Genomic DNA, 461,373 nt, shown 5'->3' with positions numbered 1-461,373 from the left:
GATAAACGCCTTCTTTAGCCAGAGTCATGCTGCCTGTCTGTACGATTGGTGTTACCGTACAGGTTGGACAGGCCGGTGTTGGCGGCGTTACCGGATAGCCCGGATCGCCAGGATTCAGCGGCGTTGGATCGTTCGAGGTAGTTGTTACATCGTTGTTGCGTGGATCCTTGCCTTTGGCCGTTGCTGTGTTGAACACCCCGCCGTTGTCGATATCGGCCTGAGTCAACACGTGGTAAGCCGTAAAGGTACTGTTATCGCTGGCTCCTACCGCTAACGAAACGATTGGGCCACCTGTTACCACGGCATTGTTATCGGTAACCGTAATGTTAGTCAGTGTTACGTTGCCGGTGTTGGTTACTACAAAAGTATAGTTGATGCGGTCGCCCACATTTACCTTGCCATCACCGTTGGTATCGTTGTACACACCATCTTTGGCCAGGGTCATGCTACCAGTCTGTACAATCGGAGTAACCGTACAGGTTGGACAAGCCGGAACTGGAGGCGTTACAGGATAGCCAGGATCGCCTGGATTCAGTGGCGTTGGGTCGTCTGAAGTGGTGGTGATGTCATTATTTTTTGGATCTTTTGCTTTAGCTGTTGCAATGTTAAACACGCCACCATTATCAAAATCGGCTTGGGTCAATACATGGTAAGCCGTGAAAGTGCTGTTATCGCTTGCGCCTACAGCCAACGAAGCAATCGGACCACCCACTACGGTTGCATTGGCATCGGTAAGGGTTACGTTGGTCAGCGTTACGTTGCCCGTATTGGTTACTTTAAAGGTATAGTTGATACGGTCGCCGATGTTTACTTTGCCATCGCCGTTGGTATCGTTGTATGCACCTTCTTTGGTCAAAGTCATGCTGCCTGTCTGTACGATTGGTGTTACCGTACAGGTTGGACAGGCCGGTGTTGGAGGCGTTACCGGATAGTTCGGATCGCCAGGGGCAACAGGCGTTGGATCGGTTGAAGTAACGGTTACATCGTTGTTGCGTGGATCCTTGCCTTTGGCCGTTGCCAGGTTGAACACACCGCCGTTGTCGATATCGGCCTGGGTCAACACGTGGTAAGCCGTGAAGGTGCTGTTATCGCTTGCGCCTACAGCCAAGGTCGCTATCGGGCCACCAGCTACGGTAGCATTGTTATCAGTTAAGGTAATGTTGGTCAAGGTTACGTTGCCGGTGTTGGTTACCACAAACGTGTAGTTGATTCGGTCGCCAACGCTTACCTTGCCATCGCTGTTGGCATCTTGATAAACGCCTTCTTTAGCCAGACTCATGCTACCAGTCTGTACGATTGGTGTTATGGTACAGGTTGGACAGGCCGGTGTTGGAGGTGTAATTGGCGTATTTGGATCGCCAGGTGCCAACGGTGTTGGATCGGTAGAAGTAACCGTTATATCGTTGTTACGCGGATCTTTGGCTTTGGCAGTAGCCAAGTTGTACACACCGCCGTTGTCTAAATCGGCTTGGGTTAATACATGGTAACCGGTAAATGTTGTATTGTCGATTGCACCTACAGCCAAAGTAGCTATCGGGCCACCGCTTACGGTTGCGTTAACATCGGTTACGGTTACGTTGGTCAAGGTTACGTTGCCGGTGTTGGTTACTACAAAAGTATAGTTGATGCGGTCGCCCACATTTACCTTGCCATCACCGTTGGTATCGTTGTATACCCCGTCCTTGGCCAGGGTCATGCTACCTGTCTGTACAATTGGCGTAACGGTACAGGTTGGACAGGCCGGCGTTGGAGGCGTTACCGGATAGTTAGGATCGCCTGGGGCCAACGGCGTTGGATCATTGGATGTTGTTGTTACATCGTTGTTGCGCGGGTCTTTACCTGTTGCGCTTGCCAGGTTGAATACACCGCCATTGTCTAAATCAGCTTGCGTCAATACATGGTAAGCAGTAAAGGTGCTGTTGTTGCTTGCGCCCGGTGCCAACGAGGCAATCGGACCGCCCACTACGGTTGCGTTGTTGTCGGTTACGGTTACGTTGGTCAGCGTTACGTTCCCGGTATTGGTTACCACAAAAGTATAGTTGATGCGGTCGCCAACATTCACTTTACCATCGCCATTAAAATCGAAGTAACTGCCTTCTTTAGCCAAAGTCATACTACCCGTTTGCGTAACTGGAGTTACGGTACAGGTTGGACAGGCCGGCGTTGGAGGCGTTACCGGATAGCCTGGATCACCAGGATTTAAAGGCGTAGGGTCGTTTGAAGTTCTGCTTACATCGTTGTTGCGTGGATCTTTACCAATAGCCGTTGCCAAGTTGAACACCCCGCCGTTGTCGATATCGGCCTGGGTCAATACATGGTAAGCGGTGAAAGTGCTGTTGTTGCTTGCGCCCGGTGCCAAAGAGGCAATCGGACCGCCAACTACGGTTGCGTTGTTATCGGTTACGGTTACGTTGGTCAAGGTTACGTTACCAGTATTAGTTACTAAGAAAGTATAGTTGATGCGGTCGCCCACATTAACCTTGCCGTCGGCATTGGTATCGTTGTAGGTACCCTCTTTGGCCAGGGTCATGCTGCCAATTTGTACAATCGGAGTTACCGTACAGGTTGGACAGGCCGGCGTTGGAGGCGTTACCGGATAGTTTGGACTAGCAGGTGCCAATGGCGTTGGATCGGTTGAGGTAACGGTTACGTTATTGTTTCTAGGATCCTTAGCCTCCGCAGTAGCTAGGTTAAACACCCCGCCGTTGTCGATATCGGCCTGGGTCAATACATGGTAAGCGGTGAAAGTGCTGTTGTTGCTTGCGCCCGGCGCCAAAGAGGCAATCGGACCGCCCGCTACGGTTGCGTTGTTGTCGGTTACGGTTACGTTGGTCAGCGTTACGTTGCCCGTGTTGGTTACCACGAAGGTATAGTTGATGCGGTCGCCCACATTTATTTTACCATCAGCATTGAAATCGTTGTATACCCCGTCTTTGGCCAGGGTCATGCTGCCTGTCTGTACGATTGGCGTAACGGTACAGGTTGGACAGGCCGGCGTTGGTGGCGTTACCGGATAGTTAGGATCGCCTGGCGCCAACGGCGTTGGATCATTGGATGTTGTTGTTACATCGTTGTTGCGCGGGTCCTTGCCTTTGGCCGTTGCCAGGTTGAACACCCCGCCGTTGTCTAAATCAGCTTGCGTCAATACATGGTAAGCGGTGAAGGTGCTGTTGTTGCTTGCGCCCGGTGCCAAAGAGGCAATCGGACCGCCCGCTACGGTTGCGTTGTTGTCGGTTACGGTTACGTTGGTCAGCGTTACGTTGCCCGTGTTGGTTACTACGAAGGTATAGTTGATGCGGTCGCCCACATTCACCTTGCCGTCGGCATTGGTATCGTTGTAGGTACCCTCTTTGGCCAGGGTCATGCTGCCTGTCTGTACGATCGGAGTTACCGTACAGGTTGGACAGGCCGGCGTTGGAGGCGTTACCGGATAGTTAGGATCGCCTGGCGCCAACGGCGTAGGGTCGTTCGAGGTAGTTATTACGTCGTTGTTGCGCGGATCCTTGCCTTTGGCCGTTGCCAGGTTGAACACCCCGCCGTTGTCGATATCGGCCTGGGTCAATACATGATAAGCGGTGAAGGTGCTGTTGTTGCTTGCGCCTGGCGCCAAAGAGGCAATCGGACCGCCCGCTACGGTTGCGTTGTTGTCGGTTACGGTTACGTTGGTCAGCGTTACGTTGCCCGTGTTGGTTACCACGAAGGTATAGTTGATGCGGTCGCCCACATTAACCTTGCCGTCGGCGTTGGTATCGTTGTAGGTACCCTCTTTGGCCAGGGTCATGCTGCCTGTCTGTACGATTGGAGTTACCGTACAGGTTGGACAGGCCGGCGTTGGTGGCGTTACCGGATAGCCAGGATCGCCAGGATTTAAAGGCGTAGGGTCGTTTGAAGTCGTGGTTACATCGTTATTGCGCGGGTCCTTGCCTTTGGCCGTTGCCAGGTTGAACACCCCGCCGTTGTCGATATCGGCCTGGGTCAACACGTGGTAAGCGGTAAAGGTGCTGTTGTTGCTTGCGCCCGGTGCCAACGAGGCAATCGGACCGCCAGCAACGGTTGCGTTGTTGTCGGTTACGGTTACGTTGGTCAGCGTTACGTTGCCCGTGTTGGTTACCACGAAGGTATAGTTGATGCGGTCGCCCACATTAACCTTGCCGTCGGCGTTGGTATCGCTGTAGGTACCTTCTTTGGCCAGGGTCATGCTGCCTGTCTGTACGATTGGTGTTACCGTACAGGTTGGACAGGCCGGCGTTGGAGGCGTTACCGGATAGTTAGGATCGCCTGGCGCTAACGGCGTAGGGTCGTTTGAAGTCGTGGTTACATCGTTGTTGCGCGGATCCTTGCCTTTGGCCGTTGCCAGGTTGAACACCCCGCCGTTGTCGATATCGGCCTGGGTCAATACGTGGTAAGCGGTGAAGGTGCTGTTGTTGCTTGCGCCCGGCGCCAAAGAGGCAATCGGACCGCCCGCTACGGTTGCGTTGTTGTCGGTTACGGTTACGTTGGTCAGCGTTACGTTGCCCGTATTGGTTACCACGAAGGTATAGTTGATGCGGTCGCCCACATTCACCTTGCCGTCGGCGTTGGTATCGTTGTAGGTACCCTCTTTGGCCAGGGTCATGCTGCCTGTCTGTACGATTGGTGTAATGGTACAGGTTGGACAGGCCGGCGTTGGAGGCGTTACCGGATAGTTAGGGTCGCCTGGCGCCAACGGCGTTGGATCTGTTGAAGTAGCACTTACGTCGTTGTTTTTAGGGTCTTTACCTACAGCCGTAGCTGAGTTGTAAACACCGCTATTATCCAAGTCTGCTTGGGTAAGCACATGATATCCGGTAAAAGTACTATTATTGCTCGCACCAGCAGCCAAAGTGGCAATTGGCCCGCCAGTTATCGTGGCATTTACATCGGTTAGTGTAATATTGGTTACCGGAACAGTACCCGTATTGGTTACCACGAAGGTATAGTTGATGCGGTCGCCTACATTTACCTTGCCGTCGGCATTGGTATCGTTGTATACCCCGTCTTTTGCAACAGTAATTTCTGCTTTGTAAACTGTGATGTTTACGGTAATTGGATCAGAATCTACGCCATCAGGTGTTCTTAAAATATAGGTGTAGCTATCTGGGCCAACATAATTATTTGATGGCGTATAAGTAATGGTACCATCAGGATTAACCGTAATGGTTCCATGGCTCGGGTCGGTGCCTTTCACCACAGTTGTTCCGATACCACTTGCGCCGTCGTTTGCTGTTACCGTAGTGGTTACGGCCGTATTGATAGGCGTGGTATCCGTATCTGTAGCCCCTACCGGCTTGATAATGATTTCGAAAGTCTGCGGTGCAGAAGTGTCAACACCTCCGTTTGCAGTTCCTCCGTTATCATGAATTTGAACAGTTACCGTTGTCTTGCCATATTTATTTGGTGCTGGCGTATAGGTTAAATTCCCTGCCGCATCAATGGCTGGCTGTGTAGTGAATAAAGCATTGTTATTGTTGCTTACGATAAAATTCAACGCTTGGCCACTTTCATCAGCTGGACCAGCATTTAATGCCGTTGCCCAACCGTTTACAGTTTTAACTACTGCTGTAGAACTTATGGTAATGGTTTGGTCGGCTCCTTTGGTAAATGAAGGTGCATCGTTAACAGGATCAACGGTTATGGTTAAGGTACTGGTAGAAGTTACCGTTCCATCGCTAACGGTATAAGTAATTACATCAACCGGGCCATTATAATTGGCCAAGGGTACAAAAGTATAACTGCCATCGGCATTAAGGGTAATTGTACCTTTTCCAGCAATAAGATGCGAAGTACCTGCGGTATAATCTATACCACCGATAGTATATTTGGTTACAGTTAAGGGATCGTTATCTGCATCAGTATCATTAGCCAGTACGCCATTAGCCGCACTTACCGTCAGTGTTGCGTCCTCATTGGTCGATTTGACATCTGGATTGGCAACTGGTGCAACATTGGTTGGAATTACATTTAAGGTCAAGGTACTGGTTGTTGTCGCCGTACCATCAGTTATCGTATAAGTAATTACATCAACCGCACCTGTAAAGTTGGTTACCGGTACAAAAGTATAGCTACCGTTGGCATTAAGGGTAATGGTTCCTTTTCCTGGGATGAGATGTGAAGTACCTGCGGTATAGTCGACACCACCAATGGTGTATTTGGTTACAGTCAAAGCATCTCCATCTACATCGCTGTCATTTGTCAACACACCACTGGCTGCCACTGTTAAGGTGGTGTTCATGTTGGTGCTGTTCACATCGATATTGGCCACAGGAGGCGAATTGGTAATGGTTACACCGGCAGCAGTTTTGATGTTATTACAACCTACTCCACTCGGATTACCATTACACTCGGTATCAACGTTGCCCGAGAAGGTTGGCGTACTTTCATCGGTAGCATCTGGATCGGCAATATCAGCTGGCCTTAAAATAGTTGCCCTTGGCGTAACTGTTGTATTTTTTAAAGCCTGTCCGATGGTACCTGTAATCACATACGTGGCTTGCGAGCCATTGGTCATGCTCAAAGTAGCCGTATATTTGGTCGCAGTTGTTACCGGCGAAGTTGCCACTACGGTACCTGTATTGGTTGTTAAATTAACCGAATTGATGGTAAAACCTGCCGGATATTCAAAGCCAAAGGTTGCTCCTGTTACGTCACTAACACTTTGTGCATTTTGTAAGTTTTTAATCACGATGGTATAGGTTACCGTATTGCCTACCTGTTGCGTAGTTACCGAAGGCGTGATACTGGTTACCTCTAAATCGGCCTGATAAATGGTGGCACTGATGGTTTGTGTTACCTCATTACCTTCCACGAAGGAATAGGTATCCAGCGCCCTGTTATTTCCCCAATCTGTATCTCCAGCCCCGCCATTATTACTGTTTTTACCAAATTTATGGCCATTAGTAGTACTTGAAACACCATTTACACCAAAAGTTGGTTTTGTTGGAGATGATGGCGTCGCACTGGCACTGTTACCTGTAGTATTGACATCGCTATCGTCCCAATAAACGACATCCTTACCAGGGACAACCGTATAGTTTCCATCAGTAGTTAATTGCTCGGTAATAATACCATTTGGATTGATTTCTACGTCGATGAAGGGAAAATGCACCTCTGCGCCAAATAGTTGTACCTTAATGGTATTTAAAACCGTTCCTGGTGGCGTGGCCAAACCAGCTGTAATAGGGTCGGCTACAGAAGCCCCCGCTTTTCCATCCCAATAAACCTGATTCGTTCCGGCAACACAGCTGCCAATCAGTACCCTGTCTATAAAATTGCCGTTACCCGGTATAGTTATTTTATATGAACCGGCCAAGTTAGACGTAAAATTGACATAGGCTCCTTTAGAACTCACATAAGTGGCCGATCCCTCTACCCCCAAAAAGGAGATATTAGATACAGTAGGAAACTGCGGACTTGCCGCCTTTACCCAGGTTGTTGCTCCTTGTGCCGTAGACGTTTCGGGCAACTCATTGGAAGGCTTTGCATAAAAGAGTTTATGGGTAATATTGAGTCCATCATCCGTTTCATTTGGGTTTTTTACATTTGGATTGGTGGAAGAGTTTAAACTTTTACGCGTTGAAGTACCTGTACCGTTTGCACCTGTAGTATACCCCCTATTATTCGCAAAAAAAGTAAAACCTACGCCTACTTGCCCATTGCCACTTACTTGGTAAGCAAATCCATCTTTGGTCAATACATAAAGCTTACCATAAAAACCGCCTGTTGCTGAGTTATAATCGTTAACAATATGTGCATTGAATACGTTAGTATAGGCTCTTCCCGATTTAAATGGATAGGTAACCAAATCTGTTTGCGCGGCTGCTGCCGATCGTACCGTTACATCCCAGGCCAAAATTAATGGCTGATTAGAAGGTTGCTCTGATGTATTGGTTGCTGTCCAACTGGCATTTGCACTTACCGTAGGTACACTTGGATTTCCACTGAAAGTAACATTTGGAGAAATGAAGTCTATTTCAAAAATACCGTCAGCTCCAGTTGTATTCTGTATTACAAAAGGGGTATAACCTCCTGATGCTGGTAATGCTCCGGCTAATTCTTGTGCTCTCGTACCAATACGGCCGGTAGATGTGCTATTGCCAGAACTACTATTATAGTTATCCCTGTTTGCATTAGGAACCGTACTAGGATTAAACACATTGATTGTTCCCCCACCTATACCTTGAGCACTCGAGCCCATATAGATATATTCGTTATTTTTCACGAATACTTTTATGGTGCCGCGACTTTGAAATGGCCAGCTACCTGTATTCGCCGAACCAGATGAACTTAAAAGCAAGGCCCTTCTGCCACTGGCACCACTTGGGTATAAATCTTTTGACCCATCTGCAAACACATTTGATGAACAGAATGTAGCTAAAAGGAAAATAAATGAATAGAGAATTCGTTTGTAAAGTTGTATCATATTCAAACAGCGTTTTATATCTATTATAAACTCGTCGCAAATATGTAGGCGCAAAGGCCTAAAAAACGAGTCATCCGTGCGGCGTGGACATCATGCCGCACGGATGATACATCGCAAATCAACATCGCTATAAGGGCTTAAAAAAGGCTCGAAGCTGAAATAAAGATACCTTGTCTGAAAATAGGCGAACCAACGAGCGGGCTTGGGCGCCACAAGGCAGAAAGAGTGGCATTATACCTCGCAAGCCAAGCAAACTGTTGCAAACAGCATAGCCAAACAGTCCAAAACAGCAAAGTGACTTACGGAGAACTTGCTGCACATCGATAGAGAAGAAGAATAGATTATACTGACTAGGACTTGATACGATCTCTGTACTCGGAAGGTGTACAGCCTTTGATTTGTTTGAACTGCCGGTTAAAAGAAACCTTTGCATTAAAGCCGCTTTTTTCGGCCAGCTCTTCCAAATTCATATCCAGCGTTTCGTTATCCAATAATTTGCAGGCATAATTTACCCTGCATCCATTGATAAACTGATAAAAAGTTTGCTTCAGTTGCATGTTAAACACTTGCGTAAGGTGGTGGTTCGGGATTTTCAGGTGGTTGGCAAGGCTGCTCAACGAGAGCGAGGTATCTAAAAAAAGTTTATCTTCTTCCACGGCGGCAACCAGCCTCTTTTGATAGGCCAGCAACTGTTCATGGTTAAGTGGAGAGCGTTCGTATTTTATGTTTTGGCGCCCTACTTCCCTACCGTAATCGCCAGGCATTGCCAACGCGCTTCTTTTCAACAGCTTATTTAATGTATAGTTAAAAACCGTGAGGATGAATATGAGCATACAGGTGTAAACAATGATCCGCAGCAAATAAACGGCATTCGGATTGTGAGTTACCTGCCCCGAAAACGATAGAATCATCATAATCGTAGCCAGGAAGAGCAAAAACACCCGGCCAAAAACAAACATCAGCAGCTTATCTCTAAACTGTCCGAATATTCTCCTGCTCGAAAATACCGAATACAGGGTATAGCCCAAAAAAGAAAGGGGGCCTATTCGATACAGCTGCTGATAAAAAGTTTGATGAACTTCTTCAGTGTTCTTGACCATTCCGAACATCAAGGCCAAAAACAAAAGACTAAAAGCGATAAAGGGTGCAGTATGTAACAGCACTTTCCAAGGCGGCAATAACCTATCGCGTAAGGCAACAATACCAAAGTACAAAATGGGGCCATACATAAGAATAAACGGTGCAATTTTGTTCTTCCATAGCTCCTCCGGATAAAAAACCTCCATACTAAAAGCATAAAAGCTGTTAACAAAAACATAAAAAATAGTCCACAGCAATATTTTATTGAACAGGTTTTTAACCAGCGACCGGTAAGCCAAATAAAAAGTAATGGCAGCCACCAGGCTCACACTAAACAAAATTAAAGGGATAAGAGGAGACTGCAATACCAGAGCCAAACGCATCAGCATAATCAAAAAAAGAAAATTCGACCAGGTAAGGCTAGGCGCTTTGCCGTTCCAACTGCAAAAGGTATTCTGAAGGCGTAAAGCCGGTACGCTCCTTAAAATACTTATTGAACGAAGTTTTTGAATTGAAACCGCAAGAATATGCCAAAGATTCTATTTTGAGCCTTCCCTGGTTGCCACTTAGCAATTCTATGGCATATAGAATTCTGTAATCGGCCACAAAATTATGGAAGCTGCGTTCTAAGTAAACATTGAACAGCTGCGAAAAGTAATGTTTGGGTATGCCCAATTCCTTCGCCAGAAAATCGAGCGACAAGCTCGGTTCCAGGTAAACACGGGTATCTTCAAAATAATTGACAATGCGTTCCTTGTATTCGTTGGCTTGCTCATCGGCCAAGGCAGAATTTTTATAGCTTTTAAACTGCAAGCTGTCTTCCAGTTCGAGAAGTTTTGCCTTGATGGCATTTTTATCGCCCACCACCCAATACCAGCCAATGGCGATATTGATAAAAACCAATAAGCCATAGGCAAAATAGCGATAGTCGAAGCCCATATCTATTTTGGCAATACCCCAACCAATAACCATGAGGCTAACCAAAATGGCAATCAGGATATACAAGGCTGCTATGGTAACCAACAAGATATCGGCATCGGGCTTGTTTATGGTGTTCGACTTCCAAATTTTGGCCAACACATGTACGCTATAAGGAATGAGCGACAGGATAATGATGCCATAGGAGTTTTGGTAAAACGTAAAAGCATAGCTTCCCCAAGGGTTGTTCATATCGGTAGTAAGCGCTACAACCAAATAAAACAAGCTAAACCCCATAAAAGGCACTAGGTGGAGGCTGTCTTTAAAGGTAATGCTTAGAGGCTTGTTAATAAGCGAGCGGTAGGCACAATACAACAAGGGGCCGAATAATAGCCAGCTCGGATTCCACATGTTAAACGCAGCCTTAATGCCTCCATCAACCCAATCAAACTTATAGACGATATTGAGGATACCTAATACAAAAATCAGGGTTGTGAGCAGACGAAAGTCGTTTCCCAGCCTATTTAGGCGGAGAACCCACTTAGGGTAATTTAGTTTGAGCATAATATATTAAGGATGTAAGACAAAAATACAATTTCTAATTAATTAAAAATTAATTTTTTCATCCAAAACACGCCCATTGGTTACAATCAGGTAAAAACACCTGATTAAAACAGCCTTTTTTATTATTAAACCTGTATTTTAACTTAATTGTTACGAAAAAAATCAAGTAACCATTTCATTCATAACCCTATGCCTCAGCCATGTTAAGCCCAAACAATAAGCCGGCTGGCTTGTTTTGATAGCAAAAGAGAACTTATGAGATCGATTTGGAAAGGCGCTATCGGCTTCGGCCTGGTTAATATTCCCGTTAAGCTTTATTCGGGCGTACAGAACAGCAACCTCGATTTGGATATGCTCGATGAACGCGACCATGCCAAAATCAGGTTCCAGCGTGTAAATGAAGATACTCACAAAGAAGTACCTTACGAAAAGATTGTACGCGGCTATTTTTTAAAAGACCGCTACATCATACTCGACGAACACGATTTTGAAGAAGCCGCTCCTGAAAAAAACAAAATAATCGAGCTCGAAAATTTTGTGGACATCCAAGAGATCAGTCCGGTTTATTACGAAACCTCTTATTACACCGAACCCGAAAAGCAAGGCGTTAAAGCCTATGCCCTGTTGCTCAAGGCCCTCGAAAAATCGAAAAAAGCCGGTATTGCCCGTTTCGTACTGCGCAATACCGAAAACCTGTGTGTTATCCACCCCTTGGATGGCGTTATCGTTGTAACCAAAATGAGGTTCCAGGAAGAAATAAGGGATACGAAAGACTTGAAAAAAGTTGACGACAGCAAGATTAGCAAGAAAGAAATGGATGTGGGCCTAGCCCTGATCAAACAATACAGTTCCAATTTCGACATCAGCGCTTTTAAAGACGAATACCGTGCAGAACTGCTTAAAATTATCAAGGCAAAAGCCAAAGGCAAACGCGTGGTAGTGAAGAAAATGAAGCCTCAAAAGGCCAGCAGCGATAACCTGTACGACCAATTAATGAAAAGTTTAGGTACTAAGCAACAGGCATAGCGCGATAATACTCCCTGCCTACGGCTCCTTAAGCGTTGGCGTTCAGTGCTTTCATAATTTTCTTCAGGTCAATACCCTTGCCTAAAACCGGCTTAAAAATATCGCCCATGGCTTCTACCCGCTCCACGGCATTAAAAATGGTAAAATCTTGCATCTTCAGTCCTTTTTTCACTTCGTCCCAATGCAAGGGCATAGATACCGTAGCGCCCGGCTTTGGCCTTACCGAATAAGGTGCCGCAATAGTAGCCTGGGCCCTGTTCTGTAAAAAATCGAGGTACATTTTCCCCTTTCTGTCGGCTACCGTACGTTCTAGACTAGTATAAGCAGGTAATTCGCGATGCACCAGGTTTACAATGATGCGCGCAAATTCTTTCGATTGCTCATAAGTATACTTTGCTCCAAGCGGAATGTAGATATGCAGCCCCGTAGAACCGCTCGTTTTGCAATAACTGGGTACACCCATGCCATCGAGCACTTGTTTGGTTACCTGCGCAGCCTCTATAACTTGGTCGAATGAATTTTTATCAGGATCCAAATCAATGATGCACCAGGTTGGATAATCCGGTTTTTTGATGGTGCTGTTCCACGGGTTCATTTCTATGCAGCCTAAACCGGCCATGTAAAGTAAGGTAGCCTCGTTGTTGCCGAGCAAAAAATGCTTGTCTTCGTCGCTGTCGCCACTATGATATAAATAGGTATCCATCCAATCGGGTACCTTGCCGGTAACGTCTTTTTGGTAAAAGCTATGGCCGGTTATGCCATTTGGAAAGCGGTTGAGCGATTGGGGCCTGTTTTTGAGGTAAGGCAAGAGGTAAGGGGCCACCTGGTAATAATAATTGATTAATTCGCGCTTGCTGATTTGCTCTATGGGCCAAAATAGCTTTTTCAGGTTGGTAAACTTCAGTTGGTGTGTGCCAATCTTCTTAACCTGGGTCTGTTCGTTTGGGTTGAGCAGCGTTTTGCGCCTGCTCCCTTTAATGGGCTTAGCCAGCTTATCGGCAATTTGCCCTTCAATCACTTCCTTAGTCTCTTTTTCCTTTTCCAAAGTTACCTCCTTCGCTTTTTTATCTTCTCGCATACCTTCAAACGAAGGGTGGCGCATAAGGCCATAGCTGGTCATTTCCGTGAAGCTCACTTCCCCTATCAGCTTAGGCTTGAGCCAGGTAGCTGTGGCATGGGGTGGATTTGGCCTAAAGCGGCTAGGCTTGTTTACATTGGGCTCGGTATCGAACGACGGTTGGTCTACCACCAATGGCTCAAAGAGCCGCATCATTTCCCGTTGTGTTTTGAGGTTAAATCCGGTTCCTATTTTGCCAGTATAAACAAATTTACCTTGCTCAAAAACGCCAACCAATAATGCGCTGAACGGCTTGCTGGTGCCCTCATTCCTGGTATAACCGCCAATAACCACCTCCTGCCTCTTATTGGCCTTTATTTTTAGCCATTTTGTTGTGCGATGGCCGGTTTCGTAAAGGCTATCTTTATGTTTAGCCATGATGCCTTCCAAGCCTATTTTTTTGGCGGCCTCCAAAAATTCGGTACCTGAAGTTTCGAATGCTTGGCTAAACCGGATCAGCTGATTTGAAGGCACCAGCTGTTGCAACAGCTTTCTGCGTTCGGTTAATGGCAGCTCTTTCAGGTCGTGGCCCTCATACCACAATATATCGAACACATAGTAGATCAATTCGCCGTCGGCTTCGCTGCGCCAGTTTTGCAAAGCGCCAAAATTAGCCATGCCTTTTTCGTTTACTACTACGATTTCGCCATCAATTATGGCATTGATGCCCCATTCTTTTAAGGCTTGGTAAACCGGATAGAACTTCTCGTTAAACGACTTGTCGTTCCTCGATTTCAGCTCCAATTTATTTTTGTTCATGAAGGCCAAAGCCCGATAGCCATCCCATTTTATTTCGTATAGCCAATTCTCATCGTCAACGGGCTTATTAACCAAGGTAGCCAACATAGGCTTAACCGAATCGTAAAAAGGCGCTTTACGCGCATTTTTAAATTGTATTTTTAAAGGTTTGGCTTGGCGGGGCTTGGCCTCGGCCTGTACTTTTTTGCCCACCGTTTTGATGGGGCCTTTGGTGGCTTTTTTTGTGGCTTGGCCATTAATGGTCGTGCTTGTTTTTTCTACCTGGGCTATTGTTTTTTTAGAAAGCACCGACTTGTTTTTTTTGAGGATATCGGCCGTACTTGCATACCGATCTTCGAGTTTCATCAGCAACCAGGCATTCTCTTCCTTTCCATGGGTCTTAACCAGGGCATATTCGCCTTTTAGTTTTTTGCCTTTTAGCCTGAATTTGATTTTGTGGGCATGGAGTTCGTGCAAAAGCTCTTTTTCCTGTTTTTTAACATCTTTTTCATGCAGGTCGACTGGTTCGTAGGTGCCTTCGTCCCAAACAATAACCGTACCCCCACCGTATTCGCCTTGAGGAATGATGCCTTCAAAACTGCGATAATCGTAGGGATGATCTTCTACCCTCATGGCCAATCGCTTTACTGTTGGATCGGTTGATGGGCCTTTAGGCACTGCCCAGCTCTTGAGCACACCGCCCATCTCTAGCCGAAAATCGTAGTGCAGGTGCGATGCCGCATGCTGCTGAACAACAAACCGCAGTGCTTTGCCATTGCTACGGCCACCCTGAGGTTCGGTGGTTTTGGCAAAAGAGCGTTTCTTTTTATATGCCGCTAAACTCATGATTGATAAGGGTTAGATCTCTTGTGTAACAATCTGTTTTTTAAAATGTTTAGCTAAAACGGTTGTTAAAATTATCCAAACATTTTTAAACCAGGCCTGTTTTTTTGAATGCACCATTACCCTATTGTTATGAAAAAGCAGGAACCACCCCAAAAGCCCGATACTCAATATGAAGTACCGCCTTTTCCTCAGCAAAAGCAGCGGCCACCAGGCAAGGAAAAGGCCATGCAGCCTCTGGCCGACCATGGAGAAGAAAGCTATAAAGGCTGTGGCAAATTAATGGGCAAAAAGGCCATCATCACTGGTGGCGATTCGGGAATTGGCAAAGCCATTGCCATTGCTTTTGCCCGCGAAGGCGCCGACGTGCTGATCAGCTACCTAAGCAGCGAGGAAACCCAAGACGCACAGGATTCGGCTAAATATGTAAAAGAAGCCGGCAGAAAAGCCATATTGGTAAAAGGCGACATCAGCAAAGAAAGCCATTGCCAAAAAATTGTAGCAAAAGCCGTCAAGGAATTCGGCCAGATTGATATTTTGGTAAACAATGCCGCTTTTCAGATGGCGAGGGAAAGTTTGGAAGCCATACCAACCGAAGAATGGGTCAAAACTTTCGAAACCAACATCCACTCCATGTTTTACCTGAGCAAAGCCGCCGAACTTTACATGAAAAAGGGTAGCTGTATCATCAACACCACTTCGGTCAATGCCTATAACCCTAGTCCTCTACTGCTACCCTACGCCGCTACCAAAGGCGCCATACAGAATTTCACGGCCAATTTGAGCCAAATTTTGCTCACTGCCGGCAAGGGCATCAGGGTAAACGCAGTTGCTCCAGGTCCCATTTGGACGCCATTGATTCCTTCTACCATGCCTGATCCCGAAAAATTTGGACAAGATACCCCCATGGGCAGACCTGGCCAACCCGTTGAAGTAGCACCTGCCTATGTATTTCTGGCCTCAGACGAAGCCAGCTATATTTCGGGCGCCACTATTCCGGTAACCGGAGGCAGGATCACCATTTAACCCTAAAATTTTAAAGCGATGAAAGACAAGCCAAAACCCAACCCTAAAAAACCGGTTCACGATGCCAAAGGCAAGGCCAGCTTTGACCAAAATGGGCAAGGTTCGGCGCCAAAATACGGGCAGGCCGGAGATACACCCAACGAATCGGGAAAAGGAATGGATCGGATGGCTAAAGGAAAAGCCAAGTCCTAGCCCAAAAGATACCCTATTTACGTTGGACTAAAGACTTATTAAGATGCCTTCAGCTGTGATCCGATATTTCAAATACGACGAGCAATCGCATACCCTCAAGATCACTTTTGTAACGGGCATGGAATACCATTACACAAACGTGCCCGAAAAGGTTTTTCAGCTATTGAAGGCCGCAGGTTCAAAAGGGCGTTATTTTAACCAGTACATCAAAGACAAGTTCAAGTTTAAAAAAATTAGCAATTAGCCAGCCATGCCAGAGGGACCATCTATTGTAATTTTAAGGGAATTGATAGAAGACCTGCACCTTAAAGGCAAGCCGGTACTCGAAGTGGGTGGCAATACAAGCTTAGACAAGAACCGGCTGATTGGTCAAAAAGTAACCGATTTTAAAAGCTGGGGCAAGCATTTTCTGATTTGTTTCCAGGAGCTTACGCTTCGGATCCATTTGATGCTTTTCGGCACTTACCGCATCAACGAAAGAAAGGAAAGCAAGCCAAGCATCAGCCTTGTATTTGCCCATAACGAACTCAATTTCTATACCTGTTCGCTGCAATTTATAGCAGGCGACCTCCATAAGGTTTACGATTGGAAAGCCGATGTAATGAGCGATGAATGGGATGCCAAAAACGCGCTCAAAAAGGCAAAAGAAAAGGGAGAAACCCTGGTTTGCGATCTTCTATTGGACCAGCATATTTTTGCAGGTGTTGGCAACATCATCAAAAACGAGGTGCTTTACCGCATCAAGGTGCATCCGCTAAGTACGGTAAGTGCATTGCCCCTGGCCAAACTCAAGCTACTGGTTAAGGAAGCACGCAATTACAGCTTCGATTTTTTGGCATGGAAAAAAGCGTTCGTACTTAAAAAGCATTGGCTGGTTTATAAGCAAAAAAAATGTCCAAAGGGGCATGCCCTATCTCAAGAGCAACATTTGGGAAAAACCAACAGGCGAAGCTTTTATTGTCCCCAATGCCAAAAAAAACACATTTAATCTTGCTTCATTAAAATTAACCAACATGATGACATCCCTTAAAAAATATTCATTTTGGTACAGAAACGGCCTTACCTTAGTGTTTATGACCTTATTTATCTTTGCCTTGGGCGCACAGGCATTGACAGGTTTCCACGTACACAACCAAGACCTGAAAGAGGCTGGCTATCCGGCCATAGCTTTGGGCACTTACCTGCGTTCGGGACATTTCCTATCCGCCACCTTCGAGAACTTTGAAAGCGAATTTTTGCAAATGGCGCTTTATGTGCTCCTCACCATTAAATTGAGGCAAGTGGGATCTGCCGAATCCAAATCCCTGTCGGAAAAAGAGGAAGTAGACCGCTTGCCCCAAAAAGGCAGGCATGTGCCTTGGCCGGTAAAAAAGGGTGGTTGGATTTTAAGACTTTATCAAAATTCGCTTTCCATTTGCTTTGTAGCATTGTTTTTGGCTTGCTGGTGCCTTCATGGCTACGGCAGCTGGCAGGAAAACAACATTGAACAGCAAATCAAAGGCCTGCCCAGACAATCGATACTCGATTACCTCTGCAACGCTCATTTCTGGTTCGAATCCTTTCAGAATTGGCAAAGCGAATTCCTATCGGTAGCCAGCATCGTTTTCTTCACCATTTACCTGCGCCAAAAGGGCTCGCCCGAATCGAAACCCGTAGATGCACCCCACTTCGAAACGGGCAAGTAAGCAGAAAACACAAACATTAAACCCCATAAGATTGTTATTATTCCTAACAACAACAAACCAGACTTGATCCAATTAACAGCTTGCCCCTCTTTCCGTTTGGCATGAAGGCCAGGAAGCTTTCGGCTTAGGCAAGCATAAAATGAAAAACGATGGGAAAAATCAAAAACCTTATTGCAGGCTTTACCGGAGCCATCGCCCTTTACATGTTGCACGAAGCAATCAGAAAACAGGGCGATAATGTGCCATACATTCACTTGCTGGGCGAAGATGCCCTAAATAAAGGCTTAATGGCCGTTGGCGAACCGATAATGAACGAAAACACGCTTTACGAGGCCACCTTGGCCACAGATGTGGTAAGCAACGCACTTTATTATAGCCTGATCGGCACAGGCAAGTCTAAATACATTTGGCCAAAAGCCCTAGGCCTGGGCCTGAGCGCAGGCATTGGCGCCATTAAACTGCCCGAAGCTACACGCGTGGACCATGCACCTGTGGCTCAAAATGCCCAGGTAAAGGCCTTAACAATTGGCTATTATGTTTTTGGCGCCCTGGTTACTGCCCTCACCTTAAAAATGCTAAAATAATGGCGAAAACAACGCATACAAATAGAATTTCCACCTGCAACTGACCTAACCCCAAAATCCCAAACGCATGATGAGACTTCCCATACAACGCAAACACATTAAAGTATATCCGGATCCGAAAAGGGTAATTGCGAGGTTCTTCTTTAACGGCGACGATCGCGGTCGCGATGTCATCAATAAAATCCTGACGCTGAGCAACGAGCAGGTATTCAACATTATCTCGCCCTTGCTACAGGAATATTCCAAAAGGCACCGTAACATTACCAAGCTGTTGCTCAGGCATTGCAAAAAGCTAAAGCCTTTGTTCGAAAAAATGGAAATAGACTACAAGGAACTCGAAGAACACAGGCGCCTGCTGATTGGTTCGTACTTCACCCACGAATATTCTATCGAATCGGCGGCCTTTTTCAATCCTTCAATCATCGAAGACCCAGACCAAAACGACCTCGAAGAAGGAGAAAAAAGGCTGATTATCAGTTTTAGGGCCGTGGGCGAAGGGCATATCTCCTCCATCGTTTTTAGGCGGGCCCTCATCGATCGGCATAACAACATTACGGTAATTCCGGTGGGCAACTATATCGACGAGGCCGAAATCATCAGAAATGCAACCTACAACAAAAAACTGTTTTTAGAAAAGGGCCTGATTTCTTTGATCAATAAAGATGTGCTGGAGGAACTGAATACCAAACTGGCCGATCAGTTTGATTACGCCACGCTTAAACAAGTGATTGCCGAAACGCAAGACAAGCAACCCGATCCGGCCAAGGACATTGAACTGGAAAAGGTGCTGTGGCTCTCCGATTCTTATTACGAAATCATCTTTTCGATGGATACCGATATTTCCGACCGTGTAATTTTCCCGATTTCAGAATTTGAGCGCAAGGGAATTGAAGATGCAAGGTTTACCAAATTCATCAGCGACGACGGTTCGATTACCTATTATGCCACTTATACGGCCTACGATGGGCACATCATCATCCCTAAACTATTAAAAACCAAGGATTTTTACGATTTCACCATTGGCCCATTGTTTGGTGCCGGTGCCCAAAACAAGAACCTGGCGCTTTTTCCACGCAAAATCAATGGCAAATACGCCATGCTGTCGCGCATTGATGGGGTGAACAACTATATCATGTACTCGAACAAAATCAATGTTTGGGAAAACCCCATCAAGTTGCAGGAGCCTCTATACAGTTGGGAATTTGTGCAGGTAGGCAATTGTGGCTCGCCCATTGAAACCGAAGAAGGCTGGCTGGTGATTACCCATGCCGTTGGTCCGATGCGCCGCTACTGCCTCAGCGCCAGTCTGCTCGATTTGGATGACCCAACCATAGAAATCGGGCGCTTGTCCGAACCTTTGCTCATCCCTAATCCCGACGAGCGCGAGGGCTATGTACCCAATGTGGTGTATTCTTGTGGCGGCATTATCAACAATGGCGAACTGATCATTCCTTACGGCTTATCCGATTACTCATCGTCTTTTGCTTCTGTAGACCTGAAAAGCCTGTTAGATCGGCTTAAGGCATCTCCAGCTATTTATTAATTTCAAGCCCATTGCCTGCAGCACAGCAATAAAAAAGCCATTGTTACTCATCAACAATGGCTTTGGCTTTTTACGGCCTGTTCACAACAATAGGGTTGATTGTTATTTTTACCTCAGCTGCAGCACTTCTTTCTTTTTGGCCAGGTTGAGGTCGTGATCAAATTTAAAGGCTTGCGAAACCACCAAATGCGACACCAGATAAGCCAGTGTGCTTTCTGCGCCCTGGTTCCGATTTACACCACCCGGATGCAAGCCATCGGCACAGCCCTTGGTTTCTGAATCGTAAAGTGGCATACGCAACGAATTTTCGCCCAAAAACCACAAGTAGCAAGAATACATTTTTTTGAGGTAGTCGTTGTCTTTGGTTACTGCATAAGCCTGACAGTACATCAATACCATGGCCATCAGCTCTATGGCCTGCTGGTCGTACAATGGCATGGTTTTCTGGTCTTTTGCATACCAGCCATCATTGCCAATCGGGTTAATTACGCTGAGGTTAAAAGTAAGTCGCTCCAGGTGCAGCAATGATTCCATCGCAATGGCTTTTGCTTCTTCGTTGCCTGTGATTTCGGTTACATGCAGCAATGCCAGTGGAAACAAGGCGTTGTCGTAAGTCATGTGGTCTTCAAACCAGTGCCAATCCTCGTCTTTGGTATTTTTATAGGCCTTAACGAGCTTTTCTGATAAGCTGTTCAGCTCCTGCATGATACGATCGTCGTAGGGATGGGCTTTCAAATAATAGCTCAGTCCGATAATGGAATTACAAATCCCGCGCAAATGCACCAGCTCTTTTACATGTGGCATGGCTTTAAAAAACAGCTCCTGACTAAATTCGACAAAAGAACGGTTAGGTACGGCGTGGATCAAATAGCCCAAAGCCCAAATGGTACGGCCGAAGGAATCGTCAGAGCCCTTTTCGTCAAGATACTGGCGACTAAAACTCATAAAATTTCTGAAATCGCCATTTTCCAACTGCATATCATGGATGTAGCTCAGGTAAACAGGCATAAGTTGCAAGGCTTCGGCGCTTCCGTTTTCCTGATAGGCCATTACCGCCATGAGCAGGGCCCGGGCGTTGTCGTCTAAACAATAGCCTTCCCTCCGGTTTGGAATGCCATATTTGGCGTGCTGAAAAATACCGGTATCGTCGGTAAGGCGCTTTACATACGCCAAGCTAAACTCAGGCATTAGCCCTGGATCGATAATCTGACGCAGGATTTTATCACTATAATCTGGGTGAATGATGGCTTTTTCGATCAATTGGATATAGGATTGACCGATTTTCGGCCAACGCAGCTGCAATCCGTACTGATAAGCCCTGTTCTTTAGGCTAAGTAGCTGCATAGGAAGCGCAAGCAATTCGTTAACCAATTGCGCCAAGCCTTCATGGTCTTTAAAATTAAAGAGCTTGCCGCGGCCATCGGCCAATAATTCCTGAGCGTGCCAATAAGGCGTTGAAACTACCGCAGCCCCGGCACCTACGGCATAGGAAAGGGTACCGCTGGTAATTTGAGCTTCGTTAAAATACGGGGTAATGTAAATATCGGCTGCCGAAAGGTAGTTGATCAGCTCTTCTTCCATAACAAAGCGGTTCAGGAAAATCAGGTGATCGGCAACGCCCAAATCTTCGGCCAATTTTTTCAAGTATTCGCGATATTCTTCACCAGAATGCTTCAGGATGCCCGGATGGGTATTGCCCAGCACCACATAAGCCACATCGGGATGTTGGGCTACAATTTGGGGCAAGGCCTTGACCACGGTTTCCAATCCTTTGCTCCTGCTGATGAGACCAAAGGTAAGCAACAGGCGTTTGTTTTTTAAAGCGGCCAGTTTCCGTACCGGATTAGGAATTGGCGCTTCCAAATCGGGTACGCCGTGCTCTATAAATTGGATTTTCTCTTTAGGTACCTGATAAATATTGATCAGGAAATTGATGGCTTTTCTGCTCATCACTACAATTTTGGTAGAGCGCTTTGCAATTTCCCTGATAATCGATTTCTGCAGAAAGGTAGGCGTATCAAGCACCGTATGCAGAATAGAAACCAGAGGCTTTTCGAGCTGGTTGATAAAAGGCAGCACATACAGGCCGCTTTCGCCTCCGTAAATGCCAAACTCGTGTTGCAAAATACAGGCGTCAGCATCGCTGGCATTGATAAAGCTGGCTGCCTCGGCATAATCGTTTTGCTGGTTTTGCCTGATTACAAATTTTACTTCTTTAGGGTAGCTGTATTCGTTGGTATCGTCTGAAGAATTAAGCGCTACAACCAAACTGGATTGCGAAAATGTCTGATGGCCCAAATTGGCATTAATGGCTTTGATGAGGTTTTGATTAAAGGTAGCCAGCCCGCATTCTCTTGGTGGATAGGTTGAAATGTATGCTATTTTCATATTCAGAATAAATAATTAGGGTTTAATGGACTTTTTTGGCCAAAAAATGATTGAGAAGCGCGTAGTTTTTGATGGAGCTACTAGAAGAACAAGCAACAGAAAGGCTTTGTTTGGCCATAACCGGCACAAAATGTCTCTTTTTTGGAGTAGAAAAACCACTGTATTCAAGCACGTTAGGCTTAAATTGAAAATAATGCTTGCAAATCAATATTACCCTTACTATATTTGCATCCCGCTAAACAGCAAATGCCCAGATGGCGGAATTGGTAGACGCGCTGGTCTCAAACACCTGTGGGAAACCGTGCCGGTTCGACTCCGGCTCTGGGTACAAAGAAAGCCTGATAAAGGCCTTATCCAGACTTTGAACCATCAAAGTCTGGATTTTTTGTTTTAAATCAATGTTTTTTTTGACACATTGCAGGTGTTCAAAGAACCCCGTTTAAGAATTTCGTAACAACGATGGGCGGAGCTGGAAGTTTTTAACCAGGGCTCAATAAGAGAATTATCTATTGGTTACGCGTACAAGGGAAATTTCAATGAAATATCTATCCGACAAATGGGGTGTTAGTACCTTAGCTAATGCTCTTTTAGTAACCTAAGAGTATCGCTTAATTTGCTTATCCTTTTCGTCCAGATCCGAACCAACATGCAAAGTGGAAATATCACACACACACACACCACTCCAAGCAACATAAGCTTGCCTTGGGTGATATTGACCGTGGATATGAAGAAGTAACCAACTCCGGTGATTAGCATTATTCTTAGCACTATACTTACTCTAGCAAAACGCCTAAGGGAGACAATTCGGTTTTTCAGCGATGAACTTATGTCTAGGCCTGCTATAAGTTCTTTCGACAGTTGATAGCCATAAATATTGCAAATCATTGGGAGAGTCACAGACACTAATAATATAACGTTGGCATGGATCGGTTTTTGGTCGACATCTAAGCCGCTAAAACAAATAATTAGAAACGCTGACCAGCCGAACAATTCTATGCTAAGTTGCTTCCTTAGGCCACTAAGCACGGGGTGGCTTTTCTCTAAGGTCATATCTTTAAGTCTATCAAGCGCTATATTTGGCGTTTCAATGCTTTGCCACTCCTTTCTTAATTCTTCGATTTCCATGGTTTACTTTATTAGTTTCTGCAGTCTTATTTTTATTCTGTTAAGTTTTACGCCAACATTATTTTCGCTGATGCCGAGTATTCCTGCAATTTCCTGATAACTTAATTCATCAAGATACAAGGCAATCAATGCCCGATCAGGTTCACTTAATTGCCTCATACTTTTAAGAAGTTTTTCCTGCCTTTCATTACCTTCATAATTATTGTCTTCGAATTGTACATCCGGAAGATATTCGGCTAGAGTAATATTTGGTTTATTTTTTCTGAATGATGCCATAGCTGTGTTCAGTGCAATGCGATAAAGCCATGTTGAACTTTTAGAACCGCGGAATGATGGATATGACCGCCAAAGCTGAAAAATAACCTCCTGAAAAAGATCTTCCTGGTCTTCAGGGCTATCGCGGTAAATCCGGCACACCTTATGGATAATGCACTGGTTATCCTGTATCATCCTTAGAAATTCCCTTTCGCTCATCCCTAATGTTTGATGTTCTCAATTTTTTCTCCTTTTACAGGAGAATAATCATCCATCACTTTGCCATTGACATAGATGCGCTCAAAGTAACACTTTATTCCAGTTGCTGTATCAAAGCCTGGTCTATCCTGAATATGGAAATGCAAATGCGGTTCAGATGAATTACCCGAGTTGCCACATCGCCCAAGCAATTGTCCCTGTTTTATCACATCGCCCTCTTTTACGTTTACGGTGTTTTGTTTGAAATGGGCAAAAAAGAGATATTCATTATTTGCTGTTTTCAACATAACCGAATTACCTGGTATGTACATGGCGTTTACCTTGCCGGGAATATTATCTGCGACACCATCGACTGCAAGCACCACGGTACCATCGGCTGGAGCCAATATCTTTTCGCCAAACGCGTAGTAGTCGCTATTTGTTCTTCCATCTGTTTTGTAAGAGCGGCCATTCACCCCGTTGATAACGATATCAAATGCGTACTGCTGAAATTTTATGCCATTGTGTAGGTTAAGCGCCTTGGTATCGCCACCCCAAAAGATACTCCACTCGCGACTAAAGGGCAGTGATAATTTGGTCGTATTGCGTTCAACTTTCAACGGAACAACAGTCTCATAGGGCCTAGCGAATAACCCATTGAGTGTGAAAAGACTATCAACGGCTATCCCTATCACAGCCTTCCCCTTATCAAGATCAGTAAGGTAGGTCGTAAATGTATTTTCTAAGGCTATAAATGTGGTGCTTTTTATATTACCATGCTTGCTATGCAGTTGCTGAAGGAAAACCATAGTCCGTTCGGTCGGGAATTTGGATTTTGCTTTTTCATTGAATAAACTGGAAATCTGGTTGTAATAACCTCCATTAAAGTATTCTGTAAACAACTTGATCATAGACTTGGCTTGTGGCGGTTCTTGCTGCGCAATCGCGCTGGTAGTAATCAATACCATTGTCATAAATGATAGCATCTTTTTCGTGAAATTCCTTGCCATAGCCATACTTATTTATGTTTGATGATGTCTATCTCTTTCTTCAGGATCAATATACTGTCACATAATATTTTTTGCTGTCTAAAAATCATTTCAACTTTTCGACTCAGTTCTTGATTTTTTATAGCGATTCGCTTCTCAGGAGAGGAATTGGGCCCGCAAGATGTGGCGCTTATTGAAACAGCCATCAAAAGTAGTAAAGTTCTCATATATGCTTTTTTCAACTATTAGTTGTTTGTTTTTTTTAAAACTTACACAATGAGCAGAATATTTTTTTTACGGTTAGTCGTAAAAGATAATCCCAGCTTGTATTTAGCTTTAGCCTATATTTTAAAAACCGTTTAACCTGAAGTGTCATTTTATAGATTAACAACAATAACTTTCTCAAAAAGAAATATTTACATTAAAAAATGTTCTATTTTTTCACATTTTAAATTTCAATTCAATAACTACATAAATTAGTTCAACTCATAACATTCAAGCCATGAAAATCAAGCACGCTCTATGTACATTTCTAACCATTGGTACCATCAGCCTCCTGTTACTATCCTGTACAAAAAATAACATCGGGGGCAGCATCGAAACCGTTTACAAACAGTTCAAAACCAGCCAAGCCGTTTTAACGGGCGCCGGTATTGATCAAATTTCCTACGCCATAGCCAACCCTTGTCAATTGATTGCAAAATATGATAATCCAAGTACGGGATTGACCAACCAAGTATCGCTGACCGAAGATACGCTACTGAGAACAAGCGAAATCAGAGGGACTGACGGAACTACCGATTTTACAATGAAAATCGACACCAGAAACAAAACATTTACCTTCAGGAGTTCAAAGGGCGATGATTATTCTTTTATTGCCAAAATCCCTAGCGACATTGAAAAATCCATTGCCCAGTTTTATGACACGAGAACGAAACAGTCGGTAAAAAAAGACTGGTTTCTTAGTATCAAGGCTGATTATAAAGCCGCATTATTAGCCCATACGCTGCTTGGCGAACTATACCATAAAAAACTATTCAAAAGCCAAATGGCTATTATCAATGAAAGAGATGCAGAATTAATGCTTAGAGAAAAGGTACTGGAATTTTCACAGTCCAAAACCAGCAAGGGCAAGCTCATGCTCGAAGCCCCTGGCGGGAAGTGCGAAATACAATGCAAAACAGATCTGTATTACAACTGGTGGTCTTCACAGGCCTGTAACGAAGCCTACAATGCCATAGCCTCGGCATGCAGCAATAGCCAATGCATTGGTGATTGTGGCGTAAGGTCTTGCGATTGCTTTGGCGTAGCTGGCGATTTCGCCGTGATATGCAGGGCTTTCTCAAAAGCATGCGGAGAAATGCCTTTGGCAGTCAATTAGTTATGTCAAAAAATGATTATTCAAATGACGCTTTCCAAATTATTTACTGTAATTTTATTCCCTATTGTTATTTCCTCGTGCAACTATAGCAGCCAAAAAACCGATGCACAGCCATTAAAGGCTGACATCAGCTTTCAAAGCAAGACTTTCGAATTTGGCACTGTATTGGAAGGGAAAATTGTAGAGGCACATTATATATTTACAAACAAGAGCAATGTGCCGCTAATTTTATACGATGTGAAGCCATCATGTGGGTGTACTATTATCAATTGGAACAGCAAGCCTATCAAACCCAATAAAAGCGACACGATAAAAGTAAGATTTGACAGTAGGCATAAGATCGGATTACAAAAGAAGTTTATATCCGTGTTTTCAAACACCAAAGAATATCTTACGTTGCTTAGCCTGGAAGGGAATGTAACGATAAACCACAAAACAATTTAGCTATGGGTTTAGAAGAAATATTTTTACTTGGAATTGCATTAGTGCTACCGGCTTTATCGCTGATTGATTTATCAAGGGATAAAGCCATGAAAAACCACCAAATCATTTGGACGCTCCTCATAGTTCTCCTGCCATTTTTTGGGCCTATTGCCTACCTCATCTACAGCAGGTACGTTTTTCTTTTCCGTACCAAAGCCCAATAGCAGCTTTTGCGGAGGTAAGCTGGATTAAACAAAAAGGGCGCTACCCAAAGCAACGCCCCTTATTGATTTTCTTTGATGAACTTCATTATTTGTTGGTGCAGAACTCGAGTCAGCAAACAAGAGGTATTCCCTACTTACTGCTTCACGATTTTGAATTCCGTCCTTCTGTTCAACTGGTGTTCTGCCTCCGTACATTTCACCCCTTTTTTACAGCCATTGAGCAATTGGCTTGCGCCATAACCCCGCGCAAAAATCCTGTTTGGAGAAATACCCCGATCAACAATATACCTCACCGCAGCATCCGCCCGTCGCTGCGACAGTGCCAAATTGTACTGGTCGTTGCCTCTACTGTCAGTATGACTACCCAGTTCGATCCAAATTGTAGGATTCTCTTTCATGATCTTTACCAGTTTGTCTAATTCTATGGAGGCTTCTGCCCGGATATTCGATTTGTCAAAATCGTAATAGATATTCTCGAGCTTAATAGCCTTATTAATTGTTACATGCACCAGCAATAGATCTTTTTTCACGGTAGACGCCACTAATCCATCTGTAGAGATCGAGGCATTATCGCCTATGTAGTCTGTTTTCTCGCCAGAAAGGCTGTAAGAATTGCCTTTTTGTAAATCAAATCCAAAATGGCCTGTACTATCCGTTTGCACTTTCACAGGCGAAGTTTTTGTGCCCGACAGGGTGACAATGGTATTGGCCAATGGCCAACCCGAAACCTTATCCAATGCCCTGCCCACCAGCCTTAGTCCAGAGGGCTGCTCTTGCTCGATGAAGCTATAGATATCGTCGCTACCTGCGCCACCTGGGCGGTTTGAGCTTAAATAACCTTGAAATTGGCTTGTTTTGACATAAGCAAAATCGTCTTGTGGCGAATTGAGTGGATAGCCCAAATTCTTCACTTCTACCGACTTCCCGTTAACCATCCGGGCCACAAATATGTCGAGCCCTCCCATTCCCACAAAGCCATCGCTACTGAAGTACAGATAACCTTGCTCATCGAAGAAAGGCGTACGCTCATTGCCCGCAGTATTGATCTCTTCCAGGTTAACTGGACTGCCCCAGTTGCCTGCTTCGTTTCTCCAGCATACATAAATATCGGTACCACCAAGCCCTCCGGGCCTGTCGGCAACAAAATACAGACGCTTGCCGTCGCGCGTAACAAAAGGATCGCCCATTGAGTAGGCATTGCTATCGTTGTATGGAAAAGCCTCGGGAGTCAACCATTTGCCATCGCTTCCTTTCCTGCTCGAGTATATTCCAATATTGGCCGTTGCAAGGCCACCTTTTTCGAAAACCGGTTTTGATGATATCCGCGTTAAAGTAAAGTACATTTCGTTGCCATCGTCGGTAAAAGTTGCAGGCCCTAAGTGATAATTGCTGGCTGTTGCTAATGGAAAAAGCGAAATACTGTCTTTGGTATTGCTTACATAAAGTCTTAAGTAGGCATTGCCGGTCCAGCCGTAAACTGCTCTATCAGGCAGTTCATAGCCATCAAACTTCAAAAATGGCCGTCCCTGAACAGCTTTTTTTTCTATCGCGCGACTTCTATCTGAAGCAAAAGTTATTGCTCCTTGATACAAGCCGACACCCCAATCTGATGTAGGGGAATTGAACTTATGCCTATTTTCGACATTGATTTTTTGGGGATTCGCCATCCAATGCATGGCCGAATCGCAACTCATCAACCATGTTTCCAGTTGGCCGACCTTTAGGCTTTTTTCCAAACCGGCGTATTTCCGGTAGGTTATCTTGGCCTCTGCATATTTAGCATTCTGTTGTAATGCCTTTGCATAGGCCAATACATTTGCTGGCTTGCTATCCGTTTTATTCGCTGCGATTGCGCACCAGCTTTCGGCCTGTGCAAAATTGCGCAAGCGCGTATAACAATCGGCCAAGCGCTCGGCCACCCCTATCGAGGGCTTTTTATGATAGGCCTGTTCGTAGAAGCCAATCGCTTTTTCGTAATTGAATAGTTTATACTGTTCGTCTGCTTCTTTCAGCACATATTGTGCTTGGCAAGTTGTGGTGGCCAGCAAAGCAACCGCCAGTACCAGTCGTATTTTGTTGTATTTCATGCTCATTGGATTAGTCAAGACACCACAGCCGGTTTAGAAATATCGCGGACTCAGCATCCTGATATGCTTTCTCTGAAAAAAATAGCCAATAGACAATTCGTGGGTGCCACCACTATAGCCTTGGAGTGGGCCAATCGAAAAATCGTAGGCATAGCCCAGTCTAAAACTTCTATTTGGAAAAAACTGAATAGCTCCTACGGCAGTATTGAGTTGCGAGAGATTCTTTGGCAGATAATTCTTGTTGTACAGTTTCACTCCTGTGCGATAGCTGCCTCCGATCCAGAATTTTTCTGAAATAATCAGGAAGGCATTAATGTCCAAACTTGTGGGACCACCTCTGTCATCCTTCAGCAGGAAAGAAGGCTTGAGTTGAAAGTCGTATGACAGGGGCACCAACATACCTGCCGTAAGATAGTAATGGGGCTTGGGCTTCGGGATAAAGGCATACCGGTTTACATCGATATACTGCGAAACGAGATTATCGGCACTAAAACCCGCATAAAACCTTTCATTGGCAAAGAAAACGCCTGCTCGCGCATCGGGAACTATGGTGGTTTGCATTCCTACAGGCTGGTCTATTTCCGGATTATTAGGTGTAAGTCGAGCACCATCAACACCAAGCTGCACTGCTCCAATTCCTATGCCCAAGGCCAGGCGAGAGGTGCCCTCCTCATTAAATTTGATGCGATAGGCATAATTGCCATAAATGGCATCGTTGCGTTGCGAACCCAAACGGTCGCTTGTTGCCTGCAAGGCAAGCCCAACGTTGCCATCATTCGCAATCGCATCAATAGCCATACACATGGTTCTTGGCGCACCGGTAATCCCCGTCCACTGCGTACGGTAAAACGCATGCAGGTTCAATTGTTCCCGGTACCCGGCATAAGCCGGATTGATGTAGATGCCATTGAACATATACTGGCTGAACTGTGCATCTTGTTGCCCATAGCATACTTGGCACAGGGTCTGTAACCATATGATCCATAAAAGTTTTTTCATTTTATTCTGTTCGTTTGCTGGTCTGTTATTTTTTAAAAGCCCTTACCATCATGACATCGCCTTTGAATATCTGCCAATCAGACGACTTGGTTTCTTTTACGCGGAGCAGGTAGTAATAAGTTCCTTCGTTAAGTCCTTCTCCACTCCAATTATTGCGGTAGTTCGAGGCGCGGTATACCTCGTTGCCCCACCTGTTTACAATTACAAGCTCATTCTCAGCAAAAAGCTCCAAACCTTTGATTTCGAATGTATCGTTGTTGCCATCGCCGTTAGGCGTAAAAACATTGGGGATGAAGAGATCTGAACCTGATACTGAAAGCTTGGTAAAATAACTTCCATTAGCTGTACCGTTAGCACTCGGAACGATACTGTTTCTGGCATGCACCCCGATCGATGGGCTTGTTCCTTTCAGGTAATCCCACCTATTAGCTCCAGCATACCTGGCTATGGCAGCATTGGCATCGAAGAACAGTTGGCCGTTGGTATTGGGATTATGTTGCAACGTCATATCGATGCCAGCTTGAGGCGCACCATAAACATGCCATATACGGTCCATGCCCAGTTGCGGTTTTGGCACCACAGGCCCTGCCGACCGGTAGTTCTGTACGCCTACATATAACCGTGCATCTGAAGAGCTTGCCAAGGTTGCCGGCGTGTAATCTCCTTCGGCAATACCCAAGGGAAAAACAAAGCTATTAGCACCCGAATAGTTCTTGATGATATGTCCCGCAACGTTATTGCCTGTTACTACCATTCGGTCTTTCGAATAGTTCATTATTTTTCCATCGGTACCGAATTCCAGGTTATGTCCATTGAGCAGGATATCGGCTCGATCTACCGAGAGATCCAAAATGTCGTTGGTACGAAGAGTTGCCGACAGCGCACCAACAGGATTGGCGGTACCAAAGCCCGGATCGGAAACATCATCAAGCACCATGTTTTCGGGATTTCGATGCTCCATCAACAAGGCGATAAAATTGCCATTATTACCGTCTATTACTGTTGCCTGAGCACCCGAACCATTGTAATACGGACTGCTCGCAGGGTTGTAAATTACAATCTTGCCCTTGCCACTGATATTGGCCGTAGGTGCTATCCAAATATAACGGCTCCAAATTTCCAAGGTACCGTCAATTGTCCAATTGCTGCCTGGGCCAAAGCAGGTAGTTTCGGCAAAACACTGCTTCACAGTTCCTGTGGCTACATTAACCGTACTGCGCTGTCCAGGAACTATCGCCCCTTCAACGCTCTTACTACCGGCACCTGTTTGGGCATTCGAAACGAAGCTGGCGACCAGCAATAAAATGGCAAAAAACGCCCTCAATAATGATTTTTTCATTCTTTTCATTGATTTAAGGGCCAAAACTTAAAGGTAAATAGTCTATGTTATTTGAAAAGTTCGTTTCATTAACAGCATGATCGACACTGAAATATATATCAACGGGATCGCCAAAGTTGCCCAGGTTCCAATTAATGTTCAGGCCTATTGTTGCCGAGCCGCCAACCGGAATTACCACACCTGGCTTTGAAGTGAAAACGAAGATCCCATGGATGATATCTGCAGTTATTGTCCAATTTGTGTTCTCGACTGCAAAATTAACCACGGGACCAGCAGCGGACTTAATATTAACTGATGTAGCATTGGGGTCGAAAGCCAGGTCTAGAAGCTGAGGGGGAGCAATTGCAAGATTAAAGCTTACCGTACCTGAGGTAGGCGCCTGCCCTATATTCCTAATCTTCACTCCCATGCCTGTAGGGCCATAGGGTGGAAAAGCGGATTTTCCAAAAATGAACTGGGGCGCTAAGTCGGGAGCCAAGGCTTTTCTCTTCCAAAAGAAAGGTGTACCTGGCACTTGCGCTTCAACGGCCATACTTGCCAATAACAGCAACACGATATATAATATATGTTTTCTAATGATTTCCATGGTTTGGCTAAAAAATATTTTTAGTAATTAATATCCTGCTATCCAGCTCATATATACATCGGTACCCATTACAATTAGGGTATAAACCGAATGTTTATTGGCAACCGAAGGGCCATGATCGGTTGGCAAATGGATCGTATAACCAGTGGCCGTAAAAGCAGCTGTACCGGCATCGTTTCCTTTTAAAGCCAGGGTATACGTACCACCGTCTTTTAAATTGGTTAAATCAAAAGTGTTTGCTCGGTTAGCGGTTGAATAAGCTAGGTTGCTTCTGGAAAAATCGATGGTGGTACTATTGGCCGCATCATAAGAGGATAGGTTGTTGGCCGAACCATTTACAGTTAATGCGGAGTTTGGCACTGCAGTTTGAATACCGGTATTACCATTTTTAAGCACAGTTAAAGCATTTGCAGGGTTGGCCGCATCAGCTCCGTTGCCAATTTGGAACAAGGCATCAGTAGCTACCCAATTATTGGCATCTCCGGTGGTAATGGCATTAAAACGGCCTAATACAAATTCTACATTTGAAGTAGCCTTAAGGTTAGTGCCCAAAGCAACCGATGTTTGGCCACTTGCCATATTACTGCCACCAATAGCCAAAGAAAGTGGTCCCGAAGCTACATTTGCTACACCCAAAGTTGCCGAGTATTGGCCACTCGAGGTGTTACTTTGTCCAATGCCAATGGCATATTGGCCACTTACGGTGTTGCCCTGCCCAATAGCCGCACTATAGGCCCCGGTGTTGGCAATATTATTCTCGCTGCCTATGCCTATGCTATAATTGGCATCTATCGTATTATTGTATCCGATGGCGGCCGCATCGCTTGTAATTTTGTTAAGATAACCTACGGCGATGCCAAAATTAGGACCTGCAACATCGTTCTCTCTACCCAAAGCTACATTACCTATGCCGGCCACCCTGTTGTTAATGCCCGCGGCAAAAGCGGCTTGACCAAGTACCCTGTTGCCTAAACCAAAAGCGGCAGAGTTTACTCCAACAGCCGAGGTTCCATCTATTTCTTGGGCATGGGGAGTACCTCCGCGTACAGCACCCCTCACATCTAACCTGGCAATGGGCTTGCTAGCCATAAAATCGCCTAGGCCTACATTGCCGTCTTGGTAAATGTTTTGGATGTTTGTAGTGGCAGGATTGGTAGTGTTTTCAATGCGCTAAGGCTCTGGTGCCAATACCGAAGCGTCTTTCCAAGAAAGCTGTGCTTCCGAGCCTGCGCCATCGGTGGTTAGCACCTGATTGGCCGTGCCATTGTCACGGGGGAATATGTAATTACCTTCTACTCCTCCAAAAGGCTTTTGATAGATAAAATTCACACCTTTAGCGCTGGCTACGTTCATTGTGGTGCTTTGCTGGTTAGTCAAGTTGATGGTATTGACCCCAAAACTTGCCGTTAGCGAAAGTGCGGCCGAGTTGTTCTGGTCGGTAGAGGTGGCCAGCAAACCAACATTGCCATTTTGTACAAGGGCCGAAGTTCCGTTTGGGGTTCTGGATAGTAGCGAATTTCCACCTGCACTAATTCCCAGTACACCAACTTCTGGGGCTGTTGCAAAATTGGGATCATTGGCCACAGAAATAAAATTTGCACCACCTCCAACCAGCGTGTTGTTGGTTTCCATGTTATAATAGTATCCATCTGCGGCTTGAACCGATGTCTTGAAATCGCCTTTTACCTCCAGTTTTTTGGCAGATGTAGTGTTGGTAAAATCACCTAGGGCCAGATTGCTGTTCAGGTAGGCGGGTACGTTGTTGGCTGTAGCCTTGTTAGTAGTACCTTGCACCTGTAAGGGTTCTGGTGCCAATGCCGAAGCATCTTTCCAGGAAAGTTGCGCTTCCGAGCCTGCGCCATCGGTGGTTAGCACCTGATTGGCCGTACCATTGTTGCGGGGAAAAACGTAATTGGCCTCTTGAGTGTTTGTGGTAACGTCTTTATACAAGAAGTTCAAACCATAAACAGCACCTAAGTTTAGTGATGCGCTCTTGGTTGCGCCTGCATTATTGAGGCTAATATCCTGCGAGAAAACAGTAAGGTTGGAGATATTAGGACCGTTGGTGCTATAGGTATTCAGTCCGGCGCCATCAAGCGTAAGCCTATTGGTATAAGTAGGTGTTTTTGCCGTTAAATTAACCTGTGTCTTGTCAATGTTCAACTCTCCTTTTACGGTTGCCTGTGTCGCATCGGCATTATCGCCTACAGAAAGCGTACTTACCAGGTTGCCGTTCATGCTTGCATTGGTTTCCAGCTTGTGGTAAGTTCCGTCAGTGGCCTGGGCAAGTGTCCTTAAATCACCTTTTACCTCCAGTTTTTTGGCAGATGTAGTGTTGGTAAAATCACCTAGGGCCAAATTGCTGTTCAGGTAGGCGGGCATGTTGTTGGCCGTGGCCTTGTTGGTCGTGCCCTGTACCTGCAAGGGCTCTATGGTCAATGCGGTTTGATCGAGTTGTCTTAACACGCCATTGGCGTCTGCCGTCACAATCTTATCCGTCGACGCTCCTGCTTGCAGGCCTGCCACAGCCAGTGTTTTGTTTGCGTCGGTAGTAATGGTAGTTGCCCCGGTTAAGGTTCCGCCCAACTGGATGTTGTTGGCGCTTTGGGTCAAACCGTTGTCGGCTGTTATCGTTGCGGGCGCAGCACCAATCATCAGTTGGCCATTGGCATCGGCTACAACTGGCCTATTGCCTGCAGTCACCGCAGCTCCAGTAGCCAAATCGGCAATCTTCAGAGTACTGTTAATTGTGAGTTTCCTGCCAGCAAAATCGCCATCAATGAGTGGATTGTTCGTATTGCTATTATCGATCATTAAACGGTTGTCGCCAGTTTGGTTATAACCGGCCTGATAGCCCAAAACCACATTGCCCGAACCTTGCAAATTACCACCTGCCTGACGGCCAATAGCGGTATTATTATTCCCATTAAGGTTGGTCGCCAGCGTTTGAGTGCCGACACCGACATTGTTATTGCCACCATTGAGTGTAACTAACGAGTTCCATCCAACTGCTGTATTATGCAAACCCGTTGTATTTAGCCCCAATGCATTGCGGCCTATACCAATATTATACTGACCAACGGTGTTGTCTCTCAAGGCATTCGAGCCAATGGCCACATTAAATGCACCAGATGTATTTTTGCTTATGGCATCCTTGCCGATGGCAACGATATCTGAACCCGACCCTACGCTTGTGCCATTCGAACCTACACCGGCATCTTGCGTCAGGTGATTGTTAACGTCTACCAAACGTAAATCTTGTACAAAATTGGAGGCTGCCATTGTCCTTAATTCACCCCCTGCCCCATTGGCCACCAAAATCTGGTCGGCCGTTGTTCCTGTTGCAGGCAAGCCCGTAATAGCCAGCGGGTTCGCGCCTAAAGCAATGGTGGTAGGCTTCAGCAAGGTGCCGCCCAACTGTACTTCACCCGTAGCCGCATCAACGCCCAATCCGTTTGAAGCCTTTGCCTTCAATGCTCCGATGTTTACCGTTTTGGTATTGCCACGTTCTAAAACCAGCGTTAATTCGCCGGTTACGTTATCAAAATTAAAACTGGAAATGGTTTGATTATCTGTATTAACAACAGTATTGTTTATAATATAGGGATCAGCAGCCGTACCGCTACCGTTGATGTTTATTCCTATACCTGCTTGGGTAATACCCCCTATACCTGGGGTACCTGGAGGGCCCGAGTTGCCATCCTCTCCTTTATCCCCTTTTGAACCTGCCGGACCTGTATCACCCTTATCGCCTTTAGGACCCTGTGCACCAGCCGGACCCGTCAAACCAATTGGACCTTGTGCGCCTGCAGCACCAGTCAAGCCTATCGGCCCTTGGGCACCAGTTAAGCCTGCATCACCCTTGTCGCCTTTAGGGCCCTGTGCACCAGCCGGACCCGTTAAACCAATTGGACCCTGTGCGCCTGTAGCACCAGTCAAGCCTATGGGTCCTTGGGCACCAGTTAAGCCTGCATCACCCTTGTCGCCTTTAGGGCCCTGTGCACCAGCCGGACCCGTTAAACCAATTGGACCCTGTGCGCCTGTAGCACCAGTCAAGCCTATGGGTCCTTGGGCACCAGTTAAGCCTGCATCACCCTTGTCGCCTTTAGGGCCCGGCGTGCCACTCATATTTGTCCATGTTTGAGTAGCAGGATTGTATATCCATGTACCACTATCGTTTATGACGATGTTAGTTCCAGCCCCTGGGCCACCAGGCTGTCCAGGAATTCCCGGCTGACCTGTTTTGCCAGGCTGGCTTTCGATCAATATGTTGCCGGCATCGCCTTTTAGGCCTTTGGCAGAAACCCATCTAAGCCCATCGTTATAATAGATGCCTGGAGTTACATCGCCGGCCGTGGCTATGTTGTACACCATCATACCGGCTACGTGAGCGGATAATGGACTGGCATCGGTTGTGGCTTTAAGCGATACCCGCGTGAACAGCAGGCCTTTGCTTATACTTTCAAGTTCGAGAATGGCATCCTTATTGGACAGGTTATTGCCCGCAACACTGCCGTCTTTTATCTTTTCCTGCGAGAACGCGATAAAAGACATCAACATCAAACCAACTGTGATTTGTAAAATTTTCCCCATAATATATATTTGTTTCTAAGTAAACTCTGATTTAAAACAGGGAAGTTTTCTGTACTTACACAAAACAAAATCCAAAAAAGCAAACAACTGGTAACCAAACAGATAACAAATAAAATTATTATAACAAGGGCATATCCCTCAACAGCCCGTGGTGCTTATTCCGCAAAAGCACTACACAAGACAGTTTCAAGACTAGGGTACTGTTAAGGGGTATTGGAGGGGAAAATTTGGCAAAATCTAAACATCACACAAAACAAAGCCCAAGAAACAACACATTAGCAATCAATGCATTGCAAAAAAAAGCTAAAATAATCAATGCTATCTTTCTACAAATCGGATAGCTAATTCTACAAAAGTACACGCCATGTAATTTCCCATATCATTAAGATATGCAACCTGGATCAAAAGAAGCTCAAGGCCATGAGTAACCTATTTTAGGTTTTTTGGAGGGATAAAGTGAGCGAGGCCAACGAGAAGATAAGTTGGAAGCGGTTAAACATAAAAAAGACAAGTTTTTGGAGGCCTTCCCCACTACATCATCATAACAAAATCATTGTTTTGGGAGAAATGGGCAATACGCAAGCCTTAATATACGGCCGTACCTGGGTGTGATGAAAGCAATGCCCCTTCTCAAAAAGGTGATAAAGCCGAGGCTCTATCACCTTCATATTGCATTTGCAGATGACAACCTATGGTTTTCGCAATATCTTGTCCATTTTCTTTCCTTTGGCCAGCTCGTCTATCAATTTGTCGAGGTAGCGAACCTGTTTGGTCAAGGGATTATCGATTTCTTCGATGCGATAGCCACAAATCATGCCGGTTATGAGGATTGCATTAGGATTTAAAGCCGCCTGTTCGAAGAAGGTCTCGAAGGTCACTTTTTCATCAATCAGCTCTTTTAGCCTGCTGTTGTTAAAACCGGTTAGCCAGGCAATAACTTCATGAAGCTCTTCTTTTGTCCGGCCTTTTGTTTCTACCTTCTTCACATACATCGGATAAACCGAAGCAAAAGTCATTTTTGCAATGCGCTCATTGTGCTTATCAGTGGTATTCATGTTCTTTTAGTTGTTAGTTAAGCCGTTATTTGGCCCTAATTTACCGATTTAACCAAAGCGGTAAAAATTTGTTCGGATATTCGTCTGCAATCCATGGCTCCTGCCTACAAATTTCAATAGCATTGACGAGCGCAGAAACACACTAGAAAAACACGGAACAGTTAGCTTCGGCATGCTAAATAGTTTAACGATGGTTTTGAAGGGGTATTGATTGTGCAGCCTTTACTATTTTAACCTTTGATGGGCAAGATATTTTATGCGTCGGATAGAAGGATATTCGTGGAAAAAATTACTTTTACAAACCTAACCAGGTCCACAAGAAGTTAACATGCCCAAATCATCCCGTATTGCCGTAGGTTTAAGGTCGCTCAAAAACAAAACGCTTTGGACCGACCTTATCGGCAGTCGCCAGATGTTTTCATTAGAGAGCCGTATTTTCCACTCTATTTGCGTAGCCTTGGTTCTTTTAGACCTATTTTACATTCCCTACAATTGGTATGCGGGTTTATATGTAGGCTCCTTCTCAGCGTTGGTATTCGGCATACTTTTCGTTTACCAGTATTATTTATCAAGATTTAAGGCCAAACGACATAACACCAGCATATTTGGGTTAGCCGGTCTTATCATCTTTAGCCTCAACTACTTTACCAACTCTGGCATCGACGGTTCAACCGATTTGATTTGGCCGGCCTATTTGTTGTTGGTACTGGCTATTTCGCCGTATAAACAGCATCTGCAATGGCTAATTACCTATGTAATCTGTTTCTTGATTATCCATTTCATCGAATTTCGATACCCAGACCTGATACATCATCCCATTACCCCTGGCAAAGGGCAGTTCATTGATCGGGTTACCGCCTTTCCGATACCTGTTTTCTTGGTTTATATCATCATCAGGTTCATCAGAAGAAGCTACGATAACGAAAGGCGGGTTGCCCTTGAAAAGACTTTGGCGGTAGAAATAAGCAAGGAACAGATTTTGGTCCAAAACGAACAGTTGGAAAAGAGCAACAGCGAAAAGGACAAGCTGATGTCTATCATTTCGCATGATTTGCGTTCGCCTTTGATCAATATCCAAAACTACCTGGAACTGCTCAACGAAAGCCAGGTGGACGATGTTAATCGTCCATTGCTCGAAAGGGCCCTGATCCAATCGACCAATGGTGCTGTACAAATGCTATCTAATTTCCTGCATTGGTCAAAATCGCAGATGGATGGCGTGAATGCCAATCTGGTTGCCATAAACCTGGGTGCAGCGCTGCAAGGAACTATCGAAATGGAAAGCGCAAATGCCGCTCAAAAAAACATTACGCTCCAGGTTAGCATCCCCGCTTCGCTCCTGGTTTTTGCTGATGCCGACATGTTGCAGCTGGTAGTGCGCAATTTGATCAGCAATGCCATAAAATTTACGCCAACCGGCGGAAAAATAGACATCAATGCCCAGCAGCTGGCCAACGAATGCCAAATTACCATCAGCGATAACGGAAAGGGCATTCCGGAAGAAAAGCAACCAAAAATATTCTCTATCAAGGCCCAATCAACCTATGGCACGAATAACGAAAAGGGCATTGGACTAGGTTTAATGCTTTGCAAGGAATTTATCGAACACCAAGGCGGCAGAATAGATTTTAAGAGCACCATGGACCAAGGCTCCAGCTTTTTTGTATTTGTGCAACTGGTTCGCCCATCTGAAACCGGCTCATAAATCATTTGCTTGTGGCCGTTTGCGGCTCCGTTTTTGGAAACGGGAGTTCCGGTTTATCCAAAGGCAACGCTACATAAAAAACAGTGCCTACCCCTACTTCGCTATCGAACCATATTTTGCCGTTATGTGCCTCGATAATTTGTCTGGAGATGGCTAAACCCAAACCAAAGGTCTGTTCGCCGGCTGTTCCAACCCTGGTGCTTTTGCTGTAGATATCAAATACGCTTTCTTTCAACTCGTCGGGAATACCAATACCATAGTCCTTCACCGAAATCAAGGCTTCCGAATCGGTATGGCTCAGGGTTATTTCGATAACAGTATGTTCATAGCTGAACTTAATAGCATTACCGATAAGGTTGCTGATTACCCGCCAAAGCTGTACCGCATTTACCGATACTACAAGAGGCTGGCCATGAAGCAGGAGTTGCTGGCTTTTGGTCTCGGCCTTTAATTTAAGTTGCGCAAGGCAGTAATTGAGCATGCCATAAAGATCTTCGGGCTCTTTTTTTAGTGCATTAACGGCTACTGCTGGCTGCAGCAACTGGGCAACGAGGTTCAAGCAATCTTCGGCCGATTGTTTCATCAAGTCGACCAGTTCTTTTTCTGTAGCATGAAGCGTATTTTTGGTCAACAGCATATCGGCGAGCATATCTATGGCTCCAATTGGGCTCCGCAGGTCGTGGGCCACCAGCTTCATAAGCTGTGCATTATCCAGCTGGCTCTGCTCTAATATAGAAAGCGTTCTTTGCAGCTGTTCGTTCTGCTCTATTACGCGTTTATTTAGCGAGGTCAAGTTGGCTACGTTTATTCTCGAGCGCTTTAAGCTTAGCCATACCATCAGCAGGATAACAATAACCATGACCGAGATAATGGCAGATGCCACCAGGTAAACTGTTTTTAAATGTTGGTCTCTTTTTACCAATGCCAGCAAATGTTGTTGCTCGGCCTGTTTGAAGACCACATCCAAATCGGCGCTTTTCAGTTCGCTGTTTACCGCCTGCAGCGAATCTTTAAGTGCATTGTACTTGAGCATTGAGCGATAGGCCATATTGGTATCGCCAACACTTTCGAAATAACGGCTTTTGAGTTGATAAAGCCAATTGCGCAGGTTCAGGTTGGCATCATTCTCTCCCTGCCTGGCCGCCAAATTGTTTTCGAGCTCGGCAATTGCATCTTTTGCCGCAACCACACGATTGGTACGCAGGTACAGATCGGCAAGTTTAGCCTTGGCCGTTTGTGCATCGCCTATGGCATAACCGGGCCTATCATTTATGGCGATACTCATGTTAAGGTATTTTTCGGCATTTGCATAATCTTTCATTCTGATATACAATCCGCCTAAGTTTCCATAAAAAACCCCTTTTGCCGTTTCAATATAGTCTTTTTTGGCTGGGTATCTCGGTTCCGTTCGCCTAATAAAAGCCAAGCCACGCAGGTAGTAACGCAAGGCGCTGTCGGGTTGGTTTGCACGTTCAAAGCACAAGGCAATGCTGTTGTAGGTTGATTGAGGCGTGATAAACTGGTTTTCGAAAGTAGAACGATCTGTACAACTCGCCATTTCTTTCAAGGTTTGCTTAAAATAAGGTACCGCTTTTAGGTAATGTTGCTGTACAAACCTAACCAAGCCCAGTTTAGCCGAAAAGCTAGCCACTTGACAACTGTCGAGATTTTCTTTGGCAAAAGAATGGCCCTGGTAATAGCTTTCAAAAGCCTTATCGTACCGGTGCTGTGCACGCAGCACATCCCCTTTGGCAAAAAGGGTTAAGGCATATTCGGTATGGTATTGTGTCCCTTTGCTTTTGAGCATGGCAAACATGCTGTCTACATATTTTTCTGCCTTGAAGGGCGCCTCATCATAATAAAGGTAAAAATTGCTCAGAAAACTATACTTTTTCCAAAGGTCTATGGGGCTGGGATTGGAGAAAGTGCCATAAACCGAATCGACATACAGAATGGAGCGGTTGATTTCGCCACTGTTGAGCAATCCGTTCACCACATCAAAAGCACTATCTACTTTTGCATCGTGGTTTTGGGCAGGTTCGACAGCTTTTCTGCAAGAAACAGCAAAAAAAAGACCTGCTAAAACGAGAGCCCACCAAAACTGCTTAAAGAATTTGAAGGATGAATAACAATACACGCTCAGGATGATTTTTTGCCCTTATAATCCAAGATAACTAAAATTGGACTAATAGACGAGCAACTCTTATTCTTTATCTATTCATTTCGTTCAAATTACATGGCTATTTGTGAATTCGACAAGAATATCCAAGCTTTCCAAAACAAAAAACCCTGCCGATAGGGCAAGGTCTTTAGGGTATTTTGGCAACAGCTACTGGTCAATTAGCTTTTGCCTTGCCAGCAACTGGCCGCACCAATAAGTGCCGCTTGTTCGTTCAGTTCAGAAATATAAATAGGCAACACAAAATCGTGTTTTTTAAACTGTTTGGCCAGGCCAGGCAAAAACTTGGCCGAGGCATTGGCTATATTGCCTCCGATAATCAGCGCTTCGGCATTTTCCTGTTGTTGAAAATCCATGATAAAATTGGCCAGGTTCACGGCAAACTCTTCAAATACCTCACGCACATTGGGAGAAGCTTCGTAAAACTTAGCCATTTCCTTGACATCGATTACGTTGATGCCGGTAAGTTCGTAATAATGCCTTAAAAACCAGCGGGTAGACAGGTGGTCTTCGGCATAGCTATCTAAAAATGGCGTACGCCAAAGGTCGGCATCGCTAACTTCGCCTTTTTCGTAAATGGCGGTACCCAAGCCTGTGCCCAAAGTAAGGCCAATTACCTTATCAAAGCCCTGCCCTGCACCGGCAAAGGTTTCGCCAGCCAGAAAGCAGGCAGCGTCATTTTGCATCAAGATGTCGCTTGCAGGCATTCCCAACTGCGCCGCCAGCATTTCCTTAACGTTCAGTCCGTAAAAAGACTCGTACTTGGTCGTATTCTTCATGTAGGAAATACCCTTTTCATAATCGAAGGGGCCCGGCATGGCAATCCCGATTTTGCAGCTCGACATGCCTGCCTGGGCAAGGGTTTCGCCAATTACGGTTTTCCAATCGCTCAGTATCTGTTCATGTCCGGCCCTCGAATTGATTTTTTTCCTTACATAGCTATCAGTCAAAATTGTTTTGTTTTCCATATCCAGCATAGCCGTAGTGATGTGGGAACCACCTATATCTATGCCCATTATATATTTATCCATTGGTAAGTAGATTGATTTTCATTTTTTATTCAAACTTACGCTTTTAGCGACAAACAATGCAGGCAGGAAAAACCGTTATAATAAATCATCCCTAATTGTTTTACAGCTCTCCCGCCGTACATTGTTATTTCTTATGCTTTGCCTGATTATTTAACCGGCAATTGTTGGTCCTTTACATTCCATCCGTAAACCCGTATGGCCAAAGGCAGTGTACCCTGGTCTGGAAATTCGATGGCTACCGTTTTCTTTTCGCCAGGCAAAATGCTTATATAATTGTCGGAAAAGAAAGTGGGCAAGATACGCATTCCTGTATTGGCATTTTCTAACGCAATGCGATTAAAAAATGCAATAGGCCCATTTGACGGATTTTCGAGCAGGAGGTTTAACTTGCCCTTTGCTACGGTTTCTACAGCCACCCTCAAATCGGCGGGTTTCATTTCCTGCAGCCCATGGTACACACCATCCTTTCCAGGTAGCCAATATAAGTTTTCGCTCAATAACTTTTGGTCGGCCGACAGCAACTTCAGTACGACAAAAGCGCCATCTTGATCATTTAATTTTTTAAGCGGCTCGTTAATTGGAAACATTTTTTTAACCATTGATGGCCCTACCTCTGCAAAAAGCTGGTTGCTAAACTGCAATTTGCCATTCGCGTCGTAAACATTGGCTTGCACCATCAGGTTGCGTTCTATTTTAAAACCGTTGTTGACCACCTGAATCATGCTGTCTAAGGGATTCATCATGATGTGCAGGGGTTCGCTGCCTTTCCTCAAGCCATATAAACAGGCATTGACGTCGAGGTAATAGTCGTACATTTGTCCACGCAACGCTGTCCACGGATTTTGTGTTTTCCAAATGATGCTGCCGGTGTACCACTCCCACATGTGGCTAGAAAAGCCTTCCATGAGTGCCCGGTACTGGTTATAGTTGACCAATTGGGCTTTCATGGCAAAGTCGGCCGCAGTTTTGGCTTTGCCGTAAGGATCAATGTACTGGTGATAAGGAATATATTTATGGTATTCCCATACCGAGTCTGCCTGTTCGCCGTTTTGCGGTGCGATGAGGTTTTTGGCTGGAATAAAACGTTGCAGGGAGGCGTAATCGCCTACACCAACCGAACCTACTTCAGAGTTATAAGGATAGGTTTTGTGGCCCCAAAAGGTGCGGATATCCTGAATGGAGTAAGGGCCATCGCCATTGCCCCCAATCGAATTGTACGACATGCTATCGGTGTTCGAAAAATCGAAGAAATAGCGCGTGCCATCTAGTTCGGGCAACAGTTTGTTTTTGAGCGGCCCCAAAATATCGTCGGGTGGCGTAATTTCGTTGCCACCGCACCAAAAAGCCAAGGAAGGATGGTTTCTGATGAGTTTGACCTGATCGGCAGCCGCTTCTAGTGCCAACTGGTGGTTATCGGGATATTGCCTGCGTGTCCACTGGTCTTCTTTTTTTAGCGGATCCATCCATTTGCCGTTGCAATCGCCACTGAACCAAAAATCCTGGAACACCAGCAAACCATATTTATCGCAGGCGTTATAAAATTCCGGTCGCTCGGTCAATGCACCGCCCCAAATACGGATAAGGTTTAAATTCATGTCGCGATGGAAACGGATTTCGGCATCGTAGCGTTCATCTGAGAAACGCAACATGGCATCAGAAATGATCCAGTTGCCGCCTTTGATAAATATTTTCTGTCCATTTACACGAGCTTCCATACTTTGCGTACGGTCGTTCCACACGTTGCTAATTTCGCGCACACCAAATTTAACTGCTTCTTGGTCTAACACTTTTCCGCTAACCGTAACAAACTGCATATTAATTTGGTAAAGGTTTTGATTACCATAGCCATTGGGCCACCAGAGTTTCGGATTGGCCAAGCTCAAATCGGGCAGTTTCACTTCTCTCTTTTCACCCGGCTTTAAAGTTACCGCAACGCGGATCAACTGGTTTGCCAAGCGGTATTGCAAAAAGCCATTAACCACTTTTGCAGTTGGGTTTACAATTTCTGACGAAGTGCGGATTACAGCTGGTTTTTGTGGCCCTTCTGCTTCGCGTTTGCCCGGAACCAACGTAACCACATGCACATTTTCTACGTTAACAGCCTTGGTTGTTTCGATGGTTACCTTATCCCAAATACCAGTATTACGGTCTCTAATAGGCTGGATCCAATCCCAGCCCGCCGTGTATTGGGTAGTAAGACCTTTGGCAATGGTGCCATCGCCTCCTTGGCCTCCATTTGGATTGCCAGGGAAATCGGGTGGATAAACCAAAACCGCCAAGCGATTGTTGCCGTTAGGTGCCAATAACTTGGTAATGTTGTATTGCTGGCGCAAATGCATGCCTTCGTGGGTTTTGGCATTTACTTTTTTGCCGTTCAAAAATATCTCGGCTTTGTAGTTAATCCCCCTAAACTGCAGCCACACCTGTTCATCGCCCTGGGCAACCTGTTTAAACGATTTGACAAACCAATAAGTATAATAGGCATTGCCGGCATGGTAAACGTCTTTGATCAGCTTGTTGTTCATGCCGTAAAATGGATCTGGCACTTTGTTATTGTGAAGCAAAGTGGTGAGTACCGTACCCGGCACGGTAGCCCGCATCCATGTATTAATCGGAAAATCGGCTTGCGACAGCTGTTCGCCGCTGGCTTTTACTTCGTTGATATTGATAGTATACCAATCTGAATTAAGCTCATAACGTTGCTGCGCAAAGACAGGCGAAGCCCATAACAAGCCTAAGAGCAAAACCAAAAATAGATAGCTGTGCTTCATAATCTAATGCGATAGGTTAGAGATTGGCCTGTCGGCTACGGCCACTCCAAAAGTTGGCGATGGCTTGGAGCCCATGTAGAACTGCAGATTACCTCCCGCCATAATGGTTTTGTGCAAAATATAGCTCTTGGTATAAGGCTTGCCGTTAAGCGTAATCTTTTGAATATACTTATTGACGGTGCTGTTGTTGGTTACCTTAATATTGAATTTTTTATTGCCCGGCAAAGCAATGCTGGCCTCGTTAAGCAAAGGCGAACCAAAAACATAGGCGCCGTTTGCGGGATTAACCGGGTAAAAACCCATAGCCGAGAAAACATACCAGGCCGACATCTGCCCCACATCTTCGTTGCCGCACAAACCATCGGGTTTATCGGTATAAAATTCGCGGTCTATTTGGCGTACCAAATCGGCGGTTTTCCAAGGCTGGCCTACATAGTTGTACAAATAAGGAATATGATGGCCCGGCTCGTTGCCTTGTGCATAATTGCCAATAAGGCCCGAAATATCGGGAGAACTTTCCTTGCTGAACTGAAACGGAACACTGAATAGTGAATCGAGTTTGGTGACGAATGATTTTTCGCTGCCAAAAAGCTTGACCAATCCTTCTACATCCTGTGGTACGAGCCAGATGTACTGCCAGGCGTTTCCTTCGGTATAATCGTCTTCGCGGTGCTTGGAGGCAAAGGGGCTAAAAGGTGTGCGCCAATTACCATCGGCCAGTTTGCCACGCATGAATTGGGTTTGCGGATCAAAATATTCCTGATAGAGATTGGCCCTTTTGCTAAAATAGGCATAGTCTTCTTTTTTGTTCAAAGCCAATGCCATTTGTGCAATGCAATAATCGTCTATGGCATATTCTAAGGCTTTGGCCACCGATTCGTTTACTTTGTCGGCTGGAATATATTTCAATTGCTGAATGTAGGCTATGCCTTCTGTTTTTTGCATGGCCGATTGCTTGATGGCCTCGTAAGCGAGGCTTACATCAAAGCCTCTATAGCCTTTCAGATAGGCATCTACAATAACCGGAACAGCATGGTAGCCGATCATGGTATTGGTTTCGCTGCCCATCAAATGCCAAACCGGCAATTTACCCTGCTGTTTGTAAATGGCCAGCATGGTATTGATCACGTCGGAAACCTTCTCTGGGTGCAGGATGGTAAACAAAGGCTGCGCGGCACGGTAAGTATCCCACAACGAAAAAGTGGTGAGGTTATTAAAATTAGCGTTTTTGTAAACTTTTTTATCGGTGCCCAGGTAATCCCTGTTCACATCGTTAAACAGCGAAGGTGCCACCATGGTATGGTAAAGGGCGGTATAAAAAACTCTTTTGGTTGCTGCATTGGCTTCTATTTTTACCTTTTGCAATTGTTTCTCCCATTTGGCATCGGCTTGTTTAACCGTAGCTTTAAAATCCCAGCCCGGCAGTTCGGTTTTAAGGTTAAGGATGGCATTGTCGGTACTAACCGGCGAAAGCGCTACTTTAACCTGAAGCACATGTTGTGGCAGGCGAGCCAAATCGATAATGGCCTTGAGTTCTTTGCCCTGCACATCGGTGTTCGGCTGCAACTGGTTGCCGCTATAAATCTTCAAGCTTTTAATGGGTTGCGATAGTTTGATGACAAAATATAGGCGCTGATCGGCCGACCAGCCTTTAGAATTTCTATAGCCCACCAAGGTATAGGCATCTAGCTGTTTGAGGCTTGAGGCAACCGGACTATCCCAGCCAATGCCTTCTATCAAATCGAGCATTAAATGCGGGTTTTCGCTTCCCGGCTTAAAGGTATACTGATGAAAACCTACGCGTTCGGTTGCCGTAAGCTCTGCCTTAATGTCGTAGCGATCAAGCCAAACACTGTAATAACCTGCCTTGGCCACTTCCTTAGCGTGCGAAAAAGTGGAGGCATAACCCAGCTCCAAATTGTCTTTTTTGCCTTTTTCCAGCAGCACTCTTCCGGTAGCGGGCATGATCGAAATATCGCCCAAATCGCCAATCCCGGTACCGCTTAAGTGGGTGTGTGCAAAACCGGTAATGTTATTGCTGCTGTAATTATAGCCGCTGCACCAGTCCCAACCTTCGAAGATGTTGTTGGGACCAAGCTGTACCGCACCGTATGGCACATTAGCACCTACAAAAACGTGGCCATGCTTGGCCGACCCGATGATGGGATCGATAAAGGAGGTCAATTTGGCAGCCATTTGCCGCTGTGCGTGGGCAATGGTTGGAAAAAGGATCAGCAATCCAACCTTCAAACATCGGTTAATCGTTTTAGTAACTGCTCCAAAGGAATTATCTAACATGTGTTTATTATTAAGGTGCATTCTTTCTTTTTGGCGTTCCAAACACCTAAAGGCATTATAAAGGTACAATCCTTGGGCCATATTTGAAAGGCAGGAGATGGCCCTGCCTTTCTTTGGGCGATTTATTTTTTAGGCACGTAAAAACGAAGCCCTATTTCGTAGGCGTTGCCTAATGATCCTCCATTAAAAGTACTGCTGCTTGAGGTATAAGAAGCCGAAACCTGCAAGGCATCCAAAGCTTTAAAACCTATGCCACCCGTAACGCTTTTATTGGTATGATACATGGCATACACGTTGAACTGGTTCTGCATAAAATCGGCATTGGCACCTAGGTCTACCACACTTTTTATGGCCTTAAAGCCCCTGAAGGCAACTTTGGGCTCTAGGTTAATTGAGCCTTTGTCGGTTCCGGTAAGGTTAAAGCGGTAAGAAGCGGCAGCGAACAAAGTCGATTGGCTAAGTGAACTTCGCTCCTGATTGCCAAAAGCCGACACCAAATTAGGCAGGGTTGCTTGTACGGTGAGGCGATCGCGGATGTAGGCTACACCGAAATCTGCCTCAAAATGCATTTTCCGATCGCTATAATTGTACAGTAGCTCATCAGCACCATCTCCTGTAACGTCAATGGTATTGAAACGCTCTACTATGCCTCCGGCCGCCAGGCCAAAATGAAGCTGTTGCTTATCGCCATCAAGCTGAAGCCGATAAGCATAACTGGCCATCATTCGGGTAGTGCTCAATGGTCCAATCTTGTCCGATAACACATTAACGCCAAGGCCCATGCCATTGTTAAAGGCATAATCGCCGGTAAAATAAAGGGTTTTCGGACCATTGTCTATACCCGTCGATTCCCGTTTGTAGGCGGCATTGATATTGAGCTGGTTATTGTTCAGCCCCAACATGGCTGGATTAAAGAGGTACTGATTTTGAAAATATCCTGTACCAAAATTGGCAGTCTGCGCTTTTGCAGCCAATAGGCCACAGCTCCAACAACAGGCCAATATTATAAAGATTTTTATTCTTCGTTTCATTGCTTGTTTGCTTTAACAATCATTAATACTCCTGTTTTAGGCTTGGCGCCATCGTTGGTCTCTACTACGTAGTAATAACCTCCCTGTGGCAATGCAGAACCATTATAGGTACCGTCCCAATCATTGTTGTAATTCTTGCGATCGAATACGGTCCGACCTTGGCGGTCCATCACTTTTACCGAGTTGTTCTGGTATTTATCGATGCCCCAAATTACCCAGGTATCGTTCTTGCCATCGGCATTCGGGGTAAGCACATTGGCAATTACCAGCGAATCTTGTGGAGAAACGGTAATGCTGGCTGTAGCTGTGCAACCCGCAGCAGATGTGGCCACAACGGTATAAGTTGTTTCCTTTGTGGGCCTAACCCGTAGCTTAATTCCGTTGGTGGCTCCTTCAATTCCTTCGGCTTTTTTCCACTCGTAGGTAGTACCTGCAGGGAAATCGGTATTTGCGGTTAGGTTAACCAAGGTATATCGAGGCACCTTGGTAATTGGCCTATCGGCGGTAACGTTCACTTTAAACGGCACGAAATAGATCTTCACCTTAAAAGTGGTACTATCAGAGCCAAAGTTTAAGGTGCCTCCATCGTCTTTTACGGTAATGGCTATAGTGGCCGAATCGCCTACTATTGCCTTGCCTGTAGTTTTGAAGCCATAATAGGCTACCCCATCTATTACATCGGGCTGGAAGGTAAGATTGCTAATCGTTGTATCGGCACTACTGATGTTGGTAACCTTTAATTTCTGGATGCCCTCTGCCCCTGGCCCCGATCTTAAACCATTAATACTAAACTTATAGGTACCAACGGCAGTACAGATTTTTCTGTAGATAAGCGGCCCTGATGACGGAGGCGTGTTTACGCCACCAGTAGTTAACGTTAAAGTATTTGAATAGGCCGAGTAAATCGCCTCTTTTTGCGCCCTTACACGATAATAAAACACTGTTGCAGGCCAAATAGTGGCATCGGTATAAGTTGTTGTATTGGCACCTAAGGTTTTCAGGACAGTAAAATTGGTATTGTCTCTCGATCTTTCTACAACATACCCCGTTTCATCGGTTGCGCGATCTGTCCAGGTTAAGGTGGCCGAAGTTTCGCCAGCAGATTTTAAGGTCAAATCTTTAGGGCTTAGTGGCCCTGTGCTTGTAAGCGTAGTTGCCTGTGCTACTTTAGACCAGCCTGAAACTGCTGTTGAAGAAGTACCTAAGGCATTAATACGGTAATAATAGGTAAAGCCATCGTACAGGTTTACATCGGTAAAAGTTGTAACGTTGCCTGCCAATGTATCAATAGATTTATAGTATAATCCATCTTCTGAGCGTTGTAGGATAAATTGGGCAGCTGGTTTGGTAGTGCTTTGTGCCCAAGTTAAATCTAACGAATTGATTTTAACGTTAGAGATGCTCAAGGCTGTAGGCACAGCTGGCGCTGCAGGGTCTATGCCCATGATCTGCCATTCTGAAACCTGAAAACGCACCCCATCTGTTGCACCATTGTTGGCCGTAAATACTATACGATAGAATTTAAAAGCAGTTGTACCAGGTATTGGAATATCGAAATTAAAAGTGGCATACCTATCGGCTGTCGCTCCCAATTGGTTGGTACGCGTATCTAAAATGGTCCAGGCCAATTTATCATTGGATCCTTCGAAACGCCAATTTTTTGGATCGCGCCCAGGTGCATCGCCTCCGGTCGTTAATTTGTAACCAGTAACTATATAAGCTCCCTTAGGCTCATAAATTGCCGATAGATCGCCATTGGCTTGACCCGTAAAAACCAACCATTTGGTGGCAATATTATTATCGATCAATTTTGAAGAACCTTCGCCCGCATTGGCCCCACCAGTGTTATCGGCACTCACCGTTAATTTGCCCCCATCATCGGTAATATCGGCAGGGGTTGAAGTAATGCTGTTGGTAGTGATGCTTACCACAGTTGAGTAAGGCGATTTTGAAACATAGTTATAGGCCCTTACCCTATACCAATACGTCGTATTTGGACTTAAAGATTCCTCGGTATAGGCCAAAACAGCTTTGTCAACCTTGCCCATCAGCGTAAAATTGGTCCCATCGGCCGATTTCTCGAGTTCGAAGCCCCCTGGCGTAGCAAAAGACAAGGCCCATGATAGGTTGGCCTGTGTACCCGTAGGCGATACCACTTTTAAAGTAGGGGCTGTAGTCAACATATCACTTTTGGTAGTCACTTTTACAATGGCCGAATAGGGAGAAGGCGCCACATAGTTAATGCCTCTTATCCGGTACCAATAGTCGGTTGCCTGTGTCAATGTAGAATCGGCAAAGGTACTCACCGATTTATCAACAGTTTTAACCAAGGTAAAATCAGTTCCATTGGTTGATCTTTCAATTTGAAATTGACCCGGCGTATAAATGGTTAAACCAGACCAAGAAAGATTGGCAATAGTACCTGTAGCTCCGGCAGCAACCGTAAGTACTGGTGCCGTTTTAAGTACATCGTTGCCCGACGTAACCGAAACCACAGCAGAGTATGGCGAAGTTGATTTATAATTAACGCCTTTTACCCTATACCAATAAGAAGTATTGCGTACTCCGGTAGTATCTGTATAGGCCAAAACAGCTTTGTCTACGGTTTTAAGTACTGTAAAATTAGCTCCGTCAGTAGATCTTTCTAACACATATTGGCCATCGCTATAAAAATTGAGAGCCGTCCAGCTTAAGGCAATTTCCTTACTCAAATTGCCTGGCACGGCAGTTAAAGTTGGGGTTCCTTCCAGCTTATCTGTAACTTTTACTACTGCCGAATATGGCTGATTAACTTGATTAATGATAGCCCTTACCCTATACCAATAATCTGTTTGAGGATCGCGTTGCGTATCGGCATAAGAAGTAGCCGATGCCGTATTTCCAGTATAGATTAAAGAAAAATCAGTACCATTGGTTGATCGCTCTAACTGATAGCTGCCTTGATTTCTGATCGCTTTGTCCCAAGACAGGTTGATTGTATTTACATTGGCACCTAACGTAGCTTTAAGCGTTGGCACTACCGGATCATTGTTATAGGCTTCAATTTCTCGAATATCTAAAGAGCTCCGGGCAATATTGGCAAATACAAACTTGTAGTATTTATAGCTTACCGTATTGGCAAATGTGGCACTAATGGTTGTAGCAGTGGCCGATACCGTCCTGGTGTCAATTTGGGTCCAAGTGCTATTGTTTTGAGAGCCAGACAAAGTAATTGTAGTTGCATTTTGACTCGTATAATAGTAATTGATAAAATACTCTGTTATTTTCTCTGCGTTGTTACAGGTAATGAGCAACTCAACGCTTTTTGATGCAGGGCTGCTGAATTCTACATCGGTACCCGTATTGCCATCGTTGATATCGGCAATAGAACCATATATTATCGGTGTGGAACCTGTAATCGTTACATTTCCTGCCCTAAAGATATTAACTTGTGCCATCGTGATTTTTGATGCCAACAAGAACAATAGCAATAGCGCTAACCTGATGAATTTTATATTCATTTTCAATGAGTTTAAACTTTGTTAATCCTTTTCTGAACGACCTATGGCTTATTGGTTACGTTCACATCATCACTCTCTGTTCTAATGGGGCAACCCGTAATTTCCTTTACATCCTGATTTTTTAAGCCTTTTACATATGGCCTTAACAAATCGACAGAATTAGCAGCGAAAGAATTGAAATCGAACAGCATTACCCCTCTGTAGCCTTGGGTCATCAAGTCTTTACAAGTGGCCTCGGCATTGCCAAATCCGCTATAGGAAGGCGAAAATGGCTTGGCACTGGCTATGAGTTTGCCCACCGGGAAACCTGCGCTCCCAGCAGAAGGTATTTGCGGGTAATATGCAGAAGAACCAGCATCGGCAATATCGCCCATCCGTTTGCCGTTGTAAATAGTAGAGCCTGCACCGCCATAAATGTAGCAGTGTACAAATTTATCGGGCAACAAGCGCTTCACTTCCGATACTACCATGGCAAAAGATTGGTTATTGGCCCATGATGGACTGTTAGAATATTCGTCATCAAAATCGATCGCATCCAAGCCTAGCCTACGCACCTCTATGGCTACATGTTGGGCAAAAGCAGTAGCTTCTTCCAAATTTCTGAAGTTCATAAATCCAGCATTATCATGATTGCCCAAAATGGTCATGCCCACTTTTACGCCCTTGCTTTGTACATATCTGGGCCAGCCGTTATCAATCAGGGCCTGAACCTGTCTGTTATAGGTAATTTTGGCTTTACCTGTAGCTGCATCGAGGTTAATGTTGGGTGCAAAAATCCAGGCCAAATCAATTACTGGCTTATTGTCTTCGCCCAAATAACAGGTTACATTTTTAAAGGCACGATTGTTTACTTCTACATAGGCAATGAGCAGATTCTTCTTGGTAAGCAACGAATTAGGATCTACCTGCCCGGTTATTTTAGAAAGCGAATCTACAATTCTGATCGAATCGGCCTTTTGCTTGGCAATCTGCTCAATTCTGGCAATAGTCCAGCCTTGCAGTTCAGTATCCTTATCATTTTTGATATCGGGATACTTTTGTTCTGTTTTTATTTTTTTACAGGCGCCTAATAAAAGTAGGCTACTGATCAATAAACAAGATATCTTTTTCATAACTATAGTTTTTTAGGTTAGCTTTATGGTTTATCCCACCAAACTCTTTTGGTAAGATCGAGATCGTTGCCCCCCAAACGTGCCACCGCTTCATTGTAGTTGCTGGCATTATAAGAGGCTTCCCTGTTGGGGTAATTTAAACGACGGGGCAATAGGCCATTGGTACGGTTGCCTGGATAATTAACCGGGGTTAGTACCGGATAACCGCTACGCCTATAATTGGCCCAAGTTTCAGGAAAATCGAACAGTGTGGCTACCCAATATTGCGAATTGATCATTTCTAACGATTTTTCCAGAGAAGTTTCACCTAAAGGATGGGCATCGGCAAAAGCCTGTACTTCGCCGCCCATGGTCAACATTCCATTCAATTGCTCTAACGACTTCATGGCAGCTATTACACCGTTTTTATAATGGTCTTTGGCCGATGTAGCACCTACATCCCAGCCTCTGGCCTTGGCTTCGGCCAATAACAATTCTGTTTCGGCATAAGTAAGGATAAATACAGGGAAAGTGGGTACGGCAAAAACAGAACTTACCGGCCTTGCATAATTGCCCAAAGGCGAGGCATTGCTGCCCTTTCCTGTTGGCCCTGGATAGTTAGGCGCCGTTTCGATGCTACGCACCCCGTTTACATCGTAACCATTAGGCATGCCCATGGGCACTTCGTAAATTTTACCACTCGGAGCTGGATTAATTTGGGTATAGCCAAAGGCTTTTTTGCTCAAGTCGTTATTGTTGATCAAACCCGTGTCTGCCTTTTCGGTCAGCACGTATAACCTTGGGTCGTTATTATTATTTAGGTAATCGATAAAGGTTTTAGACCACCTGATCTGTCCAAAAGTGGCGGCATCGCCAAACCAAGCGTTGGCCGATTTGTTTTTGCGTTCTTCGGCTGTGCCGTTAAACCTTAAGATGGCATTGTCTGCCAAATCGGCAAAGGTCTTGCCCTTGGTTTTCTCGGCATATAATCTGGCCGTAGCTTGGTCTATTTTGGTAAGGCGCATAGCTACACGCAACATGAGCGCATAAGTGAATTTTTGCCATTTGTCTATATCGCCATCGTAATAAAGATCGCCGGCAACTTTGGCCTTGCTCTTATCCAATTTTTGGCCCACATCATCAAGTGTAGCCAGCATATCCTTGTAAATCTCCTCCTGCCTATCGTATTTCGGATAGAGGGTTCCATTTTTCTGGAAATAAGGAATATCGCCGTATACATCGGTTACGCGTTGCAGGGCCATTACCCTCATTATTCTACAAATTTGGATCAGGTTGTGGTATTTTTCAGGATCCTTTTGTGTAGCAAGGGTAATGGCTTCGGCAAATAAACCTGCCTGCGTTTGTCCGTCGTTAAAGAAACGATCATTGTATGAAAATAATTGAGAACTGTATTTATCGCCAGCACTATAAGAGGTTTGGGTAATGGTTGATGCCAATACCTGTACCATTGGTGCCAGTTCGTACAGTTGATGTTCAGTTATATTTCCATAATTTAATTGCCCCGAAGTAAGTAAATAATTCGGGTCTGTATTGCTTTCATTGGCTTTTGTAGGGTCGCGGTTTAATTCTTCAAAATCTTTTGAACAGCCGAGCATAAAAAGGACGGCTGCAAGTATGAGGTAAAAAGTTAGCTTCTTCATGAGTATCTATTTTAACTTTTATCTTTTTAAACTATTTAAGCTTTACGTTTAAGCTTAGGCCATAATTACGCGTCTGTGGCAAACCTGCCCCTTCTAAGCCCGCGTTACCGGTAAGCGACGAAAACGTGTCCTCTGGATCGAAATTCTTGGTATGCTTCATCAACGTAAGGAGGTTACGAGCGGCAAAGCCTATGCTTACTGCACGGAAAGGGGTTTTGCCCAACAATTTCTCTGGCAAGCTGTAATTGAAGGTTACCTGTCGCAACTTGATAAAGCTGCCATCGTAAACAGTTACCGCCGGAATGTTCTTTACCAAACCTTGGTAATAATCTTGTGCACTTACCAAAGTCTGGTTGGGCTGGCCGTCTTCGGTAACGCCTTTGGCTATAATGCCTGTCTCCCTGCCTACCAAGGTCTTTTTGTTCAGTCCGTAGTAAACGCTCAAAAAGTCGGTGGCCGAAAGTACTTTATTGCCAAATCGGTAATCGACCAAGAAAGAAAGGTTAAAGTTTTTATAGGTAAAACTGTTGTTTAAGCCACCATAATATTTAGGTAGGCCGGATCCCATTGGGGTAAACGGACCTCTTACGGGGATTCCATCTATACCAATGATGATATTGCCATTGGCATCGTACTTGTAATCGTTGGCCATGATCTGGGCCAAAGGCAAGCCTACTATGCCATATATACCGGCACCGTTGGCATACGGGCCTACAGTTGGCCTGTACTGGCCTTCGCCAGAGTTTTGGATGCTGGTAGTAATGCCATCAATATTCAATAGCTTGTTGTTTACATTGGTAAAGTTGAAGGAAACATCCCAGCTAAACCCGCTGTTACGAACCGGTGTACCATTTAAAGTCAGCTCTAGCCCCCTATTTTGGGTAGAACCCAAGGGGATGTAAGTAGATTGATAGCCTCCAGAAGCAATACTGATCTGTTGTGATACCAGTTCGTTGGTGGTTTTGCGTGCGAAATACGAAAGCATTAAACCTAACCGGCCATCAAAACCTTTCAGTTCTAAACCTGTTTCGAACTCGCGCATCGAATAAGGGCTTAAATTTTCGGGCAAAATTTCTGAGGCCAGGTTGGCATAGGTTTTTCCACCAATATCACCAGCAGCTATGCTATAGTATTTGGCGTTTTTAAAAGGCTGTGCTTCGCCACTGGTTTTGGCATAGGCCAATCTGAATTTACCAAAGGTGAGCTTTGGTATTTCTACGAGATTAGAAAAAATGAAACTGGCACTTACCGATGGGGTAAATATGGCTTTGGTGGTGGTACTAAACTCATCGTATCTACCTGTTGTACTTAAGGTCAAGTAGTTTTTATAGTTAAAATCGAGCGTATAATAAGCCGAATTGGTTTGTAGCCTATTTGGCGATGGATAAATGGTATTCTGTATCGTTAAGTTAGATGGCGTATAAAAATATGGGATCTTCCATTGCGAGCCCGAAACGCCTACCTTTTCGAAATTAAACTTACGGATATTGCCCCCAATGGCCGCATCGAGAGTAAGGTCGGCAACTATCTTTTTCGAATAGCCAGCCAATACATCGATGTTCATCTCGGTGGTTTGCGCTTTAGAAAGCTCTTCTAACTGGCCATTCGGGTTGTAACCAATACCTGTTGGCTCTATGCGCAGGGCATTATCAACAATATGATCATAGCCCAAGCGGGTTTGCAGGTACAATTCCTTGGTAAAATCGTAGCGCAGTGAAGTTGATGAAATGAGACGTTGCCGTCTGCTATTGGTAATTACCTTATCCACTACAAACCATGGATTAGGGATATAGCCTCCGTTGCCCATGTGGTTCTCGTTGCCCGTAACCGGATCGTAAATCAACTTCAGGTAATCAGGGTTTACATTGGCTGGCAACAGCGACATGGTAAAATTCGGATTACGGCTCATATCGCCCAAGTTGGGCCTCAGTTTAACATCTTCATGGATGTAATTGATCATGGCCGTTAGTTTCAGCTTGCTGATGATCTCTTGATTGATATTCAAGTTGCCCGAATATCTTTTCAAGCCACTGTTCGGAATAACCGATTGGTTGTTGGTTTGCGAAAGTGACAACCTGAAATTACCTTTTTCGCCAGCACCCAAGAGCGCCAAGGTATTCGAAAATACAGGAGCATTTCTGTAAAACTTCTCCAACTGGTTATCTACAGGGGCATAAGGATGCATTAAGCCATCTTGACCAATGGTCATTTCGCCATCCATCCTTGCGCCCCAACTGTTCAAACTGGCCGTTACCAAATCTGCTCGAGTTGATGGACGGTTGCCGTTAAGCCCTTGCCCGTAAACTTTTTGGTAGTCGGTATTGTCTATAATGCTGTTGATGCTAAAATTGCCACTGTATTCTACGCCAAAGCCTTTTTGGCCCTTGCCACTTTTGGTGGTAATCTGAATAACCCCATTGGCTGCGCGCGTTCCATAAAGTGCCGATGCGGCAGAACCGTTCAATACCACTACATTTTCAATATCATCAGGGTTAATGCTCGAGATGCCATCGCCCAAATCCTGTCCGCCATACACGCCAGGCGATCCTTTTTGAGTATTGTCCATCGGTACCCCGTCGATGACGAACAAAGGACCTGTTGTAGCCGAAAAATTAGAAACACCACGGATGAGCAGACGCGCCGAAGAACCCGGACCGCTGCTTACGCCGCTTACATTCAGGCCCGCTACCCGGCCACTCAAGCTATTGGCAACATTGGGCTCCTTGGCCTCGTTTAAAAGGTTACCATTAACCGTCGACATCGAATAGCCAAGTTTGCGCTGGTCTTTGGAAATGCCAAGTGCAGTAACAACCACCTGCGCAAGGGTATTTTTTTCTTCGCGAAGTACGATATCCAGTTGGGTGGCCGTGCCTACTGTAATTTCTTGTTTTACATAGCCGATAAAAGAAAATACCAGCACATCGCCTGCATTGGCCTCGATGGCAAAAGCACCTTTGTCATCGGTACCTACCACTTTGCCCGTTGTTTTGTTCAAAATCGACACATTGGGCATGGCCACTCCGGCCGTGTCTTTTACCTTACCGCTTATTTTGATCAGCGATAAAGACTTGGGCATTTCTTGTGCTACTTTGGGTGTATTGGGCGGTGTAACAATGATCACCGTATTGTCTTGTATCTTATAAGAAAAAGGCTGATCGGCAAAACAAGTGTTCAATACTTCCTGCAAGGAAGCATTATTGCATCTAATGCTAACCGGTTTTGCATTTTTAAGGCTATATACATTGTACAGGAATTCTGTACCTGTTTGTTTCTTGATTTTGGCAAGTATAGAAATCAAAGGGGCTTTCTTTTCGTTCAACGATACCTGTGCGTGGGTCAAAGCACTTACCCTGAGTAAAAATAGGGTCAATATAATCGCAGTGAGTTTCATGATACGAACGATTTTTTTTGCAACGCCAATAGAGCCCCCGTTTCTGATGGGAGAAATTTTCATATATTTGGTCTTGGTTTGTTTAGTTGATTTATTTTGTCTCGCAACATTTTAAAAGACGGCACAACCGATGGCCAGGGGGAGGTCGAAGCACCTCTGGCTTTTTTGTGGACTATCTTTAAGGAGGTGTATAATTAATCCATAACGATAACCCTCCTTCCTTCTATTTTAAAGTGTACGGTATTGGTGGCTTCCATGGTGTTTAGCAGTTTCGAAATGTTATCGTAGCGAGAAACCGAACCTGCAAAAGCCTTTTCTTTCATATTGCCCTTGTAAACAATATCTACGTCGTACCAACGCGCCACTTTGCGCATAATGCTTTCGATAGGTTCGTCTACAAAGGTAAAACGCCCATTTTTCCAGGCCACTTCGGCCGCTACATCTTTTTCAACTACCGCAATCTCATTTGCCTCCAAAATGGCCTGCTGGCCTGGTTTTAATATTTCTTCGTTCGCATGTTGGCCTTTGGTCCGAATAGCCACGCGTACAGCACCTTCGAGCAATGTGGTTTTGATATTATCCTCATCTGCATAGGCATTGATGTTAAAATGCGTGCCCAATACCTGTACTTCCTGATTTTTGGAAATCACCTTGAAAGGATGCAACTTATCTTTGGCTACCTCAAAATAGGCTTCGCCAGTTAATTCTACCCTGCGCTCTTTGGCTCCTGTAAAACTCAATGGATATTTCAGGCTGGTAGCGGCGTTGAGCCATACTTTGGTGCCATCGGGCAGGTGGATCTGATATTGACCACCCTTAGGCGTTTCGATGGTGTTGTAAAGTGCAAAGCTTTGGGTTTGATGCTGGTCTTTTATTTCATAGCGCAACTGTCCATCGGCGGTTTTGGTAATCTCTATACCCGCTTCTTTGGCCAATGCTCCATTAACGGAGTGGGTCAGGTCAATTTTCGTACCATTGGCCAAGGTAAGCATGGCCTTCCTGCCGCCAGGTACAATGGGGTGAGCAGCTACCTTTTCCTGATCTTTTAACGATGAAGAATAAAAATTGTACCACAGTGCAACTGAAGCGCAGAGTACAATAACTGCTGCCGCTGCATAACGGTAAATCGCGAATTTAGGCCTTAATTTTACTGTGTCTTGGTTGCCGATTCTTTCCTTGATGTTTTCAAACACCTCTTCTACCAACATATCCAACTGGCTGTTCGATTGATAGGCCTGACCAAGCTGTTTCTTTATATTTCTTTTAAGCGCCGTTTCATCATTGCCATCAGCGAAATATTTCAACAGGTACTCCAATTCTTGGGCACTGCATTCGTTCTTTGCGAATTTGGCAAACAGCAGATCGATTTGATCCATAAATATATTTGGTTAATAACTACTAATACGTTTTAGTAAGCCTCAACAACTAGTCAAATCGACAGAAATTCTTAAAAAACACATAAGTCACTGATAATCAGGATAAAAAAAATTATTTCACCCGATCAAAAAGGGCAACTACGGCTAAGGCAACAGCCAGATCGCCGTGTTGGTACAAGAAATTTCTTACCGCCTTAGAAGATTTGACGATATGGTTATTAACGGTAGATACAGAAATCCCCAAACGCTCGCTGATTTCCTTATGGCTTAAACCCTCTATTTTAGACAATTGATATACCTGCCTGCTTTGTGGCGAAAGGGCTTCGATAGCCTGATTGAGACAGGCATTTTTTTCTTTAAAGCTCAGCAGCTCTTCTGTATGGCTATAACTCTCTATGGTATTGGCAATCAGCTCCCTAGTTAGCTTTTTATCAAGTGCTACCTTTCGCAGGTAATCGTATACCTTGTTTTTGGCTATGGTAAACAAAAAAGACTTGAATGATTTTTCTACATCAATACTTTCTCTTTTTTCCCAGACCTTCAAAAACAGGTCTTGAAGCAACTCCTTGGCCACCTCCTGGTCTTTCACCATGTGTATGATATTGCTGAGCAACATGCGGCTGTACAAATCGTAAAGCGAGCCAAAAGCGTTGCTATCCCCTTTCTTTAATTGCGAAAGAAGCAAAGAATGATCATCCCCTGTTTTTAGCGGTAAGCTCATAAACGAAACCGTTAAGCGACAATAAATATATAATTAATGGGATGATAAATTATAGGAACTAAAGTTATAAAAAATTAAGCAAGTATGAACTTCAAACCAACATTGCAAAACGGCTGGTTTGAAGGTTTGCGATATCCGTTCAACAAAAAAAGCCCCCTGCTTTACACAGAAGGCTTTTTAACCAAAGTTGTACCCTTAGGGCACCAACATTTTAAATAGCTTAATCAGGTAGCCTTTCTATAAAAGCAATCGAAATTCCGTTAAAACAATCGTCGGCACAATTGTTTTCTACATAGCCACAAGAAGAAATCATACCACTGTTTTTGGTTTCCAATGAAGTTTTCGCGTCTTTCCTTTTCAGGAGCCATACGGTTCTTGCCTTTTCGTATATCTGGTCTAAAGTTAGCGTTGCCGCGCCATTGGTGTGGGTATTCAGGCTGCTTTCCTCTTCGATCCATTGCTCCAGTATGGTAATTTGCGGCGTCGGACCGCCAATTACGTTCTTAGCCACATAGGCACGCTTGATCACTTTTCCATTTTTTACGGTAATGATGGTTTCTGTTGAATAACCCGTCCACGAGACGGTATTAACCTGATACCGATAAGAATTATTAGTCGAGGTTTTAAAGTTAGTGTAGATTTTATAGCTGCGGGCAAGATCGCTTTCAAACGCGACATCGCTTTTTTTGCACGAAGCAAATAGCCCGGCTATAAGCAATAAAATAAAAAAGTAAGGGTTTCTTTTCATAAAGCTTAGGTTTCGTTTAAGGTTGTTTTATTCCCATACGTAAAGCAACTCGCTTTCGCTACAATTTGTCTTCCCGGAATTAAAATTAACTTTGTGCATGCTTAAAAAAGGAGAACATATTGAAGGGGTACCGGCCGAACTGCAGGCCCTTTTAGATCAGGATAGCGAAGCCCATGCTTTTTTCGAAAGCCTGGCCAAGTCGTACAAACAAGGCTACTGCGATTGGGTAGGTTCGGCCAAACAAGAAGAAACCCGCAAAACAAGGGCTGTCAAGGCACTCCTCATGTTGCAGAACAAGCAAAAAACCTTAAAAACCTAATTTGCTTTGCCCGGCGAAACCAATAAACAGCTCATTCCATGTTTCCAACATTTAATGCAAGTAACTTCGAAGAAAACTGCCAAAAAGTAGCTTCCATGGATAAAGACCTGGCCCAGGTAATCAGCGAGCATGGTTATCCGCCCGTGTGGAACCGGCCCAATACTTTCGAATCGCTGGTGCATATCATTCTCGAGCAGCAAGTATCGTTGGCCTCGGCATTGGCTACCTTGAACAAGCTGCGCGGAAAAATAACCGTGATAAGTCCGGAAAACGTACTGGCTCTGAGCGACGAAGAATTAAAGGCTTGTTATTTCAGCCGACAAAAAACGGTTTATGTAAGACACTTGGCTCAAGCCTTGGTCAATGGAGCACTTAACCTAACCGAATTGGAAGGCTTGGCTGATGACGAAGTTCGGCAACGGCTATTGACGCTCAAAGGCATTGGCCATTGGACCGTAGATATATACCTGATCTTTGTGCTGAAACGCACCGACATTTTCCCTATCGGAGATCTAGCTGCGGTAAATGCCCTAAAAAGAATCAAAAAACTAGACAAAGACACCACACGCGAAACTCTTTTGGCGCTTTCGACCCTTTGGCAGCCTTACCGCACCCTAGCCACCATGTTGTTGTGGCATTATTATCTTTCTTCGGCCAAGCCCAAGCAGGCTAATACACTTTGATTACCTTGCCTGTAACGATACCAAAAATAGATTTCTCGTAGGCCCGAGCTACTTTCCAACCCTCAACCGGAATAAATCCGGGGAAACTGTCGTGATAGCCCTTTGACTCGGCAAGCACGGTTGGGCTGATGCAATTGATCCTGATGGCTCTCGGCAATTCGTAGGCGACGGCTTTAACAAAACCTTCCACGCCACTGTTAACCAACGAAGCAACTACCCCACCCAAAATGGGCTCTTCAGACAAAACGCCCGATATCAGGGTAAAAGAACCTCCATCGGCAATATAGGGCAAGGCAGCACGTACCAAGTTGATTTGCCCCACCAGTTTGTTGCCTATCGAAAAAGCAAGTTCTTCGTCTGTAAGCTCACCAATCCCTTTAAAAGCAACCGATCCTGATGCATTAGCTACGGCATTGAAGTGGCCTATTTTCGCAAATAGCTCTTCCAGGCTTTTCTTATCCTGGATATCGGCCTGAAAATCGCCCGAGGTTCTCGATACCTCGATAACTTGGTGGCCTTGCTCGTGTATTCTTTTGACAACTTCTTGTCCAATGGTGCCGTTGGCACCAACCACCACTATGGTTAGCTTACCTTTATTGCTCATGTTCTTCTTTTTTACAAAGCTCAACAAATTTTAGGCAAATGATGTTCAGATTTAAGTCAGTAATGGCTTGAGGTACCTGTTAAGTCCATATCAGACAAACGTTTGCGTTAAACATCTTATTTCAATTTGCTCTATATTTGGTTTAGGTCTCACCTAAAAACTACCGTATTGAGGTTAAAAACACAAATAAAACTACCTTTTAAATGAAGAAACCAATTTTAATCGCCTGCCTGCTTCTCCTCTCCGCCTTTGGCTTTGCACAAACCGAAATGAAACAGCTGATCGAAGAACAATTCAACTTTGCCAAGCAGCAGTATAAAGTAATGGATAAAAATATTCCACCGGGACTAACGCCACAAAGCTACGATGCTCAAAACAAAAAATTTATTGGGCAGGGCATCAAATGGTGGTGCAGCGGTTTTTACAGTGGGTCGCTCTGGTACATTTATGAACAAACCCAGGACGATGAAACCAAAAAAAATGCAGAAAAAGCACTCAAACTGTTAGAGCCAAACCAAACTTTTACCGGCAACCACGACTTGGGCTTTATGATGTTCTGTAGTTTTGGCAATGCCTATCGCCTAACTAAGAATCCAGCCTACAAAGCCATTATCGAACGCTCTGCCCAATCGTTGGCTACACGTTTCCGTCCGGCTATCGGCGCCATCCAAAGCTGGGACAAGAACAAGTACTGGCAATGTCCGGTTATCATAGACAACATGATGAATTTGGAAATGTTGAGCTGGGCCAGCGACAACGGCGGCGATCCGAAGTATAAGGAAATAGCCATCAAACATGCCAACACGACTTTAAAAAATCATTTCAGGCCAGATTTCAGCTCTTTCCATGTCATTGACTACAATCCAAGCAATGGCAAAGTGCTTAAAAAGGGAACCTGGCAAGGTGCCGCCAACTGCTCGGCCTGGGCACGCGGCCAAGGTTGGGCCCTTTATGGCTATACCATGATGTACCGCTTTACCAAAAACCCTGCTTATTTGAAACAGGCCAACGGCATTGCGCATTTTATATTGAACCATCCTAATCTGCCGGCCGATAAAATCCCTTATTGGGACTTTGATGCGGGTTTAATTCCCTATGCCAAACGCGATGCCTCGGCAGGTGCCCTCATCGCCTCGGCACTGCTAGAGCTTGGCCAATACAGCGCCAAAAACAAAACCGAATATAAAAAGGCCGCCGAAACCATGTTGCGTTCGTTGGCTAGCGATGCCTATCGAGCCAAATTGGGCGAAAACGGTGGTTTCTTGCTCATGCACAGCACCGGGGCACTGCCTTTGAACAGCGAAATAGACGTTCCTTTGGTTTACGCCGACTATTACTTTTTAGAGGCATTGGCCAGGTATAAAAAATGGTACTTATAAAATTTAGCGCAATGAAGAAATATACACTTTACCTGATGCTGCTCGTCCTTGCAGTGCCTGCTTGGGCGCAAAAAGGCAAAACAAAAGAAACCACCGGCGCGCAAGACCGTGCCTTCTGGGTAAAAAGCCTTTATAAGATCTCGTATCCGGTTATCCATAACTTGGCCAACGGTACTTTAAAGGCCAACATGCCCTTAGAAAAAGGCAACAACTACAACCTCAACCTCAAGGCCGTTACCTATACCGAGGCCTTAGGCCGGACCTTGGCCGGTATTGCGCCTTGGCTCGAACTACCAGACGACGAAAGCGAGGAAGGCAAGCTGCGAAAAGCCTTCAGGACCGAAACTTTAGCTGCCCTCAAAAATGCAGTTGACCCTCAAAATCCAGATTACCTTAATTTCAGAACCGAAGCCCAGCCCATTGTCGATGCGGCCTATGTGGCACAGGCCTTTTTAAGAGCGCCTAAAATGCTTTGGCAACAGTTAGACCCAGTCACGCAAAAAAGATACATCGAAGAGTTTAAATCGTTGCGGACAAGAACCGGCGCCTATAACAATTGGTTGCTGTTTGCCGCCATTACCGAAGGCTTTTTATGGAATATTGGCGAGCAATACGATCCAGCAAGGCTCCGTTTTGGCATCAACAAGCTCAACGAGTGGTACGAAGGCGATGGTTGGTACAGCGACGGCTCTTCTTTCAGCATGGATTACTACAATTCGTTTGTAATCCATCCCATGATGGTCGACCTGCTCAAAAGCATGATCGAAAAGAAAAGGGCCAGCGCTACCGATTACAACCGGGCTGTTGACCGCATGGCAAGGTACGCCAGTTTTCTGGAAAGAAGCATTGCACCCGATGGCACCTTTCCAGCCTTTGGCCGATCAATTACCTATCGCACCGCTGCTTTCCAGGCATTAGCTCAAACGGCTCTGATGGAGAAACTGCCCGAGGGCGTAAACCCTAGCCAGGTTCGATGCGCATTGACCAAAGTATTCCACCTCATGTACGAAGGCAACCAAAATTTTGACAAAGATGGCTGGTTGGTATTGGGTTTTAACGGGCATCAGCCTGAAGTAGCCGACGTCTATACCTCTACCGGAAGCTTGTACATGGCTACCTTGGGTTTCTTAGCCTTGGGCCTGCCTGCCGATAATAAATTCTGGACAGATCCGCCAGCACCATGGACATCTCAGAAAGCCTGGTCCGGACAAATGCTGCCAAGAGACCACCGAATTGAAAACTAACAAAAAGCCCTCCATCCAGAGGGCTTTTTCGTTTACTTTAATTTTATCTTTAGCTTTAAATCCAGCTAATCCAATCAAAAATTTAGCCTATGACCTTTGCCGAAAAAGCCATCAATTTTAACCGCAGCCTCAGCTATACCGGCAAGACATTGCCCAAAGGGATCAGGGTGATGAACCCCTTTCTCGAATTTGAACAGACCATGGGTATTATGGAAACTTTTTACCATAAGTATTACAACGACAACCGGCAAAGGCATTTGATTTTGGGTATTAATCCCAGCAGATTAGGCGCTGGCTTAACCGGTATTCCCTTTACCGATCCTAAAAGATTGGCCAGCGAACTCCATATCAGCTACACCGGTCGCATAACGCATGAGCCTTCTTCTGTATTCATGTACGAAATGATCAATGCCTATGGCGGGCCAACGGCTTTTTATGGCGATTTTTACATCAATTCGCCCTGTCCCTTGGGTTTTACATCAGTTGACGCGCAGGGCAAAGAAAAAAACTACAATTATTACGACAGCAAAGCACTTTTGGATGCCGTAGGCGATTATACGGTTGAAACGTTGCATCGATTGATTTCATTGGGCATCAATACCGATTTATGTTTTTGTCTCGGGACCGGAAAAAACGAACAATACCTGAGCAAGCTTAACCAAAAACATGGTTTTTTCAAGAAACTGGTTGCCTTGGCGCACCCGAGGTTCATTATGCAATATAAATATCCGGCCAAGCAACAATACATTGATGATTACCTTGCCAAACTCGGCGCTATACATGATCAATTATGAACATCAAAACCAAAAGAATTTATGAGGCCCCAAGCACAGCCGATGGCTTTCGTGTCTTGGTAGATCGGCTTTGGCCGCGTGGCCTCAAGAAAGAAGATGCCCAAATTTCACTTTGGCTCAAGGCTGTGGCCCCTTCCAACGGGCTTAGAACGTGGTTTCACCACGAGGAAAGCAACTGGCCTACGTTTGTATCGCGCTATCGGACAGAACTTCAAAACAATGAAGCCCTCCCCCAGCTAAAAGCATTGGCTGATGAGCACCAAACCGTTACCCTGCTTTATGGCGCCAAAGACGAAACACGCAACCAGGCCGTTGTACTTAAACAATTGCTCGAAGGCGCAATATAACAGAGGCCCCCAACATCCATCGGGGGCCTTGTTTTTTTAAGACTTTAACCTATTGTTGTGTGTTAAAATCTAGGGAGAGCTATTAAGGATAATTCTAGTTTCAATTAAATAAAGGCTAACAGGTTGATGTTCTCTTTTTTCCTTCTGTACAGTTCTTGGATCATTTCGCTTTCTTTCATTCTTACCGCCCAGGCAGGCCTTAATTCGAAATGAGGAACCGCAGTACTGTTTTTATTGGCAGAAGCACAAGTTAGCCCAATCGATTCGCCCAATTGAGCAACCTTGGCATACAAGGGCGATTGGTCTTTAAAAACGAGTTCGCCTGTCGTGTTTTTTTCAAAAATGCCCATATCAAAGGCGAGGCCGAAATTGCAGTTCGAAAAATTGCTTTGTGCATCGATAAAAATATGTTGCGATAGTTGGTGCTTTCTTTCTTTGGTTTTATGTTGATCTTCCGCTTTTAATGCGTTGATCAGCCGGAGGCAGATACCCTGATCGGCTGCAATATGAATCAGCTCTTTGGCAAACGGAACCACTTCTTTAGGCATTTTCTTCAAAATGGTTTCATTGTACAAATCTTGCTGAGGCTCTTGAGCCAACGCATATTGGTACTCTTCGAGGCTTTCGGTATCGGCTTCGCTACCAAAAATTGCCACATAAGCCCTATCCAATGTTTTTGCACTCGGTTTTCCGTCGGCTTGGATTTGTAGTTTTTGTTGTATCGCCTTAATCAATGCGGCCTGACCGGTTTCTGTGGGCAGGGCATCAAACAATAGATCATAAATACCAATCCAAGTTTTAAGGCTAACAATGCCATCTACCTTAAGGCCAGCTTTGAGCTGTATGGCTTTAATTTTGTCTGAATTGTTCATTTTGGTTGAATATTTAACTCATACGATTGTCTGCTTTGGCCAACTCGCTGTTTGTGAACCAGTAAAATGGCAAACGTTTGGAGTAGCATTGCAATGCTAAGTGAGCACTTTTTTAGAAAAAATTCTAGCGTGGTTTTGCCCAAAAGGCCAATTGGGTAGATTTACTGAACAAACAGGTATTTTTACCTAGACGGATTGACTAGTCAACAATTTAACCATTCAACAATGGCAATAACAGCAGCAATTTAATAACCCAACGATAAGAATCTGCTAACTAAAAAAATCTTCCAGGTCAATGAGGTGATGTTTGAGGGCGTAAAGTACCAGCCCGGCAGTATTGCGGCTGCCCGTTTTAAGCAACAGATTATTGCGGTGCCCTTCCACTGTGCGATTGCTCAAGAAAAGTTTTTCGGCAATTTCGCTGCTGCTCAGCTGCTTGCAGATCAGGCCCAGTACTTCGGTTTCGCGGGCAGTAAGCTTATTTTCCTGTTCTAAGCTCAGCACTTGAGCCTTTCTTACTACACCTTTGCGCATAATTTCAAGCATCGGCATGGTAAAATAGAAATCGTTTTTAAAAACTTCCCTAATGGCCTGCTCTACTTCTTCGGGTTCGGCATTTTTGGCCAGGTAGCCATTGGCACCGGCTTGTATAGTCGCTAAAATGAAATTTTCGGCCTCGTGCACCGTAAGGATGATGACCCTGATGCTCGGATATTTTTCCTTTAAGATCTTTAAGGTTTCCAAGCCATTCAATTCAGGCATCGAAAGATCGAGCACAATGATATCCGGTTTAACCGTTGCCTGTTCGCAAAGCTCCAAGAGCTCCCTGCCATTTTCGGCCTCAAAAAGCATGCTCATTTGGGCAAAAGAACCGATTAGTGCGGCCATTCCTTTCCTGAAAAGCTTCTGATCGTCGGCTATGGCAACATTAATATTCATTGTCGGAAATTTTAGGCTGAAAGTAGAAAAAAAAGTAGTCAAAACCCTTATTTTTTTTAATTTCGAGGAAATTAATTTATTTAAAGCTCAGTTAAATTATGAATTCTACAATTAACACCCCAACCATTCCCCTGCGCGACGCTCAACTTAGAATTGAACGTTACAGACAACAATTATCGGCCTATGTTCCTCAAGAAAATCTGCCTTGCGCCATCTTGATTCCGATCGACGATCTTTTAGCCATCATCAAACAATATGAGACGGTTGACGAGGAAGGAAACATTACCAATAAACTAAGGGGTGTTCGCGCCTATTTTGCCGTAAAAGCCAGCGACCAAGAATTACCAGACGACATTACCGCGCTGATCGTACCTGTTGACTTGCAAGGAAACGACGTGGTGGTTAACCCTGACAAACTTGGCGGCGTTGACGACACCGAGATCTACGACTTTACCAAACCATGTCCTACCGAATGCGACGTTAAGAGCCCATTGTACGACCTTCCATGATCTCAATCAAGTACCTGTTTTATACCATCATCGTTCCGGGAAGCATCTTCATACCGCTTTTGGTATTTGTGCCGAGGTACAAAACTGCAAAAAAGGAAGAGCGATTGCTCTTTTTTTACCTGATTACTGCAGGCCTGATCAATTTGGCAGCCATTATTTTAAGCTTGTACGGCAGGCCCAATCTGCCCCTGCTGCATTTGTATACCATTATGGAGGCTGCATTTCTATTGGGCTATTTTCAGCTGATCTTTAAAGAACCATTCATCAAAAAAGCCATTGGCCTGATCATGGTACTATTTCCGATCATCTGCATACTCAATTTCAGTTTTTTGCAGAGCTTATATACTTTTAATACCTATACAAGACCTTTAGAAGCCATATTGATTACCTTCTTTTGTTTGTTGTATCTCTATAAAAGTGGGTTTGCCGAAGATTGGATAAAACAGCCAACAAGCTGGTTTAATGCAGGGATTTTGATATATTTCCCCGCTGCTTTTATCATTTTTATCCTTTCTAACTACATGTTGGCCAGTAAAAACGTAGCCATGAATACCATTGTATGGAATGTTCATGCCGCGTTGGTGCTGCTCATGTATATAGTTTGGGCAAGGGGCTTTAGGCTGGCTGGCAATGGGCGATAACCTGTATATCCTCATTTTTTATAGCGTAATTGGCGTTTTAGTCATCGTTACGTTTTTTCTGGTGCTCTACATACGCAACCAGAACGTAATCTGGCAACAGCGCAAACAATTTCAGGAAACTGAAATCCAGCAACAAAAGCAATTGCTAAACGCCGTTATCGAATCGCAAGAATCGGAACGCAAGCGCATTGGGCAAGACCTGCACGATGAAATTGGGGGCACCTTATCGGCCATGAAGCTGATGCTGGGTGCCCTTAAGCAACAGGGCCTCATTAGCGAAGACAACATTTTGCCTGTTAAGGAACTGATTGATAAAATGATCAAGGATGTACGCCATATTTCGCACGACCTTTCTCCTCCCGGATTGGCCATGTTTGGCTTATACACCACCATAGAAGCCTTTGTATCGCTCATCAACAACACGGGCAATATCGAAATCGAAATTGAACACGAGCCTTACGTTGAAGAAAGACTGTTGGCCGAAAGAACGGAACTGGCCTTATTCAGGGTCATAACCCAACTCATCGCCAATTCTCTCAAACACGCCGATGCCACCCACATCAGCCTTTCGTTTAAACCGAGCAATACCGCACTAGAAATTGGCTACACCGACAACGGAAAAGGCTTTGACCTGGCCATTTTAAACCAAAGAAAAGGCATAGGCATGCAAAACATTGTGAGCCGTTTGCAAATGGTTGAGGCTATCTATACCCTCGAAACCAGTCCGGGCAAAGGCTTTAAAATGGCCATCAGTTGTCCTTTAGACAAAGAAGCTGAGACCGCAACAGCGCTGTAGCTTGCCTTTTTTAAGAAAAAATCCAATTGCCTCTTCCTAAAACCTGTCCATCCAAAAACCCTAGCGCTTTTTACACAAAAAAGCACCTGATCCTTTCTTTATTTTCATATTTCGACCTAACTTACACAGCAAAACCTATTAAAATCTCTTACATCCTACCAAAAAATGAAAAAATCTATTCTTTTTGCCTTGATGTTATTGCTCATCGAGCCCGTATTTGCCAAGGATTATGAACTCAGTTCTCCTGCTGGAAACAACCAAATCAAAATCAGCTGCGATAAAAGCATCTCTTTTGTGGTATTGAATCAAGGAAGTCCAATCTTAACCACCCAGCAAATCGCCTTAACGCTTAAAGATCTGGGCATTTTAGGTCAAGACCCAAAAGTAGCCAAGGAAATAAGAACCAAGGCCAATACCAGCATCCGGGTTGATGTACCAGTAAAGTTCAAAACCATTACCGACGAATACAATCAGCTCGAATTGGTGTTTAAAGGCAATTACAGCATTATTTTCAGGGCCTACAATAATGGCGTGGCCTATCGTTTTGTAACGAGCCTTAAAAACGACAAGGTTTTTGTAAACAACGAAAACATTGCCTTTCAGGTAAACGACGCCCAAAATGCCATTTGGCCTTTTGAAGGATCAAAACATGCCAATCTTTTCCTTTCCCATTTCGAATATTCGTTTAAACCGCAAAAATATACGGCTATCGATAGCGCGCAGGTTGGGTTGCCTACCTATTTTACGGCAAAAAACGGTGCCAAGATTGTTTTTACCGAATCAGACCTCTTCGATTATCCCAATCTTTTCATCAAGAAAAAAGACAATATAACAGGCGTTTTCCCGCATGTAATTTTAGAACAGCAAAAAGTGGGCGACCGCAGCATCAAAATCTTAAAAGAAGCCGATTACATTGCCGAAACCAATGGCACCCGAAACTATCCTTGGCGACTTTGGATGATCAACGATAATGATGCGGGCCTCCTTACCAACACCTTGGTTTATCAATTGGCCACGCCCTCAAAAATCAAGGATGCCAGCTGGATCAAACCGGGCAAGGTAGCCTGGGACTGGTGGAACGACAATAACATTTATGGTGTCGACTTTAAATCGGGCATCAATACCGAAACCTATAAATACTACATCGATTTTGCTTCGAAATACGGCCTCGAATACATCATGCTTGATGAAGGCTGGACCAAGACCACGCAAGATATTCTCCACTCCAATCCCAACATCGATATTCCGGAGCTGGTGGCTTACGGCAAAAAGAAAAACGTAAGCGTATTGCTTTGGGTGTTGTGGAATCCGCTGAACGAAAAAATGGACGAAGTTTTAGACCTTTATAAAAACTGGGGCGTTAAAGGCATCAAGGTCGATTTTATGGCCAGGGCCGAGCAATACATGGTAAACTTTTACACGCGCACTGCCGAAGCCTGCGCCAAAAGAAACCTCATGGTCGATTTCCATGGTGCCTATAAACCTACCGGACTGCACCGCACCTATCCTAACGTAATTTCGTATGAAGGCGTGCATGGACTGGAAAACAATAAATGGGAAGCCACCGTTACACCCGAACACGATGCCTTGTTGCCTTTTACAAGGATGATGGCCGGTCCGATGGATTATACGCCAGGAGCCATGCGCAATGCCATTAAATCTAATTTTAATGCTGTGTACAGCCAGCCCATGAGTATGGGCACACGCGCACACCAAACGGCCTTGTACGTTTTATTCGAAAGTCCGTTGCAAATGCTGGCCGATAATCCTTCAAACTACCAGCAAGACGAAAAATATACCCGCTACCTGGCGCAGTTCCCTTCTATTTGGGATGATACAAAGGTGCTTTACGCCGATGCGGGAAAAGCAGTAGTTTTGGCCAGAAAACTAGGCAACAAGTGGTATTTGGGTGGCATTACCAACTGGAATACTTTTGCCCAGGATTTTAAGCTCGACTTTTTGGGCAAAGGAAAATTCAACCTCGAATTGCTCGAAGACGGCATGAATGCCAATAAAATGGCCGAAGACTATAGAATTACCCAAAAACAGGTGGATGCCACCAGTGTATTGCCAGTGAAGATGGTTCAAGGCGGTGGCTTTGCTGCCGTGCTAACCCCTAGCAATTAGGCATCATTTTTTCCAAACCCATTCAAAAGCCCTCTATTCGGGGGCTTTTTTTTGTTCCCAAACACTATAAAAAACGATGCGTACCAAACGTATCAATTCTAATTTTAGCCAAAAAACTATCTCCCAACAAATCAAGACATTAGCTAAATAAAATCTTGCGGAACAAACGTATCAAAAAGAATATAACTATTTAAATATCAATTAGTTATATTTATTTTTATTTGGATTTATAGCGATTGCTCCAGTATCTTTAGGATAAGGTAACCAAGTATTTAAAGTATGAGCAACAGACCACGCTATGCAGGCCATAGACAAGGTGTAAGGCTTTCTATAGCCACGGCCTTCCCTCTTTACTTCATTTTGACGGCAAATCATCATCCGTATATCAACTCATATCCCTATTTATTTTCACGAAACAGCTAAGCCATTGCAATCGCAGGCAACTGTCGAGGACAGGAACTTGCCCTTAAAAACTAACCGAATTGTAACTTAAAAACTAAACTAGATGAACACCAACCCTAAACTTTTAAAATTGACGGGAATCGCTATGCTCTTGCTGTCGGCAAGCTTTAGTGCATGCCAAAAAGACAAGGTAGACACCACAAACGGAACTGCCGATCCAAAGAAAGCAATAGAACTGCCAAAATCGGCAGTAGTTGAGCAGGCCTGGCCCAGCAACATCAACACGGGCTTTACCCACCCCGATGGCACTTATACCTATAGTTTGGCCAGCGCCGATTTCGGTTCGGCAACACTTGGTGGCTGGAACGACAGCCGTGCCTGGATTTCGGGCAACTGGGCCCGTGCTACGCTGATGCCCAACTCGGTATCTAATGGTTTGATTGCCGATGTAGACCTTTCTGATGGCTCGGCCTATGAAGCCACCTGGAAAGTACGCTTCCATAGCCAATTCGACTGGAGCCGCGGCGGCAAAGTAGGTTTCGGCTTTTTAATTGGCGAAGGCAATACGGGCTGCGACATTGCAACCGACGGCAACGGAGGCAGCTTGCGCCTGATGTGGTACAATACCGGAAGCAGGGTCTATTTTCAGCCTTATGTTTACCACAGGGATATGGCCGGCCCTTGTGGCGATACTTTCGGCAAAACCTATCCAACCAGCGGCAGTTTGGTAAAAGGCCAAACCTATACTGTGCACATGTACCTCAAAAGCAATACCGGTTCTAATACCAACGGTTGGGTACAGGTTAAAATTGACGGCAATACGGTACTGGACCAGGCCATCCGCTGGACCACCAACGATGCGCAAAGGCTGATCAAAAAATTGTCTTTCCACAACTTTAGAGGAGGCAAAGATGTGGCCGTTTGGGGCTCGAGCCAAACCAGCTATATTTATTTCGACGATCTGGTGGTGAACAAAATCAGTAATTAATTTTAAGCCGGTGGGGTTTTAAACAGCCTCATCGGCTATTTGCCAAAAGCCCTGACAAAAAAGACATACAAATTATAGATCACCAGTATTTTTGCATCTTACTAGCGGTATATTTGTACAACAGATTATTAAAAAATGTCGAAAGCGAAAATCCAACCCTCGAGCTTCAGTTTTCTAAATACGCTCAAAAAGAACAACGACAGAGATTGGTTTCAGGCCAACAAGGAAACCTATTTGAAGGAACTGGCCGTAATAGAAAGTTTTGCCGACCAACTATTGGCCGAACTGAATATCCACGACCTGATCGAAACCGCTTCTGGCAAAAAGAGCTTGTACCGAATTTACCGCGATACGCGTTTTTCGACCGACAAAACGCCTTATAAAACACATTGGAGCGGCAGTTTTAAACGGGCTACCCAATATCGCAGGGGCGGTTATTATTTTCATATCGAACCGGGCAACAGCCTGATTGCAGGTGGCTTTTGGGGGCCAGCAACCGACGATTTGAAACGGATTAGAGAAGATATTGCTTTTGACGACATCCCGCTGAGGAAGATTTTGAGCGACCCTACATTTGTACAGACTTTCGGCGAACTGCGGGGCGAACAACTCAAAACCGCTCCGAAAGGCTTCGATGCCGAACACCCAGCCATCGATCTGTTGCGCTACAAACAGTTTTTATTGGTCAGAAAATTTACCGACCAAGAAGTATTGGACGAAAGTTTTTTGCAACAGGCAAGCCTTACCTTCAAAAACATGCGCCCTTTTTTCGATTACATGAGCGAGGTACTAACTACCGATAGCGATGGCCTGTCGCTTTAGACTGCCCTTTCCAAATCAGCAACAAAAACAAGGCATAACTCACTAAAAGAACCAGCACCAAAACCAACATTTCAAAATTGGTTTCCGGAAACCTGGCACTTTGCGCTACAAAAGCAAGAGTGGCGAGCAACAGCACGATCAAAAGTGCAACCGATAAAATCAACCGCTGTATAAAATTGAGGCCCAGAGGAGTACCTTTTGCCTGGCTTGGGTCAACCGGCTTGATCAATTGGTTGAGCTCCAGGTTGAGCGTGTGGCCTAAAACCTTAAGTGTATAAAGCCTGGCTTGTACTTCGGCACCTTCAATTCTTTGAACAGAGCGCAAAGCTATCCCCGAATTTTCGGCGAGTTCCTGCTGGCTCCAACCTTTGTTTAGCCTGCCAGCTTTTACGGCATCGGCTATTTTGTTTTTATCGTATTCCATATTGGACAACGCCATTGCTGCGCCATTTGCAAGTGGCGCAAGTTTCGGCCGATTAAAGATATTAGTTTTGGGCCAAACCCCCGACTTCCCCAACAAAATCTTATTCATGATTGGTATTTTTATTTTATTAGCATTGACTATCGGCATTATCCTGCTCCTGCACAAAAGCTGGAAAGACCTGCTGGGCATGGTTCCATCAGGCAGAATAATAGCCTATTTTATAGCAGGCCTACTACTCATGTCTGCCTTGTGCTTAGTCAATATCGGCATAGCTACCTTCTTCAAATCGATAACGTGGCAAACAAATTCTGGTTTTTCGTGGCCCCAGCTGCGCTCGATTAGCCAATACATGTTCAAAGCTGTGCTGACTGAAGAATTGCTCTTTAGGGGAATTTTGTTCTACCTGATTTTAAGGAAACTCAAAACCAAAACCGCCTGCTTGATTTCGGCCATTGCCTTTGGCGCCTATCATTGGCTAAGTTATGGAGCCATATCTTTTAATGGGGTACAGCAGTGCTACATTTTGCTGATTACGGGCTTGGCCGGATATGCCTGGGCTTATGCCTTTGCCAAATCAAAGACCATTTGGCTACCGATCGGCCTCCATTTGGGATGGAACATCGGCAATGCCCTTTTCCATCCAGCCAAAGGTTTCGATGCCTTGCTGGTGATAGCACACCAAAAACAACTTTCGCCATGGGCAGACGCCATCCTTTCGTTTGGATTAGGCTTATTGCCAAACCTGCTTCTTTTGATTCTTTTAAAGCATTTGGTTAGTGCTTTGCAAAGGGATAAACGCTCCGCACAGCAGCCATAACACCACTCAACCTGGCCTGCTTTCAATGATTTGAAAATAAATTTGCGCAATCAAATGATTGCACTTATATTTGCAACCATATAGTTGCATAATATGATTACACGAAGAGATGTTTTTCAGGCCATTGCCGATCCTACCCGCAGGGAGATCATCCACAGGATAGCACAGGCTCCCTTATCGCTTAACGAAGTTGCCGAAACCTTCGACATCAGCAGGCAGGCGGTATCAAAGCATATCCAAATTTTAACCGAATGTGGTTTGGTTACCATGAGGCAACAGGGGCGCGAGCGTTTTTGTGAGGCACAATTAGGCAAACTAAACGAAGTGGCCAACTGGGTTGAACAGTATAAAAAACACTGGGTTGGCCGTTTTGAGGCATTGGATAATTACCTAACCGAATTAAAAGAAAACCAAAAAGAAAATGGAACAAAGTAAAACAGAAGAAAAGGAAGTGCTGATCAGCCACCTTTTCAACGCACCGAGAGAATTGGTGTTCAAAGCATGGACAGATCCCCAATTATTGGTCAACTGGTACGCACCCGATGGCTGTACGATTGAGTTCAAAATACTTGATGTTACCCAAAATGGCGAATTCCACTCTTGTGTTCACGACCCGGTACATGGCGACTGCTGGATCAAAGGAACTTACCAGGAAGTGGTTTTTCCCGAAAAGCTGGTTTTTACCATGATTTTAACCGATGAGCAGGGCAGCGCTGTAGAAGCCCTTGCTGCCGGAAAACCTGAAGACTGGCCTCAAGAAACCATCACCACGGTAACTTTCGCAGCCATTGGCGAGCAAACCAAGCTTACCCTGCACCAAACCATTCCGGAGGCACAAGCCAAAGCCACTGGCGCCTACCAAAGCTGGATCAAGATGTTCAATAAGCTGGAAGGAATTTTGAGTTAAGCATTTGGTGCTTGGTTCGAAATTACTGGCCGGGATAGAACGTCTCGGCCATTCTAATTTATTGTCCAGCTTTAGTCTTCTAAATTTCCTCTTGAGCTTCTAGCCTTCCCTCAGTTCCAATTTCATCATCAGGTCTAGCTGTATTTCATCGCCAAGCTTAAATTCGTGGCTATCAAATTGCACAAAACCTATTTTCTGGTAAAAACTGATGGCCTTGTGGTTATGCTCCCACACGCCCAGCCACACGTACCGCTTACCTTCGAGTTTGGCTATTTCTATGGCCTTGTTTATCAGAAAAAGCCCTAGTTTTTGCCCCTGAAAAGCTTTCTTCACATAAATGCGCTCTATTTCTATGGCATCTGCATCTTTTACGTCGCTTTGCGCCTCGTTAAAATTGAGCTTGAGGTAACCGGCTACCTCCGAATTGACTTTGACCAAATAAAATGCCGAATCCCTACAATCCAGTTCTTTACTAAGTTTGGTTGCAGTTAGGTTATTAGCTACATATTGCGCCATGCTCCCGGCCGAATTGGTCGGCGCAAAGGTTTCTGTAAAAGTTTCGGTGCTTATGGCTACCAGTGCTTCCGTTGCCGAACTATCTATCTGTATAAATTCGATAAGCGCTTCCATTAATCAGCCTGTGGCTCTTCGTCCTTTAATTTTTTATCTACAAAAAATGGTGCAAATGGCAATAAAGAAGCCACAAAAATAAGTACCGCCTTGCTAAATTTCCACTTGGTTTCTTGCCAGGCCATGACCAAGCAAGCGGCATAGCCCACAAATAATAAACCGTGTGCCCATCCGGTATATTTAACCGCCAAAGGTATATCGGCGAGGTACTTTAAAGGCATGGCAATAAACAGCAGCAGCAGGTAAGAAATTCCTTCGGCTACAGCTACTTTTCTGAAAATGTGTAAAGAAGTCATAAATTTAAGGGTATGCCTCAAAAGTAACCATTCAAGACTGAGCGAATGGCTCGATTTTCCTTTTTGACAATCCTTTAACCTTATTTGCTTTAACCCAACTTGGCCAGGCTTTCGGCTAATCGCTGCAGGTATTTGTTGCGGTAATACAAATCCTTGATGGCTTTGAGCTTTGTTTCTTCGTTGCCTTGTTGCTGATCGAAACTTACTGTTAAGGTTTCCAGCTCTTGATGAAGCGCCTGTTCGATCTGCGCAATCTGGGCTTTTACTTCTTCCAGCTTGCCGGCCTCTGGCTCAAACTCCAGTTCCATCAAAGCTTCGTTTACATCCATCATTTCCATTAAAAAACCCTGGGGCAATACGTAATGCTCTCCATCTTGCAACTGGCCCTTTAAACTTAGCACATAATGCAGTATTTTCTGCGGGTCTTTCAACACCTGAAAAGCTTTGTTGTTAAGCGTAGAAAGCTCCAAAACCTCGTCTTGCTTGGCTTGGTCTTCGTTGATATAAAAATCGGGATGATATTTCTTGCTCAGCTCATAAAACTTTTGCCTCACCAATTGTTGGTCGGGATGAAAGCTGATAGGCAATTCGTAAAATTCGAAGTAGTCCATGGGTTGAAGGTTAAAGCTTGAAAACTAAAGTGGATGGCTAAAGGCCAGAGGCTTAAGATAATTGCTCAAGCCGCTAACCTCGTACATATTATTTGCCAAACAGTTTGAGTATATCGTTGCCGAAGGCGAAAACCATCAGACTGAGCAGGATCACGAAACCAACAATTTGGGCACGTTCCATGAACTTATCGCTCAATGGCTTGCCTTTGATCATTTCAATAATCAAAAACACCACGTGGCCACCATCAAGTGCCGGAATAGGCAACAAGTTCATAAAAGCCAATGCAATAGAGATAAGGCCGGTTAAGCGCCAGAAGTTCTCCCAATCGAAATCGCTTCCGTAAACCTGTGCGATGCCAATCGGGCTGCTGATGTTACGCGCGCTTACTTTTCCGGTAATCATCTTCCAAATGCCCTTGGCATTATCAGAAAACGTTGTCCAGGCTTTGTCTGTACCAACTGAAAACGACTCTAAAAAGCTATAATCCACATGCTTTTCAGGCAAGTCGAAAACTGCAAATCCAATTCCGATAGTACCGTCTTTGGCAACTTTAGGATTAAAATCTATGATTTTTCCTTTTCTGGATATTTTAACTGCGATTGTTTTGCCAGCCGATGCCTTGACTTCTGCAATAACCTGATCCCTGAGTGGAAGCGTTTTGCCGTTAACCGTTATGATGCTATCGCCAGTTCTAATTCCGGCATCGTATGCAGCGGTAGAATATTGTACTTGTTTATATTTGCCAAAAAGATTTTTGATTTTATCGATAAGACCTTTTGGATTGACCTTATTATCAGATGGTTTAAATACAAGGTTGATGTTTTTTACCGCAAACCTCGGTGCTACAAATTCTTTTATCCCATATTCGCTAATGCTATCCAATACGGTTTCTGGCACTTTATAGTCCATGGCTTTGCCGTTCCTGGCAATGGTAAGCTTAGGACTACCCAAAAGTACCTTCGAGCTCATCAGTTCTTCGAAACGGATTACTTTTTGTCCGTTGATCGCCAAAATCTTGTCGCCGTTTTGTAGTCCCAAACTTTTGCCGATAACTCCTGGCGATACGCCATTTGTCAACTGGTCGTTAGGCGTATAGTTTTCGCCGTATTTAAAGGTAATCATCCAAAAAATGAAGATACCTACGACGATATTGACAATAATACCACCCAGCATAACGATTAAACGCTGCCAGGCAGGTTTTGAACGGAACTCCCAAGGTTCTGCCGGCAAAGCCATTTGCTCGGTATCCATAGACTCGTCTATCATACCTGAAATCTTGACGTAGCCCCCCAAAGGCAGCCAGCCAATTCCATATTCGGTTTCGCCCACTTTGAAGCTAACCAACTTCACTCCCCAGGCATCGAAGAAAAGATAGAACTTCTCTACTTTTATGCCAAAAGCACGCGCCGCCAAAAAATGTCCTAACTCGTGTAAGATTACTAGTATTGATAAACCCAGCAAAAGCTGGCCCGCCATAATCAGTCCATTCATATCGTATTTAGTGTGTTTTTGTTTTTAGATTGGTTAAATTTTGTTTTGTTACGAGTTCGCTGGCAAATATACGTGTCTGCCGGTCGGTTTCTAAATAATTGTTGAGCGTTGGATGCGCTATAAAGCCGATGCTTTCCATACAGGTTTCGATGACATCGCTCATTTGTAAAAAACCGATGTTATCCTTTAAAAAAGCATCAACTACCACTTCGTTGGCGGCATTAATGATACAGGGCATGTTCCCTCCTTTTTCCATGGCCTGATAAGCCAGGCCGAGGTTTCTGAAGGTTTGGGTATCTGCTTGTGCAAAGCTCAGTTCAGGATAGTTCAAAAAGTTGAAACGCTCGAAGTTGCTAACCATGCGATGAGGATAGGCCAAAGCATAATGGATAGGCAATTTCATGTCGGGAAGCCCCATTTGCGCTTTGATAGAGCCATCGCTAAACTGTACCATCGAATGGATGATCGACTGTGGATGGACAACAACCTCAATTTGGTTGCCGGTTAATCCAAACAACCATTTGGCCTCTATAGCCTCCAAGCCTTTGTTCATCAGCGAAGCCGAGTCGATGGTGATTTTGGCTCCCATTACCCAATTGGGATGCTTTAAAGCCTGTGCCTTGGTTACATGAGCCAAGAAAGCCCTATCCTTGCCCCTGAAAGGTCCGCCAGAAGCGGTGAGCATGATTTTTTCGATGGTGTTGTTTGCTTCGCCAACCAGGCATTGAAAAATAGCCGAGTGCTCCGAGTCAACCGGAATGATGCTAACACCGTTTTGTTTGGCCAGCTGCATCACCAATTCGCCGGCTACCACCAGGGTTTCCTTATTCGCCAAGCCGATGTCTTTTTTAGCTTCGATAGCGGCAATGGTAGGTTTGAGCCCTACCGAACCCATAATGGCCGTTAAAACCAATTGGGTTTGGGGTAGTTGAACGGCCGCCAACAACGCGTCTTCGCCACACAACACCTGCGTATGGGGCAAGGCATTTTTAACCGTTTGGTAATGGTCTTCGCAAGTAATCACCACCAAATCTGGCTTAAATTCGAGTGCCTGTTCAATCAGCAGATCGGCATTGCGCTGCGCAGTGAGCGCATTTACGCGATACTGCGTTGGATTGCTCCGAACCACTTCCAAAGCTTGCGTACCTATTGATCCTGTACTGCCTAGTATAGCTATATTCTTCAATTCATTCTTTTTTAAGTGCCATCCATTCTGGAATTACCATAGGGATAGCAATCTACGTCTTCACATACTGCGTTAGCTCGTCGGCAATCTTTCTATCGTTGCTTAAACGAGGCACTTTGTTTTGTCCGCCAAGCTTGCCAGCAGCGCGCATATAGTTTACAAAAGCATCTTGCTGCAAGGTACGGATAATTAACGGTTGCAGGATTTTGCCTTCAATGAGGTCAAAATAGTAAATATTCTTCTTTTGCAAAGCCTTATCTACTTTAGCGGCGAAGGCTTGCGGGTCTTTCGGCTCCGTACCAAACTCTACAAACCACTCATGGTAAGGCAATTGCCCATCTGGCGCATTCACCTGCGGCGCTACAGTAAATTCTGTAATTTCTACCCCTTCCTCGTTGGCTACCGAAAGCAACGCATGCTCTACCTCCTCGCCGATAACATGCTCGCCAAAAGCCGAAATGAAATGCTTGATGCGACCGGTGACCAAAATCTTATAGGGGTTTTTCGACACAAATTTCACGGTATCGCCAATGCTATAGCCCCATAAACCGGCATTGGTGTTTAAAATCAGTGCGTAATTCTTGTCCAGCTCCACTTCGCCCAAACTTAACCGGGTTGGATTTTCATTATAGTACTCGTCGGCGGGAATAAATTCATAAAAAATGCCGGCGTTGGCCAATAGCAAAAGTCCTTTTTCCTGTTGACTGTCCTGATAGGCAATAAAACCTTCTGATGCCGGATAGGTTTCTATCGAATCGATCTTTTTGCCAATGCTGGCCTCTATCTTGGCGCGGTAAGGTTCGTAATTAACGCCACCATAAACAAACAGGCTAAAATTTTGGAAGATATCTTTTATTTTTTTGCCACCAGACTTTACTTTGAGCCTATCAAAATACATTTGTACCCATGGCGGAATACCCGAAATCAGGGTCATATCCTGGCTGATCGTTTCGCCTACAATCGCATCAACCTTTTCCTCCCAATCTTCGATGCAATTGGTTGGGTATGAAGGCAGCCTGTTTTTTTGCAGGTATGCCGGTACCAAGTGGGCTACAATGCCCGATAAACGCCCTATTTTAATGCCATGCTTTTCGGTTAAAATCGGACTACCCTGCAGGAAGATCATTTTGCCATTTACGAAATCGGCCTTGCCTGTTTCATGAATATAGGTTAACAAGGCATTACGGGCCGCCTTGATGTGTTCGGGCATCGATTCCTTTGAAATAGGAATGTATTTTACGCCAGAAGTGGTGCCCGAAGTTTTGGCAAAATAGGCTGGTTTCCCTTTCCAGAGGATATTTTTTTCGCCAGCTACAACCCTATCTACATAAGGTTTCAAGGTTTCATAATCGCGGATGGGAACCTTCGCCTTGAAATCGGCATAGCTCTTTATGGATGCAAAATCATGGTCATGTCCAAACACCGTAGTAGAAGCCCCTTTAATCAACGATTGGAAGATGGTTTGCTGCGCTTTTACAGCATCTTTTTTCCACTTGTCAATTCCTTTTACCACCCATGCCGCAAACGGCTTGCTCAATGCTGCTTTAAATCCCATTTTTCAGTTTACAGTTACCCGTTTACAATGCTCGGTTTTCAGTTGCCAATGAAGCCATGGCTAACAAACCAGTGCACTTTAAATTAAACAATGTTATGGATAATATCCGGATGCTCGTCGCCTTTGTAGTCGCCCATGATCTTGCGGTAGGCCACCGCAAAAAAAGCCGTCGTAAAAGGCACAATCACAAACGAGCTGAATATGACCACAATCAGCGAAATGTATTGGTTGATATCGGTATCGAAGAAGAAATTGATCAAGCGGAAGCCTGTGGTCACTACTACATAGAAAAAGCCAAATACAATAGCTTGTACAATGACCAAACCCAGCAAAAAAAACATAAGCTTGATAAAGTTGCCCTTGGTAGTGGCCAGGCTCAGCTTAATGGATTCGAAAGGCGGAGAATGCTTATCGATGATGAAAAAAGGAAAGAAAATGATGCGGATAAACGTAAAGAAAATACTGATCATGGCAATAACCACCGCTATGTTAACAATGATCTTGCCCGTTTCGGCATAACCGGCTATAATATGCTGGCTTACCGCAAATTTGAAAACCAGGTCTAAAATATACAGCACCGGCATGAGCAGAATACCTACTAAGAAAATACTGATACCAAAATAAATGGTGCCCAACAAGAAGCGGCCTATTTCCTTTCGGGTAGGCAAGGTATCGATAATCTTGATATCGGCATTTTCATCGTCGAGCAAATGAAAAATATACTTGATCATGCAAAGCTCTATCACGCAATAGCACATGATGAAAATGAGCAGCATCACGATCTTGATGCCAATATGCAGCTCTTCCATAAAGAAGGCCATAAAGGTTGAGGTAGATGCGGTGATGAAGATCAGGAAGCAAAGCGTAGCAATAGAAAAATAATTTTCTTTGGTTACCTTCCAGGCCTGCAACACGACATCCTTAACCGCAAATGTGCTTTCCTTTAGATAATCTATCATGATTGTTTAAATATAATTCGCTTAAAAAAATCCTGTATAAAGCCTAAACCATAGGCCGTAAGTTGTATAAAAGATGCAATTACACTCAAAAATGCAATTTTTATTGATTTGTTGACCTGCCAGGCATGAAAAAATATCAACACAAAAAAGAGCAGCAAAAAGAAATTGCATACCCAGGCCAATGGCCAATAAATAAAGTTGCACAATAGGGTAATGCCCAATCCGACAACAAAAAACGCCGGAAAGAAATGCACCAATTTCAGTTCTGCAGGGAAATGTTTGTAAATATTGATCCTTGCCCGCCCAAAAAAGTGGAGCTGCTTGTAAAATTGCTTAAAGCTGGTTCTTCTTTTGTGAAAAACCTTGGCGGCCGGAATCAGGCCGATTTTAAAGCCGCTTTCGTGGATACGGATGCTGTACTCGATGTCTTCGCCCAAACGGGTGAGGATAAAACCTCCTACCTTTTCCCAAACTTCTCTTGATACGCCCATGTTAAAGCTACGCGGATGGAACTGGCCAATATGCTTTTTATTGCCGCGGATGCCACCGGTAGTAAACGGCGACGTCATGGCGTAGCTGATGGCTTTTTGCACAGGCGTAAAGGTGTCGTGCGCGGCATCAGGACCGCCATAGGCATCGAGCTGATGCTCGAATAAATAGTCTTTTACGATTTCGAGATAATCGGCCGGGATGAGGCAATCTGAATCGAAGATGACAAAATAGTCGCCTTTGGCGCGTTCGAAACCAAAATTGCGCGAAAAGCCTTGCCCCTCGTTGGGCTTAAAAAAATATTTTACGTCTAAGCGGTTGGCATAAGAAGCCACAATATCCTTGGCATCGTTTACCGAACCATCTTCAATAACCAGCACCTCAAACTGCGTATAGGTTTGCCTGGTTAGGGTTTCCAGCAGTTCGTCTATTTCTTGCGGACGGTTGTAAAGTGGTATGATGATGGAGAAAAACATGTGTTAAGGTAAAAGGTGAAAGGTTTAAGGCAGAAGGTTTATGGCGTGAAATACCTTACGCCCTAAGCCCTATGCCTTAAAGTTCCTTCTCAATTAAGTACTGGTTTCTTTCTGGAGCGTTGCGCGTGACCAGTTCGGCCACAAATCCGGTAAGGAACATTTGTGAACCGACGATAATGGCTACCAAAGCTATATAAAACAAGGGTTGGTCTGTAATTTCTCTTTTGTAAGGAATATGTGCGGCAATATGATAAAGTTTTACGCCTATCATCCACAAGGTCATGATCATGCCCACAAAAAAGCTCAATACGCCCAGCGAGCCGAAAAAATGCATGGGCCTTTTGCCAAACTTGCCCACAAAAAAGATAGAAAGCAGGTCTAAAAAGCCATTGATAAAACGACTCAGGCCAAATTTGGTTACCCCATATTTCCTGGCCCGGTGCTCTACTACCTGTTCGCCAATTTTGCTGAAACCCGCCCATTTGGCAATTACCGGAATGTAGCGGTGCATTTCGCCGTATACTTCGATGGTTTTAACTACATCTTTGCGGTAGGCTTTTAGGCCACAGTTGAAATCGTTGAGCTGTATGCCGCTCATTTTGCGGGTAGCCGCGTTAAACAGCTTGGTGGGTATGGTTTTGGTAATCGGGTCGTAGCGCTTTTTTTTCCAGCCCGACACGATATCGAAGTTTTCTTCTTTGATCCTTCTGTAAAGTTCCGGCACTTCATCCGGACTATCCTGCAAGTCGGCGTCCATGGTAATGATCACATCGCCTTGCGCCACTTCAAAACCCACATTCAGGGCCGCAGATTTGCCGTAATTCCTCCTGAACTTGATGCCTTTTACGCTGCCATAACTTTCTTTGAGTTGCGTAATGACCGACCATGAAGTATCCTTGCTGCCATCATCAATAAAAATGGCTTCGTACGAGAAGTTGTTTTCGGTCATCACCTTATCTATCCAAGCGATCAGTTCAGGCAACGATTCCTCTTCGTTATAGAGTGGAATTACTATTGATATATCCATTAATTTAGAGTTGTCGTCATTGTTTCAAAAAGGGTACTCTGCAACCGGATTGCTGCCAGCCCGGTCCCTATCTGTTCTTTTGTTTGCAACAACGTACGGTTTGTATAAATTAAAACGTGCAAATTTCATCAAATTAAATGACAAAACCTGCACGTATTCGATTACTAATTATACTTAATTTTCGTTGGTATCACTTACAAACAAGGGAGGCTCTTTTTTAAAGATGGCTCCGAATATTAACGCAAATACAAACACAAAAAGTACACCGATCAAGTAACCTTGTGCAGACTGCATAACCGTACCGCTGTTTTTCTTTTTAAACTCTTCGTCTTTTTGCTTGATTACTTCATCGATTTTGGCCTTGTCTACGCCTTGTTTTTCCATCATTTTTGTTGTAGCATCCGTAATGGAGGTTTGGATTTTGGCCTGCATGTCAGGCTCAACCAACTTAACGTACGCTACGTTTACTACCGAAGAAATCAGGTAGCTGGTTAGGAACATGATGAATATTCCTGAGGTAGCCCTTCTAAAATTCCAGTAGCCCCCTATTTTTTTACGAAGGTCTTTGCTGAAGAAAACCGCAATGACAATAGGAAGAATAATATTTAGGCAAACGGGATAAAGGAAGATGGCCCAAATGGAAGTCGAGTTCATAATCAGGTAAGCCGAAACAAGACCTAATACCACCATAATCAGACCTAAGCCCAAGCCGTTCTTGATTGCTTCGACCTTTAAGTCCTTATCGTTAAATTTAATTTCCATGTTAGTTTAGTTTATTTTTTATTAAAGTTAGCAATTAAGCTATAGACTGCAATATCGTAACCTTTGTTACTGCTATACTTCAACAAATCGGCTTCTACTGCTTCGCCACCGTTGGGGTGCAGGAAAAACGTCATAAAAGGCACAAACAGTTCTTCCATTTCTTCCTTCAAATCAAGGGTCTGACCATTTTTGCAGATGTCCTCTACGCTGCTTTCGGCCAACTGCTGGTTGCTGATCAAGTCTTCGTAGATATGGAACTCGTCTTGAAACTCATCTTCGTCAACCAACAGAAACTCTTTCAGGAAATCGTCTAATTCAGGGTTGATCTGCTCATCGTGGCACTCGTTGATGTACAACAGCAGGTTGAGCAACTCGGTGCCCCTATCGATCGTTTCTTCTTCAATGGCTTCCCATTCTTTGGATTCGAGATAGTTTTCTTCCAGCTTGTTCACGTCGCTGGTAAAGAAATTGATCATCAGGGTATCGAAATACACTTCGCGCAACTCGTCGAAAGCCGGATAATCGTCAAAAACCTCATCGAATTTCGCAACCTTGTCCAAAAAATTGATGTCTAATGCAAAAACATCGGCCAGTCTTTTTTCTACTTCTTTGGCATCGATTCCTTTAGCCTTTGCAAAAGCAGCCAGAGAAGCAGCCAATGCTTTTTCTATTTTGTTATTCATACGTTTCGAATTGTTTGTTGTTATAAACCAGCTGCACCTTTCCTTTCAGGGTTTTGCCCAGCAAAGGAGAGTTGGCCGCTTTTGAACGGTTATTGTTTACGTTATACTCCCATTCCTGTTGCGGGTGGTAGACCACAAAATTGGCGGTGGCTCCTATGCCGATTACCGGAACTTCGAGTTTTAGCAATTTACGTGGGTTGATGGCCAGTTTCTCGGCAATTAGGCCTGCATCTAATCCGGCCTGCAACAATAAAGGCAAGACCGTTTGCAGGGCAATGATACCATAAGAGGCGATTTCAAACTCTACATCCTTAAACTCAATCTCGTGCGGACGGTGCTGCGAGGTCACGGCATCAATGGTGCCGTCTTTCAATCCAGCAATTAGGGCTTTATTATCGGCTTTGCTTCGCAATGGTGGTTTTACCTTGTAGTTACTGTCAAAATCGTTCAACAGGTCTTCGGTAAATACCAACTGGTGTGCCGCCACGTCGCAGGTAATTTTCAGGCCGTCTTTTTTGGCCTTTTTAATCAATGCTACCGAACCTGCCGTAGAAATCTGGCTGATGTGGATGGGTGCATTGTGGTAGGTTGCTAAATAAATATCGCGGGCTAGCTGCATTTCTTCGGCCAACGCCGGAATGCCTTTCATGCCTAAAAGCACGTTGTTTTTGCTTTCGTTTACCTGGGCCTTGCCAGCAATGGATTTATTTTCTGGATAAACCATCAACAGCCCCTCAAAACCTAAAGCATATTGCAGGGCACGGCTCATAAAGCCATCGTCGGCAATAGCCTTGCTGCCCTCAGAAAAGGCAACGGCCCCGGCATTTTTCATGTCAAAAAGCTCGGCCAGCTCCTTGCCTTCCAAATCGTTGCTGATGGCGCCAATGGGGTGCACATCAACCAAGTTGTTTTTGGCCCTGTTCAGGATATATTCGACAGCTCCTTTTGTTTGCACCACCGGCTTGGTGGTAGGCAAAACGGCAATACCGGTAAATCCACCAGCTTTGGCCGCGGCCGTTCCGCTTTGCAGGTCTTCCTTAGTTTCGAGCCCAGGATCGCCAATCATACAATTCAGGTCGAAAAAACCTGGCGAAAGTATAGCGCCACTGGCTTCTACAACAGTTTCGTTCTTTAAAGGCGATAATTGTTTTTCGACAGCAACAATTTTTCCGCCTTCAACGCGTACATCAGCTTTTTGCTGGTTAAACTCGCTGTTAGGATCTGCAATAGTAATTCCCTTTACTAAGAGGTTCATGAATGTATATGTTATGGATTAGCTTATAATGTTTCTGTATCAATGAGCTGGTAAGCCCGGTTTTTGGGTATGATAAAATCGTACCAGTAAAATTTCAATAGCCAAGAAAACCAAGCTCAAAATTAGGCAAAGTTTCCATAATTCGGTTCCATTATTTTTGGAAGAAACGGCCGAAGCAATGCTATCGGATTTCGGGTCCAAAAACGTTAAGGGCTGTTTTCCAAACAGTTCTTTGATCTGATCGGCCGAACTGTAATGCATGTCCGATTCAGTGCGGTTATCATTAAAGGCAATAACGGCCAAGGTTGAATCTGCTTTTTTAAGCTCGTAATAACCTGCTTTTTTCACTTGGTCTGCCACGTAAAGCAAGGTTTTGCCATTGGTTTGGCGCAATTCGGGTATCACCTCGAAATTGTCGGCCACCAGCTTCAGCGTTTGATTGGCGCCCAATACTATTTTTTGGCTCTCAAGCACGTTGTTCCGACCTGCGGTATAGTAAATGGGCTGTTCTTTGGCGCTGGCAAAGGCTATTTTGTACATTAAAGGCACAAAAACGGGATGCTTGGCCAGGTTGCTATCTTCGTTGTTCAAATCGGTTGCCGCCAAATACGCCTGTCCGTTGCCCATCGGATAACGTGCAAAAAACAATTTGCCGGCAGGCAACGACAACAGGTCTTCCTTGCTGCGCTGGTTGTTTTCTACAAAGTTAAAATAATGGTTTACCTGAGGCAGGTCTATGTTTTGCGGCAAGGTTTCGAACACTTCCTTGAACAAAGGATGCTTCAGTTCAATGTGGCTCACCTTGGTGGCGCTACCATTTACATCGGCAATTGCCGGAAGGCCCAGCGACGTTAAAAACGAGGAATAAACATTTTTATCGGCTTTTACATTTGGAAAAACAACAACCGAACCGCCATTGGCGATATAGGTTTTGAGCTCCTGAGCCAATCCGCTAGCGGGATTATCGAGGCTGTTCAGCACAATCAGGCTATAGCTGGCCAAGGCCGAGTAATTGATATTGCGCTCGGGCATCTCGGTAAGCTGAAAATACGGGTCGGCACCAAACAGCGCCTTGATGTATTTCTCGGCGGTTTGTCCATTAATGCTCAATACCTTTTGGTTGGCGTTTACCCTGAAACTGAAATTGAGCTGGTCGTCAAAAGTCAAGGGAAAATCCTTGATGCTGAGGGTTCCCCTCTGCCAGCCCAAGCCCAGGCCGCTGTAGGCCAAAGTATCGGTTTGGGTTTTACCGGCTGCGATATTCAAGCTACTGATGGCCTTTTGTTGTTGATTGATGGTGAGTTTGATCGGAATGTTCTTCGCATCTTCGTCACCATAATTATGCAGCTGCACCACCAGTTTTTCGGTAGCACCGGCCTGGTGCGTTGGCGACAGCAACCAGGCGCTGTCGACCGCTACATTAGGCAAGGCATTCGAATGCAGCTTGATGAGCGAAACATTGGTATTGGGGTTGGTTTTGATCGGCTGGTTTCCGGCAAAACCCTGCTGAAAATCGGAGATGATGTAGGCAAAACGGTTGCTGGCGCCAGTAAAAATGCTTTGTTGCCGATTGATAACCTGCTGCAGCTGTCGGCTGGCCGAAGAGATTTTCACCTCGTCAACCGCCTGGATCAGCTCGTCGGCATTGAGCAAACGCTGATGCCTGCCTTCAAAATCGTTGGTCAGCAGCTGAAAGCGGTCGTTGAGCTGGAAGGCCTTTACAATTTCCTTGGCTTTGCGCTTGGCTTCGTCTAAAAGGCTTCCCTCCTTATTTACAGCCTCCATGCTGTACGAATTATCAATGTAAATGCTGACGATATTTCCCTTGCTTTGGTCTATCTTGCTGGTTGAGGGCAAAAACGGACGTGCAAAGGCGAACACCAAAAACACGATGGCCAAGATACGGCAACAGAGGATGAGCAGGTTTTTTAGCCTTTCTCTGGATGATTGTTGCGCTTTGATCTCCTTTAAAAAGGCGACATTGCTAAAATAGACTCTTTTAAATTTCCTGAAATTGAATAAATGGATAATGACCGGAATAGCGACCGTTAAAAGTGCAAAAAGAAAGCCCGGATAAAGGAAATTCATTAAAAACCAAAGATAGAAAAAATATGGAGATTACTAACAGTCAAAAAAAGAACTTATTTCGACGACAAACTCAAGCTCCAGGCACAAACGTTTGCGTTCAGACACCAAAACCAGATGTAAGGAATTTGTGCTATCATTAGGTATCGGTTGAGCAAGAAAACCAGCATTAACCTTATCTTCAACCTCCATAGCCATGCTTATTTGTAATTGCCATGAACAAATTACTGCCTTCTCTCCTGATCTTCCTACTGACAGTGACCTGTTGCCTAAGTTGCAACGTGCCTGCAAGAATCGAGAATGGTTATTCCTACATCCAGAAAGATGGAAGAGCCGGCAAAGACTGGAAACTGGTTTGGTTCGACGATTTTAATGCAACTTCGCTCGACACCACCAAATGGACAAAAATACCGGCCAATACTGCCGATTGGGGCAAACACATGAGCAGCAACCCCTTGTGCTACGAACTCCAGGATGGCCAGTTGTTTTTGAAAGGCATCAAAAATCCGGATACCGCCTCAGATAAGCGCCCCTTTTTAACCGGTGGCATTTACAGCAAGGGAAAATTCGCCTTTCAATATGGCAAAATAGAAATCCGTGCCAAACTGGGCTGCGCACAGGGCGCCTGGCCGGCCATGTGGATGTTGGCCGAACGCAACAAGTACGGAAAATATCCCAGAAATGGAGAGATAGACATCATGGAGCATCTTAATTTCGACAAGATCATCTATCAAACCACCCATTCTTACTACACTTTGGAACTTAAGCAAAAAGACAAACCCCCACATTCTGGAACCGCTAAGCTAGATCCTAATCAGTTCAATATTTTTGGCTTGCAGTGGTATCCCGACAAATTGATATTTACCCTAAACGGGAAAGAAACCTTTCGCTATCCCCGCATAAACGGCGTAGACCCAAGCCAATGGCCTTACGACCAGCCTTTTTACGTTCTTATCGATCAGCAGCTGGGTGGCAGTTGGGTAGGAAAGATCAATCCCGACAACCTGCCTGTACAAATGGAAATAGACTGGGTTAAGGTTTATCAATAAAGAATTAGGTATTTCTTGTGTTACCTATTGGCAATTCGGTTCATAGCCGAACGTTTCTTTATTTCTTCTTCTATTGCTTCTTTTGGGTTAATTCAGCTTTTCCCTTTCGCTGATGTTGTCGTATAAACAACGACACAACCCTGCTTTTATAGAATAAAAATCATTTTTAATAAATAAATTATGAATATTATTCTTTTAATAACTAGATTTACTGAACTAAAATCAGCATATGAACTTAGATAAAATAGACTTGTCCATTTTGAGGCTCATGCAGGAAAATGCGCGGATCTCGAACGTTGACATGGCCAAGGAACTGGAAATGGCCCCATCGGCAGTGCTAGAGCGGGTAAAGAAACTGGAACAGCGAAAGGTAATTACCCAATACACCACCAAAATAGATCCCGCCGCCATTGACATGAGCCTGCTGGCCTTCATTTCGATGAAAACGTCGAATACTGTGGGCTGCACCACTACTGCCGATGAGCTTTCGAAGATCAAGGAAGTACAGGAAGTACACATTATTGCCGGCGAAGACTGCTACCTGGTGAAGGTAAGAACCCGCGACTCGGCCTCGCTCATGGCTTTGATGCGCGACGAATTCAGCAAAATATCAAACATTCTTTCGGTGCGCACCACCATTGTGCTCGAAACCGTAAAAGAAAACCAACAATTAATCATCCCAGACATCAACACTAAATAACACCATGATGGCAAACGTAAAAAAACCAGCGCCCCTCCTTTTCGTCTACCTCGCTTTTGCCATTGTTTACATTGTGTGGGGCTCCACTTATTTTTTCATCCAAAAGGCCCTGGCGGGCTTTCCGCCCTTTATCCTCGGTTCCTTTAGGTTTATCCTGGCCGGTTTGCTCCTCATTACCTGGTGCGCATTTACCGGACAGCCCATCTTCAACAAACGCCTCATCAAACACGCCGCCATTGCCGGCATCTTAATGCTTGGCGTGGGCAATGGCATTGTTATTTGGGTCGAACAGTTTATTCCAAGCGGGTTGGTAGCCATTATGGTTGCCTCGGCCGCCATCTGGTTCGTTATTTTGGACAAGCCCAAATGGAAGGAGAATTTCGGCAGCACCTCAACCGTTGCGGGACTAATTGTTGGCTTTATCGGTGTAATTCTTCTGTTTGGCGAGCAACTGATCCAAATTTTGGGCACCAGCCAAAGTCCAACCCAAATTGCCGGCATGATCCTTTTGGTGCTAGGCCCTGTGGCCTGGGCAGCAGGTTCGCTTTATGCCAAACACCAATCCAATCCCGACGATTCGGTTGCTGTTGGTACGGCCTGGCAAATGCTGGCCGCCGGTATGGCATTTATCCCAGGTGGTTTGTTTACTGGCGAGTTTAAGACTTTTAACTGGACGACCATTCCGCTTGACGCCTGGCTTTCGGTAGGTTATTTGATCATATTTGGCTCTATCGCAGCCTTTAGTGCCTATGTTTGGCTATTAAAGGTACGTCCGGCAACACAGGTAAGCACCTACGCCTACGTAAATCCGGTAGTGGCCGTACTGTTAAGCCTCTGTTTTACCAATGAAAAGATTAGTCTGCTACAAATAGCTGGGCTGGTGGTTATTTTAGGAAGTGTATTGCTCATTAACCTGAGCAAATACCGAAACAACAAGAAAGCCGCTCAACAGCCAAAACTGGAACCTGCCCTTACCCAGCAGGATTAGTTCTTGGCTACTTCACGCTCCAACAAACTGGCAATTGCGTCTTCTTCGCTGACCACATTAACCAATAGGCCTTTTTTATCGATTAAAAAATGAGTTGGATAAGCATTGACCAGCAGTTTTTCGGCCATGTAATGCTCCTGATTGGGAACCGTTGCATAATCGAACTTGGTTTTAGCTAAAAACGCCTGCAATTCGGGCTTGGCATCAATAGCCAGGCTTACAAACAGGATATCGTTACGGTCTTTATATTGTTGAACCAGCTCATTCAGGGCGGGCATTTCCTGTACACAGGCTAAACAGCCGATAAACCAGCATTTAAAGAGTACGATTTTGCCTTTGGTATTGGCCGAGGTATACAGTTTGCCGTTCACATCCTTAAAACTGAAAGCCGGAATGGGCTTGCCCTTCATCTGACCATACTTCAGCTCGTCGGCGGCAAACTGCCTCATGTAGGTACCTATGTTCGGGTCTGCGCCTTGGGGTATGCGGAACAACTGGTAATGCGGATCAGGTTCTGCCGAAGCGAGCAACATCGGCAGGTAATGCTCCGTTTTCATTTGTTTCAGGAAAGCCTCCTTATCCATTACCTTACCGTTTACATCATGGGCTACAAAGTTTTCGTAAAGCTTTATGTTACTGGTGTAGTAGTTCCAAAATCCATTAAAATCTAAAGGCGCTTTAACCGCAATCAGCTCCGATTTTGCAACGCTAGCGACAGGCGCCTGTTTAGCTACCGAATCGGTTTTCCTTGCCACAGCGGCTTGTGGCGTCTTATCATTTGCCGACTGACAGGCAGCCAAAAAGCTGGCAGACAACGCACATACAAACAAACTATTTTTAAAATTCATAAGGTTCATTGTTAGCGCAAGTTAAGCTTTTGAGCTATTGAACACAAGTTGTTGCAATAATGGAAATGAGGAGATTTGGGCACAAGCGCCGTCTACATGTATTTTTTAATGGCTTCCCACAAAGTTTCGTCGTAATCGTAAACATCGGGTCTGAACTGAACCTTGCCGTTTTCGGCCCAAGCGGTAAAATAGCCAATCACCACGGCCACGTTTTTCCGAGTAGCGAACCAGCTTGGCTTCAATTGGAAGGTATTGAGCGTATCGGTTCTTTTAGCCAGTTTTTTCTGATACTGCTTCATCCTTGTGGTATCAACAGGTGGCAGGTTCACCTCCATGCGCAACTGGTCGTACTGGTATTTGTCTCTCACCATCAGCTGTGCAAACTCGAGCGGCTTTTCAATACGCACACAACCATGGCTGATTGCCCTGTTGGCCAGCCTAAAACCATTTTTGTTGTTGGTATCGTGAAGGTAAATGCTTGAACTGTTGTCGAAGATAAATTTGAACTTGCCCAAGGCATTGCCTTCGCCTGAGCCTTGCTTAAATTGAAAAGGCAATTTCTCGCGCGAGTATTTATTCCATTGGATGGTATCCGGATCATTTACCAGTTTGCCTTTCAGGTATACCTTAATGTTGTTGTTAGACAGGTAATAAGGGTCTCTAACCGCCTGCCAATAAATTTCGCTCTGCGCAATGCTTACCGGAATATTCCAAACCGGATTTACCTGTATGGCATTAAATACGCTCACCAGTTGTGGCGTTTCGTGGTTTTTGGGCTTGTCGTCTAAATTTTTAGACTTTAAGTAAGCCTTCATTTTATCGGCATAGCCTTCTTCGCGCTTACCACCAACACATACGTTCATGTGCGTTAAGGTATCTTGGCCCTTAAACCAGGTTAGCGAGAAATCGGGGATATTGACCAACACGGTTTCCTCGGTTTTGACCGGCAGTTGCCAACGCATGCGCTCCATGTTGAGCTTGATGGCTTTGATGGCCGGATTTTCGTCGGTACCCAAGCTGTCGCGGTAAAGCGCCAAGGCCTTTTTCAGGTCGAGGTAATTTTTTGAAGTCTGCTGCGCATCTTTCAATATAGCAACCAGATCCGTTGTATTCAACATCGAATCGAGCTTCAGGCTATCTGGTCGTTTACTGGCAATGTAATAGCGGTTAAACAGCTTCCTGGGATTTACGCTGCCGTATTTGATGAAGGTGCTGTACTTTAAAAGGGCATCGGCAGCCTTGATTTCCAGATCGGCTATTAAAGGATAAACCTCGCTTATCTTCTTGAATTTGTTCGCATCAAGGGTTTGCAAAAGGGTTTCCAGTTCATTTACCCTGAATATTTCGGGATTAAACCCATCGGCTTTGCTTCGCTGGATGTAACTTTTCAAGGTATCCAGTGCACCGTTTATATAAAAACGCGTAACCAGCAACGGCCGGTCTTGGTGATGCGCGTAATATGCCTTGATTACTTTGGGGTTGGACAATTTACTGCTCAGTTCGTCCATTTTTTTGACGAATACCGAATCATAAGCAACCGTATCAAAATCATTGTATAGTTTATTGTCGAAATGTTTAGACAAAACAACGGCAATCTCAGGCTTGGTGCGAAACCAGCTGCAAGAGCTCAAAAACAAACATACGGCTACAAATAGGAGCGTTTTTTTCAATTTTCTGTGAGGTTTAAGTATCATTTGGCCTGCGGGCCTGGCACTTACATGGCAAATAAAATGCCATATTTTTTTGATTTCACATTTACAAAGTTATATTTGCAACATCTTCTGGCCAAAATTACGGAAAGAAAGTAATATATGATCCAAGTTTTAAACCATTATGCACATTTACATCATCATCGCCATTGCGGCGATAGATAGATAAATGTTTTGTACGCAAAACGGTTTTTAACAATAGACTCCATATTTCTTATTCCTAATTTTATAACAAGTGAAAACACTTAAAATCGCTATCCAAAAATCGGGTAGGCTCAACGAAAAATCAGTAGAAATCCTTAAAAATTGTGGTTTAACTTTCGAAAACTACAAAAGTTCCCTCATCTCAACAGTCACTAATTTTCCTTTGGAAATCCTTTTCCTGAGAGACGACGATATTCCAGAATACGTGCAGGACGGCATTGCCGATTTGGGCATTGTGGGCGAAAATGTAATTGTAGAAGCCGGTGCCGACGTTTGTTACTTGCAGAAGCTCGGCTTTGGCAAATGCACCCTAAAAATCGCCGTGCAGAGCACGAGCGACATCACCGAACTGGCCCAATTAAACGGCAAGGCAATCGCCACTTCTTATCCGGTAATTCTCGAAAAATACCTGAAGGCCAACAACGTTGATGCGCAGATCAGAAACATTTCGGGCTCGGTAGAAATTGGTCCGGGCTTGGGCTTGAGCGATGCCATTTTCGACATCGTTTCTACTGGTGGAACCTTAAAGAGCAACGGCCTGAAACCCTTTAAGGACGTGATGAATTCGGAGGCTGTTTTGATTGGCAACAAAGAGATCGAATTCAATGCCGAAGTGAAAGAATTGGTGCAGCGGATCCAATCGGTACTGCGTGCCAAAGCCACCAAATATGTGGTACTCAACGTGAGCAAAGAAAACCTGCAAGCCGTTGTAGATTTATTGCCAGGCGTAAAAAGTCCTACCGTTGTTCCCTTGTTTGAAGAAGGCTGGGTAGCTGTTCATTCGGTTATTGCCGAGCAGGATTTTTGGGAAAAGATCAACAGCCTCAAAGCAGCGGGCGCACAAGGCATCGTGGTGATGCCCATCGAGAAAATCATAACGTAAATTCGACGTTCTCCGTTGAAAATTACTTAGAAAACATATTAACTAATAGTTAAATCAAAAACATAATAAATTGAAAATCTATAGTTATAGAGATTTATCTCAACAAAAAATAGAAGAAATTTGTTCCAGGCAGATTGCCGACGATCAGTTGGTCGAAACACGCGTAAATGACATTATAGCTACGGTAAAACACGAAGGCGATAATGCCCTGAAGGCCTTTGCTTCGCAATTCGACAAAGTAAAGCTGGAACAACTTTACATCGGTAAGGAGGAACTCGACACCTTGGCAAAGGCCATTCCACAATCGGTAAAAAACGCCATTGATGTCGCTTACCAAAACATCTACAAATTTCACCAGGCCCAACTCAAAACCGAAGCCAAAATAGAAACCATGCCTGGCGTAAACTGCTGGCGAGAAGCCCGCCCTGTTGAGCGTGTTGGTCTGTATATTCCGGGTGGAACAGCAGTATTGCCGAGTACTTTTTTAATGCTGGGCATCCCTGCAAAAATTGCCGGATGCCGTGAAATTATTGTATGCTCGCCACCACAAAACGACGGCAAGGTAAATACCTATCTGGCCTATGTGGCCATGCGCCTGGGCATCGAAAAAATCTACTTGGCCGGAGGCGCACAAGCCGTGGCCGCCATGGCTTATGGCACGGCGAGCATACCCAAAGTGAGCAAGATTTTCGGACCTGGAAATCGCTATGTAACCGAAGCCAAAAAGCAACTGCAAAACCTAGTGGCTATCGACATGCCTGCCGGACCATCGGAGGTTTTGGTGATTGCCGATGAAACGGCCAACCCCAGCTTTGTGGCGGCCGATCTGCTGGCACAGGCCGAGCATGGCCCCGATAGCCAGGCGATATTGGTGAGCACCTCGAAAGACCTGATCAATGCAACGTTAATCGCCATCGAACAGCAGCTGGCCGATTTGCCTCGTCGGGATATTGCCACACAAGCCATCGCCAATTCCTATGCAGTTCTTACAGACAGTTTGAAAGAAGCCATGGCTTTTAGCAATGCCTACGCACCGGAGCACCTGATTTTGGCCACAGAAAACTTCGAAGCGCTGATTCCATTAATCGTTAATGCAGGTTCGGTATTTTTGGGCAACCTAACGCCCGAAAGTGCTGGCGATTATGCCTCAGGCACTAATCACACCTTGCCAACAAGCGGTTTTGCCAAAGCTTTTTCCGGTGTTTCGGTCGATACTTTCCTCAAAAAAATCACTTTCCAGCACCTGAGCCAACAAGGCTTGGCTAACATCGGCCAAACGGTAGAAAGCCTAGCCGAAGCCGAAGGCCTGCAGGCCCATAAAAACGCCGTTACCATCAGGTTAGAAAAAATTAAGAATCCATAAACATCAACTTTTGTGCTTGCGAAACCTTTGCTTCGCAGTTAACTCCAACAAAAAATGGACATTAAAGACTTACAACGAGAAAACATAAAAACACTTCGCCCCTACTCTACAGCCAGGGACGAATTTAAGGGCCAGGCCAGCGTATTTTTAGATGCCAACGAAAACAGTTTTGGTTCGCCCCTACCGGCCAACTACAACCGTTACCCCGACCCTTTGCAACTGGATCTGAAGGAAGCCATCAGCAAAATCAAGGGCGTTCCGATAGAAAACACTTTTTTGGGCAATGGCAGCGATGAGGCCATCGACTTGTTGTTCAGGGCTTTTTGCAATCCTGGCAAGGACAATGTCATTATCCTGCCTCCAACCTATGGCATGTACGAAGTATCGGCCAATATTAACGATGTAGAGGTAAGAAAGGTAAACTTGCTCCCTAACTTCCAGCTCGATTTGGAGAAGATTGCAGAAACCATCGATGCCAATACCAAAATGATCTTCATCTGCTCGCCTAACAACCCTACGGGCAATTCGCTTAATAGAACCGATATCGAAACCATTTTAGCCAACTTTAAAGGCTTGGTGGTGATTGACGAGGCCTACATCAACTTTGCCAAGCAAAAAACATTTATCCAGGAACTGACCGAATACGTAAACCTGGTGGTCTTGCAAACTTTTTCTAAAGCTTGGGGCCTGGCCGCCTTGCGTTTGGGCATGGCCTTTTCGTCGCGTCCGGTTATCGACATCCTGAACAAGGTAAAACCGCCCTACAACATCAACCAGGCTACCCAGGATTTGGCTTTGGCCGCTTTGGAAAATATCCAGCAGGTGAACGAATGGATTAAAATTACCGTTGCCGAAAGGGAAAGACTGAGTGCCGAACTGGCTAAAATACCGATGGTGAAAAAAGTCTACCCATCGGATGCCAATTTTATACTGGCCGAAATAGCGAATGCCGTTGATGTTTACAACAAGTTGGTAGATCAAGGGGTTATTGTACGCGACCGTTCCAAGGTTACGCTTTGCGAAGGTTGCTTAAGGATCACCATCGGCACCGCCTCGGAAAACGATCAATTAATAGATTTATTGAGAAAAATGAATGAATGAAAGAGTGAGTGAATTTTGAATGCATGAATAATTGCATGTATACATTCGACCACCATTCAGTCGTTCAGTCATTCAGTCATTCAATCATTCTATCACGCTATCATTCAAAATTAAATTGAACTATGAAAAACGTATTATTTATAGACCGCGACGGCACTTTGGCCCTGGAGCCTGAAGATGAACAGGTAGACAGCTTTGCCAAGTTGCAGTTTTACCCAAAATCGCTGTATTACCTGGCTAAAATTGCCCATGAACTCGATTTCGAAATGGTAATGGTTACCAACCAGGACGGTTTGGGCACTTCGTCTCATCCGGAAGAGAATTTCTGGCCGGTGCATAATTTCCTGATCAACACTTTTGCAGGCGAAGGCGTAGTGTTTAGCGACGTGGTCATCGACCGTACCTTTGCCAGAGACAACGCCCCTACCCGTAAGCCAGGCACGGCTTTGTTGGGCAAATACCTGACTGGCGATTACGACCTCGCAAACTCTTACGTCATCGGCGATAGGCTCAATGATGTATTGTTGGCCAAAAACCTGGGCGCTAAAGCTATTTACTTGCGCCAAAACGATGCCTTGGGTGCCAACGAAGGAATGGACAAACTGGAAAGCTTGGCTGATGTGATTGCCCTGGAAACCAAAAACTGGGAAGACATCTATACCTTTTTAAGGGCTGGGGCAAGAAAAGTAAGCCACCAACGCAAAACCAACGAAACCGACATCAACATTGAGCTTGATTTAGATGGCACCGGAAAGGCAAACATCCATACTGGGTTGCACTTTTTCGACCACATGTTAGATCAAATTGCCCGCCACGGAGGCATGGACCTCGAAATTAGTGCCAAAGGCGACCTGCATATTGACGAGCACCACACCATTGAAGACACCGGAATTGCACTGGGTGAGGCTTTTGCAAAGGCCATTGGCAATAAATTGGGAATTGAACGTTATGGATTCTGTTTGCCGATGGACGATTGCCTGGCCCAGGTGGCCATTGATTTTGGCGGGCGCAGCTGGATGGTTTGGGAAGCTGATTTTAAACGCGAAAAAGTGGGCGACATGCCAACGGAAATGTTCTTCCATTTTTTCAAATCTTTCAGCGATGCCGCCAAATGCAATTTGAACATCAAGGCCGAAGGCGATAACGAGCACCATAAAATAGAGGCTATTTTTAAGGCTTTTGCCAAGGCCATTAAGATGGCCATTAAACGCGATGCCGAAAAAATGGTCTTACCAAGCACTAAAGGCGTATTGTAGTTATGAGTTGACAGTTGTGGGGTTTGAATTCATGATCCCCAACTGGAAACAGATAACTAATAACTGACAACTGAAACAATGATCGGAATAATCAACTATGGAGCAGGCAACATCTTCTCGCTTACCGCAGCCTTAGAACGGCAACAAATTGCCTACGGCATGGTTAATAGCGAAGCAGATTTAGCCCAGTACACGCATATCATCATCCCGGGAGTAGGCCATGCGGGCACGGCCATGCACAAACTCGAGCAAACCGGCATGGTCAAAGCGATTAAAGCACTGCAAAAACCCGTGCTTGGCATTTGCGTAGGCATGCAACTACTCACCGCACATTCTGAAGAAGGCGATGCCAAACTACTCGACATCGTGCCTTTGGAAACCAAGCTTTTCGACAAAAACTTGGGCATCAAAATTCCGCACATGGGTTGGAATACGGTAGATTTTAAAAACAATTTATTATTTGAGAATGTTCCTAGTGGAACACAGTTTTACTTTGTACATTCTTATTTTATTGAATATAACCCTATTTTTGATATCGCCTCTGTAAATTATGGAAACAAATTTTCGGCAGCTATACAAAAAGACAATTTCTTTGGTGTTCAGTTTCACCCCGAAAAATCGGGCGAAGCCGGAGAACGCCTATTAAAAAATTTCTCAAATTTAAGATCCTAGCATGTACATTATCCCAGCAATCGATATTTTAGACGGAAAAGTTGTCCGCTTGCGCGAAGGCGACTATAATCAGAAAACAGAATACGATGTCTCTATCGAAGAAATGATCGAGCGTTACCGCTCAAACGGTACAGATTTCATCCACATCATCGATCTAAATGGTGCAAAAGGCGATTTCAGCAACCAGCAAACCCTGTTCAGCATCATCAAAAAAACCGAAATGCGCGTACAATATGGCGGTGGCATCAGAACCATTGAACAGGTTACCAATTTGTTGGATGCAGGCATACACCGGGTGATTGTGGGTACGCAAGCCGTAAGCAATCCCGATTTCCTGCCAAATCTAAGCGCTGCTTTTGCCAAAAAAGACGATTATGCCAACCGCATTGTCATTGCTATCGACGTACTGGACGAAATCATCAAATATTCTGGCTGGATGGAAAGCTCGCCAATCAAATTGATGGATTACGTAGACAAGTGTCTGCAATTGGGCTTTTTCAGGTTTTTGTGCACCGACATCAACAAAGATGGCAAGCTAGGCGGCACGGCCATCGATTTATATAGAAAACTGCTCGACCACTCTCCTTTCATTAAGTTGATTGCTTCGGGTGGTGTAAGTTCGATGGAAGACATTAAGGAACTGGCCCAGCTCGACATCAGAAGCGTGGTGGTGGGCAAAGCCATTTACGAAGGCCATATCAGCATCGAAGAAATCAAGGAGTGGAACCTAAAAGCACTTAGTTCTATCTAAATGTCATCGAAAGGAACGAAGCAATCTAATTTTACGCCTTTATGAAGTTCATCAATCTGCTAACAATAGGAATATTTATCGCGCTTTTGGGTATTGCAATGTTCTTTTGGGGAGCCTATATGTTTACTTATCAGGGAAATTGTACCCAGCTGATGTCTGTTACTGGTCAATATGCTTTCTTTTTATGGCTTCCTACTACCCTAATTGGACTAATTTTAACAGGCCTTGGTATCGGAAAAAGGATAAAACCTTCCATTAAACAACAATATTTTGATTAAGCAATCAATAAAACTCCCTCTAACAAGTGGCGGCTTATCCAAAAGAATAATCCCCTGTCTTGATGTAAAGGATGGACGTACCGTAAAGGGAGTCAACTTCGTAGACCTGCGCGATGCGGGCGACCCCGTTGAACTGGCCGCGCAATATGCCCAGCAAGGTGCTGATGAACTGGTTTTCCTAGACATTACCGCAACCCACGAAAGGCGCAAAACCATGATCGAAATGGTAAAAGCCGTGGCTAGGCAACTGAACATCCCCTTTACCATCGGTGGTGGCATCAGCGAAATTGCCGATGCGGAGGCCTTGCTCAATGCTGGCGCCGATAAAATCAGCATCAATTCGGCCGCCGTGCGCAACCCCCAGCTGATTGAAGATTTGGCCAAGGCCTTTGGCGTTCAGTTTGTAGTTTTGGCGGTAGACACCAAACACATCGACGGCAAAAACCGCGTGCACTTAAATGGAGGCCGGCTGATAACCGAACTCGAAACCGAAGACTGGATTAAAAGAGCGGAGAATTTGGGAGCTGGCGAAATCCTGCTAACTTCGATGGACCACGATGGCACTAAACAGGGCTTCGACTGCGATTTGTTGGACAAAATCAACAAAATGATCAACATCCCCATCATTGCCTCGGGTGGCGCCGGAAAAATCGAGCACTTTACAACGGTTTTTCAACAAGCGGGCGTAGATGCAGCCTTGGCGGCTTCGGTTTTTCATTACGGAGAGATTTTGATCCCTGATCTTAAACAAGAATTAAAAAAACACGATATTCCGGTAAGGTTATAAGCCTAGATTGTGAAGATGGCCTCATACCTCGAAACGACAAACAAAATGACAGACAACATAACTTCCCTCGACTGGGGAAAAACAAATGGATTAATCCCTGTAGTGATCCAGGATGAGCAAACTTTAGAAGTGCTGATGCTGGGCTACATGAATGCCGAAGCTTTAGCCAAAACACAGGCCGAAGGCAAGGTTACTTTCTTTTCGCGCAGCAAAAACCGTTTGTGGACCAAGGGCGAAGAGAGCGGCAATTTTCTTTTCGTTAAATCCATTGCTTCCGATTGCGATCAAGACACCTTGCTGATTAAGGCAAGTCCGGTTGGGCCAACCTGCCACACCGGAACCCGCAGCTGTTTCAATACCGCCTACAACCAGAACTTTATTTTCGAGCTGGAAAACATCATCAAAGACCGCTTTGAAAACCCGACCGAAGAATCTTACGTGAACAAGCTTCGCCAAAAAGGCCTTAACAAAATTGCCCAAAAAGTTGGCGAAGAGGGTGTAGAAACGGTTATCGCCGCCTTAAACGAAACCGACGAAGATTTCATAAACGAGGCCTCCGACCTGGTATTTCATCTCCTGGTTTTGCTAAAAGCCAAAGGAAAAACACTCGCAGACATCGGGCTTAACCTGGAAAAGAGACACAAATAGTATAGCGAAATATTGAACTGCCTTACACCAAACGCTTAATCCTCATCGCAATACGCAATACGCATTACTCTATACACTTAAAATGCTCAAACACCTCCGCACGCTTTCAGGCCACCAAAATCCGGTATATGCTTTAGCCAATTCGGGCAAGGAAGGCCTATTTTTTAGCGCAGGCAATGATAAAGGCGTGGTAGAATGGTCGCTTGAAAAATTGGCTTTCATCATGGTTAAATTGCCGGTTCAGAGTTCGGTTTACTGCCTACACTATTACAACGACCAGCTGTTTATTGGCGAACGGAGTGGTGCTTTTAGTGTATTCGATTTTGTAAAGCAGGAAGTTGTGGCGCGAATCAATGCCCATACCAAGCCTATTTTCAACATCCAAACCGTAAAAAGCAAAAACGAATTGCTTACAGCCGGCGAAGATGGCACGGTTGCCGTATGGTCGCTGGCCGATTTGAAGGAAATTTACCGCGTTCAGGTGGCTAAAGAAACCGTCCGGGCCATCGCCATTTCGCCCAACGAAACCGAAGTGGCTTTTGCCTGCAAAGACGGCTTCATCCGCATTTATAATTTGGCCGATTACAGTCCGAAGCACGAATTGGATGGCCATACCCTACCAGCTACTTCATTGGCTTATCACCCTGAGGGAAAATACCTGATTACCGGTGGCCGCGATGCCCAGCTGCGCATTTGGAGCCTACCCGATTACGAACTGAAACAAACCATTCCAGCCCATCTGTTTGCCATTTACGATATCATTTTCCACCCTAAGCTTCCTTATTTTGCCACAGGAAGCCAAGACAAGAGCATCAAGCTTTGGGATGCCGAAAACTTTAAGCTCTATAAAATCCTCAATATCGACAAAGTGGGCATTGGCCATACGCACTCCATCAATAAGATCATCTGGTCAAAAACCGGTGAACACCTGATCTCTACCGGCGATGATAAAAAAATTATGGTTTGGGACTTCAATGATGTTTAACAAACGGCCTTTTGATAAAGTTCCAGACGCGTTTGGGGAAAGAAGCTCGTTTAACATTAACTACAACGGCGCCAAGTGTCAAACCTTCCGCGTTGTAAACCATTTCCAATGCCAGGTCATAACTATTTGAATCGGGCGTAATCTCCAGCTCTTTTGTTTCGTAGGCGAGGCACCTAAACTCTAACAGCAGTTTCTGGCCTGGCTTGGCTTTTACCTGAAGTGTAAACTTGCCATCTTCCCCGCTACTGCCTGATACATTACTGTTTTTTAAAAATACGCTTACGTCAGGCAAAGGCAGTTTATCTTCTTTGTTCGTAATCCTGCCTTTTATCGTTATTAAACTATCAGATGGCATTATATCTTGTTTTTTTGCCCGGTTCATATTCTTGTTTTCGTGAACTGCGGCATTGCTTTTTATAGCAGTGTTTGCATAGGTTCTCGAAGTAACAAACAAAGCCAAACAAGAGGCCAATAAAACTTTGGCGCTAAGTCTCCAGTTTGAACATAGTACTTCTTCAGGTTTAAAATAATCCAATTGCTTTTGCGTCAATTGTCCACAAACCTTGTCCTTGCGATTGGCAAACCAGTGTTTAAGCTCATCGTTTGTCCAATTCCTAAAATCGATTACTTCTTTCTCGCATGAGTTACAGTAACGCCCCTTTTCGGCTGGGCTCATACTTGCCCAGTTTTGGGTGCAGGGCTCGGGTATAGAAATTTTAAGTGGCGACATAAGCATTAATTCTTAATAGGATGCATTTAGTATAGTTTCCATAAGCTCAATTAATTTATTCCAACCTTTTTCATCCCTTCCCTACCAAAGAATACTGGAAAATACATCATTTCGGCCTTTGCCGGATTAAGCACATAACTACCCGAATAGCGTGGCATCAGGTCGATGTTAAAAGTATACTTGCCCTGTTTGAGCTTAGTACAGAAGATTGCCGTTTTTTCCCTAAAATATTCGCGGTGTGTTTCAACGCCCCAAAACGACTGTAATTTGTTTTCGTAAGAACAGCCTGCGGGAATAGGGATTTCAATCATCACATAATCCGCATCGGCCCTTACCTCTACTTCTACGCTGAGCGTAGCCAAAGTTCCGGCTTTGAGCTGTTTTACCTTGGCTCCTTTTTGCATAAAAGTTGAACTCACTGTAAAATCCTTGCCCAATTTTTCGGGTTTAGGATTTTGGAATTGTTGATAAGCCGTAAAATATATAGGCGTTCCTCCTTTTTTTGTCAAGCTAAACCCGCTTGCATTGCCAAGCGTTTTGCTAAAAGGAAAAGTGCTAACGGTTTCTTGGCCGATGGTTATGCTAGCCGGTGTTCCTTTGGGGTTTGCGGCAAGCATTTCGGGCAATATGGTTTCTAAAATTAGTGACGATTCGTAGGTATTGCGCCATTGACCGTCTTTGCGTTGTTCTAAAAAGTAAAGCTGTATTTTCTCGAGTTCGTTGGTATGGCCACCATCAGCCTTCAAAATCTGGTAGGCCAACAAGGTATTCTGGATGCTGTTGTTCCAGAAACGATGATTTTCTTCGCCCCAATAAAAATTGCCAAACATGGTTTGCTTCTTCAGCAATAGCAACGAATCGACATTTGCCTGCAAACCGGCCATTTGCTTGAGGCGCATCAGCTGTAGGTTGCTGTACAGCGATGGCTTTTCGGGTGTTTTGGCTTTTGCAATGGCCAATACCCAATCTTTAATATAGTTCTTATTATCCAGCAGATAAAGCAGTTTCACTGTTGGCAATTGGCTCAGGTCTGCATTTACAGCCAGTTTATTAACCAAATAGGCGTAAAGCACTTTTTTGTCGAGCACAATTGGATAGCCGTCCTTTTCGGCCATTAATAGGGCTTCTACAACGTGCAGACTGATCCACATTTCTTCGTTGCTATTTGTCCACCAGCCCCAAGTGCCTTCGGGTCTTCTGTTTTGCCTAAGCTTTTTAAGAATAAATGCAATGTCTTTTTCGTGCGTAAAAGGCTCATCGAGGTATTTTCTTACTTTCTTTTCGAGGAGCAGGGCTTTGAGTTTGGAGGCCAACTGCTCATTGCAGAGGTATTCATAGTTGCGCAGCTTGGTCATTTCATCGAGCAACGATGGAAAAACTGAAGCTTCAGCCTTTAGGGTAATATTGCCCAGTTTCTTATCAAATTCGTAATTAACGGTTGTATCGCGCAAGAAAGCAGCAAAATAACCTTTGGTTTCTTTTACACCTGCCTCAACCACAGGCACTTTCCTGGTTTCCCCATCAAAATAACCATTGCTTTGTTTCAATGTGTATTCAAAGCTCAAGCTGTCTTTTCCATTTACCGCAATAGCCATCGTATCAATGTGGGCATTTTTAAAACCTACTTCTCCATTGAGCAGCTCTTTTCCGTTATAGACAAACCTGCGGTTCATTTTTTCTTCCAAGGGCGTATAATTCATCAGTTTGCCCAGCACCCTAATGCTATCGCCGTTAACGGCAAACAAAGGCGAAACAAAATTGGCGCTTAATGTTTTAAATGATTTGATAGCTGTTTCGACATAACCACTCTGTTTATTGCCGTTCATGGCAATTACCCTGGTTTTCCAATTGGTAATATCGTCTGGAAACTTAACGCTAAAGCTGGCATTTCCATTTTCGTCGGTAAACAATTGGGGCTGCCAAAAGCCAACATCTGAGAAATTGTGACGCATGGTCTGTTGCTGCGCCACCAGCTCTCCCGTTTCGGCAAGTGCTGTATTTCCTTTTTTGGTTTTAATCAAAATGACGCCATTGGCCGCCATAGCTCCATAAATGGCAGTTGCATCGTTACCGCTAAGCATGCTCAGGTTGTCTATTTCTTCGGGGCTCAGCTTGCTGATCATTTCATAAGGCACTACCACCCCATCGAGCACCACCATGGCTTTGTTATTATCGGGCAAGCTTCTGTTTCCCCTCAATACCAAACGCACCTGATCACTGTTTAAGCTAAGTCCTGCCACACGTCCTGATAGCTCATTGGCAGCAAGCGTAGTTGATGCCATCGCTAAACTGCGCTTGGCCGAGTAGCCATAGCCCGTTACCACAACCTCATTCAACTGGTTTTTACTATCCTCAAGTGCAATAGTTCCGATGTTTCCAATGGTTATAGGTATTTCCTTGCTTGCGAAACCTAAGGCTGCAATAATGATCTTTCCGTTTGCCGGAACAGCGATGCTGAACTGCCCATCGGCACCTGTTACGGTACCTTGTTCAAATCCAACTACCCTAACCGAGGCTCCAAGCAAAGCCAAATGGTCGCTTGCGGCAATCACTTTTCCATACATCTGGTTAACGAGCAGGCTTTTGCCAATATTGATGCTGTTGTAATTGTAAAGCACTTTATCGTCGATGGCATTGTAAGCACCGCTTTTGGCCGCTTTGATATAAGCATCAAGCTCTTTGCTCAACCGATCGGCTGCCATAATCTTAAAAGTTTTCCACTCATGGTAGTTCTGTCCATTAGCCTTAATATTAACATCGTCGGCCATGAAATAGCGATTATCTTTGAGCAAGAACAGCATCCGGTAGCTTCCTTCGTCGAAATAGGGAAAAACAGTGGTATTTCCAGGGTAGATATGAATAAAATCGGGTTGGTTATTTTTATAGACCACGATGTTTTTGATATACGGCAATCTATTCTTAAAGGCCGTATCTATGGCGATGACCAAACTTCCCTTCATCTTGTTCGTGGTTCTTTCATTACTGAACAATAAAGTTGTATAGCTTCTCAAATTCAGGTATTCGTTCCAAATGCTATCGATTTCGCCTTTTTTTAAGGCATATTGGCTAAAATTATCGTTGCCATTTTGGGCTACATTGGCTAAAGCCACGGCTGAAGAAGATACAGGTACTGCCGGTTTTTTCGGTTGATTGTATACGCGTTTTACATAATTGGGTACCTGTAGGCTTTCGTAGGATTTTTGCTTGATCAATCCTGGCAAAAAAGTATAGGTATAGCCTGGTTCCTTAATAAAATTGTGTGAAAAATCTTTGGTTTCAAAGCCGAGGATATTTTCTTTAAACGGCCCAACCAACAGCTCTTTCGAACGCGAAACCATGGGTGGAGGATTTAACAAAACCCATGTGGTATCTGCCCGGAGCTGCGTTTTCTCCGACTGGAAATTATCGGTGATTTTGATCATGAACCGCTCCAAATACGAAGCCTCGTCTGGTGTCAATACATTTTTCTGCAGCCTTACCTCCGCCTTGGTATTGGCTACATTGGCTTCCACGCTAATCACTTTTTTGCTTCCCTTGGCTACTTCTACCTCGCGCAGGTAAATCATTTTGGTAGCTGTACGCATCCTGATGGAGTGTACGCCGGGCTTTACTACAAAAGCGTAGCGTTGCAGTTGTTCTGCCTGACTAAAATACACAGGTACCTCGTCTATATACACAATGCTTACCAGATCAATGTTGCCTTTTTCGATTACAAAAGGAGCTAACTGCGCCAATTCGCCTTTGATTTGCTCCACATAGGTGTAGATTTCTCTAGGGTGGATGAATTTGTAATATTCAATGGTATCCAAGCCCAAAGCCCTGCCCCATTTTGGCCAATCCATCTGAAGCGCACCATTGGCGCTTACTTCTTCTATTTCCAATAAACTTTTCCTTTTTCGGGCAAAATAACGCTTTGAGAAATTGGGCAACGAGGGAGAGGAAACATTTCCAAACTTAGCAGTAAAAGCCTGTGCAGTAACATCGGCACCAGCCACTGGCTTATTGTCAATATCGGTAATCTTAACCAGCATTTTTACATTTTGGCCCGGATAAACTACGGGTGGCGCCATAAATTTGACGTTAAGGTAATTTGGACTATAAGCGGCACTTACTTCCTGGCTTTTTTCTTGCTCGTTCCAAAAGTAATTGATGCGGATATGCGCAGCCTTGCTGGTGCCATGCTTCAAGGCAGTATCCAGCCGGTTGGCATAGCCTTGCAACAAAATACGGTCGCCAGAAAAGATGGTGTACCAAAAAGGCACTTTGTTTTCATTATTGACCAGCACTTTTAACGAGTCTTTGGTCTGCAGCGCACCAATGTTCAGCGTAGGCGAAAAATTGCGAAGATAAATCGAATCGCTAAAGCCGTTCAACAGCTTCACTTTATAGTATTCGGCATGGTAATTGGCTTTTAAGGCAGCAGGCAAGGCTAGCTGCATCGAATCGAGCTGTACACCCGATGCCGCATAAGCAACTATGCTGGCCTGTTGTGGCAGCTGCTGATCGTTTTCCCTGTAGGCAATCAGCAGGCTGTCTTTTTGCAGAGTTCCTTTAATTTCTTGCAGTTTTTGTTCTTTTTGGTATCTATAGGAAAGCGATTGCTCTTGTCTTCGCACTTCGTTGTTGCTGTTTCGCAAAACAATTGCTAACCTAAAATCGATAGTTGCCTTTGGAAAAATACTGTCGGGTAATATCAATTTGGTTTCGCCAACCGGATCAAGCCTCATTTCCTTCTTCCAAAGCGTATCTGGAACAAATACTTTCTGATCGAAATACCCGCTAACCCTGCTGGTAACGGCCACTATTTCTACGCGACCATCAGGCACAGCCAATTCGTTTTCGTCGGTTGCCTTCATAAAAACAGCAAGCGGCGAGCCTATTTGATGTACGGTTTTGTCGGTTCTTACCTTAAAATCCAATGATTTGAGCTCGTAGTCTTCATACCTAAAGTTCGAGCGCACGAGTTTACTTTTTTTGCCGTTGTTGGCTACCAAATCGATGATGTAATCCCTATCCAACACCAACTGCAGGCTATCGGTCAGTACAAAGCTAAAATCATAGCCCCCTTCACGATAAGGGTTAATCGTACCCATCTTTCTCTCTCGGCCTTGGCCATAAAGGAGCACATCAGCCGCTATGTTTTTGATGGCTCCGCCTTTGGCATCCACTACATAGGCCTTAAACTTAACCGTATCTAAGGGTTTGTATTTAGGTTTGCTAAAAACCATATAGCCCTGATAGTGCAGTTCTTCTTTCCAGTATCTGTATTTCTTTTTGAACAGGTTTTTAAAGGGTTGCCAAATGTATCTGATTGGAAAAGAATAGGCAATTTTCCTAAAAAAGGGCCAATCTTCGCGTGGGTTATTGATTTCGAAGCTAAAAAAATTACTCACGCCTTGATAGCTTACCTTAACCACCTGACTTTTTTTGCTATAGCTACACTGATAAAGATGCGTCTGCCGATTATAGACTACCTTTTGCCCATTGGCCAGCTCTACCTTGGCATCAGATACTAGATTACCTTTGAGGTCTGTTATATAAAACTGCAGGTTATATTGATTATTGACAATGACCAGGTTTGCATTGCGCTTGTCGACCAGACTATAATTCAGCTTATTTTTTATGGGGCTTACATAAAGATAATTACCATAAGAAAGCTTGTCTTCGTATTTTTTATCGATTTTGAAGCTATCGATCAGCGTATGCAAAAAACCATCGTTGATAACCGATTTACCTTCTCCTGCCAAACTGAACATTTCCTTATCGGTTAATTTATAGATGTAGGTGTAAAGTCCTATCTGGCGACTATTATTTAGCCTAGACTGTGCCGCAACGAAGTTGGAAAGAAAGAAAAGAAACAAAAAGAGTAAGCGTATCTTCATAAATGGGGGTTTATTACAAGATACTTTTTGCACTGCGATTCCATATCGGACGATCAAATTTTATGCACTTTCTTAAATATTTTGCCGAATTGCCCTATATTTAGCCATGGACACACCAAAATCGCTACCTATACTCAATGCCGAACAGATCAGGGTGCTTGGCGCCTTGATGGAAAAATGCAAAACAACGCCAGATTATTACCCGATGACCCTAAACGGTTTGGCCGCTGCCTGCAACCAAAAAACCTCGCGAAAGCCGGTGGTGCAATATGATGAGTCGACCATTGTAACAGCACTCAATTCTCTAAAAATCGCCGGACTGATTGCCACGGCTACCGGAGGATCAATCAGGAACATCAAATACAAGCATAATTTTGCCATTGTTTATCCTTTGGTTCCAGCCGAAGTGGCGGTTATGTGCCTCCTATTTTTACGCGGCCCGCAAACCCCCGGCGAAATCAACACCAATTCGGGCAGGCTATACGAATTCGAAACTTTGGAAGAGGTACAAAGCGTTTTAGAAAAACTGGCCAACGAAGAACCGCCCTACATCAAGCAGCTGCCACGCCGACCCGGACAAAAAGAGCAACGCTACATGCATTTGTTTGCCGGCGACATTGAAACTTTTGAAGAAGAATACGTCAATGCAGAAGAACCTTCAGGCAGATCGAATAGCGAACTAGAAGAACGTTTAGTCAAAGTAGAAACCGAACTTGCCGAGCTTAAAACCAAGCTAGAGGAACTGATGAAGGAACTGGGTGTTTAGCTGATTAGCGGGTTGAAGCTAAAAAAAACACATGCGCCTGCAACAAGAAGCTAAGACGACCTAAGTTTTTTTAACCGGTAAAATTTCGCAAATTAAACGCTAAAAAAATCTTTTGACGATTCGCAGTTTGTGCGTATAACGACCCTGTTCGGGGTTAAAAATACCTTGGTCGTCTATCGGATCTATACGCACCTTACCTGCCGCATGGATAATTTTGTCGTTGCCCAACATCATGCCCACATGGGTAATTTGGCCTGCTTCATTATCAAAAAAAGCCAAATCGCCAACGGTTGCACCTGATAGGAAATCGACCAGCTCGCCCTGCTCTGCCTGCTGCGAAGCATCTCGTTTTAGCTGTAGGCCATGAAGCCTGAAAACAGTTTGCACAAAACCCGAACAATCGATGCCAAACAAGGTTCTGCCACCCCATAAATAAGGCGCATTTTCGAAGAATTTTGCCGTTGCTTCGAGTTCGCTGGCAATGGTTTGACGACTTGGCATCCAGGCATCGAACTTTAATTCGAATTTTTCTTCACCCAAAAAGCAAAAACCGTCTGCATAAAATGGCAATGTACAGCCTGCTGGCAGGTAATAAGCACTTCCATTGGCCGCAATCAGGGTATTGTTTACCGCCGCTGGTGCCAAGTAGGTATAGGAACGCTTATCTAAATATTGCGCCTCGCCAAGTCTGGTCAGCTGCTTAAAATCCATCCAGCCTTGGTAATCGTCGTCAAAATTCTGGACCAACCACCATTTTTCGGTCTGTTCAATTACTTTGACCCGATCGCCAAATAACAACTGCGATACGATTTCACTACGGTCTGACGGTTCTTTTCTGAGCGGCGCGATGGCAACCCTGCAAATTTGGTAATTTTCCATGCTTTAAATGCGAGCCCTAAAATAAGTTAAAAACTGCATTGTCAAACTTTTATGGCCAAAAATTGTTATTTTTAACAAACAAAACCCAAATGCTGAAATCATGAACTACAAAAAAATCCTCATTGCTGTTGACAACAGTACTTGTTCTGAAAAAGCAGCCAAAACGGGCTATGAGATGGCCAGTAAATTCGATGCCGAAATTGCATTGCTCAACATTATCGAACCAGCTCCGGCTACAGCTAACCCCGATTTTACCTTGGCTCCGGTTTTTATGGAAATGTACGACAACAGCGAAGAAAACAGCCAAGAGCTGCTCAAGGAAATCGAAAAAAAATTCAGCAATAACGTTAAAACCACTTATCTCACCAGTTTAGACACCGCCAGCCACGGGATTTTAAAACAGGCTGAAGAATGGGGCGCCGACCTGATTGTAATCGGTACGCATGGCCGAACCGGCCTCTATCATTTTTTTATGGGCAGCGTGGCCGAACATGTGGCCAGAAAGGCACCTTGCCCGGTACTGGTGGTACCTAATCGCAGCGAGGTATAGCTCATCGCAAACCAAACCCTTAGCCATAAAAAAAGGGACCCGATTACCGCGTCCCTCTATTTATTTTTAAGCTTGATTTAGCCTTCTTGGTGCAACCAGGCTTTTTTGGCCAATAATTCTTCTTCAGTTTCGCGGACATCTTCATCGTCAACACAACAATCTACCGGACAAACCGCTGCACATTGTGGCTCGTCGTGAAAACCTTTACACTCTGTACATTTGTCAGAAACAATATAATAAACCTCGTCAGAAAGAGCTTCCTGCGAAGCGCCAGCATCAATCTGCTGGTCACCAAAATCGATGATGCCATCTAAATTGGTACCATCCGAAAATCTCCAGGCCGTGCCTGCATCGTAAATTGCATTATTTGGGCATTCTGGCTCACATGCGCCACAATTAATACACTCGTCTGTTATTTTAATTGCCATGTCTTCGTCTATATCTATTGCTAAGCTTAACTTTGCAGTGCAAATATAACACATAATCATTTATAATAATTCTAAATATGTCATCACTTAGCAAAGAAAGCCTTATTCGTGCCTTTGAAAAACTCGGCGAATGGATGGCCAATCCCGGCCAAACGTTCGAAGCGACTATCCAAGCGGCAAGCAGGCATAATGCCTGGTTTACCGAACAAGAGGTAAAAAAAGCACTTTCATCGCTAAGCAAGATGCTCAATACCAAAGATTTGCAAATATGGATGGAGCCGATCAGCCTCAGCACCAACCCTAAAAAAATAGGCCTGATTTTAGCCGGAAACATCCCTTTGGTAGGCTTTCATGATGTGCTTTGCGTGTTGGCAACCGGAAATATCGCCTTGATTAAAATGTCGTCGTCCGACGATAAATTATTGCCTGCCCTACTTCAAAAACTGACCGAACTAGTGCCTGCGCTGAACGACCGGATTATTTTTGCAGAAAGGTTGCAGGATTTCGACGCCATTATTGCCACGGGCAGCAACAATACCTCGCGTTATTTTGAATTCTATTTCGGAAATGTACCCAATATCATCCGCAAAAACAGAAACAGCGTGGCTGTACTGAGCGGCAAAGAAAGCGAAGCCGAACTGCAAAGCCTGGGCCACGATATTTTCGACTATTTCGGCATGGGCTGCAGAAATGTTTCTAAAATTTATGTCCCTAAACATTACAAGATGGATCATTTGTTTGAGGCCATCGAGTCCTACAGCGACATTATCAACCATTTTAAATACAACAACAACTACGATTACAACAAATCGGTCTACCTCGTAAATTTGGTGAAGCACCTCGACAATGGTTTTTTGTTGGTAAAGGAAGATGAAGCATTGACCTCGCCTTTGGCCGTTCTTTTTTACGAAAGCTATGAAGACGCGACCAAACTGGCTGAGCAGCTGAAGCAAAAGGAAGAACAGATTCAATGCGTAGTATCGCATGTAGATATGCCTTTAAATTATGCGCCCGTAGCCTTTGGCCAAAGCCAAAACCCAAAGCTTTGGGACTATGCCGACAATGTAAATACAATTGATTTTCTGCAGGCTTTGTAGCCTATAAATTTATCGCTATTTTGTAGGCACTTTATCCCCAAATGCTCATTTGAAAGCGATTAGAAGTTTGCTTTGGTCTTTGTTTGCGTTGCTTTTTTCCATTGCCGGATTAAAGGCCCAGGTTTGTACGGGCTCATTGGGCGATCCGGTTATCAATATTGATTTTGGAAGAGGTACAGCTGCCTTCGGACCACAATTAAGCGGTACGCTTACCAATTACACCTATATGGCTGGCACCCCCAACGATGGACAATACACCATTGCACAAAGCACCAACGGCATGCACAATAGCCCGGGCAACGGTTGGTTTCAAATTAATAACCATACCCCTAATGACCCCAATGGTTATATGATGGTGGTTAATGCCTCAACTACGCCAGGTATCTTTTACCAGTCGACCATTTCGGGACTTTGCCCCGGCACTACCTACGAATTTGCTGCCTGGATCATCAACATCCTGAATTATTCTGGCAACAAGCCCAATGTCACCTTTACCATCGAAACTACCACTGGCATCATACTTAAAAGCTACAATACCGGCGATATCCTGGAAACGGCCCAGCCCACCTGGAAGCAGTATGCCATGACCTTTACCACCACCAGCAATGCGGCCATTGTACTTAAAATGATCAATAACGGACCTGGCGGGGTTGGAAACGATATTGCATTGGACGACATTACTTTTAGGCCTTGTGGCCCAACGGTAAACCCTACCATCAATGGCGTTACCAGTCAGCTTACCTACGCCTGCGAGGGCGATACCAAGAGTTTTTTGCTTTCGGCCAATATTGGTACGGGATTTAATCAGCTGAACTACCAATGGCAGCAGCTGATTAACGGTACCTGGACCGACATTGCCGGAGCAACGGGCAGCCAGTACCAAGTTAACTTCAATAATGCCACTAAAAACAATTATCAGTACCGGTTGGCAGTTGCCGACGGCAATAACATCAGCAGTATAAATTGCAGGGTCGTCTCTGCACCTATTACCCTGAGCGTAGTTTCGCCCACTACAGTAACCAGTTACCCCAGCAACAAGGTATGCCTGGGCCAACCTATTGTGCTAAAAGTTGAGGCAGGCACCAGTTATTTGTGGACTGGCCCCAATAATTTTACTTCTACCCAGCAAAACCCTGTCATTAACAACGCCTCGCACAACATGGAAGGCACCTATACCGTAGTGGTTAGTAACGAAGGTGGCTGCAAAAGTACGGCTACCACGGTGGTTACAGTTAACGATCCTCCGGTAGCAAGCGTAACAGCAAGCTCGAATACCATTTGCGAAGGCGACCAAACGGTTTTGACCGCAGTTGGTGGCACCACTTATACCTGGTTGCCAGCTGATGGGCTTTCTGCGACCGATATTCCCAACCCTACGGCTTCGCCAACCGAAACCACAACTTATCAGGTAACTGTAGCCAACGGCGCTTGTGAGGCCACTTTGCCTATTACCATCAACGTAATCAAAAAAGTAACCGCCTCAGCCGGCGAAGACAAGAGGGTGCTCAAAGACAACCCCATACAGCTCGACGGCAAAGCCACAGGCCCTTACACCAAATATTACTGGACACCAAGCGATTACCTGGACGACCCCAACAAGCTCAACCCGATAGCTACGCCACCACAAGACATGACCTACACCCTGCACGTAGAAAATAGCGGTGGTTGTGCCAGCAGCGAAGACGAAGTTTTGGTAAAGGTTTACGAAAACCTTAACGTACCGAATACTTTTAGTCCGAATGGCGATGGACAAAACGATGTATGGAAAATTGCTCCCCTTGGCCCCTATCCCAATGTCATCATCAAGGTTATGAACCGCTCGGGCGAAACCGTTTATCAAGCTACCGGCAACACCAGTCAGCCTTGGGATGGCAAATACAAAGGCAAAGCCGTTCCGGTGGGCGTTTATTATTACCTCATTCAGTTAGAACCCGAGTTAAAAGCCATTAGCGGCTGGGTAATGCTGGTGAGGTAGGAAGAATGAAATCATGTTGCTTTCGTGCCTCGTTTTTCGGCTAGAAATGTTATTTTTGGGCAAATGTATATCATTAAAGTAAAAGGCATCGCCAAAATACCTGATTACGTGCAGCTAAGGGACGAAAAATTTACGCTCTTGGCCTACTTCAGGGTAGACAGGCCCGATAAATCTTTAGAGAAACTGGGGTTTGGCGATAAGCTCGACGAAATTATGAACGTTATTAACGACCTTCCCTTCGGACAGGTTACCAAATTAGATATCTGAACATGACACAAAGCGCAGTAATCAACTTACAGAACGTAGACGTTTTTCAGCAAAAGCACCTGGTTTTATCCAATGTTAACCTCGATATAGCCAAAGGCGAATTTGTTTTCCTGATTGGCCAAACCGGTTCTGGAAAAAGCAGCTTGCTAAAAATCATTTACGGCGACTTGCATATCGGCAATGGCAACGGCAGCGTAGCCGGCTTCAACCTCAAAAACCTGACCGATAAGGAAGTGCCTTTTTTACGCAGGAAACTGGGCATTGTTTTTCAGGATTTTCAGCTATTGAGCGACAGAACCATCGAACAAAATTTGGATTTTGTATTGAAAGCCACCGGCTGGAACGACAAAAACCTTATCAACGAGCGCATTAAAGATGTATTGGAAAAAGTAGGCCTGCGTTCTAAAATCAAGAAAATGCCTCACGAGCTTTCGGGTGGCGAACAGCAGCGCGTGGTTATTGCCCGTGCCTTGCTCAACAATCCGGAAATTATATTGGCTGACGAGCCAACGGGCAACTTAGACCCCGATACTTCAGAAGAAATCGTATTGCTATTGAAACAGATCAGCCAAAGCGGCACCGCGGTTTTAATGGCCACCCACGACTATCATATCATCCGTACCTTTCCTTCGCGCATCATCAAGTGCGAAAACGGCATTGTACACGAAGATGCCCAGATTGCCTAGTGCAATGCTGACAAAAAATTAGATTTCAGCCATTCTGTTCGGTAGCAAGCAATTAAAACTGACAGCATGGCTGTTTTTTTATGATTGGCAAAACTTTTGAGTTCGAACAAAAAAACACGAGTAGACAACATGTTTAATAAGAAGAAAAAGGAAGAAGAACCGATTACTGAAAATCAGGCGGAACAAGAAGTTCAAGATACGCAGGCAGGTGAAACCCAAACCGAGGATAAAGTGACAGAACCGGCTGCAGCACTTTCTGCAGAAGAAAAACTGCAACAGGAAAATGCTGCCCTTAACGATAAATACCTTCGCCTGTTTGCCGAATTCGACAATTATAAGCGCCGTACCCAAAAAGAACGCATAGAGTTGTTGCAAACTGCAGGAAAAGACGTAGTAGTTTCCTTGCTCCCTGTATTAGACGACTTTGAGCGTGCTATCAAAGCCACCGAAAACGCTACAGAAGTAAGCGCTATTCGCGAAGGCATTTTATTGGTGCAAGCCAAGCTTAAAAGCATTTTGAGTCAAAAAGGCTTAAAGGAAATAGAAAGCATCCACACCGTTTTCGATACAGACAAACACGAAGCCATTACCAATATTCCTGCCCCTAGCGACGATTTAAAAGGCAAGGTGGTTGACGAACTGGAAAAAGGTTATACCCTAAACGATAAAGTAATCCGCTTCGCCAAAGTAGTAGTAGGAGCATAATATAAATTAGTGAATTTTAGCATGAGTAAGTGCATGGATTAAATAACCATTCAAAGTACAATCATCCAAAATTCCATCATTAAAGCAATGAGCAAGAGAGATTATTACGACATACTTGGCGTAGCCAAAGGCGCTTCGGCGGAGGAAATTAAAAAAGCCTACCGCAAATTGGCTATCAAGTATCACCCTGATAAAAACCCCGACGACAAATCGGCAGAAGAAAAATTCAAGGAAGCAGCAGAAGCTTACGAAGTATTAAGCAGTCCAGAGAAAAAGCAGCGTTACGACCAATATGGCCATGCAGGCGTTGGTGGCGCGGCGGGTGGCTTTGGCGGAGGCGGCATGAACATGGAAGATATTTTTAGCCAGTTTGGCGATATTTTCGGTGGTGGTGGCAGCCCTTTCGATAGCTTTTTTGGCGGTGGCGGTGGCCAATCGCGTGGGGGTCGCAGGGTAGCTAAAGGAAGCAACCTGCGCATCAAGGTTAAATTAACCTTAGAAGAAATTGCCAACGGTGCAGAGAAAAAGATCAAGGTTAACAAACAGATTACCTGTAAAACCTGTGATGGCACGGGGGCTAAAGACAAATCGTCGGTAAGCACTTGCAAAACCTGTGGCGGCAGCGGTGCAGTGCGCAGGGTAACCAATACCATTTTGGGCCAGATGCAAACCACGGCAACCTGCCCTACCTGTCATGGCAGCGGCCAGCAAATTACGGCCAAATGTAATGCCTGCCACGGCGAAGGTACTGTACGTGGCGAAGAAACCATTACCATCAACATTCCGGCTGGCGTAAGCGAAGGTATGCAACTGAGCATGGCTGGCAAAGGAAACGCTGCGCCAAACGGCGGCATTCCGGGCGATTTAATCATCCTGATCGAAGAACTGCCACACGAAACGCTTAAACGCGAAGGCAACAACATTGTTTATGATTTGCATGTCAGCATTATCGATGCGGCCATAGGTGCAAGCGTGGAAGTGCCAACCATTGATGGCAAAGCCAAAATTAAGATTGATCCTGGAACCCAAAGCGGCAAACTTTTGCGTTTAAAGGGCAAGGGTATTCCTGAAGTGAATTCTTACCACCGTGGCGATGAGATTATCCATGTGAACATCTGGACTCCAAAAGCGCTAAGCAGCGAAGAAAGAGCCCTGCTAGAAAAACTGCGCGAATCTCCAAACTTTAAGCCACAGCCCGGCAAAAACGATAAAAGCTTTTTCGATAAAATGAAAGAGTATTTCGAATAACAAAAAAGCACCGAAAATTCGGTGCTTTTTTTATGCTTTTTGCGTTGGTCTACAAACTGATGGCATATACGTTAGCAAACTTGGCAATATAATCGCTAACTACAGGCACTTCTTGCTTGTCAATCAACAATTTGCCAATCATTCTTTTGTCTTGCTGTATGGTCATGCTGATTTCTAACGGTGCTCTGTTTCCCAGTTTCAGGTAAAAGACCTGATTGGCATTTTGGCTTGCCAAAGAAATGACCTGAGCAGATTCGATCTGATAATAGCCAAACTTTTCGTTGCCAGCATTAAAAGGCTCTCTAATCCTAAACTGGATCTGCTTCATGTTTCCAACATTGTCTTTTTGATACAGCTGGATTTGGCCTTCGCTATAAGAACCACTTACCGTGGTATTGAGCAAATCCTTTCCTTCTGCGCCTTTGACAGCCAATTGCAAAGTTGGAGCAGCTAATAATGAGCAGGCACAAAGCTTATCGCCTCCAACATTTTCTTTTTTACAGGCAACGCTTACCGTAAAAAGGAGAAAACAAACGATTAAAAATTTTTTCATCTTGATTTTGAATATCCGGTTAACCCAAATATAATTAATTTGAGCAGTGGTATATCTTTAAAATGCAAAATTAATCTACATGGATAAAAGCAAAACTTTTGGGATCGAACTGGCAAAAACAACGAAATAGCGCCTATGGGCCACTGAAAGCACTGGCCGCACATTAACAGATTTTTAGCGAAGCCGCCTTAAATATATTTCTGCAAATTAGAGGTTAAATACGCTATTTGCTTTTTTTCAGCTTGTCTTTATTTTGGTCTTCGTTTTTTAAGGCCAAAGCAATCCTGTCTTCAAAAGGCTTTAAATCAAGGTTCATCTTACTTACTGACAGCGGAATTTGATTTGCAGTTTTTAGCGTAGGCGTATAGCCGCCAGATGCCATGTAAAAACGATCTGGATATTTTGGCGAAACGCCTTGTTCAAAATCTACCCGTTGCCCTTCCTTGCCATCGGTATTCGAAAACCTCACTTTGTTAAAGTTTACCCATTTGCCGGTTGCCTCTTCCTTGCCCCAGGCGTTGTAATAGTAAGCTTCCCTACGCACCTGTCCATTGGTATACCCATAGTTCTCGATAAACGAATAAAAGCCATCGAACAAGCGTTGCTCTTTGGGAGCACGCCACGAAGCTACATATTGCCAGTCTTGCCCCTCCAGTTTGTACCAAGCCGAAAGCACCACCGAATTATTGGCCTGCCTGCTGATGTTCATCAAGAACTTAACCGGCTTCCCGGTTTGCCAATTGGCGGTTTTCACGTACGATTGGCCACCGGTACCCTCGCCCCCAAAACTGTTTACGGTAGTGGCCTCGCCCTTGTCAACCAACGAAACATAATCGTGTTGGGTAATGGTTTTATCATGCTCTGCATCCTTGCTGTCCCAAACCGAAAACAGCACCCTGCGTTCGGTTTCGCTATTGGTTTGAATGCCCATATAACCTCTAAAAAACCCGAGGCTCATGTAATAGGTAGCCAAAGGATCGCCACCCTCAGGCACCAAGATCTCTTCGTAAATCCAGTTATAGGCCTTGGTTGTCTGGTCGGTTGTACTAAACGACAGGTGCACCGAAGGCGACGATTGATAGTCGGTTTGGTTCACTTGTCCGCCCGGTTTTAACGACTTGAAAGTCAATGTTGCTATTTTAATGGCCGATTCTGGATCTGAAATCGGTTTCAATTCATACCTAAAATAGCCTGTTTGCGGCACATCAACTTTCGTGGCAAACAAACTATCGGCCTGGCCTGTACCTTTAAAGGTTATTTTTTTGGTAAAGCCCTTAAAGCCGCTATTGGCATAGGTGGCGCTTACCTTCAATTCGAATTGCAGGTTTTTGCCCTGTTCAACCGTGTGGTTGAAAGAAAGCTCATAGCTTCCCGGCTTTTGATACAGGTACCATACCACGCTTTTGTTTTTATCGCGCCAGTTAGCCACGATGCCTTTGCTTTCGGGGTAGCCAACAGGTACAGAAACGCCTGGCCTGCCTGGGCTAAAAGGCTCTACATAGCCTTTGTTAGCTGGTATTTTAAACAATTGGGCAACAGGCTGTTGGGCAAGTGCAATGTTGCAAGCCAAAATGGCCAGACACAATAAGATCTTTTTCGGTTTCATGAGGTTAAATGGTTGTCTATAACAAATAACCCTATTTTAAAGCGAAATTCGAAAATCCATTTCACACAAACGTTTGTGTGCTCAAATCTTGTAAAAAAACTGTGGCAATCTGATCAAATCAGTTATTTTCTCTGATCATCTTAAAAAAGTCGTCGCGATAGGTTTCGCCTATGGGCAAAGCCTGGTCTTTGATAAAAACCGTATTGCCATCTATCATTTTAATATGACCAGCTCCTACGATATAAGATTTATGGATGCGGTAAAAAGACTGTTTGGGCAATATGTTTTCGAGTTCGCGCAGGGTTTGGTAGGTAATGAGGCGTTGCTCTCCCGTAAAAATAGACACATAATTTTTCAGTCCTTCGATGTAGAGAATATCGCTGTATTTGATCTTGATGAACTTGTTTTTGGTATCGCCCTTAATAAAGATGAAATCTATGGTATTGGCCGGTGCAGGTACCTCTGGCTGAACTGGCGCTGCCGCAGGAGGACTCAGCAATTGCTGTACCTTTAAAGCCGCTTTGTAAAAACGCTCGTAAGAGACTGGTTTTAACAAATAATCCACCACATCCAATTCAAAACCTTCCAAGGCATATTCTGGATAGGCAGTGGTCAAAATCACTTTGCATTTGCCTCCACAGATCTTCAAAAACTGAATACCGGTGAGCTCGGGCATCTGGATATCCAAAAAAATAAGGTCAACCTTGCCTTCCTGAACCAGGTTCAATGCTTCAAAGGCATTGGTCGTAGTACCTAAAAGCGCTAAAAAAGGTGTCTTTTTAATGTAGGCAGCAATAATTTCTGAAGCATAAGCTTCGTCGTCAACAGCGAGGCAACGGATCATGGCAATTGTCTTTAGTTAATTTCCCTGCCCACAGCAGGAATGAAACCATTAAAATAGAGGTTCTTGTTAGGGTAATTTCCCAGCCTGACAATAATAACATTATTATCAGGATTTACGTACACAATCTGGCCTAAAATTCCTTCGGCTCTATAATCGTTAGACTTGGTCTGAAAATAATAGGTGCCATTTTTCATTTTCTTGATCGGTACTTTCAAATTTAGCTTGGCCAACTTTTGACTGGCGCTGAGCGAATCCTTGAAATAGCTGATGTTGCTACAGGCCCACCATTGATTTTTGTAGCCTCTTTTGCCCAAAGAATCCGGATTAACCGTACCATTTATCCAACGGTTCGAAACGATTTGTGTTCCTTCCCAATTTCCTTTTTTGAGGTAAAGCCTGCCCAATTTTGCAAAATCGGTAGCGGTAGCATTGAGGCAGCAGAATGCTTTAACGGTTTTACGACCATCGAGGCTCCAAATGGCATCAGACTCTGCCCCCAAAGGCTGCCACAGGTATTTGGCCATTAAACTTTCTATCTTTTCGCCACTGGCACGTTCTAACAAAGCGGCCAATAGCTGGGTATTGATACTTTGGTATTCGAAAGATTGTCCCGGTTCTTTTTTCATTTTGAGTTGGGCCACCTGGTTTTTGAGCGAATTGCCATAGTAGAGCTTCGCGATGCTGCCAAAAGGGCTTGTACTGTCTTCGTCAAAATCAAAACCACTTTGCATGTCTAACACGTGCTGAATGGTGAGTTTGCGGAAACGCCTGTCGTTCTTTTCGAGTTCGGGCATGTATTTGATCACCAAATCATTAGTCGATGCGATTATCCCCTTGTCGATAGCCATGCCGATTAGCGTGCCGATATAGGATTTGGCAACCGAAAAACTGGGATGCAAAGTACCGTAGTTAACGTTTTGGGCAAAGTTCTCATAAATGATGCTGTCGTTTTTGATGACCAAAAAAGCATGGGTATTGGTTTGCTGCAAGGCACTGTCCAGGTACTTCTTCATTTTGGCATAACGAGGCTGTCCAACGGCCGGCACAAACCTGAACGGCGTTTGGTTCGCTTGCAGCCTGGCGTACTTAAATTTTGAACTGTCGTTAAGATCGGGTTCGCGCCAACGCGCAGCCCGCATGGGCGCACAGCCATACCAAACACAGAGGATTAAACCGGCTAAACCAATCCAATGGGTCTGTCGTGGAATAGGGAATTTCATCAGATTTATAAATTAATAATCAGTGTACTTTTATAGGTATTGCCATTATTAGAAACCAACAGTTCGTGCCGGTCTGGGTAGATGAGGTCTAGCCTGCGATACACGTTAACCAAGCCCACGCCGCTCGAGTGGTCTTTTTGGCTATGGTTAATCTTGTTGCTCACTTCAAAAACAAGCCTTCTGTTTGGCTGTACTTTCAAAACAATGCGCACCGGATGCTTTTCATCGTTGACCACGCCATGCTTAAAGGCATTTTCGACAAAAGGAATCAGCACAAGCGAAGCAATCTGCTGCTCGTCGTCGAGCCCTTCGGTTTTAAAATCGACATAAAACCGGGGTTCAAAACGCATCTTGAACAAGGCGATATAACTTTCGAGATACTCAACCTCCTTGCCCAGCTTTACTTTTCCGTCGGCACTATCGTTCAAAGTATAGCGCATCAAATCAGAAAGGCGTAAAATGGCATCGGCCAGCTTTTCTGAAACTGGAATGGCCAACGAGTAAACATAATTGAGCGAATTATACAGGAAATGCGGATTGATCTGCGATTTGAGAAAGGCCAATTCGGCTTTGACCACTTCGTCTTTCAGCTTACGCTGGGTAAGTTGTCCTTTGTAATTTTCCTGTACCGAATAAATGCCGAGGGCAATAAAAACATAGGAAATGCTATAGTAGATATTATCAAGGATGTAATAAGAAAAGGTAACGCCATCGGCATAGTTATGGAAGCCAAAAAAATGCAGGTAGATGATTTCTTCTATCAAATACCTGCCTCCTATAAATACGCCCATCGACAACAGAATGCCACCAATAAGCTGCACTGTTTTTCCTTGCTTTAAAAAACGCGGGTAAACCCACAGAAAACAGATGTAAAATTCTACGAGCTGTAAAATCGTCATCGAAACATCGAAGGCCGCATCGTAAAAACTGTTGATTTTTAAAAGATAAGCTCCATAGCGGTAAATCAGTACCAATAGCCAACAACCGATATGGATCAGGATCATTTGGGTTCTTTTCATGCAATAAAACTATAAAAAGCTTTGCCAACGCCATAGTTTCTTATGCCAATCTGGCTATAAATTATCCCAACACCTACTTTTTAAGGACAAACCCGCTGAATGGCGAAAAATCGGGTTGGGATAATATTTTAAGGGGTTCGTATCATTTAATTGAGCATAAAGGCAGTTTTATCAACCTTTGGACAACAAAAAAGACACGCAATTTCAACATCATGAGTACATTTCTTAAATCAATCCTCGCATTATCCATATTCTTCGCCTTTAACCAGGCCAAGGCACAAACCTTTAAAGTAAGCGGCACCGTGTTAGACCAAAGCAAAAAGCAGGCTTTGGATTATGCTTCGGTTACGCTGATCCACCTGCCCGATTCGGTTGCCCTGCTTCAGGCCACCAACCCGCAAGGTGCATATGAGTTTAAATCGGTTAAACCGGGAAGTTATGTAGTGAAAGCTTTGATGATGGGCTTTGACAAAACTTCTTCGGCTGTTTTTGAAGTAAAAGATGCCGATGTCAAACTGCCCAACATCCTACTGGCCCACCGTACACAAAACCTTAAGGAAATTAACATCGTATCGAAAATGCCGGTTATCGACCAAAAAGCCGACCGAACCATTGTAAACGTCGAAAAGATGAATACCGCTGGCGACAATGCCCTCGAAGTACTGAGCCGTGCCCCAGGCATTAAGCTCGACAAAGATGAAAACCTCATTTTAAAGGGCAAACAAAACGTAACCGTTATGATTGATGGCAAGCTAAGCTATATGAGCGGCAGCGAACTGAATACCTACCTCAAATCGCTGCCCGGCGAAGTCATCAGCAAGATAGAGCTTATTTCTAATCCTCCAGCTTCTTTTGATGCGGCCGGCACAGGTGGTTTCATCAACATTAAACTGAAAAGAAACAGGATGCAGGGCATGAACGGAAGCTTGTCGTTGGGTGGTGGCTACGGCAAATACGAAAAAATAAACGGAGGCCTCAACCTCAACTACAACATCGGAAAAATAAGCAGCTATGCCCGCTTTAACGCAGGTCGATACAACTCGTTTAACCGCCTGACCCTTAACCGTACCATTGGCAACGAGCAATATAACCAGGTAAATTACTGGCACCCGATAACCGACAGCAGAAACTACGCGGTTGGTACCGATTACTTTATTAACGACAAGCATACGGTTGGTGTCATGTTTAAAGGCTTCAGCTCGCCAGACGAAACCGACGTTACCAGCAATTCGCCCAACTACAATGCCCAAGATGTTAAGTTAGGTTCGGTGGCCATGCACAGTCCGCAAAAGAACAAAACCGGCAATTATGCCCTCAATTTCAATTACCGTTTTAAAATAGACACCGCGGGAAAGGAATTGGGTTTTGATGCCGACTACGTGCATTACAACAGCAACCAGGCCCAAAGTTTTCAAAACAGTTACTACAACGCCACCGACCAGCTCATAGGTGTACCCATCAATTTGCGCAACGCCAGCGATGGCGACATCTCGATCTATGCCTTAAAAATGGATTATGTTCATCCATTTAACAAAACCCTGAAAATGGAGGCTGGATGGAAAAGCAGCTGGGTTGATGCCAGCAGCAATGTGCGCTTCGATTCGCTTAAAACAGCCGGGTGGATCAACGACCCAAAGCGCACCAATCTTTTCCAATACAAAGAAAATATCAATGCGGCCTATGTTTCGCTCAACCAATCGTTCAGTAAAATAGACCTTAAAGTAGGGTTTAGGGTAGAACAGACTTTGGGTGATGGAGTTTCTACGGGCACAAATGTCCTCATCGATCGCAAATATTGGAAATTATTCCCCAACGTAGCGGCTTCGATCAAAGCCACCGAAAACAACCAGCTTGTACTGTCGTATCGCAAAAGCATCAATCGCCCGTCATACAACAGCCTTAATCCTTTTACCTTTTATTCTGATCCTTACACGGCCTTGCAAGGCAATCCGTTGTTGCAGCCTTCTTATTCGAACAATTTCGAATTCAATTACAGCTTTAAAAACATGCGCCTGCTCACCGTGAGCTATGCCACTACCAAAGGTGCCGTTTCTGAAGTGATCTATCAGAACAGCACTACAAAAGAAAGCATTACCCGTGGCGAAAACCTGAACAACCAAACCAGTTGGTACTTTGCAACCGGCTCGCCTTTTGATGTGGTGAAGTGGTGGAACAACAATACCGAAATTTCGGCTTCGTTTGACAAAACGACCTCGCAGGTACAAGGTACGGGCTTTGACGCTGCGAAATGGAGCTGGGCGGTAAGTTCAGACAACAACTTTACCCTGCCCAAAGACTATGTGATCGGCATTTATGCCTATTACCAATCGCCATCGGTGTCTGGTCTTTTCCGCAACCTCGAAGCTTATGCGATTAACGTGGGGGTAAAGAAAACTTTTTGGCGAAAAAACGCTACACTTTCGCTCAAGCTAAACGATGTTTTCGCCACCGGAAAATTCAGGGCTTTGCTACAGTACAACAATGTAAACACCTATTGGCAAAACGAATGGGAAAACCGCAAATTATCATTGAATTTCAGCTACAAATTTGGCAATATGAAGATCAAAACAGCCCGCAGCCGTAAAACCGGAACCAGCGAAGAAGAAGGACGCGTAGGTAACTAATCGATTATATATAACGCCCTCAATCCTCTTTATTTAACCATAAAGGGGATTTTTTGCTTTGTGCCACTGGAAAACAACCGAAAATCGCTAATAGCTTAAAATCTTGGTATAGATATTGAATTAGGCTAACCAGATCAATACTACCTATGTTACAGGAACAACTCCAATCGGCAAACTATAGCGAAGCCTTAGCGGCTTTGGCCAATGGCGAAAAACTGTCCAACACGTTACAGGATTTCCAGAAACAACAACTCATCGATCAGTTGCTAAGCGATAGGCAGTTCGACATTTTGCTTTGCCTGGTTAAAGACAATACCCTGGAAAAAGACATTTACGAGTACAGCAGCTTTAACCAGAGTATTTTTGAAAGCATGGTACGCTACCTGCCTGATGATGAAGCTTCGATGGCATTTTTTGAAGTGTTTTGCACGCAACTCGATAACCTTAACGACGAGGTAGAAGCTCAAACCCTGTTGGGCTATTTCTTCGAAAACAGGGCTTCCATTGCCAAAATAAAGGTGCTTTTGTCCACTGGAGCTGATATCAATTTCAAGAATAACGCCACGGAAAACTTCATTCATCAGGTCGTAAAAACGTACACCACAAATCCGGCGCTTTCTTTGGCCTACCTCGAGCTTTTAATAGCCGAGGGCGTAGATGTAGATGCGCCGAACATCGTACAAAAAACACCGCTTATTACTGCTATCGAGTTTAACCGACCGCAGTACATCGATTTGTTGCTAGCAAACGGTGCCGATGTAAACCAGCTCGACAAAGACGGCAACAGCTCTTTTTATTATGCCGTAGCGCAACAGTTTAACCTCGAGCTTTACCAAAAGCTGCGCAACTATGGGATGCCGCAATTCGACATCCTGAATAAAAAAGGGGTATCGCTTTTGTTCGAATACATCAATATGCTTAATCATCCCTCCACAAAAGAGACTGAACTATTGGCCCAACTCATTGCCGATGGAGCAGACTTATACCAAAACAGTATTTATTATGGTTCGGAAACCAACCCAGTAGACCTGCTTGCCGCAAAAAGCACAGAACTGCTGCAAACCGTGCTCAACAGTGGCGCCTTGCAGGTAAATCGGCAAGACGAAAACGGCAATACTTTGCTGCACAAGGTCTGTGCCTATAACGTTAATTATGAGACGGAAAAGGCAAAAGACACCTACAGAAAAGCTAAACTATTGCTCGAGCATGGTGCAGATGCAAGTTTGACCAACAACAAAGACCAAACTGCGCTCATGCTGGCTACCGACGATAACCTTAAAATAAAGACTGTTGAGTTACTCATGAAGTTAACCATTTAATTTTTGACCCCATGTCAATGTCATTTATTCTCGCTTGCGAGGGAGGAAAAAGAAAAATAGCCGAGCTTTTATTGGCTAACAACGAAGTAGAGGTTGCCTATACCGATGAAAAAGGCAGAACCGGCTTGCATTATGCCGCCCATCACGGGTTTTTAGACCTCGTTAAAGCATTGATTGCCGCTGGTGCCGACCTCGATTACGAAGACCACGCCGGCGAAACACCATTTTATTTTGCCTGTCTGCAAAAGCAAAAACAAACCGCCCTGCATTTGTTGGCCCAAGGCGCCAAAACCGATATTAAAGATTACAACGGCAATAGCCTGTTGCATCTTACCGCCCAAACCGGACAAATAGAAATCTTCGAAAAGCTTTTAGAAGCTGGTTTAGATGGCAATGCCGAAAACAACGACGCCGAAACGCCTTTAATGATTGCCACCAATTGGCGCAACAAGCCAATTGTAGAACTGTTGCTGCACAACGGTGCCAATGTAAACGCAACCAACCAACAGGGCAATTCGCCTTTGCTATACGCCGTTAAAGCGAAAAACATGCCGTTGGTGGAGTTGTTGCTCAACAATGGAGCCGAGGTAAACCAGGTAAACCATGCGGGTGTATCGGCCCTGCTCATTGCCTGCTACGACATGAACCGCATGCTGACCAAACTACTGGTAGACCATGGCGCCGATGTATTTACTGCTGCAAAAGATGGCCTCTCGCCTATTTGGTACGCCTGTGCCCATAACCAAAAGGATGTGGTAGAGCTGTTCTTGAACCATGGCATAGACGTCAATTATGCCAAACCATTAACCGGAGCCGACAGTGGCATGGGTACTTATCTCAGTTGGGTAGAAACGGCCAGCAACCTTTCGGCCGCCAACAATTTTGTGTTCGATTACAGCTATGGTGGCGAAAGACTATTGCACGTGGCTTCGAAAAACGGACACCTCAGTATGGTTAAGCTATTGCTAAACCAACAGGCCGATATCAATGCACAAGACGAAAGCGGCAACACCGCTTTGCACTATGCCGCGGCGAATGGCAAAAAAGATATTGTAAAATACCTGCTCGAGAACAATGCCGATGCTTCGCTCATTAACGTGAAAGAGCAAAAAGCCATTGATTATTCGAACATCAAAGGCCTGAACGAGATTACCGAATTGCTCATCAAATTCGGGCCAGCCCATGCAAGCAACAACATAAGCAACAGTTTTACGCCACCAGCGCCTCTTGCCGATCTGGACACGATGGGGGCAAAGAAACAAGCTTTGCTTAATTTGAAGGAATTATTAGATGCCGGCATCTTGTCGCAGGCCGAGTTTGACGAAGAAAAAACCAAGATTCTAAAAAGTAGCTAAGCCGCCGACCGAACTTTCTGCGCCGTGAGCTGTTTAAATGGTATGGATTGGCGCATTGGCTGTTCGGGTTTTTACTACAAGGAGTGGAAAGAAATTTTCTACCCCAAAGGCTTGGCGCAAAAAAATTGGTTTCCTTTTTATGGTAGGCATTTCAACACCATAGAAATCAATTCTACTTTTTACAAAATGCCTACCGCCCATGCCTTTGCCAAATGGTATGTTGAAAGTCCACCCGATTTCCTGTTTACCATTAAAGCGCCTCGCTTAATTACGCACTATAAACAATTAAACGACTGCCAATCGCTATTAAACGATTTTTACGAAGCCGTACATCAAGGCCTAAAAGAAAAACTGGGTTGCGTGCTTTTTCAATTTCCTCCAAAATTCGATTTTACCGAACAGCGTTTGTTGCTTTTGCTCGAGCTGCTGCACCCCGCTTTTACCAACGTAGTCGAATTTAGGCATGCCTCTTGGTGGCAAGCCACCGTGTATGAGCAATTGGCCAGCAGATCGATTATTTTTAGCGGACAGAGCTACCCCAGCCAACTTCCCGAGGAGCTGGTCAAAAACAATGCGATCCTTTACTACCGTTTTCATGGCAAGCCCATATTGTACAAATCAACCTATCCCCTAACGGCAATCGAAAAGCTGGTTGAACAAATGCCGCCAACAACCGAACGGGCATTTATCTATTTTAACAATACCTGGGGCAACGGGGCCTTAACCAATGCCAAGCAATTGCAAAAGCTAACCCATTCATTGCCAACTTTAGCTATTTCTTAGCTGATTTTCTTCAGCTCGTAACATTTCTTGGCATTCTTCATCTTATATTTACTAAAAACTAAACATCGAAAATGCTAAGCGTAAAAAATATTGTTAAACAATATGCCACGCACCGCGCCCTAGACCATGTAAGCCTTGAAATAGAACGGGGCAAAATATTTGGTCTGCTAGGCCCTAATGGTGCAGGAAAAACATCACTCATCAGGATTATTACCCAAATAACCGCGCCAGACAGTGGCGAAGTACTTTTTAATGGCCAGCGTTTAAATGCCGACCATATTGCACAGATCGGCTATTTGCCCGAAGAACGTGGCCTCTATAAAAAAATGGAGATTGGCGAGCAGGTATTGTACCTCTCGAAATTAAAGGGCCTGAGCACCGCCGAGGCCACCAAGCGGATCAAATTTTGGTTCGAAAAACTGGATATGGCCAGCTGGTGGAACAAAAAAGTGGAAGATTTGAGCAAGGGCATGCAACAAAAGGTGCAATTTGTGGCAACGGTATTGCACCAGCCCGAGTTGATTATCCTCGACGAGCCCTTCTCTGGTTTCGACCCGGTAAATGCCGACATCATCAAAAACGAAATCCTCGAACTGAACAAACAAGGCGCTACCTTTATCTTCTCTACGCACCGCATGGAAAGCGTAGAAGAACTGTGCGACAACATTGCACTGATCCACCGCTCGCAAAAAATATTGGACGGCGCGGTTGACGAAATCAAGAGCAGCTACCGCAACAATACTTATTGGGTTGAATACGAAGGCGATTACGATGCCTCAAATGCCAAGAATATATTCGAGGTACTGCAAACCGAAACCGTAAAAAACAAAACCCTGATCAAGGTACAGTTGCAAAAAGACAAGACAGCCAACGAGGTTTTGGCTATCCTGTTGCCTCATGTTTCCATTAGTCGACTGGACGAGGTTATCCCAACCATGAATGATATTTTTATTGAAAAAGTGAAAGGAAAAGCACATGAATAAGGTTCTACTCATCATACGCAGAGAATATTTGTCGAGGGTAAAGAAAAAGTCGTTCATCCTCATGACCTTTCTCACTCCCCTGCTTATTGCAGGCATTTATGGCCTCATCGGTTATTTTACCTATAAAGGTATCAGCGATACACATGATAAAGTTGCCGTTATCAGCCAAAACAAAACACTGACCGAGAAACTGGCGAGCGACAAAAACATTAGCTATGTGTACGAGAACAAGTCGCTGGAACAGATGAAGAAATCGCTCAAAAATTCAGACTACGACTATATCCTCTATCTGCCCGAGTTTAGCTTAAAAGAGCCAAAGAACATCGAACTGTTTGGCGCCAAGCAAGCGGGTTTATCGTTAAGCAACCGCATTTCGGGCGATATCGAAGAATTGATACGCAACCAGAAACTGAAAGAATCGGGCATTGCGCAAAGCGATTTAGACCAGCTGAAAACTTCTGTTGATATTTCGACCAAAAAAATCGCCGAAACCGGCCAAGAAGAAGAATCAAGCGCCGGCGCGAGCACGGTTATTGCCTTTATTGCCGGCGTGCTCATGTTCATGTTCATTATGCTTTATGGCGTGCAGGTAATGCGTGGCGTAATTGAAGAAAAAACCAGCAGAATTATCGAAGTCATGATTTCGTCGGTTAAGCCTTTTCAGCTCATGATGGGCAAGATTGTCGGCATTGCCTTGGTAGGCCTTACGCAGTTTGTTTTATGGATCGTACTTACTTTTACCATCAGTACCATTGCCGTAAGCGTTTTTGTAAACAAGGAAGATGTTAAAAAAATCGCAGCCTCTGCACAAAGCAATAGCCAGATTTCTACAGGTACGCAAGCCGCCAGCGTGGCGGCCGCACAAGGGCCAATGGCCGACGTACAGAAAAGCCTGGCAGGACTTGATTTTGGCAAGATTGTATCGGTATTCATTTTCTTCTTTTTGGGAGGCTACCTGTTTTACAGTGCGCTCTACGCCGCTATTGGCTCGGCTGTAGACAGCGAAACCGAAACCCAGCAATTTATGATGCCCGTCATGCTGCCCCTGCTCTTGGGCTACGCCCTTTCGCTAAGCGTAGTTACCAACGATCCCTACGGCAACGTGGCTTTCTGGCTTTCGATGATTCCATTTACCTCGCCTATTGCCATGGTAGTACGCATGCCTTATGGCGTATCGAATTGGGAGCTTATCCTGTCGATGGCTATTTTAGTGGTAGGATTTATAGGCACCGTTTGGATAGCCAGCCGGATTTATCGCGTAGGTATTTTAATGTATGGCAAAAAAACCACCTTTAAGGAAATGTTCAAGTGGTTTACCTATAGAAACTAAGCCCATTCGTTTGGTTTGCAGAGAGCGCCGGTTCAAAGAATCGGCGCTCTTTGTTTTTATGCCTTTAGCCATCGAAATTGCCATAGCATATCGTTAAATTAGTCCCACATTTCTTTGTGCATGAAAATAGCCGTTATCGACCTGGGTACAAACACCTTCCATTTGATCATTGCCGAGAACAACGGCAACCGACCGGAAGTTGTTTTCAAAACCAATAAGCCTGTTAAATTAGGCGAAGACATTACCAAAGCCAACCTGATTATTCCGGCCGCTTTTGAAAGGGGCATTGCCTGTTTAAAAGAGTTTAAGGCTATAGCCGATCAGTTTGAGGTAAGCCAGATCAAGGCCGTGGCTACTTCTGGCGTCCGCAGTGCCCAAAACGGAGCCGAATTTGTAAGCGAAGCCAAAATCCAGGCAGGCATCCACATCGAAATCATTGACGGCGAACAGGAAGCCGCCTACATTTATGAAGGGGTAAAGTGGAGCGGAGCCATCGCAGGCAAATCGTTGGTTATGGATATTGGCGGTGGCAGTACCGAATTCATCCTCTGCAACAATGAAGAGGTTATCTGGAAAAAGAGCTACAATATTGGCGCCGCCCGCCTCATGCAACGTTTCTTTAAATCAGATCCCATTAACGAACACGACAAGCAGCTTATTTTAGTCCATTTAGCCGATGAACTTGGGGAGCTGAAAGCCATTTGCCAAGCGCACAACCCCCAAACCCTGATTGGTTCGGCAGGTGCCTTCGAAACATTCGCAGGCATGATCGATCCGGCAATTGACATCGATCAAACGGCAACGGCCACCATTTCTTTGGAAGCCTACCGTAAGCTTGCGCATCAGCTTATTGGAGCAACGCACCAAGAAAGAGCCGATATGCCAGGGCTGATCCCTTTGCGGGTAGATATGATCGTGATGGCCTGTATATTGACCAATTACGTGATAGACGAGCTAGGCATTGCCAATCTGAAGCTATCAACCTATGATTTAAAAATGGGCGTTTTAGCTTTCTTATCGAATCAATAGCCTTAATAGGCTCGTGCTTTTTAATCGCATTGCTTTTTGCCTATGATCAATACTGGTTTCTCTACTGCCTAAACTCCCAATTTGGCTAACTCCCGGTAGAGTTTCTCTGTAGGCAACCCCATTACATTAGTGTATGATCCTTCAATTCGTTGTACCACGGCCACGCCATACCAATCTTGGATGCCATAGCTCCCGGCCTTGTCGAAGGGTTTAAAATTATCGATATAGAAATCGATTTCTTCGCTGGTGCTTTGCCGGCAATAAACTTCGGTAAGGTCGTAAAAAGACTGCAGGCCCTTTTCGCTGATGATGCTGACACCGGTATACACCTCGTGTCTTGAACCAGACAGTTTTTGCAACATTTCCTGAGCCTGTGCACGATCCTTGGGCTTGCCCAAAATCTCGCCGTTAATGGCTACGATGGTATCTGCTGTTACGACGATCTGGCCGGGCACCGCACCAAAGGCATTGGCTTTTTGTGTAGCAATGTAAACAGCAATTTCGGCCGGACTTAGCTCGGCTGGATAGCTTTCGTCAACCTCTTTAAGTTCTACGGTAAAATCGAGGCCCATCAAGTGCATCAGCTCTTGCCTGCGTGGCGATTTGGAAGCCAGAATGATCTTTTGCTGCTGTTTGTACATCTGCGGTAAATTTGCGCTAAAATAGCAAAATACAGGGCCATTAAACAACAAAAGCGGCCATTATGCCGCTTTTGTTGTTGTAAATACTGTGGTTCAATTATTTACCGCCGCCACCTTGCTGTCTTTCTTTCATCATTTTCTCTCTGGCTGCTTTAACTTCGTCTTGCCAAGCTTTGTAAGCTTTTTTCTGATCTTCGGTTAAGAATGCATTGATTTTGGTATCGGTTTCGGCAGTCATTTTTTGCATTTTTTCCATCATGGCTTGTCTGTCGCCGCCACCTTGCATTTCTTCGCGCATTTTTTTCTGAGCCTCTAAAGCTTCGGTATAAACAGCAGTAGCTTTTGTTTTTTGGTCGTCGGTTAATTTAACTTTCTCGTCCAATTGTTTTACCCTGTCTTCTGGGGTAGCCATCATACGTCTTTGACCACCCTGTCCTCCGCCTTGTTGTGCCTGAGCAAAAGTTACTACACTGAATAATAACCCGCAAATCATTACTAATTTTTTCATGTTTTTGTTTTTGTTTTAATTGTTTTGGGGCTATTGATCAGCCCATATGTTGTTTATGCTTTGTTAGAACATAAATCTATTACAAAGTTTAATCGCAACGCAGTAACTTAATTGTTGCAAATTCAACTCCTTAAAACACAAAGAAATAAAATTTTATTTGCTCGAATCGGCAGCCGAAGGTTTGGGGCCATGCCAATTGTGCTGTACTTTCAGCACTTTTTCAATAACATCCCTTACGGCAGCTTCGCCTCCCTTTTTGGGAGAGATGTAATGCGAGATTTGTTTGATTTCGTCTACGGCATCTATGGGGCAGGTAGCAATGCCCACCAGCTGCATCACCTCATGGTCGGGCATGTCATCGCCCATGTACAGCACTTGTTCGGGTTTAATGCAATGCTGCTTTAAGTAATTCTGGAATACTTCTACCTTGTCGCCCACCCCCAAAAACACCTCGGCTACGCCCAAGCCTTCAAAACGTTGCTGCATAGCCAGACCTTTGCCTCCAGAGATGATGCAGATCTTATAGCCTTTTTTAGCTGCCAATTGCAGCGCATAGCCATCTTTGATGTTAAAAGAACGCAAAAGCTCACCCGATTCGGTAGCGATTACAGTTCCATTGGTCAAAACGCCATCGACGTCAAAAACAAAGGTGGTGATATTTTTAAGGTTCTCTAGAAACATTTGAGTTGTAGGTTGCGAGTTATAGGTTATGAGTTTTGGGTTATAAGTTGTAAGGGCCATCATATCTTAAAGCACCTGCAACCGAAAACTCGTAACTGAGCATTTAATTACTGGTTATCTCTCCACTCGTAAACCCAGGCCGACTGGATCTGCTCCAAATGTCCTTCGTTGCATTCTTCGCGGGTTCCTTTAAAGTTGGGCAATTCCAATACCCATTCGATCAATTCGGTAAAACGGATACGGTAAATCCTGGCTTCGCCAAATTCATCGCCAAATTTCTCATAAAGCTCTTGGGCTATGTCTTCGTGGTCTTTCCAGTATATGGGCAATGCAAATTTATCGCTATTCATAGTTATTGTTGTAAAATTTTAATGTTGGAAGCTTAAATCCTGAATTGTTAATCTGTAATTATCAGTTAGTTGCTTAGTGTCCCAAAAATCCTGATTGGTCGGGGATGGTAATTTCTAGATCGCCGTCAATCACCACGCATTGGCAAGCCAATCTCGACGTAATTTTTGGCCTAACTGCCCTATCAATAAAGTCTTCTTCCTTGTCTGATATTTCCTGGATGTTGTCCATGCCCTTGTTTACGTAGATATGGCAGGTGCTGCAGCCACAAACGCCGCCACAGTTATGCTGCAGCTCTATTCCATTGTCGAGCACAACATCTAAAACGTCTTCTCCGGCTGCGATAGGCAATTCAACTGGTTCTTTGCCTTCTTCTTCAAAATTTATCTTTAATTTAAAAATACTCATAATTTAATTGCAAAAGTAAGGAGCTGAAACCGCAATCGCGCTATGATTTTGTTTTTTTAATGCTCTCACTTAAAGTTCTATAGATTGCTAACAAATGTGGATGTTGCATCAGGAGCTCCCGATGCGCTTTTAAGGTCTGTTCGTCGTTTCTGATGGCAGGCCCTGTTTGTACGGCCAAAGGCGAAGCATGCTGCACCTTGGCGGCTGTTTCATTAATTAACGGACGCAGGATATCAAACTCCAATCCGTTGGCTTCCAAAAGCTGTTCGCCCAAGGCATAAAGATGGTTGGTAAAATTGCAGGCAAAAACGGCAGCCAAATGCAGGATTTTTCGCTTATCGCTGCCTACCTCCAATACACGCTTGCTCAGTTTAACGGCTACCTGCTTCAACAGTTGCATCGAAGCTTCGCTATTGGCTTCGAGACATAGTGGAATATCGGCAAAATTTAAAGTCTTGCTTTTTGAGAAGGTCTGTAAAGGATAAAATACGCCGTAGTTTGAAAATTTGCCGGCGAATACGTCCATCGGCACCGCTCCGCAGGTATGGGCAACCAGTCCCTTAAAACCGGCCAGCTGCTCGGCAATGCCTGCTACGGCATCGTCTTTAACAGCGATTAAACAAAGCGCAGCTTGTGGATCAACTTCGTCGAGCTTGGCAATGGGTTGCGCATTTACTAGATGGGCCAATTGAACGGCATTGGTGTAATGATAAGACCAAACCTGAGCCACATGCAGGCCGGCCTCTTTTAAAGCGATGGCCAGGTGCGTAGCAACATTTCCGGAACCTATAATTACAATTTTCATGCAGCTCGTTTTAAAAAGTATCATGAGCTGCATGATGACTACAATTGCAAACCCATGATGGTGGTTGTTAGTTGGCTTTCAGCTCCTTCTTTCTCCTAAAGATAGAGATCAGGAAGCCGATGACCATGACGATGGTACCTACCCAGTACAAATTGATGTAAGGGAATTCGATTGATTTGAATACCAGCCAATCTTTGGCCTGTTGCGGTTTTTCGTAAACCATCAGTTCGAACTTGCCTTGGTCTGGCAATACTTTGGTAAACCTGAACCTCAAGCCCAATTCGTCTACTTTTCTGGCAAAATCGAACGTATTGTTGCCTTTCACCATAAACAACGGCTCGGTTTTATACACTTTGCCACTTACATTAATTTCTAAAGGCAGGCCAATAGCCAAATCGCCAGGGGCAATGGTCAGGTCTTTGACTACCGGATTACTGTTGATTGGTTTTACGGTAAGTATAGCACCATTGATATGTAGCGTATCGTTAACGCCCAAGGTTACAATGCGGGGCGCCTTGTAGTTTTCGTCTTCAGAATGGCCTTCGTGTTCGCCATGCTCTGATTTCTTCTCGGCGGCACTGGTAATGTGCGTATAAATGTCGGTGGTCAGGTAATGCTTGGTATCTGGCGAAGCAACCATTCCCATCTTGCCATTCTCTTGGATATTCGGGTTCAAATCGAAATCTTCTTTAACCTTTCCGGTTTTTTCGTCGATTTTTTTGAAGTTAATTCTGTAATAGGTATTAGGCGCTATGGTCGTATCGCTGATGTAAGTAACGGTGTATTCGCCCATTTTCTTAGGCTCGTTCTTATACAGCATGATGTTTTCGCCTGGCTTCTGGTTTTTTTCAAAATCCCTAACCGGAATAAACTTGGCTTCATTAACCGAAATCGGCTTACTGGTAGCCGCGGCCACCAAGGCACCCAATAGCAAAATGGCAAAGCCAATATGCGCAATGGCCGAACCGATAAGCTTGCTGCCTTTGCCTACAAATGCGCCGGATAAAATCCTGGCATTGGAAAGCACGGCAAAAACACAGCTAAAGGTAAGCAACACATACATCAGGTTGGTATAAACATGGGTTAGCCACACAAAGCCTCCGGTAATGACCAAAGAAAATACAAATGATGAAATTAAACTACTGTAAAATTTGCGGGGATCGGTACGTTTGTATTTTAAGAACTGCGAAAAGCCCGAAATCAGGGTAATCAATACGGCAAAAGGTGCCTGCCATTGATTATAATATTGGATAGCTCCAACTTTAGGCGGTGCAAAATTGGTTCCGAAAGCCCTGTTAAATACAGGTACTGAGGTGGTAAAAATAATCTGCAAACAGGCAACGGTAAGCACCAATGCACCGATGAACATCCAAAACTCGCGAGAATAGGTTTCTTCGTCTTTATGCGTAATCGGCAATTCTTTCCAGCGGGTAACCACAAAATAAACTGCGATAACCAAGAAAATGACATTGTAGGCAATCAGGTGGCCAAACATGCCCAGATCGGTAAACGAGTGTACCGAAGTATCGCCCAAAATGCCACTACGGGTTAAGAACGAGGCGTAGAGCACCAGCAAGAAACTCACCAAAATCAATACCATGGCCGTAAAAAAGGCATGTCCGGTATTTTTATAGGCAATGAGTACGTGCACGCCTGCAATCAAGGTTAGCCAAGGAATGATAGAAGCATTTTCTACCGGATCCCAAGCCCAAAAACCACCAAAATTGAGTGCCTCATAAGCCCAGAATGACCCCATAATGATACCTGTTCCCAAAATCATAACGGCAAACAAAGTCCATGGCAATACGGGTTTAACCCATTCTTTATAGCGTCTTTGCCAAAGGGCAGCAATGCCATAGGCGAAAGGAACCACCATACTGGCAAAGCCCAAGAACAAGGTTGGCGGGTGGATCACCATCCAATAGTTCTGCAACAACGGATTTAAGCCGTTGCCGTCGGTGATAAACTTCAAATAGTTTTTATAGTTTTCTGGATCGTTGAAAACCATCGGCGCAAATTCCTTCAGGTTTTTGGCCTCTCTCAGCAAGATAAAAGGCGAACTGCCAAAGCGTTGTCCAAAAACCTCTACGCCCAACAGCATAGATGTTAATAAGGCCTGCGAAAAAGCCACCACGGTCATTACGCCATTTTCCCAGGTCCTGGCTTTCCAAATCAGGATGGCACCCAAAATAGACTGCCAAAAAGCCCAAAGCCAGAAACTGCCCTCCTGTCCTTCCCAGAATGCCGAGATGATGTAATAAACCGGCAGGGTTTTAGAAGAGTGCTGATAAACGTAATTATACTCGTAGTAATGATTTAAAATCAGGTAGAATAAAATCGAACCGATGCCGATTATGCTCACCAAGTTGGTTAAGAAAGCAATACGGCCTATTTTGGCCCAAGATTTGTCCTGCAGGTCCTTGTTTTTAACCGCAAAGAAATATGCAATTGCAGAGAGCAACGAAGAGGCAAACGCCAGCACAATAAAAAATTGGCCGATTTTGCCAGGCAGGAGATTCTCTCCAATAAATTGTATGTCCATTAAGATTTCTTGTATTGTTTTACCTGACCGTCCTTATTCACTTCAACCAGATTGTCGTTGTATTTAGATGGGCACTTCATCAATATTTTGGTGGCATAGAAAGTATCATCCTTCATTGCACCAATAAGTACCAGTTTTTCAGAACGTTCAAAATCTTGGGGCTTAGTGCCGTTAAGCACTACTTTTTTCACATCGCCTTTTTCGTCTTTCATGTAAAAGGCAAAATGGTTGGGATCTTTAAGGGCATCATAATAGGTACCTTTGCTCTTTTCCCAATAGCCCATCACATGTTCTTCTTTTTGAGAGGAAGCAGCTTCCTTAAAGTTAGAATAGCTGTCGGTGTCTGCGTTTAAGCTAACCAAAAAGCCAATGCAGATGGCAATTGTAATCAAACCAATAATAGCACTTTTTTTCATGAGGGCTTAGCAAATTAAAAATCCTGACCACAAAGATAAAAAAACTAAGGCAGCGGGCTATTGGTAATGCACAACGTGACAATTAATTGATAGTTCTAAGCGTTATTTAAATTCATCCTTAATAAGGCCAGGCAGGGCTTTTCTCAGCTTTTCTACTTTTGGTCCGCAAACATTGGCCACATAAGCCTGGTTGGGATTAAGGCGTACATAGTTCTGGTGGTATTTTTCGGCAGGATAAAACACTTCGAAAGGTTTTACTTCGGTTACGATTTCGCCGGGATGGAACTGCATGCGATTGTATTTGGCAATGGCTGCTTCAATCTGCTTTTGCTCTTCGGCATTGTTGTAAAAGGCAATGGAGCGATAGCTGGTGCCAATATCCGGCCCCTGCCTGTTCAGCTGAGTCGGGTCGTGCATTACGAAAAAGGCATCGAGCAATTGCGAAAAGCTGATGACATTAGGATCGTATACCACCTGTACCGATTCGGCATGTCCGGTCTGTTCCGTGCCAACCTGCTCATAAGTCGGATTTTTGGTAGTACCCCCGGCATAGCCACTCGTTGCCTTGATTACGCCTTTCAGTTCAGAAAACCCTTCTTGGATTGACCAGAAACAGCCACCCGCAAAAGTGGCAACTTGTTCTTTGGCACTAGGCTTTGGCAAGGTTGCCGGTTTTTGATCTGCTCCGTTTCGGCAAGCGGCTAAAATCAGCAACAGCATTAAAATTCCTGATATCTTTTTCATTTTGCTTTTTTTGAGTGGTACATATTGCGCTAGTGCGTATTGCGATGAGTGGCTACCTATGGCGTCTAACATATTGCCAATCGCTGTACGTTATATAATAATCCAATATACGAGCTAAATGTTTTGTTGTATTTGGCCAATTGTCATTTCTAAACAATAAAAAAAGCCCCGCGAAATTTGCGGGGCTTTCAAAAAAATATAATTACGGTTCGGCTTATGGCCAAACGCCCAAGTTCATGTAAGAAATGGCAATCTTATCAATAGAGTTTACAAAAGCAGCGGTTCTCAATGTTTTGGTAGCCGGCTTGTTCATTAATGTTTCTCTAATTTCGTGGTAAGAGTGGATCATGGTATCTTCTAAACCAGAGTTTACCAATTCCATTTCAGAGGCACCTTTTACAATCATTAAGCGGTGTTCGGCCGGAATGGTTTTTCCGGTTAAACTTTCTAAGGTATTGATCAAGTTGGCATTCGAATTTTCTGCATAGCGGTTCTCCATACGGCCAAAAGCTACGTGCGAAAGGTTTTTCAGCCACTCGAAGTAAGAAACGGTTACACCGCCTGCGTTACAGTACATATCTGGAATGATGATACCGCCCATTTGGGTAAAGATTTCTTCTGCTTCTGGGGTACAAGGACCATTGGCACCTTCGGCAATGATCTTAGCTTTGATGTTACGGATGTTGGCACCAGTAATTTGGTTTTCTAAGGCGGCAGGAACCAAGATGTCGCATTCCTGCTCCAAACCTTCGCTAGAGTTTTTAAAATCTGTTGCACCTGGGAAGCCCAAAAGCGATCCGGTGTTTTTACGGTGTGCAAAAACCTCATCAATATTTAAGCCATCGGCATTGTAAATAGCGCCTTCAAACTCGCAAACGCCTACAATGGTTGCTCCAAATTCGGCCAAGAATTTGGCAGAGTGGTAACCTACGTTACCTAAACCTTGTACAATTACTTTTTTATCGCCTAAACCGGCTTTAAAGCCTAGTTTCTGCATGTCTTCGGCTACCGAAACGCATTCGCGCACCGCATAGGCAACGCCACGGCCGGTTGCTTCTTTTCTGCCACGGATGCCGTGCAAGGCAATTGGTTTGCCGGTAACGCAACCCAAGGCATCTAAAGAACCTGGGTTCATGGTCATATAAGTATCGGCAATCCAGCTCATTTCGCGTTCGCCAGATCCGTAATCAGGAGCAGGCACGTCGATACCGGGGCCAATGAAGTTCTTTTTGATCAATTCTGTAGTATAGCGACGGGTGATGGTTTCCAACTCCGCTACCGAATAATTTTTAGGGTTGATGCAGATACCACCTTTTGCGCCACCAAACGGCACATTAACGATGGCGCATTTATAGGTCATCAACGCCGCCAAGGCCATTACCTCGTCTTCGTTAACCATATCGCTATAGCGGATACCGCCCTTGGTTGGGCTCATGTGGTGCGAATGCTCTACGCGCCAGGCGTCGATTACTTCAAAACCGTTTCCCCTGCGGATAGGGAATTGGAAACGATAAACACTGTTACACGCTTTTATCTGGGCCAATAAACCTTCGGGATGCGAGGTAAACTGGGCAGCACTGTCAAAGTTCATGCAGACATCTGCAAAAAAACTTGTCTCGTTTGCTTTACTAGCCATTAGTACTTCTTTAAAAATTTTGAATTTTCTTCTTTATGGGTGCAAAATTGCATCAAAATAAACCACTATTGCAAACAGAAATTTGCTTAGTGTATATCAAACACCTTGTGAAAAAGGCTAAAAGATTAGGCTTATGATGTTTAAAATTAGTTTTTGTCGGCAGATTTTTTTTCTAACATTTTTAATCTTTTGTCGAGCGCGAAGAGATAGCCCAACAAACCAACCAAAATTATCACGATACAAACCACCACAACGTAGATTTTTCCGTTGCTGCGCAGGGCATCGGCCATTTCTACTTGGCTGCCTTGGGCAAACAGGTTTAGGGTGGCCAATAGCATTAACAGGGTGAAAGTTATTTTTTTCATCTTTTGATTTTATTTTTAGGGGTGATGGACCACCATGACATTAAAGCTGTTTATTTTCTAGGGAGCGGATTCTGAAGCGGATGGTATAAATCCAATAGCCGATGATAGACCAGCCGATAAAAGCCGGATAGAGCACCGCCCTCATCCTATCGTCCAAATCGTAAGAGTTAAAGCCCGGATTGCCACCGTTGCCCGGGTGCAGCGAATCAGACAGGCGCGGCAGCACCATAATCAGCACCACCATCATCGGAAAGGCAAAAATATTGTAGATGGCCGAGATCTTGGCCCTTTTCTGTTCTTCATCAATCGAATTGCGCAGAATAAGGTAGGCAAAGTAAAGCAAAATGGCGATGGCCGTAAAATTCTGCTTCACATCAAAGCTCCAAAACTGCCCCCAGGTAAACCTGGCCCAAAAGGCGCCCGTTACCAAGCCCAAAAGGCTAAAGACAACACCTACGTTTACGCTTTCCACTGCCCTCAAATCGTCGCTTTCTTTACCGTATAGCAAATACTTGATGCTGTAGAAAATCGAAATCGAAAACAGGGTAAGCATCGCAAACCACATCGGCACGTGAAAATATAGGTTTCTGATGGTTTCGTTTAATATGGCCAAACGCGGAACACCCAAAAGCAATCCTGCTATTGCCGTATAAATGACTAGGCCGGCGCCTAAAATTTTCCACCAGGTTTTATGCATACAAGTCGAATTTTGAGCGGTAGAACTTGCGAGGGATGGCCAAATAACTTTGCCACCATTAACCTTCGCCATTTCTGTCGTTTTGTTTAATCTGCCAAAGTTAATAATCTATTGTTTATAATATCGCAAGGCTTGCGCACATTTGGCATAAAATACTTTAAAATGACCATTTGGACAGCAAAAGTCGAACCCCAAGGCAAAAAAAATGCAGGCGACTTGGCCTGCATTGCTGGTTTGTCCGTGTTTAAGAGATCAAATTACGATGGATGTCGCCGTTGCCGAATCTATTCTCCAGCCCAAAGTCGGACTTCCGGATACGGTAACATAAATATAGTATTCGTAGTAAGAACCCGCCACATAGCCTTCAAACTTGTCTACATTAATGGTGCCTGGCGAATGTGAAACACTGGTTAGGTTGATGGTGCCCAGGCCTTGTATGGTGGCTTGAACGCCAGTGTAAACCTGTCCGGCCGTGTAGCTGAGGCTTGCCGAACCGGGTACGCCATTATCGGCCGTAAAATTTTCGGTCACCACAATTGGCGGCAATACTTTACGCAGCTGCTTATGTTGGCTGGTTGCTGGCTTAAAGCCACTGAAAAGACAGAGAGCGGCCGTTAAAGCCAATACGAGGTAACGTGCTGTTGTTTTCATGTTTTTTAAGGTTTGAAGGGTGAATGATGGAAGAATTTGCCAAGCCTAAAAAGCATCCGCCTAGCGACTTGGCTTACTACAAGATTCAAAAAATTAAGCTTATTCGGAAAAATAGATGCACACAATCGTTTGCGTACAAGTTATTGTCTAATAACAACTTAACAGCCTTAATGGCTTCCGGGCCCGCAGCAGTACTAGTGCAAAAAGCAGGCGCCAGCCAAAAGTCAGCACAATCGTTTGACAAGCCGTTATTTACAGGAAAAACCGATTAATCTCGCCACAAATAAGGAAACAGCAGCAAAGATGCCGTCATCACCAGGGCGTTGATCACCAGCATAAGCCCAATATCGTCTAAACTTACGCTTCGGTCTAAACCGTCGATGGCATTTTTGGCAAGCTTGATGAGCACGATAAGTACAGGGATGATCACCGGAAAACTGAGGATCGCCATCAACATGCCCCCATTACCGGCTTTAGAGGCAATAGCCGATACCATGGTAAAGATGGTGGCAAAACTCAGGCTGCCCAACACCGCGGCTACCAGGTACATCAGCACATCGGCTCCGGTTGGAAAATTGAACACCATGCTGTAAAACAGCAAAGCAATCAGCGTTAGGCCCACCATCAACAAACTGTTGTAAACCGTTTTGGCAATAATCAGTGCAACCGGACTTACCAGCGTGTAAATATACAAGTGCCTGCCCCTGCTCTCCTGCATAAAGCTTTTGGCAATGGCATTGATAGAGGCAAAAAGCATGATGATCCAAAACAGGGCATTCCAGGTTAGCTTGGGGATACTCACAAATGACAGGAAACAGACAAAAACAGTCGACACCACATAAAGCAAAACTCCATTGAGCGCATATTTGGAACGCCATTCTAAGAGAATTTCCTTTCTGATGAGGTGTTTAACCTGATGGATGAGCTGCATGAGGCAAAGATAGCAATTCGAGGCTTTAGTGAAGAGTCCGAAGTCAAACGTCCGTGGTTGGGCGCTAAATCTTTTTGTAGAGACGAAGAACAATCATAGTTCGGAGTTTGCAGTTGACAGTTACCAACATTACAGCCTTCCAACTTACCAACCCACTAATGAACTAAGCAATAAAACTCGTAATATTGTATATGGACAACTATTGCAGCGTAGTGAAAAGCCCTATTGGCGATGTGCTCGTTTTTGCAGACCAGCAGGCCGTAAACGTAATTACCTTTGCTACAAAGGACATTAGCGGGCTCAGCCCCAATGCGGTAAGCGAGAAAGCCGCACGGCAACTCCGCTCCTATTTTGAGGGCCAATTGCAGGAATTTGATTTCCCCATGGCGCAAACCGGCACCGAATTTCAGCAAACGGTTTGGCAGGCCCTGCTGACCATTAATTATGGTGATACGATTTCCTACCTTAAGTTTTCCGAGCAGCTGCACAATCCGCTGGCCATTAGGGCCATTGCAGCTACCAACGGCAAAAACAATATTGCCATTGTGGTGCCCTGCCACCGGGTAATTGGCAGCAACGGCAAACTGGTTGGTTACGCAGGCGAACTTTGGCGCAAGCAATGGCTGCTGGAACACGAAAGAGCAATACTTGGAAAAGGACAAATGAGCCTTAAATTTTAAAATGAACCCTTACCTAGACATCGCGCTGAGAAGCTTATCTGTTTACGCCTTTATGCTTGTAGCCATTAGGCTAACAGGCAAAAAAGAGCTTTCGCAACTGAACACTATTGATGTAGTTCTGATTTTATTGATTAGCAATGCCGTACAAAATGCCATGGTTGGCGACAATACGACCTTACTTGGCGGACTGGCTGCGGCAGCCGTACTTTTTATCCTGAATTTTGTGCTCAAAAAACTGCTTTTCAAAAGCCAAAGATTGAGAAACCTGATCTTGCAGCATCCAGAAATACTCATCCATAACGGAAAGCTCAATTTCGATAAGTTGAGCAGGTTGGGCATTAGCGACGAAGAGCTGAAAGAGGCCATGCGCGAACATGGTGTTGAGCACTACAAAGATGTAAAACTAGCCATTTTTGAAGTCGATGGCAACATCAGCATCATCAGCGGCGAAAAAAACCTCAAGCAAACACATTTTAAGCGCAAAAAGATACACAAGACCTTGGGCCTAAACGAATAGCCTCAAACCACGCCAAACTTTTCGATAAGCTTGTCTTTTTGGATGCGCGCTACCTGCAGCTGTTTGCCGTTTTCCATGGTCAGCAGACAGTCGTTTTTGTTAAAGTGCTTTACCTTGTTCAAATTGATGATGTACTGGCGGTGGATCCGAAAAAAATGCCGATGTTCTAATATTTCCTGTACGTCTTTTAGGGTCTTGGAGACAATCACTTTCTCGCCATCTGCCAAAACCAAAATAGAGTAGTTGCTGCTGGCTTCTACATACAGAATTTCATCCAGGTGGATAAAAACAATGCCGTTAAGGGAGCTTATGGCTATTTTGTTCACTTGCGCCAGCTGCAGCTGCTTCTGAAAAAGATCAAGTTGCAATTCGGAAGGCTTGCCTATATCGATCGCTTTCTTAACGGCCTCCATCAAATCGGCCACATAAATGGGTTTCACCAGGTAATCTAACGCACTGAACCTAAACGCCTTGATGGCAAATTCATTATAGGCCGTAATAAAAACCACGCTAAAGCTAAGTGGCATCAGCTTCTCCAAAAACTGAAAACCGTTCAGCTCTGGCATTTCAATATCTAAAAAAACCAGGTCAGGCTTTAAAATCTCTACTTCTTCCAGGGCCCGCAAAGGGCTGGTAAAAGCAAAAATGTCGCCAATCTGCGGACAGTATTTTTGCAGCTGGATGCGCAACAGACTTACGCTATCCTCCTCATCATCAACAATTAATGCGGTTAACAATTTCATACCAGGTGGATGTTGATAGATACCAAAGTTCCGGCAGGTTCATTATTTTCATCGTATAAGTCTTCGATTTGGAGCTTGGTATCGGCGTTAAATTTCTGATTAAAAATAGCAATCCTCTCGCTGGTAATCAGCGTCCCATAAGATTTTTCTTTTTCGGCGGCCTTGCTCTTCAGTTCGGCAGCCTTGGTCCGGCCAATACCATTATCCGCTATGGTAACATTCAAGGTTTGCGCCACTAGATTTTGGCTAATTTGGATAACGATTTTTCCGCCTTCGCTTTTATGCATCAGTCCGTGCCATATGGCATTTTCCAAATGAGGCTGTATTAGCATTGGCGGAATTTCTATAAAATCGACATCTACGTTTGCTTCAATATCGAAAACATAGTTCAACTTGCCCTTAAAGCGCATGGTTTCCATTTCCAGGTAAAGCTTCAGCACAGCGATCTCTTCGGCCAGCACGATTTTTTCTTTTCGGGAATGTACCAGCGAAAGGCGCATCAGTTGCGAAAATTTGCTCAGGTAACTGGAGGCCAAAGCGCTGTCGTTTTTTTCGATATAGAGGTTAATGGAGTTGAGGCAGTTGAAAATAAAATGGGGGTTCATCTGCAGGCGCAAGATCTTGTGCTCGTTTTCGGCGTTTTTGATCTTGAGGTCGATCCGTTCCAGCTCGCTTTGCCTGTCCCGATAGGCCAGTGCGGTTAAAAACAAAATGGTATCTATTACAAAAGCAACGGTTACCAAATCTACATATTTGCTCAACGCAGTGTACCAGCCGGGCAAATAACCAGAGAGATTAAGCCATTTAGGGACCATCGTATACATTAGCGCCACCGAAATGGTAAGCAGGCCTGCAAACGCAAACTGCAGATAGCCCCTATTGGGTTTTGGCCTGGTATGGTAACTTAGCAAAAGTGTGAGGACAAGGAAAGGCAGCGAGCTGTAAATCCACAGTATCTTGGTAACCAGTGTAAGTTCAGGCCTTGCATAATGCACACACATCACCACGATCATCAAAACCCACTGTACCAGGCAAAAGTTGGCAAACGCATTTAAAAAACGGTTGCTTTTGATTTCCAGGAATTTGGCCAAAAAAAGGATGTAGAAGAAATTCTGGGGCACGAACGACAGGAGGTAAATAAAATCGTTGTTGATGCCTGGCCACCACGCCGTTTCGAAAATCACGGCATCTACCTGCAAAGAATACCTTAAAAACAAGAAGATGGAAGCCAAGGCATAATAGAAATAAGCCACATCTCTCCGCTGAAAAAAATACTTGAGGCAACAATAGATAAAAACCGCAAAATAAAAACCGGCCACCCATAATTTAATGTTCCGGAAACTCGACAACAGGGAGACGATCTCATTGTTTTTTTCGCTGTAGGCCACATCCAAAGTTTCAATCTGTGGATATTGTGGCAAAATATTGTAGATGTATTTTTGGTTGAGCAGGTAGAAATCCTGCTGCTGTCCGTGTTTAAGTGGCAATTTGAGCCGCCAGTAATCGCCGTTGATCGAGAGGTCCGAAATCCTGGAGCCAAAACCGGTTTGGCCCAGCAGCTGCAGCTGACCACCAACTTTCTCATACAGCACCGTATGCTGCATCTTGGTGGCCACTTTGAGCAGCAGGGTCGTATCGGTTGGATAATCGTTTTTGGTGCTAAAATGTATCCAATATTGCAGTACTGTGTCTGGGAATTCTTGAAGAGCCTTCAAAGTACTATCTAAAGGCTTCCAATTTAGTATGTGCAGCTCGGCCAGCGTTTTGTTGTTTTTTTTCGAAATGGCATAATCGGCTTGGCTTAAAAAATTGGTGTATTTGGCTGCCGCATTAATGGATATGGGTTTGCTGTTTTTTTGTGCCGAAACCTGGAGACTGGCCAACACAACAAGCCATAAAAACAACGATATTTTTAAACATGCGCTTTTTAGCGACCCCATAGCAAGAGATTTGATATTTAAAGATAATCAGAAAAAGCAGCAAAAGAATCCAAAATTGAGTGGGATTTACCTTTGCAGCTGTGAGATGGCCTATTTACTGTTTAGGCTAAGGCAAAAAGGCTTGCTGGTTGCCGCGGCATACAATTCCATTACACTCAACATACACAATAGCTTACCAGCAAAATCGCATAGCTCACTCAATTATCCTCTACAATCATTGCAGTCTTGATAGCTTAGCATAAACAAACAATAAATAATGTATCTCAATGGGTCTATTTTATTGGCATTTGCACCGTTCTCATTTCTGGCCGCAATATGGCCAAAGTACCTACCTGAATCCTCTTGTTAAGCGATAAACCTTTTTAGGCATGAACATCATCTTTGATCAAAACCAACCATCATGAAAAAGTATATACTCCTTACGTTTATTCTTTGGCAAACAGCCTATGTATTTGGGCAAACCTCCCAATGGGGTCCATGGACTTCTGTTTCGTGCTATAAAGGCATTCAGTATAGCATAATGAACCTAGGTTTTAACAAAAGCACAAACAGCTATTGGTGGAATGTGCGATGGAAAAACAATTATTCAAAAACCGTAAGCTTTGATGGCGAGGTTATTATTGGTGGCGAAAACAGCATACATGGCGGCTGGGGCGCTTTGCAGCCCGGGGGAACGCAAACCTACACGTCTGTTCCCTATAAATCAAGTTCTACCAATTTTACCGTTCGTGTTACCAAAGTTTGTTTTGCCGAAAGGTATGGCGGTTGCAGCACCAACATTGAAGGTTATCCAAATTATGCCGAATGTGATAACGGAACGCCGAATTATAAGATCAATCCTAAGAAAACCGCTAACAATCCACAAAACGGTCCTTCAACAACAGCTGGCAAAGGCTCGCCAAACAATCCAGGTTCCGGTTCGGCTCCTGCAAGCAGTCAGAACCCCATTTACAACAATACGCCAACGGTGAGTTTACCTACCTACACGCCACCTGTTGCAAGTACCAACAATAACCAGGGTGCGGTTAATACCCAAAGAAAAATAGAGGCCATTAATCAGCTAGGCCAACAAACAATCGATTTAATTTCCTCAATCCAGGCCGATGCGCAGCGACGGAAAGAGCAAAAAAGAATTGAAGCCCAAAACGCAGCTATAGAATCACAGAAGAAAGCAGAAAGAAGGGTAACCACGCTTAAAGATCCAAAGTTTTTCGAAACCTATTGCGATTTTATCGTGGCCAATGTAGAGGCTATTGGCTTTTCGTATGCTAAAATATCGAAGTATACCGAAGATTCAAAAGGCAAAACGGCTACCATCGATTTTGCCAATAACGTTCAGGCTACAATCAGGCATATGCTACTGAGTGATGGCGATATGCTTTATACACTAGATTTCACAGCAAATAACCAAGTTTATGGCAACCATTTGGCCAACTCTCAGCTATTCGATTTTCTGAAGCAGTTTCATTTTTACGAGTACGATGGCTATACCAATTACAGCAGCAGCAGCTATACAACAAACAATATCACCAATTATTCGTATCGGTTTTCAGACTTGTTCCGGCTAGAAAAAAGCCAGCCTTTTACCAACCTTTATTTGCAAGGTTACAAAACCGAGAACTACAGTGGCGCCGCATCCGAAATAAACAAATATAAAACCAGTTCATTGGATGAAATTTCGAAACTTCTCAAATCTGATAAAGCCGTAGCCATGTCTTATACAATAGCCAGCAAATATGAAGAACTGAAAGATTATGATAACGCAGTTAGGTACTACACGATCAACTATTACAATACTCCCGAAGAAAAAAGGAACTACTGGCTAGCCGATAAAATAGCAGATCTCTATTACAATAAGGAAAAGCTGGATAAAAAAGACAGCGCAGCCGTATGGCTTGCACGTACGCTTAAGCTCATGGAAAACGACCCCAAAAACAAGCTCGATATTGGCAAGGGAGAAAGCAACTGGTTTGACAGCAAATATACTACGCTCTTGTACAACTATGGTAATTCGGTTAGAAAAACCGATGGCAAATTGGCTGTAGAAACCTATTTGAAAGCGGTTAGGAATGGCTACACTGGGGCCTACACCGCCGCTGGCGTTATTTACGAGCTTGGTGAAGGTGGCGTAGAAAAAGACTGGAAGCAAGCACAGGCTTATTACGAAAAAGATGCCGAAAAGAAAGGCGCCAAAGCGATGTACTACCTAGGGCAACTTTATGAAAAAGGCGGACCAAATTTAGAAAAGGACGAAAACAAAGCCGAAAAATGGTTTAAAAAAGCCTGCAAAGCAGACAAACAGTATTGCAAATAGATAAACAATTTAAGACGGACAAGCCGAACACCGGATTACAAAGTAGGTGATAAAAAACAATAACATGAGTTATCCATTATTAAGAGCAAGACAAAATTACTTAAATGCCGAAGTAAGAAAAGGCCATGGTTTCCCAGCATTTGAGCAAATGACAATCATTTATTCGGGATATGTAGCCGAAGGAAATTATTGGACAGGTGGTGAAGGCGATAGGATTTGTGTAAAATGCTCAAATACGCCCGGAGCTAACTTGGCCGCTCAACCAGCATTCTGTGCTACCAGCTACTCAGGAGTTGATGTAGGCAACCCGTCTGTTTCAGAATTTTAATTAGGGCATGTATTTTCAGGTTTCGATAAGGTTTTTGAAAGACAACAGTTCTGCAATGCCTATTTCAATTCCAAACGCTCTTTCTTTACGCTGGTGGCCAATAAGATCACGGCTACCAGCAAAACAACCCAGCCCCATTGGAAATGGATGGTTTTAGACAGCATCCTGTCGAAGAATTTGGAACCAAAATAATTGTGCACCTTAAACCAAACTGCAATGAGCATTAACGCGCTCCAAACAAGCGTAACGATAGCCATCACCCTAAAAGCACCAAGTGCGCGTACAAAGAGCAACAATGCAGTTAGTCCTAAAATGGCCATAGAAATGTAAAGCAACCTTGGGTCGGCCTCATACAAAGTCCAGTTGCCTTTTAATGGAACCCTTAACATCGGTGCAATGGTGATGGCAATAGTAGCCAGGATTAATCCTATATAAGCATTGATTTTTTTTACGACTAACATCTGATGGCGGTTACGCTGGTTTAAATGAATGTTGGATAATTTGCGATAAAGTTAAGCGCTAGACCGTACGCTAGCAAGGCAAATTGAAAAATGGCGTTATCTTCTGGTGTCTATACCCATTTTATCGGCAAAATGCGCACAATAATCGCGCAGGTCTTCTACAATGTTCTTTTCGCCCGTTGCCTTTAAAAAGCTGTCGCCCATGGTTTGCAGGGTTTCGTAAAAGAAGCGTTTCATTTCGTCAACCGGCATGTCTTTGGTCCAAAGGTCGATACGCATCGAGTTTTTATAGTTGTGGTCCCATAGCGCTAAGATCATCGATTTTACCGGCACCTGGTCTTTGTTTTCGGCATCGGTACTTTCCCAGAGAATTTGCTCGGGCATGTTTTTGTCGTCTAGCTCTACGGTAATCTTGATTTCTGCTTTCCTCATTGTATGTTGTGCTTACGCGATTTTAAAAGTGCAAATATGCTGATTTTAGCAAGCATATTACAGCGACTATCGTTTTACTTTTGTAATATTAAAATCAGAATGGCGGTAGCTGCGATAAACAGCAGCTCTACCATCCAAATGCGTTTCAGGCTTTTGAGGGCAAACCTAAAAATAAGGTCGCTTACAAAGGTTACCACTACAAGCGCCAAGAGCAGCCATTTGTAAAAACCGCCAAAATTTAACTGGCCCTTACCTGTAGCTGGCCCGAAAAAACTGGCAACCAACAAAGCCAGGCCCAGAGCGGTAATGATATTTAAAGGTGTTAATCTGAATTTCATGACTTAAAACGTTTGGCCTTTTTAAAGGGCTTTTTACCCGCTTTGGCTTTAGCCTTCTCTCTTTCACGGGCTTCGATCTGCTTGGCGTTCTTCTTCTCGTGAAAAGCACCTTTAAAGTCGGGATCCTCTTTACGCTTTTGGTTGTCTATTTCGCGAGCCAATTGCTGACGTTCTTCATAGGGTGTTTCCTCCACAAAAACTTCGTCGGGAATAGGCAAGCGGGCAATGGTTTGCCTGATCAGCTTTTCTATTTTCTTGAGGTAGTATTTTTCGGCCTCGTTGCAAAAAGTAATGGCATCGCCGGTGGCAAAAGCCCTGCCGGTACGTCCGATACGGTGCACATAATCTTCTGTGACAATAGGCACATCAAAATTAATCACATGACTTACGTCACTCACATCGATACCCCTCGATGCTACATCGGTTGCTACGAGTATACGAATATTGCCCTCCTTGAAATCGTTGATGGAATTGATGCGTGTATTTTGGCCTTTGTTGGCATGGATTACCCGAACGGCATCTTCGCCAAACCTGCGCATCATATTGCTATAAATGTTATCGGCAACGGTTTTGGTTTTGCAAAAAATAATCAGGCGATTAAACGCTTCATCATCTTTCAGCAAATGCTGCAGCAAATTGATTTTGGTTTTAAAATTGGGCACTTCGTACAGCACCTGTGTTACCGTGCCGGCTGGCGTGGCCTGCTCGGCAACCTGGACCAGGGTTGGGTGCTTCAGAAAATCGCCTGCAATTTTATGCACCAGCTCGCTCATGGTAGCCGAAAACAGCAGGTTTTGGCGTTTACGGGGCACTACTTCCAAAATACGATGTATAGAACCGATAAAGCCCATATCCATCATTTTATCGGCTTCGTCGAGCACCAAGAACTGCAGGTATTTAGGATTGATATCTCCCGATAAATAAAGGTCTAAAAAGCGACCTGGCGTAGCAATCAGAATATCTACGCCTGCTTTGATTTGTTCTTTTTGGGTTTTAGGACCAATGCCACCAAAAATAACCACCGTCCGCAAATCGGTATAAGTGGCAAACAATTTAACCTGCTCGGCAATTTGCATAGCCAGCTCCCTTGTGGGCGCCAAAATCAATGCCCTAGGCGAATCGCCCTGTGCATATTTCAGCTTCATGAGCATGGGCAGCACATAGGCCGCGGTTTTACCCGTTCCGGTTTCGGCAATACCAAAAATATCCTGGCCAGACAGCACCGGCGAAATGGCTTTTTCCTGGATGGGCGTGGCTACTGTAAAGCCTGCATCGGCAACTGCATTTAAAATCTGCCTGTTGAGCTTGAATTCTTCGAATGATTTTGCCATAGCCTGCAAAGATAGCAAATCTTAGTTAAGGTTGATGGGGAAGGAAGGTGGAAGGCAAAAGGTGGAAGGTGGAAGGTGGAAAGTTGAAGGTTGAAGGTTGAAGGTGGAAGGTTGAGGTTGAGGGCAAAAGCAGAAGGCTCGAAAATTGGTTGTCCAACATTCAAGCCTTCTATCGTTTAACCTTATTTTAGCTGGTATGGCTATTTCGTTGACCTAAGTATGGTAATATAGCCTTTGAACCTCAATCGCGAAGTTCCGAAATCAATGATGTAATAATAGGTATTTTCGCTCAGCGGACTACCGTTAACCGTACCATCCCAGCTGTTGTCGTAGCCTTTTTTCTTATAAACTATCCTTCCTGCCCTGTCAAACACCGTTACTTCATTGTTCGGATAAAAATCGATGTTATCGATTATCCATTTATCGTTATAGCCATCGTTGTTCGGAGTCAATATATTACTGGCATTGATTTTCGCATAGTCTTCTACCACATTCAGGGTAAAGCTTCGGCTTTGCGCACACGAGTTGGCATTGGTTACGGTTACGGTGTAAACGGTATTGACCTGTGGCCTAACCGTAAGAACTGCCGTATTTTGTCCGCTAATAATGCTATTATCGGCCATCCATAAATAAGATGTGCCACCAGTAGCCGTTAAGCGTGCAAGGTCGCCTTTGCTAATGCTGCCACCTTTGTCGCTGGTAATGGTTACAACCGGCAAAGGATTCACTGTTAGGGTAAAGCTTCTCGAATAGGTATCTACTCCCCCATTAGCCGTGCCACCATTGTCTTTAATGGTTACCGTAACCGTAGCTACGCCACTCGCACCATTTTTGACCACATAGTTTACCGAACCTGTGGTTCCGTTTTTGGTGGCAGTTAGGCTTTCGAACAAAGCGGCATTATTGCTGGTTACACTAACAGTGGTAGTTTGCGCAGTTTCTGGTCCGGCACTGATACCCGAAAGCGCTACGGTTTGTGCCACGGCGGTATAACAGTGCGTAATATTGTTGATGGCAGCCAAGGTAGGCACCTCATTTACGTCAGCAATTGCAATGGTGAACACTTTTTCTAGCGAGAGGCCAAACTGGGTTGTGCTTTTTACCCTGATGCTGTAACTGGCTTTGTTTTCGAAATCGAGACTGGCTGTGGTGTTTATGCTGGTTCCGGCAATGGTGAACAAGGCGTTGTCCGTATCGCCTGTTCCGCTTACCAAAGTGTAGGCAAAAGTGGCCGAAGGATCATCGGAAGTACTGCTCAATGAACCTGCATTTGTACCCGCAGGTCTGTTTTCGTACAAGGTAACTCCTGCCAAAATGATATTGGTTGGCGCACCTGCTTTTACTTTCAACACTCCATTTACATAAGCGATGGCATAGTTTTGTGCTACGGCCCCGCTTACGGTTATTGGGTAATCGCCAATGGCGCTTGCCGGTGTTGCAACAGTAGCCAGCACAGGCTGGGTAGTCAGTACCGCATTGGTTTCGTTATTTACAAAGCCGGTATAGCTAGCCGTTAAAGGCGGATTAGCCCCGCCAAAAAAGCGCTCTTTATTATCGGCTGTAATGGTTAATGTTGCTGGATTAATGGTAAAGTTAGCACCGGCATAACTCAATGTATAATTGGCATTGAGTGCTAAAGTGCCTTGGTTAATTGCATAGGGTCCTACATTTTCGCCGGCAGTTCTAGTTAGTGCACCTGTAAAGGCGTCACTACCTACCAATGGCCCACCTGCTGTAATGGCATAGGCAAATGTTGGATCGGCCTGTCCGTAGGTTTTGCTTTGCGATGCATTAGCTGTAACTGTAATGGCTTTAGGTGCTATGGCAAAGTTTGCGGGTGTATAGCTGAGGCTGTAATTGGCATTTAAAGCCAGCGTACCTTGATTAATAGCATAAGGACCAACATTTTCGCCGGCTACCCTAGCCAATGCACCTGTAAAGGCATCGCTGCCAACCAAAGGACCGCCAGCTGTAATGCTATAGGTTAAGACAGGATCTGCCGAGCCATATACCTTCGTTTGGCCACTATTAGCAGCTACCGTAACAGCTTTAGGCGAAATGGCGAAACTTGCCTCTACATAAGTAAGTGTATAGTTCGAGTTTAAGCTTAAGGTACCTTGATTAATAACATAGGAGCCAACATTTTCGCCAACGGCCCTGGTTAGCGTACCGGTAAAGGCATCAGTGCCGATTAGTGGCGCGCCTGCGGTAATGCTATACGTTAAAGCAGGATCGATGGTACCATAAACCTTAGTTTGGCCTGCCGAAGCCGTAACCGTAATTGCTTTTGGCGTAATCGTTAATGCAGAAGTGTTTGAAGCTGCCTGCGCAAAAGTATAATTTGCTGCCGTTAAACCAGAACCATTAATGGCATAAGTGCCAATTGGGCTTAGGTTGGTCGCCGCACTTGAAAAGGCTGCTGCTCCTGTAGTGGCATTTCCTAAGTTATCCGCATATTTAAAACCGGTTACCGTACCTGTAAAGCCAGGGTTGGTCGTTCCATAAACCTTACTCAACGCATCGGCCACATAGGTTAAGGTCGCTTTATTAATGGTTAAAATTTGTGTTTTTTGAGTTGCCGGCGCATAAGTGCCGTTTCCGACCTGATTAGCAAAGATATTTACCGTTCCGGCACCTACAATATGTACCTTGCCAGCTACGATTGTGGCTACGCTAGGATCGCTGGTCGAATAACTAACCTGCAAACCCGAGCTGCTTGTGGCACCTGGATCTATATCCGCATCGCCATAATTGGCTGTTGCAGCCGAGGCCAAAGTAATGGTTTGAGGCAGAAAATTGATGGCGAGGCTGTATGTTTTAGTAGCGCTGTAAGGCCCTGATCCGGTAGAAGAATCGGTGCTGCTGATATCAAAAGTATAATTGCCTCCTGTTGTTGGCGTACCGCTTAACACGCCTGCCAAACTGAGCATTAAACCGTTTGGCAAAGTGCCATTGGTTACCGAATAAGTGTAAGGTGAGGTACCGCCATTCGAAGTTAAGGTTTGGCTATAAGCCGAGGCTACGGTTCCTCCAGGCAATGATGCAGGTGCCAAGGCAATGCTTGGAGCCGCCACTACCAAAGTATAAGCCTTTGGACTCGTATAAGGCCCGGCACCTCCCGAGGCATCCGTTGCGGTTATGGTAAAATTAAAAGTGCCTCCAGCAGTTGGTGTTCCGCTTAAAACACCAGTAGCGCCATTTAAGGTTACACCTGCTGGCAGAGAACCTGCACTTACCGCAAAAGAATAAGGCAATGTACCACCATTAGCTGTAATCGTTTGTGAATAGGCCGAAGCTATGGCTGCATTAGGCAAAGTTGCCGGATTAACGACAACCGTTGGCGCACCAATAGTAAACGTGTAGGCCCTGGAACCGGTATAAGGGCCATTTCCGGCAGAAGCATCCGTTGCGGTTATGGTAAAATTAAAAGTGCCTCCAGCAGTTGGCGTACCACTTAAAACACCAGTAGCACCATTTAAGGTTATGCCTGTTGGCAGAAATCCAGCCGTAACGGCAAACGAACGAGGGCTAGTACCTCCCGTAGAAGTTAAAGTTTGCGAATAGGCTACACCAATATTAGGTGTAGGCAATGTGACCGGATTTACAACAATGGTGGGCGCATTAATGGCTAAGGTATATGCCCTTGATCCGCTATGGGGCGAACCTGTCCCTGTTGATGAGCCTGTTGCCGTAAGGGTAAAATTAAAGATTCCTCCAGCAGTTGGCGTACCACTCAAAACTCCCGTAGAATTATTTAAGGTAATGCCTGCTGGCAACGATCCAGCCGTAATGGCGTAATTATATGGAGCTATACCTCCGCTTGCGCTGACGGTTTGACTATAAGCATTACCCACAGTTCCGGCAGACAACGTAGTTGGCGTAACCGAAGTAACAGGTGGTGCCGCTACAACTGTATAGGATCTGGTGCCCGAAAACGGACCGCCACTCCCCGATGCATCGGTAGCTTTGATGGTAAAATTGAAAGTTCCTGACGAAGTGGGCATCCCCGATAAAGTACCTGTTGCAGTATTTAACGATAAACCAATAGGCACCGTACCCGCACTAATTACAAACGAATAAGGTGCAGTACCGCCGCTTCCGGTAAAGGTTTGGCTATAGGCCACACCTACCGTGGCCCCAGACACGATGGTTGGATTTACTACGATGGTTGGCGCAAGGGTAGTAAAGCTCAGTTGACTGCCATAACTCGTACCCTGGCTATTAATGGCATAGGCTTTAAAGTATATTGTCGTGCTAAAAGGCAAAGCGCTCACGTTACCGTTAAAAGTTCCTGTGCCACTGCCCATGATTACTTTATTATTGGCCGTGGTTGGGTTGGTTGTGGTCGACCATACAATACCCCTTTCGGTTACACTGGCACCACCATCGGCAGTAACATTGCCACCCAAAGTAGCAGTATTTGAAGTGATTGCACTTGCTGCTGCCGAAGATACGGTTGGTGCAACTTCTGTACCGGTAACAACACCTACCCTAATGTCATCTATCCAATACCTGTTGTTAGCCTTAAATAAAATACTCACCTGTGTAACGGTTAGGTTTTTCGTATAAACTTTTCCGCCTGTAGTATAAGTGCCTCCAGAAACCGGCGTATTATCAACTTCTACCTCGGGAGCACCTACGGTTTTGGTATAGGTAATTTCATAAAAAGGCGGAATACCCGGAAAAGCGCCTACATAACTGTTGATACTTTCCTGTCCCACATAAAAGCCATAGAACTGGAAAGGCTGTCCGTCTGCCCGTTCAAGCACAAAAGTATCGCCGCCAGAGCCGTCTTTTTGCAAGGAAGCACTGTTGCCGTTGCCATTGGTGGCACTGTTAGAAAAACCACCGTTGCAGCAAGCAGTAAGCTTATAGGCTACCCCTCCTATGGTAATGTTGGCCTGGGTATTCCAAATAGACCCCGGAGGTTGCGAAATAACCGCGCCGGCATCAAAATTATAAGTGGTTTGTGCACGGGAAGCCAATGCGAACCCAAAAAGCAAAAACCATACAAAGCATTTTACCAAGTAAATCTTCTTCATAGCCATCGTTTTTAATAAAATAGGTCCTTGATTTGAGCATTAATCATGTTTGGGACAATTAAGGATGAAAATATAAAATTACCTCATATTTGCGATCTCAATACCCCATTTGGCGTAATGTTCCTGTTACAAAACAATAAGGGCCAAATACATATACCAAGAGCTTGTTTGATGCAATTTGAAGCCTTGTTTATCCACTGGTTAAATTGTAATGCTTATCTTTGAAAGCATGAATACTTACCTGATCAAAAATGCTACCCTCGTAAATGAAGGCCAACAAAAGACTGCCGATGTTTTAATTAAAAATGGATTAATAGCAAAAATCGGACAAAACCTTAGCGCGCCAGAGGCACAAGAAATCAATGCCGAAGGCCTTTACCTTTTGCCCGGCATGATCGACGACCAGGTACATTTCAGAGAACCTGGACTAACACATAAGGCAGATATTTTTACCGAAAGCATGGCCGCCGTTGCGGGAGGGATAACCTCTTTTATGGAAATGCCCAACACCGTTCCCAATACCTTAACCCAGGAACTATTGGCCGATAAATACGCCATTGCGGCGCAAAGCTCGCTGGCCAACTACTCATTTTATATGGGGGCCAGCAACGATAATATCGAAGAAGTACTGAAAACCGACCCGAAACAAGTTTGCGGAATCAAAGTATTCATGGGCTCCTCAACCGGAAACATGCTGGTAGACAATGAGCAAACACTCGAAAACATTTTTAGCAAAGCACCTATTTTAGTAGCCACACATTGCGAAGACGAGCAAACCATCAGAGAAAACATGGCATCTTTCAAAGCACAATACGGCGATGAAATTACCATAGACATGCACCCTTTGATCCGCAGCGCCGAAGCCTGCTACAAATCTTCTTCACTGGCGGTCGAACTGGCCAAACGCTACCAAACCCGCCTGCACATCCTCCATATTTCGACAGCTAGGGAAGTAGCACTTTTTGATGCCGCCACGCCACTCAAAGATAAAAAGATTACCGCCGAAGCCTGTGTACACCACCTTTGGTTTAATGACCAGGATTATGCCAGCAAGGGAAATTTCATCAAGTGGAACCCAGCAGTTAAAACAGTTGCCGACCAAGCGGGTATTTTACAAGGGCTGCTCGACAACCATATTGATGTGATTGCCACCGACCACGCGCCTCACACCCTTGACGAGAAAAACCAACCCTACCTGCAGGCGCCATCTGGTGGGCCATTGGTACAACATGCGCTGCCTGCCCTATTAGAAATGCACCTGCAAGGCAAAATCAGCCTGGAAAAAATAGTGGAAAAAACCGCACATAACCTGGCCATCTGCTTCGACATCGAAAAACGAGGCTACATTAGGGAAGGTTATTGGGCCGACCTAGTGCTTGTCGATTTGAATGACCCCTTTAAGGTCACGCCACTGAACGTGTTTTACAAATGCGGCTGGTCGCCTTTTGATGGCGAAACTTTTAGGGCCAGCATCACCCATACTTTTGTATCGGGCAACCTAGCTTACTACAAAGGCAAATTTACCACCAGCGAAACCGGAAAAAGGCTCAGTTTTACCAGATAATTTGATGGAAAGGCTAAGTTAATCGGCAATATACCTCAAATCAGCACAAGAAATGGTTTCAAAACAGCTTCGCCTTACCACATTTATACTGCTTGCTGTATCGGGCATGATTTTCATCATCGGCCTGTTTCCGTATGTTGTGCTGCAATACTATTCAAAAGGCTTTTACCCGGTCGTTTCTACCGCTTTGCGGTGGATTTCTTCTTGGTTTCCCTTTGCCTTGGGCGATATCCTTTATGGGATTTTGATTATTTTCGGGCTCACCAAACTCTTTCTTTTCTTCAAAAAACTAAGGCCAAAAGCAAATCGGCGCGTACTCATTATGGGCACTCCTTTACGGCTGCTTAACCTGATCTTGATCCTGTACATTAGTTTTAAGCTGCTTTGGGGCCTCAATTATGCAAGGCCAAGCATTAGCAAACAACTGAACATCAGCGACGAAAAATATACCGTCAAGGAACTGGTCTTGCTAACCAATTATTTTATAGATCGCTTGAACACCCTGCAGCAAATTGCAGAAAACAAGCCCAGGGCTATTAAACAACTGCAAGAACAAGCCGTGCAGGCTTATGGGCAACTGGCCCAGAAAAATGCTTTCTTCAGCTATCCTTCTCCTTCGGTAAAACCAGTGCTCAACAGTTGGATCATTTGTAAAATTGGCATTGAGGGCTATTACAATCCGCTTTCGGGCGAAGCCAACATCAACACCAAATTGCCGGCTTGGGTATTGCCATTCGTAACCTGCCATGAAATTTCGCATCAGTTGGGCGTAGCACGCGAAGATGAAGCCAACTTGGTAGCTTACCTGGTTGGAAGCCACAGCAACGATGTAGACCTGCAATATGCAGTATATTACAATATGCTGAGGTACCTGCTTTTTGAGTTGAGGTTTAAATCGCCGGAAGATTATCTAGCCTTGCGCAATAAAATAGACCCTAGAATCATAGCCAATTTTAAAGCTGAAAATGAATTTTGGCGCAAATACAACGGCCAAATGTCAAACTACATGGGCGTTGCCTTTGACAAGTTCCTCAAACTGAACAACCAGCAACGCGGCATCAAAAGCTATCAGAACATTGTGATTTGGCTATGGAACACCCATAAAAAACAGTTGACAAACGACACCAACCAACCAACCAACTAGATTCATCGTCAACAAACTAAAAACTACCCGTGAATAGCCTCTTTGTTGCCAAAGCTTTGGATAAGCTCTCCTTCAAAGGCAAGCCATTCCTTCCATCTTTTATCCACATCTACATCGGTACTGTATTGGCGTGCAAAATTAAGGAACGTAGTATAGTGACCAGCTTCCGAAACCATCAAATCGTGGTAAAACTTGGCCAATTCTTCGTCTTTAATATTTTGCGAAAGCACCCTGAAGCGTTCGCAGCTACGTGCTTCGATCATAGCGGCAAACAAGAGCCTGTCTATAAAAGCCATGTTGCGGCTTCCATCTTTTTTGCTGAATTTGAGTAATTTGCCCACATAGTCGTCTTTGCGCTCGCGACCCAAGGTATAGCCACGCTGCTTGATAATTTCTACGACCTGCTGAAAATGCTGCATCTCTTCAATGGCAATAGCCGTTAGCGCATCAACCAGCTCCTGATGCTCCGAATTGTTGGCAATCAGCGTAATGGCATTGGTAGCGGCTTTCTGTTCGCACCAGGCATGGTCGGTTAAAATCTCTTCCAAATTCGATTCTGCAATGTTTGCCCAACGTGGGTCTGTCAATAATTTTAATCCTAGCATGGTGTAACAGGTAATTCTGGGCAAAATTAGGAAAAAAGATACACTTGCGAAGTTTGCGCAATTTGAAACTTCGAAAGGGTTACTTTACTTTTACAGAAATTTCAACCATGAAAAACCAAAAACTATTGATTATCGGATTGGTATGGCCAGAACCCACTTCGTCGGCGGCGGGTACGCGCATGCTCCAGCTGATCAATTTATTTTTGGATCAAGGTTTCCAAATCACTTTCGCTTCTGCCGCTACTAAAAGTGAATTTAGTTTCGATTTGCCAAGCATCGGCGTAACCGAACAGGAAATCAAGCTAAACGATTCGGGCTTCGATTCTTTTGTAAGCGCCTTAAATCCTACCCTGGTAATGTTCGACCGTTTCATGACCGAAGAACAATATGGCTGGCGGGTAAAGCAGCAATGCCCCGATGCGCTTTTGATTTTAGACACTGAAGACCTCCATTTTTTAAGGATAGCCCGCCAGGAAACTTCAAAAAAAGGTCGCCAGTTTGCAAATAGCGACTTGTTTTCGGATCATGCCAAAAGAGAAATCGCCTCCATACTTCGCTGCGACCTTTCACTGCTCATTTCCGAAGCAGAGCAACAGCTGCTCAGGCAACAGTTCCACATCCACCCTTCGTTGATCTATTACCTTCCTTTTTTGGAAGAAGAACTCAGCGAAGACAAAATTGCGCATTGGCGAGGTTTTGAGGAGCGCAACGACTTTGTATTTATAGGCAATTTCCTGCACGAGCCCAACTGGAATGCCGTTCAGGTGCTTAAAACTACTATCTGGCCCTTGCTACGAAAGGCGCTTCCACAAGCAAATTTGCATATTTACGGTGCGTATCCCTCGCAAAAAGTACTGCAGCTGCACCAACCAAAAGAAAACTTCTACATCAAGGGCAGGGCAAAAAATGCAAGGGAAACCATTTCCAACTATAAAATCTTATTAGCGCCCTTACAGTTTGGCGCAGGTGTAAAAGGCAAACTGATTGATGCCATGCAGAGCGGCACACCAAGTGTAACCACCACCATAGGCGCCGAAGCCATTAAAGGCGAGATGAACTGGAACGGCTTTATTGAAGACAACCCTACACAGTTTGCTGCAAAAGCGACCCATCTTTATCAAAACAAGGAACTCTGGGAAAATAGCCAACAAAACGGCATCGGTATCATCAACCAGCGCTATTCAAAAACATTATTTGGCCAGGCCTTGATCAAACAGCTACATGGGCTACTGGCCAACTTAACCGAACATCGTCAGCAAAACTTTTTTGGCCAGCTGTTGCATTACCATACCGCACAAAGCACCAAATACATGTCGCTTTGGATTGAGGAAAAAGGGAAGAGAAGTTGAAAGGTTAAAAGTTGAAAGTCTAAAGTCTAAAGTTGAAAGCTGGAAATTTAAAGCATAACATTTTATTCCCCTCTGTGGAGGGGTGCCCGCAGGGCGGGGTGGCTTAAAAGAAAGGAAGTAGAAGTTAAAGGTTGAAAGTCTAAAAGTTTAAAGTCCAAAGCTGAAAGCACCCCAACTTTTCAACCTCAATTCGGCAACCCTACACAACAATCCCCCAATCCCGCCTCAACTTTACAACATGACAACAATACTAAGCTAGAAACTCCGTAAATTTGCGCCATGGCAAAAATATCCATCAATCTGGCAACAGGTTCTCTGCAACAGGAAGAAATTATTGTAGGCATCGATTTAGGCACCACCAACAGCTTGGTTGCCTTCATCAATCCAGACAAGCAACCACAGGTTATCAACGATACCGGCAAAGGCGTTCTGGTACCATCGGTAGTGCATTTTAACGAACAAGGCGACGCCGAAGTGGGCAACGAAGCCAAGGCTTTTTTAACCACCGATCCTGCCAATACCATTTTTTCGGTGAAGCGCCTATTGGGTCGTTCCTATAAAGACGTAGCCAGCCATCAGGATATTTTTAGCTACAAAATTATCGACGACGACACCGATGCCTTGGTAAAAATCAAAGCCGGCAATAAATTTTATACCCCTATCGAACTTTCGGCCGAAATTTTAAAAGAACTGAAAGCAAGGGCCGAACATGCCCTCAAAACTCCGGTCAACAGGGCTGTAATTACCGTTCCGGCCTACTTTAACGATAGCCAGCGACAAGCTACGCGTGACGCGGGCAAACTGGCCGGACTAGACGTATTGCGCATTGTAAACGAACCAACCGCGGCCAGCTTGGCTTATGGACTGGGCCTAGACCCTACCCAACAAAAAACCATTGCCGTATACGATTTGGGTGGCGGCACTTTCGACGTGTCAATTCTTCAAATCCAAAACGGAATTTTCGAAGTACTTGCCACCAATGGCAATACGTTTTTGGGTGGCGACGATTTTGACCGAGCCATCCTCGATTATTGGATAGCAAAAAACAACTTAGACCTTAAAACACTTGCGCAAGACCATGTGCTGATGCAAACCCTGCGTCTGCAGGCCGAAGCGGCCAAAAAAGCATTGTCCACGCAAAACCTTTACAACGAAAAGCTGGGCGACATTTGGTGCACTTTAGACAAGCAGACTTTTGAACAGTTGATCGAAAGCAAAGTAGCCGAAACCATCAATTGCTGCAAGCAAGCCTTAAACGATGCCCATTTAAAAGCAAGCGAAATAGACGAAGTGGTTTTGGTAGGAGGCTCAACCCGTACACCATTTGTCAAACAGGCAGTCAGCCATTTCTTCAACCGCCAACCGCACGACCAAATCAATCCCGATGAAGTAGTAGCCCTTGGGGCAGCCATTCAGGCCGATATTTTGGCCGGAAATCGTTCAGACATTCTATTGTTGGATGTTACGCCACTATCGCTGGGCATCGAAACCATGGGTGGCTTAATGGACGTAATCATTGCCCGCAACAGCAAAGTGCCTACCAAGGCCGGTCGTCAGTACACCACCTCTATTGATGGACAGGTGAACATGAAGATTTCAGTTTACCAAGGCGAACGCGATTTGGTAAAAGAGAACCGCAAACTGGCAGAATTCGATTTGAAAGGCATTCCGGCTATGCCCGCAGGACTTCCAAAGGTAGACATCAACTTTTTGCTGAACGCCGATGGTATTTTAACCATACAGGCCATCGAACTGCGTTCGGGCGTAAAACAGGAAATCGAAATCAAACCAAGCTATGGCTTAACCGATGATACAGTAGAAAAAATGCTGATCGACAGCATTGAACACGCCAAAAGCGACGTAGAACAGCGTATGCTGATTGAAGCCAAAAGCGAAGGCGAACAATTGGTTTATACCGCAGAACGATTTATTGGCAAAAATTCGCAAATCTTAAGCGAGGCAGAAATCAGCAGCACAAACACCCATATCAACGCGCTCAAAGAAGCATTAGCCAAAGGCGAAAAAGACCTGATCCTGAAAAAAGCCGACGAACTGAACGAATTTACCCGACCTTTTGCCGAGCGATTGATGGACATGGCGGTTGGACAAGCCATGAAAGGCAAGAAAATAGACGAATAGCATTGACTTGGCCAATTGAAAAGGGAAAGCAACTACGTTGCTTTCCCTTTTTTGTTATTTGTTACTGTTCGTAAACCGAAAGCGAAGCTCCCGGTATCGGGGTAGCGCCACTCGAGCCCAACTGGCTGAAAGAAAAACTGGCACCCATATCGGTATTGGTTTCTACCGCACAATAATACGGACTGCTCAACCACGAACAGCCGCTTACATCAGCATCATCAACCTTAATGTAATGCACACCGGTGTTGATATATTTGTACTCGGCCCTCACTTTACTTAAAGAAAAGGCACTCTGGGTAACCACCAAAGCCAGGCCAGCCAATAAACATAAACTTGGCATACTCATCTGTTTCAGTTTTCTCATCATCGTTTGACTGCTGTTTTGCATTTGAAAAAGCAGACGAAAAAGTTTGGTTAAGGGAAAGATTGATTAGCTGTTTTCTGCTTTACCTAAGTTAATCGAAACCAGTTGTTTTTCCTTCACATGATAAAAAATCGAACATTTTTGCATTCTATAAGTATCAATTGTTTTCTTTAAAGCATAAGATACATTCCTATATTTATTTAACTCAACAAAGGATAATTTTACACCAATGACAACCTGCATTCAAACCACTTCCGAAAATCCCGATTTTCAGCAACTCGTTAAGCTACTCGATGCTGATTTAGCCGAAAAAGATGGCAGCGAACATGCTTTTTATGCCCAGTACAATAAAACCGACAACATTAAACATGTTATCGTGGTTTACCGCTCCGGCCTGCCCGTAGGCTGTGGAGCCATCAAAGCCTTTTCGGTAGAAGCCATGGAAGTAAAGCGGCTATATGTGAAACCCGAAAACCGTGGCGAAGGCATTGCAACTACTATCGTTAAGGCACTTGAAGATTGGGCCAAATCATTGGGCTACGAAAAATGCGTGCTCGAAACCGGCAAACGCCAAAAGGAAGCCGTTGCACTTTACCAGAAAAACGGCTACCAAATTATCCCCAACTACGGACAGTATATCGGCGTTGACAACAGTGTTTGTTTTGAAAAGATTTTGAGGTAATGGATAAGCGTAAAAACGTATTGGCCATCATCGGCAGCACCAGGGCCAACTCTTCCAACCTCAACCTCGTTAAAACTTTTGCCAGGCAAAGCGAACATGAGTTCGATGTACATATTTTTGAAAGCATAGGCAACCTGCCACATTTTAATCCGGATCTTGACACCGAAAGCCCTCCCCTAGAAGTCGTTGCCTTTAGAAAGCTGATTGAGCAAGCCGATGCTTTGCTCATCTGTACGCCGGAATATGTTTTTAGCCTGCCGGGCTCATTAAAAAATGCCATCGAATGGTGTGTATCAACAACTTTGCTCTCACAAAAACCTACCGGATTGATTACCGCATCAGCCTCTGGACTGAAAGCGCACGAAGAACTGCAACTGGTGATGAGCACGGTAGAAGCCAGGTTTACCGAGGCCACTACCCTTTTGATACCAGGCATCAAGGGAAAATTCGACGCAAACGGCAACCTCGTTGACGAACCTACCATTAAACAGCTCAAAGCATTTGAACTGGCTTTTGGAGCATTGCTTGATTAGCTATGCCGTGCTTTCTAGGTTTTAAAAAATTCGAAAGTATTTTGTATATTCAAGTATGAAAAGATTAACGTTTACGCTCGCGTTAATCATCCCATTGCTATTATGTACTTCGTGGGGATTTTTTGCCCATCGGCGCATTAATCAACTGGCCCTATTTACTTTGCCACCCGAAATGCTGGGCTTTTACAAAAACGCCCACCAATACCTTACCGAACAGGCCGTTGGACCAGACAGGCGCAGGTATATCGATACGCTTGAAGCGCCAAGGCATTACCTCGATGTAGAAAACTACGAAACGCACATCGACAGCATTCCGGAGAAATTCAAGGATGCGCTGGCCAAGTATGGGCAACAGAAACTTAACGAAAACGGCATTGTTCCTTGGCAGATCCAGCGAAGCTACTACGGTTTGATTAAAGCCTTCCAACTACGCGATTCGATAAAAATATTAAAATACTCGGCCGATTTAGGCCATTACATTGCCGATGCCCACGTGCCGTTGCATACTACAGCCAACCATAACGGACAGTTAACCAACCAAGTGGGCCTGCATGCTTTTTGGGAAAGCAGGATTCCGGAGCTGTTTGCCCAAAACTACAAACTGATAACAGGAAAGGCCCATTACATCAATGATCCCTTAAAAAGTGCCTGGGCCATAGTAAAGCACAGTCACCTGCTGGTAGATACCGTGCTGAAGATCGAAGCCGAGCTGCATGCCGAATTTCCTTCAGACCAGAAATACAGCTTTAGTGAGCACAACGGCACTATCGTTAAACAGTACGCTTCTGCCTATGCCAAAGCCTACCAAGACCGCATGCAGGGCATGGTAGAAAAACAAATGCGCGCAGCCATTTTAGCAGTAGGTTCTTTCTGGTATTCGGCATGGGTTGATGCCGGTCAGCCAATACTTAAAAACCTGGTTAAAACCGAGCCAAGCCCCGAAGAAAAACGCGCTGCAGAACTCGAAGTGAAAAAATACAAAGAAGGCCGGATTATTGGTCGCGAATATTAATCTTCGCTCGCCACGGTCTCTTCGGCAGCTTTAGATTTAAACCTGCTCCTTACCGCAGCGTAAATGGCCGGGAAGAAAGTAACTACCGCAATGAGTACAACTACAATATCGAAGTTTGCCTTAAACCATGGAATTTGCCCCAACAAATAGCCCGCGAACAACAAGCTGAAAATCCACGACACGCCGCCTACAATATTGAAAGTCGTAAACCGGCCAAAAGGCATTTTGGCAATACCAGCCACAAATGGCGCTATAGTCCTGAAAATCGGCAAAAAGCGACTGAAAATAATAGCCTTTCCACCATGTTTTTCAAAAAACTCGTGCGATTGATGGTAATATTTGAGTTTAAGGATTTTGTTCTTCTCTTTAAATACGCCTGCACCGAGTACGCTGCCGAGTTTATAGTTGAGCGTGTTGCCCAAAATGGCTGCCACAATCAGGATCACTAGCATCAGCCAGATATTCAAGTCGGTTTTACCTCCTGCAATGAGTGCGCCTGTTGCAAAAAGCAGCGAGTCGCCAGGCAAAAAAGGTGTTACTACAAAGCCTGTTTCGGCAAAAATAATAAGGAAAAGGATGAGGTAGGTTAAAGTATGGTATTCGTTTACAATGTCGGCAAGGTGCTTATCAATGTGCAGAATAAAATCCAAGAGTTGTTGCAGTAGTTCCAAAATATCTGATTTTTGCCCAAAAATAGGCATCTGCTTTTGATAACCGCGTATCTTTTAGAAATTATTAGTTATAAATTACCTTATTGATTTTTAAGGTGGCATTTGAAGTGCCGTTAATCCAGATGGTATAGATTTTACCGGCCTCAAATTCAGATCCTGCAATGGTTTTATTTGCACTGCTGCCCAAAACCGAAATGTTAAGGTTAACATTTGGTTCTATAGAAAAATAGCCCGACGCTCCCTTAAATGGCAATGAATTAACCAACAAAACGCCTCCGGCCAGGTTTACATTCAGGGCATTGGTAAAAAAGGCGCCCAGGTTGATGATGCGTATCTTCGCTTTTCCCGCTTCTGTGGCGCCCAAATTATCTTCAAAAGTGAGCACTTCACCATTGCCTGTTTTGTCTTCTACATAAAATGAGGTGTAAGACAAGGTGGGCACAAAATTAAACGATGTGGGTGTATCTGCTACCCCATCAATAGCCACATAGGTATTTTTAACGCCCGATTGCACCTTTACATAATCGCTTACCTGTCCGGCATCAAGTGCGGCCATATTTATTTTGATATCGTCTAGATAAAAATCAACCTGCCCCGATTTGTTAGCGGCATTGATCATTTTCACCTTGGCATCTCCCTTTACCTCGTTTGTACCAGGCACATCGTCCTTTTTACAAGAAAACAGACACAAAACTGTAGCAAAAAAAAGCAGGCTCAAATAAAATGAGGTCCTATTTACGTGAGTAGAGATCGTTTTCATCAAGAGTTTGGTTAGGATGGGTATAATACAACAATGGCTCGGTCAAAAACCAAGCCATTATTTATGATTGTATTAATTTTGAACTATTTGCGCTTAATAGCTGTTGTTCAGCATCACTGGCATTACCAACATCAGTACGTCTTCGTTCTCATCGTTGGTTTGTGGGATAAGCAAACCTGCACGGTTCGGGGTAGAAAGTTCTAAAGTTACTTCCTCGCCGCTTAAATTGCTCAACATCTCGATCAGGAAACGGGCATTGAAACCGATTTCCAAATCTTCGCCTTCATATTGACAGCTTAAACGCTCGTGTGCTTCATTGGCAAAATCCAAATCCTCAGAAGAGATATTCAATTCGCTGCCACTGATCTTTAAACGAACCTGATGGGTGGTTTTATTGGCAAAAATAACTACCCTGCGCAAAGTGTTCAGGAACAATGCCCTGTCAATAACCAGTTTGTTCGGGTTGTTTGCCGGAATTACCGCTTCGTAATCTGGATAGCGCTCGTCGATTAAGCGACAAACCAAATTGATGTTTTCGAACTTGAAGAAAGCACTGGTGGCATTGTAATCAACCGATACATTAACATCGGTGCTTGGCAAGGCGGCCTTGAGCAGGGTTAATGCTTTTTTAGGCAGGATAAATGACGAAGCTTTATCAGCTTTGCTATCCATGCGGCGGTAACGTACTAATTTATGGGCATCGGTAGCTACAAAGGTAATGTGCTGAGGCGAAAGCTGGCAGTATACGCCAGTCATTGCCGGACGAAGCTCATCGTTGCTTACCGCGAAAATGGTTTTGGTAATGGCTTCGGTTAAAACCGATGCCGGCAGGTTTACCGAAGAGGCATTCTCTACGACCGGGATTTTCGGAAAATCGTCGCCGTTTTCGCCACTCAGTTTATATTTTCCATCTCCTGCACTGATCTCAATCGCAAACGAATTATCGTCGATGTTGAAAGAGATGGGCTGATCTGGCAAAGTCTTTAAAGTATCTAATAAAATTCTCGACGGAACGGCTACTTTACCTTCTTCTTTTGATTCGACAGCCAAAGAGGTCGTCATGCTGGTTTGCAGGTCGGTAGCCGAAATAGTGAGGCTGCCATCCTTGATCTCGAACAAGAAGTTTTCTAATATAGGCAAAACAGTACTGCTGCTTGAGGCACCATTAACTGTTTGTAAATGTTTTAATAACGTAGAAGTGGATACTATAAATCTCATAGTTTATTTTGTCTATTCTCAAAAATATAAAAATTACTTCGCATACTTATGTTTACGGTAATAATGTTGAAAAATTGCAAAACATATCAACAATAAAATCGGGGCAACCGCATTGATCAGCTGCCATTTTGTTTTTTCGGTGCGCAGCCTGGCTTTATCCAGCAACCTTACCTTGATTTCCTTGTTGCGCAGGGCGATAAGGTTATCGTCATCGGTAAAATAATCGGCTATATTGAGCAGCAAGGCCTTGTTGCCATAGTTCTGTTGCGTATAGCGATCAAATCCCAACGGAAAGGGCGAACCATCGTTGCGGCTTACCTGGTTCTCGAATACGTCGCCGTCGCCAATGACCATCATTTTAGTAGGCACACTTTGGGCAGGTACGTTGTAGTTTTCGGTAATGCCTGCAGGTATAGGCCTGTTTAAAAACACCGATTTGAATTGACCTTCCAGCAATACGCCTACCGCTTTGGGCGAACTGGTGTACTCTTCCTGTTTAGGCTGTTCGTTAAGCATTTGCAAAGAAAGCATCCTTGGCGTTTCGAATACCTTATTGTAAGGCGAAGTGTACAAAACCACTCTTTTGTTTACGTTGGGCACGCCAATGGTATCAACAGTACTGGCAAACTGGCCGCGTATACCGTCAATGTTTTTAGTCAGGCTACTCGAGGTATCGGGCAGCAGCACCGGATAAAATACCCAAGGTGCCAAATCTATCTGCGCCTGTTGGCCAGGGGCGCCTGTGGCAATAGGAATAGAAGCGCAATTGACATCGGCAATCAGGTTGTAATTGATCCTCGCGCCGTATTCGAACAGCATATCGTCTATGTTCAATTGCCTGTTAAAGGTCATTTCCTGTCCACGGTGCTGCAAACTGTCGAGCTCTGCCCCAACCTGGTCAATAGCCCATACCAAACGGCCGCCCTTCATTACAAAATAGTTGATTTTGTACTTTTCCATTTCGCTCAATGGGGTTTGCGGTTTGGCTATAATCAGCACCTTCAAGCTATCCAATCCTTCTTTGGTAATAAGCTTAAGATCTACCCGGCCTACATAATGCTGCTGCGAAAGCGAAGTAATGGCATCGTAAAGGTAAAGATTGGAAGGCTCGCCATGGCCTTCGGTAAAACCGATCCTTGGATTGGAACCGCTCCTTAAACGCTTAATGGCCGAAGTAAACTGATATTCGAGGTTTTGTATAGAACTGGTGATGTTTTCTTCATAGTCGCTGGCTGCACCGCCCGTTTTCTGCAAGAGATTGATGGGGGTTTGCTTGCCGTTGTATTCTACCAATGCCATCGGAAAGATGATTTTTTGGGTCAATCCGGCATCGTTTTTAATATTTACCGCCATCGGCTTAATGCCAATACGCGCTAAGCTATTGATCACGGTATCTTGTTCATTGGCAGGCAGCCCTTTAAGCGGGTCTTCGAACACGATCTTGATATTGGCTTTCGAATAGGCCTTGTAATCGTTCAGCAAATCTTTGGTCGCATTGCGCAGCCTTTTAAAAGCAGCCGGAATTTCGCCATCCAAAAAAACGGTAATGACGATATCGTGATCGGTTTTGGCCAGGTTGTCCTTGGTTTTTTGGGTCAGGGTATAACGCTTTTCCTTGGTAAAATCGAAACGTGTATAAAACCGCTGGGCCAGCACATTGAGCAGCGTCAATGCGAGCACAAAAACAATTATGCCAACATATTTATTGTTCTTTTTTACCATTTTCGGCCTCCTATCGCCAATTTGCTCAGACCCAAAAACAAGGTCACAAAGCTGATGAAATAAACGAGGTCGCGCGTGTCGAGTACTCCCCTGCTGATGGATTGATAGTGTTCGTTGATGCCCAGATTAACCAGCAAGCCTTCCAAAAACTGAAATTCGAACAATTTGCTGGCCGAATCGAAGCCACTAAAGCTAAAAAAGCAAAGGAATACAGCCACCGCAAAAGCAATAACCTGATTTTTGGTGATGGAAGAAGCAAAAATCCCGATGGCCGTAAAGGCACTGCCCAGTAAAAACAGCCCCAAATAAGAGCCGATAACTGCACCGCTATCGATATTGCCTTTGGGGAGTCCCAATTGATAAATACTGTAATAATAAACCGATGTTGGAATTAAGGCGAAGAGCAACAATACCACACAAGCCAGGTATTTGGCGGCAATGAGCTGCAAATCGGTTAGCGGGCTAGTAGCCAAAAGCACGTAAGTGCCTTCCTTGCGTTCTTCGGCAAACGAACGCATGGTGATGGCCGGCACCAGAAACATGAATAAGAAGGGCACTAAGCCAAAAAAGCTGCCCAGTTCGGCATAGCCGTAATCCAGAATGGAGGTATCCGGAAAAAACCAGAGGAGCAGCGCACAGGCCAACAAAAAAACACCAATGGTAATATAGGCCATTAGCGAATTTAAAAAACTGAAGAGTTCTCGTTTAAAAACTGCGTACATGCATCGGAATTAATACGGCCGAAGTTAGAGAATATTCGGCAATTTTCATGCATGGGTTAATTGGTTCATTGGCTGATTAGTGAGGTGGATTGCTGCATCCTCAGGTGGTGATGTGCCCTGCTTTGAGCCTTGGCCTTTTTGCTTGATGGCTACCTTTTATAGGATTGGTGCTTTGTTCAAGCTGCGAACTGAAAACTGCCTGATTGTAAATCTCATTCCAGCCAATGCAATACATCTTCCAGTGCCAACCATTGCGCCCGCCAACAAAAAAAACTCCCCTGCGGGAGGAGAGTTTTTCATTATCGCTTTGGTTTCAGCTTAGAAAGTAAAGCCTGCGCCAATCGTAAAAACCCTGTTCTTGAATTTTACGATATCTGATGCATCGCTGCCCAAAATATTGCTCAAGCCCAAGCCATAGCCGGCATGAAAGTTAAGCCCATTTTTAAGTTCGAATCCAGCCATAAAGTTAAGGCCGAAATCGCCACGCTTGAAATCTGTTCCCAGTTCAATGTCTTCTTTTGCACCACCAGCCTTGGCGTTGGCATCAACGGCGATGGCGTAATATGGACCAAAACCCAAAAATACCTTGCCTGCATTGCCGGCGTTGAATCTCACTACGGCATTAACCGGAATTTCGATATAGGTAAAGTTCAGGGTTCCAGTAACCATTTCGTTGCCGTCTTCAATATCGATAGCGCCGGTTACCTTGGTTCCCTTGTTACTCAAGGTTAATCCAGGTTGTACCGAGAACATGGGCGAAACCGGAATATCAACGGTACCACCTACATAATAAGAGGTTTTAGAGTCGAGGCTAACCGAAGCACCCATGGCCGAAACCACCATATTAGGGAAAGCCACGCCGGCCTTGATGCCAAATTTAACCGGAGCGTTTTGGGCAGATGCCGTAAAGGCTAACGTTGCTGCCATCGTCAACAAAAGAAATGTTTTCTTCATCTGTTTGTTTTGTTTATGGTTTTATCTGATTTTCAGCAAAGTTATAATAACTAGTCAATTAGTTCAATTTTTAGCCAAAATTTAACGCATCAAAAAGGCTTTCCAAATGAAAAGCCTTTTATTTAGCCTCTGCAGGCTCTTGACCAAGAAACGGCTTTGTTTCTAAAGTCCAAAATTATAGCCTATACGCAAGCCCAACAAAGACAAGCTTCCGCCATTGGCAGATAGGTTTTCGTAGCGAAGCCCTATGTCTACATTGTTTTTGCTTTTAGAGGCAAGGGACACGCCCAGGCCAGGGGCGAAAGTGAAAGCAGTAACACTACTTCCATCTCCCGAAAGAATAGATGCTCCCAATTCGGTTGCCCCGTAAAAACCCTTGCCAAAATAATACTTGGCACCAGCTTTAAGCGGAATAAGGTTAAGGCTTTCACTTGCTCCCCTTTCTGTGCTAAACAGGTTAACATAACCTGCCGATAGCGTAAAATTTAATGCAGTTGCAATAGGATGCTCATATTTTAGCGAAGCACCTATGCCTAATACGCCCGACGAGCCTTGGCTTACCGGTAATACGACTTCGGCACCTATGCCCAATTTCTGAACCGCACCTTGGGTTTGAGCCTGCGTTGTATAGCCTGCAAGGGCCAATAGCGCCAATAAGAATGTTTTCTTCATCTGTTTGTTTTGTTTATGGGTTAATCTGATTTCTGGCAAAGCTATAATAACTAGACCATTAGTTTACATTTTCGCTCAAATTTAATCTCTAAAAAAAGAGCTTCCTTACGGGAAGCCCTTCATTGCTATAGATTTTGAGAAAGTTATAGTCCGGAATGAACATCCGTTGGACTAACTGCCTGCTAAGTTCTCCTAATTTTTTAATCTTCACCTATCCGTAGCCATTTTTTAACGCTTTTTAACCTGTTTTACGCTTTTTAACAAAAAAGCCTCCCAAATTTGGGAGGCTTTTTCAATATCAGTTGCGTTCAGTTCTTACAAACCGAAAGCATAAGCTAAACGTAGACCAACGAATGATGCAGTACCATTGTTAGACCATCCTTCGTAACGTACACCAAAATCTAAGCTAGATTTATCGGCTACTGAGAAAGATGCACCAAGACCTGGCGAATAAGCAAATGCAGTTGAACCACCAGTTTCAGTACTGAAAGCAGCACCTAGCTCGGCAGCACCGTAGAAGTTGCCACCAAAATAATATTTACCGCCAACTTTAACTGGGATAGTACCTTGGTTTTTAAAGCCTAAATCTTTCCATTCTTTTTTTGGAGACATTGAAATGTAACCTGCAGAACCTGTTAAGTTGAATGATTTAGCTACTGGGTGCTCATATTGCAATGAACCACCATAACCTAAGCTATAACCAGTTGACAAATCGCCCACTGGAAGTGCAAACTCTGCACCTACGCTTAATTTACTTACCGCACCTTCAGTTTGAGCTGATGCTGCAAGGCCTAACCCGGCTACCAATGCTAATGATAATAATAATTTTTTCATGTGTTGTGAAATTAAATTGTTTATTTATTGCCTACTCAGACGCAACAATTCAGCCAATAGTTACAAAACATTCAAAATTATCTGAACAAAAAAGCTAATAAAATGAATTTCAGCTGGTTAATTTTCTAAAAATTTCTTCAAGCGATTCGCCAGCATTCTGGCTCTTTAAGTCGGCCATCGTGGCATTTGCGACAATTTGTCCTTTGCTGATAATGATTACTTCGTCGCAGAGCGCTTCTACCTCCTGCATGATATGCGTAGACAAAATGACAGTCTTATTTTTGCCCAAATCCCTAATCAGTTTCCTAATATCGGCCAATTGGTTAGGATCTAAGCCCGAAGTAGGCTCGTCTAGGATAAGTACCTGCGGATTGTGGATAATAGCCTGGGCCAAACCTACCCTTTGCTTATAGCCTTTGGAGAGCTCGCCTATTTTTTTGTGTTGCTCGGAACCCAGCCCCACCATGGCAATCACTTCGCGAATTCTTTGGTCGAGGTTGTGTACACGGTACAACTGGCCTACAAAGCCCAAGAACTCGCGCACATACATTTCATTGTACAATGGCGTATTTTCGGGCAGGTAGCCAATGAGGCTCTTTACCTGCAAGGGAGCGGTTACCACGTTTTGGCCACAAACTTCGGCTTCGCCGGCACTTGGGCTCAGATACCCGGTCAGCATCTTCATGGTCGTAGATTTACCTGCTCCATTCGGGCCCAAAAAGCCTAATATCTGTCCCGGCTTCGCTTCAAAGCTAATGCCATCAACCGCTTTCTGCTGTCCAAAGTATTTGGTTAAAGCCTTTACGCTGATGCTCAATTTATTTGATGGTTAAGTTTGCAAATTTCAATTTTTTCTCGGCCCTATAATTATCCAATTGCTTTCCTGCCAATGCCAATTCGTCGCTCGACAAAATATCGGCACCGTTAGCAACCAATTTTTCATAAACCTTTTGGTTGGGATTGGCTATGGCGCTCTTGTCTAAGTTGCCCATGGTACCCAAAATACAAGTAATTCCTTTGCTGTGCAAATATTCGTACACCGCCTTATCGGGAGCCGACGTACCAACAAAAGCTACAATCCTATGGTTTGGCACGCCCATCTGGTTTAAACGCTCAATATCAGCAATGCTTCTGGCCGATGCCGAAATCATCAAGTCAGGCGCCAAGCGGTGCACTTCGGCGGCCTGATTGGCATTGTAGGTAATGATAATCGAGTTGCTTTCTGATTTGGTTTTACGTACCGAAGCAATAATCTTGGCATAAGGAACACCTTTTTTCAAATCAATGGTAAACAAAACCTTATGCTTGCCCCAGGTTAGTACTTGGTCTAAAGTGGGGATCTTAAAGCTGGTTTCTTTGCCGTTATCGTCTTTGAGCCTAAATTTTTGCAATTCGGCATAGGTATAGTTGCCAATTAGTCCAGTGCCGGTGCTGGTCCTGTCCAATTTATCGTCGTGCATGATAACCAATGCCGAATCTTTGCTCAGGGCTACGTCAAACTCGATAATTACAGGCTGATAAGTTGTGGCATTTTCAAAAGTTTCGATGGCATTTTCGGGAAATCCGTCCATTGGCCCGCCACGGTGCGCGCTGATTAAGGGATAGCCGTCTGTTTTGCGGTTCAGGAAGTTCCTCAATTCATCCGCATTGCGAAACGAAAGGTAAAAATGTTTGGCAGGCGCTACAAACGACAAGCAAATCACGAACACTGCCCCTAGAGCTAGGTATATTTTTTTCATCTTGATATTTTTATTGCTGAAACAACCGTGATTTCGTGTTTAAAAGCCGCGCCTATTCCATGCCCAAAAGTAAACGAAATGTTTTAATTGTCTGATGATAGCATATTAAATTGTGATGAATGACTTGTAACATCTGTGCGATTGGTTCATTAATCATTAGTCATTGGTTCATTAGTCATTGGTCATTAGTTCATTGGTTTTAAAACTGATGCCGAACCGCAAACTACAAACTGCCAACCGCCAACTGTAAACCGATACTTGATACTTTCCCATAACCGAAAACTGTTTTTTATTATCTTTGTCGCATTATGGCTAAATCAAACGACGAACAATTTAAAAATGTAATCTCCCACGCTAAAGAATACGGTTTTGTATTCCAAAGTAGCGAAATATACGACGGACTAAGTGCTGTTTACGACTACGGCCAATTGGGTGCCGAACTTAAAAACAACATCAAAACCTATTGGTGGAAAGCCATGGTGCAAATGCACGAAAACATTGTAGGCATCGATTCGGCAATTTTCATGCATCCCAAAGTTTGGAAAGCCAGTGGCCACGTTGACGGCTTTAACGACCCGATGATCGACAATAAGGATTCGAAAAAACGCTACCGTGCCGACCAGTTGTTGGAGAACAAAATTGACGAACTGTATTCGGAATTAGCCAATTTCAGCGAAGCCAATCAAGCCCAATTCGAAGGATTTCAGCAAAGCATTCTGGCCATGAGCGATGAAGAACAAGCGGCTTGGATCAACGGCTTCAAAAATGAAACCGAAGCTTTAAACAGTTCACAATATCCCTTTGTTGAAGAACCAAGCTGGAGGTTTGTTAAAAAAGGCCTGGCGCTTGAGGTAGAAATGAACCTGGCCCTGAAGGCCGAAAACCTGTCGCAGCTAAAAGACCTGATTGTTGATTATAAGGTAATCTGCCCTATTTCCAAAACTTCCAACTGGACAGACGTACGTCAGTTTAACCTGATGTTCAGCACCCAATTTGGTGCCATGGCCGATGGCAGCGAAGAAGTTTACCTTCGACCGGAAACCGCACAGGGTATATTCGTCAACTTTCTGAACGTACAAAAAACCGGCAGGATGAAAATTCCTTTTGGCATTGCGCAAATTGGGAAGGCTTTCAGAAACGAGGTTATTGCCCGCCAGTTCATCATGCGCATGCGCGAGTTCGAACAAATGGAAATGCAGTTCTTTGTACGCCCCGGCGAAGACAAAAAATGGTTTGAATATTGGAAAGAGGCCCGCTTGAAATGGCACAAGGCCTTGGGTACCGCTCCAGAAAAATACCGCTACCACGACCATGTTAAATTGGCGCACTATGCCAATGCGGCCACCGATATCGAATTTGAATTCCCATTCGGATTTAAAGAAGTAGAAGGCATCCACAGTCGCACCGATTTCGACTTGTCGCAACACCAGGAATATTCTGGCAAGAAAATGCAGTATTTTGATAGCGACCTCGACGAAAACGGCAAGCCTTATGGCAACTATGTGCCTTATGTGATCGAAACTTCTATTGGCTTAGACCGCATGTTCTTGTTGACTATGATCAATGCACTTGAAGAAGAAGACCTGAGCACTGCCGAAAAGCAAGACAGCCGCACTTTGCTGCGTTTGCACCCTGCCCTCGCCCCTATTAAGGCCGCCATTTTCCCGTTGACCAAAAAAGACGGACTGCCTGAAAAAGCCCGTGAAATTATGGATAGCCTGAAATTGGACTTCAACTGCATCTACGAAGAGAAAGATGCCATTGGCAAGCGTTACCGCAGACAGGATGCCATCGGAACGCCTTTCTGCATCACGGTTGATCACCAAACCCTGGAAGACAATACCGTAACCATCCGCCATCGCGACACGATGGAACAGCAACGCATCGAAATCAAGGATCTTCATTTTACGATAGACAGCAAGGTAAGCTGGAGAACCTTATTAACTTAATTATTTTATTTCAGGTTAACATTGTATATTCATCCAAGAGCTAAATCCTCTTGGATGTTTTATTTCCGACTTATTTGAATGCCGAAAAAAATAGTTCTACTTATTTTACTTGTGGTTTTAATGGGAAGCAAATCCCGTGCAGCAATCTTTACGGTTCTAAATAACAACGATAGCGGACCAAATTCTTTTAGGGAGGCTTTAACAAAGGCAGCGGCCAACGGAAATAGCGAAATCGATTACATCTATTTCAACATTCCTGGCAATACCGTTGCCGAACGTACGATTAAACTTTTAACAGACCTCCCTTCCATTACAACAGACCTTGTTATTGATGGTTCTACGCAACCCGGCATCGATGTTTCTATAAATGGTGCAAAAATTATATTGGATGGGAGCGGTTTCGCCTATCAGTTTTTTAATGACCAGTCGGTTTTAAAGGTTTCACAGGTCAATGTTTTTGAAATGTACGGAATGGTTGTCAAGAACTTCTTCACCACTTTTATAGGTACTGTAACCGGCCCAAGAGGCCTATATTTTACTAAAAACACAAAAAAAGCAATCATCGGCGCCGTTGGCAAGGGAAATGTATTTTACAATGCCGCAGGCATAACCACCAATTTTGATCACCCAACCGATAAAGGTTCCATACAGAGTTTAACCCTAACCAACAATTTTTATGGCATACAGGAAGATGGAGTGGGCATAGCCACTGTTTTTGGTACTTCAAGCCACATATACCGAGGTATAGAAGTAAACGTTGGAGGGGAAACTCCTAGGGAAGGAAACCTGATCTATGGAATATTCGAACTCTTTCCGGCCGCCTACTCGGAAGCCTTAGCACAAAACATCAATATTACAGTAAAGAACAATATTTTTACAGCCAACAAAAACGAAGAGCGTCCGAATGTTACCGTGGCAAAAAACAGCATTTATACCACATTTGGTCTTCCACAAAATATAAACCATCCGGCAAGCAGCAAGTTATCAATCACGGATAATGTTTTCGGCTCTGCACTAACGCTGGCAGGATTTGATAATGCCGACATCCTAATTTCAAGGAATTTCTTTGGCACATCTAGAGATCTTACCAAAAAGCTACCGGTCCAAGCACAGTTGCTAAGCCTAAACGCCATCAATGGACGTGTAATGGTTGGAGGAACAACGACCCAAGAAGGCAATGTTTTTACTAATGCAAATGACGATCTTCCTTTTCTAAAACTATATCCAGGCGCAGTATGGTCACAAAATTCAAATACCATAGAACTTTCCCACAATTCGTTTCTGTGCAACCCAAGTATTCCTTTTCTTTATGCCAATACAGGTCCATTTGATAAGGCTTTAGAGGTCTTTTTAGACGATGTAACCCCCAATACCGTTAGTGGCCGATCAAAACCTGGAGCTAGAATTGAATTGTTTTATTCAGACCCGGAGTGCACAAACTGTCAGCCTAAAAGATATTTTGCCACTGTTATCACAGACCCTTCAGGAAATTGGAAGTACACAGGCGCTGTAGAAACTGGCTATTCCATACTTGCCTCTGCAACCATCAACCAGATGACATCGGAGTTTTCAGACCCGCGAATTTACATGCTCAATGCTTTTGGCAAAACATTTAAAATAACACATCAGACCTGCGACTATCCGAATGGAAAGGTAGAAGGCGCATTTACCGTAAATGCAAAAAGCATAGAATGGGTAAACGAAGCTGGCCAAGTAGTAGGCACCTCTCTCGACCTGGTCAACATCCCTGCAGGAAAATACAGGATTAAAGCCCATCAGTTTGGGTGTGTTGTTTATTCTGAATGGGTTATCGTTGAAGACCAAAGACCTGCTTTGGCTTTTACTGCCACTCCAAATATTATACACCCCTCTTGTGGCAATTTAGGGTCTATTTTGAACCTTTTCCCTAATTACTATAAAGATTTTAGCTGGCTAGATGCCAATGGCAAGATAGTAGGCAAAGATAGAGAATTGAAAAATGTACCGGCGGGAAGCTATACCCTACATCTTGTTGGCCTTACTGATTGCGAGAAAGACTTTGGTCCTTATGTTATCAACAATGTTTCTGGCCCTAACGCCGATCTGAGCAACATGACCCGCTCCAATACTACCTGTATCGCAAATACTGGAAGCATTAAAGGAATTTTGGCCACTGGCACAGGCAATTTAACTTATCAATGGACAGATCGTACAAACGCCGTTGTGGCAACAAGCTTAGCTTTGGAAAACATCGGAGCAGGTTCTTATCGGCTCGCAATAAAGGATGAAAGCGCATGCCCTCCATTAATACTAGGTCCTTATGATATTGCTGAAGATGGAGCCATTGTTTTGGATGAATCGCAAGCGGTTTTTAAAGCTTCCGCTTGCAGCTTGGCTACAGGCTATGTAAAGGGCATTCTGGTTTCGGGAGCAACAAGCTATACATGGTTCGACAAAGCAGGCAATCAAGTTTCGTCTAGCAGGGAATTGGAAAACATCAAGCCTGGCGAATACAAGCTAGTGGCTTCAAACGAATTAGGCTGTTCTAAAGAAAGTAAATATTATACAATTTCCGAATCGCAACCCCGGGTATTCCCCGATTACAACATTACTGTAGTTAATGCCAGTTGCAATCTAAACAACGGCTCATTAGCAATAAACTTAGGTTCAGGAATAGTGCCTGCTTCAATGAAATGGGTAAACGAAACCAATCAAACGGTTGGAACAACTACTACCATAAACAATTTGGCTGCAGGCCTATATAAACTCTATTTAAAAGACGAAAATGGTTGCGAAGCGCTGTACAAATCGATTACGATCAACAGAATAGCACCACTAACCATTAATGAGGGCGCCATCAATATCAGTTCAGATCTTTGTGGACAAGGCGTAGGCGCTATCGACAATGTTATAGTTACAGGGGGACAAGTCCCTTATCGGTACAATTGGAAAAATCAGGATCAGCAACAAATCGGGACCATGCCAAACCTCTCCCATTTGCCGGCTGGCATCTACACGCTTTCGGTAACCGATGCCTTGAACTGCGAAGTAAAAACATGGCAAGTTGTTATCCAAAACCAATCGTCGTCTTTAGAAACACCCCTTGTAGATCCTATCAGCATTTGTGCGCCCACTAAAGTCAATATAGCCGTAAAAAATGCAGTAAACGGTGGAACTTACAGGCTGTATGCTTCCTTACAATCTACACAGCCGATCGCAGAACAAAAAAACGGCATATTTCAAATCGACGTAGCTACCAATTCATCATTCTATGTTACGCAATTTTTAGGGGATTGCGAAAGCGCAAAAGGTGTAATCAATATAGAATTAAATGGTGCAGAACTTAAAATCCCCAGTTCTTTCTCGCCAAATGGCGATGGTGTAAATGATTTGTGGTCAATTACAGGGCTCGATAAATACCCCCGTGCCCAAGTAAAAATATTCAACCGACTAGGCACCAAGGTCTTTGAATACACCGGATCGGCGCTAAAGTTCGATGGAAAATATAGGGGAAGTAAATTGCCACCTGGTGTTTACTATTACATGATTTCGTTGTCAGAGAACTGTCGACAGCTTTCAGGAAGCCTGCTCGTTTTATAATTTTAGCTAAGTGTTCAGACGAAAGATTTTTATTGCTAATATGCCTTTCCGCTCAAAAAAGAAGAAAAGATAACAAATTGGCTTTTTTGTTTATTTTCGCAACGTACATTTAAAACTACATGAAAAATTTTCGCTCTATCATCTTACTCTTAAGCTTATTAACCCTTGGATTAAGCGCCTGCCAAAAACCTATCGATTTTCCGGAAGGTTCGGGGCCTGGTGGCACAAAGAAAACAATTTCAGCCTTCTTTAAGGCCAAAGTAAACGGAGTTTGGGTAGAATGCAACATAACTACCGTGCAACTTTACAATACTCCTAACCCCACTATCCAGATTTCGGCTTTCAAAGGTGCTACAGATGGTTTTACCATCGCCCTGCAAGACTATACCGGCGTTGGTGATTATAGTTTGGGTTCGCTAAACACGGCATCTTATGTCAATGATTTCAAAAACCCTTTTTCGAACAACTTTATAGCCGAGAAAGGCAATGTTAAGATTACCAGTGCTAATGCCAAAACGATTAAAGGTACTTTTGAATTTAGCGGCTTCAACATCGATGGAAATGCCACCAAAGAGATAACCGAAGGCTCGTTTGAGCTATCGCTAGAAACACCAATCGCTCCGACACCTGGCGATAACGACAAAAACCTAAGCACCAAAGTTGATGGCACTCCAGTATCATTTATTGTAGCGGCCGCGGGTATGGTACAAACACCATTGGGCAAAACCATCAGTATTGCTGGCGTCAATGGCACAAAAGCCATCTCTATAGCCATTTTTGATTATACCGGACCTGGTACCTACACCCTAAATGACTTGGCTCAGGTGGGCTACAACCAAGATCAAAGTCAAACAGGCTCTTTCCTATCTGCAACCGGAAAAGTGGTGGTCAACAGCTACATTAATGGTGTAATCAAAGGGACTTTCGAATGTGTGGCGCCAAATGAGGATAGCAGCCTTAATACCAAAGTAACGCTTACCGAAGGGAAATTCGAGGTGAAATTGCAGTAGCTTGGAGATAAAAGCGCAACGCATTATGGAAGCCAAATAATTTTAGAGCGCGGCTTTGATCGAATCTTCGGAGCGGGCAACCACGGCTTTGTCTTGATTAACTATAATTGGCCTTTGGATCAATATCGGGTTATCGTGCATCGCTTGCAGCCACTCTTCGTCGCTGAGGTTGAGGCCCTTATACTTTTCCAGGTAAACAGCTTCGTTGGTGCGGATCAGATCGTGTGGCTTGCACCCAAGCTTTTCTATAACCTCCTGTAGTGTGGCTAAACTCGGCGTATCTTTCAAATATTCGATGATTTCGAAAGGCTCTCCACATTCGGCCAAGGCTTTTAAAGCGGCGTTGCTCTTGCTGCAACTGCTGTTATGGTAAATGGTAATCATCTTTAGTTTTTGCCGTACCAATCGTGTTGGTCTATTCTGGTAATTTCGGGCTTCCCGATTTCGTTAAGCAAGCGGCGTGCGCCCACCAAAGTACTGCTCTGTGCATCGTAGTTGGCCGCGGTGGGCACCAAGCTATTGATTTTAACCATGCCTGCCGACTGGATAAACTGACCATTGCCCATGTAAATAGCCGTATGGGTAACCCTGCCACCGTTAACGCCCCTGCGCTTGGCCGCCGAGAAAAACAGCAGATCGCCGGGCTGTAGGTTATTGAGGCATTTGGTGAGGCTGATGTTATCGTTTTCGAGCACATCAACCGGATTACCAACCAGCGCCTGTTGTGAAGCATCTCTCGGAATCACGATCCCATTAAGAAAATAAGCCGTTTTGGTAAAGCCGCTACAGTCTACTCCTTTGATAGAGGTACCGCCCCATAAGTAAGGCACGCCCAACAAAGTTTGTGCGGTTGCCAAAATGGCATCGGCATTTGGATTGGGCCGTTTGATCCATTGATTGTATAATTTGGCCTGAACCTGTGGCAGGTAAGCTATCCGGCCATCGGGATAGCTTACCTTGTAAAAATCCTTCTCCTGCCCTAACAATTGCAGGATATTACCACTTACCAAATCAGACACTCTTTTCGAGCTCACATCGGCTTGGCTATAGCTATGGCCATAATCGGCCACAAAAACAATTTTGCTTGTCTTTTGCCAAGCTTCAAACTGCGCTTTGTCCATCAGGCCTAGGGCACTGCCGTCAACCCACGACAAGTAGCCATCGGGGGTTTGCACCAAATAGAAACCTCCCTGTTTCTTGAATACCTTTACAGGAGTGCCCAAAAGCATTTGGGTTAGGAGCTCTGCCGCATTTTGCGGATGCGCCCTGTTGTTGCAAACCGAAAGGTTGGCCACACCATATTCGAAACCGTTCAGTTCTTTGGCGGGCAAGAGTACCGCACTGAACTTGAGCGATGAAGCCTGTGGCCTTACCCGTTCAAATTCGTCCAATACTTTTTTTGAAGTGCTTTCCAGCTTTGCCGAATCGCCTTTAAGCTGCAGGTTGAAATAGATGGCCCGCTTATCGGGCGCATATTGTTTTTGTATTTCAACGGCTTTGGCTCTGTAGGTGCTGGTATCTGTTTGGGCACTCGCTACAGTCCCATACAGGCATAAAAATAGTACTGTATAAAAGCTTTTCATCTGCTTGTGAATTGAACAACTAAGTTACGTAAACTTGATTCTTTAATCCGAATGATAAGGTAATTTAATATTTACATCTTGCTTTTGGCGCTAATCCCGAAAACAGTTTCTTTAAAAATTATGTTATATTAGTTACTGTACCTTAGCCCTGAAGATCACTCGCATGTTAAAAAAACTACCGCTCCCTTTTTGGACCATCGCCTTGCCCGTGCTGGCTTGGATTGCCTATATCAGCCCGATTAATGGATTGGGCATTTTTGACGTGGTGATTTTAACCGCTTTGCTAATCGGTAGCGTTTTAGCCGCGGTACACCATGCCGAAGTTGTTGCCCACAGGGTTGGCGAACCTTACGGAACGCTATTGCTGGCCTTGGCCATTACCACCATAGAAGTAGCGCTGATTGTTTCGTTGATGCTTACTGGCGGACCCGAAACGACCGCCCTGGCAAGAGACACGGTTTTAGCGGCCACTATGATTATTTTGACCGGCATGATCGGGATTTGTTTATTGGTTGGGGGTGCCAAATACAGGGAACAGGAATTTAGCTTAAGTGGCGTGAGTGTGGCTTTGGTAGCCTTAATTGCCATTACCGTACTGACACTGATCTTGCCTAATTACACCACCAGCACGCCAGGCCCCGTTTATAGCCAGGTGCAGCTGGGCTTTGTGGCCATTATATCTCTTGTTATTTATGGCGCATTTGTATTGACCCAAACAGTTAGGCATCGCGATTTCTTTTTGCCACCAGGAGCAGATGGAAACGAAGATGAGCATGCTGCTCCGCCTACCTCAAAAACGGCATGGCTGAGTGGCTTTTTATTATTGGTTTGTTTGGGGATTGTGGTTTTATTGGCGAAAGCCCTGGCACCCGACATTGAAAAAGCGGTAATCAATGCTGGAGCCCCCAAATCGTTGGTAGGTGTAATTATTGCCGCGGTGGTACTTTTACCCGAAGGCTTGGCAGCCTTTGCGGCCGCCAGGAAAAACAGGTTGCAAACCAGCCTAAACCTGGCCCTGGGCTCGGCCTTGGCCAGTATCGGACTTACCATACCAGCAGTTGCCATGGTAGCCCTATTTACCGGAATGACCATAACCCTGGGTATAGACATGAAAGCAACCGTGCTGTTGCTCTTGTCGTTATTTACCATTATGCTATCGTTGGCTACCGGCAAAACCAATATGCTACAAGGAGTGGTGCTGTTGGTTATTTTTGCCACTTACCTATTTACTACTATTGCACCTTAATTCGATTAGACACTATTTTTTTAAACCATTCTGATTAGCTAAATTGCCGGCTTTTAATTGAATGAGCCGTACAAATATCCGTTCCACTTCCATCTACCTGGCCTTAATTTACCGTTTGCTGTTGTTAATGGTCATGTATTCGCTTTGCCGGCTGGGCTTTTACCTCACCAACCGGTCGTTGTTTAATCATTTAGACTTTGGCGAACTGACTTATGTATTTCTGGGCGGGCTTAAATTCGATATCGCGTCCCTGCTTTATCTCAACTCGCTTTACATCGTACTGCAGGCCATTCCTTTTTCCTTCCGATACCGCAACGGCTACCAGCGTTTTTGCCAATGGCTTTTCGTGGCGAGCAACAGCATCGGCATATTGGCCAATTTTATAGATTTTGCTTATTACAAATATACCCTCAAAAGAACAACTACGAGTGTATTTTCGCAGTTTAGCAACGAACAGAACAAGCTCAAGCTGACCTTTGATTTTTTGATTGACTATTGGTACCTGCTCATCTTTTTTATCCTTTTTATTTACGGTTTTATCAAACTTTACCAATGGATCAAGGTACAGGCAACTCCAAAATTCACCTGGCAGGTTTACCTTGCTCAAACCCTGGCCTTTATCCTGATTTTGGGATTTTGCGTAATTGGCATGCGGGGCGGCTGGCGCCATAGCACGCGCCCCATTACCTTGAGCAATGCCGGCGATTTTGTGAAATCGCCAAACGATATGAGTTTGGTGCTCAACACGCCGTTTACCATCATGAAAACCATTCAATCGGCTAATTTGAAACCGGTTTACTATTACAGCGAGCAAACTCTTGACAGCCTTTACTATCCAATCCACAAACCCGAACACAAAGCGCCGTTCAACAAGCTGAATGTGGTTTTTCTCATCATCGAAAGCTTGGGCAAAGAACATGTCGGCGCCCTGAACAAAGACCTGCTCAACGGCCAATACAAAGGCTATACGCCATTTATCGACAGCTTGGCCGCGCAGAGCTTTACTTCTACCCGAACCTACGCCAATGGCCGCAAGTCTATCGACGCCCTGCCATCCATCATTTCGGGAATCCCGTCCATACGCGAGCCTTTTGTGCTTTCTACCTACTCGAGCAACAAAACAACCAGCATAGCCAAGCTGCTGGGCGATGAAGGCTACGAAACAGCTTTTTTCCATGGCGCACCCAACGGCTCGATGGGCTTTTCGGCCTATACCAACCTAGCGGGCATCAAAAAATATTTTGGCAAGAACGAATACAACAACGACGCCGATTTTGATGGCATTTGGGGCATATGGGATGAACCTTTTATGCAGTACATGGCCAAAACCATCAATACCTTTAAGCAACCTTTCTTTACGGCTTTTTTCTCTGTTTCTTCGCACCACCCATTTAAAGTGCCTGAAAAATACGCAGGAAAATTTCCGAAAGGCCCTTTGCCAGTGCAAGAACCGATGGGCTATACCGATATGGCTATCGGCAAGTTCTTCTCCACCGCATCAAAAATGCCTTGGTTCAAAAATACGCTGTTTGTGCTTTGCGCCGACCATGCCACGGTTTCATACCTGCCCGAATACAAAACTGTTGCCGGCGATTTCTCCATCCCGATTTTATTCTATTACCCGGGTGGCGACTTGAAGGGCCGGACCGACAAAATGATCCAGCAGATAGACATTATGCCTACCGTACTCAACTACCTGAACTACGACAAACCGTATTTCGCCTTCGGATTTGATGCCTTTAGTCCGCAAAAAAACAATTTTGTAGTGAACAACAACGATGGCACGTTTAGCTTTTACCTGGGCGACTACCTGATGATGCACAACGGCAAAAAGGCACTGGCGCTGTACGATTTAAAAAACGACCGCCTCAACAAAACCAATTTGGTTGACCAACGCCCCGAGATACAGCAAAACATGGAAAAATACCTGAAAGCTTTTATCCAGCAATACGACAACAGGATGATCAAAGACCAATTAACCGCCAAATAAGATGAGAAAAAGAGCCTTGATGATCATCGATTTCTTTTACCCCCCATTTAAAAAATGGTTCAGCTTGCACACGTTCAGGTACATGGCCTCGGGTGGCATTACAGCAGCTACGGGTATCGTAGGCTATTTTGTGATTTATAATTACATTTTGCATCAGCAAGATGTACAAGTGGGCGGTTACCTCATTACCGCACACATTGCGGCGCTGGCCATCGAATCGGTATGTACTTTTATTGTGGGCTTCGTACTTAACAAGTATCTTGTTTTTACCCAATCGACCCTGAAGGGCCGTATTCAGCTTTTTAGGTATGCTACGGTGGTGAGCACCAATATTCTGCTCAATTATGCCCTGATGAAGATTTTGGTAGATGGCTTTCAATTTTATCCAACCATTGCCAAAGCTCTTATTACCATTGTGCTTGCCGTATTCAGCTATTTCTTGCAAAAACATTTCTCATTCCGGGTTAAAAAACAATAATGAAGGAATGATTGAATAATTGAATGAGGGAATGATTGGATGAGTGAATGAGAGATAAAGTTTTAGGCTTTCCTTCCTTCCTTCCTTCCTTCCTTCCGCCATCCAGCTCCCAACGCAATACGCTATACCCATCATCTTACCGTAAAAGCGCATTCTTTTTTTGGATTACTAGCCCGAACCCGCTATTTTAGCCTAATTCCCACAATCCACATGAAAAATGAGCGATTTTAATGATTTTAACAATCCGCAAGTAGCTAAACTGCCGAAGCACCTCCGACAATTTATTGTTGAGCAACATTACGAAAAATACACGCCGATAGACCAAGCGGTTTGGCGTTATGTAATGCGCCAGAACTATAGCTATCTCAAACATGTGGCTTATTATCCTTACATCAAAGGCCTGCAGCGCGCCGGATTGAGCATCGAATATATCCCGAACCTGCAAACCATGAACGACAACCTGGGCAAAATTGGCTGGGGCGCAGTAACCGTAGATGGTTTTATTCCGCCTGCCGCCTTTATGGAGTACCAGGCTTACCGCGTATTGGTGATCGCCGCCGATATCCGCCAGATCAACCATATCGAATATACGCCAGCACCAGACATTATCCACGAAAGTGCCGGTCACGCCCCCATTATAGCCGATACCGATTACAACAACTACCTCAGCTATTTTGGTTCGATTGGAGCCAAAGCCATGTTTTCGAGCAAGGATTTTGAACTTTACGAAGCCATACGCAAGCTTTCTATTTTGAAGGAAGCCGTAGATGCCAACGAAGAAGAAATTGCCCTCGCCGAAAAAAACCTGAGACATATTGCCGATAACATGGGCGAACCCTCAGAAATGGCTTTATTGGGCCGTTTACACTGGTGGACGGTAGAATATGGATTGATTGGCACTTTAGAAGAACCTAAAATTTATGGCGCAGGTCTGCTCTCGTCTATCGGCGAAAGTGCTTCGTGCATGAAACCCGATGTAGCCAAACTCTGGTACAACCTAGACACCGTAAATTACCAGTACGACATTACCAAACCGCAGCCACAACTGTTCGTCACGCCTACTTTCCAAAACCTGATCGATGTTTTGGAGGCTTTTGCCGATACCATGGCCTTTAGGCGAGGCGGTTCGGAAAGCATCCTGAAAGCCATCGAGTGCAAAAACCCGAGTACTGCGGTTTACAGCTCTGGACTACAGGTGACAGGCATTTTTACAGATTTGGGCCTCGACCAAGCCGATGAGCTGACCTTTGTTAAAACCACCGGTCCTTCGGCACTCGCCTTTAACGGCAAGCAGTTGGATGGGCATGGCAAAGATTACCATAAAGACGGATTTTCTTCGCCCGTTGGCCGCTTAAAAGGAAGCAGCAAAGCTTTGGAAGACCATAGCCTTGAAGCATTGGCAAATTTGGGCATTGCCGAAGACCAAAGAGCCGAACTGACTTTCGAAAGTGGCATTACGGTAAACGGTCTCGTTAAAAACATCATCCGTAAGGGCGATAAAACCATATTGATTGCCTTTGAAGACTGCACGGTAAAAGAAAGCAATGGCAATGTGCTGTTTAGCCCAACATGGGGTACCTACGACATGGCCGTTGGCGAAAAAGTAGTTTCTGTGTTTAATGGTGCGGCCGATAAGGATGCCTACGAAGAAATTACTTTCGTAAGCAAGGAACAAACGCACAAAACCCAATACGACGACGCAACCCAGCAACTGCACAATTTATACCAAAAAGTGCGCGAGGTGAGGGAAAAACAAAGCGGTTATGCCCAATTGCCTGAAATTTTCGAGGAACTGAAAACCAAGCACAGAAGCGATTGGCTTTGCGCGTTGGAGATTTTGGAGATCGTTTACCATAAGCAACTGGATGCCCAACTGGAAAAAGAACTGCGGGTTTACCTCGAAATGAAAGCCGCTACCGAAACCGAGCTCAGCAAGCTGATTAACGATGGTATGCACGTCATTGCCAATCCGGTTACCCAATTAATTACAGAAGAATAACTCCCGCAAATCCATTCGAAAAAACACTTGCGAAGTTTTTTAAACTTCGCAAGTATACCTAACTTTAAAAGCTACTCCATTAGCAATTGAACAAACCCTAAAACATTCCAACGTTACAACCCCTCCAACCCTAAAGCATGAACGTTATCATTACAGGCGCCAGCAGCGGCATAGGCTTTGAAACCGCCCTCGAATTTGCATTAGACAGCAAAAACAAGATCTTGTGTATTGCACGCTCGGCCGACAAGCTGCGCAAGCTGCACGAAATTGCGACAGGCATCAATCCCGACTGCACTTTGCTGCCCGTGGCTTTCGATTTGGTAAATGACGATTATGCCGCACTTGTTCCTTTTATCAAAGAACGTTTAGGAACGGTCGACATCCTGATTAACAATGCCGGGAGCCTGATTAACAAGCCTTTTTTAGAAACCACGGCAGAAGACATGGCTACCATGCTCGAACATAATGTAATGAGCCACTTTAAAATGATCCGCTATACTTTAGGTTTTATGGGAAGCGGTGCGCACATTGTAAACATTGGCAGCATGGGTGGTTTTCAGGGCAGTGTCAAGTTTCCGGGACTGGCGGCCTATTCGGCCAGCAAGGCCGCTTTGCATACCTTGAGCGAATGTTTGGCTTTTGAATTGGCCAATACAGGCATCAAGGTCAATTGCTTGGCCTTGGGTTCGGCGCAAACCGAAATGCTCGAAGCAGCCTTTCCTGGCTACGAAAGTCCGGTAATGGCTTTCGAAATGGGCAAATACGTCGCCGATTTTGCTAAAACCGGGCATAAATTCTTCAATGGAAAGGTATTGCCCGTAGCTGTTACAACACCCTAGTATTCAAAAGCATGCCCATACTTGGCATTAGTTTTGTTCCTGCCAAAGAACTAAAACTAAAAACTATATGGAAACACCCAACTTCTCTGCAACCGACGACGGCAAAGCGGCGGCAATCGTCAGCTATCTGTCTATTATTGGCTGGCTAATTGCCTATTTTGCGTTGTACAAAGACAAAGAAACAGATTTGGCCCGCTATCATTTAAGGCAAACCCTATTATTTGCGATCGTGTCAACCGTTCTGTACATCCTACTTTCTATCGTCTTGGTACCCATCATCATTACAACCGGGCTTGTCTTTCTAGTCTATTTGCTGAATGTACTGTGGATTGCCTTGGCCATACTTTGGCTTATTGGACTGATTGGTGCCATACAAGGCCAGAAAAAACCAATCCCGTTTATCGGAGAAAAAGCACAAAGCATGTTCTCGAGCATTTAAATTTGAGGGCTAAACCTAACCAATCCTGCCTTTAAGTTTAAGGGGCAGGATTTTTTTTTGCACTAAGCCACAAGTTTTCAACACCTTACCCTATTTATATTTTTTTTCTATCTTTGAAGCGATTTATGAAGAAATTCCTATTCATTTTTTGCTTCCTATTTGTTTTTGCCTTAAGCAGCAAAGCGCAGGATAATGTTTCTTTACCGGCGCAGTATCAAAAAATGATGGAAAAAATCCTGGGCAACCTCCCAAAAGTGGCAACTTCTAAAGCCAATAGCCTGCTCGATTTTGCCAAATCCATGATCGGCGTTCCTTACAGGTATGCCTCCAGCAATCCGAATAGGGGCTTTGACTGTTCTGGTTTTGTAAGTTACGTTTTTGGAAATTTTGGCTTCAAGGTGCCCCGTTCCTCTCCAGAATTCGCTTCAACCGGTGTTCCGGTTAAATTATCGGAAGCAAAAGTTGGCGATGTACTCATCTTTACCGGCACCAGCCATAAATCGAAAAGGATTGGCCATGTAGGCATCATTTATTCTATTGACGATGAAGGCAACATCAAATTCATCCACTCTACCTCCGGAAAGGCCAATGGCGTAACCATTACCGATTTCGACAACTACTACAAAGGCCGTTTCGTCAAGGCCGTAAGCATCATGTAATTGCCTTTGCAATTCGCCACTTTTTCCTTAACTTCAAGCCATCATGGCCGCAATTAAAACCAAGGCAACCGCACAACCGGTAGCAGATTTTTTGTCCCAAATTACCGATACCGTAAAGCAGAACGACTGTAAGGTTATTTGCGAGCTTATGGAAGAGGTAACCGGACAAAAGGCAAAGATGTGGGGGCCGGCCATTATTGGCGTAGGCGACTACCTGTACAAATACGACAATGAACGAACCAACGATTGGTTCATGATGGGCTTTTCGCCACGCAAACAGAATATCAGTTTGTACATTTTGGGCTGTAAGGCCGAAACCAAGTCGGCGCTCCTGGCCAATTTGGGCAAGCATAAAACCGGAAAAGGCTGCCTCTACATCAACAGGCTTTCTGATGTCGATATCGACGTACTTAAAAAGCTTTGCGAAGAATCGTACAACAACCTGAAAGACAGCTAATCAGCATTTGGCCAACTGTTAAAGCAGCACTACTTTTAACGCATCTTGAACCTGGCCAAGAGCCAGCAGCTGATGTGCCAACTCATGCAGCTCGCGTTCGCGGTTATTGGCATCGCCTATGGTGGCATCCAAAATATCCTTTACGGCAGTATTCCAGCGCATGCCGTCTATTTCTTCACCGCTAGGCAACTGTTCTACATTGCCCAGCATGCCCAGGTCGTTGCCTGTTAAAACCCTGGAATTTCTGACCGATACCGGCAAAGCATCTACACCGATGCCCAAAGTTGTAAGTGGTTTGGCCACTTTAAAAAGGTTTTCGGCCGTTACCCTGCAATACCAGTCGCCACCCAAGCGGGCCACCAAATCTATTTTGGCCTGGTCTATTTTGCCATCGGCATCTAAAATCTCTTCTTTGATATGGATGACCTTGATTTCGGCCAGCACCAGGTTACCGGCACCATGCTGGTCGCCCAGCGCAATCACTTCCTTCACCACACATTCTAACTGTACCGGAGCCTCGGCCACTCTTGGTGGCTTTACCGTAAGTGATTCGAGCATGCGGAAACCCGCTTTCTCAAATTCGTTTACGCCTTTGGCATATTCGGTACTGGCCAAACTGGTTTGCTGCACCATCGCATAGTTTACAATGTTGATGACACATTCCTTTACCTGCAGTACGTTTTCTAAGGTATGTTTTGTGGTATTGTCGCGAACCCGGCGTGCCGGCGAGAAGACACACATTGGCGGATTGCTGCCAAACAGGTTGAAAAAGCTAAACGGACTGAGGTTAACCTGCCCATCGGCATCAACTGTTGAAGCAAAACAGATTGGCCTCGGCGCGATGGCATATTGCAGATAGTTCTGTAATTGTACTGGCGAAAGATCGGCGGTGTTTAGGGTAAGCATTTTGAAAGGGTTGGAAAGTTAGAGAGTTTAAAAGTTATAAGGCTGGAACGTTTTACAGGCTATTTTTTGGTGTTTTGTTTTTTGATTTTTTGGTGGCTTCAAAATTTTTCAAATAATCAATAAACCGTTTGGTTTTTGAAGAGAACTCGATCCTCATCTTATATAAAGCTATGTAGTGCTCTTCGCTTAATTTGCTTGTTTCTTTTAAAACAATGATTTTATTTCGAAACTCGCCCGAAGAGCCTTTTGCATAGATAAGAAAATGGATAAAGTCTGGGTTGTTGTTATACTCAAAGCCTTCGGCAACATTATCAGACATTGACATTGCGGCTCTTCTTAATTGGTCTTTCAAGCCGAAATCTGATTTAATGGGTTCAAAATCCGAAATCCAATAGGTATCATCTGCGATTCTCTTAGCTATTTGCCAAATTTCAAGATCTTCAAATCTTTCAATCTTACCCATGCCTCACCTCCTTTCAAACACCACAACATTTCAACTTTCCAACCTTAAATCATTTTATTTTTTTTTCAGCGCTAAAATCGAAAAATCAGTATCTACTTTGGTAATCACATTGCTCAGGGTACCTAGGCCGGTAATCTCCATTTCTACATTATCGCCAGGTTGCAGCCATTGTACTTGGTAGTTTGGATCGTTGAGCAATCCGGTGCCGTTCAGCTCCAAGAAGCATCCTGTTCCTACCGTCCCCGATCCAATAACATCGCCTGGCAAAATATCAACACCGTAGGCACAGCGCTCAATAATTTCGGCAAAGGTCCAGTCCATATCGGCCATGTTACCTGCCGAAACTTCGATTCCGTTTACCCTGCAGGTCATTTTAAGGTTATAGTTATTGCCCATGTGATTAGGTTTCGGCGCTACTTTGTAAGGCTCAAGCTCATCGGGTGTAACCAACCACGGACCAATAACCGTAGAAAAATCCTTGCCTTTGGCCGGGCCTAAATTCAGCAGCATTTCTTCCATCTGCAAGGTACGAGCGCTCATGTCGTTCATGATCATGTAACCTGCAATATAATCGTCGGCTTCGGCAGCCTTGATGTTTCTTCCTTTTTTGCCGATAACCACGGCTACCTCCAATTCAAAATCCAGCTTCTGGAAATGATCTGGCATACAGGCGATTTCTCCAGGACCCTGAATGGCATTGTGGTTGGTAAAATAGAAAATCGGATATTGGTCAAACTCGGCAATCATGTCTACCTTGCGGTTGCGCCTGGCCGCCGCCACGTGCTGCCTAAACGCATAGCCATCCCTGCAAGAAGTTGGATGTGGCACCGGCGCCAAAAGCTCATAAAAAACCTCTTCTTTCGGCGACAATGTTCCTTCGGCAATAGACCGGCTGATTTTTTTTGCCCTGTCCATCAGCTCTTCGCCCCCCTGCAAAAAGGCATTCATCTCATCCGGGATCAGCTTGTCGCATGAGTTCAAATTGTAGATATGACCGTTTACAAAAACGCCCAAGTGCTCTCTATCTTCGGTTTTATAGGATACTAATTTCATATGTAATATTTGGCTAAATGACGCGATAAAGCTAGCGTTTTACATTAACCTGTACAACGCCTGTGCCGAAGATTTTAAAAGATGTACTGATTATGAACCTTTTTGGTCTTGTTCAAAAACCACCAGCTCCTCACCAGTAGCCATGATAACCTTGGTGGCCAAACCAATAAAAAGGCCATGTGCCAGAACCCCTTCAATTTGGTTGAGCTGTATGGCCAGCGCTTGCGGATCGGCAATCAGGCCAAAATCAACGTCGGCAATGTAATTTTGGTTATCGGTAACAAAAAGCGTATCGTTTTTGCGCCGCAACTGTGCCTTGCCCCCCAGTGTGGCTAGCTGATCGAGCACATACCTGCAGGCAACCGGCGCCAGCTCAACCGGCACCTTAAAAGCACCCAGCTGGCTTACTTTTTTCGACGAATCGACAACCACTATTCTATTCTTGCTTAATGAAGCCACTATTTTCTCCCTAAACAAAGCCCCGCCGCCACCTTTAAGCAACTGCAGTTCTTCGGTAAACTCATCGGCGCCGTCAATACTGATGTCGATTTCACTGACTTCGCCCAAGGGCAACAAGGGAATACCCAAGGCCTTGGCCTGTTCTTCGGTTTGCAAAGAGCTCGGCACGCCTTTAACCTGGAGACCATCTTTTAGCCGATCGGCCAATGCGCTTAGCGCAAAGCTTGCGGTAGAGCCAGTACCCAGCCCTACAATATCGTTGTGCTTAACCAGTTTCACGGCTGCTTGGGCCGCCAATTGCTTTGCTAGTTCTTGGTGATTTGGGGTTAGAGCTGCCATCCATTAAAAGTAACAAAGAAATTTGAAATTTTGTCGATTAAAAACCCTAATTTAGTCTCGAAAATGATTGACAACCCTTCATATCAGAACCATAACGCCAACGAGGTGCTCGCTGCGTTCAGGTATGCCATGTTATCCAAGATCATTTTTGCGCAATATTCTTTATAAGCCGTTCCATCTGAGCGCCTGCCAAAAACGTTTCATCGTTTTTATCGTTATATAATTACATTCTAACCAATATACCTAACGTTATGCCAATTTACCATACTTTAGGAACCATCCCAGCTAAAAGACATACGGTTTTTCGCAAACCCGATGGCAATCTCTACGCTGAAGAACTGGTTTCGACAGAAGGCTTTTCAAGTCTTTACTCCTTGGTTTACCATTGCCATCCGCCAACCATTGTCAAATCGTTGGGCGAACCGTATTCGGTAGAACCTAAAATTGCCCGCGAGAAACATTTGCGCCATACCAGTCTCATCGGCTTCAACATCAAGCCCGAAGACGACTACCTGAAAAGCAGGAAACCAGTTTTGGTTAACAGCGACCTGCATATTTCTTTGGCCGCTCCTCGCCAATCGATGACCGATTATTTCTACAAAAACAGCCAAGCCGACGAAGTGGTTTTCATCCACGAAGGCTCAGGCACCCTAAAAACCGGTTTCGGCCAAATCAAATTCCAATATGGCGATTACCTGGTTATTCCGCGGGGTACCATTTACCAAATGGAATTCGACAACGAAAACAACAGGCTTTTCATTATTGAAAGCTTTAGCCCCATCAGAACACCCAAACGCTACCGTAACCAGTTTGGCCAACTGGAAGAGCACTCTCCCTATTGCGAAAGGGACATCAAGCGTCCGCAAAACCTAGAAACCATCGACCAGTTTGGCGATTTTAAGGTATTGATCAAGAAACAGGGCATGATGTATCCCTACGTATATGGCACCCACCCCTTCGATTTTGTAGGCTGGGATGGCTTCCACTATCCTTGGGCTTTCTCGATCCACGATTTTGAACCTATAACCGGTCGCTTGCACCAGCCACCGCCGGTACACCAAACTTTTGAGGGCCATAATTTTGTGGTTTGTTCTTTTGTACCACGAAAATACGATTACCACCCGCTTTCTATTCCGGCACCTTACAACCATAGCAACGTAGACAGTGATGAAGTGCTTTATTATGTAGACGGCGATTTTATGAGCAGAAAAAGTGTGGTGAAAGGCCAAATCACCCTACACCCTGGTGGTATTCCACACGGACCGCACCCTGGAACGGTAGAAAAATCAATTGGAAAAGAAAAAACAGAAGAACTGGCCGTTATGATCGATCCTTTCAGACCTTTGATGCTTACGGAAGATGCCGTAGCGATTGAAGATGAAAGCTATCACAAAAGCTGGCAGATTAATGTAGAGTAGTGTATGTATTTAGCGCCGAGCGCCCAACATTACAACCTTAAAGCTTTACAACAACATTAAACATTACAAAACAATGAGCACACAAACATTTGCAGAAAAAATAGCGAAGGCGCAAGACTTCCTTCCTATCAATGGAACAGATTATATAGAATTTTATGTAGGCAATGCCAAGCAGGCCGCCCATTATTACAAAACGGCCTTTGGCTTTCAATCGTTAGCCTATGCAGGCCCTGAAACCGGCGTTCGCGACCGCGCTTCTTACGTTTTGCAGCAGGGCAAAATCAGGCTGATCTTAACTACCGCCCTCAAATCGGACCACCCGATTGCCGAGCACGTAAAAAAACATGGCGATGGCGTAAAGATCCTGGCTTTATGGGTAGACGATGCCTACAGTGCCTTTGAAGAAACCACCAAACGTGGTGGCAAACCCTATCTGGAGCCTCAAACCTTAAGCGATGAGCATGGCGAAGTAAAAATGTCAGGCATTTATACCTACGGCGAAACCATTCACATGTTTATCGAGCGCAAAAACTATAAGGGCATCTTCATGCCGGGCTACCGCGAATGGAAAAGCGATTACAACCCTGCAGAAACGGGATTGTTGTACATTGACCATTGCGTAGGCAACGTGGGCTGGAACCGCATGAACGAAACCGTGAAATGGTACGAAGAAGTAATGGGCTTTGTGAACATCCTTTCTTTCGACGACAAGCAGATCAACACCGAATATTCGGCGCTGATGAGCAAGGTCATGAGCAATGGCAACGGCTATTCTAAATTTCCGATCAACGAACCTGCCGAAGGCAAAAAGAAATCGCAAATTGAAGAATACTTGGAGTTTTACGAAGGCGAAGGCGTACAGCACATTGCCGTAGCCACCAAAGACATCGTAAAAACCGTAACCGAGCTCAAAGCGCGCGGCGTTGAATTTTTAAGCGCACCACCAGAGGCCTATTATGAAATGATGCCTAACCGCGTTGGCGAAATAGACGAAGAAATAGCACTACTTAAAGGATTGGGCATTTTGGTTGATTGCGACGAGGAAGGCTACCTGTTGCAGATTTTCACCAAACCGGTTGAAGACCGTCCGACGCTTTTCTTCGAAATTATTCAGCGAAAAGGAGCACAATCATTCGGTGCGGGCAATTTCAAGGCACTTTTCGAATCTTTGGAACGCGAACAAGAGTTAAGAGGAAATCTTTAATCATTAAGTCAAGCTTATGTTAAATGCCTTAAAAACGGTATTTGTACTGGTGCTGGTTGCCCAGGCAAGTACCTGTAAAAAAGAAGAGTTGAATATAAGCGCTCCCGAATGCATCTTGCAAAAGATAGCGGCCATCAAAGCCGAAGCGGTCTGGAACCCACCGGCCAAGGTTTACGCTTACGACTACAATGGGCAAAAGGTTTATTACATCCCTGCCCGTTGCTGCGACATACCCAGCGCCTTGTACGACAGCCATTGTAAATTGATCTGCAATCCCGATGGCGGCTTTACTGGCAAAGGCGACGGCAAGTGCGCCGATTTTTTTGAAAAACGAACGCATGAGCAACTGATCTGGCAAGACGAACGAAAATAGATTCACAATAAAAAAAGGGGCGAAAACTCGCCCCTTTTTTATTTCAGTTTAATGGTCAGCGTTTTTTCCTGCTGATCTCTGATGATCCTTAATTCGGCGGTACTCAAAAATTGGCTTTTCTGGATAAATTGCTGCAGCTCGAGTATAGAATTGACTTTTTCGTTGCCCCATGCAATAATTACATCGCCTTTCTGCAGTTTGTTTTGGCCAGCCAACGATTGTGGCGACAGGCTAAGCAACAAAGCGCCATGATCGTCGTGCAAACCAGCGGCCGAGCGCTCGCCCAAACTTTCTATATTCTTGAAGGTAGCTCCCAGCCAAACCAAGGTAGCCCCTTGTTGCCGATTGGCTAATGCTTTTAAAGGCCTGATCGGTGGTTTGGCCGCCAGTTTCTTTAAATTGGCTTGGGTTACGCCAAAATTCATTTCAAAATTCTTAAAGCCTGTTTTCAATGCCGGCGAAGAGGCCAATACACGATAGTCGCCAGTATTGGCCGCTACAAATTTTGCATCGCCATAACTGCTGTTCGCATCAACACCCAATTTTTGGGCAGCCACTAAGCCAGCCGGCGAAAGAAAGAAATTCTCATCTACTTTTTTGCCCCAGGCATTCATGCCGATAGGCGCATAAGGCGTAGATACGATATTATGGGTAAAAGTATCGTCGCTGTTGCTCAGCCATACATGCGGATGAAAAGTATTGTTGATGATGATGTTATTGGTTACGGTACGGTGATAGCCCTCCCGTAGTTTCAAGCCGCCACTTAAGCACACATTGTTATAGATCAGGTAATTGCTGCTTCCATCATCGAGGTCAATATCCCAACCATGGTCGCACTGAAAGCGATTATTACGCAACACAATGGGATCAATTACATCCAAATATTCAATTCCTGGCCTTGCGGCTACAATACTGTCTACGATTTTTCTTCCCGGGCGCCAATAGCGATCGCGACCCCAGGAGTTAAATGCCCCATGGTCGCCTGTTTCCAATACCGTGTTAAACACATCGTTAAATTCGATGATATGGCCACCCCAAGTTCCTTCGCTTACATTAATGCCGGCCCTAGGCACATCATAAATGGTATTATGGCTGATGGTGATGTGCGCGGCCATCGAAATTTCGGTTCCGGCCACCTGTTTTTCAATCGTACCAATGTGATGGATCAAGTTGCCACTTGCCGTGCAATACTGCGGATAATTATCGCTTTGAGGCCCCTTGGTAAAATCCATCTGTGTCCATGGCACAAAATTTTCGTACCTGAAAGCAGGCGATCGCACTGCATCGGCACTGCCTACAAACGAAATGGCACTTGCCCCTATGTTATAAATATGATTGTCTTTGAACTGGTTATTCTTGTTGTAATTGCTTACAAAAATGGCATTGCCGCCCAGCTCGTAAAAATTGCAACCAGCCACTGTAATTTGCGCTGTTCCATCCAATAATAGCGCACCGCCACGGTAAATGGTCCAATCGCTACGCAACAGGGGCTCTTTGGTCAGCATAAAACTTCTTGCTGTTTGGGTAAAATCTATTTCGGCAATGCTGATGTTTTGAACTGGCTTTGCACGGTTTCCCACCACATGGATGAGGTCTGTTAAATTACTGATGGCCAAATCGGCTTTGCCCAGATCGAGGTTTTTGGGCGGATAGAAATAGAGCATTTGCTCAGCCTGGCTGTAGTACCACTCATTGGGTACATCCAGTTCTTCGAAAATATTCTCTACAAAACGATGCTCCTTATGCATAGGCGAAGGCCGGTTGTTTTGCCAGCCGCCAATATAATCCAGCTGGCCGCCTGTTTTACCGGTAATCTCAAAATGAAATCCGCCCCACTCGCCAGCGTGCAAGGCATGGATATAGCCTCCTTTCGGATTTTGCCAACCGGCAACCCTTTCTTTGTCAAGCGCATCGGCCGCAGTGCCGTTAAAAATCCGCGATTTTTCGTCAAAGTTAGGGTAACGCGCCATAGGCAGAGCCTTTCCATTCAAAAACAGCCGATCGGGATTGGTTGCCAAAGCTAAACGAGCCTTATAAATTCCGTCGCGGTAAGGTACCCATTGGAGGTTTACTTTTTTTGCACCACTAAAAACTACCCTTTCGTGCTGATATGGCTGTATTTTTAACGAGCGTAGCGCAAAGCTTTTGTTTGATATTGTTACCGTTTGGTCAAACACATAGGTTCCTTTCCTGAAAAGGATCTCCACCGCTTCGCCTTGAAGGCCTTGCGCCTTTTGAAGGGCTGCTTTTAATGTTTTTAAGGGCCTATTCAGGCTCCCGATTTGGGTGTCGTTGCCCACAGGCGACACAAAAATTTTTTTTTGTGCCCATACCAAACAGGGCATTATGCCCAAGCAAAGCATCAATAATTGTTTTTTCATAGGTGATAGGTTATTTGACTAACAAGATGTAGACAAGTCTTGGGCCTTTGCAGGGGGGAGACTTGTCTACTTATTTTAGTTTTGCTTAATCACAATCAGATAGCCCTTGGCTTTGGGCACCGTAATTTCGCTATGCGTTGTCAGTTGTTGCGCCTGTTGAAAATTGGCAACTTCCGGAACGCTGATACTGGCTTTTGCCGGATCGATGCCCAGTTTTTGCCAGTCGATGTTCAAAGTCACTTTCTCTTCCTGATCTGACCAACTGGCTACAGCCACCAAGGCCGCGCCCTTTTTTTTGTAAACCGTAGCCAAAACCTGCGGATTGCTGGTTTTAACCGGACAATTTGTAGACCAGTAACCTATCATCTTGGTACCTTTCATGCCAAAATCGTCCCAAACCTTCCAAATCGGTCTTGGATCGTTATTGCCCGACCAAGGCAAACGGTTGGTCATGCCATAAATCATGCCTCGCCATTGGTTGCCACCGTCCTGCAACATTTCGCCCATCAAGCCAAACGGAATACCGCTTACTTCGGTCAGGAAGAAATCAGGCTTGTTCTTTTCGTAGTCGAAATATTCGCCAAACCACAAGCGGTTTAAGTAAGGAAAATGTTCCATATACAAATTGGCGCTGTTGTTAAAGCCGTCGCTTTTGTTGTACTGGTTAGCCGAGTGCAGGTCGATAATACCTGGATGACCGTCTTGGGTCAATACGCGCTTGATCCGTTTCATCGTAATGCGATCAAAAGCCACATCATCCAAATAAATACCGTCGATGCCCACATTTTTGGTCAGCCAATTCATGCCCTCTACATAATAGTTGTGCCAACGGCTCATGCCGCTGTTTACAATGGCCGCATCCTTGATTTCAGGCACGAACCAGGCCGCGATGTAATCGTCTTTGACGTGTTCCTGTAACCAAGAAAAGCCTCCGCCCTTGCCAGGCGAGTAGATTTCGTGACCCAAACTGCGCATCGGAAAAGTTTCGTAGGCACGGTTAGACAGCTCGCGAACGGTATTATAGATTTTTACCTTTAAGCCCTTGCTGTGCGCCTCGCTAATGTAGCTTTTCATTTTACCATACTCAATAAACGGATAGTTGATCCACGGGTTAATAGGCGTAGCATGGTGGATATTCACCACTGTAGCACCTGTTGCCTTGATGCTGTCAATCGAATTGTACTTGTGGTAAAAGCGATTCTCCCATTGGAAATCAGTATCGATGGTATGGAATGGCGTAATCAGCAAAGTGAAATTATAGTACTGTACCTCTCCTTTTTTCATTTCGCGTTCGCCCGTATAGTTATTGGCCAGCATCGAACTGCCTTTAATGCCGATGCTTACACCGCCTTTATTGCCATTGCCCCAAGAAGTAGGCAACAACAATGGTTTTTGCAGGTAGAAATTGGTGTTTAACGGACGTACATATTTCTCGTCGCGAAGCGAATACTGCAATCCCGCATTTACATTGCCCAGCCAGGCACCATCCTGGTTTTTATTGGCTACATCCCATTTCCATTCGAATTTTTCTGGACGTTCGCCTCCTTTTTGGCCGAAGCCCATCAAATAGGTAGCCGCTGTTTTGTTAAACGGAATGTGCATGGTAACGTCTTTCAGGTCGAGGTCTTTCAATGCCGTAACCTTAACCGTATACGACATAAAGCCATCAAACTCCAAGCTTCCCGTGATGTCCATTTGCAGGCTGTCGTTAGCATTTGTGGTTTTCCATTGTACCGTTCCGGCTTCTTTTTTGGTAAATTCTACCCCGCCGTCTTTCAATATGATGTTTTTGCCATCGGCTTTGCGCACAAAGTGGAAATGGATATTTTCTGCCAATAAATTATTGGGAGTGGTGGTATAATCGGTCATTTCAGGGCTAAAGAAAGTTTGGATCTGCTTAGGGAAGCCATTTTTATCCAGTTCTACCTTGCGTCCCAGCAAGCTAATGCTTGTTCCCTGTACCCTTAAAGGCGTATAAGGCGCAATTACCGTATTGCTTTGGGCCAAGGTTGAGTTGAGCCAAGCTAAACGGGTTTGTTTCCATGGCTCATTGATGCCGTTTTCCTTGCTCAGGCGGGCATCTACTTTTATACTGATTTTGATGCTTTGTGCGGGTGCATTGGCCGCCGACACTTCAACCGTGCCCGTATAGGTTCCGGCGTTGGCCGCAGCAGGTACGGCAAGCAGGCACCACAATGCCTGGATCTGGTTTTGGGGCACATCTACTTCTTTGTTAAACGGCTTGCCATCGTAGGTGGTGCCATCGGTATTAAGGCAAGAAAACAGCTTCGAAGCTATTTTATGACCAGATTTATCTTTTAAATCGCTGAATTTCAGTTTCACGTTCTGCAAATCCTTCAAGGCATAAACCCCTAACTGAAAAGAGAAGTTTTCGCCCCTTAAGGCTATATCTGCAAATGTTTTTTGAGGCCCATTGGTTATCCAGCGTTGCGGAATATCGTGCTTCATCACAATGGGGTACATCCTGTATTCTGGAAATACCAGGTAAGCCGGTTCAGCATGCTGCGCTTTTAGCTTGGCTACTTCGGCGCTGGTTGCAATCACCTCCATCGGATAAACGCTGTTAAAGGCATTGACCGATTCAATCTGAAGTGCTCTGGCATTAACGGGTAGCTGTTCTGCATCTTTTGGCGTTATCCAATTGGGCAATTTGCCTTGCTTGGGATAAATTCCTTTGGGGTAGTTAGAACGGCCTTCGTTTTTGTAGGGCTGGTAATAAATGTAATAAGTTCCAGCGCCGCTTGTCAGCTCAAAACAAATGATGCCACGCTCTTTATTTAACGACAAGGGCAATATATTTTCTATTTTTTTTCCGGTTTTGGCGTCTTGTACAATAATTGCCTTTTCTTCGGGGTTAGGGTCGCTACGGCGCCATTCGATATTGACTTTGGCAATTTTTCCGGCACCGGTATAGCTGACCAATGCACGTTGATTGCCTAAGGAATCGGCATTCCAGCTGTTGTTGCCAGCTGTGTATTTGATTTGCTGGGCATTGGCCCAAAAGGGAAATGTGCAGCAACATAGCAACACAATAAGGTAGTTTTTCATGGATGAGGTTTTAAAAATTAACTGATGGTAAATTTAATTTTTTTCTACGTTGTTTAACAGGGTGGCAAAAATTAAGTCAAAAACGTTACAGCTACCATAATTTTGCTATTTTTGACCTTAGGGTAAATTCCACAGATGTCAGCAATTACGATAAAAAGGTCGAAATTATTTTTCAAGCACATTAAAATGGCCTTCGGGCTGTTCAGAAAAAACGACCCGTTGCGTCTTGCTGGCGCAACAGCTTTTTTCGCCAATTTCGCCCTCCCGCCCATCTTGCTGATTTTGATTAGGTTGTTTGGTTTTTTTGTAGACAGGAAGCTACTGGCCCGACAGATTTTTGAAAGGTTGGCCAGCATTTTAGACGACAGCAGCACCGATCAGATCAGGCAAACGCTCAGAAACATCAGGGGGATTGACCACAACTGGTGGGCTACCATTTTGAGCTTTGTATTTTTCATATTTGTGGCCACTACGCTTTTTAACGTCATTAAAAATTCGATGGACCAGATTTGGAAGATTGGCGTGAACGAAAAAATAGGCATCATGTTTAACCTCAAGTTAAGGGCGCGCTCGATGGTGATTATCCTTTTGGCGGGCATCTTGTTTTTCGTTGGTCTTTTAACCGACAGTGTACAGGCATTTATCGGCACTTATATCAATACCGCAGCTCCAACTTTTGGCAAAATATTTCTATCTATCCTTAACCAGGCACTTTTTGTGGTTATCGTAACCGCTTGGTTTACGGTGTTGTTCAGGTTTCTGACCAACGGACGTCCCAGCTGGAAGGCATCGATACGCGGAGGCATCCTAACCGGCATCCTGTTTACGCTGGGCAAGTTTATTTTGCGCATTATGCTCCCTTTAAGCAACATAGGCAATGTATACGGCGCTTCAGGCTCTATTGTGCTGATTATGCTCTTTGTATTTTATTCTTCGTTTATCTTTTATTTTGGGGCCTGCTTTGTCAAGGTGTTAAGCGATGCCGGCAGTAAGCCGATTAAGCCAATCAAAGGCGCTTTCCTTTACGAAATCAAAGAAATACCCAAAGAAGAAGGCAAAGGCTAATTGGTGCGCAAACCTACCTGCTCAAAACCCTGCATTTCGAAAACAGCCAATTTGTTCAGCAGATTGAGGTGCAACGTTCCGAAGAAATTAAAGATGCCATCTTTGTTTTTGCCCTCAATGCAAATGGTTTCCTTCACAATTTCACGCTGTGCCAAATTTTGGTCGGCCGTAATCATGGCTTCGTCCTGAATAACAAAATCGTTGGCTTCGATGGCAAACTCTTTTAACAAGGCCAAAAAGCTCTGGCCATTCAACAATAGCTCTTTTAAATTCATGGCAATAAAGGTTAGGTTTGTGACTGCCGAAACCACATCAATTTTATTGCCAAAAAAAATGGATGAACCCTTATTGGCCATCCATTTCTTACAACTTTACAGAGATATGTTTCTAAAACAATTTATAGGCAAGACCCAGGGTAAACAAGTTGAGCTTGGTCGATTGCGTATAACCGGTAGAGTTGAGCTTAGAAAGGCCCAATTCGTATCTTAAATCAACGCCTAAGCTACCTATATCGACACCGGCGCCGAACTGCCAGGCAAAAGCCTGATCTTTAAACTTGCCATTAAATGCCGAAGCGGCCGCCTGCGAAAAATTTTGGTCTTCGTTAAGCAAGAATGAAACAACAGGTCCTGTATTAAGCCTTAAGCCTACACCGGCTGCCCCAAATTTAGTACCCACCAGTACAGGCACGTCTAAACTGGTAAACTTAACCTTGTTTTCCTGACCAGCGGCATTTTGCAAAGTTGCATTTTTGCCCGAAAGGTAAAGCTCTGGTTGCAAATGCAGTCCGGCGGCGCCAATACGAGCCCAAAGGCCTACGTAATAGCCTGCGCGGTTATCGCTGCTGAATGTATTTGAGGTATTAAATTTAGAAAGGTTCATCCCTCCTTTTAAGCCGAGCTGAAAAGAAGGTACCACTTGGCTAAAAGCAAGGGTGCTGGCACAAAGCAGTACAAATAATAGGGTAATCTTTTTCATAATAAAGCATTGGGTTTCTAATGTTATTAACGTAAAGATAATATTTTAAATTGAAAGCTAAATTTTGTAGTTTTATCAGTACCCTTTGTCAATTTTCAAGTGTTTGTTTTTGAGTATTTTCCCTTCTTAAATGGAGTTTTCATTTAATATTTATGCGATTGTTTTGCTGGCTTGTGGCTGTACAACGATTGTTTTATCTAATTACATTTACAGAAGAGGCGGAGAAGCCGTAAAATGGTTCTCGATGATGATGCTATCTAACGCCATTTGGTCTATAGCCTATGGTTTCGAGTTGGCCAGCAGCACCTTAAGCCAGATCAAGTTTTTAATCAATATCGAATACATCGGCATTGCCACCCTGCCTTTGAACTGGTTTTTGTTCTGCCTCAGCTTTTGCGACAAGGAATGCTGGTACAAAAAGCGATTGAACTTTGCCCTCATTCTGATTGTACCCATCGTTACCATATTAATGGTTTGGACCAACAGCTACCATCACCTGCACTACAAGCACATTGCAATTGCTACCGATGGCCCTTTTCCGATGGTAGCCATTACCCCCGGCATCTGGTACCGTATTTTTACCATTTACTTTTACCTGCTGCTGGCTTGTGGCTGCTACCTGATTTTGATGAAGTTCAGGACTTCTGACCCCATTTACAAAAAACAGAACTACAGCATTGTTATTGCGGCATTTTTACCTTGGCTGGCCAACATGAGCTACCTACTCGGATTTAGGCCGTTTATCCATCTGGATGTTACGCCCTTTGCCTTTGTGCTTACTTCTTTTCTAATCCTGATTGGCATTTACCGATTTAAGTTGTTCGATATTATTCCCATTGCGCGCGAAAAGGTGCTGGAACTGATGCAGGATGGCTTTTTTGTACTCGACCAGCAAAATCGCATCATCGATTATAACAAATCCATACAACGCTACATTTCGATAGCCAAAGACCAAAAAATCATAGGTACACCGTTAGAAAAGATCTTTCCGAACCAGCCTCATTTCTTCGAACGTATCAAGAACCATCAACCTGGCAAGGTAGAGCTTGACATCGCCCTCGAAAACAAGGTACTTTACCTCGAAGCCGATATCCTTTTTTTGGTCGACAACAAAATCAACAACGATTTTATCATTATCAAGCTCCAAGACCTGACCAATTTTAAACGGGAAGCTATTCGTACCAAGGAACAGGCCAATGAACTGGAAAAACTGAACCAGCTTAAAGACAGGATATTTTCTATTATTGCACATGATTTGCGCGGCCCGTTGGTTAACCTTTCCGAAGTGCTTAAAATGATTGCCAACGACCAGATTACCCGCGAGGAATTCAAGAGCATCTCGCCCACGCTTAGCAAGGATATTATCTATACCACTGATTTGCTGGAAAACATCCTGCATTGGTCGAGAAGCCAACTCAAAGGTTTTGGCATCAAAAAGGAGTTTTTCAACCTGCGCAACCTCATCATCAACGAAATTAATTACCACATGCCCGCGGCTACCACCAAGAAAATAAAAATCATTCATGATGTTTTTCCTGGCGAGATGGTTTATGCCGATATCCTGATGATCCAGATCGTGATGCGCAACATTTTAAACAATGCCATTAAGTTTTGTCATGAAAACTGCGAGATACACATCACTGCCGCGTACCAGCGCAATGGTACCATGCTGGTGTGCATACAAGATAACGGTGTTGGCATTCCGGCCCATATTTTGGAGCGTTTGTTTAAAAACGAGAACATTACTACCAGAGGCACTTTTAACGAAAAGGGAACCGGCATTGGCCTGATGGTATGCAAGGATTTTATGATCCGTAACGATGGCGATATTACGGTGAGCAGCCAAGAAGGCCAAGGTGCCAAATTTTGCCTCAGTCTACCCACTTCCAAATAAAAAAGGCTCCACTTGGGAGCCTTCTTGTTGTTATTTCTGACCTGTTACTTCGTTAATGGCCTGCTGCTCCTTGAGCGCCTCTACATTGTTTTTGTTGCCAAAATTGGTTGTTTTATCGGCAAAATAGGCCAGGATATCCACAATGGTATCTAAGTTGTCGGCCACCCGCTGGTGCATGTCTGGCAAGTCTTTTTCCAGTTTTTTATCACCCAACTCTATATTGTCAACTTCAATTTTTCCAATTTTTTGGATAATGGCCTGCTGAGAGTGCTGCAAGTCTTCCAATTCCCTTACAATCTTTTCCATTAATTCAAACTTCTTTAAGGTATCCATATGCTTTTCTAATTAAGGTTTAACAATATGTTTTGCCACAATAGAACCAATTACCTTGCCAAAAAGTTTGGCCCTTGAACAATTTGTGCTCCGAAAATTTGGAGATTAGGCAAATAACTAATAATTTAGTTTAAAATAATTGATTATGAGAAACTGGCTTCCCTTTTTGTTTGTATTGCTATTTTGCAAAAGTTTATCTGCCCAAACTGTTAGTATCGATAAAGAGAAATTGTTAGAGTATTACCAAAGCCAACGCTATGCCGAGGCTGCCCAATACCTGCAAAGCGTCTACCCCAGCGATACACAAGACGTAAAGGCATTAGGCCAAATGGCCTATTGCAACATGATGTCGGGCAGGTTGCCGGATGCCGAGAAAAACTACTTGCAGCTTAATACCATACAGCCCAATAGCCTGCCTGTACTGTTTAGTCTTACCAATATCAATACAAGAAGGGGCAACAATGCCAAGGCCAAAAGCTATTTAGCGCAGATCATTTCGATAGACAGCACCAATTTTAGTGCCTACAAACAATTGGCAGGGCTTACCGATAGCAGCGATGTAAAACTGGCCTATCTCAAAAAGGCCAATGCCTTAAACGCAACAGATGCCGATGTGGCTTATGACCTGGCTACGGCTTATCGCAACGACAAGCAATACGAACCTGCTTACCATGTATTGAAAGTAGCCATTACGGCCGATACCGGTAACTTTATCTTGCAACAGACCCTGTTGCCTATGGCCAATCAGCTGGGCAAATACAAAGAAGTAATTGCCATTGGCGAGAAACTATTGCAAAACGATGCCGATGCCAACGTGATGAAAGATGTAGGCAAAGCCTATTTCTTTTTAAAGAACTACCAGAAATGCCTGAGCCTTTACAAAGTTCTGGAAGATGTTGGCGCCATTAACGAAGGCGTTGTGTACTATATGGCTTTAAGCTATCGCGAGCTGAAGAACTACGACATGGCCGTACTTTATGCCAAGAAGACAATCGACGAAGGCATATCAACCAATACAGCCGCTTATTATGGCACCTTGGCCAGTATTTACGAAGAGAAGAAACAGTTTGCCAATGCACTTACGGCCTATAAAAGGGGACTTACTTTTAGCACAAGCAATTCTATTTATTACAGGATGGGCTTATTGTACGATTTAAGCCTGAAACAAGCCAAAAACGCATTGACCTATTATAACCTTTATTTAAAAAGCAAACCAGACCCGGAAAAAGACAAAGCACAAATTGTTTATGTAAAAACGAGAATAGAAGCTTTAAGCGGTCCGAAAGAAGCGGCTGCGAAATAGAACATGGCTCTTGTCTCGGGCGTTGCTCCCACAGCGAATGTTAGGTACTAAAGTGCTTCGAAAATAGGTCTTACATCGCTCCAAAACTGATCCAGGGCCATGAGGCGTGGTTTGAGGAACGAAATAATTACGGGCCAGTCTTCTTGTTTAAAGAGGCTAACCCCCGTTGTGGTTTTTGCAATGCGGCTTAAAGGTTGGTTATAATCGTTCGTAGTATTGGCCTGCCATTCCCACTCTTCGCCTAGGGCTTCGATTAGCAAAGGTTTTACGGCCTGGAATTGTTCAAAGTAAAGTTCTCTTAAACCGGCGTCGGGATGAGCCAATTCAATGGCAATACTGGCGCCTCGCTTATCGGCATCCAGCCTAAAGAAAATATGCTTTACACCCGTTTTGTAGTTGACCCAGTTTACAGGCATTCCAGCTGCCGACGGAATAGGCTTCATGTATTTGCCAAAGGTAATCCAAAAAGACTGGCGTATTTTTGAGGCTTCTTCTTTGCTGTACATTAAGGAGTTGTCTTGCCCATTAAACGGGCTACATATTTGCCAATGATATCAAACTCGAGGTTAACGGTATCTCCTACTTTTACCTCCTGCAGGTTGGTATGCTCAAAAGTATAGGGAATGATGAATACGGAGAATTCGTTTACGTCCGAATTAACCACCGTAAGGCTGATCCCGTTTACACAGATGGAGCCTTTTTCAACGGTTACGTTGCCTGTACTGCCATCATATTTAAACCGGTATTCCCAGCTGCCATCCAATTCGTTGACCAAAATACATTGAGCGGTTTGGTCAACATGACCCTGCACAATGTGGCCATCTAAGCGGGCATTCATTTGCATGCAACGCTCTAAATTTACCTTGCTGCCTAGTTTTAATTGGCCCAAGCTGGTCTTATCCAGGGTTTCTTCAATAGCCGTTACGGTATGCGAATGCTCTTCAATAGCCACTACCGTTAAACAAACGCCATTGTGGGCAACACTTTGGTCGATCTTGAGCTCATGGCTGATGTCGGATTGAATGGTAAAATGCAGATTGCTGCCTTCGGCAACAACCTTCTCTACTTTTCCTAGGGTTTCGATAATTCCGGTAAACATCTTAAATATAGTTTTTCCTGTTCCTTAACCAGTTGCTTTGGCTTTGTTCGCTTTCGGCACTTTGGTTTAAGGCTGTTTTTTCCTGTTGCAACATCTTAACGGCTGTTAAGGCGGCCAACATGGCCTCCTCTTCGCTTTCGCTCCTTAAACTATCGGAATTAAAATATTTGCCCACAAAATGGGTGTCGAATTTGCCCGAAGTAAAGGCCTCGTGCTGCATGACAAATTTACCAAAGCCCAGCGTAGTTTGTATGCCTGTAATGTCATATTCGTCGATGGCACGGATCATGCGTTCGATGGCTTCTTCCCTATCCTTGCCATAGGTGATCAGCTTGGCAATCATCGGGTCATAATAAATCGGAATTTCCATTCCTTCTTCAAAACCATCGTCAACTCTTACGCCATTGCCTTTGGGCGTGCGGTAGGTTTGCAAGGTACCGATATCGGGCAGGAAATTATTCAGCGGATCTTCTGCATAAACGCGCAGTTCCATGGCATGGCCATTAATTTTCAGGTCCTCCTGTTTAAAGCTCAATGCCTCGCCCCTGGCTATTTTAATCTGTTCTTTAACCAGATCCAATCCGGTAATCATTTCGGTAACCGGATGCTCTACCTGCAGGCGGGTATTCATTTCCAAAAAGAAGAAATCGAGGTTCTCGTCTAGGATAAACTCTACCGTACCTGCCCCCACATAGTTTACTGAGCGGGCCACATCAACGGCACAACGGCCCATTTTTTCCCTGATCTCGGGCGTAAGCACGGCCGATGGAGCTTCTTCAATTACCTTTTGGTGCCTGCGCTGTACCGAGCATTCGCGCTCGAACAAATGCACAATATTGCCGTGGGTATCGCCCAGCACCTGGATTTCGATATGGCGAGGCGAGGTTACATATCTTTCGATAAACACCGACCCATCGCCGAAAGCCGAAGTGGCTTCGCTTACTGCCAAGTGCATCTGCTCGTCGAAATCGGCTACTTTTTCTACAATGCGCATGCCTTTGCCACCACCGCCTGCAGCGGCCTTGATCAGGATGGGGAACCCAACCTCAATGGCACGTTGTTTGGCCTCTTCAATATCGGTTATGGCTTCTTCGGTTCCCGGCACCATCGGAATGTTGTATTGGAGTGCAGCGGCCTTGGCCGACAGTTTATTGCCCATAATCTCCATGGCTTCGGGTGTTGGACCAATCAAAATCAACCCGGCTTCTTTTACCGCACGGGCAAAAGCTGCATTTTCAGACAAAAAGCCATAGCCTGGATGGATGGCTTGTGCACCGGTAGCTTTGCAGGCTTCGATTATCTTTTCGCCAAGCAGGTAAGATTGGTTTGATGGCGCCGGGCCAATACAAATCGCCTCGTCGGCATAGCGCACATGCAGCGCCGAGCGGTCGGCCTCAGAAAAAACAGCCACTGTTTTGATACCCATTTCCCTTGCCGAACGCATTACGCGCAAAGCAATTTCGCCACGATTGGCCACTAATATTTTGTTCATACAGTATTTTGGTTGCCAGCTTGGGCCGGCAGTTTTCAATTCACAATTTAGCCCGTTTAACTACAGCTTACATCAAGCTTAATTGCCTGCGAAACCTTGTTTATCCTTACACATGCAACCCCTTGATGTTGCTTATTGCCTGATCAACCATAGCGGAAGAAACATCTAAATGGGTCACAAATCTAATGGTTTTATCGGAAGTGCTGTTACACAAAATACCTTTGCTTTCTAAAGCTTTGACTACATGGTCGGCTTTGAGGCCTTTGGCCACTTCAAAAAGCACGATATTGGTTTCGACCGGCGTCACCGATTCTACGTAACTGGTCTGTTGCAGGGCTTCGGCTAGGGCTTTGGCATGCTGGTGGTCTTCGGCCAGGCGGTTTACGTGATGGTCGAGCGCATAAATACCGGCTGCCGCCAAAAATCCTGCCTGGCGCATCCCTCCGCCCAATACTTTTCTAATTTTTAAGGCTGTTTTAATGGTAGCTTTCGAACTGAGCAATACAGAGCCTACAGGTGCGCCCAAGCCTTTGGACAAACAAACTGAAATCCCATCGAAATAATGACCGTAATCTTTGGCTTTATCGCCAGTTGCCATTAAGGCATTGAAAACCCGGGCGCCATCTAAATGAAGTTTTATTCCTTTTATAGCACACAGATTATGAATGGGCGCGATTTGGCTAAGGGTATAGCATTTGCCACCTCCTTTGTTTACGGTATTTTCGAGCACTACCAAACTTGAATTGGGATAATGGATATTATCGGCATTGATTTCAGGTTCGATCATTTCTGGGGTCAAAATACCTCTCTCGCCATTAAGCAAACGTACCGAAGCCATCGAGTTGTAGGCAATGCCCCCGCCTTCGTAGCGATACACATGCGCCGTTTGGTCGCAGATGACTTCATCCATAGGCTGGGTAAAGCACTTGATGGCAATTTGGTTGCTCATGGTACCCGAAGGGCAAAACAGTGCGGCTTCCATGTTGAACATAGTGGCCAGCTTTTCTTCCAAGGCATTAACGGTTTCGTCTTCGCCAAAAACATCGTCGCCTACCTTGGCTGTCATCATCGCATCGAGCATACCGGGCGTTGGCTTGGTTACGGTGTCGCTCCTAAAATCTATCTTGTTCATTTGTTATCAGCATTAAAGGGATTAAGATAAAAGGAAATATCTAATCTGCCAGCAAATTAAAAAACTCCTTTGCAAAAAGCCTTATTGATTTTGTAATATTATCGGTAAAAAGCTATAAAAGCAATAATTAAACAGGGTAGCGCTTAGCTCAATGTTTTTTCACCATTAAGGAATTAAGAAAACATTTAGGCAGGTGTGCCAGTCACAAACATCGACCTTAATGCCTCTCAATGCCTGCATGTTTAACCTATGGCAACCATTAAGGAGTTAAGAAGAATTAAGTGCGTTATAAAGGCAAACATCAGCCTTAATGTCCTTAAAGCCTTCATGTTTAAAACTATGGTAACCATTAAGGAATTAAGAAGATCAGGTACGCTATAAAGGCAAACATCAGGCTTAACGGCTCTAATGCCTTCATGTTTGAATAAATGTTAATTCGCAATAAACTCATAAAACGCCGGAAATTCGCGTCGCCAGAACCATTCGCGGTGTTTGCCATCGGCTTTTTCTACCAGTTTTACGTCTTTGCCCGCCTTAAGGAGCTGCTCTTTTTCAGTGCCTAGCAAAACCTGATAAACGCTTTCCATATCTCTGGTCATCATTGTGCCCTCCAAAGCACCTGCCACCAGATAAACCTGATGCCCTTTTAAAGCAACACCAGCATTTTTAATGTCGGTTTCGATAGCCTTGCCAAGCCAAAATGCCGGAGAAAAAATACCGGCTTTGCCGTAAACATTGGGATAGGCCACCATGGCATACATCGAAATCAAACCACCCATCGAACTACCCGCTATTGCCGTATGCTTGCTGTCTCTCAAAGTTCGATAATGCTGATCTATATAGGGCTTTAGGGTTTCGGCCAAAAAAGCCACATAAGCTTTACCCTTGCCTTTTCCATATTGGCTATCGTAGGGATTGTATTCCTTAAGCCTCTCGCTACCTCCATTCGCAACAGCTACCACGATATATTCTTGCGCCCCTTTGGCAATCAGGCTGTCCAATATTTCATCAACCCCCCATTCGCCAAAACCAGCAGTTGATTGATCGAACACATTTTGTCCATCGTGCATGTACAGCACTGGGTACTTTTGCTTCGATTTGGCATACGAAGGAGGCAAATAGATCCAAATGCTTCTTTTGTTATGGAGCTGAGGCATTTCGAAGGCGCTATCCAACAAGTGTACGTTTGTTGTTGCTGTAGATTGGGGCGCTTCTTTCTTAAAGGCATCGGCCCAGGCCGCAACGTTTAGCCGGATAAGCGTATCTTTTTTAAGCGTAAAGCTCCGATTGGCGATGGCCTGTCCGCTGCTTGCACTTTCCACCTTGCTCCAATCGCCACGGGTAATTTTAAACTCGTAGTTGCCAAGGGGGAGGGATTTTTCCAAGACATAGCTCCCTGTCGTTTTCACAAGCTGGCTATTGGCATCGTTGGGCGACCAGCTGTTAAAATTGCCGGCTACAAAATAAGCAGGCTTTACTTCGGTGGCTTTAGGCATATCGAGCAGCTCAAAACGAACTTTAACCTGGCCATCAGCGACTAAAAATACCATATTGAAAAGAACCAAAAATAAGATGCGCTTCATAACAGTGAGGTTAAATTTACCGTTTTAAGGTTGTTTATTGGATGAAATGTGCCAATTTCAAATCATTTAACAAATAAATAGAAATAATTACTTTTTTTATCATTTATATTTACACACAAATCAAATCATGACAATAATTGTTGCCGGTAGATGGACAATGTGAACATTAAAAAATTAGCGAAGGCCCTTCATCTTTCTACTTCTACTGTTTCGAGAGCGTTTAGAGATAACAGCGATATCAGTGCCGCTACCAAGGCGCGCATCCTGGCCATGGCCAAAGAGCTCAACTACCAGCCTAACCATTATGCCAGTAACCTGAGGGAGCAAAAAAGCAAAACCATTGCCGTTATTGTACCCGAACTGGCCAATAATTATTTCTCGCTCGCCATACAGAGCATTGAGCGTGTGGCAAGCGCCAAAGGCTACCACATTTTGGTTTATGCCACCAACGACCAGTTCGAAAAAGAGGTTTCCTTTATCAAACACCTGCACAATGGCAGGGCCGATGGCATTATCATGTCGGTATCGGGCGAAGCCAACAACCACAACTACCTGAACGAATTGTCGAAAAAACGCCTGCCCATTGTATTTTTCGATAGGGTTTACGAAGATATTGAAACCCCGAGGGTTATTACCAACGACTACGACAGCAGCTTTGCCGCCACCAAACACCTGATCCAACAGGGATGCAAACGCATTGCCTACCTGGCCGTAAACAAAACCCTTTCTATTGGCAAAACACGGATGCAGGGCTATATCGATGCCCTCAAAAAATTCAAGATTCCTTTTGAAGACGAACTGATCATCGACTGTACCAACAACTACAAGGAAAATATTGACCGTTTGAAAAAGGCTTTTATCGATCTGAAACCTGATGGCGTTTTTACCTCGGTTGAGCGCTTGGCCTTTGCCACTTACTATGCCTGTTACGACATCAACCTTGTTATACCCAAAGATTTAAAGGTAATAGGTTTTTCTAGCCTGGAGATTGCGCCCCTGCTCAACCCTTCGTTAAGTACCGTTACGCAACCCGCTTCAGAGCTGGGCAAAACCGCCGCCGAACTGCTGTTTAAAATGCTCGAAAACCCCACCGATGTAACCTCAACTACGCAGCTTGTTTTGAACTCGAAACTGGTACAGCGCGAGTCGACTTCGAAGGCCTAAAACAGGTTCAGGTGAGCCGCCATTTTCAGCCTCAGAAAACCGATGGTTTTTGATCAGTTTTTTCTCCGGTTTTTCAAAAACGCGCAGAATCTGCCCCCTCTTATTGCAACATTATTTCATTTTCTTTCCGCTTTTTCGGGAACGTTCCCGAAAACGTTCCCGAAAACATGCCACAAAACAACTTAGTGTAAAAATCACACTTTAATTTAGGTTTTTAAATTGCAAAAAATTAATTATCAGCTATTTAAACAAAAAAAATACAGGTTTTTAAAAAAATAAATCGCTCATTTATTTGCTTTTCAAGGCCTTCTGCCTCCATAAAATATGGTCCCAAAAAAAATTATGATATAAAATTTTGATTTCTAATCTGCGCCATTAAATTTACAATAGTGTAATACACAATTAATTATAACCAAATATTTAAACTTTAAAACGGGCTTTTTTCTATGAAAATACTCTACCCTATTAAGCTTTGTTTGTTGATGTTTTTTGCGCTCTGCACATCGGCAGCTTATGCACAAACTGGAAGCATTTCTGGTAAAATTCTTGACGATTCCAAACTGCCTATTCCGGGGGCATCGGTTCAAGTAGACGGTATCCAAAAAATTACCGCAACAGACAACGATGGCAACTACCGCATTACAGGTTTAGCTGCCGGCACCTATACCGTAACTGCAAAGTATATTGGTTTTGGCGCCACCAAGTTATCGGTAACGGTAGCTGCTGGCAATGTAGTGCTTAATTTTGAGCTGAAGCCCGAATCGCAAAACCTGAACGAGGTTATCGTGGTAGGTTATGGTACACAAACCAAACGCGAGGTAACCGGCGCCATTTCCAAGGTAAGCGGCGATAAGCTGACAGCCTTGCCTACGCCGAGTTTTGAAGCCAGCTTGCAGGGACAGGCACCTGGTGTGCAGGTAACCCAAGGCAGCGGCTTGGCAGGTAGCGGTTCGGTCATCAGGATCAGGGGCATCGGCTCTATCAGTGCTGGTGGCGATCCTTTATATGTAGTAGATGGTATTCCGATTACTTCCGATCCTTTCATTACCGGCAACCGTGGCGCGATGAACCAAAACCCTTTGGCCACCATCAACCCTAACGATATTGAATCGGTAGAGATTTTAAAAGATGCCGGTGCCGCCGGTATTTATGGTTCACGTGGTGCCAATGGCGTTATCCTCATTACCACTAAAAGAGGAAAAGCAGGAAAGCCAAGCATCTCGCTTTCGAGCAAATTCGGTCTGAGTACCTACGCCAATAAACCTACATTTGCCAATGGCCCAGAGTGGCTACAATTACGCCAAGAGGCCTGGACAAATGATGGCAATACTGGATTAGCTCCGCTTCCAGGAGGCTTAACCTGGGCACAGGCACAGCAAAACAATACCGACTGGTGGGACATCCTAACCCAAACCGGCAAATCGAACGATCAAAGCGTATCTTTTAGCCAAGGCACAGAGAAAATCAAAACCTATGTTTCGGCCAACTACAGCAATAACGAAAGCTTTTTAAAAGGCAACTCTTACGAGCGTTATGGCTTCAGGACCAATTTCGATATCAAACCCACCAACTACTTCTCAACCAGCATCAATGTAGGATATGACAAGGGAATTAACCAACGCGTAAATGCGGCCTGGAGCGGCGGTATCGGCGATGCGATGTCGACGGCACTTCCAATTTATCCGGTTTACAATGCTGATGGCTCCTTCTTTAGCAACGGTGCCAATCCGGCACGTAACCTGGGTCTTTTAGATTGGAAAACCAGAAATGAGCGTATTGTTGCAGGCGTGACCATGGAACTAAAGCCTTTCAAAAACTTCAGCTTAAAAGGCAGCTTCAACATGGATAATCTAGATGTAGAAGACAACATCTTTAGTCCGGCGGCACTAAACGGTTCTACCGTAGGCAGCGCTACCCTATATCCAACCAAAATTTTCAATAGAAACTTTTCTGGAATAGCTACTTACGATTGGCAGATGGACGACAAAAACAAAATGACCATCATGGCAGGCGCCGAGTCGCAGGTTTCTTTTAAAAATTACTACAAAGATGGTATAAGCGGTCCGTCTGATGCTCCTTTTTCGAGTAACCTACAAGGTTTTTACCAAGCTATGCAAACTTTGGCCGCCAATAATGGATTGGTTTATTATGCAGGTGCAAACCGCGATACTTTTGCCTCGTTATTCGCAAGGATCAACTATTCTTACGACAACAAATACTATTTGCAAATCTTAGCCCGTAGAGATGGTTCATCTAAATTCGGTCCAGAAAATAAATACGGCTATTTCCCTGCCGCATCAGCTTCTTGGTACATCAGCCAAGAAGATTTCCTGAAAAACAGCAAGGTCATCAGCAACTTAAAACTACGAGCCAGCTATGGTTTGGTGGGTAGTTCAAACTTCCCTCCTTCGCAATACTATCAACAGTTCCAGTTTTCTGGAAGCTATAACAGCAATCCGGTATTGTATCCTACTAACGTGCAAAATCCTGCACTGAAATGGGAAGAAGGCCGCAACCTTGATTTAGGACTGGATTTCGGACTTTTCAACAACCGCATTTCTGGAGAGTTTTCTTATTACAGAAAAATAACCACTGGTGCCTTGCTTAATGGCGGTATTTCGCCTTCTACCGGCTTCAATGCAGGCTGGGTTAACGTCGGCAAAATCTTGAACGAAGGCTACGAGTTGAGCCTAAACACGGTGAACGTGCAAGCCAAAAACTTTAAATGGGTAACCCGTTTAAATGTTTCGAAAAACTTTAACGAAGTACTTAGCCTCGACCAGCTTACACCAGATGCCGTTGGCGGTGGTACCAACGATACCCGTATTGCGGTAGGCTACCCTATTGGCACCAATTTCCTTGTTCGCTACAAAGGCGTAGATCCTGCCGATGGCTTGCCGATTTGGCTTGACAAAAACGGCTACGAAACCAAAACTTTCTCTTTGGACAACCGCGTGCCGATTGGCAAAGTATTGCCTGATTATGTAGGTGGCCTAACCAACACGTTTACCTTTAAAGGCTTTGAACTGAACACCTTGTTTACTTTCTCTTTTGGAGGCAACTTGTACGACGGTTCGGCCAAACGCCAATTGGGCATTGTTACCGATTGGAATATCAGGGAAGATATTGCAGACCGCTGGAGAAAACCTGGCGACATCGCCAGATTCCCTCGCCTTACGATGAACAGTGGTACTTATGCCGGTCTATCGAGCGAGTGGCAATATAACTCGACCATGTTCTTGTACAGCGCTTCTTTTGTACGTTTAAGAGAAGTAACCCTGGCCTACAATGTACCGGCAACTTTTGCACGTAAATTAAGGTTGCAAAACCTGAAGCTGTTTGCAACAGGCATGAACCTGCTTACTTTTAGCAAATATCCTGGAGGCGATCCAGAAATTGCGCGCGACTTTGAAAACCCGCAAGACAGGAACATGAGTCCTAACGTAACCTATTTGACTACGCCTCAGCAAAAAACATTCACTTTTGGGTTATCAACATCATTTTAGGCAACAGAGATTAATAGACAAGAAAATGAAAATCAATTATAAAAACATTTCAAAATCATTCTTGGTACTTGCCGTGCTGACGGTTATGGGTACCGGATGTAAAAAATTCTTGGAAGCGACATCGCCAGAATCGATTCCAAAAGACGTAGCCATAGCCGACGAAACCGGCTTGAAAGCCGAAATGAATTCGGCCTACCAAATTGTGGGGGGTGGCAACATGTTTGGTGGCAAAATACAGGTAATCAACGACATGCTGGCCGACCAATTGAACGGACAACAGCTAAGTGGCGATTTTGGCGAAATCTTCGGCCGCAAAACCTCGGTGTTCGGCGAATATAAAAATGCGATGTACACCGATATATACCAAGCCATTTATCGTTCCAATATCGTATTGGAGAACCTGGATAAAGCTTCTAGCCTGAAAGATAACCTCGAAGGCCAAGCCAGGTTTATCAGGGCATTGTGCCACTTTGAAGTGGTACAGCTGTTTGCCCAGCCTTATGGCTTTACGGCCGACAATTCGCATTTGGGCGTTCCGATCAGGACCAGTACCACCATCAACCCAGGTGTTCGCGCCACGGTAAAACAGGTATACGACCTCATCATCTCTGATTTAAAAACGGCAGAAACCAAATTACCAGACGACAATGGGGGCTATGCCACCAAATGGGCTGCCAAAGCCTTATTGGCCAAAGTTTATTTCCAAATGAACGACTTTCCTAACGCCTACCTCTATTCGAACCAGGTTATTACCAGCAACAAATTCAGCTTAGATGCCACTTATGCGGTGCGTTTCTCTGAAACAGGCTCCAAAGAAAGCATTTTCAAAATTGTGAATACCAAAGGCGCTTACGAACCGGGAGGCGAACTGAGAGGTCAGTACCGTTCTGATTTCAGCTTGCCGACCTTGCGTTTTACCACCGACTTTTACAGCAACGTAAATACGCCAAACGATGTACGCAAAGCTTTGTACGACAATGTTAAATATCCAGGCTTTGTGGTAACCAAAAAATACAATGCCGACCGTTTTGAAATTCCGGTATTGTATTTAACAGACATGAAGCTAATCAGGGCCGAATCTGCCGCCGAAACCGGACAGAATTTAAGCATAGGAGCCCAAGACATCAACGACATCCTGAATAGGGCTTATGCAGGAACAAAAAGCATCCCGCTTAATTCATCGGCCAGCTTGATCAAAACCAATGCACGTTTCGAACGCAGCATCGAGTTTGCGGCCGAAGGCAATCGCATCGCCGAAATCAAAAGAATTGGTGCCAAAGGCGAAAACATCGATAAACGTGGTGCGCCTTGGAACTGCCCAGGACTGGTACTCCAATTTCCACAGGGCGAAATGGCCAGCAACACAGCCTTCCAACGTAACCCAGAAGGAGGATGTAATTAGTTAATGGTTGAATTAAGGAATGATCAAAGGAGAGAATTAAAAAATCATGCTATCATTCAAACTCGTTCATTCAAAATTAAATAACATGAAAAAGATTAAATATATACTACTGGCAACTATCATTGCTACCATTTGGGGATGCAAGCCAGAAGAATTTGGGCCGATTGTTGGTTCGGAAGAAAATTTCCTCAAAGAAATGCAGGGCACCTGGAGCCTGACCAAGGTTACGCAGGTAGATCAAAATGCGGTTTCGAATGGATGGCCTTACAAACAATTGGACATTACCAACATTTATCCTTACAAAGAATTGGTGGTTTCCTTTCAGGGCGATGCCTCCGGCAAACCTTCCACTTTTACCATTACGCCTGGCAATTCGCCAAAAATTGCCGACCTCAATTCGGGCAATTGGAGCGTAGACAATACAAAGGCGCCAACCGTCATTACGCTGAGCAATAATGGGCAAACCTCAACCCTTACCTTGGATTCTTACGCCAACCTGAAGAATGGAAAGTTCTATTTGAAAAGAGAAAAAAAGGTAAATGGCAAAACAATTCTGGTTTACCAATATGAATTCACGAAAAAGTAATCGATAAAATAGTTCGTCATGAAAAAATTAATACTATCTATCATATTTATACTGAGCACAACCTTGGCTTTTGCACAGGTAACGCTTAGTCCGGCTACTTTTACCGCCGAAGATGAGGTAACCATTACCTTAAACGTTTCTGGTACCCCGCTTGCTGGCTTAAACGACATTTACATCTGGGCTTTCTCTAACGATGGCGTTGGTGGCGGCAAAGATGCCTTAACCAATGGCCAATGGGGCAACTCGGCCGATGCCGCTAAGATGACTAAAACCGGCACCAATATTTTTACCTTTAAATTCACAGGCACTACCCTATTCGGCCAAAGCCCAGCAGAATTGATCAATTTCGGCTTTTTGGCAAAAACCAAGGATGGCACCAAGCAAACCCAGGATTACAAACCTTACAAGTTCGATCCCCTGGTGTTTGTTCCTATGCAATTCAGGGTTTTCCCTTCTAAAATGGATCAAACCGATATGACCACGGTTTATTTTCACCAAGACCTGGCTACCGACCAAAACCTGCAACGCATGTTCGACGTCAAAGTAAACCTTGTTTTTTACAACGATGCAACTCCAGTTCCGGCAGTTGTGGCTACGAGAACGGCATTGGTTACCGTTAAAGAATCGAATATACTGTATTCTTACTCGTTCATTCCAGAACGCTTAATCACCCTAACCGCAGGCACCAAGCTTACCAAGTTTACTTATCAGTTTACCGGAAGCGTAAAAGATGCCAATGGAGCCAATGTACCTGTAGCTGGTCCGGTTACTGAAGTAGTTTATACCCCATTTAATTAAGCTCGCATATGAAAACCAAGATATTATACACTTTACTGGCAATTGCAACAATTGCCTTCGGCTGTAAAAAAACAGAATTCGACGAGCAGTCTAAGGGCGAGGCACTGGGCTCGTTTGCCAGTACCGCACCCGCAAACAATACCATGTGGGTGCTCAACTCGGCCACGCCGAGTGCCAAGGTTACCTTTACCTGGAGTGCGGCCACACCAGGGGTAAGCACCAAACCAACCTACAAATTAATCGCGGCCTTGAAAACCGGAAGCCTTGATGCACCATTCATCGAATTTCCAGCCGACAACAACGGCACCGCCACCAGCTTAAACCTCACCCAAAAGCAACTAGACGATGCACTGAAAGCCAAGGCTGTTGGCGATGGTATTAAAGTTGACCTGATTTGGGCCATCCAAGCCACCAATGGTACTGTAAAAGTAAATACGGCAACCATGAATATCTCCATTACACGCATGGGCGATGGTGTGAGCAATTTCTTGCTTTATGGTCCGGTTTCTTCAAGTACGCCGGTTGTCATCAATCCAAACTCGACCACAGACTTCCTGAACTTCAAATGGCAGAAAGCATTTCCGGGTGTAGTTGCCAATGCCGTGAAATACCAAGTAAAATTTGTGGCCAAAGGAGGCGATTTCAACAATCCGATATTTACCTATACCTCCAACAATTCGGGGCTCGATTCGGCCTTGGCTGTAGGTTATAAAGACATCAGCGACAAACTGACCGCAGCTGGCTATACCGATCAAGCCACACCAGTTGCCTTGCAATGGACCGTTGAAGCTACTTCGGGCAACTTCAAGAAAACAGCCGATTACGTCAACGATTTGGTGATTACCCGCGAAGTTAAAATGTTCTTGGTCGGTGGCGATACACCAGCAGGTTGGACAGCTGAAAGCGCCTTACAAATGATTCCAGATGCGTCAAACCCTGGCACTTTCTATATCTACGTAAAACTGAATGCCGGCAATGGCGGTCTAAAATTCCTGAACCAGCAACAATGGCCAGGGGGCAGCTTAAATTCATCTGATTGGGGCATGAAACCTGGTTCGCCTGGCGATGCCTTGGTGGAGAATGAGGTGAACATTGAAAACTATGGGCCAAGCGGGGTTTACCGGGTGACCTTCGATCAAAAAAACCTGAAATATTATGTACAGTCCGACCATGGACTGATGGGTGCCGTAGGTGCGGCAACCGCAGCAGGATGGAATCCGCCTAACATTTTCCCTAGCCAAGCGTTATCGCTTATTGCCACCAATAAATTCCTAGGCTTCGTAACCCTTACTGGTGGACAGGAGTGGAAAATGATTGACGGTAATGCCTGGGGCAACGGAAGCGTTTCAGGCTCTAGAGACTATGGCAAGGGCACCACTGACGGTTCAATGCTCGAAACCGGCGAATCAAACTTCTCATTTACAGGCACTACAGGCCTTAAACGCATTACCTGGGATGGTACCGACATCAAAAACCTGAAATATTCGGTAACCGATGGCACGGTATTCCTGGTTGGTAATGCTACGGCGGGTGGCTGGGATAATTCTCCAGGCAATGCGGCCTTACCAGCCATGACTTACCAAGGCAATGGCAAGTGGTCGGTAACCACAACCCTGACTGTAGGTGAATTCAAATTTATCTTTACCAAAGGCAACTGGGATTACAACTATGGCGGTACAGCTGGTGTTATTGCAGAAGGCGGTGCCAATATTGGCATTACTGTTGCAGGCAATTACACCGTGGTTTTAGACGAATACAACAGAACCTATACGTTGACCAAAAATTAAAAACATAAAACCGATCCAAAAGCCTCCCAAAAATTCGGGGGGCTTTTTTTTATGGTTAAAACCACCGTATACCAATTGAAATTTCGGTCTGATTTAGGCCTAAATAGTGTATGAAATACACTTTACAAAAAACCGATGTTTTAACTATAAATTCAAATCTTTAACATCAAGAAATTGTTAAGGAATAAAAAACTCAATTTTAATTTTTTATTTCAAAAAAGGCACATATATTGGTAGACTTTTTTACCAATTTACTAAACTAAAAAATAAAAAATGATAGTTATTGCAGATGGTGGATCAACCAAAACCAATTGGTGCCTGATCAATGAAGCCGGAAGAAAAATCCATTTTAACACCGAGGGCTACAACCCTTATTTTTCTAAAGGCGATTACATCGAAAGCTCCCTGAGAAATTCTTTGCCGGATCATTTAGAGCCTGAAAAGCTAACAGAAGTTTATTACTACGGAGCAGGCTGTTCTACCGATGCGAACAAAAAAATCGTTGCAGATGCCATGCAAAAAGTCTTTGTAAACGCCAAAATCAATGTTGGCCATGATTTGCTGGCTTCTTGCCGTGCACTTTTAGGCGATGAAGCAGGTTTTGCCGCCATTCTGGGTACAGGTACCAATACGTGTTTATACGACGGTAACGACATTACCTTAAACATCGATTCGCTAGGCTATTTCCTAGGCGATGAAGGCAGCGGCAGTTACATCGGCAAGCGCATCTTGGCCGACTACATGAAAGGCTATATGCCAAAAGGCCTAAGAGAAAGCTTTTACGACAACTATGCCTTAACCAACGAGGATATTTTCGATCATATCTACAACAAACCGCTCCCTAACCGTTTCTGTGCAGGTTTTAGCAAGTTTATTTACGATTTCAAGGAAAGCTACGAAGATTACACCACCTCGGTAGTTGACTACGGCTTTACCGCCTTCTTCGAAAACCTGGTGATCCACTACCCTAACTACAAAAACTACGAATTAAACTGTGTAGGATCTGTAGGCTATAGCTTCAGAGATATCTTAAGTATTGTGGCCGACCGTTATGAAATGGGTGTTGGCAAAATCATCCGCTCGCCAATAGACGACCTGGTGGAATACCACTTGAGCAAAAAATAATTTTATACAAGCACAAAATAAAAGCCTCGAAGCAAAACTTCGGGGCTTTTTTACTGAAGATTAGGGATAAAAGCCGAAGAGACCGCTAAAAGCTAAAGAAGAGAATTAGATCTAAAGCTTGCTTCTAAACAATTGAGCAATCTAGCTACAACTCCCAAAAACTACTTCAAAAAAAATCCCCGAAATAATCGAGGACTTTTGTTTAGGTTGGTTTTTAGTTTAGGTTTATTGTACAATGATCTTTCGGCTGTAGTTTTTGTTGTCTACCTGAAGTACCAAAATATACATGCCAGAAGTAATGTTGTTCTTAGAAAGTTCCCAAAAAAATTCCTTTTTACCAGCATCCTGCGCCTGTTTATTGATCAGCACGGCTAATTGTTTGCCGGCAAGGTCGATTACCCTTAAACTTACGTTGGCCCTGTCGGTTAACTGATAGGCAATCGTGGTAGAAGTAGCAGCCGGGTTGGGGTAATTGGTAAAGTTGATCACCTGAAAAACGCCAAATGGATTATTTTCCCAACTAGACTCACTGTTGAGGTCTGCATTCAAGAAACCTTCTGCAGTTAGGCTATCTGCATTTACCTGAGCTACGCCCAAGTAAGGCAAAACACCACTTGATTGTGCCTGAACACTGCTGTTCATCACCATCAAACCGACAAAAAGTAAAATAATTTGGTAGCGTTTTTTCATTCAATAAGGTTGATAGTGTAAATATAACACATCGAAACTAATTTTTACATGAAAATATAATATTTTTTTCAAAGCTACGTTAAACAAGTTTTAATCCAAAAAACCCTGAAGCTAGCGCGTTGTTTTAGAAAGAAATAGCCTTTCCAAAAAGCTTGGCATACTTCCGTTTATCGAACTTGTATAAGGTAGCGGCCCTGAACGAAACACCTTTTTGCTTCTCGTCTAGTTCTTTGAGCACGCCGAAGCTTAAAATCTTCTTCCTGAAATTACGCTTATCCAGTTTTTTGCCTAAAATGAGCTCATATACATGCTGCACCTGGGTGAGGGTAAATTTCTCGGGCAAAAGTTCGAAAGCAATAGGCAAGTGCTTGATACGGCGCTTGATTTTTTCGAGACCCTTATCAAAAATATGCTGATGGTCGAACCCCAGTTTGGGCAAATCTTTTACGTTGATCCATTGCGCCCTTTTGGCATAAGAAGTTAGTGGCTTCAGGGCTTTGTCTCCACCCAGGCGCAACATGGCATAGTAAGCCACGGTAATAACCCTGCCCTGCGGATGTCGATTTACTTCTCCAAAAGTATAGTACTGCTCCATGTAGATATCGCTCAAACCAGTAAGCTCGTGCAAAATACGCAAAGCCGATTGGTCGAGGCTTTCGTTTACCCCCACCAGGTTGCCCGGCAAAGCCCACCAATCTTTAAAAGGCTCTTCGTTGCGCTCTATCAATAGGATCTTAAGTTCGCCACCATCGAAGCCAAACAACACACAGTCGATGGAAACAGCCGAATTAAATACAGGTAATACTTCTTTCAAAACACTAACGTTTTAGATATGTAAATATGAGAACAAAATAAAGACACTTGCTCGGTTAATCCATAAAAATAATGAAAAAAAATTACTTAGTGTAATTAATACACCTTATATTCGTGTATTATAATGAAACAAGACCTTAAAAATATTGCAGTACTGACTTCTGGGGGCGATGCGCCCGGCATGAATGCCTGCATTAGAGCCGTTATTCGCACCGGTATTTACCATGGCAAAAACATGTTCGGGGTAATGCAGGGCTATCAGGGATTAATTGACAACAACATCATTCCGATGGATGCCCGTTCTGTAAGCAACATTTTACACATGGGCGGCACCATCCTCAAAACGGCCAGGTGCCTCGCATTTAAAGAAGAGGCGGGCATGGAACTGGCCTTCAAAAATCTGCAGGAAAAAGAAATAGACGGACTGGTTGTAATTGGTGGCGACGGCACCTTTACCGGGGCCAAACGCTTTGGCGAAAAATACAACATCAATGTTATAGGCGTACCCGGAACCATCGACAACGATTTGAGTGGTTCTGACTTTACTTTGGGCTACGATACGGCCATCAACACCGTTATCGAAGCTATTGATAAAATCAGGGATACCGCCGATTCGCACGACCGTTTGTTTTTTATCGAAGTAATGGGCAGGGATTCGGGCTGCATTGCCTTGAGAACTGCCGTGGCCAGCGGCGCCGAAGCCGTGCTTTTGCCCGAAAGGGAAACCTCGCTCAAAGAGCTGATCACTAAATTAAAGGCTGGCGCATCGACCAAAAAGTCGTCGAGCATAGTGATCGTGTCAGAAGGCAACAAATATGGTGGCGCTTACGATATTGCCAAAAGTGTAAAAAGAAAGTTCACCCACTATGATACCAAAGTAACTATCTTAGGGCATTTGCAACGTGGGGGCAGTCCTAGTGGTTTCGATCGTATTTTAGGCAGCCGTTTGGGCTATGCCGCAGTAAATGCGCTGATAGCTGGCGAAAGCATGCAGATGGTTGGACTTTACGGCAACGCCATCAAGCTAACCAGCTTGGAAGATGCCTTGAATACGCACAACTATAAATTGGAGAGTGATTTACTAGAAATGACCCACGTTCTATCCATTTAATCAGCAAACCAATGATAGCAGTAGTTTATAGCGGATCTAAAAGCGCCTTCTGGAAAATCTCTAGCGAGGGCAAAACCATAGCGGAATGTACCATTGCGGGCATCAACCCTTGCTTTAACGACCCCAAACATATCCTTTACCTCCTCAACAAGGAAATCACCCTGATTAACCATGCTGAGCGCATCAAGAAAATCTATGCTTTTGTAGCAGGAACTTCCTCACCAGGCATGCAGGAGTCGCTGGCGCATACGCTGGGCCAGTTTTTCAGGAACAGCAAAATCAAGGTAAACGACGATTTGTATGGTGCTTCCATCGCGGCCTGCTACAACCAAAGCGGTATTGTAGGCATTTTGGGAAGCGGTGCCAACTGCGCCTATTTTGACGGCAAACGCCCTGAACAGAACAACTTTGGCTTAGGCTATATTTTGGGCGATGAAGGTTCTGCCAACTACCTGGGTAAGATTTTGCTTAAACAATACCTTGAAGATAAACTGCCGCAAGATTTGAAGAAGCAGTTTGAAGAGCGTTACAACGTTGACCGTCCGCTTATTTTAGAACGCATCTACAAAAAACCCAACGTACAGAACTACCTCAGTTCTTTTTTAGAGTTCTATATCGACAAAAGAAACAACAAATATATTGAACAACTGATCGACCAGGCTTTTGAGCGGTATTTCAGTACTTACCTGATGCCAACGGTGAAGCAGCATCCAGGCCAGGAAATCCACTTTGTGGGTACGGTGGCCGGCACTTTTCAGGACAGGTTAAGACTGGTGGCCCAAAGGCACGACGTTCATATCATTACCATAACAAAAGAACCAATACATAATTTACTTCATTATTATTCAAATTAAATACAATGACTAAAGTAGGAATAAACGGATTTGGCCGTATCGGCAGACTTGTTTTCAGAGCCGCCTTGAAAAGAGGCCTCGACATTGTTGCCATTAACGACCTTATCGAGCCAGATTACATGGCTTATATGCTAAAATATGACACGATCCACGGCCGTTTCGACGGTACCGTAGAAGTAAAAGACGGACATTTAGTGGTAAACGGCAAAACCATCCGCATTACGGCCGAGAAAGATCCGGCTAACTTGAAATGGGACGAAGCTGGTGTAGAAATCGTGATCGAATCAACCGGTTTGTTCTTAACCCGTGCCGACGCCAACAAGCACATTGCAGCTGGCGCCAAAAAAGTGGTATTCTCTGCTCCGGCAAAAGACGACGACATCCCGACTTATGTGATGGGCGTAAACCACGATCAATTAACAGCCGATCAAACCGTAGTTTCGAATGCTTCATGCACCACCAACTGCTTGGCTCCTATTGTTAAGGTATTGCACGACAACTTTGGTGTAGTGGAAGGTTTAATGAGCACCGTACACGCGGTAACTGCCACCCAAAAAACGGTTGACGGTCCTTCGGCCAAAGACTGGAGAGGCGGCCGTGGTGGCTTCTCTAACATCATTCCTTCGTCAACAGGTGCGGCCAAAGCGGTAACCAAGGTAATCCCTTCGCTAAAAGGCAAATTAACGGGCATGTCGTTTCGTGTACCGGTTGCCGATGTTTCGGTAGTTGACTTGACTGCACGTTTGGAAAAACCGGCTACTTACCAACAGATTAAAGATGCCATGAAAGCCGCATCGCTTGAAGGTCCTTTAAAAGGCGTTTTGGGCTATACCGAAGATGAGGTGGTTTCTTCAGATTTTATCGGCGACGACCGCGCTTCGATTTTTGATGCCGGCGCTGGTATTTCGTTAAATGACAACTTTGTAAAAGTAGTTTCTTGGTACGACAACGAGTGGGGCTATTCTTCGGCCTTGGCTAAGTTTGTAGAGTACTATGGCTCTTTAAAATAGTTTCCGGTTCATACCGAGTGAAAAAGGCAATGTCGTTTGGCATTGCCTTTTTTGTTTAGCGTTATGTATATTCGGCTGAACGCTACCCTAACCTGTTAATCTGTGGCTAAAATTGGGCAATAAGAATTAGCCAAGAGTTTACAACTCACCCCGCAGCACTATACGCTTTACTCAATACGCAATACGCCACTTACATTTAACAAAAATTTAACACCTTCCAGCCTAGAGACTCAAATATTGGAACTATTTTTGTATTGATATCCCTGAATGGTTTGGATAAACGCTTTTGTCATGTAAAAAACATGAAATGGAATATCGCGATTTTTAATAGTGTACTTTTTACACTATCAGAAATTATTTCTATATTTGCAACGTGATGGCTCTGAACACCGGGCATTACTTCAAAATTGATAGCATATATTTCTTGACCTCGTGCAGGAAATTTTAAAGATAACCCGTTCATACAGGTTTATATTTGGTTAGAAAAAGAGATTCGTCTGGATGGAGAATCTCTTTTCTTTTTTTAAGGGCCAATTGTGCGCTGTTTTGAGCCTATAGAAACAGATTGCAGTTAGAGTAGTTTTTAATCTGTTAATTATTTGTTTTCAAATTTACAATTTTGAAGTAAGTTTTGCTCGCATTACCCTTTAATGCAATAGCAGAGATAATTTTAGGACAGTCAAAACAACAACGTGTTAAGGCTAATATTTCAATCGGCGAGATATTTGTGTCAAATATCATGACGGACTGTTATGAAGATTGATTGAGAATGCAGGTTGCCGAAAAGCGGTTACAGCGTTACGCTGTAAAGGAAGCTTTCACGGAGCAAATTTCTTGAGCAATGCAAAACGAGTGACAAATAAGGATGGCCAAGCTAGGATAAACCTATGCTAGCTGATGGCGTTGGGATTTGGCATGATGTTTTGCGCTCACAACCTTTGCGGAGTACCGCTCTTCCTAATCATTAACGCACTTCCCCAACCTAAATCCCACAGGCTGAAAAGTGAACGCAGTTGCCTCGTAGAACGTCAGTACCGATGATAAAGCACCAAACTAACGATTAAACTTAGCCTTTCCACTTGGTAAGCCACAGATGAGTGAAGGGCTTAGTTTAAGAGTTTCATTTAAATAAAAAGGAGCCGTATTGCTACAGCTCCTTTGATTAGCAAGATTTTATTTTATGCTTACTTAAACTTTATGCTTTTTAACAGGTCATTGAAAATCTTTACCGCCTTCTTCCTATCTTCTTTTTTGCAAACCACTCTACCACTTATGGATTTATAATTTCTGTATTCAGAGTCAAAATTATAACGATATTCATCGCCAATATGAGTACAAGTTATAAAAAAACCAATTCCATTTACTTCAATGATTTCTTCTTTATCTGTGTTATTACTCATGCTGAGTTCTTCTATTGTCTCTAAAATAGAGGCTCTGATTTCTGGAAGGCTCTTTACCTGTTTCCTTAAGTAATCATCATCCAATACAGTATCCCAAAAAGTTATAATGATTCCGTTACTATTAAAACATTTGGTACTGACATCTAATGCTGGCGAACTTTTATAATTACTTTGCATATATCTATAATGTTCATTCCAGTCCATTTGAACACTTTTCTTCGGCTGACTGATATAGACAACATCACTTAGTGGTCTCTCTTGAAAAATAAGCGAAATATAAAGTATAAGGCTAAGTTTTAGATTCATGTTCTATCTAATTTATAAAGTCTAATCAACAGGTAAATTAAAATATTGCTTTACTACTAATGGAATGTCATTTAAATGAGAACGCTTCTTCAGCTCCGCCAATAAATCATCGCGATCATTGACTGCTCGGATTTTTTTAATCAAGTTCTCTTCAATGGCCGTTCTTAGCATACCTTTCCTAGCGCCGTCAGCTATATCACTCTCCAGATTTAGCAATGCATCTATTTCGCCTTTTTGTTTGATATCAGACGATGAAAATCTATTAAAAACGTGCATAGTCAATCCATCCAAGGGGAGCTCTTTCAAAACATATCCATAGTTAATATAATAGCTTTCTCCAAATTGAGATTTTTGAATATTTATAATTTTTGTAATTGCATCGCTATTAACAAGCCAATAATTGCCTTTTTTTTTAAAACCAATCGGCACAAGTAGCTCATTTATAATATTAATAAGTTCTTTCCTATCCATTACAGTGTCTTCTAATTAATATAGATCTAAAACAGTATTCCAAACACCACCAAATTTCTTTTCAAATTCAGCTTTGTATTTTGCAAGCTGGGCATTTCCTGCTGAAATTTGTCTAGGATTATTAGGCTTCAACTCAAATATCGTTTTTGTATTAAAATCTACAAAATCAGGTCGTATACCAGAAATCCCTGTATATTCTTTAAATGTAGTAACATTATTTGCTAATCCAGCTTTATATTCGGCATGCATTTTTCTACCCAATTCTAAAGTTGACTTTGTATACGGAGCACCAACAGGAACAGATTCTTCAACCGCAGAACGAACGCTAGGATGCGACGGAGCAGTAACATAACAATCGATTAAATATAGCCAGAAAAAAGGGGATTTGATCGCATCTTCCCACAGGTTCAACAACCCCTTCACCCTGTCGCCAGCCATCATTTGTATCATGCCCTTATCAGGTACTCCATTCATGTAGACCAAGCTTGCGGCGTTCGTGTAATAGTCGATGTTGTTTCGAAAATTATTGATTTGATCTGGTCTTATGATATATTCTATACCGTTCCTTACTGTACCAGCCAATCTACTGCCTGCATAGAATACTAGTTTGTTGTTTTGGTCATAATGTGGTGTCAAAGTATATTGGCCAACCTCAATGCTGTTGCTAGCAATACTGTATCTGCTTAAATTGATCTGCTTAGAGTTTCTATATTTCAATATAAGGTAAAGCTCTATCCCATTTCCCGTTATAGGATCTGCCATGGTGTTTACAATTTCTTCTACTTCTTCATCAGAATAGTAAGGAACTTCCAAGGGTGGTAAAACCGGTGGCAAAGTACCACCATCGCAATCCGGCGGAGGAAGCCCAGCAAGCTTTAGAAAGCCGTTTCCGTTTACTCTTGAAACAGGTGCAGGAGCTCCCCCACCACACGGATCATAACCGCCCGGAGGATTTGGAGTGGTACCTCCACCTCCTCCACCTGTAGGAGGAGGTGGAAATTCTGGCATTGCACAATTTACTACAGTACTTCTCTCAACGCGATAGCCCGGCAGGTAGTCCAGCTGTCCCATGCTTGTTATATTGGTTTCCCACGGACAAAACCCCGGCCAATCACCAGTCGAACAAGGATAGGGTACTACCTCGTAAACATCATATATCTCACATTCTCCAGGCAATAAACTAATCTTGTTATTGTTTATAAGAACCTGGGATGTGCCCGCAGACATTACTTTGCCCTGTGAGTCTTGGGCATTGCCTTGTTCCCTGAGCTGAGGAAGGTCTACAAGGTTGATTCTGCTGGCATATATCTCGCCTTTAAACGGAAGGTGCTTTTGCCCATGCCAGTCGGCTATCCATTCTTTTGTTGGTAGATAGGTAGTTAAGAAGGCCGTTGTATTTCCGCCAACAGTCTGGATCGTAATATTCTCGAAATGGACAGCTCTAGGTGTCTTAGGCTTCAAGGCCAAAACATAGCTCACCGTATCTCCTAATACGAGCTTCTTTACATTGCCCATATCCAGCACGAAATTAAGTCCAGTTTCCCCAACCGACATAGTTGTATTCTTCGCATTTCCCGCATTGGCAATGACAGGCTTTAGCGAGCCCATTTTATCAAGGTTTATAGAAGACAGAAACTGGCTGTAGCTGATGTTCTGAATTTTATCCTTGTTTTTATCGGTTTTTTGAGGGCTTGGCACTAGCAGGTCTTTTTTACAAGAACCGACACCGATTGTTACAAACAATAATAGAATAAAGCCCAGATAACGTAATGGCCTAACTGAGCCGACAGGCCATAGCTTAACCCTAAGAGCATTTTTGCTTTTCATTTTAAATAGTTGTTTTAGGTTTCCAACTTGAATATATCACTAAACCTGCTACAGTTCAAAGCATTAGGCGTTCAATATTCTTACTTTTTAAAAAAGTTTAGAAGATTTATTTAAAGGTTAAACAATTAGATTTTCAGTTAAATTGATTAATTATTATGTGTACTATATTGCTCACCATTTTCCAATCTTCTCTTGTCCTAAACAGTATTCTTCTGTAAAGACTTCATAGACCAACAACGTGCGAGAATGACTGTACCTACGTCACCGAGCTTCTAAGCTATCAGCTTTACATTTATATGTAGAATTTATTCGGAGTGCTTTAACACTAAAAATTGCTAAATCACCCAACTATTTCTTATCTTTAAGTAAGCCCAAACCAATGAACTATAGACTTTCCTACCCGTTTAAAATCTGGCTAACCAGTACGCTGGTAGGAACTTTATTGTTTGTCATTTATTTCAGCATTGTTTCGGCCGCTCCTTTCGAAGGTGTTTTTACCTTCTTTATTTTCGGTTTTTTTGCAGCCTTGGGCACCTCTATACCCGCTTTTTTCATTTTATGGCTCTGCTTATACCTGCTTACCAAAACTAGTTTAAGCACTCAAAAGATAAGAATTGTGATTGCCGTTGTGGGTGCGATTTGCTGTACGTTGCTTTTTAACACATTGGGCGTTTCTTATGCCACCACATCAGACCTGGTTTTGATCGGGGCCTATGCCTTGCCTGTTATGGTTTCGGCATGGATCTATCCATTAAGGCCTTCGCCAGACGCTTTGGTCCGGCACAGCAACGAGATGGCCTGAAAGTCATAGCAAAATCAGCTATGGGCGACATTAAAATTTTAGCGAAACAACTCTCCTATTCAACTGTTTTATTAAAAAATCAAGATCATGATCAATCCAGCAGACAACATTCCAGTAGACGATTCGCAAAACAGCGAAGCGGAAGACCAACAAAGCCAAAGAGACATTCATGCCAATGGCTTAGACCTTAACGACGAACCCTCGGAAGAAGAACAAGCCAATCCCGATTTATTGAGACAGGCCTTTGATGCCAGCGAAGCTTCTTATACCTTGGATGTAGATAAAGGAATTGCACCTAAGAAAGAGTAGTTGGTTAGTTGGTTGGAAAATTGGAAGTTGAAATGTTCTAAAGCTGCCTTCAACTAAACTACTTGAAGTAAATCTTAAAGGTAGTACCCACATTCTCGACACTTTCTACCGCAATATTGCCGCCCATAGCTTCGATTTGGTTTTTCGAAATGAAGAGGCCAAAGCCGCGGGCATCGGCATTGCCATTAAAAGTTTGGTAGATCCCGAATATTTTATCGCCGTGCTTTTTAAGGTCGATACCGATGCCGTTATCCGAAACGCGCAGCACCAGCTGATCTTTTTCTTCAAAACAGCTTAAAGAAATGACAGGCTTCCGATCTGGGTGACTGTATCGCAAGGCATTGGAAACGAGGTTGAGCAAAATGCTTTCGAGATAGGCCTTGTTGTAATTGATCTTGATATTGCTGTTCACCTTGTTGAGCACGGTGGCATCTTTGGCCAAAATCTGCGCATTTTGCGTAGCTAGCGTCTTGAGCACATAATCGTAGAGGTTTAGCGGCTCTACCACAATATCGATACTGGTTTGAATGTTGATAATGTTATTGAGGTTAAACAGCGTTTCGTTCAGGTTTCCGGCTACTCTTTTAAGCAATTGGATCATTTCATCGCGTTCTTCATCGTTTTTAGCATTTTCAATCAAGCTAGAAATGCCCTGGATGTTACTGGCATGCGAGCGCAGGTTGTGCGATACGATGTACGAGAAATTAAGCAAGCGTTTATTTTGTTCGGTTACCAAGTTGAAAGATTTGCTTAAAGCCGACTCCGATTGTTTTTTATTGGTAATATCAATCATGATGCCCCTGAGCTTGAGTGGTTGTCCGGGCTCGTCGATTACACTGACCACGTCTCTGATCCACACCACGCTTCCATCGTTAGCCAGCATGCGGTATTCATAATCGTGCTTTCTTCTTTCGGCGGTTGCCTTTTCACTGAACACCTTGACCCATTCCTTATCGTCGGGATGCAGGTGATCGAACCAGAAACTCGGACTGTCGGTCCATTGGCTCACGGTGTAACCCAAAATATCTTTCACCTTCTGACTGATAAAAGTGCAGGAATGAGAGCCAGGCTCGCCTTCCCAAACAATACCGTCGATGGTATTGATAAGCGACTCGATGCGTTGTTGCGATTCGATCAGGCTCTGCTGCTCGGCCTTGCGTTTGGTCACATCTTCTACAATGATGATGTGATTGGTGGGGTCTTCTCCAACAGCCCAAAGCGGCGTAATGATTACATTGCCCCAGATGATTTGCCCTGCTCTCGACAAATATCTTTTTTCTCGGCTAAACTGCCTTATTTTGCCGGCCAGCAACTGCTTAAACAGCCTGGCGTCTTCTTCCAGGTCTTCGATATGGATAAGCGATTTGATCTTCTTATCCATCAGTTCCTTTTCGCTGTAACCTAAAAAATTGCAGAGGTAGCGGTTTACTTCCAAAATAAGTCCGGTACGCGAATCGACTCTTGCAATACCAATGGCGGCATTATCGAATATGTTTTTGAACTTGCTTTCGGTATTAATCAGCTGCGAGGCCTGGTCGTTTACAATGTCTTGCAACTGGGTTTGTTTGCGGAGCAGCCGCGACAATAAATAACTCGATAATACAGCCAGGCTCAACCCAAACAAAATGGCGGAGGCCAGTTCAAACCAGGTACCATAAGTATTTACGTTAATCACATAAAGCTTCCAATCGCCTTCCGGAAAAATTACCGAATGAGCGTTTTCCAACGAAAAATGCCCATCAACCGGCAGGAAAAACTCTTCCTTTTTGGTAATCGGATTAATCTTTGAAAATTGGAACCGGTAGTTTTCGTATTTTTTATTGTCGATACCGGCATTCTTGAACAATTTCTCCAGCCTGATCACCACGGCAGAAAAGCCCCAAAACTTGTTGTTGATGTACAAGGGCAGTCGGCCTACTACGCCCATGCCGCCCTGGTTGAGCTTAACCGGCCCTTGATAATACATCTTTTTGGTTTCAATGGCTTTTCTCACCTCCAAAACAGTTTGAGGAGGGCTTTTAAAAAGATCGATGTTAATAGCCTGCTCGTTTCCTTTGATCGGATACATATACTTGATTACCCCATTGGGTACCAATTGTACGGCCTGCAGATCGGGATTGGAACGGATCAGCTGATCGGCCACCGTTTCGAAATGATCGGGCACGCCTTTGTTATCGAGCGTTAGGGCCAAGGTAAGGGCTACCGTATAACTGTTTTTAAGCGATTGTTCGAGGTTTTGCTTAACTCCATAAAGGATGTTCGAAACCTCGCGTTCCTTATTTTCCCTGAACAATTCATAACGCTGATGTACGATAAGCGAAATAAGCGTGAGCAACAAGAAAAAAGTGATGAAGCCCGAGGTCTGCGGTTTAGAGATAAACCAACTCGATAACTTATTGGACTTTTTCACCATGGCTATTGAGCAGTTTATTATACCTAGAATACATAATTAGACTTTGAGCACGTTAATTCAGAGCTAAATATAGCAAAAATGATCCGAAAGCGATCGGGTGACGGCCTGAAAAACACAAAGATAAAATTTCTTAATTATTAAAATTAATAACTTAAAAGAAATATTACGAGCGCTTGCATGGGGCAGCAGCCACTCAAAATGTGCTTTTAAAGCTTTTGTATCAAATCTGTTGCTTTTTGATAATGCGTAGTACCCTTGGCTATTTTTTGAAGCCAGCTTTTGCATTCGGTTTTTTGCCCTGTTTTTAAATAACTCATGGCGATGGCATAGGCCGCATCGTACTTAAAGGCTGATTCTCCATTGTAAACGGTCGTCAAAAGTTCGCGACCTTGTTCTACCCGTCCGGTAGCCAATAGGGTTTGGGCATAATAATAACTTAACTGTGCATTTTGAGAATCCTTGCTGTACAGCTTTTCGAGTATACTTTTGGCTTCCGCGTATTTGCCATCGTTATAAAAAGAAGCGGCTTTGTCTAATTCAGTCTCGCTGGCAGCACCCCGTTCGGCAACCAGCATTTGTCCCGGCACATGATACTGCTGGTAAAGATTGCCACGCCAAGGTGCCCAAATAAACAGCCCTATAGCCAAAACCGCTGCTATGCCACTGGCCCATTTGATGATTGGCTTTAGCGAAAGTACTTGGGTTTCGTGTCCGAAATACTGACTGTTTAACTTGCCCAAAGTTTGCTGGAGTGCTTCGCGAACGGCATCTGGTGCCAACTGCTGCCGCAAGTTTTGTTGCAATTGCCTGTAATCTTCCAAATGTTGCTGCAGTTCGGCATCGGTTTGTAATTGGGCTTCAAACTCAGCCATTTCGGCTTCGCTTAAATCTCCCTCTACAAAACGGGCTGTCCATGTTATTTTATCTTCGGCCATCTCTTTATTTATTAAGCTGAACTAATTTCATCAGGCTTGCCATACATTCCGATTTCTTTTTGCGCAAATAGCCATAGGTTACACCCAATGCTTCGGCCACTTTTTCCTGTGCCTCGCCTTTTAAGCTCCACCTGATGATTTCCTGGCAACGCTCACCCAGCTTTTCGAAGGCTTTTAAAAACAATTTCGACTGTTCTTGCTGCTTTTCAAGCTGTTCTGCTTGTTCAAATGTATCTTCGCCGATATGTAATAAACTGTCTTCTTCTTTTGTTACCGGTAAGACAGCTCTTTTTTTCAGTTCGTTGAGCCATTTACGTTTACAGACCAGCAAAAGAAAGGGCTCGAACGGACAGGTAAGCTCCAATCCCTTGTATTTGGCCTGGTTATATACATCAACCAGAGCCTCCTGAAAAATATCTTCGGCATCGTTGGCATCGCCATTGTTAAAGCACACAAACGATTTTACTTTCCCAGCACATTTCTTATAGATTTCGTTGATCAGCTGGGCATCGTTGTTGAGCAATGCCAAAAGATAACGCTGATCTGGATGTACTGTTTTGGCCATTTGAACTGCTTTTTAGGAAGTTTGCTAGCCTAAATTACTCTTTCTTGCGCATTGCGGAAAAAAAAATGAAAATAATGGGGTAACATTTTCTGCGACGGCTTTATCTCTCCTCAAACCTGATGAAACGGCGTTTGCTGAAAAGCCTGAAGAGAGTAAGCGAAATTATAAAATCAAAGATCATGAAAAAGCTAAACCTAACCTACGCAATAGTTGCCCTTATCATTTTGTTTGCGGCAGCCTGTAAGAAAGACAAAAACAACAGTGGCAATGCGGCCTACTCGGCCAAAGAATTTACTGCATTGTATGGCCCCCAAATGCAGGGCAGAAAAGTAATGGGCAATGTAGAGAACACCTTTACTTTGCCAGGCGGCACCAAGATTACCATTCCGGCAGGGGCCATCAAGTTAGGTGGCGTGGCTGTAACCGGCGAAATGACCATTAGCGCCATGGAAGTACTCAAAAGAAGCGATGTGGTATTTGGTGGCATGAACACCAATCACATCAGCGGTGCGCCTTTGGCTTCAGATGGCTTTATCTATTTGAATGCCATGGTTAATGGCACTAAAGCAGATCAAGCCTTGGCCATTCCCATCAGGGTTTCTATTCCGGCCAAAAGAACCGGTGTTACCCAACTTTGGGAAGGTGTTGAAAAAGTAGGCCAAGACAACCAGATGGCCTGGCAGGCGCCAGCCCCGCAAGCCAATGGCGTTGGCGTAAAAGTAGATGTGACCGCAGCAGCCGAAGCCTTTACTTTCGACATGGGCAACCTGGGCTGGATCAACTGCGATGTGTTTTACAGCTATAGCAACCCTAAAACCACTACGCGTGTAACCTTGGTCAACAATCCGGGCAACCTGGCAACATTTAGAGGCTATGCCGGCGAAACCTTTGTATTCTTCTGTGCCAAAGGCAGCAACGTAGTGGCCCAGCTGTATACCACCGACGGTCTGAACAAGGTAAAAAGCTACGACAATTCTATGCCGGTTGGCGTACAAGGCAAATACCTGTCATTCGCGATCAAAGATGGCAAATACTACTATGCGGAACAGGAAACCACTATTGTGGCCAACCAAAGCATTACGCTTACCTTGGCAGAAACTAGCGAAAGCCAAATACAACAAGCCATCAATGGCTTAAACAATTACTAAGAATCTATACCCCAATTTTTAACAAGGAAGATGGAGCCGAATGCGCGCTTCATCTTTTTTTGCCATTTCGTTATTTCGGATAAAAATCTATAAATTTAGTACTCATGAAAACGCTTCTTCTTTCCATCTTTGTTTTTTTAGGCTTCCATGTAGTACAGGCGCAGGTGTTGCCCAGCGATACCGTACCGGCCAAAATCAATTATACCACAGAAAACGGCGTAACCAAATTCAGTGCCGAGCTAAGGCCTTTAAGACCGATTTCGGGCGCCCCTGCTCCTTTCTATACCTATTTCTGGGAATTTGGCGATGGTGGATTCAGTTTCGAAAAAGACCCTCTTCATATCTATAATTCTTCGAATCCCACCATGGTTCGATTGTTTGCCACCAACAACTACGACGATGGCAAACATCCGCCAACCAGGCCTAGACCGATTAAACCAACCAAACCAAGTGGCGGTGGCAAACCTATGCTGGCTTCGAATACGCCCAACTTTTTTAAAATGGGAGGCAGCATTGAACTTAAAAGCAATGCCATGCCCAAGCCCGGCGACGACATGATGTTGGTTTTTGGCTACAGAAACAAAGCCAGCAACGGACAGTCCAACCTGAACGGCACCTTGGCAATTTTGTACAACGACCGCGAATTTAGCAACAACAATTTTGTACTGACCGAAGCCCGCACTTATTTTGGGGAGCAAAAGGCTGATCTGAAACCGATGATGCAAACGGCCTACCTACCACAAAAAAACAAAACGCCTGTTTATTACGCTTCGGCAAACCCAGAATTGACCTTGCCCAAAGCAGATCAGGTACTTTTTAAAGACAAAGCCAAAGATTTTAAAAACCAAGTAGGCTGGCGCTTTGAAGGCCTGAAAACCGATGAGGAACGTTTTCTCTTTCTCGAGTTCAAAACTACCCCAGAAATGCTGAAAGACACCAATGCGGTTGTTCGCCTTTCGGCGGTGTTTATTCCGGATAATCCACTGGTAGAAAAAGAGTTTTTTAACCTGGAACTCCAAATCGTGGCTTCGCATGATCCCAACAAAATGGTACTGCGAAAAAGCAGGATGAATTACCGCTTTACCAGTAAAAGCCGGGAACTTACTTATAAAATCCGTTTCCAAAATACTGGCAAGGGACCGGCTAAAAAGGTTGATGTGGCCGTCAACGTGGCTTCGGTTTTTGATCCGGCTACGTTAAAAGTTACCCAAACCAAACCCGAAGTAATTACCTGCGATTCGGCTTATAGCGGGCAGAGTTGCCTCAAAGTGCTGAAGGGCACAGACAGCGTACATTTTGTATTTAGCAACATCTACCTGCCCGGCCTCGACCAGAAAGGGGTTAACGACGCCGATTCGACCATGGGTTTTGTCGAATACAAGATCAGGTTCAAGGAAAAGCCCGAAAAACTACCCATCAAGAGCGGCGCGGCTATTGTTTTCGACAAAAACGAACCTATCTATACCAACAGGGCCGTGGGGCGCTTCAAAATGGGACTTTCACCCGGCATTATTTTAGGCTATGGCTTTCCTTTTGAAACGAACAACCAAAACTTCCTGAACAGCAAAAACATCGTAATCGGGGCAAGTTTGGCACCTTATGCGCCTCATCGTACCTATTGGCAGGTCGAGCTCTTCCTCAACACCTTTAAAGAAAACACTTACCTGGTTAGCTCTACCACCACCGCAAAAGATACCGTCATCAACAATACCCCCTACCGCATAGACAAAAAAGACTATTACAAAACCAAAAAAGTAATAACCATTAACGCAGTGCCTTTACAGGTGCGTTATAACCTGAATAAATATGTAGGCGCAGGTGCAGGGGCCTTGGTTTCGCTTAACCTGTACGATAAGGATATCGACGAATTGCGATACAACCTTACCGCCGCCAACGGTGTAGGCAAGCTTAATTTAGACAGGATAGCCAACTCGAGCAAAAAGCATTTCTCCAACTTGAATGCTTCCCTGTTTGCCGATGTGCAATTTGGTTTGGTGCGCGTAGGTCCATCTATCGGGTTCCGCTATCTTTACGACCCCAAAACCAACAATAACCGCATGGCGAGCTATGTAACCTGGAAGTTCTAGATGAGATTGTTGGTCCAATAGCTGCATCATGACTTTGCTAAGCCAATTAGCGGATTGGGTTTTTGTATAACTTGATCGGTTATCAGCCTAAAACCATGAGCCATCAACTCCGCAATAAAATCATTAAATTAGCTGAAATGCAAACCTTTTATGCGCTCAGTTTTTTTACGTTTTAGCTTTTTCCTTCTGTTTTTCGGAGCGCAATTCACTGTTTTGGCGCAAAACAAGTCATTGGATATCCGTTTGGATTCGTTGCAAAAGGCCAACGATTTAAGCGGGTGGATTTACGAGCGGCTGGAGTATGCCAAAAACAATCCGCAGGCAAACCTGACCTTCCTCTTGCAAACCCAGGCCAAGCTGTGGCGCAAGGCTAAAAACCAAACCGAACATTTTGCCTATTTAGATCTGCTGAATGTGCAGGGTTACCATCAATTGTTAACCGGCAATATCTTAGGTTCCATCAACAGTTACGAATCGGCTTTTGCCTATTATTTGAAAAACGAAGTGGTCGACTATGAAATTGTCGACTACACTTTAAAGCCTTTAAGCAACAACTACACCCGCCTGGGCGACTATGAACGGGCGCTCTACCTGCAACGCAGAACCCTCAATTTTCAGCTCAAAAATCAATATCCTCCAACAGACATAGCCTCCATGTACGGCAACATGGCCATTTGCTACCAATCAATGGGCAATTTGGCCGAAGCCGAAAAAAACGTTGGCGAAGGCCTGAAACTAGCCGCCAAAGATGCCCAAACACGAGTGGTTTTACACAACGTTTTGGCTGGTATATTTTTCGAGAGAAAGGAATACCAGAAAGCTGCCCAGCTGATCGAAGCCAACATCAGTGCCCAACGGCAAAACCTCACTGCCGAGAGTGCCTATTGGCTGGCAAGCTCATTTTCCACTGCCGGCAATATCTATATGGCCTTAAATCAGCCCCAAAAGGCCGATGCCTATCTGTCGAAGGCAATTGATTTGCTCAACCGCTATTATCCCAACAAATGGCTCAGGGAAAAGGCCAACCTGTTTACCCAAAGGGGGCGATTGAAATTACAGCAACAACAACCCTTACAAGCCATCCAATTTTTCGACAAAACACTGCTTACCTTAAAAATAAAAGACGGCAACAACAACCTCATTACGCAACGGATTTATGGCGATAACCGGGTAATGGAGGTTTTTGAACAGCTTGCCCTGGCGCATCAGCAGCTTAAGCAGGCTGATTTGGCCATCAAATACATCAAGTTGGCTTTATTAGCTGGCGATAAAATAAGAAATGAATTTGCCGACGACCAGACCAAGGAGCGTTTACAGGCCGATTTGAAAAACACCGCCGAAAAAGGAATCGAAATCAGCTACCAGCTTTACCAGCAAACCCACGAAAAATATTTGTTGCGCGAAATCCTGATTTTTGCAGAACAGAGCAAAAGCCGAACGCTGCTAGACCAAATCAGGCGCAACCAGCAATTGATGGGGCTTAACCAAAAGGATTCGCTGTTTGTCAAAAAACGAAACCTCGAGCTGGCCATTACCTATCAGGAAAAACAGGAGCTGGAAGGCATTGCATCGGCCAGCCAGCATATTGCGGGGCTTAAGTATGATTTAGCCCTGATCAACAAACAATTGCAACAAAAATATCGGCAACTGCAAACGGCCAGCCCAGCATTTGCAACCTCCTTGCCAACCCAAAGAACGCTGGAATATTTTGTAGGCGAACAGGCCATTTATCTTCTCGATATGGGCAACGGCCAAATCAATTCGGTGCAGTCACTGCCCGATGCCCCTCAAGTCAAGCTGGCCATCCAAACCTATGTCAACACTTATTTCCAACATGGGCCAAATGCGATGCTCAACTCGCCCAGAGCATTCTATTTGGCTTCTTATCAGCTTTACAAAACCATACTGCAAGGGGTTCATTTAAACAAAGGCGAAAGCCTAACCATTATTCCAGATGGGATTTTGGGCTATGTTTCTTTTGATGGATTGCTCACCAACAATCAATACAGCCCAAACATTTCGGCCTGGCCATTTTTGATCAAGAACAACACCATTACCTATGCTTTTTCGCTCCAGACCTTAAGCGCCAATGCGAAAAAAAACAAGCAAGAGGGCTTTGCAGGCTTTTTTATTACACATCAACAAAACAACAATGCCCCTCTAAAAGCAGTACAGGCTGAGGCTGATGGCCTAAAAAAACTGATCAGGGGCCGATTTTTGTTTAACGAACAAGCCAATGCGAAAAGCTTTAAAAACGAATTTGGACGTAATCAGGTATTACATATCGGCACCCATGCCTATCTATCGGGCACAAACCAAGAACCTACGCTCGATTTTGGTCCAGAAAAATTGTTTCTGTTCGAACTGACTGCCCAACAAAAAGCACCCTCATTAGTGGTATTAAGCGCTTGTAGAACCGCCGATGGCTTATTGGCCAATGGCGAAGGTATAATCAGTTTATCGAGGGGCTTTAACGCCATTGGCACATCGGCTACCATTGCCGGCTTGTGGAACGTAAACGATGTGGCTGCTTCGGTTATCACCTGCAACTTTTATAAGAACCTATTAAACGGAGAAAACAATGGGCAGGCTTTGCATCGAGCCAAACTAGACTGGCTGGCAATGCCTCAACACAACGATGCACTGTATTTGCCTTATTATTGGGATAGCCTGATTTATATGGGCACTGATCAACAAATAAATTTGGCAAAACCGTTCCATTGGCCATGGGTTACAGGTATTGGCGTCTTGGTTCTTCTGATGACAATCGCTTTGATTTGGTTCAGAAAAAAAGAGCATAGATTGCACAAGCGCGCCATTTCCAACACCTAGGCAAGTCAAAATCCAAACAACCAAATTCTAAACATCTTAGCCTCTCTTAGGTGTTTGAGGTGGTAAAAAAATAATAGCTAAGGATCATTTTCACCACCTAAGAAACCTTAGCAAATTTCAAAAAGCTAATTAACTATAATAATCTTAACCTCTCTTAGGTACGTGAGACTTCCAAAAAATAAATCTTTTGGGGCAAATCATTAAAAACAAAGCGGGTTACTTCGCAGAGCCAGAGTTTCAATCCAACTTTTTTGCCTTGATAGGTTTCCAGGTAATAATCGCCACCGCCACCTAAATTAGCTTCACGAGCGTGCAACAGGGTTAAGATGGCTGCGTTTTCGAATTGTTCGTCGGCCAGCCAAAGTTTTAAGGCAGTACCTTTATGGCTTAAAAGCTCCAACCATTGATCGGCACCCTCCACCAGCTGCAAATCATCAGGATCGCCTTTCCATTCGGGCAAAAGCACATACCATTCGCCCTTGTTGTTCTTTTTAAACTCAAGTATTCTTTTTGGCATCGGCTCCTGTTTCTTTTTTAAAAATAGCAGCTCCCAATGGTGGCAAATTAATCGCTATCGACTGTTTGCGGTGGTTGCAATCTATATTTTCCGTAGCTATGGCTTTTGGATTAAGCTGGTCGCTTCCGTAAAACTCGGACGCATCGGTATTGAATATTTCCTTCCATTTGCCCTTTGCAGGCACACCGACCCTAAAATTCTCGCGGTATACCGGCGTAAGGTTCAGCACCACCAGCAAGGTATCTTTAGGCTTGGAGCCTTTTCTGCAATACGTAAATACAGATTGATCCATATCGTCGGCATTGATCCATTCAAAACCTTCGTAAGAAAAATGATATTGATAAAGCGCCGGTTCTGAGCGGTAAAGCCGGTTCAAAGCCTTCACCAGCTTTTGCATACCGGCATGTGGCGCATATTGCAACAAATCCCAATTGAGCGATTCGTTAAAATTCCATTCGTTGGTTTGCGCAAATTCGTTGCCCATAAACAGCAGCTTGGTTCCCGGATGCGTAAACATGTAGGCATACAAGGCCCTCAGGTTGGCAAATTTTTGCCATTCATCGCCGGGCATTTTGTAAATCATAGAAGATTTGCCATGCACTACCTCATCATGCGAAAAGGGCAGCATAAAATTCTCGCTAAAGGCATACGAAATGCTAAAAGTTAGTTGGTGATGATGGTATTTCCGGTTAATGGGATCATTTTTGAAGTACTTTAGGGTGTCGTTCATCCATCCCATCATCCATTTCATGCCAAAACCCAAGCCACCTGCAAACACCGGCCGGGTTACCCCATCAAAAGTGCTGCTTTCTTCGGCAATGGTCTGCACACCTTGATAATTGCCATAAACGGCTTCGTTCAGGTCTTTCAAAAAGCTAATGGCGCCTAAGTTCTCGCTGCCACCATATGCATTGGTTCCGGCTTCTTCGGGCGTTCTCGAAAAATCGAAATAGAGCATCGAAGCCACGGCATCAACACGCAGGCCATCGGCATGGTATTTTTCTAACCAAAACAAGGCATTACTAATGAGAAAAGAACGTACTTCGTTACGGTCGTAATTGAAAATGTACGATTTCCAATCGGGATGGAAGCCCTTGCGCATATCGGCATGTTCAAACAGGTGCGTTCCGTCGAAATTAAACAAACCGTTGGCGTCGCCAGGAAAATGCGAAGGCACCCAGTCTAAAATAACCGCAATATGATGCTGGTGCAACTGGTCGATCAGGTACATGAGATCTTGTGGCGCGCCATGCCTGGAACTTGCGGCAAAATAGCCGGTAACCTGATAACCCCAGGATGGATAGTAGGGGTATTCCATGATAGGCATCAGCTCTACATGGGTAAAGCCCATTTCCAAAATGTAAGGCACTAACGTATTGGCAATTTCGCCGTAGCTTAATACCCTTTCAGGGTTGCTTGGATCACGTTGCCAAGAACCCAAATGCAATTCGTAAACCGAAATCGGCTGGTTAAGCGCATTGAGTTTGGGCCTTTTCCTTAACCAAGCTTTGTCTTTCCAGCTGTAGTCGACATCCCAAACAATAGAAGCCTTTTGTGGCGGGTGTTCCCAGCGCAGCGCATAAGGATCGCCTTTTTCAATATCGCTGCCATCAAAGCCTTTGAGGTAATATTTATAAATTTCGCCTTTAGCTACATGCGGAATAAAACCTTCCCAAATACCCGATTCGTCCCAGCGTTTATTTAACGGATGGCTTTCCCTGCTCCAACCATTAAAATTGCCCATTACGGCAACCTGTTGTGCATTAGGCGCCCATACGGCAAAATAGGTACCAGCCACCTGGTTTACGGTACAAAGGTGTGCCCCCATTTTCTCGTACAAACGGAAATGCTTGCCCAGCAAAAACAGCGAAACATCAAATTCGGTAAACAAGCTGTAGGCCCAAACACTTTTAAAAGCATCCAGTACTTTTTCTTTAGGGGATGACTTTTCTTTACCCTTGGTATTTTTTTTAGTGCCGGCCATATCTGGTTTTTGGGGTGGTTAATTGTTCGTTGTTAGAATTTAAGTATCTCCATTTTACAATATAACAGTATCAGCCATTAAATAATTACTCCTTAAGCACCAATAATCTTGATGTGGATAAAGTTTTTGTTCGATTTAAATCTCAATCGCTTGCGCTCATCCAAATAAAAATCGGTGATTTCCTTATCGTCGGCAAAAACCTTGGCTACTTCAAAAGGCAGTCCGATTACATTGTAATCATACAATTCATAATTCGGGGTGTACAAACCTTCTACAACCTGCTCGATAAAAAGATTATGGCCATCGCCTTTTACCACAAATTTCTTTTCCAGGTAGATATCCTGTTCATAGGCAAAAGTATCGCCATGGTCTTCGAACATAAACGAATTGACCTCATAATCGGCGTAGTAGATGTTGAGCCAAACCTCGTCTATCGGTTTTTCGCCCACATATTGCATTACTGGATATTCGGGCAATACCGAGCCTGCCCGAACAAACAGCGGCATGTCTTCTAAAGGGGCTTCAATATCGTACTCGTTGCCTCCGTTGAGCAATTCGTGCGTCCAGAAATTGTACCATTGGCCTTTAGGCAGGTATACAACCCGCGAAGTGGCGCCTTGTTCCAATACCGGACAAACCAACAGCTTATCGCCAAAGGTAAATTCATCCTGACGGAAGTGGTTGCCGATATTTTCCTGCTCGAGCATGGCCAATGGCCTCAAAATTGGGAAACCATAGCGATGATGCTCCCAAAACACCGAATAGATGTATGGCATTAGGCGGTAGCGCAACTCGATAAATTTACGGTTGATGCTGGTAAAGGGTTCGCCAAAGCTCCAAGGTTCGCGCTCGGAGGTATCGCCAGCCGAGTGTGCCCGCATAAACGGCGAGAAAGTACCCAGCTGGATCCAGCGGGTAAACAACTCGCCATCGGGCTCGCCACTAAAACCGCCGATATCTGTTCCGATAAACGGAGCACCAGAAATAGACATACGCTGACACTGGATATTGCCCAGTTTGAGGTGTTCCCAGGTGGCCACGTTATCACCGGTCCATATACAGGCGTAGCGTTGTACGCCAGAATAGCCTGCCCGGGTGATGGTAAAGGGACGTTTGTTGCGCATCAGTTTTTTCAAACCGTCGTAGGTTGAACGTACCATTTGCATACCGTAAATGTTGTGCGCTTTGCGGTGCGATCCGCGATAGCCATCGAAATTATGTCGAACATCGTTAGGGAAAGTACCGGCCCCAAACACGGCCGGCTCGTTCATGTCGTTCCAAAACCCGGCCACGCCCAAATCAACTAATTCTTTATACAGCCCGCCCCACCATTGCCTTACCGTTGGATTGGTAAAATCGGGGAACTGGCAACGACCCGGCCAAACGTGGCCTTCCATAAAGTAATCGTCGCTTCGGCGACAGAAATAATTGTTTTCCTTGCCTTCTTTAAACACCCAGTAATTATCGTCTACTTTAATTCCCGGATCGATCATCACCACGGTTTTCATCCCGATGCTTGCCAGGTCCTTGATCATTTTTTTAGGATCTGGAAAATACTTTTTGTTCCAGGTAAAGCAACGATAGCCATCCATGTAGTCGATATCCAGATAAATGGCATCGCAAGGAATCTGGCGTTCTCTAAAACCTTCGGCAATTGCCCTTACCTTAGATTCTGGGTAATAGCTCCAACGACATTGGTGATAGCCCAAAGCCCATTTTGGTGGCAATTTATGCGTACCGGTTAAGCTTTGGTAACGTTTAACCACATCCATCATGTGTGGCCCGTGGATATAATAGTATTGCAGTTCTCCGCCATCGGCCCAAAAACTGGTTTTCAGGTGGTCTTCCTTGCCAAAATCGAAATAAGAGCGGAAGGTATTATCGAAAAAGATGCCATAAGAGGCCCCTTGATGTACGCCGATATAAAACGGAATGGTACGGTAAAGCGGATCTTGATCCCAGCCAAAAGAGTAGGCATCGGTATTCCAGTTCTGGAATTTACGTCCCCGTAGGTTCATATTGCCCGATTTATCGCCCAAGCCAAAGAAATTCTCCTCGGGCAGGCAATTTTTGGTGGCGAATACGTAATAGCCTCCAAACTCAACGTTTTCTTCCCAGTGCATCGGCGAACTGTCTTCGCTCATCACCATACTCGTGTGATTGTCGAGGAATGAGATATGAAAGGTTTCCTTGTTCAGTTTGCAGGTAACGGTATTGGTGGCAATCAGGTAGTCCTCGTCGGTTTCTTCGAGCCTGAAAGTGCTCACGCGTTGGTCTACCTGAGGTACGGCATAAGAAAAATCGTCGAGAAAAACACTGTGAGGTGCCATTCTTACCCGGATAATCTCGTCGCTCACTACCCTCACTTCTACCCGCGCATTTCCATCTGAAAAATAAAACCTGTTGTCTTCTTTTTTGACCTCAACGATGGCAGTGAGGTATTGTTTGACGATAGGCTTTAAACTGGTAACAGGGTTATTCAGGTGCTGAATAATATCATCTTCAATATGTTCTGTAGCAATTACTGGCGTTTCTTTTTCTTCTTTGTTCAGTTCTTCTTCCATAAGTTTATCTTCGTTTCCCAATTAAAACCAATCCTATTCTTTATTTTGAATAATATTGGCCGTTGGCGCTCCTCGCCAACAAATTTAACGCTCATCCTTGTCGGCCTGTTGACAAAGAACGCCAACAAAAGCAACAAGGAACTAGGATAAACATATTAAAAATCCCTTAGTTATCCTCCATTTTTTTGAGGTTTTTACAAGTCGTTTGATTTTTACACCGAGCGTCCCTCTTCTACTTCCAATCTATTGGCCAAAACTTCGTCGGTACGCTTGGGCTCCCTTACAAAAACATAGCAAATAACCGCCGCCAAAATCATCAGTGCACCCCCTAATTGAACGGCCAAAAGCCTATCGTTGTGCAGTACGTTTTTCATGAGCCAGCCAAAGCCCAATGAGGCTATAATCTCAGGCAATACGATAAAGAAGTTGAAGATGCCCATGTAAATCCCCACTTTATCTTTGGGCAAAGAACCGCTGAGCATGGCATAAGGCATAGACAGGATACTGGCCCAAGCAATGCCCACACCGGTCATGCAGAGGTACAGCATGTTTTTGTCGTGCACCCAAGCTACACTAATGAGGCCCAGTGCACCGCAAAGCAGACAAAGCGCATGGGTGGTTTTACGCCCCAGCAGATCGGCAATTTTAGGCAACAACAAGGCAAACAAGAAGGTAACCACGCTGTAATAAGCCAAGGTGAGGCTGCCAAAGTCGGCACCGTGCGCATAAACCGGATCGCTGGCATCTTTACCGCCAAATACGTTTACCGCCACGGCAGTTGTGTAATAAAACCACATGAGGAACAGGCCTGGCCAGGTAAAAAACTGCACCAACGACACTACACGCATCCGCTTGGGCATATTGGCCAAGGCATGAAATATTTCGCGCAGCCCCGAACCCAAACCTTTACTTTCTGAAGTAGTTTCTGCTTTGCTTGAAGGCGGATATTCTTTTGTGGTTAAAACCGTATACAGCACCGCTGCAAAGAAGAAAAACGCCCCCAGGTAAAAAGAGAACTTTACGTTTTCTGGAATATTGCCTGGCGAGGCGGTATTGGTAAGGTGGAAAATATTGTTCATTACCCAAGGCAACGACGAAGCCACGCTTCCGCCCAAACCAATCATGAGGCTTTGCATGATAAAGCCACGGTTTACCTGACTATCGGGCAGTTTGTCGGTTACAAAGGCACGGAAAGGTTCCATGGCAATATTGCCAAATACATCTAATACCCATAACAAACCCGCAGCCATCCATAAGGCACTACTGTGTGGCATAAAAATCAAGGCGATACTGCTGATCAATGCACCGATAAAGAAATATGGCCTCCTGCGCCCCCAATGCGGATGCCACGTCTTATCGCTCAAGTAACCGATAATGGGTTGCACAATCAGTCCGGTTAAAGGCGCAGCCAAGAACAATAAAGGCACTTGGTCGGCATTAGCCCCCAGGTTTTCGTAAATACGGCCCATATTGGCGCGTTGCAGGTCCCAGCCAAACTGGATGCCAAAAAAGCCTACGCTCATGTTGATGATCTGCACGAGAGACAGTTTTGGATTTTCGGTTAATGTTTTGTGGTTCATTGGGTTGGTTTATTTGGTTAGGGTTAGGTAGTCGCAATTAGAACTCCAGTATGGCCGCACTCGTGGCTGGCATTTTCAACTGCAGTCCGTTATCCATGTTTGCAGCTTTAAATTCGGTGCCCGACAACAGGTCTTTAAAGGTTGTTGATTTGCTATTTAGGTGAAAGGCATCCAGTACGTCTTTTGGAAACCTGACCAGCAATTGGTTTTCGCTTCTGTTAAAATTGGCTATGATCAACACTTGTTTGTTTTCGGTGTAGCGCAAGTAGGCGTAAATTTTATCGTTAAATCCGGCTGAATCTTTATTGGCCTGCAACAATTCATAAAAACTGCCCTTGCTAATGGCTTCGTTTTGTTGCACCAGGTTAAGCAACTTGCTGTAGAATTCGCGTAAGCGCTTTTCTTCGGCATTGAGCTTGCCCCCGTCGAACAGGCCATTGTTCATCCATTTTTGGTGCTGAGGCAATCCCCAATAATCGAATATGGTAGAGCGTCCGTCGTCGCCACCAAAGCCTTCGGCACCATGGGCAGGCTCGCCTACTTCCTGGCCGTTGTAAATCATTACGGGGCCAGTTGACAAGGTAGCGGTAACCACCATGGCCGGCACGGCATACCACGGGTTTGCAGCAAATGCCTTGGAAGCAATCCGGGTTTCGTCGTGGTTTTCTAAAAAGCGCAACATGTGTTGGCTAAAGCCCTTGCTTTCTTGCTGCCAAACCAAGGTGATGTCTTTTACCGTGGCTTTCTCGTCGTTCATCATCAGGCGTTTCAATCCGTCGTACAAGCCAACTTTATCGTACAGGTAATCGAATTTGCCATTGAGCAGAAAGTTTTTATACTCGTTCCGGTCGTAGGCTTCGCCGATAAAAACAAGATTTGGATATTTCTTTTTCAAATCGCTGATGGCCCAGCTCCAGAATTCTACAGGTACCATTTCGGCTACGTCGCACCTAAAGCCATCAACACCCTTCGAAGCCCAAAAAGCCAGAATATCGCGCATTTTTTTCCAAACGGGCGGATGGGGCACAAAATGCTTGGCATTGTTTTGCTGTACATCTACGCCATAATTGAGTTTGATGGTTTCGAACCAATCGTCGAGTTTGGGACTAGCGCTAAACACGTTGTTGCCGGTAGCTTTTGCCGGAAACTCGTCGAATTTCCCATCCTTTAGCGGGTTTTCATAACCTCCGCCACCCGGCTGATAACCCGTTGGCACCACGAAATGCTGATTGGGGATGTAGTAAAAATCGTTGTTGGGATCAAAGCTTTTGCTTTTGTCGTCTTGGGCACCCAAGTCGATTACGTTGGCTGGCTTGGCATCCGAATGATAGGTTCTGGCTACGTGGTTGGGAATAAAATCCATCAGTACTTTTAAGCCCTGATCGTGGGTTCGTTTAATCAGGCTTTCATATTCGGCCATTCTATTGGGCACATCAACCGCCAAATCGGGGTCTACATCGTAATAATCCTTAATGGCATAGGGCGAACCCGCCTTGCCTTTCACAATGTCGGGATCATCATTCTTAATCCCCGCCTTCGAATAATCAGACATGGTGGCGTGCTCGATTACTCCGGTATACCAAACGTAATTTACCCCCAGTTTTTTAAGCGCTTTTAAGGCCTGTTCGCTGATGTCGTTAAACTTGCCCACGCCATTTTCTGTCATCGAGCCATAAAATTTGTTGGTGGTATTCTGATTGCCAAAGTAGCGTACCAAGGCTTGGTAAATGACTATTTTTCGGTTCTCGAGCTTTTCTGAAGTCGTTTGGTTCGGGTCTAACATCTGCAAATTATTTTGACGTATACAAGCGCACAGTCCAGTAACAAGGGCCAAGAACACGGCTATTTTGATAACGTTTTTCAAGGGAGTTGGTTTAAGTATGCAATACTAAATTACTGTTGGCCTGCAGCTGATGCGCTTGGCCAAAAACATAGATTTCAACGCTGGTGTTGCTTTCGTTGCGTAGCCTTACCTGCTTATCGCTTACCTTTACCGTAATCGTAGCCTGCCTAAAGCCTACCTTAAAAGCATAAGACGTCCATTTTTGAGGCAATATTGGATGCAAATGCAAAGCTCCCTCTTTAACGCGCATGCCGCCAAAGCCTTCGACCACGCTCAGCCAGGTACCAGCCATAGAGGTAATGTGCAAGCCATCTTCGGTATCGTTATTGTAATCGTCCAGATCCAGGCGCGAAGTACGCAGGTAAAATTCGTAAGCCCTGTCTAAATCGCCCAGTTTGGCGGCAATAATGGCATGTACGCAAGGCGATAAAGAACTCTCGTGCACGGTTCGCGGTTCGTAAAAATCATAATTTCTTCTGATGGTTTCGAGGTCGTAGTCTTCTTCAAAAAAGTAAATTCCCTGCAAAACATCGGCTTGTTTGATAAAGCAGGACCTTAAAATCCTGTCCCAGCTCCATTTTTGGTTCAAAGGCCTATCGGTGGCAGGCAAGTCTTTGACCAGTACCTGCTCCTTGTCTAAATAACCATCCTGTTGCAAGAAAATGCCTAGCTGCTCATCAACCGGGTAAAACATCAGCTCAATGATTTCGCGCCAGTGGCTGGTTTCTTCCTGTTCCTTGAAATTGGTTTTGGCAAACAGCTCATTTAGCAGAACACGGTCCATACCTTTTACCAATTCAATGGCCTCTATGGTATATTTTAAGCACCAGGTGGCCATCGTACTCGTGTACCAGTTGTTGTTGACGTTGTTTTCGTACTCGTTTGGTCCGGTTACGCCCAACATGACATAGCGTTCTTTTTCGATGCTCCAGTTTACGCGCTGTGCCCAAAAGCGGGCAATGCCGATGAGCACCTCTAAACCATATTTAGCCAGGTAGCTCTGGTCGCCGGTGTAACGGCTGTAATTGAAAATGGCAAAGGCAATCGCGCCATTGCGGTGGATTTCTTCAAAGGTAATTTCCCACTCGTTATGGCATTCTTCGCCGTTCATGGTTACCATCGGGTATAAAGCCGCGCCGTTTTTAAAACCGAGCTTTTCGGCATTTTCTATGGCTTTATCCAATTGTCTGTAACGATAGATGAGCAGGTTTTCGGCTACCTGCTGTGGCGCCGTGGCCAAATAAAAGGGCAGGCAGTAGGCTTCGGTGTCCCAATAAGTGGAGCCACCGTATTTTTCGCCGGTAAAGCCTTTCGGGCCGATATTTAGCCGGGCATCTTCGCCGGTATAGGTTTGGTGCAGCTGAAAAATATTGAACCTGATGGCCTGTTGTGCAGCTACGTCGCCTTCAATTACCACGTCTCCGTTCTGCCATTTGCCAGCCCAGGCCTGTGCCTGTTCTTGGCGCATGAGGTCAAAACCCTTGGCCACTATCTTTTGAAGAGCCTGAACAGCAGCTTCTTCTATTTTATTTTTAGCATAGTTCTCTGACGAGAGGTTAACGGCATATTTGTAAACGGAAGTGGTTTCTCCTTTTTTCACATCAACCGTAAATTGCTGGGCCACAAACTTTTCCTTACTCACAAATTTGGGTTTCAGGTTTAGTGGGGCTCCGTTTTGATGGATTTCGGTATAAATACCAGAACTTACCCAGAAAGCGGTTTTCTTGGTTTCCATGGTCAGCAATGCGAAACTGTGTTGCTCGGTTTTGCTGATTTCGGTCCAGAATTTTTCGTCGTAGTTCGAATCCTGGTTTTTCACATCGCCGTCCAAACTCGATTCGATGCTGATTTGGCCATCAAAATTATGTGGCGTTAGGCTGTAGCAAATGGCTCCTGCTTCATCATCCACAAGGCTGCAAAAGCGAATGGTCTCGACTCCGAGAACGTTCCCGCTCCTGAGTTCGACTATAAATTTTCGGGTTAATGTACCCAATTGCATATCGAGTACCCTGCTGAATTCCAGTACTTTGCAGGTATTCAGGTCGAGCTCTTCGCCATTTACGGCAACACGAATGCCTATCCAGTTGGTGGCATTCAAAACTTTGGCAAAATATTCAGGATAACCGTTTTTCCACCAGCCCACACGGGTTTTATCAGGATAGTAAACCCCAGCCACGTAATTGCCCTGCAGGGTTTCACCGGTATAAGTTTCTTCAAAATTGGCACGTTGGCCCATCCTTCCGTTGCCTATGCTAAAAATACTTTCAGAAATCTTATTCAAATGCGGATCAAATCCCTCTTCAATGATCTGCCACTCCTGATGTTTGATATAATTCTTCATCGCTTATAAATTCTCTAATTTTGCTAAAGTCATCTCAAATAAACCTTCTACAACCAAATCTGCACCTTTTAACACTTCGGGCTTGCCAATGCCTATGGCTTTCATACCGCCGTTTTTGGCCGCTTGTATACCCGCAATGGCATCTTCGAAAACCACGCATTGGCTGGGTGGCACATTCAGCTCCTGAGCTCCAACCAAAAACACTTCCGGATCGGGCTTAGACTTGCTTACCTTGTTGCCATCAACCAGCGCATCAAAAAGGTGTGTAATCCCTACCTGGCGCAAAATGGTTTCAGAATTTTTGCTAGCCGAGCCCAAAGCCGTTAAATAATGATTGGCCTTTACCAGTTCCAAAAATTCCTTAGCTCCCGGTAAAATCTCCCGGGGAGTCATTTTGGTAATCATCTCTACATACCATTCGTTTTTGAGCGTGGCCAGCTCCTGCATTTCTGCATCGCTTTTGCTTACGCCACCCCAATTTAGTATTATTTTTAACGACTCTATCCTGCTAATGCCTTTTAGTTCTTCATTTTGTGCTTCGGTAAAGTCGAAGCCCAACTGATTGGCCAATCGGCGCCAAGCTTTATAATGATACACAGCGGTATCAACGATAACCCCATCGAGGTCGAAAATGCAGGCTTTTGGTTTAGACATATTTTTTATTGCAGTTCAAATATATAAGTTGTTTTGGCAGGAAGCTGTATGTTCCCTATCGGAATTTTTTGACCCGAAATAATATTACGCAAACTTTGATGCGTACCGATGCGCTCGGCAAAGCGGGCTGTTTCCAAGTTTTCGGCCTGCTCATTGCTGTTCATAACTACCATCACTGTTTTTTGGTTATCGTATCTGAAATACACATAGATGCCTTTTTCGGGTACAAACTGCATCAGTTTACCTGTTTGTAGCACCGCATTGCTTTTACGGTAATTGGCCAGTTTCTTTACAAAATCGAAAGCTTCGTTTTCTTTGGCGCTTCGGCCTGAAGCCGTAAATTTATTTACTTGATCAGCTGGCCAGCCTCCGGGAAAATCTTCGCGCACCAAGCCATCCGGGTTGGAAAAATTCTTCATCAGGATTTCGGTGCCATAATACATTTGAGGAATGCCCCGGAGCGAAAACAACAGAATAATTCCAGATTTGAACTTGTCGAAATCTTCGCCAACCACCGAATAAAACCTGCTGATATCGTGATTATCCAGAAAAAGCACATTACGGGTAGGATCTTTATACTGATAATCGCTGGCCAAGGTGGTGTAAAGCCTGTTTACGCCATCTGTCCAGCCGAATTTGCCATTTAAGGCCTCGTTGATGGCAAAATAGGTCTGGAAATCGGTTACACCCTGCAAACCCGTATCGAAATGCTGGTTTACCGTACTGCCTTCGGTAAAAAACACCTGGTTCGGAATACCATTCACCCACGTTTCGCCAAAGAAGGTAAATTTTGGAAACTCCCTGGTAATCGCTTTGGCCCATTCGGCCATAAAAACCTTGTCGTTATAGGCATAGGTATCGAGCCTGAAGCCATCCAAGCCCGCATATTCGATCCACCAGATGTGGCTTTGGGTAATGTAGTTCTTCACCAAGGGATTTTGCTGATCAACATCGGGCATGTGGTGGTCAAACCAGCCGTCGGTCATTAATTTACGGTCGGCTTTCGAGGCGTAGGGATCGAAAAGGGTCTGGTCTTTATAAGTTGTACCCGTATATTTTGGCCATTGGTGAAACCAGTTTTTGGCTGGCGGGTCTAAAAACAGGAAATGCTGGTCGCCGATATGGTTGTGTACCAAATCCTTGATCATTTTCATGCCTCTTTTGTGGCACTCGGTTACCAGTTGCCGATAAAGTTCGTTGGTGCCCAACCGGCGGTCTACCCTGTAATTTTCGGTAGCGGCATAGCCGTGATAAGAAGTTTTGAACTCGTCGTTTTCCAATACCGGGTTAAGCCAAAGCGCGGTTACCCCCAGCTCTTGCAGGTAAGGCAAATGGTCGATAATGCCCTGCAAATCGCCTCCGTGCCTGTAATACATCGAATCGCGGTTGAAGCCCTGGTCTTTCATTCCTTTGACCTGATCGTTGCTGGCATCGCCATTGGCAAAACGGTCGGGCATAATCAGGTAGATGAAATCTTTATTGCTTACGCCCGTGGTGTGGTTGGTTCTGGCTTTGAGCTCGTAACTATAGCGAAGCGAGGTCTTTCCTTTTTCGGAAAAAACCAGTTCAAATTTACCGGGCTTTGCCTGCGGGGAAATAGACAAATTCACAAACAGGTAATTGGGATTGTCTACTTTTTGTACACTGACCAATTTAACCCCAGGATAGGCGCTGATGCTCGCGCTTTTCTGACCCATCTGCTCGCCCCTGACCAATAATTGCAAGGCCGGATTTTTAAAGCCTGTATACCAATTGGCAGGTTCTATCCGCTCGATAGCCGGAAGCTGCGCAAAAAGCGAAGTCAGCGGCAAAAGGAACAAAAGACAAAGGAGCAAGATCTTTTTAGTCATCAAAAAAGAAAAGAATGGTTAGCAAGGCTAAAGTGTTAATTTTTACATTAAAACCAAAGCAAATTGCAAAATAATATTGGGCAATAAAAAAGCCTCCCGGTTTTCGGGAGGCTTTTCAAATCAAATATAAATCTACTATGGATTAAACGTAAACGATAAATAATACAATGCTCCAACTGATGGGTTACCAAAAGATGTAGTATAGTATTTATTCAAGATGTTTGAACCGCCCAATTTAACAATCGATTTTACAGATGGCACTTTGAGGTTAACCTGTGCATCGAAAGTCGAATAAGATGGTACGTTTCCTGTGGCAAAGGTCGAATTCCACAAGAAAGCATCCTGCCAGCGGTACTGTACGTTGAAACCGAAGTTTTTAACGATTTCCCTGCTGCCGATACCTGCATTAAATCTCCACTCTGGCGTGTTGAAGTTATTATCGAAATTAGCTGGCAAATCGGTTAGTTTGTTGTACGAGGTATTTCCGTTGAAGTTGAACTTGCCTACTTGGTAATCCAATCCGATAGCGGCGCCATAGGCTTTTACCTGATCAGCTACGTTTACCGGAACGCTGAACTTCACTGCCGTAGTAGTTGGGTTTTGGTACAAGTTAACACCACTGATGAAATCTTTGTAGATGTTGTAATAGGCATAAGCATCGATCAGCAAGCTTTTGGTGGCCAATCCTTTGTAGCCGATCTCAAAAGATTTTACGCTTTCTGGACGAAGGCCTTTGGCATCGAAAGTATAAGCTTGCAGCAAGGCCGGATTTGGCGCACCACCGGCTACAGAAGCCAAGAATGCCCTGTAGCTAGCTTCGGTTACCGCTTTGTTGGTGTTCAGGTTGTATTTATTGATCGACTCTGGCAAACCACCAATTAAACGGGTTGAACCGCCCCCTACAGCCAAATCAATATATTGGTCTTGCGTAGTTGGATTACGGTAACCTGTTTGGAACGAGGCCCTGATGTTGTTGTTTGGTGCTACGGTCCATACGCCGGTTACGCGAGGCGTTAACCTGCCTTCGAAGTTTTTGCTCTTGTCGTAACGACCGGCAACGGTCATTTTAAATTTGTCGCCAAATTTCTTGCCCAACTGTGCAAATGCGCCATACTCATCGATGGTGATATTGCGGTTGGCATCATCAAAGATAGTACCGTCAGAATGCAGGAAATAATCGCGGTAAGAAGCACCAACCTGAAACTCTACTACGTTGTTAAACAAGCTAGAGAAGTTGTACATACCTTCGTAGTGGTACAAATTGGTTTTATCATTAAACTTGGCACCATTAGCCGGACCAATCGTTTTAGAAGTGATGGCATCTTTAGCAGTTTCGTAACCTGGTGTACCTGGCATTAAACGGCCAATATCAGCCTGAGATCTTGCAAATGCATGGGCAGCCACATCCGATTGTCCGCCAGCTCTTGCACCAATGTAGTTGCCAATATATTGTGGAAACCAAGTCGTTGAAGGCTTCCAGGCCTCGTTAATAAATGTACCCAAAATGGTAGCGTTATAGGCATCGCCAGAACGCTCTTGGGTAGTATAAGCCCTCAAGAAGAAATCTTGTCCTTTCAATTCCAATTTATACTGGCCGATTTTGAAGTTTCTTAAAGAATAACGGTCTGTACCAGTATAAACCGAAGTACCCGTTCCCCAGTTGGCCTGGGCTATGGCTTCAACGGTGTTGTTAAATTTGTAGTGCAACGAAGTGGAAGTTTTGAGCGATTTAGTATCGTAATCAACCAAATCAGTTTCGGCATAGCCTGTTCTTGATACAAATTGGTTAGGCAACAAGCCTGGCACCCTTAATCCGATATAAAAAGGCAGGTAGTTTTGTACAGCTGGCCTTAAGGCTGCCGGCAAACCAGCCAAGAAAGCCGCCTGTTGGGCAGCCGATGGCGCACCAGTTGCAGGTACACCCATGGCACCAAATGCACCGTCCATGGTATTTTTGATATTTGGAATAAGCCCACCACTAGCCGTTGCAATACCGGCAATGGTTTGGTTTTGTACGCTTTGCGAAACATTGATCATGTTTTGGCTGATCTCATCGCCATATACGTTTACACCATCATAGTTAGGGTCGCTATTCCTGTCGCCATTTTTTAGCTGACGGGCAACACGGTCAAAGTTACGGGTATCGGTAGCGGCCCAGTCTTTAGCCTGCAGGAACGAGAACGAAGTTTTGAAACCAAATTTGTTGTTCCATGATTTAGCCATGCGAACATCCAATTGCTTAAACTCCTGAACACCTTGCGAGGTTTGATTGTCGTTTACATGGTTGATACCGGTTTTATATTGGAAACTGGCACCTTGGTACTGATAAGGATTTTTTGAAGTCATCAACAAAGTACCGTTGGTACCACCGGCGCCATACAAGGCCGAAGCTGCGCCAGGCAAAAGCTCTACGTTATCTACATCCAGTTCAGATAGGCCAACGATATTGCCCACTGAGAAGTTAAGACCGGGAGCCTGGTTGTCCATACCATCAATATATTGGTTAAAACGCACGTTGCCATTGGCATTGAAACCACGGGTATTTACCGATTTAAAGGTTAAACTTTGGGTACTCATCTCCACGCCTTTCAGGTTGTTCAACGCGTCGTAAAAAGAAGGGGCTGGAAGCTCTTTTAAAGCTGCCGAGCTGATGCGCTCTACAGAAACCGGAGATTCTAAAATTCGCTCCGGCGTTCTCGAGGCAGAAATCACCACTTCTTGACCCAAAATCGCACCACTTTCTAGTTCGAAGGTCAAATTAGCCGCATTTCCGCTCACTTCTTTTTCAATCGAGGCAAAACCGATATAAGAAACCACAATGCTAAAAGGTGGTTTTTCTGTAGTAGTGAAGGCAAACTGGCCTTTTGCATCGGTTGAAGAGCCAACTGTTTTTCCCTTAATGGTTACGCTTACCCCAGGAATAGGCTCCTTTGTGGCCTTGTCTGTAACCGTACCACTTACTACTATGCTCTGTGCATACGCTCCAACACCAGTTGCCAGCAGTACGAAAAGCATAAAAATGATTTTAGTAAAGATTTTATTCATACTTAAGTAGTTTATATTTGTTTATCACATAAACTTAATACAAATTTTCTTACTAACAAATTCTATTCTGCAGAAAATTTACTTCGCAAAATCTAATTTGATTGTAGCGGGATTTATTTTTATATGTAAATTGCAGGCTAAGTTTCTACCGATGAAACCGAGCAAAAACCAAATAACCCCTTAGTTCACAGCAATGAAGAAAGTTAAAGCCCTGATCTGTGTCATCATACCCATTCTATTGGCCTACGTTTTTAACACCAAATTTGGCGATACGCCACCGGTTCTCAAGTTCCTGAACCCTTTTACGGGCTTTTGGCAAAATGCAGAGAGCAACATCGTTACGGCTAACAAAAAAATCGTGCTTAAAGGTGCGCAAGACAAGATTGACATCCTTTTCGACGACCGGATGATTCCGCACGTATTTGCACAAAACGACCATGATCTTTACTATGCGCAGGGCTATGTAACTGCCATGCACCGCTTGTGGCAGATGGATTTTCAGACCCGATTTGCTGCCGGAAGGATTTCGGAAGTAGTGGGCAAAAAAGCCATAGAGGTTGACCGCTACCAGCGCCGCATGGGTATGGTTTACGGTGCCGAAAATTCGCTGAGAGGCATGATGGCCGACCCCAAAGCCAAGGAAATGATCATGGCTTATACCGATGGGATCAATGCCTATATCCGTTCTTTAAACAGGGCTAACCTGCCACTCGAATATAAATTATTGGATTTTAAGCCTGAAAACTGGACTCCTATCAAATGTGCACTACTGCTCAAGCAAATGTCGGCTGTGCTGGCCATGGGCTCAGACGAGTTTTACATGACCAACATCCTCAAAAAATTTGGGCCAGAAGTAACCAAAGACCTTTTCCCGGATTACCCGTTTAAGGAAGATCCGATTATTCCGGTAGGCACCAAATGGGATTTTACGCCCTTGCCAATTCCGCAAACGCCCAACAGCTTTACCGAAATGATGAGCACCAATATCAAAACCAAGCAAAAGGAAGAAGGGATTGGCAGTAACAACTGGGCGGTTTCTGGAGCTAAAACAGCATCAGGCTATCCTATTTTGGCCAACGACCCGCATCTCGACCTCACTTTGCCTTCTATCTGGTACCAAATCCAGTTGCATGCGCCTGGCGTAAATGCCTATGGGGTTTCTTTGCCTGGGGCACCCGGAATCATCATCGGTTTTAACCAAAAAATTGCCTGGGGCGTAACCAATGTGGCCGCCGATGTACTCGATTTTTACCAAATCAAATTCAAAGACAACAGTCACAAAAGCTATTGGTACAACAACCAGTGGAGAGATACCAAACCTCAGTACGAAAAAATCAAAATCAGGGGTTCTGCTACCGAAATCGATACGGTTTTTTATACCCATCATGGTCCGGTTGTTTACTTTAACAAACCCAGCTATGGCAAAGCCGCCAATGTTCCGGTAGGCAGTGCCTTGCGCTGGATCGCCCATGAGGAATCGAACGAGCTCATGACCTTTTACTACCTGAACCGCGGCCAGAACTACGCCGATTACAGAAAGGCATTAACGTTTTATACCGCACCGGCCCAGAATTTTGTATTTGCCAGCGCCGATAATGATATCGCCATTACGCCAAACGGCAAATTCCCGCTAAAATGGAAAGACCAGGGCAAATTTATTTTAGACGGCTCCGATCCGGCCTACGATTGGCATGGCTGGATACCTGCCGACCAAAACCCAACAGTTAAAAATCCACCGCGAGGCTTTGTTAGCTCGGCCAACCAATCTTCAACCGATCCATCCTATCCTTACTATATCAACTGGGAATTTTCGCCATACGAACGGGGCAAACGCATTAACGATAGACTCGCCGTTATGACCAAAGCCACCGTTGACAGTATGCGCAACCTGCAAAGCGATTCGTACAGCATTACCGCACAAAACCTATTGCCATCGGTTATGCCCTTGGTCAATGCGGCGCAGCTCAATGCCACCCAAAAGGAAGCTTTCAACTACATGGGCAAATGGAACAAGTTTTTCGATGCCAAATCGGTTGCGGCCAGCGTATTCGATTTGTGGCTAAAGCGATTGGATAATGATATCTGGGATGACGAATTTACCGTAGCCAATATGCCAATGCGCCACCCATCTAGAGACCGCACCATCGAACTGATCCAGAAAGATCCGAACGCCAAATGGTTCGATAACGTGAAAACCAGCCAGAAAGAAACTTTGGCCGACCTGGTTAACGAATCGTTCAAATTTGCCTGCGACAGCTTGGAAAGAAAATACGGGCCGATTGGCAAAAACTGGGCATGGGCCAACGTTAAGGGCTCTAATGTACCTCACTTGGCCAAAATACCTGGTTTTGGCTCCAAGAAGCTGATGATTGGCGGCGCCAAAAGTACGGTTAATGCCTTGAGTGAAACCAATGGCCCTTCGTGGCGCATGGTCATCGAGCTGGGCAAAATGCCTAAAGGCCACGGAGTTTATCCTGGCGGGCAATCGGGCAATCCTGGCAGCCCGTTTTACGACAACATGATTGATACCTGGGCACAAGGCAAGCTCTACGATCTTTTCTTTATGCAAAGTCCCGACGACCGTACGGGCAAAATAATCTCACATTACAAAATCTCTAAAAAATAAGACATGGTTTTTATCGTCGTTATTATAGCTTCTTTTTTACTGCAAATGGTGATGCCTTGGTGGGCTGTTATCGTGATTTCTTTTGCTACCTGCGGTTTGATTGGCAAAACAGCCCGGGTATCTTTCTGGCAGCCTTTTTTGGCCATTTTGGTTTTGTGGATCGGCATGGCCCTGCTTAAAAGTATCCCCAACCACCACGTATTGGCCACACGCGTTGCCGAAATGATTGGAGCCAAGCTTTGGCCGGTGGTACTGGCCGTTACAGGCCTGCTTGGCGGACTGGTAGCCGGAATTAGCGGCTATTGCGGCCATCATTTTAGAAAAACGCTTATCAGCATGAAACCCAAGGCCTAGATAGGTCTGTAAAATGTGGCTTCCTGCCTTTAAGCCCTCGGCCATTTAGCTCTTTTTTTGTACTTTTGCGCAGTGAATACTCCAGATCCTGCGCAAATATTTGCTATCGATAACCCAACTGCATTTGAACAGGCGGCACTGGCCGTTTTCAGGCATCAGGCCGAACATTGCGCCGTTTATCGAGATTACATTCGTTACCTCAACATCGCTCCGGCAGCAATAAACAGTTACCTTCAGATTCCTTTTTTGCCGATCAGCTTTTTTAAAAGTCACGATGTAGTCAGCACAGCCGATCAGCCCGAAATCGTATTCAGCAGCTCGGGTACTACAGGGCAAACCACCAGCAGGCATTTGGTAAGCGACGTTAAAATTTACGAACAGAGCTTTAACCTGGCTTTTGAACAGTTTTATGGAAATCCCAAAGACCTTTGCATCCTGGCCCTGCTTCCGTCTTATCTAGAACGCGAAGGCTCATCATTAATTTACATGGTTGATGACTTGCTCAAACAAAGTCAACATCCCCAGAGTGGTTATTTCCTGCACAACCTGGAAACCCTGAACCAAATCTTGCTGGCACTTAAAGCCAGCAGGCAAAAAACCATTTTAATTGGCGTTACTTATGCCCTGCTCGATTTTGTAGAAAGCTTTCAGTTGGATTTCCCAGAACTGATCGTGATGGAAACCGGAGGGATGAAAGGCAAAAGAAAGGAAATGGTAAGGGAAGAATTGCACCAGATTTTAACGGCTGGCTTTGGCGTGAGCCATATCCATAGCGAGTACGGCATGACTGAGCTGTTATCGCAAGGTTATTCTTACGGCGATGGTATTTTCAATTGCCCGCCTTGGATGAAGATTTTGCTGAGAGATACTTCAGATCCCCTGAGTTTGCTCAAGGGCAAGCAAAGCGGTGGCATCAACGTAATTGATTTAGCCAATATTAACTCTTGCGCTTTTATCGCTACACAAGATTTGGGCAAAGTTTATCCCGATGGAAGTTTTGAAGTGCTCGGACGTTTCGATAATGCCGATATCAGAGGCTGTAATTTGCTGGTACAGTAAGTTTTCTAGCGGAAAAAATTAAAAGCCACAGATGAACAGATAAAATCTGTTAATCTGTGGCTACTTTATATCTATCGAATTTTCACAGGCAGGAAACACGAGCAAAAAACTATCCCGCAATGATCAGGAAGTAGTTTCTTTTACCTTTTTGCACAATGATAAACTGGTCGTTGATCAAATCGGCAGTAGTATATTGTGTAGATGGTTCAGCTATTTTAACCTTGTTGATGCTTAATCCACCACCTTGAATCGTTTTTTTCACCTCGCCTTTTGAGGGAAAAATAGCTGTTTTCTCGGCCAACAAGCTAGCCGCATCTATGCCTTCGGCCAATTCGGCTTTCGAGATGTTAAACTGGGGCACGCCTTCAAACATTTCCAATACGCTTTTCGCATCCAGGGTTTTCAGGAAATCGAGATCGCCGTTGCCAAACAAAAACTCGGAAGTTTTAATGGCGGCCTCCAAAGCTTCAACAGAGTGGGTTCTTACGGTAATATCTTCAGCCAAGGCTTTTTGCAGGATGCGCAAATGTGGTGCGGCATCATGCTCCTGCTCCAGTTTTTCGATTTCTTCTTTGCTTTTCAGCGTGAAAATCCTGATCCAGGCTTTTACATCGCTATCCGAGGCATTAAGCCAGAATTGATAAAATTTATACGGTGAGGTTTTTCCTGCATCCAGCCACACTGCACCGCTTTCGGTTTTGCCAAATTTAGTGCCATCGGCTTTTTTGATCAGTTGCGTAGTGATGGCATAAGCCGTACCGCCGTCTTTTCTCCTGATCAGTTCGGTACCGGTAACAATATTGCCCCATTGATCCGAACCACCCATTTGCAAGGTACAGTTGTGGTTTTTCCACAAATAGTAAAAATCGTAGCCTTGCACCAACTGGTAGCTGAATTCGGTAAAAGACATGCCTGTTTCGCCTTCTAAGCGTTTTTTAACACTGTCTTTGGCCATCATGTAGTTCACGGTAATGTGCTTGCCTACATCGCGTATAAAATCCAAAAAGGTGAAGTTCTGGAACCAGTCGGCGTTGTTTACCATTTGCGCGGCATTGGCGCCTTCGCCAAAGTCTAAAAAGCGACCCAGCTGTTTCTTTAACTCGTTTAAGTTATGGTTTAAAACCTCCGGGGTCAACAAATTCCGTTCGGCCGATTTGCCAGAAGGATCACCCACCATGCCAGTAGCACCGCCAACCAAAGCAAAAGGCTTATGCCCTGCGCGTTGGAAATGGATCAAGGTCATGATTTGGGTCAGGTGGCCTACGTGCAATGAATCAGCGGTCGGATCAAAACCGATATAACCGGCGCACATGCCTTCATTCAGTTTCTCCTCGGTATTGGGCATGATGTCATGCAACATTCCTCTCCAGCGTAATTCATCAACAAAATTTGTCATCGTCTACTTATTTTAGCCTGCAAAGATAATTTTTTACGCCTAATTTTTCAGGTTTCCAACGCCATTTTTCTCCGCTCAAAAATGACATTCGTCCGTTTTTGGACCATTTTGCTTTCTGCCCAGAAAAACTATCTTTACGAGATGAACTTTTTGTCGCATTACTATTTTGACCGAAACAGTACCAACCCAAACTTGGTGCTCGGCACCGTATTGCCCGATCTGGTGAAGAATGCACATAAGGACTGGAACTTCTACCCGCAGAAAAACGAAGCCTTGTTTATAGCCGACGAACAACAGCATCAACTGTTGCAGGGCTGGAAAAGGCATTTGGCCGTCGACGCCGTTTTCCATTCTTCCGTTTTTTTTTACACGGAAACCGCCAAACTCAAACAACTGCTTTTGCCTATACTTGGCGATAGTCCGGTACGCCCCTCTTTTTTGGCCCATATCGGCCTGGAACTGCTGCTCGACCATTTGTTGGTGACCAACCGTACCATAAACACCAATGCTTTTTACGGACATTTGGAAAAAGTAGACGATGAAGTTTTGCTTCATTTTCTTCAACAATGCCGCTGCACAGACACCGATAGGTTCTTCGGCTTTTTCAACAGCTTTAAATCGAGCAGATACTTGTTGAGTTACCAGAAGCTGGAGAACATCAGCTATGCCTTGCAAAGAATCTGCATGCGCCTGTGGACTCACCCGTTTAGCGAAACAACGGTTGCGTTGCTTACCGAGCAACTGGAAGTTTATAAGACAATACTCGAAAAGAACTATCTTTCGATATTTGACGATATTGAAAAGAGACTGAAAGTGTAAAGCGACTTGCACTTAGCGTTTTGTAGGATGCCCACAAATCTCATTTCTCACATCTCAATACTAATAATTATCTTTGTTTCATGTCAATTTTTGCGGTAAAAGAACAAATGGATGCACTGGTGGCAGAGCTGAACCAGCATACCTACAATTATTATGTATTGGCCATGCCCACCATTGCCGATTACGAGTTTGACAAGAAATTGGAAGAACTGGCCAAACTGGAAAAAGAATATCCCGAATATGCCGACCCCAACTCCCCTACCCAAAAAGTAGGTGGCGACGTTACCAAGAACTTTATTACCGTACCCCACCGCTGGCCCATGCTTTCGTTGGGCAACACCTACAATGAGCAAGACCTGCGCGATTTCGACGAACGTGTTAGAAAAGCCATAGGCGATGATTTCCAATATGTTTGCGAACTCAAATTCGACGGCCTTTCGATGAGCCTTACTTATGAGAACGGTATTTTGGCCAGGGCAGTGACCCGTGGCGATGGCACGCAGGGCGATGATGTAACCACCAACATCAAAACCATCCACACTATTCCGCATCGCTTAAGAGGTGAAGATATTCCCGAGGTTTTCGAAATCAGGGGCGAAGTTTTCATGCACCGTGCGGCTTTTGAACGCCTCAACAAAGAACGCGAAGAACTAGGCGAAGTACCTTATGCCAATCCGCGCAACTTTGCGGCCGGCACTGTTAAAATGCAGGATTCGAAAGAAGTACGCAAACGTCCGCTCGATTGTTTTCTTTATGCCTTTTACAGCGACAAACCTTTGTTCAAAACCCACTGGCAAAGTTTGGAAACCGTTAAAAAATGGGGCTTCCATGTTTCGGAGCACAGCCGCTTGGTAGCGAACATAGACGAAGTGCTGGCTTTTATCGCCCAGTGGGAAAATGAACGCTTCAAGCTCAGCTACGATATTGACGGCATCGTGATCAAGGTAAACAGCTATGCCCAGCAACAGGAATTGGGTTTTACCGCCAAATCGCCACGCTGGGCCATTTCTTACAAATACAAAGCCGCCGAAGTACAAACCATACTTGAAAAGGTAACCTACCAGGTGGGGCGTACGGGAGCCGTTACGCCGGTAGCCAACCTCAAACCGGTGGTATTGGCCGGTACCACGGTAAAAAGAGCTACCCTGCACAATGCCGACGAAATCAAAAGGCTCGACTTACACGAACATGATACCGTTTATGTAGAAAAAGGGGGCGAAATTATTCCGAAAATCATCAAGGTAAACCTCGATAAAAGAGTATCGGATGTAGCCATCGAGTACACCACCACTTGTCCGGAATGTGGCACCGAGCTCATCAGAAAAGAAGGCGAAGTAGCTTTTTACTGTCCGAACGACGAGGGCTGTCCGCCACAAATCGTAGGCAAAATCCAGCATTTTATTGGCCGCAAAGCGATGAACATTGATGGTTTGGGCGACGAAACCATCGAAACCTTTTACCAAAAAGGCCTGGTATCGCACATCAGCGATTTGTATACCTTATACGAGAAAGCCGACGAGCTCAAAGCCATTGAGCGTTTTGGAGAGAAATCGATCGACAATATGCTGAAAGGGATCGAAGCCTCCAAGCAAATGCCTTTCGAAAAGCTTTTGTTTGGCCTGGGCATCCGTTATGTGGGTGAAACCGTTGCCAGAAAACTGGCACGTGGCGTAAAAAACATCGACAATCTGGCTAAGGCTTCGGTAGAAGAACTAACGGCCATCGACGAAATTGGACAGCGCATTGCCGAAAGCATACAAGAATACTTTAGCAACGAAGAACACCTGCAGCAAATCGAACTGCTAAAAGCAGCCGGACTGCAATTTGAGATTCAAGAAAATGCAATAATCCTGCAAAGTGATAAATTAAACGGAAAAACATTTGTAATTTCGGGTGTTTTTGAAAAATATGGTCGAGAGGAACTTAAAACCATCATCGAAGAAAACGGAGGCAAGATTTTGAGTGGTATTTCTGCTAAACTAGACTACCTCGTTGCCGGCGATAACATGGGCCCGTCCAAACTCGAAAAGGCAAAAAAGCTAAATGTGCCTTTGATCAGCGATGAGGAACTGCTGGCGATGCTTGCTGAATAAAGAAGAGAATGCTAGAAGGAATGATTGATTTTTAGGCAAATGGATATGGAAAAAAATCCATTCGCTCATTCAAAAATCAGCTATTCAATAATTATATAAACAAAAATGAACAAATTTCACGGAACTGGTGTGGCTTTGGTTACACCTTTTAACACAGACGGAACGGTTGATTATCAGGGTTTGAAAAAACTGATCAATCACTTGGTTGATGGAGGTATTGATTACCTTGTATCATTAGGTACAACAGGCGAAACAGCCACATTGAGCAAGGACGAGAAGAAGAAGGTGTGGGATTTTACCGCTGAAATTAACAACGGCCGCTTGCCCTTGGTAGCCGGCATTGGTGGCAATGATACGCTAAACATTGCCGAAGCCATTAAATCGTTTGAAAACAACCAATACAGTGCCGTGCTTTCGGTAAGTCCTTATTACAACAAACCTACGCAGGAAGGTATTTACCAGCACTATAAATATTTGAGTGAGCAAAGCGAGCTTCCCATCATTTTGTATAATGTACCAGGCCGCACAGGAAGCAATATGAGTCCAGAAACGACCTGCAGACTGGCCCACGATTTCAAGAACGTTATAGCCACTAAAGAAGCCTCGGGCAGCTTTGATCAGTTTAACCAGATTATGCGCGATAAACCAGCGGACTTTATGCTGATTTCTGGCGACGATCCGATTGCCTTGCCCATGATTTCGATTGGTGCTGTAGGCGTAATCTCGGTAGTGGGCAATGCCTTGCCTCAACAATTGTCGGGCATGGTTAGATTGGCCCTCCAAGGCGATTACAAAGCCGCTTTGCCAATGCACCTCAGTTTATTGGAAATTACCCGATTGATGTTTGCAGAAGGCAACCCTGCTGGCGTTAAAGCAGTTTTAAAACAATTGAATATCTGTGGCGATGAGGTACGCCTGCCCTTGGTAAAAGCTACTGAAGCATTGAATAAAAGCCTTGCCCAACAAGTAGAAAACCTACTGAGCCTGGCTTAATTGCCGACAGCTGGAACATACAAAAAGCGCCTCCATAATGGGGCGCTTTTCTTTTAAAATACCTTGTTTAGCTACACAAGAACTGATTTTTCGTTCATCGCTTTGTGTTTTCTTAAGGATGGCAAATCCAGGACCTTCAACGTCGAGATGGCACAACCCACCTAAACATAAATGCATAAAAAAAGCGCCTTGGTAATGGGCGCTTCTTTTTTTCAATGGCTTAAGACTAAGCTTTGTTTTTAGTTTCTTGGATCTCTAAACGGATGCTTTGAGCTAAGTTTTTAAGATCTTGCATACCTTTACGTACACGAGTACCAGCTGCACTGTTAGATTTGTTGTAGAATTTGTCAGCATCAGCTTCTAAAGCTGCAACAAGTGCCTTTACTTCATTAAATTTTTTCATTTTTAAATTACTCCTTTTAGTTTTTTTTAAGGTTTTGATTAATACTCTCTTACTAAAGTAAGATGTTTATTCTAATAAAAAAACTTTTGCAACAATAAAAAAAGGCTTTCAGAGCGGTTTTTTTCCACATTTTAAGTGGTTATAAACAAACCTGCACGCTCAAAAATTAGCTATAAAGCTGATTTACAGCTAATTAAATAAATTTCAAAAAAAATGCCCTCTAATGTACATTGAGGGCATTTTTCTGTGTTTTTTATTCAGTTGCCGAGAACTTGTTCTCTTTATAGTAGCCCTTTTTCAGTTTTTCTGCCACTTCGCTAAAGGCATCGAGGGTTCTTTGTACGTCTTCCATCGTATGTACGGCGGTCGGAATTAACCTCAGCTCGATCATTCCCTTTGGTATAACCGGATAAACTACAATGGAACAGAAAATTCCATAGTTCTCGCGCAAATCCATGGTCAGGGCCGTTGCCTCTAGCAATTCTCCTTTTAAGAACACCGGGGTAACTACTGTATTGGTTACACCGATATCAAAACCACGCTCACGCAGACCTTGCTGCAAGGTAGTAGCCACTTTCCACAGCTTCTCTCTCAACTCTGGATTGTTCTTTAACAGCTCCAAACGTTTCAGCAAACCGATTACCATGGGCATTGGCAAGGCTTTGGCAAAAGTTTGCGAACGCATGTTATACCTGAAATAATTGGTCAGTTCTTCGGTAGAAGCAACAAATGCGCCAATACCTGCCATCGATTTGGCGAAAGTGGCAAAATATACGTCAACGCCTTCGATACAGTTTTGGGCCTCGTGCGTACCTGCGCCAGTTGGGCCCATGGTACCAAAGCCATGTGCATCATCAATCAGCAAACGGAAATTGAACTCTTTTTTTAAATCGATCAGCTCCTTAAGCTTGCCTTGCGCGCCCGACATGCCGAAAACGCCTTCGGTAATGACCAAGATACCGCCACCGGTTTGTTCAACCAGTTTACTGGCTCTTTCTAACTGTTTGCGTGCATCTTCAATATTATTGTGTTTGTACACAAAGCGTTTGCCCATGTGCAGCCTCAAGCCGTCAACGATACAGGCATGCGATTCGCCGTCGTATACGACCACATCATTCCTATCCAATAAGGCATCGATAATCGATACCATGCCTTGGTAACCAAAGTTCAACAAAAACGCATCAGGCTTGCCTACGAACGCGGCCAATTCCTGTTCTAATTGCTCATGGTATTTAGAATTTCCCGACATCATACGGGCGCCCATTGGGTAGGCCATACCAAAATCGATTGCACCTTGCTCGTCGGCCTTTCTTACTTCTGGGTGGTTGGCCAAGCCCAAATAGTTGTTCAAGCTCCAAACCAAATGTTCTTTTCCCCTGAAATTCATATGAGGTGCAATTTCTCCTTCTAGTTTTGGGAAAGAAAAATATCCGTGAGACCATTTCTGGTGTTGCCCGATTGGGCCCATCCGCTTCGCTACTTTTTCAAAAATGTCCAATGTAATATATTTTAATGTGATAGAGTTTTTTTATTAATCCGGCAAATTTACGCTTAAAATCCCTATTTAACAACGGGTTAAGCTCAATTAAAAAGCAAAAAAAAGCCTTAGCAATAATGAGTTGCTAAGGCCGATCTATTATGATTTTGGTCTATTAGTCAACGTTGTCGTGTAGAAAAGAGTTGTTAGGCCTAATTTCGGTTGTTCCGTCTTCGTCGCTGCTCAAGGTAAACCTTGACACTTGCGATTCTGACGAGTGTTGGATTTGCTGCAACTGCATTTGCTTGCGTTTGTAAGCTGGTTCGTTTTCCAGCTCCTGCAAACCATTGGTGGTACGCAATTTCATGCTCAGGTCTTTTAACCTTAAGATGCGTTCTTTCGATTTTCTTAATTGCTCTTCAATCGAATCATCGTTTTTATGGTCGTCTGCCCCTACTACTGGCTCTGGTTCAACCGGCTCAGGCACAACAATTTCTTCTTGTTCCAATTGGGCAACCGGTGTTTCGAATACGAAATCGGTTTCGGCCAATTTCACTTCGAACTCAAAGCCTGGCTCTTGCGGCTGGGCTTCGGCCATTGGTGCTTTTTCTTCTTCTACCAACTGGTGAACGATGGTTACGTCTTCAGCTTCCTTAGCTGCAGTAGGCCTGTTCATGTTGAACAAATCGCCAAACAAATCAGACTGCTTAGGTTCTTCCTGAACTTTTAGCACCGGCTCGTCGCTTACCGGAGCAGGTTTAGCCTCGATAAAAGAGTTAACAGGTTCTACAGGCTTTACCAAAGGTGCCTCTTCAGGCGTTAACAGCGAAATCTTTTTGATGTTCTGTCTGTCTTTGGCTCTTTGCTCGGTGGTTTGGAAACCCGTGGCAATAATGGTTACCGACAGCTTGTCTTCCAGGTTTTCGTCGATACAGTTACCCCAGATCAGATCGGCCGACAAGCCTGCTTTGTCCTGGATGTAGTCTGTAATTACCGTTACCTCGTCCATGGTTACCTCGCGCAGGCCAGAACTGATGTTCAACAGGATATATCTTGCGCCTTCAATTTCGTTGTCTTTAAGCAATGGCGAAGCCAAAGCACCTTCTACGGCAGCCAAGGCACGGTTTTCGCCTTCAGCCGAATGGCTACCCATAATCGATACGCCACTGTCTTTCATTACCGTACGTACATCTTTAAAATCGACGTTGATATAGCCAGGCACGGTAATGATCTCGGCAATGCCTTTGGCGGCAGTTGTTAAGATATCATCAGCCTGTGCAAAAGCCGAACCCAAGGTTAGGTTGCCGAAGATTTCACGCAGGCGGTCGTTGGAGATCACCAAGTAAGAATCCACGTATTTCTTGAGTTCTTCCAACCCGTCGTCGGCCTGCATCTTACGGCGCTTGCCCTCGAAGGCGAAAGGTGTAGTAATGATGGCTACGGTCAGGATATCAAGTTCTTTGGCCGCCTGGGCAATAATCGGACTGGCACCTGTTCCGGTACCGCCACCCATACCCGCCGTAATGAAAAGCATTTTAGTGGTGCTGCCCAGCATGGCTTTGATATCGTCTATGTTTTCGATAGCCGAATTCTTACCCACTTCAGGAATAGAGCCGGCCCCCATGCCTTCGGTTAAGCTAGAGCCTAACTGTACTTTATTGGGAATGGGACTAAATTCTAAAGCCTGTGCATCAGTATTACAGATAATAAAGTCTACACCCGTAATTCCTTGACGGTACATATGGTTTACCGCATTACCTCCACCGCCACCAACACCAATAACTTTGATAATTGACGACTTATCTTTTAACATTTCGAACTTCATATCGTTATGAATCAGTTGTTTAAAAAATTATAATTCTCTGTTCATCGCTTCTGTAATATTAACACTTTTTTAACAGTCGTTTTCCACAACTGTTAACAATGTGGAAAAATCCCAAATTGTGGAAAAATATTACGGCTTGATGTAGTCTTCGTCGCTCACATTCATGTCGTCTTTGATAAATTCCGTTGTTTTTCTCAACAATTTATCAAACAAGCCGCCACTGCGTTTGGCTTTTTCCTTGGCAACCGGTTGCTCAACAAAAACGCCCGGCTGTTTCATTTCTTCCAATAATTCTTCGGCTTTTTGAATGCCTTTGATCAATAACCCCACACTGGTGGCGTACATTGGGCTCTTCAAATCGTCGTAAATGGTTTTGGGCATTTCTTCATATTTAGACAAGTGCTCGTTAGGGTAACCTACACGGCAGTCTAAGCCGGTTACATATTCTACCAGCTGGTTCAAATGCTTCAACAAAGCACCGCCACCGGTAATCACTACGCCACCAATCAGTTTTTTCTCGTAGCCAGAAGATTTGATTTCGTAGTAAACGTGCTCAACGATTTCTTCCATACGGGCCTGGATAACATACGCCAAGTTTTTTACCGAAATTTCTTTAGGCTCCCTACCACGCAGGCCAGGCACGCAGATGATTTCGTTTTCTTTGTTTTCTTCGGCCAACGCAGAGCCGAAACGGGTTTTTAACAATTCAGCCTGGTTGCGCATCACCGAACAGCCTTCCCTGATGTCTTCGGTTACGCTGTTGCCACCAAATGGAATCACAGCCGTGTGGCGGATAATACCTTCGTGGAAGATGGCGATATCGGTTGTGCCGCCGCCAATATCAACCAAGCAAACGCCGGCTTCTTTTTCTTCGTCGCTCAACACCGACTCCGAGGAAGCCAAAGGCTCTAAAATAAGCTCTTGGGTTTGCAAACCTGCATTGGTTACGCAGCGCATAATATTTTTAACCGCAGTTACCTGTCCCGAAATGATATGGAAATTGGCTTCTAGGCGTACACCGGCCATACCAATCGGGTCTTTGATACCTGGTTCGTTATCGATGGTAAACTCTTGTGGCAATACATGGATAATCTCTTCTCCGGGAGGCATAACCAGCTTGAACATATCGTCAATGAGCTTATCGATATCTTTTTTGCTGATTTCGCTGTTGAGTTCCCTGCGGGTTAAAATACCACGGTGCTGCAAACTCTTGATGTGCTGCCCCGCAATACCCACGTTAACCACCCTGATTTCGACATTCGATTGGCTGCTGGCCAGTTCTGTGGCTGCAGCAATGCCCTGTACCGTTTTTTGGATGTTGGAAACCACACCACGGGTAACGCCCGCCGATTCGGCTTTGCCAATGCCCAAAACCTCAATTTTATCGTGCTGTGTTCTGCGTCCCACAATAGCACAAATTTTCGTTGTACCAATATCTAATCCTACTACGATTGGAGATTGAATGGTAGATTTGTCTTTGCCCATAACTATATAATTTTGTTGAGTTTACTTATTTATTCTTCTTGGTATCCGTCTTTTCTTTTGTTGCTGCCGGCTTTGGTTTTTCTTTAGCCGCTGTTGTTGCAGCTGTTTTAACCGGTGTCTTTTCGGCTGGCTTAATCGCTGCAGGCTTGTTTGTGGCCGTTGCAGCTGGTTTTGGTACTGCCGGCTTTGCCGTTGGCGCAGACGAAGCGGCGGCAGCCTTTTTAATTTCGTCTTGTATACTGCGCTTTATAGCCGAGTCAATCGCTTTGCCAGCCAAGGCTGTACTATCGACCTGCACTGGTTTTGCTTTTTTTACCGCCAACGAATCGTACTTTTCGCATACGATTTGATTGGTATACTTGAGGTTGATCGTTTTATAGGCATTCCAGCCTACGGTAGGCATGGCCTGCTTGTAAAATGCCAAGAGGTTGTTCATCTTGGTTTCGAGCGAATCGGCATTGCCCAAAATAATCCTTTGGTTACCCACACGAGGCACCAATTCTATATCGTGTTTATCATTTACAAAGAGCTGCTCGATCTGCGCATCCCACAGGGTATCTTTTTTCATGAACAGGGCGGCCTTGTACAAATCGGCACCCATTGGGGTTAGCAGGGTATCGACCTTGCCGCTAAAGCCTTCCAAAATATTGCCCGATGCCACCAAAACATTGGCCGTAAAGTTTGGCGACATTGGCATTTTCAAACCGTTACTGTCAATGTAATAATCCTGTCCGCCCGCATTAAGCACTCTTAGCACAGGCTGGCGTTGTTTGATGGCTACCTGCAAAACCCCATCCATATCCACAAAAACCTTGGCAAAGGCAATGTAAGGGTTGGCTTTTAGGGTTTCTTCTATTTCATGGATGTTGATTTGTTCGAGGTTGCGACCAACCAACTGTCCTTGTCCCTGTTTCAATAAGGCATCGATTTCTTCTCTTTCGATAAAGTTATCGGCACCCGGGATCAATATTTCTACCTTCATGCATTTTACCTCGCGTTTTTTGACCGAGATGAAACTCATGAGCACCACCACCCCTGCCAGGCAAACCAGCCAGGCAAAGCACTTCAATATCATTTTCCAATTCACGCTCCTAAGCATGGTCCAAGACATTTTTTAGTGGTTCTACCAAGGTATCTATATCGCCTGCACCAACCGTCAAAAGTAGTTCAGGTTTTTTATTCTTTATCGCTTGCACCGCCAAATCTTTTCCACATATTTCTTTCTGTGGTGCCGTAATTTTATCCAGTAATAATTGCGAATTCACTCCCGCAATAGGCAATTCGCGTGCCGGATAGATTTCCAGCAGCATCACTTCATCGGCTGTGCTCAAAACTTTTGCAAAATCAGCTGCAAAATCGCGCGTGCGGCTAAACAGGTGGGGCTGGAACATCACCGTCAGTTTCTTGTTGGGATGCAGCTGTCTTACCGCATCAAAACAGGCCCTCAACTCTTCCGGATGGTGCGCATAGTCATCTATATACACATGCGAAGCTGTATTGACAATGGTTTCGAACCTGCGTTTTACGCCTTTAAATGTTCCAACCGCTTTTTTTACTGATTTGGGATGGATGCCCAAACTCAGTGCCACGCCAATAGCCACGGTTGCATTTTCGACATTATGTTTGCCCGGCATAGCCAAGCTGATGTCTTTTATAGTGGTATAGCCGTCTTCGAAATCGAAAACGAAACTGCCATTTTCTACACGGATGTTGGTGGCCTTGATTGCCGCCGCTGCCGTTGCGCCATAGGTAATGCCTGCTAAAGGCAGCCCGTCTTTTACAAACAGCTTTCCATCTTCTTTTAGTTGGTTCGCAAACAGGCGGAAAGATTCCTGCAGGTGGCTTTCGTCGCCGTAAATATCCAAATGGTCGGCATCCATTGAGGTAATTACCGCTACATCGGGATGCAGGGTGAGGAAAGAACGATCGTATTCGTCGGCCTCAACCACCACCACATTGTTTTTGCCAAACAACACATTGCTGTTGTAATTGGTGGTAATGCCTCCCAAGAAAGCGGTACAGCCAAAACCGGTATCGGTAAGGATATGCGCCACCATTGACGAGGTGGTGGTTTTGCCATGGGTACCCGCCACGGCAATGCAAAACATGCCTTGGCTAATGATGCCCAATACTTCCGAGCGTTTCTTTAAATCAAATCCTTTGGCTTTAAAATATTGCAGGATATTCGAATCTTTAGGGATGGCTGGCGTGTAGACTATTAAAGTATCGTCATGCTTGTCGTGAAAACAAACCGGCACCGCCGATTCTTCATCCAAATAAGAAATCAGGATACCTTCGTGTTCTAAAGCAATGGTAAGACTGGTACGGGTTTTATCGTAGCCACAAACTACCACGCCACGTTTGGCAAAATAACGGGCAAGCGCACTCATACCGATCCCGCCGATACCTATAAAATACACTCTGTTGATGTTTGCCAATTCCATTTTATTTGTTGGTTGGTTGGTTGGTTGGGTGTTTGGTTATTTCACCTTCAACTTTCTACTTTTAACTTTTTCTACTCCTTACCTGCCAGTTTCAATACCTCTTCTGCTATAATCGTGTCTGCTTCTGGCAAGGCCATTTTTCCAATATTTTCGCTCAGCGTTTCGCAACGTGCGCCGTCTTTTAATAGTTTCAAGGCTTCGGCCACCAATATATCCTCAGCCGAGCGATCGTTTACCATAATGGCTGCATCGTTTTTGACCAAAGCCAATGCATTTTTAGTTTGGTGATCTTCGGCTACGTTTGGTGATGGCACCAAAATAACCGGCTTCTCAATGAGGCAAAGCTCTGCGATGGTTCCCGCTCCGGCTCTCGAGATAATCACATCAGCGGCCGCATAAGCCAAATCCATTTTATTCAAAAACTCCAGAATGCATACATTGGGATGATAGGCAGCCGTTAAGCGTTCTATAATTCCGTTGTAGTAAAACTTGCCGGTTTGCCAAATTACCTGCACATCTTGCGCAATAATTTCTGGCAAGTGTTTTTCGATACTTTTGTTCAGTGTTCCGGCACCCAAGCTGCCTCCGGTTACCAAAATGGTTTTCTTTAAAGGGTCGAGCTTCAACAATTCTGCCCCGGCATGGTGCTTGCCCGTTATATCAACAATATTTTTCCTTACCGGGTTTCCTGTTTTCAGGATTTTATCGGCTGGAAAGAATTGCTCCATCCCATCAAAAGCCACGCAGATTTTGGCCGCACCCTTGCCTAATAGCTTATTGGTGATGCCTGCATAAGAGTTCTGCTCTTGAATGAGGTAAGGTATGTTTTTGAGTTTGGCTGCATACAACAACGGACCAGACGCATAGCCCCCCACACCCACTACGGCATCGGGTTTGAAAGCTGCAATCAGTTTCATGGCCTTGCGCACGCTCGAAAGCACTTTAAACGGCAAGGCAAAGTTTTTTAAAATCGATCCACGCTTAATCCCACTGATATTTAAACCCACAATTTTATATCCGGCTGCAGGCACTTTCTCCATCTCCATTCTTCCCTCTGCCCCAACAAAAAGGATTTCGCAATTGGGCGAAATGCTTTTAAGCGCATTGGCAATGGCAATGGCGGGGAATATATGCCCGCCTGTGCCACCTCCAGATATGATAATTTTTGGGAAATTATTCATGCTATGTTTAATTATCGAATGCGTGAGTTTTGAATGATTAAATGTTCATGCAAGCTCAACCCACTACTCTCTATTTTTATTTATTACTCACTGTTTTTCTCGCTTTTGCCAATATGGCTAATATTTCATTTGCCTCTTTTAGCAGCCTATTTGCATTTGCATTATTAGCAATATCAGCAGCTATTAAAATTTCTAACCAAAAGGCAGTTTCATCTGCCTCTTCTATAGTTACACTTAATTTAGAATGAAATTCTGCTTTAGATCTACTTCTGCATGCCGCTCTATAGTTTGCTCCAACCGATGAAGAAGACCTCATAAATTGGCGTCCTATAATTCTTGATTCCTCTGTTTTGGGCATTACCTGATAAAATTTTATAGCGTCTAAAACAAATGTTTTTGTCCGAGCCTTCATCACATTAACAAAATCCAATTTTTCGTTATTTTCCATATCCCCACATTTATAATTTATTAATTGACAATTCAATCTTGCTATTATTCCATTTTACCATTCACATGCTCTAATTCAATCATTCTATCATTCTATCAGGCCATCGCCGGTATTTCGCCGATAATCACTTTTTTCTCTTTTTGTGTACTGTGTTCTTCTACGTCTTTGCTTACACTCAAAATAATGCCAAAGGCAATACTTGTAAATATCATCGAGGTACCGCCCATACTTACCAAAGGCAAAGGAACCCCCGTTACCGGGCCCAAACCAACAGCCACGGCCATATTGGCAAAGGCCTGAATGGTGAGACTAAAACTTAACCCGGCCGCCAACAAGGCCCCAAAGGCCTTCGGACTTCGCGTTACGATACGCACGCATCGGTAAAGCAAAACCAGGTAAAGCACTACAATAGCCAATCCGCCCACAGTTCCATATTCCTCAATAATAATGGCGAAAATAAAATCGGAATATGGATGTGGCAGAAAATTACGTTGCGTACTGTTGCCTGGCCCTTTACCAAACAGGCCACCAGTGGCCAAAGCTATTTTAGATTGATCGGCCTGGTAGGTTTTGTCTGAATGCTGCTGTTCTGGGTGCATAAACGCATTGATACGCGACTTATAGGTTTCCCTTCTCGGGCCCAAGAATACCACAAACAACAACAACACTACACCACCCGCACAAACGGTTAAAATCTGCTTGATGCTGATCCTTCCAATAATCAGCAATAAAATACTCACTCCAAACAACATCAATGCTGTTGAAAGGTTGGCTAAGGCAATTAAAATAAAGACCACGCAAACCGATCCCATAATCGGAATAAAGGCATTCTTAACGTCCTTGATGTTTTCTTGTTTTTTGGTCAGCATCCTGGCCAAAAAAGTAATCAGCGCCAGTTTGGCCAAATCCGAAGTCTGGAAGGTCAAACCAATTAAAGGTACCTGTACCCAACGGGCGGCACCATTGATCTGTCCGCCAAAAACCAGCGTATAAAGCAATAAAGGCAAAGTAATGATCATGAGCACTTTAGAAATGCCCGCATAGTATTTATAGTCGAGCAGGTGCGCAATGTAGATCATGGCAATACCCAAAAGCACAAAAATAACGTGCTTAAAAAGCAGGTATTTTTCTACGCTTATCCCTTTTCGGTAGGCAATTGCACCAGTAGCGCTATAAACCACCATAATAGAAACCATAGACAACATGATGATGATCAGCCAGATCCACCTGTCGCCCCTTGTTTTTGCCAGAAGTGCCTTAACGTCAAACATATTATAATTCTTTTACGGCCGCCTTGAACTGGTTGCCCCTGTCTTCATAGTTTTTAAACAAATCGAAGCTTGCACAGGCTGGCGACAACAACACGGTATCGCCTTTTTTAGCCAAATGGTAAGCCACCTGAACGGCCTCGTCGGCCGAGAAAGTATTCACGATCACATCCACATCATCCTCAAAAGCCTCATGGATACGCTTGTTGTCCTTACCCATACACACAATAGCTTTTACCTTGCTGCGCACCAAATCTTTGAGCATGGTATAATCATTGCCCTTGTCAACACCTCCCATAATGAGCACCACTTCAGTGCCTACGCTCTCCAAAGCATACCAGGTAGAATTGACATTGGTTGCCTTCGAATCATTGATGTAGGTCACATCAGATATTTTGGCCACGAACTCCAAACGGTGTTCGATGTTTTTGAAATTGCCCATGCTTTCGCGAATGGTTTCATTACGCAGCTCTAGAACCTTGGCTACAATGCCCGATGCCATAGAGTTGTAAATGTTGTGCTTTCCTTGTAGGGCTAAATCTGAAATTGACATGGTTAATTCTTCGTTTAAGTGTGTGTTGATATGTATGGTGTTGTTTTCAAGGTAGGCCCCGTTTGCTATTTTCTTTCTGATAGAGAAGCGGTAGGTCCTTGCATTGATTTTGGTTCGTTTTAATATTTTTTGGGTTTCTTCATCGTCTTCGCAGTAAATGAATACATCCTTTTCGGTCTGATTTTGTACAATCCGCATTTTTGAAGCGGCATAATTGTCCATTTTATAATCATAGCGGTCCAAATGGTCGGGGGTGATGTTGAGCAACACTGCTACATCGGCCTTGAACCCGAACATATCATCGAGCATAAAACTCGAAATCTCCAATACATACCAATCAAAGTCTTCGGTAGCCACCTGCGCTGCAAAACTTTGTCCGATGTTGCCTCCCAAGCCTACGTTCAATCCTGCGTTTTTGAGGATGTGGTAAGTTAGCATGGTGGTAGTCGATTTACCATTAGAGCCTGTAATGCAAACCGTTTTGGCCTGGGTATACCTTTTGGCAAACTCGATTTCCGAAATCACCGGAATACCTTTTTGCTTCAATGCCTTTACCATAGGCGCTGTGGCAGGAATACCCGGACTTTTAACTACTTCGGTTGCATTTAAAATCAGTTCACTGGTATGCTGGTTTTCTTCGAAAGCAACGTTCAGTTTATTCAAGGCAGTTTTGTAGCGATCGGCAATGGCTCCAAAATCCGATACAAAAACATCAAAACCCTGTTTCTGTGCCAGCTTTGCCGCACCCACTCCGCTTTCGCCTGCGCCTAAAACAACCAGTCTCTTTCTTTCCATTAGCGTAGTTTTAAGGTTACAAAAGTGATTACCGCCAGTATAATGCCCACGATCCAGAAACGGGTCACGATTTTAGCCTCGTGATAGCCTTTTTTCTGATAGTGATGGTGCAATGGCGACATCAGGAAAATCCTTCTGCCTTCGCCAAAGCGTTTTTTGGTGTATTTAAAATAGCTTACCTGTAGCGTTACCGACAGCACCTCGACCAAAAACACCCCGCATAGAATCGGGATGAGCAGTTCCTTGCGGATCATGATGGCAAACACCGCGATGATGCCACCAATGGTCAAACTGCCTGTATCGCCCATAAAAATCTGCGCAGGATAGGAATTGTACCACAAAAAGCCCACACAAGCTCCTACAAAGGCGCCAGCAAAAATGATAAGCTCGCCCGAATTCGGGATGTACATGATGTTGAGGTACTCGGCAATGACCGTATTACCCGACACATAGGCCAGAATACCCAAGGTAATCCCAATGATAGCCGATGTTCCGGTAGCCAATCCGTCTATGCCGTCGGTTAGGTTGGCCCCATTCGATACGGCCGTTACAATGGTGATGACGAAAAACAGGAACACAATCAAGGCGTATTTTTCATAATCCTTACCCAAGAACTTCAATACCTTGGCATAATCAAATTCGTTGTTTTTATAGAAAGGCACATTGGTTTTGGTCGATTTTACATCTTGAGTATAGTAAAAGCTCTCGCCTTTTTGCCTCAACACCATTGGTGCTGTACTGGTTGTTTTACTCGCCTCGTCAACGGTTTGCCTAACCACGATATTGGGGTTAAAGTACATGGTCAGTCCAACAATAATGGCCAAACCCACCTGGCCCACCACCTTGAACTTGCCGGCCAAGCCCTCTTTGTTCTTTTTAAAAACTTTGATATAATCGTCGAGGAAACCGATAGCGCCCATCCAAACCGTGGTAACCAGCATCAAAATCACGTATACGTTGGTGATGTTGGCAAACAGGAAAGTTGGAATAAAAATACCCAGCAAAATCATGATACCGCCCATGGTTGGCGTACCTTGTTTTTGCATCTGGCCTTCCAAGCCTAAATTCCTTACCGTTTCGCCCACTTGTTTGCGGTGCAGAAAATCAATGATCCTGCGGCCATAAACGGTAGTGATGATCAGCGAAAGGATAATAGACAAAGACGACCTGAAAGTCAGGTATTGGAACAACCTCAATCCCGGAAAGTCATAATGCTTATGCAGATATTCGAATAATAAATATAACATTAGTTAATGAGGTTAAATTGTTCGTTCAATACTTCTTTATCGTCAAAATGATGTCTCACTCCTTTCACTTCCTGGTACTTTTCATGCCCCTTGCCCGCTACCAATATAATATCGCCAGGCTTGGCCAAATGGCAGGCCGTTTTAATGGCTTCTTTCCTATCGGTAATGCTCAATGTTTTGCGTTGGTTGGTTGGCGAAACGCCTTTCTCCATTTCGGCAATAATGGCTTGAGGATCTTCAGTACGTGGATTGTCTGACGTGAGAATTACCTTGTCGCTCCAATCGCAAGCCGTTTGGGCCATTACCGGGCGTTTGGTTCGGTCTCTATCGCCGCCACATCCAATTACGGTAATTACCTGCTCGGTTCCTTTTCTGATATTGGCAATGGTGCTCAATACATTCTGCACCGCATCTGGTGTATGTGCATAGTCTACAATACCGATAATGCCTTGTTTAGATACGATATAATCGAAACGGCCTTCGGCTCCGTGCAAGCTGCTCAGCACGGTCAGCACTTTGAGCCGATCTTGTTCCAGCAAAATTGCCGTAGCATAGGCGGCCAACAGGTTATAGGCATTGAATGAGCCTACCATTTTGAAGTAAACATCCATGTCGTCTACATTCAAGTGGAGGCCACTAAATTTGTTTTCAATGATTTTGGCTTTAAAATCGGCCATTTGCTTTAAGGCATAGGTCTTTTTATGGGCCTTGGTGTTTTGGAGCATCACCATTCCGTTTTTATCGTCGGCATTGGTCAAGGCAAAAGCATTTTTTGGCAAGCCATCGAAAAATTCCTTTTTCGCTTTGAGGTAGTTATCAAACGTATGGTGAAAGTCGAGATGGTCGTGCGTAATGTTAGAAAAAATGCCACCGGTAAACGTCAACCCCACAATACGGTGCTGTACCACGGCGTGCGAGCTCACTTCCATGAAGCAGTATTCGCAACCGGCCTCAACCATATTGGCCAACAGTTGGTTAAGTGCAATTGGATTAGGCGTGGTATGCGTAGCCGGCACAACGGTATCGTTGATGTGGTTCTGAACGGTAGAAACCAAGCCAACGCCATAGCCCAAGCCACGAAACAACTGGTAAAGCAAAGTAGCAATAGTTGTTTTGCCATTGGTACCGGTAACACCGACCAGTTTCAGCTGTGCCGACGGATTGCCATAAAAATTGCTGGCTACCGTACCTAAGGCGGCCGAAGAACTTTCCACTTCTACGTAGGTTACTTCGTTATCTACTTCGGCAGGCATGGTTTCGCAAACCACCACAACAGCACCCGCCGCAACAGTTTGCGCAATGTATTGATGTCCATCAACCACCGTTCCCTTCACCGCAAAAAACAAGGTACCGGCTTTTACCTCCCTCGAATCAAAGGCCAGGGCCTTTACTTCCTGATTGGGCTTACCTACCAAGCTTTTTATTGCTACACCATATAATAAATCTTGCAACTGCATCTTTCTATTTTAATTTTCAATGATTGAATTTTGAATGAGTGAATGGGTATTTTATCTTATTCTGTCATTCTCTAATTCATTCTGTCATTTTCAATTTTGAAGGAGTGATTCTGAACAAATGAATGGCTAGCATTTTTAATTCAGTCATTCAATCATTCTATCATCCATTCATTTTATTATTGTAATTGTATTTCTACCATTAATCCCTTGCCAATCTTGCTGCCCGGCTCTATCGATTGCGTCGTTACCTTGCCACTGCCCCTCACCCTTGTTTTTAATCCGGCGTTGCCCAAAAGGTACATCGCATCTTTAAGCCCCATGCCTTTTACATTAGGCATTACGCCTTTTACCGGCTCGGCTTCCTGATAGGCAATGCCATTGCTGGTATCTACCGTATTGAAATAGTCTGACTTGGCGGCATAAAGCGTTTTAATGCCAAAAGCGTTGTACACTTTCTTGGTTGCCTTGCTTTGGCCAGCTTTTGCTTCAGGAGGCGTGGTATTGCCCACCATGCGATCTTTTACGCTGCCGAACATTTGCACATCGCCTGCATAAATGCGATCGGCCACCTCTCTAAATACCGGACCCGAAACCAAGGCTCCATAATAAGCGCCTTTCGGATCGTTAATAACGACGATCATCGAATATTTTGGACGCTCGGCCGGAAAATAGCCCACAAACGATGCCTGGTATTGCTTTTTGGCTTTATAGCCCAAATTGCCATCGGCCACTTGTGCCGTTCCGGTTTTGCCGGCAATCTTATACAAAGGATTATAAACCACCTGCTTGCCGCTACCCTCGGTTACCACGCCTTCGAGCATAGACTTGATTTTGCTCAAGGTTACATCCGAACAGATTTTTTCGTTGATTACCCTGGCCTTAAACTGCTCAATCGGATTGCCCAACCTCCTGATTTCCTTTACAAAAATGGGGGCAATGTATTTTCCGTTGTTAGCTACCGCATTGTAGAACGAAAGCATTTTTAAAGGCGTAAGCTGCATTTCGTAGCCATAAGCCATTTGTGGCAAGGTGAGGTTTTTGTTCCAGCTTTTATTTTTTGGGTTTTTCACCACAGGCCTTGCTTCGCCAGGAATTTGAAGCTTCATCAGCTCATTCAAATGCCAGTTGTACAAATGATCGGTAAATTTGGCCTGATCTTCTTTATAAGCTCTGTTTACCAGCTCGGCCACCGCCGCATTGGACGATTGCTCAAAAGCTTTCTTAACGGTTACCGTACCGATGCTGCCATGTGAATCGACTACTATTTTTTTGTTGCCCGGCACCTGGTAACTACCTGTACCCACCATTGTATTGGTATCTACATATTTATCTTCGAGCAAGGCCATATACGACGCCAGCTTGAAAGTAGAGCCCGGATCCTGGTTACCGGCAATGGCATAATTAAACTGTTCCTTATATTCGCCCTCGCCCACCTTGGTGTAATTGGCTACCGCCCTGATTTCTCCAGTGGCCACTTCCATTACAATGACCGCCCCGTGGTGCGCGTCGCTCTTGATCAATTGTTTTTTAAGCGCGTTTTGCGCCAAATCCTGTATATTGATATCGATGGTCGAAATAATATCGGCCCCTTCTTTTGGCGCCACTTCCGCATCGTTGTTTACCGGTTCATACACGCCACCACTAATGCGCTGCATCAACTGCTTGCCACTTTCGCCATTGATATAATTGCCATAGGCGCCTTCTAAGCCCACGCCATTTTTTACGTTTTCATTTTTATAGCCGATGGTTCTGGCGGCCAAATCCTTAAAAGGCAAAATCCTTTTATTGCGTTGCGTAACGGTTAGGCAACTCAAGCCATTTTTGGTTTTGATCAAAGGAAAAGTCTTGATTTCCTTCAAATCCTGATAAGAAACCTTTCTTTTAAGCAACAAGCTATGCACGCTATCCTGCCTTGCCTTGCGCAGCAAGCGAGAATAGTCCTTGGCACTTTTATCGCCAAAAAACTGAGACAGCTTCATGGCCAGCGAGTCTACCTTCGAGTTGAAAAATTCATTGTCCTGGATGCTGCCAGCTACCATATCCATGCGCAGTTCGTATTCAGGCACTGAAGTAGCCAACAAACTGCCATCGTTAGAATAGATATTGCCACGGGCCGCCTCAATGGTAAATTCCCTGATCGATAAACTATCAGCCTTAGCGCGCCATTTATGCCCCTGCACATATTGGATATCGCCCAGCCTCAACAATACAGCAAGGGCGAAAAGTACGATGAGCCCGAAGGCCAGGTACACACGCAACAATATGTTTGCTCTAATGTTCATTATCGTTGATTATAATTTTTTTAGGAGGTTCGATCAGCTCTTTAATGCCAAGCGTATCTACTTTTTTGGCCACTTCGGTCAATTTGCTCTTAAACATCAAATCGGCCTTTAGCGACTTATATTCCCAACTCAGCTCTTTTACTTCTTTACTTAACTTATCTATGTTTCTTATGTTCTTAACCGCCATGTGGCTGTTCGCGATGTAAATCATGACCAGCACACAGAGGAAAATCAAAAAAGGCAACATATCCGTAGCCGCCTCCTTACTTACCACCCCCTCGGTAAACAGCTTTCTAAAAAAAACCAGCGTACTGCTTTCCTTAGGAGGCTCTTCGCGAAGCTTCGGTTCGTCCTCCAGCTCCAAATGCTCTTCTTCAGGTTCTTCTACCTTTTTTTTGAATTGGTTGTTCATAGCTTTTCTCCAATCCTCAATTTTGCGCTTCTGGCCCTGCCGTTTATCGCCACCTCTTTTTCATCGGCCATCACAGCCTTGCGCGTAATGACCTTAAAAGGCTTTTGCTCATTACCAAAAAAATCCTTCTCCACCTCGCCCTGAAATTTGCCCTTGGCCAAAAAATTCTTCACCGGCCTGTCTTCCAACGAATGATAAGACATCACCACCAAACGGCCTCCCTTTTTGAGCACCGAGGCGCTTTGCTCCAAAAAGTTTTCCAGCATATCGATTTCGGCATTCACCTCGATGCGCAGGGCCTGAAAAACCTGAGCCATATATTTATGCTCTTTTCCTTTTGGAATATGTTGTGTAATCACCGATTTAAAATCGGCCAAGGTTACAATCGGCTTATCCATGCGGGCCGTTGCGATAGTGCGGGCCAGTGATTTTGCGTTTTTCACTTCGCCATAGATTCCAAAAATCTTATGGAGCTTGTCTTCCGCATAAGTATTGAGCACTTCGGCCGCTGTTATAGCGCGTTGCTTATCCATGCGCATATCCAAATCGGCATCAAAACGCGTAGAAAACCCACGGCTTGGCTCATTGAACTGGTGCGAAGAAACACCCAGGTCGGCCAAAATTCCATCCACCTCTTTGTAGCCCAGCAAACGCAGGTTATTTTTCAGGAAACCGAAGTTCTGATCCACAAACACAAAGCGCTTGTCGTCTATTTTATTCCTTTGGGCATCGGGGTCCTGATCAAAAGCGATCAGCACACCATCTTTATTCAAATGTTTTAAGATTTCTCGCGAGTGGCCGCCACCGCCAAAAGTTACATCCACATAAACGCCGGCCGGATTGATAGCCAAACCTTCGATGCACTCTTGCAACATTACCGGTACATGGTAATTAGTTTCCATCATCCCTCCTATCTCTTCCGCCCATTACTTCTTCGGCCAGATTGGCGAAGTTTTCAGGCTCATTGTCTAACAACTGATCATAGGCATCTTTTGACCACACTTCGATTTTATCGAACTGACAGGCCAGCACTACATCGCCAGCAATGCCCGCAAATTCCAATAAGGATTTCGGCAAAAGCACCCTGCCCGAAGCATCCAAGCTCAACTCGCTGGCGCCACGGGTAAAGAAGCGGATGAACTCTCTTGTTTTTTTCTCGTAGGGATTCAACTTGCTCAATTCAGCCACGATTCCTTCCCACACTTTTTTAGGATAAATAACCAAATGCTTCTCAAAACCGCGGTTAATAACGAGGCCCTCCTGCTCCACATTAGGCAATTGTTTTTTCAGACTAGAAGGCACCATCAAGCGGCCCTTCTGGTCTAACTTACAATCGAATTCTCCTAACAGTTGAATCATTTTACCACCTACACATTTTATGTAGTGTAAAAATAAATACTTCTACCACAATTTACCACTTCCTACCACAAAAAGTTTTCAACATCTTATAAATTCCCATTTTGTCCCATTTTTATTGTTTTTTAGCCGATTTTAGGGCATAAAAAAGGTGGGAGCCCAGACCAAAACTGAACTCCCACCTTAAAAAATTGGCGCTTTTGAAGCCTAAAAGCTTCTTAAGCTCGATAAAATTATTCCTGAATTGCCTTCACGCCCGGCAATTCTTTTCCTTCCATGTACTCTAAAAGTGCACCGCCTCCAGTCGAAACATAGCTTACCTGATCTTCGAGATTGAACTTGGCAATAGCTGCCGCCGAATCGCCGCCGCCAATTAAAGAAAAGGCTCCGTTTTTAGTGGCCTCTACCACTGCCAAGGCAATGGCTTTGGTACCTTGTTCAAAGTTTTCCATTTCGAAAACACCCATCGGACCGTTCCACAATAAAGTCTTCGAATCTTTGATGGTTTTGCTAAACAATTCAATTGTTTTTGGACCGATATCCAAACCCATCCAGCCTGCCGGAATCTGCCCGGTATCTACTTGGCTTTGAGCAGCTTCATTATCAAATTTATCGGCAATTACCGTATCCACCGGCAAAATCAAATTTACGCCTTTTGCCTTTGCTTTATCCAGCAATTCCAGGCACAATGGCATCCTGTCTTCCTCCAGCAGCGAAGTTCCGATCTCTCCGCCTTGCGCCTTAGCAAAAGTATAGGCCATACCACCACCAATTATCAGGTTATCAACCTTTTCCAACAGGCTCTCGATCAGCAAGATCTTATCAGAAACCTTTGCCCCGCCCATAATTGCCGTGAATGGCTTGGCGGCGCCATGATTTACTTTTTCGGCGTTTTCAAGCTCTTGCGCCATCAGATAGCCGAAGTATTTATGATTTGGAAAAAACTGCGCTACGATGGTAGTCGAAGCATGGGCACGATGCGCGGTGCCAAAGGCATCGTTTACATACACATCGCCCAATTTGGCTAATTTCTCGGCAAAGGCCACATCGCCTTTTTCTTCTTCGGGATGGAAACGAAGATTTTCCAGGAGCAACACCTCGCCAGGAAACAAGTTTTTGGCTTTGTTTTCGGCTTCTTCGCCTATGCAGTCGCTCGCAAACTTAACGGTAAGGTCGAGCATCCTCGACAAATCGCCCAAAATGTGTTTCAAAGAATATTTTTGGTCGGGTCCGCCTTTCGGCCTGCCCAAATGCGACATCAAGACCACCGACCCCCCATCATTTAATATTTTGTTGATGGTCGGCAATGCCGCGCGCATCCTTTTGTCGTCGGTAATGTTAAAGTCTTTATCTAACGGCACATTGAAATCTACCCTGATCAGGGCTTTTTTATCCTTGAAATTACATTGGTCGATTGTCTTCATCTCTTTAGTATTGCTTTAGTATAAATTTAAAATCATTTCGTAATGCGGTCCTACGCCCGCTATTTCAAACTCTTCTCCCATAAGCTGAAAACCCAGCTTTTGGTAAAACCCAACGGCCGACGTACGAGCGTTGCACCAAATATACTGTGCATTTGTGTTTTTAATGTAAGCAATTGCAAATTTAACAAGCTCGGCACCGTAGCCCTTACCCCCAAAGCCCTCATCGGTAGCCATGCCGCGCAACTGATAGCCTTCTTCCTTGCTGTCTTTGTAGCTTTTCGGAAAAAAAGAAGCAACGGTGGCGATTTCATCACCCACACCATAAGCAAGGTGAAAGGCACCTTGTACATGATCTGTGGGAAAAACACACTCGGCTGGCGCCAAACCGTTTCTCAATATCTTGCTCCTGAGCCCCAAAGTAAGCTCGGCGGGAATAAACTTAACCATATCCTTAATTTTGAAGGAGAAAATTTTAAATGATAGCTTTCATTCAATCATTCCTTCATTTAATCATTCAATCATTTTAACGCTTTGCGTTTCTCTAATCTTAACAACCAAATCGACCAATCTGTTCGAGTAGCCCGATTCGTTGTCGTACCAGCCAACCACTTTTACCAAATCGCCCACGATGGAAGTCAGCTTCGAATCGAAAACGCACGAATAGCTATTGTCGATAATATCGACCGAAACAATCGGGTCTTCTGTATACTGTACAATGTTTTTCAATTTGCCACCTGCAGCCCGCCTAAATGCTTCGTTAATTTCGGCTATGCTGGTTTTGCGTTTAAGGATGCAGGTAAAATCGGTAAGCGAACCATTTAAAACCGGCACGCGAATACCTGCACCGCCAAGTTTCCCATCCAGGTGTGGGAAGATGTGGGTAATGGCTTTGGCTGCTCCTGTACTGGTGGGGATAATAGACGAAGAAGCCGCCCTTGCCCTGCGCAAATCGTTGTGGGGCGCATCGTGCAGGTTCTGGTCGCCCGTCATAGAGTGTACCGTGGTAATGTAGCCGTCTTCAATGCCCCAGTTATCATCGAGCACCTTTACCATGGGCGCCACGTTATTGGTGGTACAGGAAGCATTTGACAAAATGGGCGAACCGAGGTCGATTTGCTCATCGTTAACCCCGATTACTACCATCGGAATGCTTGGATCGCTGGCCGGAGCCGAAATAAGTACCTGCTTCGCACCTGCCTGCAAATGCAGGGAAGCATTGGCCTGGTTAGTAAACTTGCCCGTCGACTCGATAACCAAATCAATTCCTAATGATGCCCAAGGCAATTGACCGGGGTTTGCTACGGCAAAAACCTTTATTTTTTGGCCATTGATGATCAAACTTTCATCATCGTGCGCTACCTCTCCCTTAAAAACGCCGTGAACAGAGTCGTATTTGAAGAGATGAGCCAAGGTTGCAGGCGCTCCAAGATCGTTGATGGCTTCAACCTTCAGCTGGCGCTCGATCGCGGTACGCAAGAAAGTGCGCCCAATCCTGCCAAAACCATTAATAGCAATTTTCATGAGAATACAATTTATGCTTGGGTTGCGAAGCCTTGTTGGCCCTATTTGCACTTTTCGCAAACAGCCTAGCCAATACAGTTTCACCGTGCAAAACTACCTATATTCTTTGAAAGGAACTGTCTTTATATGTTTTAATTGCCCCTTTTTAACGTTTCGACGACATAAAGGTGTCTTTAAAAATCACGTCGGACAGTTTATAGTTGCTATTGGCCCTTTTGCCGATGGCATAAGTAACAATCGTATTCATCACCACACATATGGTAATGAGGATGCTGATGAGCACAAAGTTGCCGAAACGCTGCATCGCTACAGCAAAAAAGACCATGGCTACGCTAAAAGAGCCCAATGTCCATACAATTTGGTTGGCACTAAAGCCCAAACGCTGCAAACGGTGGTGAACATGGTTTCTATCGCCTTTAAACGGAGATTGTCTGTGCAGCATCCTAATAAAGAAAATACGCAACGAATCGAAGATGGGAACCAGCAATACCGCAACCGCAATGGCCGGCGCCGAATAAAAATAGAGCTTTGGAGAGCTCCCTATTTTGTTGAGTTCTATAAATTTAATGGCCAAGGCAACAGATACCAGGCCCACAATCAGCGCCCCGGTATCGCCCATAAAGATTTTTGCCGGTGCATAATTGAATACCAAAAAGCCACAAATCGCCCCCATCATGGCAAAAGCGATGAAAGCGTAAGGCAAGGCATTGGCTACGGCGAAAAAGACACCAAAGCTCAAGGTAGCCAGCACGCCGAGCGTTCCCGCCAGGCCGTCGACTCCATCGATGAGGTTAAAGGCGTTGTTGACAAAAATAATAACCACAATGGAGAATAAACTGCCCCAGAATACATTTACCTCCCACACCAAAAATACACCGTACAGGCTTGTCAGCCTAAATTCGCCCAGTACCACCAAAATAACCGCTACCACAAGCTGCAACATGAACTTAACCTTGGCACTTACGCCATACAAATCGTCTTTTAGGCCCAAGGCAAACAGCACAATACTCGATGTGAGCAAAAAATTTGCCTGCTTGTAATTAACCATTGCCGCAAAAAGCAAGGTAGTGATAGCGAAACTGCAAAAAATAGCCACCCCGCCCAACCTCGAAATATGGAGCTTATGCGATTTCCGGTGACTATCGGAACGATCGAACAGGCGATACTTGATGGCGGTAAATATAATGGAAGGGATGCCAGCGATAGAAAGCGCAAACGACAAGCCGACAACGGCAATATAATACATTACATGTGTTTGCAGAATCGCGGTCATAATTTAGGAGCAAGATAACTTTTGTAAATAAAAGATAAAAATATTAATTGACGGTTAAATCCAACTAAATCAACAAAAACTGGGAGATTTTACTCAGCTTCTTAAAAACCAATGTGAGCCATGCTCTCGGAACTTTATTGGCTCTAAGTGCCCGATAATCGTTAACCAGAGCATGATAACGATGTTTCATCGAGGCATTGCTCATGCCTCCCACCCTCATGTTGACCATTAATTCATCCAGAAAAACAGCCTTCACCTGATATCGGTACAAAAACCTCAACATCAATTCATAATCGGCTGCCGTACCAAAATTCAACGAATAGCCCCCATAGCGCCCAAACAACTCGCGCTTCAAATAAAGCGTTGGGTGCGCAGGCATCCAGCCCAGTTCGATGGCCCTTTTGGTAAATGGCTTTGAAATCCATTTCCTGATTATTTTCCTCGTTTCGGGATGGATATAATTGAGGTTGCCATAAACGCCATCTGCACCTGAAGCGACCAAACGTTCAACTACTTTCGAAATCACCTGGGGATTGGCCAGTATATCGTCGGCATTCAATATGCCCAATACTTCGCCGGTAGCCAAATTAATCCCCTTGTTCAGCGCATCGTACATGCCTTTGTCTTTTTCAGATACCAACTGCGCAATGCCTTGCTTGTGCCGCTCGATAATGGCCAAGGTCTGGTCGGTAGAGCCGCCATCAACCACAATATATTCGATCTGGCCATAATCCTGCGCCATGACAGAAGAAAGGCAATCGTCAATATATTTCTCGCCGTTATATACTACCGTGATGATGGATACCTTCATGAATGCGCCCCGATTTAGAAATATGCGTAAAGATAATTAATGCCAAGCAATTATTGCATCCCGCCAACAACGCCAAGATTGGAGCACCGGCAAACGATTACTCTTTAGCATTTAAAATTTGTTCTCAACAGCCCTGAATTTCCGGCAAAAAGTTTCTCGGCAAAAAATATTGGGGATCAGAAAGAAAGTCAGGCACTTCAAATCAAGTAAGATTTACCCATGGAACTGACAATGGGTATGCCATCCACACGGGTCACGAGACTCAACTGACCTACAAACCCTAGATAAACAAGCAATGCGTGGCCAAGGGCTAGATTTTCAGCCTGAAGCTTCGAAACAACCTAAGCGTTGCTGAACCTGGATTTTCTGAAAGATTTAAAAATACTCGTATATTTTTGAGAAAAAAGATATACTAAAACATGCTGCTTATGCACATCAAAAACAAGACAACCACTTCAAACATCAATCATCATTACGCTTAGGCGATGGCAACCATGCGTTTCCTCAAAAAGAACACTCCGGCGCCACCAGCCGCCACCAGCATCAAGCCTACATAATCATCGATTGGGCAATTGTTCACGGTCGAATAGGTAACTACGTAGCCCCAAACCGCATCGTCAATCCTGCAAAGCGAAGTACTTACATTCACACAATAAACCGAAGAACTCAGTACCCTCGGCATGTAAGCGTAGTTGGGATAGCCCATGTCGTTCCCGTCGCGAGTCTGATAGATATAACCTGAAGATTGATAAATACAGCCGGTAGCCGCGTAGGACTTACTAGCCAGCAACAAGATAAAGGCAAAAACGAATATTCTAATGAGCTTGGGCATGATTGAGCGTTATACGTTCTATAAACCCAAGAAATATGCCCACAGGACATTTATTAGGCATAAAAGACAAAAAGCCACATGAATATCCGTTTAACCTACCGACATACCACCAGCAGGCTTTTGCGCAAGTAACCCATCAAAAATAATATAGGGCAATATATTCCCCATAAATACACAAATCGTAGATTTAAATACCCATTAAATCAAAAACACGCCTACTTAGAAGAAAATAATATTCCTTATAATTAAAATATTTAATCAGTAGCTTACGAAGACACCCATCGAACACTTCCATCAGCCAAGTCGAATTCCCCAGCAACCCAACAGTCAAAAACTTACAAGAACAAAAATTAACTTTTGTTAAAAAAATTAATCTCAACCTCAAGTTGACTATCGTTTTTTCAAGCACAAAACAAACAATAGCGAAAATATGGGCAAAATATTACACATTAATACCTCAAAATTCCCCAATAAATAATTCTGAGCTAAACAATCATCATTTTATTCTTTAAAAAAAAGAATGAACATGCCCCAGTTATAAAGATCATAACCCACACATCATCGTCTATTGGGCAATTATTGTAGTTTGTAAAGCTATAAAGCCTATTAGTCGAGCTGCAGTTTCCACTTATACAGCATCTCGTATTAAGGTTAGTATAACTCACAAACCGCTCACAGTTTGTAGAAGAGGGATCATAAAGCCTTGAAGGCCCTATATAATTAGCGTATGGATACCCCGTAGGCCCTGCTATATAATAAACATCGTTATTAGCATCATTTGAGCATCCGATTATCGTAGAATATTGCGCAGAACTACATAAGGTTGAAAATAAAAGCAATATTAAGAATATAAATTTCTTAAACCACCCATTTAAATATTCATTTTCCAATAGCATGTTGATTTTATTTACCTATGTAAATTCAACTCGCATGCCAGCTTAATTACCGGTAGTCGCTAAATATTGCACAAGCATATAGTACAACCTTTGTTTATTTTGAATTTTATAATCATCTTTATGCTTGATTAAATCTAGATTATACCATTGAAATATTTAGCTAACCTCTTCTTGTTTCTTCTCGCATTTACATGCTTGACTTCCTGTGCCGTACGCAAGGAAAAAACGCTCTTCAACGCACCTTCGGATATCGTAACCGACACCATCAAGCAAGTATACGTGGTAAACGACCAAGGCCTTGGAGACCTCTATTACCGCATTAAGGTAAACGATCTTTTGGCGGTACGAAACGTACAGAACAAGGAATTTGGCGTAACAAATGCAACTTCTACCGTGACCACTGCAGGCGCAGTAAACGCATCGGGGAGCAACATCGTTTCTTATCAGGTAGACGCAGATGGCTCGGTAAACCTGCCTGCCATTGGCCGAGTAAATGTACTTGGGCTAACACGAAGGGAGGCAACGGCTAAGTTGCAACAGATTTATGCGGAGAAATTATTGGTCGACCCTATCATAGAGCTTACCGTTGTAAACGTTAAGGTGACGCTATTGGGCGAATTCAACAAACAAGGCAATTTTTTGCTCGAACGCGACAACACCACATTAATCGATATTTTGGGAGAAGCTGGCGGGATCTCTAAAAATGCCGACCCCAAAACATGCAAAATTATCCGTGGCAACAGGAGCAACCCTGAGGTTATTTATGTAAATCTGAACGACATCAACAGCTTGGGCAGTAAAAAACTGATTTTGCAGAACAACGACATTATTTTGATCCAACCTACAAAAAATGCCGCTTTGAGCGAAAAACTGCAAAGCTTTAACAACATTGTACAGCCGCTTCTTGTTGTAATTAACCTTGCTGTATTGATCTATACTTTTACCAGATAATGAACAACCCTGAAACTGCACCTAACCCGAAATCTGTAAGACAGGATATTGATTTCTACAAAATATTCAAGGTCTTTTTAAGCCGCTGGTACTGGATTGCTGGTTGCGTAGTCATTGCGCTGATCATTGCAAGAATCAATCTTTTATTTACGCCGCCCATTTACCAAACCAGCGGCTCGTTAAAACTGCAGGAAAGCAATCCGACCATCAATACCATGGCCAATGCGCCTTCTACACAGGTTTACAACTATACCGACAAAATACAGGCTGAAGGCTTTGTTATCCGTAGCAACGACGTGATTATGAATGCCATTTCCAATATCGATTATAAGATTTCCTATTACCTAAAGGGAAGGATAAGAACCAGCGAGCTCTATCCTCAAAAACCCTTCAAGATAGAAATTCTGCAACAGGATTCTGTAAATTTCGATCGGTCTAAATACTATGTGGAAGCCATCAACGCCAGTACTTTTGCGTTATCGTTGGGTGAAAAAGGCGCTAAAAACACCATCCGCTATGGCGAACCCATCAAAATGGGCAACATGGTTTTTAAGATTACGAGCCCTATCCCACCAGGCTCTTATAGCTTCAAGTTCAACACCAAGGAAGATTTTGTTGGCCGTGCAAGCGGCATCAGCACCGGCGAGGCAGCTCGTTTTACCAACATCATGTACATCAGCCTGACTGATGCAAACCCCGTTTTTGCAGCCGACATGCTCAATGCCATCATGAAAGAATATGTGGCTTATGACGCCGCCCAAAAAAGAAGATCGGCAAGTCAGACCATTGAGTTCATCAACAACCAACTGAAACTGGTAAACCGTAAAGCCGATACTGCAGGCAACAAACTGACCGATTACAAGGTAAAAAACAAGATCATCGATCTGGGCAGCAGCACACAGATGGATATCGGCAAATTGAGCGACTTTGAAAAGCAAAAATCCATTATCAGTATTGAAATGGTAGGCATTAAGCAGCTTGAAAACCAGATCAACAACAGCCGGGGCAAGATAGACATCAACATGGATTTGGAAGGCAACGTTGGCACCTTGTTGGGCGGGCTCATCAGCCAGCTTAATACTTTTATTTTAAGCAGAGAAACCAAACTTACCCAATTCAGGCCCAATTCTCAACCGATACAGGAATTGGACGAGCAGATTGCCACCCTCAAAGCCTCGATCAGGAGCAACATCAATTCGCTTAAGGAACGCAACCTCAAAACCTTAAGATATCTCGACTCGCAGATTGGGCAAGCCAACCAGAATATCAGCAAAATACCCAGCAAGGAAAGAGACTTTGTACAGTTCCAAACCAATTTCGACGTCAACAACAAGGTACTCACCTACCTTTCCGAAAAGAAACTGGAATCGGAAATGAATGCGGCCGCTATTGTTCCCGGTGCGGCCATTGTAAACCTGGCCTATCCTTCTTATGCGGCAATTTCGCCACAACCACAACGCCTCTACTCCTTTGCGGCCATGCTGGGGCTTGCCTGTGGTTTCGGGCTTATTTTGTTGGTGCGCTTCCTCAACCCTTACATCTACGACAAGGAAACGGTAGAAGCCTTAACCAACACCCCAATCATCGGCGTAATCAGGAAATTCCCAGAATACATTGACAAGGACAACAGACAGGCCCTTTCGTTATCAAAGCCGAAATCGGTATTTGCCGAATCGGTACGCTCGGTTAGAACCAACCTCAGCTTTTTGGCTAGCCATAAAAAGAGCAAAACCATCTGTATCACCTCAGAAATCTCTGGCGAGGGAAAATCGTTTGTGACGGTAAACTTGGCCGGAACGCTGGCGCTTATCGACAAAAAAATCATATTGATTGCGGCAGACTTGCGCAGATCTAAGCTCCACAAGGTATTTGGCAGCAACAACAAGGTGGGATTGAGCTCTTATTTATCAGGTCAAAAAACGCTGGAAGAAGTTCTCATCCACGACGATGTACACAATATCGATTTTATTCCTTCGGGCCCAGTGCCGCCCAACCCTTCAGAGCTGCTGCATACCGATGCCATGAAAAAGCTGCTCGAAATCCTGGCGCCACAGTACGATTATGTACTGGTAGATACAGCTCCGGTTGGTTTGGTTTCCGATGCCATTCCGCTCATCAGGCAGTCTGACGTGAATCTGTTTGTAATCCGCTCGGGCAAATCGCAATACAGGGCCGCAGCCATTCCAGAAAGGCTATCGAGAGAATATGGATTGAGCAATATGGCGATTGTACTGAATGCCTTTGGCGACGATGCGCTCCACTCCAACTATTACACGACCGATTATGCCAGAGGGGGTGGCAACAGTACCTATTACTACTCTGATTATTCTGGCTATGCAGGCTCCGGCTATTATGAAGATCCTAAAAAATGGTGGCAGTTTTGGAAAAAGAAAGACGAATAACCGCTTACCGCCTATCTTAACACGTGTATGATAGACAGCACCTATAAATGGTACCCCCTATATACAAGATCGAGGGCCGAAAAAAAAACCCTTGAGGAATTGACCCGGAAGAACATTACCGCCTATTTGCCGTTAAAAAAGGTTATGAAGCAGTGGAGCGACCGAAAAAAAATAGTGGAGGAGCCCCTGCTGAAATCCTATATTTTTGTATTCATTTCGGCAAAAGAGCATGCCGAAGTGCTGATGACCTATGGCGTAAGCCGCTTTATTTACTTTTCTGGCGAAATTGCCACTATTGCCGAAAAACAAATAGAAGACCTTAAGTTGCTGTTAGCCAACGCCAACGAACTCGAAGTGATTGAGCATGATATTGCTTTAGGCGAAAAAGTTTTAATTAAGGCGGGGCCTTTCAAGGGAATTATGGCGGAATTAGTATCTTTAAAGAACAAAAGAAGTATAGTTTTACGCTTGCAAAATCTGGGCTATTCTATCCATATCAATACTTCGATGGCTTTCATACAGCCTTTGAAATAAGCCACAGCAAAACAGAAAGTTACAAAAAACAGCTGTAACTGAGAGGGCGAAGCTGTGCCTAGCCCGCACTATCCGCAAGTTGGGCATGTATTTTGCATAAGCCTGGGAAATCAAAACTATATGTGTAGAATTGCCGGTGTTATTGCCAAAAACTTCTCTGTTCCTCAATTGCAAAACCATGTGACTTTAATGTGCGAAAGCATGAAACATGGCGGACCGGACGATTTTGGAATTCTGGTAGACGAAGAGCACAAAGTATGCTTAGGTAACCGAAGGCTTTCCATATTGGATTTGAGCGAAGCTGGCCATCAGCCCATGCTGAGCGACAATTCGCAAATCACAATTGCCTATAATGGCGAGATCTATAATTTCAAGCTGCTGAGAAGCGAACTTATCCAACATGGATTTAAATTCAAATCAGAGTCAGACACTGAAGTTATCATCAAGGCCTACGAATTTTGGGGCGAAGGTGCTTTTGAAAAACTGAACGGTATTTTTGCCTTCTGCCTGCACGATAAACGCAAAAACTGCGTTTACCTGGTGAGGGACCAAAGCGGAGTAAAGCCCCTTTATTATAATGCCAACATCAACCAGTTGATTTTTGCATCGGAAGTAAAGGCCTTTGCCCACTCAGGCTTTAGCCTATCCGAAAACGAAAACTGGAAGATTTACTATTTAGCGTTCGGACATATTCCAGAACCCTTTACTACGCTTAAAAGCGTATATACCCTACCTAAGGGTAGTTTCTTGAAATATGAGTTGGCCGACGGCTCATTCAAGATCAACCCTTATTTTGAATTTAGTGCGGCCATAGAAATCATTGATGAAAACGAAGCGATCATGAGAATCAGGGAAGAATTGACCAAGGCCATCAAGCTGCAATTGATTTCTGATACAAGCATCGGCGTTTTATTCAGTGGCGGACTTGATTCTTCTATCATTACCTTATTGGCCGACAATTATACAAAAGGAAACCTTACTTCTATTTCGGCCAATTTTAACGAGATAGATTTTTCGGAAAGCTCGCACCGCAAGGCCATTTCTGAACGTGTTTTGGCCAACAAGCACGAACAGCTGATTACCTACCGCGATTTCGTGTATAACTTCGAAAAGGTAATGAAATGTATGGACCAGCCTACCAACGACGGCATCAACACCTGGTTCATCTGCAAATGCGCCAAAGAAAACGGCATCAAATCGGTGCTTTCTGGCTTGGGTGCCGATGAATTGTTTGGGGGTTATCCTTCTTTTGACCGGATCAGGAAAATACAGAACCTGGGCAGCTTGAGCAAAGCGTTGATCAAATCGGCCCGTTTGCTCAAAAACACCAAGTTAAAAAGGCTGTATTATTTAAGCTTTGAGTCGCCTGTTGGCGAATACCTGTGCCTACGTGGCCTGTATACGCCAGACATCATTGCCGAGCTGCTTGGCTTGGACATCCAAACGGTGATCAACTGCCTCCAAAATATCCCATTAAACGACAGCATCCGTTACTTGAACGACGAAGAAAGAGCAAGCTGGTTCGAAATGAACATGTACATGCAGAACCAGCTGCTAAAAGACACCGATTTTATGAGCATGAGCCACGGTGTAGAAGTTAGGGTGCCATTTCTCGACGTTAACTTTATCAAATTGGTCAGCGCTATTCATCCTTCCATCCGCTTTGGAGAAAACCAGAAAAAAAGGCTGTTGATAGAAGCCTACAAGGATGAGCTGCCATCGCAGATCTGGAACCGCTCTAAAATGGGCTTTACTTTTCCGTTTCAGGAGTGGATCAGGAAAAACAAGGAAATTGCCTCGCCAGACCGATACCAAAACAAGAAAGCAAAAAAACTGATGCAGACTTTCGGCGAAAATAAATTGCACTGGACTTCGGCCCTTGCTCTTTACAAAATATTTAATGCCTCTTAAAAAAGTACTTTTTTTAACATTAAAGGTTTTTGGATTTACCGGTGGTATAGAAAAGGTATGCCGCACCATTTGTAGAACTCTTTACGACCTGAGCGAAGAAGAACTGGTAGACCCCATGACGTATTGCATGTACGACCAGAGCTACGACAGGGATTCGAGGTACCTCAAAAAACATCAATACAAAGGTTTTGGAGGCAACCGCAAATTCTTTGTGGTTAAATCTTTGCTTACGGGGCTCAAATCTGACGTGGTTATCCTGAGCCATATCAACCTGCTTTCTGTCGCCTACCTCATCAAAAGACTTAAGCCAAGTACCAAGGTTTACCTCATTGCGCATGGCATAGAAATTTGGCGCAAACTGCCCGAGGCCAAAATCAAGGCACTTAAGCGCCTAGACAAAATTATTGCGGTTAGTCATTTTACCGCTGCGCAAATCAAAAGCGCACATCACCTGAGCGAACAAAAAATAGAGGTGCTGAACAACTGCCTCGATCCGTTCTATCATTTTCCGTCTATTTTTTCGAAGCCGGAGTCGTTATTGCACAGGTATGGATTGCACAAAGATCAAATTATTCTAATGAGCTTGTCGCGGCTCGTAGCCACAGAGAAGTACAAAGGCTACGACAATACGATAGCCATTTTGCCCCGACTGGTCAAAAACAACCCTAATTTGGTTTACCTCCTGGCAGGAAAGTGGGACGAAGAAGAACATGCCAGGCTCGAAAAGCTCATCGAACAGCATCAGATTAGAGACCATATCAAGCTGATTGGCTTTGTTGACGAAGCCGAGGTTACCGACCATTTTCTGCTTTCGGATGTTTTTATCATGCCCAGTAAGAAAGAGGGCTTTGGCATTGTGTTTATCGAGGCTGTAGCTGGTGGCTTGCGCGTTGTAGCCGGCAATAAGGATGGCAGTGTTGATGCGCTTAAACATGGCGAACTGGGCTACTTGGTAGATCCAGACAACCTCGACGAAATAGAAAACACCTTGAAAAAGATTTTGGTTTCGCTGCCTAATCAGGAGGAGAAAATGGCTTTGCAGCAAAAAGTATTCGAAACCTTCAACTACGAAAAATACAGAAACAGCATCAAGAACCTTATCTTTAACGGTGCTGTAAAACCAGCTGATTCTTAATGAACAAAACGCAAGAAAATTGGGAGATCGTCCCTGCCAATAATTTGTTTGACCTGAAACTCGGCGAGGTTTGGGCCTACCGCGACTTATTGGTGCTTTTGGTAAGGAGGGATTTCGTTTCCTTTTACAAACAGACCATTTTGGGACCCTTATGGTTTTTTATCCAGCCTTTGTTTACCACCATTATTTTCACTTTTATATTCGGCAATTTAGCTGGTATATCGACAGATAAGTTGCCCAAACCTTTATTTTACATGGCTGGCATTACGGCCTGGAACTATTTTGCCGATTGTTTGACCAAAACCTCGTCGGTATTCAAAGACAATGCACCCATTTTTGGGAAGGTATATTTTCCGAGGCTGATTATGCCCCTCAGCATTGTAGTGAGCAACTTGGTTCGCTTTGGCGTGCAACTGGTTTTGTTCTTTATATTTATGGCCTACTATGCCACCAATGGTGCATATTTTGAGCCAAGCTGGGCTATTTTGCTGTTTCCTTTGGTTGTTGTGCTGATGGCCTTGCTAGGCTTGGGCTTGGGTATGATCATCTCGGCCATGACTACCAAATACCGCGATCTGTCCTTCCTCATCAGTTTTGGAGTTCAATTATTGATGTATGCCACCACGGTTATTTATCCCTTGTCTGCAGCAGTAGAAAAATACCCTAAATATGCCTGGTTAATCAAAATCAACCCAATGACTACCTTGATCGAAACCTTTCGCTACGGCTTTTTGGGCAAGGGCACATTTAGTTGGGATGCCTTAAGCTATACCACCATTAGTACGTTCGTTATCCTTTTGCTAGGCATTGTCGCATTTAATAAAGTAGAAAAAAACTTCGTAGACACCGTTTAATCCACCCATGTCGAACATAGCAATCAAAGTAGAAAACCTGAGCAAAGCCTACCAGCTTGGCCAAATAGGTACCGGCACCGTTAGCCGCGATTTGGAACGCTGGTTTGCGCGTATCCGTGGCAAGGAAGACCCTTTTTTAAAAATAGGCGAAACTAACGAACAGCATACCAGAAGTACGAGTGATATTGTTTGGAGCCTGAGCGCTATCAACTTTGAAATAGAACAAGGCGATGCCGTAGGCATTATTGGCCGAAACGGTGCCGGCAAAAGCACTTTGCTTAAAATATTGAGCAAAATTACCGCACCAACCACCGGTAAGATAAGTGGGCATGGCCGCATCGCGAGTTTGTTGGAAGTAGGCACGGGCTTTCATCCGGAACTAAGCGGGCGCGAAAACATCTTTTTGAATGGTGCCATTTTAGGCATGCGCAAAAAGGAAATCAAACGCAAACTTGACGAAATTGTTGATTTTGCAGGCATAGCCCGCTACTTAGACACCCCCGTAAAGCGCTACAGCAGCGGCATGTATGTACGCTTGGCCTTTGCGGTTGCCGCGCATTTGGAAAGCGAAATCCTGATCGTAGATGAAGTACTAGCGGTTGGGGATGCCGAATTTCAAAAAAAATGCCTGGGCAAAATGGGCGAAGTAAGCAAAGGCGAAGGCCGCACCGTACTGTTTGTGAGCCATAATATGGATGCTGTTTTAAACCTATGCAATAATGGCATTGTACTTGAACAGGGCAAACTTGGCTTTGTTGGCGATGCAACTTCGGCTGTTAGGCATTACCAAAGCAGCGGTTCAAACACTGTTGATACGTGGTTAGATACAAGAAAGCTAAGCAGGCCCCATTTTAGCTCGCTCAAATGTACGGTTTCGGGCAACCAGCCGGCGATGACCCTCACTATAGACTTCAAAACCAATTCAGAAACGGCTTATCCCAATGCCTTTGTAGTTTTTGGCATAAAGGGTAGCCTTGGCAGCACCATTATGGAAGCCATTCCGAAATTGGATCCATTTATCAAATTTAACGGACAGGAAATGAGCTATAAATGCGAAATCAAGCTGAATGGCTTTATACCCGGCCCCTATGCCATTTACGCTTGGCTTGGCGTAAGCGAAGCCGAAAATTACGACTGGATAGACGATGTGCTTCATTTTGAAATATTTGATGCCCCTATGGCCGAACGTACATTCCCTTATAGTCCGAGAACCGGCTATTTAATTGCCGATTGCACCCTCATTACCTAACGGCTATGCTAGAAGAAGTAAATCATTTAAACAAAAAGCTGGCGATTATCATTAGGGCCAATTACAAGAAAGAAGGCATCTCCTTTTTTACGCCCGGCGATTTTTCGCAGCAGCTGGGCTACATGAACAGGGCAAAAGGCTATGTGATCGATCCACATGTGCATAACCTGGTCGAGCGCAAGGTAACCCTCACCCAAGAGGTATTATACGTTAAAACAGGAAAAGTAAGGGTAGATTTTTATGATGATGCCCGTACCTATTTAGAAAGCAGAATCATAGAAACCGGCGACGTCATTTTATTGGCCGCTGGCGGACATGGCTTTGAAATGCTTGAAGATACCGAGATGATCGAAATTAAGCAGGGCCCTTATTGTGGCGACGAAGACAAAGTACGATTTGAGCATAAACCCGAAAACATCAACCTGATTTCAGCCAAAAATGAGCCAGAACTTTAAGCTTTACAGTCAATATTACGACCTCTTGTATCGGGATAAAGCCTATCAGGCAGAGGCCGATTACCTGCACCAGCTCATTAAACAATACCGTCCGCAAAGCGTCGAAGTGCTAGAGCTGGGTTCGGGCACAGGCAAACATGCCCATTTACTAGCCAAACTGGGCTACCATACGCTAGGCTTGGAACGCAGCGCCGAAATGGTCGACATTGCCAACCAAACCCAAACGGAAAATGTTGCCTTTAAAGTTGCCGACATTACAGACTTTGAATTAAACAGGTCATTTGATGTGGCACTTTCGCTTTTCCATGTAATCAGCTACCTTACCGATAACGATAGCTTGATCAATACATTCAAAAATGTCTATCGCCACTTAAACCAAGGCGGTTTATTTATTTTCGATGTTTGGCATAGTGCGGCAGTCAACTTTCAGGTACCCGAAAAACGCAGCAAAACGCTCCAAGACGAACATATCCATGTTACACGTCATGCAGAACCGGTAATTGACCGTGAACAAAACATTGTGGAAGTAAATTACGAGATAACGGTTGAAGACCTCAAAAGCGGCCAAAAAACTACTTTTGGCGAGAACCACCCTATGCGTCATTTTAGCAAACCCGAAATAGAGTTATTGGCTTATGCCACGGGGTTTGAAGTTTTGCATGCCGAAGAATTTTTAAGCAAGGCACCCTCTTCTGTTGAAACCTGGGGCGTTTGCTACATACTAAGAAAAAAGTAAGATGAATCCTATTCCAGTTAATACTCCCCTGCTAAACGGAAACGAGCTCCAATATTTAACACAGTGCATCGAAACAGGCTGGATCAGTAGCGAAGGGCCTTTTATCACCCAATTCGAAGCACAATTGAGCAACTATGTAGGGCGTAAACATGGCATTGCGGTAAGCAATGGCTCTGCGGCGTTGGATATCGCAGTTAAAGCCTTGAATATTGGTCCTGGCGACGAGGTGATCATGCCAGCTTTTACCATTATCTCCCCTGCTCAATCTGTAGTTAGTGCTGGGGCATTGCCTGTTTTGGTTGATAGCGATGCGCTGACCTGGAACATGGACGTTAACCAAATAGAAGCCAAGATTACCCCCCAAACCAAAGCTATCCTCGTTGTACATATTTACGGTTTGCCGGTTGATCTAGAGCCTATACTTGATTTGGCTCAAAAATATAAACTCAAAGTAATAGAGGATGCGGCCGAAATGCATGGCCAAACCTATAAAGGCAAAATGTGTGGCAGCTTTGGCGATATCAGCATCTTTAGTTTTTATCCCAACAAGCACATTACCACCGGAGAGGGCGGTATGCTGTTAACAAACGACAGCGAACTGGCCGAAAGGTGCAAAAAACTTCGGAACCTATGCTTTGAGCCCAATGGTCCGCGTTTTGTACACCATGAACTGGGCTGGAATTACCGGATGACCAACTTACAGGCTGCCTTGGGCCTCGCTCAATTAGAGCAAATCGACCACTTTATCCAAAAAAAGAGGGCCATGGGGGCTGCCTATCATAAGGGGCTTTCGCCGCTCCAGGCCAAAGGCTACAAGCTGCCACTTGAAAAAACCGAATATAGCGAAAACATCTACTGGATATTTGGCTTAGTTGCCCCAAGCCCAGAAGAGAAAGAAAGAATGGTTAACCTTTTAGCCGAAAACAAAATCGGAACACGCCCTTTCTTTTGGTGCATGCACGAACAGCCAGTGTTTCAAAAAATGGGATTGTTTAAAAATGAAAGCTATCCCGTTGCCGAGAAATTGGCCAGAAATGGCTTTTACATCCCTAGTGGATTGGGTTTAGCTGATGCCGACCAACAAACCGTTATCGAATGCCTAAGCTAAGAATTGGAATACCCATTAATTTTGATTACAATCCCCTTGCAGGTGGAAGTTATTCTTATGTGAAGCAGCTGATCAATGCGATTGATACCCATGAGTTTGATCCTGGGATTGAGGTATTATTTCTCAATTTCGAAAAAAAGAATATCCATACGCAAAAGAAGCTACTTACCTTTCATCCATTCAGCTCTTTTACGCTGGCCGATCTTTGCCGTAAACTTTTTATTGTTTGTTTGCATAAAATGCCATTTGGCCTTTTCAAAAATTGGCTTTATCGACTTGAAAACAAACACGCCTCTGCCAGAGACCAAAAGATCAAAAAGGTACTGAATGCCAATAACATCAAGCTCTTGTTTTATGTGAACCCTGATGGCAATCGTTACGATTTCCCATTTATCACCATCCATTGGGATATTGGCCACGTTTCTACATATATGTTTCCAGAATTTTCGGAAAATCTGGAGGCCAGGAAAGCCTACTACAACGAAATACTGCCTAAAGCGTTGCTGATTTTAACAGAAACGGTTGCTGGCAAGGAAGAACTGGCTAGCTATACATCCATCAACCCAGACAGGATAAAGGTTATGCCCATCTTTCCAGGCAACGTGGTTGAAGAAAATATTGAGGTTCAGGAACAGCTTGACATCCTGCAACGTTTTAAACTTAGCCCCCAGCAGTTCTTTGTCTATCCGGCTCAGTTTTGGGCGCATAAAAACCATATCCTGCTCATTGATGCCTTTGAAATCCTCCTTAAAAAACACCCGGCAACCCAGCTTGTATTTACCGGATCAGACAAAGGAAACCTGAGCTATGTAAAGCAGTATATCGACAGCAAAAAATTAACGCCATACGTCAAAATACTAGGCTTTGTTCAAAACAACGAACTATTTACCCTTTATAAGAATGCCATTTCGCTGGTTATGCCTACATTCTTGGGCCCTTCCAATATGCCTCCATTAGAAGCCGCCTCACTCAACTGTCCGGTAATAATCAGCGACTTAAAAGGCCACCGCGAGTTGCTGGGATCATATGCCCGCTATTTTGACCCCTTGAATGCTGCCGATATGGCCGCAGCCATGTTGGCCCAAATAGCACATGGCCATCAAACTTCATTTGAGCATAAAGACCGCTTTAGTATTCAAGCCGCGACTGATGCTTTAAACCAGGCCTTTGTTAAAGCCGCCAACCTAAGAAAAACATGGGCATAACAACTACTCTTCCGAACTTGGAATCGTACAGGGCACTTTTCTTAGCTAAAGGTGTGCAATACCCTTTACAAAAAATTGGCACCAGCGCCCAAGGCTTATTGCAGGAACTTCCCAAAACTGAAAGAAAAGGCTGGCCATGGGATAGCCAAACATCGCCATTGCTTTACCATGCCAAAAAGGAGTGGCCAAAAATAACCATTGTAACGCCATCTTTTAACCAAGGGCAATATATTGAAGAAACCATTAGAAGTGTTCTGTTACAGAACTACCCTAACCTGGAATACATTGTTATTGATGGGGGAAGTACCGACGGCACCCTAGAAATCCTGGCCAAATATTCGCCTTGGATCAGCTATTGGGTAAGCGAAAAAGACAAGGGCCATGGCCATGCCATCAACAAAGGATTTAGCTTGGCTTCGGGAAAGCTTTATGGCTGGATCAATAGCGACGACCTTTATATGGACGAAGCTTTTTTTACGCTGGCCAACGCATTTGAGCATAGCAAAGCCGATATGATTTATGGCGATGGGCTTGTAATTGATGAAGCCAGCGGTGAGCTAACTTATGAAAAGGCATTTTTGGTCAATTCGAGGTATCTTTTTATTGGCGGAGTGCTGATGCAGCATTCTACATTTTGGAAAGCCGACATCCACGAACCCATACAAGAAGCTCTTTATTGTGCGGTTGATTCAGAGTTATGGTTCAGGCTTGTTCCAAAGAAGAAGTTAAAACACGTAAAATTTCCATTGGGCATTGCCCGAAAGCAGCCTGAAGCCAAAACAATGAACGAGAAATTTGCGGCCAAATGGAAAGCCGATAATATCTTAATAGCGCAACTCCATCAATTCGAAAAAACCATACCCTTTTTCAAATATATCCAATCTAAATTCTACATATTGGAAACCCGATACGTGCAAAGGCTATACAAATATTTTAACCGAACCAATACAGCGCCCTACCTGGCCAAGCTGGCCTCCAAAAAAACAAAGCCTTAATGCTTTCGATCATTACCTGTTCCATAAATCCAGAAAAATTAGCCCAATTATCCCAAAGCCTGGCAGAAACTACGGAATTGCCTTACGAACTCATCGTAATTGAAAACAAGGGGCATAACTATGGTATTTGCCAAGCCTATAACCTGGGCGCGGCACAAAGCAAGTTTGCCTACCTTTGCTTTGTACATGAGGATATCATTTTTAAAAATAAAGGATGGGATCAGCACTTCGTTGCTCATTTTGAAACAAAAGAAATAGCCATGATCGGTATTTTGGGCAATACAATCAAAACCAAATATCCGTCGGGCGTATATTCTGCTGTGCAGCATACCAACAGAATTAACCAATTGCAGCTGTTGCCAGATGGGTCAAGCATTCATTATTACAATAACCCCCTGGAAGAAAAAACAAGTGAGGTAGCTACACTTGACGGAATGCTTTTAGGTACGCTTAAAACATATTGGTTGGCACAAAAATTTGACGAAAGCCTTGCTGGTTTTCATGCCTACGATGTAGACTATAGCTTAGCTATGCGCCAAATGGGAAAAGTAGCCGTGGTTTATGATATTTTAATTGCCCACGCCAGTTTCGGAGGCAATACCCGCTCTTGGATAGACAATCAGTTGCAAACAGCGAAGAAATGGCGCCATATCCTTCCGATTAGACCAAAAGACCACGATAGCCGTACGCTTAGGCTCAGGGAACAAGATGACCTGAGGCAATTTTCGATTGCCCTGCTCAAGCTCAACTATCGGTATCGTTTGGCTTTGTATTATGGTTTGCTTACCCTGTTGAGCAAGCCGTTTCAGCGCGTTAATCTTTTTATTGTCAAACAGTTAATCCTTCAATTTTTTTCATGGCCGAAGCCGTCTACATCGTCTCCAGCGAATTAGCCTACAACAAGCTGATTTGCAGCGATGCCGGACCGCAATATGCGGCTACCATGCATTGGAAATGGATTGAGCTTCAAAACCTGAAAAAGCTCAGCAACGATCAGATTTACATCATCGACAACAGAATAGCCGAAGCCGAATGCCAGGTGTTGCAGCAGCTGATAATCGCCAACCCTTCCATCAACTTTGTAGCCAAAATCGTAGACCCCTATCAAGAAAACAAAGACCATTACTATTATAAATGGCTGGCAACTATCTTATTATTTGAAAATGTACGGTTGCTATCAGTTTACGAACCCAAAGAACTTACCAGTACCTTAGCCCAAAGGTCGGTCCATCCATTGATCTATATTCCATATGTTTATGACGAACGCAAGGAACTACCGCTCGATGCACTGGGAAAGCGATCGAGGAAAATCATTATTTCTGGCGCCATCAATCCGGTCATTTATCCGTTCCGAACCGCCATCTGGAAAAAGACCCGCAGGTCGGTCAGCCGATTATGCTACCATGTTTTAAAGCATCCGGGCTATGCCGAACTTAGTCAACGCGAATTTGGCCACCACTTTGTGTACGATGGTTTTATTGCTTACTTGGCCCACTACAGGTACATGTTGCTGTGTGGGTCGCGATGCCAGCTTGAATTTTTAAAATACCACGAATGCGCCTATGCAGGTTGTTTGCCCGTTGGAGAAGCTCCAACATGCTATCCGGATGAGATCAAAAAGTTGTTTGGTTCTATTGACCCCCAACATATCTTTAGCAGTACACTAAAAATAAACTGGCAATGGTCAATCCAAAAGCATTTGGCGCGGTTGGAAAAATATAGGCATTATTTACGGGAAACGCGCTCAGCGGAAGTGCTTAATCAGCGCTTTGCCAACCACTTTAAGTCCAGCAAAACGTGAAATTACTATTTGTCCTCCCCGAATTTTTCCCCTTAACAGGTGGTGGCATTTGCACTTATTACGAAGAGCTCCTGCCTCTGCTTCAACGTTCGGACATGTACGAACTGACCGTTATACAGGGAAGTGCCTTTGATGCGCGTGGAGGCGAAACCAATAGACACGGTATACGTGTACATTACTTGATGTATGGGGCATTGCTTGAAGAGAAGAAAAAATTTTCCCATCTCAATATCTTCCCCGAACTGCAGGCGCACCTCGCGGCAGCTTGGGCCATGTATGAAAAAGCAAAGGGACTTGGCAAGTTTGACGCAGTGATTACCTCAGATTGGGGGTTGGCCTTTGTGCCCTGGATATTGACTGGCCATACGCCTACAATCGTACACCTGCATGGAAGCCTTGGCCAAATCGATCATTATGAGCCGAGAAAAGGCTTAGCGCTACTGGCCCAAACTTATTTGCATATTGAAAAGGACTTGCTTCAAAAAGCCTCTTCGTTAGTGACCCATAGCAGGCAAAACATAAGGTTTTGGATAAACCAAGGCTTGCCACAAGCAAAAACAAGCCTCATTCCCCCAATTGTAGCCAAAGCACCGAAAACTGGGAAAAAGCGGGAAAATCCCCAGCTAACTGGGTTGGTAATTGCAAGAGTCCAGTTTTGGAAAGGCCCCATCTACTTATGCGAAGCCATTAGGCTAATGGATAGCGAAACCAGAGCCCGGCTTAACATCTACTGGATAGGCAGAGATACTTTCTATACCAACGAAAACATGGGCATGGGAGCTTTTCTGTTGAAGAATTATCCCGATGTATGGGGCAAAACCATTTTGCCTCTCGGCATCAAGACCCGCGAAGAACTCGACGAATATTACAATGAAATAGATTTTGGCATTGTTCCTTCTATATGGGACATGTTTAACCTGAGTGCACTTGAGCATTTGGCCCATGCAAAGCCATTGATATGCTCATCGGGCGCTGGTGCATCAGACTTTATGGCTGATGTAGCGGGAATTACGGTTTATGACAATACCGCTAGCGGGCTTGCCCAAGCCTTAACCAAATTTATCGCAAGCGGAAAAGAAAACCTGGAAGCTGCAGGCAAGCAAAATTCCTCGTTTCTGCAGCAGCAATTTAATCAGCAAACAACCCTTGATGCACATTTCAGGGTAATTGAAGAGGCCGTTAGGGGCTTTGTCCCTACAAATAGCCAACCTCAAGACCATCAATGGCTCTGGCCACAAACAGGAGTCCAAACAAATGCGAGGGCGGTGTTATTAGAATCCTGGCCCAACAAAGAAACCATTAACCTAATCCTTAAAAAACTGAAAACCAGCTTGAAGTCAAAGCTAAACTTAGGGAAATGAAATTTAAAGGCAAAAGTGATTTCGAAAAAATAATATTGGCCTATGCAAGAGGATTTAACCATCCTTTTAAGCTGAGGTTTCTAAATTGGCTTATCAATTCTTTCTACAAGTCAGGCTTAAGGCTTCAAAGTACATCTGGGCGCCTGCTCCAAATCGCACCTAACGATTTTATTGGCCATCAGCTGATATACCACGGCTGTTATGAGCCTATTTCGCTACAGCTAGCCCTCAGGCTTTTAGATACAAAGCCAAATGCGGTATTTATTGATGTTGGGGCAAACATGGGTTTATATACCATTAATGCCGGAGCGATAGATGGCCTTAAGATTTATGCCATAGAACCGGTTGCTAAAAACTTTGTAAAGCTACAGGCCAACTATGCGCTAAATTCCAATCAAAACAGCACTGCTTGGCTCATCAATGTAGGGTTATCAGATACCAATGAACTAGCCTACATTTCCAATCCAGTGGAGAGCAACGAAGGAACATACAGGGTAGAAGACAGCGAACAAAGCAATGCCCAGCTTATTGCGCTAACGACCTTGGACGAGTTGGTTACACATTTTAAAATTGACCGCATTGACCTTTTAAAAATGGATGTCGAAGGTTTTGAAGGGAAAATAATTGCCGGTTTCAAAAGTATCGGTAAAGTAAAGCCCCAGAACATATTGATGGAATATTCTGATTATGTGAGCAGGACAGGCATTAGCAAAACCTATCTTTATAATTACTTTATTGAATTGGGTTACGAAAGTTTAGACGTAAATGGAATGCCTTATGCTGGCGAAGGAGAATTAATGGAAGACAATATCTGGTTTCGACTCAAATGAAAAATACCCTGGCTCTTGGCATTCCGGCTTATAATGCGGCTTGGTGTTTACCAAGGCTGCTTAAATCGGCCCAGCAGCAGCTGATTCCATTTGATGAAATATTAGTCTATGACGATTGTAGCTTAGACGATACTTCACAAGTTGCCCAACAGTTTGGGGCCACCCTGATCAAGGGCGCGACTAATGCAGGTTGCTCTTACGGAAAAAACCAGCTCCTGATGGCAACCACCTGCAATTGGATACATTTTCATGATGCCGACGACGAATTAATGCCCAATTTTACCACCTTGGCGCATCGATGGATGGCAAAGGAAAATTGTGAAGATGTCATTCTCTTCGATTTTGAATATAGAGACAATGAAACCCACGCACTCATCTCCGTATCTGATTTTGATCCGCAACAATTAAAGGAAGACCCCATCAGGTATGCCATCTTGCATCAGATCAATCCTTTTTGCGGCTTGTACAAAGTTGACAAACTGCGGAAAGTTGGTGGCTATGACATTGATCCAAAAATCATCTACAACGAAGATGTGGCCTTTCATTGCAAATTGGCCATTGCTGGTTTGAGCTTTAACGCAGAAAAAGAGCTAAGCATTATCAATTACCGCATCAAAAACTCCATGTCCAATAGCAACAAGCTGAAATGCGAACAAGCGCATTTTGAGGTTATGGCCATCAATGCGACAAAAGTTGGTAAAAAATATAGCGAAGAAATTGCCCAAAAACTGTGGTCGAATGCGGTGATTTTGGCAAGCTTGGCAGATTGGAACACCGCAAAAAAAGCTATAAACCTGGCTTCATCACTTAGCAATAGCATTCCTAAAAACGAACACATTCTGGTAAAGTTCTTGTCAAAGCTTAACCCTTATTTGGCAATAAAAACGAGAGAGAAACTAATCCGTTTATTTAAAACGGCCTCAAGAGCGGATGGATAAGCCACTTGTTTCGATCATCATGCCCCTCTATAATGCCAAGGCCTTTGTTGGCGAAGCCATTCAGAGTGTAATTGCACAACGTTATCAAAACTGGGAATTGCTTGTTGTTGACGATGAGAGTACCGACGGAAGCCTTGAATTGGCCCAAACCTACCAAAACGGGCAAATCAAAGTTTACAGCAAAAACAACAGTGGTGCGGCTGCAACCAGAAATTTCGGCTATAAGCTGGCCAAAGGGCAATTCATCAAGTTTTTTGATGCAGATGACCTCATGAACGAGGATATGCTGGAAGCGCAGGTGGCCCTGGCAATGCAAAACCCCAGCTGTATCATTTCAGGCAAGTGGGGCCGCTTTTACGATAATAACGTGGCCACCTACAAAGAGCAGCCTGAAGCATGCTGGAAAGATATGGAGTCCACCAAATGGATCTGTTCAAGCTGGCGCGAGGGAAAATCCATGACCCAACCGGGAATTTTCCTGATTCCGAGAGCGATTATAGCTAAAGCGGGTTTATGGAACGAAAGCCTTTCGATGGTTGACGACCTTGAATTTTTCACCAAAACCATATTAGCAACTCCAAAAGTGATTTTCTGTGAGCGCTCGATCTTATACTACCGGTCTGGAAACAGCAGCAGCCTGGCCAGCCAGCAAAGCCGAAAAGCCATAGAATCGTGTTTTGCCGCTATCAGCCTAAGCGTGGGCTACCTCTTAAAGAAGAGCCCTTCGGTTAGTGCCAAAACAAGTGCGGCCAATGTTTGGCAGTCCTTTATTTACCAGGTATACCCTAACCATAAAGACTTGACGAAGCAAGCAGAAGCCTATTTAAAATTTCTTCCCAAACCCACTTTAGCATTTCCAACCAGCTCGAAAAGCAAGCTCTTCCAATCCATTTTTGGCTGGAAGGCTTTAAAAAGACTTAAACAGTTCTTATGATATTGCACTCGCTCATTCCTTTTAAAAGAACTTTGGCCAAACTCTTTGGGATACACCTGAAATTCAGTTTTTCGCAAATGGGCGAAGACCTGATCGTCAAATTTATCCTGGATGCCTTAAAGCTTAAACAGATCAGTTATCTGGATATCGGGGCCAATCATCCCTATAACATGAACAATACCTATCTCTTTTATCTTTTAGGTATGAGGGGTGTTTGTGTAGAACCAAATCCTGTATTGTTTAAAAAGCTAAAAAGCATCAGAAAAAAAGACCGTTGCCTCAATATTGGGATCGGCACTGGCTCAAAAACGACCGGAAAATTCTTTTTGACCAACAATTCGCTGCTCAGTACATTTTCGGAAGCAGAGGCCCTGCAGCTCGAAGCTGCCGGTCAGGCCAAGATCATCAGCAGCCAAGAAGTAGAACTGCTAAACATCAACCTATTGATCGAACGTTATTTCGATACTTGCCCAGATTTTATTTCCCTTGATGTGGAGGGCTTGGACCTGGCCATCCTGCAGGAATTTGATTTTGGCAGGTTCAGGCCAAAAATCTTCTGTATCGAAACCGTTTTGTTTTCGAACAACCTTAAGGGTGCAAAAGCCGAGGACATTATCAGCCTTCTGCAACAAAACAACTACAGGGTGTTTGCCGATACCTACATCAATACCATTTTTGTTGACAATAACCTGTTCGATTGATGCTTTTGAAACTGCTTTCCAGAATTACCAATTTTTTCACTAATCGGGCACGATTAAACAAATTGAGGCACACCCCGGCCCAAGCCCTCACGCTGGGCCATATCGACTCATTGGAGCTATTAGAGAAAGTTGGTTCGGCAATTGAAGTAAAAACCATTTTAGATATTGGCGCAAACGAGGGAACCTGGACCTTATTGGCCAAGGCTATATTTCCCGACGCGCAGGTTCTCGCTTTCGAGCCCTTAGCGATCCATATGGAGGCCCTGCATCAAAATGTAGCCCATTTAAAGGATGTCCGCATTTTTCAATTAGCCACTGGAAACTTCAATGGCCCTTCAACAATCTATATCTCGTCTTTTTCAGATGCTTCCAGCATGCTAAACGCTACCCCTGCGCTTCGGGAGGAATTCAAAATATCAGAAATAGGCCAAACCCAAATCGATGTGGTTAGACTCGACGATTTTTTCACGGCAAACGCTATTCCCGAAGCTGTCGATCTGATGAAGCTCGATATTCAGGGCTACGAACTGGAAGCATTAAAAGGTGCGCCATCTTTACTTCGTGCTACCCGGTACCTGATTATGGAAGTGAGCTTTATAGAATACTACCACAAACAACCCTTATTTGAAGAAGTAGTTGCTTTTATGAATGATCATGGATTTAAATTATCGGCATTTGGGCAAAACCTGCAGCGTGGCAAGAAGCTTACGCAACTTGATGCGCTATTTGAGAACACCCGTCAATGAATATATTCCTAGCCTTTCTGCAAGCTAAAACCGCCCATCCCATACCCGCCTATTCTTTTTGGGAGTATTACATCAAAAACGGAATTGAAGAAGCCGGATGTCAATGGACTGAGGCTGATGTGGATTGGGCCGAAGGCTTGGCACACAGCCATAACCAAGCCAAGTTGGAAAGATGGAAAACAACAACCTGGGAAAAAGTGGTTGCCACCATCAGGATACAGCACCTTCAAAAACCCATTTCATTTTTTTTAAGCTATTTTTACCCCCATCAGGTTGAAAAGGAAGCCATAAAAAAAATCCAGGATTTGGGCATTCCATGCATAAATTTCTTTTGCGACAACGTCAGGGAGTTTACGAAGGTTCCCGCCGAATTTGCCGTATTTGACCTGAACTGGGTTCCCGAATACAAAGCTTTGCCTTTTTATAAAAAAGCAAAATACAACTACATCCATCTGCCTATGCCCATGTGGGTAGCGCAGCGATACCGTAGCCTACCAGATACGGAAACCACCGAGATTTCTTTTATTGGCTCAAAAGACATCCTTCGAACCATGCTGTTCGAAGAAGCGGTACAATATCCTATCGATTTAACAATTTATGGGGCAGGCTGGACAGAAGAAACCATAACAACAATTGCTGGTTCTGGCACAAACAAAGGCTTGATAAAAAAAATCAACCATCAGGTGCAATTTATAAATAGATTTGGCTTAGCGGCCTATATCGAAAAATGGAAGCAACGGAATTACAGGCCGCTTATGAGTTCTGCTTTACAGTCCAGGTTATCTGGAAAAATCGACTTTGACAGCTATATCAAAATTACTAAAGAAAGTATGGTTACGCTTGGCGTAAGCCGTTACCCCAGTTTTAGGCATTCGCTAACAAAACCGGATACTTATTCTAGGCTAAGGGATATTGAAGCGCCCATGCTGGGTGCATGTTACCTTACCGAATATACGGCAGGGCTAGAGGAACTCTACGATCTAGGGAGCGAAATAGAGACATACAGTAACGTGGAGGAAATGGCACAAAAAATAGAAAAGCTTCAAAAAGACAAGCAATTAAGGTTGCAATTGCGCAACATGGGACAGAAAAGAGCCTTGAGCGAGCATAGCATTGCCAATTCATTGGCCAAGATCAAATTGCAATTAAACATCAAATGAGAATAGCCATCACTGCCGATCCTTATATCCCGGTTCCGCCAATCAATTACGGTGGCATCGAAAGAATCATTCATTTTTTAGTTGAAGGCCTGGCTCAGCACGGCCATGAGGTTATCTTGGTTGCCCATAAGGATTCCAAAGTAAGCGTAGCACAGCTTCCCTATACCACAAGCGCTGCAGGAACGGTTGCGCAATTCAAAAATATATATACACTTTCAAGGCTCAAAAAATGGAAGCCAGACGTCATCCATAGTTTCAGTAGGCTGGCTTATCTCCTACCCTTTCTAAAATCAGGCATTCCAAAACTCATGTCTTACCAAAGGGAGCCCACTCTAACCCAAATACAAAAAGCGGTAAAAATAGCCAGAAAAGGCACCTTGGCCTTTACCGGTTGCAGCAACTATATCGCTAACCAGATTAGCCCTTATGCCAAAGCCTTTACGGTTTATAACGGTGTAGATCTCCAGATTTATGATTACAGCCCATCGGTTCCGACAGATGCCCCATTGGTTTTTTTAGGGAGAATAGAACCCATAAAAGGTACGCATACTGCCGTAAAGGCCGCCTTGGCTACCCACAAAAACCTGATCATTGCCGGTAATATTCCGCCAGCACATCAAAACTATTTCAATGAAATGGTCAAACCTTATCTGGGCAGTCAGATCAGCTATATAGGTCCGGTGAACGACCACGAAAAAAACGAATTGCTCGGTGCTGCAGGCGCCTTTCTTATGCCTATCGCTTGGAACGAACCATTCGGCATTGTAATGGCAGAAGCGTTGGCCTGTGGCACACCGGTTATTGGTTACCCGAGAGGCGCCGTAAACGAAGTGGTAAAGCATGGGGTTAATGGCTACATTGCCAATGGTTTTGAAGAGTTGTGCCAATACATTAACCAATGGAACCGCTTATCGAGAGCAGCAGCGCGAGAAAGTGCCGTAGAAAATTATTCGAGTGATAAAATTATCTCCGATTACCTTAAGATTTACCAAATGCTGCAGGATAAAACCATCCCGCTATTTCAATAGTTACCGAGATAGACCTTGATCAAATGAATCATCAGATAACCTTACAGATCAACCTTTCGCCAGGAGATATCAACTATGCACAGCTTACGGTTCCAGCATTGGTTGCTTCACATGCCGATATACCCCACAGGTTGCTCGTAGTGGATTGCTGCAAGCCCCAAAAAACGAAAATTGTAGACCCTGACATTAAATTTCCCGAGCCATTATTTAAGGAAAGAGTTAGGCAAATCAAGTCTATCGCCAATAACCTTTTAAAAGAAGGCGTTGCCACTGAAGTATATTTTCTAGAGCCTGGCGATCCATTAATTGCCCATATTTCCAAAAAGTACTTCAGGAACATCGTAAAGGAAACCCATGAATATGGGGGTATTGGCATTAGTTCGTATTTGGCCGGACTGGAGCTCACCAAGACCCGGTTCATGCTGCATTTTGATGGCGATATGCTTTTTCATCAATCCAATGGTTTTAAATGGTATGAACATGCTTTACGAATACTCGAGGCAAATCCCGATTGCATTTCTGCTACCCCTGGCATTGCCCCCTTAAACGGCATGGCTATACAAAAACCTAGCTTAGACCATTGGTCTGCGTTTACCAAAGTGGCTGGCGGTTATAAAGATACCTTTTTCTCAGCTCGCCAGTTCCTGATCGACAAGCAACGGCTGGCGCGATATCTTCCGCTGCTGAAAGGCCCAGCACTTTGGGAAACCCTTTTGGTGAAATACCTTAACAGGGGTTATCCAAGGGCCGTGGAAAACATTTTCTTCAAACGGTTTCGTTCGGCTGGTGCTTACCGTTTCATGCTTGAATCTGAAAACTGCTGGGTGTTACATCCCTTGCAAAAACCTGAGCCCTATCTTGCCATTTTACCAGCCATTATCGAAAAAGTCTACAAAGGCGACATTCCCAAAGCGCAGTTGGGCCACGAAAACATTCAGCTTGAAGCTTGGCAATCTTTCCTGAAAGAAGAAAATTGAAATCGATCGTTATTATTACTTCCGGCCAGCCCGCTACTAATCCACGTTTGGTAAAAGAAGCCGACACCTTGGTCGAAGCGGGTTATGAGGTAAAAGTAATTTATCAATACAGAGATGAATGGGCGGCCCATTTAGATAAGCAGTTACTTGTACAAAAAAAATGGGAGGCTATTTGTGTGGGTGGAACGCCTGTATCAGATAAATGGCTTTATCTTTTGACAAGATTACATCATAAAATCGCACAGCTATTCCTTAAAAGGCTAGGTTTTAAAAGCCTGGCAGCCTTGGGCAGGTGTACCCCGCTACTGATTAAAAAAGCAAAAAAAACAAAGGCCAACCTCTACATCGCACACAACTTGGCTGCATTGCCGGCTGCTGTAAAGGCGGCCAAAACCAATCAGGCCATGGCTGGTTTCGACGCAGAAGATTTTCACCGATATGAAGAAACCGACAACGATTCAGACCCTCTGGTAAAGCTGAAAATTGCGGTGGAGGATCAGTATATACCCCAATTAGATTACCTAACCGTAGCAAGTCCATTAATCGGCGAAGCCTATACAAAGCTTTATCCGCAAGTAAAAAACACGACCATTTTAAATACCTTTGGCATACAGCAATTGGCAGCAAAAAAAACAAAATCGGAACAAGTTCTAAAGCTGTTTTGGTTTTCACAAACTATTGGCGCCAACAGAGGGCTCGAGAGTGTTATTGAAGCCATGGGTTTGGCAAAGCCATGCCAGTTCCAACTGCATTTGCTGGGTGCTTATCAAGAGGCAACTCAAGCTTACTTCGACCAGATTGCCGTTCGTCATAGCCTGACGGAAGGAACGATAGTTTATCACCATCCTATTCCGGAACAAGAGCTATTCTCTTTTGCCCAGCAATTTGATATTGGATTGGCCACCGAGATCGGCTATCCCAAAAACAGGGATATCTGTTTAACTAATAAGATATTTACCTATGTGCAAGCTGGACTTTGCATTGTGGCCTCTAATACTACCGCACAGCAACAGCTAATGTCGGCCTATCCCGGTATGGGACTTACATTTGGAAGTGCAAAAGAGCTGGCCGCTATGTTCGCTGCTTATGCCAACAATCCTGTACTTCTCCGCACGCATCAGCAACAGGCGTTGAAATATGCACATGAAACCCTTAATTGGGAGGAAGAGCAAAAAAAATTCCTGTTCATTATCAAACAATTAGATCTTCGTCAAAATAATAGCCATTGAAGCGATTACTGATCATTTCTCCGCATTTTCCACCCGCCAACACTGCAGACATGCAACGCGTTAGGATGAGCCTGCCCTACTTTGCAAATCTGGGCTGGGAGGCAGAAGTGATTACGGTTGCCCCAACTTATGATGATGTAGTAAAAGACGAGCTTCTACTGGCTTCCGTACCTGCCAACATCAAAATCCACCAGGTGAAGGCCTTGACTAAAAAATGGACCAGCAAATTGGGTTTGGGAAGCCTAGCCTTAAGGTCGCTTTGGTATTTTAGAAAAAAGGGAAATCAATTGTTGAAACAGCAGCGATTCGACCTCATCTATTTTTCTACCACCGAGTTTCCAATATGTATTTTGGGCAGTTATTGGAAAAAGAGATTTGGTACTCCTTATGTAATCGACATGCAAGATCCATGGCATACCGATTATTACAAAAACAAGCCCAAATCAGAACGGCCCAAAAAATATTGGTTCTCTTACCGTTTGCATAAATACCTGGAACCAAAGGCCATGCAACATGTTGATGGTCTTATCAGCGTATCTGAAAATTATATCCAGACATTGCACCTTCGCTATCCCCAACTCCAAACCAAACCTGCCGCGGTTATTACTTTTGGTGCTTTTGATAAAGATTTTGAGATTGCCCAGCAAAACAGCAAACAACTCGGTCTGGCTTTTAGGCAAACCACAGACAAAATCAATCTGATTTACATTGGTCGCGGTGGTTTTGACATGAAACCGGCCTTACAAACCTTATTTGGCGCATTTAAACAAGGGATCGCTTTACAGCCCGACTTATTTGGCAAGGTACAGTTTCATTTTATTGGTACCAGTTATGCGCCAAAAGGCAAGGGCGTGCCAACAATAGCTCCGATAGCCGAAGAACTTGGCCTGTCGGATTATATAACAGAGTATACCGATAGGATAGGTTTTTACCAAAGCCTTAAAAACATGCAGCAAGCTGACGGATTGGTGATCATCGGCTCTGATCAGGCGGCCTATACCGCATCCAAACTTTATCCATACATCCTGGCCAAAAAACCGTTACTGGCCACGCTGCATCCCGAAAGCAGTGCAACCAAAATCATGAAAGACTGCCATGCTGGCCATCTCTTATACATCAACCAAACTCTTGATGCAGCTACGCAAACCATGGCTGCTTATTTAGAATTTATCCATCAACATGTTCCCCCTCCTACCCGCTGGGAAGCATTCGAAACGTTTACCGCGGCGCATACGACCCAAAAACAAGTGGAACTTTTTAACGAGGTTATAAAAAACAATGCTGTTCCTTTATAGATTTATCCTCAGGAGACCTTTCTTCAAAGGACAAGAAAGGCTTTTCAACTACCTCTTTACCCGCCATAAGCTCGGTAGCCAAACCGTTACGGTAAAGCCTATCGAAGGTAATTTCACGATCAATTGCGATCCTTTAACCTGGATTGGTGCCAAAATCATTTATACGGGCAATTATGAGCCTGCACTTAAAAAAGTATTCCGGTCTGTTATTCAAAAAGGCGATTATGTATTAGATGTTGGGGCCAATATTGGCTTTCATACCCTTTATTTTGCCGAACTGGTTGGAGCAACCGGCCAAGTATGTGCATTTGAACCGGTTCCCAAAAACTTCAAGGCTTTAGAAGCCAATATCAGGCTGAACAATTTTAACCATATCAAAGCCCAAAAAATGGCTTTGAGCAATAAGGAAGAACAACTTTATATCCAAGCCGACGAAAACAGCGAAAATCCAGGGACTTTTAATTTATTCGAACTTAATGGCGATACATTGATACATTGTTATAGGGGCGACGAAATTATAGGCACAGAAAGGGTCGACTTTATCAAAATCGATGTAGAAGGCTACGAAAGCTTTGTGATTGATGGCCTGCTCGAAACCATCAAAAAAAACCGGCCTAAAATTATATTCGAATACGACAAGCATTACCACCAAAAAACCGGTCTGCCCGAAGATTATATCTTTTCATTGCTTCAGGGGCTCGATTATTATTTTTTACATGTATATAAAGATGGTCCTAAACCGATCGAACAGTTTAACAATCTTCAATCAGGAAATATTTTAGCCCTGCCGCATGACTAAAAAGCTGGCCATTATCAGTACTCATCCTATCCAATACTATGCTCCGGTATTTCAGCTTTTGGCCAGGCAACTTGACCTGAAGGTTTTTTACACCTGGGGCGAACAGTCGTTGCATAAATACGATAAGGGCTTTAAGCAACATATTGCTTGGGATATCCCTCTGCTTGAGGGCTACGCCTATACTTTTTTGAAAAATACGGCAAAAGATCCTGGAACCCATCATTTTAGAGGCATCGTCAATCCTGATTTAATCAGCGAAGTGCAAAGCTATGGTCCAGATGCCGTTTTGGTTTATGGCTGGGCTTGGCAAAGCCACTTAAAAGCCATGCGATTTTTCAAAGGCCGTATACCAGTTTATTTTAGAGGTGATTCTACCTTGCTGAACAAATCATCGGGCTTGGCCCATAGCCTAAAGCGTCTTTTCCTCAGGTGGGTTTATCGGCATGTTGACCTGGCTTTTTATGTGGGTACGGCCAACAAAGCCTATTTCAAAGCCTTCGGATTAAAAGAGCACCAATTGGTGTTTGCCCCACATGCCATAGACAACGATCGATTCGGTGCAGATAGACAAGATGAGGTAGCGGCACTACGTACAAAGCTGGGTATCGCGGCAAGCGACGTCCTTATTCTATTTGCCGGAAAACTGGAGCCCATTAAAAATCCGCAACTCTTGCTAACCGCATTTAAGGAACTTGCACTAGAAAATGTTCAATTGCTTTTTGTTGGAAATGGCGTTTTAGAAAGCACATTAAAAGCATCAAAAAACAGCAATATACATTTTCTGGACTTCCAAAACCAAACCATGATGCCAGTGGTTTACCAGGCCTGCGACCTCTGTTGCCTACCTTCCCAAAACGAAAGCTGGGGATTGGCTATCAATGAAGCAATGGCCGCGGGAAGAGCGGTACTGGCCTCTAGCCAAGTCAGTTGTGGCATCGACCTGATCAGTCAGGAGAACGGTGCAATTTTTAAGTGCAACGACCTGATTGATTTGAAACAAAAATTAATAGCTTTAACCTCCAAGAAGGAGTGTTTGCAACAAATGGGAGAAAATTCGTCAAAAAAAATTACGCACTGGAGCTTTCAAAAACAGGCAAAAGCCATCAGCAGTTATGTTAACCGATAAATATCAGAATTCTTCCCGCCAAAAAGTCCTGCTCCTTATCTATTTGCCTTGGATAATTTCGGTCATTGTACAGATAGACCCTGTGATTTCGTATTTTACAGCTTGGTTGGGTTCTTTTTTTATTTTCTATTGGACCCTGTTTTCAAGATTGAGGTTTATCGGGCTTGATTTGCCTTTGAGCAAACAGGTCATGCGCCCCATTGTATTGGTTCAGCTCATTTTCGCAGGCTTTATGTGTACCACGTCCATTTTCTATTTTTTAGATCATATGGGCTATGAATATTTTACCAAGGTAAATTTCATGTTGCCTTTTAAACCAAATGAACAAACCTATTTTATTGCCAAATGCCAGCGACTTTCTTTATTGGCTCACGCGGCCTTGGTTACCGGAATGATTGTCAAAATTAAGCAGTACCCCGTTATCAAGCATCGCCTTAATCTTAACCTCGATTTTTTCCTCATCTGGCTTTGCGTGGCCTGTTATCTTCTCGGTGCTGCAACCTCCCGTCTACACAGCATCAGCCAGTTCTCGTATGGTTTGATCAACATTTCCATTACCTGTAGCGCTTTTGTATTCGTGAGAGGCATTGTGCAGCGAAAAACCGGCTTCATGCTATTTGGGGGTGGTCTTTTCCTGGTCAATTTCCTCGCTTCCACCTTAACCGGCTATAAGGAAAGTATCATCATCAATGTCATTATTATCGGCTTTTTGCTTTATCCCTATTTTAAAAAACTCATACTTGTCCTAACTCTTCCAACCCTCTATATTCTGCTCTATATCCTGCCCACATTTGCCAGCATTGTGCGTTCTCAATCCTGGTCTGGCGAAAAAAGCGCACAAGAAGCCCGTTCAGAAGCATTTAATGCGGTACTGGTGAGCGATGAAGCGCAAATAAACGAAACCAACTGGGATTTCCTTACCCTTCGCCTCAGCGAAATAGACATGTTTACCCAATTTGTTAAGCATATTCCGGCCGAGAGGAATTATTACGGGTTAGAAATTGTCGAAAATTCGTTGTTGGCCATTATTCCAAGGGCAATCTGGCCCAATAAGTTTGTAACCGAAACCGTTTCTATGGAAAGGGTATATGAGGCAGGGGTAGCCAACAGAAGTTCGACGGTATCGGCTAAAACCCGCCCGGTGGTTGACGGCTACGTGAGTGCCGGCACAATCGGTGTGTTTATCTCTATTTTCTTATATGGCGTAATTACCCAATGGCTCTGCAACAAGGCCGAAGAATGGTTTGGAGGCTATGAACTGGGCTGCATCGTCATGTTCAACGCGATTTTTCAGAACCTTTGGCGTGGCAATAATTTTGAATTCCTGCTCAACAATATCTTTTATGGCTATTTGGCCATGTATGCCATTTATTGGATTCTTAGACGGTCCAATACTTTAATAGAACTCGATGTTTACGAAGATACTGCAGATCAGCGCCGCCTATAAGCCAGCCTATATTTATGGCGGGCCAACCATGTCGGTGGCCAAGCTCTGCGAAGCACTGGCAAACGCCAACGTGCCGATTGAAGTACTTACCACAACGGCCAATGGGCAAACAGAACTCAATGTAAGGCCTGGCGAAGTGCAAAATGTAGATGGCGTTGCTGTGAGCTATTTTAAACGCTTAACCAAAGACCATACCCACTTCTCGCCCACCCTGTTAAAAGCCTTAAAATCTAAAATCAAGCAAAATAAACAGGTGGTTGTACATATTCATGCCTGGTGGAACCTGGTGTCGCTATTGAGTTGCCAAATAGCCAAATGGAGCAAGGTTCCAGTGGTATTATCGCCCCGGGGCATGCTTACCGAGTATACCTTGGGCAACAGAAATGCCGGCTTCAAATCCATCCTCCATCAGGTAATGGGCAAACGGCTTTTGCGTTATTGCCATATCCATGTGACTAGCGAAAAAGAAAAGCAAGACGTTTTACGTTTCATCCAGCCCAAAAGCCTTACGGTTATTCCCAACCTGGTAGAACTGGGCAATAGGCAGGTTGCGCAACCAAAAAATAGCGATTCAGCGCAACTCAGGCTCATCTTTTTATCGAGGATGGAAGAGAAAAAAGGCTTAGAGCTCTTGCTTAAAGCTTTAGCAAATGTTTCATTCGATTGGTCGCTGAGTCTAGCGGGTTCTGGTACAAACGCGTATGTTGAAAGCCTGCAATTGCTGGTGCAACAACTAGGCATAGTTTCTAACGTGGAGTGGATGGGCCAGGTAAAGCCGGCAGATAAGTTCGAAGTATTGGCCCAGCACGACCTTATGGCATTGACTTCTTACAATGAGAATTTTGCCAATGTAGTGATAGAAAGCCTTAGCGTAGGTACGCCCGTACTGCTGTCAGACCAAGTAGGGCTGGCCGATTATGTGCTGCAAAAGGAGCTGGGCTGGATTTCGACCCTAAACGTCGAAAAAATTGGCGAGCAATTAACCAAGGCTTATCAGGCCAAAGCACAACGCGAAAAAATCAGACAAGTTGCACCCCATTTAATCGCAACGGATTTTAATTCGGCCCAATTGGTCCAAAGATATATTTCACTTTACCAAAAAGTACAATAAATGGCAGATTATAAAGATTATGGCTACCAAAATGCTTCAGCCACACACGCTCACCAATATATTGTAGCACCTATTGTTAAACTGTTAGATAAAAACAGCAATCGCTGTATTTTAGATCTGGGTTGTGGCAATGGAGCTTTGGTAAAAACACTGGTTGAGCGAGGTTTTAATGCCTACGGCACCGATGCCTCGGCAACAGGGATCCAAATTGCTTCCACATTTTCGGCCGATCGTTTTGCCATTCAAGACCTCTCCAGCGACGACCTACCCGAAAAATTTGCGCAGCTTCGGTTCGACACTATCGTTTCTACCGAAGTCATCGAGCATTTATACGATCCAAGAAAATTTATACAGTTCTGTAAAACCATCTTACACAAGAACGGTGGCGGGTCGGTTATTTTAAGTACACCTTACCACGGCTACCTCAAAAACCTATTACTGGCCATTGCTGGCAAATGGGATAGCCATGCCAACCCGCTTTGGGATGGTGGCCATATCAAGTTATGGTCTAGGGCTACCTTAAGCCAACTGCTGGAAGAATATGGTTTTAAGGTAACTGATTTTGTGGGCTGTGGCCGAATTCCTTATGTTTGGAAATCGATGGTAATCAAGGCAACACTATAATTTGATGAACAAGGAATTCAGCTTTATTATTCTTACCTTTAACGAGGAAGAACATTTGCCCAGGCTGCTCCAATCTATAGCAGGTTTGCATGCACCAACCTTTATCCTCGATTCGGGCAGTACAGACCAAACCTTGGCCATTGCCCAGCAATATGCTGCGCTGGTTAAAACCAATGCTTTCGAAAACCATCCCAAACAATGGGATTTTGCCCTAAAAAACTTCGAAATCACTACGCCTTGGATCATTGGCTTGGATGCCGACCAAATTGTAACGCCAGAGCTTTTTAAGCAACTCGAAAATTTCAGCAATAGTGATTATGCCAACATCAATGGCATCTATTTTAACCGAAAAAATTATTTTAAGGGCAAATGGATCAGGTTTGGCGGCTTTTACCCCAAATACCTGCTCAAAATGTTCAGAACCGGCATTGGTTTTTCCGACCTGAACGAAAATATGGACCATCGGTTTATTGTCCCGGGAAAAACCGCCATCTGGAAGAAAGGCCATATCCTGGAAGAGAACCTGAAGGAAAACAAAATCAGCTTTTGGATAGCCAAGCACAACCGCTACAGCGATCTGATTGCCCAGGAGGAAATAGAACGACTTCATAAACAGCGTGAACAGACGCTAAAACCTAATTTATTCGGAAATCCAGACGAGCGGAATGCCTGGCTTAAAAGATTATGGTGGAAATTACCCTTGGGTTTGAGGCCTTTTTTCTATTTTAGCTATCGCTTAATTTTTAAATTGGGTTTTTTAGACGGATCTACAGGTATCTTGTTCCATTTTTTACAGGCTTTCTGGTTCCGCTTAATCGTCGATGTAAAGATTAAGGAAATACTAAAGGAAACGCATTCAACAAAATAATCGATATGGAACAGCCGCTCGACAAGAAAAAAGCTAACCGCACAGCCATCCTATTTGTAGTTAAACTCTTGTTCTTCTATTTTTTGTTTAGTCAGGGTAATTTGTTCATGAACAGTGCAACCAGCGAAGGCGGACGCTTCTACAATCCATTTTTGGCCGAGCACTTCAACTATATTCAAGCTTTAAGAACAGCGCTTATTGTTCCGGCAACCTGGATCATTAAGCTCTTTGGCTTTTATGCCATCCACAACAATACCGATGTGTTGGTCGTTGATGGGCCTTACCTACGTGTTAACTACGCCTGTTTGGGCATTGGCGTGATGTCTTTCTTAACAGCCTTTGTGATTGCTTTTCCGGCCAAACTCAAAGCCAAGTTTAAGCTCTTGGTTTTTGGGCTCATCCTCATTTATGTGCTCAACATGTTGCGCATTGCGGCTTTGGGCGTACTTTTGGGCTTTTTCAAATCGCAACGCAATAATTTTACGTACCACCACGAGGTATTCAATATCCTGGTTTATATTATTATTTTCTTTGTACTTTATTATTGGGTAAAGAAAAATACGGTCAGGCCAACTTTATCAAAATCAGATACGCCAATTGAACAAGCCAACCCAGCTTCATAAGAATTTCGACAAAAAGGATTTCAATCCTGGTGCTTCGGGCTTCAAGATAACCTGTTGGTATTTGACCAGCCTGCTCTTTTTCAGGTCGGGATTGATGCCGATCAGCTCGGTATTGGTATTTTTATTGCGTCTTTTTGGGGCCAAAATTGGTAAAGATGTTAGGATAAAGCCCTATATCTATGTGCATTACCCTTGGAAACTCAGTGTTGGCGACCATTCTTGGCTGGCCGAATGCAGGATAGAAAACCTTGACCGGGTTAGCATCGGCAAAAATGTATGCGTTTCGCAACAAGCCATGTTGCTTACTGGCAACCATGATTATAAAAAGGCAGGTTTCGATCTGATCACTAAGCCTATTACCTTAGAAGACGGCGTTTGGATTGGTGCCAAAGCCATCGTTTGTCCGGGTATCAAAGCCCATTCGCATGCCGTCCTCACCGTAGGTTCTATCGCCACCAAAGATTTAGCAGCCTATTCGATTTATCAGGGCAATCCGGCAGTGAAGGTAAAAGATAGGCTGATTGACTGATCAGTTCATTCGTCGTTAGTTCATTAGTGATTAGGCATTAGTTTATTGGAAACTGTTAACTGAAAACTAAAAACTGTTAACCTTCCGCGTTAATCGCCTCCCAAAGCATATCTTTCAGGTTAACCAAACCTTGTTGCGCTACCGATGAAATAAACACGGTTGGCACCTGAGGCAGTTCAGCCTTCATTTCCTCTTTCAATTCATCGTCTAATAAATCAGACTTGGTCACTGCCAAGAGATGCGGTTTCTGCATCAATTCCGAATTGTATTCTTTCAGCTCTTTTTTCAAGATTTCGTATTCTTCGGCAATGCTTCTGCTGGTATCGGCCGGCACCATAAACAACAGCACCGAATTGCGCTCGATATGACGCAAAAACCTAAATCCGAGTCCTTTGCCTTTCGAAGCACCTTCAATAATGCCTGGAATATCAGCCATTACAAAAGATTTGCCGTTTCTGTAAGATACGATACCCAGGTTAGGCACCAAGGTGGTAAAAGGATAATCGGCAATTTCTGGTTTGGCAGCCGAAAGCACCGATAACAAAGTAGATTTTCCGGCATTGGGGAAACCTACCAAGCCTACATCGGCCAGCACTTTGAGCTCCAGTACCATCCACTCTTCTTTTCCTGGTTCGCCGGGCTGTGCAAAACGCGGGGTTTGTTGCGTTGGACTTTTAAAGTGCCAATTGCCTAATCCGCCCCTGCCGCCAGGCGTTAATATTTTGGTTTCGCCGTCTTGAGTAATTTCAAAAAGCACTTCGCCAGTTTCGGCATTGCGGGCAATGGTACCCAAGGGTACTTCTAAGATTTCGTCTTTGCCCGTGCGACCGGTCTTTTGTCCGCTGCCACCGCTTAGGCCATCTTCTGCTATGATATGCTTACGGTATTTGAGGTGGAGCAAGGTCCAGAACTGCGAATTGCCTTTGAGGATAATGTGGCCGCCTCTGCCGCCATCGCCCCCATCGGGACCACCGGTTGCCGTTAGCTTATCGCGGTGCAAATGTGCAGAACCTGCCCCTCCCTTGCCAGAACGGCAACATATCTTAACATAATCTACAAAATTTGATCCTTGCGACATAATCACTCCTTTAAAATAAAAAAGCGGAAAGAACCTAACCTCTTCCCGCTATTCCTTTATCTATTTATTATTTAATACTGATCAATAACCGCACAAAGGCTGTTAAAAATGGTTTCGATTTCACCGATTCCATTAATTTTGGTCAGTTTTTTTTGTTCATCGTAGTAGGGCAGCACCAAAACGATTTTATTGAAATACTCGTCAATACGTTTTTGGATCTTGTCTGCCTGGTCATCAACCCTGCCACTTTCCTTTTGGCGTTGGGCCACACGCTTAGTCAGTTCGTCTTTGTCTACATCAAGGGCAATTACACCTGCAATTTTGCTTCCCTTGCTCTCTAAAAACTTGTCTAATTCTACGGCTTGCGGAATGGTTCTCGGAAAACCGTCGAACACAAAGCCTTTGGCCTGCGGATTTTTGTCTACTTCTTCTTCCAGCATGTCGATGGTGATCTTATCGGGTACCAATTCGCCATCAGCAATCAATTGACTCACTTTTTTGCCCAGTGGTGTTTGATTTTTAATGTGTGCTCTGAAAAGATCTCCGGTTGAAATGTGGACTAACTGATACTTGTCTATCAGTTTCTGAGATTGGGTGCCTTTGCCTGCACCTGGAGGGCCAAAGAGAACTAAATTCAGCATTAAGGTCTAGTTAGTTGAAACTTCCAAAAGGAAGATTATTACTGATTAAAAATAACACAAATCAACCCACGTAAGGCTAATCCTTTGCGGCTGCAAATATATAAATATAAATCGGCTATCCTCTTATTTTTTTAAACTTTGGATAGAGCAAACGAGTGCGTGCCAATTATATAGCGCAGGGAAACCGAACCTGCATTGCTGGCTTGTACTTCTTTGTTGCGCCTATAGGTTTCAGAAAGGCAACTCCGTACGCCAAATAGCGAATAAGACACACCCGATCATAAAAAGACAAAGTCCGCTCCTATCGTCAAAGTACGATGATCGTCTTTTTTCAGACTCCGATACACCAATGTATATGCGGCAACCATTCGCCCATGAAAAGCATAACAGTAATGAAGATATCAAATTGTTGCCGAAAAACACAAACCTCCAAAAAAGAGTCTCAGAAAAAACGCAACCTAATAAAAAAGCCCTAGAGAAATCTCTAGGGCTTTAGCGGTGCACTCGTAGGGATTCGAACCCCAAACCTTCTGATCCGTAGTCAGATGCTCTATCCAATTGAGCTACGGGTGCATTGCCGTTTCTAACGGACTGCAAAAGTAAGGCTTCAAATTCAATTTCACAATTTTTATTCAAGAAAAATTGAATTATTTGCCGAAATCAATTGCAGCTACGCTTCTACAGCCTGTTTAATCGCATTAAAATCAGGCAAATCGCCCGCCGATTCCAAAACTTCGGCATACGCAATCTTTCCTTCTTCGTCAATCACAAAAGCCGCTCTTTTCGAAACGCCTTTAAGACCGAAAGCAAATTCGTTATAAAGCGCATCGTATGCGGGTGAAACTTCTTTGTTGAAATCGGAAAGCAAAGGGAACTGATAAGCCTGGTCTTCCTTAAATTTGGCCAGGGTGAACGGCGAATCGACCGAAATGCCTACTACACCGGCATTCATGCCTTCGTAATAGCCAAAACTGTCGCGCATGGTACACAATTGCGTGGTACAAACGCCGGTAAAGGCCATTGGAAAAAAGTGGATTACCAATTTCTTGCCTTGGTAATCGGCTAGGCTTACTTCTTTAAGCTCTGTATTCAATAATTTAAAATCTGGGGCTTTATCGCCTACTTGTAGTGCCATATTTGAGGTGGTTTTTATTGTTAAATTGCTGTTATTGTTGATTTCGATAGCTATTGGTAGCTAAACTGGAAACTGCCAACTGAGAACTGCCAACTGCTTATCCTCTAGCCTTCAGCTGTTCGTCTACAATCGCTAATCCTTCTTCAAAGCTATGAGGTTGGTAGTGAAGTTGGGTCATGGCTTTGTCTAAAATAAAACCCGTACGCACCGGACGTTTGGCGGCCTGGTTTAAAGTAACGGCACTGATTTCGTTGATGAGGCTTTTGTCGAGACCCCAAAAATCGGCTACCCGGGCCACCAGCTCCGAAATGCTCATCATGTCTTTGCCTGAAACGTTAAAAACACCTTGCGCGTCGTATTCGACAGCCAACAGGCAGCAAGTGGCCAAATCTTCGGCAAGTGTTGGCATGCGCCATTGGTCGTTTACAATATTTAACGGATTGCCTTTTTCCAAAGCACCTTTTGCCCAAAGCACAATATTGCTCCGGCTCATGTCGCTTACAATGCCGTATACAATAATGGTACGCAGAATGGCCCATTTGATATTCGATTTTTTGAGCAGTTCTTCTGCCTCCAGCTTGGTTTGTCCGTAATAGCTCAGCGGATTGGGCTTGGCTTCTTCATCATAAGGCCCATTGGCACCATCAAAAATAAAATCGGTTGAAAGATGCACCAGCTGGATATCGAACTCTTCGCAAACCCCAATTAAAGTCTGTACTGATTCTACATTGAGTTGATAAGCCAGTTCTTTTTCGGTTTCGCAGATATCTACATTGGTCATGGCCGCCGTGTGGATAATGGCATCGGGTTTATACAAAGCCACTACTTCGCGTACTTCCTTCGGATTGAGGATATCCATTGGGGCATAAACATAGCCGGCAGCAACCGGATACCGATTGGCACCTTTGGCGGTAGCAATAAGCTTTACACCACCTTCATTTATGATTTTCTCGGTAATTTTTTGGCCCAGCAGGCCATTGCTCCCAGTAACTAATACAGTTTTCATCAGCTCTATTTCTATGTTTATGCAAATGTATTCGTTACTGGCCTAACCTCCCAATTAAAAAAGAAATTGCGCTCCATGGCTTTCGCAACACGCATTTAAAACACTGTTTCTGAAATTGGCCATTTAAAACCGGGTTACACTTTGTACCCGAACCGCCACAGGCCGCAATAAAAATACTCGAAGCCATACCCAGCAAGCATAAGCTAATTTTTTGTCCATACTTTAGTTTTTGGTTAATGAAATCCGGCTTGCTTAAACCAAACAATATCGAACCCTAACCAACTGATAACTAACTACTAACCTACCCAACAGTCGCTTCGAAAAAACAGTGGCATTTTAGCTATTTTAGCCATGTTGAAAAACTTTTTATTTATGTGTAAAATTTTGTCGGAAAACTCTTAGCTTTGCAGACCGAAATACAAGCGTTTAAAAACGCCTTTAACATTTTGATTTTTATAATTTTACCAAAAACAATATATGCCTAACATTGGAAAAATAGCGCAGATCATCGGACCGGTAGTTGACGTAAGTTTCGCTAACGATGCCCATTTACCTAAAATTTTCTCTGCATTAGAGATTACCAAAGAAAACGGACAAAAGATCGTTCTCGAAGTGCAACAACACCTTGGCGAAGACCGTGTACGTGCCATCGCAATGGACTCAACCGACGGTTTGGTTCGCGGCATGGAAGCACTTGACACAGGCTCTCCTATCACAATGCCAATTGGCGATGAGATCAAAGGCCGTTTGTTCAACGTAGTTGGAGAAGCTATCGATGGTATCAACACCGTTGATAAAACCGGTGGCAGGCCCATCCACAATGCTCCTCCTAAATTCGACGAGCTTTCTACCGAAACCGAAGTACTTTACACAGGTATCAAGGTGATCGACTTGTTAGAACCTTATGCAAAAGGCGGTAAAATTGGTTTGTTCGGTGGTGCCGGTGTAGGTAAAACCGTATTGATCATGGAATTGGTAAACAACATCGCCAAAGCTTATGCAGGTCTTTCTGTATTCGCGGGTGTAGGTGAGCGTACTCGTGAGGGTAACGACTTATTGCGCGAATTTATCGAATCAGGCGTAATCAATTACGGCGACGAGTTCTTGCACTCGATGGAAAAAGGTGGCTGGGATTTGAGCAAGGTTGATACCGACAAATTAAAAGAATCAAAAGCAACATTGGTATTCGGTCAGATGAACGAGCCTCCTGGTGCACGTGCCCGGGTAGCCCTATCGGGTTTAACCGTAGCCGAGTACTTCCGTGACGGCGATGGCGAAGGCGCTGGAAAAGATATCCTTTTCTTCGTCGACAACATCTTCCGTTTTACGCAGGCAGGTTCTGAGGTATCGGCACTATTGGGCCGTATGCCATCGGCAGTAGGTTACCAACCAACTTTGGCCACAGAGATGGGCTTGATGCAAGAGCGTATCACTTCAACCAAACGCGGTTCGATTACTTCGGTACAGGCCGTTTACGTACCTGCGGATGACTTGACCGACCCTGCTCCGGCTACAACTTTTGCCCACTTGGATGCTACAACCGTACTTTCACGTAAAATTGCCGAGCTAGGTATCTATCCTGCGGTGGATCCATTGGATTCAACTTCACGTATCCTTTCGCCAGCAGTTTTGGGCGACGAGCACTACAACACCGCTCAACGCGTAAAAGAAACCTTGCAACGCTACAAAGAACTGCAAGACATCATTGCCATCTTGGGTATGGACGAATTATCTGAGGAAGATAAATTGGTTGTGTCTCGTGCACGCCGTGTTCAACGTTTCTTGTCGCAACCTTTCCACGTAGCTGAGCAGTTTACCGGCTTAAAAGGTGTATTGGTTGACATTAAAGATACCATTAAAGGTTTCAATATGATCATGGATGGCGAAGTTGATGAATATCCTGAAGCTGCATTTAACTTGGTAGGCAGCATCGAAGATGCTATCGAAAAAGGCAAAAAACTATTGGCAGAAGCAAACTAGACGTGAGACATTAGATCTGAGAAGTGAGACGAGATAAAATCTCATGTCTTAAATCTCAAATCTCAAATCTGATCAAGAATGAATTTAGAAATATTAACTCCAGACAAAAAAGTTTTCGAAGGCGAAGTAACCTCGGTTACAGTTCCGGGAACTTTGGGATCTTTTCAAATTTTAAAAGACCACGCACCGATCATCTCTACTTTAGAAGACGGACCGGTAATTATTAAAGGTGCTTCTGGCAAAGAAGAGAATATCTTTAACATTAAAGGAGGCGTAGTAGAAGTTCTGGATAATAAAATTGTAGTATTGGCCGAAGCTGTTATTGCTTAGTTGATCGCATAACCTGTTCGCAGGCATAAAAAAACAAAAGCCCTTTGATGATTTCAAGGGGCTTTTTATTTTGAAGATAAAATTACCCTTCCATGAAACTAACGATTCTCAGGTGGCTACTCATCGCCTTCTTCGTACTGTTGATTATTGTGGAAGTGTGCTATGCAGAAAACCGAAGGTATTACTATCTCAATGACAGAAGAATTGGCCTGCTGTTGTTATTAGTTTCTGTATTTTTGATCCAAAATAGGTTCACCTGGTTGCTCATGTTGGTCATCTCAAGTTATGGCCTATACAACTATTTCACTTATGCTCGCATCGCCTCAAGCTATACCACTATGGAATTTACGGCAAGACTTTCTGCAGTATGTTTTGCGGAAAGCCACCCTAGTCTGGCCGCCCGTTTATGCAACGGATTTTCCTTTATATTCTATATATCTACCTTGATTTTATTCCTTACTCCCTACATCAGGAGAAAATACAATATTGGTCTGGTAAAATAACTCTAAAACGCAACCTAACCTGCACAAAAAACAGCTGCAATTTTGAAGTTTTTATGACGGTTTTTCCAATTTCAGGAAGAAAATTGCAAAATTTACAATGCAAGCATAATATGTATACCGAATACCAAAATCATATTTAGTCTACACCTCACCAATATTCAATCCTAAAAAAGGTGCTTTATAAAAATAATATTCTGATTTTATATAAAAATCAGAATATTATTTTTTTTCATTTATTTTCTATTTGCTATTGATAGTTTATAGACCAAAAACTAAATTGGTTTTTATAAAACAATAGCAATGATCCGTCATCAAAACAGGAACCTGACTTCAACAAACCAACTGGCTTTTTTGCCGGTGGCTTTGCTGCTGTTCCCTATGGTGCTGCTCAACTTTAAGCAGCAGGAGACGTCGTGCATGAATTTTTAATTAACCTAAAAATAACTGAAGCGTCTCCACCAAAAAGAGACGCTTTTTTAATAGCAAAACCAGATGAACAAACATGTTTTGCCAGTAAAGCAAAGCAACTACAAGAAATAGCAACAGCAACAATAAACAATACCCATGAAATATTACAATTCGAGCACACTGATTTATTTGAACGGAAAGTTCGTGAAAGCCGCGGAAGCCAAAACCGATTTGTACGGCCAATCGCTACACTACGGTCTGGCTGCTTTCGAAGGCATTAGGGCCTACAAAACCCACAATGCCACCCGAGTATTCAAAATAAAGGAACATTACAAACGCCTGCAACGTTCTTGCGAGCTGCTGAACATTCCTTTTCATTGGGATATTAACGAACTCATTAAACAAACCTATCGCCTGCTCGAGTTGAACAACCTCAAAGATGCTTACATCCGCCCTTTGGTATACAGCGAACCTAATATGTCGCTGGTTGCCCCACAAGCCGTATCGATCATGATCTGTGCCTGGGAATGGGGCTCATACCTTGGCGATAAGCAGCTAAAGGTTTGTATCTCTCCTTTTCAGCGCCCCAACCCAAAATCTACTTTTGTAGAAGCAAAAATCAGTGGCCACTATGTAAACTCTATTTTGGCTTCAACGGATGCCAAGCAAAAAGGTTTTGATGAAGCCTTATTGTTAGATATGAACGAAAACGTAGCCGAAGCCCCTGGGGCCAATATCTTTATCGAGAAAAACGGCAAACTTTACACGCCATCATTAGGCAACATTTTAGCGGGCATTACCCGGGCCACCGTCATTGAGCTTTGTCAGGTATTGGATATTGAGGTGATCGAAAAACCGATCAGCGTAGCCGAACTTAAGAGTGCCGATGGCGCCTTCTTCTGCGGTACCGCCGCCGAAATTGTAGGCATCCACACCATCGACGACGTGGTTTATCGACAAAGATGGAGCGACAGCATTGGCGCTACCATGCAAAGAGCCTACAAAAACCTGGTGCTCGAAAAGGTAAACTACGAAGTTATTATCTAGTCCTTGCCCTGTGGCGTACAGGGATCTAACATTATACTCTCACCCCTGTCTTGTGGCACACAGGACAATGCTATAGGCGCCTCAACATGGTCTGCAGCTCACAGACCATGAAAAAATAAAATAGTTCTTTGTTTTTTTCAATTTGTTAGTATGTTTGTGTTCAACGTCAACAACGACATGAACTTGATTACAAACATTATTAGCAACATTATTATTGTCATTTCTTCAACAAGAGGTGGAATACGTTGCGTATAATCAAAAAATATACATCAACCGAAACCGCCTTCGCAAGAGGCGGTTTTTTTTTGCCTCAAAAAACAGAAACACTAACGATATACTACAAAAATGGAATTAAATAAATACAGCAAGACCTTTACCCAAGACCCTACACAACCTGCCGCACAAGCTATGCTTTATGGCATTGGCCTTACAGATGCCGATATGGAAAAAGCACAAGTAGGTATTGCCAGCATGGGCTATGACGGCAATACCTGCAACATGCACCTGAACGATCTTGCCCAGATTGTCAAAAAAGGTGTATGGGAAAACGACTTGGTCGGCTTGATTTTTAACACCATTGGCGTAAGCGACGGCATGAGCAACGGCACCGAGGGCATGCGCTACTCGCTGGTAAGCCGCGACGTGATTGCCGATTCGATCGAAACCGTTTGTGGAGGCCAATATTACGATGGTTTGATTACCATTCCGGGCTGCGACAAAAACATGCCGGGTTCTTTAATGGCCATGGGCCGATTGAACCGTCCGTCAATCATGGTTTACGGAGGCACCATTAAACCGGGCCATTACAAAGGCGAAGACCTCAACATTGTATCAGCTTTCGAAGCGCTCGGCAAGAAAATTGCCGGCCAAATCGACGATTTCGATTTTAAGGAAGTGATTAAGCACGCCTGCCCCGGAGCAGGCGCCTGTGGTGGCATTTATACGGCCAACACCATGGCGGCCGCAGTTGAGGCCCTGGGCATGAGCCTTCCCTATTCTTCATCAAATCCGGCACTTAGCGACGAGAAAAAAGCCGAGTGCGTAGCCGCTGGAAAAGCCATCCGCGTTTTGCTGGAAAAAGATATCAAGCCAAGCGACATCATGACCCGTAAGGCTTTTGAGAACGCCATCGTAACCATCATGGTTTTGGGCGGTTCTACCAATGCAGTTTTGCACCTCATTGCCATGGCAAAGAGTGTAGATGTGAAATTATCACAAGACGATTTTCAGGAAATCAGCAACCGCATTCCGGTATTGGCCGATATGAAGCCAAGCGGACGCTACATGATGGAAGACCTGCATAAAATTGGCGGCGTTCCGGCAGTTATGAAATACCTGCTGAACAAAGGCTGGCTGCATGGCGATTGTTTAACCGTAACCGGAAAAACATTGGCCGACAATCTAGCCGAAATCCCAGATTTGAACTTCGACGAACAAAAAATCATTTTCCCTGCCGAAAATCCGATCAAAGCCACCGGGCACCTGCAGATTTTATACGGCAACCTGGCCGAAGGTGGCAGCGTAGCCAAAATCAGCGGCAAAGAGGGCGAGTTTTTTGAAGGCCCTGCACGTGTATTTAATGGAGAATTTGATTTAATCAATGGCATTTCGAGTGGCCGTGTAAAACCTGGCGACGTCGTCGTTATCCGCGATGTTGGTCCGAAGGGCGCACCAGGCATGCCAGAAATGCTTAAGCCAACATCCGCGATTTATGGCGCCGGATTGGGTAGCAGCGTAGCCCTGATTACCGATGGCCGCTTTAGTGGCGGTACGCACGGCTTTGTGGTGGGCCACATTACCCCAGAGTATTTTGATGGGGGCCTGATCGCCTTTGTTGAAGACGATGACACGATAGCAATCAGCGCCATCGAAAACACCATTACGCTCAAAGTACCTGAAGAGGTGATTGCCCAGCGCAAGGCCAAATGGCAACAACCCGAATTGAAAATCAAAAAGGGCGTATTGTTCAAATATGCCAGAACCGTAACTACCGCAGCCGAAGGTTGCGTAACCGATGAAGCTTAAACTTATGGAAACAGCACAAAAGGAACTGATCAAAGAAACACCCACTAAAACCACCGTTGAAATAAGTGGCTCTGTTGCCTTGTTAGAAGGATTAATTGCAGAAGGAACCGAAGTTATTTTCGGCTACCCGGGTGGAGCCATCATGCCCATCTACGATGCATTATACGATTATAAAGAGAAATTACAGCATATTCTGGTCCGCCATGAGCAAGGCGGCATCCACATGGGCCAAGGCTATGCGCGCAGTTCGGGCAAGGTTGGTGTTGTATTCGCCACCAGCGGACCAGGCGCTACCAATTTGGTGACCGGTTTGGCCGATGCACAGATAGATAGTACACCTTTGGTTTGCATCACCGGACAGGTTTTTGCGCACCTTTTGGGCACCGATGCCTTTCAGGAAACAGACGTAATCAACATTACCACGCCGGTTACCAAATGGAACTATCAGGTAACCGATGCCACCGAAATTCCCAGCGTATTGGCCAAGGCATTTTACATTGCGCGCAGCGGCCGTCCGGGCCCGGTACTGATCGACATTACCAAAAATGCCCAGCTACAACTATTTAACTATGAAGGCTATACTCCTTGCAACCACATCCGCAGCTATAGGCCAAAGCCGATCGTGCGTAAGGAATATATTGCACAAGCCGCTGATTTAATCAACCAGGCTAAAAAGCCTTTTATCCTATTCGGTCAAGGTGTTTTATTGGGTAAAGCCGAAAAAGAATTTAAGGCTTTTGTAGAGAAAAGTGGTATTCCTGCCGCATGGACCATCATGGGTGCAGGCGCCATCCCTACCGATCACGAGCTAAATGTGGGCATGTTGGGCATGCACGGAAATTACGGTCCGAATGTATTGACCAACGAGTGCGACGTATTGATTGCCATCGGCATGCGCTTCGACGACAGGGTGACCGGCCGTTTAGACAAATACGCCAAACAGGCCAAAGTGGTCCATCTCGACATCGACCCTGCCGAAATCGACAAAAACATAAAAGCTACCGTTCCGGTTTGGGGCGATTGCAAAGATACTTTGCCTCTATTAACCGAGTTGATCAAAGAGCAAAAACATACCGAGTGGTTAGAACGCTTCAGGGCTTATAGCCAAGAAGAAATAGAAGCGGTTATCCAAAACGAACTAAACCCAACCACCGCAGAAATGACCATGGGCGAGGTCATCAACCAATTGAATGCCTTAACCCATGGCAATGCCATCATCGTAACCGATGTAGGCCAGCACCAAATGGTAGCCTGCAGGTATGCCAAATTCAATAACACCCGCAGCAACATTACCAGTGGCGGCTTGGGTACCATGGGTTTTGGGCTTCCAGCGGCGATTGGCGCAAAATTTGGGGCACAAGACAAAACCGTAGTTGCCGTAATTGGCGATGGCGGTTTCCAAATGACCCTGCAGGAATTGGGTACCATCATGCAAAGCGGAATCGATGTAAAAATCATGATCCTCAACAACCGCTTCTTGGGCATGGTTCGCCAATGGCAAGAATTGTTCAACGACAAACGTTATTCGTCCGTTGATATTACCAGTCCCGACTTTATCAAATTGGCCGATTCTTATTACATCGCCGGCAAACGCATTTCAGACCGCAAGGATTTGATCAGCTCGCTAGACGAGATGCTGAACCACAAAGGCTCTTACCTTTTAGAAGTAATGGTAACCAAAGAAAACAACGTATTCCCGATGGTTCCACAGGGATGCAGTGTAAGTGAAATCAGATTAAAATAACCGATTATGAGCACAGAAAGCAACAAACAAGACTTTACCATTACGGTTTATGCCGAAAATCAAATCGGGTTATTGAACCGTATTGCTATCATATTTTCGCGACGCAAGATCAATATCGAGAGCTTAAACACCTCTCCTTCCGAGATCGAGCACATCCACCGTTTCAACATCTTAATTCAGGAAACCGAGGAAGTGGTACGCAAACTGGCCAAACAAATCGAAAAGCAGATCGAAGTACTCAAAGTTTACTACAATACCAACGAGGATATCATCTGGCAAGAAATGGCCCTTTACAAGGTTCCTACCGATGAGATTGCCGAAAAAGTATTGGTAGAACGCCTCCTGCGTGAATATGGTGCCCGTGTAGTCGTGATCAGAAAAGATTATACCGTTTTCGAAACTACCGGACACCGTGAAGAAACCGATAAGCTGATCGAAGTTTTACAGCCTTATGGCCTCATCGAATTTGTGCGCAGTGCCCGCGTGGCCATCATCAAAGCCAGCGAAGGTTTCCATAACAAACTGCGCGAGTTCGAGCGCATCGAACCTGGCCAAGATGTGATAGAAAACGAGTATTTGGATAAAGGCGACAAGGTGTTTACCATGTAGGTGAAGATGGAAGGCGAACAATTAACAACCTAACCAACTAACAACGAAACAATCATGAAATGTACCAAAGTAGTACCGATTTTAAGGATGTTCGATTATGCAAAAGCGGTCGAGTTTTATGTTGATTGGCTGGGCTTCAAAATAGATTGGGAACACCAGTTTGAAGCAAATACGCCTGTCTACATGCAAATTTCATTAGGTGGCATCGAACTGCATCTCAGCGAGCATCATGGCGATTGTTCGCCAGGTGCACATATCCACATCGATTGTACGGGATTGAAGGAATTTCATCGGACTCTTATCGACAAAAAATACAAATACAACAGGCCGGGCCTTGAAAAAACTTTTTATGGTACCTGGTGCGTAACGGTAAACGATCCGTTTTTCAACAAGATATCGTTTAACGAAGCACTACCCGAAAACGAAAAAACAGACTTATAAAAACAAAAGAAATCAACCAAAAATCAACAAATAAAACAATGGCTAATTATTTTAACACATTACCACTTAGAGAAAAATTAAACCAGTTGGGCGTATGCGACTTTATGGATAATTCAGAGTTTCTGGATGGCGTAAATGCACTGAAAGGAAAAAAACTGGTGATCGTAGGCTGTGGCGCCCAAGGCTTAAACCAAGGTTTAAACTTAAGAGATAGTGGGTTAGATGTTGCTTATGCCCTGCGTGCAGCAGCGATTGAAGGCAAACGTGATTCGTGGAAAAACGCCACCGAAAACAATTTTAAGGTGGGCACTTACGAAGAGTTGATCCCTACTGCCGATGTGGTGATCAACCTTACGCCTGATAAGCAGCACACTTCGGTTGTAAATGCGGTAATGCCTTTGATGAAAGAAGGTGCAACTTTATCTTACTCGCACGGGTTCAACATTGTTGAAGAAGGTATGCAGATCCGCAAAGACCTAACCGTAATCATGGTAGCTCCAAAATGCCCGGGCAGTGAGGTTAGAGCCGAATTTGTAAGAGGCTTTGGCGTACCAACCCTCATTGCGGTTCACCCAGAAAACGATCCGCAAGGCAAAGGTCTGGCCCAGGCAAAAGCTTATTGCGTTGGTACCGGCGGACACAAAGCCGGGGTATTGAAATCGTCGTTCGTAGCCGAAGTAAAATCTGATTTGATGGGCGAGCAAACCATTCTTTGTGGCTTGTTGCAAACCGGTGCCATTCTTTCTTTCGACAAAATGGTGGAGCAAGGCATCGATAAAGGCTATGCCTCTAAATTGGTTCAATATGGTATCGAAGTCATCACCGAAGCTTTAAAACACGGTGGCATTACAGCCATGATGGACAGGTTAAGCAATCAGGCTAAAATCAAGGCCTTCGAAATTTCAGAAGAATTGAAAACCATCATGCGTCCCTTGTTCCAAAAGCACCAAGACGATATCATGAGTGGCGAGTTTAGCCGTGTAATGATGGAGGATTGGGCCAACGGCGACAAAAACCTATTGGCTTGGCGCGCCGCTACCGGCGAAACCGCTTTCGAGAAAACCCCAGCTGGCGATGTAAAAATCAGCGAACAGGAGTACTTCGACAACGCCTTGCTTTTAGTAGCCTTTGTAAGAGCCGGCGTAGAATTGGCTTTCGAAACCATGGTTGAGGCAGGCATCAAAGCAGAATCGGCCTACTACGAGTCGCTGCACGAAACACCACTGATTGCCAACACCATAGCACGTAAAAAACTGTTCGAAATGAACCGCGTAATTTCTGATACGGCAGAATATGGCTGCTATTTGTTCGACCATGCCTGCAAACCTTTATTGGCCGATTTCATGACCCGTGTTGATTCGAGCCTGATCGGTAAAAACTACAACGACGGCAAAGACGGCGGCGTTGACAACAGCGCATTGATCCGCGTAAACGAAGTGATCCGTACCCATCCGGTTGAAATTGTAGGCGCCAAATTGAGAAAGGCCATGACTGCCATGAAATCGATTAAAACAGCATAATAATACTACCCCGCACCTCATAGGTTCCGCTGTGAGGTACGGGCAAAAAACAAAACAATATGTCTAAAACACTAGTAGAAAAAATTTGGGATGCCCATATCGTAAAAAGCGAAACCGGTTTCCCCGATATTTTATACATCGACACCCATTTTATCCACGAAGTAACCAGTCCGCAGGCTTTTGACGGCTTGCGTAAACGTGGCTTGCCTGTATTTAGGCCAAAGCAAACCATCGCTACTGCCGACCATAATGTACCTACTTTAAACCAGCACTTGCCGATTAAAGAAGAGCTTTCGCGTTACCAAGTGGATATGCTCACTAAAAACTGTGCAGAGTTTGGTGTAGAATTGTATGGCTTGGGCCATCCTTTTCAAGGGATTGTACACGTAATTGGGCCGGAATTGGGCATTACCCAACCTGGCGCTACCATTGTTTGTGGCGACAGCCATACTTCAACCCACGGCGCATTTGGCAGTATCGCCTTTGGCATTGGCACTTCGCAGGTTGAACAAGTAATGGCTACGCAATGCTTGCTACAGCAAAAGCCAAAAACCATGAAAATCGAAGTCAATGGCCAATTAGGTCTGGGCGTAACCTCAAAGGACATCATCCTGTATATCATTTCGCAGATTTCGGCAGCGGGTGGTACCGGATATTTCATCGAGTACGCAGGTTCGGCTATCACTTCGTTAAGTATGGAAGCACGTATGACCATCTGCAACATGAGTATCGAAATGGGTGCGCGTGGTGGCTTGATTGCGCCAGATCAAATTACTTTCGATTATTTGGAAGGCAGGGAATTCAGCCCTAAAGGCGAAGATTGGGATAAAGCTGTGGCCAAATGGAAAACCTTGTACAGTGATGCCGATGCCAAATTTGACCAGGTATTGAAATTCAACGCCGAGGATATCGAGCCGATGATTACTTACGGTACCAATCCGGGTATGGGCATGGGCATTTCGGCACATATTCCGGCCACTCATGCACAGCCAGAGAGCGAACAGCTGTCGTACCAAAAAGCCTTGGATTACATGGGCTTTGAAGACGATGCTTCCTTGATTGGCAAACCGGTTGATTATGTTTTTATCGGTTCTTGCACCAATTCGCGCATCGAAGACTTACGCGAAGTAGCCGAATTTGTAAAAGACAAGCACAAAGCCGAAAACGTAGAAGTTTGGATTGTGCCAGGCAGCAAGCAGGTAGAAAAACAGGCTAAAGAAGAAGGCTTGGACAAAGTTTTCGAACAAGCTGGCTTTCAATTGCGCGAACCTGGTTGCAGCGCTTGCCTAGGTATGAACGAAGATAAAATCCCGGCAGGAAAGTATTGCGTATCAACCTCGAACAGAAATTTCGAGGGCAGGCAAGGTCCAAATGCCAGAACATTGTTGGTAAGCCCTTTAACCGCGGCCGCGGCGGCCGTTACAGGTAAAATTACCGATGTGAGGGAATTGTTGGCACATGCTTAAGGAAGGTAAAAGTAGCGGTTTTCAGTTCCCAATAAACTAATAACCAATGATACTAATGAACTAATAAACCAAAATATGCCAGAAATAGCTTGGGACAGTAAATTATACGATAAACAGCACCATTTTGTATCAGACTACGGTGCAGATGTATTGCAGTGGTTGGCGCCAAAGCGTGGCGAAGCCATTTTGGATGTAGGTTGTGGCACCGGTCAGTTAGCCAATGAAATTGCCAAAAGCGGAGCAAATGTGGTAGGTACCGATGCATCGGCCAGCATGGTTGCTACCGCCAGGGCAAACTACCCTGACTTGGCTTTTGATGTAGTTGATGCAACCCAGTTACCCTACAATGAGGTATTCGATGCCATTTTCAGCAATGCTACTTTCCATTGGATAGAAAACCAGGAAGGCTTAACCAAAAGCCTTTACCAAAGCCTAAAAAAAGGTGGCCGGTTGGTAGCAGAATTTGGTGGACAAGGCAATGTGCAAAGTATTACCGAAGCCATTGCAACGGCAGCCAAGAATTTGGGATTGGCCAATCAGGTAATTACCAATTTTTGGTACTTCCCTTCCATTGGCGCCTACACTGCCTTACTCGAAAAGCATGGTTTTGAAGTAGAGCAGGCTTGGCTGTTTGATCGGCCTACCCGCTTGAACGGCGAAAGAGGCATGCATACCTGGATGCAGCAATTTGCACAACATGCCTTTAAAGACTTAAGCACCGAACAAGCCGAAGCGATTAAGGATTTGGCCGTAGAGATTTTAAAGCCAAACTATTTCATCAAAGGCGAATGGTTTGCAGATTATAGAAGACTGAGAATTAAAGCCTTTAAGAGGTAAAAGGTTAGAAGGCATAGGGTAGAAGGTTTGAGGCAGATCGACAACCTGAACCAATTACATAAGAAAGAATAACAGTGATAGGTTGTAAGTTTTAGGCCTAAAAAACTATAAACCAAACAACTAACAACGAAACAAAATGAAAAAATTTGAAAAATTAACTTCGGCAGTGGTTCCCTTAAACATAGAGAACATTGATACCGACCAGATTATACCCGCAAGGTTTTTAAAAGCCACCACCAGGGAAGGCTTTGGCGAAAACCTGTTCTGCGATTGGCGTTACGACGGAAACCGCCAGCCAAAACCTGATTTTGTACTGAACGACAAAACCTACAGTGGCAAAATTTTGGTAGCGGGCAAAAACTTTGGTTGTGGCAGCAGCCGCGAGCACGCCGCCTGGGCCATTCAGGATGCCGGTTTTGATGCCGTAGTAAGCAGTTTCTTTGCCGATATTTTTAAAGGCAATGCACTAAACAACGGTTTGTTGCCCGTACAGGTAAGCGACGGTTTTTTGCATCAGCTATTTATCGCCGTTGCCAAAGACCCAAAAACAGCAGTAACCATCGATTTGGAAAAACAGACCATTACCCTGTTAAGTACCGGCCAGCAAGAAAGCTTCGAAATCAATCCTTACAAAAAATCATGTCTCATTAACGGCTACGATGATATTGATTTTATCCTCAACCAAAAACCCTTGATCGAACAATTTGAAAAAGAAGTGAAACCTTAAAAACCAATCTCAATACTCAAATCTCACATCTCATATCTCAATACGCTATACCCACCATGTTCAAACCATTCGTCCACCTACAAAATCTCAGCCTAAGTTACCACAGCAAAGTGGTGCTCAAGGATTTGTATTGGGAAATGCAGGTTGGCGAAAACCTGGTAATTGGTGGCGAAAGCGGCAATGGAAAAACCTCGTTGGCCAAGGCCATTGCAGGCTTAACTCCCGCACAGGGAAGCATTGAAATCAACTTTGACGAATTGAGCAGTTTGCCCAAACAAGTGCTGTACGTTGAAAGCTGGTACCAGTTTAAAAACCTCGAAGGTGTGGCCAATTTCTATTATCAGCAGCGCTATACTAGTCAGCAGGCTAAGGAAACCTTAACCGTTCATGCCGAATTGATGGCTTACGGCAAGGAAAACAAGCTCCACTTCGACAAAGTAGAACCGATTTTAGAGGCTTTGAGCCTTATCGCTTTTGCCAGTTCGCAACTGATCGAGCTTTCGAGTGGCGAGCACAAAAAACTGCAATTGGCAAAGGCTTTATGGCTACAACCCCAATTGCTCATTATTGACCAGCCCTATACTGGCCTGGATGTAGCTTCGCGCCAAAACCTGAACGTTTTATTGGATCAATTGGCCGAAGCAGGCGCCCAACTCATTTTAATCAGCAACGACACCGAACTGCCTGCCTGTATCAATCGTTTTGCCACCCTAAAAGATGGCCAATTGGTACAAGTTGATACTGTTGAAACCAGCAATCCCATTCCAACAAACCAGTTGGAAAATATCCCGGATTTCTTGAAAGAATCGCCGATTTATTCTTCAAGTGATATCGTTAAAATGGTGAATGTCAACATCAGCTATGGCAACAAGCAAGTATTAAAAAACATCAACTGGGAAGTAAAGGCCGGCGAAAAGTGGCTATTGCAGGGGCATAACGGCTCTGGCAAATCAACTTTGCTGAGCTTGGTTAACGGCGACCATCCCCAATCTTATGCCAATGAATTGTATTTATTCGGCAACAGAAGAGGCAGTGGAGAAAGCATTTGGGATATCAAGCAGCACATTGGACTGATTTCTCCAGAATTTCATTGGTATTTCGATCCTACGGCTACCGTTTTTGCCAGCATTGCTTCAGGCTTTTACGATAGTGTAGGCTTGTTTCAGCAACTGCCCTACTCCAAAGCCTGCCAGGTAGACGAACTTATTGAATATTTTGGCTTAGCCGCTTCGCGCAACGCATTGCTCAGCACTTTGCCTTTGGGCAAGCAGCGCTTGGTGCTATTAGCCCGAACCATTATCAAAAACCCTGAACTGCTCATTTTAGATGAGCCTTGCCAAGGGCTAGATCAACAACAGACACAACATTTTAACCAACTGGTAGATGCCCTTTGCGCCAACGGGATGACCCTCATTTATGTAGGCCATTTCGAATCGCAACTGCCCAGCTGCCTAACCTATCGGCTTCAGCTCCATCAGGGCGAAGTTGTTAAAAACACAAAAACTTACGAAACACAAAAAGAATTAGCATAATGGAGAAACATATTTTAGTTATTCCGGGTGATGGAATTGGACCAGAAGTAACCCAATGGGGAAAAGCGGTTTTGCAGCACATTGCAAGCACCTACGGCCACAATTTTACCTTCGATGAAGCATTAATGGGCCACGTTGCCATCGAAGCAACAGGAAACCCGCTGCCAGACGAAACCCTTGAAAAAGCTAAAAAGAGCGATGCCATCCTCTTTGGAGCGGTTGGCCATGCCAAATATGACAATGACCCCTCGTTAAAAGTACGCCCCGAACAAGGGTTGCTCAAAATCAGGAAGGAACTTGGCCTGTACGCCAACCTTCGCCCTATCCTATTGTTCGATGAGCTGCTGCACGCTTCGAGCATTAAACCCGCCATCTTAAAAGGAACCGATATTTTGTTCTTCAGGGAACTGACCGGAGATGTGTACTTTGGTGAAAAATCGCGTTCGGAAGACCGGCAAACCGCCTCCGACCTGATGATCTACCATAAATACGAAGTAGAGCGCATTGCCCATAAAGCCTACGAAGCGGCTCGACTGCGCAGCAAGAAACTATGCTCGGTTGATAAAGCAAACGTACTCGAAAGTTCACGTTTGTGGCGCGAAACCGTTCAGGAAGTAGCCAAACAATACCCCGACGTGCAAACCGAGCACATGTTTATCGACAACGCAGCCATGCAGCTCATCAAAGACCCTAAACAATTCGATGTAGTGCTAACCGCGAACTTGTTTGGCGATATTTTAACTGATGAGGCTTCGCAAATTGCCGGATCAATGGGCATGCTGGCTTCGGCTTCTGTTGGCGACGGCACAGGTTTCTTCGAACCTATCCACGGTTCGGCACACGATATCACCGGAAAAGATTTAGCTAATCCTTTGGCTTCTATCCTATCGGCTGCCTTGATGCTCGAAATCAGCTTTGGCCTAAAAGAAGAAGCCAAAAAGATTGTCGACACAGTTGACAAAGTGCTGAAAGAAGGCTTTAGAACCAACGATATTGCCGATGCGGCCACGAACAGGTATAAAGTACTGGGCACCCAAGAAATGGGCAAGCTGGTATTGAAATTTTTATCCAATCATTAACCTAAAACCCTAAGACGATGCTACACGACCCTAACAAAGTTTATATTTTTGACACTACCCTACGCGATGGTGAACAGGTTCCTGGATGCCAGCTAGATACCGGCCAAAAGGTTGAAATCGCCAAATCGCTGGAGCGCTTAGGCGTAGATGTGATTGAAGCCGGTTTCCCAGTATCGAGTCCCGGCGATTTTAACAGCGTTATCGAATTGTCGAAAGCTGTAAACGATCCGATTATCTGTGCGTTGACCAGAGCCAACAAAAACGATATTGATGTAGCGGCCGATGCTTTGCGCTATGCCAAAAGACCGCGTATCCACACCGGTATCGGAGCCTCTGACATGCACATCAAAACCAAGTTTAACAGTACCCGCGAAGAAATTTTGGCCCGTGGCGTAGAAGCCGTAAGATATGCCAAACAATATGTAGAAGACGTTGAGTTTTATGCAGAAGATGCAGGCAGGGCCGATATCCAGTTCTTGGCCAAGATGATCGAATCGGTAATCGCCGCCGGCGCAACGGTGGTCAACATTCCAGATACCAATGGCTATTGCTTGCCAGATCAATACGGTTCTAAAATCCTGTACCTCAAAGAAAACGTAAAAAATATCGATAAAGCCATCATTTCTGTGCACTGCCACAACGATTTGGGCTTGGCAACTGCCAATTCTATCGCAGGTCTGCAAAACGGTGCCCGCCAGGTAGAATGTACCATTAACGGCATTGGCGAGCGCGCTGGCAATACCTCTATGGAAGAAGTGGTTATGATTTTAAAGACCCACAAAAGCCTTAACCTGCACACGCAGATCAATACCCAGGGTTTTTACAACATCAGCAGGCATGTGAGTCAGCAGATGCACATGCCGGTACAACCCAACAAAGCCATTGTGGGTGGCAACGCCTTCTCGCACAGCTCGGGCATCCATCAGGATGGCTTCCTGAAAAACCGCGAGAACTACGAAATCATTAAACCGGAAGATGTAGGTTTTCCTTCGGCTGCCATTGTTTTAACCGCAAGAAGCGGCAGGCACGCCTTGAAGCACCACTTAGACCGCTTGGGCCACAACCTGGAAAAAGCACATTTAGATATCGTTTACCAACAGTTTTTGATTTTGGCCGATAGCAAACAAGGCATAGACGACCACGATTTGAATCAGTTGGTGGCTTTGCATTTGGCATATAAATAAGTCTTTAGCCGATAGTCCGTGGTTGATGGTCTAGTCAAATGAAAAAATCAGCCAATAGCCAATAAACCTCGAACTAATCGACTAATTAGCCAATGACTAACGAAACAATAAGCCAATGAACTTCATGACAATACCACATACATTTGATTTTTTAGCGGCGGCCGAAAGGCTCGAAGGTACCGTGTTGCGTACGCCATTAGAATACAATGCCCGCTTATCGGAAAGATATGGTGCCGAAATCTACCTTAAGCGCGAAGACAAACAGGTAGTACGCTCTTACAAATTGCGCGGTGCCTACAACATGATGAGCCAAATTCCCGCCGAGCAAATGCAGCATGGCGTAGTTTGTGCCAGTGCAGGCAATCATGCACAGGGCGTAGCTTATTCTTGCAAAAAACTAAAAATCAAGGGCACTATTTTCATGCCCGAGATTACGCCAAAACAAAAGGTAAGTCAAACCGAATTGTTTGGCAATGGCTGGATAGACATTGTGCTGGTTGGCGATACTTTCGACGATTGCCTGGCAGAAGCCTTGCGTTTTACCGAAGCCAACCACATGACGTTCGTACCTCCTTTCGACCACTATCATGTTATCGAGGGACAAGGAACCGTTGGTGTGGAAATATTGGAAGACCTGCCTGACGCAGCAGTTATCATTATGCCAATTGGCGGTGGAGGCTTGGCTTCAGGTACGGGCATGTACCTCAAAAATACCAAACCCAACATCGAGTTGATAGGCGTAGAACCTGAAGGTGCCCCTTCTATGGATGCCGCTTTCAAGGCTGGACATCCGGTAAAGCTAGATCAGATCAACCGATTTGTTGATGGCGCTGCCGTTAAATCGGTCGGCTCGCTTACCTACCCAATCTGTAAAGAGGTTTTAGACGAGGTATTGTTGATCCCAGAGGGAAAGGTATGCACCAGCATCTTAAAGCTATACAATGAAGATGCCATTGTTGCCGAGCCTGCAGGCGCACTAGCCGTAGCTTCGCTTGATTACTGTGCTTCAAAAATCAAAGGCAAAAAAGTTGTCTGTGTGGTGAGCGGTGGCAATAACGACATCGAGCGTATGCAGGAAATCAAGGAAAAATCTTTGCTTTTCGAAGGGCTCAAACATTATTTTATTGTGCGTTTTCCGCAACGTCCGGGTGCATTAAAGCTTTTTGTTACCGAAGTTTTAGGTCCGCACGACGATATTACCCGTTTCGAGTTCATCAAAAAAACCGAACGCGAAAATGGTCCGGCTTTGGTAGGCATCGAGTTGAGGGACAGGGAAGATTATTCGAGCCTGCTCGAGCGCATGAAAGCCTTTAAATTCGATATTATCGAATTGAACCAAGACCAGACTTTGTTTGAGTATCTGGTTTAACTATCCTTGTTGGTATGACGGATTAAATCGTTGGCGAAGAACACCAACGATAGCAATTGATAAGATGGTATTTACAATTCTCCTCCCTTGGAGGGGTGCCCAAGAGGCGAGGTGGTTAACTATATTGGTCTATTAAACACCCCGGTCTGCGACCAAAATCTTTGGCTACGTCATCAAATCATTAACGAAGCATCCTGGCACTTGTTGGTGTTCTTCACCAACAAGACTGCTCCATATTTTATTTGGCTTCCACCCTCAACTTTCCTTCTTTGGCCGGACAACCAAAAGGAAATATTTTCCGTACCTTAAGGTATGCGAAGCCTGTTGTTTTTTTTATGTTGCTTCTGTCTCATTCAGAAAATAAAGGCTTTAGAATATCCCGACCAGGCTAGTTATCTCCTGGCAAATCCTTTGGGCAAGCACGATGGCAATGATGGACACTGGCTCAAAACAGACCGAAAACATCATAATGCCATTTGGAGCAGGGCCAACACTGTGAACCTACTTAAAGCAGACGGCTTTAACCAGTACCGCGATATTGCAGAGCGATCTGATTTTTACAAATGGTTTCAGCATCAAACCGATTCGGTGGGCTTCGAAACCAAATGGGCAGGCATAGCCGCCATTACAACTGGCAAGCTGAGTAAGCTCCTTAGCGAAGTACCCAGGCTTACCGGCAATTCTAATCTTGAAATCCAGCATTTTGTTCAGTATGGCAACCAGCTCATTTTCGAAGACATCTGGCCCGATCTTCAAAATTTATACACAGGTATTTGTTTAAAGGGAAAAGCCGCCGAACAATGGGACGGCGAACTGCTGCTCAGGGAACAACGGCTCATCGACCCTTCGTACCAAAAACTATCCAGCCATTCGTTACGCATGTTGGCAAAATCCTTACGCAGAGAGAACCTGCTTTCTAAATTTATACCCGGATTGGAATTTGAGGGCAACCTGCTCAACATCCGCGACAGATGGAACTACGGCATGAAGATGATGGGCTATAAACACCTGAACTAAGCATAAAAATCGACAAGTTAAAATTTGGATAGGCGATTAATTGATAGGCAAATGCGTTGCCGAACTAAAAGATCATGGTTTCATCTTTCCCACAAACAAAATGTTACAATGTGTGTTTTTCTATTCAATCATATTTGGCAGCAGATTTGCATGGCTTTATGCAAAACACACACAACATGAAAAAGATAACCTTACTCCTACTTTGCATTGCCACACTAGGTCTGGCGTCTTGCAAAAAAGACACTATCATCAACCAAACTACGCCTAACCGCACCATTATTTTTGATAGGTCGCCAAACAGCTGGAAACTTTTATCGGGAACCACCAACACGTATTATGTTGATTTAGATGCGAGCGAAATAGACAACATCAATGTACGACAAGAAGGTGTATTGGTCTATATCTCAACCGATGGCACAACAACAACCGGTTACTTCCAAATTCCAAATTCGGCACAACGCTATGATTATGACATCTATACCGGTTATATTAGGGTCTATTCTTACGGCTTGCCTCCAACCACTACAACCAGAATAAAAGTAGTGTTGATTGCAGCAGATAATATTACTTAAGAATCAAGAATTTCAAAAACCTAAAAAGGCCGATATCCATTAAGATATCGGCCTTTTTGATAAATATATCTAATTATAAATTTCAGTTTTTATCAAAGTAACCTTTGCTTAAAATTCTAAAAAACGACTGATGTTCGCCTGGATGTGATCGTTTTTTTGATGTTCGCCACTGTTCAGTTGCAAAGCCCTGATCTGTACGCCGTTCCTCTCCAGCAACAATTCGTCGAAAAAGCCTTTGTAATAAACCTCCTTTACTTCAAAGCGCCTACTGTTCCAAGTGCTTTTAAGCTCTACCCATTCGGCATAAAAAGCGATTTGTGCCTTGTCGGTTTTTAAACCAAGCTGCAGGGCTTCTTCCCTACTCAGGATTACGGCATTGCCCAATATACGCGCCGTATATAAAGCCGTTGGGTGCTGGTAAACCTGCTCTGGCCTATCGTTTTGCAAAAGTTCGCCCTGCCTTAAAATCAGCAAGCGGTCGGCCAGAAAAAGCCCGTCTGTCGGGTCGTGCGAAACCAAAATTACGGTAATGCCCATTTCTTTAGCCAAGCGTTTAATATCGGCGCGCAACTGGTTTTTCAGCAACGAATCAACTTGGCTAAAAGGTTCGTCCAGCAATAACACTTTGGTATCGCTTACCAAAGCTTTAGCAATGGCCACACGTTGCTGCTCGCCCCCGCTTAGCTCGGTAATCTTTTTGTTTTGAAGGTGACTGATATGCAAATGCTCCATCATTTGAAGCGTTTTAGCCTCTTTGGCGGCTACATTGGTGTTGGGCAACATAGAGGCGATGTTGTCGTAAACCTTTGCATAGATATTGAGCGAAAAATCCTGGGTTACCATCTTCATATCGGCATGGCCAGGTATCAGTTGCTCGTCTGGTCCCTTTACCCTTTTGCCATTGAATACAACTTCGCCAGAATCAGGCTTGAGCAAACCATATATGCACTTGAGCAAGGTTGATTTTCCGGAACCGCTTTCGCCAATAATAGCTACGATTTCGCCTTTGTTGATCGCAAAGCTAATGTTGTTAACACCAGAGGCCTGGGTTTCCTGGTATTGTTTATGGAGCTGCTTTACCGTTATGATTTCTTCGTTCACAGCGTAAAGATAGGAAAAAGAGGTAGAAGGTGGAGGGGGCTAGAGGTGGAAGGCTTAAGATGAAATACTATGAGCTATGGACTATAGTCTAAATCAACCCTAAACAAAAAACCTCGCGAAGTTTAAAAACTTCGCGAGGGCAATCAGGATTTATTTGTGTGTGGTGTGTGTTTATTAGTTCAGTCCGAAGGTTAAGCCAAAGGCCATGTTTTTAAGTCCCTTTTGTGGCGCACTGTCGAACATATCGTTGGCATAATATTTAACAAAGGCACCTAAACCATTGTAACCGAAGCGCAACGTACCGCCATAACGGAATGGCGCAAAATTGTAATCGTCCTTAAATTTCTCTTTGCCACGCTCGTCGCTGATCTGTTTAACCTTGCCATTGAGCAGGAAGCTGATTTCAGGGCCGATGACAAAATAGAAGCGTTTACCGTTGTCGTTCTCTTTGGTACGGAACTCGAAGTTTAGCGGAATGTGCAGGTAGCTGCTCGAGAAACGGTTCTTGCTAAAGATAATCGGTTCTTCGATATAGGTTAACTGCGACATGTTCTTTTGCATGGTGATGTTCTTTTTCAATCGGATCAAGGTCCAGTCGAAACCACCGGCAACATAAACTTTAAAGTTAGGGTTAAACCTGTAGCCAAATTGGATCACATCAAATGAAACAGTACTGGTTTTTCCTGCCTTGTAGTCTAAAAAATCGTTGGTTGGCGATAAAGAAAAGCTGCCATTATCAATCAATTTAGAAAAGCCGATATCTAAACGGGTAAAAGTGATACCTCCTACAAAACGACCGTTTTTCGCCATTGTACCTGTACTGTCTCTCTTGCCAATGGTAATGCCCAAGCCATAGTTGATATCGAATTTTTTGCGTTTAACGCTATCTTGTTCCCTACCATTACCTTCTTGTGCTTTTGCACCCAAGCCTGCCAGCATGGTAAGTCCGCTTACCAAAACTGCTGTTAATACTAAACGTTTCATTGTGTCGGTTTATTTGTGTTCTTTAATTCTTGTTTTTATTTTTTGGGTTTAACCTTACAAACCCCAAGTTGATTCCTATAATCGACGAGTTATCGTCATCATCGGTATTGAACCTGATGAGTTTTTTATCTCTTTTGTCTATTTTCTCTACAACGAAGTTGACCAAATCTCCCACATTTCTGATCCCTTTTTTCTCGGTTGCCACTTCTGTTTCGCTAATGGTATTTACATTCTCCAATCTCTGTGGAACCTCGGCGCTGGCCATCATGGTTTGACTGTTCTCTGTGGCTGCTACTGCTGCTTCTTTAGGTACTACGTTCATCGGTTCGATTTCGATCTTCTTAATAGGTAGATGGGCAATCATTGCATTTGGTTGCAAGTCGTTTTCTTTTTTCTCCAAATTATTTTCAGGAAGCACATTTTCGGCCGTACGCACTTTCATGGTTTGTACAGGCGCATTGGCGAAACTTTTGTTACTGTTATTGGCTGTATTTGACAGGTTTTCTTCGGCAATTACAGTATTTCCAGTTGTAATCGGTGCTGCTGTTTGGCCAGTTGTGGCTACAGCTGCAGCGCCGCGCAACCTGATTTTTTCAGTTTTTTGAAAAACCAGCAGGGCGGTAATCGCTACGGTTACGCTGGCCGCGGCCATCCAATAAACTGGAAAACTGCGTTTGCGTTTAGGGGCAAGCTGCTGTTCAATATTGGCCCATAAATTTGCCGATGGCGCAATCTCTGCATCCCTAAATTTGTCTTTAAACAAATTATCAAATTCTTTATCCGGCATGTGTTGCATAACCAAAGCCCTCCATTTTAATAATTTCTTGTTGCAATATTGCTCTAGCCCTCGACAGCTGCGACTTGCTTGCCCCTTCGGTAATGCCCAATGTTTGGGCAATTTCCTTGTGCGAGTAGCCCTCAATGGCATACATGTTAAACACCATGCGATAGCCGTCGGCCAGTTTTTGTATCACTTTTAATAAATCCTGCATGCCCAAGCTGCTAAAATCAAAGCCTTGCGAAGGCTGTTCATACGCATCTTCAATAGGCACCACATTCATCATGCGCAGGTTTTTTCTGTAGCTTTCAATGGCGGTGTTTACCATAATACGCCTCATCCAGCCTTCAAACGAGCCATCGCCACGGTAATCTGTTACCTTTTGAAAAATCTTTACGTAGCCCATCTGCAAAACATCTTCAGCCTCCATACGATCTTTGGCGTAGCGCATGCAAACCGCCAGCATTTTTGATGCAGTTTGCTTGTACAGCATTTCCTGCATTTGCCGGTTGCCTGCTTTGCAGCCTTCCATTAAATCATCAATCGTATATGTTTTGGTCACCTTCATGCGTTGTTTGTATAGGGTAGATGAGCCCTAGCGGTAAAAGGTTGCAAGCAACCTCAAAAAAATATTTTCTCAGTAAGTTGGCGAAAACAAATATGGCTCGGGGCTTTAACTTTTCCAGGCCAAACTCAAGCTGCCCAAATGCTTTACATCCAATACCTATCGCTTTACCTTGAACAGTCTAAAATCTTCTTTGTAGGTTAAAAACAGCGAGTGGTTAAACTGCAATTGCGAATCGGAATGGTCAAGATCCAAGTGAGGCTCGAAACGAACATCGAGGTAAAGATGTGGCACCAGTTCTTTTTGATAGGCATAACGCAGGGCAATGATATTCCTGCCGCTTTGCTTAAAGCCTTTATCATACAGGTTATCAGAAACCGATTGATACAATGGCATGCCTTTAATGGTGATAAAGTTATTGCCTTTCCAGTAAGAAGCCAACAAACTGCCCCATTTGGTGTCGACGCCTGCATTAAGCCAAAGACCAAAGCCACCTTGGTAGGCGCGTACTTTGGTAGGCGAAAAATCCTTATAAACAGCAACATAGTTATCGGTATAAACCTCTTTAACGTTGCCTCCAATAGCTTTGTGCAGCTTTAAGCCAGTAGCGCCGTTAAATAAAGTGCTGATGGGGATTTCCTTCAGCAAATCGATCTGGCCACCCTGGTGATAGGCCAAAAACTGCGCCGGAAAACTCAGCTTCCAGCCACCACCCCATTGGGCCAAAGTAGTTTCGGTTTGGAGGCCTCCGATGATCTCTTCTTTTTCTGGCGATCCTTTGTAGATCATTTTTTGCCAGGCAATCCAGCTGTCGAGCCTGAACTTTTCACGTTCGATCAGCAATTGCGTACCATATTCGATGGGTGTTGTAATCTTGCGTTCAAAATCGTAAATCGGCTCGATGTAGCCGTGTTGGATATTGCCCTCCAAACTTCCAAATACCAAGGTTAGGTTACGTTTGTGGTATTTTACATTGAACAAGGGCTTGGCATCATAAATACCTTCCCGTCCAAAATCTTTGCGTAAATAGGCCCCTGCAGTAATGGCCAGGTTCGGATTGGCAAAATAAACCAATTGCGGTTCGAGCTGTGTGCCATACAGCGTATAGCCATCATGAAATTTATTGGAGTATTCGTAATTTCTGACGTAGTTGAAGTTGTAGAAATTAAAATGGAGTTCTTTGTCTAAACTATCGGCCGGACGAATGCGGTTGAATATGGCTTCGTTGCTGAATTGGGCCTGTGCAAAACAGCCTGTGCAAATCAATAACAAAGTAAGTAGCTGTTTCTTCATGCTTTGGAAATAAATTATTTTTCGTTTTTCTCTCTGATCTTTTTGTAGAATTTGACGCCCATCATAATCACCAGGGCCAAACCCATAATGCCTACCAGGCCATAAATCCAATCAACGGCATTTTTCAGGATGACGATAAATACAATAGCTACCATAAAGATGGTGGCCAGTTCGCGCCATAAACGCAACTTCATGCTATTCAACTTATAAATACCGGTACGCAGCTGCTTCATCATCCTTTGGCAAACAAAATGATAAACCAGCAAGCCAACCACGAAGCCCAGCTTGACCAGCATCCAATCAAATTGCAACAGGTAAGGATGAGTATACAGCATGAGCGAGCCCGCCAACACAGCAATGATCATGGCTGGCGTGGCAATGATCTTCCACACCGTGGCCTCCATTTTGGTAAACTGGGCTATTAAAATGCTCCGCTCCGGCTCTTTCTTGGCATTGGCTTCTGTATGGTAAATAAACAGGCTAAGGATATAGAAAAGTCCCGCCATCCAGCTGATGACGAACACCACATGTACCGCTAAAAAGAACCTGTAATAATCTTCCATTAGTTTTTTATTTGCTCCCAGGTCTGTGGCGCACAAACCTGGGATAAGTGAATCACAGACCTGGGAGGGATGAAATAAAGTTCTATAATTAGTACTTAAACTCCTTGACCACTTCGATGGCGTATTTCACATGATCAAAAGGAATATCTGGCATAATGCCATGACCCAAGTTAAAAATAAAACCGTTCTCGCCGCGCATGCGCTCAAACAGTTGCAAAATATGTTTCTTGATCACCGGTTTATCGGCATACAAGATATGCGGATCTAAATTGCCCTGCACGGCGATGTTGGCCGGCAATGCTTTTTTGATGTTCAGCAAATCGGCATTCCAATCGACAGAAATCACATCGGGCTGTGCCGTTGCCATAATTGGGGCAAACACCGAACTGCCTTTGCAGAAAGAAATAACCGGGATATTGGTCCTGTTCAGTCCGGCAATAATCTGTTGGTTGTATTGGTGCGAAAACTCCTGATAATCGTTCCACGACAAAGCCAAGGCCCAGCTGTCGAACAACTGCAGGGCATTTACACCGGCCTCAATTTGCAGGTTCAGGTAATCGGTGGTTACCTTGGCAATTTTAGCCAATAGCCTATGCGCCAATTCGGGATGGTTGTGAATTAAAAGCTTGGTGGTTTTGAAGTCTTTCGACGAACCGCCCTCTACCAAATAGCTCATAACGGTAAAAGGAGCACCGGCAAAACCAATGAGCGGAATACTGCCGTTTAAACGTTGCTGAATAACCTTAATGGCATCGGCCACATACTGCAAACGGTCGATCACGTCGGTTTCTAAACGCTCAATATCTTCGGCGGTACGTACCGGATTGGCAAATTTGGGGCCTACGCCTTGGGTAAAGCTCAAATCGCCTCCCATGGCCTCGCCGGTTACCAAAATATCAGAAAACAAGATCGCTGCATCAATGCCCAGCAAATCAACCGGCAACATGGTTACGTCGGCCGCAATTTCCGGGGTTTTGCACATCTCTAAAAAGGTGTACTTGTTCTTGATTTCCCAATACTGGGGCATGAAACGTCCAGCTTGGCGCATCATCCATACGGGTGGGCGTTCTGTTGGCTTTGAAAAGGCGGCGTCTAAAAACAGGTTATTCTTCATTTGGGGTATTAGGCCAGGTTATTGGCTTCTTTCTCTATAATTTTAATAATTTCTTGTGCTCTTGAGGTGGTAGCCAGTTCCTTGGCTTTGGCGATATAGGCTTTGGACCGTTCGCCGTCTTTTTTGCGCAGGGCCAAATTGGCCAGGTGGATCAGTACAAAGGCCTTGTCGTTTTTGCCTCCCAACGGAAATCGGCTGGCAATCTGAAAATGGTGCTCGGCCTTATCGAAATCTTCGCGTTGCAGGGCAATATTGGCCCGCATAAACTCGTAATAGCCACGGCGGTTTTTGGCCAGGCGGTCTGGATTGCCAACTTCGTTCAGTATTTCTTCTGTTTTATCGTAGTCGGCATTCTTAAAGTGCTTAGAGGCCAGCAATACCGAACTGTGCTTAAAGTGGGTCCACAGCACAAATAAACACAAAAAGCCGGCTATAGCAGCCAGCTGGTATTGATTGTAGTATACACTTACGAGCGCCGAGACACCAAAAATGGCCATCAGCGCATATCTGCTCTTGGTATTATACATTAATGTGCTACATCTGTGAATTTATAGCCAACTCCTCTGATCGAGTGGAAATACACCGGATTTTTTTGGTCGGGCTCAAAATATTTACGGAACGTCAGGATAAAGTTGTCGATGGTACGGGTTGACGGGTACACGTCGTAGTTCCAAACGGTTTCCAAAATCTGCTCGCGCGAAACGGCTTCGTTCTTGCGCTCGATGAGCAGTTTGAGCAACATGGTCTCCTTTTTGGTTAAAGGCACCACAACCCCATCGTCTTGCTTCAATTCGAACGAGTTGAAATAAATGGTTTTATCACCAATTTTATAAGAATTCAGTTCTTTCAGGTCGTCTGACTTCAGGCTGCGTTTTACCAAAATGCCCACACGCAAAATCAGTTCTTCCAAGTTAAATGGTTTCACCAAATAATCGTCGGCACCTTTTTTAAGGCCCATTACCCTGTCTTCGCTGGTATTTTTGGCGGTTAAGAACAAGATCGGCACTTCGGTATTTTCGAGGCGAATGGTTTCGCAAACCTGGAAGCCGTCCATTTCCGGAAGCATCACATCCAGGATAATCAGGTTGAAGCGCTCTTCCTTAAATACTTTCAATGCGGTTTTGCCGTCTTTTACGGCATGTACTTTATAGCCTTCTAATTCGAGGTTTAATTTAATGGCATCTAACAAATGGTCTTCGTCTTCTACCAACAGTATTCTTAATTTTTGTGGCATATCAATTAAATGTTACTTCAAAAATGGCGCCTTGCGGCACGTTATCTTTCACGCTGATGTCAGCGTCGTGGTTTTGCAATACTTCTTTAACAATAAACAAGCCAAGTCCGGTACCTTTCGATTTCCGGACATTTTCATCTCCCACACGGTAAAATTTATCAAAAATATGCATTTTTTCGTTGTCCGGAATGCCCGGACCTTTGTCTGAAACGGTTAAAAAGGGCTTTCCGTCATTTTGACAGAGCGCTACTGCAATTTCGGCACAGGGACCAGAATATTTAACCGCATTCTCAACCAGGTTGGTTACTACAGACGAAAGCGCAAACTGATCGCCAACTACCTTAATGCCAGGTTTAATTGCTGTATTGATCAGCTGCTGGTTGCCACAAGAATGAACCTGCAATCGATCGGTGATTTTATTAACGAGTTCCGAAAAATCGAATTCTTCTTTCGGAAAGGAATAGGTACGGCTCTCAATTTTGGTAGCGAGCAACATATTCTCTACCAAATCGTCTAATCGCTCAATATCTTTTAAGGAGTTTCGCAATAAAGTAGTACGTTGCTCTTTATCCAGATCTCTTTTCTTGATGGTTTCTAGCGACAGCTTGATGGCGGCCAAGGGCGATTTGAGTTCGTGCGTTACCGACAGCAGGAAATTCTGTTGCTGCTCATGCAGTTTGTCTTCTTTTTTAATGGAAGCGTGGATAAAATAGGCACCCACACACAATAAAAACAAGAAAACCGAGCCTTCGCCCATCACCATGGCCATACGTTGAGGTTGCAGGCGGATCACCACCGTTCCCCACCAAAACATCTCTAGCAAGGCATAGAGCAACAAAAAGTAGAATATCAAGATCGATTTTTTCATGCTGCTTTTTTACGATTTTCTGAATACTAAATCCAATGCATCAAAAATAGCTCTTTTTGCCTTTTCTAATTCAATTTTTGTATGGGCAGCCGAAACAAATCCTACTTCGTAGCCCGATGGGCCTAAGTAAATGCCCCGGTTGAGCAATTCGCGGTGCATCATTTTGAATTTCTCCATGCTGGCCGGATCGATAGCCTCGGCAGTCTGGATCTGCTCGGCATCGGTAAAGGCGAACCAGAAAATAGAGCCAATGGTAAATACTTTTAACTTATAGTTTCTGGCGGTTGCAAAACGCTGGATGCTTTCGGCAAATTCTTGCGCCTTGGCATTGAGCTCTTTGTAAAATCCAGATTTCAGGAGTTCGGTTAGGGTGGCAATACCTGCGGCCATGGCTACCGGATTGCCCGATAAAGTTCCAGCCTGGTACACGCCGCCATCGGGCGAAATGTGGCCCATAATCTCTGCCGAAGCCCCATACATACCTACAGGAAGACCTCCTCCTATGATTTTGCCATAAGTTACAATATCAGGTTTAATACCATAGTGGGCCGCTGCACCTTCGAAACCTAACCTGAAGCCGGTGATTACCTCGTCGAAAATCAACAAAGCTTTATTGGCGGTACAGGCTTCTCTTAAAAATTCGATGTATTCCTTATCCTGGATCAGCAAACCGTTATTGGCCGGAATACCTTCGATGATAACCGCAGCTACCTGATCTTTAAACTGTGCAAAAGCCTCGGTGATGGCATTTTTATCGTTGAGTGAAATAACAATGGTTTCGGCCGCGAACGACTGTGGCACGCCCGCCGACGAAGTTTCGCCGAAAGTAACCAAGCCAGAACCGGCCTTTACCAACAACGAATCGCTGTGGCCATGATAGCAGCCCTCGAACTTGATGATTTTATCTTTACCGGTATAGCCTCTGGCCAGCCTAATGGCCGACATCACCGCTTCGGTGCCTGAACTGGTAAAACGGATTTTCTCTACAAAACGGTTGTTTTTGATGATCAGTTCGGCCAATTCGTTTTCTAAGGCCGTAGGTGCGCCGAAGCTCATGCCATTTTGCATCACCTCGATTACCTTTTCCCTGATTTTGGCATTGTTATGGCCTAAAATAAGCGGACCCCAGCTGGCGCAGAAATCGATAAATTGGTTGCCATCGGCATCCCAAATCATGCAGCCATCGCCTTTTTGGATAAACAGCGGCGTTCCGTAAACCGATTTGAAAGCCCTTACCGGCGAGTTTACCCCACCAGGAAAATAAGTTTTCGATTTGGCATAAAGCGCGGCTGATTTTTCGCGGCTAATGTCTGGTTTGCTGCTCGTGTTGATCGGCATTTCGGCCTCATTGCCCGAGAAGATTTTTTTTAACGATTCTAACATTCTTATAAGGTTGAAGGCCTCAGGGTAGAAGGTGGAGGGGTATAAGGCATTTATATCCTCAGCCATTAACCTTTCATCCTAGGTCATTTCTATTTAAGGTGGGAGTTGGAGTATAGAAGGCGGAAGATTGGAGTACTTGAACCCTCAACCATTTAACCTTCTGCCTTCCATTCTCCATTACATCCATTTTTGTGCTACAATATCTCTAATGTGGTAAGTGGTAATTACGCTGGCTCCTGCCCTGGCAAAAGCGTGCATGGTTTCCATTACTACTTTTTGTTCGTCTATCCAGCCTCTTTGCGCCGCTGCTTTGATCATCGAGTATTCTCCCGATACATTATAGCAGGCAATAGGCAGGTCGGTGTTTTGCTTTAATTTACTGATGATATCCAAATAGGCCAAGGCAGGCTTTACCATTAAGATATCAGCTCCTTCGCCTTCATCTAACAATGCTTCTCTTAAGGCTTCGGCGCCATTTCTGAAATCCATTTGGTAGGCTTTCCTATCGCCTTTGCTTGGCGCACAATCGGCAGCTTCTCTGAATGGACCATAGTACGAGGAGGCAAATTTGGTGGCATGCGACATGATGGCTACATTTTCGAAACCATTGCCGTCTAGTTTATGCCTGATGGCAGCCACCCGGCCATCCATCATATCAGACGGAGCTAGCATATCGGCACCGGCTTCGGCATGATTGAGGGCCATCTTGGCAATCAGTTCAACCGTGATATCATTTTGTACGTAGTCGTTTTTCAAAATGCCACAGTGGCCATGTGTGGTGTAAGAACACACACAAACATCGGTTACCACGTACAAATCGTCGCCGAAGTTTTTCTTCAGTTCCTTTACGGCTACCGGCACCAGCGAATGCGGATCGTAGGCCGAATGTGCATCTTCGCTTTTCTCATCGCCCACGCCAAAAAGCATGATTTTATTAACGCCCAGGGCCAATCCTTTTTCAACATCCTTTATCAAAGTATCGGTAGAGAAATGGTTTACGCCCGGCATGGCATCAATTGCTTTGGTTACACCCTTGCCCGGCACTACAAAATAAGGATAAATAAACATGTCCTTTGATAGGCGCGTTTCGGCAACCAATTCTCTTACAACAGGATTTTTTCTTAGCCTACGGGGTCTTTGCAACATTTCTTTTGGTTTTGATGGTCAAAATATTAACACCGGTTATTAAGATATTAATATTTCTAAAATTAGTTATCGCTTCAAAGGTCGGTATCTGGCTTGATAAGCAATTTAGACTTTTGTCATATCTGAAGACTTTACCTTCAAGTAACATTTAGTTGTTGGTTGGTTCGTTGTTAGTTGGTTTGTTATTCGTTGTTAGTTGAGAATTATCTACCTGTCAACTGCAAACTGTCAACTGAAAATTACTTTACTTCTATTCCAAAAACTGCTTCCGCCAATCCTATCTCATCAGGCGAGTAAGGCAATATATATTTCACGCCCATTTCTTCGAATTTCTTTCCGGTAGAATTGCCAATGGCGATAACCTGTTGCTCTGGTTCCAGTAAATTATCTACAAAGTAGGCCTCCACGTTGGATGGACTGGTAAAAATCAGCACTTCGGCAGCCGTACCATCAATATTGTCTTCTGTTACGGTTTCATAAATCGGCAAATCAACCACTTTGGTATCTTCGCCTAGCGATTTTTGGATAGATTGCAGCGAATCCTGCGCCCTCGGGAACATAACGGTTTGGCCGTGCACCAATTTGGCAAACTCTTCGGCCACTTCCGTGATATCGCCACTTTCGCCAACAAAATCGGCCAAATGGCCAAATTTGCGCAGGGTATCTTCCGAACCGCGACCTACCACGCCAAACTTTACTTTTTTAGAAAGTACCGGATTAAGTTTAAAAAAATATTCTACGCCGTTGCGGCTGCTGAAGAAGATCCAATCTACATTTTTCAAAAAGAAAGGATCTAAAATATTGACAATCGGAAAAGTACGGATCAACGAACGGCCGTCTATTTCGATATGGTGCTTGGCTAATGCTTTTCTGAAATAGCTGTGCTCGCCAATTTCTCGCGAGATGAAAACCTTGCTCGGAAATTTACGGTCCGCACTGAATTTCGATACGATTTTTTCGGCCAGCCCTTCGGTGCTTGCCGTGCGCAAAAACAAACGATCCGGAAAATCCTCATCGGTTTCGGCTTTTGAAGTCCATACTTCAAAAAGACCATTCTCTTTTTTGCAATAGCAGCCCAAGGGCATGTGGCAACCGCCTTCAAAAAGATTCAGCACCTTACGTTCTACCGAGATTTCTTCGGCTGTGGCCTGGTCGTTTAGCTGTTGCAATACACTAAACAATTCGCTGTCGTTTTCGCGGATTTGGATGGCCAAGGCACCTTGCGCAGGTGCAGGCACCAGTTCGGTCGTATCAACCACTTCGACATGGAATTCGCTCAAATCGATATTCAGCCGGTTAACACCCGCTTTAGCCAACAAAATGGCATCGTAATCTTCGTCGCGTAGTTTTTGGATGCGTGTTGGCACATTGCCACGCAAATCTTCTATATTCAAATCGGGGCGCAAGGCCAACAATTGGGCTTTGCGACGATTAGAGGAAGTGCCCACCATGGCGCCTTTTTTAAGCGACAGTTTTTGGGTTACATCCACACAGTCTTTAAGGATCAGCAACAATTCTGAAGGATCTTCGCGCTCGGTAACCGCCGCGATGGTGAGTCCTGGTGGGTTGGTGGTTGGCAAGTCTTTGTGCGAGTGTACCGCCACATCGATAGTGCCGTTGAGCAGCTCTTCTTCCAGTTCTTTGGTAAAAAAGCCTTTGCCTTCCAACTTGTCCAATCGCAGGTTCAGGATTTTATCGCCCTGTGTCTTGATGATTTTCAGTTCTGCATCAATGCCGATGCTGGCCAGCCTATCTTTGGTATAGTTTGCCTGCCATAATGCCAAATCGCTTCCACGCGTACCGATAATAATTGTCTTCACCTTATAATTTTAGTTTTTCGCAAATTTAATTAAAAATTCGAAAGAGGGGGATTCTAAGAAAATGATTAACCCTGAGTTAAGCCTAGCTGTTTTTAACCAAAATTTCTTTGGCCATAACCATGGGAACGCTGATACATTTTTTTTCCATGTAGTCCATGATGCGTTCTAAAACAGCCTTCGAGTTATCGTCCATGGTATTGATCTCGTCGGCAAAAATAGCATTCATGGCTGTGTGCTTAATTTCCTTAATCTTTTTAGGCACATCGCTCATGGCGATTTCTATTTTGCGTTGGCGCAATACCGATTCGAACTCTTTGATATTGTCGTCTATGATATGTTCGGCATGAACCAATTCATCATAGCGCTCTTGGATATTTTTGCGGGCAATTTCCTTGAGCGATTCGACTTCGATAAAGTGCAAAGGAAAGTTTTGCACCACTTCTGGTGCGGTATCGTTTGGAACAGCCAAATCAACGATTACTTTTTTGGCCGTATCGCCATTTAGCAATTTGGTGTAAAGCTCTTCGGTAAGAATAGGCTCTGTGGCGCCAGTACAGGTAATGATTACATCAAAACCTTCTTTGTAGTCGGCCAATGCCGAAAGCGGATAGGCTGTGCCGTTGAGGGCTTTGGCCAGGTTTTCGGCCTTTTCAATGGTCCGGTTAAAAACAGAGAAATTTGAATATTTATGCTTTTTGAGGTATTGCGCAATATTCATATTGGTTTCGCCGGCACCTATGATAAGCAAGCGCACATTGCCGCACATATTCAGCTCACGCAATTTGCGGTAAGCCAATGAAACCACCGAAACGGGGTTTCTGGAAATATTGGTATGGGTATATACTTCTTTGGCGGTTTTGACCACGCGGTCCATGATCATGCGCATGTAATCGCCGGTAAAACCAGCCAAGCGGCAAGCTTCGTAGGCCTTGCGTACCTGAGCCAGGATCTCTTTCTCGCCAACCACCAAACTTTCTAGCGAACATGAAGTACGGAGCAAATGGTTGAACGCTTCTACCTGCTCGTATACCGAAACATTTTTGATGAACTGCTCCATGTACTCTTCGGGAAGCCCCATGTCGAGCACATGCATAAAACGCGTAATAAAGGCTCTGTCTACCGTAGCTGAGGCGGTAAATATAAATTCGACACGATTACAGGTGCCAACATAAAATATTTCCTTGATGCCAAGCTCTGATTGGATATTCCTCAACCTATCATCCAGCGTCTGCTCACATATAACTAACTTTCCTAAAGCTTTTAGGTCAATCTGCTGATGTGTAAATGCAATAATCTTTAAATATTCCAAAATGGGTACAGCCTATTAATTTAGCGACAACAAAAGTAATAAACGCAAACCCGCTTATCTGTCATTATGCTGTAATTTAGGGTAATTTAGAAAGGTTTTAAATTAACTTTCCGTCAGCAAACCGAGTGTTCTTAAATTTGTTATTATTGTTAAATATTAGTTTTTGAGCAATCATGATACATCAGGAAGAGTTTTCATTGCTAGGCGCCAACGGAAAAACCATTTGGGGCGACCTTACTTATGACGTTAAACATACAAATGCACCACTGGTTATTTTTGTACACGGCTTTAAAGGCTTTAAAGATTGGGGCGCGCACAACCTGGTTGCTAGGTATTTTGCCCAAAACGGCTATCGTTACCTCAAGTTTAACCTTTCGCACAGCGGTGTAAGGCCCGAGCAACCCAGCGACGTAAACGATTTGGAGACTTTTGCTTCCAATACGGTTTCGAAAGAAATGACAGATGTGGACCTGGTGATCGATTATGCGCTGCAACACGTAAAGGCCAAGTCGCTTTACCTGATTGGACATAGCCGTGGTGGTGGCCTGAGCATTTTACAGGCGAGCAACAACCCGGCTGTAAAAGCCCTGATCACCTGGAGCGCAATTGCTGATTTTAGCAGCCTTTGGGGCAAATCGCGGGAGGAAGAATGGCGCAAAGCGGGCAAAATATACGTAATCAATGCCCGCACCAAAGAACAGATGCCTTTAAATGTGAGCCTGCTCGAAGATTTTGAAGCCAACAAGGAAAAGTTGAATATTGTAGAAGCCGCCAAGCACATCAACATTCCCTGGCTGATTGTGCAAGGCGATGAAGACGTAAACGTGCCTTTCGAAACCGCACAGCAACTGGCCAGTGCCAACCCAGCCAGCAGGCTCATCAAAATTGAAGGAGCTAACCACGTGTATGGTGCTTCGCATCCTTTTACGGGCCACTCTTTGCCTCCACAGCTTTTACAGGTTTGCGAGAAATGTCTCACTTTTTTAAACGGATTGGGTTAAATTAGTCTCCAACAAACCTGACAAAACAGTCGATAAATCGTATCTTGGTCTGATGAATATTAGCCGATATCACTTCATTGTAGGATTTGTGCTTTTACTGGCTGCCTGTAGGGAAATGCCTAAAGTAGCGGAGGCTGCTGCGCCCGACACAACCAAAACCTTGGCGAGAATGCCAATCGAAAAGAAAGAATTGACCGATAGCATTGCCGACGATTCGCTCAACTATGCCAACTATTTTATTATTGTGGCCGATACCGGCTTGAGCTATCCGAAACTGAACCTACAAATGAAGAGATTGGCCAAAGCACTCCGGATGCAAATCGACACCCTAGGGCGCTACTATAACGAAAAAGAAAACCTCATTTCGTTGCCCAAATCTAGTGAGGACGAAATTTACGCTGGCGAATATTACCCCAGAAGGATACCCTCCGAAAGCCTGAGCCTGGAGTACCTGAATTACTACTCGGATAAGGCCCGACAAAAAACCATCGCGTTGTTTACCGGTATGTATGCCGAGCCAAAAAGGGCCGACAGTGCCTTAACTGCCGTGAAACGAATTAATCCACAGGCATTTAAACTCTATTCGAAAGTTTATATCGGCTGCACGCATTAATATTACAGATTTTGGGCATTTTTTTTCCTTAACTTTAAGCCATGAATGAAATTTTTCGCGAATTTGCCGATATCGAAATCAAGGAAATGACCCCTGGTTTCTTTTCCAAACTCATCCATACCGAACACAATACCATCAATTTTATCGACATCAAAGCTGGTAGCGATTCGCCTATACATAGCCATCCGCACCATCAATGCGCCTTTGTGCTGAAAGGACAATTCGAAATGACGGTGGGCAACGAAACCCAAATTTTAGATACGGGCAAATTTGTACTTATTCCGGGTGGTGTACCTCATGGGGGCAAGGCTTTAACCGATTGTACCCTATTGGATATTTTTAGTCCGGTTAGGGAAGATTTCAAATACTGACTTATGCTGCTGTTTCAACATGCCCTCAGTTTAAGGCCCCGCAAAAGAGGCTTTCATCTTATTACCGACGAGATTTTACAGGCCATTCCTGAAATCGGAAATTTAAAGGCAGGCATGCTACAGGTTTTTATGCAGCACACTTCTGCTTCGTTAACCATTAACGAAAATGCCGATCCAACAGTGAGAACAGATTTTGAAATGTGGTTTAACAAGGCTGTACCCGAAAACGACCCCGATTACGAACACGACTACGAAGGTGCCGATGACATGCCCGCCCACCTCAAAGCCGCTTTATTGGGTGCATCGGTTTTAATTCCGATTAGCCATGGCAAGCCAGCCTTGGGCACCTGGCAAGGCATTTACCTTTGCGAGCACCGCAACCATGGAGGTAGCAGAAAAGTAGTAGTTACAGCTTGGGGAAATTAGTTGCTGGTTTAGCTTTCAACTTCTACCCAATTGCCGTCTTCTCTGATAATTTCGATCAGTTCATCGAGCGCTGACGGCGTATTTACGTTTTTCTTCACCACTTCCTTGCCACGGTAAAGCGTAATCTTCCCTGGGCCGGTACCCACGTAGCCATAGTCGGCATCAGCCATTTCGCCTGGGCCATTAACGATACAGCCCATAATGGCAATTTTAATGCCTTTGAGATGATCGGTTTTCGAGCGGATATATTGGGTGGTTTCCTGCAGGTCGAACAAGGTGCGGCCACAGCTTGGGCAGGAAATGTATTCGGTTTTAGAAATCCGGGTACGTGTGGCCTGCAAAATGCCAAAACTTACCGAATTGATTAGTTTCAGTTCGTTTTGGGGCGCATCTATCCAGATGCCATCGCCAAAGCCATCGGTTAGCAAAGCCCCCATATCGCTGGCGGCATCAAGCATCAGCTGATCGGCTGCCGACTCGGCATAGGTTCTTTTAATAATGACTGGCACTTGGCAGTTTTGCGCTTGCAACGCCATAAAAAATGTGCGTTGTTCTTGCATGCCCATCGCTTGCTTGGTTTCGAGCAAGATGATGGTTGCGGGTTGCAAAAGCGAAAGATCGGCCGACGAAAGATCGGCTGCGTCGATACGCACCAAGTTCAGGGCATTGTCTTTGATTTCGGCTTGCAGGTATTCTTCCCAACCAAATAAAGGGTGGCAATTGTATTTATCTTTTAACTGCAACCAGGTTGGATAGTTATATACTTGTTTTAAGCCACCAGGGAAGGAAAAAGAAGGCAATTCGTCGCCCAAGTAAACCAAATCGCAGGCCAAATCGGAAATATTATATTTGTCTAGGCCCGCACTGTAATGATAACCCAATTGGCCTAAGCAATATGGGTCTTTTAGGTTCTGTTGGGTTATATCAACCATGACAACGGGATGAAAGTGCCCGCCTATTTGTTCAACGGGGCTAGTTACGCGGCGTGCATATTCGAAAGGGCTGTAGGTTAAGCCTTGGGCATTTAATATTTCGCGAGAAGAGTTTGGTGTGCCCGACCTTAGACTTTGGTCTTTAGACTCTAGGCCTTCTCCCCTCTTCTCGAACCGATTGGCCAATGCCCTGGCTACGGGCGCTTCAAATTCGGGATCTTCGGTGAGGGAAACCCTGATGGTATCGCCCAAGCCATCGGCCAGCAAAGTGCCAATGCCCACAGCCGATTTAATACGGCCATCTTCGCCATCGCCGGCTTCGGTAACGCCCAGGTGCAAAGGATAGTTCATTCCTTCTTTTACCATCGTTTCAACCAATAAACGATAGGCTTGCACCATTACCTGCGTATTGCTGGCTTTCATCGAAATAACCAGGTTGTAGTAGTTAAGGTCTTCGCACATGCGGATAAACTCCATCGCCGATTCGACCATTCCCCTTGGGGTATCGCCATAATGGCTCATGATACGGTCTGACAGCGAACCATGATTGGTACCAATGCGCATGGCCGTGCCATATTCCTTACAGATTTTTACCAAGGGCGAAAACTTTTTATAGATCCGCTCCAGCTCTGCCTGGTAGGCATCGGCGGTATATTCTATATTTTCGAAACGTTTCTTATCGGCATAATTGCCGGGATTGACCCTTACCTTTTCTACAATGCGCGCCGCCGATTCGGCTGCATTGGGCGTAAAGTGGATATCGGCCACCAAGGGCACGTCATAACCCCGGGCACGCAGCTCTTTCTTGATGTTGGCCAAGTTTTCGGCCTCCTTAATGCTCGGCGCCGTAATGCGCACGTATTCGCAACCCGATTCGACCATACGAATGGTCTGTTCTACCGTAGCCAAGGTATCCATGGTATCGGTTGTGGTCATGGATTGGATGCGGATCGGGTTCAGTCCGCCCATAGGAATATTACCAATAGACACTTCACGGGTTAAAAAACGAGAATAGCGGGTTAAACTGTTGCAGTAAACACCGGCTAATTGATCGATAGGAGCTACTTTTTGCATGCGGTACAAAGATAGGCTTTCTGTTGGATTGTTCTATTGACCTATTGTTATATTCTTGGGTTGTTAAAACCGTTCGATGCCAACTGTTGTTACAACAACCTTTGCTTAATAACCAATGTATTGGCCATGGTATCGTGAAGGCATTGTTGCTTCTTGTTCAGAAAGCAATACAGATAGCCTATAAACGCGGGCAATACCGAAAATATTTTAAACAGGTTTCTGGCCAACGAGGTGCCAAACGAGATCCGGTTGCCCATCAGGTCGGTTACTTTGATGTCCATTAGGCGCTTGCCAATGGTAGCCTGCCTGGCCGAGGCTTCGGCAATGCTGCTGTAAAAAAACTTGGCCACCGGAATAATGGGCACAAACAAAAGCAGGCTCCCGATGCGAAAAAGCTTGTTTTCGACAAAAAGATAGGACACAAAAACCACCAGCACATACACGCAGGTAAGCATAAAATAATCGATTGCCGAGGCCATTAAACGCTGATCGAAAGAAGCGAAATACTGTGGCGCGGTACGCTGGTAGCTAAACCCTAAAAGCTCACGGAGTTCTGCAAACTCGTGAGCTTCCTTATAATCGTCCATGCCGGGCTTTCTGATAAAGGTGCCTGGTTGGATGGCCAATTCTTTAAGTTGTTCTAAGCTATAAGGACCAGTGGGCCTGCCATTGATGACTACGGTATATTGCATTTAAGTAAGTTGCGAACCACAAATATACTCAATCCCTTTGGCAAGCTACAAGGCCGTTAATACCTGTCTACTTCGAAACTGCTCAGGCCACCATCAAAATTGATGAATATTTTTTTGGTCGACGATTGGTAGTTGGGCGTTTCGTAAACACCATCACTGATTTTGGTAAAGCCCGTGAAATCTCTCGACGACAAACCGGTTTTGGTTCTGATGCGGCAACCCGATCCTTGTGGAATACGGACTTTTACATCGGCTACGCCGGTTTTAACGTTCACATCCGTAATTGGCAACAAATCGCCCAATTTGATTTTCAGCTCGGCTGCGCCTCCATCAAAGTTCAAGGTACGCACTTTGTATTTGCTCAAATCAAAATCGATTTCGCCGGCACCCATGTTCATATCCATTTGCCAAACCGGAGCCGTATTCAAATAGAGGTTTACGCTGTTGCCCCCATCGCCAATAGACCATCTTTGCTTTTTGCTCTTGTCGTGGGTTTTAAAAATCAGGGTATTTACACTGTCTGAGGTAGTTTTGGTTAGAGAAAAATTGCCAAACCTTCTTTTTACGTCGGCTGTAAACAAGCTATCGGTTTCTCCTTTAAGCTCAAATGAGGTCCCACCTCCGGAAATGTTCAATATGGTTTTCTTGGCTGTATCGGCACTAATGAGCGGTTCTGAAAAATGAAGCTTGCTGTAGTCGCTATCGTTGTCGTTATCATCGTTGATATCGATGTCTACACCATTTCTCGAATGGTTCCACCAAAAGCCATGCGTTGGTCTTTCCTGTCCTTTTACAAACAAAAAGCAGAGCGCAATAATTAAAATGCCCAATGAAATGATGCTTCCGGTTTGCGAATTGTTGCGGTTAAAGAGAATGTTTACGCCCAATATGATCAAGAATATTGGCCAAAAGTTCCAAACGTTGCGCCAGTAGAATTCAATTACATTAAAATTGTCGAGCAAAAGCACACCACCAATAAACAATAGCAGTACGCCCCATATTACTTTATCAAATTTCATCTTCTTTAGGTTTTAAGTGGTCGGTGGCACTTTAGTTTGTATTAAACAAACGAACCGCCGTAAATAGTTGATTATTTCATTGATCTAGTTATGCCCCAGGCTGTTCAGGCTCTTTTTTGTCTGCGCCAGTGGCATCATCCTGAACCGGTGGCTTTGCCTCGGCATTGCGTTGGGCTTCTTCAGTGGTCTTTTTAAAATTATCCCACTCGGTTCTTCTCTGGTTTCTGAAGATCAGGCTAATACCTACCGCCACAATTGCCAAAGGCCACAGTTTATAGATTTTAAAGATGTTGAACCACTGCGGAATGACATCAAACTGCCTTAACAGAAAGTATAAACCTAAAATCAGGAGGATCAATCCCCCAATGGTACGGCCTGTATCGTTGCTTTTAGAGAACTGCTTAAAATTATTTTGGTCGAAGGGACTGTTAAACTCTGGGCCTGCATTAGGCGTATTCCATTTAGTCTGCTCACCGGCATTTGATGGATTGTTAAAGGCATTTGGCGAATTGAACATGGCATTATCTTGGTTTTTTTGATAAAATTCGTTGAATTTATTGTAGCGAGCTACCGGATCATTGTTTACCGGAACCACAATCCACATGATGATATAAACCAATAGGCCTGTTCCGGCTAAAAAAATGGTAGAAAGCACAAACAATAACCTAATAATGGTGATGTCTACCTGCATATAATCTGCCAACCCCGACGAAACGCCTGCAATAACCTTGTTATGCTCGTTTCTGTACAATCTCTTTTCCATGATGCTTTTTATTTATGGTTAAAATTCAGTGGCTTCAAAATCAGCTCATCAACGTTTACCCCGGTGCTCAGCTTTAAAATGCTGCTGATGGAGCTGGCAATATCTTCGGGTTGTACAAAGCTTTCTGGATTGATTGTGGTACCTTCCCAAGAGGCTGTTAATGTAGAACCTGGCAAAACTGCCGTTACTTTTACATGGTATTGAGCTAATTCTTTCCGCAATACATGATTAAGACTAAGCATGGCCGCTTTTGTTACACTGTAGCTGCCCGCATTTTCTACGGGTTGTGTGCTGGCCACCGAGCAGATGTTAAAAATATGTCCGCACTTCTGCTCGCGCATCATTTTTCCGACAAATTTAGACAGGTAGTAGGCGCAGTTGAGGTTGAGTTGCTGCTGCAGTTCGAAAGCCTCGTCGATTTCGTCCAGCAAGCTGCCCGGTAAAAAAGTTCCGGCATTGTTAACCAGCACTTCAATTGTTCCAAATGTTTCGCTTGCCTGTTGCGCAAATGCCATTACTTCGGCTTTAAGGCTGCAATCGGTAGGGATGGCCAATACTTTAACGCCTTTGGTGCTTAACTGCTCGCGCAGCGTTTCCAGATCGCTCGTTGTTCTGGCGCAAATGGCCAAATTATAGCCTTCGTCGGCCAGTTTAAGGGCTATGGCTCTGCCAATTCCTTTGGTAGCCCCCGTCACAATTGCATTCATCTGCTGGGATATGTTTTTAGGACAAAAAAGAGGATTAATATTGATAAACAATAATATTTTTTAATAAATACATCAGTGCAGAACATTTTTTGTTGTTTCTTTGTATAATATTGTATTTACACTAGAGCTACATTTATTCAATGAACTTCACCAATTTTGGCAAGTATATCCTGTTGCTCAAGGCAGCGTTCAGAAGGCCTGAAAAGATGAAAATCTACCTCAAGGCTATTTTCCAGGAAATGGATTTTATTGGCAGGGGCTCTCTGGGGCTAATCAGCATTATTTCTACATTTATTGGTGCGGTAATGACCCTGCAAATCGCCTTCCAGTTGGTAAGCGATCTGATTCCAAAAACCATTATTGGTTCGGTTAACCGCGATTCGAGTATCTTGGAACTCAGTCCAACCATTAGTGCCATTGTATTGGCTGGTAAAATCGGTTCTGCCATCTCCTCAGAAATAGGCACCATGCGTGTAACCGAGCAGATCGATGCACTCGAAATTATGGGCATCAACGCACCGGGGTATTTGATTTTGCCAAAAATATTGGCTGGCATTACCATGGTGCCTGTTTTGGTGATCATTTCTATGTTTTTGAGCATCACCGGCGGCTACATTGGCGGCACACTTTCTGGAGCGGTTACCGCTGCAGAATATATGCAAGGCATTACCACCGATTTTAATCCTTATACCATTACCGTAGCCTTGGTTAAGGCCTTTGTTTTTGGTTTCATCATTACTTCAGTACCGGCCTACGAAGGCTTTTACGTAAAAGGCGGCGCGCTCGAAGTAGCCCAGGCCAGTACAAGAGCAGTTGTAATCAGCTGTATCAGTATTTTGGCTTGTGATTATATTGTAACCCAACTATTATTATGATCGAGATCAAGGACATCCATAAATCTTTTGGCGACAACGAGGTGCTGAAGGGAATTTCGGGCAAATTTCAGGAAGGGGTTACCAATCTGATCATTGGCGGCTCTGGTTCGGGCAAAACTACACTGCTCAAGTGTATGATTGGCCTGCACCACCCAGAACAAGGCCATGTGTATTACGACGGCAGGGAATTTACCCAGCTTAATTTTGAAGAACGCATCGAGATCAGGAAAGAAATCGGCATGCTGTTTCAGGGTTCGGCCCTATTCGATTCGATGACGGTTGAAGAAAACATCATGTTTCCTTTAAATATGTTTACCGATCAGGCCAGAAGCGAGAAATTAGACCGCGTTAACTTTTGTTTGGAAAGGGTAAACCTGGAAGGCAAAAACGCACTTTATCCAGCCGAACTTTCGGGCGGGATGAAAAAACGGGTGGGCATTGCACGCGCCATTGCCATGAACCCGAAATATCTTTTTTGCGACGAACCCAATTCGGGCCTCGATCCCAAAACTTCGATCGTTATTGATGAATTGATCAAGGAAATTACCGAAGAGTACAATACCACCACCATTGTGGTAACCCACGATATGAACTCGGTAATGGGCATTGGCGATTACATCATCTTTTTGCACGAAGGAAAAAAATTCTGGGAAGGCTCAAACAAGGAGATTGCCAAAACAGACATCCAAGAACTTAACGACTTTGTTTTTGCCAGCCGGTTTATGAAGGCGGCCAAAGACAAGCTTTAGTTAACCGTACACCATTTTCGGTTTACAGGTTAATTGTAACCTTATAACTTTACAACATTTCAACACCTATAATGATCAAGCTGCTGACCCCAACCCACTGGAAAGACTATGAGCTATTAGACTGTGGCGACTTCGAAAAACTGGAACGCTTTGGCAACCTCGTGCTTTCGCGTCCGGAGCCACAAGCGGTTTGGAAAAAAGTTTTATCGCCACAAGAGTGGAAAAAAAAGACGCATATCAATTTTAAAGGGCGCTCGGCTACTACCGGCGAATGGCTCAAAAATGATCGTAATATTCCAGATCGCTGGAACGTCAATTACAAAAACGACGAAATCAGCATCAACCTGCGTCTGGGGCTTACCTCTTTTAAACATGTTGGGGTTTTCCCAGAGCAGGCCGTAAATTGGGATTACATTTCTTCTTCGATCAAAAAATTCAAAACTCCTTCGCCCAAAGTATTGAACCTGTTTGCCTATACCGGTGCGGCCTCATTGGTTGCCAAAGCCGCCGGAGCCGATACCACCCACGTAGATTCGATCAAGCAGGTAGTCAACTGGGCCAACGAAAACCAAGAGCTTTCGCAACTCAAAGATATCCGTTGGGTGGTAGAAGATGCCTTGAAATTTGTAAAGCGCGAACTGAAACGCGGCAAAAAATACAACGGCATTATCTTAGATCCACCAGCTTATGGCCATGGTCCAAACGGCGAGAAATGGAAACTGGAAGACCATATCCAGGAAATGATGCAAGACGTAGTGCAACTGCTGGATGAAGAAGAACACTTTCTGATTCTAAATACCTATTCTTTGGGATTTTCTTCGGTGATTGTAGAAAACCTGATCAAAACCTCTTTTCCAAAAGTGCAAAACCTCGAAACCGGAGAACTTTACCTGCAAGCTACTTCTGGCATTAAGTTGCCATTGGGCGTGTTTGGTAAATTCAACAAGTTTAAATAACTAGTTCATTAGTCACTGGTTTGGGAGCTATACCTTCGGCATTTTATAACCATTGTGGTATTGTGCGGCCAAATATTTGTTTGCCGTGCTATCTGTAAATTTGCCTTTTGAAGCATCCCAATATATTTTCTTACCGGTACGATAAGCAATATTGCCCATTTGGCAGATGTTGGCCACGTGCGCGCCAGCCTGTATCGGGGCTTTTAAATCCTCCAGTTTTCGGGATTGTATCACATCCAAAAAGTTCTGCGTGTGCAATTGCAAGCCATTGTCTACCGATTTTTGCAAAGGAACGGCTTCTATTTTGTCTTTACCGCCATCTTTCTCCGGAATAACTTCCCAACCCTGGCGATTAAGTACCAAGGTACCGTTGTTGCCGATAAATGCTACACCATGGGTTCTGCCATAGGGTCCGCCATCAATGCCTGTAGCCTGTTCCCATTGCAAATTGAATCCATTAAATTCGTAAATAGCAGTCAGTGTATCCGGGGTTTCAGAAGCATCGTCGGGATAGGCAAATTTTCCGCCGGTGGCCACAATGCTTTTGGGTGTTGTCGCTTTCATGCCCATCAGCGCATAATCAATCATGTGTACGCCCCAATCGGTCATTAGGCCCCCTGCATAATCCCAAAACCACCTGAAATTGAAGTGAAAACGATTGGGGTTAAAGGGTCGCATGGTTGCCGGTCCGAGCCATTTGTTGTAATCAACTCCTGTTGGAACCGCAGTATCGCTGGCCACGGGTATGGCTTTCATCCAGCCTTGATAGGCCCAGGCTTTAACCAAACGCACATTGCCAAGCTTGCCCGAATGTACATAGGCTATGGCATCGGCAAAATGCTTTTGGCTGCGTTGCCATTGTCCAACTTGCACTACTTTGTTGTAGCGTTGCTGCGCGGCTACCATTTCATTGCATTCGGCTATAGAATTGCCTGCAGGCTTTTCTACGTAAACATCTTTACCAGCGGCAAGTGCATCGACCATGATTTTGCAATGCCAGTGGTCTGGCGTACCGATTACGACAGCATCAACATGCTTGTTTTCGAGTATTTTTTGATAATCGTTGCTGGTGCTTACAGTGATGTTGTTCTTAGCCAGTTCGGCAACTCTTTTATCGAGCACATTTTGATCTACATCGCAAAGCGCGACACATTGCGCCCTGGGGTCTTTAAGCAAGGCGGTTAAATTTGACCAGCCCATACCGTTAATGCCAATTACACCAATGCGGATCTTATCGGCTTTGCCTTGCCCCATCGAAAAAGCGTTCAATGGCAACAGGTTTGCCAGGCCGGTGCTTGCCAAAAACAAGGAGCCGGTATGAATAAAAGTTCTTCGTTTCATAAGTAGTTATAGATTATGGATTTAAGATAATAAATGATGGCGAAATTTGGCAATCGGCTGTTGCATTTTTTCCAAATTAAATCTGATTAGGCATAAAAGAAGAAGGCCTCCGGAAACCGAAAGCCAACTTCTAAACAAAACAATAAACTATTAACTAAGTATTTATCGAGGACTAAATATCTATCCTTTTTTCACCAATTTGTATTCGATAACCGGCTTACCACGCTCGCCACCGTCATTAGAAATGAAGCTGTTGAACTTCAGTTTGTAAACGTTGCCTGCACCGTCTTTAACCACATAGAAAATATCCGTTTTTACGCCAATCGCTGTTCCGGTGGTATTTCTCCAGGTAGCACCAATAATGTCTCGGGCATTAGAAAACGTAATACCGGCCACATCGGCTTCGCCAAAGGCGGCATAGCTTTTGGTGCTGGTGGCAACCGCGGCTGCCGTAACTCCACCTAGGTTATTAACGAATACCAAATCAGAGAAGGCATAAGGGAAAGTAGCGGTGTAGTACATGCTATAGCCCCAAACAATATCCCAGCTTGCTTTTTCTGGTTCAACGCTCACGACTGTGCCTTTAATCAACGAAGCGAATTGGAAATTAGCGACTGTATTTTTAGCAACGTCCAAGGTTTTGAAGGTAGCATCGCCAATTTTGGCATATTGTAAAGTGTAGCCCGATCCTTTTCTCAGGATTCTGATTTTGAACAAATCTGTTGTAGCCAATACATTGTTGGCACCACCTTTTCTGTTCACGATGTAAACCTTATTATCGGCATCGGCAGCTGCTACTACCCCAATAGCTGTTTTATTCAGGATATTGGCTTCCCTGGGGTCGTCGATCAAAGCAAAAGTACCACCTCCTTGACCAACTTTGAGGTTATTCGGATCGAAATCGGCCACAGTAACGGCATTCAAATCGGTTTTTTCAACTTTGATCACTGAAGATCCATTGGTTGCGTTTAAAATCACCTTAAAATCTGCGCCCGAATAAAAGCCCAAATCCCAGCTGTCTCTGTCGACAGCAGTTTGTTTATTGGCGCTAAAATCTACATAAACACTGTTACCGGCACTGCTTCCGGCTTCTGCCCCGATTAAGCCATTCAGGGTTAACGTACTTCCGTCTGATGGTGGCGGAACGACGATCGGTTCGTTTTTGTCTTTGCTACAAGCAGCCAAAACAGTTACTGCTGCACCAAGGGCAAGCATCGATTTCAATTTATTCATCATGTTCTTATTAATTTGAGTTTTAGTTTTTATTCCAGTTAAAGGTTAAGCCCAACACATACGAACGACCATAGCTGTAAGGTACGGTAGCTCCACCGCTGCTATGCGCTGCGCCACTTGCCGTTGAAGTATTGGTGAGCTGGGTTACGTCGAACAGGTTTTTAATACCCGCATTGAGGGTAAAATATTTGTAAATGTTTTTGTTCAGCATCAGGTCGGCCCAGCTAAAATCGCCGATCTTCACCATCCGGGCTGTTTGTGAACCGCTTATCGTTACGGTTTCATAACCAGGCCTTTTGCCTGTGTATTTGTAAAAGAGACTTATGCTGCCCTTGATTTTTGGAAAACGATAAGTTGCATTGCCGTTCAGTTCAGGTGCCCACATCAATTCGGGCACGTTTAAAGCCGGCTCCTCAACCAACCTGTTGTACCTGCCTATGTAAGAGAATCCCAGGTTCACCTGCAGGTTATTCCAAATGAAAACATTGTCTAGCGTGGCACCTATAGTTTTGTATCTCGACACATTGATCAAAGTAGTAACCGACGCGTTTGACGGATCCATGCCATAGTCAATCCTATTGGTAAAAAGATTATAAAAACCTGTAGCCGTAGTCCTCAACTGCATGTTGTCTTTTTGCAGGCCCGACCAAACCAAAGAGGCATTGAAACTATGCGATTGTTCTGCCTTGAGGTTTTCGTTGCCCAGTATCGTATGACTGGCATCGATAAAATTATAGTACAGCTCCCTCAACGCCGGGGCGCGGAAGCCTCGGGCATACGACAGGCGCAGGTCGAAGTTTTGGCTTAGTCCAAACTTGGTGTTTAAGGAAGGAATAACAGCGGGGGCATCATAAACCGAGTTTTTAATGAACCTTAACCCTGGGCGGATATTGATGCGGTCGGTTGGTCTTATTTCTGAAGAAACAAAAAAAGCATAGTCGTTGATCACGGGCGAGCCTTTGATCCTTTGGCCACTGGCTGCATCTCTGCTATACTCAAAACCGGGCTGTACCGACAATGTTTTGCTGGCAAAGTACTGGGCCGTTACCCTAACGCTGGTGGCATTAAACTTGGCTACGTCTTGTTCGCCTGCATCGCTGGTGAGTTGCACAGTGTTATTCGTATAATCGTGGATCACGGATCGGGTAGCCCTTTGCAAATCGGTATAACCTATAATCGCGTTCAATTCGAGTTTTTCGGAAACCCTGTATTCCGACTGGAGTTGTTGTGTATAGCGTTTGGTGGTGTAGGTTTGCAGTTTCCCTTTGTAATTGTTGGGGTTAATGCCCAACCTCGTATCGATGGTTTCTTTTAGGCCATCCAGGCGGTACCAGATGTTAAGATTATTGTTCCTGTAGCCGATTTTGGTATTTCCCAAAAACTGTTCCTTGGGTTTCCATCTGTTGGTTTCGGCGTTTACTTCGTCGGCGAATGCTGTTTTTGGCGCCAAATTCCAGCCCCCAAACTCGTTATGGCTAAACCCGGCCAAAGCGCTCCAGCCCTTGTTTTGCCAACTGGCGCTCAGGTTCTGATTGTGGATACCACTTCCCTTCAAAGCCTGGTATTCAGTGCCGGCCGTTTCTTCCTGCACTCTTGCCGAAATATTGAGCAACGATTTGCCCGCATTTTTGGTAATGATGTTGATTACACCAGCCAATGCATCAGTTCCATAAACCACTGCAACAGGGCCTTCTACAATTTCTATCCTTTCAACCGTGTTAATGTCAATCTGGTTTAGGCTTTCGCGGGTATCCGAGCGGTCAACCACAGGTACGCCGTCTAGCAATATTTTAATGTTGCGGCCACTCATGCCCATCAGTTCCACGTCGGTAGTGCCCAGTGTTAAATCGTTATTGAACCTGAAACCCAATTCGGTATTGAGCACCTGCTGCACGTTGGTGGCCGCCCTGAGCCTAATTCGCTCGGCGCTGATGGTTTTTACATTATATACCGCATTTCTCATCGACTGTGGTCCATATTGAGCGGTTACCACCACTTCTTTCAGCTCATAAGCTTTTTCCTTTAAAGTAATGGTGGGCAGTACCACCTGGCCAGCGCTTACTGCTATATCTTGCGACAGGGTTGATAGCCCTGATTTGACTATCAGTTGTTTGTCGCCAACAGGCGATGCGATTTTGAAAGAGCCGTCGTTTTGGGTAAAGGCCATATTTTTGGTGTCTTTAATGGCCACCAACAAACCCGAGGCTGGCTGGCCATCGGCGGTGATGACCTTGCCCGTAAGGTATACCAGCTCATTGCTTTGCTGGGCAAATAAAGCAGAGGCTAATAGCAAAAATATAAAGGGTAGGAGTTTTTTCATGCGTACTATTTAGAACGATTTTAAATAATGACGCAATATTAAATCTTATTTAGACTAATTACAAATAATTTAAAAAAGAATTGCTAAAACATTGAAAAAGAGGGTTTTTATTCTTCTCAAAAAAATGTTATCCTTGCAGGGGGTTCGAAAAGCTCAGCCAATTTTAAATGTGGCATTGTTAATCTGTTGATAATTATCATGCAATTGCCCGATTAATTGACGTACTTTTGGCAAAACTGGAAAACCCAATTAACAAAAAGGTTACAGCTAACCCTTAAAATAGTCTATTACGTATGAAACTAACCCACATTGCAGGTGTACTGCTTTTAGGTGCAGCCACAGTAAGTACTTTCGCTTACTGCACTTCTGATGCAAAAAAGACCGATGGTAAAACAGCGAAATCGGCAAAGACAGATTCGACGCAGGTTGAACAAGAAACGCCGCGTACCCCTGTTGATACAGCTAAATACAACGAATTAGTGGCTAAATTGGCCAATGGTGATACTACCGGAAAATGGCCTGTAAAAAACCAGCCATATCCCTTAGCCGGGGCCATCCTGCCTTTTAAACGTATCGTGGTTTATTACGGTAACCTGCATTCGAAAAAAATGGGTGCATTGGGCGAATATCCGCCAAAAGAAATGTGGCAACGCTTGAATGCCGAAGTAAAACACTGGCAAAAAGTAGATCCAAGCACACCTGTACAGGTCGGCTTGCACTACATTGCGGCGGTAGCCAGTGGCACTGCAGGCAAAGACGGCAAATACATTAACCGTATGGGCAACAAACAGATCGATTCGGTATTGAAAATTGCCAAAATGCAACCGAATACCATCGTATTTTTAGATTTGCAGGTGGCATTGAGCAATATCAAGGCCGAATTGCCACATATTGAAAAGTATTTGGAACTTCCTCAGGTACACTTGGGCATCGATCCGGAGTTTTCGATGAAGGATGGTTCTTTGCCAGGCAAAAAAATCGGCACCTACGATGCAGCGGATATCAACTATGTAAGCCAATATTTGGCAGACATCGTGAAAAAATACAACCTGCCTCCAAAAGTGCTAACCGTACACCGTTTCACCAAGAAAATGGTAACCAATTACCAAAACATCAAGCTAAGGCCAGAAGTACAGATCGTGATGCACATGGATGGCTGGGGCGAACCTGATTTAAAACTGGGTACTTACCGTCACTTTATTTATGGGGAACCTGTACAGTTTACCGGTTTTAAACTGTTCTACAAAAACGACCTTAAAAAAGCGCCAAACCGCTTGATGACACCAGAAGAGCTGATGAAGCTTAAACCTAAACCGATTTATATCCAATATCAATAATAAAAAAGGCGACCAATTGGTCGCCTTTTTTATGACATAAAACTTGGCTTAAAACCTGAACGTAAGCAGGGCATGTTGGCTTGCCGTATGGATATCGCGCCAAACCCTGTTGATTTCGCTATCTCTTTTAGCCGCTTCCAAACCACAGTAAGGATAAAGCCTGTCTACATTGGTACGGGCAACATGGGCCAGTTCGCGACTCAGCCTGCTGACTTCGTTCAGGCTGGCTTCAGTTATCTTTCCCTTATTTATCAATTGGTTCCAAGTATCGTCGAAAGCCTCATAAAATGCTGTTCGCAAAGCGGCTATCTCTTTCTTGCAACGGGTCAGTTCTGTCTTAAAAAAAGCAACCTGTTCTTCGTTAAACCGCTTTAATCCAGAGCGTTTGTAAAAATATTCTTCTACCAGTTCGATAAAGTGGTTGGCCATGCCCAAATTATTAACCATGAGCGTAGTTTCGGCCAGTTGCAGGAAAGGGTAATCAAAACCTTGGTCGGCTACTTTAATCTCATTATTGATCTTGAAAGACCTATTGGCAGGAATTTCGACATTAACCACCTCAAAGGCATGGCTTCCGGTAGCTACCAGTCCGAAATAAGACCAGCCCGGCAAAATGTTCACTTCCTCTTTTTTCAGGATAAAGGAACGGATAATGGGTTCGTTGTTTTCGTCGAGCTGATCTGTTCCATCTTCATGTTGCAACACACAATTTGCCGTAAATATGGTGGCATGCAAAGCGCCACTGGCATATTTCCAATGGCCGTTAATCCGGTAGCCATTGGGGGTTTTAATGGCTGTACCCCCTACCGCGCCGCTGCCGGCAAAGCAAACCTTACGATCGGCAAACACTTCTTTGGCCAATGCCGGATCAAGAAAACCGGCAAACCATGCCGCACCGCTGCACAAGGTAACCGTCCAAGCCAGGCTCCCATCCACACTGGCCAGTTCTTCTTCCAGCCTTAAGATTTCCGGCAATTTCTTGCCTGGTCCGCCGTAGGCCTCCGGCACAAACAGTTTAAACCACTGCTCCCGATAAACGATTTCCAAAATTTCGGGTTCCAACTCTCCAGCTGCCTCGGCCAGCGGTGCATATTTTTTAAGGGTTTCTTTCCAGATCGGTTTTAAAAGGTTTTCCATTACGCGACGGATTTAAGTTTTTGTTCCGCATTGATTTTTTTCCAATCGAAATAGCCGAAGATGGCCACGACAAACAGGAAGAGCGTAAGTACAGCCATTAAGGCCAGTTTTTTATGGATGAGCAACGGAATGGCCACTATATTCGATATGTTGAGGAAAATCCAGTTTTCAATCCTTCTTCGCGCCAAAAGCCACATACCTGCCCAGGCAAACGAGGAAACAAAAGCATCAGCTACAGGCACATCTGATTTGATGAAATTTACCGTGACATCAAATGTGCTGAAGTACCATGTTTTTTCTGGCAGGTGCGTGAGCAGGAAGTAAAAAAACAGGAAACCAATTACAGCTATGGCTATAGCGATAGCCAATTCACTTTTGGTGCTCCATAAAACCTCTTTATGCTGATGGTCTTCTCTGTTTTTCCAGATGACCCAACCATAAACACTCATCACCAAATAATACATATTCAGCATAATTTCTGCATACAGATGGGCATTAAACAAAAGGTACATGCCCAGCAAAATGGAAACAATGCCTGTTGGATAAAGCCAGATGCTGTTCTTTTTGGCCAATAAAACTTCTGAAACACCAAAACCAACTGCCAGCCATTCGACAATCGGGGTATGTGCAATTTGGTTTTTGAACAGCACGAACCAATCTTGAAAATTCATTTACAATAGTGCCTTTTACAGCTTAAAAATTAAAGGAAAACTGCTTTCAGGGCGAAACAGCATTGTAAATAACCTCTTCCCTACGTCGGCATTACCCGAATCAGGTGCATTTGAAGTTTAAAGTATTAAGTTCAAAGTGTAAAGTAATTCGACTTATAACTTTTGACTTTTAACCTTTAACCTCAACATGGGTATAATCTCAGCCGAGCGGTTGGTAAGGGCTTACACAACCGAGCAGCACCCCTTTGAGTTGGCCAAATATAAACAATTAATAGCAGTTCGAAGTTTTCGGCAGATACTTTTCAAAAGGCCGTAGCCTAACCGCAAAGACATGGAATTTGTGATAGGCTTTCTATCAACAAACCCTTAGGCATCAGAAAACATTGAACACTAAACATTTACAAATTATCATTATATTTATTATACTATTAATCAAACCTAAAAACATGAAAAAACTAAAAAGCTTAGGGAAAGCCCTAGACAGAAAGGAAATGAAAAAAATTAATGGTGGCTATCACCGTTGCGAAGAAGGCTATGTTTGCGGGCCTCCTTGCCCGGATCCTTACGGACCAGGTGGCATAGGGATAGGTTGGGAATGTGATGAGCCTAACGGAGCCTGCAAACCCGTTCAATGCTATTATTACTAAAACAAAAGAGGTCGGGGTACTTAATCCCGACCTCTTTTCTAAAATGGCAATTCTCTGGTATAAAGCTAAAAAGTCTAAGTTGACTCTTTTCGTCAATTTGGGTTGTTTGACCTTACCCTATATCATTGGCGGAGCATCTCCATATCCGCCAATACTTTCGATTACAAAATATTTAAACTTGAAATCCTGATCCATAAAGAACACGACGTCCATTTCTCTTTCTCCCTTTTTGCTTAAGAACCCATACTTATAGGAATTGCTCTTATAAAATTTAAACTTTGCCGATTTAAGTTCCGTAACCATATCTAGGGCTGTAGCCATATTCTGTTCAAAGGCTTTTAAAGGCGTTTTTCCCTGATAAGATGATGAATAAAGGCTATACAGTTCCTCATATTTCTTTTCATTGAAGAGCTTAATCCAATTTTTCAGGATTTTTTCTACGCGTTTATCCTGGTCCTTTCTTTCTTTGCTTAGTGTTTCCTGGGCTTTTGCTTCAGCAAAAAACAGCAGCATTAGTACAAAGGTATAGCAATATTTCATGTTTGCGACTTAAAAAAATCCCAGTTGACCTTTATCGTCAATTTTGATATCGTCGGGGTTGGTAATTTCCAAGTCTATTTTTTTGGCCGGCTTATCTTCCTCTACGGGTTTTGTGGCAGAAGCGGGTTCTGGCTTCGGCTCCTCTTTTTGAGCAGATGCCTTTTCTACAACAGGTTTCTCTTTAACTGGCTCAGCTTTAAACAAGGGCTTTTTCTTAGGTGCTGCCGGTGGCTCTTCAGCCGATTGAACTTGTTCGCTATCGGTTGTTTCAGTAAGCTCGACTGGTTCAGGCACCACTTCTTCAATGGTGGTTGCCTCCACCATAGCCTCGGTAGCTACTTCGTTTGTTGCAGTTGCCGTAGCTGTTTCGGTTTCGGTTGTTTCCTGTTCTTCTACCGGTGCATTTTCTATCAGTTCGGTTCCAATTTCTGGTTCGGCATTAACCAGGCTAACGCTTTTTACTTCGTGTTGCGACAGCCTATTGCCATTGGCCTTCATTCCTTTTACATCGATTAGTCCAGCCAAATCAACCACCAGGGTTTCAGGCGTTTTGGATTTGCCCTTCTCTACATCGATCTGTACCTGCGCATCAGGCTTGCCGGTAATGAAAATCATTTTGGAACCAGGCTCTTCGCTAATAATAGTCACTTCTTTGCCTGCAGGCTGCATTTCAAACACAAATCGCTTTACAAAATAGTTTTTGGCCTTGGCATCGTAATGCACCAAGCCATAAACCCTTTCCGGATCGTGTTTTTGCATCAATACAATACCTGGATCAAAGTGGTTGCTCAAGTCGAACGAAGTGAGTTCGTACCAACCCGCCGCATTGACCTGAAGGATTTTGTCGTCGCCGTCAAATTCGCCCAAGTATTTGCCCCTGCCATCTACGTTCAAACGCTTCAACAGATCGTCGTACCAAATCTTAAGACCGGATAAGGTAGAAACGCCTTTGCTTTTGAGCAATACTTTTTTGACTGGATATTTAGACACAATATTACCCATTGATCCGCGGCCCTTAATGGCCAGTTCGGCAAAATCGAGGTCAAATTGCAGTTTTTTGAGTTTAGAATGTGGCTTCAGCTGTACGGTAACAATTTCGGCCTCACCATTCGGATTGGCTGTAAAGTATAAAACCTTAGAGCCTTTGCCCCCTTTGGTCAGGTCGTATTCCTTGTCGCGGGTAACGCCCAATACCGCAAAACGCTTCACGTAATTGGTGCCGCTTGCCCCATCCTTGTAAATGAGGTTGTAAACGGTACGTTCGTCGTTCTTTTTGAAAACCTGGGCATGGATAATACCTTTACCCACAAAGGTTTTATCGGCTACTTTGGTAACGGTAAACTTGCCGTCTTCCCTAAAAACAATGATTTCGTCAATATCGGAACAATCGGCTACAAATTCGTCCTTGCGCAAGCCCGTTCCGATAAATCCATCTTCGCGGTTCATGTACAATTTAACGTTGGCCAAGGCTACCTTAGAAGCTTCTACCTTATCGAACAGGCGGATTTCGGTTTTACGTTCGCGGCCTTTGCTGTATTTATCTTTAAGTTTTTGAAACCAGGCGATGGCATAATCGGTTAGGTGGCGCAAATGTCCTTTTACCACCTTGATTTCATCTTCCAGCGCCTTCATTGCTTCGTCGGCTTTTTTCACGTCGAAGCGGGTAATGCTGCTCATCGGCTTATCGATCAGCTTTTTGAAGTCTTCAGGCAAGATTTCGCGGTACAGCGAGGGCTTAAAGGGATCGAACAAGAGGTTCAATACCGTAACTACAGCTTCAAAATCGGCGGCATTTTCGTACTCTGCATTTTTGTACATGCCTTCTTGGATGAAGATTTTGAGCAACGAACTAAAGAAAATCTTCTCTTGCAGTTCGTGCAAACGGATTTCGAGTTCTCGCTTTAACAATGCCTTGGTGTGCATCGTATTTTGCGCCAGGATATCGTTTACGCTCAAAAACTGAGGTTTCTCATCCTTAATGATACAGGTATTTGGCGAGATGGAAACTTCGCAGGCCGTAAAGGCATACAAGGCGTCGATGGTTACATCGGGCGAAATGCCTGGCGCCAATTGTACAACAATCTCTACGTTTTGGGCAGTATTATCTTCAATCTTTTTGATTTTGATTTTGCCTTTATCATTGGCAGCCAAAATGCTATCAATTACAGAACCTGTCGTAGTACTGTACGGAATTTCCGTAATAACGAGAGTTTTCTTGTCTTTTTCGGTGATTTTGGCCCGCACCCTGATCTTGCCGCCTCGCATCCCTTCGTTGTAGTTGGAGAAATCGGCCATGCCACCGGTAAAGAAATCGGGCAGGATATTGGTTTTGTTGCCTTTGAGCACTTCGATAGAAGCATCTAACAATTCGACAAAGTTGTGGGGCATTACCTTGGTAGCCAAACCTACGGCAATACCTTCGGCGCCTTGGGCCAATAGCAGGGGAAATTTAACGGGCAGAGTAATCGGCTCGCTGTTACGTCCATCGTAACTGAGCTGCCAATCGGTGGTATCTGGATTAAAAACTACTTCGTTGGCAAATTTGGAGAGCCGGGCTTCGATGTAACGTGGCGCGGCGGCGCTATCGCCGGTTACCGGATCGCCCCAGTTTCCCTGGCAATCGATAAGCAAATCTTTTTGTCCGATCTGTACCATGGCATCGCCAATAGAGGCATCGCCGTGCGGATGGTACTTCATGGTATTCCCAATTACGTTGGCCGCTTTGTTGAAACGACCATCATCCATCTCCTTGAGCGAGTGCATGATACGGCGCTGCACAGGCTTGAGCCCGTCGTGTATATGCGGCACCGCCCTATCCAGAATTACATAAGAGGCATAATCGAGAAACCAGTTTTCATAAAGCCCGTTAATGGGCGTTACGGTATGCTTGTTCTCGTTTTCTTCGGGCAGGTTGGCTTCGTTTAGGTTTTCTAATTCGTCACTCATTCGCTATAAAAGTATTTGGGATGCGTAAATATAAGGCTTGTGACGGGATTTTGAACGATAAGTTTTAAACAAGTCTTAGCGGGAAGCCTCTCCGTGGATAGTTTATGGTCAATAGTCTATGGCAAAAGAGTTGGCAGCTTCGAATTTTGATCTATGCCTGAGCAGGCTGACAAATATTGCCAGTCATGAAATTTTACACCTGTTTACAATGGCGCACTGCACTTTTGCCAAATGCACCATGAATGGCAGCAACACCTTGAGCAAAACAGACATTTGCACCAACAGGCTTTGCGCTGAATGCCAAAAGAAACTGTTCTGGAATTTGAGGTACAATAACCATAAAAGACTAAAAGAACTTATTGAGTTTTGCAGAAAAAATAAGCTGATTCAAGATTTACGGATTTTGGAGACAGATTTAGACTAAAAAGGGCAAGCAAACCTGAAGGTCCCAGCCACATTTTCCGTCTTCCATTTTACCTTCAGTTGATCTGCTTTTTATCTTTATTTAAAGGTTCCATAGCCTACCGCTCCCAATTTCTTTTTTTCATCCGAAAAGGTAAAAAACTCAAGTTTAGAGCCTGCTATGCTCCACAAGTTTCTTGTTACGGTCTCGCCCGCGATTTCCTCTTTAACAACCCTTGACTTATAGCCCTTATTTTTAAGCTCCATTTCGATAAATATGGTGTTTGGGGCTCCGACAAAGAGAGAATATACAGATTTAATTTTGTTGGCTTTGTATGCTATGCTTAGCTCGTCGAATTCCGAACCATAAACAAGCATTTCCTCATCTCCATCCTTATAGTTTTCATCTTCATCTCCCTTCTCGAATCCTTTGTCTTTCAAGAAAGACACCACATTCTGCCTGGTTGTTTTATAAAATATATCCTGAAGGAGCGCCAATTTCTTGTCTTCGAATTTGACCTGGCCATAGGCGAAGGCGCCATGGCACAAAAAAAGTAAAAACATTAATTTTTTCATATTTTTTATTGCAGCATGTGTACAAGAAAACATTTCCCGTTAGCAACACTAAGGTAATCGCAAGTACCACTTAGTGAAATACCCAATAATGAGTATTTTTAGCTTTCGTGATTTGATCAGCTCTTGCCAACCGGGATGCTGACCTGAATAATGGTTCCTTCGTTTTTAACGCTACTGATCTCGAAATTGCCTTTGTAGTAATTGATCCGCTTTTCGATATTTTCGAGCCCAAAGCCTTTGCTGGTTTGCTGCACATCAAAGCCAAGCCCATCGTCTATAAATTGAAAATGATAGTAGCTGGTGTATTGATAAAATTCAATGGTTATTAGGCTAGGCTGGCCATGTTTAATGGCGTTGCTGATAATTTCCAGGGCAATCAGGTACATGTCGTAAATCCAGGGCTCCTCTATCTTTTCGGGAAAGTCATAGCCAAAAAGCTCAATCTTCCAATCAGACAAACCGGCGTTTAAACTCGTAATCTGGCTTTGCAGGCTTGCAAATAGTGCGCCATCATCAAGTGCCTTGGGAAGAATCTTATGGGAAATATCCCTGATGTCTTCTGCCAGCTCGCCGATGGTTTCCTTGGCCAGCCTTGCATTTTTCATGTCGAAAAGATGAATAATATGCGCAATTTTGCTCCCCACCTTATCATGGATGATATTGGCGATATTTCTGCGCTCCCGAAGTTGAACCTCGTTGATTGTTTTTAACGAGCTTTCTTTTTCCAAGATAACCTGTTCCATCAACGCGCTGTTTTTCAAAAAGATCTCTATATAGTTTTTGGATAGCACATATCCAAACAAAAACACTTCATAAAGGCTAATGAACAATAACCAATTACCACCCAACGATTCTGGAATAACCTTGAATGTTTTTAGGATTAGGCAGGCCGACCAAATAAGCTGCGGCAAAAAGGCCAGCAACACATAAACAGCCTTTGTTCTTTCTATTTTTAAATATACCAATGCAGCCCAGAAAATCGTTACGATAGAAGCCAGCAACATGAAATACGCCAGCATAAAAAAATACCTGAAATCAAAATGCTTGTAAAAAACCAACAACACAATGGTAACCAAAATAAGCATAAGGTTTATGCTGTTAAGCCCAACAACAATCCTGTACTTTGCAGGCTGGTTCTCTTTTAGCCTTAAAAAGTGGCTCAGAAAAATACTTAAGGCGATATACCAAAGCCCACCCAGATAAAGCCGGCCCTCGCTAAAAAACCTAAACTGCGGAAATAAAACATGTTTGGCAAAATTGGTTGTAATGGCCACATAAAATACCGTGAGCAAAGAATAGCCAATGTAATAAATGTACAGCCGATTTTTGGTGAGCAAGAACAATATGCCGTTGATCATGAGCAGCAAAAAAACCATCCCGATAAAAAAGGAAGTCAATGCTATTTTTTGCGACGACTTTGTTTCCAAATCAATTTGGTTCTCTAAACTATAAGAGAAATCCAGGAAAGAGGTCTCTTTTTTAGCCCTCACCCAAACAACTTTTTCCTCGCCCGGCTGCAGGTTAAGCTCAAACGCCAAAGCTTCAATGAAAGGGCTTTTCATTGCCGTTCTATCGCCTATGGTTTGGGTGGTTCCACCATCGAACAGCGTAAGGCTATCGATGTGGTTGTTGTTGAAACAGAGCCAGGTTCTTGCGCTTTGCGAGGGATCGGTATTTTGAAGGGTGAACCTGCACCATACCGCCGCGTCTTTGTTATAGCCAATATCAACTTTTTGGTGTGGATTAAACCGGTAAAGTTTTTGCCGTTCAAGATCGGCTTTGGTCCACAACGAATTCGTATCTACAGCGTAGCCAGACTTTACCAATAGCTGTTTGCTTGTTATTTGTGCACACGCGAAAAAAGAACATAGCAGCAGGCTAATGAAGCAGGTTATTTTCATGAGCAAATTTGATAAGCGTGCCGCTGTTGCTGATCTCCAGCTTTTTGTAAATATTCTTCCTATGCGTATCTACAGTAGTTTTGGCAATAAACAGGGTATTCGAAATCTCTTTACTGGTTAATCCTTTGATAATGAGTTTAATGATTTCCCTTTCCTGCTTCGAAATCCTGAACTTGTTAATAATCGGCTTATCTATATCGCTATAAACACTCGCATTACTTTTGTTGACTTTATTGGTATAAAACTCGCTGCCTTTTTTAGCATTTATCACATCAACCAGCTCATTGGCAGGCGTTTCCTTTTTCAGAAAAGCATCAACACCGGCCTTCCTTGCTTTTTGGATCAAAAAATCCTCGTAATAAGCGGTAAGAATAATCGTTTTGGTATTTTTCAATTGAAACTTAAGCTCTTCGAGCAACAAAAAGCCATCAAAATGATTGATATTCAAGTCGCAGATGAAAACATCGGCAACGTTATGCATCAAGTATTGCCGGCAAGAGTGCGCATCACTAAATTTAGAAATGCAATAATCATTCTCGGTATTTTTGAGCAGCTCTGCAATGCCATTTAAAAAAAGTAAATGGTCATCACAAATCACTATCTGTTTTGTCATAGCCTGAGAGGTTATAAGCATTGCCCTAAAGTAACACTTAGGTTAATCGTTTACAAGAAAATCTATATTTCTTTCTATTGTACTTAATGGCTTGGTTGCCAACAAGACGCTTCTTTAAAACCAGCTCTGGCAACAAAGCATTTAGCGCTTATTAAGCGTATTTCCCTTCTCATCTATCCAATAGCTTTTGCCGTTGAATTCAAAAACAAGGGCTTCTCCCGCGGTAAAGGTATAAGCACTTTTATATTGAAAAGGAATAACTGTTTTGCCCTCTTTATTGATGTAGCCATACTTCCCTTCTAATGCGGCATAAGATAAATCCATGGCGAAGCCCCCCACGCTCCTATAATCATATTTGATGGGGATCACCACTTTTCCGGTTCGGTCTATATAGCCGCTTTTATCACCAATGGTTACGGCACTCAATCCTTCTTCAAAACCGTAAGCAAGATCGTATTTAAGGTCTATGACAACCTTGCCGGCAATATCTACAAAGCCGTATTTTTCGTCGAGAACCACTAGGCTAAGCCCGTATTCAAAGGGATGAACCTCATCGTATTTAACCGGAACTACTTCTTTTCCCTGCTCGTTGATGAAGCCATATTTATCGCCAATCCGTACAGGAGCCAAGCCTCCTTCTCCAAAACCAGCAATTCCGTCATATTTAAATGGCGTTATTTCTTTGCCGTTCTTATTGATAAGTCCCCATTTGGCATCTTCTATCTTACGGTCTACGATCTTGCCATCTCGGCCAGCCTGAGCCACCCCGTTTTTAAAACTATACACTAAATCGTATTTTAAAGGAACAACCTGTTTTCCTGTTTTGTCAATAGCTCCGTACTTGCCATCAACAAGCACAACTGCCAGCCCTTCTTTAAAGTCGTAAGCATCGTCATATTTAAACGGGATCACTGGTTTATCGTTTCGGTCTATATAACCCATTTTGCCATTTAAGGTAACGACAACAAGCCCTTCGGAGAAAGAGCTGGAAGGGCCATATTTAAACGGAATGACAACTTTCCCAGCCTTATCAATAAAACCAACCCTTTCTTCGGCAACCATAGCCAATCCCTCCGAAAAACTTCCTCCACTTTTGTACATAAAAGGTATTACCAAATGGTTTTCTTTATCAATATACCCTACTTTATTATCGCGCACCACCTTTGCCAAACCCTCCGAGAAATTAGTGGACCCTTCATATTCGAAAGGGATTACTGTTTTTCCTGTTTTGTCTATAAACCCTCTTTTTTTATCCTTTACTACCCTGGCAAGCCCTTCCGAAAAAGCCGATGCTTCATCATACAAATAAGGGATAACCGTTATGCCTTTCTGGTCGACATAACCATAACGTATACTTACCTTTTTGGGCTTCAGCTCTTGCGAAAACGTTGCCCTAGCTAAAGTTAGACTAAACAATAAAAGGATTAAGGTGCTTTTCATCGGATTGATTTATGCCAGGAATTATCTTTATCCTGCTAAAGTAGACCTATCGCATACCGGGTACAATACCTAAAAACGGGTATTTTTTAGAGTCTTTAGTCCATAATTAATAGGACATGGTTAGAAGTCCAAGGGTTGGAGGGTACACCTAAAAATTGTTCATGTAACATGAAAGAGGAAGGATGGAAGCTGTGCATCCACAATCAACGAATGACTACTCAGCTAACTCGTTAATCAGCTGTCAGTTTTCTCCCAATGGGTACCGAGAGGTCAGTTTGCAATCAGCCAATGCCTAATGAACCACCGATTAACCAGCACCCAACCTCTCTTCTACAAAACCAAAAGGCAGCAAGCTTTTCACGCTTTTCACTTTGATGATTTGGCCACCGATGCAATAAAACAGTACCTCGATAGGCGAATTTTGACGCTTTTCGCATTCGGCCATTACCTGCAGGCAGGAGCCGCAGGAAGTAACCGGGTTTTCGATCTTAAAATTATGGGTAAAGGCCGTAATCGCCATGGTTTTGATTACGGCATTGGGATTATTGGCGCCAATGGCAAAAAGTGCCACCCGCTCGGCGCAAAGGCCTGATGGATAAGCCACGTTTTCTTGGTTGCTGCCCAAAACAACCTGTCCATCGGCCAACAAAATAGCCGTACCCACTTTAAATTTAGAATATGGAGAATAGGAAGTAGACAGAGCTTCTTCCGCTTTTTTGCATAAGATTTGGTCGCCTGCATCGAGCTCGCCCAGGCTTTCGAAAGTCTGATAGCTAATGCTAAAACTAAGTGTGTTCATAAACTAAACATACAGATTATTTGCGTAAAACTTAAAATACCTATATTTAAATAGCATTTTTGATGTTTTATCGAACATTTTAAAATTTTGTTTGTTCTTTTGAGTAGACAGACGGCACGGTTTTGGCTAAGGGTTCGAGATCGATTATCACAAATTACAGCGCTTGAAGAAGTATTTACGCAAAGGTTTAAAAATTATCCTATGGACTATCGTCGGCATATTGGCGCTGTTCATCCTATTGGCCATTTCGCTCAACATTCCGGCGGTGCAAAATTTTGTGAAAGACCAGGCCATTACCTATCTTAAAAAGAAAACCAAAACCGAAGTCAGGCTCGAGAGCATTAAAATTGCCCTGCCCAAAGATGTAGTGCTCAACAAATTCTACATCGAAGACCAAAAGAAAGATACGCTGTTATACGCCGAAAAGCTCAGTGTTGACATCAGCCTGTTCAAGCTGCTCAAAAACACCATCGAAATTAACAATATCGAGCTCAAAAACATACGTGCCCATGTAAAGCGCATCAATCCCGATACCAGTTTCAACTTTTCTTTTTTAGTTCAGGCCTTTATGTCAGAACAAAAAAAGCCTGAAGAAAAGGTAGACAAAGACACCACATCTACGCTTAAGTTTTCGGTAGATAAAGTCCTGTTTCAAGACATCGGCATTACCTACCACGACGATGTAGCCGGCAACGACGTGAAATTGTACTTGGGCGAGTTCAGCACCAAAATCAAGGATTTCGACCTCAACAACCAGCGCTACATCATCAAGCAGCTGAGCCTCAAAAACACCTCGCTCAACTACCTGCAACAGAAACCGTTGACCCAATTGGTGCAGCATATTGCCCAAAGCGTTGACAGTGCCGAAAAAGCACAGGGCAAATTACCTTATATCGAGGTGCAGGATTTTGCCTTCAACAACGTAAAGGTCAACTACGACGACCGGTTATCGACCATGAAGGCAGTGGCAGCCATCAATACCCTGGGCTTTGTTAATTTAAAAGTAGACCTGACCAACAGCAAATACGAAACCGATGAGGCCAAGCTGAGCCAATCCAATATCTTGTTTGCTTTTAAGCCTGCTCCGACCAACACAGCCAAAACCACGAAGGCCGATACGCCTGCCAAACCATCGCCACTGGCATTGCTCATTAAAAAAATCGACTTGCAGCAAAACAGTTTCCAATTCGACAACCTGGGAGCCAAGCCCACCAATACAGGCATCGATTTTAATCATTTGAATATTACCGCGCTCAATTTAGGGGCAAATCAGGTAAGCTATAGTGCAGCGGGCATTAAGGCCAATGTGGTTAACGGCTCGCTAAAAGACAAAAGCGGCTTTATTTTGAATACCTTAAAAGGCGATGCCGTGTATAACGACAAGCAAATCAGGCTGAACAATTTTACTTTGGCTACGCCAAATACCCACATCGAAAACGTTACTTCGCTCGATTATACTTCTTTAAACGACCTGACCAAACATCCCGAAAAGGTAAAACTAAGCCTATTGTTCAAAAATACAACGATTGGCTTAAAGGATGCGGGCTTTTTCAGCAATGCCATTCCGGCCAATTACCGCAACGAAAAAATAAAGGTGAATGCCAAAATCAATGGCTACCTGAACAACCTCGATATACCGCAGCTGCAGGTGAGCGGCTTAAAGAATACGCAGATCGACATCAGTGGCAAGGCAAAGGGACTGCCCGACATCAACAAGGCCTGGCTCGACCTGAACATCAAAAAATTGCATCTTACCAAGGCCGACGTGCTGGTGGCCGTACCCAAAAACACCTTGCCCAGCAATTTGCAGCTACCCAACGTAATTGATGCCAAAGGCAATTTTACCGGTTCGATGAGCGATTTCAACACCAAGCTCAACATACAAACCGACATGGGGTCGGCGCTGTTAACGGCCAGTATGAAAGGGCCGAAAGGCAGGGAAAGCTACAAAGCCGATGTAAGCCTGAACAACTTTAACGTGGGGCGCCTGTTGAAACAGGAACCAACCTTGGGACGCATTACGGTTAAGGCCGATGTAAGCGGCACGGGATTGGACCCTAAAAAAATCAATGCCAAATTTAACGCCAAGGTACTTAACGCCTACTACAACAAATACAACTACCGCAACTTGAGCATTAGCGGCAACTATGCTAACCAGCGCATCGCCATTAAAGGCAGCATGCCCGATAGCAATGCCAATTTTGACCTCGATGCACAAGTTGACATGGCCGGTAAATATCCTGCGGTAAAAGCCGATTTAGACTTGAAACAGCTTGACCTGCAAAAGCTCAATTTTATGGCTTCAGAACTTAAGTTGGCGGGCAATGTAAAAGCTAACGTCACTACCGCCGATGTAGATTACCTGAACGGCGATATTTTCGTTACCAGTCTGCAAATGGTTAAAGACGGCAGGAGATTCAACGTTGATACCATCCAGCTTCATGCCGTTTCTACGGCCGATGCCAATAGGCTTACCTTAAAATCGGAACTGCTGAGCGCCAAGGTAGATGGCAAGTACCAGTTGAGCAAAGTGGGCTATGCTGTAATCAACCAGATCAACAAATATTACCAATTTGGCCAGGTTACGCCTGTTCCCGATCAACGCATCAGGTTCGATGTACATTTTTATAATCCTAAATTTTTACAGGATTTTGTACCCGAGCTCACCACTTTCGCCCCATCAACGCTTAATGGCTTAATCGACACCCAGAAAGACAGCCTGCAGCTCAATGCCTTTTTTCCGCAGGTGGTTTATGGCGATTTCAGGATAGACACCGCGCGCCTCACCGCAAGCAACACCGGTCAGCAACTCAATTACAAACTATTGGTCAATAGCCTACAAAGTTCGTCTATCGCCTTGTTCAACACCGAAATTTCTGGTATGGCAGCCAATAACCAGCTTGGGCTTAATGTTTTCTTGCGCGACAGGCAACGTAAAGACAAATATGTAATCGGGGGTATTTTCAGGTCGATGAACAAGGATTTCAGGTTCAACATCGACCCGGCCAAATTGATGCTCGATTATGAAAAATGGACCATTGCCCCAGAAAACTTTATCCAGTTTGGTGCATCGGGTATCTTGGCCAATCAATTCAACATCAGTAAAAACGAGCAGTTGCTGGGCATCAATAGCATCAGCAACATGCCAAATTCGCCGATCAAGGTCGAGTTCAAAAACTTCCAGATAGAAACCCTCACTAAATTTGCCGAAACGGATACGACTTTGGTGGGCGGTATCATTAATGGGCAGGTAGACGTCAAAGACCTGGCCACCAATCCCAAATTCGAAGCCAATGTCAACATCAACAAGCTGCGTTACCAAAAAGACCAGTTGGGCGACCTGAGCGTTTTGGTCAACAACAATACCACCAACGCCTTCGAAGTTGATGTGCGCTTAAAAGGTGTTCATGAATTGAGGGCAAGTGGCTTCTATTACACGGCACCAGAAAGTGCGCTCGACCTAACGCTCACCATCGATAAAATAGACCTCAAGGCTATCCAAAGCTTAAGCATGGGGCAGATCAGGTATGGCAGAGGCACAGTGAGTGGCCAGCTTACGGCCAAAGGCGCGCTAGCCAGCCCGAAAATATTAGGGGCTTTGAAATTCAACAATGCCGGCTTCAATGTGGCTTATATCAATTCGTTTTTTACCATCCCCGACCAAGAGCTTACGTTTAACAACGACGGCATTAAATTCAACAACTTTACTTTGGTCGATTCGCTGGGCAAAAAAGCAACCGTCAACGGAATGATCTATACGTCCAGCCTGAGCAATGTAGGATTTGGCCTCGATATCAGAACCAACAATTTCAGGGCGCTTAACTCTACGGTTGCCGATAACGACATGATTTATGGAACGGTGTTCTTAACCAGCAACATCAAGCTGAGAGGAACGCTGAAACGCCCAGATGTAAACATGAATATCAATGTAGACAAAGGCACACAGTTTTTCTATGCCTTGCCTCCCGACGACCCATCGGTTATTGAACAGGAAGGAATCGTGGAATTTATAGATGCCGATGCGCCGCCATTTAATGGAAAGAAGGCCTTAAAAACCGACAGCGTAACCAAATCAGATATCCAGGGCATGAACCTTACCGCAAGGATAACTACCGATCCAGAAGCCGACCTTACCGTGGTAGTGGATCCTAGCAACGGCGACGCCCTACACGTAAAAGGCGATGCCAACCTGAACGTTACCATTGATCAAAGTGGCAAAATCAGCATGACAGGCAGGTATGAAGTGGTCGACGGTTCCTATAACCTATCGATTGGCCCGCTTAGCAAAAAAGAATTTAAGCTGGTTAAAGGCAGTACCATTATCTGGACCGGCGAACCTACCGCCGCCAATGTAGACCTTACGGCACTTTACGAAGTGAACGCGGCGCCAATTGATCTTTTAAACGGCTCTGAAAAAGCGGAAGCCAAAAACAAATTGCCTTTCCAGGTGTATTTGTACATGAAAAACGAATTGCTTAAACCTTCCATTTCATTTAAAATAGATCTGCCCGAAAATGAAAGAGGCGCTTTAGACGGTGATGTTTATACCAAGCTTCAAAATGTAAACCGCGACGAAAACGAGCTGAACAAACAGGTTTTCGCCTTGCTGGGCTTTGGCAGGTTCTTCGCCAACAATCCGTTCCAAAGCTTGGCAGGTGGTAGCAGCGCCTCGTCAATTGCCCGCCAGAGCGTGAGCAAGCTCTTAACCGAACAGCTCAACAACCTGGCTTCCGATCTGATCAAGGGCGTAGACATTAACCTGGGCCTCAACTCTTCTGAAGACTACAGCAGCGGTGCCATGGAGCAACGGACCGATTTGGAAGTTGGCCTTTCTAAAAAACTATTGAGCGACAGGCTAACCGTAACCGTGGGTAGCTCTTTTGCCCTCGAAGGCGCCAAAACCCCAGGACGCGATGCCAACAACATTGCTGGCAACGTAAATATAGAATATGCCCTATCGGCCGATGGCAGGTACCGGTTGCGCGCTTATCGACGTAACCAAAACGATGTGATTGTGCAGGGCCAGATCATCGAAACCGGCATTGGCTTTACCCTGGTTATCGATTATAACAAGTTTAGGGAGATTTTCCAGAAACGCAACAAAAGAAACAGAGCCAATGTTGAACAGAAACCGAAAAATGAAAAAGTTAATTAAATCCCTTGTTTTGATCGGACTTTGTTTTGTTTTAGGCAGCTGCAGCAACCTGAAATACCTCAAACCTGGAGAAAGCCTGTACGTAGGTGCAGAGGTTAACATCAAAACCGACAGCGCCAAACGTATTGACGACCAAAAAGCGGTGAAACAAAGCCTGGAAGACAAGACCCGGCCCAAACCCAACAAAACATTTTTGGGGCTCAGACCGAAACTGTATATCTATAATCTGGCCGGCGAACCTACCAAACCCAAAGGCATACGCCATTGGTTGCGCACCAAAGTTGGCGAACCGCCAGTGTTGCTGAGCCAGGTAAACCTCAAGTACAACAACAGCGTATTGAAAAGCTACCTGATCAGCCAAGGTTACCTACAGGCCGATGTAATCGGCGAAACCGTGGTGAAGAACAAAAAAGGGAAAGCCATTTATACGGCTTCTCCGGGCAAGCGCTATAAAATCAGTCAGGTTACCTTTCCGCCTGATACGGGCGTATTGACCAAGATCATTAACCAGTACAAAGGCAATACCCTCTTAAAAGTTGGCAATTTCTATGATCTCGACACCTATAAAAACGAACGCATCAGAATAGATAATGATTTAAAGGAAAACGGCTATTTCTATTTCAATCCCGACTATCTAATTATGCAGGTAGACAGTACCATTGGCAAAAATTTGGTAACCGTGCATGTCAGCATTAAGAAATCGGCGCCCGATGCCGGCCTTAAGCCCTATTCCATTAAAAACATCAATATTTACCCAAGTTATAGCCTAAGGCGCGATTCGGTGCTAAGGCATTTAAAGCCCTTTGTTTATAAAGATTTTAACATTTACGACGACCGCAATACGTTTAAACCGGGCGTATTTGATCGCCTGGTGTTTTTTAAGAAAAATGAATACTATAACCGCAAAGACCATAACCAATCGCTGAACAGGATGGTAAATATTGGTTCTTTTCAGGATGTAAGGGCCGAGTTTCTGCCTGTAGACAGCTTTAAGAACAATCAGCTTAACCTGAATATCTACCTTACGCCGTTGAAAAAGAACTCGCTCTCGTTTTCGGTAACCGGTACCAGCAAGTCGAACAACTTTGTGGGTTCTGAAATCAAGCTCACCCAAACTACGCGCAACTTGTTTAGGGGTGCCGAGCAATTAGACATCAGCCTTAGCGGTGGTTTCGAAACACAAGTAAAAGGTACGGCACAGGGCAAAAATTCCTATTCGTTTACTGCCGATGCCAAGCTGACCTGGCCAAGGTTCATCATCCCTTTCTTCAAGTTCAACAGCACTACGGCTTTTATTCCCAAAACCATTGTTACCGGATCTTACCAGTTGCTCAGCAGGGGCTCTTTGTATAGCCTTTATGCTTTTAAGGGCGAGTTTGGCTATAATTTTAAGGAAAACCTTTACAAAGAACATACTTTCAATCCTATTTCGGTGAGCTACATCAGGCCTGGCTTTCCCTCAACCCAGGTAAGAGACAGCTTGTTTAACGCCAACCCGCTGTTGCGTACCTCGCTCGACAGGCAGTTTATCATTGGAAGCAACTACAATTTTACGTATACCAACCAAATGGAAAACCAAAGGCGCAACAATACGTACTTTAACGGCAGCATTGAAACAGGCGGCAATGTTTGGGGCCTGTTTGTACAAAAAAATGCAGCCGGAGAACGCGCACTTTTCAATGTGCCTATTTCGCAGTTTGTACGTCTAGAGGCCGATTTGAGGGATTATTACAAGGTTACGCGCAATGTAACCTGGGCCAATAGGCTAAACGTAGGCTATGGCTATGCCTATGGCAACAGCACTTCGCTCCCTTTTATCCGTCAGTTTTTTGCTGGGGGAAGCAACGATATCAGGGCTTTTCCGGCCCGGACTTTGGGACCTGGAACATTTAAGGTTAAGCCTGAGGAAAAATTTGCCGACCAAGGCGGTGATGTCAAAATCATGCTCAACACCGAATTGCGGTTTAAGCTGGTTAGCGTGCTCTACGGTGCCGCCTTTATTGATGCCGGAAATATTTGGTTAAGAAAAGAAGATCCAGATAGGCCGGGTTCTGCCTTTAAGGCCAAGAATATTTTAAGCGAAATGGCCGTGGGCACCGGATTGGGCCTCAGGGTTGATGCCTCTATTTTTGTGGTTAGGCTTGATGGCGCCTTCCCGATCCGGAAACCTTACCTGCCAAGCGGCCAGCGTTGGGTGCTGAACCAGGTAGATTTTGGCAGCAAGAGCTGGAGAAAAGAAAATCTAATTTTAAACATCGGCATCGGATATCCGTTTTAATAACATGACGAAATTAGCAACCAAGATCAAGAACTTCTTTGTGGATACCGGGCACTTGTTTATTGCTGCCGGAAAAGGCTTTGTAGAGGATCGGGTAACCAAATTGAGTGCAGCCCTGGCCTATTACACCATATTTTCGCTTTCGCCCTTAATCATTATCATTATTTCTTCGGCCAGTTTGATTTATAGTCAGGATGCCATTGAAAACCGGCTTTTTTCGCAGATCAACAAACTGGTGGGCCACGATGCCGCCGTACAAATACAGAGCTTTGTAGCCAATGCCAGTTTATCGGGCAAGAGTTCTTTTGCTCTTGTAATTGGTATTGTGGTGCTGGTTATAGGTGCTACCGCGGTATTTACCGAGATACAAGACAGCATCAACCTGATTTGGAAAGTAAAGGCCGTACCCAAAAAGGGCTGGAAAAAACTGGTAACCAATCGCCTGCTTTCTTTTTCGCTGATCGTATCGTTGGGCTTTTTGCTCCTAGTATCGCTCGTGGTAAACAGTTTGGTATTGAGCCTGGGCAACAAGCTTTCGCAGTTTATCCCCGAAATTACAAGCACCACTGCCGTCATCATCCTGGTGCTGAACAACGTGCTTACCTTTGCGGTAGTAACGGGTGTATTTGCCGTAATATTTAAAGTATTACCCGATGTCATTCTGCGCTGGAAGTCGGCACTGGTGGGCGCAGCCTTTACGGCATTGCTTTTCGGTTTGGGCAAATACCTGATTGGGCTTTACCTCCAAAAATCCAATCCCGGATTGGTTTTTGGTTCGGCAAGTTCCATCATCATCATCTTGCTGTGGATTTACTATACTTCTATTATCCTGTACTTTGGCGCCGAATTTACACAGGTTTATGCCGAAAAATACGACCATGGCATTGCCCCTACCAAATATGCGGTACACCTTAAAACCGTTGTGGTAGAGAAGAAGGTTGATGTACTGCCCCCGCAGCATCCGGAAGACACGGCTTAGTTTTTAGTTGGCAGTTTTCGGTTAACAGTTAACAGTTGATTGTTTAACAATTCTAGGCAGCAATGCTCCTTAAAAGTAGGAAGCTATCTTATCAATAAGCTCTTTTTCCGAAAAAGGTTTGAGCACCAAATCATTAATACCCGATTCGATATACTTTTGGCGATCTTCCTGCAATACGTTGGCCGTAACACCCAAAATAACAATGTTACGCTTGACGGGATTCACGTAGGTTCTGATCCGGCGCGTTAGCTCTACCCCACCCATTTCTGGCATCTGAATATCTGTTAAAATCAGATCGTACGGGTTTTTTTCGAACAATTCGTAAGCTTCCTTGCCATCATAGGCTACATCGGTATGCAGCTTATATTTTTTAAGCACGGTTTGCGCCAGCAAAATATTCATTTTATTGTCGTCGGCCAGCAAAATGCGCTTGCCTTCTAAATGGCTTACGCCTTGGCCAACCACAAAGCTCTTCACTTCTTCGCTGTTTTCCTTGCATATTTCGTAGGGAATCTCAAAACTGAAAGTAGAGCCTTTGCCTACTTCGCTTTTTACGCCGATACGTCCCCCCTGGAATTCTACAATTTTTTTGCAGATGGCCAGGCCTAAACCGGTGCCTTTTTGTTTGAGCTTACTCGACGAGTAATAGACCTGCGCAAACTCATCGAATATCATATCCAGATCTTGCGGGGCAATACCAATGCCGGTGTCGATTACCTGAACCTGCAATACCGCCTGTTTTTTGGTATTGGGAATGATTTCGGCCTTGATGGTTACGGAACCCTGCTCGGTAAATTTGATGGCATTGCTCAACAAATTCATGACAACCTGCTTCAAGCGAAGCGAATCGCCCATAAAGCAGACGTTCTTTTTAAACGACAGTTCCTTATTAAGCTTCAGGTTCTTGTTGGCGGCTTGAATGCTGATGCTGTTCACGACTTCGCTAATGGCATCGAGTGGCACAAAGGCAATCTTGTCGAAATTTACCTTTCCGGTTTCATATTTAGAAAAATCAAGGATGTCGTTTACCACATCTAACAACATGACCGACGAACTTCTGATGGCGCTAACCTGTTCGCTCTGTTGCGGATTAAGCTGGCCCTGGCTCAACTGCTCCGAAAACCCGATAACCGAGTTGAGCGGCGTTCTGATCTCGTGGCTCATGTTGGCCAAAAACCGGCTCTTTGAAATGGCATATTGAGAAGCTTTTTGACTGTAATTGATCAGCTCGTTCTCGTTTTTGTAGATTTTCCAAAGGTTATACAAAATGGCCAGTACCAATACCAGCAACAGCACAATGCTGAGTACAAACATTTTGTCGATGCTCTTTACCGTGGTTTCGATATTGCCTTTGAGTTCCGTACGGTTTATGGCTACGAATTTCCGTTCATAGCTTTTGTAGTCGCGCAACAGCGTAACCAGTTCGGTAATGATCTGGTTATTGAGCTCGAGTATTTCGGCCTCATGCTTATTCAGCGTACGATTAGTGGCATAAAGGTTACGAAAATAATCGTTCATCTTTTGCCATTGCAGCTTGTTAAAGTCTTTGCTTTTTGACGAAGTATCGAGCTTTACTTCGGTACGTACCAGTTTTTTGCTGGTATCGGCGGCTTTGCCTTTCTCTTTTTTCCTCGAAAATGCATCGGCTAATCGGCCAAAAAGATTTTTTTCTGGACCCTTTTGCTGTGCCGTATGGATGGTATCAACAGAAACCATGGTTTTCAGCTTGCTGTAGGTCATTTGCCTGGCATTGGTTGGCTGAAACTGGTTACGGGTCGAATCTATGCCCAGCGAAACCTTGATCAGGCTATCGGCCAATATCCTTAGTCTTAGGTACAGGTCGGTTCTTGCCTTTTTCTGCTCAACCAGCCCCTTTAAGCTTTTTGGCGCATTTTTTTCCTTCTCCACATCAATATTGTGGATGTTTTCTAAAGTGGTTGAAACAAAATTGATGCTTTCCCAATAGGCCTTGATGTATTTTTTTTCGCCGGTTGCGGTATACAGCCTACAATTGTTGTCGGCTTTGTACAGCATCACAATCGCAGAATCGATTTGGGTATAATCTTCTTTTAAGGAGGTAAACTGATTGGTAAAATACCTCAGATCGTCTGTCTTGCTATTTCGTACGTAGAAGAATATCGCACATAAGAACAGCGTCAATATGAGAAATACAACAAGGCTATAGCGTGTTGAACGGTTTTTAGCGGATGTAAGAGGCATAGGAGCTCGTTATTATAAATCTTAAACCCAATGCAGGGATTTTTCAATAACAAATAGGGACATACAAGTATACGCTAAAAAAGCGTTGCCCAATAGTTAAAATTTAAAAAATCTAGAATCTTTCTATGCTTGGTTGCCTAACCAACTAGGCCACTTCCAAATCCTCTGGGGCTGTCTCTTTGTTTTCCGCTTCTTTAATTTCGTCTTTTTCTATCCTTAGGTTTTTGATAATATGCTGCTGCCTTTCCGGCGTATTTTTGCCCATGTAATATTCCAGCAAGCTTTTAATGGTCTGCTCTTTGAGGATTACAGGATCCAGCCTGATGTCTTTGCCGATAAAGAGGCCGAATTCGTCGGGAGAGATTTCGCCCAAACCCTTAAACCGGGTAATTTCTGGCCTGGCGCCCAATTTGGCAATGGCCTCTTTGCGTTCTTCTTCGCTATAGCAATAAATGGTTTCTTTTTTATTGCGCACCCTGAACAATGGCGTTTGCAGGATGTAAACATGCCCGGCTTTTACCAAATCGGGGAAAAACTGCAAAAAGAAAGTCATCATCAGCAAACGGATGTGCATGCCATCTACATCGGCATCGGTAGCGATAACGATATTGTTGTAGTGCAAGCCCTCCAAACCGTCTTCAATATTCAGTGCGTGCTGCAACAAGTTAAATTCTTCGTTCTCGTATACTACTTTTTTGGTGAGCTCGTAACAGTTGAGCGGTTTGCCTTTTAGGCTGAATACGGCCTGGCACTCTACGTCTCTCGATTTGGTGATCGAACCCGAAGCCGAATCGCCCTCGGTAATGAAAAGCGTGGTTTCGTATCGCCTATCGTGCGTGCTGTTGAAGTGGATTTTGCAATCCCTCAGTTTTTTATTATGCAAAGAAGCTTTTTTGGCGCGGTCGTTGGCCAGTTTTTTAATGCCTGCAATATCCTTGCGCTCGCGCTCCGATTGCAAAATCCTTTTTTGCAGGGCATCGGCTACATCGGCGTGTTTATGCAGGTAATCATCCAGCTCCTTTTTCACGAAATCGTTGATGAAAGTACGTACCGACGGCCCGTCTGGCCCGATGTTTTGCGAACCCAGTTTAGTTTTGGTCTGCGATTCGAAAACCGGCTCCTGTACCCTAATGGCAATGGCGGCAATGATCGAAGCCCTGACATCGGAAGCATCAAACTCTTTTTTGTAAAACTCGCGAATGGTTTTCACCACAGCCTCCCTGAAGGCGGCCTGGTGCGTACCTCCCTGGGTAGTATGCTGGCCGTTGACAAACGAGTGGTAATCTTCGCCGTACTGCTGACCGTGGGTCATGGCAATTTCGATATCGTGTCCTTTGAGGTGGATAATCGGATAGCGAATTTCTTCGGGCTTGTTTTCTTTAGAAAGCAGGTCGTAAAGTCCGCGTTCCGAAAAATATTTTTGGTTGTTGAAGTTGATGGTCAGTCCGGTGTTCAGGAAAACATAATTCCAGATCATGCTTTCTACAAAATCGGGAATATAGTGGTAGTTTCTGAAAATGGTTTCGTCAGGATAAAAGGTAATGGCGGTACCGTTGCGCTGCGTAGTTTCGATAATAGGGTTGTCTACAACGATTTCCCCTTTAGAAAATTCCACTTTTTTGGTTTTGCCATCGCGGTACGACTGCACGGTAAAGGCGGTCGACAGGGCATTTACCGCCTTGGTACCCACGCCGTTCAAACCTACCGATTTTTGGAAGGCATTGCTATCATATTTGCCCCCGGTGTTGATTTTCGATACGCAGTCGATCACTTTGCCCAATGGAATGCCCCGGCCATAATCGCGCACATTTACCTTGTGGTCTGACAGGGTAATTTCGATGGTCTTGCCGGAACCCATTACAAATTCGTCGATAGAGTTATCTACAATTTCTTTTAGCAATACGTAAATCCCGTCGTCCTGAGCCGAGCCATCGCCCAGCTTGCCAATGTACATCCCTGGACGCAAGCGAATGTGCTCTTTCCAGTCGAGTGAACGTATACTATCGTCGTTATAGATTGGTTCTGCCATAATTTTTATCAGTTTTATGCGTCTCTGCAGTCGTGCGAAATGGAAATATGCCGAAAGAGGATCTCCTTTGGCACCTTAGATTCTCCATTCCTACAAATTTAATCAAATCTGATGGGGTTTTAATCATTAGATTTCAACAATTGCACATCTTGAGGTTAGCTGGTTCATTAGGCGATGGGGCTGTTGCAGGATTTGAGGAATAACTGACTGGGCTAATCAACTACTCGCGGCAACTAAAAGTCATGGCTATTGCTAAATTGTGGCTGTTGTTGGGTAATCCGCCCTAAGCTTTCGGCTCAAGAAACCCTTTCGGCTTTGTACTCCACACTAAAATCCCTATCTTCCAAACATCAAACCTTAATGCATGCAACCTAAAAAGCAGCTATCTCTCTTTGACCTTTCGATGATTGTGGTGAGCCTCGTTATCGGAATGGGCATTTTCCGTACCCCAGTAAACGTAGCCAACAAGGCACAAATTCCAGAATTATTCTTTGGAGCTTGGGCCATAGGCGGCTTTGTGGCGCTTTGCGGGGCACTAACCTATGCCGAAATCGGGTCGCGCTATCCGGTTACCGGTGGCTATTACAAAATTTTTTCGGTGTGCTACCATCCTTCCATTGCCTTTGCCATCAACTGCATCATTGTGGTTTCTAATGCGGCATCGGTGGCGGGTGTTTCGCTCATTGGTGCCGAGTACATCAGCAAAGTGATCCTCAGTACCGAAATGCAAACCCAAGAATACCGCATCCTCATTGCCGCAATCAGCATCATTGTTTTTTACGCCATTAATCTTTTGGGGCTCAAAACCAGTTCTAAAACGCAGAATGTATTGACCATGATCAAAATCGTGATGGTTTTGACATTGATTGCGGCCGTATTTTTTGGCAGTCATGGCGCAAGTGCTCCTTCGGTATTTAAAACCGCCACAGGTGCCGCTGCCGGTTGGGCCGATTATGGCAAGGCTCTGGGGCTTTGCTTAATCGCCGTATCTTTCAGCTTTGGAGGCTACCAGCAAACCATCAATTTTGGGGGCGAAGCCAAAGAGGCCAAAACGGTTATTCCGCGTGCCATCATCGTGGGCTTGGGCATCATCATTACGCTTTACCTGGCTATTAACTACGCTTATGTAAAGGTAATCGGCTTTGAGCAGCTGAAAAGCGCCGAGAGCATTGCCGCCATCTTGGCCGGTCAGATTTTTGGTCCCGCAGGCTTCGTTTTGCTTTCGGTACTGATTTATTTTTCGGTGCTGGGCTATGTCAATGTAAACCTGCTGAGCAACCCCAGGGCCATGTATGCCATGGGCGAAGAGCGGGCCTTGCCAAGTATATTTGCCAAAAAAACCAAGAAACACGACGTAATGATCGTGAGCCTGACGGTTTTTACCATCATCTCGATTTTTACCATTTTCTACGCCAAAACTTTTGATAAGATACTCAACTACACGATTTTTTTAGACAGCATCGGCATGGCGTTTTCGGCCGCTACCATTTTCTACCTGCGCAAAACCACAGCGCATTTAGACAAAAGCACTATCTACACCATGAAGCTTTACCCCATTTTGCCAATCATTTTTATCGCGGCCTATTTGTTCGTAGCCGTTAGCATTTACAGCGACGACCCGAATGCGGCCCTGAATGGGCTTTACATTTTCAGTGGCTTTGTGCTCATTTATTTTATCAACCGATATGTTAACCGTAAAAAAACAATAGCCTAACCTATGGACCTGTCCTATATTTTAAATGAATTGGGAGAAGAAAGGGCCAATTATTTCAACGCCGTAGCCCCTCCTATTGTACAAACGAGCAATTTTTGCTTCGATACTGTAGCCAATTTCAGAAATGCATTGGCCGATGAATACCAAGGCAACCTGTATTCGCGTGGCTTTAACCCCACCATTGATATTTTAAGAAAAAAGCTGGCGGCTTTAGATGGTGCCGAAGATGCCCTGGTTTTTGCCAGTGGCATAGCCGCAGTAAGCATTCCGGTAATGGCTTTGCTGCAGCAAGGCGATGAAGTGATCTGCGTAGAAAATCCATACAGCTGGACCATTAAGCTTTTTAAGGATTTGCTGCCCAAATTTGGCATTAGCTGCACCTTTGTTGATGGAACAGACCTGCATCAGTTTGAAGATGCCATTACGGCAAAAACCCGGCTCATTTATCTCGAATCGCCTAACACCTTTAGTTTTGATGTACAAGACTTAACAGCAATTGCCCAGCTGGCCAAGGCACATGGTATTTTAACCATGATAGACAACAGCTACTGTTCGCCGATTTACCAACAACCCATTGCGCATGGCATCGACTTGGTAGCCCAATCGGCCACCAAATACCTGGGCGGGCATAGCGATGTAGTAGCGGGTGTACTTACGGGAAGCAAAGCGCTGCTCGAACAGATCTTCAACAACGAATACATGAACATCGGGGCATGCCTGGCTCCTCAAAATGCCTGGCTCTTGTTGCGTGGCTTGCGCACCCTGCCCATTAGGCTTGAGAAAACAAGCGCAACGGCCGAACAGGTAATCTACTACTTGGAACAGCACCCCAAAGTAGCCCAGGTGCTTTATCCTTTCAGTAAGGCCAACAAAGACCTGGCCCTCGCCAAAAAACAAATGAAGAAATGCGGCGGTTTATTTAGCATCGTACTCAAAGATGCTTCGCTAGAAAACATAGAAAAGTTTTGCAACAGGCTGCAGCATTTTTTAATGGCTGTATCGTGGGGCGGTTACGAAAGCTTGGTTTTTCCGGCCTGTGCAGGCATCAGCAAAAATGATTTCGACCAAAACAACAAACGCCACATCCTCATCCGGCTGTATATCGGACTTGAAGATGCCAATTATTTGATCAAAGATTTAGAACAAGCATTAGCCCCTTTATAAATGCCTTTAAAAAAACTCTCTTTTAAGAAGCAGCTGGCTTATGCCTCCGGGATGATGGGTTGGAGCATCATGACCAACCTCATTATTGTGATGCTGCTGTATTTTTACCTGCCTCCCAACAACTCGGGCCTGGTGCCTTTGGTACCGCAGCTGCTGGTTTTTGGGGCATTCAATATTCTTTCGCTCATTACCGCTTCCGGACGCTTGTTGGATGCGGCCTATGATCCTTTTATTGCTTCGGTAAGCGATGCGAGCAAAAATCCCAAAGGGAGGCGCTTTCCGATTATGAAATGGGCCATTTTGCCGGCCATTGTATTTTGCGGACTGGTTTTTCACCCGCTGGTAAAAGGCGAAAGCCTAACCAATGCCTGGTGGCTGGTTTTTGTGCTGGCCGGTTTCTTTGTTTCGGTAACCACTTATATTATTCCGTACAATGCCCTATTGGCCGAACTGACGCATACGCCCGAGGAAAAAGTAAAACTTTCCTCCTTTCAGCAGGTAGGGTTTGTGCTGGGCATGATTATTGGCGCGCTGTGCAATAACTTTGCCGACCTCATCCAAACCGCTTTTCATGTAACCGAACGTTTTGAGGCGCTGCAATATACCATTTGGGCACTGAGCGTTTTTTCTGGCCTGGTGATGGTTTTGCCTATCCTCTTGATCAAAGAAAGTGAATATGTGGCCAGCAAACCTACGCATACGCCACTGTGGCCGGCCATTAAAAACACCTTCAGGAATTCGAATTTCAAATATTACCTCATTTCCGATTTTGCTTATTATACGGCTTTAAGCCTTATGTCGAGCGGACTGCTGTATTTTGTAACCGTACTGTTGGGCCTACCCGACTCTGATGGGGGGATGTTTATGGGCCTCATGGTAGTACTTTCGCTGTTTTTTTATCCCTTTGTCAATTACGGCTCGAAAAAATTTGGCAAAAAGGCCCTGGTATTGATTGCCTTTGGCATTTTAAGCCTCATTTTTGTGACCATTTTCTTTTTAGGCAAGCTGCCCTTTCAACCGGCCAACCAAATGTATATCTTGGTTGTTTTTGCCTCCTTTCCTTTAGCGGCACTAGGCATTTTGCCCAACGCCATATTGGCCGACATTGCCCAAAAAGAGGCAAAGGAAACAGGCGAGAACCACGAAGGCATGTACTTTGCCATTAAATACCTTTTTGTAAAACTGGGTCAGACCTTGGGTATTACCGTTTTTGCCATGCTCACCATTTACGGCAAAGACCCTGGACATGATTTTGGTTTGCGCCTGAGTGGCGTGGTGGGTTTTGCACTCTGTGTACTGGCGCTGCTGTTCTTTACCCGTTTTAAGGAGAAAGCCTAAGGCAATTTATCATTTAAAATGTTATAATTTTGCGTTTATCAAAACCCGGGAGGAGTTTAAAAACCTCGCAAGTATTTTAACAGCTGTGATTATTAACCATGAACATACAATTTAAAGCCGCTACTACAGATCAGCATTTTGAAGGCATACTGGCTCTTCAGCAAAAAAACATCTATACTTCGCTCAGCATTGCAGAACAACAGCAACAAGGTTTTGTATTTGCCGAGCACAACATGGAACTGCTCAAAACCCTGGCCGCCGAACTGCCTCAGGTGGTTGCGCTGGCCAACGAGAAGGTGGTGGGCTATAACTTGGCGATGACAGCCAGCATGAAATCGATTATACCGAGCATCATCCCGATGTTTGATGCCTTTGAACGTTGTACTTACCAGAACAAAGCATTAACCAGCTATCCATACATCGTGGGTGGACAGGTTTGCGTAGACCAAAATTTTAGAGGCAATGGCCTATTGAGCAAACTGTACCATGCCACAAAAGATTTGGTAGATAAAGATTACCAGCTATGCGTAACCGAAATCTCGACCCGCAATCATTTATCGCTAAAAATACACCAACGGATGGGCTTTGAGGTGATAAACACCTACCAAGACGACAAAGAGCTTTGGAACATTGTGCTTTGGGATTTCGGCAAGTAGTTTTCAACAAGCAGTATTCGGTTTGCAGTTCACAGTTTGCAACGTATCGGCAAAGGCGAGCGAGGCCATCGATTAAGCGTCCATAATCCCCTAAAGCCTTATTCTTAAGTTAATTTCAAAATCGCCATTGGTGTAATTAGACAGGGATGCGGTTTGTAGGGTATGCGAAAAACCAATGAGGTATTTTTTCTGATAATCCATTGCAACGCCAAAACTCGTACTGCCGCTGCTGTGGTAAATGCCGTTGAGCATGAGCTGTTTTTTGGCAAAGCTCAATTGGGCTCCGGCATCCCAAATGTTATCGAGGCCTTTAATACCTCTAAAGGCTATTTTGGGTTCGAGTTCAGTATCCTGTATCGGTATTTTATAACTCAGGGCCGAATAAAAAGTAGGCAAGTCGGCCACATTGCCATTATCTTTCCACAGTAAGTTCCGAAGGTTGGGCAAAGCGGCTTCGATGCTGATTCTTGCTGTGGTTAGGGCCAGGCCAAAATCGCCGTCAAAGTGGGTTTGGCGCTGGTTGTAAAGACCAATCAGGTTGTCGTTTGGATTACCGTTGACATCATCGGTTGACAGGCGCTGGTTCATCACGCCCGCCGAAAGCCCGAAATGCAGCGTCGAATTTTCGTTTAAGGGCAAGTGATAGGCATAACTGGCCAAGACGCGCACAAAGCGTTGCAAACCTGCCTTATCTAAAGTTACGTTTAAGCCCAGTCCCACCCTATTGTGCCCATAGGCTGCCGTCAGGTTCTGCGATACCGGCGCTCCCGGAATATCGCTAAACAGAGCACGATAGTTGAGACTAAGGGCCAAGCCACTTTCGGCACCCGCCAAAGCAGGATTACCCAAATACCGGTTGGCAAAATATTGTGCCTGAAAAGGGTTTAATTGAGCTTTTAAGGGAGATGAAGCGCCTATTAAAACCATAAGCCCAAATAAAACAAAAAGTTTCTTTTTCATATCATGAACAGTTAGCGTATTTCAACTGGTTTACTGTTGCCTAATCAAGGTGATGAATCCCTTTTGCTTAAGTTTACCGGTTCCAAAATCAATAATATAATAATAAGTGCCCTCGGCAAGGGGCTGTCCGTTTACGGTTCCGTCCCAGGTGTTGTTATAGCCTTTTTTGGTAAACAATATTCGGCCAGCACGGTCAAATACCTGTACCGTATTATTCGGATAGGCATCGATATTGGCCACTACCCAAAAATCATTTACTCCATCGCCATTTGGCGTAAGGATATTTGTAGCCTGTACGGCTTGAAAATCGTCTCGCACTTGGATGGTTATGCTCGCTGTTTGGCTACAGCCGCTGGCATTGGTCGCCGTTACCATATAGGTTGTGGTTTGGCTTGGCCTGATGTTGAGCACGGCGGCCTGTTGCCCAGAAATAATGCCATTGGCCATTGTCCAGCTATAATTACCACCGCCGGTTGCCGTTAAGCTTAGGGTTTCGCCTTTACTGATACTTAAGCCTTTGCTGCTGCCAATAGCCACTACCGGCAAAGCATTAATGGTTAAGCTACCTGTAGCATAGCTGATGTTGTAATTGCCGGCAACCGCACCCGAGGGGCTAAGCACATAAACACCTGCCTGCGAGTTGCTATTGGCTGTTGTACCTACGGTTGGTTTGGCGCCGAGGCTATTTTCGGTATCTCCGTTTTTAAAGCCCGAATAAACCACACTAAAGCTAGGCAGATTACTGCTTTGGCACATTACGCTGTTATTAGCCGTAATTAAAAGCGCTGCTTTTGCAATGTTTAGGTTGGCTGGAACATAGCTGATGGTATAATTATTTCCGGCGGCGAGCGTACCCTGCCCGATGACATAAGACCCTACGTTTTCGCCTGCTGCCCTGGTTAAACCGCCCGTAATCGCATCGGTACCCACCAAGCCGGTGCTGGTATAGGTAAGCGCTGGATCGGCATCGCCATACACCTTGGTTTTGCTTTGGGCAACAATGGTTAGCGCTCTACTGCTGATGGTTAAATCGGCCGGCACATAAGTAACGGCATAGTTGTTTCCGGCAGCGAGCGTACCCTGCCCGATGGCATAAGACCCTACGTTTTCGCCTGTTGCCCTGGCTAATGCACCCATAATCGCATCGGTACCCACCAAGCCGGTGCTGGTATAGGTAAGCGCTGGATCGGCATCGCCATACACCTTGGTTTTGCTTTGGGCAACAATGGTTAGCGCTCTACTGCTGATGGTTAAATCGGCCGGCACATAAGTAACGGCATAGTTGTTTCCGGCAGCAAGCGTACCCTGCCCGATGGCATAAGACCCTACGTTTTCGCCTGTTGCCCTGGCTAATGCACCCATAATCGCATCGCCATTGAGAAGACCTGAACTAGTATAGGTCAATACCGGATCAGGCGAACCATACACCTTGGTTCTCGCATCGGCGGTAAGGGTTAGCGCCGCTTTGGTAATGGTAAGGCTGCCATCTTGATAGGTGATGGCATAATTTGCGGAGGTATATCCACCAGGTGTGATGAAATAGCTGCCCACGTTTTTGGCGCCGATAGCTGTGCCGGCATAGCTTAAACTTCCCTGCAAACTTTGTTCGTTTTCGCCGTTTACAAAACCATTATAGGTTACGCCGTTGCCTGTGGCATAGGGCTGCCCATCGTACACCTTGTTAAAATTATTGGCTGTTACGGTTAGTGCTTTTTGCTGCACGTTGATGGCAAAGCTGACCGGAGTTGCCGGTGTATGGTTCCCATCGCCGGGCTGGCTGGCTGTAATGATTGCCGTTCCGGCCGCCAAAATCTGCACCTGCCCGGAGGCATTGACCGAAGCCACCGCCGGGTTATTGCTGGCATAGCTTACCGCCAATCCGGAAGAGGCAACGGCCGAAGCGTTGATGGCCGGATTGCCGTAGGTTAGCTGCAGCGTGGCGCCAGCTACCTGGCTATTAAACGTAATGACATTCGCTCCCGACTGCACAATGCTCAGCGTTCCGTTCTTATAGTCGAAATCGTAATTTGGCGAAGCCAATCCACCCGGCGTAATCGAATAGTTTCCGGTATTAACAGCGCCTTGAGAAGTGCCGCTATAAACCAAAGTACCAGCCAATACCGATGAGGTTTCGCCATTGGCAAAGCCATTGTAGCTGACACCGTTTCCGCCAACATAGGCAACGCCATCGTAGGTTTTGCTCAAATCGTTTGCCGTAACGGTTAACAGTTTTTTGGCTACCTGCACCTGGAAGGCGATTGGGCTTGCCGCACCATAATTGGCATCTCCAGCCTGGCTTACGGTGATGGTAGCTGTACCTGTTTGCAACAGGCTCACCTGCCCTGACGCGTTGACGGCCGCTACCGCCGGATTGCTGCTCTGGTAGGTTGCTGTTAGGCCCGAGCTGGCAATAGCCGAGGCATTGATGTTGGCATCGCCATAGGTCTTGGCCAAGGTGCTGCCCGTAGTTTGAGCATTAAAAGTTAGCACGTTTACGTTATTGAGCGAAATGGTCAACTGTCCGTTTGCATAGCTGATGGCGTAATTAGGCGAGCTTAACCCGCTTGGCACAATGGTATAATTGCCTGTATTGATTGCTCCCTGCGAAGTGCCACCATAAGCCAAGGTTCCGGATAGCACCGTTGGATCTTCGCCAAGCGCAAAGGCACCGTAACTTACGCCATTACCACCGCTATAGCCAAAACCATCGTACACCTTACTGAAATTGTTGGCGGTAATGGTCAATGGTTTTGGCGTAATGGTTGCAGTGGCGTTTGAGAGATCGCTAATATTGGCTACTTTATAATTTCCTGCCTGCGCACCAGCTAACACTACACTGGTTATGGGCAGGGTAATGGTCTTCGCAGTTCCTACATCTTTGGTATCGTATTGGGCGATGGCCGAATTGAGGCTGATTTGCACATCGTCGCCGTTGATGATATCGCCGTTGGCCAGCATCAGGTCGGCAACCTGCATGGTTCCGGCTGTACCTGCATCATAAACTTTGCTAAATACAGTATTGGGTTTGATACTAACCGTTACTGGCTTTGGATTAACGAGAAGGGCAAAAACAACATCGCTGGCCGGATCGTAGCCGTTGCCTCCGCCCTGACTTGCGGTAATGTTGACCGTTCCCACCTTCTTGATGTTCAGTTTCCATTTGTTGCCGTCTGTGGCGTCCTGATAAGCTTCGGCAATACTGTTATCAGCTGATGCATAACTAACTCCAAGGCTCGAACTGGCCGTTGCCCCGGGCTCGAAAGCGGCCTCGCCATAGGTTTTGGTGAGGTTGCCGGCCGTAATGGTTTGTGACTGGGTCAATGCTTCGTAGGCACCCAGATCGATGTTGGCTCCTGTCAGGCGCGGGTTGCCCGCCAGGTCTTTGGTATTGGTATTGAGGCCAGCAAAAAGCGTTTGATCGCCCGTATTGATAACCGGGCTGCCGACTTTAGGCCTATAATCTCCTCCGGTTGCCAGGGCCGGCGCAAGCGGTGCCACGAAAACATCTGCAACCGTGCCATTAAAAGTGATCAGTCCGGCGCCACTTGCACCCTGTACCAGGCTGTTTTTATAAGTGGGCACATCTACACCCGCATTATTCGCTACACCTGCACTATTGCCAAACACAATGGCATTTTGCAACTGCGGGGCGGAACCGTTGGTATTAAAAATTACACCGCCTGTGTTCGATTGGTTTCCTGCAACGGTAACATTGGTTAACACCGGCGAAGAACCACTATTGTAAATACCTGCACCATTATCAGCTGTATTGCCGCTAATGAGTACATTATAAAGCGCCGGCATTGTACCAGGGCCATTGTACATGGCTCCGCCGTTAGCACCGGCACTGTTTCCATTCATCAACACATTAGTCAGCATAATGGTACCTGTGCCTGAGTTGGCCATTCCACCACCTCCGCTATTTGTTCCTGCCGCCACATTATTGCTGATGGTTACCCGGTTAAATTGAGCTGTTGCACCCATATTAAGAACAGCGCCACCCAATCGACCACCGGTAACCAAGTTGCCGGTAAAGCTGCAATCGGAAATAACAGCACTTGAGCCGGCATTGTACATGGCGCCTCCGCCCTCGTCGCCCCAACCCTGACCGGCAACGTTCATACTTTTATTACTGATAAAGCTGCATTTGGCAATTGAGGGGTTTGCGGCTGCGCCATTGGTAACTACACCTATAAAAATAGCCCCTCCCATTCCTGTTTCTACGCTATTATGCTCGAAAACACAATTGGCAATTGCTGGGCTCGACGACGAGATGTTCATTCCGCCTCCCTGAGATTTATAGATAGCGAGGCCATTAACCGTGATATTCCCTCCATTTCCATTGCCGCCCTTAATGGTAAAGCCATCTAATTCGGCAGTACCTATGGCATTGGCAGCAATCATAACACGGTAGGCATTTTCGCCGTTATTGGCAAAGCTGAGTGCGGCACCTGAGCCGGTTACCACATCGTCGTTGTTAAAATCGCCGCTTAAAACGGTGGCCAATTGCGGGTTGCGGGTGGTGAGGTCGGTAATACCATTATCCGGGTCGAAGCCGCCATAAAGCTTTACATTATTTACCATTAAGAAGGCTTTATTCCTAGGATCGGCAGGTGTGGCAGAAAAATTTTGACCATCTTCTGGCGTATATTTAGGATAATAAGTACCCTTGGCTACCCATATTTGTTTAATAGCAGTATTATTTTTGGCGGCCAACAGGGCATCGGCCAGTTCTGAAGCGGCATTGGCCCAGCTGTCGCCAAATCCATTGCTTCCCTTTTTCACATAAATAACCCCATTGGCGTTTGGTTTCAGCACATTGACCACGATTCGAAACTGTTGCGAGGTACCTGCACAAGTTGTTGCGCCGGGATTATAGGTACGAAAAGCAAAATCAAAATTTGGAAACGATTGATAACCATTATTGGCATAGACCTGTCCATTGGGATAAGTATTGCTGGTGCTTCCAGCAATACAATTTCCTACATTTGTTCCAGATAATACTAAATAATAGGTATTACCGGGGATAACCGAAACCGGAGGCCAATAAACATCTACCCACGAATTTGGGGTCGAAGCGGCCGTGCCGCTTGCCAGTTGCACACCTCCGGCATTGGGCAATTTATCCCATAAGGAAATGGTCACACTTCCATTTCCACCATTTGAACTCAAAAAAATACCTGCTCCTGTAATGGCATTGGCTACAGGCTTAAAAGATTGCGCCAGATTAAGCTGACTCAATAATGCTACACAATTTGTTGTTGTTACTTGATTAACATCGAGTAAGCCAACGGTTAGTTTTGGCGTAACGGTAATAGTGGCCGTTACCGGGGCATTACTGGCATTAACCGCTACAAAAGCAGGGATATTACCGGTACCATTAGTGGCCAAACCTATAGCCGGAGTATTGTTGGTCCAATCATAGCTAACATAACCACCGATTGTAGGACTACTGAAGTTTACAGTTGCGGTACTAATGCCGGCCAATACGCTTTGGTCTGATGACTGGCCTACGGTTGGCGTTGGGATAACGGTATAAGTAAAAGTTTTGGTAGCCGGACTAGCACAAGGCATATCATAAGCAATAACTACTTGGCCCCAACCTGTTTGGAAACCTTGTGTATGTACTACCGAAATTGCTTGCAGATCTGTATAGCTGCTGCCACCGCCGCCACCGCCATAAACAGCACCGCCACCACCATAATAGCCTCCGCCACCACCGCCAGCAGCCGTACCATAAAATGTGCCTGCATTTCCGCCAAAACCCAATTGACCTGCAGTTGCCGGAACACTAATTCCATTACCAGGGCTAGTACCTGCTGTTCCTCCTGCAGATTGGGTTCCCCCTCTCCCCATATAGACTTCGGCTTGATTACCACATTGATAACCAGTTTCACCGATAAGGCCACCCCCCGCTCCTCCAGGTTCAGCAATCGTAGCACAGTTGTTGCCACCGCCACCGCCGCCACCAGCAACAATTACCCGGTTAGTTAATGCTGTTCCCCCTATCCTGATATCAGATGCATCGCCACCTCTAGGCTGCGCAATACTACCACCGCCACTGCCGCCACCGTTATAACCACTATTTCCTCCTACCACGATATAAAGCGTTTGGCCGGGCGTAACTGGATATTCGGCCGTAACCCTGCCTCCTTTCCCTCCAATATCGTCGGGCCTATTGGGATCGTTATAAGTGGCGCTTCCGCCCTGTGCACCTCTTACATCGACCCTGATGCTGGTTACCCCTGCTGGCACTACAAATGTTTGCATAGTAGCCGTATAATTAAAAATTTGGGTAGTTTCTAGCTTTGGCGTAACCGTTATGTTTGCTGTTACGGCTCCTGTTCCAGTATTTACGGCATTAAAAGCCGGTAGGTTTCCCCTGCCACTTGAAGCCAAGCCTATAGCCGGGTTTGAATTGGTCCATGCATACACCACGTTAGCTGCACTGCTGGTAAAATTGACCGGAGTGGTAGTCGTTCCATTACAGGCTTGCTTGTTTGGCGGCTGGTCCATTGGCGGACATTGGGCATATCCATATTTGGCTATTGTACAGTACAGCAAAAGCAGAAACAAATTCTTCATCATCTGGAAAGGTTAATCGAGGCTTATCAAACAATTAAATACAAACTAAATTTGTGCTAACCGATAGGAAAAATACAACCAGATCAACACCATGAGGCCTATGGCCAAAAGGATAATTATGACCGAAATATTGGGTTTGCCCTTAGGTTTTAGCATGTACAAATTTTGGCATCCGAGAACGAGGATTACAAATTTTGGGGCGGACAAAAAGCGGACATTTAGGTTGAGGGTTAGAAGGGAGAAGGATGGAGGGCTGGAAGGGAGAGGGCTGGAAGGGCAAACAGGTTTTCAGATCGCAGTTGGCAACTAGCTAATTCCCCCAATCAGCCGATGAACCCATTTTCGGTTAACAATATGTTACGCTCAAACGAACCAGGGCGAGTAACTAATGACCATCGAACCTAATCATTCAAAGCACAGATGTAATCTTCAAGAATGGAATCATCTGGCACATTGATTCGCTTTTTCAATCTTCTTTTGCTTCGCGAAACACTGTCTACGCTGATGCCGAGCATATTGGCAATTTGCCCATTGTTCAGTTGCAGGCAAATTAAACTGGCCAAACGCTCTTCTGCCGGATTAATATGGGCCAACAATTGTTTGAGCCGGGAAAAAAACAAAGGATATGCCTTGCTGAAAGCTTCTTTAAACCTGCTCCATTCCTCATCGGTTAACAGCACATAATTAAGCAAGCTATCGTTTAGGTTTTCTGTACCGTTCGCCTTAATTGTTCGCTCTAAATTCTTGATCAGTTTTTCCTTTTCGCTGATGTTTTTGGCGAAGGTACCGAGCCTTTCCCTGGCTTCTTTAATTTCCAGATCTTTGGCCATCCGGTCGCGGTTTAAGATTTCGGTCTGGTGCTTGGTTTTCAGCTTTTGCCTGTTGTACAGCAAAAGACTGATCACCGTTAACAAAAAAATACCGGCTAATATAGAATTCCTCACCAGTTTCTCCTGTTGAAGCTTGGCATTGATATTTTCCAGGCTGTTTTGAATATTGTCAAATTCTATTTTTGTTTTTACGTCTGAAAGTTTTTTAGAACTGATGTCGAGCAGGCGTTTGCTGCTCAGTTCATGGTAAATATCGCCATATTTATAGGCACTATCTGGAACGTTCAGTTTTTGATAGCTTTTTTCAATGCCCTTTGCAGCCAATAATTGCTGTTCTACTACATAAAGTTCCGACTTGAATGTCCATTGGTAAGCTTCTTTCCATTTGGCTAAGGCTTCCTGATAGCGCCGATGTTCAAAATCAATTGCGGCCAAAATGTTCTGTGCCATGGCCATGTTGTTGTACGAGCCCAATCTGCGGCTCTCGTTAAGTTGCAACTTGACCAGGGGAATGCCTTCCTGTTCACGACCCTGCAACACAAGCGCATGGCCAATGTTTCCTTTGGCTATAGCTAGCCAAAGTGTCTGTATATAGGGTTCTTGATCGGGCTTTTTAACCAGTGTATCTATAATTTGCCGGTAATAGTACTTGGCGCTGTCGTATTGGTTAAGCTTGAGGTACGATGCACCTACAATGTCTAACTGGAAGAGATATACCCTCGGATCCCAGGTTTTTTTTGCGGTATTTTTAAAAGCAAGACACTGTAATCCGTAATTGATGCTTTGCCTATAATCATTACTTTGATAGAGGCCAAAGCTTACGTTAAAGAAGCGGTTATGTACATATTTAAAATGCGAAAAACCGATTTTCCGTTGCAGTTCGATGGCTTTCAGGTTATACAGGATATACCGGTTGGTGCCTCTGCCAATCTCTGCACAAAGCGTATACACCTCTGCTTTCAACTGGTCGTCTTTGAGCTTATGGGCCAGTTTGATGCAATTGTAGATGTTTACCGAATCTTGGACAAGGCGTTTTTGCTCAAATTCGAATTTGCCCAGGATTTCGTACATGATCAGCCTGATCTTCAACCTGTCGTCGGGATTTTGATCAACATAGGCATGCAACATGCCCAGCAGTTGCTGATGTTTGGGCAGGTTTAGCCGGCGGTTTTCTTTTTGCGCCTTCAATTGTGCATAACCTATTTCGGCGCGATGCGTTTGGCTGGTATCGGCTACCCGCCAGGCATCGATCAGTGGCCTGATTGGTTTTGGCTGGGCAAAACCCAAGGCAAAGCAGCTGCACCAAAGTGCCAAAAGCAACAACAGCTTGTTCATTGGAGATGCAAAATTAGGTTGGCTAAGATAATATTATTGATCGAGAATAGGCAATAGCGGGCCTGGCATTTGAAAATTGCCTACAACTGATATATTTTTAGTACCTTTGCTCACGAAGCAGAATTTCTTTAATCATTTTAAAGCAACTCGCAAGTTAGTCTTTCCCACAATGATTGTTCTAGCTTCTTCAATTTACATTAAACAGACCTACTTTGTTATTTACAGATTTAAGACTCATTCCGCCTATTTTAAAGGCGCTTGAAACCGAGGGTTATACCCAACCAACCCCTATACAGGAAAAAGCCATACCCAGTATCCTCAAAATAAAGGATTTGCTGGGTTGCGCACAAACCGGAACCGGCAAAACCGCCGCTTTTGCCATTCCCATGCTGCAGATTTTGCACATGCGCCACCTCAACACCAACAAAAGGGCCATCAAAGCGCTGGTACTTACCCCTACCCGCGAATTGGCCATCCAGATCCAGGAAAGCTTTAATGCCTATGGCAAAAACGTAAACCTCAAAAACCTGGTTATTTTCGGTGGCGTAGGCCAACAGCCACAGGTAGATGCCCTCAAAAAAGGTATTGATATTCTGGTAGCCACACCAGGCCGTTTGCTCGACCTGATGAACCAAGGTTACATCAGCCTTAAGGAAATCGAAATTTTTGTGCTCGACGAGGCTGACCGCATGCTCGATATGGGCTTTATCCACGACGTGAAAAGAGTGGTAGCCAAACTGCCAGAGAAAAGACAAACACTTTTCTTTTCGGCAACCATGCCAACCGAAATCCAAAAACTGGCCAATACCATTCTCCAAGATCCGGTTACAGTTGAAGTAACCCCGGTTTCTTCAACCGCAGAAACCATTAACCAATCGGTTTATTTTGTGGATAAGCCGGATAAAAAGAAATTGCTAAGTCATTTGCTCGACGAGCTAAACATAGACCATGCCCTGGTGTTTACGCGCACCAAACACGGTGCCGACCGTATTGCCAAAGATTTGGTGAAACTGGGCGTCAAGGCCGCAGCTATTCACGGCGACAAATCGCAAAATGCCCGACAAAGAGCGCTAAACAGCTTTAAAGACAGGGAATTGCGGGTTTTGGTAGCCACCGATATTGCCGCCAGGGGAATCGATATCGACGATTTGCAGTATGTGTTCAACTACGATTTGCCCAACATTCCGGAAACCTATGTACACCGCATTGGCCGTACAGGCAGAGCAGGTGCCAGCGGTAGCGCCATTTCTTTTGTAGACGGCGAGGAGAACGAATACCTGATCGATATCCACAAGCTCATTAAACGGGTTATTCCTATTGTAGAAGACCATCCTTTTCCCTTGAGTTGGCAAGGCATGATGGCCAAAAAAGAGGTGGTGCGCCAACCGCAGAAAGATTCGAAAGGCAGCGGTACCAAACCCAACAAGAAAAAATTCCACAAACGTGGCCCAAGAAGGAACTAGCTCACGGGCCAATGGCCAATAGTCCTTCGCTAAGCTGATTAATGCTTCTTCCGGTATTCATCGGGAGAAGCATTTTTTAACGAAATAAAAATGGCTTCAGCCAGTTATTCTTCGCCATGATAATTGGGGGCAACCAACAACTACCTGTTGATATTGTTCGGCCTTACATACACCATTTGCATCACATTGATGTTCCGCATTTCGAAGGCTGCTTCGCAATAGTTGAGGTAATAGTTCCATTTGCGAACAAATCGCTCATCAAAACCCAAAGCCTTCACTTTGGCTATTTGCTGGTTAAAATTTTCGTACCACAGTCTTAATGTTCGGGCATAATCGAGCCCAAGATCTTTTAAATCAACCAAAGTCAATTCGCTGGTTTGGTTAATGGCCTTGTTAAGCGCAGCGACCGACGGCAGCAAAGAGCCCGGAAAAATGTGTTTTTGTATCCAATCTACCCCATTGCGCAGGCTTTCGTAACGGCTATCTGGACTGGTAATCACCTGAAAGGCCAAAATACCATCCTTTTTAAGCACTTCGTTGCATTTGGCAAAATAGGATTTGAAATAGTGGTGGCCTACAGCTTCCAACATTTCTACGGAAACGATTTTATCAAACCGTCCCTCAATGTTGCGATAATCTTGGATGATAATTTCCACTTTATCGGCTAATCCGGCTTCGGCTACGCGTTGTTGCGCCAGTTGCTGCTGTTCTACAGAAATGGTAACCGAAGTTACTTTGCAACCATAGTTTTTAGCCATAAAAATGGCATTGGCACCCCAGCCGCTGCCTATTTCGAGTACATGGTCGCTGGCTTTGAGCTGCAGCTGCTCGCAAAGCCGACGGTATTTTTCGTCTTGGGCCTGAGCCAAAGAAAGATCGGGCGTTTTGAAATAAGCCGATGAATAGGTCATGGAAGGATCGAGGAAAAGCGCAAAAAAATCGTTGCTGAGATCATAATGTTCAGCGATATTCTTCTGTGAGCCGGTAATACTGTTCGCCCGATGGTTATGCCCCAGGCGATTAAGCCATTTGAGTAAATTGAGGCCGATATTTTTGATTTTGCTACCCGATACTGAAGGGGCATTCTCAATATTGAGGATCACCCATTTAATCACGCTGGCAATGCTGTCGGTTTCCCATAAGCCATTTACATAAGCCTCACCAAAACCAATATCTCCATAAAGCACAATATTCTTAAAAAAGGTATTGTCCTTTACTACAATCCTGGCCTGAATGGCGGCATACTGCTGGCCAAAGGCCAAGCTCTCGCCGTTGGGCAAATGCAGCTGCAAATAGCCTTCCTGCATCTTATCCAATGCCCGTAATACTGCGTTTTCGTAAAATCCTGATTGCTGTTTGGCTAGAGAGATGGAAGACATTGATTATAGATTAGGTTTATAGGGTTTATATACGTCTTTTTGCAAATGCTGGTTTGCGTCCTTGGCATGGTATTTTATTTTTTTTGTCCACAGCAGCAGGGCCTGCCAATGGATCATCCACATGACCCGCAACGGAATAAGGGGCATCGCAAAGAAATAGCGAAGCATGCTGGCATTGCTAAGCGCTTTTTGCTTTCCCTTTAAGGTACTGACAAAAAACAATTGTCCCTTTTTATCGTGATCGTTGATTTTGATATCGAGTTCCTGACCGGGAATGGCCAAATCAAAGTCGAAAAAATCGTCGAGGTCTGTAAATGGCGAAACATAGAACAACTTAGCTGTCCTGAGTCTGAAATGTCCGTTTTGGAGTTCATCTTTGCCAAAAAAGAACATTTTCATTTCATGGAAGGTATTGCTGATTTCTGCCACTGCACAAAGAGGCCTATCCTCCTCATCGAAGCAGAAGTAGAAAGAAACGGGATTGAAATTATAGCCCAGCACGGAAAGATTGGTTAACAGCATAATTTTGCCTCCCCCTATTTCGACACCATTTTGGGCCAAATATCTACTTATTTGTTCTTTGGTGGAGCCAAAAGACTTGGCATGGGCAATTGGTGGACTTCCGGCTTTCTTTTCGAGCTGGATATGGTCCTTGTCTCTAAAACTAAAAAGATTAAAGCGATTATGGCCAAACCAGCGCAATTTTTTATCGAGCAGTTCCAGCTCGTCCAAGTTGATGTAGAACAGGTATATCCTGTACCAAAAGCTGTGTTTTTTAGGCCACAGCCTGTGGTGCATCACTTTTGCAGTATATAGGCCAGAGGTGAAATTCATGATGGCTATCAAATGGAAGATGGTTTATGGAAAAGGGCTTCCAGATTGTACCTATTTAACCGATGAAATTTTGATAGCCACAAATATTTTTTTGAGCCCGAAGGCTTCCTTCCTAAATTTTTTACCTTCTGTTTCAATTTGTTGATCATCATCTAATTTCTTAAGCACGCTTAACCAATCAATGTTCGGCCTGACAGCTGTTCAGTTTTTGTATTCGCAACACGATGTTTTTAGGTATAGGCTAAATATACCAAAAACCTATTTCATATGCCACTTCCGCTGTGTCCTTTTCCATTTCCCAGCGCCTTCATTTTCCGTCTTACATAGCTCTGCACAACTCAACCGCACTTTTATAGGCATCTTCATGGAAACCGTATTTGAAATAACTGCCACAAAAGTACACCGGTCCACTTTCGTTGAGCAGGTGCAATTCAGACTGGGCCTTCATGGCAGGCACATCGAACAAGGGATGTTCGTAGGCGATTTCCATAATGACCTTTTCCCGGTCTAGGCTTGGTCCTGGATTAATCGACACGAAATAGTCTTTCTTTTTGGAAACACCCTGCAATTTGTTCATCCAGTAAATGGTGCTTGGCACCAGCGTATCGCCCTGCTTTTCTATCCTGTAGTTCCAGCTGCTCCAAGCCATTTTCTTTTGGGGCATCTGTCCTTTATCGGTATGCAATACCGCCAAATTGGGCTGGTATTTAAACTTGGCTAAGAGCCGTTGCTCAGTTGCTGTTTTATCCTGCAATATTTCGAAGGCCTGATTGGCATGGCAAGCCAAGATCACCTTATCGAAAACAATTTCTTCGCCTTTCGAGGTAACCACCATTACTTTGCCATCGCTAAGGCGCCTAACAGCAACAATCTTGGTATTGATGCGGATCTGGTTCCTGAACGGAGCAATCAGCTTTTCTCGGTACGACTGGCTACCATTATGCAAGGTGTACCACTGATGCTGCGTATTCAAGCCCAAAAAACCATGGTTCTTGAAAAAACGTACAAGCGATACCACCGGAAAATCGAGTACCTGCTCCATGGGGGTAGACCATACTGCCGAACTCATCGGAATGAGGTATTTCCACAACATATCTTCGCCATAGCCAAATTCTTTGATGTATTGGCTTAGCGAATAATCCATATACTTCGGATTGTCGAGTATCTGCACGCTCTCCCGATTAAACCGATTGATCTGCAGCAACATCTTCAGGAAAGCAGGATTGAACAGGTTGCGTTTCTGGGCAAAAAGATGCCTGAGGCTCGAACCACAATATTCCAATCCGTCGGGAACATGCTGCACACTGAATGACATATCGGTCTTTTTTACCGGCGCCTCTATCTCCTCAAAAAGTGCACAAAGATTGGGATAGGTTTGGTAATTGAACACCATAAATCCAGTGTCGATGTACACCGGCTTGCCCTCTTCTTCGAGGGTGATGGTATTGGTATGTCCGCCCACATAATTAAGGGATTCGAAAATGGTAAGGTCGTATTTCTTGTAGAGGTGGTGTGCACAGCCCATTCCGGCTATGCCGGTTCCTATAACAGCAACTTTCTGCATAAAATCCTTGTGCTTTTAATTATTTTTTTCGAACAGGTAATGGCATACCATCCACTCGTTGCCTTGATTATAGTTGAACAGTTCGGCGCAGGCCATGTAAAAAAGGCGCCAATACACCCACCATTTTACCGCATTTTTTGGCCCATAGGTCTCTTGTAAAATAGGCATGATCTCTTTTTTGTGCCTGTCCATATTGGCCAGCCAGGCTTCTGATGTTCTGCCATAATGTGTACCGTTAACCACCCAATGTTCGCTTACTTGCAAATGGTCGTTAAAATAGAACAGCAAGTGGTTGGAAGGCATGATGCCCCCGGTAAAGAAATACTTGCTCATCCAGTCGGTTTCGTCAACTACTTCATATTTATAGGCCAGGGTACGATGGGTAAAGATATGAACGAAGAGCTTTCCATCGGGTTTTAAAAAAGAAGCTACCTTGGCCAACAGCAATTGGTAGTTGCGCATGTGTTCGAACATTTCGACCGAAACAACACGGTCAAACGAATCGGCAATGGCGAAAGTATTCATATCGGCAGTTAGCACGGTTAGGTTAGCGATGCCCCGCTTATTTGCCTCATCATCGATGAAGGCTTTTTGCGTTGCCGAATTGGAAACAACGGTAAATTTGCTTTCCGGAAATTTGGCAGCCATGTAAAGCGACAGCGAACCCCAGCCACAACCTAATTCCAACACATTTTGCCCATTTTGCAACTGGGCCCTTTCGCAGGTTAAGGCCAGCATGTCGTTTTCCGAAGTATCAATATCGCGTACACCCGGGTTCCAATATCCGCTGCTATACTTGAGGTTTTTGCCCAGGCAATATTTGAAAAACTGGGTGGGAAGTTCATAATGCTGCTGGTTGGCATCGGCGGTATTGATTGCTATGGGCGAAGACTTTAAATCTGCTATGAGCGCCATCAATTTACGTTGCTGCAATTCTTCGTTGCCTAAGGTTTCGTCTTTAAGTCGCTGCCTCAGCAGCTTTCTGATTCCCGCGCGAAGCAGCGAATCTGGTAATTTATCGTTTTCAAGAAGTTGGTCGTACCACATGGATTATTGTTGTTGTAAAAGCGCTATGATTGTTTTTTAAACCATGGCCAGAAGGCGCTGGTTGTTTCCTGGTATTTTTTATAAGCTATGGGCTTGCTGCGTAAATTTTGTTCTTCGTTGTTTGGCACCCCCGTAACGTTAAGCAAAAGGTATAAAATAATGGCCGGGCCAATGATGGCGACGAAGCCCCAGGGCGAGGCCAGTGCAAACACAAAATAAGCCATCCAGCACAGCCATTCGAAAAAATAATTGGGATGCCTGCTGTAACGCCAGAGGCCTGTATCGCATACCTTGCCTTTATTGTTTGGATTGCGCTTAAAACTGGCCAGTTGCTTGTCTGCCACCATTTCGCCAATAAAAGCCACCAACCAAATACCCAAGCCAACATATTCGATCGCATCTATCTTTGGCGCTGGATTAGCCATTACCAATAAGAAAGGAATGGCCAGCAGCACATTGGAAATGGCTTGAAACTGAAAAAAGAAAAAGAAATTACGCGTTGCCTTGTCGCCCCAGTCTTTGCGCAGCTGCTGGTAACGGCCTTCTTCTTGATCCAAATGACCGATTACCCGTTGCCACAGGTGAAGTCCCAACCTTAATTCGGCCAACAGGAACATGCCTCCAATCAGTAGCTTGCGTGTTTCGAAGCCATCAGACAGCCAATAAATGAGGAGGGTGATTACCGGAAAGTTGAGTGCCCAAAACACATCGACCACCCCGGCATTTTTGATGCGTCGGGCCCAGAGCCAAACCAAAGCCATAATGGCACAGCAGACCAGCAGGCAAATGAGCGCGATAAATAGAAGATTCTTATGATCCATTCGAGTAGCAAGTATCGAGCAGCAAGACAGATTAACCCCACACCTTTCACCCGCTGCCTTCTGGCCATCTATCTTTCTACAAGCAGTTCTTTAACACCTTGGCCCGGCTTTAGTTTGAATAATTTGATCAAAACATAAGCACAAGTAGCCAAGCTACCTAAACATACGAATAAAATTGTCCAAAGGATTTTAATTGGGATGTATTTTTCTTTATAAAACATCCACAAAGCAATGATCAGGATATTCGCATAGAAATCCCATAAGGTTGCGCGCATCCAAGGGATAGCTCCCAAAAAATCCCATTGCTCAAATAGAGAGCTTGCTAAACTGGTGCTAATCACCACATAGGCCATCCATACCAAAACAACAGAAAAAATAATCTTTAAGGTGGTGATTGTTTTCATGGCGCTTAGATTTTTCTGATTCTGATGATACGCATCCAGTGCAGCACCTTCATGACCGGATAGGTTGGATCGAACTCGAACCACCTGGTGGCAAAATTGGGACTGTTTGGCTTTTTATGATGGTTGTTCTGAAACAGCTCGCCCATGAGCAGAAAATCCCAGGGCAAAGAATTTTTGCTGTGATCGTCGTTGTCGTGGTTCGCATACCCGTACTTGTGGCCGCACCAGTTGACGATGGCTCCATGCAGGGGGCCCATTAAAAAATGGATCGGCAACAACAGGAACATCCACCAATGGGTAGCAAATACTATGTAGAACCAAATATAGAAAAGTGCACAGCCGATGCGCCAGAACCAGGAATCGCCAATACGGTCAACCAAAGGCCACTCGGGATAGTTGCCCCGAAAAGCAGGCTCTGGTTCTATTTTATTGTGCAGGTAGTTAAGATACATGTTTTTAGTGGCGATCATCATGCCAAATACATCCTTAAAAAAATGTGGCGAATGCGGATCTTTCTCGGTGTCGCTGTAGGCATGGTGCATGCGGTGCAATATGGCATAGGCCCTTGGATTTAAAAAAGACGAGCCCTGCGAAACCAGCAAAACCAGGTAAAAGAATTTTTCCCAAAAAGGCTCCATCTTGAACATCTTGTGCGATGAGTAACGGTGCAGAAAAAAGGTCTGGCTAAATAGCGACAGGAACCAATGGGCTAAAAAGAATATTAAAATAATCATGAAATATGTAGTACTATATAAACGGCAATTAAAGGAATTTGGTTTTTTAAGCTTTTGTTAAGTGGGTAAACACCAGGTATAAAATTGTTCCGCCTGCACTTAGCACACTCATGGCCACCGTCATGATGAGGTAGCTGAGCAAAGTGAGCCAAAACACTTTTACCCGCGAAAGCTTATCAAAAAACTGGATGTTGACCCAAAGATTAAGGCCAAAGCCTATAAATGCCACGACAGTGCTCATTACTTTGAGCAAAGGGCTGTCGGCCAATAAATAGTTGAGCGGAAAGAACAGCAGCATTACCACCAAAGCCTGCCCCAATAAAAAAGCAGCCATCACAAAATGCTCAACAAAATTATAGCGCTGGCTTCTGAAGGCGAGAAAAGAGCCCAATGCTGAAAACGGCAAGGCGATCATCATGTAAGCTACATAGTGCTGCGAAGCCCACTCGTTAAGTCGTTGAAAAGCAGCTGCTCCATTTTCGCTAAATTCGTACTTTATGCCACCTGCAACATCGGTATGAAAATAGAGGCTTAGAATTCCATACAGCGTAGCCAGCAAAATCACCAATGAAATCGGCCTAAAATGCTTGATCCTCTTCCCTTCGATGTATTCGCGGATGGAATAGCCCGGGCGGGTAAAAAGCTCTTTAATGGTGTAGAACACCCCTTTATCAAAATGCAACAGGTGATGCTGGATATCGTGCCATAAATAATGGGCACTTAATCGATGGGTATCTGTGGCTTGGCCGCAATTACTGCAATAGTTGCCCGCCGTTAAGGCCTGGCAATTCTTACAACTTGTAGATTCTTGCATGCAGTTTTATTACCTCCCGAAATCGTCTTGTACGCGTACGATATCACTCTCGTCTGATGGATTTTGGGCATCGGTATGTTGCCAGATTTCGGCTACTACGCCCCAGTCTTCCAAGCCGATCAAACGGTGGCGCTCGCCTTGCTGCAATTTGATCTGGTCTTTGGGGTGGTAGGTTTTTACTTCGCCCTCCTCGTCGGTGGCGCTGGTTTTAATGCCAACGGTACCACTTACCACTTGCCAAATTTCGGCTCTGCGGTGATGGTATTGCCACGAAAGGCGGGTATTTGGGGCAACAATTAAAATCTTAGGGCTTAATTTTCCGCCTATTTTAAGACTGTTTACATCCAGACCGTCAAAATAAGTATCGGCAAACTGCTGGGCCTGGTCTTCGTCTATTACAAAAAAACCGCCCCACGGACGGGTCTCATCACGGTTTACGACGTTAAAACCTTCTATCTGCAAACGTTGTGCAACGGTATCGAATATTTCTGTTTTTTGAGTTTCCATATCGCCGTAAAAATAAGAAAAAAGCCCTTTCGGGCTTCATCTTTTTTCAACAAACATCTTACTAGCTACAGATTGGCAGGCCATTAGCTTAGTTTTGCTACTTGATTTCGTGTATCACTACATCGAGACCCAAACCTGCAGATTGCAAAATAAGCGGAAAATTGGGGTTATTCAAGATCCAAAGCTCTATTTTGCCGTCTTCGCTGGCTACCTGCGTAGCGTCGATTTCCTTGCCGTCTAGTTTCATGGGATTTAAACCGGTTTCCTTAGGCTTAAACTTCAGGCCATTGTAGGTAAACGACTTATTGGCAGTTAAGGATTTATAGGCATCTTTCGAAATCAGTCCGTAGGTTTCGCTATCGCTTAATTTGGTGGTTCCCTGCGGCGGCTGTTGCGTATAAATTTCTTTGCCGCTTTCGTAGGCCTTTTGGCTGAGCTCGAAAGCACCTTCACCGTAGCCATCTACAAACCAGGCCAAGGTAATTGGTGTTTCCATACGCTTTATGGTAAAGGTTACGGGCACTTCCTGACTTTGTACAAACACCGTTGCGTTTAGCATGGTTCCGGCCTTGATTTCGGGCATGAATTTCTGTGCAAAGCCCGTTATCGCAAGGCCTAGCCCACATAAGGTAAAAACAATTTTTCTGATCATGGTTTTAGTTTTTGGGTTAAAGGTTTACCCGATCAATTTATACAATTTAAGTGGCTTCAAAAACAAGCCATTGTTATTTTTAGTATAAATCTTCAACCCAAAAATCAAACCGCTAAATATTGCTGTAGGCTTTTTTTGCCAACGAATTAGCTTTGAGGTAAACAAAAGTGCGTTGGGCATCGAAAATGATATTGAATCGTTTGAGCACGTCGCCACCAATGATACTCATTTTTTGCCTGCCGATAGCACCTGCAAAAAACCCAACCGGCACATTGGCCAGTTCTATTTTGCCAAGGGCGAAACCCGGCAAGATGGCTTTTTGGGTTTTGATGACATTGCCATAAGAGTCTTTCAGCGATTTTTCGCCAACGATCTCAAGCTTTTTGTCTAACTGGTTGGTGGCCGTAAAGACATCGTCGAACAAAATGGCACCAGCATAGCCCGAATGTATCAAAAACTTATTGCTGAGGCTCTTGCCATCCAATTTGCTTGTGCCTGCTATAAACATGTTGCCGTTGATATAGCTTAGGGGCATTTTTTCATATTTTTTCGCCTTGGCCGGCAATTTTTCGTAAACCAGGATCTGGCTTTTGTCGAAATCGATTTCTACCACCTTGTTCTTAAAAAGATCAGGGCCGAATTTGCCCTCGGTTTGCTGGCCGGAATTTTTGTCTTCCCATACCTCCAGGTTTTCCCACACCAAGTCGCCTATTTTAAGGCTGTTGCTTTTGCTGTACCTCGACTCGCTCTCGCCACCCCAGCTTTTTACGCTGTCTACCCTATCAAAAACCAGGCTTTTCATCCTTTTGGTGGCTTCTTCGGTAAGCATTAACGAACTTGCCGCGGTATGGAACATCAGGCTTACAGTATCTTTATGATTAACCAGGGCCTTTACTGCCATGTTGTTGTATTTGGTAAGCTGAAAAGGGATGATGGCAGGTTTTGAGCTTTGTGCCCAAAGCAACTGGCTGCAAAAGGCAAGCAAGACGAATAGCAAAGATTTGAATTTGTTCATGGGATTGGTTTCTTGGGTGTGTTATTGATTAAAACAAAGCCCCCGGAATGGCTCCGAAGGCTTTACAAATTAGAGATTTAATGCCTGATTGGGCAATTCTATCCTATATTTTACTTTATTTCTTCGAAACTGATGGCGTAGCCGCCCGCAGCCGCGCAAAACTGCGCCAACTTACTTTTGCTGGTTACCGTTATTTTACGGATGTTGTAAGCCTGCGGATTGGTTTTGTAATTGGTTTCCTGGGTATCGGCATAAATAGTTGCCATGTATTTTTTGCCTTTTTCCAAGAAGTCGAGCGTAATATTCGATGTTCGCACATTATCGCCGTTTACACTACCCAAAAACCATTTGCCTGTGCCTTTGGCCTTGCGGGCTACGGTAAGGTACTGGCCGGGCTCGGCTTCGAGGTATTTGCTGTCGTCCCAATCAACCGCCACATCTTTGATAAACTGAAAAGCATCCGGAAAGCGCTCGTAATGCTCGGGCATATCGGCCGCCATTTGCAAAGGGCTGTACAATGTTAAATACAAAGCCAATTGGTTGGCCAGCGTACTGTTTACGTGCGAATTGTTGTTCGGACTGAACTTGCTGATGTCCATTTCGAAAATCCCAGGCGTATAATCCATCGGGCCACCCAACAACCTGGTAAACGGCAGGATGGTAACGTGGTTGGGCTTTGAACCCCCAAAGGCCTGGTATTCGGTGCCTCTGGCCGATTCGTTGCCAATCAGGTTGGGGTAGGTACGGGCAATGCCTGTTGGGCGTACGGCCTCGTGCGCATTGACCATGATGTGGTAGTCGGCCGCCTTTTCTATGGCATATTGGTAGTGATTGATCATCCATTGGCTGTAATGGTTTTCGCCTACCGGCAAAATGTTACCTACATAACCACTCTTAACCGCATCGTAGCCATTGGCCTTCATAAATTTGTAGGCGGTATCGATGTGGCGTTCATAATTTCGAACCGACGATGAGGTTTCGTGGTGCATGATGAGTTTAATGCCTTTGGCTTTGGCATAAGCCTGCAGTTCTTGCACATTAAAATCGGGATATGGAGTTACAAAATCGAACACATAATCTTTCAAATGGCCAAACCAGTCTTCCCATCCCACATTCCAGCCTTCAACCAATACGGCATCAAAACCGTTTTTAGCGGCAAAGTCGATGTACTTTTTTACATTGGCCGTGGTGGCGCCATGTTTGCCGTTGGGTTTGGCCTTGTTGTAGTTGGTGATGCCCAATTCAACCGTCGGGTAATCGTCGGTATAGGCCCAGGTGCTTTTGCCGGTAATCATTTCCCACCAAACCCCCATGTATTTTACGGGCTTGATCCACGAAACATCCTTGATTTTTGAAGGTTCGTTCAGGTTATAGATCATTTTTGACGCTACAATATCACGGGCATCATCGCTAACCATTACGGTACGCCAAGGGGTGTTGAAAGGCACCTGCACATAACCCTTATCGCCTTTGGCATCGGGCGTTAGCCACGATTGGAAAGTCATGGTACGGTCGTCGAGGTTAAGGTGCATGCACGGATAGTTGAGGAGCGCGGCTTCGTGGATATTGAGGTACAAGCCGTCGTTGGTTTTCATCATCAGCGAAGTTTGAACGCCTGTTGGCGAAAACCCCTGCTGCGATACATTGGCGGTTCTGGCCTTTTCGCCCAAAGCCCTGATTTCGCTCAGCTTGGTGGTATTGTAATCATATTCCTGGGTATCGTAATCACCCGGAATCCAAAAAGCGGTATGATCGCCGGCCATGGCAAATTCGGTTTTTTCTTCTTTTACCACAAAGTAAGTGAGGTTCTTTTGCGTAGGGAATTCGTAGCGAAAGCCCAGACCTTCATCAAAAAGACGGAAACGGATCCGAATTTTCCGGTCGGTTTCTTTTTGGGCAAGCGTTACGGCCAATTCGTTGTAATGGTTGCGAATGACGTTTACCTCGCCCCAAACCGGTTTCCAGGTTTCGTCGAAGGTAGAAGTTTGGGTGTCGGCAATGGTAAAATCGCTTAACAGGGATTTTTTATCGTCTTTCAGTTCAAGGCCGAGCTTACTGGTTTTAACCACGTCTTTTTGCTTGTATTGCAGGCTGTAAGTCGGCGTTCCGTTGGCATTGAGCGCAAAGCTCATGGTGATATTTCCATTTGGCGATTTGAGTTGCTGCGCCTTAACCGCACAGGTAAACACAAATACCCAAACCATTAACAGTTGTAGTTTCTTCATATTGCTGAATTAGGCAATAAAATTAGCCTAATATTTCTAGAAAAAATAATCTTGTAACAAAGACCGTGATTTTAGGGTGAGCACCTCACATCAACAACAAGGCGATGGCTTTGCGACCACCTTAGCTGCCTTAGAAAAGAAAGGCTGAGAAAAGGAAAAATCTTTTTGTTATCCATCCTATTTACTTAAATAACCGTAACTTTAACCTCCTCATGAAAATCGAAAGCCACCAAGTAAACGGCGCCCAAATTGCCGAAATCATAGCCGACACCACGATTATTAAAACCGCCGAAGATGGCCTCGATTTACTGGGAAACTTGTATTATCAGGGCTTCGACAAAATTATTGTTCGCGAAAGCCAGCTTACGCCGGCATTTTTCGACCTGAAGAACGGCATGGCCGGAGAAATCCTCCAAAAATTCTCAAACTATCGGGTTCAGCTGGCCATCGTTGGCGATTTTTCACCTTATACCAGCAAAAGCATCAGGGATTTCATGTTGGAAAGCAATACCAGAAAACACGTCAATTTCGTGGACTCGCTGGCAACTGCCATTCAGGTACTTTCGGAAAAATAGCCGTGCATCGTGATTTCCTTGCCTAATTTCCTGGTAGCCTGACCGATTTTTCGGCAGGGGTTTCGTTGAAATAGGATACCTTACCCTCGCCTTCTCTTTCGGTACGCCCGCTGCGTTGCAAAACCAATGCGGTACGGTTGCCATTGGCGCCGATGCTAAAAGTGTAGGTATATTTTTCCAGTTTCCGTGGACTGCTTTTCAGCCTTTTACCCCAGGTTTCGTTAATGGTGCGATTGGTTACATCGCTGTTTCCATTAGATGTCTTTCCCATTTTACTCCATTCCTCATTTTGTCCGTTGGTAGGATTGACGGTAAGCTGATTACCATTTACCGACCATGTACCGGTTTCGTGTTCATAAGTTTTAGTAGTAGTATAATGTGAGGCTAAAACCTGAACAAACCTGTAAGTACCGTCGGCATTGAACTGGTATTGGCCGGTAAAAAACCCTCCGGTGTTATAGCCGGTCATGGTTCCTGCCCCTGTAAATTTTTCGGTAGAAGTTCCCTCCCATATCCTTCCCGCAAGCGGCGCATTACTGCTGTTACCTGTGGTTAAGGTTTTTTGCGAGGTTGCGGGCAAAACCGAATTGCCGTGCTCATCTTGCCCAGTTTTCGACAGCTCTAAGGAGTTCAGAAAATCGGCCAAATCTTTTTCATACTGCTGGCTGTTGGCCATAACCACCACGCTCACTGTTTGTCCGTTGCCCGTGGCCGAAAGCAAGGCCACCTTACCTTTATTGCCTTTATCGGTATAGGTGCTGCTTCCCGTTACAATTCCCCAACCGTTTTCATGGGTGGCGGGCTGCATTACAGGCTCTCCATCTACCTGGATCTGGCCTTTGATGGCTGCCGTCCATTTGCGGTTAAAATTTTCATCGGCAGAAGCGGCAGAAGGTTTTGCCTTGGTGATGATAACCATGGCGTAGGCTCCGGTTTTTTGATCAGAAACCGCCAACTGAACCGCCACTTCGTTTTGTTGCTGTTGCCAGCCTTTGGGCTGGGTAAAAGAGATGACATCAAAGGTTTGCCTTTGGGCAAAGCTGGTACAGCTCATCAGCAAAAATGAATGAAGGAGAAGGACGATTTTGAGCAGTTTCATGGCTATGGATTCTTCGGCTTATTGATAATTGTCTATGGTGAAGTTAATGGTGTTGTTCCGATAAGGCCAAAGCAGGTATTAAGCAATACGAGAACTATCTTTTTCATGACTTAACGTTTAACAGGATAAAATTAGACCAGCTGACCAGGGAAATCAATCGTTAAAAAGGATGATTTTATGCTTAGCGTATCGTTAGGATATCGTTATTTGGGAGTGTACAAACACATTGGCGCTGCTGCTTCCAGCAATAAGGCTCATCCATCCCGAAACACCGACCTCTATGCCTTTATCGCTCAACTGTGCATCGCCCATGCCTGGCTGATTGGCTTCGGCAATATGCTGGTCGACTGTTTATCCAATTGCCGCTGCGCCTGTTTGATTTTAGCTTGCACTTCCTTATTTGTGGTTGGATTTTTGGACTGGGCCAACACTATTGTGGCTGGCAACAAAGCGATTAGTATGAGGGATAAAAATTTCATAGCCGTTAAATTTGGTGAGACAGACATTGGCATTATTTTACTGTGGCAATTGTTTATTTTCGAAGCCGGTTTTAAATCCGGGCGGATTATCGATGATGGATTTGTTAGCTTCCATCAGCTTGTAGCTAACTTCATATTGATGGCTATTGGAGTTGCCTTCCCTTTGGGTTGGCCCAGTCATTTTGAGGATAAGACAATAATCCTGGCTTCCCGAAAAATATTTGATTTCAAAAGCATAGGTTGCTTTTTCCAATTTATAATCAGCTGTTTTTACAGGGTTGCCCCAAACCTTGGTACTTTGTCCCTTAGCCCACCAGCCACCCTTGCCCTGTTTGGGGGTAATGGTTAGCTGGTTGCCATTAACCGAGTAAGTTCCGGTTTCGTAAACGTATAAAATATCCTTCATCAGGGTTTGCCATTGCTTGTTGCGAAACAGGTAGGTGCCATCGGGATAAAAAGCATATTCTTTTCTCATGTAGCCCGCGGTATATTGCGGAAAACCATTGACGTAACTCCCTGTCGTTTCCAAGGTATTATCGCACCATAAGCCCACTATAGAAGTTTTTCCGGCTCCGCCTTTGACCACAGGCTTTGCGACAACCACATTGGCTTGCGCCACTTTTGCCCATTCGAGCGAGCTGATTAATGCCAACAGTTCTTTTTCATAGATTTTGGTATTGGTCATTGCAGCCACGCTCACCATTTGTCCGCCACCTGTAGCAGTTAACAAAGTAGCCATTCCCTGATTGGCTCCTTCGGTGTAACTGGCGCGGCCAGAAATTACAGTCCACCCGTTTTGCTTGGTGGCTTGCTGCAGGCTCGGTTCACCGTTTACCTGTACCGAACCCTTTACCAACCTGAGCCAATCATTGCTGAAATTTTCATTGGCTGATGCAGCTGATGCATTGGCCTTGGTAATAACGGCAATGGCATAGCTACCGGTTTTGCTATCCATAACCGAAAGCTGCAGGCCACCTTCGCCTTGCTGCTGCTGCCAGCCCTTGGGCATCGTAAAAAAGACGGCATCAAAGCTTTGCTTTTGGGCAAAACCCGCATAGCCCATTAATAAAAATAAATTCATCAGCAACATATTTTTAATCAGTTTCATAGCGGTGTTTTTAAACATAAACCATAGGATAAAACTAGATTGGATGACCAGGGGAAACAATCATCAAAAAAGATGATTTTATCGTTTCGAACCACCCCTGTTATTGAATTTCAAACCCATATGACCAACCATACTCGAAAAGAGATAAAACCGCAAGGCTTACATTGCTGTACGGGTGGCGGATTGGTAAAATGAAAATGGAACTTAACTGATTGCCGTCCTTTTTAACGACGGCTTTTTTACCGCAAACCCAAAAAATCATTAAAAAAGATGATGAAAAATACGGCGCCACAATATTTTATTTGCATTGTAGAAAAGCGTAAATTAACGTATGAAAAAATCATTGCTCTTCTTATTAGTAGGTTTCATCAGTTTTGCTGCGCAGGCGCAGACGGCCATGCGTAAAGACAGCTTACTGCAATTGCTCCCCAACGCCAAAGAAGATACCAACAAAGTGCAACTGTATCTGAATATAGGCAACGTATACGAGCTTGACGACACAAAAACCGCTGAAAAATACTATAAAATGGCCGGCGACCTCAGCAAAAGGCTAAATTACAAGAAGGGTATTATCAAATTCATCTCTAATTACACGGGTATTTTAAATGCGAAAGGTGCGCTTGACAGTTCCTTGCTGCTTAACAAGCAGGCCCTTCAAATTGCCAAACAACTTAACGATGCCGTAATTATTGCAAAAACAACGGCTAATGTGGGCAACAGCTTCAACTTTCTGGGCCAATATGAAGACGCCGTCTATTATTATGAAATTGCTAAAAAGAATTTTGACCAAATCAATGACCCGTATTTGGCCGCGCGGATGAACGACCTGATCCAAAATGTATATTTCCATCTGTATCAATATGAAAAAGGGATACAGTATGGCAAAGAGGCTGTTCGTTATTTTAGAACAGCAGGAAAAGAGATAGAGCTGGGGCAAGCCTCGCTCAACTTAGCCAACAACTATCAGTCGCTCAACAATAATGCCTCTGCCTTGACCTGTTATCAAGAAGGGCTTGCCATTTCCAAAAAAACAGGCTACAAAGCCTTGGAACTCGCCTGTCTGATTGGTATCGGCAATATCTATTTTCACCGCTACGATGCCGATGGCATGCGCAAATACCATGAAGCGGCGCTAACGCTCAGCAAGCAACTCAACGACTCGGAAGGCGAAGTCATTGCTGGAAGAGGCATGGCCCTGCACTTCCTCCTCAAAAAAGACTTCAAAACAGCGAAAAGCTATATTTCGGCTTCGCTTAAACTGGCCGACAGCCTTGATTTGAAACAGGAAAAATTTGAAGGTTTAAAGGTGATGTCGGGTATTTTATTCGGCCTGCACGACGTTGTTGCTGCAGAGCAGTATTTAGACAGCGCATCCGCTATCGAAACCAAACTGCGGGGCGAAGAAATCCAGAGCAAAACCTTGTTGCTAGAGAAGAAATTTGAAACAGCAAAAAAAGAAACGCAAATCAAACTCCAACAGGCACAACTCAGGCAAAAGAGCAACCTGATCTATTTCCTGATTGTTGGCGCCATAGCCTTGCTGGTTATTTCGCTGCTGGGCTACCGCAATTACAGGCATCGCCGCAAGCTACAACAAGCAAAAATTGACGAATTAGAAACCGAGAAACAACTCACTGCTACAGAAGCCGTGCTCAAAGGCGAAGAACAGGAACGCACCCGTTTGGCCAAAGACCTGCACGATGGCTTGGGAGGCCTGCTGAGCGGCATCAAATACTCATTAAGTAACATGAAAGGCAACCTGATTTTAACCCCCGACAATGCCCAGGCTTTTGAACGCAGCATGGATATGCTAGACAGCTCTATACGCGAAATGCGCCGCGTAGCCCACAACATGATGCCCGAAATACTGGTGCGATATGGGCTAGACACTGCACTAAAAGAGTTTTGCCACGAAATTAACCAAAGCGGCGTGCTGGCCATAAACTATCAATCGGTTGGCATGAACAAGGCCGCCATTGAACAAACCACTGCCGTGGCTGTTTATCGAATTGTGCAGGAATTGGTCAACAATTCCATTAAGCATGCCTACGCCAAAAACGTACTGGTACAGCTGCACCTGTCAGAACAGGAAAGATTATTGGCTATTACCGTAGAAGATGATGGCAATGGTTTCGACACCGCCACATTAAACGAGGCCACCGGTATGGGCTGGCAGAACATCCAAAACCGGGTCGAGTTTTTAAAAGGCAAGCTCGATGTGCAATCGGCTCCCAACAAGGGTACTTCTGTAATGATTGAAATCGCGATCTGATGAAAGCTGGCATTTTTATAGTTGACGATCATTACATGGTGATCGAGGGCATCCGCTCCTTGCTGCAAAACGAAAAAACCATCGACTGGATGGGCCACGCCACCAACGCAGCCTCCTGTTTGGCTTTTCTCAAGCAGCACCAGCCCGACGTTATCCTCATGGATGTAAACCTGCCCGACAAGAGTGGTACCGATCTTTGCAAAGAGGTACGGCAGCTATATCCGTCGGTACTGGTGTTGGGTTTGAGCACCTTTAATCAGCAAACCATTATTCAAAATATGATGGCCAACGGCGCTTCTGGCTATCTATTGAAAAACGCCACCAAAGAAGAGTTGCTCGAAGCCATTAGCGAGGTGCTGAAAGGCAAAAACTACTTCAGTTTTGAAGCTGCCGTAGCCTTAAGAGAGCCCCAAGAGAAGCATCCGCTCATTACCCGGCGCGAAAAGGAAGTACTGCAACTCATTGCCGAAGGCTTAACCAATGCCGAAATATCGGAAAAGCTCTTCATCAGCATGCCTACGGTAAATACTCATCGCAAAAGCCTGCTCGAAAAATTCGAAGTCAAGAATACAGCTACGCTGATAGGTAAAGCCATCAAAATTGGCTTGCTCTAATATGTTGGCTTTGTTTGTGTGCCGGAATTATTTATCGGCCATCGAAATCGCCTTTTCCAACACTTCGTCTTTTCCCTTTTTAATGCCGTCTACGCTTGGCTTTACCACAAGATTAGGCACGATGCCAATTCTTTGCGTTTCTTTTCCATCGGGATAATAAACCCCGATTTGGGTAAAACTGGCAGCCAAGCCGCCCGGAAAAGCAACAGCCATACCCACACTTCCGTCGGCGCCAGCCGTTTGGCTGCCCATAATGGTGGTATTTGGCCTGGTACTTAAAGCCATAGCCGATAGCTCGGCCAAGCTTTGGGTTTCTTCATTAACCAAAACAATTAGTTTTCCCTTGTAGTTATCGGTCCTTTCCTCGCCTATCCGCAGGTTTTTCATGTATTCGTCAGGCATGTACGTGAAAAGTCCTGGTGTTTCCGTACTGCCACCCGTATACCTGGCAATATCCATAGGCTTAGCAAACAGGTATTTACCAATTTCCCATACAAACGCCGATTCTTTCGGGTAGGTACGCAAATCGATGATCATGGCTTTGGTTTTCATGGCCAATGGCATGACCTGAGCCAACTGTTTAAGGCCTAACCTTTCGGGATTGAAATAAGCAATGTTGGTATTGATGATTTTAAAACCGCTATCTGCAGGTAGCGGTTTTTTGTAATTGGTTTTATTAACCGAAAAACATTTGAGACTGGTGCTTTCCATTTGGCCATCGCGCAGGTAAGTTACCTGCATCAGGGTATCATTGGTCCTCATCAGCCGACTGGTCAGTTTCCTGAGCTGGGTGGGATAATTCGAGGCGATTGCATAAGGCAGCTTGTCTTTTAAGAGCTGTTCTACCGGAACATTGTTGATGCTTTTTATCACATCTCCCCTTTTTAGCGTATTGATACCCACTACTTCGTCGTTGCTGTAGCTCACCACTGGCTTGTTGTCAACAAAAACAATTTCGATATTAGGCATCAAGCCGCCATAAAATGTTTTGAGCGCACTATCATAAGGCGAAACATCGGTATGCGAATCCTTAATCTCTCCAACGTACTCTACCACTGCAAGCTTGTAGCTCAATTCGTCTTTGGCCGCGATAATTTTGGGAATGTATTCGTTCAGCACATTGCCCCAAGGCTTATCTGTTAAATTTTTATAAGGCGCAAAATATTCAAAAATGCTCCAGAACCTGAATAGGCCCAGCAACCTGTAACCCGCATCTGGATATTTAAAACTGGCATATGGTGCTTCGTTCTTAAAAATGGCCACCGGTGTTTCGGCATCGTACAATTTCACATAGTAGCTTTCTTCGGTCCTGTCGGCAGTTTTAATGGCATTCAATTGCTCAATAAGGGGCTTGCTTAAACCCGAAGTCTTAAACCAATCGAAATTAGGCCTGTATTTGATTTGCCTGGCATCAATCACTCGGGGTGCAGCCGTTTTAAAAGCACCCAAACCGGCTATCCATTGATGCAGTATTTCGTTTCTATCAGCATTCGTTTTAACCGCCAATATTTTGGGCATGATCCTGAAAAGTTCGAAATCCCAATTGTAATTGCCTTGGGCAATTGCCGGATGATGGTATTTTAAAAAGCCCCATAGCTTGCCCAGCAACGCCAAATTGCTGGTTTGGGCGGGGGTTAGCGTATTGATGGCAATGGCAGAACCTGCCACAAATTCCTTGTCAAAAGCCGCCTTTTTAGCCTTGTCGTTGGCAACAGGCTGTTGGGCATTTACCTTAAATACAATCAAAAAAGCGAAGAGAGCTAAAAAAATCTTTTTCATCCTAAAATTATCTCCTGTTAAAAAACTTGCCTAAAAGTAAGCCCGCCCAACTTAAAACAAACTTTAAAATTGATATCCGCAAGGATTGGATTAATATCCGTTGAAAGGAATAGCATTTGCCAAAGGCCAGAGGCAGGCTAAGAAGGCTAAGATCTTGGATAAGCCTTCAGTAGTTCGCGTATATCTTTGAGCTTTCTAACAGATACCGGAATTTTGATACCGTTGGTCAACATAATCGTATTGCCTTTGGTTAAGCTGAGGATATGCTGCAGGTTAATGATATAGGATTGATGGCAGCGCACAAAAAGGGAGCTTGGCAATATGGCCTCGTAATGCTTCAGGATTTTCGACACAACGATTTCCTTGCCGTCTTTCAGGAAAAAGGTGGTATAGCCCCCGTCGGATTTACAATAAACCAGGTCTTTATAATCGACCAAATAGATGTTGTTTAGCGTGCTTAGGGTAATCTTGCTAGAATCTCCGGTAAAATTATTCACGGCCCCCTTTATTTGTAGGGCATGGAGGGCATTTCTTTTGAGCGCCTTTTCAATGGCCACTTCAAACTCGTCGTCGATAAGGGGTTTCAACAGGTAATCGATTGCGCCGGCTTTTAGCGCCCTAATGGCATATTCGTCAAAACTGGTCATAATGATCACGGCGAAATCAGGATCTTCAAATTTCTCAAGCAAATCGAAACCTGTGCCGTCTGTTAGCTGTACATCGAGCAAAATTACATCAGGTTTGTGCTTAATGATGGCCGGATAAGCGGTGCTGATGTCGCGACATTCGGCTACGATGCCTACATCTTTTCGCTTTTCGAGCAAAATACGGCAAACTGCGCCTACATGGGGCTCGTCGTCAATCAGTACAATCTTAGTCATAAGCTGTTATAAACGGGATTATCAACTTTACGGTCAGGCCTGGTTGGCCGTTGCGGCGTGGTTCTATTACCAGGGATGATTTGATCTTATGCTGCTTATTCAACAAAGCTAAGCGTTCTTTGATGATTTGAATAGAAAATGATTTTTTGGTTGGCTGTTGTACCTTATCCTGCAGGCCGATGCCATTATCTATAATTTCGCAGCTTAGGCAACGCTGTTCCAATGCCATTTTAATTGTTAGCAAACCTTTATAAGCTATGGGCTTAAAAGCATGCTCAATGGCGTTTTCAAGCAGAGGCTGCAACAGCATATTGGGGATTTTGATCTCCTCGGCCATTGCCTCAACTTCCTCAGACAGGCTAAATTGATAGTCGAATTTATCTGCCACCCGCAGTTGCTGCAGTTCGATATATTTTTGCAGGATATCTAGTTCGTCGCTCAAATAAATAAACTTGTTTCTTGAATTTTCAAGGATCAGCCTGTTGAGCACGGCATATTTGTTAAGGTAAGCAACAGCCAGCTTGGTTTCGCCATCGTAAATCTGCCGCTGTATGGCGCTTAGCGAGTTCGAAATAAAATGAGGGCTCATTTGTGCAAGCCTTAAGCGTTCTTCCAGATCGATGGCTACATATTTTTCCTTAAGCCTTAATTGATAATAATAAAAAAAGATGCCGGCTATCACCAAAAGGAACATGGCCGAAAGCACAATTGTTCTTTGTTTAATAACGGTCGACTTCAGTTTATTGGCCAAAGCCAGTTTTTCAATCTTATCGTCTTGCGCCTTTACCTGGTACCTGATTTCGGCATTCTTAATGGCGATGGCTTTTTGTTTGTTGTAATTTTCTTTAAGGAACTGTTGATAGGCGGTGGCCAATGGCGCTATATCTTTATCTTTTTTTGTCCGCACGGCAAAATCAAGCAGCTCTGTGATTACCTTTTCCTTATTCTCGTAGTTGGTAGCCGTTTCTATGAAAAAGTAACGCTTGGCGTGCTCATAATATGTGCTGGCCTTTTTCTCGTTGCCTTGTTGCTCATAATCAAGGGCTAATTGGGTGGCTATATCATTGTTTTCTATCAGCCAGCCCTCGTGTTTTAACATAGCAAAACTCTTTTCGGCAAAGAAGATGGCACTATCCAATTGATGTTGGCGCCTACTGATTTTGCTTTGCAGCCGAAGGTAGGCCATGTCCAAGTTGTTGTTCATCATTTGCTTTACGCCGGCGTCCATTTTGTCATTGGCCAAGCTGTAGCGTTTAGATTTCGCGATATAAAACAATGCGCTATCTACTTGACCTGTTTTTTCGTAAAGATCGGCGATTTTGTAACTGGTACTCTTAAAAATCGCATTTCTATTTTGCTGGACCGGGATAGGCAACCGAAGTATTTTAAACAAAAAGTACCTGCTCTTTTGATATTCCTTGTCGAGCGACAGGATGTAGGCGTAATTGTAATAAACTTTATTCGCCAAAAGGAATGAGCTGCTATCGATTTGTTGACCCGACGACAGGTTTGCAACTACATATTCGGCCTCTTTAATGTAATTGATTGCCTTTTGGTTATCGCCAAGAATGGCATACAAGTAAGAAAGATCGGTAAGTACCGTAATGTACTCTTCTTCGGCATATTGACGGTGCTCCTTAAAAAAAGCATAGGCGATATTGCTGCAGCGCAATGCCTTATCCAGCTGTTCGAGCGAAAGGTAATAATTATGCTTGTAAAGATTGATAAATGCAATAGCCAGCGAGTCTTTAGGATATTTTTTTTCGGCACTATCCAATAAGCGGATTCCTTTTTTGCAGTTGGCGATATTGATTTCGGCCCCGGCAGTTTTTTCGAGAAGCAAACCGAGTTCTTTGGGCAACTGATCCCTGAGTGGCTTGTTCGCAATCGCAGTATTTTTGTTGTTGCAAGAAAACAGTCCTGTAACTAGCACTAAAATCATGAAGGAGCTATATATCTTTCTTCCCATAGGCAAATAGACCATCCTGCTGTCTGTTTATTGCAATAATACATTTTTTGGACTTAAAGTCTCCAGGCTTGGCTTTAAATATCGGTTATTACCGGAAACAAGAAACGGATATTGATTAGATCAATGCGAATATCAACTCTATAAGTCTATTTCGCGGGGGAATGTTCAATTTTAATAGCGGCCAGCAGATTCAAAGCGTACAAATAACTTGATTATACCATTTACCGTTAAACAACTTAAGCAAATGAAAAACCTACTGCGATACGGATTAGCCATAACAGCAATGGCCATTATATTTTTGGGGCAAACTGGGTGTCAATCTTTTTCAGATCCAGGCGAAAAAGGGGAAGTGGTGAGCACCAGCCAGTTTCAGGAACTTAAAAAACAAAAAACAAGCGATGGGAAACGCGTAGCCGTTATCGGCAAGGTAACGGTAGCCAATTCAAACCTTACGCTAAAGATGGGCAGCCCAACCAGCATGACCGTTGATGACCAGGATGGCCAACTGATTGATTTCTTTGATTTGTACCACGGAAAAGGCAAGAACGAGTTTTACCTGCCTGCCGATTTTACGCCAAAAGACCTCGTACTATACGATAACGAAGGAAAACCACACCATTATGATGAAAGCATTCAGCTTTCGTTTACCATGAAAAGGGTAACAGCAGTTCGGCCCGAACAAGATCCCCTTACCGGCGCCTATGTTTGGAAGTACGAACAGCTCAGGATAGATCCGGCGAAGTAGGATTTATTTCCTGTTTCAGGCATTCCAAATGGGCTCTCAGGCTTTCCTCTCCAATTGCATCTAGCAATTCGGTTATGCCATAATAGTCGATTGCAGCAATAATATCGACATGGGCAAGCAACTGATCGTGGGCTGTAGCACAAGCATTAAATTGATGCATGGACGAAGCCAGGTCAACACAACTTGGCTCAACACTTTTTAACGTAAATCTCATACTCGTCTTTCCAATGCTCTAAAGCTTGTTTAAATGGCCATGCAGGCAAAAACAAAGAAACATCCCTATTATACGTTGCATTCTGCCCGACATGGCCAATTTCTTATGATTTTGGTTCTCTTCAATTCGGTTCAACCGATGCAGCACCCAGCTTTACCTTTGCCATGCTTGTTGCTGAACAACTAAAATTAACATCGAAAGCATGAAGCAACCCAACCACTTGAGCATTATAACAAAATCATGTGATGGCATTTAACCATATAGCAATAAATTGCTGCCTGCTGGTTAAAAATGGTTGCCTGAATTGATGTAGCTGGCTAACCTCCATCTAAAAGGTGGCAAAACAAGATTTACTTTCATATTTTGTTGACGCATTAAAGCAAAAGCGAACAATTTATATGGCAAAAGCGATTTGGATTTAGCCTAACAATAGCTAAAATTTGCTATTATATAACTTCAATATCGCATGAATTAGCTATTATTATCATGATACCCTAACTGGCCACGAATCTAACCCTGTACTTTTGCTATATTCATCCCGTTTATGAAAAAAAGTGACGCTATCGCAATTGCCTTTGACGACCATCTCTTGTTTGCGGACTCCTTTTCGGCACTTATTGAACGGCTTGAGCTTTTTCGTGCTGTACATACCATTAGCGAAGAACGCGAGCTGATTAATTTCCTGATCAGGCATTCGCAATCGCCCATTTATCTCTTTTTAGACTATTACCTCAAAAACAAAAACGGCCTTCCGCTTATTAACGAAGCCCGGCGATTAAACAAGCAGATGACCATCATTGTAGTGAGCTCTGTTACCAGCCCGGTTGCCATTACGAATATCCTCAGCTACAACCCGCATGGTTTGGTCAGCAAATCAGCTGGTTTTAACACCATACTAGAGTGTTTAACAGTAATTGATGAGGGTAGCCAGTACATTTCTCCAATTCTGAGCAACATCATTTCGAATGTAGACCTATCCAAAAAAATACTGTTTACTGGACGCGAGCTCGAGGTACTGCAGCATTTTGCACAAGGATTGTCAATTGCCCAAACCGCAGAAAAAACACACCTCAGCAAGCACACCATTGTAGCCCACCGCCGGAAGATGATGGCAAAGGCAAACGTCAATTCCATTACCGAGCTGTTGTCTTATGCGCGTGAACAAGAACTCATATGATGCCGCCACTTTAAATCTCCCTCTCTAATGAATACCTGCTCCTGCTTTTCTAAAAGCCTTTTTCATGGCCTAACCGTATTTTATCTGCTCTTAGGCAATCTAACAGCCGTTGGCCAAACCAAAACCAATGCCGTAAAAGAATTCGATAAGCTAAATCAGGCTTACCATTCGGGACACTTATTGGCCGCGCAATATTTCCTCAAGGCCGATTCGCTAACCCATCAGTTATTGTCGGAAGGAAAGCACTTTGAAACCAAAGAGCTGGTTGGCCTGCTCGGGCTGTACGAAGACCTTGCCTGGAGCAAAGACGAGTACCGCCGTGCCCGGATCAGTTATTATTTCCTTTTTTTCAACAATGCACGCATCTTTAAAAAGAAAGGCGCTTCGATGTACTATGCCGAAAAAATCACGGCAGAATACAAAAAGAATGGCGAAAAGCATCCTTTGGTTGAACAATTGCAAAAATGCAAAATATACCAGGAGCAAAGGCTGTACAACAAGGTTATCGAGCTGTACAAAAAAGAGAAAAGCTATTTGGAAACCCTGCCTTTGTTGTTGCAGCGCCGTGTAGTAGACGAAGCAGTTGGATTAAACGCCATGTATATTTTGTCGCCCACCCTGATGGGCTACATCAAGATGAACGACACCACAGCGGTACGCCAAACCGCACAATTGGCCATACAAATCGGCACCGCCATTCAGCACAAATATCCGATCAAAAGAAGCCAGATGCTTTACAACGATTTGTTGCTGATCGACATCGAGCATTCGGTAGCCAATTTCGAACACCGGTACGATGACGCAAAAAACCTGCTCAACCGCATGCAAAACCTGAAAGTTACCTATCGAGACCAGGCAACAAACTTTATCGACATCAACGTAGCGCGATTGCGGATAGAAAACTACCTTAACCTCAAAAACCCAGACAGCCTTAGCGTTTATATCGCGAAATACGAATCCTCGCCTAATTTTGGCCAAAGCCAAAGTGCAGACCTCGACGAATACAAAGCCAAACTTCAACACCTTAAAGGCAATGACAAGGGGGCCTATGATTACCTTACCAATGCCCTGAAGCACGAAAGAGATTTGCAGGCCAGCCTCATGACAGAATCAAGCGACCTGCTTTATGCCTACACACAGGCCGAGCATAGCCACATCGCCTTGCAAAAGACCGAGCAAATTAAACAGCAGCGGACTTTTTGGCTAGTACTGATTTCTGTAGCCGCCTCAGCGCTTATCCTTGCCATTTACCTCATTATGATTTACAGAAGCCGGAAAGCAAGGGTACAGGTAGAAGCCCTTAACCAGGTGGCCAATATGCAGGTTATTGCCATGGAAGAAGTAAAATATCAGGCCGTAAAGGAAGAGCAGCAACGACTGGGGCAAGACCTGCACGACGGCCTTTCTTCTGCCATGGCCGCTTTTAAGAACCAGCTCGAAGTGCTGTCGATGGATATTGAAGATATTTCCTTAAGAAATAAATTCATGGCGCTTCATGTAGCGATGACCAAAACCTATGAAACCGTAAGGAACAAGAGCCATGAATGGTTCAGTGCAGCCGATACGCAACGGGAACTGTCTTTCGAAAAGCAGATCAAAATGCTGACTGATGGTTCCCTGCCTGATAGTCGTTATCAGAAAACCATCCACATCGACGATAGCTCGCTCACAGGTATAGGGCCAGATACACGGATTACCCTGCTGCGCATCATTCAAGAAGCCGTGACCAACATCATCAAGCATGCCAAAGCCAAAAGCGTAGAAATCCTGATTTATGAAGAAGCCGGACACCTCATACTGACCGTTAACGACGACGGCATTGGCCTGGCTGAACAAAAATCTGGCAAGTCGAATCTGGGCTTGGAGTCTATCCGCAGGCGTACCAAATACCTAAACGGGGAATTGAAAATCAATTCTGGTGCGAAAGGAACCGAAATCACGATATCCATTCCAATCGTATTGGCTTAATTTGAATGTACCGGAGCAATCTTGGCCGTTTTTGCGGTCGCTGGAGCAACCTTCGAAACGGGCGCATATTTAATGGCGGGAACAATTTTGGCTTCCTTTTTAGCCGGTACATTATTCGGTTGCTTGTCTATGCTTTTAACAAGCGTATCAGCTTTTGGCTTTGCTGTTTCTTTTTGCACATTTGCTTTTTGTGCCTTAACGCCGGTTACAATTAACAGGGCACTTAAGAGGGTGAAGATTTTTTTCATGACTTCTTGCTTTTGATTTTTATTGTTCTTTACTGCCGGGCTTGGTTGCGGTTTTATTCGTATCGGGAACTACCGGCGGAATAGAATCAGTGACTTTCTTATTTTTCTTTTTGAACAGACTGTTCAATTTTTCTTCGGCTTTGCTTAAGGCCTTGTCTGTCGCTTTGTCGGCCGTTTTATTTACGGCTTTATCCACCACCTTGTCGGTCGAGCGGTCAACCGAAGTGCCTAAAGCTGTTTTTGCTTTTTCTTTGAGTTTGCTCAAAAATTGTGCTTGCGCTACCCCTCCTACACCCAAGGTGAAGAAAAAGATAAAGATTACTTTTTTCATCTGTTTAAATTTTTGGTAAGTGATGAAACCTCCAGATTTATCCATCCCGCTTTCGGTCAGAAAATCTGGGGTCTTAATTTTTCCTAAGTAAAAGTAACCCAGATAGGTATGCAGGTCAATCGTTAAAAAAGATGATTTTTTTGATTAAATCGGAACGATATTCCTGTCTATAAACCACTTGTTGTAATCTATGCCGTATTCGCCACCATAATTAATACATATTTCGGTATGCGCCCCGATGTTTTCGCGAGCGGTAAATACCAGCTGCTTTGCTTCCCTGTTAAGCAAATACACCGCATTGGGAAATTGCCTATGGTTGTACATGGAGCCGAAGCCCATGGCGAGCGACAGCGTATGTTCTTCCTTATTGAAATAAAAGCTGTAATCCATCATGGCGGTGGCGCTCAGCGGGGCAAATTCTTCGGCAGGGATGATGATAACCGGACAAACTTCTATAACTTCTCCTTCGGTAAGGTCTGTATGGCAAAAAACGCCCCTGCCCTTTCCTTTTATGTTTTTTAAGTACAACCGTCTTTCCATCGATTTATCAAATTGTTTTATCGATTAGGGTTTGTCATTGATCCGGATTGGGAAAATAAACCTCCCGCTGATCGTTTGGCCTGCCGTTATAGTTTATGGTTATTTCGCAGCCCTGCTCAATGGTTCGATAAGCATAAATATTCAGTGTATTCCTCCGTTGCGAAAAGGTGTAAAAGGCATTTGCCATGGCCGAATGATTGTAAAACGAAGCATAACCAAAACCAAATGCAGCGGGCCTATCAGGCTTGCCTAACAAAAAATAGTAATGAAAAAGTTTGGTAAACCGTAGGGTTTCTTTTTCATGGGCGTCCAAGAAAACAACGGGTGCCTGTTCTATCAGGCTCCCTTTCCTTATGCTGCTTTTGGCAAATACACCACGGCCGTGAAGCGGGCTTTCCTTTACTTCAATCTGCTGTGGCTGATCAATCCTGTGCGTGAAGAACATTAGTTTCCTTTATGCTGTGTATTGGCATTTTTGGCCGCTCTTTCTTTGGCTGCCTTAGCTTCAGCTTCCTGTTTAGGGTCGGTAGCCGTTGCTTTTGGATCTTTTGCAGGAGTTGCTTTCGGATCGTCATGTTGCGCAAGTTTGGCATCTTTCGCCGCTCTTGCCGCCGCTGCCTTGGCGGCCTCTTCCGCTTTAAGATCGGTACGTTCGGCCTTTGGATCTTTTGCAGGAACTGCTTTCGGATCGTCATGCTGCGCAAGTTTGGCTTCTTTGGCCGCCCTAGCTGCCGCTGCCTTGGCGGCCTCTTCTGCTTTAAGATCGGTACGTTCGGCCTTCGGGTCTTTTGACGAAGTTGCAGGAACAGCAGTTTGGCTGCTGCCCGGATTTACTGTTTCTTTTTTGACCACGGTGGTTTGCGCCTTAACTGCCGTTACAAACAGCAAGGAACCTAAGATGGAAAAGATTTTTTTCATGACAATTTAATTGATATGGTGTATGCTAAACAACAAGCCTCTATTTTACAGGCCTATTCCAGCAAATTCCTCACGGCATCGAAGTCGAAATTTTTGGTAAAATTCTCTACCAGGCTTTGCCCAAGAGGAGTTTTGACGTACCTGTAGGTCAATTCGATCAGGTACGGCTTTGCTGGATTTTTTTCTGAGCCCTTGAAATAGTCAGGGTTGTATCGGTAGAGCGTAATCCCATTTTTATTGTCCCAAAAGCCACTAAAAGTGAACGACCCTGTTTTTTGTGCATCTTCTTTGGTATCGGCGTTGTAGGTATCAACCGATACATTATCGTTAGGACCGGGTCCGTAGCTGTTTTTCCAGGTAAAGGTTTCTGCCTTGGGCTTTACCACTGCTGGCTGCGCCAACCAGGTGGCTGTATTTTCTTTCAGGGCCTTTTGTACAAGCGCTTTTTTGGCTTCTATTTTTTGTTGCCAATCAGGATATTTGGCCTTTTTTATCAACAGGTTTCGTTTGCCGTCTTCATACAACCGAGGGTATTTCTGGGGATTTTTCATCATCCCTGCAGATTCGGCTTCGATTGCCTTGATTTTATCGGCAATCAACAACCCTTCCCTTTGGTAATACACCAACAAGGCTTCGAGGTACGCTTTGCGCGTAACCGGAATGAACAATAAAGCACCAGGCTTTGTATAATACCAATGGCGGGTCATGTACACGCTGCGATTGCCTTGTTTTACAGTGCTTTCGGGCACATCCTGATAAAAGCCTTTACTGTTATTGATATTTTTGGAGGCATCCATTTTGATGAAATCGTATAGTGCGATGAACTTGCCATTGTATTTTTGGGGCGTTTCATAGTAATAGGCCTCGTCGCCAAAAGAAAAAGCATTTTCTATTCCGGTATAACGGTTAACGTATGCACGAAAAACATTTTCGTATTCGCTGTTTACCAACATTTTATTTTTGACACAGATGTATTCGTAGCAGCCCATATTAAGGTCGTAGCTTGCCAAGGGATAGTTGCCCGCCAACGCGGTTGGGGTATTACCCGAAAAAGTGGTTTTGAGCACGCAGCCTTCGAGTTTATAATTGGCACGGCTTTGTTTTTCGAGCGTTTCAATTTGGGTGAGCGTGGCATTGGCCACCATTTTATTGGCCGCTGTACCCAATGCATCGAACCAATGTGCCTTTTGCTGGGGCGATTCGCAATGAGCCGCATCAATATGTTTTCCAGGCAGGGCCTCCAGGTCTTTTGACGATTTGCAATCCTGGGCATTTGTCGGCTGGATAGATGCCAGGGAGGCCATTGCCATCAAAAATAGGTATTTCATAAACTACCGGATTAAAATTGTTTTATTCCTGATAAAATTAGGTTGGCCAGACAAACTTGGCAATCATTAAAAAAGATGGTTTTTTATTTCTCCAATCTTAGTTCATCAGCCACCCCTGTATTGACCGGAGCATTAACAGGCAAATATCAACAACCGATGTTTTTAGGGTTTGATTTTCACATTAGCGTTATTGTTCCTTATGCTTTATTCGACCGACTTCGGTAAGGTTAAAAGGCTCTGCAACAGATGTTAAGGCTAATGGTAGTATTTGTTTTTAATTTCGGGAATTAAAGCCGTGAGTTTTTTGATCCTCGTTTCGTCAGAAGGGTGTGTAGACAGAAATTCGGGTACTTTGTTTTGGTTAGCCGCATTCATACGCCGCCAAAAAGGAATAGCTTCGTCGGGGTCATAGCCCGCCATCGCGGCAAATATTAAACCCAATCGATCCGCTTCGCTTTCCTGCAGGCGACTGTTGGGCAATGCCAGCGCAAGGTTAGAGCTTACCAGATACAGCCCGAGAAACAGCGCCTGTGTTTGCTGTTTCTTTTCCTTCATGGCTTCCTGCAGTATCATGCCGCCCAGGCTAATCAGTAGGCCCTGGCTCATGCGTTCGTTGCCATGGCGTGCAATGGCATGCGCAATTTCATGGCCCATCACCACAGCCAGTGCATTTTCGTTTTGCGTGTACGGCAACAATCCGGTATACACCACCACTTTGCCACCAGGCATGCACCAGGCATTTACGGTAGCGGCATCGATGGTATGGTAATCCCATTTAAAATTTTGAAAGTCTTTACCCAGGTTGTTTTCCTGCATATATTTTTCTACCGCCTGCTGGATTTTTGTGCCTACATGGGTTACCAGCTGGGCTCTTTCGTCGTGCGAAGAAAGGGTGGCACTGCTTTTTACCACCGAATCGTATTGCGTTAAGGCCATAGCCGTTATCATGGCATCGGGCACCAGGTTGATTTGCTTCCTACCGGTAATGGGTATGGTTTTGCAAGCCAAAAATCCGGTTGCAAGCCATGCCAAAACCAAGAATAGGGGCTTTTTCATCAATAGTTATCTGATTCCTTTAAACAAATCCTGGGCTTTGTTGCCGAATATGGGCAATGGCTTTTCTTCGCCATTAACCGCACTAATGAGCGCAAAAACCCAAAGCACCAAAAAACCCAACAGAACGAGGCCAAGGGATATGGAGATGATATGCCCCAGGTATGGGATAAAAGCAACCAGCAGCTGGACGATACAAACCCCAAATGCACAAAGCATCAAAAACAGGGATTGCCTGATATGGAACAAGGCTAACTGACTTTTATTTTTACTCAACTGAACGTAGGCTATAATCCATCCGATAATGGTGATGTAGCTGATAATTGCCATGGTTTTCTCGTCCATTTCCTGTGTCTGCTCTGTATTCATTGCTTAAATATTATGGTGAAAATGAAATTTACAAGGTAAAAGTAGCCTAGAACAAGAGGCGCATCAATCGTTAAAAAAGATGATTTTGTAGGCTGTTGGGGAGCATCAAAAAAAGGATGGAGAATATGAAGCGCTAAAATTTATGCCATTGATAAATAAAAGGGGCTGCGCTGCTATTTCAGTTGGTGAGAACATGGCTTCCAAAAGCTATTTTTATAGACAGCGAAACGGATAATTGCAAGAAGCCTAAGTCTTTTAAAGAAGGTAAGCCCTCATGGAGTTGATCAATATTGCTATAAAAGCGCCCCGACATCTTTACATTACCTTGTCATCCCTTACCAAATACAACGGAAATACCTTTGCAGATTGATACTATTCTTATCCGAATTACAATATATCCCAGAAACATTTTGTGTACATTTATGTTAATAGTTTAACTTATTCTCAATTGACATGGAAAGATCAGAAATCATAGCGCTGCTCGAAGTAATCAATCAACAGGTAAGTTCATCCATACTGGGCGGCATGGAAGAAGAGTATGAAGAACTTGAAAGTATGGGCCTGATCACGATCGACCGCAAGTCTGTACAATGGTCTGCGGCAATGACCCCTGAAGGAAATGCCTATCTGGGGCATGATTAGCCCATCGCTAGTTATCGTTGCAATAGTTTGCAAATTCAATAGGAAATGTCAATCGATTTTGGAGCAGGTATAGGCACGGCTCTTAACTGTAGTCAATTTTCGTATACCTAAGACTTCATCTGGATTCGGCTATATTTAGCTATCTTAAAAAAAACCGGCATCCGCAAAAGCTTCAGCCTATCTCCTTCTCCAGCTAACATATTGCAAAAGCAACTGAACCGTCCAACGACAAAAAAGCAAGGAGACCTTAACGGGAAGTCGAACACCTTAAAAACATCCAACAATAATACAGACACGTTTTTCCAGTCATACCTGGCGAAATCCTAAAGGCTTTGGCACAAGAATCGAAACATGTTCCAGAAGGACAAAACCTTCTCAATGCCAGTTGCTTAAGGGCATAAAAAAACGAAACACCGCTAATGCGGTGTTTCGTTAAGTGGACTTGACTGTCCATACTTCGAATCGATTTGTCGAGGATCTTTCAAAAATCGCATCAATTAATACAGAACTAGCTAAAGAAGATATATTGCCTTCTTCAAAGCGAAAGCCGGCATATTTGACAATCGAGTATCAGAAAAAGAAAGTCTCCAAAAGCACTAAACGGCCAAAGCTTTAGAAAGTTAAACTCCATTGGCAAACTATTAGAAGATACCTGAAATTAATCTTCGAATGGTAACGTTTTCTAATTCCGCTTTTAAAGGCAATTCGTTATCTCTATCCCGTTTCCAATGCATGCCATCACGCTATTGCACTAAAGTATATTGTCGCTCCGTATCACAAAAAGATGGTCCGGAAAAATACTGGCCCGAATCAGATGTATTTAATTTTTCGGGCTCCGTTTCTTCGAGAAGAATTCGACTGGCTTTAAAATATAGCCAAACCCTCTACACTCAATACGACACACAAGCTCTGTCGTCAGGCTGTTTTTCCATTGCAATACTATTTTCAGGTCCAGGCCATACAACATTTCGGTATTATTAGGTGCAATTAGTCGAAAATCAATTTGCCAAGTCTTCTTTATACTTTTTTAACAACAATTCATTCAACTTTGAGAACTTTTCCAGTTCTTCAATTCTTCTCTTCAATTTTTCAGTTGAATATTTCTTTTGGACAGCATCATCATCGTAATCTTCAAGCCCAATAGCGGGATCGTTATTCAAAATTATTCTTATAATTCTGGCATCATCACTATCGTGTATGTTTGTTGAATTCTTGAGGTAGGATTCCGTTTTTTTATTTTTAGCTTTCATGGCGGCCTGATTCAAAACGAACTCTATCCAGATTCTGGCTGCTTTGTCAATTTGCAAAGCCATGTTGGTATAGTCTGTTATCTCTTTTAGATCCGGGTTGTTTTTCTCCAGTTCAGACAATTCATGATCTAACGAATGATAAAAGTACGGCTCCTGTTCCTCGGGATTAAGCCGCTCCAGCGTTTTCAAAATAGGTTCAAATTCTTCCAATGGTCGCTTCCGGGAAGGGAGCGACCATCTATGTTTCCATAATGCCAGAACAGTTTCGAAGCATTCTTTTTCTGCTTCTTTCTTATCCTCATCGGACATAGCCTGTTCCGCCATTTTCACCTTTTCTGCTATATAATGAGCCATCCACTTAGAAAAAGTGTCAACGCCTGGATCTAGTTTGAGCTCTTGCACAAGGAGTTTACCCAAGTTGATAATTTGCTCCTGTAGTTCTGAGTTTTCCATTTGATGATAGTATAAATATTTTGTGTTGTGGTTTTACATATTCCCGTTTCTCACGATCATACCGATAGCTTACATCTCTTTTAATGCCAATGTCAAATATTAAATCGCAGCCAAGCGTTGAACAGAGTTCTTTTAAAAATGAAAGTTTAGCCTTCAATCGCATTCCTGATTGATCGGGTTCTTCATCCCGTCCTTCCCTATGGCTGCTCCATGTTTCGCAAGACAATGCAACTTCAGCACTATGAGCGATTTGCCAGGTCTTACCATCCGAATCTGGTGATAAGCGTAATTTTTCAACTATTGTGCTACCCAATGAATATGGAGGATAATCAATTTCATCCGCGTAAGGATCAAATTCATCTAATTCTTTTGAATTGTGGCGTTCA

Annotated in this window: 394 protein-coding genes and 2 tRNA genes (2 of these 396 cut by a window edge); 183 read left to right on the top strand and 213 right to left on the bottom strand. The window is 44.4% G+C overall.

The features are described 5' to 3' along the window. From AC6H1S_RS05905 to AC6H1S_RS05895, 3 genes are all read right to left on the bottom strand, one after another. Positions 1 to 8,236, bottom strand: the 5' portion of a protein-coding gene (locus tag AC6H1S_RS05905; RefSeq protein ID WP_497565502.1) for a CLIPPER-2 domain-containing protein. It extends 3,230 nt beyond the left edge of the window; only the first 8,236 of its 11,466 coding nucleotides appear in the window; it begins with the start codon at positions 8,234 to 8,236; its stop codon lies off the left edge, out of view. A 551-nt stretch (positions 8,237 to 8,787) separates the two neighbouring features. Beyond that, on the bottom strand, positions 8,788 to 9,846 hold the full coding sequence (locus tag AC6H1S_RS05900; protein WP_497565501.1) for an AraC family transcriptional regulator: 1,059 nt from the start codon (positions 9,844 to 9,846) through the stop codon (positions 8,788 to 8,790). A 91-nt stretch (positions 9,847 to 9,937) separates the two neighbouring features. Next, entirely contained in the window at positions 9,938 to 10,999 is a 1,062-nt protein-coding gene (locus tag AC6H1S_RS05895; protein WP_497565500.1) for a helix-turn-helix domain-containing protein, read from the bottom strand. Between the two features lie 255 nt (positions 11,000 to 11,254). Here AC6H1S_RS05895 and ku point away from each other — a divergent pair, with 255 nt between their 5' ends. Beyond that, positions 11,255 to 12,025, top strand: coding sequence for a non-homologous end joining protein Ku (gene ku / locus AC6H1S_RS05890; protein WP_497565499.1), 771 nt, complete (start codon positions 11,255 to 11,257; stop codon positions 12,023 to 12,025). Between the two features lie 28 nt (positions 12,026 to 12,053). On the opposite strand, the gene ligD is transcribed toward ku, so the two are convergent. Then, entirely contained in the window at positions 12,054 to 14,726 is a 2,673-nt protein-coding gene (gene ligD / locus AC6H1S_RS05885; RefSeq protein ID WP_497565498.1) for a DNA ligase D, read from the bottom strand. A gap of 129 nt (positions 14,727 to 14,855) precedes the next feature. Here ligD and AC6H1S_RS05880 point away from each other — a divergent pair, with 129 nt between their 5' ends. From AC6H1S_RS05880 to AC6H1S_RS05850, 7 genes are all read left to right on the top strand, one after another. Next, complete coding sequence (locus AC6H1S_RS05880) at positions 14,856 to 15,749, top strand: SDR family oxidoreductase (protein ID WP_497565497.1); 894 nt, start codon at positions 14,856 to 14,858, stop codon at positions 15,747 to 15,749. Between the two features lie 18 nt (positions 15,750 to 15,767). Beyond that, the gene (locus AC6H1S_RS05875) at positions 15,768 to 15,941 is read left to right on the top strand and encodes a hypothetical protein (protein ID WP_497565496.1); all 174 of its coding nucleotides are present in this window, start codon (positions 15,768 to 15,770) and stop codon (positions 15,939 to 15,941) included. A 43-nt stretch (positions 15,942 to 15,984) separates the two neighbouring features. Continuing rightward, positions 15,985 to 16,185 (top strand): KTSC domain-containing protein, encoded by a 201-nt coding sequence (locus AC6H1S_RS05870; RefSeq protein WP_199141612.1) that lies wholly within the window; start codon positions 15,985 to 15,987, stop codon positions 16,183 to 16,185. 6 nt (positions 16,186 to 16,191) lie between these two features. Then, entirely contained in the window at positions 16,192 to 16,929 is a 738-nt protein-coding gene (locus tag AC6H1S_RS05865; RefSeq protein ID WP_497565495.1) for a DNA-formamidopyrimidine glycosylase family protein, read from the top strand. A 25-nt stretch (positions 16,930 to 16,954) separates the two neighbouring features. Next, on the top strand, positions 16,955 to 17,626 hold the full coding sequence (locus tag AC6H1S_RS05860; protein ID WP_497565494.1) for a DUF6766 family protein: 672 nt from the start codon (positions 16,955 to 16,957) through the stop codon (positions 17,624 to 17,626). Between the two features lie 149 nt (positions 17,627 to 17,775). Beyond that, positions 17,776 to 18,210 carry a hypothetical protein gene (locus tag AC6H1S_RS05855; RefSeq protein ID WP_497565493.1) on the top strand — a complete coding sequence of 145 codons (435 nt, stop codon included), beginning with the start codon at positions 17,776 to 17,778 and terminating at the stop codon, positions 18,208 to 18,210. 70 nt (positions 18,211 to 18,280) lie between these two features. Beyond that, positions 18,281 to 19,753 (top strand): glycoside hydrolase family 130 protein, encoded by a 1,473-nt coding sequence (locus AC6H1S_RS05850; protein ID WP_199141617.1) that lies wholly within the window; start codon positions 18,281 to 18,283, stop codon positions 19,751 to 19,753. A gap of 108 nt (positions 19,754 to 19,861) precedes the next feature. On the opposite strand, the gene AC6H1S_RS05845 is transcribed toward AC6H1S_RS05850, so the two are convergent. Beyond that, positions 19,862 to 22,141, bottom strand: coding sequence for a glycosyltransferase family 4 protein (locus tag AC6H1S_RS05845; protein ID WP_497565492.1), 2,280 nt, complete (start codon positions 22,139 to 22,141; stop codon positions 19,862 to 19,864). Positions 22,142 to 22,389: 248 nt separating this feature from the next. Between AC6H1S_RS05845 and AC6H1S_RS05840 the strand changes: the two genes are divergently transcribed. Then, positions 22,390 to 22,469: transfer RNA gene (locus tag AC6H1S_RS05840), tRNA-Leu, on the top strand. 248 nt (positions 22,470 to 22,717) lie between these two features. On the opposite strand, the gene AC6H1S_RS05835 is transcribed toward AC6H1S_RS05840, so the two are convergent. Genes AC6H1S_RS05835 through AC6H1S_RS05825 form a run of 3 tightly spaced genes read right to left on the bottom strand, consistent with a single transcriptional unit; the run spans position 22,718 to position 24,729 of the window. After that, positions 22,718 to 23,266 carry a hypothetical protein gene (locus AC6H1S_RS05835; RefSeq protein WP_497565491.1) on the bottom strand — a complete coding sequence of 183 codons (549 nt, stop codon included), beginning with the start codon at positions 23,264 to 23,266 and terminating at the stop codon, positions 22,718 to 22,720. Between the two features lie 3 nt (positions 23,267 to 23,269). Then, positions 23,270 to 23,740 (bottom strand): RNA polymerase sigma factor, encoded by a 471-nt coding sequence (locus AC6H1S_RS05830; RefSeq protein ID WP_497565490.1) that lies wholly within the window; start codon positions 23,738 to 23,740, stop codon positions 23,270 to 23,272. A gap of 2 nt (positions 23,741 to 23,742) precedes the next feature. Next, the gene (locus AC6H1S_RS05825; protein WP_497565489.1) at positions 23,743 to 24,729 is read right to left on the bottom strand and encodes a M23 family metallopeptidase; all 987 of its coding nucleotides are present in this window, start codon (positions 24,727 to 24,729) and stop codon (positions 23,743 to 23,745) included. A 481-nt stretch (positions 24,730 to 25,210) separates the two neighbouring features. Here AC6H1S_RS05825 and AC6H1S_RS05820 point away from each other — a divergent pair, with 481 nt between their 5' ends. From AC6H1S_RS05820 to AC6H1S_RS05810, 3 genes are read left to right on the top strand one after another with little or no spacing between them, the layout of a single operon-like run. Beyond that, positions 25,211 to 26,089, top strand: coding sequence for a hypothetical protein (locus AC6H1S_RS05820; RefSeq protein WP_497565488.1), 879 nt, complete (start codon positions 25,211 to 25,213; stop codon positions 26,087 to 26,089). 12 nt (positions 26,090 to 26,101) lie between these two features. Continuing rightward, the gene (locus AC6H1S_RS05815; RefSeq protein ID WP_497565487.1) at positions 26,102 to 26,533 is read left to right on the top strand and encodes a DUF1573 domain-containing protein; all 432 of its coding nucleotides are present in this window, start codon (positions 26,102 to 26,104) and stop codon (positions 26,531 to 26,533) included. 2 nt (positions 26,534 to 26,535) lie between these two features. Continuing rightward, positions 26,536 to 26,736 (top strand): PLDc N-terminal domain-containing protein, encoded by a 201-nt coding sequence (locus tag AC6H1S_RS05810; protein WP_497565486.1) that lies wholly within the window; start codon positions 26,536 to 26,538, stop codon positions 26,734 to 26,736. A gap of 134 nt (positions 26,737 to 26,870) precedes the next feature. Here AC6H1S_RS05810 and AC6H1S_RS05805 read toward each other — a convergent pair whose 3' ends face one another. The 7 genes from AC6H1S_RS05805 to AC6H1S_RS05775 form a co-directional block, all read right to left on the bottom strand. Beyond that, positions 26,871 to 28,823 (bottom strand): OmpA family protein, encoded by a 1,953-nt coding sequence (locus AC6H1S_RS05805; protein WP_497565485.1) that lies wholly within the window; start codon positions 28,821 to 28,823, stop codon positions 26,871 to 26,873. Positions 28,824 to 28,856: 33 nt separating this feature from the next. Continuing rightward, entirely contained in the window at positions 28,857 to 29,822 is a 966-nt protein-coding gene (locus tag AC6H1S_RS05800) for a PorP/SprF family type IX secretion system membrane protein (protein WP_497565484.1), read from the bottom strand. 25 nt (positions 29,823 to 29,847) lie between these two features. After that, positions 29,848 to 31,161, bottom strand: a complete 1,314-nt coding sequence (locus AC6H1S_RS05795) for a T9SS type B sorting domain-containing protein (protein ID WP_497565483.1) — start codon at positions 31,159 to 31,161, stop codon at positions 29,848 to 29,850. Positions 31,162 to 31,174: 13 nt separating this feature from the next. Further along, on the bottom strand, positions 31,175 to 31,747 hold the full coding sequence (locus AC6H1S_RS05790) for a hypothetical protein (RefSeq protein WP_199141591.1): 573 nt from the start codon (positions 31,745 to 31,747) through the stop codon (positions 31,175 to 31,177). A 27-nt stretch (positions 31,748 to 31,774) separates the two neighbouring features. Continuing rightward, on the bottom strand, positions 31,775 to 32,836 hold the full coding sequence (locus AC6H1S_RS05785; RefSeq protein WP_497565482.1) for a hypothetical protein: 1,062 nt from the start codon (positions 32,834 to 32,836) through the stop codon (positions 31,775 to 31,777). 81 nt (positions 32,837 to 32,917) lie between these two features. Then, positions 32,918 to 36,340, bottom strand: a complete 3,423-nt coding sequence (locus tag AC6H1S_RS05780) for a beta strand repeat-containing protein (protein ID WP_497565481.1) — start codon at positions 36,338 to 36,340, stop codon at positions 32,918 to 32,920. A 689-nt stretch (positions 36,341 to 37,029) separates the two neighbouring features. After that, the gene (locus AC6H1S_RS05775) at positions 37,030 to 37,395 is read right to left on the bottom strand and encodes a DUF2200 domain-containing protein (protein WP_497565480.1); all 366 of its coding nucleotides are present in this window, start codon (positions 37,393 to 37,395) and stop codon (positions 37,030 to 37,032) included. A 328-nt stretch (positions 37,396 to 37,723) separates the two neighbouring features. Here AC6H1S_RS05775 and AC6H1S_RS05770 point away from each other — a divergent pair, with 328 nt between their 5' ends. After that, positions 37,724 to 39,100 (top strand): sensor histidine kinase, encoded by a 1,377-nt coding sequence (locus AC6H1S_RS05770; RefSeq protein WP_497565479.1) that lies wholly within the window; start codon positions 37,724 to 37,726, stop codon positions 39,098 to 39,100. Between the two features lies 1 nt (position 39,101). Here AC6H1S_RS05770 and AC6H1S_RS05765 read toward each other — a convergent pair whose 3' ends face one another. The 12 genes from AC6H1S_RS05765 to AC6H1S_RS05710 all read right to left on the bottom strand — a co-directional run bounded on the left by AC6H1S_RS05765 (position 39,102) and on the right by AC6H1S_RS05710 (position 60,898). Continuing rightward, positions 39,102 to 41,237: a tetratricopeptide repeat-containing sensor histidine kinase gene (locus AC6H1S_RS05765; RefSeq protein ID WP_497565478.1), complete on the bottom strand. Its 2,136-nt coding sequence runs from the start codon at positions 41,235 to 41,237 to the stop codon at positions 39,102 to 39,104. 203 nt (positions 41,238 to 41,440) lie between these two features. After that, positions 41,441 to 42,310, bottom strand: a complete 870-nt coding sequence (locus AC6H1S_RS05760; RefSeq protein ID WP_199141262.1) for an ROK family protein — start codon at positions 42,308 to 42,310, stop codon at positions 41,441 to 41,443. A 146-nt stretch (positions 42,311 to 42,456) separates the two neighbouring features. Next, positions 42,457 to 45,081, bottom strand: a complete 2,625-nt coding sequence (locus tag AC6H1S_RS05755; RefSeq protein ID WP_497565477.1) for a glycoside hydrolase family 2 protein — start codon at positions 45,079 to 45,081, stop codon at positions 42,457 to 42,459. 3 nt (positions 45,082 to 45,084) lie between these two features. After that, positions 45,085 to 47,379, bottom strand: coding sequence for a GH92 family glycosyl hydrolase (locus AC6H1S_RS05750; RefSeq protein WP_497565476.1), 2,295 nt, complete (start codon positions 47,377 to 47,379; stop codon positions 45,085 to 45,087). A 122-nt stretch (positions 47,380 to 47,501) separates the two neighbouring features. After that, positions 47,502 to 48,410, bottom strand: coding sequence for a PorP/SprF family type IX secretion system membrane protein (locus tag AC6H1S_RS05745; protein WP_199141259.1), 909 nt, complete (start codon positions 48,408 to 48,410; stop codon positions 47,502 to 47,504). Next, complete coding sequence (locus AC6H1S_RS05740; RefSeq protein ID WP_497565475.1) at positions 48,407 to 51,910, bottom strand: T9SS type B sorting domain-containing protein; 3,504 nt, start codon at positions 51,908 to 51,910, stop codon at positions 48,407 to 48,409. The genes AC6H1S_RS05745 and AC6H1S_RS05740 overlap by 4 nt, the downstream gene beginning before the upstream one ends. Before the next feature lie 41 nt (positions 51,911 to 51,951). Next, on the bottom strand, positions 51,952 to 53,022 hold the full coding sequence (locus tag AC6H1S_RS05735; protein WP_199141256.1) for a glycoside hydrolase family 18 protein: 1,071 nt from the start codon (positions 53,020 to 53,022) through the stop codon (positions 51,952 to 51,954). 23 nt (positions 53,023 to 53,045) lie between these two features. After that, positions 53,046 to 54,662, bottom strand: coding sequence for a SusD/RagB family nutrient-binding outer membrane lipoprotein (locus AC6H1S_RS05730; protein ID WP_497565474.1), 1,617 nt, complete (start codon positions 54,660 to 54,662; stop codon positions 53,046 to 53,048). Positions 54,663 to 54,693: 31 nt separating this feature from the next. Further along, positions 54,694 to 58,116 (bottom strand): SusC/RagA family TonB-linked outer membrane protein, encoded by a 3,423-nt coding sequence (locus AC6H1S_RS05725; RefSeq protein ID WP_497565473.1) that lies wholly within the window; start codon positions 58,114 to 58,116, stop codon positions 54,694 to 54,696. A gap of 131 nt (positions 58,117 to 58,247) precedes the next feature. After that, positions 58,248 to 59,429, bottom strand: a complete 1,182-nt coding sequence (locus tag AC6H1S_RS05720; protein WP_497565472.1) for a FecR family protein — start codon at positions 59,427 to 59,429, stop codon at positions 58,248 to 58,250. Positions 59,430 to 59,541: 112 nt separating this feature from the next. Beyond that, on the bottom strand, positions 59,542 to 60,150 hold the full coding sequence (locus AC6H1S_RS05715) for an RNA polymerase sigma factor (RefSeq protein WP_497565471.1): 609 nt from the start codon (positions 60,148 to 60,150) through the stop codon (positions 59,542 to 59,544). A gap of 220 nt (positions 60,151 to 60,370) precedes the next feature. Further along, positions 60,371 to 60,898 carry a hypothetical protein gene (locus tag AC6H1S_RS05710; protein ID WP_497565470.1) on the bottom strand — a complete coding sequence of 176 codons (528 nt, stop codon included), beginning with the start codon at positions 60,896 to 60,898 and terminating at the stop codon, positions 60,371 to 60,373. A gap of 97 nt (positions 60,899 to 60,995) precedes the next feature. Between AC6H1S_RS05710 and AC6H1S_RS05705 the strand changes: the two genes are divergently transcribed. Together AC6H1S_RS05705 and AC6H1S_RS05700 are read left to right on the top strand one after the other, a co-directional pair. Next, positions 60,996 to 61,217 (top strand): YdeI/OmpD-associated family protein, encoded by a 222-nt coding sequence (locus AC6H1S_RS05705; RefSeq protein WP_497565469.1) that lies wholly within the window; start codon positions 60,996 to 60,998, stop codon positions 61,215 to 61,217. A gap of 38 nt (positions 61,218 to 61,255) precedes the next feature. Continuing rightward, positions 61,256 to 61,900, top strand: a complete 645-nt coding sequence (locus tag AC6H1S_RS05700) for a DNA-3-methyladenine glycosylase family protein (protein ID WP_497565468.1) — start codon at positions 61,256 to 61,258, stop codon at positions 61,898 to 61,900. Here AC6H1S_RS05700 and AC6H1S_RS05695 read toward each other — a convergent pair. Then, positions 61,887 to 62,504: a short chain dehydrogenase gene (locus AC6H1S_RS05695; RefSeq protein WP_497565467.1), complete on the bottom strand. Its 618-nt coding sequence runs from the start codon at positions 62,502 to 62,504 to the stop codon at positions 61,887 to 61,889. The two genes, AC6H1S_RS05700 and AC6H1S_RS05695, sit on opposite strands and share 14 nt — an antisense overlap. Positions 62,505 to 62,707: 203 nt before the next feature. On the opposite strand from AC6H1S_RS05695, the gene AC6H1S_RS05690 reads away from it, so the two are divergent. The 4 genes from AC6H1S_RS05690 (at position 62,708) to AC6H1S_RS05675 (ending at position 66,268) form a co-directional block, all read left to right on the top strand. Next, positions 62,708 to 63,883, top strand: a complete 1,176-nt coding sequence (locus AC6H1S_RS05690; protein ID WP_497565466.1) for a glycoside hydrolase family 88 protein — start codon at positions 62,708 to 62,710, stop codon at positions 63,881 to 63,883. 11 nt (positions 63,884 to 63,894) lie between these two features. After that, positions 63,895 to 65,127, top strand: coding sequence for a DUF2264 domain-containing protein (locus tag AC6H1S_RS05685; protein WP_497565465.1), 1,233 nt, complete (start codon positions 63,895 to 63,897; stop codon positions 65,125 to 65,127). Positions 65,128 to 65,216: 89 nt separating this feature from the next. Continuing rightward, the gene (locus AC6H1S_RS05680) at positions 65,217 to 65,921 is read left to right on the top strand and encodes an SMUG2 DNA glycosylase family protein (RefSeq protein ID WP_497565464.1); all 705 of its coding nucleotides are present in this window, start codon (positions 65,217 to 65,219) and stop codon (positions 65,919 to 65,921) included. Continuing rightward, on the top strand, positions 65,918 to 66,268 hold the full coding sequence (locus AC6H1S_RS05675; protein WP_497565463.1) for a DUF488 domain-containing protein: 351 nt from the start codon (positions 65,918 to 65,920) through the stop codon (positions 66,266 to 66,268). The genes AC6H1S_RS05680 and AC6H1S_RS05675 overlap by 4 nt, the downstream gene beginning before the upstream one ends. 104 nt (positions 66,269 to 66,372) lie before the next feature. Here the strand turns inward: AC6H1S_RS05675 and AC6H1S_RS05670 are convergent, their stop codons facing one another. After that, on the bottom strand, positions 66,373 to 67,140 hold the full coding sequence (locus AC6H1S_RS05670; protein ID WP_497565462.1) for a hypothetical protein: 768 nt from the start codon (positions 67,138 to 67,140) through the stop codon (positions 66,373 to 66,375). Between the two features lie 270 nt (positions 67,141 to 67,410). After that, positions 67,411 to 68,079 (bottom strand): response regulator transcription factor, encoded by a 669-nt coding sequence (locus AC6H1S_RS05665; protein WP_199137488.1) that lies wholly within the window; start codon positions 68,077 to 68,079, stop codon positions 67,411 to 67,413. 98 nt (positions 68,080 to 68,177) lie between these two features. On the opposite strand from AC6H1S_RS05665, the gene AC6H1S_RS05660 reads away from it, so the two are divergent. The 6 genes from AC6H1S_RS05660 (at position 68,178) to AC6H1S_RS05635 (ending at position 74,364) form a co-directional block, all read left to right on the top strand. Beyond that, on the top strand, positions 68,178 to 68,588 hold the full coding sequence (locus AC6H1S_RS05660; protein ID WP_199137486.1) for a hypothetical protein: 411 nt from the start codon (positions 68,178 to 68,180) through the stop codon (positions 68,586 to 68,588). Then, positions 68,585 to 69,229 carry a hypothetical protein gene (locus tag AC6H1S_RS05655; protein ID WP_497565461.1) on the top strand — a complete coding sequence of 215 codons (645 nt, stop codon included), beginning with the start codon at positions 68,585 to 68,587 and terminating at the stop codon, positions 69,227 to 69,229. Before AC6H1S_RS05660 ends, AC6H1S_RS05655 begins: the two co-directional genes overlap by 4 nt. Continuing rightward, positions 69,219 to 70,025, top strand: coding sequence for a sensor histidine kinase (locus AC6H1S_RS05650; RefSeq protein ID WP_497565460.1), 807 nt, complete (start codon positions 69,219 to 69,221; stop codon positions 70,023 to 70,025). Before AC6H1S_RS05655 ends, AC6H1S_RS05650 begins: the two co-directional genes overlap by 11 nt. 165 nt (positions 70,026 to 70,190) lie before the next feature. After that, positions 70,191 to 72,152, top strand: a complete 1,962-nt coding sequence (locus tag AC6H1S_RS05645) for a glycoside hydrolase family 97 protein (protein ID WP_497565459.1) — start codon at positions 70,191 to 70,193, stop codon at positions 72,150 to 72,152. A gap of 505 nt (positions 72,153 to 72,657) precedes the next feature. Then, positions 72,658 to 73,542, top strand: a complete 885-nt coding sequence (locus tag AC6H1S_RS05640) for a polysaccharide lyase (protein ID WP_497565458.1) — start codon at positions 72,658 to 72,660, stop codon at positions 73,540 to 73,542. Positions 73,543 to 73,677: 135 nt separating this feature from the next. Then, entirely contained in the window at positions 73,678 to 74,364 is a 687-nt protein-coding gene (locus AC6H1S_RS05635) for a DUF2461 domain-containing protein (RefSeq protein ID WP_497565457.1), read from the top strand. Here the strand turns inward: AC6H1S_RS05635 and AC6H1S_RS05630 are convergent. Continuing rightward, positions 74,336 to 74,896, bottom strand: a complete 561-nt coding sequence (locus AC6H1S_RS05630; protein ID WP_497565456.1) for a helix-turn-helix domain-containing protein — start codon at positions 74,894 to 74,896, stop codon at positions 74,336 to 74,338. The two genes, AC6H1S_RS05635 and AC6H1S_RS05630, sit on opposite strands and share 29 nt — an antisense overlap. Here AC6H1S_RS05630 and AC6H1S_RS05625 point away from each other — a divergent pair. From AC6H1S_RS05625 to AC6H1S_RS05615, 3 genes are all read left to right on the top strand, one after another. Next, a complete protein-coding gene (locus tag AC6H1S_RS05625; protein ID WP_497565455.1) occupies positions 74,895 to 75,605 on the top strand; it encodes a CPBP family intramembrane glutamic endopeptidase in 711 nt (236 codons plus the stop codon). The two genes, AC6H1S_RS05630 and AC6H1S_RS05625, sit on opposite strands and share 2 nt — an antisense overlap. Before the next feature lie 93 nt (positions 75,606 to 75,698). Next, positions 75,699 to 76,040, top strand: a complete 342-nt coding sequence (locus tag AC6H1S_RS05620; RefSeq protein ID WP_199137464.1) for an ArsR/SmtB family transcription factor — start codon at positions 75,699 to 75,701, stop codon at positions 76,038 to 76,040. Continuing rightward, positions 76,027 to 76,512: an SRPBCC family protein gene (locus tag AC6H1S_RS05615; protein ID WP_497565454.1), complete on the top strand. Its 486-nt coding sequence runs from the start codon at positions 76,027 to 76,029 to the stop codon at positions 76,510 to 76,512. The genes AC6H1S_RS05620 and AC6H1S_RS05615 overlap by 14 nt, the downstream gene beginning before the upstream one ends. Before the next feature lie 99 nt (positions 76,513 to 76,611). On the opposite strand, the gene AC6H1S_RS05610 is transcribed toward AC6H1S_RS05615, so the two are convergent. The 13 genes from AC6H1S_RS05610 to AC6H1S_RS05550 form a co-directional block, all read right to left on the bottom strand. After that, complete coding sequence (locus AC6H1S_RS05610; protein WP_497565453.1) at positions 76,612 to 77,142, bottom strand: GNAT family N-acetyltransferase; 531 nt, start codon at positions 77,140 to 77,142, stop codon at positions 76,612 to 76,614. Then, on the bottom strand, positions 77,142 to 77,438 hold the full coding sequence (locus AC6H1S_RS05605) for a DUF3817 domain-containing protein (protein WP_199137457.1): 297 nt from the start codon (positions 77,436 to 77,438) through the stop codon (positions 77,142 to 77,144). The genes AC6H1S_RS05610 and AC6H1S_RS05605 overlap by 1 nt, the downstream gene beginning before the upstream one ends. A gap of 89 nt (positions 77,439 to 77,527) precedes the next feature. After that, positions 77,528 to 78,049 carry a Fe-S protein assembly co-chaperone HscB gene (gene hscB, locus AC6H1S_RS05600; RefSeq protein ID WP_497565452.1) on the bottom strand — a complete coding sequence of 174 codons (522 nt, stop codon included), beginning with the start codon at positions 78,047 to 78,049 and terminating at the stop codon, positions 77,528 to 77,530. An 88-nt stretch (positions 78,050 to 78,137) separates the two neighbouring features. Then, a complete protein-coding gene (rseP, locus tag AC6H1S_RS05595; RefSeq protein ID WP_497565451.1) occupies positions 78,138 to 79,541 on the bottom strand; it encodes an RIP metalloprotease RseP in 1,404 nt (467 codons plus the stop codon). 7 nt (positions 79,542 to 79,548) lie between these two features. Further along, positions 79,549 to 80,727: a 1-deoxy-D-xylulose-5-phosphate reductoisomerase gene (locus tag AC6H1S_RS05590; RefSeq protein WP_199137451.1), complete on the bottom strand. Its 1,179-nt coding sequence runs from the start codon at positions 80,725 to 80,727 to the stop codon at positions 79,549 to 79,551. 52 nt (positions 80,728 to 80,779) lie between these two features. Beyond that, complete coding sequence (locus tag AC6H1S_RS05585) at positions 80,780 to 82,282, bottom strand: GH3 auxin-responsive promoter family protein (RefSeq protein WP_497565450.1); 1,503 nt, start codon at positions 82,280 to 82,282, stop codon at positions 80,780 to 80,782. 83 nt (positions 82,283 to 82,365) lie between these two features. Next, entirely contained in the window at positions 82,366 to 83,241 is an 876-nt protein-coding gene (locus tag AC6H1S_RS05580; protein ID WP_199137448.1) for a DUF7847 domain-containing protein, read from the bottom strand. Beyond that, positions 83,238 to 84,206, bottom strand: coding sequence for a glycosyltransferase (locus AC6H1S_RS05575; RefSeq protein ID WP_497565449.1), 969 nt, complete (start codon positions 84,204 to 84,206; stop codon positions 83,238 to 83,240). Before AC6H1S_RS05575 ends, AC6H1S_RS05580 begins: the two co-directional genes overlap by 4 nt. 76 nt (positions 84,207 to 84,282) lie before the next feature. Beyond that, positions 84,283 to 85,233 (bottom strand): glycosyltransferase family 2 protein, encoded by a 951-nt coding sequence (locus AC6H1S_RS05570; protein ID WP_199137446.1) that lies wholly within the window; start codon positions 85,231 to 85,233, stop codon positions 84,283 to 84,285. 174 nt (positions 85,234 to 85,407) lie between these two features. Continuing rightward, the gene (locus tag AC6H1S_RS05565) at positions 85,408 to 85,995 is read right to left on the bottom strand and encodes a DUF4199 domain-containing protein (RefSeq protein ID WP_497565448.1); all 588 of its coding nucleotides are present in this window, start codon (positions 85,993 to 85,995) and stop codon (positions 85,408 to 85,410) included. Positions 85,996 to 86,006: 11 nt separating this feature from the next. Next, the gene (locus AC6H1S_RS05560; RefSeq protein ID WP_497565447.1) at positions 86,007 to 86,678 is read right to left on the bottom strand and encodes a hypothetical protein; all 672 of its coding nucleotides are present in this window, start codon (positions 86,676 to 86,678) and stop codon (positions 86,007 to 86,009) included. Continuing rightward, the gene (locus AC6H1S_RS05555; RefSeq protein WP_199137443.1) at positions 86,671 to 87,933 is read right to left on the bottom strand and encodes a dihydroorotase; all 1,263 of its coding nucleotides are present in this window, start codon (positions 87,931 to 87,933) and stop codon (positions 86,671 to 86,673) included. The genes AC6H1S_RS05560 and AC6H1S_RS05555 overlap by 8 nt, the downstream gene beginning before the upstream one ends. Positions 87,934 to 87,972: 39 nt before the next feature. Continuing rightward, positions 87,973 to 90,021, bottom strand: coding sequence for a BatA domain-containing protein (locus tag AC6H1S_RS05550; protein ID WP_497565446.1), 2,049 nt, complete (start codon positions 90,019 to 90,021; stop codon positions 87,973 to 87,975). Between the two features lie 212 nt (positions 90,022 to 90,233). Between AC6H1S_RS05550 and AC6H1S_RS05545 the strand changes: the two genes are divergently transcribed. The 3 genes from AC6H1S_RS05545 to AC6H1S_RS05535 all read left to right on the top strand — a co-directional run bounded on the left by AC6H1S_RS05545 (position 90,234) and on the right by AC6H1S_RS05535 (position 92,755). Then, on the top strand, positions 90,234 to 91,067 hold the full coding sequence (locus AC6H1S_RS05545; RefSeq protein WP_497565445.1) for a glycoside hydrolase family 16 protein: 834 nt from the start codon (positions 90,234 to 90,236) through the stop codon (positions 91,065 to 91,067). Positions 91,068 to 91,296: 229 nt separating this feature from the next. After that, the gene (locus AC6H1S_RS05540) at positions 91,297 to 91,767 is read left to right on the top strand and encodes an Lrp/AsnC family transcriptional regulator (RefSeq protein ID WP_199137437.1); all 471 of its coding nucleotides are present in this window, start codon (positions 91,297 to 91,299) and stop codon (positions 91,765 to 91,767) included. A 4-nt stretch (positions 91,768 to 91,771) separates the two neighbouring features. Then, positions 91,772 to 92,755, top strand: a complete 984-nt coding sequence (locus tag AC6H1S_RS05535; protein WP_497565444.1) for an EamA family transporter — start codon at positions 91,772 to 91,774, stop codon at positions 92,753 to 92,755. On the opposite strand, the gene AC6H1S_RS05530 is transcribed toward AC6H1S_RS05535, so the two are convergent. Continuing rightward, complete coding sequence (locus tag AC6H1S_RS05530; protein WP_497565443.1) at positions 92,752 to 93,603, bottom strand: TlpA family protein disulfide reductase; 852 nt, start codon at positions 93,601 to 93,603, stop codon at positions 92,752 to 92,754. The two genes, AC6H1S_RS05535 and AC6H1S_RS05530, sit on opposite strands and share 4 nt — an antisense overlap. 92 nt (positions 93,604 to 93,695) lie before the next feature. Then, on the bottom strand, positions 93,696 to 95,273 hold the full coding sequence (locus AC6H1S_RS05525) for a L,D-transpeptidase family protein (protein WP_497565442.1): 1,578 nt from the start codon (positions 95,271 to 95,273) through the stop codon (positions 93,696 to 93,698). Between the two features lie 274 nt (positions 95,274 to 95,547). Between AC6H1S_RS05525 and hisG the strand changes: the two genes are divergently transcribed. The 10 genes from hisG (at position 95,548) to AC6H1S_RS05475 (ending at position 104,240) form a co-directional block, all read left to right on the top strand. After that, complete coding sequence (gene hisG / locus AC6H1S_RS05520) at positions 95,548 to 96,399, top strand: ATP phosphoribosyltransferase (RefSeq protein ID WP_497565441.1); 852 nt, start codon at positions 95,548 to 95,550, stop codon at positions 96,397 to 96,399. A 70-nt stretch (positions 96,400 to 96,469) separates the two neighbouring features. Then, positions 96,470 to 97,762, top strand: coding sequence for a histidinol dehydrogenase (gene hisD, locus AC6H1S_RS05515; RefSeq protein ID WP_497565440.1), 1,293 nt, complete (start codon positions 96,470 to 96,472; stop codon positions 97,760 to 97,762). 54 nt (positions 97,763 to 97,816) lie between these two features. After that, positions 97,817 to 98,863, top strand: coding sequence for a histidinol-phosphate transaminase (gene hisC / locus AC6H1S_RS05510; protein WP_199137431.1), 1,047 nt, complete (start codon positions 97,817 to 97,819; stop codon positions 98,861 to 98,863). A gap of 122 nt (positions 98,864 to 98,985) precedes the next feature. Then, complete coding sequence (hisB, locus tag AC6H1S_RS05505) at positions 98,986 to 100,119, top strand: bifunctional histidinol-phosphatase/imidazoleglycerol-phosphate dehydratase HisB (RefSeq protein WP_497565439.1); 1,134 nt, start codon at positions 98,986 to 98,988, stop codon at positions 100,117 to 100,119. A gap of 78 nt (positions 100,120 to 100,197) precedes the next feature. Beyond that, a complete protein-coding gene (hisH, locus tag AC6H1S_RS05500) occupies positions 100,198 to 100,791 on the top strand; it encodes an imidazole glycerol phosphate synthase subunit HisH (RefSeq protein ID WP_497565438.1) in 594 nt (197 codons plus the stop codon). A 1-nt stretch (position 100,792) separates the two neighbouring features. After that, complete coding sequence (gene hisA, locus AC6H1S_RS05495) at positions 100,793 to 101,542, top strand: 1-(5-phosphoribosyl)-5-[(5-phosphoribosylamino)methylideneamino]imidazole-4-carboxamide isomerase (protein ID WP_497565437.1); 750 nt, start codon at positions 100,793 to 100,795, stop codon at positions 101,540 to 101,542. A gap of 41 nt (positions 101,543 to 101,583) precedes the next feature. Next, positions 101,584 to 101,820, top strand: coding sequence for a hypothetical protein (locus tag AC6H1S_RS05490; protein WP_497565436.1), 237 nt, complete (start codon positions 101,584 to 101,586; stop codon positions 101,818 to 101,820). Further along, positions 101,816 to 102,607 (top strand): imidazole glycerol phosphate synthase subunit HisF, encoded by a 792-nt coding sequence (gene hisF / locus AC6H1S_RS05485; RefSeq protein ID WP_497566021.1) that lies wholly within the window; start codon positions 101,816 to 101,818, stop codon positions 102,605 to 102,607. The genes AC6H1S_RS05490 and hisF overlap by 5 nt, the downstream gene beginning before the upstream one ends. A 45-nt stretch (positions 102,608 to 102,652) precedes the next feature. Next, complete coding sequence (gene hisIE, locus AC6H1S_RS05480) at positions 102,653 to 103,255, top strand: bifunctional phosphoribosyl-AMP cyclohydrolase/phosphoribosyl-ATP diphosphatase HisIE (protein ID WP_497565435.1); 603 nt, start codon at positions 102,653 to 102,655, stop codon at positions 103,253 to 103,255. An 82-nt stretch (positions 103,256 to 103,337) separates the two neighbouring features. Further along, complete coding sequence (locus tag AC6H1S_RS05475; RefSeq protein WP_199137424.1) at positions 103,338 to 104,240, top strand: WD40 repeat domain-containing protein; 903 nt, start codon at positions 103,338 to 103,340, stop codon at positions 104,238 to 104,240. Here AC6H1S_RS05475 and AC6H1S_RS05470 read toward each other — a convergent pair. Both AC6H1S_RS05470 and AC6H1S_RS05465 read right to left on the bottom strand, forming a co-directional pair. Beyond that, on the bottom strand, positions 104,227 to 104,775 hold the full coding sequence (locus AC6H1S_RS05470; protein ID WP_497565434.1) for a carboxypeptidase-like regulatory domain-containing protein: 549 nt from the start codon (positions 104,773 to 104,775) through the stop codon (positions 104,227 to 104,229). The genes AC6H1S_RS05475 and AC6H1S_RS05470 overlap by 14 nt on opposite strands. A 245-nt stretch (positions 104,776 to 105,020) precedes the next feature. Then, a complete protein-coding gene (locus tag AC6H1S_RS05465) occupies positions 105,021 to 110,852 on the bottom strand; it encodes an alpha-2-macroglobulin family protein (RefSeq protein WP_497565433.1) in 5,832 nt (1,943 codons plus the stop codon). 106 nt (positions 110,853 to 110,958) lie between these two features. Here AC6H1S_RS05465 and AC6H1S_RS05460 point away from each other — a divergent pair, with 106 nt between their 5' ends. Then, positions 110,959 to 111,618: a YceH family protein gene (locus tag AC6H1S_RS05460; protein WP_497565432.1), complete on the top strand. Its 660-nt coding sequence runs from the start codon at positions 110,959 to 110,961 to the stop codon at positions 111,616 to 111,618. A 99-nt stretch (positions 111,619 to 111,717) separates the two neighbouring features. On the opposite strand, the gene AC6H1S_RS05455 is transcribed toward AC6H1S_RS05460, so the two are convergent. Further along, positions 111,718 to 112,497 carry a C40 family peptidase gene (locus tag AC6H1S_RS05455; protein ID WP_497565431.1) on the bottom strand — a complete coding sequence of 260 codons (780 nt, stop codon included), beginning with the start codon at positions 112,495 to 112,497 and terminating at the stop codon, positions 111,718 to 111,720. A gap of 100 nt (positions 112,498 to 112,597) precedes the next feature. Here AC6H1S_RS05455 and AC6H1S_RS05450 point away from each other — a divergent pair, with 100 nt between their 5' ends. Continuing rightward, entirely contained in the window at positions 112,598 to 113,047 is a 450-nt protein-coding gene (locus AC6H1S_RS05450; protein WP_199137415.1) for a universal stress protein, read from the top strand. Between the two features lie 77 nt (positions 113,048 to 113,124). Here AC6H1S_RS05450 and AC6H1S_RS05445 read toward each other — a convergent pair whose 3' ends face one another. Further along, entirely contained in the window at positions 113,125 to 113,475 is a 351-nt protein-coding gene (locus AC6H1S_RS05445; RefSeq protein ID WP_199137504.1) for a 4Fe-4S dicluster domain-containing protein, read from the bottom strand. A gap of 77 nt (positions 113,476 to 113,552) precedes the next feature. Here AC6H1S_RS05445 and AC6H1S_RS05440 point away from each other — a divergent pair, with 77 nt between their 5' ends. The 6 genes from AC6H1S_RS05440 to dnaJ all read left to right on the top strand — a co-directional run bounded on the left by AC6H1S_RS05440 (position 113,553) and on the right by dnaJ (position 119,453). After that, positions 113,553 to 114,572: an acyl-CoA reductase gene (locus tag AC6H1S_RS05440; protein ID WP_497565430.1), complete on the top strand. Its 1,020-nt coding sequence runs from the start codon at positions 113,553 to 113,555 to the stop codon at positions 114,570 to 114,572. Between the two features lie 49 nt (positions 114,573 to 114,621). Next, entirely contained in the window at positions 114,622 to 116,547 is a 1,926-nt protein-coding gene (locus tag AC6H1S_RS05435) for a T9SS type B sorting domain-containing protein (protein WP_497565429.1), read from the top strand. Between the two features lie 63 nt (positions 116,548 to 116,610). Further along, positions 116,611 to 116,814, top strand: a complete 204-nt coding sequence (locus tag AC6H1S_RS05430; RefSeq protein ID WP_199137408.1) for a fructose-6-phosphate aldolase — start codon at positions 116,611 to 116,613, stop codon at positions 116,812 to 116,814. Between the two features lie 2 nt (positions 116,815 to 116,816). After that, positions 116,817 to 117,500: a cell division ATP-binding protein FtsE gene (locus AC6H1S_RS05425; RefSeq protein ID WP_199137406.1), complete on the top strand. Its 684-nt coding sequence runs from the start codon at positions 116,817 to 116,819 to the stop codon at positions 117,498 to 117,500. A gap of 129 nt (positions 117,501 to 117,629) precedes the next feature. Continuing rightward, positions 117,630 to 118,205 carry a nucleotide exchange factor GrpE gene (locus AC6H1S_RS05420; protein WP_497565428.1) on the top strand — a complete coding sequence of 192 codons (576 nt, stop codon included), beginning with the start codon at positions 117,630 to 117,632 and terminating at the stop codon, positions 118,203 to 118,205. Positions 118,206 to 118,292: 87 nt separating this feature from the next. Next, complete coding sequence (gene dnaJ, locus AC6H1S_RS05415; RefSeq protein ID WP_199137402.1) at positions 118,293 to 119,453, top strand: molecular chaperone DnaJ; 1,161 nt, start codon at positions 118,293 to 118,295, stop codon at positions 119,451 to 119,453. 49 nt (positions 119,454 to 119,502) lie between these two features. On the opposite strand, the gene AC6H1S_RS05410 is transcribed toward dnaJ, so the two are convergent. The 5 genes from AC6H1S_RS05410 to AC6H1S_RS05390 all read right to left on the bottom strand — a co-directional run bounded on the left by AC6H1S_RS05410 (position 119,503) and on the right by AC6H1S_RS05390 (position 124,695). Then, positions 119,503 to 120,006 carry a hypothetical protein gene (locus tag AC6H1S_RS05410; protein ID WP_199137400.1) on the bottom strand — a complete coding sequence of 168 codons (504 nt, stop codon included), beginning with the start codon at positions 120,004 to 120,006 and terminating at the stop codon, positions 119,503 to 119,505. Positions 120,007 to 120,229: 223 nt separating this feature from the next. Next, positions 120,230 to 121,612: a DUF3472 domain-containing protein gene (locus AC6H1S_RS05405; RefSeq protein WP_497565427.1), complete on the bottom strand. Its 1,383-nt coding sequence runs from the start codon at positions 121,610 to 121,612 to the stop codon at positions 120,230 to 120,232. A gap of 118 nt (positions 121,613 to 121,730) precedes the next feature. Next, positions 121,731 to 122,456 (bottom strand): LytR/AlgR family response regulator transcription factor, encoded by a 726-nt coding sequence (locus AC6H1S_RS05400; RefSeq protein WP_497565426.1) that lies wholly within the window; start codon positions 122,454 to 122,456, stop codon positions 121,731 to 121,733. 11 nt (positions 122,457 to 122,467) lie between these two features. Next, positions 122,468 to 123,676 carry a serine hydrolase domain-containing protein gene (locus AC6H1S_RS05395; RefSeq protein ID WP_497565425.1) on the bottom strand — a complete coding sequence of 403 codons (1,209 nt, stop codon included), beginning with the start codon at positions 123,674 to 123,676 and terminating at the stop codon, positions 122,468 to 122,470. A 5-nt stretch (positions 123,677 to 123,681) separates the two neighbouring features. After that, positions 123,682 to 124,695 (bottom strand): sensor histidine kinase, encoded by a 1,014-nt coding sequence (locus AC6H1S_RS05390; RefSeq protein WP_199137392.1) that lies wholly within the window; start codon positions 124,693 to 124,695, stop codon positions 123,682 to 123,684. A 212-nt stretch (positions 124,696 to 124,907) separates the two neighbouring features. Here AC6H1S_RS05390 and AC6H1S_RS05385 point away from each other — a divergent pair, with 212 nt between their 5' ends. The 7 genes from AC6H1S_RS05385 (at position 124,908) to AC6H1S_RS05355 (ending at position 134,118) form a co-directional block, all read left to right on the top strand. Then, entirely contained in the window at positions 124,908 to 127,319 is a 2,412-nt protein-coding gene (locus AC6H1S_RS05385; RefSeq protein ID WP_497565424.1) for an outer membrane beta-barrel family protein, read from the top strand. Positions 127,320 to 127,465: 146 nt separating this feature from the next. Continuing rightward, the gene (locus tag AC6H1S_RS05380; RefSeq protein WP_497565423.1) at positions 127,466 to 128,638 is read left to right on the top strand and encodes an ankyrin repeat domain-containing protein; all 1,173 of its coding nucleotides are present in this window, start codon (positions 127,466 to 127,468) and stop codon (positions 128,636 to 128,638) included. 17 nt (positions 128,639 to 128,655) lie between these two features. Further along, positions 128,656 to 129,993, top strand: a complete 1,338-nt coding sequence (locus AC6H1S_RS05375; RefSeq protein ID WP_497565422.1) for an ankyrin repeat domain-containing protein — start codon at positions 128,656 to 128,658, stop codon at positions 129,991 to 129,993. A gap of 42 nt (positions 129,994 to 130,035) precedes the next feature. Further along, entirely contained in the window at positions 130,036 to 130,776 is a 741-nt protein-coding gene (locus AC6H1S_RS05370; RefSeq protein WP_497565421.1) for a DUF72 domain-containing protein, read from the top strand. 71 nt (positions 130,777 to 130,847) lie between these two features. After that, positions 130,848 to 131,759 (top strand): ABC transporter ATP-binding protein, encoded by a 912-nt coding sequence (locus AC6H1S_RS05365; RefSeq protein ID WP_497565420.1) that lies wholly within the window; start codon positions 130,848 to 130,850, stop codon positions 131,757 to 131,759. After that, on the top strand, positions 131,752 to 133,089 hold the full coding sequence (locus AC6H1S_RS05360) for an ABC transporter permease (protein ID WP_199137380.1): 1,338 nt from the start codon (positions 131,752 to 131,754) through the stop codon (positions 133,087 to 133,089). The genes AC6H1S_RS05365 and AC6H1S_RS05360 overlap by 8 nt, the downstream gene beginning before the upstream one ends. Positions 133,090 to 133,209: 120 nt before the next feature. Next, positions 133,210 to 134,118, top strand: a complete 909-nt coding sequence (locus AC6H1S_RS05355) for a Ppx/GppA phosphatase family protein (RefSeq protein WP_497565419.1) — start codon at positions 133,210 to 133,212, stop codon at positions 134,116 to 134,118. A gap of 68 nt (positions 134,119 to 134,186) precedes the next feature. Here AC6H1S_RS05355 and AC6H1S_RS05350 read toward each other — a convergent pair whose 3' ends face one another. From AC6H1S_RS05350 to AC6H1S_RS05290, 13 genes are all read right to left on the bottom strand, one after another. Further along, positions 134,187 to 134,759, bottom strand: coding sequence for a Maf family protein (locus AC6H1S_RS05350; RefSeq protein WP_199137376.1), 573 nt, complete (start codon positions 134,757 to 134,759; stop codon positions 134,187 to 134,189). Between the two features lie 97 nt (positions 134,760 to 134,856). Continuing rightward, a complete protein-coding gene (locus AC6H1S_RS05345) occupies positions 134,857 to 135,267 on the bottom strand; it encodes a hypothetical protein (RefSeq protein WP_199137374.1) in 411 nt (136 codons plus the stop codon). A 153-nt stretch (positions 135,268 to 135,420) separates the two neighbouring features. Continuing rightward, positions 135,421 to 135,948 carry a KdsC family phosphatase gene (locus AC6H1S_RS05340; RefSeq protein WP_497565418.1) on the bottom strand — a complete coding sequence of 176 codons (528 nt, stop codon included), beginning with the start codon at positions 135,946 to 135,948 and terminating at the stop codon, positions 135,421 to 135,423. 107 nt (positions 135,949 to 136,055) lie between these two features. After that, the gene (iscX, locus tag AC6H1S_RS05335) at positions 136,056 to 136,298 is read right to left on the bottom strand and encodes a Fe-S cluster assembly protein IscX (protein WP_199137370.1); all 243 of its coding nucleotides are present in this window, start codon (positions 136,296 to 136,298) and stop codon (positions 136,056 to 136,058) included. 73 nt (positions 136,299 to 136,371) lie between these two features. Continuing rightward, positions 136,372 to 136,704 (bottom strand): 2Fe-2S iron-sulfur cluster-binding protein, encoded by a 333-nt coding sequence (locus AC6H1S_RS05330; RefSeq protein ID WP_497565417.1) that lies wholly within the window; start codon positions 136,702 to 136,704, stop codon positions 136,372 to 136,374. Between the two features lie 40 nt (positions 136,705 to 136,744). Then, complete coding sequence (locus tag AC6H1S_RS05325; protein WP_497565416.1) at positions 136,745 to 137,509, bottom strand: Rossmann-like and DUF2520 domain-containing protein; 765 nt, start codon at positions 137,507 to 137,509, stop codon at positions 136,745 to 136,747. A gap of 67 nt (positions 137,510 to 137,576) precedes the next feature. Beyond that, complete coding sequence (locus AC6H1S_RS05320) at positions 137,577 to 140,051, bottom strand: heme lyase CcmF/NrfE family subunit (protein WP_199137364.1); 2,475 nt, start codon at positions 140,049 to 140,051, stop codon at positions 137,577 to 137,579. Beyond that, the gene (locus AC6H1S_RS05315; RefSeq protein WP_199141561.1) at positions 140,051 to 140,467 is read right to left on the bottom strand and encodes a cytochrome c maturation protein CcmE domain-containing protein; all 417 of its coding nucleotides are present in this window, start codon (positions 140,465 to 140,467) and stop codon (positions 140,051 to 140,053) included. Before AC6H1S_RS05315 ends, AC6H1S_RS05320 begins: the two co-directional genes overlap by 1 nt. A 102-nt stretch (positions 140,468 to 140,569) precedes the next feature. Further along, the gene (msrA, locus tag AC6H1S_RS05310) at positions 140,570 to 141,211 is read right to left on the bottom strand and encodes a peptide-methionine (S)-S-oxide reductase MsrA (protein WP_497565415.1); all 642 of its coding nucleotides are present in this window, start codon (positions 141,209 to 141,211) and stop codon (positions 140,570 to 140,572) included. 214 nt (positions 141,212 to 141,425) lie between these two features. Beyond that, on the bottom strand, positions 141,426 to 142,847 hold the full coding sequence (locus AC6H1S_RS05305; RefSeq protein ID WP_199141559.1) for a Glu/Leu/Phe/Val family dehydrogenase: 1,422 nt from the start codon (positions 142,845 to 142,847) through the stop codon (positions 141,426 to 141,428). Between the two features lie 146 nt (positions 142,848 to 142,993). Beyond that, a complete protein-coding gene (locus AC6H1S_RS05300) occupies positions 142,994 to 143,212 on the bottom strand; it encodes a CcmD family protein (protein WP_199141558.1) in 219 nt (72 codons plus the stop codon). Positions 143,213 to 143,252: 40 nt separating this feature from the next. Beyond that, positions 143,253 to 143,981: a cytochrome c biogenesis protein CcsA gene (gene ccsA / locus AC6H1S_RS05295; RefSeq protein ID WP_497565414.1), complete on the bottom strand. Its 729-nt coding sequence runs from the start codon at positions 143,979 to 143,981 to the stop codon at positions 143,253 to 143,255. A 180-nt stretch (positions 143,982 to 144,161) separates the two neighbouring features. Then, positions 144,162 to 144,560, bottom strand: a complete 399-nt coding sequence (locus AC6H1S_RS05290; RefSeq protein WP_199141556.1) for a hypothetical protein — start codon at positions 144,558 to 144,560, stop codon at positions 144,162 to 144,164. Positions 144,561 to 144,583: 23 nt separating this feature from the next. Here AC6H1S_RS05290 and AC6H1S_RS05285 point away from each other — a divergent pair, with 23 nt between their 5' ends. Next, positions 144,584 to 144,832, top strand: coding sequence for a hypothetical protein (locus AC6H1S_RS05285; RefSeq protein ID WP_497565413.1), 249 nt, complete (start codon positions 144,584 to 144,586; stop codon positions 144,830 to 144,832). On the opposite strand, the gene AC6H1S_RS05280 is transcribed toward AC6H1S_RS05285, so the two are convergent. Further along, entirely contained in the window at positions 144,829 to 145,491 is a 663-nt protein-coding gene (locus AC6H1S_RS05280) for a heme exporter protein CcmB (protein ID WP_199141554.1), read from the bottom strand. The two genes, AC6H1S_RS05285 and AC6H1S_RS05280, sit on opposite strands and share 4 nt — an antisense overlap. Before the next feature lie 191 nt (positions 145,492 to 145,682). Between AC6H1S_RS05280 and AC6H1S_RS05275 the strand changes: the two genes are divergently transcribed. Further along, the gene (locus AC6H1S_RS05275; RefSeq protein WP_199141553.1) at positions 145,683 to 146,171 is read left to right on the top strand and encodes a methylated-DNA--[protein]-cysteine S-methyltransferase; all 489 of its coding nucleotides are present in this window, start codon (positions 145,683 to 145,685) and stop codon (positions 146,169 to 146,171) included. 1 nt (position 146,172) lies between these two features. Continuing rightward, positions 146,173 to 146,688, top strand: a complete 516-nt coding sequence (locus AC6H1S_RS05270; protein ID WP_199141552.1) for a DUF421 domain-containing protein — start codon at positions 146,173 to 146,175, stop codon at positions 146,686 to 146,688. A gap of 2 nt (positions 146,689 to 146,690) precedes the next feature. Here the strand turns inward: AC6H1S_RS05270 and AC6H1S_RS05265 are convergent, their stop codons facing one another. Beyond that, complete coding sequence (locus AC6H1S_RS05265; protein ID WP_497565412.1) at positions 146,691 to 147,431, bottom strand: LytR/AlgR family response regulator transcription factor; 741 nt, start codon at positions 147,429 to 147,431, stop codon at positions 146,691 to 146,693. After that, a complete protein-coding gene (locus tag AC6H1S_RS05260) occupies positions 147,428 to 149,371 on the bottom strand; it encodes a sensor histidine kinase (RefSeq protein ID WP_497565411.1) in 1,944 nt (647 codons plus the stop codon). Before AC6H1S_RS05260 ends, AC6H1S_RS05265 begins: the two co-directional genes overlap by 4 nt. A 400-nt stretch (positions 149,372 to 149,771) precedes the next feature. On the opposite strand from AC6H1S_RS05260, the gene AC6H1S_RS05255 reads away from it, so the two are divergent. Beyond that, positions 149,772 to 151,685, top strand: a complete 1,914-nt coding sequence (locus AC6H1S_RS05255; protein WP_497565410.1) for an SEL1-like repeat protein — start codon at positions 149,772 to 149,774, stop codon at positions 151,683 to 151,685. A 64-nt stretch (positions 151,686 to 151,749) separates the two neighbouring features. Further along, positions 151,750 to 152,013, top strand: coding sequence for a hypothetical protein (locus tag AC6H1S_RS05250; RefSeq protein WP_497565409.1), 264 nt, complete (start codon positions 151,750 to 151,752; stop codon positions 152,011 to 152,013). Positions 152,014 to 152,072: 59 nt separating this feature from the next. Here the strand turns inward: AC6H1S_RS05250 and AC6H1S_RS05245 are convergent, their stop codons facing one another. From AC6H1S_RS05245 to AC6H1S_RS05225, 5 genes are all read right to left on the bottom strand, one after another. Next, positions 152,073 to 152,474: a hypothetical protein gene (locus tag AC6H1S_RS05245; RefSeq protein ID WP_497565408.1), complete on the bottom strand. Its 402-nt coding sequence runs from the start codon at positions 152,472 to 152,474 to the stop codon at positions 152,073 to 152,075. A gap of 96 nt (positions 152,475 to 152,570) precedes the next feature. Further along, positions 152,571 to 152,906, bottom strand: a complete 336-nt coding sequence (gldC, locus tag AC6H1S_RS05240) for a gliding motility protein GldC (protein WP_199140788.1) — start codon at positions 152,904 to 152,906, stop codon at positions 152,571 to 152,573. Positions 152,907 to 152,980: 74 nt separating this feature from the next. After that, complete coding sequence (locus AC6H1S_RS05235; protein WP_199140789.1) at positions 152,981 to 153,244, bottom strand: hypothetical protein; 264 nt, start codon at positions 153,242 to 153,244, stop codon at positions 152,981 to 152,983. Continuing rightward, on the bottom strand, positions 153,241 to 154,575 hold the full coding sequence (locus AC6H1S_RS05230; protein WP_199140790.1) for a DEAD/DEAH box helicase: 1,335 nt from the start codon (positions 154,573 to 154,575) through the stop codon (positions 153,241 to 153,243). The genes AC6H1S_RS05235 and AC6H1S_RS05230 overlap by 4 nt, the downstream gene beginning before the upstream one ends. Positions 154,576 to 154,775: 200 nt before the next feature. Then, on the bottom strand, positions 154,776 to 159,617 hold the full coding sequence (locus AC6H1S_RS05225) for an MBG domain-containing protein (protein WP_497565407.1): 4,842 nt from the start codon (positions 159,615 to 159,617) through the stop codon (positions 154,776 to 154,778). Positions 159,618 to 159,846: 229 nt separating this feature from the next. On the opposite strand from AC6H1S_RS05225, the gene AC6H1S_RS05220 reads away from it, so the two are divergent. Both AC6H1S_RS05220 and AC6H1S_RS05215 read left to right on the top strand, forming a co-directional pair. Beyond that, entirely contained in the window at positions 159,847 to 161,181 is a 1,335-nt protein-coding gene (locus AC6H1S_RS05220) for a dihydroorotase (RefSeq protein ID WP_497566020.1), read from the top strand. Between the two features lie 52 nt (positions 161,182 to 161,233). Further along, the gene (locus AC6H1S_RS05215; protein WP_497565406.1) at positions 161,234 to 162,325 is read left to right on the top strand and encodes a DUF3810 domain-containing protein; all 1,092 of its coding nucleotides are present in this window, start codon (positions 161,234 to 161,236) and stop codon (positions 162,323 to 162,325) included. 23 nt (positions 162,326 to 162,348) lie between these two features. Here the strand turns inward: AC6H1S_RS05215 and AC6H1S_RS05210 are convergent, their stop codons facing one another. After that, the gene (locus AC6H1S_RS05210) at positions 162,349 to 162,930 is read right to left on the bottom strand and encodes a MiaE family protein (RefSeq protein ID WP_497565405.1); all 582 of its coding nucleotides are present in this window, start codon (positions 162,928 to 162,930) and stop codon (positions 162,349 to 162,351) included. Positions 162,931 to 163,037: 107 nt separating this feature from the next. Here AC6H1S_RS05210 and AC6H1S_RS05205 point away from each other — a divergent pair, with 107 nt between their 5' ends. Beyond that, the gene (locus tag AC6H1S_RS05205; protein ID WP_497565404.1) at positions 163,038 to 164,279 is read left to right on the top strand and encodes a glycosyltransferase; all 1,242 of its coding nucleotides are present in this window, start codon (positions 163,038 to 163,040) and stop codon (positions 164,277 to 164,279) included. 279 nt (positions 164,280 to 164,558) lie between these two features. Further along, positions 164,559 to 166,418, top strand: a complete 1,860-nt coding sequence (hscA, locus tag AC6H1S_RS05200) for a Fe-S protein assembly chaperone HscA (RefSeq protein WP_497565403.1) — start codon at positions 164,559 to 164,561, stop codon at positions 166,416 to 166,418. A 61-nt stretch (positions 166,419 to 166,479) separates the two neighbouring features. Here the strand turns inward: hscA and AC6H1S_RS05195 are convergent, their stop codons facing one another. Further along, on the bottom strand, positions 166,480 to 166,785 hold the full coding sequence (locus AC6H1S_RS05195) for a hypothetical protein (RefSeq protein WP_497565402.1): 306 nt from the start codon (positions 166,783 to 166,785) through the stop codon (positions 166,480 to 166,482). 226 nt (positions 166,786 to 167,011) lie between these two features. On the opposite strand from AC6H1S_RS05195, the gene AC6H1S_RS05190 reads away from it, so the two are divergent. From AC6H1S_RS05190 to AC6H1S_RS05180, 3 genes are read left to right on the top strand one after another with little or no spacing between them, the layout of a single operon-like run. Beyond that, complete coding sequence (locus AC6H1S_RS05190; protein WP_497565401.1) at positions 167,012 to 167,464, top strand: GNAT family N-acetyltransferase; 453 nt, start codon at positions 167,012 to 167,014, stop codon at positions 167,462 to 167,464. Further along, positions 167,464 to 167,997 (top strand): NADPH-dependent FMN reductase, encoded by a 534-nt coding sequence (locus AC6H1S_RS05185; RefSeq protein WP_497565400.1) that lies wholly within the window; start codon positions 167,464 to 167,466, stop codon positions 167,995 to 167,997. The genes AC6H1S_RS05190 and AC6H1S_RS05185 overlap by 1 nt, the downstream gene beginning before the upstream one ends. 55 nt (positions 167,998 to 168,052) lie before the next feature. Next, positions 168,053 to 169,009: a zinc dependent phospholipase C family protein gene (locus AC6H1S_RS05180; RefSeq protein WP_497565399.1), complete on the top strand. Its 957-nt coding sequence runs from the start codon at positions 168,053 to 168,055 to the stop codon at positions 169,007 to 169,009. Here the strand turns inward: AC6H1S_RS05180 and AC6H1S_RS05175 are convergent. The 10 genes from AC6H1S_RS05175 to AC6H1S_RS05130 form a co-directional block, all read right to left on the bottom strand. Next, entirely contained in the window at positions 169,006 to 169,680 is a 675-nt protein-coding gene (locus AC6H1S_RS05175) for a DedA family protein (protein WP_199140811.1), read from the bottom strand. The two genes, AC6H1S_RS05180 and AC6H1S_RS05175, sit on opposite strands and share 4 nt — an antisense overlap. A 64-nt stretch (positions 169,681 to 169,744) precedes the next feature. Further along, positions 169,745 to 170,440, bottom strand: a complete 696-nt coding sequence (locus AC6H1S_RS05170; protein WP_497565398.1) for a DUF4397 domain-containing protein — start codon at positions 170,438 to 170,440, stop codon at positions 169,745 to 169,747. Between the two features lie 93 nt (positions 170,441 to 170,533). Beyond that, the gene (gene dnaN / locus AC6H1S_RS05165) at positions 170,534 to 171,658 is read right to left on the bottom strand and encodes a DNA polymerase III subunit beta (RefSeq protein WP_199140802.1); all 1,125 of its coding nucleotides are present in this window, start codon (positions 171,656 to 171,658) and stop codon (positions 170,534 to 170,536) included. A 33-nt stretch (positions 171,659 to 171,691) separates the two neighbouring features. Continuing rightward, on the bottom strand, positions 171,692 to 173,380 hold the full coding sequence (gene gldG, locus AC6H1S_RS05160) for a gliding motility-associated ABC transporter substrate-binding protein GldG (protein ID WP_497565397.1): 1,689 nt from the start codon (positions 173,378 to 173,380) through the stop codon (positions 171,692 to 171,694). Beyond that, on the bottom strand, positions 173,374 to 174,102 hold the full coding sequence (gene gldF / locus AC6H1S_RS05155; protein ID WP_497565396.1) for a gliding motility-associated ABC transporter permease subunit GldF: 729 nt from the start codon (positions 174,100 to 174,102) through the stop codon (positions 173,374 to 173,376). Before gldF ends, gldG begins: the two co-directional genes overlap by 7 nt. Before the next feature lie 318 nt (positions 174,103 to 174,420). After that, positions 174,421 to 175,056 carry a porin family protein gene (locus AC6H1S_RS05150; RefSeq protein WP_497565395.1) on the bottom strand — a complete coding sequence of 212 codons (636 nt, stop codon included), beginning with the start codon at positions 175,054 to 175,056 and terminating at the stop codon, positions 174,421 to 174,423. A gap of 162 nt (positions 175,057 to 175,218) precedes the next feature. Continuing rightward, positions 175,219 to 175,728: a hypothetical protein gene (locus AC6H1S_RS05145; protein WP_497565394.1), complete on the bottom strand. Its 510-nt coding sequence runs from the start codon at positions 175,726 to 175,728 to the stop codon at positions 175,219 to 175,221. 315 nt (positions 175,729 to 176,043) lie between these two features. Further along, a complete protein-coding gene (locus AC6H1S_RS05140; RefSeq protein ID WP_497565393.1) occupies positions 176,044 to 176,562 on the bottom strand; it encodes a hypothetical protein in 519 nt (172 codons plus the stop codon). 109 nt (positions 176,563 to 176,671) lie between these two features. Further along, on the bottom strand, positions 176,672 to 177,379 hold the full coding sequence (locus AC6H1S_RS05135) for an ATP-binding cassette domain-containing protein (protein WP_199140808.1): 708 nt from the start codon (positions 177,377 to 177,379) through the stop codon (positions 176,672 to 176,674). 1 nt (position 177,380) lies between these two features. Further along, positions 177,381 to 178,301 carry a glycerophosphodiester phosphodiesterase family protein gene (locus AC6H1S_RS05130; protein WP_497565392.1) on the bottom strand — a complete coding sequence of 307 codons (921 nt, stop codon included), beginning with the start codon at positions 178,299 to 178,301 and terminating at the stop codon, positions 177,381 to 177,383. A gap of 308 nt (positions 178,302 to 178,609) precedes the next feature. Between AC6H1S_RS05130 and AC6H1S_RS05125 the strand changes: the two genes are divergently transcribed. The 3 genes from AC6H1S_RS05125 to AC6H1S_RS05115 all read left to right on the top strand — a co-directional run bounded on the left by AC6H1S_RS05125 (position 178,610) and on the right by AC6H1S_RS05115 (position 184,839). After that, complete coding sequence (locus AC6H1S_RS05125; protein WP_199140810.1) at positions 178,610 to 180,250, top strand: glycine--tRNA ligase; 1,641 nt, start codon at positions 178,610 to 178,612, stop codon at positions 180,248 to 180,250. Positions 180,251 to 180,370: 120 nt separating this feature from the next. Next, the gene (locus AC6H1S_RS05120) at positions 180,371 to 183,829 is read left to right on the top strand and encodes a T9SS type B sorting domain-containing protein (protein ID WP_497565391.1); all 3,459 of its coding nucleotides are present in this window, start codon (positions 180,371 to 180,373) and stop codon (positions 183,827 to 183,829) included. 119 nt (positions 183,830 to 183,948) lie between these two features. Beyond that, positions 183,949 to 184,839, top strand: a complete 891-nt coding sequence (locus AC6H1S_RS05115) for a DUF6252 domain-containing protein (RefSeq protein ID WP_497565390.1) — start codon at positions 183,949 to 183,951, stop codon at positions 184,837 to 184,839. A gap of 42 nt (positions 184,840 to 184,881) precedes the next feature. On the opposite strand, the gene arsC is transcribed toward AC6H1S_RS05115, so the two are convergent. Both arsC and AC6H1S_RS05105 read right to left on the bottom strand, forming a co-directional pair. Beyond that, complete coding sequence (arsC, locus tag AC6H1S_RS05110; RefSeq protein ID WP_497565389.1) at positions 184,882 to 185,223, bottom strand: arsenate reductase (glutaredoxin); 342 nt, start codon at positions 185,221 to 185,223, stop codon at positions 184,882 to 184,884. 2 nt (positions 185,224 to 185,225) lie between these two features. Further along, positions 185,226 to 186,422: a C40 family peptidase gene (locus AC6H1S_RS05105; protein WP_497565388.1), complete on the bottom strand. Its 1,197-nt coding sequence runs from the start codon at positions 186,420 to 186,422 to the stop codon at positions 185,226 to 185,228. Between the two features lie 163 nt (positions 186,423 to 186,585). On the opposite strand from AC6H1S_RS05105, the gene AC6H1S_RS05100 reads away from it, so the two are divergent. The 8 genes from AC6H1S_RS05100 to AC6H1S_RS05065 all read left to right on the top strand — a co-directional run bounded on the left by AC6H1S_RS05100 (position 186,586) and on the right by AC6H1S_RS05065 (position 194,529). After that, positions 186,586 to 187,668, top strand: a complete 1,083-nt coding sequence (locus AC6H1S_RS05100; protein WP_199140855.1) for a calcium:cation antiporter — start codon at positions 186,586 to 186,588, stop codon at positions 187,666 to 187,668. 61 nt (positions 187,669 to 187,729) lie between these two features. After that, positions 187,730 to 189,658 (top strand): LTA synthase family protein, encoded by a 1,929-nt coding sequence (locus AC6H1S_RS05095; RefSeq protein ID WP_497565387.1) that lies wholly within the window; start codon positions 187,730 to 187,732, stop codon positions 189,656 to 189,658. A gap of 1 nt (position 189,659) precedes the next feature. Further along, positions 189,660 to 190,136 (top strand): GtrA family protein, encoded by a 477-nt coding sequence (locus AC6H1S_RS05090; RefSeq protein ID WP_497565386.1) that lies wholly within the window; start codon positions 189,660 to 189,662, stop codon positions 190,134 to 190,136. 217 nt (positions 190,137 to 190,353) lie between these two features. Further along, the gene (locus tag AC6H1S_RS05085; protein ID WP_497565385.1) at positions 190,354 to 192,135 is read left to right on the top strand and encodes an aromatic amino acid hydroxylase; all 1,782 of its coding nucleotides are present in this window, start codon (positions 190,354 to 190,356) and stop codon (positions 192,133 to 192,135) included. 137 nt (positions 192,136 to 192,272) lie between these two features. Next, positions 192,273 to 192,974: an SDR family oxidoreductase gene (locus AC6H1S_RS05080; RefSeq protein ID WP_199140859.1), complete on the top strand. Its 702-nt coding sequence runs from the start codon at positions 192,273 to 192,275 to the stop codon at positions 192,972 to 192,974. A 67-nt stretch (positions 192,975 to 193,041) separates the two neighbouring features. Continuing rightward, a complete protein-coding gene (locus tag AC6H1S_RS05075) occupies positions 193,042 to 193,413 on the top strand; it encodes a DUF4870 domain-containing protein (protein WP_497565384.1) in 372 nt (123 codons plus the stop codon). 125 nt (positions 193,414 to 193,538) lie between these two features. Next, a complete protein-coding gene (locus AC6H1S_RS05070) occupies positions 193,539 to 194,072 on the top strand; it encodes a C40 family peptidase (protein WP_199140861.1) in 534 nt (177 codons plus the stop codon). Positions 194,073 to 194,115: 43 nt separating this feature from the next. Further along, positions 194,116 to 194,529 carry a DUF1801 domain-containing protein gene (locus AC6H1S_RS05065; protein ID WP_497565383.1) on the top strand — a complete coding sequence of 138 codons (414 nt, stop codon included), beginning with the start codon at positions 194,116 to 194,118 and terminating at the stop codon, positions 194,527 to 194,529. Between the two features lie 18 nt (positions 194,530 to 194,547). Here AC6H1S_RS05065 and AC6H1S_RS05060 read toward each other — a convergent pair whose 3' ends face one another. The 4 genes from AC6H1S_RS05060 to rpiA form a co-directional block, all read right to left on the bottom strand. Further along, positions 194,548 to 195,435, bottom strand: coding sequence for a flavin reductase family protein (locus AC6H1S_RS05060; protein ID WP_497565382.1), 888 nt, complete (start codon positions 195,433 to 195,435; stop codon positions 194,548 to 194,550). 52 nt (positions 195,436 to 195,487) lie between these two features. Next, complete coding sequence (locus AC6H1S_RS05055) at positions 195,488 to 195,898, bottom strand: four helix bundle protein (protein ID WP_497565381.1); 411 nt, start codon at positions 195,896 to 195,898, stop codon at positions 195,488 to 195,490. Between the two features lie 54 nt (positions 195,899 to 195,952). Beyond that, positions 195,953 to 196,951: a fumarylacetoacetate hydrolase family protein gene (locus AC6H1S_RS05050; RefSeq protein ID WP_497565380.1), complete on the bottom strand. Its 999-nt coding sequence runs from the start codon at positions 196,949 to 196,951 to the stop codon at positions 195,953 to 195,955. Positions 196,952 to 197,041: 90 nt separating this feature from the next. After that, positions 197,042 to 197,749, bottom strand: coding sequence for a ribose-5-phosphate isomerase RpiA (gene rpiA / locus AC6H1S_RS05045; protein ID WP_497565379.1), 708 nt, complete (start codon positions 197,747 to 197,749; stop codon positions 197,042 to 197,044). Between the two features lie 251 nt (positions 197,750 to 198,000). Here rpiA and AC6H1S_RS05040 point away from each other — a divergent pair, with 251 nt between their 5' ends. The 3 genes from AC6H1S_RS05040 (at position 198,001) to AC6H1S_RS05030 (ending at position 200,744) form a co-directional block, all read left to right on the top strand. After that, entirely contained in the window at positions 198,001 to 199,167 is a 1,167-nt protein-coding gene (locus AC6H1S_RS05040; protein ID WP_199140867.1) for a homogentisate 1,2-dioxygenase, read from the top strand. A gap of 73 nt (positions 199,168 to 199,240) precedes the next feature. Beyond that, positions 199,241 to 200,371 carry a 4-hydroxyphenylpyruvate dioxygenase gene (gene hppD, locus AC6H1S_RS05035; protein ID WP_199140868.1) on the top strand — a complete coding sequence of 377 codons (1,131 nt, stop codon included), beginning with the start codon at positions 199,241 to 199,243 and terminating at the stop codon, positions 200,369 to 200,371. A 16-nt stretch (positions 200,372 to 200,387) separates the two neighbouring features. Next, positions 200,388 to 200,744 (top strand): DUF6970 domain-containing protein, encoded by a 357-nt coding sequence (locus AC6H1S_RS05030; RefSeq protein WP_199140869.1) that lies wholly within the window; start codon positions 200,388 to 200,390, stop codon positions 200,742 to 200,744. Between the two features lie 38 nt (positions 200,745 to 200,782). On the opposite strand, the gene AC6H1S_RS05025 is transcribed toward AC6H1S_RS05030, so the two are convergent. After that, a complete protein-coding gene (locus tag AC6H1S_RS05025; protein ID WP_497565378.1) occupies positions 200,783 to 203,125 on the bottom strand; it encodes a right-handed parallel beta-helix repeat-containing protein in 2,343 nt (780 codons plus the stop codon). A 75-nt stretch (positions 203,126 to 203,200) separates the two neighbouring features. Further along, a complete protein-coding gene (locus tag AC6H1S_RS05020) occupies positions 203,201 to 206,194 on the bottom strand; it encodes a glycoside hydrolase domain-containing protein (protein WP_497565377.1) in 2,994 nt (997 codons plus the stop codon). Between the two features lie 135 nt (positions 206,195 to 206,329). Between AC6H1S_RS05020 and AC6H1S_RS05015 the strand changes: the two genes are divergently transcribed. Next, positions 206,330 to 207,259 carry a YihY/virulence factor BrkB family protein gene (locus tag AC6H1S_RS05015; RefSeq protein ID WP_497565376.1) on the top strand — a complete coding sequence of 310 codons (930 nt, stop codon included), beginning with the start codon at positions 206,330 to 206,332 and terminating at the stop codon, positions 207,257 to 207,259. Here the strand turns inward: AC6H1S_RS05015 and AC6H1S_RS05010 are convergent. Both AC6H1S_RS05010 and AC6H1S_RS05005 read right to left on the bottom strand, forming a co-directional pair. After that, positions 207,256 to 207,534: a hypothetical protein gene (locus AC6H1S_RS05010; RefSeq protein WP_199140873.1), complete on the bottom strand. Its 279-nt coding sequence runs from the start codon at positions 207,532 to 207,534 to the stop codon at positions 207,256 to 207,258. The genes AC6H1S_RS05015 and AC6H1S_RS05010 overlap by 4 nt on opposite strands. 112 nt (positions 207,535 to 207,646) lie before the next feature. Further along, positions 207,647 to 208,237, bottom strand: a complete 591-nt coding sequence (locus AC6H1S_RS05005) for a porin family protein (RefSeq protein ID WP_199140874.1) — start codon at positions 208,235 to 208,237, stop codon at positions 207,647 to 207,649. A 130-nt stretch (positions 208,238 to 208,367) separates the two neighbouring features. On the opposite strand from AC6H1S_RS05005, the gene AC6H1S_RS05000 reads away from it, so the two are divergent. Continuing rightward, entirely contained in the window at positions 208,368 to 210,131 is a 1,764-nt protein-coding gene (locus AC6H1S_RS05000) for a sensor histidine kinase (protein ID WP_497565375.1), read from the top strand. A gap of 30 nt (positions 210,132 to 210,161) precedes the next feature. Here AC6H1S_RS05000 and AC6H1S_RS04995 read toward each other — a convergent pair whose 3' ends face one another. Next, entirely contained in the window at positions 210,162 to 210,464 is a 303-nt protein-coding gene (locus AC6H1S_RS04995) for a hypothetical protein (protein ID WP_199142040.1), read from the bottom strand. A gap of 145 nt (positions 210,465 to 210,609) precedes the next feature. Between AC6H1S_RS04995 and AC6H1S_RS04990 the strand changes: the two genes are divergently transcribed. Beyond that, positions 210,610 to 211,767, top strand: coding sequence for a tetratricopeptide repeat protein (locus tag AC6H1S_RS04990; RefSeq protein ID WP_497565374.1), 1,158 nt, complete (start codon positions 210,610 to 210,612; stop codon positions 211,765 to 211,767). 47 nt (positions 211,768 to 211,814) lie between these two features. On the opposite strand, the gene AC6H1S_RS04985 is transcribed toward AC6H1S_RS04990, so the two are convergent. The 5 genes from AC6H1S_RS04985 to AC6H1S_RS04965 all read right to left on the bottom strand — a co-directional run bounded on the left by AC6H1S_RS04985 (position 211,815) and on the right by AC6H1S_RS04965 (position 217,073). Then, a complete protein-coding gene (locus AC6H1S_RS04985; protein ID WP_497565373.1) occupies positions 211,815 to 212,273 on the bottom strand; it encodes a DUF4268 domain-containing protein in 459 nt (152 codons plus the stop codon). Further along, a complete protein-coding gene (locus AC6H1S_RS04980) occupies positions 212,273 to 212,866 on the bottom strand; it encodes a riboflavin synthase (protein WP_497565372.1) in 594 nt (197 codons plus the stop codon). Before AC6H1S_RS04980 ends, AC6H1S_RS04985 begins: the two co-directional genes overlap by 1 nt. A 1-nt stretch (position 212,867) precedes the next feature. Beyond that, positions 212,868 to 214,358: an acetyl-CoA carboxylase biotin carboxylase subunit gene (accC, locus tag AC6H1S_RS04975; RefSeq protein WP_199141505.1), complete on the bottom strand. Its 1,491-nt coding sequence runs from the start codon at positions 214,356 to 214,358 to the stop codon at positions 212,868 to 212,870. Between the two features lie 106 nt (positions 214,359 to 214,464). Next, positions 214,465 to 215,490 carry a threonine aldolase family protein gene (locus AC6H1S_RS04970; protein WP_497565371.1) on the bottom strand — a complete coding sequence of 342 codons (1,026 nt, stop codon included), beginning with the start codon at positions 215,488 to 215,490 and terminating at the stop codon, positions 214,465 to 214,467. Between the two features lie 431 nt (positions 215,491 to 215,921). Further along, entirely contained in the window at positions 215,922 to 217,073 is a 1,152-nt protein-coding gene (locus tag AC6H1S_RS04965) for an alpha/beta hydrolase-fold protein (RefSeq protein WP_497565370.1), read from the bottom strand. A 150-nt stretch (positions 217,074 to 217,223) separates the two neighbouring features. Here AC6H1S_RS04965 and AC6H1S_RS04960 point away from each other — a divergent pair, with 150 nt between their 5' ends. From AC6H1S_RS04960 to AC6H1S_RS04930, 7 genes are all read left to right on the top strand, one after another. After that, positions 217,224 to 218,237: a LacI family DNA-binding transcriptional regulator gene (locus AC6H1S_RS04960; RefSeq protein WP_497565369.1), complete on the top strand. Its 1,014-nt coding sequence runs from the start codon at positions 217,224 to 217,226 to the stop codon at positions 218,235 to 218,237. A 446-nt stretch (positions 218,238 to 218,683) separates the two neighbouring features. Beyond that, positions 218,684 to 221,743, top strand: a complete 3,060-nt coding sequence (locus AC6H1S_RS04955; RefSeq protein ID WP_497565368.1) for a SusC/RagA family TonB-linked outer membrane protein — start codon at positions 218,684 to 218,686, stop codon at positions 221,741 to 221,743. Positions 221,744 to 221,768: 25 nt separating this feature from the next. Further along, on the top strand, positions 221,769 to 223,145 hold the full coding sequence (locus tag AC6H1S_RS04950; protein WP_497565367.1) for a RagB/SusD family nutrient uptake outer membrane protein: 1,377 nt from the start codon (positions 221,769 to 221,771) through the stop codon (positions 223,143 to 223,145). Between the two features lie 85 nt (positions 223,146 to 223,230). Continuing rightward, entirely contained in the window at positions 223,231 to 223,731 is a 501-nt protein-coding gene (locus AC6H1S_RS04945) for a DUF5004 domain-containing protein (protein WP_497565366.1), read from the top strand. Between the two features lie 18 nt (positions 223,732 to 223,749). After that, positions 223,750 to 224,529 (top strand): hypothetical protein, encoded by a 780-nt coding sequence (locus AC6H1S_RS04940; RefSeq protein ID WP_497565365.1) that lies wholly within the window; start codon positions 223,750 to 223,752, stop codon positions 224,527 to 224,529. 8 nt (positions 224,530 to 224,537) lie between these two features. Then, on the top strand, positions 224,538 to 226,316 hold the full coding sequence (locus AC6H1S_RS04935) for a SusE domain-containing protein (protein WP_497565364.1): 1,779 nt from the start codon (positions 224,538 to 224,540) through the stop codon (positions 226,314 to 226,316). Between the two features lie 273 nt (positions 226,317 to 226,589). Beyond that, positions 226,590 to 227,441: an N-acetylglucosamine kinase gene (locus AC6H1S_RS04930; protein WP_199142036.1), complete on the top strand. Its 852-nt coding sequence runs from the start codon at positions 226,590 to 226,592 to the stop codon at positions 227,439 to 227,441. A gap of 225 nt (positions 227,442 to 227,666) precedes the next feature. Here AC6H1S_RS04930 and AC6H1S_RS04925 read toward each other — a convergent pair whose 3' ends face one another. Next, a complete protein-coding gene (locus AC6H1S_RS04925; RefSeq protein ID WP_497565363.1) occupies positions 227,667 to 228,131 on the bottom strand; it encodes a T9SS type A sorting domain-containing protein in 465 nt (154 codons plus the stop codon). A 124-nt stretch (positions 228,132 to 228,255) separates the two neighbouring features. Further along, positions 228,256 to 228,945, bottom strand: a complete 690-nt coding sequence (locus AC6H1S_RS04920) for an NUDIX hydrolase (RefSeq protein ID WP_199141936.1) — start codon at positions 228,943 to 228,945, stop codon at positions 228,256 to 228,258. A gap of 123 nt (positions 228,946 to 229,068) precedes the next feature. On the opposite strand from AC6H1S_RS04920, the gene pfkA reads away from it, so the two are divergent. From pfkA to gap (AC6H1S_RS04905), 3 genes are read left to right on the top strand one after another with little or no spacing between them, the layout of a single operon-like run. Next, positions 229,069 to 230,055 carry a 6-phosphofructokinase gene (gene pfkA / locus AC6H1S_RS04915; RefSeq protein WP_199141935.1) on the top strand — a complete coding sequence of 329 codons (987 nt, stop codon included), beginning with the start codon at positions 229,069 to 229,071 and terminating at the stop codon, positions 230,053 to 230,055. Positions 230,056 to 230,066: 11 nt separating this feature from the next. Continuing rightward, positions 230,067 to 230,909, top strand: coding sequence for a hypothetical protein (locus AC6H1S_RS04910; protein ID WP_199141934.1), 843 nt, complete (start codon positions 230,067 to 230,069; stop codon positions 230,907 to 230,909). A gap of 5 nt (positions 230,910 to 230,914) precedes the next feature. Continuing rightward, positions 230,915 to 231,919: a type I glyceraldehyde-3-phosphate dehydrogenase gene (gene gap / locus AC6H1S_RS04905; RefSeq protein ID WP_199141933.1), complete on the top strand. Its 1,005-nt coding sequence runs from the start codon at positions 230,915 to 230,917 to the stop codon at positions 231,917 to 231,919. Positions 231,920 to 233,103: 1,184 nt separating this feature from the next. Here the strand turns inward: gap (AC6H1S_RS04905) and AC6H1S_RS04900 are convergent. The 3 genes from AC6H1S_RS04900 to AC6H1S_RS04890 are packed head-to-tail and all read right to left on the bottom strand — an operon-like array spanning position 233,104 to position 235,923. Further along, entirely contained in the window at positions 233,104 to 233,625 is a 522-nt protein-coding gene (locus AC6H1S_RS04900) for a hypothetical protein (protein WP_497565362.1), read from the bottom strand. A 21-nt stretch (positions 233,626 to 233,646) separates the two neighbouring features. Then, complete coding sequence (locus AC6H1S_RS04895; protein WP_497565361.1) at positions 233,647 to 234,096, bottom strand: DUF4304 domain-containing protein; 450 nt, start codon at positions 234,094 to 234,096, stop codon at positions 233,647 to 233,649. Positions 234,097 to 234,111: 15 nt separating this feature from the next. Next, positions 234,112 to 235,923 carry a hypothetical protein gene (locus AC6H1S_RS04890; RefSeq protein ID WP_497565360.1) on the bottom strand — a complete coding sequence of 604 codons (1,812 nt, stop codon included), beginning with the start codon at positions 235,921 to 235,923 and terminating at the stop codon, positions 234,112 to 234,114. Positions 235,924 to 236,302: 379 nt separating this feature from the next. Between AC6H1S_RS04890 and AC6H1S_RS04885 the strand changes: the two genes are divergently transcribed. Further along, positions 236,303 to 236,725, top strand: a complete 423-nt coding sequence (locus AC6H1S_RS04885) for a hypothetical protein (protein WP_497565359.1) — start codon at positions 236,303 to 236,305, stop codon at positions 236,723 to 236,725. 87 nt (positions 236,726 to 236,812) lie between these two features. Further along, positions 236,813 to 237,034 (top strand): hypothetical protein, encoded by a 222-nt coding sequence (locus AC6H1S_RS04880; RefSeq protein ID WP_497565358.1) that lies wholly within the window; start codon positions 236,813 to 236,815, stop codon positions 237,032 to 237,034. 58 nt (positions 237,035 to 237,092) lie between these two features. Here the strand turns inward: AC6H1S_RS04880 and AC6H1S_RS04875 are convergent, their stop codons facing one another. The 3 genes from AC6H1S_RS04875 to AC6H1S_RS04865 all read right to left on the bottom strand — a co-directional run bounded on the left by AC6H1S_RS04875 (position 237,093) and on the right by AC6H1S_RS04865 (position 240,947). Then, positions 237,093 to 239,447, bottom strand: a complete 2,355-nt coding sequence (locus AC6H1S_RS04875) for a sensor histidine kinase (protein WP_497565357.1) — start codon at positions 239,445 to 239,447, stop codon at positions 237,093 to 237,095. Between the two features lie 206 nt (positions 239,448 to 239,653). Continuing rightward, positions 239,654 to 240,382, bottom strand: coding sequence for a tetratricopeptide repeat protein (locus AC6H1S_RS04870; protein ID WP_497565355.1), 729 nt, complete (start codon positions 240,380 to 240,382; stop codon positions 239,654 to 239,656). A gap of 4 nt (positions 240,383 to 240,386) precedes the next feature. After that, positions 240,387 to 240,947 carry an RNA polymerase sigma factor gene (locus tag AC6H1S_RS04865; RefSeq protein ID WP_199138342.1) on the bottom strand — a complete coding sequence of 187 codons (561 nt, stop codon included), beginning with the start codon at positions 240,945 to 240,947 and terminating at the stop codon, positions 240,387 to 240,389. 179 nt (positions 240,948 to 241,126) lie between these two features. Here AC6H1S_RS04865 and AC6H1S_RS04860 point away from each other — a divergent pair, with 179 nt between their 5' ends. From AC6H1S_RS04860 to AC6H1S_RS04850, 3 genes are all read left to right on the top strand, one after another. Then, on the top strand, positions 241,127 to 242,095 hold the full coding sequence (locus tag AC6H1S_RS04860; RefSeq protein WP_199138344.1) for a hypothetical protein: 969 nt from the start codon (positions 241,127 to 241,129) through the stop codon (positions 242,093 to 242,095). A gap of 104 nt (positions 242,096 to 242,199) precedes the next feature. After that, entirely contained in the window at positions 242,200 to 244,182 is a 1,983-nt protein-coding gene (locus AC6H1S_RS04855) for a DUF7849 domain-containing protein (protein ID WP_497565354.1), read from the top strand. Between the two features lie 231 nt (positions 244,183 to 244,413). Then, positions 244,414 to 247,014: a CHAT domain-containing protein gene (locus tag AC6H1S_RS04850; RefSeq protein ID WP_497565352.1), complete on the top strand. Its 2,601-nt coding sequence runs from the start codon at positions 244,414 to 244,416 to the stop codon at positions 247,012 to 247,014. 154 nt (positions 247,015 to 247,168) lie between these two features. Here the strand turns inward: AC6H1S_RS04850 and AC6H1S_RS04845 are convergent, their stop codons facing one another. The 9 genes from AC6H1S_RS04845 to AC6H1S_RS04805 form a co-directional block, all read right to left on the bottom strand. Continuing rightward, entirely contained in the window at positions 247,169 to 247,531 is a 363-nt protein-coding gene (locus AC6H1S_RS04845) for a DUF6717 family protein (RefSeq protein WP_199138349.1), read from the bottom strand. After that, the gene (gene glgB / locus AC6H1S_RS04840; RefSeq protein WP_497565351.1) at positions 247,512 to 249,515 is read right to left on the bottom strand and encodes a 1,4-alpha-glucan branching protein GlgB; all 2,004 of its coding nucleotides are present in this window, start codon (positions 249,513 to 249,515) and stop codon (positions 247,512 to 247,514) included. The genes AC6H1S_RS04845 and glgB overlap by 20 nt, the downstream gene beginning before the upstream one ends. A gap of 92 nt (positions 249,516 to 249,607) precedes the next feature. Further along, positions 249,608 to 252,079: a glycoside hydrolase family 31 protein gene (locus AC6H1S_RS04835; RefSeq protein ID WP_199138353.1), complete on the bottom strand. Its 2,472-nt coding sequence runs from the start codon at positions 252,077 to 252,079 to the stop codon at positions 249,608 to 249,610. Positions 252,080 to 252,291: 212 nt separating this feature from the next. Continuing rightward, on the bottom strand, positions 252,292 to 253,659 hold the full coding sequence (locus tag AC6H1S_RS04830; RefSeq protein ID WP_497565349.1) for an MFS transporter: 1,368 nt from the start codon (positions 253,657 to 253,659) through the stop codon (positions 252,292 to 252,294). 37 nt (positions 253,660 to 253,696) lie between these two features. Then, positions 253,697 to 255,442, bottom strand: a complete 1,746-nt coding sequence (locus AC6H1S_RS04825) for an alpha-amylase family glycosyl hydrolase (RefSeq protein ID WP_497565348.1) — start codon at positions 255,440 to 255,442, stop codon at positions 253,697 to 253,699. Between the two features lie 91 nt (positions 255,443 to 255,533). After that, positions 255,534 to 257,843 (bottom strand): glycoside hydrolase family 65 protein, encoded by a 2,310-nt coding sequence (locus tag AC6H1S_RS04820; RefSeq protein ID WP_497565346.1) that lies wholly within the window; start codon positions 257,841 to 257,843, stop codon positions 255,534 to 255,536. A 3-nt stretch (positions 257,844 to 257,846) separates the two neighbouring features. Continuing rightward, positions 257,847 to 258,497 (bottom strand): beta-phosphoglucomutase, encoded by a 651-nt coding sequence (gene pgmB, locus AC6H1S_RS04815; protein ID WP_199138361.1) that lies wholly within the window; start codon positions 258,495 to 258,497, stop codon positions 257,847 to 257,849. Positions 258,498 to 258,502: 5 nt separating this feature from the next. Beyond that, complete coding sequence (locus tag AC6H1S_RS04810; protein WP_497565345.1) at positions 258,503 to 260,347, bottom strand: glycoside hydrolase family 13 protein; 1,845 nt, start codon at positions 260,345 to 260,347, stop codon at positions 258,503 to 258,505. A gap of 135 nt (positions 260,348 to 260,482) precedes the next feature. Then, positions 260,483 to 263,392 (bottom strand): TonB-dependent receptor, encoded by a 2,910-nt coding sequence (locus AC6H1S_RS04805; RefSeq protein ID WP_497565344.1) that lies wholly within the window; start codon positions 263,390 to 263,392, stop codon positions 260,483 to 260,485. A gap of 193 nt (positions 263,393 to 263,585) precedes the next feature. On the opposite strand from AC6H1S_RS04805, the gene AC6H1S_RS04800 reads away from it, so the two are divergent. The 3 genes from AC6H1S_RS04800 (at position 263,586) to AC6H1S_RS04790 (ending at position 267,431) form a co-directional block, all read left to right on the top strand. Then, positions 263,586 to 266,018 (top strand): penicillin acylase family protein, encoded by a 2,433-nt coding sequence (locus AC6H1S_RS04800; RefSeq protein ID WP_497565342.1) that lies wholly within the window; start codon positions 263,586 to 263,588, stop codon positions 266,016 to 266,018. Positions 266,019 to 266,021: 3 nt separating this feature from the next. Continuing rightward, entirely contained in the window at positions 266,022 to 266,372 is a 351-nt protein-coding gene (locus AC6H1S_RS04795) for a hypothetical protein (RefSeq protein WP_497565341.1), read from the top strand. Between the two features lie 72 nt (positions 266,373 to 266,444). Beyond that, positions 266,445 to 267,431, top strand: coding sequence for a LuxE/PaaK family acyltransferase (locus tag AC6H1S_RS04790; RefSeq protein WP_497565340.1), 987 nt, complete (start codon positions 266,445 to 266,447; stop codon positions 267,429 to 267,431). Between the two features lie 109 nt (positions 267,432 to 267,540). On the opposite strand, the gene tyrS is transcribed toward AC6H1S_RS04790, so the two are convergent. Beyond that, positions 267,541 to 268,827 carry a tyrosine--tRNA ligase gene (gene tyrS / locus AC6H1S_RS04785; RefSeq protein WP_497565339.1) on the bottom strand — a complete coding sequence of 429 codons (1,287 nt, stop codon included), beginning with the start codon at positions 268,825 to 268,827 and terminating at the stop codon, positions 267,541 to 267,543. 81 nt (positions 268,828 to 268,908) lie between these two features. Between tyrS and AC6H1S_RS04780 the strand changes: the two genes are divergently transcribed. The 3 genes from AC6H1S_RS04780 to dapA all read left to right on the top strand — a co-directional run bounded on the left by AC6H1S_RS04780 (position 268,909) and on the right by dapA (position 272,732). Continuing rightward, positions 268,909 to 269,646 (top strand): ACP phosphodiesterase, encoded by a 738-nt coding sequence (locus tag AC6H1S_RS04780; RefSeq protein WP_497565338.1) that lies wholly within the window; start codon positions 268,909 to 268,911, stop codon positions 269,644 to 269,646. 80 nt (positions 269,647 to 269,726) lie between these two features. Continuing rightward, complete coding sequence (ligA, locus tag AC6H1S_RS04775; protein WP_497565337.1) at positions 269,727 to 271,739, top strand: NAD-dependent DNA ligase LigA; 2,013 nt, start codon at positions 269,727 to 269,729, stop codon at positions 271,737 to 271,739. A 105-nt stretch (positions 271,740 to 271,844) separates the two neighbouring features. Next, positions 271,845 to 272,732, top strand: a complete 888-nt coding sequence (gene dapA / locus AC6H1S_RS04770; RefSeq protein WP_199138377.1) for a 4-hydroxy-tetrahydrodipicolinate synthase — start codon at positions 271,845 to 271,847, stop codon at positions 272,730 to 272,732. On the opposite strand, the gene AC6H1S_RS04765 is transcribed toward dapA, so the two are convergent. The 23 genes from AC6H1S_RS04765 to AC6H1S_RS04655 all read right to left on the bottom strand — a co-directional run bounded on the left by AC6H1S_RS04765 (position 272,715) and on the right by AC6H1S_RS04655 (position 297,226). Continuing rightward, entirely contained in the window at positions 272,715 to 272,948 is a 234-nt protein-coding gene (locus AC6H1S_RS04765; protein WP_497565336.1) for a hypothetical protein, read from the bottom strand. The two genes, dapA and AC6H1S_RS04765, sit on opposite strands and share 18 nt — an antisense overlap. 10 nt (positions 272,949 to 272,958) lie before the next feature. After that, entirely contained in the window at positions 272,959 to 273,135 is a 177-nt protein-coding gene (locus AC6H1S_RS04760) for a BF3379 family histone-like protein (protein WP_199138379.1), read from the bottom strand. Positions 273,136 to 273,388: 253 nt separating this feature from the next. Beyond that, a complete protein-coding gene (locus AC6H1S_RS04755) occupies positions 273,389 to 274,633 on the bottom strand; it encodes an aminotransferase class I/II-fold pyridoxal phosphate-dependent enzyme (protein ID WP_199138384.1) in 1,245 nt (414 codons plus the stop codon). A gap of 154 nt (positions 274,634 to 274,787) precedes the next feature. Beyond that, the gene (gene ftsZ, locus AC6H1S_RS04750; RefSeq protein ID WP_497565334.1) at positions 274,788 to 276,437 is read right to left on the bottom strand and encodes a cell division protein FtsZ; all 1,650 of its coding nucleotides are present in this window, start codon (positions 276,435 to 276,437) and stop codon (positions 274,788 to 274,790) included. Positions 276,438 to 276,566: 129 nt separating this feature from the next. Continuing rightward, positions 276,567 to 277,922 (bottom strand): cell division protein FtsA, encoded by a 1,356-nt coding sequence (gene ftsA / locus AC6H1S_RS04745; RefSeq protein ID WP_199138387.1) that lies wholly within the window; start codon positions 277,920 to 277,922, stop codon positions 276,567 to 276,569. Between the two features lie 25 nt (positions 277,923 to 277,947). Then, positions 277,948 to 279,021 carry a cell division protein FtsQ/DivIB gene (locus tag AC6H1S_RS04740; RefSeq protein WP_497565333.1) on the bottom strand — a complete coding sequence of 358 codons (1,074 nt, stop codon included), beginning with the start codon at positions 279,019 to 279,021 and terminating at the stop codon, positions 277,948 to 277,950. Continuing rightward, complete coding sequence (murC, locus tag AC6H1S_RS04735; protein WP_497565332.1) at positions 279,014 to 280,366, bottom strand: UDP-N-acetylmuramate--L-alanine ligase; 1,353 nt, start codon at positions 280,364 to 280,366, stop codon at positions 279,014 to 279,016. The genes AC6H1S_RS04740 and murC overlap by 8 nt, the downstream gene beginning before the upstream one ends. A gap of 71 nt (positions 280,367 to 280,437) precedes the next feature. Beyond that, on the bottom strand, positions 280,438 to 281,547 hold the full coding sequence (gene murG / locus AC6H1S_RS04730; protein ID WP_497565331.1) for an undecaprenyldiphospho-muramoylpentapeptide beta-N-acetylglucosaminyltransferase: 1,110 nt from the start codon (positions 281,545 to 281,547) through the stop codon (positions 280,438 to 280,440). A gap of 76 nt (positions 281,548 to 281,623) precedes the next feature. Next, positions 281,624 to 281,995 carry a four helix bundle protein gene (locus tag AC6H1S_RS04725; RefSeq protein ID WP_199138395.1) on the bottom strand — a complete coding sequence of 124 codons (372 nt, stop codon included), beginning with the start codon at positions 281,993 to 281,995 and terminating at the stop codon, positions 281,624 to 281,626. Between the two features lie 95 nt (positions 281,996 to 282,090). Continuing rightward, complete coding sequence (locus tag AC6H1S_RS04720) at positions 282,091 to 283,266, bottom strand: FtsW/RodA/SpoVE family cell cycle protein (RefSeq protein WP_497565330.1); 1,176 nt, start codon at positions 283,264 to 283,266, stop codon at positions 282,091 to 282,093. A gap of 1 nt (position 283,267) precedes the next feature. Beyond that, positions 283,268 to 284,611 carry a UDP-N-acetylmuramoyl-L-alanine--D-glutamate ligase gene (gene murD / locus AC6H1S_RS04715; protein WP_199138398.1) on the bottom strand — a complete coding sequence of 448 codons (1,344 nt, stop codon included), beginning with the start codon at positions 284,609 to 284,611 and terminating at the stop codon, positions 283,268 to 283,270. Then, positions 284,611 to 285,858, bottom strand: coding sequence for a phospho-N-acetylmuramoyl-pentapeptide-transferase (mraY, locus tag AC6H1S_RS04710; protein WP_199138400.1), 1,248 nt, complete (start codon positions 285,856 to 285,858; stop codon positions 284,611 to 284,613). The genes murD and mraY overlap by 1 nt, the downstream gene beginning before the upstream one ends. After that, positions 285,858 to 287,315, bottom strand: coding sequence for a UDP-N-acetylmuramoyl-L-alanyl-D-glutamate--2,6-diaminopimelate ligase (locus AC6H1S_RS04705; protein WP_497565328.1), 1,458 nt, complete (start codon positions 287,313 to 287,315; stop codon positions 285,858 to 285,860). The genes mraY and AC6H1S_RS04705 overlap by 1 nt, the downstream gene beginning before the upstream one ends. Before the next feature lie 176 nt (positions 287,316 to 287,491). Further along, a complete protein-coding gene (locus AC6H1S_RS04700; RefSeq protein WP_497565327.1) occupies positions 287,492 to 289,597 on the bottom strand; it encodes a penicillin-binding protein in 2,106 nt (701 codons plus the stop codon). After that, positions 289,587 to 290,009, bottom strand: coding sequence for an FtsL-like putative cell division protein (locus AC6H1S_RS04695; protein ID WP_497565326.1), 423 nt, complete (start codon positions 290,007 to 290,009; stop codon positions 289,587 to 289,589). The genes AC6H1S_RS04700 and AC6H1S_RS04695 overlap by 11 nt, the downstream gene beginning before the upstream one ends. Then, the gene (gene rsmH / locus AC6H1S_RS04690) at positions 290,006 to 290,911 is read right to left on the bottom strand and encodes a 16S rRNA (cytosine(1402)-N(4))-methyltransferase RsmH (RefSeq protein WP_497566019.1); all 906 of its coding nucleotides are present in this window, start codon (positions 290,909 to 290,911) and stop codon (positions 290,006 to 290,008) included. The genes AC6H1S_RS04695 and rsmH overlap by 4 nt, the downstream gene beginning before the upstream one ends. Continuing rightward, complete coding sequence (gene mraZ / locus AC6H1S_RS04685; RefSeq protein ID WP_199138405.1) at positions 290,901 to 291,368, bottom strand: division/cell wall cluster transcriptional repressor MraZ; 468 nt, start codon at positions 291,366 to 291,368, stop codon at positions 290,901 to 290,903. The genes rsmH and mraZ overlap by 11 nt, the downstream gene beginning before the upstream one ends. A gap of 230 nt (positions 291,369 to 291,598) precedes the next feature. Beyond that, the gene (locus tag AC6H1S_RS04680) at positions 291,599 to 292,789 is read right to left on the bottom strand and encodes a phosphoglycerate kinase (RefSeq protein ID WP_497565325.1); all 1,191 of its coding nucleotides are present in this window, start codon (positions 292,787 to 292,789) and stop codon (positions 291,599 to 291,601) included. A 15-nt stretch (positions 292,790 to 292,804) separates the two neighbouring features. Further along, complete coding sequence (locus tag AC6H1S_RS04675) at positions 292,805 to 293,236, bottom strand: GNAT family N-acetyltransferase (protein ID WP_497565324.1); 432 nt, start codon at positions 293,234 to 293,236, stop codon at positions 292,805 to 292,807. A 63-nt stretch (positions 293,237 to 293,299) separates the two neighbouring features. Next, the gene (gene gap, locus AC6H1S_RS04670; protein WP_199138416.1) at positions 293,300 to 294,310 is read right to left on the bottom strand and encodes a type I glyceraldehyde-3-phosphate dehydrogenase; all 1,011 of its coding nucleotides are present in this window, start codon (positions 294,308 to 294,310) and stop codon (positions 293,300 to 293,302) included. A gap of 145 nt (positions 294,311 to 294,455) precedes the next feature. After that, entirely contained in the window at positions 294,456 to 295,583 is a 1,128-nt protein-coding gene (locus tag AC6H1S_RS04665; protein ID WP_497565323.1) for an MraY family glycosyltransferase, read from the bottom strand. A 64-nt stretch (positions 295,584 to 295,647) separates the two neighbouring features. Next, a complete protein-coding gene (locus AC6H1S_RS04660) occupies positions 295,648 to 296,394 on the bottom strand; it encodes a glycosyltransferase family 2 protein (RefSeq protein WP_497565322.1) in 747 nt (248 codons plus the stop codon). A gap of 478 nt (positions 296,395 to 296,872) precedes the next feature. Next, a complete protein-coding gene (locus AC6H1S_RS04655; protein WP_497565320.1) occupies positions 296,873 to 297,226 on the bottom strand; it encodes a hypothetical protein in 354 nt (117 codons plus the stop codon). A 1,091-nt stretch (positions 297,227 to 298,317) separates the two neighbouring features. Here AC6H1S_RS04655 and AC6H1S_RS04650 point away from each other — a divergent pair. The 33 genes from AC6H1S_RS04650 (at position 298,318) to AC6H1S_RS04490 (ending at position 331,784) form a co-directional block, all read left to right on the top strand. Beyond that, on the top strand, positions 298,318 to 299,073 hold the full coding sequence (locus AC6H1S_RS04650) for a polysaccharide biosynthesis/export family protein (protein WP_497565319.1): 756 nt from the start codon (positions 298,318 to 298,320) through the stop codon (positions 299,071 to 299,073). After that, positions 299,073 to 301,475, top strand: a complete 2,403-nt coding sequence (locus tag AC6H1S_RS04645; protein ID WP_199141958.1) for a GumC family protein — start codon at positions 299,073 to 299,075, stop codon at positions 301,473 to 301,475. The genes AC6H1S_RS04650 and AC6H1S_RS04645 overlap by 1 nt, the downstream gene beginning before the upstream one ends. Positions 301,476 to 301,502: 27 nt before the next feature. Next, on the top strand, positions 301,503 to 302,009 hold the full coding sequence (locus tag AC6H1S_RS04640) for a UpxY family transcription antiterminator (RefSeq protein ID WP_497565318.1): 507 nt from the start codon (positions 301,503 to 301,505) through the stop codon (positions 302,007 to 302,009). Positions 302,010 to 302,129: 120 nt separating this feature from the next. Then, positions 302,130 to 303,920 carry an asparagine synthase (glutamine-hydrolyzing) gene (asnB, locus tag AC6H1S_RS04635; RefSeq protein ID WP_497565317.1) on the top strand — a complete coding sequence of 597 codons (1,791 nt, stop codon included), beginning with the start codon at positions 302,130 to 302,132 and terminating at the stop codon, positions 303,918 to 303,920. Beyond that, positions 303,910 to 305,055, top strand: coding sequence for a glycosyltransferase family 4 protein (locus AC6H1S_RS04630; protein WP_497565316.1), 1,146 nt, complete (start codon positions 303,910 to 303,912; stop codon positions 305,053 to 305,055). Before asnB ends, AC6H1S_RS04630 begins: the two co-directional genes overlap by 11 nt. Beyond that, positions 305,055 to 305,909 (top strand): ABC transporter permease, encoded by an 855-nt coding sequence (locus AC6H1S_RS04625; protein WP_497565315.1) that lies wholly within the window; start codon positions 305,055 to 305,057, stop codon positions 305,907 to 305,909. The genes AC6H1S_RS04630 and AC6H1S_RS04625 overlap by 1 nt, the downstream gene beginning before the upstream one ends. Positions 305,910 to 305,916: 7 nt before the next feature. Further along, complete coding sequence (locus tag AC6H1S_RS04620; RefSeq protein ID WP_497565314.1) at positions 305,917 to 307,158, top strand: ABC transporter ATP-binding protein; 1,242 nt, start codon at positions 305,917 to 305,919, stop codon at positions 307,156 to 307,158. Between the two features lie 5 nt (positions 307,159 to 307,163). Beyond that, entirely contained in the window at positions 307,164 to 307,613 is a 450-nt protein-coding gene (locus tag AC6H1S_RS04615) for a hypothetical protein (RefSeq protein WP_497565313.1), read from the top strand. Further along, positions 307,597 to 308,349, top strand: coding sequence for a class I SAM-dependent DNA methyltransferase (locus tag AC6H1S_RS04610; RefSeq protein WP_497565312.1), 753 nt, complete (start codon positions 307,597 to 307,599; stop codon positions 308,347 to 308,349). The genes AC6H1S_RS04615 and AC6H1S_RS04610 overlap by 17 nt, the downstream gene beginning before the upstream one ends. Position 308,350: 1 nt before the next feature. Then, positions 308,351 to 309,457, top strand: coding sequence for a DegT/DnrJ/EryC1/StrS family aminotransferase (locus AC6H1S_RS04605; protein ID WP_497565311.1), 1,107 nt, complete (start codon positions 308,351 to 308,353; stop codon positions 309,455 to 309,457). Further along, positions 309,445 to 310,662 carry a glycosyltransferase gene (locus AC6H1S_RS04600; protein ID WP_497565310.1) on the top strand — a complete coding sequence of 406 codons (1,218 nt, stop codon included), beginning with the start codon at positions 309,445 to 309,447 and terminating at the stop codon, positions 310,660 to 310,662. Before AC6H1S_RS04605 ends, AC6H1S_RS04600 begins: the two co-directional genes overlap by 13 nt. Then, positions 310,653 to 311,657: a glycosyltransferase family 2 protein gene (locus AC6H1S_RS04595; protein WP_497565309.1), complete on the top strand. Its 1,005-nt coding sequence runs from the start codon at positions 310,653 to 310,655 to the stop codon at positions 311,655 to 311,657. The genes AC6H1S_RS04600 and AC6H1S_RS04595 overlap by 10 nt, the downstream gene beginning before the upstream one ends. Further along, a complete protein-coding gene (locus AC6H1S_RS04590) occupies positions 311,657 to 312,550 on the top strand; it encodes a glycosyltransferase (RefSeq protein ID WP_497565308.1) in 894 nt (297 codons plus the stop codon). Before AC6H1S_RS04595 ends, AC6H1S_RS04590 begins: the two co-directional genes overlap by 1 nt. Next, a complete protein-coding gene (locus AC6H1S_RS04585) occupies positions 312,514 to 313,458 on the top strand; it encodes a hypothetical protein (RefSeq protein WP_497565307.1) in 945 nt (314 codons plus the stop codon). Before AC6H1S_RS04590 ends, AC6H1S_RS04585 begins: the two co-directional genes overlap by 37 nt. Beyond that, positions 313,455 to 314,819, top strand: coding sequence for a glycosyltransferase family 4 protein (locus AC6H1S_RS04580; RefSeq protein ID WP_497565306.1), 1,365 nt, complete (start codon positions 313,455 to 313,457; stop codon positions 314,817 to 314,819). Before AC6H1S_RS04585 ends, AC6H1S_RS04580 begins: the two co-directional genes overlap by 4 nt. Continuing rightward, on the top strand, positions 314,816 to 315,649 hold the full coding sequence (locus AC6H1S_RS04575; RefSeq protein WP_497565305.1) for an FkbM family methyltransferase: 834 nt from the start codon (positions 314,816 to 314,818) through the stop codon (positions 315,647 to 315,649). The genes AC6H1S_RS04580 and AC6H1S_RS04575 overlap by 4 nt, the downstream gene beginning before the upstream one ends. Next, positions 315,646 to 316,587: a glycosyltransferase family 2 protein gene (locus AC6H1S_RS04570; protein WP_199141785.1), complete on the top strand. Its 942-nt coding sequence runs from the start codon at positions 315,646 to 315,648 to the stop codon at positions 316,585 to 316,587. The genes AC6H1S_RS04575 and AC6H1S_RS04570 overlap by 4 nt, the downstream gene beginning before the upstream one ends. Continuing rightward, positions 316,580 to 317,521, top strand: coding sequence for a glycosyltransferase family 2 protein (locus AC6H1S_RS04565; protein ID WP_497565304.1), 942 nt, complete (start codon positions 316,580 to 316,582; stop codon positions 317,519 to 317,521). Before AC6H1S_RS04570 ends, AC6H1S_RS04565 begins: the two co-directional genes overlap by 8 nt. Continuing rightward, on the top strand, positions 317,518 to 318,222 hold the full coding sequence (locus AC6H1S_RS04560; RefSeq protein ID WP_497565303.1) for an FkbM family methyltransferase: 705 nt from the start codon (positions 317,518 to 317,520) through the stop codon (positions 318,220 to 318,222). The genes AC6H1S_RS04565 and AC6H1S_RS04560 overlap by 4 nt, the downstream gene beginning before the upstream one ends. A gap of 62 nt (positions 318,223 to 318,284) precedes the next feature. Next, a complete protein-coding gene (locus tag AC6H1S_RS04555) occupies positions 318,285 to 318,968 on the top strand; it encodes an FkbM family methyltransferase (RefSeq protein ID WP_199141788.1) in 684 nt (227 codons plus the stop codon). After that, entirely contained in the window at positions 318,965 to 320,128 is a 1,164-nt protein-coding gene (locus AC6H1S_RS04550) for a glycosyltransferase family protein (protein WP_497565302.1), read from the top strand. The genes AC6H1S_RS04555 and AC6H1S_RS04550 overlap by 4 nt, the downstream gene beginning before the upstream one ends. Then, on the top strand, positions 320,125 to 321,156 hold the full coding sequence (locus tag AC6H1S_RS04545) for a glycosyltransferase (protein WP_497565300.1): 1,032 nt from the start codon (positions 320,125 to 320,127) through the stop codon (positions 321,154 to 321,156). Before AC6H1S_RS04550 ends, AC6H1S_RS04545 begins: the two co-directional genes overlap by 4 nt. A gap of 23 nt (positions 321,157 to 321,179) precedes the next feature. Next, a complete protein-coding gene (locus AC6H1S_RS04540; protein ID WP_199141652.1) occupies positions 321,180 to 322,133 on the top strand; it encodes a hypothetical protein in 954 nt (317 codons plus the stop codon). A 47-nt stretch (positions 322,134 to 322,180) separates the two neighbouring features. Beyond that, a complete protein-coding gene (locus AC6H1S_RS04535) occupies positions 322,181 to 323,362 on the top strand; it encodes a glycosyltransferase family protein (RefSeq protein WP_497565299.1) in 1,182 nt (393 codons plus the stop codon). Next, complete coding sequence (locus AC6H1S_RS04530; RefSeq protein WP_497565298.1) at positions 323,359 to 324,657, top strand: glycosyltransferase; 1,299 nt, start codon at positions 323,359 to 323,361, stop codon at positions 324,655 to 324,657. Before AC6H1S_RS04535 ends, AC6H1S_RS04530 begins: the two co-directional genes overlap by 4 nt. After that, complete coding sequence (locus AC6H1S_RS04525) at positions 324,641 to 325,456, top strand: FkbM family methyltransferase (RefSeq protein ID WP_497565297.1); 816 nt, start codon at positions 324,641 to 324,643, stop codon at positions 325,454 to 325,456. Before AC6H1S_RS04530 ends, AC6H1S_RS04525 begins: the two co-directional genes overlap by 17 nt. Then, the gene (locus AC6H1S_RS04520; protein ID WP_497565296.1) at positions 325,449 to 326,582 is read left to right on the top strand and encodes a glycosyltransferase family 4 protein; all 1,134 of its coding nucleotides are present in this window, start codon (positions 325,449 to 325,451) and stop codon (positions 326,580 to 326,582) included. Before AC6H1S_RS04525 ends, AC6H1S_RS04520 begins: the two co-directional genes overlap by 8 nt. After that, a complete protein-coding gene (locus AC6H1S_RS04515) occupies positions 326,569 to 328,029 on the top strand; it encodes an exosortase Y-associated Wzy-like protein (protein WP_497565295.1) in 1,461 nt (486 codons plus the stop codon). The genes AC6H1S_RS04520 and AC6H1S_RS04515 overlap by 14 nt, the downstream gene beginning before the upstream one ends. Further along, on the top strand, positions 327,992 to 329,140 hold the full coding sequence (locus AC6H1S_RS04510) for an XrtY-associated glycosyltransferase XYAG1 (RefSeq protein WP_497565294.1): 1,149 nt from the start codon (positions 327,992 to 327,994) through the stop codon (positions 329,138 to 329,140). The genes AC6H1S_RS04515 and AC6H1S_RS04510 overlap by 38 nt, the downstream gene beginning before the upstream one ends. Continuing rightward, a complete protein-coding gene (locus AC6H1S_RS04505; RefSeq protein WP_199141647.1) occupies positions 329,141 to 329,764 on the top strand; it encodes a class I SAM-dependent methyltransferase in 624 nt (207 codons plus the stop codon). 4 nt (positions 329,765 to 329,768) lie between these two features. Next, the gene (locus AC6H1S_RS04500) at positions 329,769 to 330,632 is read left to right on the top strand and encodes a glycosyltransferase family 2 protein (RefSeq protein ID WP_497565293.1); all 864 of its coding nucleotides are present in this window, start codon (positions 329,769 to 329,771) and stop codon (positions 330,630 to 330,632) included. 5 nt (positions 330,633 to 330,637) lie between these two features. Next, the gene (xrtY, locus tag AC6H1S_RS04495; RefSeq protein ID WP_497565292.1) at positions 330,638 to 331,255 is read left to right on the top strand and encodes an exosortase Y; all 618 of its coding nucleotides are present in this window, start codon (positions 330,638 to 330,640) and stop codon (positions 331,253 to 331,255) included. Then, positions 331,230 to 331,784 (top strand): WcaF family extracellular polysaccharide biosynthesis acetyltransferase, encoded by a 555-nt coding sequence (locus AC6H1S_RS04490; protein WP_497565290.1) that lies wholly within the window; start codon positions 331,230 to 331,232, stop codon positions 331,782 to 331,784. Before xrtY ends, AC6H1S_RS04490 begins: the two co-directional genes overlap by 26 nt. 76 nt (positions 331,785 to 331,860) lie before the next feature. Here AC6H1S_RS04490 and obgE read toward each other — a convergent pair whose 3' ends face one another. The 5 genes from obgE to AC6H1S_RS04465 form a co-directional block, all read right to left on the bottom strand. Continuing rightward, positions 331,861 to 332,862 carry a GTPase ObgE gene (gene obgE / locus AC6H1S_RS04485; protein ID WP_497565289.1) on the bottom strand — a complete coding sequence of 334 codons (1,002 nt, stop codon included), beginning with the start codon at positions 332,860 to 332,862 and terminating at the stop codon, positions 331,861 to 331,863. A gap of 71 nt (positions 332,863 to 332,933) precedes the next feature. Continuing rightward, entirely contained in the window at positions 332,934 to 333,503 is a 570-nt protein-coding gene (locus tag AC6H1S_RS04480) for an adenylate kinase (RefSeq protein ID WP_199141007.1), read from the bottom strand. Between the two features lie 499 nt (positions 333,504 to 334,002). Next, a tRNA-Arg gene (locus tag AC6H1S_RS04475) sits at positions 334,003 to 334,076 on the bottom strand. Positions 334,077 to 334,173: 97 nt separating this feature from the next. After that, positions 334,174 to 334,638, bottom strand: a complete 465-nt coding sequence (locus tag AC6H1S_RS04470) for a redoxin domain-containing protein (protein ID WP_497565288.1) — start codon at positions 334,636 to 334,638, stop codon at positions 334,174 to 334,176. Between the two features lie 97 nt (positions 334,639 to 334,735). Then, positions 334,736 to 335,644 (bottom strand): SDR family oxidoreductase, encoded by a 909-nt coding sequence (locus AC6H1S_RS04465; RefSeq protein WP_497565287.1) that lies wholly within the window; start codon positions 335,642 to 335,644, stop codon positions 334,736 to 334,738. Positions 335,645 to 336,121: 477 nt separating this feature from the next. Here AC6H1S_RS04465 and atpD point away from each other — a divergent pair, with 477 nt between their 5' ends. From atpD to AC6H1S_RS04370, 19 genes are all read left to right on the top strand, one after another. After that, positions 336,122 to 337,624: a F0F1 ATP synthase subunit beta gene (gene atpD / locus AC6H1S_RS04460; RefSeq protein WP_199141004.1), complete on the top strand. Its 1,503-nt coding sequence runs from the start codon at positions 336,122 to 336,124 to the stop codon at positions 337,622 to 337,624. A gap of 78 nt (positions 337,625 to 337,702) precedes the next feature. Then, positions 337,703 to 337,954, top strand: a complete 252-nt coding sequence (atpC, locus tag AC6H1S_RS04455; protein WP_199141003.1) for an ATP synthase F1 subunit epsilon — start codon at positions 337,703 to 337,705, stop codon at positions 337,952 to 337,954. A gap of 92 nt (positions 337,955 to 338,046) precedes the next feature. Continuing rightward, complete coding sequence (locus AC6H1S_RS04450; RefSeq protein WP_497565285.1) at positions 338,047 to 338,457, top strand: hypothetical protein; 411 nt, start codon at positions 338,047 to 338,049, stop codon at positions 338,455 to 338,457. Positions 338,458 to 338,757: 300 nt separating this feature from the next. Beyond that, the gene (locus AC6H1S_RS04445) at positions 338,758 to 338,886 is read left to right on the top strand and encodes a hypothetical protein (RefSeq protein ID WP_255530660.1); all 129 of its coding nucleotides are present in this window, start codon (positions 338,758 to 338,760) and stop codon (positions 338,884 to 338,886) included. Positions 338,887 to 339,021: 135 nt separating this feature from the next. Beyond that, a complete protein-coding gene (locus AC6H1S_RS04440) occupies positions 339,022 to 339,912 on the top strand; it encodes a branched-chain amino acid transaminase (protein WP_199141001.1) in 891 nt (296 codons plus the stop codon). Between the two features lie 345 nt (positions 339,913 to 340,257). Then, positions 340,258 to 341,937 (top strand): dihydroxy-acid dehydratase, encoded by a 1,680-nt coding sequence (ilvD, locus tag AC6H1S_RS04435; protein ID WP_199141000.1) that lies wholly within the window; start codon positions 340,258 to 340,260, stop codon positions 341,935 to 341,937. Between the two features lie 4 nt (positions 341,938 to 341,941). Further along, positions 341,942 to 343,681, top strand: coding sequence for a biosynthetic-type acetolactate synthase large subunit (ilvB, locus tag AC6H1S_RS04430; protein ID WP_199140999.1), 1,740 nt, complete (start codon positions 341,942 to 341,944; stop codon positions 343,679 to 343,681). Positions 343,682 to 343,687: 6 nt separating this feature from the next. Beyond that, a complete protein-coding gene (gene ilvN, locus AC6H1S_RS04425) occupies positions 343,688 to 344,290 on the top strand; it encodes an acetolactate synthase small subunit (RefSeq protein ID WP_497565284.1) in 603 nt (200 codons plus the stop codon). A gap of 54 nt (positions 344,291 to 344,344) precedes the next feature. Further along, entirely contained in the window at positions 344,345 to 344,731 is a 387-nt protein-coding gene (locus tag AC6H1S_RS04420) for a glyoxalase superfamily protein (protein ID WP_497565283.1), read from the top strand. A gap of 38 nt (positions 344,732 to 344,769) precedes the next feature. Then, positions 344,770 to 346,251 carry a ketol-acid reductoisomerase gene (ilvC, locus tag AC6H1S_RS04415; RefSeq protein ID WP_199140996.1) on the top strand — a complete coding sequence of 494 codons (1,482 nt, stop codon included), beginning with the start codon at positions 344,770 to 344,772 and terminating at the stop codon, positions 346,249 to 346,251. A gap of 59 nt (positions 346,252 to 346,310) precedes the next feature. Further along, complete coding sequence (gene leuC / locus AC6H1S_RS04410; RefSeq protein ID WP_497565282.1) at positions 346,311 to 347,717, top strand: 3-isopropylmalate dehydratase large subunit; 1,407 nt, start codon at positions 346,311 to 346,313, stop codon at positions 347,715 to 347,717. Between the two features lie 75 nt (positions 347,718 to 347,792). Further along, positions 347,793 to 348,554, top strand: a complete 762-nt coding sequence (locus AC6H1S_RS04405; RefSeq protein WP_497565281.1) for a class I SAM-dependent methyltransferase — start codon at positions 347,793 to 347,795, stop codon at positions 348,552 to 348,554. Between the two features lie 136 nt (positions 348,555 to 348,690). Next, complete coding sequence (gene leuD / locus AC6H1S_RS04400; RefSeq protein ID WP_497565280.1) at positions 348,691 to 349,281, top strand: 3-isopropylmalate dehydratase small subunit; 591 nt, start codon at positions 348,691 to 348,693, stop codon at positions 349,279 to 349,281. A 56-nt stretch (positions 349,282 to 349,337) separates the two neighbouring features. Further along, the gene (locus tag AC6H1S_RS04395) at positions 349,338 to 350,813 is read left to right on the top strand and encodes an ATP-binding cassette domain-containing protein (RefSeq protein WP_497565279.1); all 1,476 of its coding nucleotides are present in this window, start codon (positions 349,338 to 349,340) and stop codon (positions 350,811 to 350,813) included. Then, the gene (gene leuB, locus AC6H1S_RS04390) at positions 350,813 to 351,892 is read left to right on the top strand and encodes a 3-isopropylmalate dehydrogenase (protein ID WP_497565278.1); all 1,080 of its coding nucleotides are present in this window, start codon (positions 350,813 to 350,815) and stop codon (positions 351,890 to 351,892) included. The genes AC6H1S_RS04395 and leuB overlap by 1 nt, the downstream gene beginning before the upstream one ends. 17 nt (positions 351,893 to 351,909) lie before the next feature. Continuing rightward, positions 351,910 to 353,076, top strand: a complete 1,167-nt coding sequence (locus tag AC6H1S_RS04385) for a 2-isopropylmalate synthase (RefSeq protein WP_497565277.1) — start codon at positions 351,910 to 351,912, stop codon at positions 353,074 to 353,076. A gap of 115 nt (positions 353,077 to 353,191) precedes the next feature. Continuing rightward, entirely contained in the window at positions 353,192 to 354,445 is a 1,254-nt protein-coding gene (gene ilvA, locus AC6H1S_RS04380; RefSeq protein WP_497565276.1) for a threonine ammonia-lyase IlvA, read from the top strand. Positions 354,446 to 354,856: 411 nt separating this feature from the next. Beyond that, entirely contained in the window at positions 354,857 to 355,462 is a 606-nt protein-coding gene (locus AC6H1S_RS04375) for a hypothetical protein (RefSeq protein ID WP_497565275.1), read from the top strand. Between the two features lie 176 nt (positions 355,463 to 355,638). Then, entirely contained in the window at positions 355,639 to 356,034 is a 396-nt protein-coding gene (locus tag AC6H1S_RS04370) for a hypothetical protein (RefSeq protein ID WP_497565274.1), read from the top strand. Between the two features lie 108 nt (positions 356,035 to 356,142). Here the strand turns inward: AC6H1S_RS04370 and AC6H1S_RS04365 are convergent, their stop codons facing one another. The 14 genes from AC6H1S_RS04365 to hemA all read right to left on the bottom strand — a co-directional run bounded on the left by AC6H1S_RS04365 (position 356,143) and on the right by hemA (position 370,192). Further along, positions 356,143 to 357,135, bottom strand: a complete 993-nt coding sequence (locus AC6H1S_RS04365; RefSeq protein WP_497565273.1) for an ABC transporter ATP-binding protein — start codon at positions 357,133 to 357,135, stop codon at positions 356,143 to 356,145. A gap of 174 nt (positions 357,136 to 357,309) precedes the next feature. After that, positions 357,310 to 358,119 (bottom strand): outer membrane beta-barrel protein, encoded by an 810-nt coding sequence (locus AC6H1S_RS04360; protein WP_199141727.1) that lies wholly within the window; start codon positions 358,117 to 358,119, stop codon positions 357,310 to 357,312. 22 nt (positions 358,120 to 358,141) lie between these two features. Next, positions 358,142 to 358,915 carry a hypothetical protein gene (locus AC6H1S_RS04355; protein ID WP_497565272.1) on the bottom strand — a complete coding sequence of 258 codons (774 nt, stop codon included), beginning with the start codon at positions 358,913 to 358,915 and terminating at the stop codon, positions 358,142 to 358,144. Then, a complete protein-coding gene (locus tag AC6H1S_RS04350) occupies positions 358,896 to 359,465 on the bottom strand; it encodes an RNA polymerase sigma factor (RefSeq protein WP_199141725.1) in 570 nt (189 codons plus the stop codon). Before AC6H1S_RS04350 ends, AC6H1S_RS04355 begins: the two co-directional genes overlap by 20 nt. 156 nt (positions 359,466 to 359,621) lie before the next feature. Continuing rightward, on the bottom strand, positions 359,622 to 360,755 hold the full coding sequence (locus AC6H1S_RS04345; RefSeq protein WP_497565271.1) for a lipid A deacylase: 1,134 nt from the start codon (positions 360,753 to 360,755) through the stop codon (positions 359,622 to 359,624). Positions 360,756 to 360,769: 14 nt separating this feature from the next. Beyond that, complete coding sequence (locus AC6H1S_RS04340) at positions 360,770 to 361,318, bottom strand: CopD family protein (RefSeq protein ID WP_497565270.1); 549 nt, start codon at positions 361,316 to 361,318, stop codon at positions 360,770 to 360,772. Positions 361,319 to 361,406: 88 nt separating this feature from the next. Then, positions 361,407 to 362,432: a uroporphyrinogen decarboxylase gene (hemE, locus tag AC6H1S_RS04335; RefSeq protein ID WP_497565269.1), complete on the bottom strand. Its 1,026-nt coding sequence runs from the start codon at positions 362,430 to 362,432 to the stop codon at positions 361,407 to 361,409. 8 nt (positions 362,433 to 362,440) lie between these two features. After that, the gene (locus tag AC6H1S_RS04330; RefSeq protein ID WP_497565268.1) at positions 362,441 to 362,959 is read right to left on the bottom strand and encodes a SusR-related protein; all 519 of its coding nucleotides are present in this window, start codon (positions 362,957 to 362,959) and stop codon (positions 362,441 to 362,443) included. Beyond that, positions 362,959 to 363,666 (bottom strand): response regulator transcription factor, encoded by a 708-nt coding sequence (locus AC6H1S_RS04325; protein WP_199141719.1) that lies wholly within the window; start codon positions 363,664 to 363,666, stop codon positions 362,959 to 362,961. The genes AC6H1S_RS04330 and AC6H1S_RS04325 overlap by 1 nt, the downstream gene beginning before the upstream one ends. 1 nt (position 363,667) lies before the next feature. Beyond that, a complete protein-coding gene (locus AC6H1S_RS04320) occupies positions 363,668 to 364,534 on the bottom strand; it encodes a sensor histidine kinase (RefSeq protein ID WP_497565267.1) in 867 nt (288 codons plus the stop codon). A gap of 9 nt (positions 364,535 to 364,543) precedes the next feature. After that, positions 364,544 to 365,917 carry a glutamate-1-semialdehyde 2,1-aminomutase gene (gene hemL / locus AC6H1S_RS04315; protein ID WP_497565266.1) on the bottom strand — a complete coding sequence of 458 codons (1,374 nt, stop codon included), beginning with the start codon at positions 365,915 to 365,917 and terminating at the stop codon, positions 364,544 to 364,546. Between the two features lie 177 nt (positions 365,918 to 366,094). Next, the gene (hemB, locus tag AC6H1S_RS04310) at positions 366,095 to 367,063 is read right to left on the bottom strand and encodes a porphobilinogen synthase (protein ID WP_497565265.1); all 969 of its coding nucleotides are present in this window, start codon (positions 367,061 to 367,063) and stop codon (positions 366,095 to 366,097) included. A 239-nt stretch (positions 367,064 to 367,302) separates the two neighbouring features. Beyond that, complete coding sequence (hemC, locus tag AC6H1S_RS04305) at positions 367,303 to 368,883, bottom strand: hydroxymethylbilane synthase (protein ID WP_497565264.1); 1,581 nt, start codon at positions 368,881 to 368,883, stop codon at positions 367,303 to 367,305. A gap of 82 nt (positions 368,884 to 368,965) precedes the next feature. Continuing rightward, a complete protein-coding gene (gene hemA, locus AC6H1S_RS04300; RefSeq protein WP_199140584.1) occupies positions 368,966 to 370,192 on the bottom strand; it encodes a glutamyl-tRNA reductase in 1,227 nt (408 codons plus the stop codon). A gap of 173 nt (positions 370,193 to 370,365) precedes the next feature. Here hemA and AC6H1S_RS04295 point away from each other — a divergent pair, with 173 nt between their 5' ends. From AC6H1S_RS04295 to AC6H1S_RS04280, 4 genes are read left to right on the top strand one after another with little or no spacing between them, the layout of a single operon-like run. Continuing rightward, positions 370,366 to 371,193: an alpha/beta hydrolase family protein gene (locus AC6H1S_RS04295; RefSeq protein WP_497565263.1), complete on the top strand. Its 828-nt coding sequence runs from the start codon at positions 370,366 to 370,368 to the stop codon at positions 371,191 to 371,193. A 52-nt stretch (positions 371,194 to 371,245) separates the two neighbouring features. Beyond that, positions 371,246 to 371,806, top strand: coding sequence for a hypothetical protein (locus tag AC6H1S_RS04290; RefSeq protein ID WP_497565262.1), 561 nt, complete (start codon positions 371,246 to 371,248; stop codon positions 371,804 to 371,806). 41 nt (positions 371,807 to 371,847) lie between these two features. Continuing rightward, entirely contained in the window at positions 371,848 to 372,177 is a 330-nt protein-coding gene (locus AC6H1S_RS04285) for a cupin domain-containing protein (RefSeq protein ID WP_199140587.1), read from the top strand. Between the two features lie 3 nt (positions 372,178 to 372,180). Next, positions 372,181 to 372,603: a secondary thiamine-phosphate synthase enzyme YjbQ gene (locus AC6H1S_RS04280; RefSeq protein ID WP_497565261.1), complete on the top strand. Its 423-nt coding sequence runs from the start codon at positions 372,181 to 372,183 to the stop codon at positions 372,601 to 372,603. 8 nt (positions 372,604 to 372,611) lie between these two features. Here AC6H1S_RS04280 and ispG read toward each other — a convergent pair whose 3' ends face one another. The 5 genes from ispG to AC6H1S_RS04255 all read right to left on the bottom strand — a co-directional run bounded on the left by ispG (position 372,612) and on the right by AC6H1S_RS04255 (position 377,790). After that, positions 372,612 to 374,609: a (E)-4-hydroxy-3-methylbut-2-enyl-diphosphate synthase gene (ispG, locus tag AC6H1S_RS04275; protein ID WP_497565260.1), complete on the bottom strand. Its 1,998-nt coding sequence runs from the start codon at positions 374,607 to 374,609 to the stop codon at positions 372,612 to 372,614. 89 nt (positions 374,610 to 374,698) lie between these two features. Beyond that, complete coding sequence (locus AC6H1S_RS04270) at positions 374,699 to 375,301, bottom strand: RDD family protein (RefSeq protein ID WP_199140590.1); 603 nt, start codon at positions 375,299 to 375,301, stop codon at positions 374,699 to 374,701. A 56-nt stretch (positions 375,302 to 375,357) separates the two neighbouring features. After that, positions 375,358 to 376,320 (bottom strand): toast rack family protein, encoded by a 963-nt coding sequence (locus AC6H1S_RS04265; protein ID WP_199140591.1) that lies wholly within the window; start codon positions 376,318 to 376,320, stop codon positions 375,358 to 375,360. Between the two features lie 88 nt (positions 376,321 to 376,408). Continuing rightward, a complete protein-coding gene (locus AC6H1S_RS04260) occupies positions 376,409 to 377,083 on the bottom strand; it encodes a PspC domain-containing protein (RefSeq protein ID WP_497565258.1) in 675 nt (224 codons plus the stop codon). Positions 377,084 to 377,091: 8 nt separating this feature from the next. After that, positions 377,092 to 377,790, bottom strand: coding sequence for an SDR family oxidoreductase (locus AC6H1S_RS04255; RefSeq protein WP_497565257.1), 699 nt, complete (start codon positions 377,788 to 377,790; stop codon positions 377,092 to 377,094). A 140-nt stretch (positions 377,791 to 377,930) separates the two neighbouring features. Here AC6H1S_RS04255 and AC6H1S_RS04250 point away from each other — a divergent pair, with 140 nt between their 5' ends. The 3 genes from AC6H1S_RS04250 to AC6H1S_RS04240 all read left to right on the top strand — a co-directional run bounded on the left by AC6H1S_RS04250 (position 377,931) and on the right by AC6H1S_RS04240 (position 380,370). Further along, on the top strand, positions 377,931 to 378,665 hold the full coding sequence (locus AC6H1S_RS04250) for an MlaE family ABC transporter permease (protein WP_199140594.1): 735 nt from the start codon (positions 377,931 to 377,933) through the stop codon (positions 378,663 to 378,665). Further along, positions 378,662 to 379,414 carry an ABC transporter ATP-binding protein gene (locus AC6H1S_RS04245; protein WP_199140595.1) on the top strand — a complete coding sequence of 251 codons (753 nt, stop codon included), beginning with the start codon at positions 378,662 to 378,664 and terminating at the stop codon, positions 379,412 to 379,414. The genes AC6H1S_RS04250 and AC6H1S_RS04245 overlap by 4 nt, the downstream gene beginning before the upstream one ends. 71 nt (positions 379,415 to 379,485) lie before the next feature. After that, positions 379,486 to 380,370 (top strand): RsmD family RNA methyltransferase, encoded by an 885-nt coding sequence (locus AC6H1S_RS04240; protein WP_497565255.1) that lies wholly within the window; start codon positions 379,486 to 379,488, stop codon positions 380,368 to 380,370. Between the two features lie 27 nt (positions 380,371 to 380,397). Here AC6H1S_RS04240 and AC6H1S_RS04235 read toward each other — a convergent pair whose 3' ends face one another. The 3 genes from AC6H1S_RS04235 to AC6H1S_RS04225 form a co-directional block, all read right to left on the bottom strand. Then, positions 380,398 to 381,711: a Gfo/Idh/MocA family protein gene (locus AC6H1S_RS04235; protein WP_497565254.1), complete on the bottom strand. Its 1,314-nt coding sequence runs from the start codon at positions 381,709 to 381,711 to the stop codon at positions 380,398 to 380,400. 180 nt (positions 381,712 to 381,891) lie between these two features. After that, positions 381,892 to 382,947: an HmuY family protein gene (locus AC6H1S_RS04230; RefSeq protein WP_497565253.1), complete on the bottom strand. Its 1,056-nt coding sequence runs from the start codon at positions 382,945 to 382,947 to the stop codon at positions 381,892 to 381,894. 19 nt (positions 382,948 to 382,966) lie between these two features. Further along, positions 382,967 to 385,264: a TonB-dependent receptor gene (locus AC6H1S_RS04225; protein ID WP_497565252.1), complete on the bottom strand. Its 2,298-nt coding sequence runs from the start codon at positions 385,262 to 385,264 to the stop codon at positions 382,967 to 382,969. Positions 385,265 to 385,557: 293 nt separating this feature from the next. Here AC6H1S_RS04225 and AC6H1S_RS04220 point away from each other — a divergent pair, with 293 nt between their 5' ends. After that, positions 385,558 to 386,601, top strand: coding sequence for a hypothetical protein (locus AC6H1S_RS04220; protein WP_199140599.1), 1,044 nt, complete (start codon positions 385,558 to 385,560; stop codon positions 386,599 to 386,601). A 48-nt stretch (positions 386,602 to 386,649) separates the two neighbouring features. Here the strand turns inward: AC6H1S_RS04220 and AC6H1S_RS04215 are convergent, their stop codons facing one another. After that, a complete protein-coding gene (locus AC6H1S_RS04215) occupies positions 386,650 to 387,738 on the bottom strand; it encodes an acyl-CoA dehydrogenase family protein (protein ID WP_497565251.1) in 1,089 nt (362 codons plus the stop codon). Then, positions 387,738 to 388,409 (bottom strand): nicotinamide riboside transporter PnuC, encoded by a 672-nt coding sequence (pnuC, locus tag AC6H1S_RS04210; RefSeq protein WP_497565249.1) that lies wholly within the window; start codon positions 388,407 to 388,409, stop codon positions 387,738 to 387,740. Before pnuC ends, AC6H1S_RS04215 begins: the two co-directional genes overlap by 1 nt. A gap of 446 nt (positions 388,410 to 388,855) precedes the next feature. Here pnuC and AC6H1S_RS04205 point away from each other — a divergent pair, with 446 nt between their 5' ends. Then, positions 388,856 to 389,056 (top strand): hypothetical protein, encoded by a 201-nt coding sequence (locus tag AC6H1S_RS04205; protein ID WP_497565248.1) that lies wholly within the window; start codon positions 388,856 to 388,858, stop codon positions 389,054 to 389,056. 117 nt (positions 389,057 to 389,173) lie between these two features. On the opposite strand, the gene AC6H1S_RS04200 is transcribed toward AC6H1S_RS04205, so the two are convergent. Then, the gene (locus tag AC6H1S_RS04200; RefSeq protein ID WP_497565247.1) at positions 389,174 to 389,596 is read right to left on the bottom strand and encodes a hypothetical protein; all 423 of its coding nucleotides are present in this window, start codon (positions 389,594 to 389,596) and stop codon (positions 389,174 to 389,176) included. Positions 389,597 to 389,605: 9 nt separating this feature from the next. Then, the gene (locus AC6H1S_RS04195) at positions 389,606 to 392,542 is read right to left on the bottom strand and encodes a DNA gyrase/topoisomerase IV subunit A (RefSeq protein ID WP_497565246.1); all 2,937 of its coding nucleotides are present in this window, start codon (positions 392,540 to 392,542) and stop codon (positions 389,606 to 389,608) included. A gap of 118 nt (positions 392,543 to 392,660) precedes the next feature. On the opposite strand from AC6H1S_RS04195, the gene AC6H1S_RS04190 reads away from it, so the two are divergent. Further along, positions 392,661 to 392,966, top strand: coding sequence for a hypothetical protein (locus tag AC6H1S_RS04190; protein WP_497565245.1), 306 nt, complete (start codon positions 392,661 to 392,663; stop codon positions 392,964 to 392,966). A gap of 77 nt (positions 392,967 to 393,043) precedes the next feature. Here AC6H1S_RS04190 and AC6H1S_RS04185 read toward each other — a convergent pair whose 3' ends face one another. The 5 genes from AC6H1S_RS04185 to AC6H1S_RS04165 form a co-directional block, all read right to left on the bottom strand. Then, a complete protein-coding gene (locus tag AC6H1S_RS04185; RefSeq protein WP_497565244.1) occupies positions 393,044 to 393,520 on the bottom strand; it encodes a hypothetical protein in 477 nt (158 codons plus the stop codon). Between the two features lie 116 nt (positions 393,521 to 393,636). After that, a complete protein-coding gene (locus AC6H1S_RS04180; RefSeq protein WP_497565243.1) occupies positions 393,637 to 395,421 on the bottom strand; it encodes a sensor histidine kinase in 1,785 nt (594 codons plus the stop codon). After that, complete coding sequence (locus tag AC6H1S_RS04175) at positions 395,399 to 396,034, bottom strand: response regulator (protein WP_497565242.1); 636 nt, start codon at positions 396,032 to 396,034, stop codon at positions 395,399 to 395,401. The genes AC6H1S_RS04180 and AC6H1S_RS04175 overlap by 23 nt, the downstream gene beginning before the upstream one ends. Before the next feature lie 141 nt (positions 396,035 to 396,175). After that, positions 396,176 to 397,474, bottom strand: coding sequence for a WG repeat-containing protein (locus AC6H1S_RS04170; protein ID WP_497565241.1), 1,299 nt, complete (start codon positions 397,472 to 397,474; stop codon positions 396,176 to 396,178). A gap of 307 nt (positions 397,475 to 397,781) precedes the next feature. Then, positions 397,782 to 398,273, bottom strand: coding sequence for a cytidine deaminase (locus tag AC6H1S_RS04165; RefSeq protein WP_199139257.1), 492 nt, complete (start codon positions 398,271 to 398,273; stop codon positions 397,782 to 397,784). A gap of 163 nt (positions 398,274 to 398,436) precedes the next feature. Here AC6H1S_RS04165 and AC6H1S_RS04160 point away from each other — a divergent pair, with 163 nt between their 5' ends. The 3 genes from AC6H1S_RS04160 to AC6H1S_RS04150 are packed head-to-tail and all read left to right on the top strand — an operon-like array spanning position 398,437 to position 406,685. After that, positions 398,437 to 403,428, top strand: a complete 4,992-nt coding sequence (locus AC6H1S_RS04160) for a translocation/assembly module TamB domain-containing protein (protein ID WP_497565240.1) — start codon at positions 398,437 to 398,439, stop codon at positions 403,426 to 403,428. Next, the gene (gene tamL / locus AC6H1S_RS04155; protein WP_199139261.1) at positions 403,412 to 405,706 is read left to right on the top strand and encodes a translocation and assembly module lipoprotein TamL; all 2,295 of its coding nucleotides are present in this window, start codon (positions 403,412 to 403,414) and stop codon (positions 405,704 to 405,706) included. Before AC6H1S_RS04160 ends, tamL begins: the two co-directional genes overlap by 17 nt. 4 nt (positions 405,707 to 405,710) lie before the next feature. Beyond that, positions 405,711 to 406,685, top strand: coding sequence for a YihY/virulence factor BrkB family protein (locus tag AC6H1S_RS04150; protein WP_497565238.1), 975 nt, complete (start codon positions 405,711 to 405,713; stop codon positions 406,683 to 406,685). A gap of 69 nt (positions 406,686 to 406,754) precedes the next feature. On the opposite strand, the gene AC6H1S_RS04145 is transcribed toward AC6H1S_RS04150, so the two are convergent. Next, positions 406,755 to 408,905 (bottom strand): ATP-binding protein, encoded by a 2,151-nt coding sequence (locus AC6H1S_RS04145; RefSeq protein WP_497565237.1) that lies wholly within the window; start codon positions 408,903 to 408,905, stop codon positions 406,755 to 406,757. A gap of 145 nt (positions 408,906 to 409,050) precedes the next feature. Continuing rightward, complete coding sequence (locus AC6H1S_RS04140) at positions 409,051 to 410,934, bottom strand: DNA topoisomerase IV subunit B (RefSeq protein WP_199139263.1); 1,884 nt, start codon at positions 410,932 to 410,934, stop codon at positions 409,051 to 409,053. A gap of 364 nt (positions 410,935 to 411,298) precedes the next feature. On the opposite strand from AC6H1S_RS04140, the gene AC6H1S_RS04135 reads away from it, so the two are divergent. From AC6H1S_RS04135 to AC6H1S_RS04120, 4 genes are all read left to right on the top strand, one after another. Then, positions 411,299 to 412,648 carry an APC family permease gene (locus AC6H1S_RS04135; RefSeq protein WP_497565235.1) on the top strand — a complete coding sequence of 450 codons (1,350 nt, stop codon included), beginning with the start codon at positions 411,299 to 411,301 and terminating at the stop codon, positions 412,646 to 412,648. A 3-nt stretch (positions 412,649 to 412,651) separates the two neighbouring features. After that, complete coding sequence (locus AC6H1S_RS04130) at positions 412,652 to 413,812, top strand: trans-sulfuration enzyme family protein (RefSeq protein WP_497565234.1); 1,161 nt, start codon at positions 412,652 to 412,654, stop codon at positions 413,810 to 413,812. Then, positions 413,813 to 415,150 carry an MFS transporter gene (locus tag AC6H1S_RS04125; protein ID WP_497565232.1) on the top strand — a complete coding sequence of 446 codons (1,338 nt, stop codon included), beginning with the start codon at positions 413,813 to 413,815 and terminating at the stop codon, positions 415,148 to 415,150. A gap of 98 nt (positions 415,151 to 415,248) precedes the next feature. Further along, positions 415,249 to 415,806, top strand: coding sequence for a GNAT family N-acetyltransferase (locus tag AC6H1S_RS04120; protein ID WP_199139267.1), 558 nt, complete (start codon positions 415,249 to 415,251; stop codon positions 415,804 to 415,806). Positions 415,807 to 415,896: 90 nt separating this feature from the next. On the opposite strand, the gene AC6H1S_RS04115 is transcribed toward AC6H1S_RS04120, so the two are convergent. The 3 genes from AC6H1S_RS04115 to AC6H1S_RS04105 form a co-directional block, all read right to left on the bottom strand. Next, positions 415,897 to 416,766, bottom strand: a complete 870-nt coding sequence (locus tag AC6H1S_RS04115; protein ID WP_199139269.1) for a PorP/SprF family type IX secretion system membrane protein — start codon at positions 416,764 to 416,766, stop codon at positions 415,897 to 415,899. A 30-nt stretch (positions 416,767 to 416,796) separates the two neighbouring features. Further along, the gene (locus AC6H1S_RS04110; RefSeq protein WP_497565231.1) at positions 416,797 to 423,354 is read right to left on the bottom strand and encodes an MBG domain-containing protein; all 6,558 of its coding nucleotides are present in this window, start codon (positions 423,352 to 423,354) and stop codon (positions 416,797 to 416,799) included. A 398-nt stretch (positions 423,355 to 423,752) separates the two neighbouring features. Beyond that, positions 423,753 to 425,516, bottom strand: a complete 1,764-nt coding sequence (locus AC6H1S_RS04105; protein WP_497565229.1) for a helix-turn-helix transcriptional regulator — start codon at positions 425,514 to 425,516, stop codon at positions 423,753 to 423,755. A gap of 212 nt (positions 425,517 to 425,728) precedes the next feature. On the opposite strand from AC6H1S_RS04105, the gene AC6H1S_RS04100 reads away from it, so the two are divergent. Beyond that, positions 425,729 to 426,979 (top strand): DEAD/DEAH box helicase, encoded by a 1,251-nt coding sequence (locus AC6H1S_RS04100; RefSeq protein ID WP_497565228.1) that lies wholly within the window; start codon positions 425,729 to 425,731, stop codon positions 426,977 to 426,979. 140 nt (positions 426,980 to 427,119) lie between these two features. Here the strand turns inward: AC6H1S_RS04100 and AC6H1S_RS04095 are convergent, their stop codons facing one another. The 12 genes from AC6H1S_RS04095 to AC6H1S_RS04040 all read right to left on the bottom strand — a co-directional run bounded on the left by AC6H1S_RS04095 (position 427,120) and on the right by AC6H1S_RS04040 (position 438,975). Next, the gene (locus AC6H1S_RS04095; protein ID WP_199139275.1) at positions 427,120 to 428,358 is read right to left on the bottom strand and encodes an SAM-dependent methyltransferase; all 1,239 of its coding nucleotides are present in this window, start codon (positions 428,356 to 428,358) and stop codon (positions 427,120 to 427,122) included. Positions 428,359 to 428,361: 3 nt separating this feature from the next. Further along, on the bottom strand, positions 428,362 to 429,192 hold the full coding sequence (locus tag AC6H1S_RS04090) for a DUF1365 domain-containing protein (RefSeq protein ID WP_199139278.1): 831 nt from the start codon (positions 429,190 to 429,192) through the stop codon (positions 428,362 to 428,364). A gap of 319 nt (positions 429,193 to 429,511) precedes the next feature. Beyond that, the gene (locus AC6H1S_RS04085; protein WP_497565226.1) at positions 429,512 to 430,756 is read right to left on the bottom strand and encodes an NAD(P)/FAD-dependent oxidoreductase; all 1,245 of its coding nucleotides are present in this window, start codon (positions 430,754 to 430,756) and stop codon (positions 429,512 to 429,514) included. A gap of 15 nt (positions 430,757 to 430,771) precedes the next feature. Further along, positions 430,772 to 431,803: a cyclopropane-fatty-acyl-phospholipid synthase family protein gene (locus tag AC6H1S_RS04080; RefSeq protein WP_497565225.1), complete on the bottom strand. Its 1,032-nt coding sequence runs from the start codon at positions 431,801 to 431,803 to the stop codon at positions 430,772 to 430,774. Positions 431,804 to 431,826: 23 nt separating this feature from the next. After that, positions 431,827 to 432,624 (bottom strand): DUF1295 domain-containing protein, encoded by a 798-nt coding sequence (locus tag AC6H1S_RS04075; protein ID WP_199139284.1) that lies wholly within the window; start codon positions 432,622 to 432,624, stop codon positions 431,827 to 431,829. 68 nt (positions 432,625 to 432,692) lie between these two features. Continuing rightward, positions 432,693 to 433,112 carry a DUF1475 family protein gene (locus AC6H1S_RS04070; RefSeq protein ID WP_199139286.1) on the bottom strand — a complete coding sequence of 140 codons (420 nt, stop codon included), beginning with the start codon at positions 433,110 to 433,112 and terminating at the stop codon, positions 432,693 to 432,695. After that, complete coding sequence (locus AC6H1S_RS04065; RefSeq protein ID WP_497565224.1) at positions 433,034 to 433,762, bottom strand: acyl-CoA desaturase; 729 nt, start codon at positions 433,760 to 433,762, stop codon at positions 433,034 to 433,036. The genes AC6H1S_RS04070 and AC6H1S_RS04065 overlap by 79 nt, the downstream gene beginning before the upstream one ends. Before the next feature lie 46 nt (positions 433,763 to 433,808). After that, positions 433,809 to 434,576 carry a DUF3667 domain-containing protein gene (locus AC6H1S_RS04060; RefSeq protein WP_497565223.1) on the bottom strand — a complete coding sequence of 256 codons (768 nt, stop codon included), beginning with the start codon at positions 434,574 to 434,576 and terminating at the stop codon, positions 433,809 to 433,811. A gap of 9 nt (positions 434,577 to 434,585) precedes the next feature. After that, positions 434,586 to 435,083: a cupin domain-containing protein gene (locus AC6H1S_RS04055; protein ID WP_497565222.1), complete on the bottom strand. Its 498-nt coding sequence runs from the start codon at positions 435,081 to 435,083 to the stop codon at positions 434,586 to 434,588. Positions 435,084 to 435,180: 97 nt separating this feature from the next. Continuing rightward, positions 435,181 to 435,735: a hypothetical protein gene (locus tag AC6H1S_RS04050; protein ID WP_497565221.1), complete on the bottom strand. Its 555-nt coding sequence runs from the start codon at positions 435,733 to 435,735 to the stop codon at positions 435,181 to 435,183. Between the two features lie 112 nt (positions 435,736 to 435,847). Beyond that, a complete protein-coding gene (locus tag AC6H1S_RS04045) occupies positions 435,848 to 436,750 on the bottom strand; it encodes a retropepsin-like aspartic protease (RefSeq protein WP_497565220.1) in 903 nt (300 codons plus the stop codon). Between the two features lie 110 nt (positions 436,751 to 436,860). Next, positions 436,861 to 438,975 (bottom strand): glycoside hydrolase family 97 protein, encoded by a 2,115-nt coding sequence (locus AC6H1S_RS04040; protein WP_497565219.1) that lies wholly within the window; start codon positions 438,973 to 438,975, stop codon positions 436,861 to 436,863. Between the two features lie 212 nt (positions 438,976 to 439,187). Between AC6H1S_RS04040 and AC6H1S_RS04035 the strand changes: the two genes are divergently transcribed. Further along, positions 439,188 to 439,550 (top strand): DUF4180 domain-containing protein, encoded by a 363-nt coding sequence (locus AC6H1S_RS04035; protein WP_497565217.1) that lies wholly within the window; start codon positions 439,188 to 439,190, stop codon positions 439,548 to 439,550. A gap of 22 nt (positions 439,551 to 439,572) precedes the next feature. Here the strand turns inward: AC6H1S_RS04035 and AC6H1S_RS04030 are convergent, their stop codons facing one another. Together AC6H1S_RS04030 and AC6H1S_RS04025 are read right to left on the bottom strand one after the other, a co-directional pair. Then, positions 439,573 to 440,649, bottom strand: a complete 1,077-nt coding sequence (locus tag AC6H1S_RS04030; RefSeq protein WP_497565216.1) for a hypothetical protein — start codon at positions 440,647 to 440,649, stop codon at positions 439,573 to 439,575. 516 nt (positions 440,650 to 441,165) lie between these two features. After that, positions 441,166 to 442,236, bottom strand: a complete 1,071-nt coding sequence (locus tag AC6H1S_RS04025) for a hypothetical protein (protein ID WP_497565215.1) — start codon at positions 442,234 to 442,236, stop codon at positions 441,166 to 441,168. Positions 442,237 to 442,567: 331 nt separating this feature from the next. Here AC6H1S_RS04025 and AC6H1S_RS04020 point away from each other — a divergent pair, with 331 nt between their 5' ends. Further along, a complete protein-coding gene (locus AC6H1S_RS04020) occupies positions 442,568 to 444,508 on the top strand; it encodes a tetratricopeptide repeat-containing sensor histidine kinase (RefSeq protein WP_497565214.1) in 1,941 nt (646 codons plus the stop codon). Next, entirely contained in the window at positions 444,508 to 445,122 is a 615-nt protein-coding gene (locus AC6H1S_RS04015) for a response regulator (protein WP_497565213.1), read from the top strand. Before AC6H1S_RS04020 ends, AC6H1S_RS04015 begins: the two co-directional genes overlap by 1 nt. Positions 445,123 to 445,149: 27 nt before the next feature. On the opposite strand, the gene AC6H1S_RS04010 is transcribed toward AC6H1S_RS04015, so the two are convergent. The 3 genes from AC6H1S_RS04010 to AC6H1S_RS04000 all read right to left on the bottom strand — a co-directional run bounded on the left by AC6H1S_RS04010 (position 445,150) and on the right by AC6H1S_RS04000 (position 449,724). Then, on the bottom strand, positions 445,150 to 446,901 hold the full coding sequence (locus tag AC6H1S_RS04010; RefSeq protein ID WP_497565212.1) for a S41 family peptidase: 1,752 nt from the start codon (positions 446,899 to 446,901) through the stop codon (positions 445,150 to 445,152). Positions 446,902 to 447,047: 146 nt separating this feature from the next. Beyond that, positions 447,048 to 447,782, bottom strand: a complete 735-nt coding sequence (locus tag AC6H1S_RS04005) for a LytR/AlgR family response regulator transcription factor (protein ID WP_497565211.1) — start codon at positions 447,780 to 447,782, stop codon at positions 447,048 to 447,050. Then, positions 447,775 to 449,724 (bottom strand): sensor histidine kinase, encoded by a 1,950-nt coding sequence (locus tag AC6H1S_RS04000; RefSeq protein WP_497565210.1) that lies wholly within the window; start codon positions 449,722 to 449,724, stop codon positions 447,775 to 447,777. The genes AC6H1S_RS04005 and AC6H1S_RS04000 overlap by 8 nt, the downstream gene beginning before the upstream one ends. A 271-nt stretch (positions 449,725 to 449,995) precedes the next feature. Here AC6H1S_RS04000 and AC6H1S_RS03995 point away from each other — a divergent pair, with 271 nt between their 5' ends. From AC6H1S_RS03995 to AC6H1S_RS03985, 3 genes are all read left to right on the top strand, one after another. After that, complete coding sequence (locus AC6H1S_RS03995; protein WP_199141528.1) at positions 449,996 to 450,496, top strand: hypothetical protein; 501 nt, start codon at positions 449,996 to 449,998, stop codon at positions 450,494 to 450,496. 758 nt (positions 450,497 to 451,254) lie between these two features. Further along, the gene (locus AC6H1S_RS03990; protein ID WP_199141529.1) at positions 451,255 to 451,887 is read left to right on the top strand and encodes a response regulator transcription factor; all 633 of its coding nucleotides are present in this window, start codon (positions 451,255 to 451,257) and stop codon (positions 451,885 to 451,887) included. Positions 451,888 to 451,914: 27 nt separating this feature from the next. Continuing rightward, positions 451,915 to 453,855, top strand: a complete 1,941-nt coding sequence (locus AC6H1S_RS03985; RefSeq protein WP_497565209.1) for a sensor histidine kinase — start codon at positions 451,915 to 451,917, stop codon at positions 453,853 to 453,855. On the opposite strand, the gene AC6H1S_RS03980 is transcribed toward AC6H1S_RS03985, so the two are convergent. The 8 genes from AC6H1S_RS03980 to AC6H1S_RS03945 all read right to left on the bottom strand — a co-directional run bounded on the left by AC6H1S_RS03980 (position 453,852) and on the right by AC6H1S_RS03945 (position 458,642). Beyond that, positions 453,852 to 454,103, bottom strand: a complete 252-nt coding sequence (locus AC6H1S_RS03980; RefSeq protein ID WP_199141531.1) for a hypothetical protein — start codon at positions 454,101 to 454,103, stop codon at positions 453,852 to 453,854. The genes AC6H1S_RS03985 and AC6H1S_RS03980 overlap by 4 nt on opposite strands. Positions 454,104 to 454,122: 19 nt before the next feature. Beyond that, positions 454,123 to 454,434 (bottom strand): hypothetical protein, encoded by a 312-nt coding sequence (locus AC6H1S_RS03975; protein ID WP_497565208.1) that lies wholly within the window; start codon positions 454,432 to 454,434, stop codon positions 454,123 to 454,125. A 144-nt stretch (positions 454,435 to 454,578) separates the two neighbouring features. Next, positions 454,579 to 454,974, bottom strand: a complete 396-nt coding sequence (locus AC6H1S_RS03970; protein ID WP_497565207.1) for an SET domain-containing protein-lysine N-methyltransferase — start codon at positions 454,972 to 454,974, stop codon at positions 454,579 to 454,581. A 34-nt stretch (positions 454,975 to 455,008) separates the two neighbouring features. Continuing rightward, positions 455,009 to 455,419 carry an SET domain-containing protein-lysine N-methyltransferase gene (locus AC6H1S_RS03965; protein WP_497565206.1) on the bottom strand — a complete coding sequence of 137 codons (411 nt, stop codon included), beginning with the start codon at positions 455,417 to 455,419 and terminating at the stop codon, positions 455,009 to 455,011. Further along, complete coding sequence (locus AC6H1S_RS03960; protein ID WP_497565205.1) at positions 455,419 to 455,892, bottom strand: hypothetical protein; 474 nt, start codon at positions 455,890 to 455,892, stop codon at positions 455,419 to 455,421. The genes AC6H1S_RS03965 and AC6H1S_RS03960 overlap by 1 nt, the downstream gene beginning before the upstream one ends. A 53-nt stretch (positions 455,893 to 455,945) precedes the next feature. Next, positions 455,946 to 457,220: a hypothetical protein gene (locus tag AC6H1S_RS03955; protein ID WP_497565203.1), complete on the bottom strand. Its 1,275-nt coding sequence runs from the start codon at positions 457,218 to 457,220 to the stop codon at positions 455,946 to 455,948. A 255-nt stretch (positions 457,221 to 457,475) separates the two neighbouring features. Continuing rightward, positions 457,476 to 458,276, bottom strand: a complete 801-nt coding sequence (locus AC6H1S_RS03950; protein ID WP_497565202.1) for a M48 family metallopeptidase — start codon at positions 458,274 to 458,276, stop codon at positions 457,476 to 457,478. A 6-nt stretch (positions 458,277 to 458,282) separates the two neighbouring features. Then, positions 458,283 to 458,642, bottom strand: coding sequence for a DUF4870 domain-containing protein (locus tag AC6H1S_RS03945; RefSeq protein ID WP_199141538.1), 360 nt, complete (start codon positions 458,640 to 458,642; stop codon positions 458,283 to 458,285). A 453-nt stretch (positions 458,643 to 459,095) separates the two neighbouring features. On the opposite strand from AC6H1S_RS03945, the gene AC6H1S_RS03940 reads away from it, so the two are divergent. Further along, positions 459,096 to 459,284: a hypothetical protein gene (locus AC6H1S_RS03940; RefSeq protein WP_199141539.1), complete on the top strand. Its 189-nt coding sequence runs from the start codon at positions 459,096 to 459,098 to the stop codon at positions 459,282 to 459,284. Between the two features lie 998 nt (positions 459,285 to 460,282). Here AC6H1S_RS03940 and AC6H1S_RS03935 read toward each other — a convergent pair. Together AC6H1S_RS03935 and AC6H1S_RS03930 are read right to left on the bottom strand one after the other, a co-directional pair. Further along, positions 460,283 to 460,987: a hypothetical protein gene (locus AC6H1S_RS03935; protein WP_497565200.1), complete on the bottom strand. Its 705-nt coding sequence runs from the start codon at positions 460,985 to 460,987 to the stop codon at positions 460,283 to 460,285. Further along, a protein-coding gene (locus AC6H1S_RS03930; RefSeq protein ID WP_497565199.1) for a P-loop NTPase family protein crosses the window boundary here: on the bottom strand, positions 460,944 to 461,373 show its 3' portion. 5,834 nt of this gene lie beyond the right edge of the window; only the last 430 of its 6,264 coding nucleotides appear in the window; the start codon falls outside the window, past its right edge; it ends in the stop codon at positions 460,944 to 460,946. The genes AC6H1S_RS03935 and AC6H1S_RS03930 overlap by 44 nt, the downstream gene beginning before the upstream one ends.

It is taken from the genome of Pedobacter sp. TM02, from assembly GCF_059705275.1.
This window is presented reverse-complemented; position numbering and strand designations above follow the sequence as displayed.

Excerpts from the sequence above, each read along its gene's own strand:
- AC6H1S_RS05895 (WP_497565500.1), bottom strand. The coding sequence starts at position 10,999 with ATGCTCAAACTAAATTACCCTAAGTGGGTTCTCCGCCTAAATAGGCTG.
- ku (WP_497565499.1), top strand. The coding sequence starts at position 11,255 with ATGAGATCGATTTGGAAAGGCGCTATCGGCTTCGGCCTGGTTAATATT.
- ligD (WP_497565498.1), bottom strand. The coding sequence starts at position 14,726 with ATGAGTTTAGCGGCATATAAAAAGAAACGCTCTTTTGCCAAAACCACC.
- AC6H1S_RS05880 (WP_497565497.1), top strand. The coding sequence starts at position 14,856 with ATGAAAAAGCAGGAACCACCCCAAAAGCCCGATACTCAATATGAAGTA.
- AC6H1S_RS05875 (WP_497565496.1), top strand. The coding sequence starts at position 15,768 with ATGAAAGACAAGCCAAAACCCAACCCTAAAAAACCGGTTCACGATGCC.
- AC6H1S_RS05870 (WP_199141612.1), top strand. The coding sequence starts at position 15,985 with ATGCCTTCAGCTGTGATCCGATATTTCAAATACGACGAGCAATCGCAT.
- AC6H1S_RS05865 (WP_497565495.1), top strand. The coding sequence starts at position 16,192 with ATGCCAGAGGGACCATCTATTGTAATTTTAAGGGAATTGATAGAAGAC.
- AC6H1S_RS05860 (WP_497565494.1), top strand. The coding sequence starts at position 16,955 with ATGATGACATCCCTTAAAAAATATTCATTTTGGTACAGAAACGGCCTT.
- AC6H1S_RS05855 (WP_497565493.1), top strand. The coding sequence starts at position 17,776 with ATGGGAAAAATCAAAAACCTTATTGCAGGCTTTACCGGAGCCATCGCC.
- AC6H1S_RS05850 (WP_199141617.1), top strand. The coding sequence starts at position 18,281 with ATGAGACTTCCCATACAACGCAAACACATTAAAGTATATCCGGATCCG.
- AC6H1S_RS05845 (WP_497565492.1), bottom strand. The coding sequence starts at position 22,141 with ATGAAAATAGCATACATTTCAACCTATCCACCAAGAGAATGCGGGCTG.
- AC6H1S_RS05835 (WP_497565491.1), bottom strand. The coding sequence starts at position 23,266 with ATGGAAATCGAAGAATTAAGAAAGGAGTGGCAAAGCATTGAAACGCCA.
- AC6H1S_RS05830 (WP_497565490.1), bottom strand. The coding sequence starts at position 23,740 with ATGAGCGAAAGGGAATTTCTAAGGATGATACAGGATAACCAGTGCATT.
- AC6H1S_RS05825 (WP_497565489.1), bottom strand. The coding sequence starts at position 24,729 with ATGGCAAGGAATTTCACGAAAAAGATGCTATCATTTATGACAATGGTA.
- AC6H1S_RS05820 (WP_497565488.1), top strand. The coding sequence starts at position 25,211 with ATGAAAATCAAGCACGCTCTATGTACATTTCTAACCATTGGTACCATC.
- AC6H1S_RS05815 (WP_497565487.1), top strand. The coding sequence starts at position 26,102 with ATGATTATTCAAATGACGCTTTCCAAATTATTTACTGTAATTTTATTC.
- AC6H1S_RS05810 (WP_497565486.1), top strand. The coding sequence starts at position 26,536 with ATGGGTTTAGAAGAAATATTTTTACTTGGAATTGCATTAGTGCTACCG.
- AC6H1S_RS05805 (WP_497565485.1), bottom strand. The coding sequence starts at position 28,823 with ATGAAATACAACAAAATACGACTGGTACTGGCGGTTGCTTTGCTGGCC.
- AC6H1S_RS05800 (WP_497565484.1), bottom strand. The coding sequence starts at position 29,822 with ATGAAAAAACTTTTATGGATCATATGGTTACAGACCCTGTGCCAAGTA.
- AC6H1S_RS05795 (WP_497565483.1), bottom strand. The coding sequence starts at position 31,161 with ATGAAAAAATCATTATTGAGGGCGTTTTTTGCCATTTTATTGCTGGTC.
- AC6H1S_RS05790 (WP_199141591.1), bottom strand. The coding sequence starts at position 31,747 with ATGGAAATCATTAGAAAACATATATTATATATCGTGTTGCTGTTATTG.
- AC6H1S_RS05785 (WP_497565482.1), bottom strand. The coding sequence starts at position 32,836 with ATGGCTAGCAAGCCCATTGCCAGGTTAGATGTGAGGGGTGCTGTACGC.
- AC6H1S_RS05780 (WP_497565481.1), bottom strand. The coding sequence starts at position 36,340 with ATGGGGAAAATTTTACAAATCACAGTTGGTTTGATGTTGATGTCTTTT.
- AC6H1S_RS05775 (WP_497565480.1), bottom strand. The coding sequence starts at position 37,395 with ATGAATACCACTGATAAGCACAATGAGCGCATTGCAAAAATGACTTTT.
- AC6H1S_RS05770 (WP_497565479.1), top strand. The coding sequence starts at position 37,724 with ATGCCCAAATCATCCCGTATTGCCGTAGGTTTAAGGTCGCTCAAAAAC.
- AC6H1S_RS05760 (WP_199141262.1), bottom strand. The coding sequence starts at position 42,310 with ATGGATAAATATATAATGGGCATAGATATAGGTGGTTCCCACATCACT.
- AC6H1S_RS05755 (WP_497565477.1), bottom strand. The coding sequence starts at position 45,081 with ATGAAGCACAGCTATCTATTTTTGGTTTTGCTCTTAGGCTTGTTATGG.
- AC6H1S_RS05750 (WP_497565476.1), bottom strand. The coding sequence starts at position 47,379 with ATGTTAGATAATTCCTTTGGAGCAGTTACTAAAACGATTAACCGATGT.
- AC6H1S_RS05745 (WP_199141259.1), bottom strand. The coding sequence starts at position 48,410 with ATGAAACGAAGAATAAAAATCTTTATAATATTGGCCTGTTGTTGGAGC.
- AC6H1S_RS05740 (WP_497565475.1), bottom strand. The coding sequence starts at position 51,910 with ATGAATATAAAATTCATCAGGTTAGCGCTATTGCTATTGTTCTTGTTG.
- AC6H1S_RS05735 (WP_199141256.1), bottom strand. The coding sequence starts at position 53,022 with ATGAAAAAGATATCTTGTTTATTGATCAGTAGCCTACTTTTATTAGGC.
- AC6H1S_RS05730 (WP_497565474.1), bottom strand. The coding sequence starts at position 54,662 with ATGAAGAAGCTAACTTTTTACCTCATACTTGCAGCCGTCCTTTTTATG.
- AC6H1S_RS05725 (WP_497565473.1), bottom strand. The coding sequence starts at position 58,116 with ATGAAAATTTCTCCCATCAGAAACGGGGGCTCTATTGGCGTTGCAAAA.
- AC6H1S_RS05720 (WP_497565472.1), bottom strand. The coding sequence starts at position 59,429 with ATGGATCAAATCGATCTGCTGTTTGCCAAATTCGCAAAGAACGAATGC.
- AC6H1S_RS05715 (WP_497565471.1), bottom strand. The coding sequence starts at position 60,150 with ATGAGCTTACCGCTAAAAACAGGGGATGATCATTCTTTGCTTCTTTCG.
- AC6H1S_RS05710 (WP_497565470.1), bottom strand. The coding sequence starts at position 60,898 with ATGAAAAGAAACCCTTACTTTTTTATTTTATTGCTTATAGCCGGGCTA.
- AC6H1S_RS05705 (WP_497565469.1), top strand. The coding sequence starts at position 60,996 with ATGCTTAAAAAAGGAGAACATATTGAAGGGGTACCGGCCGAACTGCAG.
- AC6H1S_RS05700 (WP_497565468.1), top strand. The coding sequence starts at position 61,256 with ATGTTTCCAACATTTAATGCAAGTAACTTCGAAGAAAACTGCCAAAAA.
- AC6H1S_RS05695 (WP_497565467.1), bottom strand. The coding sequence starts at position 62,504 with ATGAGCAATAAAGGTAAGCTAACCATAGTGGTGGTTGGTGCCAACGGC.
- AC6H1S_RS05690 (WP_497565466.1), top strand. The coding sequence starts at position 62,708 with ATGAAGAAACCAATTTTAATCGCCTGCCTGCTTCTCCTCTCCGCCTTT.
- AC6H1S_RS05685 (WP_497565465.1), top strand. The coding sequence starts at position 63,895 with ATGAAGAAATATACACTTTACCTGATGCTGCTCGTCCTTGCAGTGCCT.
- AC6H1S_RS05680 (WP_497565464.1), top strand. The coding sequence starts at position 65,217 with ATGACCTTTGCCGAAAAAGCCATCAATTTTAACCGCAGCCTCAGCTAT.
- AC6H1S_RS05675 (WP_497565463.1), top strand. The coding sequence starts at position 65,918 with ATGAACATCAAAACCAAAAGAATTTATGAGGCCCCAAGCACAGCCGAT.
- AC6H1S_RS05670 (WP_497565462.1), bottom strand. The coding sequence starts at position 67,140 with ATGAACAATTCAGACAAAATTAAAGCCATACAGCTCAAAGCTGGCCTT.
- AC6H1S_RS05665 (WP_199137488.1), bottom strand. The coding sequence starts at position 68,079 with ATGAATATTAATGTTGCCATAGCCGACGATCAGAAGCTTTTCAGGAAA.
- AC6H1S_RS05660 (WP_199137486.1), top strand. The coding sequence starts at position 68,178 with ATGAATTCTACAATTAACACCCCAACCATTCCCCTGCGCGACGCTCAA.
- AC6H1S_RS05655 (WP_497565461.1), top strand. The coding sequence starts at position 68,585 with ATGATCTCAATCAAGTACCTGTTTTATACCATCATCGTTCCGGGAAGC.
- AC6H1S_RS05650 (WP_497565460.1), top strand. The coding sequence starts at position 69,219 with ATGGGCGATAACCTGTATATCCTCATTTTTTATAGCGTAATTGGCGTT.
- AC6H1S_RS05645 (WP_497565459.1), top strand. The coding sequence starts at position 70,191 with ATGAAAAAATCTATTCTTTTTGCCTTGATGTTATTGCTCATCGAGCCC.
- AC6H1S_RS05640 (WP_497565458.1), top strand. The coding sequence starts at position 72,658 with ATGAACACCAACCCTAAACTTTTAAAATTGACGGGAATCGCTATGCTC.
- AC6H1S_RS05635 (WP_497565457.1), top strand. The coding sequence starts at position 73,678 with ATGTCGAAAGCGAAAATCCAACCCTCGAGCTTCAGTTTTCTAAATACG.
- AC6H1S_RS05625 (WP_497565455.1), top strand. The coding sequence starts at position 74,895 with ATGATTGGTATTTTTATTTTATTAGCATTGACTATCGGCATTATCCTG.
- AC6H1S_RS05630 (WP_497565456.1), bottom strand. The coding sequence starts at position 74,896 with ATGAATAAGATTTTGTTGGGGAAGTCGGGGGTTTGGCCCAAAACTAAT.
- AC6H1S_RS05620 (WP_199137464.1), top strand. The coding sequence starts at position 75,699 with ATGATTACACGAAGAGATGTTTTTCAGGCCATTGCCGATCCTACCCGC.
- AC6H1S_RS05615 (WP_497565454.1), top strand. The coding sequence starts at position 76,027 with ATGGAACAAAGTAAAACAGAAGAAAAGGAAGTGCTGATCAGCCACCTT.
- AC6H1S_RS05610 (WP_497565453.1), bottom strand. The coding sequence starts at position 77,142 with ATGGAAGCGCTTATCGAATTTATACAGATAGATAGTTCGGCAACGGAA.
- AC6H1S_RS05605 (WP_199137457.1), bottom strand. The coding sequence starts at position 77,438 with ATGACTTCTTTACACATTTTCAGAAAAGTAGCTGTAGCCGAAGGAATT.
- hscB (WP_497565452.1), bottom strand. The coding sequence starts at position 78,049 with ATGGACTACTTCGAATTTTACGAATTGCCTATCAGCTTTCATCCCGAC.
- rseP (WP_497565451.1), bottom strand. The coding sequence starts at position 79,541 with ATGAATGGACTGATTATGGCGGGCCAGCTTTTGCTGGGTTTATCAATA.
- AC6H1S_RS05585 (WP_497565450.1), bottom strand. The coding sequence starts at position 82,282 with ATGGGATTTAAAGCAGCATTGAGCAAGCCGTTTGCGGCATGGGTGGTA.
- AC6H1S_RS05580 (WP_199137448.1), bottom strand. The coding sequence starts at position 83,241 with ATGATAGATTATCTAAAGGAAAGCACATTTGCGGTTAAGGATGTCGTG.
- AC6H1S_RS05575 (WP_497565449.1), bottom strand. The coding sequence starts at position 84,206 with ATGTTTTTCTCCATCATCATACCACTTTACAACCGTCCGCAAGAAATA.
- AC6H1S_RS05570 (WP_199137446.1), bottom strand. The coding sequence starts at position 85,233 with ATGGATATATCAATAGTAATTCCACTCTATAACGAAGAGGAATCGTTG.
- AC6H1S_RS05565 (WP_497565448.1), bottom strand. The coding sequence starts at position 85,995 with ATGGAAATTAAATTTAACGATAAGGACTTAAAGGTCGAAGCAATCAAG.
- AC6H1S_RS05560 (WP_497565447.1), bottom strand. The coding sequence starts at position 86,678 with ATGAATAACAAAATAGAAAAAGCATTGGCTGCTTCTCTGGCTGCTTTT.
- AC6H1S_RS05555 (WP_199137443.1), bottom strand. The coding sequence starts at position 87,933 with ATGAACCTCTTAGTAAAGGGAATTACTATTGCAGATCCTAACAGCGAG.
- AC6H1S_RS05550 (WP_497565446.1), bottom strand. The coding sequence starts at position 90,021 with ATGAATTTCCTTTATCCGGGCTTTCTTTTTGCACTTTTAACGGTCGCT.
- AC6H1S_RS05545 (WP_497565445.1), top strand. The coding sequence starts at position 90,234 with ATGAACAAATTACTGCCTTCTCTCCTGATCTTCCTACTGACAGTGACC.
- AC6H1S_RS05540 (WP_199137437.1), top strand. The coding sequence starts at position 91,297 with ATGAACTTAGATAAAATAGACTTGTCCATTTTGAGGCTCATGCAGGAA.
- AC6H1S_RS05535 (WP_497565444.1), top strand. The coding sequence starts at position 91,772 with ATGATGGCAAACGTAAAAAAACCAGCGCCCCTCCTTTTCGTCTACCTC.
- AC6H1S_RS05530 (WP_497565443.1), bottom strand. The coding sequence starts at position 93,603 with ATGAATTTTAAAAATAGTTTGTTTGTATGTGCGTTGTCTGCCAGCTTT.
- hisC (WP_199137431.1), top strand. The coding sequence starts at position 97,817 with ATGGACATTAAAGACTTACAACGAGAAAACATAAAAACACTTCGCCCC.
- hisB (WP_497565439.1), top strand. The coding sequence starts at position 98,986 with ATGAAAAACGTATTATTTATAGACCGCGACGGCACTTTGGCCCTGGAG.
- hisH (WP_497565438.1), top strand. The coding sequence starts at position 100,198 with ATGATCGGAATAATCAACTATGGAGCAGGCAACATCTTCTCGCTTACC.
- hisA (WP_497565437.1), top strand. The coding sequence starts at position 100,793 with ATGTACATTATCCCAGCAATCGATATTTTAGACGGAAAAGTTGTCCGC.
- AC6H1S_RS05490 (WP_497565436.1), top strand. The coding sequence starts at position 101,584 with ATGAAGTTCATCAATCTGCTAACAATAGGAATATTTATCGCGCTTTTG.
- hisIE (WP_497565435.1), top strand. The coding sequence starts at position 102,653 with ATGACAGACAACATAACTTCCCTCGACTGGGGAAAAACAAATGGATTA.
- AC6H1S_RS05475 (WP_199137424.1), top strand. The coding sequence starts at position 103,338 with ATGCTCAAACACCTCCGCACGCTTTCAGGCCACCAAAATCCGGTATAT.
- AC6H1S_RS05465 (WP_497565433.1), bottom strand. The coding sequence starts at position 110,852 with ATGAAGATACGCTTACTCTTTTTGTTTCTTTTCTTTCTTTCCAACTTC.
- AC6H1S_RS05460 (WP_497565432.1), top strand. The coding sequence starts at position 110,959 with ATGGACACACCAAAATCGCTACCTATACTCAATGCCGAACAGATCAGG.
- AC6H1S_RS05455 (WP_497565431.1), bottom strand. The coding sequence starts at position 112,497 with ATGGAAAATTACCAAATTTGCAGGGTTGCCATCGCGCCGCTCAGAAAA.
- AC6H1S_RS05450 (WP_199137415.1), top strand. The coding sequence starts at position 112,598 with ATGAACTACAAAAAAATCCTCATTGCTGTTGACAACAGTACTTGTTCT.
- AC6H1S_RS05445 (WP_199137504.1), bottom strand. The coding sequence starts at position 113,475 with ATGGCAATTAAAATAACAGACGAGTGTATTAATTGTGGCGCATGTGAG.
- AC6H1S_RS05440 (WP_497565430.1), top strand. The coding sequence starts at position 113,553 with ATGTCATCACTTAGCAAAGAAAGCCTTATTCGTGCCTTTGAAAAACTC.
- AC6H1S_RS05430 (WP_199137408.1), top strand. The coding sequence starts at position 116,611 with ATGTATATCATTAAAGTAAAAGGCATCGCCAAAATACCTGATTACGTG.
- AC6H1S_RS05425 (WP_199137406.1), top strand. The coding sequence starts at position 116,817 with ATGACACAAAGCGCAGTAATCAACTTACAGAACGTAGACGTTTTTCAG.
- AC6H1S_RS05420 (WP_497565428.1), top strand. The coding sequence starts at position 117,630 with ATGTTTAATAAGAAGAAAAAGGAAGAAGAACCGATTACTGAAAATCAG.
- dnaJ (WP_199137402.1), top strand. The coding sequence starts at position 118,293 with ATGAGCAAGAGAGATTATTACGACATACTTGGCGTAGCCAAAGGCGCT.
- AC6H1S_RS05410 (WP_199137400.1), bottom strand. The coding sequence starts at position 120,006 with ATGAAAAAATTTTTAATCGTTTGTTTTCTCCTTTTTACGGTAAGCGTT.
- AC6H1S_RS05405 (WP_497565427.1), bottom strand. The coding sequence starts at position 121,612 with ATGAAACCGAAAAAGATCTTATTGTGTCTGGCCATTTTGGCTTGCAAC.
- AC6H1S_RS05400 (WP_497565426.1), bottom strand. The coding sequence starts at position 122,456 with ATGATCCGTTGCCTCGCTGTTGACGACGAAGCTTATGCTTCAGAAATT.
- AC6H1S_RS05395 (WP_497565425.1), bottom strand. The coding sequence starts at position 123,676 with ATGAAATTCCCTATTCCACGACAGACCCATTGGATTGGTTTAGCCGGT.
- AC6H1S_RS05390 (WP_199137392.1), bottom strand. The coding sequence starts at position 124,695 with ATGAAAAGAACCCAAATGATCCTGATCCATATCGGTTGTTGGCTATTG.
- AC6H1S_RS05385 (WP_497565424.1), top strand. The coding sequence starts at position 124,908 with ATGAGTACATTTCTTAAATCAATCCTCGCATTATCCATATTCTTCGCC.
- AC6H1S_RS05380 (WP_497565423.1), top strand. The coding sequence starts at position 127,466 with ATGTTACAGGAACAACTCCAATCGGCAAACTATAGCGAAGCCTTAGCG.
- AC6H1S_RS05375 (WP_497565422.1), top strand. The coding sequence starts at position 128,656 with ATGTCATTTATTCTCGCTTGCGAGGGAGGAAAAAGAAAAATAGCCGAG.
- AC6H1S_RS05370 (WP_497565421.1), top strand. The coding sequence starts at position 130,036 with ATGGATTGGCGCATTGGCTGTTCGGGTTTTTACTACAAGGAGTGGAAA.
- AC6H1S_RS05365 (WP_497565420.1), top strand. The coding sequence starts at position 130,848 with ATGCTAAGCGTAAAAAATATTGTTAAACAATATGCCACGCACCGCGCC.
- AC6H1S_RS05360 (WP_199137380.1), top strand. The coding sequence starts at position 131,752 with ATGAATAAGGTTCTACTCATCATACGCAGAGAATATTTGTCGAGGGTA.
- AC6H1S_RS05355 (WP_497565419.1), top strand. The coding sequence starts at position 133,210 with ATGAAAATAGCCGTTATCGACCTGGGTACAAACACCTTCCATTTGATC.
- AC6H1S_RS05350 (WP_199137376.1), bottom strand. The coding sequence starts at position 134,759 with ATGTACAAACAGCAGCAAAAGATCATTCTGGCTTCCAAATCGCCACGC.
- AC6H1S_RS05345 (WP_199137374.1), bottom strand. The coding sequence starts at position 135,267 with ATGAAAAAATTAGTAATGATTTGCGGGTTATTATTCAGTGTAGTAACT.
- AC6H1S_RS05340 (WP_497565418.1), bottom strand. The coding sequence starts at position 135,948 with ATGTTTCTAGAGAACCTTAAAAATATCACCACCTTTGTTTTTGACGTC.
- iscX (WP_199137370.1), bottom strand. The coding sequence starts at position 136,298 with ATGAATAGCGATAAATTTGCATTGCCCATATACTGGAAAGACCACGAA.
- AC6H1S_RS05330 (WP_497565417.1), bottom strand. The coding sequence starts at position 136,704 with ATGAGTATTTTTAAATTAAAGATAAATTTTGAAGAAGAAGGCAAAGAA.
- AC6H1S_RS05325 (WP_497565416.1), bottom strand. The coding sequence starts at position 137,509 with ATGAAAATTGTAATTATAGGTTCCGGAAATGTTGCTACGCACCTGGCC.
- AC6H1S_RS05320 (WP_199137364.1), bottom strand. The coding sequence starts at position 140,051 with ATGGACATACAATTTATTGGAGAGAATCTCCTGCCTGGCAAAATCGGC.
- AC6H1S_RS05315 (WP_199141561.1), bottom strand. The coding sequence starts at position 140,467 with ATGAAAAAAAGTGCTATTATTGGTTTGATTACAATTGCCATCTGCATT.
- msrA (WP_497565415.1), bottom strand. The coding sequence starts at position 141,211 with ATGAAAAAGATATCAGGAATTTTAATGCTGTTGCTGATTTTAGCCGCT.
- AC6H1S_RS05305 (WP_199141559.1), bottom strand. The coding sequence starts at position 142,847 with ATGGCTAGTAAAGCAAACGAGACAAGTTTTTTTGCAGATGTCTGCATG.
- AC6H1S_RS05300 (WP_199141558.1), bottom strand. The coding sequence starts at position 143,212 with ATGAAAAAAATAACTTTCACCCTGTTAATGCTATTGGCCACCCTAAAC.
- ccsA (WP_497565414.1), bottom strand. The coding sequence starts at position 143,981 with ATGGCGAAGGTTAATGGTGGCAAAGTTATTTGGCCATCCCTCGCAAGT.
- AC6H1S_RS05290 (WP_199141556.1), bottom strand. The coding sequence starts at position 144,560 with ATGAAAACAACAGCACGTTACCTCGTATTGGCTTTAACGGCCGCTCTC.
- AC6H1S_RS05285 (WP_497565413.1), top strand. The coding sequence starts at position 144,584 with ATGATGGAAGAATTTGCCAAGCCTAAAAAGCATCCGCCTAGCGACTTG.
- AC6H1S_RS05280 (WP_199141554.1), bottom strand. The coding sequence starts at position 145,491 with ATGCAGCTCATCCATCAGGTTAAACACCTCATCAGAAAGGAAATTCTC.
- AC6H1S_RS05275 (WP_199141553.1), top strand. The coding sequence starts at position 145,683 with ATGGACAACTATTGCAGCGTAGTGAAAAGCCCTATTGGCGATGTGCTC.
- AC6H1S_RS05270 (WP_199141552.1), top strand. The coding sequence starts at position 146,173 with ATGAACCCTTACCTAGACATCGCGCTGAGAAGCTTATCTGTTTACGCC.
- AC6H1S_RS05265 (WP_497565412.1), bottom strand. The coding sequence starts at position 147,431 with ATGAAATTGTTAACCGCATTAATTGTTGATGATGAGGAGGATAGCGTA.
- AC6H1S_RS05260 (WP_497565411.1), bottom strand. The coding sequence starts at position 149,371 with ATGGGGTCGCTAAAAAGCGCATGTTTAAAAATATCGTTGTTTTTATGG.
- AC6H1S_RS05255 (WP_497565410.1), top strand. The coding sequence starts at position 149,772 with ATGAAAAAGTATATACTCCTTACGTTTATTCTTTGGCAAACAGCCTAT.
- AC6H1S_RS05250 (WP_497565409.1), top strand. The coding sequence starts at position 151,750 with ATGAGTTATCCATTATTAAGAGCAAGACAAAATTACTTAAATGCCGAA.
- AC6H1S_RS05245 (WP_497565408.1), bottom strand. The coding sequence starts at position 152,474 with ATGTTAGTCGTAAAAAAAATCAATGCTTATATAGGATTAATCCTGGCT.
- gldC (WP_199140788.1), bottom strand. The coding sequence starts at position 152,906 with ATGAGGAAAGCAGAAATCAAGATTACCGTAGAGCTAGACGACAAAAAC.
- AC6H1S_RS05235 (WP_199140789.1), bottom strand. The coding sequence starts at position 153,244 with ATGAAATTCAGATTAACACCTTTAAATATCATTACCGCTCTGGGCCTG.
- AC6H1S_RS05230 (WP_199140790.1), bottom strand. The coding sequence starts at position 154,575 with ATGGCAAAATCATTCGAAGAATTCAAGCTCAACAGGCAGATTTTAAAT.
- AC6H1S_RS05225 (WP_497565407.1), bottom strand. The coding sequence starts at position 159,617 with ATGAAGAAGATTTACTTGGTAAAATGCTTTGTATGGTTTTTGCTTTTT.
- AC6H1S_RS05220 (WP_497566020.1), top strand. The coding sequence starts at position 159,847 with ATGAATACTTACCTGATCAAAAATGCTACCCTCGTAAATGAAGGCCAA.
- AC6H1S_RS05215 (WP_497565406.1), top strand. The coding sequence starts at position 161,234 with ATGGTTTCAAAACAGCTTCGCCTTACCACATTTATACTGCTTGCTGTA.
- AC6H1S_RS05210 (WP_497565405.1), bottom strand. The coding sequence starts at position 162,930 with ATGCTAGGATTAAAATTATTGACAGACCCACGTTGGGCAAACATTGCA.
- AC6H1S_RS05205 (WP_497565404.1), top strand. The coding sequence starts at position 163,038 with ATGAAAAACCAAAAACTATTGATTATCGGATTGGTATGGCCAGAACCC.
- hscA (WP_497565403.1), top strand. The coding sequence starts at position 164,559 with ATGGCAAAAATATCCATCAATCTGGCAACAGGTTCTCTGCAACAGGAA.
- AC6H1S_RS05195 (WP_497565402.1), bottom strand. The coding sequence starts at position 166,785 with ATGATGAGAAAACTGAAACAGATGAGTATGCCAAGTTTATGTTTATTG.
- AC6H1S_RS05190 (WP_497565401.1), top strand. The coding sequence starts at position 167,012 with ATGACAACCTGCATTCAAACCACTTCCGAAAATCCCGATTTTCAGCAA.
- AC6H1S_RS05185 (WP_497565400.1), top strand. The coding sequence starts at position 167,464 with ATGGATAAGCGTAAAAACGTATTGGCCATCATCGGCAGCACCAGGGCC.
- AC6H1S_RS05180 (WP_497565399.1), top strand. The coding sequence starts at position 168,053 with ATGAAAAGATTAACGTTTACGCTCGCGTTAATCATCCCATTGCTATTA.
- AC6H1S_RS05170 (WP_497565398.1), bottom strand. The coding sequence starts at position 170,440 with ATGAAAACGATCTCTACTCACGTAAATAGGACCTCATTTTATTTGAGC.
- dnaN (WP_199140802.1), bottom strand. The coding sequence starts at position 171,658 with ATGAGATTTATAGTATCCACTTCTACGTTATTAAAACATTTACAAACA.
- gldG (WP_497565397.1), bottom strand. The coding sequence starts at position 173,380 with ATGGTAAAAAAGAACAATAAATATGTTGGCATAATTGTTTTTGTGCTC.
- gldF (WP_497565396.1), bottom strand. The coding sequence starts at position 174,102 with ATGTACGCAGTTTTTAAACGAGAACTCTTCAGTTTTTTAAATTCGCTA.
- AC6H1S_RS05150 (WP_497565395.1), bottom strand. The coding sequence starts at position 175,056 with ATGAAGAAAACATTTCTTTTGTTGACGATGGCAGCAACGTTAGCCTTT.
- AC6H1S_RS05145 (WP_497565394.1), bottom strand. The coding sequence starts at position 175,728 with ATGAAGAAAACATTCTTATTGGCGCTATTGGCCCTTGCAGGCTATACA.
- AC6H1S_RS05140 (WP_497565393.1), bottom strand. The coding sequence starts at position 176,562 with ATGAAAAAATTATTATTATCATTAGCATTGGTAGCCGGGTTAGGCCTT.
- AC6H1S_RS05130 (WP_497565392.1), bottom strand. The coding sequence starts at position 178,301 with ATGAAAAAAATATACCTAGCTCTAGGGGCAGTGTTCGTGATTTGCTTG.
- AC6H1S_RS05125 (WP_199140810.1), top strand. The coding sequence starts at position 178,610 with ATGGCTAAATCAAACGACGAACAATTTAAAAATGTAATCTCCCACGCT.
- AC6H1S_RS05120 (WP_497565391.1), top strand. The coding sequence starts at position 180,371 with ATGGGAAGCAAATCCCGTGCAGCAATCTTTACGGTTCTAAATAACAAC.
- AC6H1S_RS05115 (WP_497565390.1), top strand. The coding sequence starts at position 183,949 with ATGAAAAATTTTCGCTCTATCATCTTACTCTTAAGCTTATTAACCCTT.
- arsC (WP_497565389.1), bottom strand. The coding sequence starts at position 185,223 with ATGATTACCATTTACCATAACAGCAGTTGCAGCAAGAGCAACGCCGCT.
- AC6H1S_RS05105 (WP_497565388.1), bottom strand. The coding sequence starts at position 186,422 with ATGAAAAGCTTTTATACAGTACTATTTTTATGCCTGTATGGGACTGTA.
- AC6H1S_RS05100 (WP_199140855.1), top strand. The coding sequence starts at position 186,586 with ATGTTAAAAAAACTACCGCTCCCTTTTTGGACCATCGCCTTGCCCGTG.
- AC6H1S_RS05095 (WP_497565387.1), top strand. The coding sequence starts at position 187,730 with ATGAGCCGTACAAATATCCGTTCCACTTCCATCTACCTGGCCTTAATT.
- AC6H1S_RS05090 (WP_497565386.1), top strand. The coding sequence starts at position 189,660 with ATGAGAAAAAGAGCCTTGATGATCATCGATTTCTTTTACCCCCCATTT.
- AC6H1S_RS05085 (WP_497565385.1), top strand. The coding sequence starts at position 190,354 with ATGAGCGATTTTAATGATTTTAACAATCCGCAAGTAGCTAAACTGCCG.
- AC6H1S_RS05080 (WP_199140859.1), top strand. The coding sequence starts at position 192,273 with ATGAACGTTATCATTACAGGCGCCAGCAGCGGCATAGGCTTTGAAACC.
- AC6H1S_RS05075 (WP_497565384.1), top strand. The coding sequence starts at position 193,042 with ATGGAAACACCCAACTTCTCTGCAACCGACGACGGCAAAGCGGCGGCA.
- AC6H1S_RS05070 (WP_199140861.1), top strand. The coding sequence starts at position 193,539 with ATGAAGAAATTCCTATTCATTTTTTGCTTCCTATTTGTTTTTGCCTTA.
- AC6H1S_RS05065 (WP_497565383.1), top strand. The coding sequence starts at position 194,116 with ATGGCCGCAATTAAAACCAAGGCAACCGCACAACCGGTAGCAGATTTT.
- AC6H1S_RS05060 (WP_497565382.1), bottom strand. The coding sequence starts at position 195,435 with ATGCTTACCCTAAACACCGCCGATCTTTCGCCAGTACAATTACAGAAC.
- AC6H1S_RS05055 (WP_497565381.1), bottom strand. The coding sequence starts at position 195,898 with ATGGGTAAGATTGAAAGATTTGAAGATCTTGAAATTTGGCAAATAGCT.
- AC6H1S_RS05050 (WP_497565380.1), bottom strand. The coding sequence starts at position 196,951 with ATGAAATTAGTATCCTATAAAACCGAAGATAGAGAGCACTTGGGCGTT.
- rpiA (WP_497565379.1), bottom strand. The coding sequence starts at position 197,749 with ATGGCAGCTCTAACCCCAAATCACCAAGAACTAGCAAAGCAATTGGCG.
- AC6H1S_RS05040 (WP_199140867.1), top strand. The coding sequence starts at position 198,001 with ATGCCAATTTACCATACTTTAGGAACCATCCCAGCTAAAAGACATACG.
- hppD (WP_199140868.1), top strand. The coding sequence starts at position 199,241 with ATGAGCACACAAACATTTGCAGAAAAAATAGCGAAGGCGCAAGACTTC.
- AC6H1S_RS05030 (WP_199140869.1), top strand. The coding sequence starts at position 200,388 with ATGTTAAATGCCTTAAAAACGGTATTTGTACTGGTGCTGGTTGCCCAG.
- AC6H1S_RS05025 (WP_497565378.1), bottom strand. The coding sequence starts at position 203,125 with ATGAAAAAACAATTATTGATGCTTTGCTTGGGCATAATGCCCTGTTTG.
- AC6H1S_RS05020 (WP_497565377.1), bottom strand. The coding sequence starts at position 206,194 with ATGAAAAACTACCTTATTGTGTTGCTATGTTGCTGCACATTTCCCTTT.
- AC6H1S_RS05015 (WP_497565376.1), top strand. The coding sequence starts at position 206,330 with ATGTCAGCAATTACGATAAAAAGGTCGAAATTATTTTTCAAGCACATT.
- AC6H1S_RS05010 (WP_199140873.1), bottom strand. The coding sequence starts at position 207,534 with ATGAATTTAAAAGAGCTATTGTTGAATGGCCAGAGCTTTTTGGCCTTG.
- AC6H1S_RS05005 (WP_199140874.1), bottom strand. The coding sequence starts at position 208,237 with ATGAAAAAGATTACCCTATTATTTGTACTGCTTTGTGCCAGCACCCTT.
- AC6H1S_RS05000 (WP_497565375.1), top strand. The coding sequence starts at position 208,368 with ATGGAGTTTTCATTTAATATTTATGCGATTGTTTTGCTGGCTTGTGGC.
- AC6H1S_RS04995 (WP_199142040.1), bottom strand. The coding sequence starts at position 210,464 with ATGGATACCTTAAAGAAGTTTGAATTAATGGAAAAGATTGTAAGGGAA.
- AC6H1S_RS04990 (WP_497565374.1), top strand. The coding sequence starts at position 210,610 with ATGAGAAACTGGCTTCCCTTTTTGTTTGTATTGCTATTTTGCAAAAGT.
- AC6H1S_RS04985 (WP_497565373.1), bottom strand. The coding sequence starts at position 212,273 with ATGTACAGCAAAGAAGAAGCCTCAAAAATACGCCAGTCTTTTTGGATT.
- AC6H1S_RS04980 (WP_497565372.1), bottom strand. The coding sequence starts at position 212,866 with ATGTTTACCGGAATTATCGAAACCCTAGGAAAAGTAGAGAAGGTTGTT.
- accC (WP_199141505.1), bottom strand. The coding sequence starts at position 214,358 with ATGAACAAAATATTAGTGGCCAATCGTGGCGAAATTGCTTTGCGCGTA.
- AC6H1S_RS04970 (WP_497565371.1), bottom strand. The coding sequence starts at position 215,490 with ATGAACAAGATAGATTTTAGGAGCGACACCGTAACCAAGCCAACGCCC.
- AC6H1S_RS04965 (WP_497565370.1), bottom strand. The coding sequence starts at position 217,073 with ATGAAGCGCATCTTATTTTTGGTTCTTTTCAATATGGTATTTTTAGTC.
- AC6H1S_RS04960 (WP_497565369.1), top strand. The coding sequence starts at position 217,224 with ATGGACAATGTGAACATTAAAAAATTAGCGAAGGCCCTTCATCTTTCT.
- AC6H1S_RS04955 (WP_497565368.1), top strand. The coding sequence starts at position 218,684 with ATGAAAATACTCTACCCTATTAAGCTTTGTTTGTTGATGTTTTTTGCG.
- AC6H1S_RS04950 (WP_497565367.1), top strand. The coding sequence starts at position 221,769 with ATGAAAATCAATTATAAAAACATTTCAAAATCATTCTTGGTACTTGCC.
- AC6H1S_RS04945 (WP_497565366.1), top strand. The coding sequence starts at position 223,231 with ATGAAAAAGATTAAATATATACTACTGGCAACTATCATTGCTACCATT.
- AC6H1S_RS04940 (WP_497565365.1), top strand. The coding sequence starts at position 223,750 with ATGAAAAAATTAATACTATCTATCATATTTATACTGAGCACAACCTTG.
- AC6H1S_RS04935 (WP_497565364.1), top strand. The coding sequence starts at position 224,538 with ATGAAAACCAAGATATTATACACTTTACTGGCAATTGCAACAATTGCC.
- AC6H1S_RS04930 (WP_199142036.1), top strand. The coding sequence starts at position 226,590 with ATGATAGTTATTGCAGATGGTGGATCAACCAAAACCAATTGGTGCCTG.
- AC6H1S_RS04925 (WP_497565363.1), bottom strand. The coding sequence starts at position 228,131 with ATGAAAAAACGCTACCAAATTATTTTACTTTTTGTCGGTTTGATGGTG.
- pfkA (WP_199141935.1), top strand. The coding sequence starts at position 229,069 with ATGAAACAAGACCTTAAAAATATTGCAGTACTGACTTCTGGGGGCGAT.
- AC6H1S_RS04910 (WP_199141934.1), top strand. The coding sequence starts at position 230,067 with ATGATAGCAGTAGTTTATAGCGGATCTAAAAGCGCCTTCTGGAAAATC.
- gap (WP_199141933.1), top strand. The coding sequence starts at position 230,915 with ATGACTAAAGTAGGAATAAACGGATTTGGCCGTATCGGCAGACTTGTT.
- AC6H1S_RS04900 (WP_497565362.1), bottom strand. The coding sequence starts at position 233,625 with ATGAATCTAAAACTTAGCCTTATACTTTATATTTCGCTTATTTTTCAA.
- AC6H1S_RS04895 (WP_497565361.1), bottom strand. The coding sequence starts at position 234,096 with ATGGATAGGAAAGAACTTATTAATATTATAAATGAGCTACTTGTGCCG.
- AC6H1S_RS04890 (WP_497565360.1), bottom strand. The coding sequence starts at position 235,923 with ATGAAAAGCAAAAATGCTCTTAGGGTTAAGCTATGGCCTGTCGGCTCA.
- AC6H1S_RS04885 (WP_497565359.1), top strand. The coding sequence starts at position 236,303 with ATGAACTATAGACTTTCCTACCCGTTTAAAATCTGGCTAACCAGTACG.
- AC6H1S_RS04880 (WP_497565358.1), top strand. The coding sequence starts at position 236,813 with ATGATCAATCCAGCAGACAACATTCCAGTAGACGATTCGCAAAACAGC.
- AC6H1S_RS04875 (WP_497565357.1), bottom strand. The coding sequence starts at position 239,447 with ATGGTGAAAAAGTCCAATAAGTTATCGAGTTGGTTTATCTCTAAACCG.
- AC6H1S_RS04870 (WP_497565355.1), bottom strand. The coding sequence starts at position 240,382 with ATGGCCGAAGATAAAATAACATGGACAGCCCGTTTTGTAGAGGGAGAT.
- AC6H1S_RS04865 (WP_199138342.1), bottom strand. The coding sequence starts at position 240,947 with ATGGCCAAAACAGTACATCCAGATCAGCGTTATCTTTTGGCATTGCTC.
- AC6H1S_RS04860 (WP_199138344.1), top strand. The coding sequence starts at position 241,127 with ATGAAAAAGCTAAACCTAACCTACGCAATAGTTGCCCTTATCATTTTG.
- AC6H1S_RS04855 (WP_497565354.1), top strand. The coding sequence starts at position 242,200 with ATGAAAACGCTTCTTCTTTCCATCTTTGTTTTTTTAGGCTTCCATGTA.
- AC6H1S_RS04845 (WP_199138349.1), bottom strand. The coding sequence starts at position 247,531 with ATGCCAAAAAGAATACTTGAGTTTAAAAAGAACAACAAGGGCGAATGG.
- glgB (WP_497565351.1), bottom strand. The coding sequence starts at position 249,515 with ATGGCCGGCACTAAAAAAAATACCAAGGGTAAAGAAAAGTCATCCCCT.
- AC6H1S_RS04835 (WP_199138353.1), bottom strand. The coding sequence starts at position 252,079 with ATGGAAGAAGAACTGAACAAAGAAGAAAAAGAAACGCCAGTAATTGCT.
- AC6H1S_RS04830 (WP_497565349.1), bottom strand. The coding sequence starts at position 253,659 with ATGAACCACAAAACATTAACCGAAAATCCAAAACTGTCTCTCGTGCAG.
- AC6H1S_RS04825 (WP_497565348.1), bottom strand. The coding sequence starts at position 255,442 with ATGTTAGACCCGAACCAAACGACTTCAGAAAAGCTCGAGAACCGAAAA.
- AC6H1S_RS04820 (WP_497565346.1), bottom strand. The coding sequence starts at position 257,843 with ATGAAGAATTATATCAAACATCAGGAGTGGCAGATCATTGAAGAGGGA.
- pgmB (WP_199138361.1), bottom strand. The coding sequence starts at position 258,497 with ATGTCTAAACCAAAAGCCTGCATTTTCGACCTCGATGGGGTTATCGTT.
- AC6H1S_RS04810 (WP_497565345.1), bottom strand. The coding sequence starts at position 260,347 with ATGACTAAAAAGATCTTGCTCCTTTGTCTTTTGTTCCTTTTGCCGCTG.
- AC6H1S_RS04805 (WP_497565344.1), bottom strand. The coding sequence starts at position 263,392 with ATGAATAAAATCTTTACTAAAATCATTTTTATGCTTTTCGTACTGCTG.
- AC6H1S_RS04800 (WP_497565342.1), top strand. The coding sequence starts at position 263,586 with ATGAAGAAAGTTAAAGCCCTGATCTGTGTCATCATACCCATTCTATTG.
- AC6H1S_RS04795 (WP_497565341.1), top strand. The coding sequence starts at position 266,022 with ATGGTTTTTATCGTCGTTATTATAGCTTCTTTTTTACTGCAAATGGTG.
- tyrS (WP_497565339.1), bottom strand. The coding sequence starts at position 268,827 with ATGACAAATTTTGTTGATGAATTACGCTGGAGAGGAATGTTGCATGAC.
- AC6H1S_RS04780 (WP_497565338.1), top strand. The coding sequence starts at position 268,909 with ATGACATTCGTCCGTTTTTGGACCATTTTGCTTTCTGCCCAGAAAAAC.
- ligA (WP_497565337.1), top strand. The coding sequence starts at position 269,727 with ATGTCAATTTTTGCGGTAAAAGAACAAATGGATGCACTGGTGGCAGAG.
- dapA (WP_199138377.1), top strand. The coding sequence starts at position 271,845 with ATGAACAAATTTCACGGAACTGGTGTGGCTTTGGTTACACCTTTTAAC.
- AC6H1S_RS04760 (WP_199138379.1), bottom strand. The coding sequence starts at position 273,135 with ATGAAAAAATTTAATGAAGTAAAGGCACTTGTTGCAGCTTTAGAAGCT.
- ftsZ (WP_497565334.1), bottom strand. The coding sequence starts at position 276,437 with ATGAAGTTCGAAATGTTAAAAGATAAGTCGTCAATTATCAAAGTTATT.
- ftsA (WP_199138387.1), bottom strand. The coding sequence starts at position 277,922 with ATGGGCAAAGACAAATCTACCATTCAATCTCCAATCGTAGTAGGATTA.
- AC6H1S_RS04740 (WP_497565333.1), bottom strand. The coding sequence starts at position 279,021 with ATGCTTAGGAGCGTGAATTGGAAAATGATATTGAAGTGCTTTGCCTGG.
- murC (WP_497565332.1), bottom strand. The coding sequence starts at position 280,366 with ATGGAATTGGCAAACATCAACAGAGTGTATTTTATAGGTATCGGCGGG.
- murG (WP_497565331.1), bottom strand. The coding sequence starts at position 281,547 with ATGAATAATTTCCCAAAAATTATCATATCTGGAGGTGGCACAGGCGGG.
- AC6H1S_RS04725 (WP_199138395.1), bottom strand. The coding sequence starts at position 281,995 with ATGGAAAATAACGAAAAATTGGATTTTGTTAATGTGATGAAGGCTCGG.
- AC6H1S_RS04720 (WP_497565330.1), bottom strand. The coding sequence starts at position 283,266 with ATGTTTGACGTTAAGGCACTTCTGGCAAAAACAAGGGGCGACAGGTGG.
- murD (WP_199138398.1), bottom strand. The coding sequence starts at position 284,611 with ATGGAAAGAAAGAGACTGGTTGTTTTAGGCGCAGGCGAAAGCGGAGTG.
- mraY (WP_199138400.1), bottom strand. The coding sequence starts at position 285,858 with ATGTTATATTTATTATTCGAATATCTGCATAAGCATTATGACTTTCCG.
- AC6H1S_RS04705 (WP_497565328.1), bottom strand. The coding sequence starts at position 287,315 with ATGCAGTTGCAAGATTTATTATATGGTGTAGCAATAAAAAGCTTGGTA.
- AC6H1S_RS04700 (WP_497565327.1), bottom strand. The coding sequence starts at position 289,597 with ATGAACATTAGAGCAAACATATTGTTGCGTGTGTACCTGGCCTTCGGG.
- AC6H1S_RS04695 (WP_497565326.1), bottom strand. The coding sequence starts at position 290,009 with ATGAACAACCAATTCAAAAAAAAGGTAGAAGAACCTGAAGAAGAGCAT.
- rsmH (WP_497566019.1), bottom strand. The coding sequence starts at position 290,911 with ATGGAAACTAATTACCATGTACCGGTAATGTTGCAAGAGTGCATCGAA.
- mraZ (WP_199138405.1), bottom strand. The coding sequence starts at position 291,368 with ATGATTCAACTGTTAGGAGAATTCGATTGTAAGTTAGACCAGAAGGGC.
- AC6H1S_RS04680 (WP_497565325.1), bottom strand. The coding sequence starts at position 292,789 with ATGAAGACAATCGACCAATGTAATTTCAAGGATAAAAAAGCCCTGATC.
- AC6H1S_RS04675 (WP_497565324.1), bottom strand. The coding sequence starts at position 293,236 with ATGGTTAAGTTTATTCCCGCCGAGCTTACTTTGGGGCTCAGGAGCAAG.
- gap (WP_199138416.1), bottom strand. The coding sequence starts at position 294,310 with ATGAAAATTGCTATTAATGGTTTTGGCAGGATTGGGCGCACTTTCTTG.
- AC6H1S_RS04665 (WP_497565323.1), bottom strand. The coding sequence starts at position 295,583 with ATGACCGCGATTCTGCAAACACATGTAATGTATTATATTGCCGTTGTC.
- AC6H1S_RS04660 (WP_497565322.1), bottom strand. The coding sequence starts at position 296,394 with ATGAAGGTATCCATCATCACGGTAGTATATAACGGCGAGAAATATATT.
- AC6H1S_RS04655 (WP_497565320.1), bottom strand. The coding sequence starts at position 297,226 with ATGCCCAAGCTCATTAGAATATTCGTTTTTGCCTTTATCTTGTTGCTG.
- AC6H1S_RS04645 (WP_199141958.1), top strand. The coding sequence starts at position 299,073 with ATGAACAACCCTGAAACTGCACCTAACCCGAAATCTGTAAGACAGGAT.
- AC6H1S_RS04640 (WP_497565318.1), top strand. The coding sequence starts at position 301,503 with ATGATAGACAGCACCTATAAATGGTACCCCCTATATACAAGATCGAGG.
- asnB (WP_497565317.1), top strand. The coding sequence starts at position 302,130 with ATGTGTAGAATTGCCGGTGTTATTGCCAAAAACTTCTCTGTTCCTCAA.
- AC6H1S_RS04630 (WP_497565316.1), top strand. The coding sequence starts at position 303,910 with ATGCCTCTTAAAAAAGTACTTTTTTTAACATTAAAGGTTTTTGGATTT.
- AC6H1S_RS04625 (WP_497565315.1), top strand. The coding sequence starts at position 305,055 with ATGAACAAAACGCAAGAAAATTGGGAGATCGTCCCTGCCAATAATTTG.
- AC6H1S_RS04620 (WP_497565314.1), top strand. The coding sequence starts at position 305,917 with ATGTCGAACATAGCAATCAAAGTAGAAAACCTGAGCAAAGCCTACCAG.
- AC6H1S_RS04615 (WP_497565313.1), top strand. The coding sequence starts at position 307,164 with ATGCTAGAAGAAGTAAATCATTTAAACAAAAAGCTGGCGATTATCATT.
- AC6H1S_RS04610 (WP_497565312.1), top strand. The coding sequence starts at position 307,597 with ATGAGCCAGAACTTTAAGCTTTACAGTCAATATTACGACCTCTTGTAT.
- AC6H1S_RS04605 (WP_497565311.1), top strand. The coding sequence starts at position 308,351 with ATGAATCCTATTCCAGTTAATACTCCCCTGCTAAACGGAAACGAGCTC.
- AC6H1S_RS04600 (WP_497565310.1), top strand. The coding sequence starts at position 309,445 with ATGCCTAAGCTAAGAATTGGAATACCCATTAATTTTGATTACAATCCC.
- AC6H1S_RS04595 (WP_497565309.1), top strand. The coding sequence starts at position 310,653 with ATGGGCATAACAACTACTCTTCCGAACTTGGAATCGTACAGGGCACTT.
- AC6H1S_RS04590 (WP_497565308.1), top strand. The coding sequence starts at position 311,657 with ATGCTTTCGATCATTACCTGTTCCATAAATCCAGAAAAATTAGCCCAA.
- AC6H1S_RS04585 (WP_497565307.1), top strand. The coding sequence starts at position 312,514 with ATGGCCGAAGCCGTCTACATCGTCTCCAGCGAATTAGCCTACAACAAG.
- AC6H1S_RS04575 (WP_497565305.1), top strand. The coding sequence starts at position 314,816 with ATGAAATTTAAAGGCAAAAGTGATTTCGAAAAAATAATATTGGCCTAT.
- AC6H1S_RS04570 (WP_199141785.1), top strand. The coding sequence starts at position 315,646 with ATGAAAAATACCCTGGCTCTTGGCATTCCGGCTTATAATGCGGCTTGG.
- AC6H1S_RS04565 (WP_497565304.1), top strand. The coding sequence starts at position 316,580 with ATGGATAAGCCACTTGTTTCGATCATCATGCCCCTCTATAATGCCAAG.
- AC6H1S_RS04560 (WP_497565303.1), top strand. The coding sequence starts at position 317,518 with ATGATATTGCACTCGCTCATTCCTTTTAAAAGAACTTTGGCCAAACTC.
- AC6H1S_RS04550 (WP_497565302.1), top strand. The coding sequence starts at position 318,965 with ATGAATATATTCCTAGCCTTTCTGCAAGCTAAAACCGCCCATCCCATA.
- AC6H1S_RS04545 (WP_497565300.1), top strand. The coding sequence starts at position 320,125 with ATGAGAATAGCCATCACTGCCGATCCTTATATCCCGGTTCCGCCAATC.
- AC6H1S_RS04540 (WP_199141652.1), top strand. The coding sequence starts at position 321,180 with ATGAATCATCAGATAACCTTACAGATCAACCTTTCGCCAGGAGATATC.
- AC6H1S_RS04525 (WP_497565297.1), top strand. The coding sequence starts at position 324,641 with ATGCTGTTCCTTTATAGATTTATCCTCAGGAGACCTTTCTTCAAAGGA.
- AC6H1S_RS04520 (WP_497565296.1), top strand. The coding sequence starts at position 325,449 with ATGACTAAAAAGCTGGCCATTATCAGTACTCATCCTATCCAATACTAT.
- AC6H1S_RS04515 (WP_497565295.1), top strand. The coding sequence starts at position 326,569 with ATGTTAACCGATAAATATCAGAATTCTTCCCGCCAAAAAGTCCTGCTC.
- AC6H1S_RS04510 (WP_497565294.1), top strand. The coding sequence starts at position 327,992 with ATGTTTACGAAGATACTGCAGATCAGCGCCGCCTATAAGCCAGCCTAT.
- AC6H1S_RS04505 (WP_199141647.1), top strand. The coding sequence starts at position 329,141 with ATGGCAGATTATAAAGATTATGGCTACCAAAATGCTTCAGCCACACAC.
- AC6H1S_RS04500 (WP_497565293.1), top strand. The coding sequence starts at position 329,769 with ATGAACAAGGAATTCAGCTTTATTATTCTTACCTTTAACGAGGAAGAA.
- xrtY (WP_497565292.1), top strand. The coding sequence starts at position 330,638 with ATGGAACAGCCGCTCGACAAGAAAAAAGCTAACCGCACAGCCATCCTA.
- obgE (WP_497565289.1), bottom strand. The coding sequence starts at position 332,862 with ATGTCGCAAGGATCAAATTTTGTAGATTATGTTAAGATATGTTGCCGT.
- AC6H1S_RS04480 (WP_199141007.1), bottom strand. The coding sequence starts at position 333,503 with ATGCTGAATTTAGTTCTCTTTGGCCCTCCAGGTGCAGGCAAAGGCACC.
- AC6H1S_RS04470 (WP_497565288.1), bottom strand. The coding sequence starts at position 334,638 with ATGGCACTACAAGTAGGCGATAAAGCCCCAGATTTTAAATTATTGAAT.
- AC6H1S_RS04465 (WP_497565287.1), bottom strand. The coding sequence starts at position 335,644 with ATGAAAACTGTATTAGTTACTGGGAGCAATGGCCTGCTGGGCCAAAAA.
- atpD (WP_199141004.1), top strand. The coding sequence starts at position 336,122 with ATGCCTAACATTGGAAAAATAGCGCAGATCATCGGACCGGTAGTTGAC.
- atpC (WP_199141003.1), top strand. The coding sequence starts at position 337,703 with ATGAATTTAGAAATATTAACTCCAGACAAAAAAGTTTTCGAAGGCGAA.
- AC6H1S_RS04450 (WP_497565285.1), top strand. The coding sequence starts at position 338,047 with ATGAAACTAACGATTCTCAGGTGGCTACTCATCGCCTTCTTCGTACTG.
- AC6H1S_RS04445 (WP_255530660.1), top strand. The coding sequence starts at position 338,758 with ATGATCCGTCATCAAAACAGGAACCTGACTTCAACAAACCAACTGGCT.
- AC6H1S_RS04440 (WP_199141001.1), top strand. The coding sequence starts at position 339,022 with ATGAAATATTACAATTCGAGCACACTGATTTATTTGAACGGAAAGTTC.
- ilvD (WP_199141000.1), top strand. The coding sequence starts at position 340,258 with ATGGAATTAAATAAATACAGCAAGACCTTTACCCAAGACCCTACACAA.
- ilvB (WP_199140999.1), top strand. The coding sequence starts at position 341,942 with ATGGAAACAGCACAAAAGGAACTGATCAAAGAAACACCCACTAAAACC.
- ilvN (WP_497565284.1), top strand. The coding sequence starts at position 343,688 with ATGAGCACAGAAAGCAACAAACAAGACTTTACCATTACGGTTTATGCC.
- AC6H1S_RS04420 (WP_497565283.1), top strand. The coding sequence starts at position 344,345 with ATGAAATGTACCAAAGTAGTACCGATTTTAAGGATGTTCGATTATGCA.
- ilvC (WP_199140996.1), top strand. The coding sequence starts at position 344,770 with ATGGCTAATTATTTTAACACATTACCACTTAGAGAAAAATTAAACCAG.
- leuC (WP_497565282.1), top strand. The coding sequence starts at position 346,311 with ATGTCTAAAACACTAGTAGAAAAAATTTGGGATGCCCATATCGTAAAA.
- AC6H1S_RS04405 (WP_497565281.1), top strand. The coding sequence starts at position 347,793 with ATGCCAGAAATAGCTTGGGACAGTAAATTATACGATAAACAGCACCAT.
- leuD (WP_497565280.1), top strand. The coding sequence starts at position 348,691 with ATGAAAAAATTTGAAAAATTAACTTCGGCAGTGGTTCCCTTAAACATA.
- AC6H1S_RS04395 (WP_497565279.1), top strand. The coding sequence starts at position 349,338 with ATGTTCAAACCATTCGTCCACCTACAAAATCTCAGCCTAAGTTACCAC.
- leuB (WP_497565278.1), top strand. The coding sequence starts at position 350,813 with ATGGAGAAACATATTTTAGTTATTCCGGGTGATGGAATTGGACCAGAA.
- AC6H1S_RS04385 (WP_497565277.1), top strand. The coding sequence starts at position 351,910 with ATGCTACACGACCCTAACAAAGTTTATATTTTTGACACTACCCTACGC.
- ilvA (WP_497565276.1), top strand. The coding sequence starts at position 353,192 with ATGAACTTCATGACAATACCACATACATTTGATTTTTTAGCGGCGGCC.
- AC6H1S_RS04370 (WP_497565274.1), top strand. The coding sequence starts at position 355,639 with ATGAAAAAGATAACCTTACTCCTACTTTGCATTGCCACACTAGGTCTG.
- AC6H1S_RS04360 (WP_199141727.1), bottom strand. The coding sequence starts at position 358,119 with ATGAAACGTTTAGTATTAACAGCAGTTTTGGTAAGCGGACTTACCATG.
- AC6H1S_RS04355 (WP_497565272.1), bottom strand. The coding sequence starts at position 358,915 with ATGCAACACATGCCGGATAAAGAATTTGATAATTTGTTTAAAGACAAA.
- AC6H1S_RS04350 (WP_199141725.1), bottom strand. The coding sequence starts at position 359,465 with ATGAAGGTGACCAAAACATATACGATTGATGATTTAATGGAAGGCTGC.
- AC6H1S_RS04345 (WP_497565271.1), bottom strand. The coding sequence starts at position 360,755 with ATGAAGAAACAGCTACTTACTTTGTTATTGATTTGCACAGGCTGTTTT.
- AC6H1S_RS04340 (WP_497565270.1), bottom strand. The coding sequence starts at position 361,318 with ATGGAAGATTATTACAGGTTCTTTTTAGCGGTACATGTGGTGTTCGTC.
- hemE (WP_497565269.1), bottom strand. The coding sequence starts at position 362,432 with ATGAAGAATAACCTGTTTTTAGACGCCGCCTTTTCAAAGCCAACAGAA.
- AC6H1S_RS04330 (WP_497565268.1), bottom strand. The coding sequence starts at position 362,959 with ATGTATAATACCAAGAGCAGATATGCGCTGATGGCCATTTTTGGTGTC.
- AC6H1S_RS04325 (WP_199141719.1), bottom strand. The coding sequence starts at position 363,666 with ATGCCACAAAAATTAAGAATACTGTTGGTAGAAGACGAAGACCATTTG.
- AC6H1S_RS04320 (WP_497565267.1), bottom strand. The coding sequence starts at position 364,534 with ATGAAAAAATCGATCTTGATATTCTACTTTTTGTTGCTCTATGCCTTG.
- hemL (WP_497565266.1), bottom strand. The coding sequence starts at position 365,917 with ATGTTAGAATCGTTAAAAAAAATCTTCTCGGGCAATGAGGCCGAAATG.
- hemB (WP_497565265.1), bottom strand. The coding sequence starts at position 367,063 with ATGTTGCAAAGACCCCGTAGGCTAAGAAAAAATCCTGTTGTAAGAGAA.
- AC6H1S_RS04295 (WP_497565263.1), top strand. The coding sequence starts at position 370,366 with ATGATACATCAGGAAGAGTTTTCATTGCTAGGCGCCAACGGAAAAACC.
- AC6H1S_RS04290 (WP_497565262.1), top strand. The coding sequence starts at position 371,246 with ATGAATATTAGCCGATATCACTTCATTGTAGGATTTGTGCTTTTACTG.
- AC6H1S_RS04285 (WP_199140587.1), top strand. The coding sequence starts at position 371,848 with ATGAATGAAATTTTTCGCGAATTTGCCGATATCGAAATCAAGGAAATG.
- AC6H1S_RS04280 (WP_497565261.1), top strand. The coding sequence starts at position 372,181 with ATGCTGCTGTTTCAACATGCCCTCAGTTTAAGGCCCCGCAAAAGAGGC.
- ispG (WP_497565260.1), bottom strand. The coding sequence starts at position 374,609 with ATGCAAAAAGTAGCTCCTATCGATCAATTAGCCGGTGTTTACTGCAAC.
- AC6H1S_RS04270 (WP_199140590.1), bottom strand. The coding sequence starts at position 375,301 with ATGCAATATACCGTAGTCATCAATGGCAGGCCCACTGGTCCTTATAGC.
- AC6H1S_RS04265 (WP_199140591.1), bottom strand. The coding sequence starts at position 376,320 with ATGAAATTTGATAAAGTAATATGGGGCGTACTGCTATTGTTTATTGGT.
- AC6H1S_RS04260 (WP_497565258.1), bottom strand. The coding sequence starts at position 377,083 with ATGGAAAAGAGATTGTACAGAAACGAGCATAACAAGGTTATTGCAGGC.
- AC6H1S_RS04255 (WP_497565257.1), bottom strand. The coding sequence starts at position 377,790 with ATGAATGCAATTGTGACGGGGGCTACCAAAGGAATTGGCAGAGCCATA.
- AC6H1S_RS04250 (WP_199140594.1), top strand. The coding sequence starts at position 377,931 with ATGAACTTCACCAATTTTGGCAAGTATATCCTGTTGCTCAAGGCAGCG.
- AC6H1S_RS04245 (WP_199140595.1), top strand. The coding sequence starts at position 378,662 with ATGATCGAGATCAAGGACATCCATAAATCTTTTGGCGACAACGAGGTG.
- AC6H1S_RS04240 (WP_497565255.1), top strand. The coding sequence starts at position 379,486 with ATGATCAAGCTGCTGACCCCAACCCACTGGAAAGACTATGAGCTATTA.
- AC6H1S_RS04235 (WP_497565254.1), bottom strand. The coding sequence starts at position 381,711 with ATGAAACGAAGAACTTTTATTCATACCGGCTCCTTGTTTTTGGCAAGC.
- AC6H1S_RS04230 (WP_497565253.1), bottom strand. The coding sequence starts at position 382,947 with ATGATGAATAAATTGAAATCGATGCTTGCCCTTGGTGCAGCAGTAACT.
- AC6H1S_RS04225 (WP_497565252.1), bottom strand. The coding sequence starts at position 385,264 with ATGAAAAAACTCCTACCCTTTATATTTTTGCTATTAGCCTCTGCTTTA.
- AC6H1S_RS04220 (WP_199140599.1), top strand. The coding sequence starts at position 385,558 with ATGAAACTAACCCACATTGCAGGTGTACTGCTTTTAGGTGCAGCCACA.
- AC6H1S_RS04215 (WP_497565251.1), bottom strand. The coding sequence starts at position 387,738 with ATGGAAAACCTTTTAAAACCGATCTGGAAAGAAACCCTTAAAAAATAT.
- pnuC (WP_497565249.1), bottom strand. The coding sequence starts at position 388,409 with ATGAATTTTCAAGATTGGTTCGTGCTGTTCAAAAACCAAATTGCACAT.
- AC6H1S_RS04205 (WP_497565248.1), top strand. The coding sequence starts at position 388,856 with ATGAAAAAACTAAAAAGCTTAGGGAAAGCCCTAGACAGAAAGGAAATG.
- AC6H1S_RS04200 (WP_497565247.1), bottom strand. The coding sequence starts at position 389,596 with ATGAAATATTGCTATACCTTTGTACTAATGCTGCTGTTTTTTGCTGAA.
- AC6H1S_RS04195 (WP_497565246.1), bottom strand. The coding sequence starts at position 392,542 with ATGAGTGACGAATTAGAAAACCTAAACGAAGCCAACCTGCCCGAAGAA.
- AC6H1S_RS04190 (WP_497565245.1), top strand. The coding sequence starts at position 392,661 with ATGGCAAAAGAGTTGGCAGCTTCGAATTTTGATCTATGCCTGAGCAGG.
- AC6H1S_RS04185 (WP_497565244.1), bottom strand. The coding sequence starts at position 393,520 with ATGAAAAAATTAATGTTTTTACTTTTTTTGTGCCATGGCGCCTTCGCC.
- AC6H1S_RS04180 (WP_497565243.1), bottom strand. The coding sequence starts at position 395,421 with ATGAAAATAACCTGCTTCATTAGCCTGCTGCTATGTTCTTTTTTCGCG.
- AC6H1S_RS04175 (WP_497565242.1), bottom strand. The coding sequence starts at position 396,034 with ATGACAAAACAGATAGTGATTTGTGATGACCATTTACTTTTTTTAAAT.
- AC6H1S_RS04170 (WP_497565241.1), bottom strand. The coding sequence starts at position 397,474 with ATGAAAAGCACCTTAATCCTTTTATTGTTTAGTCTAACTTTAGCTAGG.
- AC6H1S_RS04165 (WP_199139257.1), bottom strand. The coding sequence starts at position 398,273 with ATGAACACACTTAGTTTTAGCATTAGCTATCAGACTTTCGAAAGCCTG.
- tamL (WP_199139261.1), top strand. The coding sequence starts at position 403,412 with ATGAAAAAGTTAATTAAATCCCTTGTTTTGATCGGACTTTGTTTTGTT.
- AC6H1S_RS04150 (WP_497565238.1), top strand. The coding sequence starts at position 405,711 with ATGACGAAATTAGCAACCAAGATCAAGAACTTCTTTGTGGATACCGGG.
- AC6H1S_RS04145 (WP_497565237.1), bottom strand. The coding sequence starts at position 408,905 with ATGCCTCTTACATCCGCTAAAAACCGTTCAACACGCTATAGCCTTGTT.
- AC6H1S_RS04140 (WP_199139263.1), bottom strand. The coding sequence starts at position 410,934 with ATGGCAGAACCAATCTATAACGACGATAGTATACGTTCACTCGACTGG.
- AC6H1S_RS04135 (WP_497565235.1), top strand. The coding sequence starts at position 411,299 with ATGCAACCTAAAAAGCAGCTATCTCTCTTTGACCTTTCGATGATTGTG.
- AC6H1S_RS04130 (WP_497565234.1), top strand. The coding sequence starts at position 412,652 with ATGGACCTGTCCTATATTTTAAATGAATTGGGAGAAGAAAGGGCCAAT.
- AC6H1S_RS04125 (WP_497565232.1), top strand. The coding sequence starts at position 413,813 with ATGCCTTTAAAAAAACTCTCTTTTAAGAAGCAGCTGGCTTATGCCTCC.
- AC6H1S_RS04120 (WP_199139267.1), top strand. The coding sequence starts at position 415,249 with ATGAACATACAATTTAAAGCCGCTACTACAGATCAGCATTTTGAAGGC.
- AC6H1S_RS04115 (WP_199139269.1), bottom strand. The coding sequence starts at position 416,766 with ATGAAAAAGAAACTTTTTGTTTTATTTGGGCTTATGGTTTTAATAGGC.
- AC6H1S_RS04110 (WP_497565231.1), bottom strand. The coding sequence starts at position 423,354 with ATGATGAAGAATTTGTTTCTGCTTTTGCTGTACTGTACAATAGCCAAA.
- AC6H1S_RS04105 (WP_497565229.1), bottom strand. The coding sequence starts at position 425,516 with ATGAACAAGCTGTTGTTGCTTTTGGCACTTTGGTGCAGCTGCTTTGCC.
- AC6H1S_RS04095 (WP_199139275.1), bottom strand. The coding sequence starts at position 428,358 with ATGTCTTCCATCTCTCTAGCCAAACAGCAATCAGGATTTTACGAAAAC.
- AC6H1S_RS04090 (WP_199139278.1), bottom strand. The coding sequence starts at position 429,192 with ATGAATTTCACCTCTGGCCTATATACTGCAAAAGTGATGCACCACAGG.
- AC6H1S_RS04085 (WP_497565226.1), bottom strand. The coding sequence starts at position 430,756 with ATGCAGAAAGTTGCTGTTATAGGAACCGGCATAGCCGGAATGGGCTGT.
- AC6H1S_RS04080 (WP_497565225.1), bottom strand. The coding sequence starts at position 431,803 with ATGTGGTACGACCAACTTCTTGAAAACGATAAATTACCAGATTCGCTG.
- AC6H1S_RS04075 (WP_199139284.1), bottom strand. The coding sequence starts at position 432,624 with ATGGATCATAAGAATCTTCTATTTATCGCGCTCATTTGCCTGCTGGTC.
- AC6H1S_RS04065 (WP_497565224.1), bottom strand. The coding sequence starts at position 433,762 with ATGATTATTTTAATATTCTTTTTAGCCCATTGGTTCCTGTCGCTATTT.
- AC6H1S_RS04060 (WP_497565223.1), bottom strand. The coding sequence starts at position 434,576 with ATGCAAGAATCTACAAGTTGTAAGAATTGCCAGGCCTTAACGGCGGGC.
- AC6H1S_RS04055 (WP_497565222.1), bottom strand. The coding sequence starts at position 435,083 with ATGGAAACTCAAAAAACAGAAATATTCGATACCGTTGCACAACGTTTG.
- AC6H1S_RS04050 (WP_497565221.1), bottom strand. The coding sequence starts at position 435,735 with ATGATCAGAAAAATTGTTTTTACCTTATGTGGGCTAGGCCTTGCGATA.
- AC6H1S_RS04045 (WP_497565220.1), bottom strand. The coding sequence starts at position 436,750 with ATGAACAAATTCAAATCTTTGCTATTCGTCTTGCTTGCCTTTTGCAGC.
- AC6H1S_RS04040 (WP_497565219.1), bottom strand. The coding sequence starts at position 438,975 with ATGAAGAAACTACAACTGTTAATGGTTTGGGTATTTGTGTTTACCTGT.
- AC6H1S_RS04035 (WP_497565217.1), top strand. The coding sequence starts at position 439,188 with ATGAAAATCGAAAGCCACCAAGTAAACGGCGCCCAAATTGCCGAAATC.
- AC6H1S_RS04030 (WP_497565216.1), bottom strand. The coding sequence starts at position 440,649 with ATGAAACTGCTCAAAATCGTCCTTCTCCTTCATTCATTTTTGCTGATG.
- AC6H1S_RS04025 (WP_497565215.1), bottom strand. The coding sequence starts at position 442,236 with ATGAAACTGATTAAAAATATGTTGCTGATGAATTTATTTTTATTAATG.
- AC6H1S_RS04020 (WP_497565214.1), top strand. The coding sequence starts at position 442,568 with ATGAAAAAATCATTGCTCTTCTTATTAGTAGGTTTCATCAGTTTTGCT.
- AC6H1S_RS04015 (WP_497565213.1), top strand. The coding sequence starts at position 444,508 with ATGAAAGCTGGCATTTTTATAGTTGACGATCATTACATGGTGATCGAG.
- AC6H1S_RS04010 (WP_497565212.1), bottom strand. The coding sequence starts at position 446,901 with ATGAAAAAGATTTTTTTAGCTCTCTTCGCTTTTTTGATTGTATTTAAG.
- AC6H1S_RS04005 (WP_497565211.1), bottom strand. The coding sequence starts at position 447,782 with ATGACTAAGATTGTACTGATTGACGACGAGCCCCATGTAGGCGCAGTT.
- AC6H1S_RS04000 (WP_497565210.1), bottom strand. The coding sequence starts at position 449,724 with ATGATTTTAGTGCTAGTTACAGGACTGTTTTCTTGCAACAACAAAAAT.
- AC6H1S_RS03995 (WP_199141528.1), top strand. The coding sequence starts at position 449,996 with ATGAAAAACCTACTGCGATACGGATTAGCCATAACAGCAATGGCCATT.
- AC6H1S_RS03990 (WP_199141529.1), top strand. The coding sequence starts at position 451,255 with ATGAAAAAAAGTGACGCTATCGCAATTGCCTTTGACGACCATCTCTTG.
- AC6H1S_RS03985 (WP_497565209.1), top strand. The coding sequence starts at position 451,915 with ATGAATACCTGCTCCTGCTTTTCTAAAAGCCTTTTTCATGGCCTAACC.
- AC6H1S_RS03980 (WP_199141531.1), bottom strand. The coding sequence starts at position 454,103 with ATGAAAAAAATCTTCACCCTCTTAAGTGCCCTGTTAATTGTAACCGGC.
- AC6H1S_RS03975 (WP_497565208.1), bottom strand. The coding sequence starts at position 454,434 with ATGAAAAAAGTAATCTTTATCTTTTTCTTCACCTTGGGTGTAGGAGGG.
- AC6H1S_RS03970 (WP_497565207.1), bottom strand. The coding sequence starts at position 454,974 with ATGGAAAGACGGTTGTACTTAAAAAACATAAAAGGAAAGGGCAGGGGC.
- AC6H1S_RS03965 (WP_497565206.1), bottom strand. The coding sequence starts at position 455,419 with ATGTTCTTCACGCACAGGATTGATCAGCCACAGCAGATTGAAGTAAAG.
- AC6H1S_RS03960 (WP_497565205.1), bottom strand. The coding sequence starts at position 455,892 with ATGAAAAAAATCTTTTCCATCTTAGGTTCCTTGCTGTTTGTAACGGCA.
- AC6H1S_RS03955 (WP_497565203.1), bottom strand. The coding sequence starts at position 457,220 with ATGAAATACCTATTTTTGATGGCAATGGCCTCCCTGGCATCTATCCAG.
- AC6H1S_RS03950 (WP_497565202.1), bottom strand. The coding sequence starts at position 458,276 with ATGAAAAAGCCCCTATTCTTGGTTTTGGCATGGCTTGCAACCGGATTT.
- AC6H1S_RS03945 (WP_199141538.1), bottom strand. The coding sequence starts at position 458,642 with ATGAATACAGAGCAGACACAGGAAATGGACGAGAAAACCATGGCAATT.
- AC6H1S_RS03940 (WP_199141539.1), top strand. The coding sequence starts at position 459,096 with ATGGAAAGATCAGAAATCATAGCGCTGCTCGAAGTAATCAATCAACAG.
- AC6H1S_RS03935 (WP_497565200.1), bottom strand. The coding sequence starts at position 460,987 with ATGGAAAACTCAGAACTACAGGAGCAAATTATCAACTTGGGTAAACTC.